Source organism: Legionella clemsonensis (assembly GCF_002240035.1).
GTDB classification, from domain to species: Bacteria; Pseudomonadota; Gammaproteobacteria; order Legionellales; family Legionellaceae; genus Tatlockia; species Tatlockia clemsonensis.
The window spans coordinates 173015-535000 of the sequence record NZ_CP016397.1; the positions used below are offsets into that span (position 1 = coordinate 173015).

The following is a 361986-nucleotide window of genomic DNA, read 5'->3' on the forward strand; positions in this document are numbered from 1 at the left end:
TCTGGGCTATAAGCAGGAGTTGTGCAAACATCAACCCCCAGCTCTCTAGCAAAGCTAACAGTTTCCCGTGCTACATAGCAAGGACCGTTATCACTTAGCCACTGAATAGTTTTTGGAAGCTGGTTTATTTTACCAAATCGATACTCAACACTTTCGAGTATTAAATCACGAATGGCAGCACCATCAATTCCAACAGTTGATGCAATATAGCTAAGAATTTCTCGGTCACAAGTATCCATAGAAAAAGCGATAAATACTCTATCTCCATTAGCACATTGAACACTAAAACTATCGGAGCACCATCGGGTATTGCTATGCAAGGTAATAATTTTTCCGTCATGTAGTCGTGTTGGTTTTTTTCCGTAGGCTGGAAGTAATAAGCCATTCTTTTTCATAATACGGTAAACTCGTTTATGGTTTACTTTATTCTTATTTTCCTGCTTTAGTTGACGATTAAGTAATGTGGTTACACGGCGATAGCCATAACTAGCTCGTTTATCAACTATTTTCTTTATATAAGGTAGCAAGAGCTCGTCTTCTTCTGGGTGGACTCGAGACGCACGAGAACAATTTTTTTCCATCTTTTTATCCTTGTCGTTAAATGGGAACGGGAAACTTTAAGAGCATTGGCTATGGCTCTTATTCCATATCTTCCACTCCGAGCAAGGGTTGTCGCGAGATCAGTTTTTTTTCCCGACCTAACTTCACTGCTTCTTTTAAAATCTCTTTTCTAAAGTCTTTTTACCTAAAATTCTTTCTAATTGTTTAATTTGACGTTTTAACTCATTTACTTCCCTTTGTGGTACAACATCTTCCTCAGCTTTAAGTCCAACTAACGCCCCATTCTCCATTTGCTTTCGCCAATAAAATAGCTGTGAAGGCTGTATACCATGTTTTCTGGCTACATACGATACTGTCTTGCCAGGCTGATATGTTTCCTGAACTATTTGCTGTTTCTCATATGCCGCCCAACGACGTCTTGGTTCATTCCTGTGAACAATTTCTATTACTTCTTTAGATATAGTCATATTACTAGTCCTATTACTAGTCGTTAATTAACAACTAGATGGACCGGTTTTAGCGGGGAGCACTACAGCGGGGAGCACTACACAATGGAAGAATAGTATCTTTTTCTTTATAAAGCGCGCTATTTACAGCAGGCGTTACCGGATAACAGGTTAACTCAACTTTCTTATCGTGGTGCATGACGTCGTTTAAATTCTCTTGTGTAAATTCAGAAGAAGTTAGCCAAACTTGTAATTGCTCATCCGTTAAAATCCAAGGCATTCTGTCATGAAGCTTGGCGACTAACGCATTAGGCGAGGTGGTTAACACGCAACAAGACGGAATAACAATCTCCGGTTCAGGTTTAAATTTTTCCCAAATAGCCGCCACGGCCATTAATTTTTTATCGGCACGGGTTATGTAGTAGGGTTGTTTAATGGTTTTTTCTTGGGTTTGATGGTGTTGCCATTCAAAAAACCCGCTCATGAGCATAATACATCGTCGGTATTTAAACTTTGTCGAAAGGCAGGCTTTTCACCGACTGTTTCAGCGCGGGCGTTAATTAACAGGGCATTTTTCTTTTCTTTGGCATACCAAGGGTTTTACCGCATATCCAGCCCAAACTGGCAATGAACGCTCAGTCGTTTTTTTAATGTGCCATATTTAAAATATGGTAGTTCATAGTTAACCACCTATTTAGGCATGAGATAACACCGGAAACATTACTTTATTTTCAACAAAAATTTTATCCTTATCTTTTTGAATAAAAAGCACATCATCTCCAATATCTTCTTTTACTTCATAAGGAATACAATCCTTTGGAGTAAATCCGAGTAGAACTTCATTGATGTTAGAATCACATAATGAATATATTATTTCATCTAATCCTACTGGAACTTTTCCAAATACATCTAACAAATGAAGTTGATTATTATTGAATTTTGCAACTACGATAATATCTAATGCTCTAATGTAATAAACATTATCTTTTAGAAATTGAGCACAAGAAAACATGACAAGATCAGCATTCTCTTTCATAAAGAGCGCCCCAAAGCCTTGGGTGTTTTTTGCATAATCGTAAAGCATATCTCTATTCGATTGCATGTCCATATCTAATTTATAAAAGTTTGTACTTTTAATATGGCTCTCCACTCGTTTGAAAAATGAATATTCTTTCACTTTAACAAAACCAAATTTTGGATAAAGTTCTAATGCTGAAGGATTAGCATAAAGATAAATAAAGTTGCACTTCTGATTCCACTCAGACAATACCTTTTCCATCAAAAATCGACTCAACCCTTTATTTTTATAGGCTTCATCTGTCATAACAGTGCCGATTTGAACATATTGTTGCTGCTGGCCTAATACATAAAAATTCATTATATTGACTGAAACATTAGCTACCGCCTGTTCTCCATCAAACAGAGTATAAGGTATATACTTTTCATTCCAATATCCTGATTGATACCCATCCTCAAATGAAATACCAAAAGTTTTTTTAGCCAAATTATTTAATTCAGCCCTATACTTATCTTCTTTTTGGTAGCCTATTAGGAATGTATATTCTTTATTATTCAAAGTTACTTTCATATAAAATCTCTTTTTTTATTTATATCTGAATTTTACTAAAATTCTGTAAGTTAATGGCCTGGTGTGTACGTAGACCCCTATTTTCGGACAACATTAGTTCCCACTTTTATTTTGTAGTTGTCATTAATGCTGTTTTCTCTTATGATTGCCCTCAAATTAAGGTGATTTTCCTATATGTCAGAGTAAAAAAGTTCCCCCTCTGGTCAACCACGACTTTCTTTAAAAGAAGTCGTGGTATAAACATTTTATAGCTTGTATACAGATTTTAACCATTCTTTTGCTTCCTGGCTGATTTTTTCATCCTCTAAGGCAATGGCTGTAATCGCAGACTTTTATCTCCTATTTCATCCATTAATTGATTCCAGCTTTGCAATAGCTCAGATGAAGAAATTTTTCCGACATTATCCAGAATGGCATAAGCACGCTGCTTCAAATAAGCATCCATTGATTTATCCATCCAAGCAACGATTTCTGGTGTCAACCCATGTTCCTCAAGTCCTCTTCCTTCGGCAAAACCTTTTTCGAATTTTTTCGTCCGAAGATGAGCATATTTTTTACCATATAGGCTATTAACCCAGTCCATCAGTTTTTTCCCTAAACGAATACCCATTTCGGAATTTGGATGGTCATGCAGGCTGTTTTTAAATTCCTCAACCAGATGAAACCAATTTTTTTCAAACATCTCCTTTTGTTCCGGCGTTGAGTTTGTTCTTAACTCCGTTTCAAATTTTGCATAATCTTTCAGTTCATCAGAGGTAAAGATTTCTTTAACCCATGCATCTTCTAGTTGTTGCGTCATTTTATACACCTCAATTAATTCAATTACTTTTTTCCAAGGAATGGATTTATTATTCCTGCAATCTTGAGATATGCGGTCTAATATAGCACTTGCCTCCATTAATGAATCTGCTTTTTCCCGTAAGAACCTTGATTGCATTGCAAGACTGTCGGGTGCATTGTCATTCCTGGTAAGCAATTTCTGGATTTGAGATAGTTCAAAACCAAAAAATTTAAGCGCAATAATCTGTTGCAGCCTTAATAAATCCTTTTCAGAGTACAAACGATAATTGTTAGCTTGGCGCAAACTAGGTTTGAGCAAACCAATTTTGTCATAGTGATGCAGTGTACGCACTGACACTTGAGCAAGTTTTGCCAACTCTTTTGCATACCATTGTTTCATCGTTTTTTCCTCCTTGTTTCCAAGGTTAGGGTATGACGCAACGTCATAGTCAAGTTTTTTTAAACCATAAATTTATTCATTACACTGTCATATGCTTTCTGAGCTTCGGATAAAGATAATTTTGAATAGATCTCTAAAGATTGTCTTGTCTCATGCCCTGAGTATGGCTGTATTAAGGCCTCATCAATGCCCTGCTTTTTAAGCCAGGTAAATAAAAAATGTCTTAATTTATGAGGTGAAATAGATTGCTGCATTCCAGCATCAGCGGCGTATTCCGCCAATATTTTCCGAATGGCCCTAGTGGTAAATGGCTTTTTTCGATTAGATTCGAATAAATACACAGCGCCTTTTGATTGTTCTGTGTTTGCAAATAACATCAGTGTTTCCCTGAAATCTATAGAGAAAGGAACGATGCGATCTTTACTTCCTTTTCCTTTATTAATTCGAATTTGACAACGATCATAATCAATATCGGCTATTTGTATATTGACCAATTCCTGGACTCTGATTCCTGTATAAAGTAATACTTTAATGAGAACCATGTGCTTTATGTTTTTAGTTTGCCAAACGGCATGATAATACTGCTTAAGCTCTTCTTCTGTAGGCACATAGGGCAATCGTTTTGTTTTTGTAGTGACTTCAATATTAAACTCAGCCCGAACTTTCTTGAACAGATCTCTGAGATAAACATAATCCGGTCTTTCTTCACGAAGTATTTTGCAAATCTTTTTTACAATTTCTTTTGTTGGTGTCCTCTCTTTCATGCAATAACTCCATTTCTTTGGATAATAAGGCGCTTGGATAAATCGAGCTCAAAAATTCCATAAGGATTGATATGTGAATAAAATAAGGCGGTTAATGCACGATAATCCTCTTTGCCTAATTTTCTTTCCCAATAAGGTTCTTCTGTAAATAATTGTTCGATTAACAGTGTATTGATATATGAAATACAATTTTGCAAAAGGTGAAGACTAAGCATCGATATTTCCTGCTCATCACGATAATTTGAGGTGATTTCACTGCTTTTTCCATAAAATACAAAATCATTCGCGCCATTCCAATTCTCAACAACATTAAGGCCTGCATTAATTTGTTGGCGGAGTTCAACTGAATCTAAATATCGACATAGAAAGATAGTTTTGACTACCTTTCCCAATTCCATAAATGCTTTAAATGTCGGATGTTGATAGTTGGTTCTTGCAAATCGTCTAATCACTGTTTCAGCGGTTGAAGTTCCTGTTTTTAAAGCCACAGCGTATTTTACCATTTCATCATATTGATCTTTAATGATTTTCCAGTTGACACTACGTGTGGTAATTTCATTAATGTTTTGTACCTCAAAGTCATCATCTGGCAAATAGAGTTTTTGATTTCCAATAGTTTTATAACGTGGCAACAGGTCAAAATTTTCTAAATAGCTTAATGCAAACCCTAGTTCGCTTTTACCGTGACTATCAACATACTGAGACTCAATCTCCATATCCGTTTCCTGGTTGATAATTCCCTGCAGCATCGATGCAACTTCAGAAGAGGTACAAGATTTAAGTTGAGAATAAACACAGATATACTGATCATTTACATGCCAATAAATCATAACACCGCTATTATGATGTCTTGGACTCCACTCTGTAAGAAGGTTTTTGGTATAACAGCCAAATTGTTTCGAATCAGCAGCACATGCAGTTGAAATTGAGCGCCAAATTTTGGGGTTGCGCATCCTAAAAATAGCGTTAACGACAGCATCTATTGCTTCACGCAGATCATCTTTATTGATAAAAAATTTCTTAATATGGCGCAGTTCTTCAAAGCTGACCACTCCGCGTGAAGCACCAGCTGTTCTTTTTAGACCAGTATTCGTACCGGAAGCAAATAAACATAACAATAATCGTTTACGAATGGTTTCTCGATCTAATATTTCCCTGTTGCCTGCAGTGGTAAAGCTATTTGTGAAATTCTCTCTTAGATCAACCTCTTTTAATATATCTAAAAGGTCGATAATTCCCCATCTCTCCAAAATGGCTTCCTTGACTTTCTGAATGATTTTAGGCTCTTCTACTTTTTGCAGCGGCGTTAATAAAATCCAGGGTTTCCCTTTTTTCTTACAAATTGAAACCAAATCATTTTTTGGAAAATTTTCATCAAATTGTTTAATGTTCCAGCGAATTTTATCTTGTAACTGCGCAATGAATATATCTGCGGTCAAAGGAGCGCCTAATAATGAGAAATATTCTTTACGCCGCTGTTCAAAATCTTTTGGCAGGTCGTCTTCTGGGTTACGGTATTTGTAAGAATTATGTACCCAAGCCTCCTTATGTCTTAATTTGGTACGTAATATCTTAAAAACTGAGCATTCGTAATCTTTTCTTAAAATGCGTTGACTATTCTCATCGCCCAGAACTATATTCTTTTGCTCTTGTTTGCTGATTAGGGCATCTAAGGGAACTTTTTCTTCCATGGGATAATAGGTTAATTTGCTATGCTGATAACGCTTGATAACGTCCAGAGCTTCTATCAAAGCAGTGTTGTTTGAATGTATTTCAAGCTGTTCTAAAATTTTAAAGATAATTCGACGATAACTGTTGCTGTAACGTTTAATCACATTTTCCCTGATGATTGTTTTTGTGCCTTTAGCAAGATTTCTGGTTTTGATAATTTGGTCTATTGTTTCCTGGGATACGGTTGGATATACCGCATGCTCTATGATTTCTTTAGGGCAATCGCGGTTAATCTGCGCTAATTCATACAATTGATCTAAATTGCTTAATCGCCTTCCAATTTCTCGTTCAAGCTTCTGCTGATTTTTATCTTTAGTTTTTTTAATTTGATGGATAAAGTACACCAAATGATCAACGAGATTATCAAGAGCCTGTATGAAACGCTGGTAGCAAAAAATTATAGTCAACGCATAGCGTTTAGCATCAGGTCTGCGCTGAGACCTTTCCGGAGTGTCAGTTAAGAATCTTCGTTTATAAAGATTGATTTGTCTTGGATGAATATCACTTATGAAGGCAAACAAAGAAAGAGGAAGCGTGCTTAATATTGTCAATCGCTTAATTTCATTTTCTACTGCGTCTTTATTTGAGGAAGAAGAGTCCTGGCGTAAAAATTGGATACCCGTTTCACTATCATCTGTTAAAATTTTATTGTCGATGTAAGATTTATCTTCCTCAGATAGGAGATTTTCAATTGTTCAAATAACCCTGCTTCTTTTTTGAATTTTGCTTGTTGGATTATTTTAATCAGAATATCTTTGCTTGGAATCTCTACATGGACACTTTTTAAATACTCATGAACCGTTTGCAGCAATGTTTCATCATTTTCTTCTTCCAGAATATGTTCAGACATGAACCTTTGGAAATCAATACATGCTGGATCAAAATTTCGATATCCAAAGTAGTCTTTTATTTCCTGCTTGTCTCTATTAACAACTCTTTCTTGTCCAAACTTCTCCAGCAAGGTATGGTAGGACACGGAATTATCAAAAAATTCTACACCTGACCAAATTAATTCTTCGGGTATATCTGTTATAGCTGGGAACTGACAATGCCTTTCAAACCATCTAAACAAAAGTAAATATATAAATCTTGCGCTATTATTTTTTTTTGGAATAGACGTTTTTCGTGTGGCTTAATATGCCAAAAAGAAGATGTTATCCTATTTTCATCAAGACAAGTATCAAACATGGCGGATTAATCATTCATTAATGATTTTTTGAATAAATTTTCTTTTGCAACAGCGATCGCTTTTCGTAAATGTGACTCAAGTATCTCTTTTGCTGGAAGCTCTGTTAAATATTGAGCAACATGAATACCTGTTTTATCCATCTCTAAATATTCAATATCTTCATGATCTTTGCCTGCACATAAAATAATGCCTATTGGCTGACCTTCGTAGTCAAATCGCTCATTTTGATCAAGCCAATTGAGATACCACTCCATCTGACCTTTGTAAGCCGGATCAAAATCACCCAGCTTGAGATCAATGGCAATTAGCCTTCGCAAACGACGATTGAAAAATAGCAAATCTAAATAACGATCTTTTTTACCGGTACTCATACGCTTTTGGCGTGCTACAAAACAAAAATCTGTACCAAGTTCAGTCAAGAAATGTGTTATGTTATTCAGAATAAGACTTTCCAGTTCTTCTTCTGATTCATAAGTATGTGCGCCTATGAAGTCTAAAAAATAAGGTTCCTTAAATATAAGATCGGGTGTCATTCGTCATTATTTTTGAGCTTGTCCAATTGCGACCTTATTACTTCATCTGGTTTTTTGCTTAAAGCTGTGCGTTCATAAAGCATTCCGTTTACCTGTTTTTGTAAAGCCCGTACACTCCAACGTTGAACACGACACATTTCCGCATAAAAATCTCGCTTTAAATCATCATCAATAGAGCAAATGATTACAAAATGAGACCATGCTAATTGTCTCGACAGTGTTGAGACAATTTCTCTATTTGGGAATTGTTTGGCAAATTTAATCATTCTAAAAAGGTTTGGACGGCTATATCCCCTGCCATAAGCTAAAGTCAGCTCTCTGGCTAGTGAGGTCACAATAGCTTCACCATACTCTGCACGCTCCGCTTTTAGAATTTCCTCATCAATACGCTTACCGATTAACCAACATAATATTGCTTGGGTAGAGCTATACTCACGAGCAACATGTTTTCTTGCATCATCGATTAAACTGGCAATATTATGAAATAATGCTGCAGGTAATTCGGTAATTAGTTTTGATGTAGACTGCTTAATGTTTTTTTTTGTTCATTCATTTCTCTTATAATAAAAGTTCCCATAATGACCAGAGGCGGAACTTTTTTGCTCTGACATATAGGAAAATCACCTTAATTTGAGGGCAATCATAAGAGAAAACAGCATTAATGACAACTACAAAATAAAAGTGGGAACTAATGTTGTCCGAAAATAGGGTCTACGTACACACCAGGCCATAAGCGGTTGAAAAAAAAGCGAAAAGTTCAATAGGAGTTTTTTGAAGAGCAAAATATACGCACAAAGAAACAATTTGTGATATCATGGGCGCAAAAAGAGCATTTTAAGAATAGCAATTTTATCTTAAGGAAACATTAACAATAGAAATTAATTTTGTACCGGTTAGATTTAATTGTGATGTGATGCAAGTCTCGAGCTAGTTCTAGGAATAAAAGGAAGAAATATGAAATTTTATCTACATCAATTGCAAGAGAAGAGTTTAGATGAGATAAGGGCTATTTTTCTTTCCATCCCTAAAACCGAGACTCAAATTGAATTAATAGGGGATTTTGAGAAATCCAGGTTATCTGAATACCTTGAATATCCTGCTGCAGCAAAAGCCTTATCTTATTTGCCAACACATATTTATCAGGTTGTCTTTACTGCACACTGTGTTTATACCAATCATTCACGTCAAGTGGAAACTAGTAGAGAGTGGTCTCAGGGAAGACATGGTTATGTCGTAAAGTATAGAACAGAAGGGTATAAGGTCCGGCACTTAGGAAGTTTGCTTCAATACTACATTGCCTCGCTGCCTAAAACAGTCAATGAGGTTATTTTAGATTTTGTAACTAATCCTCGCTATGACAATACACCGAACTTAGAAAACGCAACCTCTTCCTCTTTTAAGACTATTTTGAAAAGGTTTCCGGAAAGCGTCACGTCTTTAAGTGTAGATTTTAGCCTCTTAGATAAATATTCTGAGGTTGAAGCATTTAGAGCAATCCCTGAGTCTGTGATAAAGCTTCATGCAAGAGGATTTTGGTATGACTCCCTCAATGCTCTAGGGCGTAATATAAAAATCCTTAATCTTAGTCACAAAGAATTAAATCTCACACAGACACAATTTTCGCAATTATTTAAGAGGTTAGTAAATTTAACGACTCTTGGTTTAGCATTCCATGACTTAGGAAGAAAAAATCCATTGGAACTGGGTGCTTTTCTTTCAGGCTTACCGCAGGGGCTTCAAGTACTTAGTTTACAAAGCAATAACCTTGCAAGACTTGGTGCCATAAACCTTTCCTCAGTGCTCACTACTCTTTCCCCAACGATATACAAGATTGATTTAGGAGAAAACAATTTACTGCTAATGGCTACCCATGAGTTAACAACGGCACTCTCGGGACTTCCAGGTACGGTAAAATCCCTTCGGATTTGGGACAAGAATCCCTCTGGTTTTTTGATAACGGACTTGTTATCCCGCTTTCATTCTATCCCGTCTCATATTGAAGAGTTAAGTTTTAGGGACAGCAATTTTGTAGGATTTCCTATCGCTGAATTTTCTGAAGCCCTACTTTATCTTCCCGATTTCATCACAGCGGTTGACTTTAGTGATAACAAGCTCAATCAAAAATCCCCCAAGGAAGTAGCTCTTCTTCTTTCCAAGCTACGTGCCAATGTAAAAACACTGAGACTTAAAGGAAATAATTTAAGCAGCTTAGATATTGAGGTCTTTAAAGAAATATTTTCTGCGTTGCCGCATCAACTTATTGAACTCGATATCAGCGAGAATGGCTTTGATAGATTAACTTCCACTCGTTTAAATCAGTATCTTAGTGTCATTCCTTCTACGGTAAAACGCGTTATCCTTGATGGAAATATTTGTATTAAGAATGATGGCACTTTAATGGCGCGTCCTCTTATACAACAACAAGGTCTTTTTAAAGCCGTTAATCCATTTAAATATCAAAAGCAATTTGCTCATTTACGCTTGGTTTTGATGCAATGGACAGGGTTAATGCTCTCCTTAAATCTTGATTTATTCATGGTGGCAAAAATATTGTTCTATGTTTTCAATGCGTCACGTGCAGAAACGATGAACATGACGAGTCAACTTGCGCTTACACTTGTTTCTTCCAAGCCACCTAAAGAAATCACTACATCCGTTCAACAAACAAGTCTTCAGGTTGCAAGAGAACGAATCAATACGCTTACTCAGAATGAAACCAAGCTTGATTTAAGTCGATGTGGATTAAACCGATTTAGTGAATTAGAGATGTTTGAGGAATTATTTGAAGATATACCTGATTTTGTTACCTCATTGAGCTTACGAGGCAATGGATTTCAGTATAGTGAAGAGACTAGAATGCTTTTCATTGAAGTGCTAAAACTTATTCCCTCACAGATTGTTTACCTAGACCTAAGTGCTCATGGGTTTGAACACTACAGTGCAGAAGAACTGAAAGCGTTATTTATAAATTTGCCACAGACCGTGCAATTGGTCTCTTTGGCGGATGAAACACCCTTAAGCCCCGCACAGCATATTGCCAAGCGAGCATGGCCAGAAAGTTACCAAACCTTTATTAAAGAGGGTCAAAGTTTACTGCAACAGGCACGTTTTTTACTGGATGATTACATCAAAGGTGGTTCTTGGGTGCAACGATTCTTTTCAGGCCACTGGAATCGCCATCATGCAGAAGAAGTGGGTAAAGTGGTTATGCAAATTGATAAAGGACTTATCAGGAACACCGACGAATTATTCGCCGAGCTTGAACAAATTTCTTTGTCCAATGAGGCAGGCTCACTGGCCAGGCGCCTTAGTTTTCTTTTAAAAACCGCTTTAGCCCCTAAACCAATGATTGAAGAAAATAATGCTGAAGACATGGAAATGAACATGATTACGTATTGTTAATCTGACAGGTTAAATCCTCCACGGTATAATGAATCTAAGTTGCTGGAGCCACTTATAAGAGACGTTTATGGCAGATTTTTACGCGTTATTAGAAATAGACAAATATGCGACGCAAGAAGAAATTAAAGCAGCTTATAAGCGTTTGGCACGACTCTACCATCCGGATAAGGCGCCCGGTAAAGAAGAGGAGTTTAAAAAAATAAGCGAAGCCTATGAAACCTTAAGTGATCCGAAAAAGCGCCGTGCTTACGATAGATTATCCATAGCTAATAGTGATGAATATCTTGTTCGCTATGCGCAACAAAAGCTGCCATTTTATCTCAGTCTTGAGCCTAATCAGCATGATCATTACAGCTACGTGAACAGGTTATTTAAATTAGAGGGTAGCGATCGGTTGGTTATTGGACAGGAAATAGAAGACAAAGATGAGTTGTGGGAAAAACTGCATTATGTGGCCCATGTGATTGATCAAAAAATTAAGCGTTTATCAAGTCAGACACGTAAGGAACCTCAAGGCAAAGCAAAAGAAGAGATTGATAGATTAAGATGTAATTCAAGAAAAATTGGCATGATCTCTACGGTACTACTAGGGCTTCGCTACCAGAAAAAATACCTCTATGATTTAACACTCGGTATTGAACACACGGAAGAAATGAAAGCCATTGAGACTCTTATTGGAGGGAGAGAAAGGCTTACCAATTATATTAAAAACGATCCTTATATTAATGCTTCTTCAGGGATTTTTGTGCTACGTGAGGGAAATTGCTTAACGCCTGCGAATTTTTCTCAATTAATTAGTTGTGCTAATGCGGTGTCCATGTCGAGTGCACTAAGAAATTTAGCAAAAGCTAATCTACTTACGCAAGCGAATATTGACCTGTTGATGCACCATAAAAAATATGATCTTGAAATTGGATGCGGTCTCGCGCGACTAAAATTAGTAGGAATACTGGACCAGCGCCTGTTTGAAATTGTGGTGCGCAGTGGTAAACATGCAAAAATAGTAGGTTCTGAACTTGAGGGCTTAAAATTTGTAGGGATTTTAAACGAAGAAAACTTAAGGATTGTGGCTTATACCATCCCGGGTAAAAGTGTATGGAAGCCGCTATGGGCGATGAAACGAGAGGGAGTTTTAACCCAAGCACATTCAGAAGCATTATTATGGCAAGGGCCTCAAGAGCTGTGCAATCTAAATCATCATCTCAATCAGATGGTGGCCCATGGTCTTTTCCTTTTAAGTTGTGATGTTGAAAAGGGAAAAACGGCGATGTTGCTTGCTTTGGAATTAAAACAAGATCTGAAAGCATTTTATGAAAAACCCACTGAAGAGCAAATTGCCACCAAGGATGCCTTTAAACAATCATTTCTTAAAAAATTGCACTCGAAAGACAGTGAAATGTCCATCCATCGTGAAAGATGGAAAGTTATTCTTGCTAATGTTGCTATTGCCTTTACAGGCTTAGGTTTATTTGCAATTGGGGCAAATTTACTGATTCATAAACAAGGTCTCTTTACCCAAACAAAACGTGAAAGGCTGCTTAAAGCCGTAGAGAAATCTGAATGGTTAAATTCATCCTCATTCTCTAATTCTTGAAGCGCCAATTGACTTTTAGTTATGGGTGAGTAGTCATTGTACTTACGCCACCTTACGTTATTGTCTTACAATAGAAGCAACCTTATTTAGAAGTTTCCTTATAACCAGGTCGTTTAGCTACTGGATAAGTGAAAATCAGACCCTGCAAGATTTTTTGCGGGCTACTCAGACACTTGGGTCGGATGGTTTTTAGGCGTTTGCAATGGAAGAACAGTATCTTTTTCTTTATAAAGCGCGCTATTTACAGCAGGCGTTACCGGATAACAGGTTAACTCAACTTTCTTATCGTGGTGCATGACGTCGTTTAAATTCTCTTGTGTAAATTCAGAAGAAGTTAGCCAAACTTGTAATTGCTCATCCGTTAAAATCCAAGGCATTCTGTCATGAAGCTTGGCGACTAACGCATTAGGCGAGGTGGTTAACACGCAACAAGACGGAATAACAATCTCCGGTTCAGGTTTAAATTTTTCCCAAATAGCCGCCACGGCCATTAATTTTTTATCGGCACGGGTTATGTAGTAGGGTTGTTTAATGGTTTTTTCTTGGGTTTGATGGTGTTGCCATTCAAAAAACCCGCTCATGAGCATAATACATCGTCGGTATTTAAACTTTGTCGAAAGGCAGGCTTTTCACCGACTGTTTCAGCGCGGGCGTTAATTAACAATGTGTTTTTCTTTTCCTTGGCATACCAAGGCACAATACTCCAGCGCATTTGCACGGCTTCTAGTCCTTCATCAGTATTCATAAGACAAAGGGCTGTTTCTGTGGGTGCTACATTAAAACTATTGGGGAGAGGCTCGATTTGGTGAATGCCAAATTGCTCTTTAATCTTTGCGTAATCCGTTTCAAGGGTAAAACGACCGCACATGAGTTAATCCTTACATTTCTAAATGAACTATTCTTAAAGTACCTGTTTGTTATAGGACAAAATTATGAAAAAGTCTTCTTCTAGTACTTCAAGAAAACAGACAAAACCAAAAGTTAGAAAGGAGTATTTAAAAAATATTTCTGGAGGTAGAGGTAGAGGGGTTTTTATTCCCGAGGATTTACCGGATCCTGATGAGATTCGTCGTATAGTTGATGAGCATTTCAAACGTCAATAGCATGGCTTATTTTAAATAGGCGGCAGGAAGTTCCGACCACCGTGTCGTGTAATGAGGTGATTTTAATTGTCGCTTCATCGACCATGACTTTCGAAACCCTTCAGCGGCGAGTCGCATGGTTCTTGGTCCATATTTTTGATTAATCCCATCAATCAGTTTCATCACTTTCTCAGTCTCGATAATTTCCTCATCATTGGGTTGATGAAATAAATCCATTTGCCGGTATTGCTTATCAATTAAATCGGCTAGTAATACACCGCATTTATGATATTGAATGCCTTTACGATAAATTTTTTTAAACAAAATTTGGCTGCAGCCGTTAGATACCTGACATCATCCGTGGGGTTAACCAGGCGAAAGCCAATGGAACTGGAATATTGTGCTAAGTCGTCTCGAAAAGGATTGGAACGAATAAAGACCGATAAGTGTTGAGTAATGAGCCCTTATCGTCTCATTTTAGCCCAAGCTGTCCCACAATGATGACTAATGGCTTCTTGAATGAAACCAAAATCAGATTGAAGCCCGCCAAACGAACAAGAGGACATAATGGATTGTTTGGGTGCTATTTCCTCAAGCTCAAGGCAGGGCTTGCCTGAAAGTTCTAAGACGGTTCGCTGCAGCACCACATTAAAGCGGTCTTTGACAAAGCGTGGATTTAATTTAGGAAGTTCAAGGGCATTGGTAACACCAAATCCAATCAGTTTTTTAGTCCATTGACGACCGACACCCCAAATGTCCTCGACCTCCAAATGGGAAAGCCAGTGCTCTTCTTGGTTGGTGACATTAAAAACGGGAATTTTTAACTTCTTTTTAGCCACGTGGTTGGCAACTTTGGCGAGTGTTTTGGTGCGCCCAATGCCAATAGACACGGGAATGCCGGTATGTTTTAAAATTGTCTTTTGTAGGTAGGTACAAAAGGCATCAATTTTATCTTCGGCTAAGGTTTTTAAGTTTAAAAAAGCCTCGTCAATTGAGTAAATTTCAGTATCAGGCAATTCGCTTCAATCACCGTCATGACGCGATGGGATAAGTCCCCATACAGGGTGTAGTTTGAAGAAAAGACTTGCACGTTATGTCGTTTGCAAAATCCTTTGACTTCGAAATAAGGCACACCCATTTTAATGCCGAGCGCTTTGGCCTCATTGGAGCGAGCCACCACACAACCGTCATTATTGCTTAAAACAATGATTGGCGTGTTACGTAACAGGACGAAAAAGCTGCTCGCAACTTGCGTAAAAATTATTGCAATCAGCAAGGGCAAACATGCTTACACCGTTTGATGAATGACATGAGTCACCACACCCCAAATGACTAAATCTTGAGAATCGGTGATATCAATCGGCTTATAGACTTTATTGCCCGGGATAAGTTCAGCTAGGCGTTCATTATAAAGACCTGGCTCTTCCTCTGAAACACAAGCAACCTTACCAATGTTGTCAATTTAAGCTCCACCAATACTTCATGATTACTTGGCTATAATAAATCGTAAGTGTAATTATTTTACAGTGATGAGATGGTATCTTCTATACATAATCAGCAAAGACGTGAGTCTTTTCCAATTCAGAGAAAAATGCAACGGATTATGGCAAATATTCTATTTCCCACGATAAAACGAGATTGGTACGCCTATAAAGGTTATAAAACCTTTGAAGAATATGCCGAAAGTATGTTTTCAAAAAAAGCTATTGATAATAATCCAATAAAGAAAGGCTGGGAAAATATTAAAGCTGAACGTAATTTTGTTATGAGTCAGGATGTAAGAGGAAATTTTTGCAAATTGGATAGTATTAGCTTGTCTCCTATAAATAAAAATAACAAGCTTCCTGGGGCTGGAAAACACATTCTTAATTTCCTTGGAAGTCAGCAGTTTTACGAGGGATTTGTTCCCAGCATGATAAAACAACAAATAAAATCTGGAGCCACCATTCATGCGTTTAACTATCCAGGAATGTATAGCAGTAGCGGAGAAGTTTTAGAGTTTAATGATTTGGTGAATTCAGGTATTGCCATGGTAAATGATTTACTGCAAAAAGGTATAAAACCTGACGATATCATACTTCAAGGCAATTGCATGGGGGCTGCAGTTGCAGAGGCGGTTGCTACCCAATTTAGGGCGCAGAATGTTCAACTACGAGTTGTAAATAGTAACAGTTTTAAATCTATGAAAATCAATTATTCTTGAAAAATATCATATACCTTCAATGTTAAGCAATCTTGTCGATAAATTATTAAATTATACAGGGTGGAAGATAACGCCTGGCAAACAACGGCAAGGAGATCATTACAGCCCATATCATATGATCTTAAGTAGAGCTGGGGATAAAACTATACCTCTAAGAAGTCAAATGTCTAGCTCAAAAAAATACAGCAATGGAAATGACAGCTCCTTCGACAATTATAAAGAAGAATTTAAACAAAAATTAGAGCCTCATTTAGAATTAAAACACGAAGATGCATTTCTTACAGAAGAGCAACGCAAAGCATCAGAAGAGCTTTCCAAGATATTGGGTTCAAAAGTAATTAAAGATCCCCACCTTGCTCCCTCAGAGAGTATGTATTCTGCGCGGGATCAGACTAAGAACTTTTATGATATAATTAATACCTATCTGCAAATATCCGAAAAGTATATTGCTAATCATAAGCAAATTCTCCCTGCTGGGTATATCCCAACGGCTCCATTCATTTTAGAGACAGAAGAACACGTCATAAGCTATGAAGAAGAAAAAAAAATATCGGCTTTAGCTGATATTATTCAGGCATTGCATGATGACTACTATGAGGAAGAATCTGAGAATAAATTAACAAGCTTTGAGCGAAAAATTCAAGCTTTTGTTAATCATTCTTTTATACTATATCAGCAGCTTTACAATGGAAGTGTTGCACATGATGGATTTAAAGAATACAGTAATTTTAGCCTTGCTATTTCTCGCATTGAAAAATTAGGATCCAATACGATTATGGCTTTGTCTGATGTTCTTGAGGAACAAATTAGTAATAAAATGAAACCTAATTCTTATAATCAATTTATGGGAGATCTTTTATTAACCTATCTAGCTCCGGAAAGAATGAAAGAAAAATCACATGCAACACGAGAAGATTTGCAATTTTTAGTAGGAACACTAAGAACACTCAATACTGAGCTACAGATTGATGCCACTGTTTCGCCTCATCAATCTATATAGTCGAGATATCGATTGAATTTGGTGCTTATAATCGCATGTTTATACGCATTTTTAAGCCATAATTAAATTGTGTGCACTAAAGTATATCAAATAAATCTGAAGCAATAGGCCTCAACCGGCAGGACAGATTTACCTCTTGATTGGTATACTCATCACCTTGAAATCTTTGGCTACTGGTTTAGGTTTTCAGCGTCAAATGCAGAAACGACGACCGTAGGCAACTTCGCATACTTCCCCCCTTTGATTCAACATCAATAAAAGCATTGATACCGTGATTCGTTTGCCGGTTACCGGATTAAACCGTTTGAACACTTTAGATGGTCGGAATTTATGACTGAGAGTTAACTTGTTGTAAAATAGAAAAGTCCACGAGATGCCAGAATTAATAGAGCCTAAAGGTAGGTTAAGAAGAAAATAAGACATGAACCACAAATTATTGGACAGTATTGTAATTATCCTGATTATAGGGTTCTTAAGCGAATCCCTAACCACTATAAACGGGAGTCTTATCAAGACTCAAAACTATTTATTGCAACGATTATCGATCTAGAAACCATGGGCATGGATGCCAAAAGCCATGAAATCATCGAAATTGGCCTTTTGTCGTTTTCCTTTTCCACGGACGATGGGATTATTGAGGTTATTGATACCTATAATGAGCTAAACGACCCACACAAATTAAGTCCTGAAGAAATTACAAAAATAACTGGCATTACCAATGAGGATGTCAAAGGCAAGGTGATTGATTGGGACAAGGTGCATGGCATGTTAAAACAGTCCCATCTCATCATTTGCCATAACAGTCGATTTGATAGGAATTTTTTAGAACTACAAACCCCTGAACCTGTTGGCAAGCTAGTTGAGAAAAGGCCATTTGGCTGTACGCTTCAGGATATAGATTGGCGGAGTCGAGGCTATGAAAGCAGCAAGTTAGAATACCTTAATTTTAAATTAGGCTTTTTCTATGAAGGGCACAGGGCTATTGTTGATTGTTGGGCAACCTTAAATCTTCTGTTACAGGAAGGAGGTGCTTTTGAAGAATTAAAAAGCAATGTTAAAACAAAGGAAACCTTATTGTGCGCTGAAAATGCAGCTTTTGATAAAAAGGATTTATTAAAATTAAGGAATTATCGCTGGTCGGATGGAACGGGTTCGTTGCCAAAATGTTGGTGGTCCATTATTCCCAATGACCAACTTTCACATGAAAAGGCTTGGCTCGATGAACAAATCTATTGTCGCACAGGTGCTTCAGACTCTTTACGGCAAATGGAAATTACCGCGTTTAAAAGGTATTCATTTCGAACAGAGCAAGTTTGATTAAATCAAAAGGTTCTTTTTTAGACTAGATTGCTTGAGAGAAAAATAAATTTCTAAAAATACATGAACGTCAAGACTGTTTTTTTAGAATTTATTTGTTAATATGTCTGTCCGCAGTTCCGTTTTTATTCTCACCACAGCTTGTGGATATTTACCTTAAAATTTAGCTTCCGTTTGTCATACTTTTTTTCGAGGAGTGATTAAATTCCTTTACTGGTAAGGGTTCTTATTATTTGGATGCTTAAAAAGCTTCAAACACTTTATCCACAAAATCTGTGGATAAATCTGTGCATACTTTGCCAAACACCATAAAAAGGTAGTAGTTACATTTGTGTTTATTAATTCTCCAAAAAAGATGCAGTATAACTTTAAACAAATTTATAGGTTTAATAGATTTAATTAATCTAAACTCAGGCGGCTAATCCTGAATTTTCTATAAAATAGTTTAACGTGTCGTTAATTTTTACACCATCCATACCTGCATGTATATGCTTCAATATACATCCATCAGAAAAATTGTAAATTATATTAGCTATTACATCTGTCCAATTTTTTCTTTCTAAGATTCTTATAATTGGAACCAGATGAGCAGCATCTTCTGGGAAAGGGTAAAAACCAAGTGACTTTCCCCTTGTACACCAACAATACTTGAGAAAGTCGCAAATGGGAGAAAATAAAAAAATTTTGAAATTACTTCTTCCTCAGAATAAGCGTACTGATAGGCATAGTAACCAACTCGACCAAAGCATAGGGGATTGGTCTTATCTCCTTTTAGAAATATTCTTTGCATATTAGGTGGAAACTTACCTGTTTGGTTTATTTTGTTGAGGTAATACTCACAATTCTCTTTAATTTCAAGGTGTTGAGAGTACACTAAGGAAAAATTAGGAATAATTTCTTTCTTTAATGTATTAATCCATTTACTTTCGGGGTAATAATCTTCGGCAAAAGCTAATAATTCTTTATTCAAAAGCTGTATCCTTTCTAGATCGATTATTCCGTAACAAATTTGCCGATAGTGTAATTGAAGAAGAACTGCATCTGGAACGTCATCCCCTAAAATATGAATGTAATTGTCTGCTTCTTTAAAAAGAAAATCATCACAACTATTACAAAATCCTCGAAATGTGGGATCCTTTTTTATTCTAAATGGATAAAAAAATCTTCTTCCCTGTTTTTTAGGAAAAAGAACTTCAAAAATATCTTTTTTGATTTTTATTAATGAATTAGGGTTGGATTCATATGTTAAAATAATTTTTTTTGATAGGGTATGGCAATTTTGAGTTAAATCTAGATCTTTTCTACAGTCGGGATTAAACACCTATGTCGCTTATGATTTATTTTTCGATAAGTATCCTGCAGCATCGTTCGCAACAACTTATCATTTATATAAGAAGTAGAGGGACTTGATTTTGCTATATCATCCATGTTGTCTATTCCGTGGGCTAACTATATCCGGGTGAACATATTTGATACTAATGTAAATAATTTATGATAATTAATCAATTAGTTGTCATCCTATTTAATAATTTTAATGAAATCAGACATCCCTAGGAAATTAAATTGTAGAGCTAGAATTGTACCGAGATTGGTATAAAGATTTACGTTCTCAATTCATGAATCAGACTAAGAGCTGAATTTTTTACGATTGTTTTATGTTTTCTGCTTAGCATGCCATAAATCCAGTCTATTTGTAGGTTAAGCCAAAACTCAGGCTCCATATTCAATGCATCTGCTAGATCCAAAGCTATTTCAGGTGTAATTCCTCTTCTACCGTGCACAATTTCATTGAGTTTTGCGTAAGTCCAGCCTGTGTGAATGGAAAACCCTTTCACTGTTAAGTTCATTGGCTTAAGAAATTCTTCTATAAATATTTCACCTGGAGGAGTAGGTGCTCTATGTATGCATAAGCCATAATGCATTTTCATTCGAGATTTTTATTGATGGTAGTTTATCGGAAATCTCATCAATGTCATGGTATAGGTTAGCTGGAACGTTGTTTATTGAAAACATATATCGAAATCAAAATCAATTAAGAAATGCTAGATGAGAATTAGCTCTTAGAAGGTGTTTTTGATATCACGGTAAAAATTTTCATGAGCTCTTAATTTAAGTAACGTTAATACGAGCTCACTTTCTTGATACATGTAGCCTAATAACACTTCCTGATTTGAAAATTTGAATTTATGAACTCTTAAAAAATCCAAATCGCCTTTTTTACGTTCACCTATTTCTGGATTGCTAACTAATTTCCTGACTTCATCATCAAGAATTACTTTATATTGTTTAGGCAGTTTCTTCACGGTTTTCTTAAATGAGTTGGATTGCTTAATGATCAAATTCATAATCATCCACTAAGCCATTATCTATTTCTGCTTTTGCCAGTAAACTATCTCTAATAAACTCATAAGATAAATCAGGATTTTCTTCTGCGATTCTCCCTATTTTTGCCCAATGTTCAATTTGTCCTGCCCCAGAGCGAGACATTACTTCACCAACTGCTTTGGCTTGTTTCACTAATGTATCTGATAATCTTACCGATTGAGCCATGCTGATCTCTTTCATTAACTATATGAGGCAATTATAGCACATAGCGACAAATAATCGCAAATTGCGACTTTGTGCGTTTGGGTTAGATAACGTACCTTATCCATCACAAACAGGGTATAATGAGGAAAAAATAAAAGAGACCCTATGAATTTCCTCGATGAGCAAAATTCGAAAAATCGAAAGTTTGTGATAGATAAGATTTTTGCATGTTGGCATTAAACAAAGGATCAGTAATTTTTGATACTGATTAGTTTTTGGTGTTTACAAGTTGTTGCATCTAAATACAAACCTGAATTAGTGATTTCTGCTGAATCTAATTATAAGCCTATGCTTTTCTCAAAGCTGTAAAAGGAAAGGTTTTTAAATTTTTGTCAATAATTAAAGTAATGAGGAAATTCTCATTGATACTTCCGCTCAATGAGAATATTCAAAAATTACTTATTGAGGGCAGGAGCAGACTTACTTTTTATTTCCTGTAGAAGAGCATACTGCATACACAATAAAACGTACAATTTGGAGTGCAATATCATTAAGCATTAATTATGGTAGACAAACCATAGAAATAATACTCTTGGTCAAGTGCCTGTGCTGACATATTGCACTTCATTAAGACTTAACTACTTACACGAATGAGGAACGGTTAACGCTTCTGTTTCAGCACGTTCTTTTTCACGCATCACCGCATTAATAATTTTTAACTCCTGTGTACAACCCCGTATCTCAGACCTTATCCAGGCATTATGATTTTGAAGTTTAATTTCTTGTTGTCTAAGTGCTTCTACTTTCTGTTCTAAGCTGGACGTGCAGAGCGTAGGATAGGCGAGGGTCTGTAAAGCAAGATAACGTTCAGCAGAGTTTCCGGGTAAGTTGTTTCTAATATTTTTTCGACGTTGGTCCTCTTGTTCTTTTTCACTTTCAATTTGTTTTTGCAGCGCCTCAATTTGCTGGTGAATAATGGCAATTTCTTGTTTATTTAAATCTTCTTGGGCACTTATTTTTTCAAGAAAGGGACCATATCGATGATTAAGTTCTCTCAGTTCCTCAAAAGATTGTGTGTGACAATAATTTTTAATTTGCTCCGGGGTTTGCATAGAAAAAAAAGGCATAATGTTAAATCTCATGAATAGTCAGGGGGGTTAATTTATCTCATTTACATGGATAAAATCAAGTCAATATGGATAAGTTAAGCGTAGGTTGCTATAATCGGTAGCTTTTTGTTGTTTTTTTAAAACAACAAAGCGCAGGTTAACTTGCTTATTTAGGAAGGTCGTCAAGAAATCCTAATAAAAGCTCCTGGTCTAAAGGTGCCTAAAGCGGTGCAATTGAGAATTATTTCGCACACAATTCTCGCTATTTGCTCAACAGTAGGTTATAATCAAAGCACTTGTGATCATTTTGCTTTCTGGCTGGAAACAGTGTTCTCCGTGAAAATCCCTCCTTTTGTAGTTCAAAGTAGCGAATTAGCGCGTGGTTTAACTTTATCTGTTTCCTTGTTAGTGGCTGTCACAAGTGTGTGTTTAATTTTATTTGGAAAGTAGAAATGTCTGATAAAGAAACAGGCCACGTTAAGTGGTTTAATGATGATAAAGGTTACGGATTCATCAGCCGTGATAATGGTCAAGATGATGTCTTTGTGCATTTTCGTGCGATCGTTAGCGAGGCAGGCCGCAAAACTCTAAGAGAAGGTCAGCGCGTAGCATTCTCAGTAACCAAGGGCCCTAAAGGTTTGCAAGCGGAAGAGGTAACTGCCATTTAATCTCTGCTGTTTCTCTGTATCTTCCCTCTTTGTTGTTATGAATTATCTGATATCAAAGAGGGATGATCTTCATAATTTATGAAAAATCCTGATGTAATCATTATTGGTGCAGGTGCTGCCGGGTTGATGTGTGCAATAGAAGCAGGCAAACGTGGTAGACGAGTATTAGTTATTGATCATGCCAACAAAGTTGGCAAAAAAATTTTGATGTCAGGAGGTGGACGTTGTAATTTCACCAACTATTCTGTGGAACCGCATCATTATCTTTCAGCAAATCCACATTTTTGCAAGTCGGCACTCAAACGTTATACCTCGTTCGATTTTATCACTCTCGTCAGAAAACATCGCATTCCTTTTCATGAGAAGTCTCACGGTCAATTGTTTTGTGACAATAAGGCCTCTGATATTGTTGGCATGCTGCTGACTTGTTGTTCGGCGGTAAATGTCGCGATTCGTCTTAATACTGTTATTAACCGTATTGATAAAACGGAGAAAGGTTTTTCATTAGACTTAAATAGTGGAGAACGTATTGCCTCAGCTTCTCTAGTGGTTGCTACGGGGGGATTGTCTATTCCAACCATGGGGGCTTCTCCTTTTGGCTATCAACTTGCGACACAATTTGGTTTGGCTGTTTTACCAACTCGTGCGGGCTTGGTTCCTTTTACCTTGCAACCAGAAGATAAAGAGCGCTTAAGTCCTCTTTCTGGTATTTCTCTTCCCTGTCAAGTTAGTTGCAATAACCAACGTTTTACCTTGGACATGCTTTTTACTCATCGCGGCTTAAGTGGACCCGCCATGTTACAAATTTCTTCTTATTGGCAACCGGGTGATCCGCTAACTATTGATTTGGATGTTAATAATGACTGGGCACTCTCTTTACCCAAGCGTAAACGATTAGGTCCAAAAATTCGATTAAAGCAATGTCTCGAAGAAGCATTGCCCAAAAGAGTCGTCACCACATTTTTTAATGAGGAGGGTTTAGATTCTGAATTGCAAACTTTCTCTGACAAGCAGTTGCAAAAAATAGGTGAAAGCTTTAAACAATGGCGTATCAAACCCAATGGAACGGAAGGCTATCGCACCGCTGAGGTAACTTTAGGGGGAGTTGATACACGCGCTATCTCATCACAAACCATGCAAGTGAAAGAAATCCCTGAGCTCTATTTTATAGGTGAAGTTCTTGATGTGACAGGCTGGTTGGGAGGCTATAATTTTCAATGGGCCTGGTCATCGGGCTGGGCTGCAGGTCAGGTAGTGTAATGTCGAGATGACCTGCTTTTCAGCCTGTTCATTCAAGAGACAGAAATACCTTAGCCAATTGAATGAATTGATTAAATCCCACAGTTAATAATTGCCTTTCAGAAAAAGCGATAGGTAAATTTACCCATCCAAACTCTCATCACATTGCATTAATATATGCCAATTTGATTTTTATTTATTATTATCATGAGTGACCTCTTTTATTGGCGAGAAGTTTTTGGTGAAGCGAGTTTATTATCCACGTTTGAGAGAGAGATAAAACAGCTTCTAGAGGGTGACTATAAGAGTCTTAAGCTGGAAAAACTTCATGGTATTTCCGGCGTTTCCATCTACAGTATTCGGGTCAATAGAGAGACACGCCTGTTATTTGCGCCGTATAACGAGCGATTGTATTTGCTCGATCCCGTCTACAAGCACGAGTATGCGAAAAATCGCTACTTAAGAAATCCTAGCTTATTAAAAACCCTCTTCAGCAAGCTTGATACTTCCATTGACATTCCGTTGGAAAAATTAACACTGGAGGCATGCAGTCCTGCCGAAAATGAAGCGCTGGAAAAGCAATTGTCCAGCAGCAAAGAAAAAAGTCGCCTGATTGCCCTGGATTACTACAAAGAAAATTTCATTCGCTTAAGTACACCACAAGAGCAAGCCTTGCAGGCCAAATTGCCTGCATTGGTCTATGGTCCCGCGGGTTCGGGTAAAACTTGTGTGGCTTTTTTGGCGCTGGCTGATTACCTCAAGCGTATGAATCAGCAAGAGTCGAGGCCTATTCTCTATGTTAGCCGTTCTGCATTGCTGGTTGCACAGATGAAAGCACAGTGGGAGAGTAACGCTGAAGAAAAGCGACGTGATAGTGTTGTCTTTCTGACCTATGAGGAATTATTTAAGAAGCATTGTGCAGAAAAAGGAAAACCTCTGGCAGATATCTCTTTGTTTAACGATTGGCTCACCAAGACTCTCAAGCAGGCCCAGTTTAAAACATTGGCTGGCTCACTGACTGCGGAAGAAATCTGGCGTGAGTTTAGAATTCGTTCAGGTTACACGCCAGAGGACTACATCCAATTAGGCACACGCCAAAGCAGTGTCAATGAAGAACAACGCCAGTTGATTTGCCAACTCTACACTACATTTCTCGCGGCTTATCTCACCAGCGAGCTTACTCCCATTGCCACCGCCAAGTCTTACCCCATGGTGCTGGTGGATGAAGCACAAGACCTTTCTTTCGCGCAACTGTATAGTCTTTATCAATTGGCTGACGAGAACAATATCGCTTATTTTTTAGGTGACCACCAGATTCTCTTCGATGGCAAATCCCGACTACCCTTTCTGCGCCAGTTATTTCATAAAGCACAACAGCCGTTTAGCGAATATCAATTAGCAGCAAGCTACCGTTGCTCCAGGCTCGTTGTGAAGGTCACCAATGCACTCATTCAACTCAAATATCAGGCCACCGGTGGTGCTGCTGATAAAGTCGAGCTGGGACAGATTACCTCGGCCAAAGAAGACAACGACCGTGGAGAACTCCTTTGGCTTGATACTAACAGCGAGGAATTAAAGGCACTGCAACAGGAAGCGCTCAGCAATGCCAGATTTGCCGTGGTTGCTTTCCCTGAGTTTATTAAGGAAGCAAGAGAAACCTTTAAAACGCCTTTAGTCTTCACCCCTGAGCAAATCAAAGGGTTGGAATATGACACCATCCTTTTCTGGCGTCCCCTCGATGGTAAAGACAGCGCTGCTGCTTGTGCCAAACTGAAAGAGAAGAAAGGCACGGTCAATACCACAAGTCATCTCCCTAAAGCAGGGGAAGGGGATGACTCTTGCCTTCCTTATTTTAACGGCTTCATTACCGGCGTTACGCGTGCTGAGCGAAGAGTTGTCTTCGCTCAAAACAAGACACATCGTAACGAGCCGCTGTACCATGCCTTAAATCCTGCGTTTATCAATGAAAATCAACAAGCTACACCACCCCAAAATACCCCCATACCCCAATCAACCACCCAAGACTGGGAAAACGAGGCGCGAAAATTAGTACTGCAGGGCAATGAAACCCAGGCTTGCAATATCTTTCAGAACAAACTCGGTCGTACGCAAGAAGAGTTTAGAGCATTTCAAAAAACGACCATGCCATTTTTAAATCTGAAACCTGCAGAGGTGATAGAAAAGAAACCAGTTTTTAAGGAACAGGCTAAGGCGCCCAAGAAGAAAGAGGAAAGAAAGATTTCAAAGGCTCAACCCCCTAAAACCACGAGTACAACACTACCATACTCCCCGTTGATAGCAAAGCCAACTGATGCATCTGAAAAAGCACGGCAGGAATTAATGGCAGATTTCTCAGAAAAGCGATTAAGTATTGTGCTATCAATTTTTCCTATAGAAACTCTGCTACTTCAGACCTCAGCAACGAACGAGATTCCGTTGTTATACTTTATTCTGAGTGACATGAACCATGCAAAACTGTTTATTAAAGTCATTGTAAATACTTATGCAATTTTAAAAAAACTCACTCCACCTGTTAGAAGGTTAATTATCGGTATTTGCACCCAACCACATATGGTATTAAGCAAAGAACTTCGGGGACTTTTTAATAAATTAAATACAGTTCTTGAGAAGCTGGTTCCGCAGATGAAGACTATAGCCGAGACGCCATCCTTGGCTCATGTCGCAGTACTTGCTGACAGTATTGACCATCTTGTTCTTTTGTATCAATTAGGAGCAGATTTTAATATTGCGCATGGAGAAGGTCAAACTCCCCTCAGTATGGCTGTTCATTGTGAGAGGGACGAAGCAATGATTAACTTGCTTTTAAAATATGGCGCTGACCCTAATAAGCTAGCCGATGGTGAGACTTCGCTTCACTCTGCTACAATGAGTGGTTCTTACGAGACAGTAAAGATGCTTCTCAAATATAAAGCTGATCCTAATAAAATCAATGCTAAGGGACATGCTGCTCTTCATTTGGCGCTGGCTGCAAATCGTATTAAGATTGCTGAGGAACTTCTTGAAAATGGCGCTGATCCCAATCAAAAAGCCACCAATGGACTAACTCCTGCCTTTGTCGCCACCAATCAAGGTTGTATCGAAATCATCAAGAAGCTTCATCAAAAGGGCGCAAATCTGAATGAAACTGTTAAAAATGCCAACTGCGCCTATCTCGCTATTCTAAAGGGCCATCTAGAGATGATTAAAATCTTACACTCACTGGGAGTGGCCTTAGATTATAAGCTTGTTGATGCTTCTACCCCAGCCCATTTTGCAGTGAGCAAAGGGAATATTGAGGTTATTCAATGGCTGTTAAACCATATTAATTTTAGAATTCCGTGGACAGTGAGTAAGGACAATTTAATACAATTCTTACAAGCGTCTATGGAAGAAGCTCCTCTTCTGCAAGAAGCTATTTTAGCAAAGATCAATGAGTTTATAGAGCGTCAAGGAGCGCGGGAAGAGGCCATTACTATTTTACCGATAGACATTGCTGAAATTATGGGTCGTCAAGATATTATTACTCTTATAAAAAACAATGAAGAGCGACATCAGCCTTATGCTTTCTTCTCTCGCAAGGATTCTTATGCAGTGGAGTCCATTGCCTCACAGTTAGCGCCCTAGATTGATGAATTTGATTTTTAAATATGCTTTCAGTAAGGAGCAGTGAGGTTTCGTTGACTCAGTGATAATGAATATAATAATTACTCTATTCTAGCTGGACATAGTTAAGATAAAATCTGCAGCGCAATAATTAGAAACTTATCAAATTGGAAGATAACTATGTCTACTAGTACAGATGAAATATTAAAATTATTAAGTGCTGCCAGGTTTTTTAATAGTCCTAGACAAACAAGTGTGGTCTTTTCTAATGGTTCGTCTATAACAATAAACGAAACTCATTCTACTAACCTACTAGAAATCAATGGGCATCAATATTCTTTAGATGATCCTAACGCTGTAGCTAATATGCCCCAGTCAACGCGTGAGACTTTTTGGAGCATTTGTTCTGATAAAGCCAAAGACTCTGAGTTATACCGCACCTATGCGCGTGCAATCTTATTAAAAGATAACATCGCTTTAGATAGATTTGATTCAGAAAAAGTAAAATTAGCTATTTTAAATAATGCTGCTGATTTTGCTAAATTAATAGCTTCTTGCAAGCAATATGGACACCCGGATGCTTTGCAAGACTTGCAAACCTGGGATGAAAATCAGTTTGAAATGCTTGTAAAAAAAGCAAATAATATTAAGGAATTAGTAAAAATTCTTAAGCAATTAGGATATAAAGCGCCACTCACTACTTTAAAAAATATAGAGCCAACTTATTTAAACATTTTATTGGAAAATGCTTACAATGCAGGTGAATGTTTAAAAGGATTAATAAAAATGGGTTATCAAGATGCCCTGGCATTACTACTTTCCTTGGAGACGCCTAAATTGATTAATCTTTTTAATAATCATTATAACTCTCTAGAAGTTATTAAAGGCTTTGCAAAATTAGGTTATCAACACGCATTTAAAAAGTTAATAGCGCTTCCGTCTGAGCAGAACAATCTACTTATAAATAACTATTATAATTGTTTTGAAACAATGAAGTCTTTGTTAAAGTTGGGTTATCAAGATCCATGTACAACATTTTTTTCTATAGACTCACAAAACCGCCAACAAATAATAGATAATCACTATAATTCTTTTGAACTTATTAATTTCTTCCAGAAAATAAATTACTCAAACCCATTACAAACTTTTTTAGATTTAGATCCTGCTACTCGTCATTTATACCTTAATAATACTTATGCTGCTAAAGAAATTATGTGGGCTTTATATAGACAAGGTAAGAATGATCCTCTTTCTTATTTAAAGAAATTAGGGAATGATGCGTTTATCACCATGGCGAATTCTCAATACGAATACGTATCTAGGATTAAGCGTGGCGTAAACTTAGAACTCGAATTTTTACCAGCTGTTTTAGTCAATAATGAATTTAGCCCCGCACTAAAAGCTTTCATTAAAATGTTAGATAAGCAGGAATCGAATACTTCCCTATTAGAAGCGCTTAATATTGATAATAAACATTTAGAACCATTTAGAGATTCCTATAATCAGAAGGTTGTTAACAAGCCGGTTAGGTTAGATGGAGATTTATTTGATTTAGATACCTTAACTAACTTGAAGGCAAGTAAAGAAGGTTATAGAGTTAATCCTTTAACACAAGAAAAATTCTTATTAAGTGATTTACAACCTGCTAAGGATGTTCAAAGAAGATTAAGCGAAATAATTGAAAATGCTCAGGTAGAGCAAGCAAGAAAACAAAACCCAATTTCCCTTTAGTAACTAAATATAATTGAATTTAATGTTGTTTTTGCATGAGCTTCTTATCAAAAGAAGCTCTAAAATTCTTAGGCTTACTTATTTACTATTTGAATTTTTTTTAGGTCCTGAAACCAAGTGCAACTTTCATATCTTGATAAGTTTGAGCATAAGCAGTGATTTAATTTTAATACAAGATCGTGTAGATGCCAGACATAAAAGCGCGCATTTTGCCTCACTTAGGCGTATAATCATGTCCAGCTTATCGTTGCTGGGATGCTGAATGATAAAATTATTAAATGTGTTAGCGATTATTTTTCCGCTGATTGCCTTTTCTTCTGTAAGTGTTAATGGGAATTTTGCGGCTACTAAATATTGCCCGGCTTACCTCTCTAAGAATAAAAAAAATAACCCTGATAATTTAATGGTAATTCCTTCACAAAATTACCCTATCCGTGAAATTAATCGTCCGGTAAACCCAGACTGGTTGCGCATTGAATTGTCAAATGCGGCACATTCTTTACGTTGGGTAAGTACTGAATGTGGTACTTACTACGTTGATGCGAATGGCAAAACTTCCTGTGAGCAAAGTCCTGGACTTGCCGATTCTTACGTATTGGCATTGAGCTGGCAGCCTGGATTCTGTCAAACTTATGGTTATGAAGCCGGAAAGCCGGAATGTTTCAAATTGCCTGCTGACTCTTATCAAGCCACTCATTTAGTATTGCACGGCTTATGGCCTAATCAGCAAATTTGCGGTGAGAGCTATGGATTTTGTGGTGTAGAAGCAAAAAAACATCACTGTGATTACCCGGCAATTAGTTTAAGCAAAGAGGTATCACAGGATTTACAACAATTTATGCCCAGCTATGCTGCTGGTAGTTGCCTTGAGCGGCATGAGTGGAATAAGCATGGAAGTTGTCAAGTTCTTTCCAGTGATGCCTATTTTGCACTGGCCATACGCTTAAACCGAGAGGCTAATCAAACTTCTCTCGGGCAATTTCTTCATGAGCATGTTGGGGAAACAGTCAAGAGAGAGCAACTACGGACCATGGTTCGTGAGTCGTTTGGAGAAAATGCTGCGTATAAAATTTTTTTGGGATGTAAAAATGGCATACTCGTCGATATTTTTATTCAATTACCTGCTCTAATCCCGCAAACTGACTCTTTACAAACACTGGTCAATAAAGCACCTGATTTTGAACGCGCCGAGGGTTGTCCGGGAAACCTAATGATTTCGGATTTTAACATTTAGTCGGATAATAATCTTGCGCATTAGAACAACTTCCTCTAATGTAGGGAAATTCAGAGAAGGCAAAGGTTTGGCATGTTGAGGCGGCTTTTCTTATTGATTTTCATCAGCTTATTGGGCATAAGTTGCACCAAGTCTGTAACTATTATTCCGCCACCGGCTAAAAAAGTTTTGCAGCATCGTCAATTACCAGCCTTTAATCAGGTAACTGTTGAAGGAAATGTCAACGTAAGCCTTCATACGGGTTATGCGCATCCTAAGCTCATTCTTCATGGTGATCCAACGGATTTATTACAAGTAAAAACAGTAGTGACTGGTAGTAGCCTGTTGATTTCAGTTGGAAAGGGTTATCCTCGCTGCGGGCCGATTACGGCAGAAATACGTGGACGTTATTTAAATGCGTTTAATTACCGTGGAGCAGGTACTATCACAGGTAATAATCTGCGTTCAGGGTTATTGGATTTGTCCATTGACAATCCAGGCCGTACCACCCTGGGTGGAAAAATTTTCTTAAGAAAATTAACTGTAAGTGGCGGTGGCTATACTCAAATTAGTGGGATTTCCAGTCAAAATTTGCAATTAGCCATCGCAGACAAAAGCAGAGTACAATTATCGGGTATGGTAAATATCACCCGGCTTAATTTAGACAGTGATGCTTGGTTAGCGTTGTATTGGGTAAAAAGTAATGCTTTGATTGTACGTGCAAGAGGCCACTCTTTTGTACAACTCAGCGGTGTTGTCGGTAAACTCGATGTAGAATTGTGGGAGCAAGCGCAGTTTAAGGGACGCTATTTGCGTGCAGGTCGTGCTTTCGTTAAAACTCATGATAAAGCCATCGCCGAACTATCCGCTGTCAGGAGACAACATACTCTTGCTACGGATGCTAGCGATATTTATTTTTATAATATACCGACCATGAGAACGGATTTCATGGCCTTCAATGGTGCTGTGCTTGATATGCGCGATTGGGATTTATACGATATGCAGGAATATGATCGCTACAATAAGTAATGCTGTTACAATTACTGTAAATGTTCTTTCATGCAAGCAATGATCTGTTCAATATCTCCATCCAGAGGGATGACATGCGCTGAATTGCTAAGCCAATGAATCCTAACATTGTCTTTATTAGCAAAGCGAGCAGCTACTCGCCATGAAGAGACTACTTTATCATGACAACCTAGAAATACATCCGTTGGACAATCGGGTACATTAAATGAAAGCTGTTTAATTAAATTAAAAATTTCAATAATCGCTGCCAATGGCAATTTTCGGTAGGCAATTTCACAATGTTGATTGGTAAATAAATCTCCGGAAAGTCCACGCACCTCCTGAAACCCAAGGCACGTTAAAAATTTGGCTAATTTCAAGGTGTGTTCTAATGGAAGACGCAAATCAAGAGCGGGTGCCAGCAAGTAAAGATGATGCAATTTAAACTGATTACTTAAATGACAAGCAAGTATTCCTCCTAAAGAGAGTCCCAAAACATCGACTTGTTCAAACTCATTAAGCATAAGCTCACAGGATTGCTCTGCAGTCTTAAGCCAGGCTTCCGCTTTAACTTCAGCAAACGCTTTAAGCGTATCTGCATGTCCAGGCAATACAGGACATAGGATTGCATCATAAAAGGTCAGAGAGGGCAGCATTACGCGAAAAACAGCGGGTGTGGAAGTAAATCCATGTAATAAAAGTAAGGCTCTCTTTTTTTCTCCATTGCGACGTTCAATGGGAGCCATAAGTGCTACATCTTTTTTATCAAGCGCAAAAAGCGGGATGCCTCGTCTCATGGCGCGAAAATCATCAATATTCATAAGTCCCTTTTTTGGTAAAAAAATTTGCAAAATAACTGTAAATTACTACTAAAAGTCTAGGTTATAACCAGTAATTTGGTATGATCAAGTTACAGATGTAACCTTTAAAGATAGCTCGTTACCCCTCTTAAGTCAGATTATCATTAGGATACGTGAGCTTGAGATGGCAGTAAATGCAAAAGATGAAGTTAGTAGAGAGTGTATAAATTGTGCTATCTTTAATTAATAATGTGGATAGATTTTAGGGGAATTACCATGGCAACCGATCCTACTTCTGCACTTCCTATGGATAGTGGTCCCTCTTATGAGAATATTAGTGGTAATGATAATAATAAATCTCAAGCCAAACAAGAAGCACCACAACCAAAGCCTAAAGGCAAGAGCGATTCGCAAGCTGCTGATAAAGATAAAGACAGTACGAATGATCTACAAATGCAGATGCTGAAGCAACTGCAAGAGATGGTTAGTAAAGTAAATAATCAGTTATATGGCCAACTTTATGATCAAATGGGTGATGCATTTAACAATATGTTTAAAGGCAAAAACTCCAGTAAAAATGAGGATTCTCCCAGCGATGATACGCATGATGACATTGAGGACATGGAATCTGGTGATGATCTAGAGGATGTTTTTAAGGAGGATCAAACGCATGACGATATTGGGGACATGGAATCTGGTGATAACTTAGAAAGTACTTTCGATGATTCACCGATGGAGTCAATGTCTAGTACAGTTACCAATCCAACGGATTCCGATACTAATCCAGATTTAAACGTTATGGATAAAATATCCGGTGGTGACGGTCCTGCTTCAGACCTTGTTACAGCTGTCGAAAAAGATCCCGAAATGTTGGCAGCTCTAGCATAAATGGTAAAGAGCATGCTCTTTACCCATTTATAATCTCCAATGAATTAATTCTCTAACAGCTTGTGCGGCAAACTCTCAAGACGTCCTGCCTGCGTGACAATGACGTAATCAAGTTTACGTTGTAGTTCACTAATAGTATCAGCACCGGCATAGGTTAAACCTGAGCGTAAACCCCCGATGATATCTGCAATAATACTGTCTTGATGATTACGATAGGGAACTTCGGTCGCAACACCTTCTGCGGTTTTCCATTCGTGCATTTGCCCTAAAAAATCTTCTTGCGCTTCTCTTGAAGCCATGCCGCGATAGCGTTTAACCTGTTTGCCATCTTCCTTGGTGATGACTTCACCTGGAGTGGGTTCTGTTCCAGCCAGTATACCACCTATCATGACAAAATCAGCACCAAAAGCAAGGGCTTTGACGATGTCACCAGAAGTGCGAATGCCACCATCGGCTACAATAGAGCGGTCAGTGCGGGCACAATCCTGAATACAGGTTAGCATGGGAATACCAAAGCCTGTTTTGATGCGCGTGCTGCATACAGAGCCACCCCCAATGCCTGCTTTAATGATATCGGCACCACAAGAGGCCAGATAATCAGCACCGGCATAAGTAGCCACATTACCAGCCATAATGCAGCGACTACCCAATAGTTGCCTTAAGTTTTTTAGTGTTTTTCCCACATATTTGGCATGAGCATGAGCGACATCGACACAAAAATAATCAGCACCAGCATCACGCAGGGCTTCTGCGCGTTGTAACTCAGCATCGGTACAGCCTACGGAAACAAAAACCGGGCCCCGGCAGTTCTTAAATTCTTTGATATTTTCTTCGATACTTAAAAACCGATGCAAAGCACCAATGCCACCCTTGCTATGCATGAAATTAGCCATCTTGCTCTCGGTGATGGTATCCATATTGGAGCTGATAACCGGTAATTGCAAACTAAGTTTCCCCAACCTATCAGTCATACTGACATTGACTACGCGCCTTGATTCATGATGGTTATAGGCTGGAACCAGTAATACATCATCAAAAGTGATGGCTTGGTTATTCATTATTAATCCTCATGTGGATAAGCAAAAGCGTGTACTATAAATGCTCAGCGGCATAATAAGCAAGTCTTGAACGCTCACCCCGTGTTAATGTCATATGGGCACTGTGTTGCCAATGCTTGAAACGATCGACAGCAAAGGTTAATCCAGAAGTCGTTTCTGTCAAATAAGGAGTATCAATTTGCTTGATATCCCCAAGGCAAACAATTTTACTACCAGGGCCGGCTCGTGTTACCAGGGTTTTAATTTGCTTTGATGTCAGGTTTTGCGCCTCATCAATAATAATAAAACGATTTAAAAACGTGCGGCCTCGCATGAAGTTAAGCGAGCGAATTTTAATCTTGTTTTGCAACAGATCCTGAGTAGCGCCGCGGCCAAAGCTTCCACCCTCCTGGGAGCTGTGCAGCACTTCAAGATTATCCATGAGTGCGCCCATCCATGGGGTCATTTTTTCTTCTTCCGTACCTGGCAAGAAACCAATGTCTTCGCCTACAGGGATAGTCACTCGGGTCATTAAAATTTCATTGTAACGGCTTTGATCCAGCACTTGAGTGAGTCCTGCTGCGATAGTTAACAACGTTTTACCTGTGCCGGCAGAACCTTGCAATGTTACAAAATCGATCTCTGGGTCGAGCAATAAATTAAGGGCAAAATTCTGCTCACGGTTGCGTGCTGTTATTCCCCATATCGCATGTTTGGATTGCGTATAATCCCGTGCCAACTGTACTACTGTTCCACCTTCTGCAATTTCTTTAACAATGGCTTGAAATTGATTATCCTGTGTACTGATACAATCATTAAAATTCCATTGGGTTGTTAATGGACCGCTGATGCGATAAAACGTTTTGCCATTGTCTTGCCAGGCTTCCATATTTTTAGCATGGGTATCCCAAAAATTATCTTCAAGAATATGTAAACCACTATGCAAAAGATCGACATCATCCAAGACTTTGTCGTTATAATAATCTTCAGCAGGAATGCCAAGAATACCAGCTTTGATGCGTAAGTTAATGTCTTTGGAGATAATAATCACCTGACGGCCAGGGTATTTTTTTTGTAAACCTAATGCCGTGGCAAGGAGGGTATTGTCCGCTTTATGACCTGGTAACGAGGTGGGGCGCAGTTGTTCAAATTCATCCGTTTGAAAAAACAAACGACCACTGCTTTTTACTTTTTCACCACTAAGAAAATTGGCAATAGGGAGACCTGCTACAACCTCTTGATGGCTGGCATTACTCATTAATTCAACCAGCATCCGATTGGTTTGACGCACGTTTCGAGCCACTTCAGAAAGACCGGTCTTATGGCTATCTAACTCTTCCAAAACGACCATCGGTAAATAAATGTCATGTTCTTCAAAGCGATAGATAGCCGTAGGATCATGCATCATGATATTCGTATCAAGTACGAACAATTTGGTTTCTTTATTATCCTTTTCCATGATTCACCTATCAGAAAAATGTATTCATTGTGCTGAGGGTGATTCATGCAGTCAAGCGTTATCTTCTTTAACTTGTCATCAGAAGATTAACGCTTGTTACTTTGGAAGTGTTTTAATAGAGTAATGACCTCAGCGACATGTCCTTTGACATTAACTTTTCGCCATTCCTGACGTAAAATGCCTTGTGGATCAATAAGAAACGTACTTCGTTCTATTCCTCGAACTTGCTTGCCATACATTGTCTTCATTTTAATGACATCAAATTTTTTGCATAAAGTTTCCTCTTTATCACTAATTAATTCAAAGGGAAGCGCTTGTTTACCTTTAAAGTTTTCATGCGACTTTAAACTGTCTCTGGAAATACCAAGTACCTCAGCATTCAATGCTTTCAATTGTGGGTAAGCATCACGAAAATCTTGTCCTTCTGTAGTGCATCCAGGAGTAGAGTCTTTAGGATAAAAATAAAGAATCAACCACTGGCCTTCATAATCACTTAATTTGCCTTCCAAACCATTGGTTGCGGTAAATTCAAAATCATTTATTTTCTCACCGATATTCATGGGTCCTCCTCATAACATGAATGATTAACAAGGTAGCCTAATTGAAAGTGAGAATTTCGCCAAATGTTTTTGTTGAGTGTATAATTGCGGTTTTAATTTTAAAAAGTAATTATTTTAGGTGGTCTTATGAGTAGCCATAAACAACACAGTGCTACAATTGCCACGAACAAAAAGGCGCATTTTGAGTATTTCATCGAAGATGACTACGAGGCTGGTATTGTTCTTGAAGGCTGGGAAGTAAAAAGTTTACGCGCAGGAAAAATTAATCTGTCGGATGCTCATGTCATTATCAAACATGGGGAAGCTTTTTTGTTGGGGGCGCAAATTCAACCTCTGCCAACTGCCGCTGCTCATCTTTTCCCCGATCCTGTTCGCACGCGAAAATTACTGTTAAATAGAAAGGAGATTAATCAGCTGATAGGCAGTGTAGAGCGCCAGGGATATACTCTTGTCCCCCTCTCTTTATATTGGAAACATAATCGGGTAAAGATGAAACTGGCTTTAGCCAAAGGTAAAAAAACTCATGATAAACGGGAAACGATCAAGGATAGAGACTGGAATCGAGAACGCGCCCGTTTGCTAAAAAAGCATAATTAAAGCATAACTTTATCGAAAAAATCCTGCTCGCCATTATCTGGTATTCTGACGTATGGAATGACTAATTTTTCAATCAACGTCAGGACGATATTGGTCATTTCTAAGGCTATCTACCAGATCTGCTGTTCGAGTACTAACACGACCTTGTCGTATTTCAGGAAACTCTTTTTCTACTTCTTCAACAGCTGTATAGGCATCCATGGTGATTGCCTTGCTTAATAAAGCCTTCAATCCCTCTACTTTTTTGCTTTTCTATCTTTATGTGGGTAAACACTATTCTATTAAATTCCCATTTTTCTGTGAGGAAGTGCTACAGGAGATTATTGGAATTAGAAGATTTTTTGGATATAGCTAGTGCCCATCAGCTGTGAATTATTCATTCATAGTTGATTGGGCACTCACTATTTTCTGACTATTCGCGGGTTATTGTATTACGTCTTATTACTTTGATAAATGGGTACTTTTACCCATTTATCAAATTCCTTCCGCCACACATTGTAAAAGCGTGGCTAGTATTAAAGTGATAAATTTCATCTATCCTAAATAATAAGGACTTGTTATTTCAGCGATGGAAAAGCACACGGGATCTTCAATGAATACAATGCAATGGCTCAAAAAACTTGTCGGGTTTAATACTATTTCCAGTAATTCTAATATGGAGCTTATTGAAGCGATTGCGCTGTGGTTTAAAAAACATAATCTTCCTTACCATGTCATTCATGATACTACTAAAACAAAAGCAAATTTGTTAGCAAGTATCCCAGCCAAAAATGGCGAAACGCAGGGTGGTATTTTATTATCGGGCCATACTGATGTAGTTCCTGTCGCAGGCCAGATATGGAAGACGGACCCTTTTTTAGCCACTAAAGTAGACGGCAAAATTTATGGTCGTGGCACCAGTGATATGAAGGGATTTATTGCTGTTGCACTTGCTTTAGTCCCCGAATTTAACCGTCTTGAGTTAAATAAACCGATTCATTTTGCCTTTACTTATGACGAAGAGGTGGGTTGCATTGGTGTGGATTTTTTAATTGAATATTTGCAGCAAATTGCCTTACATCCCGAAGGTTGTATTGTCGGTGAGCCTTCGAGTATGCGTCCAATTATCGGTGAAAAATCGAGACAGGTTTTTCATTGTCAAATACAAGGATTGTCTGCTCACTCATCTCGAGCAGATAAAGGTTGTAATGCAATTGAGTATGCCAGTCGCTTGATTTGTTACATTAATAAAATCGCTAACTACGCTCGAGAAAAAGGTCCCTTTGATAACGATTTTGATTTGCCTTTTACCACTATTTCTACCAATGTCATCAGTGGGGGCTCTGCCACCAATGTTATTCCTGGTAGCTGTGAATTATTATTTGAAGTGCGTTATTTACCTCAGTTCCCTCTGGAAAATTTTCGCAGTCAGGTTGAAAATTATATTAATGAGGAATTAGTGCCGAAAATGAGGAAAATATATCCGAAGGCGGCTATTTATCTCGATCAAGTTTCAGAAGCACCGGGATTTGCTGCTCATGAAGATGCTCCCTTGACTCATCTTGTTAGAACGATAACTGGTGTAAAAGAGCGATATAAGGTTTCCTATTCAACAGAAGCAAGATCTTATCAGGATGCAGGAATTCCTTCCGTCATTTGTGGGCCTGGAAATATTGAGCAAGCGCATCGACCTAATGAATTTATTACCATTGAGCAACTTAAAATCTGTGAGCACATGCTTAAAAATGTAGTGAATTTGTATTGCAGGAGTGACTCTGTCCCCTAGCGGTTTTTTATACGGTAGAACCGTGACTCCATGTCTAAATAAACATCATCTTTATAATATTCCATCCCGCATTTTTCCATGACACGTAATGAAGCAGTGTGATTTTTATCGGCATAAGCAATGATGTAATCTCTGTCAATGTTATTTTTTGCCCACTCGAGTAATGCGTTTAACACTTCTGTGGCATAGCCTCTACGCCAATATTTTTTATGAAAAAGATAGCCCACCTTTACTTCGCCTGTTTCTAATTCATCAAAATAGGCTTCTCCAACAAACTCACCGGTTTTGAGATTAAAGATGACCAGGCAAGGCAAATTTTTGCGTTCAAAATTATAGAAACATTCTTTCATGTATTGTTTGATTTCATGACAACTAAGAGTGCCCTCGGGATAGTATTTTTTTACTTCTGGGTCTTGATCCAACTCTGCCAGATAAGCTAAATCTTCTCTGCTCATGGGGCGTAAACCAAGACGTTTGGTCGTTATTAGGTAAGACATCTCAGTTGCTCATTGACATAAAAATTTAAGATAACTTCATTAAAAATGGCACAGTTATCCCATAAAATCAAAATAATCCGGAGTGACTCAGGGTAGATGCATCCAATTTGAGCACAAAAGGTCCCTCTTTCTTGTATTTTGCCCTATATCGGACTATATAAGAGGCCAAATGACGGTTTGTTAGCATAGCGCGTTTTAAAAGTTGACAAAAAATTAATGCAGCATCTAATCTAGTAGATAAATTCCTAAACAACTTCCCCTTTTAGAATTAAGCAAGCAGGCTCAAATGGAATATTATGAATCTAAGGAGAGATTATGTCATCAATTTGCACGAGGATGTGCTTATGGCTGTGTGCGATGGGTTTTAGTGCCCTCTTATTTGCAGCTACCCCAGTCAAATCCATAGTTGTCTTTGGCGATAGCTTATCCGACAATGGAAATACGACTCATCTCTTAAAAAGTTTACGACAAGAGGAAAGTCCGGCTTACCTCGTGCGCCCCTTGAAAGTATTTGTCATCAATAAGATGGAAGAGTTTGCCTATGATTATTATGTACCACAGGCAGTTCTTGACGCAGGGATTGAAATCGTTACTGAATTCTTCGATACCGAATTAGGACCTTTATTAGCCAATTTGGTGGGTAAAGTGCGTAAAGTGCCAATTCTTCCAGGAGAACCTTACTGGCAAAACCATTTTTCCAATGGTCGTGTATGGAACGAATATTTAGCATCTATGATAGGTATCGATCGTGAAGATGCGCACTTCTATGACAATCAGGCTTTTGGTGGTAGCTGGGCTGTAACTTACGATTATCAAGTGACCACCTGGAATTTAATTCGTCATCCGCTGGGCACTTTGAAAACATTAATTGTAGGGAAATTAATTCCACCAAGTTTAGGTTTAACCGTGCAAGCTTATTTAATGATGAAAAGTTCACTGGATGAAGATGCTGTTTATTTTGTCCTCACTGGTGCTAATGATTATCTGAACGTTTTATTTTTTGAAGATAACTATAATCCTGCAGTGATGAATAGCTACATTGATAATGTGATTGATGGTTTGGGGACAGGAGTACGAAAATTAATTCAGGCTGGTGCTCGCCATGTAGTCATCATGGGATTACCTAATATTGGTGAAACGCCTAAATTTGTTCACACTACCGACAAACCTGTGCTCACTGCCGCCATGCAGCAGCATAATGAACGGCTACAAAAACGGGTGGAAGAATGGCGTACTAGTTACCCTGAAGTTGATTTTCTATACATAGATTTACAGCAATTTTTGCAAAAAGCGTTGGCGGACCCACAAAAATATGGTTTTTCCAACATTACTGATGCCTGTATTGACGTAAAATTTCCCATGTTCAGGGTATTTGCCCAGTCACCTTTTGCCAGAAACTATGTATTGCAATATGCACAGGTGTTGCAATATCGCGATAGGAATTTTGGTCCTAATGAAAAGAATTACCATATATGTGATGCGCCTGAACGCTATTTATTTTGGGATGAAGTGCATCCTACCACGCGTGCTCATCGTTATCTGGCTTACGAGATTTGCGAAGTTATGAAGCAGCATGGCTATAAAATCACATGTGAAGCACCAGCAAATAGTTAGATTTTGGCGCTGAATATGGCATACTGGGCAATTTTGCAAGAGATCATTCCATGTTCTACAGTTTGAAAATATGGGTGATATCGATGATCTAAGGAGTTTTTATGTGTGGGATCATGGGTGCGACATCTCAACGTGACATTAGTAAGGTACTGTTGGAAGGATTGAGACGTCTAGAGTATCGCGGTTATGATTCAGCAGGTATCGCTTTAATTGATAGTGCTGGACTGTTAAAACGAATTCGAATTCAAGGGAAAGTCCAAAGCCTGGCGGATGCCATGCAGGAAACTGCAGTCACGGGAAATGCAGGTATTGCTCATACCCGTTGGGCTACCCATGGTAAACCCTGTGAGCAAAATGCGCATCCTCATACGTCGCATGATGAGATTGCTATTGTTCACAATGGTATTATCGAAAATCATGACGCACTGCGTGAAAAGTTGCGCACCAGTGGCTATACCTTTACTTCTGAAACAGATACTGAGGTCGCAGCGCACCTTATTCATTTTTATTATCAGAATCATGAAAATTTATTACGTGCAGTAAGAGAGGCAGCCCAGGAAATGCAGGGTGCCTTTGCTTTGGGTGTAATACATCAGCAACGTCCACAGGAATTAGTAGCTATTCGTAAAGGAAGTCCTTTGGTAGTAGGTCTTGGTATCGATGAGCAATTCATTGCTTCAGACGCCTTGGCGCTACGCTCTTTTGCTCAGTCAGTAATCTATTTGGAAGAAGGTGATAGTGCTTTATTAACAACTGACAAGGTTTCCTTGTTTAACACTCAGGGTGAAGCAGTAACTCGTGAGGTGCACGTGCTTAATGGAGACAGCCAGGCAGTGAGTAAAGGACCCTATCGCCATTTCATGCTGAAAGAAATTTATGAGCAGACTAAAGTATTGGCAGATACCTTGGAAGGGCGCATTAACAGTAAGGAAGTGATAAAAGCCAGTTTTGGCGAACGTGCTTCGGCTGTTTTTCAACAAGTTAAGCAAATTCACATTGTAGCCTGTGGAACGAGCTATCATGCCGGTTTAATTGCTCGTTATTGGCTGGAATCACTGACAGGATTGCCTACACAGGTTGAAATTGCCAGTGAGTATCGTTATCGTGATGTGGTTGTCGGGGACCATACTTTATTTATTACTGTCTCTCAGTCGGGTGAAACAGCAGATACCCTTGCGGCACTTCACAAAGCCAAATCCATGAAGTATTTAGCCAGTTTAGCGATTTGTAATGTGGCAACCAGCACATTGGTTCGGGAAGCAGACTGCGTTTTCCTCACACGAGCAGGCGTAGAGATAGGTGTCGCCTCTACCAAGGCATTTACGACGCAGCTAGCGGCATTTTTAATGCTTGCTGTAGCGCTTTGTAAAGATGAAAGAGCAGAACGAGTGCTGACTGAACTGCAAGAATTACCCTCTTGCTGTGAGCGCGCTTTGAAAATGAACAATGAGATAAAGGCATTAGCTTCATTATTTGTAAATAAGGCTCATACCTTATTTTTAGGTCGAGGAGTACAATATCCTGTAGCATTGGAAGGCGCCTTGAAGTTAAAAGAAATTTCCTATATTCATGCCGAAGCTTATCCGGCGGGTGAGTTAAAGCATGGCCCTCTCGCCTTGGTGGACAAAGACATGCCAGTTATCGCTGTAGCACCCAATGATGAATTGCTTGATAAATTGAAATCCAATTTACATGAAGTGAGTGCTCGAGGTGGCCAGCTCATTGTCTTTGTTGATGATTCGCAAACCTGGGAAGCCGATGGTGCAAGATTAATTCCTGTCCCTGCGTGCGGTCAGTGGATCGCCCCTATTGTCTACACAATTCCCTTGCAATTACTTGCTTATCATGTGGCTGTTGCCAAAGGAACGGATGTTGATCAACCAAGAAATTTAGCCAAATCGGTGACTGTGGAGTGAATCATTTAAGCACTTTTGGTTGAATAGATGATAGGAAGGGAACATTCCCTTCCACTAAAAATATTGTGATTTTTTTAAATCACATCGGAATTTGCAGTTAATTTGGCAAAACTGGCAAAATAATCTCTGACTTTTTCTCCAATTTCGGGATGACGTAAGGCATAATGCATCGTAGCTTTAACAAAACCAAATTTATCTCCGCAATCATATCGCGTCCCTTGAAAACTAAAACCCAATACCTCTTGAACGTTTATGAGTTGTGCAATTGCATCGGTAAGCTGGATTTCCTCGTCTTTTCCTGCTGAGATTTCTTCCAAAATGGAAAAAATTTCATAGTTAAAAATATAGCGCCCTACCACCCCCAGAGAAGAAGGCGCTTTTTCGGGAGAGGGTTTCTCAACAATGCCGTTTATTTCATAATAGGTATCCAGGCATTGGGAAACTGAAATCACCCCATATTTGATTGAATCAGCGGGCTCAATTTTTTCTACTGCAAGAATATTCGCCTGAGTTTTATGGTAAAGTGATACCATTTGCGCTAAGCAATTTTCAGCGTTGCTCATGATTAAATCATCAGGCAATAATACAGCAAAGGGTTCATCGTTGATAACCTGATGCGCATATTTTATAGCATCTCCTAAACCTTTTGGCTCAGGCTGCTTTATAAACACACATTGAATGGAAGGAGGCAAAATATTATTAATGGTCGGCAATAAAGAGAGTTTACCCTCTATTTTTAGTCTTTCCTGAAGCTCATGGCTAGGAATAAGATGATCCTTGATAGCACGTTTAGAACTGTTAGTGATAAAAATTAATTCTTCAAACCCTGCAGAAACGGCCTCCTCTACGGCATATTGAATAAGTGGTTTATCCACGACGGCTAGCATTTCCTTGGGATTCGCTTTTGTAGCAGGTAAAAATCGAGTTCCTAACCCGGCAACGGGAAATACTACCTTTTTTAACCTTTTTACCATCTCTATCATCCTTGAAAAAAATCAGCAGGATTTTTAGTATAGTGAAGAAAATCTTTTTTTTAATGAAAAATTTAAATTTTTTTTTAGTAGGTGCGTCTTTAGAAAAAATCAGGTAATGTAAGTGAAAATGCCCTCTAGAACTAAGTAAGGGAATAAGCAGCTTGTGCACTATGAATGCGTTTAATTAATCTATTACCTATCTCATTTGCTGCAGTGCCCAAACTTGCCACTATTGTTTTAAGGATGAAGAATGAAAAAAAATATATTAATTACCGGCGGTGCTGGTTTTATAGGCTCCCATTTGGCAGATGAACTCATTGCAAAGGGCTACAAAATAAGGGCTTTAGACAATTTGTCTGAACAGGTGCATGGATTAAAAACTCAGCGGCCCGACTATCTTCATCCGGAAGTTGAACTTATTTTAGGCGATGTAAGGGACAAGGAGACCGTAAGAAAAGCGCTTCAGGGTATCGATGCTGTTTTTCATTTTGCTGCGATGGTAGGAGTAGGGCAAAGTATGTACCAGATAAAAAATTACACTGATGTCAATAATCTGGGTACAGCTATATTGCTGGAAGCGCTGATAGAATCTCCTGTTGAAAAACTCATTGTTGCTTCCAGCATGAGCATTTACGGAGAGGGATTGTATAAAACAACCACAGGCACTTCCGTTGAAGAATGCAAGCGCAAACTTGAGGATTTAAAAAATCAACAATGGGAATTGCAGGAGGATGCACAAAATTATCTAATGCCCATTCCAACCCCCGAAGACAAAAAACCTTGTCTCTCATCGGTATATGCGCTTTCCAAATATGACCAGGAACGTTTGTGCCTGATTACTGGTAAGGCCTATGGCATACCTGCTACTGCATTGCGCTTCTTTAACGTATACGGAACCAGACAAGCGCTTTCTAATCCGTATACCGGTGTATTGGCTATTTTTGCCTCAAGATTATTAAACAATAATGCCCCCTTAATTTTTGAGGATGGTTTGCAAAAAAGAGATTTTGTGCACGTTAAGGATGTGGCCAGAGCTTGCCGATTAGCATTGGAGAATAGTAATGCTGACGGAGAAGTGATTAATATAGGCAGCGGTAATCAGTACACCATCCGTGAAATTGCAGAAAAGCTTGCCCAGGTTATGAATAAAGAAATTGAACCTCAGGTAACGGGCAAATATCGAGTGGGCGATATACGTCATTGTTTTGCCGACTTAACAAAGGCAAGAGCATTATTAGGATTTGAACCTTGCGTCCCATTTAATGAAGGATTGGCTGAGCTGTCTGTGTGGCTTGAAGGACAAATAGCGATTGATCATGTCCATAAGGCCACCAATGAGTTAGCTTTGCGAGGTTTGACAGTATAGAGAAGGAAGCGTTTATGAAAGGTACAATTGGAAATGAAAACTATACCCTGATAACCGGTGGGGCAGGTTTTATCGGCACCAATTTGGCTGACAGGCTCCTTGGTCAAGGTAGAAGGGTAATGATTTATGACAATTTATCCCGACCAGGGGTAGAGCAGAATCTGCAATGGCTTAAAGGAAAATATGGTAATCAGGTTATTATACAGATAGCCGACATTAGAGAAAAAAAAGTACTTCAGGCGTGTGTAAACAACGCGCAACAAATTTTTCATTTTCTGGCGCAGGTAGCAGTCACTTCCTCCATTACAAATCCTGAAGATGATTTTGAGGTCAATTTAGTCGGCACATTTAATCTATTGGAAGCGCTACGACATTCCTCCCGTACTCCTCCTTTGATATTTACCTCCACTAACAAGGTATATGGTGATTTAAGAGATCTTGCATTTACTACCAATCAAACCCGATTTTACCCAGAAGACGCAACCATTGATCTAAACGGTATTGATGAGAATCAGCCACTTGATTTTCATAGTCCCTACGGTTGCTCGAAAGGCTCGGCAGATCAGTATGTGCTGGATTATTCAAGGTGCTACGGACTTAAAACAACTGTCTTTAGAATGAGTTGTATCTATGGGCCTCATCAATTTGGCAATGAAGATCAGGGGTGGGTTGCTCATTTCACAATTAGTGCGCTGGAGAGCAAGCCCGTTGTAATTTATGGTAACGGCAAGCAGGTAAGAGACATTCTTTTTGTAGAAGATTTGATTGAGGCATTTCTGCTGGCAGAGCAACATATTGATAAACTATCAGGAAATGCATTCAATATTGGGGGCGGGCCTAAAAATACTGTAAGCCTGATTGAGGTTGTTGAGCTCATTCAGAAAAAAACAGGCAAAGAAATCGACCTGATTTTTGAGGAATGGAGAACAGGGGATCAGTGCTATTACGTTTCTAATATTGCCAAATTTAAAAGCGCAACCGGTTGGTCGCCTAAGATTTCAGTATCCCAGGGTGTGGAGAGGCTTATCTCCTGGTTGAATGAATCAAAAAATCATTTTTCTAAGGAAAGCAAGTTTTTATCAAAAGCAATGGTTGAATAATGGAAACATCTTTATTAACTAAAAAAATTAACCCCATAAGACCAAAGACTTCAATGATGAAAGCTGCGGTCATCTCGGCACCTCGAAAAGCAGCTGCCATTGTTGTTGCAGTTCCTGAGCCCAATAAAGGCGAAGTACGTATTAAAATTGAGGGAAGTGGCGTATGCGCTTCCAATATCCCTGTCTGGGAAGGAAGAGATTGGTTTTCCTATCCTCTTGCAGCGGGTAACCCCGGTCACGAAGGCTGGGGAATTATAGACGCTATAGGGCCTGAGGTTGAGGGACTTAACGTGGGCGACAGAGTAACCTGCCTTTCCTATAATGCCTACGCGGAATATGACATTGCCAAAGCGGAGGAAGTCATTGTTTTACCGACTTTTCTAGAAGGAAAACCTTTCCCTGGTGAGGCATTGGGTTGCGTTATGAATATTTTTAGCCGTAGTGATATCCATGCTGGACAAACAGTCGCAGTAGTGGGTACAGGTTTTTTAGGTATCCTGCTCATTCAATTATTAAAATCAGCAGGGGCAAACGTTATTGCTATATCAAAACGTAGCTTTTCACTTCAAGCAGCAGCAGCGGCCGGAGCAGCTCAAACAATACCGATGAATGATCATTATGAGGTAATCGAGCGAGTGCAACAGTTAACTGGTAATGCATTTTGTGACCGGGTGATTGAAGTAACTGGTAAGGAATGGCCTTTAAATCTTGCTATCGAGCTTACGGCTGAAAGAGGTAAATTGATTGTCGCTGGTTTTCATCAAGATGGTATGCGGCAAGTCAATATGCAGTTGCTGAACTGGAGAGGAATAGACATGATTAACGCGCATGAGAGGAATCCTAAGCAGTATATCAAAGGGATACAGCATGCGATTAGAGCTATTGAGGAGGGAAAAATGAATCCTTTTCCCCTTTTTACGCATTTGTTTACACTGGATAAAGCAGAGCAAGCCTTGAACTTACTTACCGAAAGACCCGAGGGCTTTATTAAAGCTTTGCTAATTAATAAGGCAGTAGTATGACGGCAACTACTCCTTCTAATTCTAAAAAGCGCTTGTCTCTGGGATTTATTGGTGTGGGCTGGATAGGCAGAAGCAGAATGGAAGCACTTATTAACCAGGGCAATATCAAGGCTGTGGTAATCGCCGAGCCCTGTATGCAAAATGCTTCCAATGCCCTAAAGATGGCAGCAGGCGCCAGACTGGTTAAGTCACCTGAGGATGTATATAAAAACGAAGCGCTTGATGGTATTGTAATTGCTACCCCTAGTGCATTGCATGCCTCACAATCGTTGGAAGCTTTGAAAGCAGGTAAAGCCGTATTTTGTCAAAAGCCATTAGGTAGGACGTCTGAAGAAGTAGAGCAAATTATAAACGCATCAAAAGAGGCTGATAAATTACTTTTTGTTGATTTATCTTACCGCTATACAAAAGCTTTTCAGGCAATATACGACACCATTATTCGTGGTGAAATTGGTAGAATACATGCTGTCAATCTAGTATTTCATAATGCTTATGGTCCTGATAAAGCATGGTTCTATGATATAAAACAATCTGGTGGCGGTTGTGTCATCGATCTGGGCGTACACCTGCTTGATATGGCCTTGTATTGTTTAGGTTTTCCTGAAGTTATCAACTTGCAAAGTCATCTTTACAGTAGAGGGATAAAATTAAAGCCCAATGAAGAAAAGGTAGAGGATTTTGCCAAAATATTTATGAGTACCGCAGATGAAACGACCTTAAGCCTTGAGTGCTCATGGAATGCTTCGGCAGGACAGGATGCAGTCATTGAAGTTGTTTTTTATGGCAGCGAAGGCGGTGTAGCGTTAAAAAATATAAATGGTTCATTTTACGATTTCAAAGCTGAAAAGTATAAGGGAACTCATACCCAAATTCTTGTTTTACCACCTGATGATTGGAGTGGAAGAACAGGGCTGGCATGGGCTGAAAAAATTGCAGCAGGACAGGGTTATGATCAGGTAATAGCCAATGAATATTTAAAAACTGCTCGGATAATTGACAGAATTTATGGAAGATAAAATAACATTATTAATGACAGCTGATACGGTAGGAGGAGTTTGGACGTATACGGTCAACCTCTGTAAGGGATTGCTGGATTATAACGTGGAAATCCATCTGATGACTTTGGGGGGGAAGCTGAGTAAACAGCAGCTTGAAGAGATAAATCGTCTGTCAAATGTAAGTTTATACTGCAGTGAATATAAGCTGGAATGGATGGAAAATCCCTGGGAAGATATGACGCTTGCCGAGCAATGGATAAGAGCAATTTATAAAAAAGTTAATCCTGATATTATCCATTTTAACAATTATGTGGAAGCAAAGGGCGAGTGGCTATGTCCTGTTGTCACTGTTTTTCATTCTTGCGTACAAACATGGTGGAAGGCTGTAAAAGGAGAGAAAGCACCTGCAGAATGGGAAAGGTATCGACACGCTGTTAAAAAATCCATTTTTTCATCGGATATTTTGATTGCACCCTCCAGAGCGATGCTTTGTGAGGCGCAGAGTATTTATGGAAAAGTTAACGTTGCAAAAGTAATTTATAACGGCAGTGATAGTTGGAACTTAAATGAATATGATAGAAAAGAATCCTTTATTTTAACAGCAGGACGTGTATGGGATGAAGCCAAAAACATCCTTCTGCTGTCAGAAATAGCAGATGAGCTTGATTGGCCAGTTTATATCGCCGGCAATACTATTAATCCCAACACGGGTCAAGCCAAGATGCCCGGGAATGCCCATTTTTTAGGACGTCTATCGCATCAAGAACTACAGACTTACATGCAACGGGCAGCCGTGTTTGTTATGCCTGCACGTTATGAACCTTTTGGCCTTGCTGTGCTTGAAGCAGCACAGGCTGGCTGTGCACTGGCTTTAGGGCAGATAGAATCGCTTGAAGAAATTTGGCAGGATGCAGCGCTTTATTTTAAACCAGATGATAAAGCCAAGGTTGTTGAAACCTTGCAACAAATAATAAAAGACAGAAGCTTGCGTTTAAAGTTGGCTTCCGCTGCCTCCTTGAGAGCCAAAAATTTTACCCTGGAGCAAATGACACGGGAATATGTGGAGCTTTATAAGGATCTCCTGAGAAAAAAAGCGTTTAGAAAAATTAATATGGAAGCTATATGAAAGCAGTGATGTTTTACCATTCCCTGGCCTCAGACTGGAATCATGGGAATGCCCATTTCTTAAGAGGTGTTGCACAAGAGTTGATTAATCGGGATTATGAAGTGGAGGTGTATGAACCCTTGGGAGGATGGAGCTTTTCTAATCTCGTTAAAGATCATGGTCAAGAAAAATTGGAAGAGTTTAAAAAATATTTTCCAACCCTTCAACCTCGCTTTTATGATCCTAAAAATCCAGAGTATAAAAAGTTACTCAGCGGTGCCGATTTAGTCATTGTTCATGAATGGAATGAGCCTGAATTAGTTGCAACCCTAGGTAGATTAAAAAAAATCTATGGGTATAAGCTACTGTTTCATGATACTCATCATCGTGCTGTTTCAGACGAACAGAGCATGGCAAAGTATGATTTTACAGAGTACGATGGTGCCCTGGTGTTTGGAAAATTAATACAAGATATTTATAAGCATAAAAAATGGATCAGCAGAACATGGGTTTGGCATGAAGCTGCTCATCACCACTTGTTTACTCCTCAGTTTGCTGAAGAAAAAAAAGGCGATTTAGTGTGGATTGGCAATTGGGGAGACAATGAGCGCACCAATGAACTTATGGAGTTTTTAATAAAACCTGTAAAGGAATTAAGATTAAAAGCAAAAGTATACGGTGTACGCTACCCGCAAGAGGCGCTACAGGCACTTAAGGATGCGGGTATCGAATATGGAGGATGGCTTCCAAACTATAAAGTACCGGAAGTTTTTGCCCAATATAAAGTGACAGTACATGTACCGCGGGGCCCCTATGTTAAAAAACTATCAGGCATACCTACCATCCGGCCGTTTGAAGCCATGGCTTGTGGTATACCACTTATTTGTTCACCCTGGGATGATTCCGAGAAGCTTTTTAATCCCGGAGAGGATTATTTAACAGCAAATAATGGACAGGAAATGAAGGAGCATTTAGAACAGCTTTTAAATAATGAGGAACTTTCCGAAAAATTGGCTAAACACGGGCGTCAAACTATTTTGCAAAGGCATACCTGTTCACACCGCGTCAATGAACTCGAAACCATATTGGCAGAGCTCTAAACGATGAAAGCAAAGAATAAAAAGTTAAACATTGTTTTTTTTGGCTCAAGTATAGTCTCGGCTTATTGGAATGGCGCCGCCACTTATTACCGAGGTATTGTCAAAGCGCTCTATAAAATGGGACATAACGTCACCTTTAATGAGCCAGACATCTATGAGCGGCAGCAGCACAGGGATATTGCCGATCCTGACTATTGCCGCGTCAAAGTATATCAAAGTCAGGAAAAAGAGATTATGCAACTGATTGAGGAAGCCTCAACAGCCGATGTAATCATAAAAGCAAGTGGTGTAGGGCAACATGATGCATTGTTAGAGCAGGAAGTCGTGAGGCTTAAGCAAAAAAATAATCTTGTTATTTTCTGGGATGTTGATGCCCCAGCTACTCTCGACAGAATAAACAATAATCCTGAAGATCCTTTTAATCAATTAATCCCTCTGTATGATTTTATTTTAACTTATGGTGGGGGACAGCCGGTTATTGATGCTTATGAAAATAAAGGCGCTAAACAATGCATCCCCATTTATAATGCTCTTGATATAGATACCCATTTTCCAGTTGCCTCTTATGAGGACTTTAATGCAAGCCTGGGCTTTTTGGGCAATCGTTTGCCTGATAGAGAAGCCAGAGTCGATGACTTCTTTCTTGTGCCGGCAAGCCGTTTGCCGGAGAAAAGATTTCTTCTTGGAGGGAGTGGATGGGAAAATAAATCAATGCCTCACAATGTGAATTATGTGGGACATGTTTATACAAAAGATCATAATGCCTTTAACTGCACTCCTCTGGCAGTATTAAACATTAGTAGAGAGAGTATGGCAAAATATGGATATTCGCCTGCTACACGAGTATTTGAGGCAGCAGGCGCTGCGGCCTGTATAATTACTGATTACTGGGAAGGGATAGAAGTTTTCTTTGAGCCTGATAAAGAAATACTGGTTGCCCGTAATGGTGAGGAAGTCGCCGAAATTTTACAAAAACTCACAGAAGAAAATGCACGCCAGATAGGGCATGCGGCCTATAAAAAAGTTTTAGAAAATCATACTTATGAGAATAGGGCACACCTGTTACAGTCTGTCTTTAATGATTCATTATCGTCCGTGCAATAGTAGGTTTAAAGGAAGGAACAGCTATGAAATTTGTGGTAATAGGATTATCAATTAGTTCCTCATGGGGCAATGGTCACGCTACTACTTACAGAGCATTACTGAAAGAAGTGGCGAAAATGGGACATGAAGTCTTGTTTCTTGAAAGAGATGTTCCTTATTATGCAGCGAATAGAGATCTCCCTTATCCTGATTTTTGTTTATTAAATTTGTACAACTCCAATGAAGAACTTTTTAGGAGATTTGAAAAAGAAGTGGCTGATGCAGATGTTGTCATTGTAGGTTCTTATGTACAACAAGGAGTGGAAGTCGGTAAATGGATTGTTGCGACCGCCCAAGGGGTTAAGGCATTTTATGATATTGATACCCCTGTAACCATGGCAAAACTGCAAAGGGAAGACTTCGAATACCTCATCCCTGAGCTTGTCAGCCAATATGACCTTTACCTGTCGTTCTCCGGAGGATCTGTATTACAACATATTGAAAAACATTATGGTTCGCCTGCCGCACGGGCTTTATATTGTTCTGTCGACCCTGAAAGCTACTTTCCCGAGCTTTGCTCTAAAAAGTGGGACATGGGTTATCTTGGTACTTATAGTACAGACCGACAGCCTGCTGTTGACCTTCTTCTTTGTAAAACTGCACTTGCTTGTCCTCAGAAAAATTTTATTGTGGCTGGGCCGCAGTATCCTGCAGACATTATTTGGCCTGAAAATGTAGAGCGCATAGAGCATTTGTCGCCTGTACATCATCGAAATTTTTATAACAGCCAACGATTTACTCTCAATGTGACCCGTGCTGATATGATAAAATTTGGCTATTCTCCCAGCGTAAGATTATTTGAAGCAGCTGCTTGTGGTGTCCCTGTTATTTCTGATTACTGGGAGGGTCTTACCAGTTTTTTTGCCGATGGAACGGAAATACTTGTCGCCAAATCGACAAAAGATGTGTTAAATATTCTAGAAACCTTCACTGAAGAAGAATGTAGGCAGGTTGGCGAAAACGCAAGACAAAAAGTATTAAAAAAACATACAGCTAAAACTCGTGCTTATGAGTTGGTAGGTTATGTTGCAGAAGTCATGGAATGCCCCAGGAATGTTAGAAAGGAAGTTAGCGTATGACAGTAGAGCAGGAAATAAAAAAACTGGAACCCTGGTTCCACAATATCCATTTGCCGGACGGCAGACAAACTGCACCCGATCATCCTTTAGGAGATTTTCCTTCATTTAAATGGCAAAAAATTCAAAATGCCATTCCTATGGATCTGACGGGGTGGCGCGTATTGGATATAGGCTGTAATGCAGGCTTTTACTCAGTGGAGCTCGCAAAAAGAGGTGCGGAGGTACTCGCTATAGATTTGGATGAACATTATTTACGGCAGGCTCAGTGGGTAGCTTCTCAGTTCGAAGTCGAAAGCAGGATCACCTTCAAATGCATGCAGGTTTACGACTTAGCTCATAAGGATTACCAATTTGACCTTGTTTGGTTTATGGGTGTATTTTACCATTTGCGGTATCCGCTTTTGGCATTAGATATAATCACTAAAAAAGTGAAAGGAATGATGGTTTTTCAGACCCTTTCCATTCCTGGTACAGATGAAATGACAGTTCCTGTTGATATAGCCCTTAATGAACGCGAAATATTAAAGGATCCTGCTTTTCCATCAATGGCTTTTATTGAAAATCGCTTGGCAGGAGATCCAACAAACTGGTGGGTACCTAATCACCAGTGTGTCCTGTCAATGCTAAAAAATTGTGGTTTTGCGGTCACAGGAATGCCTGAAAAAGAAACCTACATTGCTGTGAAAAACAATGATCTTCAGGCAGATTTTGATACATGGAACCACTCTGAATATTTGTCTGCCATAGGTAAAGAATGGAAGAATACAGTCAATAACAAAACAAAAAATTAATGTTTTTTAAAGACAGGAAATTTTAGTTTTATGTAGTGAGTTTTATTTATTAACTCTAATTACTAACGGCAGGAGCCATGAAAAAAATATTAATTACAGGAGCAGCAGGTTTTTTAGGGTCACATCTATGCGATCGCTTTATAAAAGAAGACTATAATGTAATTGCAATGGATAATCTTATAACCGGTACTCTTAAAAATCTGGAGCACCTTTTCCCTTTAAAAAATTTCGTTTTCTATCATCATGATGTCACAAAATTTGTCAATATACCTGATCAGTTGGATTATATTCTACACTTTGCTTCACCAGCCAGCCCCATAGATTATTTAAAAATTCCCATACAAACACTAAAAGTAGGCTCTTTAGGGACTCATAATCTTTTAGGGCTCGCCCGGGTTAAAAAAGCCAGAATACTTATTGCTTCCACGTCTGAAGTGTATGGTGATCCTTTAGTGCATCCGCAAAACGAAGACTACTATGGAAATGTGAATACGATAGGTCCCAGAGGGGTCTATGATGAAGCTAAACGCTTTCAGGAAGCCATTACAATGGCCTATCATAGTTTTCATGGTGTTGAAACTCGTATTGTTAGAATATTTAATACTTACGGCCCCAGAATGAGATTGAATGATGGAAGAGTCATTCCAACCTTTATGGGTCAGGCACTACGCGGAGAGGATCTCACTGTTTTTGGCGACGGGATGCAGACACGGTCATTTTGCTATGTGGATGATCTGATTGAAGGCATATACCGGCTGCTGCATTCGGACTATCCTTATCCAGTCAATTTAGGCAATCCAGATGAAATAACCATTAAGGATTTTGCGGAAGAAATCATTAAACTCACCGGAGCCAAACAAAAAATTATTTATAAACCGCTTCCAGCGAATGATCCACTACAGCGTAGGCCAGATATAAGTAGAGCTCAAGCATTATTGGGTTGGGAGCCTAAGGTAGGCCGCCATAAGGGTATGGAAATAACGTTTAATTATTTTAAATCCCTTAATCAAAAGGAGTTTTTTGCTGAAGAACACAAAGATTTTGAAGAATATATACACTAACAGCCTTAGCGAATAACAAGTAAAGACTGTCTTGAGGTGTAAATAACAGGTATAACGAACTCATTGAAAGGATGCAGGCATGAATGTTTCAGTATACGGTGCAGGATATGTAGGATTAGTCAGTGCAGCTTGTCTTGCATCGCTTGGTCATAAGGTTGTCTGTGCTGATATCGACGCTAAAAAGATTGGGCTGTTACAACAAGGCAGTTGTCCTTTACATGAAAAAAATCTTAAGGAACTGCTTGAAAACTCCTGCAAAACCAAGCAATTGCAATTTACTCAAGATTTATCGTTTGCAGTTTCACAAAGTGAGCTCCATATTATTGCTACCGGCACTCCTTCCCTGCCAGATGGTGCAGCAGACTTATCACAGGTATTTTCGGTTGCCGAAAAAATTGCCCAGGAAATAAAACAGGATACTATTCTTCTTATCAAATCCACTGTTCCGGTGGGTACATGTGATGAGGTCAGTACTTTTACCAAGCAGATTTTGTCAGTGCGCCGTAAGAACTATAAAATTGATGTAGTTTCAAATCCTGAGTTTTTGCGTGAAGGCAATGCGGTTTCTGATTTTTTAGAGGCTGAGCGAATCGTTGCCGGTGGCGATGAAACCGCTCTAGGAGAGGTTCAACGCCTCTATCAACCACTGTTGGATAAGGGTATTCCTTTCCTTTGTATGAGTCGTACTTCAGCAGAGTTAACCAAATATGCAGCCAATACGCTGCTTGCCTGCAAAATCAGTTTTATCAATCAAATCAGTCGAATTGCAGAAGCAGCTGGCGCAGATATTGATGATATACGTCTGGGTATTGGTTATGACAAGAGAATAGGTTCTGAATTTCTTTTACCAGGGATAGGCTATGGTGGCTCTTGTTTTCCCAAAGATGTTCGCGCTCTGAGGGCTACTGCAAAAGCATTTCAGCTTGATGCAGGGTTGATTGAAGCTATAGAAGCGATTAATAACAGGCAAAAAAATTGGGCCTATGAAACGCTGGAAGGCCACTTTAAAGGACAACTTGAAGGGCGCACTATCGGTATTTGGGGGCTTGCATTCAAACCAGATACTGATGATTTAAGAGAAGCAAGTAGTCTTAATCTCATTCACTCCCTACTCAAAGCCAATGTGCGAGTGAAGTTATATGATCCTCAAGCAATGCTGCATGCACAAAAAATGTTAAAGGGGCATGAGGCTATTCAATGGTGCGAATCAGCAAGTTTTGCGGCTACCGAGGTGGATGCGCTGGTCATTGTAACGGAATGGTCTGAGTTTAAAAACTATTCTTTGCAAAAGCTTGCAGCCCAATTAAAAAAAGCCCCACTTATTGATGGACGTAATTGCTTTAGTTTGGCAGTAATAAAAAATTCAAGCCTTGCCTGCTACTATTCAGTTGGAAGACCTACAGTAGTCAATCCTACTTATGTCGATACTCAAACTTTTCAGAAGGAGCCAGACTATTCTCTTTAAATTTCTTTCTTCCCTGTTGAACTCCTACAGGAGGGGTGGCGCGTGCTGAACTGGTTACAAGGAAACCCACTTCAGGACACACTGGGTATTTGTCAGTGGTTCCACTATGAGGATTATGCTTCTGTTGAAAGGGCGCGTGAGTTCCTGCTCGATTTAGGGATACGACATTTGCGAACAGGAATTTCCTGGGCTGATTTTCATCGTCCGCGTGGTGCGGACTGGTACAATTATCAGATGGAAGCTTTAAAGGATTTTGAGGTTTTACTCTCAGTATGGCATACACCACCTTCGCGCGCTGAAGGTGAAGGCTGCAATAGTCCACCTCGACGTCTCGACGATTATGCAGATTTTATTGAGCAAGTGATTTGTGAGTATGGGCATACTTTTGCTACCCTGGAACTTTGGAACGAACCCAATAACCGCTACAAGTGGGATTTTACCCACTATGATCCGCACTGGGAGAAATTCGGAACAATGGTTGGAGCTGCTGCCAAGCGTGCGCATGGCCTTGGTCGTCGCACTGTCCTAGGCGGGATCATGCCTGTTGACTCCTCTTGGCTGCGTCTGATGGAAAGCTACCGTGCGCTCGAGCACATAGACATTATCGCTATCCACGGATTTCCCGAAATGTGGTGGGACAGTGGACCGATTAATTGGGAGCAACGTCACATGTGGCGTGGTTGGACCGAAAAAATCGACAGTATACGTCCAATTGCAGGCGAGCGGCCGGTATGGATTACCGAGACAGGTCTCGCGACTTGGCACCTCGCCTGGAGCATTCCTGGTCGCTATAACCTGCAGGTTACACAACTGGAGCAAGCGATTCAGGCTCCCGCTGAGCGTCTATATTGGTACTCCCTGATTGATCTGGATCCGCAACGTGAAGCTATTGAAGGCTTTCATGTGGATGAGAATGAGTACCACTTGGGGCTGGTAACTTTTGATGGACAGAAGAAGCCCGCTTACTGGCGATTCAAAGAGCTACTTCAGGCTTCTTCCACCATGGAACTCAGCAGCGAGGATTACAGGTGAAGACATTTACTGCCAAGGGTGTGACAGTTCCCTCACTGGGATTAGGTACTTGGCGGCTCAATGGCGCTGCCTGCGAGGAAGTCGTCGAGCATGCACTTGAGATTGGTTACCGACACATTGATACCGCGCAGGGTTATGAGAATGAGGCTGAGGTTGGGGCGGCTATTGCTCGCAGCGGTCTTCGTCGCGAGGAGGTGTGGTTGACAAGCAAGGTCTGGGTTGATGACGCTCCACTCATGGATCTGGTATCAGTGGCGCAGAAGAGCCTTGAGCGACTGCGTGTTGACCGTCTTGATCTGCTCCTCGCCCACTGGCCACCACCGCGATCTCCCATTGAGCGTGCAATCAATGCCTTAAGTGAGGTGCGCAATCGCGGCCTGACCTGTCACACTGGCCTTAGTAACTTTACACCTTCCCAAGTTGAGACGGCTCTAAGTATTGACCCCTTTCTGCTCTGTAACCAGGTGGAAATGCACCCCTATCTGCGCCAGGACCGGCTTCTGGCACAGGCCAAAACTCGAGACATTTTGCCCGTTGCCTACTGTCCGCTTGCGCAAGGCCGTGCAGCGCGAGATCCGGTGCTTTGTGCAATCGGGGCACGCCGTGGATGGACCGCGGCGCAGGTATGTTTGCGCTGGCTGCTTCAACGCGGCGTGGTAGTGATTCCCAAGGCAACTAACCGCGCCCACCTTCTCGCAAACGTTGCAGTTTTTGACCTCGAGCAACTCAGTGACGAGGAGATGTGCGAAATTGATGCGTTGCACTCCGAAGATCGCAGCATCAATCCAGAGTTCGCCCCCAACTGGGACAATTAAAGAAGCACGAAATTTTTCCTCAGTTCGTGCACCAGGACTAACTTTTCCATCTGAGGATGCGGGTGTTCGGGTAAAAGTAAAGAAGAAATAATTTATAAAGTTGAGCAGGTCGATGCTCTAAGGGACGTAAGACAAATTAAAGCCACTGAAAGGTTCGCCAAATGAAGGATAATCAGTATATAATGGTTGCGTTTTTTTTACATGTGTTGCGGGGATGTAAATGACTCAAGAAATATTGGCGGCAGCGGCCATTATTGCAGAAGAGCTTAAGGTTAAAGTTTCGCAAGTGGAAACAGCTATTCGTTTGCTGGATGATGGAGCAACAGTTCCATTTATCGCACGGTACCGTAAAGAAGCCACCGAAGGACTTGATGATACCCAATTGCGACTGTTAGCGGAGCGCTTGTTTTATATTCGTGAATTAAATGAGCGACGCGCTGTCGTTTTGGCATCAATTCGTGAACAGGAGAAATTAACGCCTGAACTTGAAAAGGCTATTCTTGCTGCGGACACCAAAACACGACTTGAGGATTTATATCTACCTTACAGGCCGAAACGCCGCACGAAAGCGCAATTGGCTAAAGAAGCTGGCCTGGAGCCTTTGGCTTTGACATTATGGCAAAATCCCGCTTTAACTCCGGAGGCAACAGCACAAGAATTTATTAATCCTGAAGCCGGTGTGATGGATGTAAAAGCTGCTCTTGAAGGGGCCAGTCAAATCCTTATGGAGAAGTTTGCTGAAGATGCTGAACTGATTAACGAATTACGTGAATACTTATGGCAGCATGCTGTATTAAAATCAGCGGTTATCAGCGATAAAAAGGCAGTAGGAAGTAAATTCTCCGATTATTTCCAGTATGAAGAATCAATTAAAAAAATCCCTTCGCACCGCGCCTTGGCTCTATTTCGTGGACGTCGTGAGTCTGTTTTGCAGTTAAGTCTAATGCTTCCCGATGCTGACTACGGCGAAAAACGTGTTGCGTCTTATTTTAATATTAGTAATCAACAACGCGCCGCTGATTCTTGGTTACTGGATACCGTGCGTATGACCTGGAAGGTAAAATTGTTTACCAAACTTGAATTGGAGCTTTTTACACGTTTACGCGAAATGGCGGATGAAGAAGCAATTCATGTTTTCGCCAAAAATCTGCGTGATTTATTACTGGCAGCACCTGCAGGTCATCGAGTGACTATCGGCCTTGATCCTGGCATTCGGACAGGTGTCAAGGTTGTTGTGGTGGATGCAACTGGAAAATTACTCGATTACACGACTATTTTTCCTCTCGCACCACACAATGAATGGCATCAAGCTCTTGCAGAGCTGGCTAAATTAGCAGCCAAATATAATGTGAGTTTAATTAGTATTGGTAATGGTACAGGCTCTCGTGAAACGGAGCGTTTGGTTGCTGACATGATAAAGATGTACCCCGATCTGAAATTAACCAAAATTGTGGTGAATGAAGCAGGCGCCTCTGTTTATTCGGCCTCTGAATTGGCAGCCAGTGAATTTCCTGATTTGGATGTCTCTTTGCGCGGCGCTGTTTCGATTGCCAGACGTTTACAAGATCCTTTGGCGGAGTTAGTTAAAATTGAGCCCAAATCAATTGGGGTCGGGCAGTATCAGCATGATGTTAACCAAACACGTCTGGCACGCTCTTTGGATGGTGTTGTGGAGGATTGTGTGAATGCGGTGGGAGTTGATGTAAATACCGCCTCCGTGGCCTTACTGACCCGTGTCTCCGGATTAAACGAAACCCTGGCTAAAAATCTGGTCCAGTACAGGGATGAACACGGTGCCTTTAAAAATCGCGAACAGCTGAAAAATGTTGCGAGGATGGGAGAGAAATCTTTTCAACAAGCCGCTGGATTTTTACGCATCATGAATGGGGAAAATCCTTTAGATGCTTCTTGTGTGCACCCAGAGGCCTACCCTTTGGTAGAGAAAATTTTAAACGATCAAGCGGTTGATATCCGTAAGGCAATTGGTAACCGTGATTTACTGCAAAGTGTGAATGCTGAACGTTATGTTGATGATGTGTACGGATTACCTACTATTCGAGATGTATTAAGAGAATTGGAAAAACCAGGTCGTGATCCTCGTCCAGAATTCAAAACAGCTAATTTTAAAGAAGGCATCGAGGATATTAGTCATTTGGAAGAAGGGATGATTCTGGAAGGCGTTGTTTCTAATGTGACTAATTTTGGTGCATTTGTAGACGTTGGAGTTCATCAAGATGGCTTAGTGCATATCTCTGCTATGACAGACCGTTTTATTAGCGATCCACATGCCATTGTAAAAGCAGGTGATATTGTTACTGTAAAGGTAATTGAAGTGGATAAGGAGCGTCGCCGCATTGGTTTAAGCATGAAATTGCAAGAGGAAAAAGCGCCGGTAGTTCAGAAAAAAATGGCCAAACCTCAACAAGCTTTGGCGAAAAGATCATCTCCTATGAAAAAAACGACCAAGCATGAGGTTAAGAAAAAACAGGAAACAGCCAAGAAGACAATTTTTAATACGGCAATGGCAGATGCTTTGGCGAAATTAAAGCGTGGCTCCTAAACTATGACTATACCCCGTGGGGAATTAACCATTCAGACTCTAGCCATGCCAGCAGATACGAATGCCAATGGTGATATTTTTGGTGGCTGGCTGGTATCGCAAATGGATTTGGCAGCAGGTGTTCTTGCTAAAAAGATAGCCCATGGCAGAGTCGCGACAGTAGCTATTCACAGTATGACTTTTCTAAAGCCAGTGCATGTTGGTGATGTTGTAAGTTGTCATGTGGAATTAATTAAACGAGGTACAACGTCCATGACCATTGACGTGGAGGTTTGGGCGGAACCAGCTACTACGGGTGGCCGGTACAAAGTTACAGAAGGAACGTTTATTTTTGTGGCAATTAATGAGGAAGGTAAACCGCGAAAGGTACCTGACTGAGCATGACGGCTGAATTTGAAAACTTAAAAAAGTGGATAGCAAATATGGCGGCATTGATTATGCAAAATGCAGAGCCAGATCCACAGCATTTTTCATCCTTCCTCCAGCAACCCAATTTAGCACTGCATCTTATTCAACTGATAGATGATATAGAAGACGATGAGGAATCTGGGCAAGCCTATTATTCGGCTTGTGTTTTTGCTTTGGATATTTGTGTTGCACAGTTACACACAGCTCAAGAGAATGGAAATAAACTTGCCGCCAAGACCTTAAATCAATTAATGCTCCTCATTGCTGAAGCCATTAATCAAAGCCATCACAATTTAGGTTTCTGGCTTCCCGTACTGAATGCTTTTTATGAAGTCCATGTGGATTTGCTTCCTGAGTTAAAGCAGGCTTATCTGAATTTGGCTGGCCAAATAGAAGAGTTAACACCAGAGGAAGAAATTGATCATTTAAATGCTATTCGCGAAATGATTGAAGAGCTGTCAGATCTTTCTGTCTTTGATATTGCAGAAAATTTTTTTGCACAAAGCTATGCCATGCCACCTGATTTCTTTGTTGATTTACTGTTTGATTTATACAGCATCGAAGAAGGGCATGATATTGCCTTGCTAAGCTTATTACATCCCAAAAAAGAAGTTCGGGATGTAGCGATATCTACATTTAATCAAATCATGAAGACTGTCACCCTAAGCTCTGTCTCTCTTTCGCGTTTGCAAGCGATTAAAAACTGGTATCCCGCCTCTTATCATGGACAATTTGATTATTGGATTAAAATGCAACGCAAGAACGGTGTCGTATTTCATACAGAACCCCCTTGTCCTGTTATTCATATTAAAGCCAGTGAAGTAGATGGCAGTGGAGCTCAAGGTATTTTTATTCATGTTAAAAAACAGGGAAAAGATTATTTGTGTGGCTTGTTATTCAAATATGATTACGGTATTAAAGATGCCTGGATCACACCAGCAATCCAGGCCGATGATATCCCTAAATATTACCATGAAGCTTTTGATGAGAGTGTGACTCTACGAGAGATTGACTCTTCTTATTTATTAATGATGACTAGTCATTTTTTAGCATTAATGGTACAACGTGAAGAAATGCCTGATTTACATTTGCTGGAAATTCAGGAGCTTCTTGGGTTACATTTTCTTCCCCACCTCATCGATGTTTCCTCTTTAATTGAGCAATTATGCGTACAGATAACGCCGTTTACACCTGAAGCGTTACAATTATCACTAAAGCGTTCTAAATCCTGGCCAAAGAGCAAACGTTTTACAGAGTCCTGGTACATTGAAAATTCTCATATTGATAAATTAGTAAATCGCTGCTGTACAATTATCGAAGGTGTTAAGGTGTGTACTATGGAAGAAGCAATGGATGCAGTGTTCGCCCAGGAATTAGAACCTCAGCGAGAAAGGTGGTTATTTCATTTTTTATGGATAGCGTTGTGGGTAAAATCTAAGGCGCGGAAAAATGAAAAAATATGGCAGGATAGTTTATTCATCGCTTATGCCATCCATTCCGGGATTCCTTTAAAAGACCTTCCAATCATGAATGAAATCTGCCTGCAAACAGTCATCAATAGCATAGAAACCATGAATGAACGTCGGACTTACTTAAATCAAGAATAAATCTGTGGATAAAGTTGTTCTTAAAAATAAATTTTGCCGAAAAAGAAGACATATACCAAAATAACAGTATGATTATTAATGATATTACTTAAGAATCTCTCTATTTTTAGAATCCACAATTTCTGTGGATAAAATTGTGGGTTTCAATATTAATTCCTGAAAAAACTGAACCTTAGATGGTTGTGCTTTTTTAAACCAATTAAATCCCAAATAGGCATGAGGTAATACGTCTTAAGTGTTAGAACGCGCTGCTGTAGCCTTAAATGATGCACTGTGTAATCAAGGCTACAGTTGATTTACTAATAAATACATCGTGATTTGTTAAGCACGCTTAATCGTAAAGTTTAGGTGTGATGTTGAATCATCTGGTATAGGTTCTGGTTTTTTGATGGGTTCTATATCAGGTAATGATTCGGGTTCTGTTTCGGGTAATTCAACAGGTTCTGATTCAGGAAGATTAGCTGGACCGGGCTCATTTGGTTCTGGTAAAGGTGGTTCTTCTAAGGGTTTCTCTTGATTACTGTCTTCCATTGTTTGATGTAACATACCCACCAATTGAAAGAGGACGTGTTTAATTCCTACTAATTCCTCAGCAATTCGTCTTAATTCAAAACTTGCTTGTACAGTTTCTTTTGAGACTTCCATATCTAGCTCCACGTACCTTAATTGATACAGTTAATACTCTTGATAGTTGGAAAGTCGTTTTACCTCCCTTTAAAAATGATTTACTTTCCATGGATAACTGTTTGATTAAAAAATTGACCTCTCATTTTAAAACTTATCATATTAGCTATTATTGTCAATAATTAAGACATGCAGTTTCTTTTAAAATCAATAAATCAGTAGGATTTAACTAGAGCAGCAGTGAAAAATAAACTTAGTTATTTTCCAATAAAAGAGATACGACCGGTCGGCTCCAAATAAGCGCTGGAAACCATTTTAATGTCATCTACATTTAATTGCACACGCATTTCTGCAAGAATATCATTCTGAGTTAAATGGTATTTTTGCAATTGAGGCCATAAAAGTTGTCCATCTTTCACAATTAAACGAGCGTGCCCTTTAATGAATGACTCAAGATAGGGAAAACGGTAGGTGATCATAGCAATAGCACGGTGAAAAATTACCAAGCTTATTACTGCAATCAACGTTGACATTAAACTGGCTGGACCATTGATCCCGCGGCTGATTAAACCACCAAAAATCACCAATAAAAGGTAATCGGAGGCAGTGTTTAAATTATAACGGCGGTTGCCATAGCGAATCAAAAAAATGCTAACACTAAAAAGCAACAATGAACGAATGACCACATAAAGAAGAGCCTGATTTGTATTAATATCAAACAAAAAATTCATTTTAGAGTTTCCTCAATCAATTCATCACGTAGTGTAAATTATCTTTGTAAAAGACAAAATATAAAGAGTAGGTTCCGACAAGGAAGGCGCTTCTTTATAAGGGTTTTTTGCAGGATAAGTAGTTGTCGTCTATGCTTAAAAATAGGTCATTTGATTAAAGGATTAATTGAGTGAGCAGGGGTAAGATTGCTTAAGTGATCAGCTGTATTGTCAGTGACCTAGTCAACATTTAAAGCTTGTATGGCCCCTACCAACTCTTCAATTATTCTGATGTTGCAGTACCTCTGAAAGTAGATGTCACTTAAGCAGTTAGAATTGCCGTAACTACAATTCTAAGAGATGACAAATGGGTATTAAATAGAAGATTAATAGGATGAGGGAGGTTGTGTTATGGACAAATTAATCCACTTGAAAATTGCATCAGCATTATTGTCCGGTGGTTTGGCTTTTGCTGCGTTTGCAAATGTTAATAATACCACAGTGGCACCAAGCACTGATCCTGCTACAGCTGTTCAATCACCTCAGTCTAATCAGACAGAAGGGATGAAGTCCAACAACACGCAAAGCACTACCATGCATTTAAGTGATGATGCATTATTGTCTGCTGTTGAATCCTCACTGGGTGCTTATAAAGATAAGGTAAGCATAAAGGTGACCAATGGGATTGTTTACCTATCCGGGCAATTACCTTCTGATACGGATTACGAAAATGTTGTTACCTTAGTGGAATCAACCCGAGGGATTGGCAATGTTAATGTGGATAATCTGACTGTTAAAGATAGTAAAGCACCTTTACAGGATAGCTGGATAACTGCCAAAGTCAAAGCTGCTTTGATTCAAGCAGATATTATGGGTAAAGACTTGCCTTCCTGGACAGTGGGTGTTGAAACTAAAAACGGACAGGTTTTCTTGTCAGGACAAGTTGCTTCAGCACAAGAAAAGCAGGCGATTTTAAATGTAGTTAAATCGGTCAAAGGTGTGAGTAAAGTGGATGATCAAATGCAAATTTCCGCTAATGCCGTAGACAATAACAACAATACGATGAATGATAATGCTACAACGAATGATGCAGCTCAAACAACTGGCTATTAATGGAATAAATTAAAGGAGGCAGAACAATGGCACATCAAATTGTAAATGCCGATGATGTCATCGGTGTAAAAGTTAAAAATTTACAGGGTGAAGATCTGGGTAAGATCGAAGCATTGATGCTGGATAAAATCGAAGGCTGTGTATCTTATGTAGTCTTGTCTTTTGGAGGTTTTCTGGGGATGGGCGATAAATTATTTGCCATGCCCTGGAGTATATTTTCCTATGACGAGAAACAAGACTGTTTCGTTATTGCTGTTGATAAAGAAACCTTAAAAAACTCTCCAGGCTTCGATAAAGATCATTGGCCTGATATGTCAAATCCGACTTGGGGCGCTTCAATTCATAAATATTATGGTGCTCTTCCCAATCGGGCAAGACATTAAGCGCGAATGTATTTAGCGTCTAATAAGAGCTAGCAGGGAATCAACAACTCCCTGCTGAGGGGGAGTTATGGCAAATGGAAAACAACAACCACCGCAGCACCAAAATCAGCAGCCCGGTATTGAAGCACGCATGCACCCCAAGCCACAATATGTATCTCCTCACTATCAAGGCAGTAATAAATTAGCTGGCAAGGTAGCCCTGATTACAGGTGGAGATAGTGGCATTGGGCGTGCTGTGGCTTGCGCCTTCGCCATGGAAGGGGCTGATGTGATTATTCACTATCTTAATGAACACGAAGATGCCGAAGAAACCAAACAATTTGTTGAAGGAACAGGAAGTCGCTGCTGGCTTTTATCAGCAAACTTGCAAACTTATGAGGCCTGTGAAGCATTAGTGAATAAGGCTTTAAATCTTGCACCACAGATAGATATTCTGGTGAATAACATTGCAGAACAGCATCCTAAAGATGCGATTGAGGAGATTAGTTGTAAACAACTTGAAGAAACGTTTAAAACAAATTTTTTTTCTTATTTCTACATGATCAAATCACTGCTCCCTCATTTAAAAAGAGGGAGTGTTATTATTAATACTACTTCAGTCACGGCCTATAAAGGGAGTGACCATCTTATCGATTATTCAGCGACAAAAGGAGCAATTATTGCCTTAACCCGATCGCTTTCGCAGAATTTAATTGCTAGAGGAATTCGCGTAAATGCAGTGGCTCCAGGACCGGTATGGACTCCCTTGATTCCTGCGAGTTTTACTGCTGAAGAGGTGGCTGAGTTTGGCTCGCAAGCACCGATGAATCGGGCTGGGCAGCCTTCAGAAATCGCGCCAGCTTTCGTTTTTTTAGCATCTGCTGACTCATCCTATATGACAGGGCAAGTATTGCATCCGAATGGAGGAATCATTGTAAATAGCTAATGAGAAAAGGAGGAAAGAGAAGATGAATAAGGAGTTGTTAACGCAAAAAGGAAAAATACCCACTGAAATGGATAAGAAAATAGAGGCGACAAAAGCCAAACGCAAAGCAAAAGAGAAAAGATTAGATAAAACTGTAGAAGATACTTTTCCAGCCAGTGATGCCACCGCAAAATATTAATTGTTAAAACAAAAGCGCATTAACTGGCCTAGTGTTTTAACATGCATTTTCTGCATTATCTTTGCCCTGTGTGCTTCGACAGTGGAAATGGCAATGGAAAGTTCATAAGCTATTTCCTTATTTAGTTTGCCTTCTAAAATTAAATCCAGTACTTGCCTTTCACGTTTGGTTAGCTCATTAAATCGTTCAGAAAAATTGGTGCGCTTAGCATCCTGTACCTTATTTAAACATTTTTGGACGGTTTCCAGAAGAGCTTGTGCATTAAACGGTTTTTGTACAAAATCCACTGCGCCTGCTTTCATCGCTCTAACTGCCATAGGAATATCACCATAAGCAGTCATAACAATCGTTGCAAGAGAACTTTTTTGCGTATTAAGATGTTCAATTAATTCTAATCCACTCATGAAAGGCATGCGTACATCGACAATTAGACAACCGCGTTCATTGACATCATGATGGGCAAGATAACTTTTAGTGCAACCGTAAGTTTTTACTGGCAAAGAAATTGACTCGCACAGCCAGCGAAGGGAATCGGTGATGGTTTTATCGTCGTCAATAATAATTACCTTGGGATGATTTTGATTCATAATGACATTAGTAAAACATCGCTAAAAACTACTAACTTCAGAATAACCTAAAACGATTACTTAGGGAATGATTTCATTGTTTACTCCAGTAAGAGTTTAATAGCGCATCGTATTACCGTATAAAAGATTCATAAGTTTTAATTGAAGAATAAAGATATACTGAGCCTTCTAGGGATCAATTAAAGTTTGCAATGGTCAGAAGGCCATTGAAAAATTTTTATATTAATTAAGTGAAAAAGGTGATACACAAGCAAGATGAATTACCTGAAAGAAAGTCACTGTAAGTGCATAACAATAGTTACTATTATGCATTTATTAACGTTTAGTAATCCAATTTTTAATTAAACTGAGTCTCGATTAATCGAATTGCAGAGGGATGTTATGTTAGCAGCTAATTGGGATTTGCTATTAGAGAATGAACTTATTCATTTAAGAAAAAAAGTAAAAGCTCAGGAAATTATAATTGATAAACAAGCTCGTGAGCTGGGGCGCCTTGTCTCCGAATTACTTGAAACAAAAAATCAATGTACGGAGCTCTATAAATTTAATTCAGCTTGCTATTTCACGCTTAACAGAGACTTTATTATAAAAGATGCCAATTATCAGGCTGCGGCACTATTCAAATGCAGCATAAACAGTCTAGTGCATGATTCTTTTCTAAATTTTCTATCGCCGAAAGAGGCAAAAAAATTCACAGAAAATCTTGCTACTATTTTTGAAAAACCAATGAAGCGGGAATTTGATTTAGAGATGATGTTAGCAGGTAAACTGGAGCCGCTCCATATTGAGGCCAGTATCACTAGAAAACATCGTATTCATTTAGTAGTAACTCCGCAAACAGACATGAAGGAATCTCAGTTAAAAATTTTTGAATTGACCAGGTCCTATGAGTTATTAAATTACTTATTTCAAGAATGTGAAGATGCTATTGCTATTCTTGATAGTGAACTTCAGTTTAGATTAATAAATCATTCCTTTGTCAATATTGCCTCTACTATTTTTGCTGCCAAACCAAAGCCTGGTCTTAACCTTAACATGTTACTTGTTGATTTTCCCGAACTTAAAACTAAAATTTTATCCGCTTGTGAGCAAAGTCTTGAAGGGAAAAAGAATTCAATAGTTATTGAGAGCGAGAGCGATTGTTGGGAAGCTTATTATTACTATGAATTATTTATTGATGCTCTTCCTGCTAATAATGAAAGACGCGAGCTGGTAATTTGTATTCGCGATGAAAGCGCTGCTAAATTGCAAGCTGTTAAGGAGCGAAAACAGCAAGCAAAGATTGAACATAGGGCAAGAACTGCAGTTGCAGGGGAGTTGGTTTCTGTTATTGCTCATGAAATTAATCAGCCTTTGGCTGTCATCCAGGCTTATAGTTATAGCTGCCTTTTAAGGCTGGCAGACGTAAGTAAAGAACTTGTTTTTCCGCTGGAGCAAATTACCCTTCAGGCGTCGTATGCTGGAGAAATTATACAGCGGATGAAAGGTTTTATTTGTGAGGACTCCTTATATCTTGAAGAAACAGATATTAATCGCCTCATTCAAAAAGCTGTTTCTCTATTGTACTATGAGCCAACCATCAGTAAGCTTTCAATTCATTACAAATTAGCAGAGCATTTGCCGTTAATAATGGTTGATAGATTAAAGTTAATGCAGGTCTTTCTAAATTTAGGTCGTAATAGCATAGAAGCGTTTACTCCTGAACAAAAACAACCAGAAATCACCATTGAAACTGCTCTAGAGAATCATAATTTAATGATTCATTTTCGTGATAATGGACCAGGTATTCCTAAAAACATTCGCAGTAAAATTCTTAATTCGCATTTCACGACCAAGCCTCATGGAACTGGTTTAGGTTTAGCCATTTGCCGTAATATTATAAAAAACCATGGCGGTAAGTTAGTAGTACAATCATACTCTGGTGAAGGTGCATGGTTTACTTGTGTAATACCTATTAAGTACAGCTGAGAATTTAACTACGGAAAGTGCAAAGTTTGTCCGTTAATTTATTTGCTATAAAAAGCAATAACCCTAGGCAATAATAGGAATCTTATTCAAGGTTTTACTAATACCTCTAAAGGTTTTTCTTAATTTTTTTCACTTCAAAAAGTTTATAAAGTTTAAAGCTTGAATCGCAAAATGGATTTCTATTCACAAGAGAACAATGAAGAACATTATTGAACAATTCAAAGCATTACTTGCCGAGCCGAATTATCCTTGTATTGGGGCCAAGGCTGCTGCAAAAGGAGAATTGTTAAATTTTATCATGGCAGATGATCTGCGTTCTTCCAAGTGCGATTTAACTATTTTATACCACATCTATCAATTCATTCATGACTGGCGTATTAATTCTGAATCACTGCAAACCCTGGTGGTAATTTTTAACGCGCCAACGTTAATGACAGAAGTTATGTTTGAGCGATTGTTATGGACGCGCTTACTTCAGTTGCATTATTTGGATGCTAAAGTGAGTGGGTGCAATGCTTCGGTTGATACGGCTTACTTAACTACTAAATTTAATTTTTATTTTGGCGAGGAAGCTTTTTTTATCGTGGGCATGCATCCTGGAAGTTCGCGGCGTGCCCGATATTTTGCCAGACCAGTTCTCATTTTTAATCTGCAAAAGCAATTTGAAAAGTTACAACATGAGGATATTTATTCTCACTTATGCAAGCAAATCAGAGCGCGTGATTGTGCTTATTCTGGCTCCGTTAATCCTTTAATCGATGCTGCTGATTTCACCGATGCAAGAGGTGAACAAGCAGTTGAAACAGAATATTCTTGTCCTTTCGCAGAAAAACTTAAAGAGGCGATTGTCGAATAAACTTGCTAATTTGCAAACACTGAACTAATTTCAAAATCACAGATAAAAATAAGGTAAGGGAATACTTTAGAATGAAAATACTTAAAATGGAAGTTTTGAAAGGGCCTAACTATTGGTCAAACAATAGGAAAAAATTAATTGTTATGAAGTTAGACCTGGAAAACTATGAGGATTTTCCAACGAATTTACTTCCTGGTTTTACCGACCGTCTTAAAAAGCTTATTCCCAGTCTTTATAACCATTATTGCTCGCCCGGTGTAGAAGGTGGATTTTTCAGACGTTTGGAGCACGGCACTTGGTTAGGCCATGTAATAGAACATATTGCTTTGGAGTTGCAATGGCTCGCAGGAATGAAATGTGGTTTTGGCAGAACTTATAGCGCCCACGAAGAGGGTGTTTATAATGTTATTTTTGCTTATGAATTTGAAAAAGCAGGCTTGTATGCTGCCGAGGCAGCAGTAAAAATTGCCCAAACATTGGCTCAGGAAAAAGATTATTTTTCCCTGAAAAATGATTTAATGGCATTAAAAGAAATTGTTGCACAAGAACAATTAGGTCCTAGTACGCAGGCAATTTTGACTGAAGCCAAAAAAAGAAATATTCCCTATTTTCAATATGACAATGAGTCCTTAATTATTTTAGGGCACGGTCATCATCAAAAAAAAATCTGGGCAACAATCACCTCCCAGACGAGTTCGATTGGCGTAGATATAGCAGCTAATAAAGAGCTGACTAAACGAATACTGGCATCCAATTTTATTCCTGTTCCTCATGGTTATCCCTTAAGTAATAAAGAAGAATTACAAGAAGTTCTTGAAAAATTAAAATTTCCCGTGGTGATTAAGCCTTTTAATGCTAATCATGGAAGAGGGGTTACTGTTAATATCAATACCTATGAGAAAGCTATACTAGCTTTTAATCTTGCCAAAGAGATTTCAGATAAGGTCATTGTTGAACAGTATATTAAAGGGACAGATTACCGCTTCTTAGTGATTAATTACAAACTAGAGGCTGTCGCTGCAAGAACACCGGCAATGATTGTTGGTGATGGCGTCCATACGATTCAGCAGTTAATTGACAGGGTCAATAGTGACCCCTTGCGTGGTGAGGGTCACGAAAATTTTTTAACGAAAATAACACTTGATGAATCGACGCTGACTATTTTAGAAGAGAGAAAGCTGACCTTAGAGTCTGTCCTGGAAAATCAGCAAACTGTGTATTTAAAAGAAGCAGCCAATATAAGTTCTGGTGGTACAGCAACTGATGTGACGGATGAAATCCCTCTTAAAACCAAACATTTAATAGAGCGAGTTGCAAGGCTCTTTAAATTGGATATCTGCGGTATTGACGTGATTGCCAAAGATATACACCGTGAATTGAATGAGAGTAATGGCGCTATCATTGAGATAAATGCCTCCCCTGGTCTAAGGATGCATTTAGTCCCCACTCAGGGAAAACCGCGAAATGTGGCGGAACCTATTGTCAATATGTTATTCCCGCCAGGTACCCAATCTAGAATCCCTCTGGTAGCCGTTACTGGAACCAATGGAAAAACGACTGTAGTAAGGCTGATTGCTCATTTAGCCAAACAGGCGCATTTTCATGTAGGATATACCACTACAGAGGGTATTTATTTAGATAATGAACTCGTTTATGAAGGAGACTGCAGTGGTCCTGATAGCGCCCGTGTTGTCCTGCAAGATCCAAACGTCAATTTTGCGGTACTGGAGTGTGCTCGAGGAGGAGTGCTTCGTTCGGGATTAGGGTTTGACCAGAGTACAATCAGTATTATCACTAATATATCCAGCGATCATTTGGGATTGAATGATATTCACTCACTTGAAGAGTTGGCTCGAGTTAAAAGTGTTGTGGCCCGCAGCACCATTAAAGAAGGTTATGCCATCCTGAATGCAGACGACAAATTGGTTTATGAATTAAAGGATGAACTTTGTTGCCACATTGCCTTATTTAGTCGTTATAAAAGTCCCTTTATAGAACAGCATTGTGCAGCAGGTGGCTTGGCAGCCTTTATCGAAAAAGATTTTATTGTCATCAGCGAAGGCTCCAAACAATATGAGTTGGTTAAAGTGCCAGATTTACCGCTGACTCTAAAAGGTACAGCTACTTGTATGATTCAAAATTTGCTTCCAGCTGTCTTAACGGGCTACATTTGTAAATTTCCTTTGGAATTTATGCAAAAAGCATTGTCTAACTTCTATCTGACAGTAGAAAATATCCCTGGCAGGATGAATTTATTTGATTTTACTGATTACCAGGTGATGGTTGATTATGCTCATAATGAAGGTGCTTTTGTAGAGCTTAAAAAATATTTAAGTACAGTCTATTGTGACAAAAAGGTAGGAATTATTACTGCCCCTGGTGATAGACGTGATGAAGATATCATAAAACTAGGTTATCATTCCGCGTTTATGTTTGATGAAATTATTATTCGTCATGATGAAGATGGCCGCGGCCGCACAAAAAAGCAAATGACCGAACTGTTATTGAAGGGAATAAATCAATCAAAATTAAATCCGCCAGTGACTATAATTTCTGATGAAATTGAAGCAATTCAACACGCAATGCGTGAAGCTACCTTAAATTCATTTATTTATTTTTCGGTGGAAAATGTTTTTAAGGTAGTTAATTTTATGAAAAAAGAAGAATTGCATTTTAAGCGCATGCAGGAAGAAATACTGGTTTAGGTGGACTTTATTGGCTGCCTAATTAGTTAGCTTAACTTGTAGGGGCCAACTCTCATATGATACCAAAAGCTAAATTATTAATTATTGGAGGTGCTGAGGATAAGGTGGGTGAGCCCCCTGATATCATTGAGCAGAAAAAGGAATTTACGCGCTATGAGATCTTAAGTGAACTATTGCCTGACTCAGAAAATCAAAAGATAGAAATTATCACCACGGGTTCAGAATTCCCTAATGAGGTGAAACGGGTCTATAAAAAAGTTTTTCATGAAATCGGTTATAAAAATATTGGATTTTTGCATATAAAAGATAGGAAACAAGCACGAAATAAAGAAGTGCTCAGAAGGACAGAGGCAGCAGGCACTATTTTTTTTACGGGAGGAGATCAATTCCGATTGTCCACTATTTTAGGGGGCACTCCCTTTATTGATATTATTAAACAACGGTATCAGCACGACGAAAAATTTATTGTTGCAGGGACAAGTGCAGGTGCTATGGTCATGTCTTCGATTATGATTACCAGTGGTGGGCTAACAGAGGCATTGATTTACCGCAATTTAATGACTTCTTCAGGCTTGGGAATTTTACAGTCTTGCATTATTGATACCCATTTTATCAAACGAGGACGCTTTGGACGATTGGCTCATGCCATTATTATGAATCCTGAACAATTGGGAATTGGCTTGGGCGAAGATACCGCCTTAATCATTAAAAACGGCGCTAATGCGGAATGTCGCGGCTCCGGAATGGTCGTAATCATTGATGGTAAAAACATTACGCAAACCAATATTACCAATGTGGAAGAAGGAGAAGCCGTTTTTGTTGAAAACCTGAAAGTACATCTGCTGGTCAAGGGATGTCAATTTTCAATCAAAACTCGAAAACTTGCCAATCCGGCAATTCCTCGAATTGACAAGAAAGAATAAGGATTAACTATGAATACCATCGCTATCGCTGTGCACGGAGGGGCAGGAGAATATACGCCTTTTCTTAAAGCAAATCGCCAACAAACGGAGGAGGGTTTAGCTGAGGCGGTGCAGGCAGGTTATGCACTGTTGGAGAAAGGTGCAAGTGCTTTGGATGCCGTTGAAATGGCGGTTAAGTTACTAGAAAACAATACTTTATTTAATGCGGGGAAAGGATCTGCACTCAATTCTGCAGGAGAGGTTGAAATGGATGCTTCCATTATGGATGGCCAATATTTAAGAGCAGGGGCAGTTTCCATGGTTAGAGAAGTGCGTAATCCAGTGACATTGGCGCGACTTGTTATGGAGAAAACCCATCATGTTTATCTTTCAGGTTATGGTGCTTTGAAACTTGCCAACATGAAAAATTTACCGCTTGAACCGGCGTCTTATTTTGTGACTGAGCACCAGCTTGAGGAATTTAAACGGATGAATAAAAGTGAGTCTATTGAACAGGTTCTCGCTAAAAAAATGATGGGAACCGTTGGAGCAGTCGCTTTGGATAGACAGGGAAATATCGCTGCTGCTACTTCTACTGGCGGCCTGAGCAACTGTCTCCCAGGTCGTGTGGGCGATAGTTGTGTTATTGGGGCAGGATGTTATGCCAATAATGCCAGTTGTGCTGTATCTGGAACTGGGGAAGGCGAATTTCTGATAAGAGGGGTTGTGGGCAATACCATTGGACTGTTAACCGAATTGAATCACCTGTCTTTACAAGAAGCCTGTGATTATGTGATTCACAAACGCACCCAACATTTAAAGGGTGAAATGGGAGTGATTGCTCTAAACCCCAAGGGTGAAATCGCTATTTCTTTTAATACGCCCATTATGAAACGCGCCTGGAAAAACAGCAGAGAAACGCTTCAAGTAGGAATAGAATAATTTCGGCAGCGATTGTGAATGGCGGTTGCAGCGATTGCTGCTTGGCCGGTGGCGACGGAAAGTTGATGCAAACTGGACACAATATCTCCTGCTGCATATAATCCTGTAACTGAAGTTTCCTGATCTTTATTGACAATAAGTAATTCTTTCTTTTGTTTTGCCTTGACATCATCAGCAAGTTTGTTGTTTGTTTTACTGCCTAAAGCCGAATAGAGATAATCAAAATCAATTGTTTTATTATCAGCAAATTTACATCTTGTGCAATCAGCTAATAATTCTAAATCCAGAACAGGCTTACTAATTACAGTAATATTGGTATCGTGTAAAATGGCTCGTTCTTGTTTATTCCAACGGCATTGTCTACCTAAGGTAATTAAAGTGACATCAGAAGTATAATCACGTAAAAAGCTTGCTTCCCCCAAGCCTGATTTGCCATAGCCAATGACCGCTACTTTTTTGTCAATGACTTCATAGGCATCACAAACCGGGCAGTGACGAATGAGCCCTCTTTTAATAGCATGATTGAGATGAGGTAAAACAGGCTCAATATCTTGCACACCTGTCGCTAAAAGCACATTCCTTGTTTTTGTTGATTGATGTTCGCCAGTCACAACAAACGTGTCAGAATTGAGTTTTTTAAGACTCGTCACTGCCTCATTAATAATAGAAATGTTGTAAGCCTGTAATTGTTGTCTCAACCGTTCTAAGAGCGCATGACCGGAGATTCCTGCTGGGAAACCCGGGTAATTGTGAGAAATAGGGATTCGCATGGCGCGACTATCATTCGTATCATAGACAATAATATTTCGACGAAATCGGGCGAGATAAATTGCTGCTGTTAAACCGGCAGGTCCTCCGCCTACAATGATGCAATCCCATTTCTCCTTTTTTTTGCTCATAAAAAATCCTTTCCTTAACAAGAACAGAAGATTAGCGCGCGCCTCTTTCTAAATCATAGATGATTTTTTAAATCTACTGCCGATTTTTCGCAATATTGACATTGCTATACTATATTAACGAGTGTTTAAATTTTAGGCATTTTAGAGGGATGTTTCACTCAGACAGGGAGAGTAAAAATGGCCATTAATTTTTTAGATGTAATGAAGGACAAGGGCTGTCCGCTTGATAAGCAACATTTTACCTGGAAAGAACTTGCAAGCCAGCCTATCTCTAAATTAGATGATGATGCCTTTACGAGAGTACGAATTATTTTAATGAATGGTATTGAACTCGATGCTTTAAGAACCAAACATTTTCTCGCAAGATTTAATAAAGCGTTACAGTTACCTCTAGCCCGCATTCGCCGGGTTGAACAACATCAAGCGACGTTAATTAACTGGTTATTGTCAGCCGATCATTCTCCTTTGGAAACAACGATTGCTTATGAACAGGTAGCTATTGAAGTAACTGCCGCTGTTGCTCAAAATGAACCTGACCCCTATCAGGCACAAACTTATCGTTTTGGCTTGTTGGAGGATTTTGATCATTTATATCGTTATGCGGCAATGCTGGATCGACTTGAAGGTAAGGATGCAAACAATATTCTGCAGGGTTACACTGATATTGTTCCAGGTCGTCCGACCACGTTTCATCATCGTGCTCCAGAAGATGATTTGCGCAATTCCTATCAAAAAGATGAAGCCAAACTCATTACTAAAATTCATGCGGCGATGATTACTGGCGCAGAATACCAGACTCACGATTACTACATGAATATCGGCCCCACCTTTGCTGATCCAATCGCTCGACAGCTTTATGCCGAGATTGCGTCTGTCGAAGAGCAACATGTCACTCAATATGGCTCATTAATGGATCCTGAGGAAACGTTGATGGAAAAGTGGCTGATTCATGAAGCAACTGAAATTTACAATTATCTTAGTTGTGTTGAACAAGAGCCAAATCCACGTATTAAGGCCATTTGGGAGCGATTTTTAGATTATGAATTAGGTCATTTACATCTGGCATGTGAATGGTTTAAAGAGATGGAACAGCGGGATCCTGCGGAAATTCTCGAAGGTCATTTGCCCAAAATGATTGAATTTAAAAGTCAACGCGATTTTGTCCGGCAAGTTTTAACAAAAGAGGTGGATTTGCGCACAGATGGTGCTGATTATGTTCCAAAATCAAAAGAAAGCACTCGTTCAGTTCAATATCGTAAGGAAATGAATGCAGCGGGCATTCCGGCTGAAATAGTTTCAGCGGGCTATCAATGGCAGCCAGGAACTGAACTTAACCAACTTGGATAAGGAGATCATCATGGCAAATTTATCAAAACCTGGCAATGCAACTGGTGCTGAACAGGCGCCTGAAAATATTAAATTAATGTTGGAGGCATGTAAAAAGTTTCCGCCTGATGTACAAGGTGATGAGCATAAAATGGAAAAAGAACGTGTCACATTTATTACTAGAGCTGAGCCTATTGGGTCCATTCCATTGCCTATGTCTCTCAAAGGTATTGTTAAAACTTCATTTAATAAAATGTGGGGGAGTCATCCAGAGCTATTTTTAGATAAATTAGGGGAACGCTTAGCGTTTGAACGCTCAGGAGTGCGTCTTTATGAGGCAACGCTTGCCAAAGCCTTAGGTCTTGGTGAATCCAAAGCAATTCTGCAACAACTAGAGCATATTCGCAAGGAAGAGATACAACATATGGATATGCTGAAAAGGGCAATAAAAGACATTGGTGCTGATCCAACCGCTATGACACCTGGAGCCGACATCACGGGAGTGTTGGGTCAGGGTCTAATCCATGTCATCACTGACCCAAGAACCAATATGGCTCAAGCCCTCGATGCCTTATTAAGTGCTGAATTAATTGATAATGCCGCCTGGGAAATTCTAATTGCTTTGGCCAATGATAATGGCCAAGACAAGCTGGTTGAAAAATTTGAACAAGCAATGCTACAAGAAAAAAGGCATCTTTCCATTATCAAAAAGCTTTTACAGGACTGTCTTGAAATAAAGCTGGAGCCTGAAAAAAAGACTGAAAAAAAGGAGAATGCTTACCATGTATTGCCCGGAGAAGGTGGTGATTGGGAACTGAGAAGAGAAAATGCGACTCGTGCCACGAGACGCTTTTCAACGAAACAAAAGGCAATCGCTGCAGGGCGCAGGATGAGTAAAAATGCTGGTGTAGAATTATTTGTACATCAACAGGAAGAAGGGCATTAACAAAGAAGCTGATGCAAAATGCATCAGCTTTGCTTTTTTATTTATCGGGCTGTTTTTGACTATTTAGTCATAATTTTATCAAATTCTATACTTTAAATAAGTACACGTTTAGGAATGAGATAGTATGAAAGCGATATGGAAGGGTGATATTTCATTTGGTTTAGTTACAATTCCCGTGCAAATTATTCCCGTTGAAGAAAAAAAGGATTTGCATTTTCACTTGTTGGATGCTCGCGATAAATCACGTATTCGCTATAAACGAGTGAATAGCAACACGGAAAAAGAAGTGCCTTGGGAGCAAATAGTAAAAGGCTATGAGTTTGATAAAGGCAATTACATTATCGTTGATGAAAAAGCCTTTGAAGAGGCAAGTCCTGAAGTATATAAATCGATTGATATCGAGGAATTCATCGAATTGGATGAAATTGACAATTTATATTTTGATAAGCCGTATTACATTGTGCCGGACTCTAAAAATCAAAAAGCCTATGTACTCTTGAGGGAGGCATTAAAAAAAACCAGGAAAGTAGGGGTGGCAAAAGTAATGATTCGCACTAAAGAACACTTATGTCTGGTAATGCCTCATGAAAATGCATTGGTGCTCAATCTTATTCGATTTGAGCAAGAAATTCGTAAAGAAGATGACTTAAAAGTACCTACAGACTCGCTTAAAGCCTATAAAATTTCAGAAAAAGAAATGAAAATGGCAACCGAATTAATTAAGGACATGACAGCCACCTGGAAGCCTGAAAAATACCATGACGATTATCAGGAGGCCTTAACTCAATGGATTGAGAAAAAAACCAAAGAAATTGAAAAAGAAACAGGGAAAGAAACTAAAGCAAGGGTACGAAAACCAGATGATGTGGTTGATTTTATTACCTTGCTTAAAAAGAGCATGGGTAAAGACAAAAAAGACAAAAAACCCTTACCCAAAAAGAAGCTGAAAGATCAAAGAAAAAAGCCTAACAGACTGGTTATAAATAGCCTGGTGTTATTTATTAGAGCCAAAATACATACAATGCAGGTAATGCAGTGGTTAATACTACTAACTCTAGGGGTATTCCAAGCCATAAATAATCGAAAAATTTATAACCACCAGGCCCCATAATCAAGGTATTGTTCTGATGACTTATTGGCGTTAAGCAGGAGCAGGATGCACCTATACTTACTGCAATCAAAAAAGGGTCAACATTCATGTGAAGTAATTTAGCTAAATCGGCCCCAATAGGGGCCATTACTACCGCCGTGGCGGCATTATTCATCAAGTCAGAGACCGTCATAGTGATCAGTATCAACAATCCTAACACAAGAAGAACAGAATCATTCCCAGTCAGGCTTAATAAGAGATTTCCAATTATTTTTGCGGCCCCGGTTGTTTCTAATGCTTCACCCAAAGGGATTAATGCGCCTAACAGGACAATAATTGACCAGTCAATGTGTTGATAGACTTTACGCATAGGTAAAATATTAAATAGGACTAGCCCTACTACTACCAGGGCAAAAGCCACTTCAATAGTGAGTATTTGAAATGCTGTGAGTAGGATGCCAATAATAAACAAGGTTAATGGAATTAAAATACTGCGTCTAAAACCAACATTAATGGCTCTTTCTGCCAAGGGAACAAGTCCTAGATTAACCACATTTTCATGTAGATCCTCACTAGGACCCTGAATAAGTAAAACGTCACCAGCATTAAAATTAACATGATTCAAACGATTTTTTATGGCTCGTCCTGAGCGTGCTACGGCCAGTAAATTAAGCCCTAATCTGGAACGAATGCGAAGTTTTTGCCAAGAGCGGCCTTGAATTCTTGAACCTGGTGTGACTACCGCTTCAATAGTACTAATATCCTTGCCGAGCAATATGTCTGGTGAAATCACTTCACCTTGCGTTAATTCAAGTTTGCCGCTTTCAATTAAACGATATAAATCCTCATGCGAAGCTTCAATGATTAAAATATCATTGACTTGTAATTCTTCATCGTAGGGAACGACAAGCTTTTTCTTACGTCCTCGAATAAGGGCTAAAATAGAAAAATCCCCTTCAATGAAACTTTCCAATTGTTGACGTTCCATGCCGACTACAGGTGAGTTTTCAGGAATACGAATTTCACTGATGTAATCTTGAATTTGGTATAATTCACTACCGTCACTTGTTGCTTTTCGACGTGAAGGAATAAAGCGCCAGCCTAAAAAGATAATAAAGAGGAGACCTCCAAGGGTTACTGCTAATCCTGTTGGCGTAAAATCAAACATATTAAAAGGGACTTGGGTGATTCTCTCTTTATAAGCTGAAATGATTAAGTTGGGTGGCGTGCCAATTTTGGTGGTCATTCCCCCTAATATTGTTGCAAAGGATAAAGGCATTAAGATTTTTGAGGGTGACAATTTTGTATTGATTGCTCCTTGAATGGCAACCGGCATTATGAGCGACAAAGCACCAACGTTATTCATAAAAGCGGATAAAAATGCAGCAATACAGCAAATAAAACCAATAAGTAATGTCGGTGAGGTACAAAAAGGCTTTATATATTTTAATATTTCCTCGACCAAGCCAGCCTGGATGAGTACCGTAGAAATCACCATCACCGCTGCTACTGTAATGACAGCAGGATTACCAAAACCGGTAAATGCATGCTCCGCTGGCACAAGTCCCGTTAATACAAGCGAAAGGAGGCACATTAAAGCGACGACATCATAACGATAATGTCCCCATATAAACATCAATAACGTAAGACCCAAAATGAAAAATAATAGATAAGCATCTTGCATAGTTAATTAAGTCTCTTAATCATTAATACAGCAAAGCCTTCCCATAGCATGGATAGCGCACTTCAGGTCATTTAAACTTGGACTTCCTAATTTATAGAATAAACAATTAACTTAAAAGTCTAATTAAATTTTTTTATCTTGCTTTATCGTTTACTCCAGCATTCATCAAACATTACGGACACTGTTCATCATTGGGGGCTTTAATAACCCCAGTAGATATTCATGAAGAAAAATTCTTTATTTTTCTTGCTATAGTTAACAATAAAACAGGAGTTTTCCTATGTGTCGTTTTGTAGCTTATCTCGGGCACGAAGCATTGTTGGATGATATCTTGGTTAAACCTGTTAATTCGATTGTAATGCAGAGTTTGCATGCCCGTGAAACGATTGTCCCTACAAACGGTGATGGCTTTGGTTTAGGGTGGTATACACCCTCAATCAGTGCGGAACCTGCGCTATTCACCTCTATTTCGCCAGCCTGGAATGATAGAAATTTATTGCATCTTACTGCCAAAATAAAATCACCTTGCTTTTTTGCCCATGTCAGAGCGGCAGGTGCTGGAGGCGTTACCAACTACAATTGTCATCCTTTTATTCATGGTCGCTGGATGTTGATGCATAATGGGGACATTGCTGATTTCATTGTGGTTAAACGTCATCTACGCCATTTGCTTGATGATGACATTTATCATTGGATCCAAGGTGAAACGGATTCTGAACATTTATTCGCTTTATTCTTACAGTTGGCAAAAGGGAAGGATTTAAGCCAATTAGTGGTGGTTGCTGAGGTTTTGGAAGAAACTTTTGCACAAATTAACGAGTTAATCAAATATTTTGGCGCAAGTGAGGCTTCTTATTTTAATGTGTGTCTAACGGACGGTGAGCGATTGGTAGCAAGTCGTTATACCACCCATAAAAAAGCCAAGCCCGAGTCATTGCATTATTTTAATGGCAGTTGTTTTACAACGTTGAATCATCCAGAAACTGCTCAACAGTCTGAGCACATTCACCAATGTTGTTTAATTGCTTCTGAAAGACTCACCAATTTTAATACAGACTGGCAAGATGTACCGGCTAATCACTTATTGTTAGTGGACAAAGCACACAATATTCAGCTGCGTTCCTTGTCGCGCTAATGTTGTTGAAGCATGAATTTGCTATACTTTGAGACAGGATGTATAAATTCGGTCTAAACAGAATGTAAGGAGCTACAAAATGGATATTAGACGTGGCGGAAATTCTCCACTGAAAGAGCATACAGAAAATCTGCTGAAAGGTGGTAAAAAAATTGCAAATGATCTATATGAAGAAACGCGTGAAACAGCAGCACAACTCGGTGATAATATTAAAGACTATTCAGGACTTGTGATGCATAAGGTTCGTGAGCGACCAATAGCGACATCACTTTTTATTGGTGGACTAAGTTTAATGGTTTTAGCTGCTTTTCTTCGCCGATAAGCAGTTAATTTATTTAAAATGGATAATGACCTCAAGAATAACTAAGGTTCATTTTGCATTTCATAAAATTCTTGCCATTCAAAATCAATATACTCCTCAAGAAGTTTTTTAATTTCAATTTCTGCTCCTTTTTTCGTGGGATGCTCAGTATGAAATTTTTGGGGGGAATTGCCATTCTTATTGTTGTTAGCACGAATAACATAGCCATCAGCTTTATATAAATGAGGGACTCTATCCGATAAGTCAACCTGATAATTTACTTTAAAACCTTTATAATCGTATTGATTCATGTCTCCTCCATCCTTGAACGTTAGATAATCCTGTCTTCTAGAGCGTCAAGATAAGCATGGTCTTTTTTAATTAATATAGCCTATTTGACAAACATGCAAGTAGAAATATTTGAAAAAATAAGGACAGTTTTCTATTCTTTTAAAGATTCATCCTAAACTTCAATGGATGGCATTTTTTATTGTTAAGGATAGAAAATGATAAAAATTACTCGTGATGAATTTTTAACCTTTGCATTAATACCTGAAATCGCCCATGCGAAAGAAGTCACCTGGTTCAAATCAAATAAAATGGCGGATAAACTTGGAATAATTATTCAAATTGATTCTAATAAAAAATATAATTATTTAATTTTTCATAAAGACAAAGCAGAAGATTATATCCTTTACCCCAGCGATGATGATTATTCATCAAGTGACTATGGAGAGGTTTATCTGGAGTTAGAGAACAAGATGGCTTAAAAATTATGCAGTGACTGTCTTCCTAAGAAATGCCTCAAATTCATTTGAAGCAAGTGGTTTACAAAAATAATAGCCTTGTGCTTCTGTACATTGATGAGTTTCCAGAAATTGAATTTGCTCACAAGACTCCACCCCTTCAGCAACAACTTCTAAATCAAGACTTCGCGCCAAGGTAATAATCGCTTGAATAATTACCTCATCAACTTTGTTGTAATCAATGTTATTGATATAGGATTGATCAATTTTGATTCTATCAATGGGAAAGACCTTGAGATGATTTAATAGCATGTAGCCTGAACCAAAATTGTCCAGAGCTAAATGAACTCCCAATTTTTTTAACTCACTAAAAATGGTAGTAGCTTCTATACTGGTTAAGATGACATTTTCCGTAATTTCTATTTCAAGAAATTCAGGACTAAGCTGGGTTTCGGTTAAGATTTTACGCACGGTAGTACTAAACTCTGGATGTCTAAGCTGTTTCGTCGCCACATTGACCGCAACCCGGATGGGGGGTAATCCCAGTTGTTGCCATCGTTTATTCTGTTTGCAAGCCTCTCGCAAAACCCATTCCCCAATAGGAAGAATAAGTCCTGTTTCCTCAGCCAAAGGAATAAAATTAATGGGTAAAAGGATCCCTTTTCTAGGATGATGCCAGCGAATTAAAGCCTCTGCGGAAACAAGTTTCTTTGTCTTGAAATCAAGCTGGGGTTGATAACATAAAGAGAATTCATTACGCTTAATAGCTTGATACAATTCGGCTTCCAACTCCATCCGTGCTACACTTTTTTTACCCAGGCTGAAAGTATAAAACTGAAATTGATTGCCGCCCTGTTCTTTGGCACGATACATAGCAATGTCGGCATTGCGTAATAATTCATCAATAGTTTGTCCATCTCGCGGGAAAGTCGCGATACCAATGCTTGGTGTGATTCGAATTTGATGAGAGTTAACTGCAAAAGGATTACGAAACACATCAAGAAGTTTTTTAGCAATTTTGGCAACGTTTGTTTCATCATGTGATTTTAAAAGAGCAACGAACTCATCTCCCCCCAGTCTTGCCAGAGTGTCTTCTTCTCGCATGACATGGCGAATTCTTTTGACAACATCCTGTAGCAATTTATCACCAGCAATGTGACTAAAGCTGTCATTAATTAATTTAAAACGATCCAGATCAAAAAAAAGTACACAGAATACCGTGTTATTACGTCTCGCATGAGAAATTAACTGCGATAATCTATCCGTTAATAACACCCGATTGGGCAGTTGGGTTAGTGAGTCATGAGTGGCTTGGTGTTGCAGCTGCTCTTCTAGCAAGGCACGTTGCGTTATATCACGGAAACACCAGATGCGCCCTGTAATCGTGTCATGCAGCTTATAGGGTTGGGTATAAATTTCCAAAATTCGTCGATCTTTGCATTTTAGGACGATGGTCTTGCTCTCGTTTTTTGCAGTTCGAAGTTTAAGTGCAAATTGTAAAAACGCGCCCGGTTTTTCAATTTTTGCAGCGATAAGGTCAAGAATAAAATGCGCATCTTCTGAAATTTCCTTTTGAGTGAGTTGAAACATCGTGATTAAATTTTTATTGTAATCAATGACTTGATTTCTATTATTGAGCACCAGGATGCCATCAGCAGATGATTCAAGCGTCCCACGTGTGACTGATAATGATTCTTGTAAAGATTGCGTTCTTTCTTTAACTTGCTCCTCCAATAATTGGGTATAAGCACGTGTTTCTTGTAGTAGTTCCCATTTTTTGGTCAAGGCACAAGTCAATTGTCGGACAGCGATACTGTCGAATGGCTTTTTAAGGATGAGCAGATTTTCCCGTTGGCCCAAGTATTGAATTGTTTCTTCCCAGGTGTAATCTGAGTAGGCGGTACAAAGAACAATCTGAATATTGGGATCGAGTTCCCAAATCTTTTTGGTGGTTTCAATGCCATCCCATCCTGGTGGCATGCGAATATCAACAAACGCTAATGCATAGGGGTCATTTTCTTCTAATCCCTCTGCAATTTTAGCGACACCTTCTTGCCCTTGGGTGGCGGTAATCAGGCGAAAAGTCGGTAAGTTAGAATGTGAATGCTGCTGCTTTCCAAAAACTTGATGCTGAAACTCTGCAAGTTGATCGTCCACATGGCTATTTTTTGTGGTTAAAATTTTAATGAAATCCGAATGAATAGCTGGATTATCATCAATAATGAGAATTTTTAAGCTTTTTGTAGCTGTCGTCACCATGCATCGCTCTCCGTTCTACCTGCTTCAGAGGTAGCGTCAGAATAAATTCTGCGCCATAACCTATGCCTTCGCTTTTCACCTGTAAGTCACCCCCCAGCTCTTTTGCCGCCAGGGCACTGGTATGTAAACCAAAACCGTGTCCCTGCGATTTGGTAGTAAAGCCAAAGGTAAAAATTTTATCTTTGTGTTCTTGGGCTATTCCTATTCCATTATCCCTTACGCTAATGCTAACGTTATCCGCCTCAGGATGTTCTTTTACAGTAAAGTGGATAAGCTTATTAATTCGCGGAACATCGTCGAAAGTATTCAACGCATCAATGGCATTTTGAATTAAATTAATAAGAATTTGTAATAACTTGGCTTTATCGGTAATTATAAAAATATCCTCTTTCATTTCCTGTTTTATTTTAATCCCGCGTTTTTTTAAAGAAATATTACACATAGAAATTGCGCTATTTATAATCTCTTGAGCCGAGAATTTTTCCAAAATACCAGAAATGCCACTCAGTGATTTCTGCATGGCAACTACATCTTTGATATGATCAAGTTGATTTCTTAAACAACTCATTTCATGAGCAATGGTCTCTTGCTCCTGGTCTATTTTTTTTATTAATGCCAGTAAATAATCAGGTAGCAATTTTCCTTTGTCATCAGTGGTTAGATAGGAAGCGAGATTATTAGTATGGTCCTTAAGCATTAAAGAGACACGGGTTAAATCTTGTAAGTGGGAATGGCTGGAGTATTCTTTTATCATATCTAATGATACATTGGCGCTATTAAGCACATTGCCGACGTTATGCAAGATAGAGGTGGCTATGTCAGCCATGCCTGCTCGCCTTGCAGTGGTGAGTAATTGTAAATTTAGCCTGCAATTTTCCAGATAACGTTCGTAATGTCTATAAGCGGCTGTGGTTCGTGCAATTAGCTCCTGGGGAGAGAACGGTTTTGCTAAATAATCATCAGCGCCTGCATCAAGACTTCTGACAACTGCTTCATCACCTGCTTTTGCCGTAATTAAAATAACAGGAATATGACAAGTCTCTTTCTGGCTTTTGAGAATCTTGGTTAATTCATAGCCATCAAGCAAAGGCATCATAATATCGGATAAAATAACATGAGGATTAGATTTATTAATTTCATCAAGTGCAGCTTTACCATTATCAACAGTAATTATGTTGAATTTATCTTTCAATAAAGAAACGATGTAGGATCGAATATCCGGATTATCATCAGCCAGCACTAGCCAGGGCAAGTGGCTTTTCGTTTGGGTAGATTGAGTGGTGGCAGCGGTTGGCCCAGTAAAAAAACCTGTTTTAAAATTTTCAAAGGAAGAGTCAGTTGCTTGAGCAGTTATTTCCTTCTTGGGAGATTGAGAACGTTTGGCAAAACGAGCGGGTAAGTCAATTCTAAACGTAGTTCCCCTGCCAACATCACTTTCCACCGAAATAGTCCCTTGCAACAGCTCTACAAATTGTTTAACAACAGTCAGGCCTATGCCTGTACCTTCATAAGCGCGGGTGCTTGAAGAGTCTATTTGATGAAAGCGGTCAAAAATGAAAGGCAGTTGTTCTTTCGGGATGCCTGTCCCACTATCGCGAATAAGGATGCAGATATTAGGGTTTTGTCTTAATTCGATAGTAATAAATCCTTGAGCAGGCGTAAATTTTAAAGCATTGGAGATTAAATTCAGCAAGATTTTCTCAAGCATATTTTTATCGAGAAGTACTTCTTTAATCGTGCCATACGCTTTAAAAGATAAATTAATATCTCTTTCCTTCGCCAAGTCTTGGGCATCGTCAACGAGCTGGCTAATAAATGCATTTAGATTAATTAACTCGTCATGAGGATTAAATTTCTCTGCCTCAAGTTTGGAAAAATCAAGAATATTGTTAACCAGGGTATAGAGTCGAGCTGCATTTCTGTGGATTCTTTGCAGATTTCGCAAAACTTCTTCTGGTAGCGTCAAATTTTTATTTTCAAGAATTGTTTTTAATGGCGCTAAAATTAAGGTTAAGGGGGTGCGCAATTCATGGCTGACGTTGGCAATAAAATCAGATTTTAGCTGATCAAGCTCCATTAGCCGGGTATTTTTCTCTCTAACTTCAATTAATGAACGACGCGCCGTATCAAGTACGAAATTAACCAGCATGGTGAGTTTCTGCATGCTTTCATTGTTGGTGTCTATTTTGATGGTAAAGTCAAACTCGCCCTTAACTGCGAGGCAAAGTTGATTGGCCATTTCTTCGATATTTTTTTGAACTTCAAAAAAGGCTGAATCTAGATGGCGCATGCTAATTCCTTAACTTCGTCCATTTAACGTGAATTTCACATTCATTATCTCCTAATTTTAGACATTTTTTCTCTTCTATAGTTGCCTTGTCCTTATAATAAGCAATGACCCATTGGGCCAGCGCTTTGTATAAACCGCACAATCTATTCGGAGAGCGGTAGTGTGTAATGAGTTGATTGGGTCGTTGCTCCAGCCTGAATTTTTCATTGATAGCCTGTCTAGTCTCAGCATCAGCTGTGCTTGTTGCAAAGCAGTTATGAATAGTTGGTTGCATGGATAGAAAGTCATAAGAATTTTTCGACATAGTAAACCAGGTGGGGAATCGCTGAACGACATCTTTACCAAAGTAGCTGGCATAATACGTCTCAACCTCTTCTTGGCTTAAATTGAGCATCTTTTGGGCTGCTATAAACAAGCGTTGCCATTCTTCATCGGAATAAATATTATTAATTTGAAAAGTTTTGTCTAATGGGACTTTAGCCAGCTTTTTCAATTCCTTGATCCCTTCGTCGCCTTTCATGTCTTGAATCATGTTAAACAAGATTTTCTGTATCAGTCCTATCATTTAATTAGCCTCTTTTTATAGTCTTAATCTTTTAAGTATAAATCGTTCTTAACCTTTTTTTAAAAGGCAAAAGCCCTCTCCTTATCGACTGACGTGGCAGTTTTGAAATAATAAAATACATTTTTATTCATTTTCATTGATTAATGTTCCTTATGAAGAAATAGCTGATATATTTATAGTTTCATTAGCCGCTTGTAATCCTTATGGAATTTTTATTTAACCTATTAATTATCATAGCTGATCAATTCATGCTTTTTGTGATTAACATGTTGGTAGCAAGACATGCAGGTGAGGAATTATTCGGTGATTTTACTGTCGCAACAAATGCACTTTTCCTCATCGCCACAATTATTACTTTCGGCATTGACTCCATCATTGGCTATTATGTCCCCAAATTCTATGTAAAAAAGAAATACCAAGAGATTGTTTCTTTAACATTCTCAGTCCGGGATTTTCTTAAACCGGTTTATTTAAGCTTACTTGTCGGAGGAGTGCTATTAAGTTTGTCAATTATTAGTCTGAGCGTGGCCATTAAAGATTTACAGTTGTTTGAAATTACTCACCCCTTGTCACTTTTTCTGTGGGGAGCTGTAGGAATTTCGCTGTATAACATCTACTTACAGTTCTTTCGGGCTGTGGATTATATGCGTACTGCTATTTTCTTAAGTTTAATGCAGACAGTCATTTATTTTTTGCTAAGTTTATTTACTTATTTTTACCTTTATCCCGTTTTATTCCACGGTGATCCTGGTTATTTCCCTCATGTCATGCTGATAGGTTTTATCTTAAGCTATGTGTTTTCTGTCATTGTGGCTTTCATTTTTCAACAAAAAACCAAGTTGCAGGTATTTTTAAGTCCTGAGTCCGATGCCAGCAAAACAGTAGATGTATGGAAAGAAAAAATATATGGCTATACAGTGCAAAATTTAAATAAATTTGTTTTTACCGCAATTCCCCTCCTGATCATTGAGTGGTTAGGTCATACAGAGCATGCTGCAGGCTTATTTTCAGCAATTACCTCAATTATTTCTCTGGCATTTATTGCCATTGGTCCAATAGGGATTCTGATAGGCCCAGATATTTCTGCTGCATTTACCCAAAGTAAAGAAGTTCTGTTAAAAACCATGAAAAAATATATGTTAATTTGTTTTGGTATTGCTTGCTTTGTCGCATTAATTATTGGCCTCTTTGCCGAAAAGATTTTATTGCTCTATCAATCCAATTTTATTGACGCACTGCCTTATACCTACATTTGTCTGATAAATATTTTTACTTACGCCATATCCATGCCTCTTTACAAAATGATTCAGTATTCAAAAGAGGGGAGTAAAATAGGTGCTAGATTAACTCTAAGCCTCCTTCTCTTGCAAATTATTGCCTGTTTAATTTTTATTCCCTGGATGAATTTGATTGGTGCCATTATTTGTTACATAGGCATCAATATTGTTTATAATATTGCCATGGTGATTATGGCTATGAGAATACATCGCTATGAAACATTTGGTAATGACATCGTGTAGATTGGTAATGTTACCTCAGGGTAAGATCATACCATTTTTGCATTTTCACACGATTATCTTGCACAAGTTATCGTCATTCTGAGAACAGAAGATGGTCAGTTTGAATTAGCTACACCGAGAGACAGAGAGGGAAGTTTCGAGCCACAGCTCGTCAAGAGGCACCAAACGCGCAACGGATTGGAATAGGTTAACCTCTCGTCAATTAATGAGACTAAAGTCTGCTTGTGAACAACGCATTAAAAGTTGCACTCGTAAAAATCAAAATCCATTAATGGAAACAGCACTCTTTAGCACAAACAACGATATTTTTTACCAACCAATATTACTGAATACAATACAACTGGCAATAAACTTAGTGAAGGGAACAATATTCTGATTAACACTAGCTTGTTCTAGGGCTTCCATATATTCGTTTCTTCTCTCCACAGGAATAATAGTCCATGGATAATGACCGCTCGCTAACATAACATTCATCAGAAAACGGCCAATTCTGCCATTACCATCTGAATAAAGGTGTATATAAACAAAAAAGAAATGCCCGAGAACAATTCTAACGGCAGGTTCCTTTTCCTGAATTATTAACTGAAAAAACTCTTCCATTAGTTCACTAACAATTTGCCAACGTGGAGGAATATATTTTGATTGACGTATAAATACAGGGCTTCGTCTATACCCTGCTAGATCAGTTGGTTTCAAAAGACCTACAGCAACGCTAGGTTGAAATAATTCTCTATACCAATCACCATGTTCTTTTTGTATTATTTTTCCTGGGTTTTCTCCATTCAATATTTCCGTAAGGCTTTTTTTTACAGATTGGAATGCTTGCCAGTATCCACGGGCAGCTAATGCATCCTGCTCTGTAGCATCAGGATTCCATTGCCCAGAACGAACCTTTTCAATTAAGTCTGGACTTACTTGATATCCTTCAATAGATAGAGAATGGTAAGCGTCTGAGATATAATTTTCGTCTACTTGTTCCAAATATTGTTTAATATCGATTGATTCAAGGTGCGGCTTAGGGAAGTTTTCCCTTACTGTCTCACGCATATCATGCCACATAACTTCCAAACGACTTCGGTAGGCTGGCTTATAAGTTGCGGAAAAATCTATCGGTGTATTTGTTAAAAATGGATCTTCTTCTCGTATTTGATAACCGGCACTTTCCATAGTTTTTTTGATCTCTTCTGCTACGTGAGATTTGCCAATATTTTGAAGTGCACCGCAAATTCTTCCGGCTATCCAAGAATGTCCTTCATCCAGTAGATAATGTAGAAGATCAGATGCACTATTAAACATTGAAAGAACAGAGCGTGCTTCAGTAGGATATTGAGAAAAAAATTTAGGTGAACAATAGATCAATGCTGGTACTATTGCATAAACTCGCATGTCGTGCTTAATCTCTATATCCTGAGTCGCTGGCATTTTGTATTGTACTGAAAATAAAGCCGTGTTATGAGGCAACTCCATAGTACGGTTTGTTCCCTTGGGGCTGCGTATCATTAGTTGTTTAGGCACAGTCCAATTTTCTGAATGAAGAAGTAAAGATTGCTCTGGGGAAAGACACCATTCGTCCCCAAATCGCTCATTTAAATATGAAGCACAAAACCTCCAGAAAGAAGCATACCAAGCCGTACTTTCGCCTTTTTTTTCATCAGGTTTTATAGGTACATACCAACCTTTTACAACCTCTTCTAAAAATGCATTTTCGACAAGTCGCTCCCTATGAGTACGACTTATATCCTTTGATGGAATAGCGTACTTACCTTGTTTTTGTAGTGTGTGTAAAACTTCTAGTGACTGCGCTAGCTTTTCTGAAGGTTTCATAATATTTCAATTTATAAGTGCATGTAGAAATTATAGTATATTATGTTGTGGAAATTATAGTTTATTCAGTTGTGGGAATTATAGTTTATTGTGTTATTAAATATCTAAATATATTAAAAATAATTATTAATATAATGTTACATTCGTCTAAAATGGATTATAAGTCTGTCTAATATGGGAATATAAATGAATTTTGCTCATTTATTTATTTAATGTACTTTTAATTTCTCTTCATTGAAGAGGTATTCAAACATTATACCTATAAAAATGCCAGGGACTGCTGGGACAAGTGGGGCTTTCATGCCATTAATGGATTAAGGTAATTTCCCCCTTTTTAATCGAAGCTAAAAGTAGAGGATTAGGCCACTAGAGCCAGTTTTTGCGTTGGAGGAATCCCTCCGATAGCAGTATTAGGTCGCTCATTGTTGTATATCCATAGCCATTATGCCGCATGATGTTGTACTTCGGCAATCGATTCAAATCAATATTGGCTTAGCCAATTATAACGAACAGTGCGATTATAGCGCTCAATAAAGGCATTCTGCTGAGGATTTCCTGGTTGAATAAAAACCAGCTGTATCTGATTTTATCAGCCTATTGTTTAAACAGCTTGGAAATATATTCAGGACCATTATCGCACCGAATTTGTTTTGGCTTGCCTCGCCATTCAATAATTTGATTAAGCGTTCTAACAACCCGCTCTGCTGGCAAAGACAAATCGACCTCAATAGCAAGACCTTCCCTGTTGAAATCATCAATGACATTGAATAATCGATAAGCACGACCATTTTCTAACCATGCATGCATAAATCCATCGACCAACATTCGTTGGTGGATTTTAGCACAGTCAAGATCTCAGGCTTTTCTCTAATTAACCGTTTCTTGGGTTTAATGCGCATGTTGAGTTCTAATTCCCGATATACGATAGGCGCGCTTGTGATTCCCGATAAATCTTTTCACATTGCGCAAGTATAAAAAAAACATAAGCCAAAGCCCCAATACACTGATTCTGGGTCAGGCGCTCTAGCCAGTCCGCTATCATTGCATTCTCCTCGTTAATTTAGGCTGATAGCGGTAACACGTCTCACTAAGGCTAAAGAGCAAGCATGATAAACGGATTGAAATCCCTTTTTCCTTCACCGCCTTTTGTGCCAGCTCACGCCGACGAGACGGTGTTACTACTTTTTTCAATGGCCTCTTTAAGGATTTCTGCTTTGAAGCGTTCTTCTGCGTACATCTTTTTAAGGCGACTATTTTCTGCTTCTAGCTCTTTTAAACGAGACATCATTGAAGCATCCATTCCTCCATATTTAGACCGTCATTTATAAAATAGCGCCGCGCTAATCACCTATTCCCGGCAAATCTCTGATACAGGCGTGCCGCCCTCAGCTTGTTTTAGTATCGACAGTATTTGGTTGTCTGAATATTTTGATCATTTCATGCAGAATCTCCTCCAGCATAGGTTATGAGAAAATTCTACTTTTGACCTCAGTTATTTTTCGGGGGGATTACCAATACTGCGCTGCTAGACAGTAACTTCAAAACAGTCATGACTCTGTGTCAACAGTTCTTTCGCGTGAGAACGTGTTTGCTCGGTAATCGTCAAGCCGCCCAACATGCGTGCAATTTCATTGATTCTTTCCTTCGCATTTAAGGCCACTATATGAGAATAAGTCTGCTGATTGTCGCTATGTTTTTCAACAATAAAATGTTGGTGTGCGCAAGAGGCAACTTGCGGTTGATGTGTGACACAAAAAACCTGCAAACGCTCTCCTAATTTGCGAAGAAGTTGACCCACCAACGCTGCGGTACTGCCGCCGATGCCTACATCCACTTCATCAAAAAGCAGGGTCGGAGTGGATCCTCGTTGAGCAGTGATCATTTGAATAGCAAGACTAATTCTTGAAAGTTCACCACCGGAAGCAATTTTGCCCAGGCTATCTGGAGGCATGCCTGGATTTGTGCATACTTTGTACTCCACTTTATCTAGGCCATGGGGTTGCATTTTATCCAGTGGTGTAATTTCAATATTAATATAACCTTTCGGCATTCCTAATGATTGAATGGTAGCCGTTATTTCTGCGGCCAATTTCTTTGCATGGATTTGACGAGATGCTCGAAGTCTAAGGGCAGCTGACTCAAAGGCTGTAATTTGCTTTTTATAATCCTGTTCAAGCATTTTAATACGATTTTCGCTATCCTCCAAATTGTCTAATTGCTTTTGTAGCTGGAGCAAATGGCTGGCTAATTGATTGACATCAACATGGTATTTTCGACTCAATTGATGAAGCATACTCATGCGTGCTTCTACTTCTTGAAGACGCTCTGGATCTAATTGCACTTGTTCAGCAAAATAATTAATCTCAGTTAGTGTTTCCTCGCACTGGATAAGGGCGCTGTTAATTAAATCACTACTGGCTTTAATGGCAGAGTGTTCTTGTGGCAAGGCATCTAATAATTGCAGAATTTGATTAAGACGCTGGCAAATGTTGGCCTCATCATCAGCATTTAGTAAATGCATAATTTGCTGCGTGTTTTGCAGATAATCACAGGCATGATGTAACAGTTGATGCTCTTCATGCAGCGTTTGCATTTCATTGTCTTGTAAATTAAGAACTGATAATTCTTCAATTTGAAATTTTAATAGGGCAGCTTTGTCATTATCTCCGCTTTTGTTGCGTAAAATTTCCAATTCTTGTTTGATTTTCTGACATTTTTTGTAGGATTGCTGTACCTCATCGAGCAGTGCAAAATGTCCTGCGTAACGATCGAGTTGCTCACGATGCGTAGTATGTTGTAACAGTGTTTGATGCTGATGTTGCCCGTGAATATGAACCAGCATTTCACTTAATTCCTTGACCTTTTGCAGCGGGAAGGGATGGCCATTAATATAGGATTTTGAACGCCCTTCAGTATATAAAACTCGCCTTAAAATAACACTGCCGTCTTCGATCTGTAAGTCATTATCCATCAGCCATTGAGCTGGAAGAGAATCTTGTTCTATATGAAAGCTGGCTGTGATGTCACATTTCTCTTCACCAGCACGAATAACAGACGCATCAGCGCGCTCACCCAGGGCAAGCATAAGCGCATCAATCATAATGGATTTTCCTGCCCCTGTTTCGCCTGTAAATGTGGTCATGCCGGCTGATAAATCAAGTTCAAGTTTTTTAACGATAGCAAAATTTTCGATGCGCAAGGTGGCAAGCATGTTTTATCCTTGATGTTTAGATTCCCAACCTAACTTAATGCGTAATGTATCATAATAATGGTAATCAATAGGATGTAAAAGACGCAAATGTTGAGCATTTTTTTCAATCGAAACTAACTGTCCTGGTTTTACAAGACGTGATTCATGCCCATCGCAGCTAATACGTAAATCGCTTTCATTTCTCTCACTGATTTTCAAATCAATTTTTACTTCTCCATCGACGACAAAGGGGCGTGAACTTAAGCTATGAGAGAACATTGGAACGAGTACTATGGCATTTAGCTGAGGATGCATAATAGGTCCGCCTGCTGAGAGTGCATAGGCTGTGGAACCTGTTGGGGTTGCCAAAATCATGCCGTCCGAACGATAACGGCTCACAAATCGCTGATTAATGAAGACATCAAACTCAATTAAATGCGTCTCATTTCCTCGTCCTAAAACAACATCATTCAATGCGTCACCTTGAAAATAAATGGTTTCTCCATCATGAATAGAGGTATGAAGTAAAAAGCGATGTTCTTCCTCATATTTACCATTTAAAACAGCTCCAAGATAAGGCTCTATATTTTGTGGTGAAATATCGGTTAAAAATCCAAGGCGACCTCTGTTTATTCCAATCACCGGGACATTGACTTTAATCGCCATACGAGCAGCTGATAATAAACTGCCATCCCCGCCGACAACCACAATTAAATCTTGCTTTTTACCCATAAGGTGGCGGTCAAGCGTAGGTAAATCCACGTCAAAATGAGTTGCCGTATCAATATCTAGGTAAGCATCGACTTTTTCGTGATGCAGAAAGTCGACCAGGCGGTGTAAACTTTCATTGACACCCTGATTAGCGCGATGTTGTCTTGCATAGAGGATAACTCGTTTGAATTTTTGTTTCATGATTTGCCAATTTAATTGTGTATATAGGAATTGTATCTATAGTTATTTTACAGTATTTCCACGGATATCCTAAGCTGTGTATGAAAGCTAGCTAAATAGCTTCGCAGACTATGGCTGAACGTTAATAATTATTCATGGGCCAATAAAGGAAGAAAAACAATTCTAACCATTGATGTACAACGCTTAATTAAGCTAATCTAGAACACGGCTCTGAAACTTGGTTAACCTCAGAAAGGAATGCTATTGAGAAAAACAAGATTTATTGACCATTGGATACTTGTATTAGGTGGGGTATTTTTTATAGTTTTCGTTCCCAGCGTATTCGGTGGGGGAAATTTAAAACCCACCAATCCAAATCAGACTACCTCTCCGGTCCAAACACCTGAAGTCACTAATAAAGTGGAGGTGAAACCTCTCGCTCGTGATATAGAAATCAGTAAACGAATTAAGGAAATTCTTATAGCAACCACCTGGTATGAAAATCCAAAAGTAAATGTAAAAGATGGTATAGTTTTTTTAAAAGGCAAGACCAAGACGAAAGAATATAAAGTTTGGGCAGAAACTCTGGCTCATAATACTCAGGATGTAGTGGCTGTTGTTAATCAAATTGAAATCGTGGGTCCCTCTGTTTGGGACTTCCAAAGGCAATTAAGTGTGGGTTTTAACGAACAATGGAAAGCCTTGCTACGAAACTTGCCATTGGTTATTTTATCGCTATTTATCTTAATAATTTTCTGGCTCACGGCGAAATTTATTGCCACTATCAGTCGCAAGGCTTTAAATGCCCGCAATCTTCATCCGCTTCTTTCCAATGTAATAGCTCATGCAGTGTCATTTCTGTGTATTCTTTTTGGGGTCTATATTATTTTGCGGTTATTGGGATTAACGACCATTGCTTTTACTGTTTTGGGAGGCACAGGAATCATAGGTATTATTTTAGGGATAGCGTTTAAGAATATCACTGAGAATCTTTTGGCAAGCATTTTATTGAGTATACAAAATCCTTTTCGAAATGAAGACTTGATTGAGGTGGCCGGTGTAACAGGTTATGTTCAGGGACTGACAACTCGCGCGACATTACTAATGACGCCAGATGGTCATTTGGTGCAAGTGCCTAATGCCATTGTCTATCAAAGCAATATTTATAATTATACAAGTAATTCAAGTCGTCGTGAGAATTTTATAATTGGTATTGAGGGCAGTGCTTCCATTTCCACAGCACAGGAGGTTGCTTTGGAAACTCTTGAAAAACATCCTGCTATTCTAAAAGACCCGGAACCATTAGTATTAGTAGATAACATACTCGCAGGAACTGTCAATTTGCGGATTTATTTCTGGTTAAATGGAAACAAATACAATTGGCAAAAAGTGAAATCATCTGCTATGCGGCTGGTAAAAAGTGCTTTTCAAGAGGCTGGAATTACTATACCAGGTACAGAAGTGGAATTAAGTTTTAACGAAAAAACTGCCAAGCAGTTACAGACAATAAAACTTGAGAAGAAAGGTGAGAGTGAGCCAACAGGAGTAAGTAAGGAATCAATGACAGTAGTCACTCATGCAGAAGGTGGATTACAAAGTGATCGAAATGAAATTCAAAAACAGGCTCGACGATCAAAAGTTATTGGGGAGGAGACCAATCTTTTATCTGTATCTAAAAAATAATTAAGCATTTTTTTATTTTCGGAAAGACAATTTCTTAAGGTGAAGCATCAGATTTTTAATTAAAGATTTGGTTGGCGCTCAAGCGACAACCAAATTTTAGGAAAATTGGTAATAATTGCTATTCTTCATTAGAGCGCGATGCGCGCTTACGCTCATGCTCTTTTAAAGCCTTTTTGCGAATGCGAATAGATTGTGGCGTTACTTCGACAAGTTCATCATCGTCAATAAATTCCAACGCTTGCTCTAAGGAAAGTTTGATAGGCGGCGTTAATAAAATATTCTCATCACTACCGGATGCACGAATATTAGTTAGCTGTTTTTCCTTGGTAACATTCACTACGAGATCATTATCACGGGCATGAATGCCTACAATCATTCCTTCATAGCAAAGGGTTTGAGGCTCAATAAATAATCGTCCTCGTTCCTGCAAGTTAAATAAAGCAAAAGCACGGGCTGTTCCCTGACAGTTAGCAATAAGAACGCCATTATTTCGTTTGCCAATACGGCCACGAATCGCAGGACCATAATGATCATAAACATGATACATTAAGCCTGTTCCAGAGGTGCTTGAGAGAAATTCAGTATGAAAGCCAATTAAGCCCCGTGTAGGAATTAAGTAATCGAGGCGCACGCGGCCTTTGCCATCCGGCAGCATATTTTGTAATTCGCCACGACGCTCACCAAGTTTTTCCATGATAGTGCCTTGATGCGTTTCTTCTACATCCACTGTGAGACGCTCGTAAGGCTCTTGTTGCTCTCCCTCGTCTTCCCTCAGAATCACTTCTGGCTTGGAGATAGCCAATTCATAACCTTCACGGCGCATGTTTTCGATTAAGATGGATAGATGCAGCTCACCTCGCCCAGAAACTCTGAATTTATCAGGATCTTCTGTGTCTTCAACGCGTAAGGCTACATTATGCAATAGCTCAGTTTGCAATCGCTCTCGAATTTTACGGCTGGTTACGAATTTACCTTCCTGACCAGCAAAGGGAGAATCGTTAACTTGAAAGGTCATGCTGATAGTTGGTTCATCCACAGTCAAGGGCGGTAGCGCTTCTACATGGTTCGGATCGCATAAGGTGTCAGAAATATTAAGCTGTTCAATGCCTGTGACTGCAATAATATCGCCCGCCCTGGCTTGCTCAACTTCGACACGCTCTAAACCTTTAAAGCCTAAGAGCTGTAGTAAACGGCCACTACGAACCTGCCCATCTTTATCAATAATCTTAACGGCCGATTTTGCTGTAATATTGCCGCGTGTGATGCGCCCGATACCGATAGTCCCCACATAGGAAGAATAATCCAGAGAGCTTATTTGCATTTGAAAGGCCCCTTCAGCATCCACTGGCGGCGGTTGAACTTTATCAACAATGGTTTGTAACAAGGCAGACATATCATAGGCTTCATCTTCCAAGTCTAGCTTGGCATAGCCATTCAATGCGGATGCATAAACTACTGGAAAATCGAGTTGCTCATCAGTTGCACCCAGGTTATCGAATAAATCAAATACCTGATCCATCACCCAATGGGGTCTAGCGCCAGGCCTGTCAATTTTATTAATCACCACAATAGGGTTTAAACCACGTGCAAAGGCTTTTTGCGTAACGAAGCGCGTTTGTGGCATGGGGCCATCTACGGCATCAACAAGCAAAAGAACGCTGTCGACCATGGATAAGATACGCTCCACTTCACCACCGAAATCCGCGTGTCCAGGTGTATCAACAATATTAATTTGATAACCGTTCCAATGCACACAGGTATTTTTGGCAAGAATGGTTATCCCCCGCTCTTTTTCCAATGCATTGGAGTCCATGACGCGCTCAACTTTAGGGGCGCGCTCATTCAGTGTCCCCGTTTGCTGCAGTAATTTATCAACTAAAGTAGTTTTACCATGATCGACGTGCGCGATAATGGCGACATTGCGAATTTTTTCAATCATAATGACCTTGACGGTAAGAGTGTTACATGACTTAAACTAAGAAACAAAGAAGACATGTGTTCATGAATTTATCATTATACATGGATTCAAGTTTGAATGACATTATAGCACAGTGTTTTTCCTCCTCCCCAGAGGGAGAAGGAATGAGGAAAAATTAAACGCTTACTGAAGGTGTTTCTACAGGATAAGCTTCATCCAGATCTTGCAGGAACTGTATGTTATCAGCATTAATTTGCCGCTGGTTTTCGTAAGTATATTTGGTTTCGAAGGTGGCGTCGAAATTATCAAACATTTTATAATAAGCATAACCTAGTAAACCACCAGAAATCATGGAGAAAGCAATGCCACCTACCGGATCTGCCGGTATAGTTGCTAAAGAGACTGTCAGAGATACGATTGAGATGGCAAGAACACCCAACCAGAATAAGGCAGCAAGAGCATGACCTATTCGATTTAAGGTTTCTTTGGAAGGTAAATTTTTATTGGATTGCTGAAGCTTTTCAATCAGTTCAGAGACTTGTTGATGATTGTTAGGACTGGTTTTAATTGCTTCAAAACAATTAATGACCTCTTCATAGCTGTTGAGCAGTTTCTTTTTTTCAGAATCACTTGAACTATTAGATATTGCCTGCTTATAGTTTTTAATAACAAGGGTAAGATCCAATTCTGCACGAGCAAATTTTCTGGCGAGGTTTGAATTTGATTCTGCCATTTCCTCATTTTTAGCATTCAGTGCTTGTTTTAATGTTTCCATGCGCTTGGTTAATTGATCGAATTCCGCAGAAAAATCACGTCGAAAAAATAAAGCCATTTAAGTCTCCTCTAGTATAAATATCAATGCATGGCCATAGGGATGCACATTAAAAAGGTCATTGCATAAAATACTGCCTTTTTGTATGCATGGCGGCCTTTTAGTACAAGTGCCATTAATGTTAATGCGATAATTCCTGGATAAGTTAATTTAAGGATTGGGGCTAGGAATGCAGCAATCCCCTTAAAATCCAGCAAGGAAATGATAAAAGATAAGCCAGTTGTAAACAATAAAATCAGGTAAAACTTTTCTTTCTTTAGTTTTAACAATGAATGAAGGTAACGGGCATACAGATTATTAAGCGCAACTGCTGTTGTTAAACAGGAAAAAAACATGGTTATTCCCATAAACAAGGTTGCAGAATTACCCATAGCCTGTTTGGCGATGCTAGGTAGCATCAGTTCGGGTTTAATACCGGCAATTAATGGGGAGTAATGGGAGCCAAGAAATACAAAACCCAAGTAAACAAGGGCTAGTAATGAAGCACCAAGAATACTTGGTTTGATGGCAAATAAAAGCACCTCCCGCGTTGAGGCATCAGGCAGTGCTTGCTGAATCTGTGTGAAAATCAAAGCTGAGAAGAAAAAGGCAGCAAACAAATCCATGGTTTGATATCCTGTGATAAACCCATAGCTAAAAGCTTGCTGACCCGATATAGAGTCCACAATAACAGGTGCCTTGATAATAGCAATTACGATCAAGATGGAGAGGGTTATTAGCAGAATGGGACTCATCCATTTACCTAACAATTTAATCATTACCTTGTCATTCAAACAGAAAAAGAACGTAGTCAGACAGAAAAGAAGACTAAAAACAGTCAGTTTAATTTGTGGTAAAAGATAACTTAAGCTTCCGTAAGCTACAGTAATGCATCGGGGGACTACACCAAAGGAGCCTAAAAGAGATAACATAAACAGGGGCAATAAAAAGGCTGCAAATTTACCTGCTTCTCCAAAAAAAGCATGATAATTTCCTTGATACAATTTAATAACAAAAAGTCCAGTTAACGGGAGCAGGATACCTGTGAGTAAAAGTCCAACGAAACCAATCATCCAGTGATTACCTGCTGCCTCTCCAATTTGTAGGGGAAAAACCAGATTTCCGGAGCCAAAAAACATGGCAAAAATGGCAAAACCATACATGAAAATGGATTTATATTGTTGCATCATCAAATTCCTAATGTTTAGCAGATAGTATTGATAGAGTTTTGAGGGAGTGAATTAGGCGGCCGTGCAGGCCACATTGACATTGTTGGCAACAGGTAGCATAGAAAAAGGACATTTGTTTTTTTTGAATAAGACGAATGAAAAAGCAGGTTGAAGTTTCATTACTAGCTAATATGCCTATTTATATTGCAAACAAATTCCTTTATACACAGATTGCGAGGGGTTTGCAAGGTTTAATTCCCTATGGGTTAAAAATGGCCGGGATTTCTTAAGCACTGCAGTAACGCTTTTAATGATGCTTGGCCTTTATAAAAAGCATTTTGTAAAAATTATAATCCAAATGCAAGAAATATGGTATACTTTCCGGCTGACTTAATTATGCAGGGTAATTAGTATGTTGAAATGGTTTAAAAAAGCCAGCAAGGCTGATGAGAAGTCGCATAATGATAAATTGGCGACAGAAACGACAATACCGGCAAAGACAACCAGGCGCTCTAAAAGTACCTCTGATTTGCAACGAGACAGTGGGGAAAGAAAAAGAACCCTGAGTGTTTATTCACCGCCCGTAAAAAATGGAAAATATGTTTCTTCCAGAAAAAATATGCTTTTTACCAGCCAAATTATCACAAAACGTGAAGTGGCTTCGCAAGAAATTGATAATTTTATTGCGGCGGTCAAGCACAGTTGTCCACCAAGCTGTAAAACACAGGGTAACTATTTTCTTACTTTGGATGGAGATAACTGGAATATTTTACGGAAAGTAGCTGACACGGGCCTCTTTAGTGAAAATATTGATTTTTTGCAACAGTTTAATGCCTACATGCAGGGAAACATCACTGCAACGAAATTGTATGCCTATTTAGATGGTTTAAATCTTGATGACAGTGAAGATAAACGCTACTTAATCAAGTGCAAAGACTCTAATTCGCTTGATACGACTCAGGATGTTAAACAGGCTTATCAGAACATTGCAGAATCTATTTTCAATTTTCTTGATTATAATTTGTACGCAAAGCGTGCAACTATTCATCAAGTATTGCAGCAGCAGGTTACGCTAGGGATGTAATTTGCACGAGTTAAATAAGTCTCGCAGAGGATTTAACTCTTTGTTAGGCAAATAGTGTAAGCCTTGACGATGCTGTTGCTTCATCAAGGCGGCTAGATTTTTCCAAGCGATTATTTATTAATAATCTGAATAGCATCATCCCTGTCTGCCGCAAGAATTTCCATAAGATAGCGGTGTAATACCGCTGCCTCTGAAGCTAAACCAATAAGATGATTTTGCTCATCCAGAACAGCAATTTCTCCCGCAGAGCTCTCTCCAAGTTTTTCAATGTAGTTAATTAAGGGTTCATTGTGGTAGACACAAAACTCAGGTTTTTGCGCTAAGTTGCAGAGAGCCAAAGCAGGGGCGTCTGGAAGGGACTCCAGTAATTCGTGACAACTGACTAACCCTACAAAGCGACCTTCCGTCTCTTCCAGAGCAATCACGTTTAAATCGGTGTCTGCCGTTTTTTTAGCAGCTGAATTAATAGACGTTTGCAAGGAGACACGCAGGGGATTATTCAATTGCAAATCACTAAAGGTTAATTCCCTTAAACGACCAATATCTCGCGGTCCTAAAAGGTCATTACCACGCACATGAAAACGCCAGGTTGAGAATGAATAGCCAAACCAATAGCGCGTTAAATGGCTGGCGATGATAACGGTAATTGCAGTAGTGACCACTCCTGTTTGCAATCCTGCTGTTTCAACCATCAGCAAAACAATGGCGATAGGAGTACCAATGATAGAGGTCGCAACGCCAGCCATGCCAGCAACTACTGCCAAATCAAGTGGAAGTGTAGGGCCAAAAACAGGAACTAACAAAAGACCATGGACCAGATAGCCGAGAGTCGCTCCAAGAAATAAAGAAGCAGAAAATAATCCTCCTCTGAATCCAGACCCTACACAAGCGACCGAAGCAGCAATTTTAGCAATCAAGAGTAACATCATTGCCCCTAATAAATTATTTCCCGCAAGAATTTCATTAATGCTATGATGGCCGGGGCCCATCACTTCAGGCACACGCAAGGAAATTAAGCCTAGAAGCAACGCACCTAAGGTTGGCTTGGCAATCGTGGGAATGTGAAAAGAAGAGAGGCTTTTTTCAAAACCAGTTGTTCCCCGCATTACAGCAATACCAATTACTGCAGCAGAAATTCCGGTTAAAATTGCTAAAGGAAAATGCCATAAAGCAGGCGGTCCTATATCACTGGCAAGGAAAATGGGTTGATAGCCGATGAAAATATAAATAATGTGGCTGCTCATTGCGCTTGCCAATAGGGTAGGGAGTAAAGCGCGCATGGCATAGCCACCTACCACCAGTTCCAGCGCGTAAAAAGTACCAGCAAGAGGTGCCCCAAAAATTGCGGCGATACCTGCACCAGTACCACAGGAGACAAGTATTCTAAGATCGCGTCGTTCGAGTTTTAACTTTTGACCAAGGAAGCTTAAACAGCCTGCGCCAAGCTGAGTCATGGCTGCTTCAAATCCAACCGAACCACCAATGGTGATAGAAACAATCGATAGACCTACCAGCACCAAACTGTCGCCTAAAGACATTTTACCACCTTCCAGGGCATTTGCTTCAACCGGGTCAACGATAGCCAAACGTTTAAAACGCCCGGCAAGGCGCAAAAGCCATCCAAGGAAAATGCCACCTAACACAGTAACCAGCATAATACGCCAGGAAGGAACGGTCGCCGGACTATACAAATTAACATTCGCGCCGAACAAGAGGATTTGCAGGAAACCAACACCAATACGAATACCGGCAACTGCTGTGCCAATGAATAAGCCACCAATAGCTGCAAGCGCCAGCATTTTACTATTAGTAAACTGTTGCGAAGGTGATTCTGTTGAATGAGCATTGGAATGATAAATCATGCAATCCCTTCATCGGCTAACTGAGTAAAATAAAGTTTAAGGATATACCCGGGCCACAATTATTAAAAGTTATGTGGAGAGATTTTGCCAGGAAAACTAGAGATGCCTCGGAAGGATAGGTGTAATTTTGGCTTTATTCCTACTTTTTATTGGTATAGAAAATAAGATAAATTAAATGACTACTTTCTTCTTTAGAGAATAAAATGAAAGGACGATTTTTTAAGGCTGCTAAGCAGCAACTCAGCTTTGAGGATTATCTGCAGGAAACTCTCATCCTGGCAAGACGAATTGTTGAAATTTCTCCTGGCAGGCAACGTTTTACCGGTGCACAATTTGAACTGGCGCTTGTCTCATTCGGTGATCTTAAGGCATTGAAAAAGGAAATGGATCCCACAATTAATGTACAATTTCCCCCGCTAAAGTGTGATTGGCTGGCAGGTTTTGATTGGTTAGACTTGGCGGTAAGTTATTGTGATAAAGATGCGATTGCCTATTTTCAGGAAAAGTTAGATAACAATACCTTTTATAGCGTTTATAATCAGTATAAAACACAGGTGCGTCCTGATTGCGCCCTGCGGCACCACGAGTCAACGGTCCAGGATTCCAAGTATAATGGTTAATTTGAACCTTATTTAGGCATTGCTTCGGGATTTTTTTCTGGAATTGGAGCTTCTTTTTGGGGCTTATTTGCGTTGTACTATCATTACTATTATTAAATTACCGTAACTATCGCACTGGAAATGCTTAAATTTTTAAATACGCACTTTCGCTTTTCTTTAAATGCAGGTCAATCACCTACTCATTTCAATTTGGTACGCTATTTACGCGAGCAAGGTTGGCATTCCAGTCGTTTTAATTGGCAAGCAAAATTTAGTGATAAAAATTTGCAATTTAATTTGCAAGCTGCACAATGCCTTGAATATAAACACCTCTTAGCTCGACTAATTGCTCATTATTGCCCCGACGTGATGCCACTAACTTATTGCATTAATGATAAAAATTGGCCAATCATTTTAGGAAAAATTGCAGATGAATTTAACTGTTCATCTGAATCCACTTCCGTTTGGATTTTAAAGCCGGCATTATTGAATAATGGCGAAGCCATCAAAATTTTTCGGAACCTCGCTGATGTGGAAAATCATTTTTTAGGAAGCGCAAGATTCGGGGGAGAGCATGTATTACAGCGCTATATTACCAATCCGCATTTGCTAAGACCTCCCGCAGGACATAAATACAGTATTCGTATGTTTGTTATCTTTACCAATTATGCTGGCGTTTATCTTTATCCTCAAGGTTACTTTAATGTGGCTTTGCATCCTTTTGAGGAGAATCAATTTGCCGATTTACGCTCTCATTTAACCAATGAACATTTGCATCATGATGAAGCCAATGTTGTGCAAATCCCTGCCTGGCGGTTTGATTTTTTTGACAAGTTGTATCCCTCTATTAAACAAATTACTACCATCACAACGAAAGCATTACAGCAACAATATCCTCAAGCGTTTATTGTAGAGAAAGAGAAAACACTGGCAATTTTCGGCTTTGATTTTATGGTAGACAGCAATCAGCGTGTTTGGTTGCTGGAAGCAAACCATGGTCCGTGTTTTCCTATCAGTGAGGATCACCCGCTACAAAAGTATTTATATTATGATTTTTGGCAAGCGTTTATTAAGGCTTTTGTATTACCCATTGCCTCTCTATCCGATACCACTAACAGTGAAAAGCTATTTGACCTTATACAAGGAAATTTTACCTGGTTAGAAAGGACGTAAACGTTCCGTTGCTCTAGTCCGCAGTGGATTTAGATCCAATGAACAATTGAGAAGGTTGATAAAGCGATGGTATCGCTTAAGGCATTCAAACTTACTTCTGGCTAATTGTATTTAGATAATATCCGCATATTTGGTATACAGTTTGCTAAACTAAACAGTAAAAGCAAAACAATAGAATTGGGGGATACTATGAAGCAATTGATTTTGCATCCCACCGAAATCAGTCAATGGCACGCGCTTGTTAATGAAGCGCAGGCTTCTACTCATTTGGTTCTCAATGAAACTACAGAAAGCTACCTGGTGTTTTTACTCATGCGATTTTCTCAAGGACCGCGATTGATTGAGTCTGTTATTGCTCTTGATTTTCTTGAATCAATGAACAATCCTCGTCGACAAGTTGAATTATTAAAAGACGTGGGTGATAAAAGTTTGTTATTTTGTGGACTTTTTCCTGGCATTGCCAAAAAAAGACGCGTTAGCCTTGAGTATTTTTCTGATATAGGTCAGGCCGCCTACCTTACAGTGGGTGAGCTTTATGAGAATCAAACTGCTGATTTATATTTCCAACTCAGCGAGCAATTTCTATCCCTTCAACAAATTTTACGAGCGATGCGAGGAGAATTTCTGGGAAGCTCTTTTCCAGAAGCTATCTTATTATCGAAGATTGATTCCTCTCTGCAATAATAAGCGTGCAGGAGTTTTAGCTTCTGCCGCATTATTGTTAGGTAAAACTAAATAGTTCTCTCCAATGACGGTTCTAATCCATTGATAAGCAGGATGTTTTTTAGAGGACACAAGGGATAAATGGATGGATTTACCCCGATTTTCCATATAGGTAGGTTGATAGCGAATTTTATTAATGACGGTATTGCCATTTTCTCCCTTGTTTAAATGAAGTGACAGTAACCCACTGGCGCGATTTTTTAAACTGCCTTGATTAGAGATAAAGTTTCCCAGTGAATAAGCGACAAATACTTTTTTACCGGTTCCAGCAGTTATCCAATCAAAAGGTTGAACACAATGTGGGTGCGAACCAAGAATCGCAAGCGCACCTGCTTCAGCAAATTCTTTGGCTAACATACGCTGTGCTTTGGTCGGCTGTGTTTGGTATTCTATACCCCAATGTGGGGTGACAATGACTGCATCATGCGTTTTGGCAAGTTTATTAATTAATTGCAGGACTTGTTGTTTATCCCGGTAGCAATGAAGGACTTGCCGATATTTATCCGCTATCCCATTTGTATCTTGCGTACAGGCTAACCAAGCAATGGATAGATCATTAACGGTAGTTTCAGCAAACCAGGCATCCTCACTGTTCTGACGTCTTGTGCCGGTAAAAGCTATTGCATTTTCTTGCAAGACAGCAATGGTTTTATCAATACCAATACTCCAGCGATCCAGCGTGTGATTGTTCGCGGTGGAGACAATATCAAATCCAGATTGCTTTAATGCCTTAATCAAAGAGGGCGGGTAATTAAACATGGGAAAAGAAGTATAGGCTTCCTTAAGACTTAATGTATTATTGCCTCGACGATCGAGCATTTCTGCTGCAGGTCCTTCTAAATTACCATAAGTAATATCTGCCTCATGCAATTGAGGTAACACAGCAAGCCACAGTGCGCTAAATCCTTTTTCCATGCCTGTTTGTTGCAGCCGTGCATGAAGAAGTATATCGCCAACGGCAATAATATGAACATTACTGGCAAACACTGGGGAAAATAGCCAAAAACCAAACACAAGGATTAGTTTTGACATTTAATTCTCTAAATGAGCCTTTAAGACTATTTTTTATACATAAGCTGTGCCAATTAATAATCTTTATGCAAAAATTATTTGCGGAATAGCATGGTCACATCAATTGGATCAAAACAATATTGTTTATTGCAAAAATCACAGGTGACTTCAATTTGTCCTCTTTCTGCAAGCAATTGTTTGGCGTCCTCTTCACCAATAATGGTTAAAACCTGTTTCATTTTTTCTTCACTGCAGCGACATTTAAAACTGGCTGTGCGACTGTCAAAAAGACGAACCTCAGTTTCATGGTAGAGACGATAGAGTAAGGTTTGATTATCCAGAGTTAATAACTCATGCTCACTGACGGTTTGTCCCAGTTGTACGGCATATTCCCAAAACTGCTCGCGCTGCTGAGTATCTTGACCAGGCATCAGTTGCAAGAGCATGCCTGCGGCCATGTCATCATTGACAGCAAGCCAAACACGGCTGGCAATTTGTTCTGATTGAGCAAAATAAGCCATTAAATTTTCACTCATCGAAGTGGATTGAATGGGTACTACACTTTGATAAGCTTGCGTGTGATTGTATTGATTAATGGTTAAGACCATCTGTCCTTTTAAGAACGCTTCAGCATAATCGATTACTTGCAGTCCCTCTTCATATTTTGCAAAGGCTCTCAAGCGCAGAAGATTGTCACATTGTACAATGAGCAATGGGAGACGCTTATCACCTTGGAATTGTAGACTTAAATCCCCTTTAAATTTGATACTTCCTGTCAGGAGCAGGCAAGACACAAGGGCTTCACCCAAAAGATTTTTTATCATGGCGGGATAGGGGCGTTGCCTCATGATTGTTTGATAAGTTTCCTGGAGATGAGCAATTTCCCCACGTATGCTGGCATTCTCGAAAATAAAGCGCTGCAAGGAATCTGTTTCTTTCATTATAGACCTGACGAAATCTGCAATACCATTATTCTACCATAAATAAGATTGCACGCCTCGATGAGGCGCGAGATAATGATCTTTTTTTGTGCGAGATTAAGAGACGATGTTAAATTCTCAACAAATGGCAGCTGTGCAGTATATTGATGGCCCTTTGTTGGTATTAGCCGGTGCTGGGAGTGGTAAAACGAGTGTAATTACACAAAAAATAGCTTATTTGCTGGAAAAATGTGGTTATGCGGCAAGTAGTGTTTACGCGGTTACCTTTACTAATAAAGCCGCTAATGAAATGCGAGCCCGGGTGGGTTTAGTGTTACCTGCTAGCGTGCGACGAGGGTTAAAAGTAGCCACTTTTCATACCCTGGGATTAACGATTATTAAGCATCATGTTGCATTGTGCGGTTTAAAGGCAGGATTTTCTATTTTTGATAGCGAAGACTGTCTTCAACTGTTAAGAAGTTTTCTGCCGACAAGCAAAGCAACAGAACGTGATTATTTACTGCAAATTCAACAGTGTATTTCTCGCTGGAAAAATGAATTGTTAAGTCCTGAAGAGGTGGTAAAGCGTCACCATGAATCTGCAGTTGATGAAGAACTTCTACGAATTTATCCTGCCTATCAACAGGCGCTCAAAACTTACAATGCGGTCGATTTTGATGATTTAATTCGTTTGCCTGTCAATTTGTTGAAGAATCACCTGGAAGTACGAGAGAAATGGCAAAATAAAATTCGTCATTTACTGGTTGATGAGTATCAGGATTCTAATACCTGTCAATACCTGCTGGTCAAATTACTTACAGGGATTCGGGCACAATTCACTGTAGTGGGTGATGATGATCAGTCAATCTATGCTTGGCGTGGTGCCAGGCCTGAAAATTTGGCGCAGTTACAAAACGATTACCCGCAGCTTAAAGTGATTAAACTCGAACAGAATTACCGCTCGACCGGACGTATTTTACATGTGGCCAATCATTTGATTGCTAACAATCCCCATTTATTCAGCAAAAAGTTGTGGAGTGCCTTGGGTCATGGAGAACCATTGCGTGTAGTCGTGTGTAAAGACGAGAATGATGAAGCAGAACAAGTGGTTGCTGATTTAATCAGCCATAAATTACGTAATCGTACGCAGTATGGTGATTATGCTATCTTATATCGTGGTAATCACCAATCACGTATTTTTGAAAAAATTTTGCGCCATCACAGTATTCCCTATCGTATTAGTGGTGGACAGTCGTGGTTTGCACGTAGTGAAGTAAAAGATGTATTTGCCTATCTAAAACTATTGTGTAATGAAGCAGATGATGCAGCCTTTTTAAGAGTCATTAACACCCCAAAACGAGGAATTGGCGAAACGAGTCTGGATGCTTTAGGAAATTACGCACAGAGTAAAGGGCAAAGTCTCTACCATTGTGCAGATCATTTGGCGTTAACTGAACGATTAACAGAGAAGCCTCGTGCAGCATTGCTGCATTTCAAGCAGTGGTTTGAGGAAATTAAACGGCAACTTGAAAGAAAATCGGTGGTTGAGGTGTTGCGTGAAATGGTTGAGGACAGTGGTTATGAAGCTTACGTTTATGAACAATGTGATACACCCACTAAGGCACAAAAGCGCATGGAGAATGTATGGGAACTGATTGAATGGGTAGGACGCCTGCTTGCAAAAAATAGCGATCAACGATTAACAGATGTAGTTAACAAATTGATTCTAATAGATATTTTAGAGCAAGCTGATGAACAGGATAGTGAAACCCTACAACTAATGACCCTGCATGCCTCCAAAGGTTTAGAATTTCCCTATGTGTATTTGGTCGGCATGGAAGAAGAGTTATTACCGCATCGGGTGAGTATTGATGAAGATCAAATTGAAGAGGAGCGCCGTTTAGCCTATGTAGGCATTACTCGTGCGCAAAAGGAATTGTGTTTAACCCTGGCAAGGCAACGTCGACGCGGTGGTGAACTTCAGGATTGTCAACCGAGTCGTTTTCTAGAAGAATTGCCTCAGGATAGTTTGGAATGGTTTGGTAAAACTGGTGAAAAAAATGAAGCTAAAGCAAAGGCGATGGCCAAATTTCATTTAGCTGGGCTAAAAACTCTATTGCAAGATTAGGGAACATTCCTATAAATCCAATTCGCGGCGGTGTTAGTGGATGCCTTTTATTTACCGTGTATAAGCACGGCAAATAAAAGACATAGAATTATCTTTAAGCGGCAGGAGTGCTGATTGTTGATGGTAATTTCTCCTCAATAAATTCCTGAGTTTTAGTTTTAGCCCCAGCGTTACCAAAGAAACGTTGCTGACTATAAATGAGTTTTTGTTTTTCGTCTTCCAGACGCTGTGCAACGGGAGCATCTTCCAGTAAATCATTTTGTAAGCTGTTAAGTGCTTCGATTTTTCGATTGGCAACCCCCTTATTCCATACTACTTTTTCTAAATGCTTTTCTTTAAAACGCTCAATGCGATAAATAGCATAATGAGCCTGCCAATTTTTAGAAGGTTGAACTGTTCCCCTTAAATTAACATGGCTAATTTCCTGTTGACCTATTTGTTTTTCCCAGGCTTCTTTAAAATTTAATACATTGCGTGACGTATTCATATTTCTTTGGCTTGCCCAGGAATCCCAGGCCGCGGCAAGCGCGTACAAAGGAGCGAATAGAGTTTTAAGAAGTCGGGTAGGTATGTCTACATTATGATCATGACCGTGACCTGTGCCTAAACGCTCTTTTAGAAGCGCTTTGGTGTGTGCTGAGGGTTTATTAGGCTCATGCTGATGAGACATATTCAGCTCAACGTGATGGAATTCTTCATGGTCATGGTGGTCATGATGATGCTCACCATGCCCGTGATCGAAGAAATAATGCGCATCTTCAAAGCCTTCGCTGATAATCCCGAGCAAAGCTGAGAGAATCTCGGGCACACCAGGAACCCTATCAGCAGTGACACCAATACTGATTAAATGCCCTAAAAAGAACAGGACACGCAAAGGCGTCACTGTAATTTTTAATAGCAGACGAGCTGGGTTGATTATTTGTAGTCCATTTTCTCGAGAGCGGAGATTATGCCAGCCATCCACAATTGCTTTACCAACGCGTTTTAACAGACCGTGTTTAGCTTTGGTAGCGTGATCAATTAATTCCAACGACTCACTTGTATTTTGTAAATTAAATACCAGGGAAGACATACCCGTAATAAGAGGATTAATAACCCCCATTACAAAACTGGGTAACTTTCCCATCCAGCTAAATAGAGGGCGTGTATTTTTGGCGACTGTCCACCAGGTGCCTGCTGTACAGATAGTAAGAGCAACTGCCAGACTTACTAATAAAATGGCGGCTGTGGCGATAAATACAGAACGAATGGTCAGACCGTTTGATAAGTCATGACGAATTTTGTGATACCATTTACGAATGGTGTCATTATTAATCATGTCAGTTACTGCATTGAAGGTGAGAAAACCATAGGCAGCACCAGCAACGACAGCCATAGGAACAATTAAAAAGGGTAATGTGGTAAAAGGGATAGCTGCTAAAAGAGGGATAGCAGCAAATGCGTCAACCAATAAATAAGTAGTCCCCAGCCCCATAAAGGCACCAGCTAGAATACTAAAGAGCTTGACATAATTGTAAGCACTACGACGTTCTTTAAATTTCCTTTGCCACTCCTCCTTCTCATGCTCATGCAACCATTTTTTCAATTGGTATTCATAGTTTTTTACTGGGGTATCGTGAGGTCCATCCTCTGTCGTTTGACTAAAAAGCTGCTTTGCAAACCATTTTTCCATATTCCGCAAGGCTTTTTCGATGCGTTTTTTATCTGCAAGACTGTGACTGTCCAAACGTTTATGCGAAAATAAATGCAATAAATTTAACTGCCTTTCATAGTCTTTAAAAAATTCAGGACAATTAGTAACGTCGGTATTGGGAAAATGTTTGAGTAAGTACTCATTCGCTAAATGATGCTTTAGATAATCGCGTTTAAAAAATAACTTATTTAATGCTCCTCTGATGTTTTGTAAATAAATTTCTCCCTCATAGGCAACAGAAAGTACAAAGGCACCGAGCGCAAGAGAAACTACCGGCGATAAAACAAACATACCTCCAAAGCTTAAGAAACCAAGAATCAAACTTGCTCCCATAGTTAATAAGGCCAGGAGAAGATAGTAAGGGATTTTTTTTGTTTTCATTGTTCACCAAATAGACAGGACAAAAGAGAAATGAAACTTTATAACAAATGAAAATGATTATCAATAACCTTGCGAGCAAAAAATCACGTCATCCTGCTTGAGCTAAGTAAGCGAGGATTAAAATAAGGGGTGACATAATTTTCATTCATCATGTACCATGATAACGATTTAACCATGTTAACAAAGGAGTGATGATGCGCTTTACTCAATGGATGGCAGTACTATCCACCAGTTTTATTTTGGCAACCAATTCACTTGCGGCTAGTACTATTCCTACGGTGGAACAATTGCAAGTGCCCCAATGTCTGGCTACAAAATTGCCTTCCTATATGGTGCTGGCTGAGAACAAGGATTTTAAAATTATTGAAGTTCCAGTTGCTGAGGTCACTAAAATTGCTCTGAAAGCTGATGAAGTGCATTGCGGGCGTTTTATTAACGTTAGCAATCGTTTAGCCAAGACTACCGTACATTCCAAAAAACAAACAGCACAAGCGCTTTTGGCAAAGTCTTCAATAAATACTGCAGTGCAGTCGGAAGTAATGTATGAAGTTAAACATGAAGCGGAGGTTACTCAGGCACTGGAGCAGGTTGATTCTCAGCATATTATAAATACGTTAACTCATTTAACCTCCTATTATAATCGCTCTGCTACGACAAAACGAGGTAAAGAAGTTGCGCAATGGCTAAAGCAGCAGTTTGAAACGATGGCTGCAAACTATGGTCGTAACGACACGATGACTTATTTTGTTGAAACCGGTTGGTATAAGCAACCTTCTCTAGTCACCATCATTGGAAAAAATTTAAAAGAACCGGCTATTGTTATTGGCGCCCATATGGACACTCTGGATGGTCGTATGCCTGGTGCGGGAGATGATGGTAGTGGTTCTTCCAGTGTAATGGAGATAGCTCGTGTTCTGTTAGCTGCGAAATTGGAACTAAAGCGTCCTATTTATATCATTTGGTATGCCGCTGAAGAGCGTGGTCTCGTAGGTTCCCGTTATGTAGTGAAGGATTTTCAGGAAAAAGCTATCCCTGTTAAAGCTGCTATTCAATTTGATATGACTGGTTTTCGCAATGATCCTATGGATCAAACAATGTGGGTATTCCGTGATTACACAGATAAACCTCTGAGTAATTTTATGGTTAATCTCATTCAAACTTATGTCAAAGTTCCAGTCAATTTCTCTAAATGTGGTTATGGTTGTAGTGATCATGCCTCCTGGACAGAAGCAGGTGTGCCCGCAGCATTTCCTTGTGAAACAAGCTTTGAAGATCATAATCCCTATATCCATTCTGTACATGACACAATGGATTTACTCTATCCAGAACACATGGCTAATTTTGCCAAACTGGGAATTGCCTTTGCTATTGAACTGGCTAGTGAATAGTAACACTTTTTACATTACCGCCCCTTCCAGGGGTGGTGTTGATCAGGCTCTCTCGTTATGACTGTTGGTGAAATTAATCTGTCAATCTAGGAATAAAGGGAATGCTATGGGATAATTATTAACCACTTTCAGTAATATTTGTCTATTCATATGAAAATAAAAGCAATTTTATTAATGAGCTCTATTTTTTTCCCTATTGTTTTATTTGCCAGTACTGCGACTTGTCCTTTAGCAAACGGAATCAATGTACTCACTACACAGCGCATTTTAAATATTTGTAAGCACGGCACTGTAATTAAGACTTTTAAAATCGCTCTCGGGTATAAAGGCGTTGGTAAAAAACAAGCAGGCGATAATAAAACGCCAATTGGTTTATATGGGTTAGCTTATCCAAGAAAATCTACTCAGTTTAAAGTCTTTATTCCCATTCTCTATCCAACTTCAAAGCAATTAGCTGCAGGATATACAGGTAGAGATGTCGGGATTCATGGGCCAACCCAGTCATTTAGTTGGTTTAGTTGGTTAAACCACTTACCCAGCGCAACGCGTGGATGCATTGCTGTGGGTAAAAACAATTACATTGAGTACGTGGCTAATTGGGTAAAAGCCAATCCTGGGGCTAAGGTTTTAATTGTCTAAATTCAGACGGAATTTAATATCACCTATTTTTAAAAGGAGAAGGCAGGGTAATTTGTAATTCACAATAAAATTAACCTGAATACAATACTCTGGATGAAAGGCAAGGATGCCAATTTATTAGCATTAATAGAGTAACGGGATGTAGCTTCAGTTGCTCTTTTTACCATAGCCACCACCTCCCGGTGTCTCTATGATAAAAACATCTCCTTGTTGCATTTCTGCTTGAGCACAGCCCCCAAGTTCTTCTATTGTACCGTTGGCTCGCTGAATCCAGTTATGTCCTGTTTTACCGGGTAAACCACCATGTAATCCGAAGGGAGGAATTTTTCGGTGACTGGAGATTATATTGGCAGTCATTGGCTCTAAAAAGCGTAGACGTCGAATTACTCCATCACCCCCGTGATATTTCCCTGAGCCTCCACTACCAGCACGGACTGAAAATTCTTCAAGGAGTACTGGAAAACGCCACTCCAGAACTTCTGGATCAGTGAGTTGGGTATTGGTCATATGAGTATGCACGGCTGAGGCACCATTAAAATTTGGGCCTGCACCGGCACCACCACAGAGCGTTTCATAATATTGATAAGTGGCATTGCCGAAAGTGAAGTTATTACAGGTGCCTTGAGAGGCAGCAACTGCTTTTAAGGCACCTAACAAAGTATCAACTACATATTGTGAAGTTTCAACATTGCCTGCTACGACAGCAGCAGGATAACTGGGATTTAACAAACTGTAGGGTGGAATGATTAAATTGATAGCTTCAAAGCAACCGCTGTTTAAAGGAATATTTTCAGCAATTAAACAACGTAGTACATATAAAATCGCTGCATGGCAAATTGCCGTGGGCGCATTGAAGTTGCCCTGATGCTGCGCTGAGGTACCAGTAAAATCAATGCAAGCTTTTACGGTGGTTTTTATTTTTTTAAGCCGGATATGCACCTTAATTTGACTGCCATCGTCTAATCGATAACAAAAATGGCTGGTTTTAAGTTTGCGAAGAAGCTGTTTCACGGCTAAGCTCGCATTGGTGCGAACATGCTTCATGTAGGCTTGCACTACATTAAGACCAAATTGATTGATTAATTCATTTAACCCATAAATGCCATAGGCATTTGCAGCAATTTGCGCTTTTAGATCCTCAATATTTTGCTTGGGATTGCGTGCAGGATAGGGGCTTGCAGTTAATTTTTGTAGTAAGTCTTTTTCAAGAAAACACCCTCTATCAACAATTTTAAAATTATTAATTAATATTCCTTCTTCTTCTATAGTCTTACTGGTTGCAGGAATAGAGCCTGGAGTAAGGCCACCTATATCAGCGTGGTGACCGCGTGAACCTAAAAAAAATAATAATTTACTGTCATTTGGAGCAAAGAAAGGAGTAATGACTGTGATGTCTGGTAAATGTGTTCCGCCATTGTAGGGGTCATTTAAGACAAAAACATCACCAGGATGTATGGAGGAACGATTTTGACTGAGAATGTTTTTAACACTTGCACTCATTGAACCGAGATGTACAGGAATATGCGGGGCGTTGGCTACTAATTCGCCTTTTTCATCAAAGATCGCACAAGAAAAATCAAGACGTTCTTTAATATTAACGGAGTTGGCTGTTTTTTGTAAAACTTCCCCCATTTGCTCGGCAATATTCATAAAACGATTATTGAATATTTCCAGCATCACCGGATTGGCACGTTTGGAGTGAATTTTCGATGAGGGTAATGGCTGAATGCGCGTTAGTAATAAATGATGTTTGGTGGTAACTTGAGCTTGCCAACCTGGTTCAATGATGGTAGTTGCATTCGTTTCACTGAGAATTGCCAAACCCTTAATGCAATCACCTGGTTTTAACTCATGCCGTTCGTAGAGAGGAACTTGATGCATGTTATTTTGGCTAAATACAGAAACAACTTGTTTCACAGGAATAGCGTTCTGTTGGCGTGAAGAAAGCGGTTCTTCTTTTTCATTAAGTTCGAACTGTTCTGTCACAGTCTCTACCAAAATTCCCTCAATAATAAGGTTTTTGTTTAAATCTGCAAAACCAAATTGGGCGCGATGTTGGTTAATAAAAGCGTTTTTTATTTGCTTTAATGAGCCATAGTCAACAGCGAGCATGGTATCTGAGCCTTCATAGCGCAAATGAATCTGCCGTCGATGAACGACCTCTCGCAGGAGTCCTTGTGCTCTTAATGCTTCATCATTAGCCTGCTCTAAATCGTGGTATTTTGCTACTAAGACAGGTAATACAGCAGCAGTTAAGGGTTTTTCGACAGGGAATTCGCGTAAAATCCTTACTTCTGCCAAGCCTATCCCATAAGCTGATAACACGCCGGCTAAAGGGTGAATTAAGATAGTTTTTATATTTAAGTTATCAGCAACCAAACAGGCGTGCTGACCGGCAGCTCCGCCAAAACAATTTAAAAGATACTCGCCAATATCATAACCACGCTGGACAGAGATTTTTTTAATAGCATTGGCCATGTTTTCAACGGCGATGCGTAAATAACCTTCTGCTACTTGTTCAATCGTTTGTTGTCTGTCCGTTGCCTGATTAATGTTGGTGGTTAGCTGCTGAAATTTTTTTCGCACACTGTTTATATCAATGGGTTGATTACCCGTTTTACCAAACAGTTTTGGAAAAAATTTGGCTTGAATTTTCCCCAGTATTACATTGCAATCAGTAATGGTTAATGGACCACCTCTTCCATAACAACAAGGCCCTGGATTAGCACCAGCAGAGTCTGGTCCTACTGTAAAACGTAAGCCATCAAAATGTAAGACGGAGCCACCTCCCGCAGCAATGGTGTGAATAAGCATCATGGGTGTTCGTAATCGTATTCCCGCAAATTCACACGCATAATGGCGCTCGTATTTGCCTGCAAAGTGGGAAACATCTGTAGAAGTACCACCCATATCAAACCCAATCACTTTATTAAATCCTGCTTGTTGACTGGTTTTAACCATGCCCACCACACCACCGGCAGGACCTGAAAAAATACTTTCTTTACCTTTGAATCCTTTAATATTGATTAATCCGCCGTTGGACTGCATGAAGAATAAAGGAATGTGTTTCAGCTGCTTTTGCAAGTTACCAATATAGCGATGCAAAATGGGTGAAAGATAAGCGTCAACTACCGTAGTATCACCGCGACCAACTAACTTCATGACAGGGGCAACTTGATGGCTCACTGAGATTTGTTGAAATCCAATTTGCTGGGCAAGTCGAGCAAGAGTTCTTTCATGTTGTTGAAAGCGATATCCATGCATTAACACAATGGCTATGGCGCGATAACCTTGATTATAGGCTTGCTGCATACAGGTCTCTGCATGCAAGGAATCCAGGGGTTGCAAAACATTCCCTTTGGCATCGATACGCTCTTTTATTTCTATCACATGCTCATACAGTAAAGAAGGCAGCACAATGTTTAAGGCAAAAATTTCAGGTCGTTTTTGATAACCTATACGTAAGACATCACCAAAGCCTTGCGTTATTGCCAATACGACGGGTTCACCCTTACGCTCCAATAAAGTATTGGTGGATAGTGTGGTTCCCATTTTTACAAAGGCAATGTTTTGGTCTGAAATAGATTGTGTGGTTTTAAGTTTGAGCAATTCTTTGATACCTTGAATAACTGCATCTTCAGCAGCTTCAGGGTTATCAGAAAGAAGCTTACGAGTAAGTAGCTGGCCTTGTGGATTGCGTGCAACGATATCAGTGAATGTACCGCCACGGTCTATAAAAATTTCCCACCTGGATTGTGACATGTGATGCCTCCATGCTGTCTGCAGCAATCGAACAGACCCTATATTCTATAATTTTAGAAGAGATAAATCACTGAGTTATAATGAATGCCAAAGCGGTAACTCGCCTCATGCTAGGCGGTGATGTGATGCTGGGACGGCTGGTTAAGGAAGCAATTAGGTTAGAGGGGATAGATTATCCTTTAGGTAAAATTGCTCCTTTATTGCGTCCAGTGGATGGGGTCATCGTGAATCTGGAATGTGCGATTACCACCTATCCTTATCATTGGTCTGGTGCTGAAAAGGCTTTCTATTTTGGTGCGCCACCTGAAGCGGCAAGAATACTTGCGAACTGCGGTGTAAAGCTGGTTAGTCTTGCCAACAATCATATTCTTGATTTTGATAGAGAAGGGTTGCTAGATACTTTGGATTCTCTTAATCAGGAAAATATTGTTTATGCAGGAGCTGGGCATAATGAAATTGAAGCTTATAAACCGGCTGCTGTTCAAATAAAATCTCATAAAGTTGGCATGGCAGCTTTTTGCGATCATCAACTTGATTTTAGTGCTACCGCCACGCAGCCAGGAATGGCTTATCTTGAACTTAAAAATGAAAGAAAGGCATTAAAGCACTTCGAGTGCAGTTTGCAACAAATGCAATGCTTAGAGGTAACATGGCCAATTTTGTCATTACACTGGGGGCCAAACATGGTGCTGCGCCCTGCAAAAGAATATAGAAAGCTTGCCCATGCGGCCGTTGACATGGGGTATCAATTAATTTTTGGCCATAGCGCTCACGTTTTTCACGGGATTGAAATTTATAACAGGGTGCCTATTATTTATGCTGCGGGTGATTTGGTGGACGATTATTATGTTGACCCGCAATTTAAGAATGATCATCAACTTCTCTTTGAATTGGAAATTACTGAAAAGACAATGACAAGCTTAAAACTTCATCCCATTTTTATCAGTTATTGCCAGGCGCAGCCTGCGAATAAAACACAATTTAATTTTATTGCTGAACGTATGCATACTCTTTGTGCCGAATTTGGAACAAAGACAGAGATAGAAGAGAATGCTTTAATTCTCAAGCTTTAAAAGCTAGCGGCATTTCAGTCGCTTAGTGCCTATCTTTAGAGGGGGAGTTTTTTGCCGGGGGTGGCGGACAATAATATTCGGCAGTAATTTGTCCTGTTTCATCGATTGCATGAAGTGCCACCGGAAATTTCCATAAAGTATATAAGTGTTTTAAAACTTCGGTAGTACTTTCTCCAAGAGGAACACGGTTGTGTTGCGTGTAGCGCAGGGTTAAAGAACGATCGCCCTCCATGTCAACAGAATAAACCTGAATATCTGGTTCAAGATAACCTAGATTGTATTGTCTGGATAAGGCTTCACGAATAATTTGATAGCCTGATTCATCATGGATGGCGCCGACATAAAGATCAGGTTGTCTGTCATCGTCGATGATGTAAAACAATTTAAGTTCACGAATCAAGCCAGGAGACAAATATTGAGCAATAAAACTCTCGTCTTTAAAGTTGCGCATGGCTTTATCAAGACTGGAAAGCCAATCTGTATGAGCCAAATAAGGAAACCATTGCTCATCTTCTTTTGTAGGATTTTCACAAATGCGTTTAATGTCCTGCATCATGTGATAGCCAAGAGTATAAGGATTTATACCGGTAAAATAAGGGCTGTTAAAGGGAGGTTGCATAATAACATTGGTATGATTTTGCAATACTTCAATCATAAATTCATCGGTAACCAAACCTTCATCATACAGTGCATTTAATAAAGTATAATGCCAAAAACAGGCCCAACCTTCGTTCATCACTTTAGTCTGACCCTGCGGGTAAAAATACTGAGCAATTTTTCTTACAATACGCACAATCTCACGTTGCCAGGGCTTCAATAAAGGTGCATTTTTTTCAATAAAATATAAAATGTTTTCCTGAGGCTCCTCAGGAAAGCGTTTCTTATGACCATTTTCATCAACTTGCTTACTTTGGGGAATCGTCCGCCACAGTTCATTCACTTGGGATTGCAGATAAATTTCGCGATTTTGTTGACGAATTTTCTCTTCCTGAATAGACAGTGTGGCAGGATGTTTGTATCGATCAACACCGTAGTTCATTAATGCGTGGCAGGCATCAAGAATAGCTTCCACTTCATCAATACCATAGCGCTGTTCACATTCACTGATGTAGTTTCTGGCAAAGACCAGATAATCAATAATTGCATCCGCTGAAGTCCACATTTTAAAGAGGTAATTATTTTTAAAAAAGGAATTATGACCATAACAGGCATGCGCAATGACTAGCGCTTGCATGGCTATTGTATTTTCTTCCATCAGGTAGGAAATGCAGGGATTTGAATTAATGACTAGTTCATAGGCCAGACCCATTTGGCCGCGCTTATAACTTTTTTCCACACCGACAAAATGTTTTCCAAATGACCAGTGATGATAACCAATAGGCATACCTACAGAGGCATAAGCATCCATCATTTGCTCAGCTGAAATTATTTCAATTTGGTTAGGGTAGGTATCAAGCTTAAAATCTTTTGCCAGCCGAGCAATTTCTTTATCATAAGCTTGAATAAGTTCAAAGGTCCATTCAGCTCCAGTCGATAAAGGTTTTTTTCTCATGTGGTCTTCCTTTTGAATAATTCCCGAAAAACCGGATAAATATCGGCGACATTATCAATATTTTCCATCGCAAAATTTGAATAGGAATTACGTACCTGCTGGTATACTTCCCAAAGACTTTGATGGTGGCGTGGCATAATTTCTATATACGCAAAATACTGCAGTAAAGGCATAATTTTTTCTTGTAGTAACTCTTGGCAGTAGGGAGAGTCAGCATTCCAGTTGTCACCATCTGAGGCTTGAGCCACATAAATATTCCAGGCAGAAGGAGGATAGCGGGCTTCAATAATAGTCGATAACAATTCCAACGCACTGGATACGACTGTACCACCAGTTTCGCGAGAATAAAAGAACTCCTCTTCATTCACTTCTTTAGCTGAGGTGTGATGACGTATGAAGACCAATTCGATTTTTTCATAATTTTTTGTCAGGAAAAGATAAAGCAGAATAAAAAAACGTTTGGCAATATCTTTTTTTGCTTCATCCATCGACCCCGAAACATCCATGACGCAAAACATCACTGCCTGTGTTGAAGGCGAAGGAATGCGAATTCGATTATTATAGCGTAAATCAATGGTATCAATAAAAGGAACGGCTTTAATTTTTTTCTTGAAAAAATCAATGTCTCTTTTCAGCCGCAAGATATCAATTTTTTTCGCATTTGGGTTTGCTTCTAATTGTTCCAGCTCTTCTTCTGCCTGACGTAGCTGTCGTTTATAGGGAGAAGCTAAAGCCATACGGCGCCCAGTAGCCTGCCGCATAGAGCGTACCACGTTAATATTTGTGGGAATACCACTGCTGGTAACTCCAGCACGAATGGTTTTATAGGTGGTCATTTTGGCCAGCTCTTTTTTGACAAGATCGGGTAATTCCAAATCTTCAAAGTAAAGATCTAAAAATTCCTCACGAGAGAGTTGAAAGACAAATTCATCTTCTCCTTCACCGGAATTACTAGCCTGGCCTCCGCCCCCACCATCAGCCCCACCGGATGGACGCTTAATTCGATCGCCGGCTAAGAATTCATCATTACCCGGAAGAATGCGCTCAATGCATCCTCCTTGACCACGATAAAAGCGAGGTTCAGAAATATCGCGCGCAGGAATACTAATTTCTTCGCCCTGGTCAATTTCTGTAATACTACGCTTGCCGACTGCGTCAGAAACGGCTCGCTTGATCTGATTCTTGTAGCGGCGTAAGAAACGCTGGCGGTTAACTGTGCTTTTTTTACCAGCATTTAGCCGTCTATCAATTATTTGCGACATAACCAGAATCCTTATTCATCGCTCATCTTAATCTAAAAGAGCATCAATAGACCGGCTATTAAGACAAGCTAGACATGTCGTTATTGTGACTTACGTACTCGCAAATACCATTCGCACAATAACCTGACTTGCTTGCGGGTATAGCCCTTGTCTACCATGCGAGCAATAAATTCTTCATGTTTTTTCTTATCATCCTCAGAGGCTTTGGCATTAAAGGAAATTACTGGTAATAAATCTTCCGTATTGGTAAACATTTTTTTCTCAATAACCGTTTTTAATTTCTCATAACTGTTCCATACGGGATTTTTTCCATGATTGTTAGCCCGAGCTCTAAGGACGAAATTAACCACTTCATTGCGGAAGTCTTTGGGATTTGAAATACCCGCAGGTTTTTCAATTTTCTCCAGTTCCATATTTAATGAAGCTCGATCAAAAATTTCTCCAGTGTCTGGATCACGATAATCTTGATCCTGAATCCAAAAATCAGCATAGGTAATGTATCTATCAAAAATATTCTGTCCGTATTCAGAATATGACTCGAGATAGGCGGTTTGTATCTCTTTCCCGATAAATTCAACGTACTTTGGTGTCAGGTATTCTTTTAAAAAGGTCAGATATTTTTCATGAAGTTCCTGCGGGAGTTGTTCTTGCTCAATTTGCCGCTCAAGGACGTACAGCAAGTGCACTGGATTGGCTGCTATTTCGCTGTGATCAAAATTGAACACTTTGGACAAAATTTTAAATGCAAAGCGTGTAGAGATGCCGCTCATGCCTTCATCAACACCGGCAAAATCACGATATTCCTGGTAAGATTTGGCCTTTGGATCAGTATCCTTTAAACTTTCGCCGTTATAGACGCGCATTTTGGAATAGATACTTGAGTTTTGTGGTTCTTTTAGACGAGTTAGTACAGAAAATTGAGCAAGCATATCCAGAGTTCCAGGAGCACAAGGTGCTTCCTTCAATGAGCTATGGTCGACGAGTTTTTTGTAGATTTTTAATTCCTCTGAAACGCGCAGGCAATAAGGAACTTTGACAATGTTGATGCGATCAATAAAGGCCTCATTGTTTTTGTTATTACGAAAAGATTGCCATTCCGCTTCGTTTGAGTGTGCCAGGATAATGCCTTCAAAGGGAATTGCTGATAAACCTTCTGTTGCATTGTAATTTCCTTCCTGAGTTGCTGTTAGCAGGGGATGAAGGACTTTAATTGGCGCTTTAAACATTTCTACAAATTCTAATAACCCACGGTTAGCGCGACATAGACCTCCTGAGTAGCTATAAGCATCGGGGTCATCTTGAGAAAACTCTTCAAGTTTGCGGATATCCACTTTACCAACGAGAGAAGAAATGTCTTGATTGTTTTCATCCCCAGGTTCGGTTTTGGCAATGGCTATTTGTTTTAAACGAGAAGGTCTTACTTTCACTATTTTAAATTGACTAATGTCGCCGTTATATTCTTGCAAGCGTTTAACTGCCCAAGGGGACATCACATAACGCAGATGACGCGTGGGAATGCCAAACCGCTCAAAAAGCAATTCACCGTCCTCCTCAGGATCAAACAAGGAAAGGGGTGAGTCAAATACAGGTGAGCCTTTGATCGCGTAAAAGGGAACTTTTTGCATAAGATCTTTCAATTTTTCTGCCAAAGAGGACTTACCGCCTCCTACAGGACCCAAAAGATAAAGAACCTGCTTTGTTTCCTCAAGCCCTTGAGCGGAGTGTCTTAAAAAGCCTACAATTTGCTCAATAGGTTCTTCCATACCAAAAAATTCTTTAAATACAGGGTATTGATGAATGACTTTGTTTGAGAAAAGACGGGAGAGCACGGGGTCGTGGCGTGTATCAATTCGTTCAGGTTCGCCAATAGCCATTAGCAAACGCTCAGCTGGATTAGCGTAGGCAGAAGGATCTGTGCGACACAGCTCCAGGTATTCGTTCAGGGTTAACTCTTCTTCCTTATTATCAACGAAGCGTTGCGTATAACCTGCTAAAAAATCTTGTGTATTCATAAGTCTCCCCTTGTACTAATCCCTGCCTGTTATGGGAAAAGAAAGCTTTTCTTTAAACCTCAAAATTTTTGCATTTCGCCCCTAAAAGCGAGACACTATCTAAACTTATTATAGTCCCTAGTCACATAGTTTAGTCAGAAATTTAATAAAAAATTCAATCTATTATTTTAATATTTTCAATTTATAGCAAGATTAGGAGCAAACTCCATGCCAGACACGACAATCTATCTAAAAAATTATCAACCTCCTGTTTTTGCGGTTAATAGTGTAGCACTTAATTTTGACCTCTATGATGATCATGCATTGATTACTAGTCAATTGGAATTAAAACGCCAGCATCCAGGTGTGTTGCATTTGTACGGTGATGAATTGGAATTAGTTAGTGTGCATAGGAATAATCAGCAACTTACTGAGGCAAATTATGAGTTACAGGATGGGGATTTATTCATTAAAGATTGTCCTGACGAGTTCAGTTTAACTATCGTTACTCGTATACGCCCGCAAGAAAATACTCAATTATCAGGCCTTTATCGTTCCAACCATCTATTCTGTACCCAATGTGAGGCGGAGGGATTTCGACGGATTACCTTTTTTCCAGATAGACCGGATGTTTTAGCACCTTACAACACTCGGATTACTGCAGATAAACACAAGTACCCTGTTTTACTTTCCAATGGTAATTTAATTGGCTCTGGTGAGTTACCGGATGGGCGCCACTGGGTTAAATGGCAGGATCCATTTAAAAAACCTTCTTACCTCTTTGCTTTAGTAGCAGGTGATTTAGCTTGTATTAAAGACAGCTTTGTAACATGTACTGGTAAGCAAGTTGATTTGCGCCTTTATGTAGAACCTGGAAATGAGGACAAATGTGCTCACGCGATGGCTTCATTAAAGCGGGCAATGCGTTGGGATGAAGAAGTGTATGGTCGTGAATATGATTTATCCATTTTTATGATTGTTGCTGTCAGTGATTTTAATATGGGTGCGATGGAAAACAAGGGATTAAACATTTTCAATTCCAAATATATTTTGGCGCGACCAGATACCGCAACTGATCAAGATTTTACTGATATAGAAGGTGTTGTAGGTCATGAATATTTCCATAACTGGACCGGGAATCGTGTCACCTGTCGCGATTGGTTTCAACTGAGTCTCAAAGAGGGATTAACTGTTTTCCGTGATCAAGAGTTCTCGCGCGATATGAATTCTCGTGATGTGAATCGCATTCAAGATGTTAAAGTATTACGTAATACTCAGTTCCCCGAAGATGCTGGCACTATGGCCCATCCTGTCAGACCTGACTCTTACCAGGAGATTAATAACTTCTACACGGCGACTGTTTACAATAAAGGTGCTGAAGTAATTCGTATGCAGCACACTTTATTAGGCAAGGAAGGCTTTCGTCGTGGCATGGATTTGTATTTTGCACGGCATGATGGTCAGGCAGTAACCATTGATGATTTTGTCGCGGCGATGGAAGATGCCAATCAGGTTGATTTTACCCAATTTAAACGATGGTATAGTCAGGCTGGAACACCAGAAGTGCATGTTTCTAGACATTTTAGTGGTGATACGCTCACTTTAACCATGAAACAAACTTGTCCACCGACGCCGGAATGTACTGACAAAAAACCCTTCCATATTCCTATTCGTGTGGCTTTATTGAATAAAAAAGGCTTGCAACTACCCATTGAAAAAGAGATTTTAGAGTTAAAGGAATCGGAGCAGGTATTTAGCTTTAGTGGACTGAAAGAAGAGCCCGTTGTTTCATTGCTACGAGATTTTTCAGCACCAATAAAATTGCATTTGCAACAGGATGAAAACGAATTATTGGCTTTGTTACGTTTTGAGTCAGATGGTTTTGCCAAATGGGATGCTGCTCAGCGGTTAGCCCTCAATTGCATGGCCGTATATTTTAATTCACCGCCAAAAGAATGGAGTATACCAGAAGCACTACTTGCGGCTTATCGCCATGTTTTAATGGATGAATCACTTGATCATGCGCTTCGAGCCCAAATTCTCATGCCGCCCGCATTTGAAGAAGTTGCAGCTTGTTTAACCACAGTTGACGTGGATGCAGTTGAAGCTGCACGTGATTTTTTCCGCAAGGAGCTGGGCTTGTATTTATTGGAGGAGGCCCATGCGCTCTATCAGCGTTTGTGGCAAGTTGAAACTCACGCCATGAATGCACAGGCTTATGGACAAAGACAATTAAGAAATATTTGTTTGTGGCTTATGATGAAATCAGATGAAGAGCATAGCTTACATTTATGCCAGCAGCAGTTTATCAAATCCCAGACCATGACTGATCAAGTAGCCAGTTTTTCATTGCTTAATAATTGCTCTGATGCTTTTTCACGAGAGCAATCAATTGACCGTTTTTATCAGCAATGGTCTCAGGATGAGCTCGTACTGGATAAGTGGTTTGCAATTCAGGCAAGTAGCGAATTACCAGATACCTTGGCACGCGTGAAGATTTTATTAAAACATCCTGCTTTTAACATTAAAAACCCAAATAAAGTAAGAGCATTAATTGGTGCATTTTGTCAAAATAATCCACGAAATTTTCATGCCAACGATGGAAGTGGTTATCAATTTTTAACAGCCATGTTAGCTAATTTGGATAAAATAAATCCGCAAATTGCAGCCAGACTTGCTACTCCATTTACCCGTTGGCAACGCTATGATTTAAAAAGGCAAGCGTTTATGAAAAAAGAACTAAAGGAATTGGCTGCTCTTGAATTATCAAAAGATTTGCGTGAGATAGTGGCTAAAAGCTTAGCAGTTTAATTCAACAGGCGTTTTTATTGGCAACATCATTGCAGGCATGATGTTGCTTAATAAATGCACTCAAAGCGCTTACTTTCTTTTAGAATTGGACTCACAAGGAGGATAATTCTTCAGGTTTCACGATAACCTCTTGATAATAAACAGGTGCCTCACCCTTATCGTACTCAATAGTTTTAACTGCTGCATCCAGCAAATCGTTTTCGACCTTCGTCATTCTGGAGAGACTAGGTCTATAGCGGTCATAAAGGCCATTTAATGCATTCATAGTCGTTATTAATTTTTTACGCTTAGGTCTCTGTTTCATTTTAATTGCTAAATCTTCACATGATCAAAGCTGAACTCTCAAGCCTATGGTTGCCAATTGTGGGGTAAGGTCTAAACTAAATAGATAGGTACTTCATAGGTGACAGGGAGGGTGTATGAATCAGCGATATCTAGAGCAGTGGAGTGAAATAGCCAGACATATTCAGAAACCTTTTCAAGAAATGTTCGAGCTTAATTTGGCTTTATTGAAAGAGATTAAATTTCTTAAAGCTGAAGATTTGTTGACCATTAAAAGTCCTGAGGAATTTATCGAAAAGCAGGTGAATCTTGCCTTTGAAAATGGTCATAAAGCACTTAATTATTTTCGCCAATCCTTTGCGATATTTGAGCAAACGTTAAAACCTATTACAGAAACGGTTAAAAATTCCTCCAAATCAACATTGGATACAGCAAAAACGTTAAAATCGTTACTTGATCCAACCAGACTAGCGATGGCCCCTACCAGGGCGGCAATTGATATTACCAAGCCTTTGCTAGATCCTGCGCTTTCAGATTCCAGTTTTGATCCTAGAAGGGCAATGGCTGAAATAGCCAATCTTTCCAGTAATACTGGCAAAGCAGCAGCAAAGAAAGCTCCATCTGGTTCAAAAAAATCTGCAAGCAATGAGCATTTAAAAAAACATTAGGCTGTGAAGGTATTTAATCCAGCCAAAGGAAAAGCATATAGTTCTTGCATAATCTGACCTTGCGCATCGGCTAAACCAATGCCGATAGCAATAGCCTGCGCATCAAGAGCTGATTTTTTGCTGTTAAATTGGTTGAGTAAAGGAGTTAAAGCCTCCTGTAATTTTTTGGCATCCTTTGAGGTTAAATGATCGGCAGCGAAAATTGAGAAATGCGGCGAAAAATTCGCAAACACATTCGGACTGCCAAACCGTAAAAAAGAAAGCCTCTTGGCTGCATTATTTTTTACCCAGGAAGGAATTGGAGTTCTTTGGTCACGAAACGCCATTAATTGAATTACGACTTTATTACTTAACGCCTGAAGAGGTTTGCTGTTGGAAATAGATAACATCGTATATCTACTAGAACTGATTTCAATTTTTCCAGTTTTAACTATAATAGGTTTGGTCTGCTTGGCAATACGTTGGATTCGTTGACTAATCTGTGGTAAATGTTTGGGATTATAATTGGTTAAATACAAGGTGAGATGGAGAGGGTGAGCGACTAGAAAGGGAGTCAGGCGGTAGTGTGAAAAAATTTTATTTTTACCAAGATAGCGATTAAAGTCTTTTATGAGTTTTAAGGCATTGTTATCTGGGGAAAATTTCAAATAGACATTCACTGATTGAGAGTTGGACCTTGCTGCAAAGGGTTGCGTCATCTCCCATAAACCTTCTGTGTATAAAGTTAAAAAGAGTAGGATATGCAAAATCATTTTGCTGTTATGGGTAATCCTATAGCCCACAGCTTGTCTCCCTTTATTCATCAACAATTTGCAAAACAAACCCAGCTATCACTTATTTATGAAAAAAAGCTGGTGGCTGAGGATTGTTTTGAGCTTCAAGTATCCAACTTTTTTGCACAGGGTGGCAAGGGACTTAACATCACTCTGCCTTTTAAGGAACGCGCTTTTGCCATGGCAAAGAAAAGAACTGCACGTTGTTTGCAGGCAAAAGCTGCCAATACCTTATGGATGCAGGATGACATACTTTGTGCTGACAATACAGATGGTATTGGTTTGATCAAAGATTTAAGCCGCTATATTCCTTTAACCGATAAAAAAGTGCTTGTGTTAGGTGCAGGAGGGGCTGCTCGCGGTATAATTGGTCCTTTACTGGATAGTGGTATTAGCCAGTTAACTTTGGCAAATCGCACGATAGAGAGAGCTGAGATTTTGCATAGGGAATTTCAAACACTCTCTTATTGCAGTTTTAATGAATTAAAAGGGCAGTTCGATTTAATCATCAACGCAACTTCCGCCAGTTTGGGTAAAGAGGCGCTCAAATTACCTTTGAATATTCTGCAACCCACTACTTACTGTTATGATTTAGCCTATAACATTCAAGAAGCAACTTCTTTTGTAAAATGGGCACAGACACATCAGTGTAAAGGTATTGATGGTCTTGGCATGCTAGTTGAACAAGCAGCAGAAGCTTTCTTTATTTGGCATGGTGTCAGGGTGAAAACAGAGGTTGTTTTGGCTAAACTACGCTGCGTACCATGAGTAACCAATGTTTATTGAGAGGGTAGGCTAAGTGGCGAAAAATTTAATGACATCCGGAGCTACTGAAAGGGTGTCTTGATAACCAAGGTCAATTAATTCTCGCGTGAATTCTCTTTCAAAAAGCAAGAAGCTTAGCAAATCACCGGAATGATCCTTGGCGCCCAATACATTGAGTAAAAAGCGCAGCAGCGTAGGCATATTATTATATTGAGATTGCGCAATTTGTGAGACATCCATACTAGGCCTTAAATGAAGGGTCTCAATAGGACGCCAGGGCGAACGGCGTTTTTTCCACATTGATAAAAGCCGGGCGATATCATTCATGCGATTAACCATTTCAATATCTCTATCCAGATTATCGAGGAATATGCCGTTTAACATCCCTCCTAAAATGCGGGCAAAGCCAATATTACCAGTTTTTAAATGTTCGGGGTTGGCAAATACAGGCAATTGCCGGGTTCCTAAAATGAGTATTTTTTCTACTTGAAAACGAATGGAACCTCGTAATGGAGCTACCAAACCCATGCTGCCGTCACCGTAATGAAATCCATCAAGGCGCACAGTAGGGAAAAAAAGAGGAAGAGCACTGGAGGCGAGAATATGTTCCATGGTCAAGGTGGTACGTTGGCTAATATGACGCGGATAATGCCAATCAACAAAATCAGGGGCATCACAATGCTGATAAAATGAAATGGTTTGTTGTGTCTCATAGCATTGGCTAATCACTTCCATGACTTCCAGGTGATGGCTTGCAATATTAGTTCTGATTAGCTCAAAATCAATATTTTCAGTAATAAATTCCTGCAAGGGACTTGTATCAAGGAGATGACCGGTTTGACGCTGCTTTACAATTAGATGACTTAAATTTCGTAAGACGGATTTACTTAATTCATAGTTACTGGCATTAAAAATTTTTTGACACGAAATATCTGCCCACATTGCTTCGAGTTTTTCTACGCCAGTAGGGAAATCATGCGCATTTTCAGCGAGAACAGCCGCATTAATGCTGCCCACACTTACTCCACTAATCATATGAAAAGGAAGTGGCTTCACCTGTAAAATATCATTAATAGCTTTTAGTACGCCGGCTTGATAAGCACCACGCGCCCCGCCACCAGCTAAATAAAGGCCTTTTTTTGTCATAACTACTTATTTTTTTGAAGATATAAAAATATAGTTGACTAGGGGGCTTCTTGCAAGAGATGGTAATATTTCGCAATCTCATAAATTTTGTTTTGTGCAACCAAAATTGGTTAATGATTGACTAGCGTTAATTTTCTGCTAATGATCAATTGGTACAATAGGCAAGAGTAATCAGTGAGAACACAATGAGCGATGGCGATAAAATGCCTCTTCAATCGCAAGAGGAAGAAACTGTGTTAAATGCGAGCTTAACGCCCATAGAAATTTTAAAAAGGCTGCAAGAAATGCATGATACGCGCCTAAGGGGACGTCCTCTGCCTGACAAGGTAATTATTTTATTGCTGCTAAAAAAACTCCCCATACTTTCCAATTTTTTTCATGGTGTAAATGGTACGGGTACTTCTATAAGCAAATTAGTTGTTGTTCAAGGACATGCTGTTAGTGTTGCCGAGACAGCTGGTAAGGGATTTCAATGGGCGGGATTAGGACTTGCTTTAATTGATTTTTTCCGTATTCCTCTAATTTATTTAGCTGCTTTATTGATTGGACAAGAACCACCAGTCACCTTGAATAAAAATGCACGATGGCTTTATTCGACAGTATTATTAACCCTTACCATTATTGCACTGGCGATTCCTGCCGCAGCCCCTCCGATTGCCTTAGTGACTGCCATTCTTGGTTTGGGTTGTAGTGTTTTTTTATTAGTGAAACATGTGCGAGAATACCTGCAGATTCAAAAAACGCTGCGTGAAGTTGATGATGAAATTAAACCTCAAGAGGAAAGATTCAAGCATCTGCAAACACTCGCTAAAGCATTACAGGCGAAAATTGAAAAAGAGCCAGAAAATTTTAAGCAATTTATAGAAGAATTTGCCGAGCTTGAAATTTCTTACAATAGATTAAAACATGAGCTGCAACTTCTGTATGATAAGCAACTGCAGTTTTCGCAAAAATCAGCCAGAATGAATATTGCCAGTGTGATTGACAAAACGCTGGCTATTGGAGTGTCTGCTTTTGCAGTTATTGGTTTAGCAGTCTCTCTGGCTTTTCCTGTTATTGGTTTAGGAATAGTAGCAGCTTCTGCTGCTTTAGTAAGTGCGTATATTCTCGCTCGTATTCTGACGCCACCAGCTATAAATTTGGTTAAATGGCTAATCAATAAATTAACCAGCAAAAAGGAAACAACAATAACAATAGAGCAGCAAACTAGACCTTCTCCCATAAACAATTTAGAGTCTACAGGGTTAACGATGGTCAAATTATATGGTGCAGAAGCAACCCATGTATTGGAAGAGCAAGTGGAAGTTTTACAGCAACGTGAACAACTGGAACATAAATTATTACAGCCTGCAAAATATCATCAAAATCCGGAGGCATTTTTGCAGACAATAAAAGAAGTTGCGCTTTCAGCTGAGCCTCCTTTTAATCTGGAAGAGTGGAGAGAGTTCCTGGGCCGAGAAATGATTCAGCCGGATCTGCAACTGCTTCAAGTTTCCATTGGCCAAATTGAAATGAAAGTAGAAGAAAGAGAGCAATTGTTAAGCGATAAGTCCTTGCTTATGGCACTGCAGGAAAAGGGGGTTGACCTGCATCAAATTACCATTAAAAAAATACTTGCGTCAAAACATTCACCAGCCTTGTTTCAGGAAGGAAATGACACAGTGGCCGGCCTACAGAATAAAAAAGGTGATTTTGTCATCAATCATCAGTAACACAAGGCAAATAGTTATTGCCTTAATCGCAGCATTGCAATTATTGCTAAAGTATTATAGCGTTTAATTTAATCCTCCTCTCACCATTAAGGAAAAAATGCTCGCCTTGTTTCGTGCTCAACCTCGAGCCTTTCATATGATTTTTATGCTGGAAATCTGGGAACGCTTCGGCTTTTATACAGTACAGGGCATTTTGACGCTTTACTTTATCCGATTTCTGGGATTTAGTGATACCGTTGCATATTATACCTTTGGTGCGTTTTCTGCGCTTGTTTATGGACTCGTTTCCTTTGGCGGTTACTTGGGTGATAATGTTTTAGGAACCAAGCGCACCATTGTTTTAGGGTTAATTACACTCGCCTTGGGCTATCTCTCCCTAGCTATTACCGACAAAGAACATGTTTTTTTAGCTTTAGGTTTAGTGTGTGTTGGTAACGGTTTGTTTAAAGCAAATCCTTCAAGCTTATTGGCAAAATGCTATGAAGAAAATGATCCTCGTCTTTACGGCGGATTTACATTGTACTATATGGCGATCAACTTAGGTTCAACCGTTGCTTTATTTGTGGGGCCGGCTCTTTCCAGCATGTATGGTTATTTTTATGCTTATTTTATTAGCTTTATTGGTCTTGTGTTGGGACTGGCTAATTATTGGTTCCAACGGCGACATGTGGTATCAGTTAACACAATAGCTGATAGAAAAAAAATTAAATTTTGGCAATGGCTGACAGTGATAGCTGGCATTGTGATAGTGACGATGATTTCGGCCTATTTGTTACAGCATGTGATGCTGGCTAAAAATCTTGTCTGGCTAATTACAGTGGTGGTTGTCACTATTTATTTTTTTTACATGCGTAGAGAAAATCAGGTTTCCTTTATGCGGATGCTTGTTGCCTTTATTCTGATGTTGGAAGCGGTGGTTTTTTTTACCCTTTATCAACAAATGCCTACCTCTTTAAATTTATTTGCGGTCCACAATGTGACGCCTGTTCTGTTTGGGATTTCTATTGATCCGCAAAGCTTTCAGGCATTAAATCCAATCTGGATCATTACTTTAAGTCCTGTATTAGCAACGTTATATGGGAAGCTGCATCACCAGGGAATTTCATTTCCTGTTCCTTATAAATTTGCAGTGGGTATGCTTTGTTGTGGCATCAGCTTTGGGCTTTTATTTTTTGCCAGGTATTTTCATGATGAATCGGGAATAGTGTCCTCTTGGTGGTTAATTGCCAGTTATTTTTTTCAGAGTACAGGTGAATTACTCGTATCCGCCTTAGGGGTGGCAATGGTTGCTGAACTGGTGCCTAATGGTATTGCTGGCTTTGTGATGGGGATGTGGTTCTTAACCTCTGCTATTGCCGGATTTATAGGCGCCACAGTCGCTTCGTTTACCTCATTACCTGAGAATTTAACACCCGGCATTGAATCTTTAATGATTTACACCAACGTCTTCGCCTGGATTGGTGCGGTCACCCTGGCGATTGGTTTGCTAATGCTAATTACCTCGTCGCAGCTAAGTCGCTTTATCAAGCGAAGTTCAGTCATTGAAATGTAAGGGCGCTAGTCAGCTTGGAGTGATGATCCTGTAACAGGGATTGCAAGATGGTATCATCCCGCATCACATATGCCGGGATGATAATACTACCAGGGGATCCGTAGTCCTGAAAATCAGGCCGGGACTTCGTCTTTCATATTTCGCTGCCAGTGGCGATGCTGAGCTATAGCCGCTTTAAATTGATCAATAAAGGGCATAAGATCAGTGTGCTGTTTGATAGTCACTACGCCCTGATCATTTTGGAGTTCTCCTGCAGAGTAGGTCACTCCTTTAATAGACGATAACATCAGTAAGTCCACCCCATCCCCCGTGGCTCCTAACGGTTTACAATGCTTAAATGCTTCATTAATAAAATTGAGTGCATCGCCCTGTTTAGCCAGGACTTTTATACTGCGACTGCCACCTGGAATAAATACTGCATCGTATAGTACGGAAGCAGTGGTTGCGTAATGTTTATCAACATCCACTTCATCACCACTATCACTTTTGAGTGGTCCTTGAAATTGAGCAATAATATCACACACTGCACCTTCGGCTACGAGTGCTTTTCTCACCAGCTTTAATTCGGTTGCGCTATAACCTTCAGCAACAAGAATAGCTATTTTACGTGTCGCAATACTGTTTTTTGCGGTATGTTCAGATGTTTCCTGGCTCAGGTTTTTGGCTATTTTGTCGCAGGCTTTGCCTTTTTTAAATGCAGGCGGTGCAACCCCTATTCCTTGAGCTATTTGTTCAGCTAATTCACCATCCACATGATTAAACAGTTCAACCACCTGTTTTCTGATGCCTTTATCCATGACTTTTCCCAATTCAAAATGAAACGCACTCACAATACGTTTCTTTTCTGGATCAGTCATGCTGTTGTAGAAAAGGGAGGCTTGGGTATAAAAGTCTTTAAAGCTTTCACTACGCTCGCGCACTTTGTTGCCGGCTATCTTTTCAGCATAATGAAGATAACCTCCGTCAGCTCTTGATGCGGTCATTGGGCAACCTTTGGCCACTGTATTGGGGAAATAGCTTTGTTTACCTTTATCAACTGTCATGCGATGATAGCCTTCACGTTGATTATTACTTACAGGAACAAGCGGGCGATTAATGGGAATTTCATGAAAATTAGGCCCACTCAGGCGAATTAATTGAGTATCAAGATAGGAAAATAAGCGGCCTTGTAAAAGAGGATCATTGGTAAAATCAATGCCAGGCACCACATGACCCGGATGAAAGGCAACTTGTTCTGTTTCGGCAAAAAAATTTTCTGGGTTCTGATTAAGCGTCATTTTACCCACCCAACGGATAGGAACAAGTTCTTCCGGGATAATTTTGGTTGCATCCAGCAAATCAATACCGAGCTTAAATTCATCTTGCTCCTCAATAACCTGAATGCCAAATTCAAATTCAGGAAAATGGCCAGCTTCAATAGCTTCCCAGAGGTCGCGCCTATTGAAATCCGGGTCTTTACCGGCAATTTTTTGTGTCTCATCCCAAACTAAAGAATGGATACCAAGCAAAGGTCGCCAGTGAAATTTAACAAACCGTCCGTGGCCCTTGGCATTAACAAAGCGAAATGTGTGAACACCAAAGCCTTGCATCATCCGATAGCTGCGTGGCAACGCACGATCGGATAAAACCCACATGATCATATGTGCTGATTCTGGGGTATTAGCCACAAAATCCCAAAAGGTGTCATGGGCTGCGGATGCCTGTGGCATTTGGTTATCTTGCTCTGGCTTAATTGAGTGAACAAGATCAGGGAATTTAATACCATCTTGAATAAAGAAAATCGGCATGTTATTGCCGACTAAATCATAATTACCTTGCTCAGTATAAAACTTTGTGGCGAAACCACGCACATCTCTGACTGTATCAGCAGAACCACGAAAGCCAACAACGGTGGAAAAACGCACAAAGGTGGGTGTTTTTTGTTGAGGGTCATGAAGGAATTTTGCCATGGTTAAATCTTCAAGAGATTCATAGACCTGAAAATAGCCATAAGCACCAGAGCCGCGCGCATGAACAACTCTTTCTGGTATTCGTTCATGATCAAAATGAGTTAATTTCTCACGAAAGTGAAAATCCTCCATGATAGTAGGGCCTCGAGCTCCTGCTTTTAACGAATCATCAGTGTGATTGATTCTTAGTCCATGATTGGTTGTTAGAAATTGGCCACTGTGATCGCTGGAAAATTCCTCCATTTGTTGTTTTTTGCTGTTTTCATGAAGCTTTTTTTCCCTTTTCTTATCCATTAATCCTCCAATGATTATCGGTTCTGTTATAGAGATTATGCAGTTAGTTATTTATTTTTGGCAAATAGAGGCTTTCCACTAGGATTGATAGAGCCCAAATTAAACCCTATATTTCTTCACCTTCAGGAAAGATAGAATTGAATGATTCACCACTCTAACATCCCATCGTACTGCATACAATGAAAGTTGCCTTTAGGTGTCAGTATTATCTCTTTGCAACAGGTTACAGTTACTTTTGCAGGGATACCTCGCACTGAACCTCCCCTTGAATTAATTACAAGTGAGTTTTACTCGGTAATGCTGCTGTACATTGAACTTCAACAAGAAGTCCTGGCATTGCCAATTTTGAAATACCTATTGATGCGCTAGTGAAGGAGTTAACCGGCATCATTTTTGCTCGAGTTGCAAAAAAAGCAGGACCATTTTTTTCAATATCAACAATAAAACAAGTCATGGCCAGTATATCAGCAAGACTCGCGCCGGCTGCTTTCAAAACGGTTTGAATATTTTCAAATGTTTTAACTGCTTGTTCTTTGATTCCTGGATCCACGAGATTGCCTTGAGCATCGATGCCTGCTTGGCCGGTAATATAAATAATGCCATTATAGCTAACACAGTTAGTAAAGCCTAAATGGTCATAGTTATAAACATTGTCAACTTCTATAAGCTTTTTCATGGGCTTATCCTATTGAGGTGATATCCATCAAAGTATAGTAATGGTGAAATGTCGGTGCAATTTACTAACACAAAAATAAGATGAATTAATGCTTCTCCTGAGCAGCAATATAAAAATATACATTTACAAAAATTTATATAAAAATTCGCCTTTTTTTAGCCTGCTTAATATTTGGTTAATAAATTAACAGTATTATAGGGAGATTATGCCCGTAAGTATCTAGGGAAGGCTGAACTTCGCGTTAGGGGGAAATGCAATCATGGCCATTCTACTGAGTACCACAAGCCAAGACTTGATTTCTCGATTGTCAAAAAATTCCGAACTTACCGCTATATTTCAACAACAAACGACAATAGAGAAAGCAGTACTGCTCAGTTGGCTTGAAAAAGTTCAACAAACTACTACTGATGAAGAGACGGCATTTTTAGTTGCTTCTTTAAATGCCTCTCTTTTAAAAGATTTTAAAGAGTCACTTCAGCCTTCCAAACCTAAGAAAAAAGAAAAGCCTATGAGTTGGTTAAGCCGGGCCAAATACCTTCTTTTAGCGATAGCCGGAACTCTCTATTTTGGTTGTGAGGGTTTTGATGGTGTTACAGCTATCATGGGTATTTTTTCCTCCGTTCCAACCATTGCTATTTTTGCGGTGGGTACTTTATTTTCCGTGCTTTCAATCATTGTATTTTATAGTTTTGACTTGGTTGAGATCTCCAAAAATTTAGGTGTAAAGAAAGGGGATGCGCCGAAACTTCTGGATGTGTTACTTGATGAGTTCCAACAAATTAAGGCTATACGCTACGAACTTTCAAAACCGGGAAATAAAACCCAACTACAATTAGAAGAGGACAAAAAACTGGCAGAAATGCTTCTTAAAAGGCATCAAGCGTTAAATGAATCCCGGAACAAGCTTAAGGAAGCTCTAAACAATCCCTATTTGAAAATCGCAAGAATGGCTACAGCCGCAGTCGCTGGTATTATCTTTTTTAGTGGTGGATTTTTTGCAGGTCAAACAGTGGCCTTGGCAATTGCCGGTTTATTTCTTACTTCAGTTGCTGCAACCTTCTGGCCTGTTATACTTGCCAGTGTTGTCGTTGGCTTGGCTGCCTTTAGTGTTTATTGGTTTGTAGAACGCCCCGGAATAGAAAATCTTATAAGCCGTTGGAAAGGATTGGATAAAGAGAAAATTGATGCATTATGCAAGTCTAAAGTGGTAGATCGTGAGACAGAAAAATTGCAAATTCTATTGAGCAATATTGAAGAAAAGATTACTCCATTAAACACGACTACGATACTTAACGAAGAGAAAAAAGAGTTAACCCAAAAAATAGCTGGTCTTGAGTCAGAAAAAAATGCCTTATCTCTACAAGCCACTGCTTTTGCATCACGTAATAGTGAACTGCTGACAGAAATAGAACGCTTGCAGACTCAATTAAAATCATTGCAAGAGTCCTTAGTTGGAGTTAAGTCCACTCAGGCTACTGCAGCAAATCGTGCTATTGTTGATAAAAAGCCGACTGTGGCACTACGATACAGTGCTAATCAAACCTTTTTTGGTGAGACATTATTAAGAAAAACCAAATCATTAAATGATCTGTGGTCTTCTGAATTGGTTAATCAACCCTTGGAAAAAACTGCAAATGATTATTTATGAGCAGTATAGGGGCCTTAAAAGTTAATAATACTGGCCTGTGTGACAGCGTTAAATATTGAGAATTGACTTCACAAAAGGAATAGTAATTTTACGTTGAGCTGCCAGGGAAGCTTCATCCAATTGATGTAGCGTGATTTGCAAATCATGCATGTTACGACCGCATCGATTAAGCAGGAACTGTCCCACACTCACTGGTAATTTAAAACCTCGCTGTTGTGCATGCAATTGTAAGGTTTTAATTTTTAATTCATCGTTGAGTTCATGAAGTTGCATGACTAAACCCCAACTCAACCGCGAACGTAAATCTGGCAAATTTATTTTTATTGCCGTCAGAGGTTGTCCACTGCTGATGATTAAGGTTGTATCCTCATTGTCACGTACCTTGTTGTAAAGATGAAATAGTGCCTCTTCCCACGCTGCGTCACCAGCAATTAAATCAATGTCATCAATAGCAACATAATTATGCTTATCCACGCCCTCAATGCTCTCCGGCCCCCATTCTTTTAAAATCTGTAAGGGAAGATAAATTGTTGTTTGACCATTCAGAGCTTGACAACAAGCCTGTAGCAAATGCGATTTACCACAACCTGAATTTCCCCAAAGGGTCAATAATCGTTCCCCCGTGCCTGACAAACACCTCTCGATTTGCTGCTTTAACAACGGATTATTGTCCCAGCAGAAATTGTTCAGGGTCGCTTCATCATTTAATTGAATTGCTAAAGCCAATTGCTGATTCATTTGTCAAGCATTCCGCGAGAAAGCTTTTTTGCTCCAAGTCCAGACATAGTCCAAATAGCTTACAGCGGTGGTTATTGCAGTCAGAAAAATAAGTGTTTCTATTAAATAAGGCGCAAATGTAAAAAAAGCCAATTCAAAAAGACATAAAGTCACTAAAGCAAGTTGTAAGCTGGTATTAATCTTACTTAGTCGCGTTGGCTCAAAATTAAGTTGACGCTGAATAAACCAATACCAAGCCAGAACACCCAAAGAAATTGTTAAGTCGCGTAAAAACACCAAAATAACCAGCCACCAGGGCAATGAACCAATGAATGCTAAAGAAATAAAACTGGAGGCCACGAGTAATTTGTCTGCCATAGGATCGATAAATGAACCTAAAGTGCTCTGCCATTGAAAATGCCTGGCTAACCAGCCATCGAATCCGTCAGTCAGTCCTGCGATAAGAAATAAATAAAAAGCACGCGTATATTCCTTTTCGTACAAAAAGACCAAAAATGGCACTATTAATACGAAACGCAATACAGTAAGAGCATTTGGTATATATCTTAGAAATGGTAACTTAAACATACCCTCATCTGACTTGGATTTTATGTTAGGGCTATTGCCATCTGGTAATAACCAAGGCAAGTGACTTTGTCAAGTTTATACAATCCTTGTGCGACTGTCACGTTTGTTAGAGGAGCGCAGGTGACTAAGAGGATTAAAAATAGGAGGTGCCAGACATGCATTACTGACGTTGGAAAGACGTATTGGCAATAAGGAGAAAGGTCGCCAGTCTCGCTCAAGCAATTGATATTTATAATAATTTAAAAGTTCAACATTAATTTCCGAAGTAAAATCTTTCAGCTGCTTTCTCACTTCTTCATGCACAATCTGCCATAAATCATCTGCTGCAAGGCTATAATTATGGCTCAGATTATCAATCCAACCCATTATATTGCTTAAAAAATTGCCATGAATAAATTTATTGACAAGTTCATTTAAATTTTCAGTCATTACCTTTGAATCAGGGGAAAGTTTAGGTTTTGAGACATGCTCATAAAATCGGTGCAGACAAAGACAGGCATTCTCTAAATCTTTAATAATCAGCGCCACTGGGCGATGATTGCTAAAGACAATTAAGGTATTTTGTGGGTGGGCTTCAAGAGCAATGCCGTAATGCAACAGTAAATGCAGTTGGCCTGACAATAATTTTTGGCAATAATCTTTAAAGTAAGCGTGAGGTGTTATTCCGCTGCTATTAAGAATATCGATAAAAAGCGGCTTACCAGAGAGTGGTGATTGTGCAAAGAGTGCACCCAACGGCACTGGAATTTGCCCATTCTTTTGCTTGGACATCGGATTGTCACATAAGATTACTGCAAGTTGCTTGCACTGGGATGCTGGTACCAGGGTAGGACTCACACCTAAACTTGCTACATCAGCAGCTATAAACAGACTCTGTCGATAATTGTCATGTTTCTTCAGCAAGTGATTAAGCCAAAGAGCCAACAGGGAGCCATGGTCTATTGAATCTTGTGAGATTGTATGGTTTGCCGAAACAGTCTGCACCGCTGTTGCTAACTTTAAGTAGCAGGCGCCTGCTGCTTGCGGCATTACTGTATGAAAAGCCATGGTCGGTTTAACCACTTGGAGATGAGGTAGCAAAATTAACGCTTTACTATCAATTAATGACGAAAACTGCTGTTGAATCTGATTGCGCCACTGCCAGGGGTGAAGTGGCAGAGGCAAATAATTATCAGGATTATACTGCTTAAATAATAAATGATTTCGCCAAAGTTGATATTCATTCGGGAAGTGTTTCCTTATTAAAGACTTATAGCCAAGATTGTGTGCTGCAAGGTAAGTGTGTCGTTGATGCAAAGCACACCAGTGAAGATTAATTTGCGCATTAAATTCAGGTGAGTACTGCAAAACTTCACGACGGCTAAATCCTATTTTGGCGCGAAAATTTGGATAATAGGGGTGACCAATACATCCCCATTGCTCTAAAAGCTGTAAAATTTCATAGGTATTGTTTTTTTCGCATAACCATTGCCAAAAATTGGAAAAGCGCTTTGCCTGCTTCCTTAATTCCAGTTGCCAGCATTGGCGGTAAGCTTGAGCCATGGCTTCATTAGCCACTGTTTCATCCAATTCGTGTTTAAATGCCTGCCAATTAAAAAATTTTAAAGTAGGCTGTTTGTGTTTAAGCTGTTCTTGCAACTGATCAATAAAATCATGGATGTGATGACTATTAATAGGTGAGGTAGTTAATCCCTCAAGGCTTGCGGCTTGCTGTAAGCGCCGCAGACACTCACGATGAGCCTGCGTAATAAAATATTCAATGGTTTGCTGAGGAAGCCCAATGCCTATTTCAAAGAGCATAAAACGAAGTTGATGGGTTACCTCATGAAAGTCACCATAGGCTAAGGCCATAATAATCTCCCCGTTGTAAGGTACATCAAAACCGTTGACTTACGAGCCTGGAAAAGTTCAACAGGTGTTAATCCAGGTAGATAATCAATATAAATGATAATCATTCTCATTTGCAAGCGATTATTTAGCGAATTGGGGTTATTTATTTCGAGTCATTGCCGTGACACAAGCTAACACAGTAAAGAAAAGTGCTGCTATAAAAACCAGAACAAAACGTATCCAAATAGCAATGGGGTTACCGATCGCAACATGATTGGAGTTATGAACGTGATAGAGGACCGGAACATGCTCACCAACCTTATATTGATGGAGATAATATCCTAGATGCGCAGTCGCTGTTATTGTATCGCCTGTTTTATTCTTAAAACGTACAATGGGGTAACGCAGCATCGTTGCACGAGCCACATTGTTTTGTGAAGGTTTAACGACGAAACTGATGACTTCTCCCCTTGTGGCAACGGTATTGTGGGTGATTCGCCAGGCTTCAATTAAATAATAGCCGGCAAGGAGAAAGGTTGCGACACTGGCTAAGATTAAAAGAGCAGTTAGTGATCTCATAATATTCAATGTCGAAATGATATGTTACATATATAGCACAAAGGTTACTATAAAAATAAACAAAAAAGAGAGAGTGTATGTTTGACACACACTATTTTTGCGCCATTAAAGAAGAAGCTTCTTTAAACGAATCGTCCTTACTAAGTAACGAAAAGTTACTGGTATAAGTAACAATATTTGCTATTGTTTCGTTTGGCATCGCTTCAAAAAAAGCATGCTCTGTTCTTTTTGCTTGCTTGAGCATTAAGGCATTTTTTTGCATCTCTATCAGGTTTTTTAAGCTATCCTTTTGTTGTGTGAGTCTGTTAGCATACTCGGGAAACAGCGTTTTGGTTTCATTTAATTCAGCATTGTTAGGAAAAAGACGTTTAAATTCTGCGGGGTTATTCATGATGTAATTCATTAACTTTTCGGTATACTGGGGGAGCAGTTTTAAAATAAGATGGAAATCTTTAGTATTGGCAATAAGTCGTTTAAACGCCGTGGGGTTAGTCGTCGCGTGCTCAATAAAACAGGAAAGTTTTTCTGAAGTGTAATATAAAGTATCGCCATTTGAAAAAAGCCGTGTAAATTCCTCAGGTTTTTTTAAAAGCGAATAAATTATCACTTCACTATGTAGCGGAATTTCCTGGAGAGTATTGTCCAAATCATAGGCAGTTGCAAAAAGACGTTTTAATTCTTCTGGATGGTTCATCACATGATTTATTAAAATCTGTGCATATTCAGGATATGCCGCCGCTGTCGCGCGTAAAATGTGATTATTGGGAATAAAGCGTTGAAATTCACTGGGAGTGTTAAAGAGATAATCGAGCAGCATCTTGCCATTGTGTGGAAATTTCTCAATAGTCCACCAGAAATCAAATTTGCTTGTAAACAAACGTTTAAATTCCTGAGGGTTATTCAAAACAAAATGAATAACATGGGGAAATAGTGTTGTAGCACCACGTAAAGTTTTATTATTGGGGAGCAGACGTTTAAATTCATCAAAATTATTTAAAAGAGAATGAATTAGATTCTCCCGATGCTGTGGAAATTCTGTAACAGCCCTCTCTAAATCATCCGTTGTTGCAAAAGAGCGTTTAAATACCTCAGGGTTTTGCAACGCAGCCATAAGTTCAGATTCTTGCACGTTTATTCAGTCAGGAGGAATGCAATGATTTAAAAAATGATACAGATAGATAAGGAAATAGCGAATGGGTAATGTTACCCACCCATTTCAATGATAGCTGCAAAAAATGTAAAAGAAGAAGGAATTAAGCATTCTCTTCATTTTTGCGATAAATAATGGCAACGTTGCCGATTAATTGTACCAGCTCGGCATTAAGCTGTTGGCAAAGTTCAGAAGCTATCGTTTGCCGCTCTTCTTTTTCTATGCCACTTAATTTAACTTTAATTAATTCATGGGCGGTTAGAGCGACATTGGTTTCGTCTACTACAGCTGGTGTTAAACCTTTGGCTCCCAAAAGAATAACAGGCTTTAAGTGATGGGCTTTTGCTTTTAGCGATTGTCTAAATGCGGTGTCCATAGGGACTATCCTTAAATTAAATGGCAAATTATTGCACGTTTTGCTGGGAAAAGGTAGTAAATTTCAGTATCATTCAATGAATCTGGAGTAAGATGATTAGCGTATGTCCCGTTCTAAAAGTAGTAAACGTTGGCTGCAGGAGCATTTTGATGATGTTTTTGTAAAAAAAGCGCAAATAGAAGGTTACCGTAGTCGAGCAGTTTATAAGCTAAAAGAGATTGATGAGAAGGAGCATTTGTTGAAACCCGGGATGACTGTCGTCGATTTAGGCGCTGCTCCAGGAGGATGGACGCAATATGTGTCTGAAAAAATTGAAGGACGCGGCACGATTATTGCACTAGACCTTTTGCCAATGGATTCATTACCAGGAGTAAATTTTATCCAGGGGGATTTTCGTGAGGATGAAATTTTCCAGCAATTAATAAATAGAATTCCTGAGCATGGCGTGGACTTGCTTTTATCAGATATGGCCCCAAATATGAGTGGTTCGGCAGCAATTGATATTCCGCGCGCGATGTATTTAGCTGAATTGGCATTTGATTTTGGTGCCAAGATGCTAAAACCAGGGGGAGCTTTATTAATGAAAGTTTTTCACGGTGCTGGTTTTGATGAATTGGTAAAGCAAGCGCGTGCGCAATTTGATAAAGTAGTCATTCGTAAGCCTGCTGCTTCACGTTCTCGCTCGCGAGAAACCTATTTGCTGGCGAAGGGCTATAATTTATAGTAACGTTATCGTTCGTAGAAATACGTCACAAAACGAGGTTAATGCTTTGAACGACATGGTAAAAAATTTATTTTTGTGGCTGATAATAGCAATAGTGCTGGTTTCAGTATTCAGTAATTTTGGCCCTCGCCACACATCCGCTGAAAAAATCTCCTATAGCAAATTCCTGAAGGAAGTTGATCAAGGCATGATTAGCACCGTAACCATTGAAGACAACAAAGTCATTAAAGGTCTTACGAAAAATAATCACCGTTTTGTCACTTATATGCCGATGCAAGATGACGCTTTGCTAGGCGAATTATTAAAAAATCAGGTCGATATCAGTGGTCAGGAAAAACAACAGGAAAGCTTCCTGTTACATCTCTTCATTAACTGGTTCCCAATGTTATTGTTAATTGGTGTCTGGATTTTCTTTATGCGACAGATGCAAGGTGGCGGCGGTCGCGGTGCCATGTCATTTGGACGCTCCCGTGCACGCCTGCTGGGAGAAGATCAGGTGAAGGTGACTTTTGCCGACGTTGCTGGGGTTGATGAAGCTAAAGAAGAAGTTAAAGAGTTGGTAGATTTCTTACGTGATCCTTCCAAATTCCAGAATTTAGGGGGTCGCATTCCACGAGGGGTCTTGCTGGTTGGTCCTCCTGGGACAGGTAAAACGTTATTGGCAAAAGCAGTAGCCGGTGAAGCCAAGGTGCCATTTTTTACAATTTCGGGTTCCGACTTTGTGGAAATGTTTGTTGGCGTGGGAGCTTCTCGAGTTCGAGATATGTTTGAGCAGGCTAAGAAGAATGCTCCTTGTATTATCTTTATTGACGAAATTGATGCCGTGGGTAGACATCGAGGTGCAGGGTTAGGTGGTGGTCATGATGAACGCGAGCAAACCTTAAACCAATTGCTCGTCGAAATGGATGGCTTCGAGGGTAATGAAGGCGTTATTGTGGTTGCAGCTACCAACCGTCCTGATGTTCTTGACCCAGCCTTGTTGCGTCCAGGTCGTTTTGATCGTCAAGTGGTTGTGCCTTTGCCTGATATTCGCGGCCGTGAACAAATTTTAAAAGTCCATTTACAGAAAGTCCCCATTGATAAGGATGTAGAAATACTCCCTATTGCACGTGGAACACCTGGCTTTTCAGGTGCTGATTTGGCAAATTTGGTAAATGAAGCAGCTTTATTTGCTGCTCGTGCCAATAAGCGCAAGGTAGGTATGATTGAGCTTGATAAAGCAAAAGATAAAATTATGATGGGCGCTGAAAGACGCTCCATGGTCATGGATGAGAATGAGAAAAAATTAACAGCTTATCATGAGGCAGGGCATGCTATTGTTGGCCTTTCTGTTCCTGAACATGATCCTGTCTATAAAGTAACGATTATTCCTCGTGGTCGTGCCCTGGGTGTGACGATGTTTTTGCCAGAGCAAGATCGCTACAGTCATAGCAAGCGCCGCTTGGAGAGCCAACTATCCAGTCTTTTTGGAGGACGTATTGCAGAAGAGCTAATTTTTGGCGCAGAAAGCGTAACTACTGGTGCTTCGAATGATATTATGCGCGCTACTGAAATTGCTCGTAAAATGGTTACCACCTGGGGCCTCTCCAATCTTGGTCCATTGACGTTTGGTGAAGAGCAGGGCGAAGTATTTTTAGGTCGCACAGTAAATCAACATAAAGAAATTTCTGACAAGACTGCCCAGAATATTGATCTCGAAATTAAAGAAATTGTGGATAGAAATTATCAACGTGCTAAAGAAATTCTCTTGGCAAATATGGATAAACTTCACCTGATGGCTGAAGGATTAATTAAATATGAAACCATTGATTCGAAGCAAATTCAGGAAATTATGTCTGGTCAGGAACCTTCTCCTCCAGATGATTGGGAAGCTACGAAGCTTCTTGATAAGGATAAGAAAGGTGGCGATACTACCCCAACAACCATAAACGGTAAGCCTGTTGACCATCCGGCAGGCGAACATTAGCAGTTCAGAGTAAGCACTCGATAGCCATATTGGGTGCATCTACTGTCATTTAATGTTGTGATATCCAATGAATAGTATGCAGTTTCAGCAATGGTGTCAGTCCTACCAGCAATCGGTTACGCTGTATCAGCAAAAGCCTTTAATTATGGGTGTTCTGAATGTAACTCCTAACTCTTTTTCTGATGGCGGAAAATATCTGCAGCGCGATAGCGCTATCAAGCATGCCCTTAGTATGATAATGGCCGGAGCAGATATTATTGATATAGGAGGTGAGTCTTCCAAGCCTGGAGCTGAGCCCGTGAGTTGCGCGGAAGAATTGTCCAGAGTTATTCCGGTCATTGAAAAATTAAGAGAAGAAACAGAGTGTTGTATTTCTATCGATACAACAAAAGCTCATGTGATGAAGGAAGCAATTGCGGTTGGTGCTGATATGATCAATGATATCACCGCTTTAAATGCAGAAGAGTCACTGCGGATTGCCGCACAACTTGAAGTCCCAGTTTGCCTGATGCATATGCAAGGTGAGCCAATGACGATGCAACAACACCCTTATTATGAACGGGATATACTTGATGAGTTGCATCTCTTTTTTCAGCAAAAAATAAAGCAATGTTTGGCAGCAGGGATTAAGTTTGAAAATTTAATTCTTGATCCTGGTTTTGGTTTTGGCAAATTACCACAACACAATTTGCGGCTGGTTAAAAATATAGCCACTTTTAATCAATACAATCGTCCCGTCATGTTAGGTGTATCACGTAAAACAACAATCGGTGCTGTTTTACAAAAGCCGGTAGAGCAGCGATTACTGGGGGGGTTAACAATGGCAATTGTTGCTGCCTTGCAAGGAACAGCAATTCTAAGAACACACGATGTTGATGAAACGCATCAGGTTCTTGCAATGCTGGATGCTATTAATAATGAGGCTGTAAACAATGAACTATAATAGAGCACCTACGATAGAAGTGTGTTAGCGACGTTATTGAGTGTAAGTGCATTTTGGCGCAAAATGCACTTTAGCTAAAATCATCAATAATTTAGAGAGTATGAAGGATGAAACGTAAATATTTTGGTACGGATGGAATTCGCGGCAGAGTAGGCTTATCCACTATTAACCCGGAGTTTATTTTAAAATTAGGCTGGGCGTTGGGGCGCGTCATTGCCAGGGGGAACAATTGCAAAGTAATTATTGGTAAGGATACACGCGTTTCAGGTTATATGCTGGAATCAGCGCTAGAGGCGGGTCTTTCTGCGGCAGGTGTAAATGTAGGTTTATTAGGGCCAATGCCGACTCCCGGTATAGCCTATTTAACACAAACCTTACGTGCCAATGCAGGGATTGTTATTAGTGCTTCACATAATCTGTTTGAAGACAATGGCATTAAATTTTTTTCTGATGATGGGAGTAAATTTCCTGATGAAATGGAGTTAGCTATCGAAGCTGAAATGGATAAACCTTTGGAAATAGTTCCCTCAGCACATTTAGGTAAGGCTGCACGTATTAATGATGCTGCTGGACGTTATATAGAATTTTGCAAATCAACGATTTCTTCATTAACACGTCTGACAGGCCTCAAAATTGTCGTTGATTGTGCTCATGGAGCCACTTATCACATTGCCCCCAATGTATTTAACGAATTGGGCGCCGATGTTTTGGCCATAGGCAACAAGCCAGACGGCTTTAATATCAATGCGTCCTGTGGTTCTACTGCGCCTGACGCTTTACGTCAGCAGGTTTTACAAACAGGAGCGGATATTGGTATTGCCTTAGATGGGGATGGCGACAGGTTGATTTTGGTGGACGCTGTTGGAAATATAGTGGATGGTGATCAGATTCTTTATATCATTGCAAAAGATCGGCAGCAAATGAATCTTTTATCAGGTGGCGTTGTTGGCACATTAATGAGCAATTATGGTTTGGAGAAGGCCCTTGCAGAATTAAACATCCCATTCCTGCGTACGAAAGTAGGGGATCGTTATGTGCTTGAGAGCTTAAGGAAACAAGATTGGAAAATAGGCGGTGAATCCTCTGGCCATATTGTCTGTCTGGATAAAACCACAACAGGGGATGGTATTGTGGCTGCATTGCAAGTATTGGCTTCTATGATAAGGCAACAAAAAAACTTGCAGGAATTGGCAGCAGGTATTCAGTTATTACCACAAACACTAATTAATATAAAAACCGCAAATGCTAAAGAGTTGGCTGAACATCGTCAAGTGTTGGAAATTGTGGCTGAACTTAGTAATGAGTGGCAAGGTGAAGGGCGTATTCTATTACGCCCCTCTGGAACTGAGCCTCTATTAAGAGTGATGGTCGAAGGTAAAGACGGTAATAAGGTCAAGTCTTTATCTCAACAACTGAGCAATGAAATTCTGCATATTGAAAAGCAGTATTTTACCTCACAAGCCACTTAGAGTGATTAGAGTTAAGTTAAGCCGCAACATGTAGGAGTCGAAATTTTTGTTTCTTCTAAATCATTCGGCGCTCATAGTATAATTAGCCAATTCTATAGTTGCATCCTGTAGCAATTGGACAGTTTTTGTGGGCTTAAAAAAGCAAAATAGTCGATAATCGCTTTTTTCTTGTGGCTTTTTTATTAAATCAAGCAAGAAAGAGCATAATTTTGCCATCCACTCATAAACTTTATGAAAGCCACGATGCTTTTGTAATATTTCATAGCGTGGATCGTCTAAACTGGAGAGTAAATGCTGAAGCGCAGGGTGTTTGGGGTTTATTTCATATAATAAACAGCCTTGATGCAAATTTTGGATAGCCTGCAGTAACAATTGCCCTTCTCTGGGATGGCTCTTGTTCAGTAATTGCTGCTGCTGATAAAGTTTTTTTAAATGATTCCATAATACCGAATGTTGAACCTCAGTCAACTTTTTACCCTCTTGTAGTAAAGGAAGCCCTGGTTTCAGGGCAATGAGGGACTGCCATGTGGACTGAGGCTTCGGGCATAATGTTTGGTATTTAGTAAGCACTGGAGAATTTTTAGATTCTTTTGCTATTTTTAATTCAAAATAAATATCACGTAGCAGCTGGCAAGCCTGATGGCAGACTATATCATCTCTTACATTCATTTGCAGTGTAATATAGAGCTGTTGATACCAATCCTGTAATTGAGCAGGGAAAAAATGTCTATTTTCTACTATTGCACAATTCCAGGACGTAAGACTATTTTGATAGGCAATTAATTTAGAGAATTTTTCACTTACTACTTGCTCCTGAATCAAGGGGTGCTCTGGTTCAGTGAGCATTGTCCGCTGCGCAGCATCCAAGTGAGCAATTTGTAATTGTATCGAGTGCTTAATCGGTGCAACTTTAATTTCAAAAGAATTAGGACTGGTTGTTTGCGGCAGTTTCGCTTTTTTGGCTTTAAGCACTGTTTCCAGACTTGCCTTTTCCTTGCGCAGTAATTCTTGTTCTTTCATTAATTCAGCAATAGTAGCCAAACTGGCTAGAGAAGTATTACAGGCTTTTATTTTTTCATGAAATACTTCTGTATCTTGTTGTCGAGCCAACTCAGTCAAACGTAATTGAGTAAGTTCTTCTGGGCTTGGCATTAACGCGTCGATTTCATCCGTTAAGGCATTAGTAGTTCTTATTTCTAAAATGGAGCTGTTAATCTGTATTAATTGCACAAGTAATCGTAAGGATTCCTCTGTTTCTTCAATTTGTCTGCTAAGAGGGCCTACGGTGTTAATTATCTCTGTCAGCAAGGAAACATTATTGAGCGTGGCAGGTTTATAATTAGGATTATATTCATTGAGCAACTGAAGTGTGTATTGTTGCAGCTGAGTTAAATCATTAGAAAGTCTCATAGTTGTTGATGAAGTTGTGAGTAAATTCTGAGCACTTACAAGTTGTTGGGTTAGCAGCTGAATTTGAGTGGCTAATTCTTCTTTCTGATGTAACAGTTGCAAATAATCAAATTCAGACTGTGAACGACTTAATTTGTTTTTATATTCAGTGTCTGTGCTCCACGAATACCAGGAATAGGGATTAAAAAGGGAGCTTGACCAGCTTAAGTGACTCTCATGTTCCGCAAGAAAAATCTCTTTATTGCCTGCGAGACTGTACTCACTTTGGAGCATTACTTTTATATCGGACGGTAATTCACTTCTGCTAATTTTTACGTCGACACTCAGTAATTCTGCTTTTGTTTTCTCGATTAGATTAGTCTTATTTTTAATTTCCTGGTTTATATCCTCGGTAGAAATATTTTCCGCTAATTCTTGTTGTGCTTTATCGATACCAGTTTTAAGATTCATTAGACGATCTTTAAGTTCTTTGAGCTTGTCATAGAGAAGTGGTGCATCAGTACAACTGTCAGTGACAACCACATTAAATTGCTTTAGTTTTATACTAAGTTCTTTACGTTTAAGAATTAAATTTGCCAGATTAAGACGTGCTGTATCCAGCGTTATAGTAGTTAATTGCTCTTGAAGAATTTTTAAATAATTGCTAAGTACGTGTTGCTGTTGTTGAGGAGAGGTAGGCACCATGGTAGCAATTAAAGGATTTTGTGAAAGCAAATAAGCATTGTAGTCATCGAATAAAGCTCCGGAACTAGAGAGGTAGCCTTTTTGCTGTAAGAGTTCCTCTGTAATGTGATTGAGCCGGGATTTAATTTTTTTAAGTTGAGCAGAGAAAGAGGAAATGTCAACTCTTAAAGCAGTTTCTAACTGCTGCTCAGTCGCTAATTGTTGCCACACAGCGAGTTCCGAGTAGATATTACGCAATATAAACCAAAATGAGGTATATTGTTCTGGTAGCTTTACATCGGCTACAAACAGTTCTTTTTTACTATCAAAAATAGAGGTTAGAGTTTCAAGTGAGTAGGATTCTTGTAAACTAGCCAGCTCCTTGATTAAGTCCACAATTTTATCTTTCATAACAGCACCTCCTTGCGCCTATCTAATGATTCTAACTGAACTAATTAGATTGACAAGAGTCAATTAGATCTAAAATTTGACAAGTAAAGCGCAAAAAAGAAGAAAAAATAATTAGTAGTACTAGGATTTAAATAAACTTTACTGTATAGTCTCGCACCGTAATCCGGTGGGGGATAAATGAGGAAAAAAATCGTTGCTGGTAACTGGAAAATGAATGGCAACATTCGCCAGGTTAAAGCGCTTTGTGAGCAGTTAGTAATATTAACCAAAGGACTTCAACACGCGAGCTGTCTGGTATGCCCACCCGCTATTTATATGGAATTGGTACAGCAAGAATTAAGAGGAAGCGCTATTCAGTGGGGAGCGCAAAATGTGTTCCCACAAGATTCAGGTGCATTTACTGGAGAAGTGTCCGGTTCTATGCTTAAGGAGTTTGGTTGCACCTATGTCCTGGTCGGTCATTCAGAGCGTAGACAAATATTTGGTGAAAGCGAAAAATTTGTTGCAGATAAATTCCACCATGTAAAAGAACATGGTATGATACCCGTTCTTTGCGTTGGTGAGACGCTTGAAGAGCGTAAAGAAGGATTAACAGAAAGCGTAATAACTAAACAATTATTAGCTGTTACTGAAACTGATAATTATTGTTTTAATCATTGTGTAGTAGCCTATGAGCCTGTATGGGCAATAGGAACAGGGCAAACTGCATTACCGGAGCAAGTACAAGAAGTTCATTGCTTCATTAGAGCCCTAATAGCAAAAATTAATCGTAATGATGCCAGCCAATTGTCTATACTCTACGGTGGTAGCGTGAATGAAAAAAACGCAAGTGCATTGTTTGCAATGCCAGATGTGGATGGTGGTTTGGTCGGTGGTGCATCACTTAATGCACAACAGTTTGTGGATATTGTAAAATGTATCAATTGATTCTGATGATCCATGTGCTGATTGCCATAGTCTTAATTGGCTTGGTGCTAATTCAGCATGGTAAAGGTGCCGACATAGGTGCGGCGTTTGGCTCAGGGGCATCTAATACGGTGTTCGGCAGCCAAGGTACAGGCAGTTTCCTGTTCAAATTAACCGGCGGTTTGGCTTTGACATTTTTTGTCACGAGTTTGTCTCTGTCGTACATGGTATCTTCTCAATACCAGAAGTCAGCGCAGCAAGTCATACCTCAACAAACCAGTGTACCGGAAAGTAAAATTCCAGTACCGGTTGATAGCAGTAAGAGTGGAAAACAATAATTAACTATGCCGAAGTGGTGGAATTGGTAGACACGCCGTCTTGAGGGGGCGGTGGCGTAAGCCGTGCCGGTTCGAGTCCGGCCTTCGGCACCATTTAATCCGAGCGATGTGGAATGATGCTATCCCAATATTTACCTATACTTGTTTTTATCGTAATAGGCCTTATCATAGGTCTTGTGATGTTGGCAGCAGGTTCACTGTTTGGCAAACATAATCCGGGCTCAGCCAAAAATGCTCCTTACGAGTGTGGCTTTGGTGCCTTCGAAAGTTCTCATATTCCTTTTGATGTTCGATTTTATTTGGTTGCTATACTTTTTATTATATTTGATTTGGAAACGGCTTTTTTCTTTCCTTGGGCTTTAGTTTTACGTAAGATTGGTTGGTTCGGTTTTTCCGCGATGATGATCTTTTTGGGCCTGTTGGTAATTGGCTTTATCTATGAGTGGAAAAGAGGCGCTCTTGAATGGGAGTAAGCTTCATTCATTTTTTAAATGGAATGACCATAACGTTTATTAAACCCGGATATTTTATAGAGGCTTGCTATGGCTGTAGCTGAATTGCAGAAAACTGGTTTTGTTACAACCTCGGTGGAAAAGCTGGTAGGTTGGGCGCGAAGCGGTTCAATGTGGCCCATGACTTTTGGTTTGGCATGTTGTGCGGTTGAAATGATGCACGTTGGTGCTGCCCGCTACGATTTGGACCGGTTCGGTATTATTTTTAGACCAAGTCCACGGCAATCAGATGTGATGATTGTCGCTGGTACCTTATGTAATAAAATGGCGCCAGCGTTGCGCCGCGTATATGATCAAATGCCTGAGCCTAGATGGGTAATTTCAATGGGATCTTGTGCTAATGGTGGCGGATATTATCATTATTCCTACTCTGTAGTTCGAGGTTGCGATCGGATTGTGCCCGTTGATATCTACGTACCAGGTTGTCCCCCAACAGCTGAAGCTTTGCTTTATGGAATTATCCAATTGCAGAATAAGATTAGACGCAAGCAGATAATTGAAGCTTAAGACCAGCACAGGTGCATCAGATGACAAAATTAATGAATTTGGCTGAAAAATTAACAACTGAACTGGATGGCTTGATTTCATCGGTAAACTTGGATAATAACGAGATTACCTTAGAGTGTGAAGCCAATTCTATTAAAGCGGCGCTCTATCAATTGCGTGATCATGAAGCATTTCAATTCAATCAACTTATTGATCTTTGTGGTGTAGATTATTTGCTTTACGGTGAATATGATTGGGAAACTGAATCGGCTACCGAACATGGATTTTCAAGAGGCGTGGAGCGACAGGCAGCCAAAGCCTACGCACTTACTAAACCTCGGTTCGCTGTTGTTTATCATTTATTATCTACTGTAAAGAATCACCGTCTACGAGTAAAGACTTTTTTGAGTGCTTCCCATTTGATTATTCCTTCTGTGCATGAAATATGGAAATCTGCTAATTGGTTTGAACGCGAAGCTTATGATCTATTTGGCATTTTATTTGATGGTCACCCAGACTTGCGTCGTATTTTGACCGACTATGGGTTTATTGGTTATCCCTTCCGTAAAGATTTTCCCCTCAGTGGACATGTAGAAATGCGTTATGATGCGCGGGTACAACAAGTTATTTATGAGCCGGTAGAGATAGAGCCCCGGATACTCGTACCTAAAGTAATAAGAAATGATAATCGCTATCTTGAGCCAAAAAAGCAGGGGGATGAGCAATGATTGAATTAAAAAATTATACGCTCAATTTTGGTCCACAGCATCCAGCAGCACATGGAGTATTACGTCTGGTTATGGAGTTGGAAGGTGAAACTATTGTTCGAGCTGACCCCCATATTGGTTTATTGCATCGGGCCACAGAAAAATTAGCAGAAACAAAACCCTATGTGCAAAATGTGGGGTATATGGATCGCTTGGATTACGTGTCCATGATGTGTAACGAGCATGCTTATGTACTGGCGATAGAAAAGTTACTGGATATTGAAATCCCACTCCGTGCACAATATATACGGACAATGTTTGACGAGGTTACGCGGATATTAAATCATCTGTTATGGCTTGGAGCCACGGCCCTTGATATCGGTGCAATGACAGTATTTCTATACTGTTTCCGTGAAAGAGAAGATTTATTCGATTGCTATGAGGCTGTGTCTGGTGCCCGTATGCATGCGAAATATTATCGTCCAGGTGGTGTCGCTCGTGACTTACCTGATTCAATGCCTCAATACAAACCATCGCGTTGGCATAGTGAGCGCGAAGTAGAAAAAATGAATGAGCATCGACATGGCAGTTTACTTGACTTTTTATGGGCTTTTACGGAACGTTTTCCCAAACGTGTTGATGAGTATGAAACACTTTTGACCGATAATCGAATTTGGAAGCAGCGAACAGTTGATATTGGGATTGTATCACCGGAGATGGCACTGCAATGGGGTTTTACGGGTCCAATGCTTCGTGCATCAGGGATTGCTTGGGATTTACGTAAAAAGCAACCTTATGCAGCTTATGATAAAGTTGATTTTGATATTCCAGTGGGCAAAACAGGTGATTGTTATGACAGATATCTTGTTCGGGTTGCAGAGTTGCGACAATCCAATCGAATCATTAGACAATGTATTGAATGGCTAAGAAAAAATCCGGGGCCAATAAAAATTGACGATCACAAAATAACACCACCAACTCGTGAAAAAATGAAACACGATATGGAGGCATTAATCCACCATTTCAAGCTATATACTGAGGGTTTTTGCTTACCACAAGGTGAAGTATACGCACCAGTAGAAGCCCCTAAGGGTGAGTTTGGTATTTATCTGGTTTCAGATGGTGCGAATAAACCCTATCGTTTAAAGATTCGAGCACCAGGATTTGCTCATTTATCCAGCTATGATGAAATGGTGCGTGGACATTTGCTTGCTGATGGTGTGGCGATTCTGGCAAGCCAGGATATTGTCTTTGGAGAAATTGATCGCTAGATTAAGCAGGTTTTACCTGCATAACTAATTAGTATTAGGGTTAGAAAACAATGTCTGATAATTCAGCTAAATTACTTCGTCAATTTGTATCATCCGCAGGTATGGATGAAATTAATCATTGGATTGCAAAATATCCTGCTACTGAAAAGCAATCAGCAGTCATGCGGGCTTTAATGGTAGTCCAGGAAGAACACGGGTATCTAACGCCGGAGTTAATGGATGCTGTAGCAGACTATCTTGATATGCCTGCCATTGCAGTGTACGAGGTGTCTACATTTTATACGATGTATGAACATCAACCAATTGGACGTCACTTAATCAATGTGTGTACCAATATCTCTTGCAAACTCTGTGGTTCCTCGAAAGTCGTTAACCATTTAGAGAAAAAATTGGGTATTAAACTTGGTGAAACAACGCCCGATGGCAAATATACCTTAAGATCAGTGGAGTGTTTGGGGGCTTGTGTAAATGCCCCAATGATGCAGGTGGATAAAGAGTATCACGAAAATTTAACCCCTGAGAAAATTGACCAGGTTTTGGAACAGTACCAATGAACGATAGAGGTGAGTTGTCATGGTTGAATTAAATCAAGTCTGTTACCGAACATTTCACTTAGACAAGCCCTGGACGTTGGCTGCTTATCAAAGTATCGGTGGCTACAGTGCATTGCAGCGCATTCTAAAAGAACAGACGCCGCCTCAACAAATTATAGAAGAGCTTAAAACATCGGCGCTACGCGGACGTGGTGGTGCAGGATTTCCTACTGGACTTAAATGGAGTTTCATGAATCGTAATTCGCCGATTCAAAAATATGTGGTATGTAATTCTGATGAAGGTGAACCAGGGACTTGTAAAGATCGTGAAATTTTAGCGTTAAATCCTCATCAATTAATAGAAGGGATGGCCATTGCTGGTTATACAATGGGTGCTACAGTTGGATATAACTACATCCGTGGCGAATTTTGGCTTCCCTTTCAACGCATGGAATCGGCGCTAAAAGAAGCTTACGCTGCTGGTTTTCTTGGAAAAAATATTTTAGGCTCCGGGATTGATTTTGATTTGTATAATCATTTAGGTGCTGGCGCTTATATTTGTGGTGAAGAAACGGCTTTATTGAATTCTTTGGAAGGTAAAAAAGGTCAGCCACGATTTAAACCGCCATTCCCTGCAAATTATGGTCTTTATGGTAAACCGACCACCATCAATAATACAGAAACCTTTGCTTCTGTCCCTGTTATTATGGAAAAAGGAGGCGAATGGTTTCTGAAACTAGGTAAACCTAACAATGGTGGTATGAAATGCTTTAGTGTTAGTGGTCATGTTAATAAGCCTGGTAATTTTGAAATACCTTTGGGTACTCCATTTAAAACATTGCTGGAATTAGCGGGTGGAGTAAGGGAAGGACGTAAGATTAAAGCAGTTATCCCTGGTGGTACTTCTATGAAAGTATTACCTGGTGATGTCATGATGGAGTTGGATATGGATTATGACAGTATCCAAAAGGCAGGCTCCGGTTTAGGCTCAGGTGCAGTGATTATAATGGATGAAACTACTTGCATGGTGGATGCTCTTTATCGCATCTCTGAATTTTATATGGATGAATCCTGTGGTCAATGCACGCCATGTCGTGAGGGTACGGGCTGGTTAGTTCGTTTAATCCACAGAATTAAGGAAGGTCATGGAGAGCCAGGCGATATTGAAAAACTGGCAAACGTGGCAGATAAAATTGAAGGACGTACCATCTGTGCTTTAGGAGAAGCAGCGGCTTGGCCCGTACAGAGTTTCGTAAAGCATTTTTATCATGAATTTGCATATTTCATTAAGCATAAACGCTCGATCGTCGCAGCATAATTGAGAAGGTTTAAACAATGGCTACCATTGAAATCGACGGTAAAACATTTGAAGTTGAAAACGGTAAAATGATAATTGAGGTTGCTGATGAAGCGGGAATTTATATTCCCCGCTTTTGCTACCATAAGAAGCTTTCAGTAGCTGCTAATTGTCGGATGTGCCTGGTAGAGGTTGAAAATGGCCGCAAACCAGTACCCGCCTGCGCAACCCCAATTACCGATGGCATGAAAGTTTTTACTAAATCAGAGGAAACGCTTCGTTCACAAGAAGCTGTTATGGAATTTCTTCTTATAAATCATCCCCTTGATTGTCCTATTTGTGATCAGGGTGGGGAATGTGAATTACAAGATATTTCAATGGGATTTGGCTACGACTCGTCTGAATATGAAGAAAGCAAACGAGCAGTAGATGATGACAATTTGGGTTCGCTTATCTCCACAGAAATGACGCGCTGCATTCACTGCACTCGATGCGTGCGTTTTGGTGAAGAAGTTGCCGGAGTAAGAGAGCTTGGTGCCACAGGTCGCGGTGAAGCAATGCAAATTGGTACTTATGTACAGCATAGCATGACCTCAGAAGTCTCAGGTAATATTATTGATCTTTGTCCTGTTGGCGCCTTGACTTCTAAACCATTCCGTTTTACAGCCAGAGCCTGGGAGCTCGTTCAGTATGACAGTATTGCTCCACATGATTGTTTGGGTTCTAACATCCATTTACACATTCGTCGCAATGAGCTTATGCGTGTTGTTCCGCGGGAAAATGAGGCCATTAATGAAACTTGGTTGTCGGATAGAGATCGTTTCAGTTATTTAGGGCTAAAGCATCAAGCGCGTGCAAGTCAGCCCATGATTAAGCGTGATGGCCAATGGGAAACAGTAGACTGGTCAACTGCATTGAAATTTACTGCTGAAGGCATCAGCCGAGTTATTAAGCAATATGGTCCAGAGCAATTTGCAGCCTTCGCATCGCCATCATCAACATTGGAAGAGTTTTATTTATTGCAAAAGTTGATGCGAGAACTCGGTGTAAATAATTTAGACCATCGGATTCAACAAGTAGATTTTCGTGATCAGACAACACAAGCTACTATGCCTGAAAGCTCACTGAATTATTCTGAGCTAGAGAACCAAAGTCATGTTCTTTTACTGGGAAGCAATATTCATCGCGAAGTTCCTCTGGCTGGTGTAAGGGTACGCAAGGCATTTCGTAACGGCGCCAAGATTTTTGCTATTAATCCAGTGGATTATGAGTATCATTTTGAATTGACACAGAAGGTTATTGTTTCGCCTCAGGAATTGTCTGTACAAGTGGCGAAGCTGGTTTTGGCAATGGCAGAAGATGTTAGTAAATTACCTGAAGCGATTCAAAAACTGCTGCTAGGTCTGCAACCTGATAAACATATTTTGGCTATAGCAAATGCATTACGACAACCTAATGCAGCCATTATTACAGGAGCATTATGTGAAAATCATCCAGATGCTTCCCTACTACGCACCTTGATTAAGCAGATAGAGCAATTTGGAGTTCGGGTTTTACGATTAACAGCGGGTTCAAATAGTGCTGGTGGCTGGTTAGCAGGTATGCTACCTCATCGAGCAGCAGCAGCCAAGGAAATTGAAGCACCCGGACTGGATGTGCAAGCTGCACTGAATGCTAAATTAAAAGGATACTTTCTTTTGGCAGTAGAGCCGGGTTATGATTTTGCCAACCCTTATCGAGCTCGTCAATCAATGCTGGGCGCTGAGTTTGTAGTCATGCTATCTGCATTTCAACAGGAGTCAATGCAGGATTATGCGGATGTAATACTGCCGATAGCACCTTATGCTGAAACATCAGGTACTTATCTTAATGTAAACAGAACTTGGCAAACAGTAAAAGGGGCATTGTCTCCTCACGGAGAAGCAAGACCTGCCTGGAAAATACTAAGAGTATTGGGCAACTTGTTGCAATGTAAACATTTTGATTACCTTTCATCAGAAGACGTGCTGCAGGAAATTAAATCACTCGTCAATATGGCTGCAGAGGTAAAGTATCAACCTTATTATCCGGAGTCATTGCCACTGCCGAATCAAGATTTGATTCGTGTCGGTGAGTGGCCCTTGTACCGTTCCGATATGATTGTACGTCATGCTCAGGCTTTACAAGCTTGTGCTGCTGCAGAAATAGCCTGTATAAAAATTAATCCGGAGACGGCTGATAGATTGAAATTAGAGGGCGTGGCTACTGTATCTCAGGGTGATATTGAGATAACATTGCCGCTTAAGCGAGATGAGCGTATAGCTCCCGATGTTGTTTGGGTGGCAAACGCAATGCCAGAAACCGTTGATCTGGGACACTCTTTTGCTGCCATAACTATAAAGGGTTAGGATAAAAGTATGCTACAAGATATTGGCATTTTACTGTGGATCATTATTAAAATTGTGATCATTGTTGTACCACTGCTTATAGCAGTAGCTTACCTAACCTATGCTGAACGAAAGGTGATAGGTTATATTCAAATCCGCATTGGCCCCAATCGAGTGGGCTGGCGAGGATTATTACAACCTTTTGCTGATTTGCTGAAGTTAATTACCAAAGAAATTATCGTTCCAACAAAATCAAACAAGTACCTGTTTGTTATTGCTCCTCTTTTCGCATTGGCGCCAGCGTTGGCTGGTTGGGCGGTTATTCCTTTTTCGGAAGGCATTGTTTTGGCCAATATTAATGCAGGTGCTTTATACTTATTTGCGATGAGCTCACTGGGGGTCTATGGGGTTCTTATTGCTGGTTGGGCTTCAAACTCAAAGTATGCCATGTTTGGGGCATTACGAAGTGCTGCGCAAACTGTTTCTTACGAAATTGCAATGGGATTCTCATTCGTCGGCGTTCTATTAGCAGCAGGCAGCATGAATTTGACCGATATTGTGATGTCACAACAGGGTGGCCTTTGGCATTGGTGGTTTTTACCATTATTACCTCTTTTTATTGTTTTCTGGATTGCTGGTATTGCTGAAACCAACCGTGCACCATTCGATTTGGCAGAGGGTGAGTCAGAAATTGTTGCCGGGTTTCATGTTGAATATTCGGGTATAGGATTTGCCTTGTTTTTCCTATCTGAATACGCGAGCATGATTTTAATTTCCACAGTGCTTGCCTTACTTTTCCTCGGGGGGTGGTTATCTCCTTTTGAAGGTATACCTGTACTGAATGATATTTTCTTTGTAGTCCCTGGCTTTATCTGGTTGTTGCTTAAGGTTGCATTTTTCCTTTTCGTGTATCTTTGGATTCGTGCAACCTTTCCGCGCTATCGTTACGATCAGTTAATGCGTTTAGGATGGAAGGTGTTGATCCCGGTGACTATCGTTTGGGTTATTGTTACTGCCTTAATGGTTGTAGCACAACTAAAACCATGGTTTTAACCAGTCTTAATTGAGCAAGCGAATGAAACAAGCATATCGATATATTAAACACTATCTGCGCAGCTTTTTACTTTGGGAGCTATTTAGTGGTCTGAAATTGACTGGTAAATATTTTTTTAAAAAGAAAGTCACTGTGCAGTTTCCTGAAGAAAAAACCCCATTATCTCCACGTTTTCGTGGAATGTTGGCTTTAAGACGCTACCCGAATGGTGAGGAAAGGTGCATTGCTTGTAAATTATGTGAAGCTGTATGTCCAGCGTTAGCTATCACTATCGAATCTGAGCCACGCGAAGATGGCTCGCGGCGCACTACACGTTATGATATTGATATGTTTAAATGCATCAACTGTGGATTATGTGAAGAATCTTGCCCCGTTGATTCAATCGTTGTAACCCCCATTCATCACTATCATATTAGTGAACGTGGTCAGAATATTATGACAAAAGAAAAATTATTGGCTGTTGGTGATTTAATGGAAAAACAATTGGCCGCTGACAGAGAAGCCGACAAAAAATGGCGCTAATGGGGTGAAAAATGCATGAGTTATTGATACAAATCATATTCTATATTTTTGCTGGATTGGCGTTGCTATCTGCATTAATGGTTATTACACAGAATAACCCAGTTCGTTGCGTCTTGTTTCTGGTTGTCGCATTTTTTGCCAGTGCGGTCCTATGGATTATTGCGGAGGCAGAATTTTTAGCCCTTATTCTGGTTTTGGTCTATGTAGGCGCAGTAATGACATTGTTTCTTTTTATAGTGATGATGCTTAACATCGATGTTGAATCAATGAAAGCTCATTTTGTCCGTTATCTTCCCTTTGGTTTAATTTTAGTCGCTTTATTGACTGGATTATTATTAATTGCAATCCCCGAAGAATCTTTTAACAAAGCAGTTGAAACGGTTGCCACTCCAACGGCGGCAACAAGTGCAGACGACGAACATTACATCGCTCCCTTAAAACCAGTATCTAACACTGAAGAAATTGGTTTGGTTCTTTATACGGATTATCTTTTTGCCTTCGAAATTGCGGCGGTATTGCTATTGGTGGCAATTGTTGCTGCGATCACTTTAGCTCATCGAGGAGTAATTCGGTCAAGACGTCAGGATATTACCAAGCAAATAATGACACGTCCTGAAGACAGACTTGAAATTATTACTATGAAATCAGAGAAATAACCCAGGAATATTTAATGATACCACTTAATAATTATCTGATATTAGCTGCAATTATGTTTGGATTAAGCCTGGTTGGCATCATGCTTAATCGTAAAAATATCATATTATTGCTGGTTTGTATTGAATTAATGTTACTGTCAGTCAACACCAATTTTATCGCCTTTTCCCATTATTATGGTGGTGTAGCAGGCGAAGTATTTGTCTTCTTTATCTTAACGGTTGCTGCGGCAGAAGCAGCAATAGGTTTGGCCATTGTAATGTTGCTCTATCGTAATCGGGGCAATATTGATGTTGACAAGATGAATCATTTAAAAGGTTGATAACGTGAGTATACAACAACTATGTCTCGTAATTGTTCTTGCACCTCTGGTTGGCTCAGTGGTTGCTGGATTCTTTCGCAATCAAATTGGCCGTGTTGGTGCACATTCTGTGACCATCGCTGGTGTAGGTTTATCTCTATTATTATCTATCTATGTCGCTATGGAAATTCTAAGTGGTAGAGTAGATATTCTCAACGTTAACCTTTTTACTTGGGCTAGTGGTGGAAACCTGTTTCCCTATGCCTTTCATATTGGGTTTCTAATTGACCCTTTAACTGTAGTAATGCTGGTGATTGTCAACTTCGTCTCATTCCTAGTACATATCTACAGTATTGGTTATATGGCTGATGACGATGGTTATCAACGCTTTTTTAGCTATATTTCTTTATTTACATTTATGATGCTGATGTTGGTTACCGCCAATAATTTCCTGCAGTTATTTTTTGGTTGGGAAGGGGTAGGATTGGTTTCTTATTTACTTATCAGCTTCTGGTATTTTAAAGAATCAGCGATTGAAGGTGGCTTGAAAGCCTTTATTGTCAATCGAGTGGGTGATTTTGGTTTTGTTTTGGGTATTGGAATGGTTTTGGCCTATACAGGAAGTCTTGACTATGAAACTGTTTTTCGCAGTGCCAATGCACTCGCAGGCCAGACAGTAGAACTTTATGCTGGCCATTCATGGTCATTGATTACTGTGATTTGCCTATTGCTTTTTGTTGGTGCCATGGGTAAGTCTGCCCAGATTCCTTTACATGTATGGTTACCTGAGTCCATGGAAGGTCCTACCCCTATTTCAGCACTAATCCATGCAGCAACCATGGTTACTGCGGGTGTATTCATGATTGCACGAATTTCTCCTTTGGTAGAACTATCCACTACAGCGCTTAGTACAATTTTGGTTATTGGTGCTACCGGTGCATTATTTACCGGCATTCTTGCTATCGTGATGAATGACATTAAACGAGTAGTGGCTTATTCCACGCTGTCACAATTAGGTTATATGATGGTAGCCATGGGTGCCTCTGCTTACAGCGCTGGAATGTTTCATCTGCTAACGCATGCATGTTTTAAAGCATTACTCTTCCTTGCAGCAGGCTCAGTGATTATTGGCATGCACCATGAACAAGATATGCGCAAGATGGGAGGGCTTTGGAATAAAATGCCTATTACTTATATCACCTTCTTTATCGGTGGTCTTGCGCTCTGTGCGATTCCTCCTTTTGCAGGTTTCTATTCCAAAGACACCATTATCGAAGCGGCTAAACTTTCTGAAATTCCCGGTAGCGGCTATGCTTATTTTTGTGTAGCACTTGGTGCAATGGTTACCTCTCTTTATACATTCCGTGCCTTATTTTTGACCTTTCACGGCAAGCCTAGAATGGATGAGCAAACGCTTTCACATGTCCATGAATCCCCTTGGGTTGTTTGGCTTCCACTGGTTATGCTGGCTATCCCATCAATAATCTTAGGTTATGTGCTATATATGCCTATGCTCTTTGATGCACCTACATTATTAGGCAAGTCATTATTCGTACTGCCTCAGCATAATGTTCTCGGTGAAATAGCCAGAGAAATTACTTCGCCTTGGCAGGCAATTTTACACGCGGTTACTACAATAACTTTTTGGGTTGCGATAGGAGGAATCTTGATCGCATGGATATGTTACATCGCTGCTCCTTCCATCCCAGGCGTTTTATCAAGAAGATTATCTTGGCTATATCGTATTCTTATTAATAAGTATGGATTTGATGCCTTTAATAATCTTGTGATTGTTCGTGGTTCAAAAGGACTAGGCCGTTTCTTTTATAATACCGGTGATCAAAAGCTCATTGATGGCCTTATAGTGAACGGAACTGGTCGTACTGTAAGATGGTTTGCGCGAAGAGGACGTGCTATTCAAAGTGGTTATCTGTATCATTACGCAACCGTAATGGTGTTTGGTCTGTTTATTTTCTTATGCTGGTTGTTGCTAGGCTGATTATAAGGTGAAGGTATGCATCATTTGCTCAATTTATTGATCTGGTTGCCTATCATTGGTGGAGTGTTTGTATTTCTCACTGGTGATGATGACAATCCTAATGTGGCGCGTTATTTGTCGCTTTTTACCGTACTATTAACGCTGATCATGTGCATTCCTTTAATTGCTGGCTTTGACGTCAATGCTTATACTATGCAATTCGTGGATGAATATCCATGGATGCCAAGCCTGGGAATCAACTACAGTCTGGGAATTGATGGTTTATCACTATTGCTTATTGTGTTAAGCATCTTTACCAACCTTATTGTTATTCTAGCAACCTGGAATAGTATTCATAAGCGTGTAGCTCAATACATGGCTGCCTTTTTAATTATGCAAGGGTTTTTGGTGGGTGTCTTTGCATCCCTTGATGCCATTGTCTTTTATATCTTTTGGGAAGCTACGCTGATCCCAATGTACTTGATTATTGGTATTTGGGGTTCTGATAATCGTGTTTATGCAGCGATTAAATTCTTCCTTTATACCTTTTTGGGTTCTGTGCTCATGTTGGCTTCCTTCTTATACATGGGTTATATCGTTGGCTCTTTTAAAATTGAAACCCTGTATGCCATTAAACTGGGTATGACCGCTCAAACTCTTATTTTTATTGCATTCTTCCTTGGGTTTGCAATAAAAATTCCCATGTTTCCTGTACATACATGGTTGCCTGATGCACATACGGAAGCGCCAGCGGGTGGTTCCATTGTGCTTGCGGCGATATTGCTAAAACTTGGGGCTTATGGGTTTATTCGTTTCGCATTGCCGATTGTACCTGATGCTTGCAGTAAATATGCAATGGTCATAATTGCCTTATCGCTTATAGCCGTAGTTTATGTGGGATTGGTAGCTATTATTCAGCAAGATATGAAGCGATTGATTGCTTATTCCTCTATTTCTCATATGGGATTTGTTACACTTGGTTGTTTTGCAATTTTTGCAATTGCTCGACAGTCAGGAATACCTAACGCTGCTTTGGTATTGGAGGGAGCTATTGTCGTCATGATTTCTCATGCTTTTGTCTCCAGCGCAATGTTTGCAGGGGTTGGTTATATTTATGATCGAATGCATACCCGCCAAATTAAAGATTTTGGCGGTATTGTGCATACTATGCCTATTTTTGCCTCATTTTTTATGCTCTTTGCTATGGCTAATGCCGGTTTACCTGGGACATCTGGTTTTGTTGGCGAATTTATGGTTATTCTAGGGGCAGTAAAAGCCAGCTTCTGGATTGCATTTTGGGCGGCCACAACCCTTATTATTGGTGCTGCCTACACTTTATGGATGTACAAACGAGTAATTTTTGGTCCTATTGCCAATGATAAGGTAGCAGCCTTAAAAGATCTTACCGGATTTGAAATAAGTGCCTATGTTTTATTGGCCTTAATGGTAATAGGAATGGGGGTTTACCCAAAACCTGTACTTGACTATGTTCATCAATCTGTTAGCCACACTCTGGCTGAAGCAAATAAATCAAAATTATAAACTAGCAAGGTTAAACTGATATGACAGCATTATTAGAAAATCTACACATTGCTTTGCCTGAAATGATTATACTAATTACAGCTTGTGTTGCCTTGCTGGCTGATCTATTTCTGCGTGAACGTTTTGCCTCTATTGCCTTTATTCTTGCTGAAATTGGTTTGCTCCTGGCTGCTTTTATCAGCTTTCTTTTCCTCGGTAATTTTAAGCTAACCATTTTAGGTGGTTTATTCATTAGCGATGATGTTGCACAGCTTATGAAACTGTTTATCTATCTGAGTGTTTTTCTTTGTTTTCTGTATTCAAGAGATTACATTGATGAGCGTCAAATTCCAGCTGGGGATTATTACATTTTAGGTTTATTTTCTACACTGGGGATGATGGTTTTAGTTTCAGCACATTCTTTGCTAACGATTTATCTGGGATTAGAATTGCTTTCACTGCCTCTTTACGCAATGACAGCAATTCGTCGTACTAATAGTGATGCAGCTGAAGCAGCCATGAAGTATTTTATAATGGGGGCGATTGCTTCAGGAATGTTATTATATGGTTTGTCTCTGGTATATGGTGCTACTGGCAAGCTGGATTTAATGGATATAGCCAATGCTGTAGCTGCTAACTGGCAACAACAGAATACTCTGTTGTCGTTTGCACTGGTGTTTATTTTGGCTGGGGTTGGATTTAAGCTGGCCGCAACTCCGTTTCATATGTGGGCACCTGATGTTTATCAAGGCGCCCCCACTTCAGTGACCTTATTTCTGAGCTCCGCTCCAAAAATTGCTGCGATAGGCATGGCATTACGTATTCTTACCATTGGCTTACCCGATGCGGCCGCACAATGGCAGCAGATATTAATTGTTATGGCACTATTATCTACAGGTTTGGGTAATCTCCTCGCGATAACACAATCCAATATAAAGCGTCTATTAGCCTATTCAGCGATTTCACATGTCGGTTATGCATTATTCGGCATTTTGACAGCTACTGCAGCAGGTTATGCAGCAGCACTTTATTATGTGCTTGTTTATTCACTCATGACGGTGGCTGCTTTTGGTTTAATCGTTTTATTATCTAGAAATGGTATTGAAATAGAGGCTGTGGATGACTTAAAAGGTTTAAATAAGCGCAACCCCTGGATTGCCTTTATGATGCTTATCGTTATGTTTTCCATGGCCGGTGTTCCACCAACAGTCGGTTTCTTTACAAAATTGCTCGTTCTCAAAGCACTGGTTGATGTCCATTTAACCTGGCTTGCAGTATTTGGACTACTCTTTGCTGTGATCGGTGCCTACTACTATGTTCGTATTGTAAAAGTAATGTATTTTGACGAAGCTACGGATACTACTTCTGTAACTTTATCAACACCTATGAATTTAATCTTTTCAGCTAATGCTCTGTCTTTACTATTTCTAGGGTTATTTCCTGCAGGCTTAATTAATGCTTGCATAAATGCCTTCTCCTGATTTTCAGAAAAAGATAAATCGCTATTTCCTATATTGCGATTTATCTTTTTATCTCAGTCAATGGATAAAACCCTAAATCAAAAAACACAGCAAACCCTGCTACCTTCATGATAGATAATTACTTACTAAGAAGTTAATCTCCCTCTGTACTGGATTAAGTCCTGCAAAAGCTTTATTTGCTGCAAAGGGTCAACGTGGGTCAGAACTCTCAAAAATAACTGGATGGAGCAATATTCTGCACTTGTGATCTTTTTCTACTATACTTTACAGCTAAAAATGAATTATGTAGTGAAGAGTGGTTCTCGTGGCTAACATTGGTTATAAACGACAAGTCAATTTTATAAATTACTTCTTAACTTCAATCAGTAGAGACGAAGTTACTATTTTTAAGTAAGCAGCAATATAAAGTTAAAAAAAACTTGATAACTAGGGGAAGGGTGAGTATACTTGCCTTCAGTTGATGCGGGGTGGAGCAGCCTGGTAGCTCGTCGGGCTCATAACCCGAAGGTCGTAGGTTCAAATCCTGCCCCCGCTACCACTATTAGAAACCCCATTTATTGGGGTTTTTTATTATGTTTAATTAGTAATTGCAATAAATGCTAGTAGTTAGATAATTGCACAAACCTACTTTCTCTGAATAGTATCTGCACATTAAAGAAAGGAGTTATGCCAGGCGCATCAGGTTCATCAAAAAATCAGATGAAAATCATTCCGAAAATAGTGCCTGCTTAGAAAAAAGAGAGTGGGTAGCCGAGTAGCATATGATAAAAAGCGAAATTGAACAATTGTTAGAACCTTTGGTTGAGGATTTAGGATACGAATTGTGGGGCTGTGAGTACTTATCTCAAGGAAAGCATTCCTTGCTACGTATTTATATTGATAAAGAGAATGGCATTGGCATAGATGATTGTGAGCGGGTGAGTAAACAAATTAGTGCTTTACTGGATGTTGAGGATCCAATCCCAGGCAATTACAGTTTGGAAGTATCCTCCCCGGGGATTCCTCGTCCTCTCTTCCATAAGGAACAATATAAACGATACATTGGTCAGGATGTTCAGATCAAAGTATTTAAACCAATAAATGGTAGTCGCAAATTATCAGGTACCATTATTTCAGCAAATGAAGAGATTTTAGTATTGAAAATAGGTGACGAGCAGCTAGAAGTACTATTTTCCCAAATAGTAAAAGCAAATTTGACAGGCGAGTGAGGCGAACAATGAGCAAAGAATTGTTATTAGTTGCTGAGGCATTATCTAATGAAAAAGGTGTAAGTAAGGATGTTGTGCTACAGGCTATCCAAGCGGCACTTGAATCCGCTACTCGTAAATTAACAGATAAAGATATTGGTGTAAGAGTAAAATTGGATCCCCGTACTGGTGACTATGAAACATTTCGCTATTGGGACGTAGTGGCGGATGATGAATTGGAATTCCCCGAGCGTCAAATTACGCTGTCTCAAGCACAGGAGCGCTCTCCCTCAATCACAATTGGTGGTCGTATTGAAGAGCCTATGCCTTCTGTTGAGTTTGGCAGAATAGCAGCTCAAACTGCTCGCCAGGTAATTATGCAGAAAGTTCGGGAAGCAGAGAGACAACAAGTGGTTGACCAGTTTAAAAATAAATTGGGACAACTTATTTATGGAACAGTAAAGAAAGTCACGCGTGATAATATTATTATTGATCTAGGAGGTAAAGCCGAAGCCTTTATGCCGCGCAGTGAAATGTTGCCTAATGAAATGTTTCGACCAAACGATCGTGTACGTGCTTATCTTTATGAAATTGTACCACAGGCGAGAGGGCCGCAACTATTTGTTAGCCGCATCCGTAATGAAATGTTGATAGAACTATTTCGTATAGAAGTTCCAGAAATTGGCGAAAATATTATTGAAATTAAAGCTGCTGCTCGTGAGCCAGGTAATCGTGCCAAAATTGCTGTTAAAACCAATGATGGACGAATTGATCCAGTTGGCGCTTGTGTTGGTATGCGTGGGGCTCGCGTTCAGGCTGTTTCCAGTGAGTTGGGTGGAGAGCGTGTTGATATTATTTTATGGGACGACAATCCTGCGCAATTAGTTATAAATGCAATGGCGCCTGCGGATATTACATCCATAGTAGTGGATGAAGATACCCATACCATGGATTTGGCTGTTCAAAAAGAACAATTATCTCAGGCTATAGGGCGCAGTGGCCAAAATGTTAGATTAGCTAGTCAACTAACCGGTTGGACGCTCAATGTAATGACTGTTGAAGAATTCAACAATAAAAGTCAGGAAGAATCGAGTAAAATTATTAATTTATTTACTTCTTCACTGGAAGTAGATGAAGAGATAGCGAATCTTCTCGTAACCCATGGTTTTTCATCATTAGAAGAAGTCGCTTATGTTCCTAAAGAAGAATTACTGGCCATCGAAGAGTTTGACGAAGAAATTATTGATGAATTACGTAATCGTGCTAATGATATTTTATTAACACAGGCACTAACCTCTGGGCAAGGCTTACCGGGAACTCCTTCTGAATCATTACTGGGTATGGAGGGAATGACTGAATCGCTGGCGACGAGTTTGGCAGCTAAAGGTATTACCACGATGGATGAGTTAGCAGAGCAATCTGTTGATGAGCTCCTTGATATTAAGGGTATGACAGAAGAAAAAGCTGCTGAACTTATTATGAAAGCACGTGAACCTTGGTTTCAATAACTGAGGGTCGAATTACAGGATAGCTACATGAGCAGGATAAATAGTTTACCTTGCTCTGGCGAATTTTCGGGCTTATCAAAAATGCAGTCATGCAATTTTGATTTAGAGCATATAAGAGCTTGAAGCATTAGAATTTTTAGAGCAGTTTCTTTTGAAATTGCTGAAAGGGGGTAAATTATGGCGGATGTGACGGTTAAACAATTGGCTCAGGTCGTTGGTATCCCTGCTAAACGCCTATTAGATCAGCTACAGGAAGCTGGTTTGGCTTTTACTGATGATAATCAAACGTTAAATGAAGACCAGAGACGGATTTTGCTCAATTACCTGAATGCAAATCGGGAAGTTCGATCTACCCCTGAGCGTATTACTTTAAAGCGTAAAAGTTTGACTCAAGTAACTATTGGTCATGATATTCATAGCGGTAAAACAATTGGTAAAACAGTTAATGTTGAAGTTCGTAAAAAACGAACTTACGTGAAACGAAGTTTGCTTGAGCAACATGAAACAGAATCTGATATTGAGTTAGAACATGCCGCACTGGAGGAAACCAGTCCAGAAGTGACAGAAGAAGCTGACGCTGCAGCATTGTCGGCGGAGGAAGTGCCCGTAGAAACTACCGCAGATGAATCTGTTGAACAGACAGAACAAGAAACAATGGCAGATGAGGAAATTCAAGAAGACATGCAGGTAGAAGAAATACCCGAAGCGACTCCTGTTACTACTATTATTCCCGGTGAAAGTATTGCTGAGGAACCTATTGAACATTTGGAAGAGAAAGTAGAGAAAGCAGCAAAGAAAAAACATCATGATAAAGAGGTTGATTCGGATTCCGAATTTAAACGAGGAAAAAAGAAAGGCAAATATATAGCCCCAGAGCAAGATGAAGATGAGCGTTTAATGCATGGTCGTCCCAAACGGAATAAACCTAAAAAACGCAAAGGCAATGAAAAGTCAGAAAAATATAGAGAAGCAGAAGAAGCTCTCACACATGGTTTTGCTATGCCAACCGCTCCTGTAGTGCGAGAGGTAGCTATCCCTGAAACAATTACTGTTGCTGAACTTGCTAAGCGCATGTCTGTTAAAGCTGCTGAAGTAATTAAAGTCATGATGGGACTTGGGGCGATGGCTACTATTAACCAGGTAATTGATCAAGATACTGCAGTAATAGTTGTTGAAGAAATGGGTCACAAGCCCCGCCTACTTAAAGAAAATGCAATCGAAGATACTTTAGGCGACGTTATTAGTCAGGGCAGCCATAGTGAGTCACGAGCGCCTGTGGTTACCATTATGGGACATGTGGACCATGGTAAGACTTCGTTACTTGATTATATCCGTCGTACCAAAGTTGCTGCTGGAGAAGCAGGTGGTATTACTCAACATATTGGTGCTTATCACGTAAGTACACCGAAAGGAGAAATTACCTTTTTAGATACACCAGGGCATGCTGCATTTACTGCCATGCGTGCTCGTGGAGCACAGGTTACAGACATTGTTATTCTCATTGTTGCTGCTGACGATGGTGTTAAACCACAAACAATCGAAGCAGTACAGCATGCGAAAGCTGCCAATGTACCGATTATTGTTGCTGTAAATAAAATGGATAAACCTGATGCCGATCCTGATAGAGTCATGAATGAGTTATCAGCTTATGAAGTGATCCCTGAGTCATGGGGTGGTGACACGATGTTTATACAAATTTCAGCAAAATCAGGATTAGGAGTCGATGAGCTTTTAGACGCTGTTCTATTGCAATCCGAGGTACTGGAGTTAACAGCGCCTACCGATGGTGCGGCCAAAGGGGTGGTTATTGAGTCAAGACTTGATAAAGGGCGTGGCCCAGTTGCGACTGTATTGGTACAGAGTGGAACATTGCATAGAGGTGATATTCTCTTGGCCGGTCTACAGTATGGGCGTGTTCGAGCGCTAGTAAGTGATAACGGTACTCAGGTAGATGCTGCAGGCCCTTCTATTCCGGTTGAAGTTCTCGGCTTATCCGCTGTACCTCATGCAGGTGATGAAGCGATTGTTGTTCCAGATGAAAAGCGTGCCCGCGAAGTTGCCTTATTCCGTCAGGGCAAATTCCGCGATGTTAAATTAGCAAGAAGACAAAAATCTTCTCTGGAAGGTATTTTTGAAACAATGGCTTCTGCTGAAACTAAAGCCTTAAATATTGTTCTTAAAGCGGATGTTCAAGGCTCGGTGGAAGCGATAGCCGATGCGTTGGTTAAACTTTCTACCGATGAAGTTAAAGTAGAAATCATTGCTAGCGGTGTAGGCGGAATTACTGAATCTGATGTTCATTTGGCAATAGCCTCAAATGCTATCTTAATCGGTTTTAACGTTCGTGCTGATGGAGGAGCGAAACGTCTTGCAGAACAGGAGTCAGTTTCACTGCACTATTACAGCGTAATTTACGATATTGTGGATCAAGTAAAAGGTGCATTATCCGGTATGTTGGCACCACAATTTAAAGAAGAAATTGTCGGTATTGCTGAAGTGCGTGATGTATTCCGCTCACCAAAATTAGGTGCTATTGCAGGTTGTATGGTAGTCGAGGGTGTTGTTAAGCGAAATAATCCGATTCGCGTACTTAGAAATAATGTGGTTATCTATGAAGGTACTTTGGAATCCCTCCGCCGATTTAAGGATGATGTAATTGAAGTTCGTCAAGGTTTTGAATGTGGTATTGGGGTTAAAAATTACAATGATGTTAAGCCGGGTGACTTAATTGAAGTATTTGAAACAGTTGAAATTAAGCGGGATTTATGAGGAAGGATTTTAAACGAACTGACCGTATCGCGGAGTTAATGCAGCGTAAGCTTTCGCAACTCATTCAGCAAGAAATTAAAGATCCGCGATTACCTGCTTTTGTTACTATTTCGTCGGTAAAAGTATCTGCGGATTTAGGCCACGCAAAAGTCTATTTTACTGTATTAAATAATGAGATTGAATTAACTGCATCTATTCTCAATGCTGCAGCCAGCTATTTACGGACAGCACTCGCCAAATCTGTTAAATTGCGCACCGTACCTCAACTGCATTTTGTTTATGATGAATCGATAGAATATGGCAAAAAATTAAGTCGTTTAATTGACAAAGCCAATCCAGAAAATGACGATGAGCAAGATGAGTTGTGACCAGGCGATTCATGGTATTTTGCTTGTTAATAAACCCGAAGGTCTCTCTTCCAATGCGGTGTTGCAACGAGTAAAGAAACTGTATCGAGCGAAAAAAGCAGGGCATACAGGTAGTCTTGATCCGTTAGCAACAGGCATGTTGCCTATTTGTCTAGGTGAAGCTACCAAGTTCTCTCAGTATTTGTTGAATGCAGATAAGGTATATGAAGCAACAGCAATATTAGGTATTAAAACGAATACCGGCGATGCTCTAGGTCAAATCATCGAAGAACAAGATGATGTGGTTGTATCTTTAGCTGAGATACAAAAAGCGATACGACAGTTTACAGGTGCTATCAGACAAGTTCCTTCAATGTTTTCCGCATTAAAACATAAAGGGGTGCCACTTTATAAATACGCAAGGGAAGGTATCTCTATTGAGAGAGAAGCTCGTAATGTGATGATCTATCAATTGGAGCTTACAGGGTTTAATGGTAAGCGTTTTACTATTAAAGTTTCTTGTAGTAAAGGCACTTATATTAGAAACTTAGTGGAAGATATTGGCGATTATCTTGGTGTAGGTGCTCACGTAAGTCAACTGCATCGAGTATGTACTTCAGGGTTTGATGATGAAACAATGTATAGTTTGGCTGATTTACAGGAGAAGTCATCCGCTGAACTATTTGCATGTTTATTACCAATGGAGCGAGCCGTAATTCATTTTCCAGCAGTTAGTTTAAACAATGATGAGTTGCTGGCATTGCGTCAGGGTAAAGTGCTTAAGAGCAAAAATAGAGAAGATTTTACCGGATTTCTGCGGTTGCATAATGAAGCAGGTCAATTTATTGGGTTAGGTGAATTGTCTTTAGGCGAATTATCTGTGAAACGCCTATTGACAGAAGAGGCAACCAAGGCTATTTTTTAACAGTTGTATAAAAATTTCTCTAACGAATGTCTGTTGACATTTATGTCTTGGCGAAATGAGCCAGCGGAATATTAACAGAAATTTAGTGAACATAACAAATGGTGCACAAATTATTAACTAATACTTGTGCATGAGAGCATGCCTTGGTAAAATGCTTCCCTTTAAAAGAACACTGGCTATCTCTAGGAGTGAATATGTCGCTAACTAGCGCACAAAAAATAGAAATTGTTAATGAATTTAGACGCGGTGAGAAAGATACTGGCTCGCCTGAAGTTCAAGTGTCTCTCATGACAGGTCGTATAAAATATTTAACCGATCACTTTAAAGAGCATAAAAAAGATTTTCATTCTCGACGTGGCTTGCAGGAGCTAGTTAACAAACGCCGCAAGTTGCTCAAATATTTGAAAAGAAAGGATGAAGCTCGTTATCAGACTTTAATTCAAAGCTTAGGTTTACGAGATTCATATTAATTGTTGGAACCATATTCCATGGTACTGACTTTACATAATACTTAGTCTGAATGAAAGGGCGCAGTTTTCTGCGCCTTTTTTTTCATTACTACGGTTTAAGGGGTAAATTTACGTGGCTAAAATCACTAAAGAAATACGTTTCGGCGAGCACATGCTTGTGTTAGAAACTGGCGAAATAGCAAGACAGGCAGATGGTGCTGTTTTTGCTAGCATGAATGGGACGCAGGTATTGGTAACAGTAGTAGGTAAAAAAGAGACTGCTGATGGCAGTGACTTTTTTCCCTTGACCGTAAATTATCAGGAAAAAGCCTTTGCAGCAGGTAAAATTCCTGGTGGCTTTAATAAACGTGAAGGACGACCTAGCGAACACGAAACTTTAGTTTCCCGATTAATGGATCGACCTTTGCGTCCGTTATTTCCGGACAATTTTTACAATGAAGTCCAAATCATTGCCACTGTGATGTCATTAAATCCTGAGGTGCCAGCAGATATCGTTTCTATGGTAGGTGCATCAGCCGCGTTGGCCATTTCAGGTATTCCTTTTCACGGGCCAATCGGTGCTGCACGTGTAGGCTATAAAGATGGGGTGTTTCTGCTTAACCCAAGTTATAAAGCGCTTGCACAATCCCAACTTGATTTGGTAGTTGCTGGAACGACTGATGCCATTCTGATGGTAGAGTCTGAAGCTTGTGAACTAAGCGAAGAGATAATGTTGGATGCAGTTCTTTTTGGCCATGAGATGATGAAAAATGTCATTAATGGGATTAATGAATTCACAAAAATAGCAGGTAAACCAGCATGGGATTGGACTCCTCCATCTGTAGATACAGCATTAGAGTCTCGCATTAATGAGTTGGCAAGAACCTCAATAACAGAGGCTTATCTCATTAAAGATAAATTGCAGCGCCGACAACAGTTAGCTATTGTGAGGCAACAGGTTCTGGATACTTTAATCAGCGAACAACCAGAAGCTAATATTGCTAGTGCGACAGAAATGTTTGGTGCTTTAGAAAAAGATATAGTCCGCAAGCGTATTCTTGATGGAGAACCACGTATTGACGGCCGCGATCAAAAAACTGTCCGCCCCATTAGTATTCGCACAAAATTACTTGAAAGAGCCCATGGGTCTGCTTTGTTTACTCGTGGAGAAACGCAAGCCATTGTAGCTGCTACCTTAGGTAATGATAGAGATGCACAAATCCTTGATCATTTAACCGGTGAAACTAAAGATAGATTTATGCTTCATTATAATTTCCCACCCTATTCTGTGGGGGAAACTGGTGCAACAGGTAGTCCTAAGCGCCGTGAGATTGGTCATGGCCGATTGGCCAAACGTGCTCTCATGGCGGTATTGCCTTCACAAAGTGAATTCCCTTATGTCTTGCGTATTGTTTCTGAGATTACCGAATCAAATGGCTCAAGCTCAATGGCAACAGTTTGTGGTACCAGTTTGGCTTTAATGGATGCTGGTGTTCCATTAAAAGCGCCTGTCGCTGGGGTGGCTATGGGATTAATTAAGGATAAGGATCGTTTTGCAGTACTGACTGATATTCTTGGCGATGAAGATCATTTAGGCGATATGGATTTTAAAGTGGCAGGAACTGAAAAAGGGATTACTGCTTTGCAAATGGATATTAAAATTACTGGTATTACCAAAGAAATTATGGAGCAAGCTTTAGATCAAGCATTGGCAGGACGAATTCACATTCTTGGTATAATGAACAACTCTTTGGCTGAGCATCGTGAGGAGTTGTCTCAACACGCTCCAAGAATTACTACCATGAAAGTTGCTGAGGATAAAATACGTACTATTATTGGCAAAGGTGGTGCTACTATTAAAGGTCTCAGTGAGAGCACTGGTGTATCAATTGATATCGACGATAGTGGTACGGTGCAATTATTTTCACCCGATGCTGCAGCGCTTGAAGAAGCTCAACGCCAAATAAAAGCATTAATTGCTGAAGTTGAAGTAGGTCAAACCTATACCGGTAAAGTGAGCAAAATTGTTGATTTTGGTGCGTTCATTAACTTACTTCCAGGGAAAGACGGTTTACTACATATCTCACAAATTTGTAGTGACCGCTCTCAAAAAGTTGAAGATATATTAAAAGAAGGACAAGAAATCGAGGTATTTGTTGCTGGCGTGGATAAACAAGGGCGTGTCAAACTGGAGTGGAAGGATAAACCACAACCCCCCGTCAATCCAGCGAGTGACGAGAAGATTAAAAAATCAGAAAAAGCCAAAGTCGATGCAAACGAATCAGCCACTACCGAAACTGAAATGCAAGATACAGAAACGTATCACTCTTCGCCAGAAGAGGAATAAATGTAGGTTGGGTCATTTTCGACCCAACTAAAAAGCCAAATGTGCTCTTATTGCTAAATCCTGTCGTGGCTTAATGAATAGTTCGCTTGCGTGCATAGGCGTCAACGGACTTATTCTTATCTTCGTAAGCTAAATGTTGAAACGAGGTTTGTTTATCAACTAATTAATTGCAAAAATTCGCTGCGACTTGAAGGATTATGACGCATGTCACCCAGCATGACTGAGGTGGTCATGACAGAATTTTGCTTTTCTACACCGCGCATCATCATACATAGATGTTTTGCCTCCATGACGACAGCGACACCACGAGCTCCTGTTATTGATTGGATACAATTTGCAATTTCGGAAGTCAGGCGCTCCTGAATCTGTAGGCGACGTGCAAAATAATCGACAATACGTGCTATCTTGGAAAGGCCCAATACTTTACCATTAGGTAAATAGCCCACATGGCATTTTCCAAGGAAAGGAAGCAAATGATGCTCACACAAGGAATACATTTCGATATTTTTCACGATGACCATTTCACTCATATCTGATTCAAATAAGGCATCATTAATAATATCATCGAGCTGTTCGTGATACCCATTAGTCAGATAAAGCAAAGCATTTGCAGCTCTTTCAGGGGTATCACGCAAGCCTTCCCGTTCTGGATCTTCACCAATTCTCTTTAAAATTTGTTTATATAGTTCCTGCATTGTATGAATCCTAGCCTGGAGGCCAAGTCATCTGTCGGCCACCCAGTAGATGTAAATGAATGTGGTAAACTTCCTGCCCGCCACCGGAGTTAACATTAAATATTAGCCGATATCCATCTTCGCTTAGCTGCTCAACTTTGGCCATATTTTTTGCTGTTAGTATCATACGGCCTAACAATTGCTCATCCGTGCTATCTGCATCATTGATCGTTGCAATATGTTTTTTAGGGATTAGCAATAAATGTGTGGGAGCTTGTGGTTTTATATCACGTATCACAAGAATTTCCTGGGTTTCAAACACAATATCCGCTTTTATTTCCCCTGACGCAATTTTACAAAATAAGCAGCTCATATTCATCCTGATAGTTTGGCTTAACCTGTAATTATAGCTCGAGTTAGCCAGGATAAAAAAGTGCTCTGGATTGAATATCTATGTTTACTTGATGCAAAAATGTAGGATGAAGATTCGACCTCATAAAGCACTCCACCCTAAGTCACTGTTGAATGCGCAAGAGAGGTAGCATAGAATAAACAATTTCATCAAAGAGTTGCGTAATTTAGGGAATAGTTCTGAGTTATTATCTTCACCCATGATGAATTGAGCTACTAAAATATTATGATTTATGCTTGTATTCGACGTCCTACGAAATTATTTTGCCAGTTTCACCAATAATCAAGATTAAATGGATAAAATTGTGAATATAAATCAAGTTACAAAATGGATCTCAGCTCTTTTTTTATTATTAAGTTATAATATCGCTCAAGGAGAACAACATTGTTTTTTACTTGAGAGTAATGTCATATCAGCTCCTGGATGTTACTATTTAAAAAAAGATATGCAGGGCTCAATAACTATAAGTTCAGATTCGGTTACCTTAGATTTAAATGGAAGAAAATTAAGTGATCCCAATCCAGGCTCTTGGACTATCGGGGTTAATCTTGAGAACCGAAATAATATTACCATAAAAAATGGATATTTCGATGGGTTTTGGTTTGCTATATCTGCATCTGGGGGGCGAAATATCCATATTCAAAATAATGTATTTATTAACACTAAATATATGGCAATTACTGCTTCTGGCTCTAACGTAAATGTGCTCAATAATCACATAAGTTATATGGATTTTTACTTACCCAAAGATAGCATCAATTTTTACCTGGTTGGCCTAAACATTCGTGATACAACTGGTTGTAATATACTAAATAATGTAATTTATGCGCCGTCTTTACCTGCTAACCCCCCTAAATTTCGATTAGAGTATGTTGGTTTAATTTTATCAAGTAGCTCAAGAAATTGCCGAATAAAAAATAACGTGTTTTCTAATTTTAAATTACCCAAATTTAAATCAATTGCGGTATGGTTAGCTTCTGATACCCAGGGAAGTTATTTACGTGATAATTTAATTTTAAATTATGGCTATGGGATCATAGGAAAACGAGGAAGTTATTTGGACAAAAATAATCTGTCCGTTAATGTTACAACCCCTACATGGGATAAATCACTCACTGTTAACAATGTAAAAACTAATTTTGCCTTTTAAAGCTGTTTTGCGCATAATAGCGCGTTACTAAAATATAGAGTGGTGCGAAAAAATGGGCTTAATGAATATTAAGAGCGGTCGTGATGTACCGAATGAAATCAATGTCATTATAGAAATTCCTATGCACGGGGAGCCTGTAAAATATGAAGTGAATAAGGAAACAGGTGCATTATTTGTCGATCGTTTTTTGACAACGGCAATGTACTATCCCGCCAATTACGGCTATATCCCCCAAACATTATCTGAGGATGGTGATCCTGTTGATGTGTTGGTTGTGACCCCGGTACCCTTATACAGTGGCTCCGTTATTCCCTGCCGAGTGGTCGGGATGTTAAAGATGACAGATGAAGCTGGGGTAGACGCTAAACTGCTGGCAGTGCCAACTAGTAAATTAACCAAGATGTATGAGAAGGTAGACGTTTACAGTGACTTACCACAACATCTACTCTCTTCACTTGAACATTTTTTTCAACATTATAAAGATCTAGAAGAAGGAAAATGGGTTAAAGTAACTGGTTGGGAAGGACCTGAAGCAGCTCGAAAAGAAATTATGGCGAGCATTGAGCGCTATAAAGAAAGTGAATAATCCCAGAACAGATGTATCGTTCTGCATAAGTAAACCAACGTCATTTTGGATGTTACCCGTCATCCTGATAAACTTAGGATGACGATACTTTGCTTAAGATGGCCAGAGAATTTCCTTAAGCCTTACCATTCTGTCTCGTTGAAGTAGTTTGATCATCTTGTAAAATTCGCTCCAGCTCACCTCTTGCTTGCTGTGTAAAACTGATTAATTCATGTTCTTCTTCAAAAAAAGCAAAGGATTTTTGTAAGGTAATTTCATCATGCAGGGCAAAGGCTTGTGCTTTACTTCTTACACTTTCTTCTTCGTATCCTAAAAGTTTCATAATTTCCAGAGCCATAGAGAGAGATGAATCAAAGGTTTCTCGTTTAAAATAATCAACTCCAATCTTATGTAATTCATAAGCATGGCGGCGATTACGGGCACGGGCATAAATTTTGAGTTGAGGAAATTCCTGCTTTGCCAGTTTTACTATTTCAACACATGAATCAGGATCATCAACAGCCACAATGAGTAATTTTGCCTGTTGTGCGCCTGCATTTCTGAGTAAATCAAGTCGAGACGCATCACCAAAATAACCTTTAATTCCAAATTTTCGAAGTTGTTCAATCTGTTGTGGATCTTTTTCTAACACAGTTAACTGAATTTCTTGGGCATTTAAAAAGCGACCAATAACTTGTCCAAAGCGACCATAACCGGCAAGAATAATAGGTTGCTGAGTATCAATGGCATCAAATTTTTGTGGCGGTAAAACACTTAAAAACTTAGGTACAATAAAATGCTGGTAAACAAGAACTAAAAAAGGGGTAGTGGTCATAGAAAGTGCTATAGCCAAGGTAAAGAAATTTGCGTCCTGCAGACTAATCACATTGGTATGATGAGCAAACTTAAATAATACAAAGGCAAATTCGCTTCCTTGAGAGAGAACCAGTGCGAATGCAATACTTTGTAAGGTAGTAAGTCCAAAAAATCGTCCTAACATTAAGAGCACTAAAATTTTTATGAAAATAAAACTGACTACGACACTAAGCAATGTCAATGGTTGAATGGCAAGAAGATAAAAATTCATACTCATGCCTACTGAAATAAAAAATAATCCTAATAATAATCCTTTGAAGGGCTCAATATCGGTTTCTAATGTCCGTTTATATTCAGAGTTGGCTAAAACTACTCCTCCGATAAAAGCACCTAATCCGGGTGAAATACCTACTGCGTCCATTAATAAGGTAATACCAACAATCAAGGCCAAAGAAGTAGCAGTGAATACTTCGCGCAAATTAGTTTGTGCAACTAAATTAAAAAAATGATGTGAAAGGTAATGGCCCGCTAGAATAACCGCACCAATAATACCCGCAATTAATCCTGCATGAGACCATCCGGTTAAGGATGAAACGTTTTCAGCTGTAGATGCTACAGCACCAGAACTACCCAGCATAGGCATTAAGATAAGAATAGGGATTACCGCAATGTCTTGAAAAAGAAGAACGGCAAATGAAATTTCGCCGGCAGCGGTGTGCATTAATTTTTTTTCCTGCAAAATTTGCAGAACCAGGGCTGTAGATGAAAGAGATAAAGCCATACTTACAGCAAGACTTATTCGCCAGCTATAGCCTAACAAAAGCCCCAGGCTTACTAATAGCAATGTGGTAATAGTCACTTGCAATCCGCCCAAACCGAGAATGGATTTGCGCAATGCCCACAATCTGGCAGGTTCTAATTCCAATCCTATTAAAAATAACATCATAATGACACCAAATTCAGCAAAATGCATAATTTGTTCTGAATTGGCAATTAGATTAAAACCAAAGGGACCTATTAAGACCCCTATAATAAGATAGCCTAAAACTGAACCTAGCTTAAAACGACTTGCCAGCGGTATAATAATGCAAGCGGATGCGAGAAAGATAAAAATATGAAAAAGCAGGTCGTTATTCATCTTCTTCTTTTTTTTGAGCGTTAATAAAGAGTATACTTGAAGCCTTCTTATTACTTAAAAATTTTTAGGAGGTACTGAGCTAATAATCTTTAATTTTTTAGGCCTAATAGTTTTTTGAGGTTAGATATAAGGAAATTATTAACTGGAGAAAAATATGCCATTCCGAATCCCCCCGATGTCAGATTTATTAAAAGCCGCTAATCAATTGACAATTGCCTACACGGAAAAAAGAAAGGAAAAAGATCTTAACCGTTTCCTGGGAAGTATTCGTCCTGCAACCCACAATTCTGATAGAATTAATGACATACAGTTTATACAAACGCTGGCACAACATATCAGTAATAATAGGGCTACTTATAGCCAGGTTGATGTTTCATTCAAAGATCAGGATTATGCATTGGTAGTTGCTCCCTTTCTGAAAGAAGCCTTGTCTGGAGCAATGCTGCTGGATCTTATGAAAATTACCAAAAGTTATGGTGATGATGAAGCTAGTGTAAAGAACAACAGTGCGTTGGGAAATGTTATTCTTGATTTGTTTAAGATAGACGGTTTAAGTGAGGTGCCTTTGGATAAACAAAAAAGATGCCTTGAAGCCCTCAAAACGTACATTCAAGTTTATGACTCACAGGCTAAAGCAACTAAAGAGTCTCCTATTCAATGGCATGCTACGAGAAAAAATGCTGAATTGAGCAAAATTATCGAGCGAGAAATTAAAAATATTATTGCACTCGAGAAGCATGAGAATTCCAATAACATCGCTGCTGTGCCTTGTTCTTAAAAAGACGTCCCTTTAAAAAGCTATCTCGTAGCCTATGGGATAGCTCTATTTCTTTATGGATGATTAAAATATAAGGTTCCTCTGGAAATTGTCCCTAATACCCGAATAGTCTGTATATCCGTTCTTAAAGGATCTGCACTTAGCAAGGTCATGTCTGCTAATTTACCAGGAACGAGCGAACCTTTATCGTTCTCAAGCCCATATAACAGGGCAGCATTCAGTGTTAATGCCTTCAGGGCTTCTGTAACATCCAATGATGCCTTGGCGGGTTTTATTGCTAAACATTTTTCATTTACTGATAACCCATTTTGCAACTTGCCTGAATTTATTAGTGCTAGCAATTGCAAAGGAACAGGAGGTGCAGCAGGGGAATTGGGGTGAGCACTTAGACTAGTCATAATTTTTTGTGCACTTGCTAAAGGATTAGTTTGATAATTACCCTGCCAATCCTTAAAGAAACTGCAAAAAGCAGGTCCCCAGTAATAAAAGTGTGGTACAAACCAACTAACTTTCACCTTTAGTTGTTGCAGGCGCTGCAATTGATCATTGCGTACAAAAAGAGCATTGATAATAATAGCATTTAATGGCGTTTTACTTTGTGTATTTTGCACCTTATTAATCAGATTTAAAGCCAAATCAATGGCAGCATCACCATTACATTCCAATGCTACCGGTATGTTTTCTTTATCGGCTGTCTCAAGAAATTGCTCTAACTTCCTGGGAGATTGTTTAAGGGCATCAGGCCATTTATTGCTTGAGTGGGGGCGATTTGTTTGCAGCAAGGGAGTAGTGAGAAATGCGGCTCCGTCTTGGGCGCTACCATCCACTTTAAACAGTACCGGGCCAACATATAGACGCAGAAGATCCTGGTAAATTAAGTCCATGCGTTTTTTTTCAGTAATCGTGGAGGGCAACACAATTACATCAAGAGGAAAATTGGGAGACGAAGTTAATTGCTCATACTCTGGAATCCAGGCAGGATTAAACATGGCTTCTGTCGCAGTGGTATAACCTTGTCGGCTATACTGCCGTGCAGCCTGTTGTATGGCCTTGCTAACCTCCTCTTTACTGATAAGAGTACCAAACAGGTTTGCTAAGGAAATATCGCGAATAAATCCGTTTTTATCGATAATAATATCCTTGCTGTTAGGAAAACCAGCAATCTTTTGCACTGCTGCTTGATTAACCAATGCTTGATTGCCTGACGCGTATAGAACAAGCGTAGGAACAGTCGGCTGCAAATTATTTAACATCGGTTGATTTAACAATTCACCTTTTATGTGTAGCGGATCATAGCCATTTACAATACTCCATCCATTGGTGTTAGAGATTTGCTTTAAGGTATTTAAAAACCTGTCGAGGCTTTTAATTTCCTGCCAATCAGGTTGTTGCAAAGCATTGGTGGTTGATACATCAAGAGCGTTTTTAGAGAGCCAGCCATAAAGAAGAAATTTTGAATAAGTATCGATAAAGCCTGGGACAACAAAGGCGCCTTTTAAATCAATAACCCGTGTGTCTTTACCACGACAAGCCTGCATTAAAGTCGCTTCGTCACCGACAGCTAATAATCGTTGTCTTCCAACAGCGACGGCAGAGGCCTTAGGCTGCTTGGGATTCAAGGTAATAAATGTTGCATTCGTGTAAATGGTGGTTGCATTGTGACATACGTGAGGGTCTCTGGACTGAGAATGACTGAGATGAGACAAAAGAAAAACTGCTAGTCCAATAGACAGGATGAATGCTCTAGGCCGATTCATGTAGCCTCCTCTGAGTGCATTAGATTTATCCTATCAAGTTCTCTATCGATTGCAAGACGATCTTATTATGATGCAATTTTGAACAGCTGGCCAGTTTTTACGGTATAATTATGTTCCTAAAATGAGGATGCGAAAAACCGCAATTTTTTAATTGTTATTTTCACTTTGTTGCAGGGGTTATGAATTTCTAAAATCGCCTGGCGTAGACTTAAGGTGTGTGGAGAAATTGTAATCGCCTCTAAAGAATGGCTTGATTAGCTAAATAAAGCCACGCTATTTTATGCACCACAATAAAGAAATATTTCCTTTAAAAGGATTCACTAATTTACAAATTCATCAAGGTGGCGTAGAGTAAGGCTATTTTTGTTTAGTTTTTACACGATTATTAAGGTTATCTTAAGCTTGTCCACGTTACAATGACCTTTTGCCAGTAGTTTGGAACAGCAGAGAAGGAATGCAATGAGCAGTAAAAAACACGTGTTAACCGTTTTCAGTTTGACCATGATTACTGTTGGTTCAGTTGATAGTATTCGCAATTTGCCAGCAACCGCTTTATTTGGAAGTCAGCTGATTTCTTTTTTCATCCTGGGCGCCCTATTTTTTTTAATTCCTACTGCGTTAGTTTCCGCAGAACTGGCCTCTGGATGGGCGAAACAAGGCGGAATTTACATCTGGGTCAAGGAAGCTTTTGGCAAGAAAACTGGGTTCCTGGCAATATGGCTACAATGGATTGAAAACGTCATCTGGTATCCCACTATTTTATCATTTGTAGCCGGCACGATTGGTTATTTAATCAATCCGGCAATGGCTAGTAATCCTTATTTTCTGTGGTTGGTTATTGTCAGCTCATTTTGGGGGGCAACGCTGATAAATCTAAAAGGTATGCGTTCATCTGCCTTATTTAGCAACGTTTGCGCTCTTTCCGGCCTATTGTTACCCATGGCTCTTATTATTGGTTTGGGTGCACTGTGGATAGTGGGGGGTAACCCTTTGCAAGTACAATTTGATTCACATAGTATCAGTCCCCACTGGCAGGATAGATCGATGTGGGTTTCTCTAACTGCGATTATGATGTCTTTTTGCGGTATTGAAATTGCGACAGTACATGCCAACGATGTACAAAATCCACAACAAGCCTTTCCTCGTGCGTTAATTTATTCAGTGCTTATTATTCTTGGTACCTTAATTTTAGGGTCACTAGCTATTGCTGTGGTTTTACCTCAACATGAAATTAATCTCGTCGCAGGTATTATGCAAGCGTTTGATGCTTTTTTTGCAAGGTATCATTTAAGTTGGTTTATGCCTGTGGTAGCCGTGATGTTGGTTATGGGGGGATTAGGCGGTGTCAGCAACTGGATTATTGCTCCAACCAAAGGCTTGTTAGTAGCCGCAGAAGACGGAAATTTGCCTGCCTTGTTTCAAACAGCAAATCGTAATGGCGCTCCTATTGTTATGTTGGTTTTACAAGCTGTGATTGTGACTATTCTTTCTGCTTTATTCCTCTTTATGCCTTCCGTTAATGGCTCTTATTGGTTATTGACTGCGTTGGCAGCGCAGCTTTATATGCTGATGTACTTACTGATGTTTTTTGCTGCCTTTAAATTACGCATTAGCGCTCCTTCCCACCCTCGAGCCTTTCGTATCCCTGGAGGGATAGTTGGCATGGGCTTGGTAGGAGGCGTTGGTATAGTAGGTTGTTTAACCACCTTGGTAGTGAGCTTTATGCCTCCGGAGGGTATTAATGTAGGTTCCGTGAGCCGTTATGAACTAACTCTGGTAGCAGGACTAATATTTATGTGTCTACCGCCTTTTATCAGTACCTGGTTTCAAGCGCGTGCCAATACTGCAATAAAATCTGATGCCGCTGCTGTATAATTAATATGACTGTCGGGTTATCGCTTGAAGAACTAGAGGCTCGTTTGCCTGAGTTGGAATGGCAAATGAGGGACCTGGGGCATATGATTTCAACCAAAACTTTACCTAAAGGATTATTTCGTTTATCAGAAGAAGCCAGTCCTGCCGCTTTTATTAATGAAATAAAGCAGGATATTAATAGTCTGACCAACTATCAAAATGGGCATAGCGGTTGCTATCTGGCGCAAAGAATCCAGCAAAAAATTAATGTCCTGGTGGCATTATGCCGTTTGAAAGTCAATCCATTACCGCCACCAGACAACTATTATTTAAACATGATTACCACGCGTCAGCACTATGTAGAGGCGTTGGAAAAGGAAATTGCATCGTTATCAAAGCAACGGCAGGCGCTAAAGAGTCGTTTGGAGCAAATTAATGAGGCGAACCAACTTAATTTGCACGCCGAAGTGGGGGAGATTGAAAAGCGCCTTACTCTGGCACAAGAAGCAATCTTACGAGTGACGAAATGGTGACTATCGCTGCTCAAAACAAAACCTTTCATTCTTTTCCAGTAATTGCGCAAAGGCTTCTGGGGACATAGGATGCCTGTAAAAAAAGCCTTGACCTTCGTCGCAATGACAGCTTTTTAAAAACTGTAGCTGCTCAAAGGTTTCAATACCCTCAGCAAGAACCCGTAGTTTAAGGCTATGTCCCATCGCGATAATAGCTTCTATAATTGAGGCATCATTATGGTTTTTAGTGCACTCTTGTGTAAAAGATTGATCAATTTTCAGCTTACTGACGGGGAATGCCTTTAAATAATTTAAACTGGAATAACCAGTACCGAAATCATCAACGGTCAAGCTAACTCCCAGTTCTTTAAGTTGATTTAGTTTGTGCAAATTTTGTTTCTTATCATCCATAATAATACTTTCAGTTAATTCTATTTCAATGTATTGGGGATCAAGCTGAGATTGTTTTAATGTTTCTTTTACAAAGCCCACAAAGTTATCTCTAACAAGCTGTACCCCAGAGACATTAACAGCCAGACGTAATGGTTTAAGTCCTTGTTCTTGCCACGCTTTATTTTGTAGACAGGCATTGGTAAAAATCCACTCACCTAAGGGAATGATAAGTTTTGATGACTCTGCAATTGGAATAAAGTCCAGTGGTTGAATAATCCCTTTTGTTGGATGATTCCAACGCACCAAGGCTTCTACTCCAATAATTTCACCTGTTGTTAAATCAATGGTAGGTTGATATTCCAGAAAAAATTCCTTGGCTATTAATCCATTTCGCATATCTATTTGCATTTCAAGACTTCTTTGCGTGCTTTCATTCAGTTTTTCGTCAAAAAGTTTAAAATTATTTCTTTCTTTTTTTGCCAGATACATGGCCATGTCGGCATGTTTGAGCAGCGTTGCAGGGTCTTTGCCATGATTGGGAAAAAGACTGGCTCCTATACTTGCAGTGATTACAATTTCGTGATTAAGAAGTTGTAAAGGTTTAGTCAGTTTAGTGAGAAGCTTTTGTGAAAGTTGCGTCACATTATCATTTTCATTAAGAATAAATAAAATGACAAATTCATCCCCACCAAAACGGGAAACAGTGTCGCTTTGGCGCAGAAACAAGGTGAGTCTTCTTGCAATTTTTTGTAACAAAATATCACCAGAATTATGTCCCAGGTTGTCATTAATTAATTTAAAGTTATCAATATCAAGAAAGAATAGGGCCAACTGATTATTATAGCGTTTGGCATAAGCAATCGCTTGATGAATTCTATCGTAGAGTAAGGTGCGATTAGGTAAGCCAGTTAAAAGATCATGAGTGGCTTGATAAGCCAGTTGTTTTTCCATCTGTTTACGCATGGTCACATCGCGAAAGCTCCATACAAAGCCTACCGTAGTATGTCTTAGTTGATGAGGTTTCGAATGCCATTCAAATATATTTTCAGTATTTAACAGGAGTTCATAATCAGTTTCCTGTTCAGGATTAGCGCGTAATTCATCGATTCTTTTCAAAAAATCTTGCGGAAATTTAAGTTGACTTAAGAGTTCATCAATCACAATAAAAAGATCGGTTTTAGGGGTAAATTTTTCTGGTATTTTCCACATACTTATAAGATTTTGATTGTAATATTCAATTCGACCTTTCAAATCAATAACAAGTAACCCGTCTGTTGTTGATTCCAATGTTGATTTAGTAATGGCCAGTGATTTCTCCAGATCTCGCGTGCGTTTAGCAACACGACGCTCCAATAGTTGATTGAGGGTGTCCAGATCAATATTTTTATAATGTAAAGAAAGAAAATTGAGTAAAATTTTATTGGAATAATAACAACTAATAACCACAGCAGGCATATAAATTAACCCACAAAATCCCAGAAGAATGTAGATATCGCCTTGCCAAAATAACCAGATAGTAAAAGGAATAAAGGCTGGAAAAAGATAGAGAGCGTAAGTTGAAACAACGGGTGAAAAAAAGGAAATGGATCCTGCTGTGAGACCAAAAATAAGTATGACCACAAAGCTTTGATAAATAAGATTTTCTGTGGGCATTAAAATAGAGCTTGCAAAGCCCCAGCCACACCCCGAAAGAAAAGTAAAGGCTGAAAACCACTTTAACCAGGTTTTGGGGTTATATAATTTCTTTTGGAGTTTATAAGACATTGCTATGCCAAACCAAATAGCACTGATTACAAGCATATAGATAAACCAGCCAAGGAGTAATTGGTGATTAACGACAGGCCAAATAGCAATAGTAAGAAAGGTTGCAGCGCCACACTGGGCTGTAATACCAAAAGGATTTTGCTCGTAAAGTAAATGCACTCGATCAGCTAAAATTTTAGTAGATGGCAAAGTTTTCGAACTTTTCCTTCCTTGGAATAAGGCGGTTTTTTTACTGTTTATTAAGCTCATTAAATAACCAGCCTCCGACCATTGTATTCAAGCGGCTAGACTATAATTCTTATGTAGGTTAATTATAGCCATAATCCTGACGGTTGACTTAACGAACGATTTAGGTCTTTCTTTAAAATACTGCACCTTAAATTTGGGTTTCTGCAAATATTTGTAAATATCACGAACTGGGTGCAAATGACTAAAACCGGCAATTGACGTTAATAATAAGAGGCATGGATGTTTAAAAAAATTCTGGTGAGTAACCGTGGGGAAATTGCACTTCGTATTGTGCGAGCCTGTAAAGAGATGGGAGTTGAAGCGGTGACTATTCATAGTGTCGCAGACCGATATGCCTTACACGTTAAACGCGGCTCGCATTCGCACTGTCTCAGTAAGAAACCCTTAGAAGCTTATTTGAATGGCCATCGTATTATTGAATGTGCGAAGGCCGCCGGCTGCGAGGCCATTCATCCTGGTTATGGTTTTTTATCAGAAAACCCCGACTTTGCTGCTGCTTGTGAAAAGGCCGGGATTGTATTTATTGGTCCTTCAGCTTCCGTTATTGCTACCATGGGATCGAAAATTGCGGCAAGAAAAGCAATGCAACATGCAGGCATTCCTGTTATACCAGGCAGTAATGAGAATCTGGAAACAATTGACGAGGCGGTCAATTGTGCGGAAAAACTGGGTTATCCGGTAATGCTTAAAGCCACATTTGGGGGAGGCGGGCGTGGTATTCGTCTTTGCCACGACGCGGAACAAATCAGGCATCAATACGTGCGTGTACAATCCGAAGCGAGCAAAGCCTTTGGTAATGCTCATGTTTTTATGGAAAAATTCATTGCAAATCCTCGTCATATCGAAGTGCAGATTCTTGCAGATAATCACGGTAGCGTGTTGCATTTATTCGAGCGGGACTGTTCCATACAGCGCCGTCATCAAAAACTTGTCGAGATTGCCCCATCCGTGCAACTCAATGATGAAACTCGAAACCGTTTGTATGATTATGCTATCAAGGCTGCAGTCGCTGTGGGTTATACCAATGCGGGCACGGTGGAATTTATTTTAGATGAGCAAAACCAAGCGTATTTTCTGGAAATGAATACCCGCCTGCAAGTTGAACATCCCGTTACTGAGCAGATTACAGGGATTGATCTGGTGCAAGAGCAAATTCGTATTGCCGCTGGGGAAAAATTAACACTGACCCAGGATAAAATTACCCGGCGAGGCTATGCGATTGAGTTTCGAATCAATGCGGAAGACCCACAAAATGATTTTCTGCCCAGTTTTGGACGTATTACACGCTATTATGCTCCCGGTGGACCAGGTGTTCGTACCGACAGTGCAATTTATACAGGCTATACCATTCCACCCGATTATGATTCCCTTTGCGCTAAACTGACGGTTTGGAGCCTTGACTGGCCTTCTGTATTACGCCGCGCCCGACGGGCTCTGGAAGAAATGAGGGTATTTGGGGTGAAAACAACTATTCCCTTTTATTTAGAGATGTTAAAATCCAAAGAATTCCAAGAAGGCATGCTCACCACCGGTTTAATAGAAGCACATCCCGAATGGTTACGCTATTCAAATAAATCTTTACCCCATCATAAAGCAGCAGTTATTGCCGCCGCCTTGGCACATTATCACAAACAGATCGAAACTTAGTTTGCACTGGACTAAGTTTTTATGTCGTCGTTGCGAACGAAGTGAAGCAATTCAGGACAAATTGTGTTAAAAGGTAGCACTAGATTGCTTCGCTTACGCTCGCAAAGACGCGCCTCCAATTTTTTGCCCGGCACAAAAATTCCTCGATAGATTCTGGTGCACTATTTAACAATTGCGAATGTTAATTCATTAGTTTGACTGAAAAAATTTCTTATCTTAATTGTATCTTAATATTTAGGCGCTATGATTATTTTATCTGCAGAAATAAAAGAAATTCATTGATGGCTTATTGTAAAAAATTTATCGCTGGAATCAGCGCTATTAACTTTTCTGAATCCTCCGCTCAACTCCTTAAACAAGCGCTTTTATCATTTGCCTACAAAGAGTTACAACAAGAACTTCAAGTAATTAAAGACAGATTGGCTCGCCTGCCTGAAAAAGTGGATGAGCAAATATTAGAAAATGAGCAGCTTCAAACCTATAGAAATGTACTAGGAAATAAGCAACTGCAAGCCTATAAAGAGAAACAGGCGGCTGCTGTGGCACGAATTGAGTTTCAACTTAGCCTATTGCAAGAGGAGGCTAAAAATCCTCCCTTTGATTTAAATGCGGAAGTTAACATTGATGACTCGTTTATTCAAAATTTTGCAGCAAATTTCCGTAATATCAGGCATTTGGCGGATACCTTGTCCGATGCCCCTGTGGCAATTAAGAGATTACAAACGCGTTTATACACAGAAATTCTCTTTAAGCTTGAACAAAAAGAGCAAGAAGTACAGTTGCAAACGCTATCTCTCGAAGATATTCGCGAGATGATAAGCCAGGCATTTAACCTCTATAAAGATGAATCAAAGAGCCATCTGCTGCGCACCCAGGCACAGAAACTTATTTTTATGGGTATCTTTGAAATTATTCGTAGTGGTTGCGAAAGGATAACCGTTGAAAAATCATTCTCTTCCTATACGCAATACAAAGAATTTCTTCTTTTGTTAGGCGCTAAGTTACCCAATGTCGAAGATTCTAATGTAATTGATAATTTAAGCGAGTATAAAGATTCGCATGGAAGCAATATTAGTGAACTACTTCTTGATGTTGAGCGTAAATTGGGTATCTTGCCGGAAGATAGCTGGAATAATGACGCTAAAATTGAGGCATTTAAAGTTAAAAAGGCCGTACTTCATAAGTTGCGCTTTGGCCAATCAGACAGAAGAGAGTATGTCGAAAGAGTACAAAGTAATCTAGCACGCGATTTATTCTGGGGTAGAAATATTCGTGATATTGAATTGTTTACCAAAAGCGGTGTTTCTGATGATGAGTTTTCCGCCTTAGTTCAACAGCATTCACTAAAACAAATATTTAACAAACCGCAGACATTGCCTGCTAACTTCTCTTTAGCAGAAAAAAAATTGGTTGCCGTTATTGATGAAATTAAAGTCAAAAGAAAACCGACGAGAGACTCAAAAGCACTTTTTCCGATAGGTGATCTAAGACTGGTAAAAGGGGAAGACCGTTTAAATATGCAAAAGGCGGTACATGCTGCATTTGAAAAATTTTTTACCCCTACTCTCACAGTTAAAAATGGTTTGATACAGGTTGATTTTTACCATTCTTCTTTAAGTAGTAATGAAGTGACTCAGTCTATTTTAGAAGCTAAAGGACTGGGAAGTAACTCCGAGCCTCTAGTAGATGATTTAAAAAAATTGCACCGCTTCAAACATGAAATACCTGCGATACAAGATTTAACCTTGAAGGGTAGAACCTTATCAGAAATAGAGCAGTCTTTAGATCAATACTTTGAGGTGGTCTTTGATAAGCAGTTTAACACAATAAAAGACGTGGCTCTGCGAGAGTCCTATAAAAAGGAATTAAGAGATTCGTATAAAAAACAATTAAAGAATCTAGAAGATACTTTTAATAGAGAAGAAGTTAAAAAAATAAGTGACTTATCTTTAGGTAATAGCGAAGAAATTTTATTACGGAAATTATTAGAGCTACGGTTTATAGCACCAATTCAAGGTGTGACCACCGGATCTGAAGTATCCGAAGCACTCAAAAAAATAGCAAGCAATCAATTTGTAGAAGCTGTTAAAATTAACAATCTGGAATCTGCCGTTGAACAGGCCTATCAAACGTTGGCTTCTTTGAGTGAAAACGATATACCTAATTATGCGCATCCGATTTTACAAAAAGCAAAAACACTTTTTACCGAAGAAAGAAAAGAAAAACTTAACACTTTAAATGAAATATTAACATCAAAAGATTGCACTACGGACAAAGAGCGTAAGCTCACCAAGCTCTTTTTGGAGGAGTATACTAACATTGCTCCTACCTTGGGGTTCACTGATTACGAGCGCCTGCAAAATGATATTTACGGCATGGCCAAAGAAACTATCAAATTGCTGGAACGCACTCAAAACGCTCAACCTGCTTTAAAACCAGAGGAGGAAACCGCTTATTTTGAAGCGATTCAACAAATAGCCAAAGAATTAGCATCGCTTAATCTTAAAATGCATGAGGTGCAGTTCAAGATTCCTTATGCTTTGCAGCCAAATCAAGAAATTATCATTATTGATAAGGACGGGGGTGAGCATAGAGTTAAAATTCAGTTAAATGTGGACAGTTTGCCTTACTCACTTATAAAACCACCTGGTGAAAGTGAATTTATTTTTTCTTTTGGTGGCAGTCGAGGTGCTATTGCACCTTTTGCTGGATTGGATAAGGCTTATGCTGGCGAAGGAAAAAAGAAACGTCGCCTTTTTACCCATTCCCGATTGTTAGGTGTGGGGCAATATGGTTCTGTAAAAGAAGTAGAGAGTTTGTTGTCTGGTTTAAACCAGGTCATTAAAAAAGGCTATGTGCCTGACACTGAGCCTACTTTTTCTGATGAAAGTCGTAATGATTTGCGAACCCGCCCAATTACGGCTCGCGATGATCCTTTTTATCGTGTTGAAAGTGATATTTTAAAAAATCTTTCAGCAGCAGCGAAAGCCAATAATACCTCTGTGGGAGAGACCCAATATTGGCTAGAGTCAGATAAACCAAGATCAAAAGGTGCTTTATTCACCAAAGATAGCACTCCTCAACAGTATCATATTTTAACAGGGCGTGCTAAAGGACAGACCTTTGCTGATAAAGCAAACGAAGCTTTAAACTATTACACCAAAGATAAACTTGCTTACCATGATCCGACTCAGCGTAAGGCAGCTGATCTGCAAGAGCTAGCAGATATGCTAGCTTTATCGCAAGCTTTAGTGCGTGAAGCACAGCAATTTGCAACTTTGGGCGCTAACAAGTCTGCTGATTTTGGATTTGCTCATAATGATATTAAACCCGAAAATTTTCTTTACAAACGCAACAGCGATGGCAGCTTCGAAGTTCGTTATATCGATTGGGCCACGGGTGGCTTTGAACAGAAATATGAAGGAAACAAAAAGAACTTAAACGATGTTTTTGCTGAGCTATTTGGCAGAGATCTTACTCCTCAATGTAAGGATGGGGTATGCACTGATAATAGTGGTCGCTTTGTAAAGAAAACAGATGACGCTGGTGTTGTCTATGGGATAAACCCTACTCTGCAAATTTTGCACGGTGCTCGCAGCGGAACGCTTCCTTATATTAGTCCTCTCGTTTTAGGCAGTGAGAGACAAAGACAAACTGCAGCGGCTGGTGTTTTTAATCCAGAATTAAATACGGTTCTTAAAACGAATGATCCTACACTCGACGATTGGGCATTAACTGCCATGACCTTTGGCATTTGTAATCGTCAAGCCTATTTTGCCTTGGTAAAAGGGCGGGTGGTGAATGATTATATTGTTCCTGGCATTTTGGAACCTGATGGACAAATCCCATTAGGACTAAAAATTATTGACGCCAAAAAATTTAATGAATTTTTTGCTTGTGGCAGTGAACTCGATAGCGATTCATTAAAGAATGGTACCGCTTATAATGATCCAAATGCGGTTATGTTTATTCCTTCGAATCAACGAGAGGGTGAGCCGCTACATCTTTACCGACGCCTTCAAGAGTTGAAACGAGCATTAACTCCTCTAGCTGCTGAAAAAACGAAGGATAGTCCTGAGCAACAAATCGTTGATGAAGTTAATGAAATTTTACAGAAAGTTCACAGAGCAGTTGCATCGGGTTATGGGCTTAGCAAAAAAGACCTGGCAAAAGAATTTAATGCAGCTCAACGCTGTTTAAAAAATTATGAAAAAATAAATGATAAAGACTATCAGGAAGCATTGCAGAAAAGAGAAACCTTACAAACTGTCTTGAATGAAATTTCTTCTGGAAAGCCTTCTAAAAATTTAGCCAATGAATTACTACAGCCTGTTCAAGAAAGTGGCCTTAGCCGTTTGTACATCTTAACTACCTACCCTGAATCAAAAGAGCAAAGGGATAATATTATAAAAGTTTTGCAGGAGGCTTTTGCGGATGAAGCTGAATTAAATGACAAGTTTATAAGCAGCGAAGCTCCCGCACGTCATTTATTTAAAGAAATGATCGCTCAGGGACAGACAGACATTTTAATGAGTTTAGTGAATAAAATAGCTGATAAAAAAAGTGCGGAAGAGACATTATCAGCGATTACAAGTCAATTGGAAAAAATAAATCGTGAGTCTTTAGAACTTGATGAAAAAATAAAACAAACCCGCAAGGAATTTGTGGAAGAGGAAGAACGTTTAACGCAGGCTTTAGAAACGGCGAAACAAGAAGGTGAGCGTGCTGTTTTTGAGGCTGAAGTTTTATTACAGGAAACGCGTAAACGCCATGCAATGGAGCTTGAACGATTACGCGAGTCTCAAAAAGTTTCGCAAGAAAAACATAAAGAGTTGATAGATATTCAATCTTTAGAATTTGATGAACAAATAAAGTCCATGCTTAAGAGATTTGAGGAGGAGGAGAAGCGTTTAACGCAGGCTTTAGAAACGGCGAAACAAGAAGGTGAGCGTGCTGTTTTTGAGGCTGAAGTTTTATTACAGGAAACGCGGGAACGCCATGCAATTGAGCTTGAACGGTTACGCAAATCTCAAAAGGTTAACCAAGAAAATCAGAAAGCGTTGCAAGATAAGTTTGATAAAGCGACAAAAATGCGCGATGACTTTGTTAGTCTGGTTCGGGAAGATGGATTGTTACACTATGCCGCTGAACAAGGGTTAACCGAGATATTTAACAGCTTGGTAGAAGCCCTAAAGCGTGCAGAAGTAGATAATGTTCTCGATTTGGCGCTAGCTGAATATGGACCAGGGAAAGAACAAATTCATAGTGCTCCCCATCTTAAGTGGTCAACTCACTGTTTTCACATTGCGATTCGCAATAACAATAAAAAACAATTAGAAACCCTTTTAAGTTTATTGCCTAAAGGTAATCGTTACGATGAAGTAATCGCAAAAGCTCTGCATTTTTGCGCGGTACTTGGAAATAAAACCTTATTTCAAGCCATTCTTGATAATCGCTTGGAGTTAGGAAGTCCTCTAACTACAGAACAAATAATGGCGATTGCTTTCCCGCCAGACAATTTATCACCCTATCATTTGTTCTTAAGTAATGAGGCGAACTTAACTGCCATTGATTGGTCCGCCCTAAAACAGCAACCTGAACTTGCCAAAGACTTTTTATTATCCGCACCAGGGAATCCTTTACTGATTGCTGCAGCGAAAACGAATTTCGCAGGTGTTTTCCAATTACTCGAACTGGGACAAGAGGTACAGTTCAACGAGTGGCAACAAGTTTTTTCTCAACTCGATTCGCAGGGAAAAAATATTCTCAATTACATGCTTGAGCTTGATCAAGTTGAATACCTGGATCGTTTCGTTCACTTTATTAAAGAAAATACTGAAAATAGTGCAGATATATTGGTTCGGCTGTTGAGTAATCCTCATCCAGTTAACCCCCTTAAAAATTTTCTATCTAAACAAACCAATCGCGATCAGCATTTCGTTATAGTGGAAACATTGCTCGATGCAATCTGCACTGATTTTTCGATAGCCACGCCAGAACAGCAGAAAGCGCGAATTGTTGCTCTTCTAATTAATAAAGAGTGGCTAATTGAGCAAGCAAAAGAGCCTAAAAACTCTTCCAAGCTTAAAGTACTTTTACAAAACAGGGCTTTATCCATACCGTTTAAACAAATTCTTTTTAAAGCTTTAAAAGAGGCGGCCCAAGAAACTGAAAGTGCTCGCGTATTTTATGAGGGTTTATATCAAGAGGTTTCAAAAACACCAATAGAATCCAACAAGGCCAGCAGGCTGGAAATTTCCGCTGTGTTTAACGAGGCCATTCGACAAACTACTGATTTCGACATGCTGTTTGAAGCGTTGGCTGAAAAACAGGAGCTTGCCAAAAAATTTGAGGAAGACGTTCGAGATTTGGCAGAGCAAGTTGAAGTATATAAGAAGCGAAGTGAGGAAGCAGAAAGGCAGCTTGACGATGAGCTTTCTTTGCAGCAGAGACTGAGAAAGCAATTAACGGAAACGGCAGAGCAGTTAAAAGAGGTCAGTGAGACTTCTGTGCGACTCCGCGAGACCATAAGAGAGCAGACGGAGGAGTTTAGCAGGAAGGAAGAGGAGCTGAGGCGTCAAGTAGAGGAAGGGAAGCAAGAAGCGACTGACATGCTACAAAAAGCACAAGAGGAGCACAAGGCTGCTGTTGAAGGGTTCACCCGTTCCTTGCATGAGGCTGAGGAAAAAGCCAAGGGCCTAGAATTGGATTTGATGAACAAAGGGTTAGCGCTTGAAGCCAAGGAAACGAGTTATCAGAAGCTTAAGGAAGAATTTGCGGCCTTAGAAAGCTTGAAGTCAAGTTTGGAGAAAACGTTATCTGAAACGAAAGAAATTAGCACAAGTGAGCGGGAAGCGCTGCAGAGGAAGCTGGATGAGGAAACGAAAAACCGTGAAGGGAAAGAAGCGGAACTAACACGCTTATTTGAAGAGCTTCATGAGTTAAAAGACATAAATATTAAGCTGCACTCCGAATATGAGGAGTTATCGACAGCGCATCAAGAACTTGCCAAAAAATTTGAGGAAGACGTTCGAGATTTGGCAGAGCAAGTTGAAGTATATAAGAAGCGAAGTGAGGAAGCAGAAAGGCAGCTTGACGATGAGCTTTCTTTGCAGCAGAGACTGAGAAAGCAATTAACGGAAACGGCAGAGCAGTTAAAAGAGGTCAGTGAGACTTCTGTGCGACTCCGCGAGACCATAAGAGAGCAGACGGAGGAGTTTAGCAGGAAGGAAGAGGAGCTGAGGCGTCAAGTAGAGGAAGGGAAGCAAGAAGCGACTGACAAGTTACAAAAAGCACAAGAGGAGCACAAGGCTGCTGTTGAAGGGTTCACCCGTTCCTTGCATGAGGCCGAGGAAAAAGCCAAGGGCCTAGAATTGGATTTGATGAACAAAGGGTTAGCGCTTGAAGCCAAGGAAACGAGTTATCAGAAGCTTAAGGAAGAATTTGCGGCCTTAGAAAGCTTGAAGTCAAGTTTGGAGAAAACGTTATCTGAAACGAAAGAAATTAGCACAAGTGAGCGGGAAGCGCTGCAGAGGAAGCTGGATGAGGAAACGAAAAACCGTGAAGGGAAAGAAGCGGAACTAACACGCTTATTTGAAGAGCTTCATGAGTTAAAAGACATAAATATTAAGCTGCACTCCGAATATGAGGAGTTATCGACAGCGCATCAAGAACTTGCCAAAAAATTTGAGGAAGACGTTCGAGATTTGGCAGAGCAAGTTGAAGTATATAAGAAGCGAAGTGAGGAAGCAGAAAGGCAGCTTGACGATGAGCTTTCTTTGCAGCAGAGACTGAGAAAGCAATTAACGGAAACGGCAGAGCAGTTAAAAGAGGTCAGTGAGACTTCTGTGCGACTCCGCGAGACCATAAGAGAGCAGACGGAGGAGTTTAGCAGGAAGGAAGAGGAGCTGAGGCGTCAAGTAGAGGAAGGGAAGCAAGAAGCGACTGACAAGTTACAAAAAGCACAAGAGGAGCACAAGGCTGCTGTTGAAGGGTTCACCCGTTCCTTGCATGAGGCCGAGGAAAAAGCCAAGGGCCTAGAATTGGATTTGATGAACAAAGGGTTAGCGCTTGAAGCCAAGGAAACGAGTTATCAGAAGCTTAAGGAAGAATTTGCGGCCTTAGAAAGCTTGAAGTCAAGTTTGGAGAAAACGTTATCTGAAACGAAAGAAATTAGCACAAGTGAGCGGGAAGCGCTGCAGAGGAAGCTGGATGAGGAAACGAAAAACCGTGAAGAGAAAGAAGCGGAACTAACACGTTTGTCTGAAGAGCTTCAGAAAAATCAGGAGGAAAAACATTCACTTCAACGTCAAATAGAGGAATTGAAATCTACTAATGGTGTTCTTGAGAAACAGGTGAAGGATTTAAGCACTATTGTAGATGAATACGAACACGAAAGGGATATTACAAAAAAACAATTAGAAGAAGAGCAACGCAAATCATTAGACGCTGAGAGAAAGCAAAAAGAGGCGGAAAAAATTGCTGAAGAGGCATTAAAAGAAGTAGCGGCAATGCGATTGGAATCCAAACGGCTTCAAGAGGAAATGGAGCAATTACGTCGAGAAACGAGAGAGCGTCAAAGTCAACTTGATGCACGTGAACACCAACTTGAAGAGCGCGCAAACCAACTTAACACGAGAGAGAGTTTACTTGACCAGCGTGAAAATGAACTTGAAGAACGCCGTCAAGAAGTAGCACTTGCAGAGGAAGCGGTTCATTATCGTGAAGCTGAGTTAGTAGATCTAAGAGCCATGGAGGATCCTCGTGAAGTAGCTCGAAGAAGAGCAATCACTGCTTTAAACGCACAACTTTCAAGCAGTATTGATGATGTGCTACTAACTACTATTAGTGAAGCCGAGAGTAATGAAGATTTGGCAAAGGCAGGCTTAAAATTAAAGTACCTACGCGCTTTATATGAGGATGATTTTGAGCTAATTGTTGATGCTGCTGAAAATCGATTGGCTGAATTACAGGAATTACGTTCTGAAACTAAAAATAAATTATTAGGTAATAACTATAAAACCCTTTTAGGTGAGAATAGGGAAAAATTAAGAAATATTTATACCAATCTTAATAAAATCGCCACACTTGATAGTGGAACCAGAAAGGAGTTGGACTATTTAGTTAAGGTTTCACCGCTCCATTGGTTCAGTCCGGCTTTTCAAGCATCACTTAAGAAAAACGCGCATGAGTTGGCGCCGTATTATGAGAAGTTAGCAGAAGGTTGTAATGTAATTGTTGACTATCTAAAACCGCTAAGTATTGAGCTGAAACATCAATTGCATAGCTTGCCTTCAACGGAGCAAATGCTGCGGCTCCCTGAAAATTCATCGCAAAGGAAAGATATTGAAGATCGTCGCGCTCTACTCTCTCGGTACTTGCAACGCATACAAAAAGAGCTGGATCTTTATGAGCCTTTATACAAACTGCTAAACGGTGATCCGGCTGCCTCTAATCCACTGCTAAGACAGGGTATTCGCAAAACGCTTCACAAGGCGCAAGATGAAAAATATGTTTTGAAATTTTTAGATTTCGCAACGGATTACCAGGATTTTGCGCAGCATGAAAAAGCTGCTCATTTCCAAAATGATTATGAAGCCGACTCAGAGGCTGAGGCAACTGTCTTATCAGGTAACATGAGTAGCTCACACTATAGGGTAATAGAAGCAGTAAAACAGGGCTATTTTCGTGAACATGTAGTTAATCCGGATGACCCCTTATGTGGTTATTTTATTGAAGAGCGTGCGAAAAGTTTGGATAGTCGGTTGGATAAATCCCTTAAAGGATATCGTCCTCAAATTACTATCACAATCAGCAAATTTCCCCAGGGCAACGATCATGATCCTGCCGTTATTGCTGCTCGGGTGAAATACTCATTGGCCGTGGCCACGCAGTTTTTGGCAGAATTTGTAGAACCCCCTAGTGAAGAAAACCCTTTGACGTTGCGAGGACCTAATCCTGAAGAATTGCGTTATTTATGGACGGCTCTGGTATTAGTTGGGAAGGAAGTTCCAGGCTTTCAATTTTCGCATAAAGCGGTAGAAGTGGCTTCAGCAGCATTTATGCCAAATAAAGAAAGGAAGGCTGCTGGCTTTTGGGGAAGGAGTACGCAATGGACGGTAAATTCTTGTTATAATACTTGTTTTAAAGGGCAACCCTCCCTGGATCTATGGTTAGCAGGTCTAAAAGAAGCCAGCAAGTATCGTTCTAATTTCAAAAAAGAAAGTGAGCAGATTAAGAAAATAGTAGGTGAAGTGACACATACATTCTTTGGTAATCGAAAAGCTCAGACAATAATCGCAGAGCTAAAGCAAGAAATTAACGCAGATCCTAAAGCGGGTGGATAAAAGCAAAATTGGTCGTTATGTAGATAGGGATCTAGATTCAGTTCATCTAAGAAAAATACCTACTCACGCCTACAACATCTTAATTTCACTCCTTCCCTTTTAACACCGATCTTCATTAACTTGACCAATTCTCTCAAAAGTTGGTTTCATTGCTCGCTTGCGTTTTGTATACCAAACCACTGACCGAACATCGCCTCGGCGCACACACCAGGCCTATCCCTTGTATATACTTTAACTAAAGTGATGAGCAAGGAGCCAACTATGATAGATCAGGTAAAATTAAATCAATTAAACCAGTTGTTAAACCTAGCTCTTAAACCTGAAAATGCCAAGGTGTTTTGGAAAGGCCTTAAAAAAACTTTGATTATAGGGGTATCTACCCAGCCAAAACATATTGAAGAGATGCAGAAAATTCTATTGCTTGCTTCCAAAGATAATGCCTATTTTACCAACGCGTCTTTTTACCTTCCGTTCTTAAAAGACATTGGTCAAATAGCAAAGAAGTGTACCAACGAAGACAACACTTCGCATAGTAGCGTTAGCAAAATACTGCAACAACTTAATGATCGTCGCCAACCATTTACCAATCGCTTTTATCAAATACTTTCGCCTTTGGCTGAACTGAGCAATAAAAGCGAAGCTGAACAAAATCAATTGCTTGATCAAATTTGCGATCAATTAATTGATTTGTATAGCGATAATCTCAATATCTCATCCTTGCCCAATACTCAAATCATTCAGCAAAGATCCGTTGAAAAAGAATTAAAAAAAGCATTAGGTATAAACGACAACAGCAAAAGTCTAATTTACCTCTACAGCAATGAACTGCCCGAACATGTCTTTTCCCATGGATTTCAAGCACCAGGAAAGAAACTAGCTTTAAAAGGACAAGGCAGCGCTTTGGATATCAATCCAGAAAATAATCAAAGTCGCTACCTAATTGTTCGACACCACCTGGATCTCACCAAAGCGAAACAATATAAATACGTTTATGCGTTAGATATTCCCCAAGCCACCCGCATACCCGCGGATGAATTTTATTTGGGTAAAATCCCTGACAGTAGCCTGATTGCTCAGGCAATCGAAGGACGCCAAGTGGTTGGTAGCTTTACTTTGGAAGAAAACCAGGCTCGTTTACAAGGTAAAAATATCCAAAAGAATCCTCATTACGCCTCAGGGATAACACTCAGCAATTATCCGATGTCAACAAAATATAGTAGCAAAACTCGACCCACTTTATTATTTCGCGGAGATAGCCGCCACTTTTCAGGAAATCCGGAAAAAAATACTGTCCGCCAATTTGAAGGGACTCATGCTGAGCTGGTAAAACGGAAGCCTTCTGAAAATTTATTTAAAGCCGGATTTACCGCGTTAGTAAATTTTAACGACGATGCTGAAAAATATGTTAATAGTCGTCAGCCTACGATCTTTATTTCCACTAGTGATGACATCACTTCTTGTCTTAAATTTCCGGAAGAAAGTACTGGTCAAGACACACGCTACGTTTACATCATTTATCCTCCAGATTCGGCAATTAACGCCCAAGAGTTGACGCAAAGTGAGCATGCTAAAACAGATCAAGAATACCTTGTGCCCAACCACATTCCTCCAAGTCATATTATCGGCATGTGTACAATCACCAATGGCAAACTCAAATGCTTCGATTTTAATGAAAACACCAAAGTCTGTGTAGATAAGTCGACCTTTGTCCAACAATTTATTGAGCCCGTGTTAACTAAAAAAGAAACGCTTAATGCCACTAAAAACCAAGAAAATATTCGAGGACATGGTAAAAATGAGGAGGATATCTCCGACACAGATATCGTCGGAATTAATCCCTCATCCTATACCGATCTTTAAGCAGGGAGGATTGCGTCTGGCAAGGTGTGAGGCAGAGCAATCTGAAAGGTATTACTTATCCTGGCAGGAAAAATGCTAGTGCTCCTTGCGAGACTTTTTTCTCATTAAATTGATAGTAAATAATTATCAATAAGCCGAATAGTGCCAATGGTCACAGCAACGTAACGTCGACCCTGATATTCCTCAAGGTATTCTACCTCAATATTTTTTTGCTTTAATTCCTCTGCAATGAGTTCACAAGATTTATGTTGATGGAAAATACTGGCAAAGGTTTCAGCTTCCAGTCGTTGCTGTGCAGTTAAGCGATTATTACGAGAGCTAAAGGCTAGACCACTTTTTTCCCGAATGGTGGGGCAAGCCTCAATCTCAATCTCCATGAAAAAGGCATCGACCATTTCTCGAATCAATAGATATTGTTGATAATCTTTTTCACCGAAGTATGCAAAATGTGGCTTCACTAAATTAAGCAGTTTCATAACAACAGTAAGAACGCCTGTAAAATGTCCCGGGCGATGCTTTCCTTCCATCAACTGACAGAGTTCAGTTTCCTGGATTTGAAAGCGATAGTTATCTTGATACATGGCTTTTTCTGTAGGAATCAGACAATGGTCAACCTGCAATTCTTTTAGGAGGCTAAAATCATTCTCTAGCGTTCGTGGGTAATGGGTAAAATCCTCAGTACGATTAAATTGAGTGGGATTCACAAAAATACTGGCAATGGTATAGTGATTCTCTTGTTTGCTTTTTTCAAATAAAGAAGCATGGCCGGCATGTAAATTTCCCATGGTTGGCACAAAGCCCAGGGATAAATGGGGAGATAGTGAACGGCGAAAGGCTAACCATTCCTTCATATCGTGAAAAATTTGCATGAATGCTCCTTAAGTCGCAGTAGCTTTTTCTCTTAAGTTGAAGAGAAAAAGCTGTAGCGGCTAATGATAAATTACAGTCTAAAATGCATGTTCGGCAGCAGGGAACTGCGATTGCTGTACTTGTTGGGCATAATCATTGAGCGCTGCTAATATGATGTCTTTGGTTTGGGCGTATTGCTTTAAGAATCGTGGTTTAAATTCAGTTTGTAACCCTAAAAGATCATGCCAAACCAAAACTTGGCCATCAGTACCCGCACCCGCACCAATACCAATTGTGGGAATAGTGAGTCGTTGCGTAATGGTAGTTGCCAATTGTTGTGGCACACATTCAATAACAACTGCAAAACAACCACAGGCCTCTAATTGAATTGCCTGCTCCATTAGTGCAAGAGCTTGTTCCTCATTTTTACCCTGAACCTTATAACCGCCAAGTTGATGAATGGATTGTGGTGTTAAACCAATATGACCTATTACAGGGACTCCGGCGTTAACCAAATAAGCAATGGTTTCACAAGTATCTGCATCTGCCCCTTCAATTTTTATTGCATGTGCACCTGCCTGCAATAACTGTCTAACATTTTTAATCGTTTCCGCTTTAGAGATACGATGTCCTAAAAAAGGTAAATCACTGATTAAAAATTGCTGTCCAAGTCCGCGAGCAACTGCTTTCGTGTGGAGAGTCATCATTTCCATAGTGGCCATAACCGTAGTGTCATAGCCATGTACAGCCATGGCAACAGAGTCACCTACGAGAATACAATCAATATGGGATTCAGCGACAATACGTGCGGAAGGATAATCATAGCAAGTAATCATGCTAATCTTGGATTGTTGCTGCTTTTTACGTTTAAAATCGTGAATTTTCATACGGGTTCTCCTAATTGTAAGAGGAAAACACGAGAAAATTGCAATACGGGTATGGGTACCTGTCGCATGGATCAAGTCCTCCTGAATTAAGTTAAGTAAAAAAGTCACCGCAAAAGTCGGTGCTGTGTTGATCTTAAAGGACGCGCATGAAATTGCAATATGCGTTATCATTAGTATTTTAAATAAATATTGATTTTTCTTATGTTGTTATCCGAAAAATTGCAGTGTGCTGGTGATCATCCTTTTATCTTTACAGGTGCTGCTGGTCGTATGGAGGGTATATTAACCGTTCCTGCATCAATAAAAGACTCATTTATTGCCTTTTTAGGACATCCACATTCGCTGCAGGGTGGGACGATGAATAATAAAGTAGTCACCACACTGGCAAGAGCATTTAAAGAACTTGGTATTCCCAGTATTCGCTTTAATTTTCGCGGCGTAGGTCAATCAGAGGGAACTTATGATCATGGGGTGGGTGAAAGTGAAGACCTGTTGCAATTGGTAAATCAGTGGCAGCAGGAAAGAGCAGCATCGCGTATTCTATTTGCAGGTTTTTCATTTGGTTCTTATGTCGCCTACCGGGCCGCATCCCTATGCCAGCATGAGTTACTAATTACTATTGCGCCACCAGTGCATCATTACGACTATCATGAGTTTCAACCTTCGCCTCATCCTTGGATAATTGTGCAAGGGGATGAAGATGATGTGGTGCCAATAGCCTTGGTGGAAAACTTTGCAACCAATGAAACACCACCGCTATCGATGATTCAGTTTTCAGAAACAGGGCATTTTTTTCATGGAAAATTGTTAGAGCTTAAGGCTGCTATTATTGATGCAGTTCGCGCACAGGTGCCGACGCTATGACCTTAATAAAGCGCTATGAAGAGATTATTGCTTCAGGTGAGATTGAAGATGACCCTATACAGCGAACCGTGTTGGCATCAATGCAGCGTGTGTGTGACGAATTACGGCTCCCTCGTCGTTCCTGGTTCAATTGGTTACAAAAATTGCCACAACCCATAGGGCTCTATCTCTATGGTCCTGTCGGGGTTGGAAAAACTTTTTTAATGGATTTATTTTATGAACAGGTTGAGGAGCAGCACAAAGCACGCATTCATTTTCATCACTTTATGCAGCAAGTTGATGGGCAGTTGCGCCATTTACAAGGTCAAAAAGATCCCTTACGTCGCATCGCGACAGAGCTAGCAAAAACAATTCGTTTGCTATGTTTTGATGAATTTTTAGTTCACGATGTAGCTGATGCCATGATACTGGCGGAATTGCTACGCGCCTTATTTGCTCAAGGGATTGTTTTAGTGGCGACTTCAAACACCCAACCTGATGATCTCTATTTAAATGGGATCCGGCGAGAGCGATTTTTACCTGCGATTGCACTTATAAAGACCCATTGTGAAGTACTTTGTTTAGGCGAAAAGCGCGATTATCGCTTGGGAAGAGAATCATTACGTACTGCTTATTTGTATCCTTTAAATGCAGCGACGGAAGCGAGTTTAATCGAGCAGTTTATGGCGATATCAAAGACCGTGAAAAATAGAGAGAGCCTATCCGTCCAAAAGCGCAATATCCCCTTTATAAAATGCAGTGAAACAGCGGTTTGGTTTGATTTTAATGTGATTTGTAATCTACCACGTAGCCAGCTTGATTATTTGGAAATTGCTGAGCGTTTTGATACGGTATTTGTTAGTAATATTCCGCAACTTACTGCTAATGACACGATCCATGCCATTTTGCTAATGCATTTTATTGATGTGATGTATGACCGCGGAATTCGCGTTGTCATGTCGGCTGACGTCCCGATTGAGCAGCTGTATATTGAAGGTGAAATGAGCCAATCCTTTAAAAGAACACGCAGTCGTTTACAAGAAATGCAATCAGTGGATTATTTGCAAAGACACCCACGCCGTGTGGTGCAAAATTTGATTTAAACGCTGTAAAGCTAACATTACGGTGCTGTAAAAATAGAGTAGATTTGATCGGCGTCTTCAGGTTTATTAATTTTTGCTTTCGCTGCTTCCAACCGTGTTTCTATTCGACCAATGTTAAGTTTGAAAAAGGCCGCTACAGCTTTTTTTTGATGTGGTTCAGATTTAATCCCGTAACCCTCTATGGGCCAATAAGTAATACGATGAGTTTTTTTATCTTCAGTTTTCTTGGCAAAAACGATATGGAGTTGTGTTCTTTCAGCATCAACAGATTCTATTTTAGCCTCCAGACTTTCAAGATCCAATGCTTTTTGTTTCAAAAATTCGCGCAGTGTTCGAGGGTAACCCAAAGGTGTTGTAAGCTGAATAGTCAATGCTTTTTCTCGGACGTCTCTATTGAAAAGATGTACAATACCTTGAACTGCTAGTGTCACTGGTGCACTAATAAGCGTAGCTAGCGCTGAAAAAGCTAGTCTTGCGCCGTAGATAGGAATATTGATTGCGGCAGAGGGTATAAATAAAAGCCATGCAATTCTATTATATTCTTTATTATTTAAACACCATTGTAACAATAAAAAAGCAGCGGTGGGGATAAATAATGTGGCATAATCAAACAGTCCCACATGATTAGGTTTGCCTACATTATTAAGGGTGCCGTGAAATGCATAAAACGCGTCGCTAAATTTAGTTTTTAAAGAAGTGCGCAGTGTACGTGCGTGGGGGGTATTTCTGGTTTCTATAATTCCTGAAAATGGGTTGAAAAAATTGCGCATGATATCGTTAGAGTTTTTGCCTATGAGGCAAATTGTAACATGATTGGACATTAAGTGAAAATGAAATTTCCTGTTCGCTGGCCTGATTTATTGACATGGAGAATTAAAAATGACCATAAAAAAATTGATGCGGCTACTTTAAAGACTTGGCTTGAAAAAAAAGAAGCATTACTCGTTGATGTCCGTGATCCGGAAGAGCATGCTGCTGAAAATATTCCAGGTGCGATTTCTATGCCATTGAATGTGCTTTCAACAGAAACGTTACCTGATACTGAGAATAAAAAGCTTGTTTTTCATTGTAAAGCTGGAAAACGTAGCTTAAGTGCTTGCGAAAAGCTGGTAGCTGCCAATCCCAATCTTGAAGTTTTTACTTTGGAGGGTGGTATTAGTGCCTGGAACCAAGCAGGATATCCCGTCAATCGACAATAATGGTATGTGCTAAAATGAATATTTTTTTTCTAAATTGAGAATGATTCTCGATATCATTTGTGTTACACTTTGAACTTTCGTTGCTTTAAAAGTAAAAGTATGCGTATTACCGAGCTTGTAAAAGGTGACCGTGTTCGCCTGATTGATTTTGGTCTTACTGATGTGCAATACAGAAGGCGTTTACTCTCTTTGGGAATAACTCGAGGAATAGAAATTTCAGTGGTTAGAGTAGCGCCTTTGGGTTGTCCTGTACAGGTTGAAGTTCGGGGTACCTCTTTAACATTGCGCAAAGAAGAAGCGGCGGAATTGATTTGGGAGCGCCTATGACACATATTCTGCTCATTGGTAATCCAAACTGTGGGAAAACAACATTATTTAATGCCTTGACTGGGGCTAATCAGCGCGTCGGTAATTGGCCGGGTGTTACTGTAGAGCAGAAAATAGGGACTTATGATTTTAATAATTGCACTTATCAACTTACCGATTTACCGGGTATTTACTCATTAAGTTCCTCCAGCACGTCAAGCCAAGACGAGCGAATTGCTGCCAATGCCTTAATAACCTTAAAGACTGATGTCATTGTTAATGTGATAGATGCTTGCCACCTTGAGCGTCATCTTTATTTAACCAGCCAAATTTTGGAGTTAAACAAACCTGTCATTATTGTGTTAAATATGATGGATATTGCCATTCAGCGTGGGATAAAAATTGATGTTCAAGACTTGGAAAAACAATTGGGTTGTCCTGTTCTGCCAATTCAGGCTCATAAAAAAATAGGCCTAAATGCATTACATGACGCTCTTGGTCATCTACCTGCGGCAGCAAGGCCACTTAATATGACATTGTCGAGAGAAATAGAAAATGCTTTGGTAGAAATTGAACAACAGTTACACCCCGCAAACATTACTCCCTCCTTGGTTGGCTATTACGCACGCCGTATCCTGGAGGGTGACACTTGTTTGTTAGGGAATAAATCAGTCACCCTCTCAATCACTGATAACGCAGTTGATCTGGATATTGCTTTGGCCGATGCTCGCTATCAAAAAATTCATGAGATCGTTTTGGAAGTGCAAAAAAAACAGAGTGATGCCAGTGAGCATTTTACGGCGAAGCTTGATCGCTTTATTTTGCATCGCTATGTTGCTATCCCTCTATTCTTAGCCATGATGTACCTGATGTTTTTGTTTGCCATTAATATCGGCGGTGCCTTTCAGGATTTTTTTGATATTACTACGGATACTATTTTTGTTCAGGGGAGCGCCTGGCTACTACAGCAGCTGCACATGCCTAATTGGTTAATTGCGTTAATTGCAAATGGCGCAGGAAAAGGAATTAATACCACATTAACATTTATTCCTGTTATTGCTGCGATGTTCTTCTTTCTCTCCTTGCTGGAGGCTTCCGGTTATATGGCGCGCGCGGCTTTTGTCGTTGATAGGATTATGCGTGCCTTAGGTTTGCCGGGTAAATCCTTTGTCCCCATGATAGTCGGTTTTGGCTGTAATGTCCCTGCCATTATGGCGGCCCGTACTTTAGATTCTGAAAGAGATAGACTGTTAACGGTAATGATGAGTCCCTTTATGTCTTGCAGTGCGCGTCTGGCAATCTATGCGGTATTTGTCGCTGCTTTTTTCCCGGCTGGGGGACAGAATGTCGTGTTTTCGCTTTATCTGCTAGGTATTTTAATGGCGGTATTGACGGGATTTATTCTACGACACACAACGTTACGAGGCCAGGCCTCTCCTTTAATTCTTGAGTTACCAGCTTATCATAGACCAACGCTGAAGCGTTTACTTAAAGAGACTTCATGGCGATTAAGACATTTTGTACTTCGAGCGGGTCGTTTAATTATCCCTGTTTGTATAATCCTTGGCGGCTTAAATGCCATGACTCTTGATGGTGGTATTAGTACCGGAGAAGCCAGTAGCCAATCAGTCTTATCTTTGCTGGGGCAATGGCTAACCCCGTTGTTTGCGCCGATGGGATTACATCAAGACAATTGGCCGGCTACTGTAGGGTTACTAACGGGTATGTTGGCAAAAGAAGTAGTAGTTGGTTCTTTAAATTCGCTATATGCTCAACTCGGACATTTAGGACAAATTTCCGTAGTCCATTTTGATTTTTGGGGCTCACTATCAAACGCTTTTTGGTCTATTCCGCAAAATTTAGGTGAATTAGGTTCCGCTCTTTTCAATCCTTTGGTGGCCAATGCCCCTGATAGTGAAGTTTCCCAATCGGTTTATGGGATGATGGTAGCGCGCTTTGATGGTAAAGCAGGGGCTTATGCTTATCTGGTATTTATTTTACTTTATGTGCCTTGTGTTTCTACCATGGCGGTTATTCGCCAGGAGGCCAATCACAAATACATGTGGTTTTCTATAGTCTGGTCGTTTATTGTCGCTTATGTGAGTGCTGTTTTAATTTATCAGTTGGCTACTTATAGTGCTCATCCACAACAATCATTAGGATGGGTTTCACTGATTTTGGCAGTATTTTTTGTTCTATGGGTAATGATGCAACGATTCTCTTTGGGAGGCGAAGGTGCTGCTACAAATTCGTGAGTTTATACAACGAAAAAAAACTGTTAGTAATCAGCAAATCGCGCGCGAATTCAGACTGGATCTGGACACTCTGCAACCTATGCTGGAGATTTGGCTTCGTAAAGGTATAATCGCTTGCTGTCAGGAGAAAGCGCCCTGTCAAACACGTTGTTTTAAATGCAAGATTCAGCCAGTAGTGTATTATCAATACAATTCTGGTGAAAAATAACACTTATTTTACATTTTTAACGGCTTTTTGAGTGTGCTCAGTCAGCTATTTTGAGCTAAGATAGGGGTATTAGTCATATTAGGTAGATGAAATGGCAACAGAATTATCCTCAGAAGAGTATGCCAAACTAGCAGAAGAAGGTCGAAAGATTTTGGAGGAGAGTGAATCTGATCCTGTTGTATTGATTGAGCAAGTCTACCAGCTATGGTGGAGATGGTCTAATTTTGAGCTTTTTATTGTTACTCCTACTATTCATGCAATAGCCCCCCCCGTAGTTATTAATCCTGAGTTAATACCGGGCACTAATGAATTTGAATTTGTCTATGCAATTCATGATCACGGTTTTAAGTTAACCACTTCAAAAAGTACTGAGATGTATATGGCTGGCATGTCTAACTGCAAGCTGTACTATACCATTGAAAAGATGATTTATTTACTGGTGGAGCGCTTAAAGAGTGGTGGGATTAGTCAGGAAACGGAAGTGCAAGTTGCTTTTGGTGGTCATGAATTGGCACAACGTAAGGCGTTTGAGTCAATTATTAACTTAAACTACAACGTTGTCGTTACTAACTTTGATCCAGGTGCTTGGGGGGAACGTTACTTGCAGTCTGTAAAACGTCTTGCAGATAAAGGCTATGGTTATCCCTCAGAGGCTCCTCGAGAAAGCTTTCGTCAACCTCATGCGCATGCGCCAGGTTTATCGCGCTAACAAAATTTATTTTTAGCTCATGCATTGCCTATCCAGCAATAATTGCGGTATAAAACTTAAATAGTAAATTGATCAGGCTGATCCGGAGTTGCGTCTACATTTCGTCTATCAACACTTTGCAACTCAATTCCTTCCGTGACCTCTGTAATCTGATCCAATTCATCATTGATGATATGCAAAATATTATTCTTATCTCTTAAAGTCTCATCGCTATACTTCATTACTTCCGACAGTTCAGTCAATGACATCTCTAAAATTGCATTGGTTAGTAAGCTTAATAATTTAGGGGTTAATTCAGTCATGCTGGTAAAACGATTAATTAAACGGCTGCTTTGCTGGGTTAGCTCAGTAGAACGCGTATTTTCCTCAAGAACAGTGGCACTTTCTTCACGGTTAGAGGCATGTAATTTTTCCCATTTTGATTTGGCTGGTAAAGCGGAAGGATTTAGCTCCCTTTGGTTAATCGTATTAATAGTTTGTTGCAGGGCTTTAAGTTTTGTAACAGGAATATTGATAATCATCGGGCTATTAGCAGCAGGTAATTTAGCGAGTGCAAAAATTTCTTGAACCAACTTTGCCTGCGCTTCTGTTTGAACAGTTAAGCGGAGTGATAAGGCATGTGTTTCTGCCTCCCAGTAATATTCGATTTTGCCTGTTAACTGAGGTGTTTCACCCTTAAGCAGTGCCTTTAATTGTTTTAAAGTTTCATTTTGATAGCTGGACTTCAAATTAGGTAGGGTTTCAAGAAGGAAAACAGGTTTTGCTAATGCGCTTTGTCGTTTATTGTCATACTGACGCTCCACTTCTTTCATCAATTTTTTTAGAACCTGGGGTGAAAAATTACAACTTAAACCTTTCTCCGTAATAGTAAATTTCAATGAAAATTTGCTTGCCAATAATTCCCTAACGGCTTTATTAGGGGTAGTTAATGTATAACTGCCGTTTAACTCTTTTACTAATTGAAAAGGAATACGTTCTTCGGGTTTTGTAATTTGCATCTGATTAAGAAAGGCTTTCCCATCAGAAGACATGACAACGGTTGGTGAAACAACTTTTTCTAATTGGTCTAAGAAAGTAACTTCATCCGCGGTTAATGATAAACGCTGTTCGAAAGCCTTTAAAATCTGTCTATTACTTACCGCAGCTTTTGCTGACCACTTGTCAAGTAACTTTAAATAAGTTACTAATTCGTCATAGGGCATTGCTGTTTTTAAAGCAGCCTCAAGCAAATTTATTTTTATTTCTGTGAAATACAAATCAAACGTCTGCAATTTACCTGTACTAATGTTAAGTAACAGTTCATTTGTTAACTGTTGCAGAGGACTGCCTTCTCTGCATTGACTTCTAATTTGAGTCAAACGAAATAACAAGCTTTCTGCTGTAGGTGTGTTGGTTTGGATGCGATATAATTCATGGGTTAATCCAGGATAACTTTTCATCACATCTTCACTGGGATTTTCACCCGTTATCATTTTTCTTAAAAGATGTACGCCAATCATTCTTTCGGACATTGCTGTATCATAAAAAATACTGTAATTGCGGTACATAATATGGCGCGCCAAGCCTAGCGGGCTTGAGCCTCTAAATAGGCCTGGGACACTGGCTCCCGGGTTGGTAAATGTGAAGTCATCACGAAGTGTTCCGCAAACGCCATCTCCTTCATAGGGTTTTCCATAATCAAAACCATAAAAATAGCCATCGGCAAACCCTTTGTTTTGACCGTCTTTTCCTATGCCGTCTCTATCACCAATGGCAAGACAGAAAATCAGGTTGCGGCCTAAACCTGGTATAGGTTTACCGTGTTTTATAGAAGCTTTGGGGTTTTCAACTAAAATACCGTTATAGTCTGGTTCTCCTCCGCCATAAAGAAAATCAGTTAATTCTCTCAGGCCATTTTTCCAACCGCAGGCCAATAAAGCATGAGGGCCTTGAGGGCCTTTTAGCCAAACAATATTTTGATTTTGATTCTTATCACTGAATATTCTGGCTAAATGGGTACCTACATATTCACGAAGTGCTTCCTTGTTTGCTTTGACGCGCTCCTTGGCTGCTCCTTTTTCAGCATAATCAAGTTTATAGAGCCAGGCGCTTAATTGTTTGTTCTCTTTGACCGCTTCTTTGATTTGCTCACAAAGGGAAGCAATGACAGGAGATGGACTTTTAGCATCATAGGGTCGTGGCGTAATCGTGTTAATGAAGGTGGCAAAAGCAATCTGTTTTTGTTTTAACGCTGCTTCTCCAGGGATTTCTGAATCTATTTTTGTGAGGGTAGTTAATAAAATTTTATAAGCATTAACTTCGGTACTGTTCAGTCCTGTGGGAGAAGTAAACTTTTTGAGTTGTTCGAAGAACGCATGGTCTAAATCAATAGCTCTAAATCCAGGTTCCACTCCACTGGGTTTATTACCGTAGCAGAATTGCGTGGGATTAAACATGGTACCAATGCGGTTTAAATTTTGTTTGGCAAGTAACTTGGGTTGAGTGGGATCCGTTTTTGTGTCAATGCTATTGATAGAGGGACTAATTTTAGCTGATTCTATTTTTGGCGAGCCTACTACCGGAGTACTGATAGAAATTTTCATGGGCTCTGTCGCTACAGTGATGGGCGAAGGGAGGATGGTTGCTGTTGTCTTTTTACCAAGTTGTGCCGCCATTCGTAAAAATAAACCGTCCTCTTTTAAATGATACCCTGAGCCTTTGCTTAATTTTACGCCAAGCTGTTCTTCGCAAAATTTACCAATTTTGGCCAATTGGCTTCCTGAATTTCGGACACTAAGTAAAGTTCCATAGGTGGCTTTAAGTGTATCAAGCAGCATAAAAATTTTAGCATCAGACGATAGGGTGCTTTTTTGAATGTTGCCTATATTTTCTTGTAACTGGTCGATAATTTTTTTAGGTTCTGGGTCAAATTGTATTTTGGCGAGCGCTTTAAAAATAGTCTCACATTCTTTTGCAAACTGTTCACTACTAACCACCGATGTGGATTTCGTAGACAAAAATTTAATATATTGTTCTGCAAAGTCGTTATCTATCCCGTAACTTGTACCTTCACTTAGAGAATGAAATGCATTTTTATTAAGTTGCATCGTTCTGAAAAACTCCTCATTAATTTGTAAACCTCCCAATAGCAAATGATAGATAGCATTACGCAAGGGAGCCGATTCATAAACTACGGTGGTAAATGCTGTCCATGCAGGTGTGACTAAAGCTGGAGCAGGAAACTGTGCATGGGTTAGCAAATTATATAAGGCTCTATAGCCGCAACTCCAGGAGTCTAGTTGAGCGTTGTCAGAGTGAATACGAATATCTAAATTTCTTCCGGTAACGCCAGGAAATGCAGTGTATGGCTTTGTAGTACCATCAACAATAGAAGTCGTATTGTAATGAATTGCATCAGTTAGAACAGCTTGAACCGCTTCTTCTGCTTGCATAGAATCACGATAATCCACCCTTATGATGCCGGCCGCTGGATCAACCTGAATCAAGGCCTCAGTCCAGTGCGATCCCTGTGCTCCTAAAGCATGATTGTTGCCACCATTAATCAATAAGGGGATAGAGTAGGGTGCCAAGTTTGCACCACGTTTTTCTCGTTCAAAATGTAAAATCATCCCTATGTCTTCAGCATTTAAGCGGGTAATATGAACCCTGTCTTTAACGCCAAGCTTGATAAGCGCGCGCTCTAAATCAACTTCATTTAACCATTCGCTTGGGCCCAATTCTTCGGTGAGCAATTTTTCGGCAATTCCTAAATTGTTTGCCTGGGCATGCAAATCACGTAATGAACGATTTGCCATATTTTGTTTAAGCTGAATTCCTATAAGATGAGCCTCTTTCGCATTAAAAGTCTGGGCTATTGGGGGCGTGTCTTGCGAAAAAACGACAAATTTATCAAGCAATGCAGCCAGTTTGACAAAATGAGGCTGATGCGTTTCTCGGGTTGTCTGATTTTCACTGCCAATAGCAGTGACAGCAAGATTTTCATCATCAAGGTCATAAAAGAAACCTATTGCGTCGGCAAGCGGTTGATAATTTTCAGGTGTGTTTAACCAAAAGGGATTATAATCGCTAAATTTTTCTTTAAGATAGTTTTCAAGAATACGATTTATCTTGTCTTTTCGTAGGTTCTTCTCTGTTTCATATGAGGTTTCCATTGCATTTTCCTTACTCGATAAGACACCGGATTAATAAGCAATGTACTCATCGATTTTGGGATTCATAAGAATACGTTAACTCTTTAAAGTTAAGCAAAAATTAATCTTTTTGTAAAATTAATGAAAAACTCGAAAAATTATTTTCCTTATAATAGTTATCGTTTATTCATTTAATAGTAGAGGGTAATTAAAAAATTTACAGTTCTGTCTTATTTTTGTTCAAAAGGATGGTATAATAAGTGTCCACTAACCAGGAGTGATAGAGACATTGCGCTATGGGAGACATTCAAAATAATAAGGAAGGGAGTTCTCCTCGTCTTTTTCCTGTCGTTCAACGAGATGGAAGCATTCTTTATTTTTTTAGTGATTTTTCAGAGATGCTGGGGCAAGGTTCGTCAGCAGACGTATACAAAGGTTATCAGTGTGACCTGAAAATATCGCAAAAGATAACCAGTCCTTCATCCATTGGCAGAGAGGATGTCATTGTTCAGGAGAATAGTCCTGTCGCTATTAAAATTTACAAACCCGGTCACGCCCCATCTCCTTATCGAATTATAGAGCGTGCTTCTTCACTTATTGAAGTAGAAGGCAGAGCAGTATTAATTATGAAATTTATTGATGGCTTTCATATTAATCCTGACAGTGATGATAACCCACAACTTAAACATTTAACCTTTTTCCAGGCGGTTGATACTATATGGCAACTGATCATTGCCTTAAATCAATTGCATTATAACAATACAAGCGGCCCTTCTGTTGTTCATGGTGATATTAAAGGAACAAATTTAAAAATTAAATTATTAAAAGAGGGGGCATCGGACAAGGGTTCTGTTAAAGTAAAAATTGAGGTTTTCTATCTTGATGATGACTACAGCAAGCCTATACTTGCTATGCCACAAATAATTCAAGGAACTCCTGAACATTTTGCGCAGGAAATCCTTGACGGCCACTATTCTGAAGCCAGTGATTTTTATGCTTTGGGTCCCCTTTTGTTAAGTATTTTGGGAGCCAAAAACCCTTTCAAGGACATCCTAGCCTTTCGGGATGCTAACCCTTTTATCGATTTCAGACTTCTAGTAAGGCATTATGCAGAGATAGGCTACAATACCGAAGGATTATTTAGTCATTTTACCCACGATAAACCCAATGCTTTTATTTGCCAGTTACTGAAAGATTTCGTCCTGAAGATGGTTGCCAGAGAAAAAGAACAGCGACCAGCGCCTGATGCGGTATTAGAATTTTTTACGGCATTGCGGCAATGGTGTTTATTTAGTGAAAGAAATGAAGAAACAAATTTCTATTTGTTACGCATGATGATTGCTGCTAATCACTCGCTTTGGTTGCGTGATAAAACGATGCAACAATTATTTTTCTCACTGGACGAAAATTTGCAACATCGCTTGATTGGTTTGATGACTGTAGAAGAAAAGCATCAACTTTACAAGCTGGGTAACGCGAATAACGCTGTACTTAATGATTTGGTAAAACTTTGTTTACGACCACTCACTGAAACTCGACAAAGCTCCTTGTTTTTTACCCCAGTATTAACACAAAAAGCATTAAAATGGTTACTTCTGTGTTTTGAAAAAAGGAATTGGCAAGCATTTTTTTCACCGCAGCAATTTGAGCTAAGAGAAACACTTAATTCTGTGCCTCATGAAATAGCACCTTTGGTTAAGACCATTGTGGAGCAACTAACCAAGGAAAAATTACAGACACAAGTTTTAGAGAATTTTCCTGTTTTGTCTGATCAATCCTATAACTACTTATAAAGAAATCAATTGCAACCGCGTTTTTGTCCAACGATAAAGGAGCTGTTGAGGATTACGAAAACGAAGTAAACCACCTGCCAGTGCTGGTAAGACTAAAATTAAACGTCCTGCAGCTTGCCACCAATTTAGCTTGCCATTGTCAGAAATGAGCTGTAAGCGCCAGGCTCGCATTCCGATGGTCTGGCCTCCATGCCTAATAGAAGTTAAATAATAACCAATAAAGAGTGTCAACAGACTGTATTGATACCACTTTGTTGCTGGCGCAATCGCCATGCCATGAGTCGTTAAAAGGCAAATGGCGGTAAAGCCAAAAGATAAGGCAGTAAGGATAAAGCTATCATAAATTTGTGCAGCAATATATCGGAATAACATCACTATTTTTGTCCGCTCATGGCTTTTGTTCCTAAAGAAACCTGTTCCAGACACTCAATATAGACTGTACTTAAGTCCAGCCCAAAGTATTCTGTCTCCGTCAAATTTTCCCAGTGTCCTTCCTCATAAGCAATAACAATATCAAGAATTTTGCCAAAAGGCCCTTTCCGAGATAGTAAGGCTAGTTTAATGTCGTTTGCCAGGGTAATTTTGTCAATCAAATTTTCCAAAGGACTGTCCATTAGACTGTCTAACACTGAAAGTAACCCAGCTGTATAAGCACTTTGCGCACAAAGATCAGGTTGGGTCTCAGCCAACTTTTGTGCCATATGGGCGCGAATTAAACCCGATTCAACTATCTCCAGCGGTTTATTGGAGACATTGGTCATAGATAACACCATCACCCAGTTTTTTAAGTTACAAATACCTAGCCGTACAACGGCTTGCTGGATAGATTCAATGTCTTGATATCCAGAAAAAGCAACGGAATTGGCTACTTTAAGTAATTGATAACTTAGCATGGGATCGGTTTGAATCAGTTCAATGACCATCTCCATGTTAATGTCTTGTTCTTGCAATTTTGTGATTAGTTCCAGCAAATTTAATTTATTCGCTGCAATCTCTGTCTTTTCAGGTGCTTGTGGATGGAAAAGAAAATCGCCGCAATAAAAATCCATCCCCATTGCTTTGGAACGTTCAAAGCTATTGGGATGACTGAGATCATAAGCAATTACTTTTCGCTGTCTCTCCTGACTGTATTTGACGACTTTGGAAACGTTGGCTGCTGTCATTAAATGTTCACTTAAAGCAATGTACTCTGCAAAATTTAACCATGCGAGCTGCTGTGGACTATCAATTAATAAAGCCAGACGATGCGGGGAGGATTCTAACTCTTCACGTGGGCAGCTATGATTAATATCGCCCGCATGAAGTTTGAGGACAATAGGCTGCTCGATGGGAGATTCTGCTTTTTCAATTAAAAATCGAAGTGCATAGGGAATGAATAAGGGAAGATATTTTGCGGTATTTCGTTGAATGGTTGCAAAATGCTCAAAAAGTTCACTATGTTCCTTTGCTTGTTTGTTAGCAATAATTTCAATGCCGGCACATTCCAATCGTTGATTGTAGATAGTGCGCTTAATCAGCATAGCTAATTTCCTATAGGCTTTTATTAAAAGCATAGTATGGTAATTAAAAGATGGCGAAAACTTTAGGCTCAGAACAAGGCTGAAACTTTGCGCAAAAAATATAGAATGATATACTGCGCAGGTTTCAACTCATGGAACACCGGCATCGTTTTTTTTCCTTTTTGGATATATTTTGCAATTCAAATTGCATCCAAGCCTACTAAATACTGTGCTGTGTGGCATGAATTTTAATTTGAACTTGCGCCTGAGGCGTTCTAATAGATAATTAGATAAAACTTATAAGCAGGTTTAAGTAAATTTGACTATGACTGATAAAGAGTGATTATGCTATATTGATTAGCATTTCTTTTTAAGGAAGATTTTGACTGTGAATCAAAAAAGACCAATAAATCTTGATTTGGGAACAATGAAATTTCCCCCCATGGCCATTGCTTCGATTTTGCATCGAATCTCAGGTGTTGTCCTGTTCTTGTTAATGCCTGCGATGCTTTATTTTCTGGCGTTGTCACTTCAGAGTGAAAATTCTTTTATAGAATTGCAACAAAAGCTCGCTCATCCCTTTCACAAACTTGTATTGTGGGCATTCGGTGCCGCACTTGTCTATCATCTGTTAGCAGGTATTCGCCATTTACTTATGGATTTAGGCTATGGGGAACAACTTAAATCGGGCCGCCGCAGTGCTATTATCGTGATTGTTTTGTCAATAATATTGACTCTTCTTCTAGGAATCTGGATATGGTAACCAATATTACAAGTTTAACTGGGAATGGTTTAAAGGATTGGTTAATTCAGCGAGTTACCTCCGTTTATTTTGCCTTTTACTCCCTGTTTTTGCTGGGCTATTTGCTTTTTCATCCACAGCTAAATTATGCACAATGGCACAGCCTGTTTCATCACCTTGGCTTTAAAGTGGCAAGCCTCATTGCTTTATTTGCCATTTCCTTGCACGCTTGGGTAGGAATTTGGACTGTAACCACTGACTACATTAAATGTACAGCGATAAGACTCACCGTGCAGATGGGTGTTCTTTTGTGGCTGCTGGGCCAATTTGTTTGGGGCTTAATAATTTTGTGGGGGCAATAAGCATGGCAATTGCACGTAATAAGTTTGATGCAGTAATTATTGGTGCAGGTGGCGCTGGAATGCGTGCTGCATTGCAATTAGCCAATTCAGGTTTAAAGGTTGCATTATTATCCAAAGTTTTTCCAACACGCTCACATACGGTGTCAGCACAGGGTGGTATTACGGCAGCTTTGGGAAATGCTGATGAAGATGATTGGCGTTGGCATATGTATGATACGGTTAAGGGTGCTGATTATATTGGTGATCAAGATAGTATTGAATATTTATGTAAAACTGGTCCTGAAGCCGTTTATGAGCTTGAGCACATGGGGCTTCCTTTTTCGCGCATGGACAACGGCAAAATTTACCAGCGTCCTTTCGGTGGCCAATCCAAAAATTTTGGTGGTGAGCAGGCAGCGCGTACCTGTGCTGCAGCCGATAGAACAGGCCATGCTTTATTACATACTCTTTATCAGCAAAATCTAAGAGCGAAAACCCATGTATTTAGTGAGTGGTATGCGCTTGATTTAGTTAAAGATGCTCACGGCCGCATTGCCGGTGTTACAGCCATGTGCATTGAGAGTGGAGAAATTGTTTTTTATCAAACTCGAGTCTGTATTCTTGCCACAGGTGGTGCTGGCCGGATTTATCAATCTACCACCAATGCACATATTAATACCGGTGACGGATTTGGTATGGCCTTGCGCGCAGGCCTTGCGCTGCAAGACATGGAAATGTGGCAATTTCATCCTACAGGAATTGCAGGAGCCGGTGTTTTAGTCACAGAAGGTTGTCGTGGCGAAGGTGGTTATTTAATTAATAAAGACGGTGAACGCTTTATGGAGCGGTATGCACCGCGAGTTAAAGACTTAGCATCTCGTGATGTCGTTGCACGCTCTATGGCGCTGGAAATTCGCGCAGGAAAAGGATTTGATCCTAAAGGCGTGGATTATGTTAAATTAAAGCTGGATCATTTAGGAGCTGATTTGATCAAATCACGGCTGCCTGGAATTCGCGAGCTATCCATGAAGTTTGCTGGTGTAGACCCCATCGTCGAACCTATTCCTGTTGTGCCTACCTGCCATTACAGTATGGGAGGAATTCCGACCAATATGCATGGGCAGGTTCTCACCAAAAAGAATGGCGCCGAACATATTGTTGAGGGTCTTTATGCTGTCGGAGAGTGTGCCTGTGTTTCTGTTCATGGTGCTAACCGTTTGGGTGGAAATTCTCTTCTTGACCTTGTTGTCTTTGGTCGAGCTGCAGGTCTCCATGTTGAAGAGCTATGGCAGTCCAATCAGTTGCCCGATATGCCTTATATTACTGATGAAGATGTGGAGGCTTCTTTGACACGCTATTATCGTTGGGAAAATTCAACTGAAGGAGAAAGTCCAACGGTTATTCGTGAAGAAATGCAACGTGTTATGCAGGAGGACTTTGGAGTTTTCCGTACAGGTGAGGTCATGGCAAATGGTCTTCATCGCCTGGAAGCACTACGTGAACGTTTAAATAACGCGATGCTGAGTGATAAAAGTAAAATTTTTAACACAGAACGAATTGCTGCCCTGGAGCTGGATAATTTAATGGCCACTGCTTGTGCGACAGCACATTCAGCCCTTTCTCGTACAGAGAGTCGTGGTGCGCACAGTCGAGAAGATTATCCCAATCGTGATGATGCAAACTGGATTAAGCACACACTGTATTTCGAGCTAGGTGATATTATTGATTTCCGGCCTGTGAATACATCACCTAAATATGTGAAGGCATTTGAGCCTAAAGAACGCGTTTACTAGAGAGGATATACCGTGGCTGACATAAGAAATCTGAGCCTGTCTATTTATCGATATAATCCAGAGGCAAATATTGAGCCTTATATGCAGAATTATGAGATAGCAATCCCGGCCAAAAGTGATCCCATGCTCTTAACCTTGCTTGAACGGATTAAGGCCGAGCAAGATCCTACTTTAGCCTACAGACGTTCTTGCCGTGAAGGAGTATGTGGCTCTGATGGTATGAACATTAATGGTACGAATGGTTTGGCCTGCGTCACTTCTCTTTCACAGCTAAAAACGGAAAAAATTGTGATCCGGCCACTGCCGGGATTTCCAGTGGTGCGAGATTTGGTGGTGGACTTAACCCAATTTTACCAGCAATATGAGCGCATAGAACCTTATTTACAAAATGAGACAGTTGCACCTGCTCGTGAGCGTCTGCAATCTCCTGCAGAACGAGCTCAACTTGATGGCTTGTATGAATGTATTTTATGTGCTTGCTGTACTAGCTCTTGTCCTTCATTCTGGTGGAATCCGGATAAATTTGTAGGACCAGCCGGCCTTTTGCAAGCGCGACGCTTCCTGGCAGATAGCAGGGATACAGCTACACAACACCGTTTGGATAAATTACAGGATCCATTCAGTGTATTTCGTTGTCGCTCAATTATGAATTGTGCGAATGTTTGCCCGAAGGGACTCAATCCGACACAAGCAATTGCCGATATTCGCAAGCAAATGCTGACTCAAGAGACTTGATAGATTTCTGGTACTTGTAAATGGCAAGTACGTCCTTTGGAGACAAAATATGAGTGGTAGTGACCTGCAAAAGCAATGGGCTTCTTCCTATTTATCAGGTGGAAGCATGGCCTATGTTGATGGTTTATATGAAGACTATCTGGCAGATCCTGATTCTGTACCAGCAGATTGGCGTAAAGCCTTTGATGCACTTCCCAAAATTAATGGTACAGCAAAAGATGTTTCACATCGTGACATTCGGGATTATTTCCTGGAAAATGCACAACGAAAGCGAATGCCAATTGCTGTTTCAGAAGATAGCCAACAGTATCAGGTTGCTCACCTAATCAATGCCTACCGGGCTCATGGCCATCATGCTGCCAAATTAGACCCCTTGGAAATGGCCGAGCGAATTCATGTTCCTAGCCTTGAATTAAGTTACCATCAACTCAGCGAAGCCGATATGGATCGTCGATTTTTTGCAGGTAAGTATTTTAATGGCTCACAGATGCCATTGCGCGAAATTTATCAGGCGCTTCGAGATACCTATTGTGGTAGTATTGGCATTGAATACATGCATATCTCTAACAACGAAGAAACCGATTGGTTACAGCAAAAATTAGAGCCCGTTCGTGGTCGGCCTAATTTCACCAAGGCTAAAAAGATTAATATCTTGAAAGACTTAATTGCTGCTGATGGGCTTGAGCGTTACTTGGGTACACGCTACGTAGGACAAAAACGATTTTCTCTTGAAGGGGGAGATTCTCTCATTCCCATGATGCAAGAGCTGATACGTCTTGGCGGTGCTAATGCAGTTAAAGAACTTGTTGTTGGTATGGCCCATCGTGGTCGCTTGAATGTATTAGTGAATGTGTTGGGTAAAGAGCCCAATCAATTATTTCAGGAGTTTGAAGGAAAAGTTAAATCTGAACGTACTGGGGATGTTAAATACCACATGGGTTTTTCCTCAGATTTGCGCACGGAAAACAATGCTATTGTACATGTAGCATTAGCCTTTAACCCTTCTCATTTGGAGATCATAGGTCCAGTGGTGGAAGGCTCAGCCCGTTCCAGGTTGCGTCGGCGTGATGACCTTGAGAAAAAGGATAAAGTAGTACCTGTTGTTATCCATGGTGACGCTGCTTTTGCAGGTCAAGGTGTGGTCATGGAAACGTTTAATTTCTCACAAGCACGCGGTTATTCTACAGGTGGAACTATTCATATTGTTATTAACAATCAAATTGGCTTTACCACCAGTAATCCATTGGATGCACGATCAACTTTATACTGCACGGATGTGGCAAAAATGGTGCAGGCACCTGTTATTCATGTTAATGGTGATGATCCTGAAGTTGTTGTTTTTGCTACACAAATTGCATTTGAATTCCGCATGAAATTCAAACGTGATGTAGTCGTGGATCTCGTGTGTTATCGCCGCCATGGTCATAATGAGGCTGATGAGCCCTCTGTGACTCAGCCTGCCATGTATAAAAAAATTAAATCGATGCGCCCTTTACGTGAAATTTATGCAGATGCACTCATTAATCAAGGGTTAACCACACAACAAGACGTGGAGAAACTGATAGAGGCTTACCGGAACAAATTAGACAAGGGACAAGCTGTTGTTGATATTGTACAAGGCGATTATGAGGGCAAAATTTCTATTGATTGGTCTCCTTACATTAACGCCAAATGGACTGACAAGGTAGATACCACCATTTCATTAACAACATTGAAAAACTTGTCAAAAAAGCTTCTTGATTTGCCAAAAGGTTTTGAGCTTCATCCAGTAGTGAAGCGTCTTATGGCTGAGCGTGAAAAAATGACGACTGGTGAACTTCCCATGAACTGGGGCTATGCTGAAACCATGGCTTATGCCAGTTTATTAAATGAAGGTTATGGGGTTCGTCTCTCTGGTCAAGATTCTGGTCGAGGAACCTTTGCTCATCGTCATGCTGTTTTACATGACGTTCAGACGGGCGAAACCTGTGTGCCTTTGGAAAAAACAGTCGCCGATCCACACAAGCCAGTGGTTGTTATTGATTCCGTACTTTCTGAAGAGGCAGTTCTGGCTTTTGAATACGGCTATGCGTCCTCCGAACCTGCCTCACTGGTATTGTGGGAAGCGCAATTTGGAGATTTTGCTAATGGTGCGCAAGTGGTTATTGACCAATTCATAAGCTCAGGAGAACAAAAATGGGGACGCTTGTGCGGACTTGTTATGTTACTTCCTCATGGTTATGAGGGTCAGGGGCCTGAGCATTCTTCGGCGCGACTAGAGCGATTCATGCAGTTATGTGCCCAGCACAATATCCAGATTTGCACACCAACAACGCCTGCACAAATGTTTCATATGCTACGACGACAAATGTTACGTAAATTTCGCAAGCCATTGATTGTAATGACTCCCAAAAGTTTATTGCGTCATAAATTGGCAGTTTCGTCATTGGAGGAGTTAACGAAAGGTCAATTCCAAACAGTGATTCCTGAAATCGATGAACTGGATGCAAATAAAGTAACCAAGATAGTGTTATGCTGCGGCAAGGTTTATTATGATCTGTTACAAAAACGTCGTGATGATAAACTCAATCATGTCGCTATTATTCGCATTGAGCAGCTTTACCCTTTCCCTAAGAAAGCGCTGATTCAGGCACTTAATGAATTTCCTCATGCGAAAAAAGTGATTTGGTGTCAGGAAGAACCTCAGAATCAAGGAGTATGGTTTTCATCTCAACATAACATGAAAGATTGCTTAAACGGTGATCAATCTTTAAGCTATGCAGGAAGAGAGTTTGCTGCAGCGCCTGCAGTTGGCAGTCCAATACTACATGCACAGCAGCAGCAAGAATTAGTTGAGCAGGCGTTATTAGATTAACTGAGTAAAATAATATAACAAAAGAAGGTATAACCATGTCTATTGAAGTTAAAGTACCTGCCTTGCCTGAGTCGGTAGCAGATGCCACTATAGCCGCTTGGCATAAAAAAGTGGGTGATATGGTCACTCGTGATGAAAATCTCCTGGATTTGGAAACGGATAAAGTTGTTCTTGAAGTACCTGCTCCTGCCGATGGTGTTCTCAAAGAAATTTTTTTTAAGGAAGGAGATACTGTTGAGTCAGCACAGATTTTAGCCAAAATCGAGGCTGGAGCCTCTGCCCAGAAAGATCAGCAGCCAGTCAAGGAAGAAAAAGCAACTGCTAAAGACGAGCCTGCTGCTAATGCTGAGGAGAAAGCAGTGGGTCCTGCTGTAAGGAGAATGCTCGCCGAGCATAATTTACAACCTGGGCAAATTTCAGGCTCAGGGAAAGATGGCAGAATCACTAAAGAAGATGTGATTGCTTATATCGAAACTAATCGAGAGAAAACAACAAAATCTACTCCGGGTAAACAACCTCAGCCAGTCTCAGTGGGAGAACGCGAAGAACGACGTGTTCCCATGACTAGATTGCGTGCCAAAATAGCAGAGCGCTTGGTACAGGCCCAACATAATGCAGCTATGTTAACGACTTTCAATGAAGTTAATTTGAAAGCGGTGATGGATTTACGTGCTCAATACAAAGATAGTTTTGAGAAAAAGCATGGTGTTAAATTAGGGTTTATGTCATTTTTCACCAAAGCTGTAGTCGAATCATTGAAGCGGTTTCCAGCGGTCAATGCGTCAATTGACGATCAAGATATTGTCTACCATGGTTATTATGACATCGGTATTGCTGTATCCACTGAGCGTGGTTTGGTGGTTCCTGTGCTTCGCGATGCCGATCAAATGAGTATGGCTGATATTGAAAAATCAATTGCTGATTCGGCCAATCGTGCCAGACAAGGTAAATTGTCCATGGAGGAAATGCAAGGTGGAACCTTTACCATTACCAATGGTGGGGTATTTGGTTCTTTGTTAGCAACACCAATTATTAATCCTCCTCAGACAGGTATCTTGGGTATGCACAAGATTGAGGAGAGGCCGATTGTAGAAAAAGGGCAAATAGTGATTCGTCCCATGATGTATGTCGCCTTATCTTATGACCATCGTTTAATTGATGGTAGAGAATCAGTACAATTTTTAGTAAGTGTCAAGGAATTACTTGAGGATCCCTCTCGATTACTGCTAAATGTTTAATTTCAATGAAGTTTAACCGCAAGACCCGCATTGACGGGTCTTGCTTTTTAAAGGGTGCTAACGATGAATTTACATGAATACCAGGCAAAGCAATTGTTTGCCAGTTACGGGCTGCCAGTTCCAAATGGCCAAGTTGCTTATAGTGTAGAAGATGCACTACAAGTTGCTACTCAGTTGTCGACACCACGATGGGTGGTTAAAGCACAAGTTCATGCTGGTGGTCGAGGCAAGGCTGGAGGTGTAAAATTGGTGTCTACCAAAGACGAATTGGCTACTGTTACTAAATCATTGCTAGGTACACGACTGGTAACTTATCAAACCGATGCGAAGGGACAACCAGTGAATGCGGTATTGGTTGAAGAAACTTGTGATATCGCCCGTGAATTGTATTTGGGAGCTGTTGTCGATAGAGCAACTCGTCGCGTTGTTATTATGGCCTCTACAGAGGGTGGCGTTGAAATTGAAAAAGTTGCCCATGAAACCCCTGAGAAAATTTTCAAAGTGATTGTGGATCCGCTTGTAGGAGTGATGCCTTTTCAATGTCGTGAAGTAGGCTTTAAATTAGGCTTAACGGATGAACAGATTAAACAATTTACGCAACTAATGATTGCTCTGGGTAAAATGTTTGTAGAGTGTGACTTAAGTCTTCTTGAAATTAATCCATTGGTGGTTACCAAAACCGAACGTTTGCTTTGTTTGGATGGCAAAGTTAATGTCGATGGCAACGCGCTTTATCGTCAGCCTAAATTGAAAGGTATGCGTGATGCGACACAGGAAGATGAGCGTGAAAATAGAGCGACTGACTGGGAATTAAATTATATTCCTTTGGATGGTACAATCGGCTGCATGGTGAATGGAGCTGGTCTTGCTATGGCTACTATGGATGTCATTAAATTACATGGTGGTGAACCTGCAAACTTTTTAGATGTTGGTGGCGGTGCTACTAAAGAACGTGTTAGTGAGGCATTTAAAATTATTCTCTCTGATAAAAATGTTAAAGGCATTTTAGTGAATATTTTTGGTGGCATTGTTCGTTGTGATCTAATCGCTGAAGGTATTATTGCGGCTGTTAAAGAAGTAGACGTGAAAGTTCCTGTCGTAGTGCGCCTCGAAGGGAATAATGCTCAATTGGGCGCTGATATTTTAAATAAAAGTGATTTAAACGTTATCGCAGCAAACAGTTTGACTGATGCGGCGAAGAAGATTGTGGCAGCAGTCGCCTAATTAACATAAGAAGGCTTCCAATTGATAATGATGGGAAGCCTCTGAACTTCAATTTGAGGCTAACAATGAGTGTATTAGTTAATAAACAAACAAAAGTAATTTGCCAGGGTTTTACTGGTAAACAAGGTACCTTTCATTCAGAACAAGCAATTGCTTATGGGACTCGTATGGTGGGTGGCGTTACACCGGGAAAAGGCGGCCAGACCCATTTAGGGCTACCCGTATTTAATACGGTTTGTGATGCTGTTAAAGAAACAGGTGCTGATGCGTCAGTTATCTATGTCCCTGCGCCATTTTGCAAAGATTCTATTCTTGAAGCTGCAGACGCAGGCATTAAGTTAATTGTCTGCATCACAGAAGGTGTGCCTGTTCTTGATATGCTTGCTGTGAAAGTTTATCTGGAAAACAATACTGAAGCTCGTCTGATAGGTCCTAATTGCCCTGGTATTATTACACCTGGAGAGTGCAAAATCGGCATTATGCCAGGCTCAATTCATCTGCCAGGTAAAGTGGGTATTGTGTCTCGCTCCGGTACTTTAACTTATGAAGCGGTTAAACAAACAACCGATAAAGGTTTTGGCCAGAGTACTTGTATTGGAATAGGAGGTGATCCTATCCCAGGCACTAGTTTCATTGACGCTTTAGCACTTTTCGAAAAAGATCCACAAACAGAAGCCATTATCATGGTCGGGGAAATTGGCGGTTCTGCGGAAGAAGAAGCGGCAGAATTCATTAAATCACAGGTCAAAAAACCCGTAGTCTCTTATATTGCCGGTGTTACGGCTCCTGCTGGTAAACGTATGGGACATGCTGGCGCAATTATTTCTGGCGGTAAAGGAACTGCTGCAGAAAAATTTGCCGCTCTTGAGGCTGCTGGCGTTAAAACAGTACGCTCACCTGCTGATTTAGGTGATGCGATTGCTGAGGTTACCGGTTGGTAATATCGGCATAGAACAATTATGTCAGACCATGCGCTTTGGTGTATGGTCTTTAATAAAAGAGTGATACAATCTGCATTTCTCTTGGCAATGTCCTAGGATTATTTTTCTTTAAGTTTTCTCTTGATTACTTCATCAAATAACACCTTCTGCTCATCGGATAATTCAGCACGACGTAAAGCCATTATCTCTTCAACACTTCCCTGGATGCAGTCAGCGGTTAGGCGATCGGTTATCAGTAAACTATTAAGGTGATCAATTTCATGTTGTAGTACACGCGCATAAAATCCAGTTTCTATCGTCTGATGCCGGTCTCCTTTTTCGTCATAAAACCTAAGCTGTATCTGTTGATACCGGGGAACCTTGCCTGCGCGGCTTGAAACGGAATAACAGGCTTCAAAATCATTATAAAAACCCTCGGCTTCTATCCCCTGATAGCTAGGATTGAGCAGAATATGCATAGGTTTTACATGATTTCTCAGGAGTGCTGCTTCTTCAGGAATGTAAATAGCAATTATTTGTTTACTATAATTAACTTGAGGTGCTGCCAAACCTACGCCACCTAATTGGAACAATTTTTCTTTCATTTTTTGGATTAGAAGTCGATTTTCTGCATCCAGAGGAAAAGTAACGGGTTGGGCTGGTGTTTTTAGCATCGACGTAAATTGTTTTTGTTCAATCGCAACGATTTCCAGGGCTTGTGCGCAAGTGCTCATTATTAATCCTGCCAAAAATAAAATAAATGCATGCATACTTCAAAACGAATGATTGTAAAAGACATTGAGCAATTGTGCCACATTCAAGAGATTCTTCATGCAGCCCCGCTGCGTTCAGAATGACGAAAGGTAGCTAACTCCAAAACCTCCGACGTCATCCTGAAAGCGACATCGTCGCTTGAAGGATCTCCTGAATGTGGCACTAAGCACTATTTCCTGTACGTTCTTTCTCGATGTGTCCTAATATGTCCGCTTTCAGAATGAAGCTGGCTAATAGTTTATTAAGGAACAGTAATTGGATTAGCAGATAGTTCATTACTTGGTGCAGAAACGCTAGCATCAGTAACAACAGGATTAGAATCAATTGGTGCAAATATACCAAAGCGATTAGTAGCTGCATGAACGGGGATAGCAGTTAAAGATTCTGCTGTAGTCGCTTTTGCAGCTGCTTCTTCAAGACGCTGAAAAAGCACTTTATATTTGGGAGTATAAAGATGCAGGGCCGAGAGTAAAGAAATAAAGCATTGTGCAATCCAGGCAAAACTGAAGGTATTGTAATGACGATGTTTTAACATAGTAGCTACAAAAGAAGGCTTTTTTATTTCGGCTTTAATATCAGCCAAACGTTTTTCGACGGTGTCTTTGCTATGAACTATAGTGGTCAAATTATCAATTAATCTAATTTTGGCTCGTAAGGTAGACTCAGTTTCAAAAAATAAATTCTTCTTGATTCTTGTTTCCACGCCATCGCTTTGATGAACTGTTTCGGTCGCTTTACCAAAATAGCTATCGAACTGTGCCAAAGCATTCATCACAGCCTCAAGTTGTGTAAATTTTGTTTTATTGGTCTGATCAAATTCTTCTGCTTTGGCATCCAATAATTTTTTTACTTTAGCATTGATGTCTTGTGTATATTGAGACTGTTCAATAATTGCAGTCGCATGGGCTTGTAGAAAACTTTGCAAGGCTGAATTATATTCTGCTCGTGTGTGATAGAGACCGATGTATCTTGAGGTTAACCGCTCAAGTTCACAGGCGAAAGCCTTTTCCGTGTATTCAAACCTGAGTTTTTCACTTTCTTTTTCTTGAATGGCTACGCATTCCTCAAGATAAGCCAATTTTTCATCGGCAGTGGCAATTTCAAATTCGAGAGAATTCTTGTACCCTTGATAATGATTGAGCACAGCATTGGCTATGTAGACAATGTTTTTTAATTCATCAGGCTTTTGTTTTGCAGTAGAGATCTCTTCATTCGGGGAGCCTATTTCAATGGGAGAAAACCTATCCAACTCCATTTCAAGTGTGCCATCTTCTCTTGCTATGAATTTATCAGACTTAAATTCAATAAGATAGCCTTCCTCATCTAATTGAAATTCTTCCTTCTCCTCGCTCTCACTTACTTCTATTTCTTGCTCTTCCTTCTGTCTTACTTCCTCTTGTATGGCAGGAAGAGGGATTTCTTGCAATAGAATTTCAATAGTGTAGTGTTGTGTTGCTATTGGTTGGGCTTTTAAGCCCAAGCGTTTCTGTTCTGACAAAAGAAGAGGTTGTAATATTTTATACAGCTTCGTTAAACGGATTTTATTGATGTGTTGGATGAGAGGTGAAGCCGGTAATATACGGTGATAATTATGGTATTCATTCACTTCCTTTAGAAACAATTGGAGTAAGCGAATTTTGCTGCTAAGTGAAAGCTTTAATAGACGCTCCTTATTAATCTCTAGATTTTCGATATTGGTGTTTAAGGCGTCATCTCCTTTGAGGAGGGCAGCCGCTGCTTGTTTTCGACGTTTAGCAGCTTCCATGCGATAGTTTATTGGTGCCAGTGAACTTAAAAGAGCCAAGTGCTCTTGAGAGTTTAAATTGAGATTTTCAAGCAAACCTTTATGAAATTCATCCAACACCGCTTTCATTGGATCTGCCAGTAATCCTGGCTTTAACCCAAGTTTATCTTCCCATTCATCAGTGGTTATTAATATGCGGACGAAAAGATCATGGCTAAGTTCTTCTAAATGATCCATAGCTGCGGTGTGAGAAAGATGGGTAAATTGTTCAAGCTTGGCCTTTAGTTCTTTATAAAGGCGGTACATGGTCGGCGTTTGCAGAAATAGTCGAAAATAAGAGTCAGAGCTTTCAATAATCGCTTCGATATTGAGTGCTGCCTGTTTTGTACGTTGATCCACCCTTGCTATCATTTCAGCAGTTAATTCTTCATGCTGCGTAGCTGCTTTAATGTGTTCAGGTATTAACATAAAGCTGCGCAGAGCATACCATAAGCCACTGTATTTGACAGCTTTTCCTTGAAATTTTGGATTTGTTAACTCAACCTCTTCACTGCTCACGGCATAATTTTTTTGTTGAACCGTAAAGACTTTATAGAGAGCTAATGCTTTGTCTTTTAATTCGGTTGCAAATAAAGACAAATGCGGATCATTGACTAATGCCTTGGCGTGACTAACTAATTCATCAATATGGCTTTTAGCCTGTATGAGGTGGTAAACGTAAAGAGACTGACTACTTTTTTGATCTAGACTTTCAAGCTGAATACAAATTTGCTCAAGATGATATAAACTATTAAAAAAACGTTTTACCGCCACAGCTTGATGAATTTCAAGTCGAGCCAATTCTTGATCTTCCATTTCCGGAAAGGGCATGCCTTTTTCTGCTGGTTGCAATTTTACTCTTAATGAGGTATTAAAAGCTTTTGTTAATTCAAATAAAGAAGAACGATAAGCTGCCACAGTTTGAGAATAGAGGGTATGTTTTAAAACAAAATTAGCTCGCTTATCCGTATTAATATCTGGATGCAGCTCTCGAGATTGAACATCCGCAATATATTTCTGCTGTGCACGATTGCTATAAACCTTCGCTCTTTCTTGGGTCAGAGCAATTAAACTCTCAAACTGTGCTAAAACGAAGATAATATCCTCTTCTGTGAATAGGCGCTCAAATAGTGTCGAAACTGAGTGAGTAAAATTGTCTGTAGAGTAATCAACAGCCCTATCCAGTTTTGATATTTGCTGCCCAAGCAAAGGTTTTCCACTTAAAAATTCAACCATTACTGCGTCTTGCTTTTTTGCTTTTTCACTGGAAAAGAGATTCTCTACCAAATAAGGTTGAAACAGGCTATACCAACGACGTAACTGTAGTTTTATTGCATCAATATTTATCTTTGGGTGTTTTTCCGCAACAAGGAAGGATAAAAATGAATGCAATGCGGTTCGAGCTTCATCTAACTGTAAACATTTTCTTTCGTAATAATGAGCTAATGTTTTAGCCTGAGTAAAAGTCAGCGCTTCATGATGGGTTATCCATACATTTTCACTATCCTTGCTAAATTGAAGATGCTGATGTTCTGGCGCAGTAGGGTTTATCTCTAAAATTTTTGCTTCATCAAAACAAGTAAGCTCTGGCCTGCTTTGATAAGGATAAATATCCATCTCTGAATAATTTTCGACATAATTAATGATGTCTTTATTCAGCTCGATATGAAGTTCCTGAGTCGCGCGCTCTTTTGCTAATGCAGTTTGCAGTTTTACTTTTAACGGAATCAAACTAGTTACTGCAACCGGACCTGCAGTACCTGTTAACCAATGCCATGGCCTTAGTAAATTACGAGTATAGCTATTTGCTGAGGTCAAGTCTCTTATAATGACATTTGATAATTCAGAATCAATAACCTTAATGTAGGGAAGTAAAAAGTTAAATTCTTTCTTTAAAGTATCTTTTTCTGTTTGCGGAAGGTTTAACAGAGAGTAAGCTGCATACTGTGGGTTCTCAATAATGGCAAAAAAATTATTTAGTGCTGTTTGAGCAGCGATTTGTGTTGTTAAATTCCAATTTGCAACGGATATGCGCTGTCTTGTTTTTTCAAGACGCTTATCTATAAATTGGGCGTCTTCAATCGTTAGTAATTCTTCACCCTCTGCAGAAAAATCAGCAAATTTTGCCGCATAGAACGCCATCAATTCATAAAAAGGCTTAATTTGAGCCATCATGGGTTGTGAAAGTGTGCCTGGATTTAGTAAACCCTCGTCTTCCAGGCGATCGACAATGCTAAATAATTCGGGGAGTAACTCATATTTTAGCCGTTTCATATTATGGCGAATGACCGCTTGCGAAGAGTCATTTGCATAACCTATTTGTTCTAGGCTGCTCATTGATAAATTAATAATTTCGCGAATTATTTTTATATAATTGAGAGTTTTAAAAGAAATAAAAATATCGTCGCTTTGCAGATTTTCAATTGAATTCAATAGTCGGAATGCTTGCTCCTGCAATTCATCAAGTTTTGCTTTATCTATCGTAGGTTGATAGGTAGAAATCTGCGGCCCATAATGTTGAATGTAGGTGGTTAATTGCTGGATATAGCCTGGCAAAACTGCGCCGAAATTGGCCAGAAAATCATAGTCATAATTGCCATCATTGGGTTTCATTTGTGCAATAGCAGTACCGCTTATTACACCAGCTTTATATCCAGTAGGATAATTTTTCAATACAGAAGAAAACTCAATCGCACTCTCTTTATGCGAATCAGCAAATGCTTTTATAGGAGCCAGAAATTGCCATATTTGTTGGATTTCACTACGAAATAGCTCATGAAAATCAATATCAAGATGCGTTAATAAATAGCTTGCCTTATAACCATGTTCAATAGTTTTATAATAGAGTTTTTTTAAGTCTTGAAATTTCTTATCGCCATTTCTTAAATTAACAGACTGTAGATCTTCAAACGCTAATTGGGCATGATAAAGAGCATTGATAACTTGTTTAAGTTGAACAATTTGTCTCGGCTCTGAGTCAAAATTGGTAAATGGTTCACCATCCTCATTAGGATGGGTGAAAAAGCAGGTGGTCTTGCTGCTGAAATAAGGTCCCTGAAGGGTAAAAATGATTTTTTCCCTTAAATTTTTCAAAAAGGTGGCGATATCTTCTTCTTTGAAATTATCGAGTAGCTTTAGATACCTGTCTATCATTCTGCTATTAAAATGGGCATTTTCTTGCGTTCTAATACTATAGGATAATTATTAAGAAAACATTAATTAATGTGAAAAATTTCTTCCTCTGTGTAAGAATTTGTTTTTACATATTACCTAGTATTTTATGATTAAAATGGATTAAAAAATGAATAACTGGAAAACGCTGGCGGATATCCGTCGAGAGTACGGTGAGTTGGTTTTATCAGAAGAAAGTTTGCCAGATTCACCAATAGAGCAATTTAGATTATGGTTTGAAGAAGTGTTGTCAGTGGAGAAAAGTGATCCAACCGCTATGGTTCTTTCAACCGTGGATGATAAAGGTTATCCAGATTCCAGAATAGTCTTATTGAAAGGATTAGAAGAAGAGGCGTTTATATTTTATACCAATTATCAAAGTACTAAGTCTCTGCAACTAAGCCAAACCCCCTATGCTGCTTTAAATTTTTACTGGCCGCAAATGGCGCGCCAGGTTCGTATTCGAGGACGAGTTAAAAAAACAAGTAAGCGGCAATCGGACGATTATTTTGCTTCAAGACCTCTCACTAGCCAATTAAGTGCTATAGTTTCTGCTCAGAGTCGACCAATTAATAATCGAAAAATATTGGAGGACACTTTAAATCGTTTAATAGCAGAACACGGCCAGGAGCCTGTTGTTCGTCCTATCAACTGGGGTGGATATAGGGTGCTTCCTGATGAGATAGAGTTTTGGCAAGGGCGAAATAATCGCTTGCACGATAGAATTTATTACCACAGAAAAAAAGGTAAATGGATTTATTATCGTTTGGCACCATAAATGCATTATCAAATTCAGGGTTTGTTGGAAGTTGTTAATTTGTCAAGAAAGAGTAAAAAAGTTATACAAGAAGGTAGGTCTAGGTTACGAGGCGTAGAATGAGGGATAAGTGAAGTGTGAATCATGTTTAGAAGGAACACTTCCGTTTAGGAAATTGAATAGCGACATGATTGCGCAGACGCTAAAAGAGAGGGTATCAATATGAGTAGAAAAAATGCGTTGTTACCACACATTAAATTGCGTTTTAACATCGAACATCCAAACCTTGAAGAATGTTATGCTTACGGTTATGAGTGTGCTTTGGCAGAGATTAGTGAAGATGCTAATCCCTATCAATCCGGTAGTGCGGAATATGATCAGTGGGCTGAAGGGTGGTGGGCTGGTTTTTATGGTGAAAAACCACTTTATGAGCTGGCGGAACTGTTACTGGAACCTGAAGTTAATGAAAAAGAAGCAGCGAATGATTACACTTATAACGCTTTGAGTAATAAGGTAAGTCCCAGCTTTCTTTCCAAGGTGCTAAAAATTACCGGCGCTATTGCCGCAACGGCTGTGGTAGGCTATCAGGTTTTGGATTTAGTAGCCTAGATGAATAGCATGACCACTTATCATTGAGTAAGTATTCTAGAGACGCGATCTTATCGCGAATCTAGAATATTTAAATTACAACTTTATTTAAACAATTTTAAGACCATACTGCGCATTCTAGCTAATTCTGCAGGATTAAATTCCTTATACAACGAACTACCAATATTTAAACAGACGGTAACGCCTTCCCCTAGACCTTTTAATAAATCAATGCCAGACAAACGCAGTAAATGAATGTCATTACGAATTTCCTGAGCCCATTGATCCAGATAATTTTTATTCGTAAAAACGGGCAAAAATACTTGATCATTGTCTTGAAGGTAAAGTACTTCCGGTTGCTCCGGATTTGAGCGTTTATCAATAGGAATAATAAAATTTGCCTTAATAAACTCAAGGTAAGCTTTATTGGCTTCCACATTGCCTCCTGAGGAGTCTAATGCATTTTTGATAGCTTGTTCAAGTTCGTTCATTGTATGACCAAATTAAAAACTAGTAGTATAGCCAATAAAAAGCCTAATTACTGTAGCTCATAATAGGCAGCATCGTCTTTTTTGCATGGTTTGACGTATTTACACGGCAGAAGGCATTCAAATCATTAAATACTGAGTTGCGAGCAAATTATTGAAAATTTATAGTGCTCTCGGAGACCAGGCTCTCTTTAAGTTCCAGATCGAGCAATGTGTTGAAATAATTGTCGGTAGCAGTATAATGTAGGATTGATTTTGCCAATTTAATGACCAACCTACTGTTTTAATGCAAATTTTATTAGTTCAAGTCTTCAGGATGGAAACGGTAACAGAGTGAATTTATGAATATGATAGCAATGTCTCGGAGTGAAAAAGAGGGTCGTGTTAATCAATTAGGTTTTGCCTGGATTGTCTGGGGATTAGCAGCAGCCTTTTATTTTTCAGATTATATGGCACGAGTGGCTCCGGGGGTAATGCACCGCAGCTTACAAATTGCTTTTGGTATTAATGAAGCGGGATTTGGCATTTTAACAGCCTCTTTTTATTTTCCCTATATTCTCATGCAAATTCCGGTAGGACTTACCGTTGATCGCGTGAGTATCCGAGCAATATTAACAGTAATGTCGCTGATAACTGCACTAGGCTGTGGCGTGTTTGGTCTTGCAGATGGCTTGGCAATGGCGTCTGTGGGGCGTATGTTAATTGGTTTCAGCGCAGCTTTTGCATTTGTTAGTGCCTTGCGTTTGGCAACCTCCTGGTTTCCTCCTGCCATGCTGGGTTTATTGGCTGGGTTGACACAAGCTTTAGGGATGTTGGGGGCAGCGGCAGGAGAAGCACCGGTTTCATTTTTGGTTGCTAATGTAGGTTGGCGACACAGCATGCTTATTATTGCCTTTTTATTTATTGCTTTAGCTGGACTTCTTTATCAATTTGTTCAAGATAAGCCTGGTATTAAGCGCCACGAAATGAAATCTGCGCCAGGAATCAGTATTCTTAATAGTTTGCGCATTGTTTTATCCCATCGTCAAATTTGGATTAATGCCCTTTACGCAGGTTTTTTATTCGGTCCGACTGCTGTGATTGGTGAAGCGATAGGACCTGCCTATTTGCAATATGGCCGTGGTTTAACAGCACATGCAGCAGCTTTTGCGACAGGATTAATTTTTATTGGTTGGGGAATAAGTGGCCCTCTATCAGGCTGGTTATCTGATAAAATGGGACGCAGAAAACCCTTAATGATTTTCTCTGCCATCAGTGGAGTAATTCTAACCTCATTATTTGTGTTTTATCCCACCATGGATCAAACCTTCGCCTATTTTATCTTTTTTATTTTTGGTGTGACGAATACCGGTGTGGCTATAGCGTATGCTGTATCCACAGAAATTTGTGAAAATAATGTAGTAGGTACTGGCATTGCTTTTACCAATATGATTTCAATTTTCGTCGGTGCGTTAATGCAGCCATTGGTCGGCCGCTTGGTTGATCTGACTGCAGGTTCTCGCGCCTATAACCTTGAGGCATTATTACTTTCCGATTTCCAGGCTGGGTTAAAAATTTTGCCTTTGTGTTCTTTAGTGGCTCTAATTTTAGCACTTATGGTAAAAGAAACTTATTGCCAACCCATACGTAAACTGTAATAACTTGCTGTAACTATGAATTTTTTTTGTAATGGCTTGGCTAGTGAGTGAATCTCGTGTTTTAATTAGGACGGTGCCTCTCGTCTGAGATGATATTAGTTATAGGGGCGAACATTAACACGGAGATAATATGAAAAAATTCATAGGATTAGTGGTGATTCTAGCCGTTCTAGTCCTCGGTTCTTATTATGGTATGGGTTATCTTACTGAACAGAAAGTTAAAGAAAGCCTTAATTTTGTGAATCGATCAAATGGACTGGCTGCTAAGATTGTTGAATATGATCGCGGTTGGTTTACTTCTAAAGCCAAATTCGATTGGCGCGTTCATGTTCCAGAGCAGACTATTCAGAGCAATGGCCAAACTCAAGCAATCCCAGCAAAAGATTATAAGATACTGATGCCTCTTACCATTTATCATGGCCCAGTCATATTTTCTAAGCAAGGAGTAAAATTTGGCTTAGGTTATGCTCATACCCATTTGACTATGCCTGCGGAATATGTAGAGCAATTTAATAGTTTATTTACCAATCAATCAACACAACCCAACGTGGTTATTAACTTCTTTGTAAATTATCTTGGCAACAGCAGCATCGATATGTCTGTGCCAGCTTTCAAATTATTTGCCAAAGATGGGAATGCAACTTTTGAATGGATGGGAATGTCCACTTCAACAAATGTCTCTTCTGATCTTGATAGAGTTGGGGGTAACATCACGATTGAAGGATTGACTTTCAGGAAAGACCAAGTTAATACAAAAATGTCTGCTGTTACCAGCGAATATAATCTCCATAGGACGGATAGAGGATTATTCCTGGGTGACGCGAGCTTATCTTTTCCATCGTTTATTGTAATGGATAGTGATAAAAAGTTGTTTGAATTAGGACAATTTGATATTCACTCTGATTCTGGCATAGAAGATGGATTATTTAGCTCTCATGTTAAGACTTCAGTCGAGAAAATAGTAGCCAATGGTAAAACTTACGGTCCAGGAAATCTGGAAGTTGCTATCCGCAATCTTGATGCCGATGCTTTGGCAAAATTGAACCAACAAGCACAACAAGTGCAACAGGGTACAGAAACAGAGCGCCAACGTGCAATGCTGGCCATGTTACCTGAATTACCGAAGTTATTCAGTAAAGGGGCTGAGTTCGAAATTACTGAAATGAATTTCGTAATGCCTCAGGGGACTGTTGAAGGTAATCTGATGGTCTCTCTACCGAAAGGTGAAATGGGTAATCCATTTGAGTTAATACAAAAAATACAAGGCAATGGAAAATTAAAAATGCCAACAATAGTAGTCAAAGAGCTGGTTACTGAATCCATCAAACAAAAAATGATGGCACCTCAGCAAAATAACCAGCAAAATGATCAGCAAAATGTTGCTCAGCAAATACAGCCCCAGAGTAATCCAGATGCTACAGCGCAAGCAGCTGCTAACTCAACGGATGTTTCTCAACAGGCTGTTGCTTTAGCTGATAAACAGCTGGCAACGTTAGTGCAAAATGGTGTATTGGCTCAACAAGGTACTGATTATGTAATTGAAGTTAGCCTTAATCAAGGACAATTAATGATTAATGGTAAGCCTTATAGACCTGAAATGATGAAATTTTAATAAAGCAAAGGAAAATCATTACCTGAGCCATGTTTATCATGGCTTCTGGCTTGTTCCTGATTTTAAATCAAATTTGATTCTAGGCTTGTCAGGAATTAGTTGATTCGGTAATATGCTCGTTTTTAAAGGAGGAGTTAATAAGAATGACAACAATCAGTAATGAAGCTGGGGATGCTACCATGTCACTGGCAGAGAGCGTGACTCAATCAGTGCAGAAATATTTCGCCGAGCTCAAGGGAACTGATCCTGTTGATCTGTACCAATTTGTTCTTGAAGAGATTGAAACACCATTGTTTCGTGCTGTTATGGAACATTGCAAATATAACCAATCACGTGCAGCAATAATGCTTGGGATTAGCAGAGGAACGTTAAGAACTAAGCTACGTCGTTATTTTGACGATAAATACGTTGGTACAAGAGATTAATTTTGCTTAGAAGGCAAGAAGGGGGAGGATATTATCTTCCCTTTTTTTATCCATGATCTCACTATTGTCTGTATTAAATAAGTTTTGCAAAAAAAACGTAGATTTTGGATTCGGTAATTTGCAGCAAGAAGTTTAAATCTTCTAAGGTAGTTCTCAAATTAATGGGTAAGTATTTTTTGTGTTCATGTAGGTGAAGTGATTTTTTGAGGTTACGAGTGAGTTCTTGTTGGGTCGAAACGACACACCCTACAATTTTTTGATTGGATGTTAGCCTTACCGACTGCTGGATTGAAAAACCCAGCGGTTATTCGGCAAACATAGAGCTGACAGATTCTTCAACATTGACACGCTTTATTGCTTGCGCCAACATATCAGCAAGACTCACCACTCTAATTTTCTTACAGCATTTTGCTGCGTCTGAGAGAGGAATCGTATCAGTGACGACTACCTCATCCAATGAAGAGTTGGTAATGTTGTCTACAGCAGGACCAGATAAAACGGGATGAGTAATATAGGCACGAACACTGCTGGCCCCATTTTGTTTCAATTGATAGGCTGCTGAACATAGTGTTCCTGCAGTATCAACAATGTCGTCAATGATTATACAATGTCTGCCAGTAGGCTCACCAATAATATGCATTACTTCTGATTTATTGGGGCCACTGCGTCTTTTATCGATGATAGACAAATCGGCATCATTAAGTTGTTTGGCCATGGCTCTGGCACGTACGACTCCACCGACATCGGGTGAAACAACCATTAGATTGCAAAGGTTTTGTTGCTTTATATCTTCTAGCAGGATTGGTGTTGAGTAGACGTTATCAACAGGCATATAGAAAAAACCCTGAATTTGGTCGGCATGCAAATCGACAGTAAGAACACGACAAATTCCGACAGAAGCCATCATGTCTGCAACCACTTTGGCGGTAATAGGAACACGAGCTGAACGCACACGTCGATCTTGACGGGCATAGCCGAAATAGGGAACTACGGCTGTTATGCGTCCCGCAGATGAACGTCTCAGAGCATCAGCCATAATCATCAGTTCCATTAGGTTATTATTGGCTGGTGAGCAGGTAGACTGAATAATGAAAACATCGCGACCACGAACATTTTCAAGTATTTCAACCATGGTTTCACCATCACTAAAAGTGCCTACGGACGCTTGACCGATAGGAATCTGTAAGTGTGAAGCTATTTTAAGGGCCAGCTCTGGATTAGCATTGCCGGTAAAGATCATCATTGTCGACATGTGCAAAAAACCTTTGATTTAGTTAATCAGGTAACTTAAACACATAGCAGAAGACAGCCAGAAAGATATAGTTATTATTTGAGCGATCCGGTGAACGCATCCTTCCCGGGTATCTTCTGCCGTCTGTTTACTTGAATCAACAAGATTGTGGCTGGGGTGCTAGGATTCGAACCTAGGTATGCAGGGATCAAAACCCTGTGCCTTACCGCTTGGCGACACCCCAATAAGTTGTAGATTCTTCTTAATCGTCCTTGAACATGCATTGCTGCAAACGTGCGTATTGTGCAAACTATTTAAGGTCTTGTCAAACAATTTTTGCTGGATTGTTTCAAGTCGAATTCTTAAAATCGTGAACAACATGCCCTAATATAGAAGTTTCCCAATTGAAATATCCAGGCCTGAAATTCAGTGCCTGGATATTATTTAAAGATAAGCTTAGATCCTCCAGCGCTTAATGACAAGTTTTATAAATACCCCATTTCCTTGTAATCGAATTACACTGGGAAGTACAGCTTTTCCCACGGAAGTGTACTGGCCATAATCAATGACATATCCACTTTGTTTTAAAACCAGAAGATGATTGGCGGAATCACGTTTTGCAGATTGCACATGACCTGGTGCTGGCAAACCCCTAACCCAATAGTAAAGATTATTGACAGGCAAACGAATCCCTGTTTGCCGTTTTAGCAATTCCTCAGCATTTGAAGAAGAAGCCGTTTTAGGACCATCATGCAGAGTGACAAGTCCCCCTTTTTTGTTAATTAAAACCGTCCCACTTCCTAAAGGACCAAATAAACGAATTTGATAGTGACTCATTCCTCGCTGTAGCCAATTCACAGAGGCATTCCACCCCTTACTTTTACTACGAGCTGCCATTGCACCTGAAATTTCCCAGGAAGTAATGGCGCTAGCAGAGGACGTGGCAGCTATTTTTGCAGTTTCTGCTGGAGAAACATTCGCTTCTGCGGCAGTTTTTGTAGCTTTTTTCTGATTATTATCTAGCTTTTCAGTATTTGCTGTCGTTGATACAGGATCTGTTGCTGGCGTAGATGCTAGTACGTTTGTCTCTGCTTTAGCTGCTCTCTTAGGGATATCATTTGTCTCTGCTTTAGCCGCTATCCTAGGGGTATAATAAGAAGACGTAGCATCCACCGTAGTGGGACGAGGGGTACAGGCAGCTAACAGAATTGAGCCCAATAAAGTTAATTTGATAGCATTCATTGCATCTCCTAATTCCGTTTTCCGTGGGTATCAGATCTTATGATAGCCTGCAAGTTAAAAAATTTCCTTTGAAAAGCTAAGAATTTATTCTGGCAATAGTTTTTCGCCGCGCAATACGATAGACTGCCATAAGTTACATCCCCTATGGTATATTATGAAACATAAAGCAGTCTATCCCGGCACTTTTGATCCTGTTACTAACGGTCATATCGACATCATTACAAGGGCTGCAAAAATATTTCCCGAGTTAGTGGTTGCTGTAGCAAGTAACGAGACTAAGCGTCCCTATTTTCCTCTTGAAACAAGAATAGCCTTCATCAAGGAAGCTTTGGGAAATTTGCCGGGTGTTGAAGTGATAGGCTTTGACTGCTTGTTAATTGATTTTGTGCAGGAGCAAAAAGCCGGTATTATTTTACGTGGATTACGTGCTGTGAATGATTTTGAATATGAATTTCAATTGGCAGGGATGAATCGAAAACTCTCAAAGGATATTGAGACTCTGTTTCTTACTCCCTCTGAGCATGTCCTGTTTATCTCCTCAACCTTAGTTCGAGAAATTGCTCAGCTTGGCGGGGATGTATCGCAATTTGTACCCTCCTCTGTTGAGAGAGCATTTCATCAGAGAAATTAACTTTATGAAAGTGCATCAGATTTTACTGCTCATACTAATAATAACGGGTACAGTAAATGCTGCACAATACGCGTCTACGCCTTCAGCTTATGCCGTTGCAAGTGCCCATCCACTGGCTACCAATGCCGGTTTGGAAATTCTTGCTGCTGGTGGCAATGCTTTTGATGCTGCAATTGCAGTTGCAGCTGCTTTATCTGTGGTAGCCCCTTATCATTCAGGTTTGGGTGGGGGCGGATTTTGGTTGTTGTACGAAGAGAAAAATAAAAAAAATAGTTTTATAGATAGTCGTGAAACAGCCCCTTTAGCAGCCCATAAAGATATGTTTCTTGATGCAGGGGGTAAACCAGTACCTGGTTTATCTCTTAATGGCGGACTGGCTGCTGCCATACCAGGAGAACCAGCTGCTTTAGTCTATATTGCTGAGCATTTTGGCCGTTTTCCTTTATCCAAATCATTGGCTCCTGCTATTCGTCTTGCCGAAGAAGGCTTTGCGGTTGATTATCAATTCAATTATTTCTCAACCATGGCAGATCGTTTACAAATGCTGCGTCATTTTCCCGATACTGCGGCTGTTTTTTTGCATAATAATCAACCGTATCAATTGGGCGAGCAGTTGAAACAACCTGATTTAGCCAAAACTCTGCGGGTATTGGCCAATAAGGGGCATGATGGTTTTTATCGTGGACAAGTGGCTGAGCAGTTAGTGAAAGCAGTACGTGCTGCTGGAGGAGTTTGGACTCTGGATGATTTAGCTAACTATCAAATAAAAGTTCGTGAACCCTTGCAAAGTGCTTATCATAACATGCTCATTATTACCGCACCACCCCCTTCTGCAGGGGGGGTAGCATTAATTACGATGTTAAATATTTTATCAGATTACTCTTTACAGACATTATCAAAAGTGCAATGGGTGCATTATGTGACAGAAGCCATGCGACTTTCATTTTGGCAGCGTGAGCAGGCACTAGCGGATCCCGATTTTGTTAAAGTACCGCTTGACAAGTTGTTGTCTGCAGAAAATGCCAAACAGTTGCGCACTTTGATTTTTAGAGATAAAGCAACGCCCAGTGAGCGTTTTCAGGAAAAAATAGAATCTACAGACAAAAAACATACTACGCATATTTCAATCTTAGACCGGGAAGGTAATCGGGTTGCTGCAACACTTACGGTAAATTTTATTTTCGGCTCCAGTGTGGTTGCTGGTGGTACTGGTGTATTACTCAATGACGAAATGGATGATTTCTCAATTAAGCCTGGTTCAAGGAATATTTTCGGCATTGTTGGCAGTGAAAAAAATAGTATTGCTCCAGGTAAAAGGCCGGTTTCCAGCATGACGCCCACGTTTCTTGAAATGCCGGGTCGCGTTGCAATTGTTGGGACACCTGGAGGAAGTCGTATTCCCACAATGGTTCTATTAGCATCTTTGGTATTTTATAATTATCAAGGTGCTATATCGATGGTTTCCGCCATGCGCTTTCATCATCAATATTTGCCAGACTGGCTGCAATTTGAGCCGGAAACTTTTTCTCCTCAGTTGCAGATTGACCTGAAAAAAATGGGATATAAATTAATGGCGTTAAAGCAGTATTATGGTGATATGCAGGCGATTACTTGGGATAAAGAGACCAATTTGATTACTGCAGCCTCCGATCCCAGGCATATAGGTCTGGCGGCTGTTATCACCGCAGAGCCTCAAGGTTACGGGTTTAAGCATTAACTCTCTGATTCACCAACTAATTCTTTGATGGAGTCATGCACTCGATTTACCAGTTCATCTTTATTTTCAATAGTATACTGTGAGGCATCAATTGGCTTCCCAATGTGCACTTCGGCGGTTTGATTAATATTAATTTGGGTGGTTTTTGCTGGCAAAATATCATAAGCACCACGAATGCCAATAGGGATAATGATTGCTTTGGCTTCAATTGCCGTAATAAATGCTCCTTTTTTAAAAGTAGCAAGCCTGCCACTTCTGGAGCGAGTTCCTTCAGGAGCGATCCACATAACAATACCACTTTCTAGCAGCTTGCGCACAGCTTCCAAATCCTTAATGGCTTGGTGCCTATTTTTTCGATCGATGAAAGGAAACTCAGCTGCCATCATGCCTTTACCCATAATAGGAATTTTTGATAATTCTTTTTTTGCCAACATACGAATGGAATGATTGGGAAAGGCTTTAAAGCTAAGGGGAATATCATACAAGCTACTGTGATTACACATAATAATGGTTGCTTCGCCCTGTTTGGGCTCTACACTATAAGGATTAATTACTTTGCATTTTACGCCCACTAAATTCAGTAAATTATCAGTCCACTGGTGAATTGTCTTATCAACCCAGGCTCGACTTGTGCTACCTGTAAAATGTTTGATAATAGATTTTAAACAGGCACTCGCAGTGTAGAGAACTGACAAAAAAATTATCCATTGAGTGCGAAGTTTGCTAATTTTCATAAAACTTAAACTTAAGAAATAAAGGGTGTGGGGTAGATGATACTGTATGTTTGCTTGCTTTCACAGTAGGTGACTCATGCCGAATTAAGGTGTTATCAAGGGCTGACAGCAAGGGCAAAAGGTGGAGTTTCGTCCACCTACAGTTATAGCTTGTATGGGGTGATGGCATTGGAAGCAAGCTTGATTGTTCCTGCCGTACACTTGAAGATGATGGGAAAAGTACCCGGGTTTTCCGTTACTAGAAAAGAAATCACGTAAAGTCGTTCCGCCTGCATCAATGGCTTGTTGTAATATCAGCTTAATCGACGCTATTAGCTTCGCAAGTTGATTTTCAGAAAGAAGTCTGGCAGGAGTTTGGGGATGAATTCCTGCTAGGAAAAGGCTTTCTGTCGCATAAATATTACCAAGACCTACAACGATTTCATTACACATGATCAATGCCTTAATCGCTTGCCGTTTATTTGCAGCGCGCTGGCTTAAATAACTTAGACTGAAATCGTCGGAGAGTGGTTCTGGCCCCAAATGGGCGAATAGAGGGTGTTTTTCTGGCGTCTCAGTTGTGTAAAGCCAAAAACCAAAGCGACGTGGATCATTATAACGTAATACATAGTCTTCATTGAGAATCATGTCGATATGATCATGCTTTTTAACAGGCAGGTCAGACCCTATCAAACGCAAATGACCTGACATCCCTAAATGAACAATAAGGTATCCTTGCGTTAAATGGATTAACAAATATTTGGCGCGACGTGTGACTGCCTGTATTTGTTGTCCATAGCAAAGTTCATGCAGTGGGGGTACTGTAAAGCGAAGTTTGGATTGTCTTACATGAATGGCTGTTATAATTTTATTCACCAAAAATGGACTTATACCAAGTCTGGTGGTTTCGACTTCGGGTAGCTCAGGCATTAATCTTTGTCATTATGTTCAATAACTCGTCCTTTCGCTGGATTCTCAATTTTCTTACTTGAAAATAAAAGTCTTTTTATAAAAAAAACCACCCAGAGAATAGCTCCTATAATTAAGCCCCATACGAGGACGTATGAAAACAGAATAAATAAACCAATTACCAAGGCTATAGCAATACCTGCAATCAGAAAAGGAACAAGTTGTTGTATGAAATGCTCAATTTTGTCGTTCATGAATTAGTCCCTACTAAAGGAAAAGGGGGTTATCTCTCTTTGCCTATTTGAAATTATCGTTCACAAGTGCATAGGATGCAATGCGAATTGTGCAATTTGTGATATCATTAGGAATTAGTACTATAGTGAAAGTAAGCTTTAATGCTGTAGAAGATTCTATTTTAGTGGAGTAACCCTATGATTTATGGCGTTTTGAACCTGTCGTTTTGGGGGTATGTATTAGCAACTGTCATTCTCACGCAAATAACGATTGCTGCTGTTACTATTTATCTTCATCGCCACCAAACGCATCGCGCATTGACCTTACATCCCATCGTAAGTCATTTTTTTCGCTTCTGGCTATGGTTAACTACAGGTATGGTTACCGCTCAGTGGGTGGCAATTCATCGCAAACACCATGCCACAACAGATATTGAAGGCGATCCACACAGTCCTAAGGTATTAGGATTGAAAAAAGTATTCTGGCAAGGCGCTGAATTGTATAAAGAAGCCTCCAAAGATAAAGAAATGATTGCCAAGTATTCCCATGGCACCCCAAATGATTGGATTGAGCGGAATTTATATTCACGCCATTCATCAAAGGGTATTTTGCTAATGTTTTTAGCTGATTTGTTTCTCTTTGGTCTGCCAGGCATAACGGTGTGGGCGCTGCAAATGATGTGGATTCCGCTTCATGCAGCTGGTGTTGTTAATGGTATCGGCCATTACTGGGGCTATAGAAACTTTGAATGCCCTGATGCTGCCACTAATATTTTTCCATTTGGTTTTTGGATTGGTGGTGAGGAGTTACATAATAATCACCACACGTTTGCGTCCTCTGCTAAATTTTCTGTTAAGTGGTGGGAGTTTGATATTGGTTGGTTATATATTCGCTGTCTGTGTTTTTTAAGACTTGCTAAGGTTAAGAAATTACCACCGAAACTTGCCAGAGAAGAAGGAAAGCTTCACGTTGATCTTGACACAGTCAAAGCAGTAGTTAGCAACCGTTTTCAGGTGATGTCACAGTACTACAAGCGGGTGGTTCGTCCTATTCTCAAAGATGAAAAACGGAGTATAGCACAGACAGCCGATAAACACCTTTTTCAGCGGGCGGGTCGTTTATTACGTCTGCAGGACGGCTTGCTATCACCTCGTGCCAAAACACGATTACAGGCTTTGCTAACAAGTCGTGAACAACTCCTGGTGGTGTACAATTTTCGTCAATCGTTACAAAACATTTGGCTCAAAACAGCCAGCTCACAAAAAGAATTGGTTGAGGCGCTGCAACAATGGTGTAAACAGGCTGAAGAATCAGGCTTGGAAGTATTGCATCAGTTTGCTCAACAAATCAAAGGATATGTACCTCATCCTGTTAAAGTTTAAAAAGCGGGGGAAGCCCGCTTTTTTTATTACTTAATAAAAGACAGCGTGTTAACGTTCCCTTTACTTACGATCAAATAAGTATTTAAATGCTAAAATTATAATGTTAGCAAGGTTGACATTTATAGGCTTTTGCTTTGAAGTAGTAGATCCAATCACAATCACGTATGGAGATGTTATTTATGGAGAAGAAGACGGCCGTAGTTACTGGAGGAACAGGTGGGATTGGTACAGCCATTTGTCAACGCTTAGCTGCTGATTATCAAGTTATTGCCTGTTATTTTAAAAATGGCAATCATGAAGAAGCCAAGCGCTGGCAAGCAGAACAGCGCGCAGCAGGTCATGAAATTGATATTGTTTATGCCGATATTGCCAGTTTTGCTGATTGTGAAAAATTAGCATCACTTGTATTGGAAAAATACAATAATGTGGATGTCTTGGTTAATAATGCTGGTATTACAGTAGACACTAGTTTAAAAAAAATGAGTGCACAACAATGGCAACAAGTCATCGATGCCAACTTGACAAGCGTGTTTAACGTAACTCGTAATGTTTTGCCTGCCATGCTCGAAAAAGGTTATGGCCGTATCATTACAATTTCATCTATCAACGGGCGAAAAGGACAGTTTGGTCAATGCAATTATGCTGCCTCAAAAGCTGCTCTTTTTGGATTCACTAAAAGTCTGGCACAAGAAGTAGCTTCCAAGGGTATTACAGTAAATACGGTTTCACCAGGCTATATTGAAACTCCTATGTTGGCAGCGATGAAAGAGGAAGTATTACAAAGTATTATTGCCAATATTCCGGTTGGTCGGTTAGGAACACCACAGGAAGTGGCAGAAGCAGTTGCGTTTTTGGCTTCTCCTTCATCTGGATTTATCACCGGTGCTAATTTGGATGTCAATGGTGGTCAGTATATGTAAGGCTGCACAGGGATACATTTAAATAGGGAAGAGAATGCAGAAAGAAAAAGTGGTACTTATTACTGGTGGTACTGGAGATATAGGTACCGCCATTGTTAAGCAGCTAAAACCTCTGTATGGATATATTATCGCCTTGGATATTATTTCCAGGGAAAAGGCTGTACAGTGGCAGCAAGAATTAGCTCAGGATGATTGTCACGATATTCACTATCGCCAAATGGATGTTTCTGATTACAATCAATGTCAGCAAGTGATAAAAGGTATTATTAGAGAGTTTGGTCGCGTTGATGTTTTGATTAACAACGCAGGTATTACCAGAGATGCTGTATTCAGCAAGATGACTAAACAGCAATGGGATGAAGTCTTAAGAGTTAATCTTGATAGTATGTACAATGTGACTCATCAGGTGGTAGAACAAATGCGTAACCAGAAAAGTGGCCGCATTATAAATATCTCTTCAGTTAACGCGCAGAAAGGACAGTTTTCTCAGACCAATTATGCGGCATCCAAGGCGGGCATTTATGGCTTCACTAAAAGTCTTGCGCAAGAGTTGATGTTAAAAAATATAACGGTGAACAGTATTTCACCTGGTTATGTCAATACGCGTTTAATGAAAGGAATTCGACCGGATATCCTGGATTCTATTATTGAATTAATTCCTGCAAAACGATTAGCAGAACCAGAGGAAGTTGCCTGGGTGGTAGAGTTTTTAGTCAATGAAAAAAGTTGTTACATTACCGGGGCAAATCTGAGTATTAATGGTGGTTTACATATGTATTAAGATCTGTTGTCATTGCGCTAAATTGAGTCGAAAAGTAATATTTTCGTCAATATAGTAGAATGTCACTAGACCATAGCCCTTTATGGTCAGCAGGAAGATAAGCAGACCTGGGTTGAGAGAACTATGGCAAGACTGATAAAGAAATATAAAAATCGCAGACTATATGACACTGAAAAAAGCCAATATATTACTGTTGAAGATCTTCAACGGTATGTAGTCGAAGGTTTGTCTTTTAAGGTAGAGGATTCTACTACGGGCAAAGATATTACCAATGCTACTCTGTTACAGATTTTCGTTGAAATGGAAAGTGGGGCCACGCAATTTTTATCTCCTGAAATACTAAGGCAATTAATTATTTTTGCTAACCACCCAATGCATCAGTCTTTTAAGTCGATGTTGGAGCAAATGTTTGCCAACATGGAAAAATTATTACAATCAAATCCTTATCTGAATGACTATAAAAAAGCTACCATGCTGTGGGATCAGCAAATGCAACAATTCTTTAAGCACTGGCAGGGATTTTTTGGTGTTAAATAGGATAAGTTTAATAGTGATGGAGCATCTATACTGAACTCCTGTAACAACAGTTAAAAATATTGCGCTGCAAAAAATTATTGCTTAACTCCTTGACAAATATTAAATAAAAGTACTATTATTTAATTGTGCAGTGCAACATAAAGGTGGAGAACATCATGACACAAGCTTATTTTGAAAACTGGAGCGACATAGCAAAAAAAATTCAAGAGCCGTTTCAAGCTCTGACAGAACTTAATGTAAAAACTTTACAAAGTCTTAGCTATTTAAAACCAGATGAACTCGCTAATACGAAAAAGCCAGAGGAACTACTCGAGAAACAAATTCATTTAGCAATTGAGAATGGACATAAGGCATTGGACTATTTACAAAAATCATTCCAAATTATGGAAAAAACAATGCTGTCATTAGTTCAAGAAGTAAAGAATAAGGCAGATATTAAGAAGTAATAGTCCATACTTAGCTACTGCTTAAGCAGTAGCTTTTTTCGCCAGTTGAATTTATTCAAATCCAAATACGCTTCTGCCACCATACAAAGCTGAAGCCTCCTTTTCATGAGCAATAATCTCTTCTACGGTAGGACCGCTGATAATCCTGTGCTCAAGTTCTCGTGCTTGTTTATCCAGCTTTTTAATGGCATCCAATTTTTCGTTTTGTCCAAGCTTTGCTTTTTGAATGGCTGTTTTCAAAACACGGATAGTTTCATCATACACTTTCACAGGAACAGGGAAGGGATGGCGATCTTTGCCTCCATGGGCCAGGGAAAAACGGGCGGGATCGGAAAATCTATAAGGAGCACCATGAATGATTTCAGCTACCATGGCTAAGGCCAGAATTGTTCTGGCGCCTACACCGGGTGTCAGGAGAAGTTCTGAGAAATCTTCCGGGCCGCGATCGATGGCCGCAGCAATGTTTCCATGCAAACGTCGTAAAGAAATATCTTCAGCTTTGACCTCATGATGTGTTGGCATCTCTAGATGAGGTAGTGGAAGCTGGCCTGCTTTAACAGTTACCCCTTTTGGAATAGCAGGTTTCCCTTTCGATACTTCTGCAAGAATACGTTCGGGAGAGAGTGTTTTCAAAAGATCAATTTGTCTGGATCGCGATATTTGGGCTCTTTGATCAGTAAGATTGATAATATTACCTTGATGAGGTCCTTCGATGGCGGTATGAGGCGCATCAATAAAACTGTCCAGTCCCTCGGATAACCAATGATATCGCCGTGCCTGTTTGTTGCTAGTATTCATACCCTGCTGAATAATAGCCCATTTTCCCTCGTCAGTAACAATAAAGCCGTGCAAGTAAAGGTCGAAACCGTCCTGAATAGCTGCGCTATCTACCTTGGCCACAAGGCGACTGGACTGGGCAAGTTGTTGACCATCAAAACCCACTCTGGAGCCAATGGTTATAAGTTCATGGGGAGTTTGACGCGAATATTTACCCCTGCCCCCACATACATGAATTCCTAGCTCTTTCGACAGCGGCGTTAAACCACGTTTAAGAGCACCGATGACACTGGTAGTAATGCCTGACGAATGCCAATCCATGCCCATGACTGAACCAAAGGATTGAAACCAGAAAGGATTGGCCAAACGCCGCAGAAATTCATCTCGTCCGTAATGATGTATGATGGCTTGGCTCATAACGGCCCCCAATTTTGTCATACGATCTGCTAGCCATGAGGGTACATGACCATAATGTAAAGGCAGATTAGCGCTACCTGTTTTTTGGGTCATATTTGCTTTGAAAGAATTTAGAGTAGGGAAATTATAGCGGGCTAGGCTGATTCATTCCAATTGCAGTATGGTGGCGCGTATAAAGAACTACCTGCTCCCTCGGCTTTGCGCATTCTGGAATGACGAGATGCAAAAAAATATAAAGGACTTCAACACATGTCATCCTGAAAACGACGAACTCAAAAAATAAAGACAACAGCAGCTTTCCTCGAAAGATTAATCAAATCAGCTGCTTAGTTCTAACGGCTAAGCTGGTTAAAATTATTATAGTTATTAACTCTATGAATCATAAGTTATTTGCAAGCTACAGTTTCCTCTTCGGCTGCGGGTGTGGTCTTACCTATCAATGATTCGGCGCTAAAATTAGTTATCCCTTGACCTGGTTCTTCCATAGCTGCTTTGTAGGTTTTAAAAACATACTTGCCGGGTGCATCGATTATTGGTTTAAAAGGCAGCTTATTAAAATCAGGGGCTTTTACAAGAGGACCTGATTCTTTTTTCAACCAATCCAGCCATTCAGGCCACCAGGAACCTGGATGGTGAATCGCACTGGCCAACCAATCTTCAGCAGTTTGATCTGTTCTTGTATTCCGATAGAAACCATATTTTTCACTGCTTGAGGGATTAACAATCCCTGCAATATGTCCTGAACCCCCCAATAAAAAACGTTTTTTTCCCTTCATCAGTTGGAACCCCCGATAAGTCGTTTGCCAGGGGGCAATGTGATCTTTTTGGGTGGATACAAAAAAAGTGGGGACTTTAATTTGGGTAACATCTAAAGGCACATGATTTAAATGAATTTTACCAGGATTAATTAAGTCGTTGTGAAGATACATCCAACGTAAGTATTGCGAATGCATTTTTGCAGGCATATTCGTAGCATCAGCATTCCAGTATAGAATATCAAAAGGTACGGGGTTTTTTCCCTGTAGGTAATTTTTAATAAAAAACGACCAGACAAGGTCGTTGGCTCTCAACGAGTTAAAGGTGCTGGCCATAAAGCGGCCGTCTAAAAATCCTTTCGCGTGCATTTCTTCTTCAATGCGTCGAATTTGTTGTTCATCAATGAACACAGAAATATCACCGGGATCACTAAAATCAATCATTGATGCAAGAAATGTCGCACTACGAACAGGCGTTTCGTTCAATGCATTCAAATAGGCAAGCAAGCAGGCAATTAATGTTCCACCTATGCAAAACCCAAGCACATTGACCTGTTCTACCTTAAGTTGCTTTTGTATAGTCTTAATCGCAGTAAGAGGACCTTCATTTAAATAATCAAACAAACCCTTGTCAGCATAACTGGCATCAGGATTTACCCAGGATATTACAAATACAGTAATTCCTTGTTTGACCAGCCAGCCAATGAATGAATTATGTGGACTTAAATCAAGGATGTAGTATTTATTAATCCAGGGTGGAACAATCAATAAAGGAATGGTGTTCACTTCTTCAGTTTGTGGGCTAAATTGGATGAGCTCCATCATTTCATTACGATAGATTACTTTTCCAGGTGTTGTTGCCAGATTTTCGCCAATTTTAAAGGCGTCTGTATCAGTCATTTTAATAATCAGACGTGAAGAACCTGTTTCCAAATCTGTAAGCAAATTCTGTAAGCCACGTAATAAATTTTTGCCGTGACTTTGAATGGTTTCTGCCATTAATTGGGGATTGGTGTGAAGAAAATTGGCTGGTGATAAGGCATCAAGATATTGTCTTGTAAAAAATTGTACTCTTTTGGCAAGTTGCTTGTCTCCATAATCTAAATGCTCAAAGAGAGAATTTAGGTGCTCGCTTGCTAACAGATAATGTTGGCTTAGCAGGTTAAAAAAGGGATTATTGACCCACTCCTCGCTACTGAAACGCCTGTCTTCAATGGGCATGGATTTCCCTTCCAACCAGTGGTTAAACTGTTCCTGCATTAAACTCATGGCATCTTGCCAGTAAGCAAGTTGCATTTGCCAAATTTGTTCCGGATTTTTCAACATTACTGTCAGTAAGGCCTGAAAATCGGTAGTGAGATCAATATACTGTTTGATAAGAGCAGGAAACTGCGCGGGTTGTTTCTTCATCCCATCAATTAATTGAAGACTTTTCATTGCAACAGAGTGCATGAGATCACTAAGTTCTGTATCTTGGGTCATCCGAGCTCCTACAAAATCGTTAAACTTACTGCATTTATCTAGATTATCAAAAGCTATCTAAATACCAAAATTAAATCTATCTCTTAAGATAGTCTATTTATTTGGAATAAATTCAGAATATAGCTCTATTTTTTTATTTCTGCTGTGCAATTAATTTTTATTGTTGGCCAACGAAGTCTATTTTTATCGCTAATTCAATAGATTGTCCCATGCGTTCTTCTAATAATTATTTTTAAACGTTAGTTTAAGCCTAGTGGTGCATTGCAAAATAGAGTTCCCTCTTCTACACTGAGAGTTAGTTGTTCACTATGCTCGGTATTAAAACAATTATGAAAGCAGTAGACATCTTAAGTATAGCCTCTGTAGTACCTGAACAATCTGTATCTAGTCACGAAATAATCCATGAGGCGAATGGCCATCTCAGTGATGAGGTTCACAACATGCTTGGCTCAATGTTTATCAATCAACGCTATGCTGTTGTGGACGATTATCCACGTTATCTGGCAGGAAAGAAACCCAGAAAATTAGTGGAGGACATTAATGAGCTTGCAGTGAAATCAATTTATAAATGTGTAGACTCCATCAATAAAGCATTGGATATTTGCTTGTTTATTACTGTGACTAATACTGCACTAAGACCCTTGCCTTGTATGGCTTATGAAGTTATTGCCAAGGTGAATCCGGCAGTTCTCCCACGGGATGTCAGTGTAATAAATATGCAAAATCAAGGCTGTTCTTCGATGGTTAAGGCTATTGAGATTGCACAATCTTTTTTAATAGCAAATCCTGGGAAACAAGCTTTAATTACCATTGCAGAGGCACATACTGCTATGGTTCCCCCTACTTTAACACAAAAAACAATTGGTTTTAATGAAATAAAAGCAATGCCTGAGGGGGAAGAAAAAGAAACTGCACAACTTAAAATAAACAATTTGATTAATAGCTATTTATTTGGTGATGGTGCGGTTTCAATGTTGCTACAGAGTAGTGAAGAAGAGCAAAATTTTAAATGTTGTCATCTTACTAATCAATCTTACAAAGATACTGAGATTTTGCATATGGATGAGGGTGGCAGTTACAAGCCCCTATATAATGGATTTCCTCAGTATTTTTTAAGTAAAGTAGTGCCTGCCCGAGGTCTTTTTTATAGCAAATGCTTGTTTGAAAAGCTTTGCAGTAGCTCTAAAGATAATGACATCAATGACATTGATTTTTTTCTTATCCATACCGGAAGTAAAAAAATTATTGATGGCATTAGAAATGCGTTTTGTCTAGAGGAAAACGAGAAAGTCTCTCACTCTTATTCAGTCATTAAAAATTTTGGAAATTTATCCTCGTGTTCCATTGGATTTATGCTTGATGAGGCACTGAATAGAGATAAAAAAACAGGTAATTTTTTATTAATTTCTTTTGGGGTGGGTTTTAGTGGCAGTATTGCTAAATGGCAATTAAGAAGAGCTTATTAATATCTATATTTTATGCTTCGGTCGGTAACCTATGTGGGACAACTATTTTTAGCATAGCCATGCAAAAAGGAGTTGGGAATGAGTAATAATAATGAAATTTTAGCAAGCGGTGGTTATCTACCTAAAAAAATAATTCTTAATCAAGAGCTTGAATCATCAATGGCTACGACCGATGCCTGGATTACCCAAATGACGGGTATCAAACAGCGCCATATGCTTTCTGAAGATGAAGATTTTCTCAACTGTAGCTACAAGGCAGCACTTGCCGCTCTCGAGGAGGCAGACGTGTCACTACAAGCAATTAATTTAATCATTGTTGCAACGACGACACCTTATCAGCTGATGCCAAGTACAGCAGTCATGCTTCAGCAAAAGCTTGGAGTAACAAATTGTGTTGCTTTTGACATGCAAGCAGCTTGCTCGGGTTTTCTCTATGCGTTAGGTACTGCTAATTATCTGATGAAAGCAAATTCGCAGTTTGAATATGCGTTGGTTTTGGGATGTGATGCTTTTTCTCATGTGATTGATCATAATGATAGAACAACAGGGATACTTTTTGGTGATGGTTTCGGAGCATTTTTATTAAAACGTGCAGGAGATTCTGATACAAAGGGAATTTTTTATTGCAAATTAGGTTCCGACGGCCAAGGTGTTGATGATTTATATATTCCCTGGGGAATGGGTCAAGGGATACAAACCGCGGAGGAAAAGAAGCCTTTCATCATTATGAATGGCAAGCAAGTATTTAAACATGCTGTTTCCCGTTTTACTCAAGAAATTAAGCAAGCGCTGGAAACTATGCATCTAACTATTGCAGATATTCAGCACTTTGTTCCTCATCAGGCCAATATTCGCATTTTACAAGCAGTAGCTGCTGCCTTGAATATACCGATGGAAAAATTTATTGTGTCTCTCGATAAGCATGCCAATACCTCAGCAGCCTCCATTCCACTTGCATTCAATCAAGCGTATCAGGAAGGAAAAATCCAGCGAGGCGATTTAGTGTTACTGTGTGCATTTGGTGCCGGATTTACCTGGGGTACCACCATTTTTGAGTTTTAGACTCTTCTTAACCTAACTGTGCTTTTAGGTTGAGGAACTTCGACTTCATCTGACTTTTTGCCAGATTTAACATCTGTTGTCGTTTTGAATAAATGTAATCCAGAAGTATGTTGGGAAAGCGATCCGTTATATTGCCATGAATAGCCGATATCATTGGCAAGTGCCTCGAATAATTTGAAATCTGAGCGATTTAATTTAGTTTTGTTGGCTATCTTTAATAAACCAACGATTTCACTTCTATCGGGCTTCCAAATTCGAACCTTACCACCCACCATTAATGTCATGGGAAGATCTAAATGATGTTGATTTTGTAAATAATATTTAGCAATGTATAGTTTAAGTTTCGTATCAAAATTAGAGTTTTTTCCTACTAATCCTATCAATGATTCTGGAAAGAAATTACCATTAACTTCATTATATTTGGTGTAACGTGGGTGGTTGAACCTTGGATCTGCACAATGCTCTTTATATTTTTCCATAAACTCTTGTCTGGAAAGGAATGGTTCAAATTTATGTTTATCTTTGGAAGCATTATAGAAGTTATCATGGCCATGGCTGATTGATGTCATTCCATCATGGAACATATAAGCTCTGATCGTTGACTTATCTGCGTCATAAACAACTCCTATGTCGGTAAATAATTCCATTTTTACACCAGGAACAATTAAGGAAGCACAGCGACCTCTTTGCCCATTTCGTTCAACATTTTTATACGTTCCATTCATGCGGGTTGTAGTTAAATATTTAAGCTCATCTTCTAGATCCTTAAATCCTGGCTGTATTCGCACACCTCTAACCACAAATCGACCTTCTTTAAGAAGAAATTGAAGTTTCTCCGGAGATAGTTCATATTGGGCTGCAGTTTTTTTCTTCTCAGCATACCTACTTTGCAAATCACTTTTCATGTAGTCGTAGGTCGCTTTAATACTAGTTACTGGCGTTTCAAAGCTAGCTGCTATTTTTGCTGCCAACTCTATTGCCTCCGGAGCTGCTTTCCCATCCTTACAAATTGGTTGTATTATCACTTTTGGTTGCTTGCCGAATAGCCATCTTGAAAGGAAATTTGGGGCATAAATTTGAATAGAAGCTAATGTGGAGTGTTCATTTGATAATGTAATGGTTCCCTCGTATCCAGTAAAAATGGTTAACCATGATTTTGGCTGGGTTATAGTCAGCTTAATAGTATTGCCTACCCCAGGAAATAAATGGCGAGCTTCTATTATGGAGGAGTGAAGCAATGAATTTAATCGATTAAGCGTAGAATCATGATTGAGGGCACTGGAAGCAATTACATAACCAGGCTCTATTTTAATGAAATTTACCTCAAAAGGATTCGCTTTGATATCATTGTAGAGCTCTTGTAGGAAATGTTCATCAAAATCTGCACCATTATTACAGCCGCGTAGATTTCTTTTAAGCCCATTGAAATCCATTTTTCTATTTGAAGCTATATTTGGATTATGTAAATCAGTATTCAGCATGATGGTCTGGAATGCCAAAATGTAACCGGCATCTTTGTTGGCAATGTTGCCCCCAGGATTTTTCTTGTAATATTCTTCGCTAAAACTTTCTACCAATCTATCAATCTTTTGTGCTTCGCCTGGTAATTTAAAAGCGCTTAAAAAACGTCTTAAACTCTGTGTGAAATTTTGTCCTGTTAAATCAATTTTACCAGTAAACGCAGTTAAAACAGCCTTATTCTCAGCATCGGGACCACTTAGATAATCACCAACTGCTTCTAAATCCAGATTTTTCTTTTCTTTATGAAAAAAATCGGCAATGTGTTCTTCTACGGCATCTACATTACATACCGCACATATCTCTTTTATTTTTTGAATCCCGTTTTTAGGTTTACGGTTAAATGCTTTAATAATTTTCATGCGTCTAGCATGAATTTCCTCTCCAATATTTTTTAGATGGATTGTTTTATGCAAATTTTTATTAAATTTTTGAGCTGTTGTACCGTTTACTTCCCGCGTAATGAAATTTTCAGTTTGAGCCTGAATAGCTTTATTTACCGCAGTGATATCGGATTGATAGCCTTTAGGCAGAGCGCGTTTATACCTGCCTGTAGACGGATGACAATCTTCAATTTGGATGCATAGAGTTTCTGATAACCTGACAGGTTTTTCCAATTCAATTTTTAATTTATTTAATTCCTTGAGATCTAGTCTACCTTCTTTAGCTGCTTGCATATTTTCGGCTAATTTTTGATGTCGAATTTGTAGCTCCCTTCGAATTAGCCGAGTACGTTCCTTAAGGTTTTTCCTAATGCTACCCTTACTCATTATTTCGCTCTAATAAAACTCTATATAATTATTATATAGTCATATTGTTAAATAAATATTAAGTGCATTGGGCTCTTAAGAAAGTTTTTAGGTGGCACCGTCAACTTGGTTAGTTAGACGTGAAATAAGAGATTATTTAAAAACTAAACAATTCTTCTCCTGCACACTGTTGTAAGTTACAATTTAGCCAATTTATTTTCATTGCCTAACGAATGCAGCTAAAAGAGTTAAAATTAGCGGGATTCAAGTCCTTTGTTGATCCTACTGTTGTGCCTTTCCCTAGTCAATTAGTGGCTGTTGTTGGTCCTAATGGGTGTGGAAAATCCAATGTCATTGATGCCGTGCGCTGGGTTATGGGGGAAAGCTCTGCAAAGAATTTGCGCGGGGAATCAATGACAGACGTTATTTTTAATGGATCAACTCACCGAAAGGCAGTAGGTCAGGCATCTGTTGAACTGATTTTTGATAATAGTCTTGGGCGTTTAACCGGCCAATATGGCAGTTATCAGGAAATTTCAGTCAAAAGAGTGGTGACCCGTGACGGAGAGTCCTCTTATTACTTAAATGGTAGTCGTTGTCGACGTCGTGATATTACCGATATATTTTTAGGGACTGGTGCCGGAGCAAAGGGGTATTCCATTATTGGTCAAGGAACGATCTCGCGTATTGTTGAGGCTAGACCAGAAGAACTAAGAGCTTATCTGGAGGAAGCGGCCGGCGTTTCAAAATACAAGGAGCGACGTCGTGAAACGCTATTGCGCATCAACCACACACGGGAAAATCTAGCACGCGTGGCAGATATTAGAGATGAGTTAGAGAAGCAGTTACAGCGACTTGAGCGACAGGCAAAAGCTGCTGAACGATATAAAATGTTAAAGGCAGAGGAGCGGTTATATAGGGCAGAAATTTTAGCGTTTAAGTGGCAATCACTTACAGAAGAACAAACTAAAAAGCAAACCCTGATAAAACAGCTTATGGCGGATTACGAAAAACATCAGACAAATGTGACTGAAGCCTTTAAGCACGGCACGCTGCTTCGGGAAAAAATTCAGGATGACAATGAAATTTTTCAGCAAGTCCAAGCCAATTTCTATCAATTATCAACCGACATTGCCCGTCTGGAAGAAACCATCCAGCAAAACCAACGTGAAAAGCAACGTCTACGGGCTGATCAGCAACAAAACCAAGTCGATTGGCAAGCAGTAAATAACCAAATACAACACGATAAAGAGCTGTTACAACAGAGTGAACAATGGGTAAAAACCTTACTTGATAAAGAGCAAGCACTTCAAGCTGAATTTAATGAGAAGCAGCAAGCGCTGCTGGAAGCGCAAGCGCAGCAAACAGCTTCGAATGCCAGGGTACAAAGTATTCAGGCTGAGCTCAATAAAGCCTTGCGAGAAATGCAGGTTGAACAAGTACGCCTGCAACATATTGCTGAGCAACGTCAACAAGTATTAACCCGTTTGGAAAAAATTACTGAAGAACAGCAAGTTAATGACATAAATACACTTACTGAAGAACTTAAAGCTCATAAAGAATCAATCACAACGCTCGCAGCACTGGTGCAACACAGGGAGCATGTTTATCAGCAAATTTCTGCAGAGCTTGCTGGATGTCGGGAACAATTTTTAGAGACTGAAACCTTCGTGTTGAAGACGCAGGACGATATTTATTCTTTGGCGACGCAACAGGCAACAGTATCCGCTACACAGCAAGCAGCTCTGGGACGTGCTCAAACCGCTTCCAATCTGGAACTGTGGAAAGAAAATTCCAGATTGGTTGAAAAATTGACTGTTGAAAAAGAATGGCAATATGCCTGCGAAATGGTTTTGGGGGATAATTTGCAGGCAATTGTTCTTGATTCTATAGAAGCACTATGGCCAACCCTAAAAGATATCCCTGCGAAATCGGCAATATTTCTCACACCCAAAGCAGATCACTCTTTAACAAAGCGTTATCCCTGTTTAAGTGACAAGGTAACAGGGCCGATACCTCAGGGGTTGTTTTCGCTGGATACTATTTATGCTGCTGCAAATTTGGACGAAGCCTTATCCTGGTTGCCTAATTTGCTTGATACAGAATCAGTCATTACTCCTGATGGCTATTGGCTGACTAAAACCTGGGTCAAAATTGCTGTACCCTCTACTCAGCAAGAACAAAATGGCTTATTGCTAAGACAGGAGGAATTGCTAACGCTTAATGAAAGTCTTGCTTTAGCTCAGACAACACTCTCTAATTTAAAAAACAAACGGGATCAATTGCATCAACAGCTTAAAGAATATGAGCTGCATCTGGAAATGGCTAAGCAGGATTTATCCCATGCGCGTGATGATTATAAAACTTGTGAAGCAGAGATTACCAATAAAGAACGCTCGCTCCAGCAGGCGGAAACACGAAGAAATCTATTAATAATTGAACAGGAAGAGCTTGCAGCAAGGCTGGAAGAGCTTGCAAGTGAAAAGGAGGATGCGGAGTCTTCCTTATCATTGGCAACTGAGGCGGTTAAGTCTTATGAAGAAGAGCAAAAAATTATAACTGCTCAAAAAGGTGCTGAGGAAGAAATCGTATTACATTATCGAGATGCAGTTGATGAAGCAAGAGCTGCTTTGCATCAAAACCAACTGGTTTACGATAGAGAAACAATTAAAATCCAGCAGCTTGAAGAAAATATAAAACGTGACCAGCGAAGATTGGCAACACTAAAGGAGCGTATGGAAATCCTGGCTGCCCGTCTGATGGCTTTGGAAACACCAGAAACACAATTTGAGGAAACGCTGCAAGAAAAAATTCTCCAACACCGTGAACTGGAAATGCAATTAATGGTTTGCAGGGAAAATTTAAATGCATTGACAAAGGAGTTGGACTCTTTTGAAACTCTGCTGCGTACCGAAGAAAAAAATGCCCAGGTAATTCAGGAACAAATGCAACAAGAACAAATGCAGGAACAAGTACTTTCTGTTCGGGCGAGTGACATTATTGAATCACTGACAGAACTTGATGTTCAGTTAAAGGAATTAATTGCCAATTTACCACCAGGAATGTCTCAGGCATTACGTGAACAAATGTTGAATGAAGTTGTTGAAAAAATTAAACGTCTGGGGGCAATTAATTTAGCTGCGATTGAGGAATATGATTGTGAATCCCAACGTAAACAGCATTTGGATGAGCAATATCAGGATTTAAATGAGGCTTTGGCCACACTTGAAGCTGCGATTGAAAAAATGGACAAAGAAACGCAGCAGCGCTTTAAAGCGACATTTGACGAAGTAAATACGGCATTTCAGTCACTTTTTCCACGTCTTTTCGGTGGAGGACGTGCCATGTTAGAGTTAACCTGTGATAATCTGTTGGAAGCTGGTATTTTGGTAATGGCTCAACCTCCAGGCAAACGAAATAGTACCATTCATTTGCTCTCGGGAGGTGAAAAAGCAATGACTGCAGTGGCTTTAGTATTTGCTATTTTCCAATTAAATCCATCTCCATTTTGTATGTTGGATGAAGTGGATGCTCCACTGGATGATGTCAATGTCGGCCGATTTTGTACTTTGGTAAAAGAGATGTCACAATTCGTGCAATTCCTGTTTATCACGCACAATAAAGTAACTATGGAATTGGCAGATCACCTAATTGGAGTAACCATGCGTGAACCGGGTGTTTCCCGTGTGGTTGCAGTGGATGTTGAACAAGCTTTGTCTATGAGCTCATCCTGATGGTAAGAGTTCTTTAACAGAGGAGTTAAAAATGCAGGCAAATTGGAGTCTTATCCTTAATGTGTTATTGCTCATTGGGGTTGTGATTGCAATAGGACGCTTAATGAAGGCAAGACGTCAAAGCTTAAACCCGATCAGCTATCAACCCTCATTAGGGCAAACGGAAAATAAGCATTTTGATGACATTATAGCGGTACGTAAAGTCAATCAGGATTTTCACAAGGAAGTGAGTGAATATGATAAAGCTGCTTCAGCCAAGATGCCAGCAATTGGGGAAATGGATGAAAATCCTGTTTCAACCAACGAGCCAGGTAAGTCCTTAATGATGTTTTTATTAGCTAAAGAAAACCGTCAATTGGCTGGTTATGAATTACTGCAAACTGTATTGGCGGCAGGTCTGCGCTTTGGTGAAGGCCAATTGTTTCATCGACATCAGTATGCAAATGGGCAAGGCCCTGTGCTTTGCAGTCTTGCTGCAGCCACGGCAAGTGGCGTTTTTGATTTACAAAATATCGGGGCATTTAGCGTAAGAGGACTTTGTCTTTTTATGCAATCATCAGGTAATCCCACGATTGATGCTGAGCGTCTTGATATTATGTATGAAACTGCCAAGCAGTTATGCGATGGTCTGGATACTCACCTGCTGGATGAACAGCGCCAGCCATTTACAGAGGCAAGTTTGACGCGTTATTACCGTATGCTCAATATAAATGAATCTTATGAGTCAGCCGCTCTGGCTTAAATGCACTTCTGAAGAGCTTACACTGCAAGTTAAAGTCAAACCTGGGGCTAAACAAAATAAATTATTTCTCAATACAACAGGTCGCTTGCAGATAAGCCTGCAAGCAAGTCCTCAAGAAGGCAAAGCGAATAAAATGCTCATAGCTTATTTATCACAATTATTACGCGTGCCGCAAAAGCAAATTTCACTCCTTCATGGTGCTACTTCACGCAATAAACTTATCCGTATAAAAATTGCTGCTAAGGAGCAAGACCGCTTAATTCAAATTTTATCTGCAATATCTTGAGATGTTGTTATTCCTGTACAGGCGAGGCGGGAAATTTTCAAACGGTTATATAATTATGTGAGTGTATAAAATTAGCGCTCTCTCTGGTGACTTCACCTAATAATCAGTACACTAAGGTTTTAACTACTTTAAATTGCTATGAATCTAACAAATATTGCAAACTTACTGGGGGTGCCTTGTAATAGCAAGGAAACAGTGACAGGTTTTTGTATCGACAGTCGTCAAATCAAACCAGGAAATATCTTTGTTGCGATACAAGGAGAGCATTTTGATGGCCATGATTTTATGGCCGAAGCTGTTTCAAAAGGAGCAATAGCAATTATTTGTAGCAAACCGGATAAAGGAGTGCTTATACCACAATTTGAAGTTCCTGATCCATTAAAAGCCTTGGCAAAAACGGCGACTGCTCATCGACAAACGATTCATTGTCCAATCATTGCATTGACTGGTAGCAATGGCAAAACCAGTGTAAAAGAAATGATCGCCTCCATTCTACCAAAGCCTGCACATGCAACTCCTGGCAATTTAAACAATCATATTGGTGCACCCTTGAGTGTGCTGCAATTAACTACCAGTCATCGCTATGCAGTGTTTGAGTTGGGGGCTAACCACGTGGGAGAAATTGCCTATACTGCTGCCATTGTGCAACCTCAAGTGGCACTGATTAATAATATTGCACCTGCACATATTGGTGAATTTGGCTCCATTGAGGGAGTTGCTCGTGCAAAAGGAGAAATCTATCAGGCATTGCCAGCAGGAGGAGTAGCTGTTATCAATGAGGATGACAGCTATGCTCATTTTTGGGATAGCAGTTTAACCGATAAGAAGGTCTTACGTTTTTCACTCCATAAGCCGGTTGATGTCTACGCAAAAACTATTCAGTTTAATGAACAAGGATGTGCCCGATTTGATTTAGTATTACCTACAGACCAGGGACAGGTCACATTGCAAGTCCCCGGTGAACATGCTATTGCCAATGCATTGGCGGCAGCGAGTTGTAGTTATGCTGTTGGCATCAGTTTGCCCCATATCATTGAGGGCTTAGAGCATTTTCGAGGTGTTGCTGGACGTATGACTTTCCTGCAAGGTAAAAATCAATCTTTAGTCATTGACGACACTTACAATGCCAATTTACGCTCAGTTTTAACGGCTGTTTCCGTGTTAGCCAAACGTCGAGGTCGCCGTATTCTTGTGTTGGGCGATATGGGGGAGCTTGGCAGTTGGACTCAAGCGCATCACGAAGAAGTGGGATATGCTGCTCAACGCCAGGGTATTGATTTATTAATGACTTGCGGTATTCATAGTGCGCATAGCAGTAAAGCTTTTGGAGATAGTGCCAAACACTACAGTAGCCAAGAAGAGCTAGCCCAGGATTTGCTCAATAAACTGGATGCTGATACAACTGTATTGGTAAAAGGTTCGCGCTCCGCCGCAATGGAAAAAATTGTGCATAGACTGGTGGGTTGAACGACTCAGAATATGCTATGCTTGGCAACTTTTTGCGCGGCCTGAAAACGCACCAATATTCAGGCTACACCCTAACTTTTTAATGAGGTATTATTAACATGCTTTACTGGTTAACGCAGCTATTACAAGGACAGTATCATGCGTTTAGGGTATTTCAGTACTTAACATTTCGTTCTATTTTGGCTGCATTAACAGCACTGCTTGTGGGGCTATTTTGTGGTCCTCTCATGATTAAATGGCTGCGAAATTTGCAAATCGGGCAAATGGTACGTGATGATGGGCCTCAAACCCATTTATCTAAAGCAGGAACTCCCACTATGGGGGGCGTATTGATACTACTGGCTATTATTGTCAGTTGCTTGCTATGGGGGGATCTAAGGCAGGTTGCATTATGGTTGGTATTATTGGTTACCACCGGATTTGGTCTGGTCGGTTGGGTTGATGATTATCGCAAACTAGTACGTAAAAATAGCAAAGGATTACCTGCACGGTGGAAATATTTTTGGCAATCAATCATAGCACTTGGAGCAGTGCTATACCTCTATCTGAATGCTGAAATTCCTGTACAAACACAACTCACTGTCCCATTCTTTAAAGAGTTACTGATTAATTTGGGCCCGTTATTTCCGGTGCTAGCCTATTTTGTCATCGTTGGCAGTAGTAATGCTGTCAATCTCACAGATGGATTGGATGGCTTGGCAATTGTTCCTATTATAATGGTTGCAGGGGCGCTGGGCATTTTTGCGTATGCAAGTTCCAATTCGATCTATGCTCATTATTTGGCCATTCCCTTTGTGCCCAATACCGGTGAGTTAACTATTTTTTGTTCGGCAATTGTGGGTGCAGGTTTAGGTTTTCTGTGGTACAACAGCTATCCCGCGCAAGTATTTATGGGAGATGTGGGTTCTTTGGCATTGGGCGCTGCGCTTGGAATGGTTGCTGTTATTGTAAGACAGGAGCTTGTGCTTTTAATTATGGGTGGCTTGTTTGTGATTGAAACAGTCTCAGTCATTTTACAAGTTGGCTATTTTAAATATACAGGCGGTAAGCGTTTATTCCGCATGGCACCACTACATCATCATTTTGAATTAAAAGGATGGTCTGAACCTAAAGTTATTGTGCGGTTTTGGATTATGACTGTAGTGTTTGTGCTCTGTGGTTTGGCAACTTTGAAACTTCGCTAGGTGACATCATGAAGCAATTACTTTATTTAGTTGCTGGTTTGGGAAAAACGGGACACTCTATTGCTGGTTATTTACGGCGGCGAAATTTGCCTTTTGTCGTTTTTGATACCCGTCGCGAAGTAACGGGATTGGCTGAGTTTGCTGCTGCATTTCCTGGTGTTGATATTTTTTTAGAAAATTTACCCCATGCTCTCTATCAACAGTTGGCGGGGATTATTGCAAGTCCTGGTATTTCGCTGGATGAACCTTTTTTGCAAGAAGCTTTTCGTCTTAACATTCCAGTGTTTGGTGACATTGAATGTCTGACTCGTGAGACATCTTCACCAATGATTGCTATTACTGGAACCAATGGCAAATCAACAGTCACAACCTTAGTTGGAGAAATGGCCAAGGCCGCCGGGTTGTCGGTAGCAGTTGCAGGTAATATTGGTCTGCCGGTTCTTGATCTTTTGGATAATGATCAAACTTATGACCTTTGGGTATTAGAGTTATCCAGTTTTCAGTTGGATTTGACGCATTCTCTTAAACCAGTAGCAGCCACTATTTTAAACCTTTCTCCTGATCATTTAGACAGGCATCATACTTATGAGGCTTATATTAATTCAAAGCAACGTATTTATCAAAATGCCCAAGTCCTTTTATACAATCGACAAGATGCCCATACCTATCCAAACACTGACCTAATTCAGGGTAATAAAGCCAGTTACGGTTTGGATAAGCCTGATGCTGCAAATTGGGGAATTGTTGAGAAAAATGGTAGGCCTTATCTTGCACAAGGTGAATACTGCTTTTTAGCAGTTGATGAATTACGTATTAAGGGAAAACACAACTGGCAGAATGCATTAGCTGCATGTGCTTTGGCTCGTGCAGCGGGTATAGATTTTCAATCTATCGTTAGCGTGCTCCAATCGTTTAAAGGGCTTCCCCATCGGTGTCAATGGGTTAGAACTTTAAATCAGGTTGATTGGATTAATGATTCCAAGGGAACTAACATTGGAGCCACACTTTCTGCCATTTCTGGAATAGGAGGTTCCATGCAGGGAAAAATTGTATTAATTGCCGGTGGCCAAGGGAAGGGGGCGGATTTTACTGAATTACGCAGCCCCGTGGCTGATTATGTGCGTTCGGTAGTGCTCATTGGTGAAGATGCAGACAAAATGGAGGAGGCTCTTGCTGATGTAGTACCAGTTCTTCGAGCACCTTCTCTTGATGGCGCTGTAGTACTGGCAAAAGAACAAGCCAAACCGGGAGATGTCGTATTGCTATCCCCAGCCTGTGCAAGTCTTGATATGTTTAGAGATTTTAATCACCGTGGTGAAGTATTTACTAATTTAGTAGGAAAGTTGTGAGTACGATGCATCCCAGACATTATAATTTGCGTGGAAAACCCACTCACAAACCCATTGCTCTTTATGACAAATGGTTGATGGGGGCTGTTCTGGGGCTAATTATAATCGGCTTGATGATGGTTGCTTCCAGCTCTATCATGATTTCTACCAAATATTATCATCAGCCTTTCCATTTTTTAATTAGACAAGCCTGTTATCTCTTTGCCGGATTTTTAACAGCACTGGTCGTCATGCGAATAGATAGTACATTTTGGGAAAAAACAAGTGTGCCTCTTTTGCTCATTTGTTTACTGATGCTTTTGCTGGTTTTAATCCCGGGAATAGGTCGTATAGTGAATGGTTCAAGACGCTGGCTGGCTTTTGGTCCTATAGGAATTCAGGTTTCCGAGTTAGCCAAGCTCACCATGGTTTTTTATGTTTCAGGCTATTTGGTGCGCCAGCAAGAGAGTGTCCGACATAGTGTGATAGGTTTCGTTAAGCCCATGATAATTTTAGGTCTGGTGTCGCTTTTGCTACTTAAAGAGCCAGATTTTGGCGCTACAGTAGTCATTTCAGGCACCGTAATGGCTCTTTTATTTTTAGCCGGGGTAAAATTTCGCTACTACATTGGGCTGCTAATTATTGTTACTTGTGGTTTAGCCATGATTGCGCTTGCATCACCTTACCGTGTAGCACGTATCACTGCTTTTCTGGATCCCTGGGCAGATCAATTTAACAGTGGTTATCAATTGACACAATCACTGATCGCTTTTGGGCGTGGTGGCTGGCTGGGTGTTGGTTTAGGTGACAGTGTGCAAAAATTATTTTATTTACCAGAGGCACATACCGATTTTTTATTTGCGGTGTTGGCTGAAGAACTGGGTCTGGTGGGCGTACTGTTGGTATTAATTTTGTATAGTATACTGGTGATAAGGGGTATAGCTATTGGTTTTACTGCTTACAGCCAGGAACGTTTGTTTGCCGCTTTTACAGCCTATGGACTAACATTCTGGATAGGATTGCAAGCAGCAATTAACATGGGAGTCAATTCGGGCTTACTACCTACAAAAGGGTTAACATTGCCACTACTGAGTTATGGTGGTGCCAGTATGGTAGTGAATTGTGTAGTTATGGCACTGTTATTGCGTATTGATCATGAAAACCGTTGGCAATCTTTAGGATTAAGAGCGCTAACCTAATAACCGTAGAGCAATGTATTGGTAAAAAATTCTTTGCAGACCAGTACGGCTCATACTAAAGGGGAATTTTGTGAATAACATAGGGCAGTTTCTATCACCAAGGATGGGTCGAGTAGAACAAATTCATTTTGTCGGGATTGGTGGCGCTGGAATGTGCGGTATAGCCGAGGTTTTGCATAATCAAGGTTATCGCATTACAGGCTCTGACCTTAGTGAAAGCCGTTCGGTACAGCGATTACAATCTTTGGGTATTCAAGTTTTTATTGGCCATCGCGTTGAAAATATTATGGGTGCAGATGTAGTTGTGCGCTCAACGGCTGTTAGCGCAGAGAATCCAGAGATTACTGCGGCAAATGAGCAATTGATTCCAGTGATTCCGCGTGCTGCCATGCTTGCAGAATTGATGCGTTTTCGACATGGTATTGCTATTGCCGGTACTCATGGCAAAACAACGACCACAAGTTTAGTCAGTAGTCTTTTGGCTGAAGGCGGTCTTGACCCCAGTTTTGTTATTGGTGGTAAATTGAATAGCTGTGGTACCAATGCTCAATTGGGAACCTCAGCCTATTTTGTGGCAGAAGCAGATGAAAGTGATGCCTCCTTTTTATTTTTGAAGCCGATGATGGCGGTTGTTACTAATATTGACGCCGATCACATGGGTACTTATGATGATAATTTTGATAAATTACGCAATACTTTTGTTGAATTCTTGCACCATTTGCCTTTTTATGGCTTGGCGGTCTTGTGTATTGAAGACCCGGAAGTTCATCGGATTCTTCCGGCAGTACAACGACCCACGCGTACTTATGGCTTTCGTGAAGAAGCTCACTATCGTGCGCTTGATTGGACGCAAAATGGCTTGCTAAGTGAGTTCAGGGTACAAAGACCTGCTCCTTTTACCTCCTTGACTATTCAATTTCAATGGCCCGGGCGTCATAACGTTTTAAATGCATTGGCTGCCATTGCTATTGCCACAGAACTAGGTGTTAATGATGAGTCTATTGTTAAAGGGTTAATGAACTTCCAGGGGGTAGGCCGACGCTTTCAAATGCTTGGAGAGCGGCGCTTTGAGCGAGGCTCTGCTATTATTGTGGATGATTATGGTCATCATCCACAGGAAATTCGTTCCACCATTGATGCATTTCGCCACGTTTGGCCAAACAAGCGATTAGTACATGTATTCCAACCTCATCGCTACAGTCGTACTCAGTCATTATTTAACCAGTTTGTCGATGCCTTAAGTTTGTCAGATGAATTACTGCTGATGGATATTTATCCAGCAGGAGAGCAGGCTATTCCCGGCTTAAGTAGTGAAACGTTGCTCAGGCAGATTAGCCAAAGTAATTCAAATGCAAGATTGGTTAATGAGAAAAATCTTACCCAGGTATTGGATGAGCTGATTACGGATGATAGTGTCATCTTAATGCAAGGTGCTGGTAATATTGGCCAGTTGGCGCTTAATTTAATGCAATCTTCAGTGCGAGAATCAGCGTGAAAACTATAGATACCACGAGTACGGAAGCTTACCAAGGACAGCTGCTGCTTAATGAGCCGCTTGCTGATTATACAACCTGGCGAGTCGGGGGTGTTGCGAGCAAATTGTATAAACCGGCCAATATCGCTGATTTAGCGGTTTTTCTCAGTCAATTACCCAAAGATGAGCCCTTGCTGTGGCTGGGTTTAGGAAGTAATTCCTTAATTAGAGACAAAGGATTTAAGGGAACCGTTATCTTGACTCAAGGCTGCCTTAAAGAGATCCGCTTAATTGGAGAGGAACTTGTTCATGTAGAGGCAGGTGTCTCCTGCGCTACGATGGCCAGATTTTGTGCTCGGGCAAATTTGGCGGGCGGTGAATTTTGGGCTGGAATTCCCGGTACGATGGGAGGCGCTTTACGAATGAACGCCGGTTGCTTTGGTGGGGAAACCTGGCAATCTGTAGTTGAGGTAGAAACGATAACGCGCAGTGGCGAGTTGCGAATACGAAAACCTGAAGAATTTGAAATAGCCTATCGTCATGTGGCAGGATTACAAGATGAGTGGTTCGTTGCCGCCACCTGTCGATTGGTAAAAGGGGAAAAGGAAAAATCCTTAAACCTCATTAAAGAGTTATTAACACATCGAGCAAATACGCAACCCACCAGTGAATATAACTGTGGCTCTGTGTTTAGAAATCCTCCCGGTAATTTTGCCGCCTGCTTGATTGAATCTTGTGGACTGAAAGGAAGGCAGATTGGGGGAGCAGTTGTTTCAGAAAAACATGCCAATTTTATAATTAACCAACAGGGTAGTGCCTTGGCCAGTGATATTGAATCCTTAATTGAGTTAATACGAGAGACAGTTCATCAACAAACCAATGTTGAATTAATTCGCGAAGTGCACATCCTCGGAGACCTTTAATGGCTAAATTGATTAATTTGTTATTGCTTTATGGTGGAAAATCAGGTGAGCATGAAGTTTCATTGGTTTCTGCGGCTTCTGTCTTGAGAGAATTGGATACCAGTAAGTATCGCATTATTCCTGTAGGAATGGATAAAGACGGACAGTTCTACTTAAATAGCTATGAAGAATTAAAAGCGTTTAAAGAAAGTTTGCCTGTAAAAACAGCGCAATCACGTGTCATCCCCAGCCTGCTAATGAATGGCCGTTTAGCCGTTGATGCAGAGGTTGTCTTTCCTGTTGCTCACGGCCCGCTGTACGAGGATGGCTGCTTACAAGGGCTTCTGGAATTAGCGGGTGTTGCCTATGTAAGTTGCGATGTATTAGCATCTGCAATTGGTATGGACAAAGATATAGCAAGGCGTCTTGCTTGTAATGATACAATTCAGTCAGCACGTTATCGTACATTATCCTGGTATTCTACTCCTTCAGAGAGACAACAATTCTGCCGGCAAGCTGCAGATGAGTTAAATTGGCCTTTGTTTGTAAAACCTTGTTCGCTAGGTTCAAGTGTTGGCATTCATAAAGTAAGAAATATGGCGGAACTAACCGCTGCAGTGGAGGATGCCTTGCGTTATGATGAAACCATTTTGGTTGAAGAAGGTATTTCGGGGCGAGAAATTGAATTGTCCGTGTTGGAAAATACGTCACCTTCAGCTGCGCCCAGAGTGAGTCTTCCAGGTGAAATTCGTATTCATCACACGGATGGATTTTATTCTTATTCCGCCAAATACCTGGAAAGCAGTCAAACTGAACTTAAAGTTCCTGCCCAACTGTCATCAGAACTAGTAAAGCGGCTACAAACGATTGCAGGCGACATTTTTACCCGGTTAAAATGTAAGGGAATGGCAAGGATAGATTTTTTTGTTGATGAGCAACAAAACAAGATATATTTCAACGAAATTAATACTATCCCTGGATTTACGCCAATCAGTATGTATCCAAAATTGTGGCAGGTAAGTGGACTTGAATATCCACAGCTTCTGGATGAATTAATTCATTTAGCAATGATTCATCAGCGTTGTCGACAACAGTTAGTGACTGACTATCAGTAAACATAGCCTGGGACAAGGCAACTAGATTAAATGAGGGGTGACAGGGTACGCGGATGGATGCTGATACTGGAAAGCTGCGCTATGCGAGCTTTTTAACACTACTAATTATTTGTGCTCTTTTTTTAGCTGCCAGATTAATCTATTTATATTTGGCTGATTCAAAAAGATTTCCTATAAATACAGTTAAAATCGCTGCAAGCTATCATCATATTACTCACAAAGATCTCGAATCAGTGTTGACAAAATATTTGGATTCCAGCTTCTTTTCACTGCCTGTTGCCAAACTATATGCTGATCTTAGTGCCTTTGATTGGTCGAATAAAGTTCAAATCGAACGTATTTGGCCGGACACGCTAAAGATTACCTTAGTGGAGAAAGTACCGGCAGCGACATGGAATAATGCCATGATTACTGAGGAAGGTGAGCTATTCAATCAAGGAGGAAGACTGGATGCCTCTCTTCCTCATTTGAGTGGCCCTGCAAATCAACAGAAGGAAGTCTTACAAGTTTATAAAAAAATGAGTAAGATATTATCAATATATGGTTTGCATGCAGCCTCATTAGAGTGGCGTAATAATCGAGCTTGGGAGTTAACTTTAGCGAATGGTGTACAGTTGCGCTTGGGAAAGCGAGATTTAGAAACAAGAATTATCCGATTCTGTAAAGCGTATCCTGCTGTTTTTGCAGAAAAATCCGAGCAGTTGGCAAGTGTAGATTTACGTTATCCACGAGGCATGGCAGTGCAATGGAAAAAATAAGCGGGAAAATAATGGCAAAAAAATTAGAAAAAAATATCATCACCGGTTTAGATATTGGTACTTCAAAAGTAGTCGCTCTTATAGGTGAAGTCGCTGCGGATGGTGCAATTGAAATTATAGGTCTTGGGCGTCATCCCTCCCGCGGACTAAAAAGAGGCGTTGTTGTGGATATTGAAGCAACAGTGAACTCCATTCAGCGTGCTGTTCAGGAAGCGGAATTGATGGCCGGTTGTGAAGTGCGCACAGTCTATGCAGGAATTGCCGGCAGTCATATTCGCAGTTTAAATTCTCATGGCATTGTTGCTATCAAAGATTTGGAAGTCTCGCAAGTCGATGTGGAACGTGTCTTGGATGCAGCTAAAGCAGTAGCAATACCTGCCGATCAGAAAATTCTGCACATTCTCCCTCAAGAATTTATTATTGATAACCAAGGTAGTATTCGTGAACCGGTTGGCATGGCCGGAGTGCGGCTTGAGGCGCGTGTACATATTGTAACTGGCGCTGTAAGTGCTGCACAAAATATTGCTAAATGTGTGCGACGTTGCGGTTTGGAGGTAAGTGACATTATTCTTGAACAGCTGGCATCCAGTCATGCTGTATTAACTGAGGATGAGAAAGAACTTGGTGTTTGTTTAATTGATATAGGTGGTGGCACTACAGATATCGCAGTATTTGCAGAGGGAGCAATTCAATACACAGCGGTTATTCCTATTGCTGGTGATCAAGTTACCAATGATATTGCGATGGCTTTACGTACGCCAACCAAGGCAGCAGAGGCAATTAAAGTAAAACATGCTTGTGCCATGCCCGAAATGTGTAACACGAATGAAATGATTGAAGTGTTAAGTGTAAATGAACGGCCTGGACGAAAAATATCCACCCGAGTGCTTTCTGATGTGGTATCTGCACGCTATGAAGAATTATTCTCCCTGGTACGTAACGAATTGCGGCGAAGTGGCTTTGAGTCTCGTGTTGCTGCTGGTATGGTAATGACGGGTGGAGGCTCTTGTGTTCAAGGTGCTATTGAGTTAGCTGAAATGTGTTTTGAAATGCCTGTACGTCAAGGCTGTGCTCATCATGTTTCTGGTTTGGTAGAAGCTACAGTCAATCCATCGATGACAACAGGGGTTGGGTTATTGTTACATGGTTTTCAACAGCAATATGAAGGCAGCTATAATGTAGCCAATTTAAATGATAGTGGCAAAGGCGTATGGGCACGGATGAAAGAATGGTTTAATGGTAATTTCTAAATATAGGGATGATGCAGATAAGCAGAATAGTATCTGTAAATCATTTAATGACATCGAAAGTACAGTTCTACTTCCCGTAATAACGCTGGTCAAGTTGCGGGAAATCGAGACGAAAATATTGGTTAAGTTTAAATCATTAGGTACTCTAGTAGGTTTAATCCAGATAGGTTACAATGAGATTATTTTGTTGGGATAGAACCTCGTTATTGGCAGAATTTTTGAGGGGAGAGGTCAAATGTTTGAATTAACGGAAAGTCAACCAGACAATGCCGTAATAAAAGTTGTTGGTGTTGGCGGTGGTGGTGGTAATGCAGTTCAACACATGGTGGCTGAGAATATCGATGGTGTTGAATTTATTTGTGCCAATACTGATGCTCAAGCGCTCAAAAATTCAAATGCTAAAATTCATATTCAGCTTGGTGAAGAGTTGACGAAGGGATTGGGCGCCGGTGCTAATCCTCAGATAGGTCGTGAAGCTGCTGAAGAAGACAGAGACAGAATTAAAGAAGTACTGGCTGGTGCTGACATGGTATTCATTACTGCTGGTATGGGAGGGGGCACCGGAACAGGAGCAGCACCCGTATTCGCTGAGGTGGCGAAAGAACTTGGCATTCTCACCGTAGCCGTTGTTACTAAACCTTTCTCCTTTGAAGGCAAACAACGTGCCTTGGCTGCTGAAGAAGGAATTCGTCGTTTGGGTGAGCATGTTGACTCTTTGATTACTATTCCTAACAACAAACTACTGAGTGTCTTAGGAAAAAATATTAGCCTTTTAAATGCTTTCAAAGCGGCTAATAATGTTCTCTTAGGGGCGGTAAAAGGTATTTCTGATTTAATTACTCGTCCAGGTCTAATTAATGTGGATTTTGCTGATGTTCGCACAGTAATGTCTGAAATGGGCATGGCAATGATGGGAACTGGGAGTGCCACGGGTGAGCAGAGAGCTCGTCAAGCTGCCGAGGCAGCAATTGCCTCTCCGCTGTTAGAAGATGTTAATTTTTCTGGAGCTCGGGGAATTTTAGTAAATATCACCGCTGGTCTGGATATGTCTATTGGCGAGTTTGAGGAAGTGGGCGATGTTGTCAAAGAATTTATTTCAGATGATGCAACAGTAGTAGTTGGTACGGTCATTGATCCTGAAATGACAGATGAAATGCGCGTTACTGTTATTGTAACGGGACTTGGTGATCATCGTGGCCGTCCTCAACAGCAAACAGTTGCAGCAGCTAAAACACGAATCGCAGAAACAACTCGTAGCGATGGTACGTTTGACTATCAGCAATTTGACAGGCCCGCTGTAATGCGCAAGCAAGCTGCTGTAAGTGCAAAGTCAACCACTGAAGCTTCAATACCTGATGTTGATTATCTTGATATTCCTGCCTTCTTACGACGGCAAGAAGAAAGCGTTGAATAGTCCTTTTGGTTTAGCTTTTTGTAAAACTGCTTTAGAAATAACCATGTCATTCTGTATTCAGTCAGAATGACTGGATTGGTACTAAACAGCATTAAAAAGATTAGACTAATCAATAAATTGTTGATATCATTTGGCAGTTTATTGCGCTTAAAAATGGGATATCAAAAAGGTGATTACTGAATGATAAAACAAAGAACTCCAAAGAAAGTCATTCAAGCAACAGGTGTAGGTTTACATTCCGGAGAAAAAGTTTTACTTACCTTGCGTCCCGCTCCCATAAACACCGGTATTGTTTTTAGGCGTACTGACTTAAATCCTATAGTAGAAATCCCTGCTCTCTATGATCAGGTCGGCGACACAATGCTTTGTACTTCATTGCAGCGTGATGGCGTGAAGGTTGCTACAGTAGAGCATTTGCTTTCTGCGTTTGCGGGTTTAGGTATTGATAATGCCTATGTGGATATTAATGCGCCTGAAATTCCCATCATGGATGGCAGTGCTGCTCCCTTTGTATTTCTTATTCAATCTGCTGGCATTCGTGAACAAAGTGCAGCCAAACGATTCATCCGTATATTAAAGCCAATTCGAATTGAGGATGATGGTAAATATGTGCAGTTTCTTCCCCATAATGGCTACAAAGTTTCTTTTACTATTGATTTCGAGCATCCGGTTTTCAATGACAAGCCACAGATGGCCAGTTTTGACTTTTCGACAACCTCTTATGTAAAAGAAGTATGTCGTGCACGAACGTTTGGTTTTCTCTCTGATTATGAGAAGTTGCGCGAAAATGATTTAGCGAAAGGTGGTAGTTTAGATAATGCCATTGTGGTTGATGACTATCGTATTCTCAATGAAGATGGTCTGCGTTTTGACTCAGAATTTGTGACACATAAAGTTCTGGATGCTATTGGAGATCTTTATCTTCTAGGTTGTGGGTTAATTGGTGCCTTTGAAGGTTATAAATCCGGACATGGCTTGAACAATCGCCTTCTGCGAGAATTAATGGTGCGTCAAGATGCTTGGGAATACACTTATTTTGATGCAGAAAATTATCAGCCTACTGTGGTGGCAGAGTCAGATTTTGTACCTGCTGAAGCTTGATTAATAGAGTAAAGTGATAGCTCTATTTCCTTCTCATTTATTCCTGAAATTTAAAATCCGGAACGGTAGCAGTTTTTAAAACTAATAAAGCCAAATTTTAAAAAATTTGGTTGTAATATTTCCTTTCTTACGTTTAAAAGCATTTCTAATAATTTTAATTCCTTTGCTATAATTAACCAAAGTGATTAATTGTCACTCATAATGAGGCATTATCGTCGCGCAATCAAAAAATTAAAAATTAAGCTGATCTCAATAAAATTGATATATCAGCTATATGGTTTTTTTGGCTTATTCAGATTTATAACTCATGATCATAAAAGCCTTAAAAATATCAATAGAATGTATTTCCTCACCCACTTAAATAAGGATTATTCCAATAAAATTGTAACTGAATTTTTGAAAAATACAGAAATAAAAGCAACAATTGATCAAAGAATAGTAAGCAATCCAAATTTAGAAGCATTCCAAAAATTACCGCAAGATACCCTGGGATTTCAATATTATAAATTTCTTAAGGAAAATGAGATAAAGCCTTTTGTTTTTGTCCCTCCGTACTACAAAATTTGTGGGATTTATAATTATATTTGTATAAGAATGATTGAGACGCATGATATTTATCATGTCATTCTCGGTGCAGATACAGATTTTATTGGTGAGGCAATTGTGGCTAGCTTTACCATTGCTCAGCTGCCAACCTATTTACCTCCAGGGGTACATATCGCTGCTGGAATATTATCTGTGGCAATTGATGGAACCATCCCTTTAGATAAGTCTATTGATGCAATTCTATTGGGATATTCTCAAGGGAAAAAAGCCAAACTGTTATTTACGATTGATTGGAGTGGCTTATGGGAAAAAAATCTTGAACAGATAAGAAAAGATTTAAATATTGATGTAAAAATGGGGTAAGCATAGTGGATTTCAGCGCTAGTGATCTTAAAAAATATTTACTCGAGAATTTAGAAAAAAACTCCCCTTTAATAGCGTTTTGCCAACCAAAAATAGATTTTATTACAGAGAAAGCTTGCCAGGTTAGATTGCCGCTTAATGAGCATACCAAGAGTCATATCGGCTCTATGGGATTTGGAGCGCTTGCTGTAGGTGCCGATCTGACTGGTGGATTATTGGCCTGGTTTCATATTCAAGCCATGACCAATAATTTTGACTTTTGCTTTGCAGCAGCTGAAATAAAATTTTTAAAAAAACCCACTTCTGAAGTCATTTTTTGTTGCCGGGATGGAGAGCTAATATCTGCCGGTCTCCAGTCATTGCAGGCAAAACAAAAAATTAATATACCCCTTAACATTATTGCCACAACAGAGTCAGCTCTTTTTGAAAAAAGAGTGGCCATTTTTAATCTAAATTTATCAATAAAAAATCGAGGATAGTTTATTTGTCTATAATGAAATCTATAACTCCTTAATGAGATACTTATGCCAAAAGTATTAGTAATCAATGGGCATGGCGCTAAAACCGGTCAAAAAGTTCAGGTTAATGCGCAGCATAGTATCATCACACCCGGCAGTGCTGAAAATAGTTATGTGATTTCTTTCGATAATCAGTATCGTCACCTGGAAGAAATGACCTCTCAAAATAAAATTTGGCCTCTTGTTGATGCCCAGAAAAATCCAGTTCAATGGCATCGATATCGCGATGCTGCTATAGACGAAATACAAATTAGCCCCTTACAAGATCAATTTAGTTTTTCATACTTTGCCAACCTGGTTCTTAACCAACAAACAAAATGGGAAAACCTTTCAACGCCTTCTCATGATGTAATGCAACGTAGTGTTTTAGCAGTTAAAATGCCTAATGGTTTAACAGAAATTTTGGAAGGGAAGCAACTGGAAGATTATTTAAGAACTGCTACAAAAGGAACAAACGAAGGACGACCTTTATTTTTCTGTGATAAAGAACTGGGTAAAATAAAGCCAATGGGAAAAACTTCCTTATCTGAAGTTTATGCAGCACTTAATCATATAGAGGAGTTTAAAAATACTGAGACGGAAATGATTGTTGCAACCTGTAGCCCTGCTCATTCCAAAGGGGTTCAGCAAATTCAGGTACAAACTAAATTACCACCGACAGAGTTTGCAGCGACTGCCTTTATAGATGTCCATGCTCCCCAATCTAATCCGGCATCTGTTTCTGAATTAGAAGTTGCTAACCCCTCCTTTATCGCTACTTCTTCTGCAGATATCCCTGCCGGTATGGATATACCTGAGGATGAGATCCCTGCTGGTATAGATTTCTCAGATACCCCCGCTGGTATAAATAGCTCTTATGGGGAATCTGTTCCTGCTGATGTAGGAGGGGTCTCTTATGAAGCGAATATTCCTGCTGGTGCAGATGTTTCTTATGAAGAAAATATTTCTGAAGATGGCTCTTATGAAGAAGATACTCCTGCAAATGTAGGTGCAGAGGCCTCTTATAGTGAATGTATTTCTGAAAAGTGTAATTTCCTTAAAAGTCAGTTGCAATCTATAAAAGACCCAGAGCCCAAGCTTTCAACATCTCAGCTTGAGTCTATTAAAAACCATATTAATGCATTAAAAAAGGAAAAGGAGAGTCTTTGGTGTAGCAGTAAAGACCTTAAGCAAGTAAAAATTGATGCCTTAGAACAACTGATTATCCATGCGGAAACAATGTCTGGCAAAAAGGCTGTTGAAAAGATTAAAAAGGATTATCCTCAAGTTATGCAAGGAAAAATTAGTACGCGTACAGCAGACTTGCTTAACTCATTGCTTGAATCACAAGATGACAGTGAGAAAATGCAAGAGAACTTAAAATGATTGCTTTAATCAACTTTAAAAAATAGTCTTGACACAAATTTTTTTTTCATGTCAATTTTTAACTTTCCCATGACATCAATTAGCCGCATTTGCAACCGTGAAAGGAACTCTGGAAGTAAAGCAAAATTTGTAGGTGAGACTACCTGTTTATTCCGGTAAATTAGCTAATTTACGCAAAGCATTCTTTAGTGGCTCATAGGTACATTGTTGGCTAGCAGAGTGAATTGTATACCGACTGTTAACGGATAATGTTGTTGCTTTTGTGGTTTTAACATTTGCAGAAATCGCTGCGGAGGATTCTTCGATTAAAATTTTAATTCCAGTCAAGGAGTGAAGTCCAGCCTCTTTTCTCAATCGATCGCGGAGTTCGGGGACACTATAACGTAATTCCGTAGCCCAGGCAGCATTGCTAATGGTTAATGATAATGAACCTTTGATAAAGCTGCCTACCTTGCAATGATTGGCTATCTGCGGTGGTAAATAGCGTTTAATCATCGTATTTAATCCTTCCAGCTCCATGGAAGTTAGACAAATTTCCATTAGCTTGGGATTCAAGCAGCGATTGATACGACGCATGACACTCTTGGATAATAAAATTTAAAGAATACCAAACTTCTTAAAATTAAGCTTCTAAAAATTACCTTTGAATACCTTGGGCAATGCGGCATTTTGTAGAACAGTAATTGATGACAGTAATCGGTATCTGCAATATGATAAGAAGGTTTTAATTAGAGTGAAGAAGGATGATAATGACGGACAGAAATGTCGTATATTTTGCAAGACTCCATTGGATTTTATTCTTCTGGCCAATGGCACTTGCCTGTTTTGCCATTTTTTTGGGTGCACAAATTAATCAATTAAAAGAGGTTGCGTTACTGTTTCTTTTCGTTGCTTTAATTTGGACGCTAATGACTTGGGTAACCTATCATTTTTCCTCATTAACGATAAAGAAAAAGCAGGTCATTCTGCGTACTGGGATGTTAGTAAGACAAACAATTGACATTCCTTTGTCCAAAATTGAATCCATTGATATTCGTCAGTCTGTATTGGGAAGCATTTTTCGCTATGGTTCATTAGTCATTACCGGAACAGGCGGTACTCGCCATGTGATGAATTTTTTAGACAAACCGCTCACCTGCAGACGGTATATTGAACAACTGATGCATGAATAATCAACATTGGTCAGGGCAGTTTTTTAAACAATCCATACAGTCGATTGTTCCTTTAAAAGAAAGTTATCCTCATCAGACGGATCTGGTTATACTCCAGGATGGCAGCCAATGGGTTTGTAAAATTCTTACTAAAAACACCTGGCTTGGGCCGATAGATTCCACCCACTTTGTCTTTACTGAACAGGTGGCCAGTTGTGTTGCCCAAAAACTGGATTGCACGTTTGCTCCCCTGAGTCTGGAGGAGGGAAGGCAACAGTCGCATTCTCGCTATTTAATTGTTCCTTATTGCCAGGGTAAATTAGTGACTGTAGTTACGCAAGAGCAAGCAATGGCCCTAGGGTGCTTACTTGCGAAACTGCATGAGTTATCATTGTCCCACCTTGAGGCGCAAGAATTTCCGCGGATTTATTTACCAACGAAACATACACATCCTGCATGGCTTGAGTTACTGGTTCGGCGCTGTAATGCACTTTGCCATTATGAGAAAGCGTCGCGGGTGGTTAGTCATCGTGATATTCATTTACAGAATGTAATTTGGAAAACAGCAAAAGAACCCTATCTGATTGATTGGGAAAGTGCAGGTCTTATTCACCCTTTTGTTGAATTAATAGGTTTGGCTATCAATTGCTCTGGCTTGGCAAATTATCAATTCAATAAGCTACTTTTTCAGGCAACTTTAAAAGGATATGCTTATCAAAAAGGCAAATTACCTCGCTCAAACAATAACCTTTGGGAGATGTGCTTGCATAGTTGGCTTCTTTGGTATGCTTATAGTTTAAAAAAAGAATGGTACGCTGATGCTCAAAGTACGTTACGGGTTATTGAATTAATTAGGGTGAAAATGCCTGAGCTACAAGCAACTTATGCTGCAGCCATGAAATAAAAATTTTTGTTCTATGTGAGCGCTGAATCGACCCTGTTAATTAGCAATAATAGTCAAATGACAGATTCATTGATGCGTTAAGATTGTTGAGTAAATGAAGCAATTATGTTGAGAATAGCATGAATTATGAGCATCAATTAAAAAAAGTGATTGAGTTTATTGGTAAGCATCTTGACGATAAGATCACTCTATCTCAACTAAGCGATATTGCCTGCTTCTCAAAATATCATTTTCATCGCTTGTTTACAGCCTATACTGGTTTATCTTTACAGCAATACATCCGTTGGCTACGTCTGAAACGGGCTGCTCATCAATTAATTATTGATAAAAATAAACCCATTATTGAAATAGCAATCAATGCGGGGTTTGAATCTCATGAGTCCTTTACTCGCGCCTTTAAACAAAGCTGTGGTATGAATCCCAATGAGTTCAGATCACACTCGAGCTGGCAAGTTTGGGAAAATTCTCCTTATTGTTTGTCCCAACAAGGTAATTTGACAATGAATATAGTTATTAAAACAATGAAAGAAAGGCGTTTGGCTGTTTTAGAGCACCGCTGCGATCCAAAAAAGGTTGGAGAAAGTGTTAATCGACTGGTTAGCTGGGCAAAATCTCAAACAATAAACTTAAAACCTAAGGCCGGAGAAGCGTTTGCTTTTGCCTATGATGATCCAAAGACAACACCTGCCTCAGAGTTTCGCTTTGATCTTTGTATTACTGTACCAGAGCAGGTAAAGCTCGGAGGAGCAGTCATTGAAAAACGCTTACCGGCAGGTCGCTATGCAGTGGCGGTACATACAGGAAGTCGTGACAATATTGCTAATACAGTTTACGGTTTGTATCGTGATTGGCTACCCCATTCAAATGAAGCGTTGGGTGATTTACCCTGCATTTTCTGTTATTACAATTTTGATCATGAAGTTGCTGAAACAGAATTGTTAACAGAATGTTGGTTATTGTTGAAGTAATTTATGGCTTATTTTCCTTAATAATTCTTGTTCTGTAGCACAGTTTTTTAGTTGATTTGGCCGTATTTTAAATTTTCAAAATGGAGGACTTGGCTGATTTTGCTCTGTTGTATCGTCAGGAGTATTTCTATCTGGGGCTGCAAGAGCAGGGTTAGCAGGACTTAGAGAAAGACTGGTAATTGAGGAGAGTAGAAGCGCCTGTAAAGCACGTAAATGAGCTGAAGGCAAGTTGGATTGCGGAAGAGAGTTTCCAAAAAATCCAAACGTGCTAAGCCCCGAATTCTGAGGGGATGTCTGCCAGGCTTGTGTAGCCTCTTGTTGCCAGATTGCTAAAAATTGCGCCCATGGCTTGGATGAAGGTACTATCTGTCATAACGCATAACCCTTCTACTAATCCGGCTTGCTGACATTGATAAACAAATATATAGAGAATTTCATCAATCAGCTTTCTAGTAGATTTTATCGAGTACAAATAGCTCAGAAGAATCATTCTAAAATAGGATTCGGGTGCAATCGATGGCCGACTATTGTTAGGACAGTACAAGTCTTCCGTTAATGAAGCTACAAATGAAAAATCAACAGATTGATTAACTTTCTTGAAATTGTGTGTATAGTGTGTATAATTAAGGAGATGAAAAGCGCAGAAATAATAAAAATAATAGAACGCGATGGTTGGGTGCAATGTCACCAGAAGGGGAGTCATTGCCAATTTAAACACCCACCAAACAGGGCAGAGTGACAGTGCCTCATCCTAAAAAAGATTTACCTATAAAAACAGTGTCCAGTATATTTAAACAGGCTGGTATTAATAAGGAGGATATTAAATGAGGTATCCAGTAGTGATCCATAAAGATGAACGTAGTGATTTTGGTGTAAGTGTCCCTGATATTCCTGGATGCTATTCTGCTGGTAGCACTTATGATGAGGCATTAACTAACGCAATTGAAGCGATTGAATGCCATTTAGAAGGATTATTAATGGATAATGATTCCCTTCCAGTAGCTACAACAATTGATCAATGGATTAATGACGAAGAATTTCAAGGTGGGGTATGGGCATTTATTGACATTGATTTAAGTCAAATATCAGGTAAGGCAAAACGCATTAATATTACCATGCCAGAGCGCGTTTTAAGCCTGATTGATTTGTATGCTAAAAATCATTCTATAAAAAATCGCTCTTCATTTTTGGCCGATGCAGCACTGAGTTATATGGAAAGTCATAAGTGATGAAAAGGACTTGTTAAGTAATGTCTGTTGCGCATTATTCTAGCGCACGCACATCCAGATCAAACTGGCAATGTTAATCAGTCGCTACTGTCGCAAGAATAAAGAGTTGACTTTATTGGTCTACCATCCTGTGATGCAACCACAATTCAGAAATAATTTGCCGAGCTTCATTATTTAAAATTGATAGAGCTTGCACAAAGCCTAAACAAAATATAAAGCAGGGAATAAAAGCTCCTAGTAGAAGTAAAGCAATAATAAACCCAGTTTCCATCAAAGATGGATAATAATACTTTCTAATTTTATAGACGCTAACAAGAAACAACTAAAAATTGTAGAATTTATAAGTAACCTTGTTTCTTTAAGACGATTTTTGCGTGATCTGATTTCTTCAATGGCCCCCGGGCTTTTATTAAATTTATTTGCTGGTTTTTCATTGGGATTAAACCAAAATCGGTGCTTGGCATACTAATATTCAATCGGGATCTTAAAATGAAGATAATTGAGTTATAAATTGAGATAGAATACTCAACTAGAATACGCTTGTACTCTTTTATCTGATAAATTCTATTATCCTGAAAAGACAACAACTCTATTTTTTATGAAATCTAATCATCAAGTAAAAATTATTCTGGCCAGTTCTTCCCCAAGACGCTTGCAAATATTGCAAGAGCATGGTTTAACTGCTGTGGTTATGCCTGCCAATATTGAAGAAATTCAACTAAAAGGGGAGGATGCTAAAACTTATGTAACTCGGCTTGCCAGAGAAAAAGCGCAAGCTATCTTGCCACAGATAACAGTAGGCACCGCTAATTTAATTCTGGCAGCAGATACTACGGTGGCTTATCAGCATCATATTTTGGAAAAACCTGTTGATAAGGAAGAGGCCTACAGCATGCTAAGTCTGCTTAGCGGTAATACACACGATGTTTATACCGGTTATGCCCTAATTTTTCTGCCAGAACAACAATGGTGGATTGATGTGGTAACAACGAAGGTTACTTTCCATCCCCTTTCAAAACAACAAATACAACACTATATTGATTCAGGTGACCCCTTTGATAAAGCTGGAGGGTATGGCATTCAGCAAGTACGTGATACGTTTGTAAAAAAAATAGAAGGATCTTATTACAATGTGATGGGCTTGCCGATTGAGGAAATTTTAAAAAAAATTTCTCTCGGGTAGACTACAAAATAGATTATTTTGCGAGGCTAGTTTAATTATAGGGTAGATTTATTAAATCTAGGTTAGATTTAGTCGGCATGAAAGAAGATAGTTTTTGATTAAGTTAAAATATAATTATTCATTATTTTGCTCTAATTGATTGGATTGACTGAGACTGTCAATCCACACTTCGATAATTTCCTATAGTTTGCGCGAATTACTTCTCTTCGCTTGCAGTATAACCACACCCTTCATGCGGACAAATAATTTGTCGGCCGGAACGTTTGGTTTCTTTGACAGTGAGTAAAGGCCAGGCACATTTGGGGCATGACTTATCGATAGGCTCATTCCAGAGCGCATAGTCACATTTTGGATAAGCACCACAAGAATAAAATATTTTTCCTTTGCGTGATTTGCGTTTCAGAATTGTCGCACTATGGCACTTAGGACATTCCACCCCTGTGTCGGCTGGCTTTTCAAGAGGCTCTATGTATTTGCATTGGGGATAATTGCTGCAGCCAATAAAGCGACCATAACGACCTGTTTTAATATGCAAGGAGCCTGCACATTCTGGGCAAACGCGTCCTTCAATCACCTCTGCTTCAGGTTTTTCGCTCTCTTGGGTATTTAAATCTTGTGTATAGTCACAATCGGGGTAGCCTGTGCAACCAATAAAACGACCACGTTTACCAAGACGAATAGCTAAGGGCTTTCCACATTTAGGACAGGTCTCTTCAAGTGTCTCAGTGGTAATGTCTTTGCGTTGAACTTGGGTGTCCGTGTTTTCAATTTGGTTGATAAATGGTTTCCAAAACTCTTCCAAGACAGGAATCCATTCCCGTTCACCGCGTGATATCGCATCCAGAGTATCTTCCAGTTCGGCAGTAAACTTATAATCCACATAACGGGTAAAGTGACCGGTTAAAAAACGATTGACAATGCGTCCCACATCGGTAGGAACAAAGCGCTTTTTATCAACAATCACATATTCACGCTGTTGCAGTGTGTGAATAATTGTTGCGTAAGTTGAGGGGCGACCAATATCATATTCTTCCAAGGCTTTGACTAGAGATGCTTCCGAATAGCGAGGTGGTGGTTCAGTGAAATGTTGATTCGCAAGAATATCGTGCAAATTGACTTTTTCACCCACTTTTAATGAAGGTAGCAAGGCATTTTGCTCATCATCTTGAATATCATCCCGTCCCTCTTCATAAACGGATAAAAAACCTGGAAAAATGATTGTAGAGCCTGTAGCACGGAACATGTTGCCCTGACCACAGCTTAAATCCACAGCGACAGTATCAATAACAGCATCGGTCATTTGGCAGGCAATGGTACGTTTCCAAATTAAACTATAGAGCTTGAGCTGGTCAGTAGTAAGTGCCTGTTGAACCATTTCGGGGGTTCGCCTAATGGAAGTCGGACGAATGGCCTCATGAGCCTCCTGCGCATTTTTGGATTTTGTTTTATAAAGACGGGGACTCTCCGGACAATTGTCTTTGCCATAGCGCTCATCAATGAAATTACGAATTTCATCAATAGCTTCCTTTGCCAGATTGACGGAATCTGTACGCATATAGGTAATTAAACCCGTTGTACCAGTACCAATATCAATTCCTTCATATAACTGCTGGGCTATCATCATTGTCTTGCGGGCGGTAAATCCTAGTTTTCTTGCTGCTTCCTGTTGTAAGGTCGAGGTAATAAAGGGAGAGGCCGGTTTACGCTTACGTTGTTTCTTCTCAATGTTGTCAACCAACAGAGTACCCTGAGCTTGCTGGAGCAGGCTATCTCTGATTTGATGGGCTTGTGTTGTCTCATTAATCGTAAATTGTTGCAGCTTCTCTTTGGCAAAATGGGTAAGCCTCGCCTCAAATGCATTATTTTCATGTTCACATAAGGCAATAATGCGCCAATATTCTTGAGGTACAAATCGCTCAATTTCTTCTTCTCGCTCGACAATAAGTCTTAAAGCTGGACTTTGTACACGTCCTGCAGATAAGCCACGGCGAATTTTCTTCCACAATAAGGGAGATAAGTTAAAGCCTACCAGATAATCAAGTGCGCGGCGTGCTTGTTGCGCATTGACCAAATCCATGGAAATAGAGCGTGGATTACTGATAGCTTCCTGGATGGCCGACTTTGTAATTTCGTTAAAGAAAATACGATGAACTTCTTTGTTATCTAGTAAATTGCGTTCTTTCATTAATTCATACACATGCCAGGAAATGGCTTCACCTTCGCGATCAGGGTCAGTGGCGAGTAAGAGCGAATCGGAATGCTTTAACGCTTTGGCAATCGATTCAATGTGGCGCAAATTTTTTTCAATGGGCTTGTAGTTCATGGCAAAATGGTTGTCAGGATTTACCGAACCCTTGCGAGGAGCCAAATCTCTCACATGCCCATAAGAGGCCAAAACATCATAATCTTTCCCTAAATATTTTTGGATTGTTTTAGCTTTCGCGGGCGATTCCACGATAACCAAGTGTCTGCTCATAAAAAATTAACCTTTCCTTGTGTAATAAAATTAATGTAAGGCTAGTTTGTCTTCTTTTTGGTATAGCACAAGATCAAGAAAAGCTAGTTGATTAGCATCGAGGTTATCGGCAAGTGTATTACGAATTGTCCATTTTGTTTCCTGCAAAGTCACAAAACGGGATTCGGAAAATAAAAGCTGGTTAATAATTAATTCCATTGTGTCTTGAGCAATGATGCCCCAGAGAATGAGACGGGTTAGAAATTGATAACTTGCTTTAGTAAATTTCCGTTGTTCATCTTCGGTGAAAATACGGATAGTTTTATTTTGTGCATCTTTCAGGTATAGAGTACGACTCTCCAAACTTGAATTGTCAATCGATTCGTCATTGTCTAGATTAATACCTGCTGTTTGACTTTCTTTTAATTGCGCCAGGCTTTTTTCAAAAAAACTCATTAACATTTCAAACAAGCTGTCTTTCATTACGCACACCTCATGTAGCCACCGGGAACTGCTTTCACAAGCCCCTTTAATTCTAATGTAGCCAGAGAACTGACTACCTCTTCAATACCTAACCCGCTTCGTGCCATGATTTGATCTACGGTTGTTATTTCAAAGCCAATGCACTTTACTAGGTTTTTGTTATCCGTGGCAAGGGATAGTGTTGCGTTAGTTTGGTTGACTTGCTTACTATCCAGATTTAATTCCTCCAGAATATCCTGTATGGATGTCACTAATCTTGCTCCTTGTTGTAGAAGATAATGACAACCTCTGGCTTGGGGGTTCAATATAGAACCCGGGATAGCCAATACATCTCGATTTTGCTCTAGCGCTAATCGAGCTGTAATGAGTGAGCCACTCTTGACTGCTGCCTCAACTATCAATGTGGCCAAGGATAAACCGCTTATTATACGATTTCTGCGTGGAAAATGTCCAGCCATTGGTGGGGTTTTTAAAGAAAATTCACTCAATAACAAGCCGGTTTGACAAATTTTTTCCGCTAATTGCTTATGCTGCCGTGGATAAATACAATCGATGCCTGTTCCCATCACTGCAACAGTTTTTCCATTGGCTTCTAAACAGCCTTTGTGGGATTGAGCATCGATCCCTAGGGCCAAACCACTCACAATGGTTAATTGATTACTGGCTAATTCCATTGCAAAACGTCGAGCTGTTTCACAGCCAGTAACAGAAGGTTTTCGACTGCCTACCATAGCGATGGTAGGTTGATCGAGGCAGGATAAATCGCCTATCGCATAAAGAATCATCGGCGGATCAGCAATTTCTTTAAGTAAAGCAGGATAATTAGGTTCTTCGATTGAGATGAGAGAATGGTGATTTTTTTCTGCCCAATGCAAGTCGGCTTCAATGTCTTTAAAATTAAACGATTTAATGGAGTGAGCGATACGAGAAGAGAGCCCCATTTGTTCCATTTCTTGCTGTGTCAAATCAAACAGCCTTTTTAAATTTGGCCACCGCTGTAATAATTTCGCACTGGTACGAGGACCTATGCACGGTATTTTATTTAAAGCGAGCAAATAAGCCTTATTTTCCATAATGATTATTCCGTTAGTGCCATTAGTGCAAGAATTAACCTCTAGAAATGAATAATAACTATCTTATAGAGACTATGAAGGTCGGCATCTTGCAGCAATACGAGGTGTGGGCGATAATATCATGCATTATTTGTTTTAAATAGCTAGTTATGACTATACGTAAAATTCTTTATTTGCCTGATGAAAGGTTACGACTTGTCGCCAAACCTGTTGAGCAGTTTGATGAAAATTTGCAAACTTTAATCGAGGACATGTTCGAAACAATGTATAACGCCAATGGTGTTGGCCTTGCTGCGCCACAAATTGGTGTGAGCTTGCGTTTATCAGTGGTCGATGTAATTGGTGACAAAACAAAGCAGTTGGTTTTAGCAAATCCAGAAATTATTGCTTCCGAAGGGGAGATGGAATATCAGGAAGGTTGCTTGTCTGTTCCAGGTGCCTATGATACTGTCGTTCGTGCCAGAAAAGTAACGATTCGGGCTCAAGATCGCTTTGGGAAACCCTTTGAAATGACTGCTGAAGGATTACTCTGCGAATGCTTTCAACATGAGATTGATCATCTGAATGGCAAGTTATTTATTGATTTACTCTCTCCGCTTAAACGAGCGATGGCGAGAAGAAAACTCGATAAATACAAGCGTAATAGGACTCGTAAATAGCTCATCCTCAAGTGCAAGTCTTTCCTGTTTTAGCGAGGAGTAAATTTGAATATTGTATTTGCTGGCACCCCGGAGTTTACCTTACCCTGTCTTGATGCTCTGTTTAAGTCATCTCACCAATTAATGGCGGTATATACACAACCTGACAGACCAGCTGGCCGTGGCCGTAAGTTACAACCCTCGGCAGTAAAAAATTGGGCATTGTTACACCAGATACCTATTTATCAGCCAGAGAATTTTCGTAGTGATGAAGAAGTGACCACATTGGCAGATTTAAAGCCGGATGTGATGGTAGTAATTGCCTATGGCCTTATCCTACCGCGGAAGGTGCTCTCCATTCCCAAATTTGGTTGCATTAATGTACATGCCTCATTGCTCCCGCGCTGGCGCGGTGCTTCACCTATACAACATGCCCTATTACATGGGGATACTGAAACAGGTGTGACTATTATGCAAATGGATGCCGGTATGGATACCGGTGATAAACTTGCACAGGCAAGCTGCCCAATTTTTCCAGAGGATACGGCAGAAACACTGCACAACAGGCTTGCACAACTGGCAGTAGAGCCTTTATTGTCAACTTTGAAAGCATTAGAGCAGGGCGAGGCCAAACCAGAAGCTCAGAATCACGCCGAAGCGACTTATGCCAGTAAAATTAATAAAGAGGATGCTGTCATTAACTGGCATAAAGAGGCTAATGAAATTCATAATCAAATTCGCGCCTATAATCCCTGGCCAGTTGCTTATACAAGAGCCGGAGAGGAAGTTGTGCGCATTCATCGTGCTCATGTGGTTGAATATGATGGTGAAGCGGTTCCCGGGACTATTCTTAAGCTTGATAAACAGGGCATGTTGGTTGCTACCGGAAAAGATGCAATTAGGGTGGAATGTATTCAATTTCCAGGTGCAAAAATGATGAAAATTGTTGACTGGTTAAATGCCCACCGCTCACAGTTACATGTAGATCTTGTTTTACGATGAAAAAAAATGAACGCTTACAAGCTTTAAAGATTCTGACAAAGGTAATACAAGAAAAGAGTCCTCTTTCTCATTATCTGCAGCTAACTAATGACCTGACCCCCTTTACCAAAGAGCTTTGTTTCGGGGTCTGTCGGCAGTATTTTCGCTTAAAAGCAATTGCTGAAACACTGGTAGACAAAAAGCCAAAAGCCATTGATGTTTGGCTTGCCTTGCTCATGGGGTTATATCAATTGCAATTTATGCACAAGCCAGATTATGCCGTCGTGCAAGAAACAGTTAATCTGCTAGCTCAAATGAAAAAAAATTGGGCTAAGGGATTGGTCAATGCTGTTTTAAGACGATTTTGTCGGGAACAACAACAGATATTATCCCAATTACAGGATAATGAGGCATTTGTTTTTGGTCATCCAACCTGGTTGCTGCAACAATTACGCCAGGACTGGCCCAAAAATTGGCAAGCCATTGTGTCGGCTAATGACAGCCATCCTCCGATGAGTTTACGAGTCAATGCGCGTCATACCACAAGAGAACGCTATTTGCTGCAGTTACAACAAACTGGCATAGAAGCTTACCCTCATCACTATTCGCTATCGGGTATACGTCTTGAAACACCTTGTGATGTCTATGCCTTACCTGGATTTGCGGCAGGGCATATTTCTGTTCAAGATGAGTCAGCACAATTGGCTGCTTCTTTACTGGCTTTGAAACCAGGTTTAAGAGTACTTGATGCCTGTTGTGCGCCAGGGGGAAAAACTTGCCATATTCTGGAAACAGAGCCTCATTTGGACTCTTGTGTGGCTTTGGATGTGGATGAGAAGCGTTTGCAGCGTGTAAAAGAAAACTTAACCCGTTTAAAACTAGAGGCTACACTTATTCAGGCTGATGCCCTAAATACTTCCTCCTGGTGGGATGGTAAGCCTTTTGACAGAATTCTTCTTGATGCTCCCTGTTCAGCGACCGGTGTGATTCGCCGTCATCCCGACATTAAGTTGCTAAGAACAAAAGAAGAGATAGCTGTAGTTGCCAACTTGCAATTAAATTTGCTACAACATTTATGGCCTTTGCTTTCGCGAAATGGTTTGTTGGTTTATGCAACCTGTTCCATTATGAAAAAAGAAAATGAACAACAAATTGCAACATTTCTAGCAGGTCAGACGGATTGTACGGTAATTACAGGGGATAAACCTTGGGGACATAACACGGGTTTCGGGTGGCAAATTTTTCCTAAAGAACAAGGTGGTGATGGGTTTTTTTATAGTGTGCTGAGGAAGGAATAATCATGCAAATTAATTGGCCTTTAGTCATTGTATTATTCTGCTTATCGTTGCCTGGAGTAATCATTGCTGTACCACGCCTCATTAATCTATTACTTCCTGACAATAGTGACGTTCTAAAACGACGTATCAGCCGACTGGCAATGGGACAAACTTTATTTATGGTTTTGTTAATGACCTTTGCCGGCAGTATATTATCTTTAAAAACAGGATTAAATGCACCGATTTTAGAGGCTTTATTAGAGGGAAGGGCTAGTTTTTCACCCGTTCAGGAGATGCTGCTGCCAGTTTTTTTAGTAACGGCTGGTGGTTTAATGGTCTTTCTTGTTCTTTATTATGGTGTTGTTGCTAGTATTCTGGATGAAAAAACTTTTCAAACCATGCGTAAGGTAAGAGCCATATTGGGTATTGATGGTTGTATTCTGTATGGCGGAGTGGTTGAGGAGGTTATTGCGCGTTGGGGACTACTGAATGTATTGACTTTTTTTTCCATTCTTTTTTCAGGAAGCAGAAGTCCTTTAATTGTTTGGATAGCCCTCTTTTTAAGTGGTATTGTTATTGCCCTTGGTCAACTTCCTGCCTATTTGGCTGCAGGCTGTCAATCAAGTCGGCGCTTTATTTACAGCATGCTCTTATTAAATAGTTGGCAGGCGATGTTGTTTGGCTGGATTTTTTGGCAATACGGATTAATTGCCGCGATAGGTGCTCATATTCTTTTTCATATCGGCTGGTATCTTTACGATAAAACGTAAAAATTGCGTAAACTTACCCGTTCTTAATCATCACTTAATTTGCCTCATCTATTGTTTAGTTTTCATCACTCAAATTTAACTAATTTATGGCTAAACGATTACCTAAGTTTGCAGTTGCACCACAAGCTTATGAGGATTATCAATACAAGACGGACACTGTAAATTTACTCAAGCAACTTAAAGCTGAGGCGCTTGCCGGAAGTGCTGTTGCTGCTTATCGTCTGGCAAAAGTATATCCACAACATTCTGAGCCATTTGCAAAATGGATGAAAAGAGCAATTGATCAAGGATTGACAAACGCGATGCTTGACATGGCCAGAGTGCTGGCAAAAAAAGGGTCTGTTACTCATTCTCAAAAGGCTGCCAGCTACTTGGTGCGTATTTTGCGTTCGAACGATAGTTATATCAAATCATTGGCTGAAGAGTTTCTGAAAGACAATCAACTAGTGTCAAAAGAAGTTTCACGGCAAATGAACAAAATTTCTGGATTGCCCTTGGCAGGTTTTTTCGCTCAGGATAAAAAACCTGCTGATGTTAATCAGTCGCCTACTCTTGTAAAGGACCCAACACTCTCATCAGGATTTGTAGTGGTATTCTGATCACTAGGTCCTTTTGCAAGCCTATCTTGGGGACGTCGCCGCCGCTGTTCGCCACCTGATACTTTTTCTAATTCATTTGTGTTGAGTTTTTTGGAAGCTTTCTCTTTTTTCATCATTTATCTCCATTCAATGGTAGTAATTTCAGTATAGGTTAAAAATTCAACAAGATTAAATAAGAAGCAGGTGGCTCATGTCCGTCTGTTAAGAATTTAAAATTTCAGGAACAAGTTTTATGGATAAATTGCTTCTAGTGAAAAATCTTGTACTCTTGTTAAAGCGATAATGCCTTTTATTGCTTAAAATGGTTGCTAATTCGTTAGCGCTTTCTTAATGTGATTTATCCTGGGGGTATACACATGCCGTTTCCGACTATCAATGAAATTAATCTCCCTTCTGCCCCGCTAAAAGTAAAACTTGAAGATCTCTCTCCAGAGGGAAGGTTATTAACCAAGCAGCAAACGGTTAAAACCATTAGTCAAATAGAAAGTATTAAAGATACAGTGCAGCAGACACTGAAAAAAGCGCCTTTCGCTAAAAGATTTAAAAAAAATGAGTTGAATATTCCTTACGATATCCTTGCTTTTGAGGACAATTATTATGCGGTCTATTATGGAGTCAAACGAAATGCTGATTTAGGCATAGGAGGATTTGGCTATGTGAAATTGGTACAAAATATTAAAACTGGCGACTGGGCTGTTTTAAAATTAACTGTTCCAGATAAAAAAAACACTGAATATCTTATTTTGCAACAAGTTGAGTTGGCGTTAGGTTATCTCGAGCGGCATATTTCTAAAAATAATTCATTCATTGAGCTTCAAAAAAAACAACACGCGGCGAATGGTGGCATTAGCTGGTGGGTACCTGAGCAGGCAAACCTGTTGATGCAGCTTGCTGAAGGGGTATCATTGGCGGATTTATACAAAGATAATTATTTTATATCCGCGAATCAATGGATTGAAATCATTTTGCAGGTTCTTAAAACTTATAAAACGATTAAAGACAAAGGCATTGTTCATAAGGATCTCAAACTAGAAAATATTTTTTATTGTTTTGCTACGAATAAAGCCACAATTATTGATTTTGGTGCTTCCAGGAAAAAACAATCGTTTCTAAGGCATGACAAAGAAAAATTTATTTATTCCAAAGGTTACACTGCCCCTGAGATAGAAAGTAAAAAAGAATACAGTGAAGCATCCGATATATATGCACTGGGTGCGACTTTTTTTTACTTGTTACATTTAACCGAGCCTACCCGCTCTGTAATTAAAGATCTTACGCTTTATACCAAACTTTATTCTTATTGTTCTTCTTGTATGGTGAATAAAAATTCCAAGGCCCGTCCTACCACTGAAGAAGCAATTCTATTTTTTGCAACAATTCAACGGTCACTTTCTAATTTACTCCCAAAACCCTTTAGGAAAATTGGTCTCTTTTCGGTTAATGAGTATTTCCGCTATTTAAACGAAGCAAGAACGTTAGAGAATGAAAATTCAATGAGGGGGAGCTTTGATTTAGCAGCAAAGGATGAGCAACAAACTGTGCAACCTGCATTAGGTTCTTATTTCCTCCATCTATTAACCACTACCTTCAGGCGCTTTTATTCCTTTCACCCTAATCCTGAGAACTTGCCAAGGGTTGAAAAGTCAATAGAAAACTTGAGCATGGAAGCCCAGCAAAAGCCAGAGCGAAAAAGATACGATCATTCTTTTATAACTGCTTTACAATTATTTGATGAAGTGTGGCTAATTGATGCTGCCAAGAGACCTACAAAAGAATATATTCAACTGCGACGGGAACTAGAAAAACAACGAATTACAGTAGGACAACGTTGCTTTTTATCAGAGAGCGACGAGTTGCCTCAGGTCATACCTGCAATTTTAACTCAACTCAATACAGAGAAGACGGCCAAGCATCAAAAATATTTCTGCCTAACCGTACAAGCTGATATTCAATTGCCATCCGAAATATGCCTTGTTACATTACAATCCGAACGGGATGAAAAGTATTATCAACAAATTATTGAAGCTTATACAGCACTTGATATTCAAGAGGAGTATCAAAGGATAAAGACTTCTTTATCGACACTAGCGAGCCAATACGAGATTGCAAAAAATTGGATAGAAGATTTTGACAGACGTTTTGCAGAAGGAAAACTGTCTTTAGATTACTTCAAAGGCAGGTTAAAACAACTCAAAAAAGAAATAGCTACACTTGAAAAGAACAGTGCCTCATTAGAGGCGCCAGGTCATTCTCATTTCGCCTTTTTCGCAAAACTATCCAAGCACAAATCCCCATCGACACAAGTAATTAAACAAATTGATTTAGAACTTGATGAATGGGTAAGTTCTTATCAAATGTAATAACTTGGGCAGTCAACATCCCGTGATTTTTACGGTAATCAATATAACAGCGACTCAGTTGAAATTATCGACAAGAACGGTTGAGTTTTATCTTAAACAAGCCAAAGAGCGATGTTTTTGTGGTAATCTTGAGGCATTACAACGCATGGTGAATGAACAATTGTTGCTATAAAATTAAAGATAAGGCGACGGTGGTTCATATTGAATTTTTGTATGTTTTTCTTGCCAGCTCTTAAACAATTGGTTATCTGGCCCATTAAGAAATAAATTCCAGGAAACTAATTTGATGGCTAGTTGTTCTGCAGCTTTTTTTTTGGAAGAGTGATGTTTGGACAAATAGGCAGAAGCAAGTTCCTGCAATTTTTCAAAAAATACTTTTTTACTCTTGAAGGTATCTAGTCCTTCATCTCGAGCCTTACTGTTTAATATTAGGTATTCTTTATATAAGGTTGAATTGCTGAGACTTTCATCTGTAAATAATCTCTGAATCTTGTCCAGTGATTCAGAAAGGGCGTCTTCAAGAGTACCCACCTTACCGGTTGCCGTTATAAAGAAACTCCCTACTTCAACTTTGATAGCTTCAATCTGGGCAAGGTTAATGGTTCGCAGTGATTTGAGCTGGTTTTTATTAATATAATTTATACATTTATTAATTCCATTAAAAAGTAAACGCTTATCTCGCTCTGAATTACTATGACTGGGATCACAAGCCACATAAATTTTTAGATGACTTGTTTCTGTCAATTGATTTAAAAAATAAAATAACATGCTAACGTAGTCGTTATTGTTATCTAAGGCTTCACCAATGTTTATATCGTCTAAATAATGTTCGCTGAGAGAATGATATAATTCAATTTTGGCATTTTTCTCGTCTTGATAATATAAACCCACCCCCACGCATGCCGTGAGATTAGTAGTCCATAGATAGGGTTCCTCATAGCTTCTTTGGGAAAAATTGCGTTCCGAACTGTAAGAAATGTAATTTATTTTATTATCAAAAATATTAAATTCATTACTGTTTGTGGCTTTGGATTTCTTTTTTAGAAAAAACACAAGAAGCTCCGATAGCAAGAAATAGTAATATTATAGGTAAAACAAGTGGAATACGCGAAATTAGCTCTCTGTTAACCACAGTAGAATACCTGATAATGACTCTTCTATGCCTCAAAAAAAGTCAAGATAATGTCCTGTATGGTCATAGTGTCTTGAAAGCCTAGTTTAATCAATTCGCGAGTAAATTCTTTTTCAAACAAAAGAAAGCTTAGTAAGTCGCCTGAGTGGCGTTTAGCGCCAAGAAAATTAAGCAGGAGGCGTAAAAATAGGGGAATGCCGTTGTAATGAGATTGGGCAATGGTGGCTATATCTACACTTGGCCTTAAGTGAAGAATTTCCACTGTGCGCCAGGGGGATTGGGCTCTTTTTTCCGCGGGTAACAAGCGAGTCATATTATTCATGTGATTAATCATCTCAATATCACGATCAAGGTTATCTAAAAACAGCCCATTAATCATGCCTCCTAAAACACGTGAGAAGTCAATGTCGCCGTTCTTTATTTTTTCTGGCTCCCCCTTTTTTAATTGGCGATTTCCTATCACTAAAATTTTATCCGCTTGACAATGGATGGCACCACGTAGAGGCGCCTCCAAGCCTAGATGGCCATCTCCGTAATGAAAACCATTTATTTTTGAAGGAGGAAAGAACAAAGGTAATGCGGTAGACGCCAAAAAATACTCCATTTCCAAATTAACGCGTTGGCTAATATGAAGGGGAAAGTTCCAATCCTCAAAATCTTCGGTGTAATGTTGATAAAAAGAGATGGTTTTTTGCGTTTCATAGCAATTGCTGATGATTTCAATGGTTTCTAAATGCTGATTCCTAATGGCAGCTTCTACATGCTTAAAATTAATGTTAGTGCTGAGGTATCCGCGCAAGGGAGATGTATCAAGAATATGTCCTAACAAACGTTGCTTAAAAAAGAACGTTGCCACATTACGCAGGTAGGTTTTACTGAATGCATAATAGCTGGTCTTAAAAATTTGTCGGCAAGTAATTTCACCCCATAATTCACTTAGTTTGTTGGTGGCTGCTGAAAAATCAAGCGCATTTTCAGCTAATACGGCAGTATTAATACTGCCAACACTGGCCCCAGTCAGCATGGTAAAAGGGATTTTTTTAAAATTTAGAATGGTGCTGATTGCCTGGAGAACCCCAGCCTGATAAGCTCCTCGGGCTCCGCCTCCGGCCAAATAAAGCGCTATTTTGGTCATGTTTCACTATTTTTAAGGAGAGGGTAAAAATATAGTCCGGTTAAGAATCGCTGGCAAGTAACAGCTTGTCTTAAGACCCATTGAAAGCAGCAATACTATCAAGATGACGCCGCTTAGAACTTATGAAAGAATATAGCATTTACAAGTGTAATTTTTGACTCAATGAAAAGAGTATTCAAATTAATTCCCATAGAATTTTTACAGCCCGGCCGTTATCAACCTAGGAAATCCTTTGAAGAAAGCTCATTACAAGAATTAGCCGATTCAATTGCATCACAAGGGCTCATTGAGCCTTTGGTTGTTCGCGAACTGACAAAAGACCATTTTGAAATTATTGCCGGGGAACGCCGATGGCGTGCTGCTATGTTGGCTGAGTTGGCAGAGCTTCCCTGTCTAATTGGGGAGTACACGGATGAACAAGCTGCGGCTGTGACACTGATTGAAAATATCCAACGGCAAAATTTAAATTTAATTGAAGAAGCTGAAGGATATCGCCGGTTACTGGAGGAATTTCATTTTCAACAAGATGAAATTGCTGCCTTAGTAGGAAAATCGCGGAGTCATATTGCCAATATTTTACGTTTATTAACATTATGTCCTGTTATTCAAGAACAAGTCAAATCAGGTCTGCTTTCAATGGGACATGCAAAAATGCTTGTAGGTTTGTCGGGTGAGCAGCAACGTTTGTTAGCGCAGCAAATTCTAGACAATGGATGGTCAGTACGCTATCTGGAAAAAAAAGTTAAAGCAATAAAGGAAGGAGAGGTATTGCGTAATCCTCAACGCGATCGAGATATCGAGCGTTTGGAAGCCAAACTAGCAGAGCAAATAGGGGCTCCTGTACAAATTGTAGCTAATGAAGGTTGCGGTGGATGGCTACAAGTAAAATTTTTTGATAATGATACGCTGGCGGGACTTCTGGAGCGCATGGGCTTGCGCTATGATTAGTATCTATTATTAAACGCAATTGAGGGAAACTAAATTGATAAAAAGGATGTTGTCAGGTACATTGCTAACCTTGGTAGCGGCATCTTCTTCCTATGCCAATCTTCAAAGCGGTGCAGATAAATTAATCAATCAAGTCTCTCCCTCACTGAATATAGGGGTAGAGGTGGTTGATTTAACAACCGGTGCTACACTTTATCGCCGAAACCCAAGTCGTACTTTTGTTCCTGCCAGTAATATGAAATTATTTTCTGATGCGGCGGCACTAATGGTATTAGGCCCGGATTACCGCTTTAGAAATCAGTTAAGCACGAATGCTTCGCAATTAAAACAAGGCCTCCTAAAAGGGTCACTTTATTTACATCTTTCAGGTGATCCTTCCTTTAATCATGAGCGGCTTGCAATGCTTATTGCTGGTTTAAAGAATTGGCATATCAATCGAATTCAAGGCAATGTCTACATCGATAGTAGTCATGCTTTTATCAATCCTTATCCTCCAGGGTGGATGGCTGAAGATTTAGTGTATAGCTATGGCGCTCCCATTGCACCCTTAATGATTGACAGTAATCGTTTGACAGTGACGGTCAATCCTGCTGCCAAGGCTGAGGAACCAGCTATCGTTGAAACCAGTGATGCCAGCCATAGTCTCGTTATTGATAATCAAGTGAAGACTAAACCCAAGGGCAGTCGTTGTGGTGTTGGTTTTACCATGGATCAGCAAAATCATATCACCGTGAATGGCTGTGTTGCAGTAGGACAATGGGCAGTACAACAACAAATGGCGATTCGCAATCCTTTGCTTTTTGCTCAAGGTTTAATAAAACGTCAATTAGCTGAAGCAAATATCGTGTTGGAAGGCAGTGTGTTATTGGGTAAAGCGCCTGCAGGTTCATTATTAATTGCAGCAGAAACGTCTAAGCCAATTTCACAATTGATGGCTGATACGTTGAAACCATCTGATAATCTTTATGCAGATAGTCTATTCTTGCATGCTGCAGAGAAATTGCATGGTTCACCGGTTAATTGGGCAGATGCGCAAGCCCTTGTTAAAAAGTTCATTCAGCAACAAACAGGCATTGAACTAGGCAATGCCGTTTTGACGGATGGCTCAGGGTTGTCGCGTCATGATCTACTAACACCTCGACAAACAGTTTCTTTATTGCGCTTTCTGCATAATAAATTTCCATTGTCTTATGAATATATTGCCGCGCTACCTGTTTCTGGCCGTGACGGAACCTTACAAAAACGCTTTAAAGGCCCAGAGCAACAAGATTTAGTGCGTGCTAAAACAGGTACTATGAAAGGTATCGTCAGTCTTTCTGGATACCTTTATACGGCCAATGCACATACATTGGCGTTTGCAATCTTTATTAACCATGTGCCAGGTACAAAGTCTTCCGTTGCAGGGAAATATCGCTATGTGGTTGACGCCTTATGTACCTATTTCCTCCAACAAAAACCCGGTAACAATACCTGGGCCAAGGTATTTTCACCTCATGGTCGTTTAAAGTTTCAACAAAACCCTACTCAGGCTGAAGTCCAACGAGGAAGACAAGCTCGTTGGCGTCAATTAGAGACGGTTGTCAAAGAGGCGCTAAAAGGACAATTGGTAACCGTCATTTATCGCGGGAATGAGCTGGTATTGAGAGATAATCAACCCGATGCAAGCCGTGTATTAAATGCACTCAAAAACTTAAGAAACAAGTATTCTTTTGCCGTAGCCTTGTCATCAAAAGTAATTCCGGCAGGTGTGGGCGTTAAACCATTGGTGTTATGGATGGAAAAAACAGATCTTGATAAAACACAAAGAATATGGACCATACGAGAAGCTGTCAGTTAATCAGAGAGTTGTGGTAATTCCTTGTGAATGCCGCAACTGATGTTAATCCTGATTCCTTAAATGCTACTTTCTGTTCAATAATAAAATTGCACTGATGATCACTCCCAGATTGGGCAGTGCATAGCTTGGTGTGAATGTAACAATAGTGTAAATTATTTTAATCAAAGTGCTCAAATCATACTCTCTTAAGCTAAGTTCTATACTTTATAAACTTAACAGCTTAATTGGGTAACTCATGATATCTCTACTTTCAGACTTACGAACCTATGTCACTAACAAAGGAAACTCTGCTGAAGATATCATGAAAAAAAAATTTTTTAACGAGATTATTGTCTTACTCGAAACTGATCAACTTACGGTTTCCTCCCTGACACTGAAGTTAGCCCGTCTAACGGATAAACAACTACAAGCCCTTTTCTGGTTAGGACGAAAAAAAGATAGATCACCTGGTTCTCAGGCTGCTAAATGGATTGGCAAGCTGTATGAACACCTTGGAGTATCAGAGGACGATTTTTCTATAGCCAACATGGTGGCAAAGGGGATTTCTGAGGAAGATCAAAGAAAATTAGCTGGATCGCTTTATCGTCAATGGCAAAATCATCCTGTTTCAAACCTTGAAAGACAACATATCGAGCATGAGTTTAAAGCACTATTGGGTATGGATTATCCTAAGCTTTCTCTGGCACAGGGTGTCTTAAAATGTTATGAAGAGGATGAGGAATTAACCGATCTGCAGAGTAAATTGCTAAGATTGTGGAATTATGCTCCTGGATATCTCTCTTCATTCCTGCATGAACTCTGTTCAGGTTTCGTTCTGCAAGGAAGTGCTAAAAGCAAGAGGTTTACTCAAACAATGGTTGAGCTTGTGCAAGATAAACCAGAGTTAGAGGATAGTGTAATCCATGCACATCCTCAATTGGCGGCCGCACTCATTGAAGAATACCCTGAAAAATTTTTTACTCTTCCTCTTGCCATGCAAAGGCAGGTTCAAGCCCATTTAGATGAGCCTATTCTTAAGAAAATAAAGAGAGCGATTGATGGAGTTTCTCTTTTTCGTGATCGCGAGCCCGAACAAAAAATTGCCTTATTCGCTTTGCTGCAAGATCCCGCTTTGCGTATCCATGTTCTCAGTGAACATGCTGAAAATCATCGCTTATACAGTGAGCTTGAAACGACAATTTGTAAGAATTTGGAAGGTAGTAAAGAGACTTTGATTGCTTTTCATCAGGCAGACCCTGCTGTTAAAGCAATCAAAACCTACTTGTCAGAAAAACCCAATGCTTATAAAAGCAATTTCTTTCGTAATCTAATGACGGATATTAACCGCAATGGCTTGACTGTACAGATACTGAATAAACATATGCAAAGCGTAAACAAGGATGCATTGTTTGCCAAATGGAGTGGTAAGCATAATTCGCGAGCGGCGAATTTAATGCTTAATTTATATAAATTAGCCAATATGACGAGTCGGGATGAAGACATTGCGTTTATCCGACAAAACTTGCTCAACTCGCAAGAAGATGAACTTAATAAGGGTATAGATAGTGTGTATCCTGACGAAGGAGAAATTTTCTTTGACAGACGCAAAGAAAATTATTTTGAAACAAGAATTAAGCCAAGTCTGAGCCAAAAAGTTACTCAAATCCTCCAACACCCTGAGCAAGCTATGAATTCGCTAGTGGGACATCAAATTGGCAAAGTCATTCATGCTTATCAGTCCATGGCTCAATTTTCCCAGAGAAAAGTAGCTAAGCAACAGCAAAAGGCTGAAGCAGTTTATCAGAATTATTTAATGACCAAAGCGTTAGAAGTAGCGCAGCAAACCGAAGTGGGAAAACTCATTTTTGATCCTCAGGGGCATGTTATTCTTGCAGTTAGCTTGAATGATGCAGATTATGCTGAGATTTATCAATTAATCACGGGTGAAGAAGGTACTAAAGACAATTTAATTAGACTTCTTGGTAGCGAAGTTACCCCTGTTACTTGGTGTAATATTGATATTGCGCAAGTTCCTTCACTGAAGAATAAGTTTAAAGCCAGAATTGATAATTCCCATCAGATGGACAATCTTCTAGACAGCTTCTTTGCTTCTTCTCGACGCTCCAGTGTCATTGCGCTGCAGGAAGAGCTCATGATGCATGTGTCCTTAAGTCTACGTGCCCTGGAGAAAACAGCGAAGATTGCTTTGCTTACCGAGGAAAAACGTGATGAGCTAATGCAGGCCATTAATACCATGGCGTTAGAGCAATTTGCCACTGTTTTAAGAGCATCAGCAACTGGTGTTACGATCGATTACGCGGAATTAAATAAAAAATTAGACGAAGCGCGGGTTGAGCTAGCCGAAAAATCACGTGAGTTATTAGTTGATAAAATTATGGCGGGACGAAATCAGCAGTCCATTGCAGAGTTAAGTGCGTTACTGATCGAAAAATTGGATAAGCATTCATTTACCAGCACAACGGCAACAGGTTGGGATTATTTCAGAACAGATGTTGATAATGAAAATTCTATCCTCATCAGTGCTACCAATGAAACGGCGCATGATAAGCACTACGGTGATGACAAATTGGCTATCCGCGTGATTACCCGTTGTCATTATGATCCAACGAATCAGACTGTGAGAGAACATGATAATCCCACGATTGAGGCACGTGTGCCCTCAATGGCTATTAAATCAGGATCGCATAAAAAAGCAGTAGAGGATATTCGCGGCAAGCTTGGATATGCTCATCAATTATTAACTGCTAAAAATACCACCTACGGGGGGCCTGTAATTTATAATCTGCTAACATCTCTGCATACTAAAGCCTATGACAACAGTTTTTTTGAATCAGCCAATAAACAACGAGCCAGTGCGGCCCGCATTTTAAAAGGTTCTCATTTATACAATTTGGCTCAATTGAATAAAGGGAAGGTCAAGGCATTAATCTATGTGCAAAATATACCTGTTAATCAACATACCAAGGAATTGAATTACAATTCTTTAGATGGGGCTACCTGCGAAGCGGCATTAATGACTGATTTAGCGCTATTGGCGACGCTAACTTATCATGCAGCGGTGTTTTCGCCGACAATGGGAGAGAGTATCACCTCTGCTTATCAGTTCGCCCATGCTTCCTACTTATCCTTTTTGCCTCAAGCAGGTGATGGTCATCATTACTTTAAAGACTCGCAACCCGGTAAAGACACCATGAATTTTTTGCTTGAGCAGAAAAAGGGATGGAAAAATGCTGTACCCATAGTGCCTGCGGCCGATCTCCATGCTCTGGCTGCTCAAACCTTATTTAAGATGATGGCCCATGATGAGCATCAACGTAAACAGTTTGGTATGCTTGCACAAGCCCTTTCTGTATTTATTGAGCCAGCCTCTCTAGCTGGTTGTAAAAGTGCTAATGAACGAGAACAGGCAGTAGCAGGCCGTGTAGGACTTTTAAGAAGCATTGATTCTATAAGCCCCACAAGATTGCCTGCTGACAAGAAAGCAGTCATTGAAGCCTTAACTGATTATGTGTCTGGAAATGCCACTCTTGCTACTGTCCAGGAAAAATTGGACATAGCCTACAACAAGTATAATTTACAGGGAGCCGTTGCCGCAGTGAGCATGGAAGATCAAGGAGCTTCCTCTAAAGTGCAGGCAACAAAGAATAAAAATAATCCAGGGGTCATCCGCGAAGTTAATACGAATTATGCTGAATCAGGCTATTTAGACTGCTTATCGCAAAAATATAGTGAATTAATGCAAGCACATAATAAGAAAACTAATTTACCTGAAACGTTCAAACAGTTACTTACTGCTAAAGCAATGCCCCAGGTTAGATTGGGGTACGCGTTAAGCCGTTAATTAAAGATCACGCCCATCAAGATTCCATGAAAGCAATCTTGATGTTGCGAGCTAAGCTGCTTTTAGTAATATTCCACGGTTGTGGTTGTTACATCAACCGGTTCAGTGTCTACAATATTTACTGAATCATAGGCAACAGGCGTAGTTACTATCGGAGTTGTAACGACACTGCCACAGCAACTGGGTGTGGTAACCACAGCTGTAGTCGCTGTTGGACAACATCTTCTTGGTGCAACGACTGTTTTGCAGCAGCGATTGGTATAAACAGGGGTAGAAACAACGCGAGTTGTAACAACAGGAGTCACACTGACTTTCCGGTATTCAACAACGTCAGTATTGGTGAAACCACAAGCTGTCAAAATGACTGACATCGGTACTAATGCTATCCATTTCATAATTTACCTCAAGTCTAGCTCTGGTAGCTAAATTGTAGAATATTTGAACAACATTTGCCAGTATGAAGCAGCTACACTGCATCACATGAGCTGCTAATAATCTTGAGGTGTTTTTTCATTCATGTAATAAAGAAACGTCAGTAATTGAGCGACAGCAAGGTATAGATTTCGCGGAATTTCCTTGTTTAATTCCACTTGAGCAAGAAGTTCAGTTAATGGCGTGTTTTGTTGCAAGGGAATGTTATGTTCTTTGGCTAATTTAATTATATGTTCTGCAAGGAATCCTTCGCCTTTTGCCGTCACTTTAGGAGCTGATTTGCCATCATAATGCAAGGCTACGGCCTTGGTTTTATCTTTACTCATATGTTCATGTCCAACAAATGGAGATGACTCATATCTATTGCTTCAGTCAGTAAACCTACATCGACATTCCATAAGGTAAGGGTTAATCCCAACGACTCCAGTAAATTAGCGAAAGTTTGCTGTTGCTCCGTTAAATAAGCCACGGTTTCTTTTTTATCTGCATTAATTTGCACCTCAAGGGCAGTGTCTTGTAATTTTACTTTGGCTTGTATATCCCCAAGATGACTAAGATGAATGGCAAAACTCATAGACCAGCTTGATTTACCTGCTTGTAATGCTTGCTGTTGACGGTGCTCTTCAATTTTCAAAGGGATGAGTTCCAGGCCTGATAGCGTATGGAGAGGTAATTCGAGTAGCAAACGATAAGGTTCATTTTGGGAGTGAAGCAAATGCAGTAGCTGATTGGTTTCAACACGGGCCAATGTTTGCATAGTGTGATCGCGTAACAGTGTTAAAATATGTTCCACAGGTTCACCTGTAAAAGAAATTGCTGCTGAATTTCGCGGTGGTTGTAGCACATTACTGAGTAAAGGAAAGCTCTCTGGTTCATTAAATCTCGCTTTTGCAGAGGAAATATGGGGCTGCTCATTAAGTAATCCGCTCAATTTAATGCACTGACCTTTAAAATCTCGTGTTAAAAATTCTTTAGAGTCTGTTTTACGCCAATGGACCAAGGTATTTTCCCAAAATAATCCGCTATAACCTATGGCTTGAGCTAATTGCTGTGGCAGTTGAGCCACAGGAGAAAAAGTGGTCAGTAAATGTTGAATTTGTTGCCTAATCATGGGCGGTAGATTAGAAACAGTACTAAGTCCACTTAAGCTCGCTAATAAATAAGCAGGTGAGCTCTGTTTGGGCAAGGTTTGCATGAGCGCCTTGTGCAGCAGGTTTAATTCTGGTGGATTACGTAAGATTTGTAGAACGGTTTCCCCCTCGGTTTGTACTACTTTTACCTGCAGTAATTCGTCTGGATTAATATGGTGCGAGGTGCGAGCATTAATATTTTGTCCATTTATATTAATTAACACTTGATTTTCACTTAAAGCTTTGACAACCACTGTTTTTAATATTTGACCTACGTAAAGCTCAGTGGAGGGTTTAGTCAGCTTCAACTCCTGCATAGGCTCAAGCCTCACCGGCATATTATTTGGCATATCAATAGCCATATCACTTCCTTTGCATTAATTTGCTTGTCATGTATTGGGGCATTTCACTATACTGATGCCCACTGTATCGGCAAAGCTAGCAATTACTTGATAGTTGTCGACAGATGTGGGTTCAGGTCATAGCAAGAAAGGTCTTATGATGGCCTATTCGAGCTTCAAAGTTAAAGTGACTGGAAAGGATATCACCCCCGATATGGGGAGACCAAAATGCGCACTCACCAGTTAATGAATCTGATGAGAGTGATACTAAGACAGGGTGTTAAGATGCTAGATAGAGCCAGCGTAGTCGATGAACAATTCATTAGTCGGGTAAAAAAAGCTGATTTTCCAGCCATTCGTACTGCAACCATGCCTATCGATGTGGGGATGGATAAAAAAACCGCCATTGAATTATTCGATTCACAAATTAAATCCCGTTTATTGGACCTCATTGCTCGTCAATTAAAAGAAAAGGGATTGTCTTATTACACTATTGGTAGCAGTGGTCATGAAGGGAATGCAGTATTTGGAAAGATTTTTAGAGCTAGCGATATGGCTTTTTTGCATTATCGAAGTGGCGCCTTTTACTTACAGCGTGCAAAACAGCTTTCCAGTGTTGACGGGGTAAGCGATATTTTATTATCTTTGGTGGCTGCTGCCGATGAACCTATCGCAGGAGGACGTCATAAAGTTTTTGGGAGTGTGCCTTTAACCATTCCACCTCAAACGTCAACAATCGCTTCTCATTTACCAAAAGCACTAGGTGCTGCATTATCCATTACCCGAGCTAAAGAATTGGCAATTAATAGTAAATTGCCAGTTGATGCAGTAATTTTATGTTCTTTTGGCGATGCTTCAATTAACCATGCCAGTGCGCAGACAACCCTCAATGCCTGTTCCTGGATTGCAACACAACCCTATCCCTTGCCTTTAGTTCTAATTTGTGAAGACAACGGCATTGGAATTTCAGTGCCAACTCCGCAAAACTGGATAGCATCCTCAGTGAAAGAGCGACCAGGGTGGCATTATATTAGTTGTGATGGCTTGAACATTGCTGATACTTATGAGAAAGCTCAACAAGCAGAATATGTAGCCAGAATAAAAAAACAACCTGTTTTTTTACACATGAAATGTGTGCGTTTATTGGGACATGCCGGTTCTGACATTGAGTCACAATACAATACTCAAGCAGAAATTGAACAGCGGGAAGCGAATGACCCCTTGTTATATACGGCTGCGATTCTACATCGTGAAGGATGGATGAGCTTAAAAGCTATCGTGGATTTATATCAGGATAATCGTGCCCTCATTGAAGCAAAAGCCACAGAAGCTATTCGCCTCCCTAAAATGAGTAGCGCTAATGAAGTAATGTCTTCCATACTGCCAAAAGGACGCAATAAACGTGCTTATTTGCCTCCTGATGAAGCAAGACGCCAGCAAGTGTTTGGTAATAGCTACAATCAGCTCAGTATGAAGCGTAATCTTTCTCAACATATAAATTTCGCCTTAACAGACTTAATGATGCAATACCCCAACATGCTAATATTTGGGGAAGATGTAGGCAAAAAGGGGGGCGTGTATCGTGTGACTGCGGATTTACAGTCGCGATTTGGTCAGAGAAGGGTCTTTGACTCACTCCTTGATGAAACAACCATCCTTGGAACTGCCATTGGCTTGGCTCATAATGGATTTTTACCCGTTCCAGAAATTCAATTCCTGGCTTATTTGCATAATGCTGAGGATCAATTGCGCGGTGAAGCATCCACGTTATCCTTTTTTTCTAACGGTCAATACCAAAATCCCATGGTGATACGGATTGCTTCCTTGGCTTATCAAAAAGGGTTTGGCGGACACTTCCACAATGATAATTCCATTGCAGTGCTTCGTGACTTGCCGGGGGTGTTGGTTGCCTGTCCTTCTAATGGGCCTGATGCTGCAATGATGCTTCGCACTTGCATGAAACTGGCACATCAGGAAGGTCGCGTTATTGTCTTCTTGGAACCTATTGCATTGTACATGACGAAAGATTTACATGAGACAGGGGATAATGGCTGGCTTTTTGAATATCCATCGCTTGATAAAACCATTGAAGCTGGTGAAGTTGGTATATATGGTGAAGGCGAGACAGTTATTTTAAGTTATGCCAATGGCTATTATTTATCACGGCAGGCAGCCAAAGTTTTAAAAGAAGAACATGGCATGGATGTGAAGCTTGTGGATTTGCGTTGGCTAAGCCCTTTACCTACAGAGGCTATAATTCGCGAAGTAGCAAAGGCAAAGCGCGTTTTAATTGTGGATGAGGGGCGTCGAAGTGGTTCAGTGAGTGAAGGGTTAATGACCCTATTAATGGAACACGCACCAAACCGTCTAAAAATTAAACGAATTACTGGTGAGGATTGTTTTATTCCATTGGGAACTGCCTGGCAGTATTTATTACCTGGCCGAGATTCAATTATTGCTGCCATTTTGGCATTGCATTCAATGAAAAGGGAGAAGGAAGGTGGACGATTTGTTATTTCTTGACGAGCAATTGCACGATGATGAACGGATGATTCGCGATAGCGTTTCGCGTTTTGTAAGCCAAGATGTTGTACCTTTAATGGCTGAGGCTTTTGAATGCGCCGAATTTCCTCGCCAATTGATCAAAAAATCAGCGGATTTGGGACTGTTAGGTTTAACCTTACCGGCTGAATATGGTGGAGCGGAAGCCTCTTATGTCGCCTATGGTTTGGTATGTCAGGAGCTGGAGCGGGGCGATAGCGGTTTGCGTAGTTTTGTTTCTGTGCAAAGTTCTCTTTGTATGTATCCCATCTTCCGTTATGGCAATGAAGAACAAAGAAAACGTTTTTTACCGGCAATGGCGGCTGGTGAAAGGATTGGTTGCTTCGGCTTAACTGAACCCGATTCAGGTTCAGATCCCGCCAGCATGCGCACCAATGCCAAAAAGGTAAACGGCGGTTGGCGGTTGAATGGCACTAAAATGTGGATTACTAACGCTCCTATCGCTGATATTGCCATTGTGTGGGCTAAAACTGAAGCTGGTATTCGTGGTTTTATTGTGGAGAAAGATTTTAAAGGATTTAGTTGTCCGGAAATTAAGCAAAAAATGTCCCTCCGTGCCTCAATTACTGGGGAATTGGTATTGGAAGATGTATTTGTTCCTGATGAAAATTTATTGCCTGCCAGTGATAAGGGGCTGGGTGCTGCATTAAGCTGTTTAAGCCAGGCTCGTTATGGGATTGCTTGGGGAGCAATGGGGGCTGCCATGGCTTGTTTTGACATTGCGCGTGATTATTTACTTGAACGCAAACAATTTGACAAACCCTTGGCCTCTTTTCAATTAATTCAAAAAGATTTAGCTACAATGTATACGGAAATTCTCAAAGCGCAATGCCTTAACCTGCAGATTGGGCGCTTAAAAGATCAGCAACGTGAAACACCTGTCATGATTTCTCTTGCCAAAGGCAATGCTTGTCGAGAAGCGTTAAGGATTGCTCGCATGTGTCGCAATTTATTAGGTGGTAACGGTATTAGCCTTGAGTACCATATAATTCGTCACATGCTAAATCTGGAATCAGTCTTTACTTACGAAGGTACTGATAATATTCATACTCTTGTGTTAGGCCGCCATATAACCGGGATTAATGCCTTCGGTTAAACTAAAACAGTTAGAAGTCTTAAAGGTAAAAGCAGTTTCATCTAGCTATAATTAATTTAGAGCAACGACGATGAGATGAAGAAAATGAGTGAGCAAGAGAAAGAAACTGTGGATACCTTAATTCAACCTGAATCGGATTTTTCCGATGAATTGGAATTGGAAGGTTCTTCCAATGAATTTAACCAGAACCAATTCCAGGGTGGGGATGAAGTTGATTTGTTAGATGATGGTGTTCCTGGCTACGAAACCACAGGGGAAGATGGTGAGGATGATGAGATTGCGCAGGAGACTCACCCATCACCTCATCCCTGATAGATCTTAGTTATTTTGTTAGGGTTAATGGGGAAATTCCTCTGCTATTGAACCAAGCATAACCAAGCAACCAAGGGGTCAGATCTTGCTTTTCAACCAAGGGGTCAGATCTTGCTTTTTGCTTTCCCTAAAATGATCCCCAACTGCTTCGATAGGCAAAAAGCAAGGGCTGCCCCGTAGCTTCTTTTTCCTTTCGAAATTATCTGACTATTGTTTATTTTACAAAAGGGAATTTAAATTGAAACTAGACCGTTTGTTTAAGTTGTTACCTTGTTTTATTAAAAATTCTTCCGCTGTAGCTCTACCTTCCTCTTTTAACATGCTAATAAACGCCCACTCTCCATTTAGCTTGGAAGAATAATCCAATTCTACCATTTTATTACTGGCGATCCGATGAATACGCATTTTCGCCCATCGCGCACCTTCACCTTTAACAGAATTAACGACTTGTCTTAAGACAGCAATCATGCGTAATTCTTTCATTAAAGAGGCATTAAATGCAACTTCGTTAAGACGATTAAGAATTTCCTGGGCAGTTTTTGGCGTACCAACTCGTTCCACAGGATTTATTTGGATTAAAATGGTATCACTTGATAGACATTCTTTGACAAGCGGTGTAATTGTAGGATTTCCGGTGTATCCTCCATCCCAATATGCTTCTCCATCAATCTCAATTGCCTGAAACAAAGTAGGCAAACAAGCAGAAGCGAGTAAAACTTCCGGTGTAATTTCACTATTTTTAAATACCCTTCCTTGTCCTGTTCTCACATTAGTAGCTGTGATGAAAAGTTTAATGGGAGTACTTGTAAGTCTTTCAAAGTCAATACTTTGCATAAGAATAGATTGTAGTGGATTAAGTGCAGCAGGGTTTAAATCGTAGGGAGAGAAAACACGTGATATTAAATCAAATCCTATAAATAAAGGGGAATTATCTAACGTCCAACTGCCTGTTAAGATATCCCAAAAACTGCGGCGGAAAATGCTAAACGTTGATGCTTCGGCGATTCGTTGCCAAAAAGCATCTAATGCTGCTCTCGCTCCCCCTGAACCATTATTAAGATAGCCACTGGCTAAAACAGCCGCATTCATGGAGCCAGCCGATGTGCCAGAAATTCCTTCAATTTGAAGTTTCGGTTCTTCAAGTAGTCTATCCAGAACACCCCATGTGTAGGCACCATGGGCCCCACCCCCTTGAAGCGCTAAGTCGATAAGTACAGGCTTTTTATGGGTAAGGAGACTTTTTGTCAATTTTGGCATATGAACTCTGTATCCTTGAGTACCTGTATAATAACCATATTAGCATAGGCGTTATTTGAGAGTTGACTTTAACTGGACTATATTTTAAGAAGGCTTACTATACTGGATGTCAATATCATGAGTAAAAAGAACCGCTCTCAAAATAAATTATCCTCTGAAGAATTAAGCAAGGTTCCAGGAGGTAATCACAAAGACTCAAAAAATGATTTGAAACGTATTATAGAGGAAATGAAACCCTTTCCCGATTTAAGTGAAGAAGATTTAATCAAACTCACGCAGCGATGAAATAATTTTACACATTGATAATGTTCAAGCATTTTACCTCAGTGTTGTTCACATAAGGAAACTAGCAGATAATTGAGTTATATTATTTTAATATCCAAGGAGAGAGAAAATGAGCTATATCGATGGATTTGTGCTTCCCATCCCTAAAGATAAAATTAATGAATATCGCAGTATGGCAGAAGCTGCTGGTAAAATATGGATGGAACATGGTGCACTTGCTTTCAGAGAGTGCATTGCAGAAGACACACAAGCCCATGACATGATCTCTTTTCCTGAGCTTGCTAAAGTCAAAAATGGGGAGACAGTCGTTTTCTCTTACATTGTTTTCAAATCCAAAGAGCATCGAGATACAGTTAACAAAAAAGTAATGGCAGATCCTCGCATTCAACAAAGCTGTGAAAAATATGGCAGTCTGTTTGACTGTAAGCGCATGGCTTATGGGGGCTTTGACGTTTTGGTAGATCTATAATCGAAATTTTCGCCATTCCATATCAGCATATGGGCTTATGCACGAGCCAAGGGGTCACACGAGCCAAGGGGTCAGATCTTGTTTTTTGCTTTCTCTAAAATGACCCAACTGCTTCGATAGGCAAAAGGCAAGATCTGACCCTGTAGCTATGTGCTGTAGCTACTCTGTAGCTGTGCTGCCGTAGCTTGTGCTAAAGAGAAAATTAAGAAATATTTTCGGAGGTAGGATCCCCGAGAACCGAAGACTTTGAATTTAAGTTTACAAATAACTATGCAGCAAAGGTTACCGTCTTTTCTTCTTTTATGCCTGAACAGAAAGGATTAACATACTCGACCTTATTTTCTTTATTAATTGTAATTAAACTCTGAATTCGCTCGACTTGAAAGGATAAAAAACCTATCCGTATCTGAGCATTAGAAGGCGTAGCTTGTAATTGGGAATACTCGGCAGCACTTAGGAAAATCCTATAACAGGAGAGTCGCTTACGCCCCAATCGTGATGACTCACATTGTTCTAATAATTCTATGGAAGAATAGAACTTACGTGCCACATTAGGTTGCATTACCAAACTCCAGGTTCTTATATTATTATGATCTCTAATTTGTTCAACGATTGGGATAAAAAGACAATAAGGATAGTCTGTATCAACCTGTTTTACTTGCTTGTCCTGTTTAAAAAACATCAATACCTCCCTACGAATGATTGAAAATTTAATAATATGTTAATTTTTATAACATATCATCATTGATAATGACACCAACAACTTCATGATTATGACTACTGCAATTGACAATCTTCTCAGAAAATGGGAGCTAATCAAATCTAATAAAAAAAGTAATGGCTTTTTTAAAAATGCAAAAAATTTTGTAGAAATCAATAAATTCATCGAGCAATTACAATTAAGTAATCTCATGACTATTGATGAAATCATAAAGGCTTTACAAAAAATAGAAAATATTTCGATTGCTCAAAAGGGAACTATTTTTCCTTTTAACGAGTGGTTAGATAACAATCGCTATCGCGTCTTACGAGATTTACATGTTCCATCTTCTGGAAAATTAACCGAATTTTCTTTATCTGCAAATTCAGGTCTGTGTCGTTTTTTTATAAATATGCATGGCTTGTTATTAGGCCATTATGAATTGGCAAAACTTCACACGGAAGGCCAGCTACCAGTAAGTAAAATAGAGTACACAGATGATCAGCTTAAAGAAACACAAGTGTTTATGGATTTAGAAATTACAACTCAACAAGATAAATTGCCTGATGGAAATGCAATTAAGGATTTTAGGCGTAAAGGAGTGACAATTTATGGCGCCACAATTTATCCCCAGTCAAACTCCTTAGAGAGGGACCCCGCAATTGAACAAGCGTTAGAAAGCTTTGCTGGCGGAAGTGTTGAGAATCCAAAATCCAAAGCTGGAAAAATCTTTAATTTTAGTGGGCAATTTCTTGAGGCAATTTGTTTGCAAGAGTTTTCAAACTCTATTGTTTTAAAAGCCAATGAGAACGTACGATTAGAGCGGGGTTCTGTTAAAGGACATATCAATTGGTCTAAGCTAAATGGTGAGCCTTATGCTACTGTTCAAGTTAAAATTTTTAGCTGTACTTATTGTGATGATAACGGGCAGCAATTCTTAACAATGAGTAGTGATGGTTGTTCTCTTTACTCTTTATCTCATGAGTGGGATCTGGAGAAGACCCTTGCCCAAAATCAATTAGAAGTAACCGGTAAAACGGACGGGAATATTGTTCCTCTATGCGAGTTTAACTTAAAAATCAAAATGGTGACTAATGATTTTGGCCATTATCTAAGAGTTGATGAGTGTCGCGTGCATATCAACACGGATGAGCTAGTCTCAACGAAAGATATTAAATGGGAAAATGCGATTACGTTGAATGTTTAAGAGAACGCTGTTATGTATTCGAATAAGAGATGAGTTGATAGATGAATTAATGAATAGAGCGAGAAAGAGATAATCTCGATAAACGACGAACAAATAGAGTAAAATCCCAAACACCTCATTGAGGAAAGTCCGGCAGTGATTTGGATTGCAGCGTCTTTAGGTTACCAGTTTATTATTTATCCAGGAGAGCAAATTCAATCCTTTTTGTAAAAAGTGGTCATCACCACGCATCACCACGGGGTCAGATCTTGCTTTTTGCTTTTTCTAAAATACCCCCAAACTGCTCCGATAGACAAAAGGCAAGATCTGACCCTGTAGCTCGCTGCGATAGACAAAAGGCAAGATCTGACCCTGTAGCTCGCTGCGATAGACAAAAGGCAAGATCTGACCCTGTAGCTCGCTGGACCCTGTAGCTCGCTGTGACCCTGTAGCTCGCTGCTGTAGCTCGCTGCTGTAGCTCGTAAATAGTGCTAGGTGGAGTAGTTCAATTTGATTGGACAGTTCCCGATAAAGCAAATCATCTTAATGAAGATTAAACCCCAAAAATACAAGTTTTGAGGTTTAAGTAACCGTTGCAAAACCCAGGTTATTGTGAAGACTCAATCAATTTGGCAAGTGATATGACTTTATCCTTCGTTGAAGGTTGGTAGGAGGTTGCAGCGCAAGTTAGTTCCCTGCTATAGGTGTTGTCATACCAATTTATTTGATAGGTAAAACCAGTTTGTTCATTTCCCTTAACCAATACAATTGTAGGTTTCCCAGCAATGTCCTCGCTAACCAGCTCTTTAATTAATTCGACTCCACCGTGTGCAAGTTTCATGTTATGTTCTTTAAACTCGCATGTGCCAACATCCTTTTTTTGGAAAAATTGTATAGCACCATCCCAACCGTCTCCATCATCCCCATATTTAGTTTGTTTATAGGCGCCATAGGGAGCAAATCCTATTGTTTTATCTGTGACAGAAGCAGGTACACCAACAAAGGTGTAGGCCATTTTTAGTTCAGCAATAGTATGGCGGATGTGTGTACTGGAAGGTGATAATTCATTTTTATATTTCTCATACTGAAAATCAGCGGTTTTGCTAAACTCCAAAAGCTCTTTTGCTCTAGGTGAGGGGGCATTTACAAATCCATTTTTTTCTTGCTCTTTATGCATAGACAGATATTGCTTTATTCTAGTGGCATAAAACTCATCATTCGCTTGAGATTTTAGTGTTTTAGCATCAATGATTCTCACTTCACCATCAAGCATCTCAATACCCATTTTTTTTAAGTAGGCTTTGTTTTGCTCTCTAATTTGCTCTTGAGAGAGGGGCGGTGCAGAAAAAGCATACCCAGCATAAACTCCTAATACTAAAATAGGAAATTTTTTCATCCTAAGCATTTGTTTTATCCTTATTAATTATAATCCCACCAACCATCATAGATACTACAATCGTCAACATAAGTTGATTCAAAAGGAAATCGACCGCCGCCATCATCGATAAGGAAATGATGCCCTGAAACAGACCAGTTTTTATTACAAAGAGGCCCTTCACCCCAATGAACAGCCGCTTAACGCCAAGTGTAAGCATATTCTGTATCAATATGGTGGGTTGCTCTTCTTTTATTATCGTTATGAATACTGATAACTCACCAGTCGTAGGAGTGGCCAAGCCACCAAGTGATTGACTCATTGTTAACGCAATTTGCACGACTATGTGCTGTTGTTGCGTTGATACCTGCATGTGCTGTTACCGTTGCCGATAACAAGGCGCAAGCAGTAATTTTTCCTAAATTCCTCATGTAAAACTTACTCCTTATAATTTCCCTGTAAACTCTCCTTGTTATTTAATGCTCCTTTAAATTTCGCAATTGAGCCAAAGTCAATTTTATCACAGACTCAGATCTAATTTCGTTTATTTTATGCGCTGTCAAGAATTTATCATTAAAAATAGTAGTTGATTTGAGGAGCATGCGTATGAATACTGTAGCCAGTAGCACCCCCTGCGGATTCTTTTAAACCTGGCCCTGTAGTGTACGGTGTAAATTCAAAGTTTAATTATAATATATTGCGCTTAGGGATCAATTATAGAGTTTAAATTTCATCTCGAATTATTTTTATAAAACGAATCTATTAATACAATATGGATTCATTTTAGGGAAGTATTTTTCAGAATAAATGGGTTTCTCTAATAATACAGTAATCATTATCCACAATATGGTAGTGAAGAGTTGTTCATCATTTTAAACTGTTTGTCTAAATAGGAGTACAGATTTATAAATTTTTATTATTTTATAGTGTATTTAGGTTTTTCTTTGCCCTTGTCCTGGTGGCATTGCTGATCATTACGCCGTAAGCCTGGATTAAAAATTCCATATTATCTCTTATTTTTTTTCTATGATACTATCTCTCATCTTTTTAGATTTTTAGAAAAGATGGCAAATGTATCGCTATAAAAATACAATGTCCATCATTACTTTAACAGGATGAAATTTTAGCCAAGGAGGAATTAATTTAATATTTAATAATTTGGTGCAATCATGTCTTTTTATGTCAATGAAAAAACAAAAGTTATTCTTAAATTTCGTGCAGGAAAACTTTATCAAAATACTCTTAACACTACGGGTATAAAGGAGCTTGAGCGGAATGTTCCTGGACAGACTCTTTCCCTGACTTATACCAAGGATGGCAAGATAATTCGCTTGCCAGAACATCAAGATCCAAGACCTGAGTCTGCAGAAAAAATTTGTTGGTTTGGCGCTTTTAAGTATAAATACTATGGTCCTTTTTTTCAGGGAAAGCAGCGCAAAATTGAAAAAATTGTTTCTGATTATCATAAAATTTGTAAACGTTTAGAAAGGATTAAATTTGAAGAAAATGCCATTCTTGACTGGTTTAATGAGCAATTAGAACAGAATGAAATTTCTGAGACGGCTGCAAGTATGTCAATTGACAAAATTTTTGCTGCCTTCCTATTGAAGAATTATTCGTTCAAGTCTGATACTATACCGGCGCTTCTTCAAGAATTCCTGGAATGCCACACAGAAAGTGATTTTACTTATTTTATTTTAAATCGTCAGGATAAAGCTATTTTTGAAGCTGCAGTGAATGTCAGTAGACAACTTAATTTCAATGTTGAGGAAGTCGTTAATAGAGAACTTAAAGAAAAAAATAGCAATATAAATCCGCAGGAAATGTCAATCAGTGAGTTAGCTTCCTATTATGAGCGCGCAGTGATTCACCATATTTGGCAGTTTCATTATGCTTCTTCTTGTTGGCATCCAGCAAAAGGGCTAGAGCCTTTACTCGAAGAATTCAGAAGGTATGAAAATCATTTTCTTGCAGAAATTGATTATAATTTAATTAAACAATTTACTACAAATCCAGTGCTTGAATTTTCTTCTTTTGATGAAGAAGGATATCTTGTTTATGATGTTGTGCTTGCAGAGAAAGAAGACGCTGGTGAAGATACCCATATAATCAAAGTCATTGGTGTGGATTTAGATAACGGTGGCTATGTTTATTTCCTGGATCCTAATGATGCAAGTAGTCCAGGGAAACCGCGCATAGCCCATCGCATTTCTAAAGATTTATTCTATCATATTCTACTGGATATCCATGGCGTTAGTGTTGCAAAATCAATGTCTGATACCGCATTTCCGGTAGTTCTTTATCGCGCAAAAAACGATATTGATGAGGACATCATTGCTTCTCCTAAACGTCTGCCCAAAAGGCAGCATAGTCCAATTCTTGAGTCAAAAAATATTTTGCATACACAGGAAGCAGACGATACTAAACCGACAAATAGTCCTAGGTTATTCCGACTCAGGAAACATATAAAAACCGATGCAGAATTGCGATGTCCTCAGAACAGTGATGAATTTGGACTTAAATCGCAGGTGTAGATTGACATTATTCAAGCACTTAAAATATCGGAGTTTGTCGGCAGGAGAGCAACTCTGCTAAAAATTATTTTTTAGATATTGTTTTTCTCCTCACAGGAATAGGGCTTAAGTGAGAGAATTTTTGTTTTGCTCCCTTTTATTATAGAAAAATGAAGGAGAAAGGATCTTGTGCTAATCTGAAGAAAAGCCTATCAAAGGGAATTAAGCGTGAATGGAGCAGAATTAGTTATTAAATGTCTCGAGGCCCATGGGGTTGAGTATATTTTTGGTCTTCCTGGTGCAAAAATTGATGCCATTTTTAATGGTCTGCTGGATTCGAAAATTAAGCTTATTTTATGTAGACACGAGCAAAATGCTGCTTTCATGGCTGCTGCTTATGGACGCCTGACGCAGAAGCCAGGAGTGGTCTTAGTGACCTCTGGGCCAGGTGTGGCCAATTTAGCAACGGCGTTACTCACTGCAACGACGGAAGGCGATCCGGTAATCGCTCTTGGTGGTAATGTTTCTCGCGCCATGCATTTTAAAAAATCACATCAAGCGGCAAATAACACCAAGTTAATGGAAGCCGTCACTAAATACAGTGTGGAGGCGATGAGCGCCACCAATATTCCTGAAATTATAGCGATGGCATTCAGACAAGCGTTAAATCCACGTGCAGGGGCCTGCTTTATAAGCTTTCCACAGGATGTTTTGGCCGAAGAAGTAGATAGTCCAGTCATCAAGCCTCATGCATGTATCGAGGTCTCAATGGCTTGTGGGAATACCATCGATGAGGCGGTTAAACTTCTTACTAAAGCAAAACTACCTGTGTTATTTTTAGGGGAGGAAGCAAGTCATCCTAAAAATGCAGAGGCAATTCGAGCATTGCTTGGTCAGACTAAAATGGCAACCATAAGCACTTATCAAGGAGCGGGTGTTGTTTCGCGTGAGTTATTCCCTTGTTTTGCCGGTCGTGTGGGGCTTTTTTGTAATCAGCCAGCCGATAAGCTGCTTGATAAAGCTGATGTTGTGTTAACGGTGGGATTTAATCCAGTCGAATATGATCCTGAGGTGTGGAATCCCAAAAGTAATAAAATAATCATTCATCTAGATGCTACCTTTTCAGAAATACGTTATACCTATCAACCGCAGCTGGAGATTTTAGGATCAATTTCTGAAAATATTTTATTGCTTAAAGAGGCTCTGACCAAAAATAAAGTGTGTGGCGATTTGTCTCATGCAAAAATTTACCATGACGCCTTAAATAAAAAAATTGCGGAGGGAAAAAATAAAACAGAGTTTCCTATACACCCGCTTCGCTTTATCTATGAACTTCGTCAATATGTTGATGATGAGACGCTGATTACCTGTGATATTGGTACAGTGTACATGTGGATGGCTCGTTACTTTCTCATTTATAAACCGCATCACCTTATGTTCAGTAATGGGCAACAAACTTTAGGTGTGGGGATGCCTTGGGCAATGGCGGCAAAACTGGTTTATCCGCGTAAAAGAGTAATTTCAATATCAGGTGACGGTGGTTTTCTATTCTCGGCACAAGAACTTGAAACAGCGGTACGGGAAAAATTGCACTTGATTCATTTTGTTTGGACAGATGGTTGTTACAATATGGTGATGGAACAGGAAATGATGAAATATAAACGCCGAAGTGGTGTTGATTTTGGCAAAATCGATCTGGTGCATTTTGCCAAAGCGTTTGGGGCTGAGGGCTATGCCTTGCAAAGCCCCGATGAAATTGTTCCAGTGTTAAAGGAAGCTGAACAGAAAACTGTGCCTGTCTTAATCGATGTTCCCATTGATTATCGAGATAATCCGGAGCTTTTTTCCACCATCGATTTGGATAAAGTAATTTAAGGAGAACTATGTTAACTGCGATTGCCTGGCTGGTTTTGCGAGTCGTTTTTGCTGGATTTTTTATCTATGCTTTTTACAATTTTGTACGAAATTGGCCTGCAGCAAAACAAACTGCAATATTAATTTATCCTAAATACCCCAACTTTCAAGCGGTAAGTATGTTGACCCTAATGCTTATAATCAGCATCTCTATTTTATTGGGTATTTTTGGACGTATTGGTGGGGCGCTGGCTTTACTGTTTTCTTTACTTGGAGCCTATGCTCACCACACCTGTGCTCATAAAATAGAGTCGATTCAATTACCTGCGACAGCTCCAGACGAAGATCAACAATTACTGGAGGAAGCAAAAGCGATTGGCATAATAGGTCATATAACATCTGCTCAGAAAAATTATGTCATTGCCGCCGTTTCTTTTTTCTTCATGCTTCTTGGTACAGGGCCATTAAGTGTTACCTATTTATAATAAGGAAAAATAACCATGAATCGTTACGAAAAAGGGCTTAAGCAAATGCAAGATCATTTGGGAAAAGAGCTCACAGAGGAATACCTGAAAAAAATTGAAGAGGTAGCGCCTTTTTTTGCAAAAGTTAACGTTGAATTTCCTTTTGGCGATTTATATTCCCATGAAAGTACACTGGATCAAAAAGTTCGAGAACTTGCGACTATTGCAGCACTTACGGTGCAGGGATTTGCAATTCCTCAATTAAAGGTACATGTGCGTTGTGGAATTCATTGTGGAGCAACAAAAGAAGAGATTGTGGAAATTATTACTCAAATGATTGCTTACTGTGGTTTCCCTGCAGCGACAAATGCTCTTTTAGCGGCTAAAGAAGTTTTTGAAGAAATGAATTTAAATTAGAAATTTTTGAGCATTCCTTCATAAAAAGGTGCTTTACTAACAGCGATACTGCCAGAAAAGGGGTAATCAAAACTTAATGCCAAGGTTAAATTAAAGCCAATGACGAGGGCTAAACAAAAATTGGCTACAATACGCATGGTACCACCTTCATGCGCCTTTAATAAACTTGATAAAAAAACAATAACAATGGCTCCTAAAATTAATGCAGTCCGCAGTTCGTCATTAAGAATACTGTGTATGGTAATAAGGCGATCGCGACGTCCTTGCAAAAAAGAATCCATGTGAGTCATAATCTGCCGATAAAATAAAACTTCTTTGGGGGTTTTAGGAGTATATTGTTGAAAAGTTATCAGCATAGTGCGCATGGCATTCCACGTTTGTTCACTTTCTTGGCCTTTGCGCATCATTGACCATTCATCTGTTCTTAATAAGTGTAAGTACTGTTTTAAACTATTCTCCAAGGGGCGCCTGTCTTTTTCGGGAATTGCATTTAAATCGCGCACCACAACGCTAATGTCATCGGCTTCTTTATAAACATTTTTTTGTACATAGAGATAATGATTCCAAAGAGTGATGATAACAAATCCTAAAAAAACACCATACCCACTACCCATAATATTTAAAATACTGTCTGTGCTACGTGAATATTCTTTGTTGACTGATTTTTTGGAGATAAAGTGGGAAGCAATATAAGTGGCTAATACTGAAACTGAAAGAAGCACAACCAGATTAATTAAAAAGAGTTGCCACACCGATAGTGTGTTGATTAATTCACGAAACATCGTTGTCTCCCGGACATCTTATTGTGACCGTGCAAATACTATTATGTCTAATTGTAGGATAGATCTTGACCTTCTTTTTCCCTATCTCCTTTAGATAATTCCTGATGTTTAGGTCCTTCTCTTTGCTTATAACCACATTATTTTGTGCAAGATACAATCATCAAGACCCATCCTGCTCGTTTAATCTGCCGTTATATTTCTATTACCTATATTAACGTTACCCATTAAAGATTTTTTAATCCCGATTGGCTTACAGAGGGACTGAAAGAAAAATTAATTTTGTTAGGACCGAGTTCAGAATGACCTAATTGATGGTCAGAATTACCGCCAAAACTATAAACTTCTCCTTTTTGGGTAAGGCATACAGTATGACACTCTCCTGCAGCAACTGCAGTAATGATTTCTCCTTCTAGATCACTAACTGGTTGAGGCACAAAGAGGGAATCTTGCCCTTGTAATTGGTGAGCTTGCAAACCTAGCTGCTTTTTTGTGTTAGAACCAAAGGAATACACAGTTCCCTTTTCATCAATGCACAACGAATGAAACGAACCGGCTGCGATTTTTTTTATCATTTTATTACTTAATGCCTCGATTCGAAGAGGGGTTTTGGTATGATGAATTTTACCAAGCCCTAATGCGCCGTTATAACTTGAACCCGTGCTAAATACCTCACCTGCTTCGCTAAGGAATAGAGTATGGGTATTTTTGCTGACAATAGAGGTAATTTTTATGTGCTGCAAATTAGTAATGAGTTTGGGAGAGGAGGTCTCTCCAATTTTTTTCAAGCCTAATTGACCAGACTGGTTCGTGCCGAACGCATACACCTTTCCCTCCGCCGAAAGACAAAAAGATAGGTAATCGCCAGCAAAAATATCAGTAATTTTTTCATTAAGGGCTGTAATTAATTGTGGTGTGCTTTGAGGGGCTCGATGCCCTAAGCCTAGCTGGCTAAAATTATTATACCCCCAACTATAAACTTCGCCATTGCTGGTTAGAGCAAGAATATGATTCCAGCCTAAAGCCAGTTTAATAATTTTCTCATCAACGAGCTTTTGCACAAGATTCAGATTGAAGATAGTTTGGGTATTCCTGAAAAAAAAATCTTTACCGCTTTGATAAACTTTGCCATCGTTTGCCAACAAAAAAGCTGTTGAATTACGACTAACAATCTCATTGATAGTTAATTTAATGCCCTCCCATAATTGGGAAGTTTTGCTTTTAAGAGAAAGATTTAGTTTTTGAGGACCATCGCCTTTCACACCTGTAAGTTGCTCGACCTCCTCGCCCCAAATAAACCAGCCTTCTCGTGGAGAAAAATAAAAATTCGTATTATTTCCGGCCACAATTTTAAATGGTGGCTTCAGTTTTTTACAGGTTTCTGTAAGCGTCTTGCAAGAAGGAGAGTGCATGAATGTAGTTATTGTTTCTGTTCTATTTCCTTTAGTAGTCAAGGGATGCTGAATAATAAAATACTCGGGGATAAGCACTGCAAAGAAATTTAACGCAGAATTATAATCGAGATATTGTAAGGCTAAATAGCAAATGATATCTACTGGAAGGGAGGTAATGGTGCCTGTAGATTGCATTGGATTTCCTTTTGGAGCTTATAGGTTGCCCAAAATAGTATCAACTAATTTTTAGTGTTTTCCATGGGTAAAACTACCTAATTAGCAGTGAGAATTTCAACCGATAGCAGCACATTAAAAAGCATGATATATACTTAGGTTAAGGCAACTTACTTAGGACAAGAGCTATGCATATGGAAAAATGCAGTGTTTGCGGTAACAGTTATGATAATTGTTTTGAAGTAATACAAAAGGGGAACAGCTATTTTTTTGATTCTTTTGAATGTGCAATTCAAAAACTTGCTCCAACCTGTAAACATTGTTCATGTCGCATTATTGGCCATGGTATTGAAGCTGGAAAGGATTACTATTGTTGTGCAAATTGTGCCAGGGCATGTGGTGTAGAGAACGCAAGAGATGACGTTTAATGATAGGTGATGGGCATAAATGCTATACTTATAAAAGATAATGGATAGTTTGAATTTTTAGACATAAAAGGAGGTTATTATGCAAGTCTCCTCTATAGAATCTTCTCTTAATACAACTTATAAATGGTTAAATGAATTTAAGGAATTTGGTAATTTTCGTGATGAATCCCAGAGTTATTCAGTATTGCGGGTGGTTTTGCATCATTTGAGAGATAAATTACCTTTAGACGTTTCTGCCCATTTGGCTGCACAATTTCCACTTGTGTTAAAGGGGTTATACTACGACGGTTGGGATCCCTCTCATGAGATTGATGAGGCTAGAACATTTGATGAATTCATTGAACCGATGATGAAAGAGTTGAATAACTTAAATGTTGACATTAAAGAATCAGTTAGAGATTGTATTAAATTTCTTAACAAAAAGCTTGAACGGGATTTAAGTGAAAAAGTAATGCAGTCTTTACCGCATAAGCTACGCAATGCTCTTTTGCATTAATCGCTGCGGACTTGTCATCGGCTCTTTAATACAGTAGCACCCTTCATAGTAATGTGCTTAGCTTGATTACTCTTAAAATAGTATAAAGGAAATATATTGGCAAAATTTGTAATTGTTAGGGGCAAAAAGAGAGTTAAAGAGCTCTCTATTCCTAGATACTGCGGCATATTTGCCGGATGTTAGCTTGGCTTATAAACTCATAGCTGATGCGGAACAAGCCGCAGTACGTAGGGAATTAAAGAGCCTTCAGTTTTCTAAAGAAGCGATATCAATAACAAAACGATAACGGACATCACTCTTTAAGACGCGTTCATAAGCCTCATTGACTTTTTGAATAGGAATCAATTCAATATCTGCTGTGATGTTATGTTTACCACAAAAATCCAGCATTTCTTGTGTTTCCTGAATACCACCGATTAAGGAACCTGCCAGACTACGGCGGCCAAAAATAAGTGGCACGGCATTAACGGGCACATTATCATCGGGTACACCCACGACAACCATCGTGCCATCACGCTTCAACAACGCCAAATATTGATTCCAATCAATGCCCGTAGAGACGGTGCAGATAATTAAATCAAAACTGTCCGCCAATTTTTGAAAGGTGGTTGTGTCGGAGGTCGCATAAAAATGATTAGCACCCAAGCGTTTACTATCTTCCTGTTTTCTATTGGAATGACTTAAGACAGTCACATCAGCACCCATGGCATGGGCAATTTTTACCCCCATATGACCCAAGCCCCCTAAACCTACAATGGCCACTTTTTTGCCTGGGCCTGCTTTCCAATGATTAAGAGGTGAATAAAGTGTAATGCCTGCACAGAGAAGTGGGGCAGTGGCATCCAGCGGCAAGTGATCTGGGAGACGCAAAACATAATCTTGATTAACAACAATCTGCGTTGAATATCCACCTTGGGTGAGACGGCTGCCGTCACGCTCCATACCATTGTAAGTAGGGGTTAAACCTTCAGCACAATACTGCTCGAGTCCTTCTTCACAACTATGGCAATGGCGACAAGAGTCCACAATACAACCTATGCCAACATGGTCGCCGGATTTAAAATTGTTAACATTTTTACCTACTTTGGTGACTACACCAGTGATTTCATGCCCCGGCACCATGGGGAAAAGAGCCCCTCCCCATTCATCACGAACCTGGTGAATATCCGAATGACAAATACCGCAATAATGAATATCAATTAAGACATCATTATCACCCACGTCTCGTCGCTCGAAGGAATAGGGCTTTAAAGGAGCTTTTGCAGCAGAGGCAGCATAACCTTTCACAGGAATCATGGTGATTATCCTTATCTTAAATTTTAGCGAAAATATACACTATAGCGTATATCGGAATTTTTTAAACGAATTTCAAACATTAGAATTGTAATCTGTGACAAGGTTTCTCTTTGCCATCAGCGTGACTTTAAAGAAAGCAGCAAAATAATTTTGCTAAATTGTGCAATAAAGGTACCAATTCAGTACGATTTTTGTTATAATCCGCCGCAGTTTGCAGGGGCCTTGCTTAAGGAGTAACGTTGTCTGATTCTGTCGCTGTGGATTTCGAAGTAGGTTTACTTCGCAGTAACATGATGGCATGGGTAGTATGTCTATCTGCAGGATTGTTTTTTTTCTATGAATTTTTTCAGCTGAACATCTTTGATGTAATCAATCAGCCGCTACGTGATGATTTTCACCTGAATGCTGCTCAGCTGAGCTGGATGTCAAGTACTTATCTTTGGGCTGATATTTTATTTCTATTGCCTGCTGGAATAATCCTGGATCGTTTTTCTACGCGCAAGGTTATTTTGGTTGCAATGTTAGTTTGCGTCATTGGCACTTTGGGCTTTGCTATTACCAATTCGTTTACCTTAGCCTGTTTCTTTCATTTTCTTTCAGGAATCGGCAATGCATTTTGTTTTCTGTCCTGTGTTGTTTTAGTGTCCCGGTGGTTCCCCCCTCATCGCCAGGCATTAGTAATAGGCTCTTTAGTTACAATGGCGTTTTTAGGGGGAATGATGGCACATACTCCCTTTGCTCATTTAAATGAATATTACGGTTGGCGTCGTTCTTTATTTATAGACGGGGTTGTTGGCGCCGTATTGTTGTTCTGGATTTACTATATTGTTCATGATACTCCCGGCCAGATTGAGTCACAAAAAAACGTAGAACGAACTCCTGTTATCCCAGGTTTTTTGCAAGCCCTCCGCAATAGGCAAAATTGGCTTGCCGGATTTTACACCTGTTTTCTTAACTTACCTATTATGGTGCTTTGTGCCTTATGGGGAGCTAGTTATTTGCAGGTTGTTCATCACTTGCCGGAAATGGCTGCGAGCAATGTGGTTAGTCTTATATTTATTGGCAGTATCATTGGATGCCCATTGGTGGGCTGGCTTTCCGATCAACAGGGACGTCGTAAACCGTTAATGGTTATTGGTGCGCTAGCAACGCTGCTAACGGTAATCCCTCTTTTCATGAATATTACTTTAACACAGACAGAGCTAAGCATTTTATTTTTTGCTTTAGGTTTTTTCACGAGTACCCAAGTAATTAGTTATCCTCTCATTGCAGAAAGTAATCCCTTAAAAAATACTGGCGCTGCGACGGGGATTGCCTCCGTATTAATAATGGGAGGTGCTGGGGTTGGGCAAGTGCTGTTTGGTTTATTGATGCAACATCATGCAGGTGCTTTCATTCAAAATTATGCGGTAGCTGATTTTCAATATGCAATGTGGATGTTCCCTCTTACCGCAGTCGCCGCCTTAGTGGCAGTATTATTAACCCGCGAAACTTACTGCAAGCGTTAAAATTTAGGAGTTTGTAATGCAGATAGTGGAAGAGTATAAAGATGAGGGAGTTTCTGCTTCATTGTTACCCTGGCTAGTGTGTTTTAGTGCGTCTTTATTCTTCTTTTATGAATTCATTCAGGGCAATATGTTTGCATCAATTGCCGATAATATCATGCATGATTTCCATGTCCAGGCTGACAAAATGGCCTATCTGTCAAGTATTTATTATCTATCCAATGTTCTTTTTCTTTTTGTTGCTGGTTTTGTTCTTGATCGCTTTTCTACTAAAAAAACCATCTTGTTTGCCATGCTACTTTGTGTCATGAGCACGTTTATTTTGGCCCATGCACACTCCTTTTATCTGGCTTTATTTTGTCGTTTTGTTACAGGGATCGGAAGTGCCTTTTGTTTTCTAGGTCCTATTCGTCTTGCTTCTCGCTGGTTTCCTCCCCAACGCATGGCAATGGTGACTGGAGTCATTGTGACTATGGCAATGACTGGTGGCATGTTAGCACAATACCCATTAACTAAATTAGTTGCACAAGTGGGCTGGCGTGATGCGTTAATGCAGGTAGGTTGGCTTGGAACGGCCATGTTGGTTTTTATGTCGTTTGGTATTATCGAGAAAGCAAAGATTGCTCATGAAAAAATCAGTCAAAAAATCTCCATCATGACTGCTGCTAAAAAAGCTTATTTGAATCCACAGACTCTAAGAGCAGCGTTGTATACCAGCTTGATGAATATGGCTATCGCCGTGTTTGGGGCAATGATGGGCTCTCTTTATCTTGTTCAACGCTTAGGAATAGCAAAAGAAGACGCAGCAATAGTCAATACAATGTTATTTCTTGGGGCTATAATAGGCGGTCCAGTAGTGGGGTGGTGCTCCGATAAAATAGGTCTTCGTGTATTACCAATGAAAGTGGGGGCCCTTGCTTCTTTAGTGACTATTTTGGCTGTTTTATATGTCCCTGTATCTTTGCCAGTCATGAATCTTCTATTTTTCTTATTGGGATTTTTTACGGCCTCGCAAGTGATCAGTTATGCCCTTGTTGCTGAAAGTAGCTCACCATTAATGACTGCAACTGCCGTGAGTGTTGTGTCTATTTTGACCCAAGGTGGTTATATCATTTACCAAAACCTGTTTAGCATTTTATTAATAGGACATGGTGAGATGCATATGGTTAACGATATCCCGGTGTATTCTCTTGGAGACTACCAATTTGCCGCTATAATCTTACCATTGGGATTAGTGTTAGCATTGTTGGTATTATTCGGTTTAAAAGAAACGCGTTGTAGACAAGTTGAGGAATAAAAATGCCAGGACGAGCTTGCATTTTACTAATGGATTCTTTGGGTATTGGCGCCAGTCTTGATGCACACCGCTATGGTGATGAAGCGGCGAATACGTTTGGCCATATTCATATTGCCTGCAGTGAAAATCGCGCCGATAAGAACGGTTTACGCCAAGGGGCTTTACATATTCCTAATTTAGCGAAACTTGGTTTATACCATGCAGCAGTGGTCAGCTCAGGTATTCCATTAGTTGATTTGTCCACACTTGCCAAACCAGAAGGCTATTACGGTTATGCAGTGGAACAAAGTTTTGGTAAAGATACTCCCAGTGGTCATTGGGAATTGGCCGGCGTACCTGTTTGTTTTGATTGGGGATATTTTCCTTATAAGGAACCCTGTTTTCCTGAGACACTCATTGATGAACTGATAAAAAAAGCCCAATTACCTGGGGTTCTCGGCGAGAAACATGCTTCCGGAACTACTATTATTGAAGAGTTGGGTGAAGAGCATCTCAAAACAGGCAAACCTATTGTCTATACCTCAGCGGACAGTGTATTTCAAATTGCAGCTCATGAAGAGCATTTTGGTTTACAACGTTTGTATGAGGTTTGCGAAATTGCCCGTGAGCTTGTTGATGAATATCAAATAGGGCGTGTTATTGCTCGACCTTTTGTTGGAGCACCGGGTTCATTTTCACGAACTGGAAATCGACGTGATTATGCCACCCCTCCCCCCGCACCAACTTTACTTGATGAACTCAAACGAGTGGGCAGGGAAGTCATTGCTATTGGCAAAACAGCCGATATTTTCGCACATCGTGGCATTACTCAAACCATCAAGGCTGATGGCAATATGGCATTGTTTGATGCGACATTAACGACCATGAAATCAGCGCCTGCAGGCAGTTTAATTTTTACTAACTTAGTTGATTTTGATTCCTCCTACGGTCATCGCCGAGATGTGGCAGGCTATGCTCATGCACTTGAGCAGTTTGATGCGCGTCTACCTGAACTGCTACAATTGTTGCAGGCAGAGGATGTTGTAGTCATTGCAGCGGATCATGGGTGCGATCCAACCCAACCGGGCTCCGATCATACTCGAGAGCATATTCCTGTATTAATGTTTGGTCCTCCGTGTCCGAGTCAGTTTATAGGCCGACGCGATACTTTTGCTGATATTGGCCAAACTCTTGCTGAACATTTGGCTATTCAACCCTTACTTCATGGTGTATCTTTTATTAATAACCAGCGACAGTGATCCAGCTATCACTGGTAGTCTTCCTTAGTACCATGGAAAATACATGAATTATCCAGCTTCTTTTCTTGCTTACTGTGGCTCAATGAATCTTAAATTGACATCATTACGCAAAAATATTTTGTTTATTCTATGGGACAGTAAAAAACCATTAAAAGCCTATGAAATCCTGGAAAAACTAATACTAACGAAGCAAAATGCGACCCCGCCATCAGTCTATCGGGTACTTGATTATTTTACCCAGTATGGCGTCGCTCATAAAATTGAATCCATTCAATCCTATACTTTATGTCACGAGCCTGAAAAGCAGTTAGCCTCTGAAATTTTGATGGTTTGTAACCACTGTTATCAAGTGCAGGAGGTTTACGATAGTAAAATTCATATTTTGGCAAAGCAATTAGCACAAGATCATCAATTTCATCTTGGACAAGAAACGATTGAATTAAAAGGCATTTGCGAAAACTGTTGCAGGATTGTGAAACAAGAAGCGCATAAAAAGCAATAATATTTTATTGGGGTCTATTGATTTCTTTTATCTTATCCCCATCTACAGCAAATTCTATCTTAATCGAGGAATATACATTTTGGAACAATATCGCGGTACAACGATTCTCTCTGTAAGACGAGGCAATAAAGTTGTTATTGGAGGGGATGGGCAAGTCACCATGGGTAATACGGTGATGAAAGGCAATGCTCGTAAAGTAAGAAGATTATATAAAGATAAAGTCATTGCTGGTTTTGCCGGTGGCACTGCGGATGCATTTACTTTGTTCGAACGCTTTGAACGTAAGCTTGAAATGCATCAAGGGCATTTGGTAAGAGCAGCTGTTGAACTTGCTAAAGATTGGCGAACTGATAAAATTTTACGCCGTTTGGAGGCCTTATTAGCTGTTGCTGATAGGAATGCTTCTTTAATTATTACAGGCAATGGTGATGTTATTGAACCTGAGGGAGGATTAATTGCTATTGGTTCCGGCGGTCCATTCGCACAATCTGCTGCACGGGCACTAATGGAAAATACAAAACTATCAGCCATTGAGATTGTTCGCAAAAGTTTGGCAATTGCAGGCGATATTTGCATTTATACTAACCACAATTTAACCATAGAAGAATTGGATAGCAACAGTGAATAATACAGCAATGATAACTCCTCCAGTAATAATGACTCCTCGTGAGATAGTACAAGAATTAGATAAACATATTATTGGTCAGGATGAAGCCAAGCGGGCAGTAGCCATTGCGCTTCGGAATCGTTGGCGACGCATGCAAATAAAAGATCCCGTGCTGCGCAATGAAATTATGCCCAAAAATATTTTGATGATAGGGCCGACAGGAGTAGGTAAAACCGAGATCGCCAGGAGACTGGCAAAGCTGGCAGGAGCGCCATTTCTTAAAGTAGAAGCCACTAAATTTACCGAGGTTGGCTATGTTGGGCGCGATGTTGAGGGAATCTTGCGTGATTTAATTGATATTTCTGTTAAGCAAGAACGTGAATTAGCGATGAAGAAAGTGGAGCATTTAGCAGAGGATGCGGCTGAAGAGCGAGTTCTTGATGTTTTATTGCCTCCGCCAAGAGTAGGACTAACTCCAAGTGAGAAAGATTCCTCCACCCGTCAAATTTTTCGCAAGCAGTTGCGGGAAGGTGCTCTTGACAATAATGAAATTGAAATTGAAGTATCTGCTTCACAAGTTGGTGTTGAGATTATGGCGCCACCTGGCATGGAAGAAATGACAAGTCAGTTACAATCGATGTTTCAACAAATTGGTTCAGGACGTACCAAGACACGTAAATTGACGATTGCCAAAGCTATGAAAATTTTGCGAGAGGAAGAGGCTGCGAAATTAATTAATGAAGAAGATATTAAAACACGCGCCATTGAAAATGTTGAGCAAAATGGCATTGTCTTTATTGATGAATTGGATAAAGTAGCCAAGCGTGCAGAACATGGTGGAGGCGGCGATGTGTCACGTGAAGGGGTACAACGGGATCTTTTACCGCTGGTCGAGGGAACTACAGTATCCACTAAATACGGAATGATTCGTTCTGATCATATTTTATTTATTGCTTCCGGGGCGTTCCATGTGGCGAAACCCTCAGATTTAATTGCCGAATTGCAAGGTCGATTACCTATTCGGGTTGAATTGTCAGCATTAAGTGTTGAAGATTTCGTTCGCATATTAACAGAACCAAGTGCTTCTTTGACTGAACAATATGCTGCTTTAATGGCAACTGAAGGATTAGAATTAACATTTGACAAAACAGGTATTCGCCGTATTGCTGAGGTAGCCTGGAAGGTGAACGAGCGTACGGAAAATATAGGGGCACGCCGTTTATACACTGTTATGGAGCGCTTACTGGAAGTCGTCTCGTTTGAAGCCACGGACAGAGCAGGTGAAAAAGTTCACGTTGATGCTGCTTATGTTAACAAACATTTAGGTAAGCTTGTCGATGATGATGATTTAACACGTTATATTTTATAAAAAAAAATAATCAAATTCAGTTGCCAAAGTAGCAAGTAGCTTGGGTCTTTTTTGACCCAACAAACCAAGCTTGAGCTTTAATGCGTGCAAATTGATTCATAGCCGTCAGACCAAGTATTCTTGCTGTTTAATTGAATACAACTTACAAAAAAATTTGTCATCTCCGCGCAGGCGGAGATTCATTTTCGTATTAACCTAAAATACAATGGGTTCTCTGCCTACAAAAAGACAGGGTGGATTCATTTTTATCTATTAGGTCGAAAACGACCTAGCTCTTTTATATTCTTTATTTAAGAACCTATCCCTCACATCCATTTGTCTCTTAAAGATTTATGAGCTTATATCAAGCTGATTTTGAACTATACTCAAAGAGTGGTTCTATTACAGGAGCGCTTCATGAAAAAATCTAAACAACCCTCCTTGAGAAATAAAAAAGGTAAAAGGTTATCCAATGAGCAACTTGACAAAGTTTCTGGTGGTTGCGAGGAAGGAGTTTATGATTCCAGGTGGGAGCGTTGCACAGTAGGTAGCTCTGTAAAATCAAAGCCTAGCTTAAAATAAGAGCACGAATATTGCACGATTGATAAAGTTAATTAGAAATTATTAGTCATAATGCGCTAATTTATAAAATTTTGTAAATATTTATCGCAAAACTGTTAAGCATTCAGGTATAATGGCAATATTTGAAAACCTAAAGAGCTATCATGATTGCTGTATTGGAAGCTTATCGTGCCGGATTGTTACAAAGACACCATTGGTTGCGTAATATTATTTCAGGGGTTATTGTCGGTGTTGTTGCTCTACCACTTGCCATGGCCTTTGCCATCGCCTCAGGGGCTAAGCCTGAACAAGGTCTATATACAGCAATTGTGGCAGGCTTATTGGTCTCAATCTTTGGGGGTAGCCGCTTACAAATTGCAGGGCCTACCGGCGCTTTTATCGTTATTCTGTCAGGGATTACCGCTAAATACGGTATTGAGGGACTGCAAATCGCGACCATCCTGGCAGGTATAATTTTGCTTGTTCTTGGTATTGCAAGGCTTGGCTCAGTCATAAAATTCATTCCTGATCCAGTTATCGTGGGTTTTACTGCAGGCATTGCTGTTATTATTTGGGTCGGCCAGTGGAAAGACTTTTTTGGTTTGCCAGTGGTAACCGGTGAGCATTTTCATGAAAAACTGTGGCATCTGTTGCAGGTATTCCCACAACTTAGTTTGACAACGACAGCTTTAGCTCTTTTATCCTTACTGTTAGTAAAATATTCATTCAAATTACCGCGATTAAAACGTGTTCCTGGGCCTTTAGTGGCATTAGTAGTAGCGACAAGTTTGCAAGCTATTTTTCAGTTTGAGGGGGTTGCTACAATCGGCAGTACTTTTGGCGGCATTCCCCAAGGGTTGCCAAATTTTCATTGGCCAGAGATTACCCTTGCTCGCTTAAGTGAACTCATGGGGCCTGCGTTTGCTATTGCAATGCTTGGAGCCATTGAATCCCTGTTATCTGCGGTGGTCGCTGACGGCATGGCAGGTACCAAGCACAACTCAAATCAAGAATTAATTGGTCAAGGTTTGGCAAATATCGCAGCCCCATTATTTGGCGGGTTTGCTGCAACAGGAGCCATTGCAAGGACGGCAACTAATATTCGTAACGGTGGTAATAGCCCCTTAGCCGGAATTGTGCATACAATTACCTTGCTTGTAATTATTCTCTGCCTTGCACCACTGGCGGTTCATGTCCCACTGGCAGTTCTGGCCGCAATCTTATTTGTTGTCGCCTGGAATATGAGCGAAGCGAAACATTTTATTAAAATGCTTCAACGTGCACCACGTGCTGATGTTGCTATTTTGTTGGTTACTTTCTTTTTGACCATCAGTGTTGATTTAATCATTGCTGTCTATGTAGGTGTCTTTTTGGCCATGGTGCAATTTTTACGTCGGATGGCTCGGAGTGTGGAAGTTCAGGCGGTGAAAGAAGATGAACTGCAACAGGTTATTCAGGAGCAGGGGTTATCAATGCTTTTGCAAGAGGTTTTGGTCTATGCCGTGGAAGGGCCATTTTTCTTTGGTGCGGCTGAAAAATTTGAATGTGCGTTGGAGAATACCCATACCGAACCTAAATTTTTAATCATTCGCCTAGGATGGGTTCCGTTCATGGATATCACTGGTTTACAAACTCTGGAAGAAGTTATAGTCAATCTACATAAGCGTGATGTTCGTGTGATGTTAACAGGAGTAAATCCTCAGGTGCAGGTAAAGCTTGAAAAAGCAGGAATTGTTGAGTTAATAGGAAAAGAAAATATCCTGCACGATTTTTCAGCGGCACTACATATTTGCGCACGCTACATCCATTCTTCTGAGCAGTTGCAACTTAAGCCGACTCTGCAGGGGGGGCTTGGCTAAAAAGTTCAGTCAAACTAAAAGAAAGGGTTTTCTGCAGCTCAATATCTGTTTTGCTTAATACCTGACGCCAGGGCGTGGACTGAGGTGACGCCTCCCTTTCTAACTCTTCATGAGTAGGAAGCGGATAGGGTAAATGTTGGGTTAGCCAGTAAAGACTAACCTGACTTAAGTTGCGACTAAGCATTAACTCATCTGTGCTAGTGCTATGGATTAGCCCGGCATTCATTAATTCATTGATCATATCATCAACATTGACCGCGAAAGGTTGTGAGCTTGAATAAATCAATGCTTCACGACTTAAACCACGACCTACTTTTTGGGCAAGCCAAAGTTGATGTAACCAAAGCAATGCATGAGAGAAGCCATCAATCGGAATTCCAGGACGTCTTTTATAATGAACTGACAGTGCGTAACTGATTTCGGCACCTAAAAGGGTGATCACCCATACCCAGTAAACCCAAACAAAAAAGATAGGAACGGTTGCAAAAGCTCCATACAACAATTGATAAGTATCGTATTGGGTTAAATAATAGGCAAAGGCTTGTTTGGCTGATTCAAATAAAATAGCCGCGACCACTCCACCCCAAAGACCATCTACAAGTTTAACGGGACAATTGGGTACCACGACATACAAAAAGGTAAAGCCAACCAGTGATAGGAAAAAAGGGACACTGTTAAGTACAAATGGTGGCGCTTGATGTGTTTGAATGATAGGCATGGATAAAACATAAGAACTCGCGGCCAGACTTAAACCAAGCAGCACAGGACCAAGGGATAAAATAGCCCAATAGAGCAAAAATGCAGCAACACCGCGTCTGGAGGTATGGGTTTTCCAGATTTTATTCATGGCCTTTTCTATAGTCACCATGACTAACAAGGCCGTTACAAATAAAAAGGCAACGCCCCATATCGATAATTTAGAAACCTGGGCAGAAAATTGCTGTAAGTAATCCTGGATAATTTTACCTGTTGCCGGCACAAAATTTTGAAAAATAAAATCTTGAACAGGGCCTGACAAATTTTGAAACACGGGAAAGGAGGACAACAGTGCTAAACCAACACTCATTAAAGGGACTACAGCAAGTAGACTGGTAAATGCCAGAGCAGATGCTCTATAAGTACAATCGTCTTTAATAAAATGTTCAACCACAAATAACACAAAGCGTTTGGCTTCATGAAATTTCGTGAGAGCGATAGTTTTCCAGTCCTTGAAAAGAGTAGTCATTGTATTATTTCATCACTAAATTACTTCTAATAAAAAGTTATATTCTTAATGTTGCATAAGCTGAGCCAAAATAGCTAGGTTTTTGAAATGTTAATATTATAATTCTTGCCAGAAAGGGAAGAAATATTATGCTTTCTATCAACGAAATGAGCTCTTTAAGATTTCAACCTTTAATAGGTTAAATAGAGCGAGAGAGATAAATCTTAATTGGTCATAAGTAAATCTAACTATATGGTGCAGCATAACATAGATTCCTAATTTGCTTTAAGCATTGCCATTTATCTTTAATTTGCGAAAACAAACAGCTGATACATTTATCTTCGTTGATAACGGCTTTACCTTATTTTCACCTAACTCAAGCAAATTATGCTCACTTTGGATTTTTATTTTCTGTGGAAATATTATTTAAGATTGCTATTTTTATCAAGGTATGTTGACATTTTCTCTCAGAAAAATAAGGAATAAAAAATGTTGACTCTCTATCATAACCCACGTTGCTCCAAATCACGTGCTTGCTTGCAATTATTGCAAGAAGCATCTATTCCTATAACCGTGGTAGATTATACGCGTCAAGGTTTGTCCTACGAACTCTTGGAACGGTTTGCGGATAAATTAAGTCTGGATACTATAATTCGAAAAAATGAGGCTATCTATAAAGAATTAAATTTATCTGCGGAGGATAAAGGGACAGTTTTGCGTGCGGTGATAAACCATCCACAGCTTTTGCAAAGACCCATTGCTGTTTTAGGTGAAAAAATTGTTCTTGCACGTCCTCCTGAAAAAATATGGGAGCTTGTCCATGAGTAAGCCTTATGTTCTTGTTCTTTATTATTCCCGTCATGGAGCTACTGCTCAACTTGCCCAATACATTGCTCGCGGTGTAGAAAGTGTTGCAGGGATAGAAGCACGATTACGTACGGTTCCGCCTGTCTCTCCCACCTGTGAAGCGGTGGATAAAACTATTCCTGATACAGGGGCTCTTTATGCAACGTTAGATGATTTGCGTGATTGCCATGGGTTAGCACTTGGCAGCCCTACCCGGTTTGGCAATATGGCATCACCATTAAAATATTTTTTAGATACAACAACACCATTATGGCTTGCTGGTGATTTAGTAGATAAGCCTGCTTGTGTGTTTTCTTCTACTGCCTCTATGCATGGTGGTCAGGAAACGACGCTAGTAAGTATGATGCTACCCTTACTGCACCATGGCATGATGATAATTGGCTTGCCTTATACAGAGCCTGCTCTTAATGAAACACAAACAGGTGGCACACCTTATGGCGTAACTCATGTAGCTGGCGCTTTAAGTAATAATCCTTTGAGTCAGGATGAGATTTCCCTGGCCAAGTGTTTAGGAAAAAGACTGGCCAAAATTAGCCTTCAGACTGCTTTATAATTTGTAATGAAATACTTGTAATTGGAAAAAAGTCTCAGTAAGGTGACTACTCTTTTTCTTTTGAGTGAAGTAGTGAAAGTAATTACTTTTAATGCAAATGGTATTCGCTCTGCAGCGCGCAACGGGTTTTATGATTGGTTGGCTGAGCAAGAGGTTGATTTTGTTTGTATTCAGGAAACAAAAGCCCAAATGAACAATATTGCTGATGAACTTTTTTATCCAGAGAATTATTTTTGTGAATATTACGATGCCCAAAAGAAAGGATACAGTGGCGTTGCAATATACGCGCGTCACAAACCTTTAAAAGTGATAAAAGGGCTAGGTTTTGATTATTGTGATAATGAAGGTCGCTATTTACAATTCGATTACCCAAAACTAAGTGTGGTTTCTCTGTATCTGCCTTCTGGTACGAGTGGTGAGGTTCGTCAAGCGGTTAAATTCGATTTTTTGGAACGTTTTGCCAAACATTTGCTAAGCTTGAAAAACGAGGGACGCGAATTAATCCTTTGTGGGGATTATAACATTGCCCATAAAAAAATTGATTTAAAAAATTGGCGCGGGAATCAAAAAAATTCAGGTTTTTTGCCTGAAGAAAGAGCTTGGATGGATCAGCTCTTTGGTCCTATGGGTTTCATTGATGCCTTTCGCATTGTGAATCAGGAAGAGGGGCAATATACATGGTGGTCCTATCGTAGCCCTACTGCCAGAGAAAAAAACGTTGGTTGGAGAATTGATTATCAAGTAATAACGCCGGGATTAATGAATCATGTGGTACAAGCGACGATACATCAGGATACTCGTTGGTCTGATCATGCGCCATTAATGATTGAATATGCAGGGGAGTGGTATGCTTAAGATCGCAAGCTGGAATGTTAATTCTATTAAAATACGCCTTGAGCAGGTATTAAATTGGTTGCAGTCGACCGATATTCATGTTTTAGCGATGCAGGAAACAAAGCTTGTTGATGAGCTTTTTCCCGTCAATATATTTACTGAGTTAGGTTATCATGTGGCTTTTACAGGCCAGAAAAGTTATAACGGCGTCGCACTCGTTAGTCAGCATCCTCTTTCAGATATTGTTAAAGAGCTTCCTGATTTTGAGGATACTCAGCGACGTGTATTAGCTGCAACTATCGGTGATATACGCTTTGTTAATCTTTATGTCCCCAATGGTTCAGATTTGGCCTCTGAAAAATATTCCTATAAGCTCGCCTGGTTGGAAAAAACAAAAGCCTTTATTAAACAACAATTAACTTTATATCCCAAACTGGTGGTTCTGGGAGATTTTAATATTGCGCCCGAGGACAAAGACGTGCATGATCCATTAGAATGGCAGAATTGCGTCATGGTAAGTCCAGCAGAAAGACAAGCTTTTGCTGATTTACTTGCTTTAGGTTTAACGGATACTTTTCGCAATTTTCCCCAGGAAGAGCAGTCTTTTACTTGGTGGGACTATCGAGCAGGTGCCTTCAGGCGTAATCGAGGTTTACGCATTGATCATATTTTATTAAGTGCCGAATTAAACTGTTTATGCACCTCCTCAAAAATAGATAAGATCCCTCGTAAATGGGAACGACCGTCTGATCATGCACCTATTTGGGTTGAAATTTCAGATTAGGTAAGCTATTCGAAATTTATCATTAAAATAAGGAAATAACTAACATGTATAAAATGATTGCCAGTGGCATATTCGCGTTATTAACTTGCTCCTTTGCTTTTACAAGTTATGCAGAAACGGCCGAAGAGGTCTTAACCATGGGTAAAACAACCTCGGCTGCAATGCAACAATCAATGACCCCTAAACAAGCCCTGCAACGTTTGAAAGAGGGGAATCAACGTTTTTTAAGTAATACCAAATTAAGCCGTGATTATCTCACACAGGCGAAACGTTCTTCTTATGGACAGTTTCCCTGGGCAGTGGTGTTAAATTGCATGGATTCACGCTCTGTGCCTGAGTTATTGTTTGACCAGGGACTTGCTGATCTGTTTATCCTGCGGGTCGCCGGAAATGTTTTAAATGACGACATTTTGGGAAGTCTGGAGTTTGCAACAAAAGCAGCAGGCTCGCGTTTAATTGTAGTGCTGGGGCATACTTCTTGTGGTGCTGTAGCTGGAGCGTGTAAAGATGTAAATTTGGGGCATCTGGATCATGTGCTTGATAAAATAAAACCTGTTATAGCTCCTACAGAAAAAGAGACAGGCATTAGTGATTGTGCAAAACCAGAGTTAATTGACGCTATTGCTAAAAATAATGCATTAAATGTTGCGCGCCAAATTCGGGAACAAAGCCCTATTATTCGTAATCTGCTCGATAAGGGACAAATTGGTATTGTGGCTGGTGTTCATGATTTAAGAACAGGAAAGGTAACCTTTTTCGAGGAGGAGCGATTGATACCTTCTACACAGAAAAATCAAAGTCAACCTACTTCGAATAGGTAAGGAAATCCATAGAAAACGTTATTCTGAACGAAGTGAAGAATCTCCAAAATAGGGTTCGGATTTTATTTATTCCTAGAAGATTATTCATGCGGCTTACGTTCTATTTAGAATGACGAGATGTACAACATGAAATTTGATTAAAAGATAGGTCTGGCTTGTATGCCTGCCAAGAGAATTGATCTATCATTGAAAATCTGATAATGTTGCGCGTCCTGTATGAGAGTATGGTGCCTGGCATACGTTCAGGTGGCGATACTTGTTTAACTTAGAGAGTGGTATTATGAAAACGTCTATTCATCCCGAGTACAAAGCGATTACTGTGACTTGCAGTTGTGGCCATGCCTTTGAAACTCGCTCAACTTTGGCTCAAGACTTAAGCATTGAGGTCTGCGCAAACTGCCATCCATTTTATACTGGGAAACAAAAATTGGTAGATACTGGTGGTCGAGTTCAAAAATTTCGTGATCGTTATAATCTTAAAAAAGATAAGGTGAAGTAATTTATCTATTTTTTCATTTATTGGTCAGTAAAATAGTACCAGGCGCAACAAAAAGTGCGCCTTTTTTTTTCAAAATGACTGTTCATCGCTAACATTTTTCTATATGATTTTTCGCCGAGATGTACCAAAAGAGAGTAAATATTTTGGATAAAGAGGTATTAAAAGAACGGGCGTTGACATACCATGAGTTTCCTGTACCAGGGAAATTGGCTGTTCACGTTACTAAATCAACTAACTCGCAAGATGATTTATCGCTTGCTTATACACCAGGTGTGGCAGCGCCTGTGCTTGCTATTGCCGAAAACTCTGAAAATGTATTTCGCTATACAGCGAAAGGAAATTTGGTAGCTGTCATGACCAATGGAACAGCCGTGCTCGGTCTTGGTGACGTGGGGCCTTTAGCCAGTAAACCAGTCATGGAAGGTAAAGCTGTATTATTTAAACGTTTTGCAGATATCGATGTTTTTGATATAGAAGTTGATGCAGAAGATTCTCAGGCTTTCATCGCAACAGCAAAGCGAATAGCCCCTACTTTTGGCGGTATTAATCTTGAAGACATAAAAGCGCCTGAATGTTTTGAGATAGAGCAAGCTTTAATCGAACAGTTAAATATTCCAGTTTTTCACGATGATCAACACGGGACAGCCATTGTTGTTGCAGCTGGATTGCTTAATGCACTCGAATTGCAACAAAAAGATCTTTCCGAAGTAAATATTGTTTGTATTGGCGCCGGTGCGGCAGGCATTGCTTCCATGCGTCTACTCGTTGCTTTAGGTGCTGATAAAGAAAAAATGCTACTTCTAGACAGTAAGGGTGTCATTCATTCAGGACGCGAAGATTTAAATCCTTACAAATTTGCCTTTGCTCGCAAAACCGAGCGACGAACACTTGCCGATGCGCTACAAGATGCTGATGTATTTATTGGTGTTGCCAAACCTGATCTGCTCAATGCAGAGCTATTACAACTCATGGCGCCCAAGCCAGTAATTTTTGCATTATCCAACCCCGATCCGGAAATACGGCCAGAAATTGCTCACAAAGTGCGCGACGACTTAATTATTGCAACAGGACGCAGCGATTTTCCCAATCAGGTGAATAATGTACTTTGTTTTCCCTATATCTTTCGCGGAGCGCTGGATGTTCGTGCAACGTGCATCAACCAATCAATGCAGATTGCTGCTGTTGAAGCGATTCGTCAACTGGTGCAAGAACCAGTACCTCAAATCGTTAAGGACAATTATCCTGGTGTAACCAACTGGGAATTTGGCCCCCATTATATTATCCCCAAACCCATAGACCCTCGCCTGAAGGAGAGGGTAGCACTTGCTGTTGCCAAAGCGGCAATAACAAGTGGTGTCAGCCGGGCTGTTCCTCCCATCGATTAAAATCAGTCCGTGCTTAACCTAGAAGAAATGAAGGAGCTCATTTTGTATAGTAAGAATGAAAGACAATATATGTTTATGGCCTGGACAATTTGTGCTCTGGGTGCCGTATATTATAGTTATGAATATTTTTTGCGCATTTCTCCCAGCGTAATGGAGCATGCACTACGTGATCATTTTAACTTATCAGCGACTGGCTTTGGTTTGCTCTCGGCATTTTACTACTATGCCTATGTTCCCTTACAATTACCGGTTGGTGTTCTTTTAGATCGCTACGGCCCCAGACTTTTAATCACACTGGCGTGCCTTATTTGTGTTATTGGTACATTTATTTTTGCAGGCACTAACGTTTTTTGGATAGCTGCAACAGGACGATTTTTGGTTGGTTTTGGTTCTGCCTTTGCTTTCGTAGGTGTCTTAAAATTAGCTACTATTTGGTTGCCTGAGGATAAATTAGCTATGGTATCAGGTATGGCTGCAGCCCTGGGTACTATTGGAGCTATGATTGGCGATAATTTATTGGGCAGTTTGGTTTTAAAAATTGGCTGGCGGGAAACGGTCAATTTAACTGCCTTTTTTGGAATCGGTTTAGCTTTTATATTGTGGCTTGGAATTAGAGATAAGAAAAGCCATCAACGTAGAAGTGGTACAGTCGATACTTTTAAAAAAAATATGATCGATCTCGGACTTATTGCTAAAAACAAACAAATTTGGATAAATGGCTTGTTTGGCTGCCTGGTGTATTTACCGACTACAGTGTTTGCAGAATTATGGGGTATCCCTTATTTAAGACATGCCCACAATCTAACGCAAGAGTCTGCTGATTTTGCGAATTCTTTATTGTTTTTGGGCTTTACCATTGGTGCACCTTTAATGGGTTATATCTCTGATAAACTTAAGCGTCGTAAGCCACCTATGCTATTGGGAGCCACCGGAGCAGGCATTATAATGATGATTATTCTTTATTTGCCTGGATTAACTTCAACGCAAATTAACCTGTTAATGTTTGTTTTGGGGCTGCTTTATAGTGCTCAATGCATTATTTTTGCAGTTGGTCGCGAACTGAGTCCAAGTGAAGCTGCTGGTACTGCTATGGCGATGACGAATATGATCGTCATGCTTGGAGCCATGCTTTTACAACCTTTGGTAGGACATTTGCTGGACTTAAGCTTATCAAGCCATTTAGCCAATATTCCTTTGCAGGATATTCCAGTTGATAAACTACAGCAATTGTATACAGCAGATGACTATCAGTTTGCGTTGTCAATTATTCCTATAGGCATCATTATCGCTGCTATATTAACTTTTTTCCTTAAAGAAACTTATGCTAATGCAGATAACTAATATTTCCATCGGTAGAAGACAAGCTCTCTTCGGCAGTTTAATGTGTGCTGTAGGAGCTTTCTTCTACTGTTATGAATTTGTCTTAAGAATTATTCCTGGAGCTCTTCAGAGTGAATTGAGTGCAGCATTTGGTCATATTTCAGCAACGACGTTTGGCCAGCTTTCTGCTCTTTATTATTTCGCCTATTCACCCATGCAGTTACCAGTAGGAATGCTTATGGATCGTTATGGGCCTCGTCGCCTGTTAACATTCGCCTGCTTTTGTTGTGCTTTGGGTTCCTGGATGTTTACCATCACTTCCTCCATGTTTATTGCTGGTTGCGGACGCTTCTTGGTAGGCTTTGGTTCATCTTTTGCCTTTGTAGGCGTGTTATCTCTAGCAATGCATTGGCTACCTAGACGATATTTTTCATTAGTAGCAGGATTAATAACGACTTTAGGAATGTTAGGGCTTGTTTACGGTGAAGTAAAGATTACCGATATAGCGGTTACCGTGGGGTGGCATCATGTACTAAATCTTATGGTAGTGATTGGCGCTGTATTAACGTTTGTGACTTTCTTTGTTGTTCGTGATGGACCTGAAGGCCACTCTTCTCATAAGTATGCTTTACCGGAATTTTTTGCAAATGTCTGGTCGGTTTTAACTTCACCTCAAGTATGGCTCATTGGTTTTGTAGGTGCTTGCCTATATACCTCTCTTTCAGTTTTTGGAGAATTATGGGGTAAAAGTTATTTAGAGCAGGCACACCATTTAACAAAAGTTGAAGCAGCAAGAACCGTCTCAGCCATGTTTTTAGGTTGGGCCGTGGGTGCACCAGTAGCGGGATATTTATCTGACCGTAGTGGTCGTCGCGTTCTTCCTTTAACCATTGGGGCCGTTTTAGCTTTGGTTTGTATAAGTTTCGTTCTTTATTACCCAGGCCTATCTTATTTTTGGTTAAATGTTCTTCTGTTTTTATACGGCGCATTCAGTGCAACAGAAATCATTGTCTTTATCATGGGTAAAGAAAACAGTGGGGCAAAATTGTCCGGAACAGTTTTCGCTGCAGTTAACATGATAGTTACCTTGGGTGGCGTGGTATTCCAACCTCTCGTCGGCAAACTTCTAGATACCTTTGGGGATAGTGGTATTGTGGGTGGCGAACATATTTATACGGTTGTGGATTACCAAATTGCTCTATCAATTTTACCCATCTCGTTACTTATGGTGACTATTCTTGCTTTCTTTATGAAGGATGTTAAAGCAACGCATTAAAAAGGAAGAGATCACTCCGTTTAAATGAGGCTATAGCTCTTCCTTTTTAAGACATACCACCGGAGTAATTCCAGAATGCCCCTTGCAATATCACATTAAAACAATCTTTAATAAGCAGCGTTCATATTCACTATATTTAGACTTCAATCCATCTTTGGCAGTTCATCAAATCGTTGCAAAGCGGGTGTTTTGTCCTCCCAAGATGAGCGGCTGGCATAATAAATGTGAGCCGTTGGTTCGAGGAAGGTATCATCATCTACCGTCCCTGCTGGTAAAGCCACATGAGAATTTTCCTCCTGCCTAGGAAGTGGGCTACCACAAATATTGCAGAATGCTCGTTGCTTTCTTGTCCCTTCTAATTTGAAATAGCTAATATTATCTTGACCCTTTTCCCACACTAATTGAGCATTATTAAAGAAAACAGTGGCCCCATGCATTGTACCAGTTTCTTTTCTACATCGGCTGCAATGGCATAAATACATTGCTTTTGGTTTTTCTCCTGTGATGATATAGTGGCAAGAACCGCATAAACATTCACCTTTATATTGATTCATTACAAAACTCCCTCTAACTCTAAATTATAAACGACTAGCAATCGAACTCTATAGCGAAATCATTTTCACCTGAATTAATTGAAAAAACCAAAAAGTGCTGTTTCTTTATTAAAATGATGATTTGCCTAGACTCCCACTTCTGATCTCAACGGCATTTTAAAAATTGATTTTGCTTTGTCAGGAAGAGTAGCTTCGTATTTAGCAGCCCAAGAGCATTATAGAAATAAATAGCATTTAATGGCTTTGCAATACATTCAATACCCAGAGATTCACTCCAAAGTTCATAATTAAGTGAGTATCAGGGGATTATTCAAGTCACCCTCCTGCAAGTGATAATCGTTATTGTTCGCTTCAGTTCTACTACGTTTATTAAAAAAATTAACATCAGTTTCAAGGCTATTTCGCATTTCGATCCTCGTAGTATCTTTTTTCGTGTCATCTAAAAGATCAGTTTTTTCGGTATGAACTTCACTAGGTATGGTAGATTCATTTAGATTTCTCTCTACAGATATAATTAACTGAGGTACTATTTTTGATGCTTTTCTTTTTCTTCCTGTTTCTTCTGAATAATGTCCTAAGTATCCTTCCTGAAATAAAGCATGTAATGGTTTAGATGAGAAAAATATATCTTTCGATAAAAAGTTACTACTGCGTTTATCACGCAATAAATAAATGGTTACTGCATCTACATTTTTTAAAACATTTCCTTTTTGATCTTGAGCATAAAGATGGGCCTCAACCAAGTCATATTGATTGAGATCAATGTCCTCACTTAAAGAAAGAAGTGATGGTTCAATCGTTTCTGTTATTTCATCATTTGAGTTATTGTTATTATTATCGGAGTAGTTTTGATCGTTGCGCTTTTTTAATTCTGTTATTTCAGGTGGCAAAATATTCTCGATCACCAGTTTTTGCAAAATACAACCTAATAATAAGGGGGTAACAACCTTAGGTGATAAACTATGACAAAGCATTGCAATTAAATCGCTTGGACTCTTGAAATTGTCATTTTTTTCTATGGAAAGTATCAATTTTTCAGTGAATTGTTTTGACATTCCTTGTATTAAAGATAATTCAGGAATATAAGGTGCGCGACGTTTGTCCCAAAAACTGAACTCTAAAACATTACCGTAGAGTGTGGGTGTTTTGTACTTCGAGTGCATCAATCGGTGTCTTTCAAAAGTACCGTTCTTTTTGTTTTCCCCATTTAAATTAGCTGTAAATGTGATACGCCCAGTTTTAGGTTGCAAATTAACGGATAACCCTTTTTGTAGTTTAGAGTCTTTTCTATCTTTACCATCTAACTTTGGAAAAACTTCAAGACATTTTCTGCCTGAAATAATCAAATAGTCCTTGTTTAATGCGTCATTTCTTTGTTTGCAGAGAAGATAAGTGCGTAATAGTTTGAGGAATGCTTCTGTATCTTTCATTGGCAAACGCAAGCCTGTTACTTTTGTTTTTTCTGTCATGATTTGACGTAAAGGTTCATATTTTTTTACTTCATTTTGCGAAAATAAATATTGTTCTGGTTTACGCGCTTTTGGATGTAATTTTATACCTTTCATTTGAAAATTAGTTGCAATAATATAATTACGTTCACGATCTGTTGCAGTAAAATTAGCATGATTGATGGTAATGCTTTCAGAAAACCAATATTCACTTCGTGCTTTAAATAAATCTCTGATATGCTCATGGACTTTTGCTTGGGCTGCTGCTTTTGGTAAATTTTCAGCGATTACAATATCTGGTAACAGCAGTGCATAGGCAGTTTTAAAATCTTGCATGAAGATGAGGTCGTTTGTAGTATTTTTTGAACCACGATTTGCAGACGAGTAACTACCACAGGAAGCCGTTTGAGAAAAAAGTACTTTTATTTCTAAAATACTATCATTTTTCTCAGATTCATAGGGAACCGCGTGTTTTAATTGCTCAATTGTAAGACCATATTCTTCAAAAATTTTATTATCCTCAATAATTGTTTTGTGAAGACCTTTATCATTTAATAAGGAGCTACCATAAAAAAATCTAGCTTGAATCACAATTGTAATAGTTTTATCTAAAAATAATTCAGATAACTTACTTTGTATCTTGTCAATAATAGCTTGTTCACTTGCACCCATATTGACGCACCAAACAATTAGTTTAACTGTTTGAAATTTCGATTTCCTATTGCCATTGTTGTCAAAATTACCCAAACGTGTAATTTCTTCTTTCAGGTATTGAGGTAAGGTGGTAAAATTTTGGTCTAATTGGGTTAGTAATTGTTTTGTCGAATTTGAAGGTTCATCGGTTGTAACTAAAGGGTTGAAAGGTAGAGAAGTCTCTAATTGCATTTGGTTTTCTAACGTTTCTTTCAATAGTTGAAAGTCGAAATTTTTAACTATCTCCTCAATGATTAAGCCCTCATTATTTTCAATGTCTTCAATGATTTGTCTCGCAATATTATTACCCAGCTTTTGATAAACATGATTAATTGTAGATTCAAAAGGAACAAATATAGTCCTATCATCAATATTGGTACTTTGATGGGTTGCCTTGCGTTCTATATAATTTGCAAAATGCTGCGCTAGTTGCCTAGATCCCAAATCGATTAAACATTTATGAAAATCCAATAAATCCTGAGCTGTGAGATGTGTTTTTATGTTGTTTGGCATATTTCTATCTATGATTCAAATGAATATTATTCAATCATAAAGAAAAAAATTAATCCATAGGCTCAATTAACATCTATGTTTAATATTTGACTTTCATGAGTTGCTTTCTCGTTTACTTGAGGTATAAATTCTTTAACTGTGTGCCAATCATTAGAATTCACAAATTTTTATTCGTTTTTTTTGGGATAAATCAGCTTCCGAGCGTGGCAAGGAATCTCCTATGCCTAATTATTTCATACCTTTATATACTGTAGAGTCGCCTTCGTTCCATAAAACAATCTGTTTTATCTTCTGAATTTTCCATTCATCCTTTGATGATTTACTCAATTCAAAATTATAAATGACATGAGAATCAAATTTTTTGCCCTCTCTATCTCGTCTATAAATAATCGCATTTACTCTACAATATGAGCATTTTTCTTCAGACTTAATCTCTAAATTTGAAAATAGATGCTGTGTTTTTAAGTGACCTAATGTTTCTTTTCTGGAATTAACGTACTCACTTTTAGTATAAGTACCTGTTTTTCCTCTAAAGTCTTGATAGTCACACTCAATGTGATCCATTAATGTACTTTCTAATCCCGCCCAATCTTTGATATCAAAGCTATTTGCAAATTTAAATAATAGATTAGGGATAGTGTTCATGATAAATATTCCTATTTATTATTGTACAAGCTCAGCAAGCTTCGTTAGCGTACTTGCGACAATCAGGTTGGTGAGAATTATTAGGAAAGTAATATTCCAGTTACAGCTACGTGTCAACTTAGGTAGATTGCCAATAAGCAAATTAAAAATAATTTAACATCACCGATTCTTTCCCAGGAATTTTTTTCATTTCAGTGCGGGCTTCTGTGATTCTATCGATTAGTTTGTATCCAGTGCATCAGCAATCTTGTCGACTCCTAATAAATAAGCTAATGGTCCGGCTAAACTTGCTATAGACATGTAAGTTGCTGCAAGTAATCGAGTAGAAGGGCTCCCACAAACAGCAAGTTTAGAGAGAAGTAACCAGTGATCCTAGGGTAAAGAACAATCACAATGCTATTTATAAAATTAATTTACAGAAAAAAACCATATTTTATCTAAATTTATAAACAACAAGGCGTCATTCTAAGCAAAGCGAAGGATTGTAATTTGTGCAAGATCACGGTGTTAAATTATTCAAAATGATATGAGGTGGCCCTGAATTCCTTTATTCTTTGAATTTACTTTAAGTAAAAATTGGGATACCTTTAAAATTTTACTTCAATGTCAGGCATTCAGAATCTTTTAAGACTCTGAATTTAGTAATTTATCAATTTATTGAAAGGAAGCAATATCTTGAGAAAATATTTACTCGGTTTAAGCTTTTTAGCGCTTAGTCAAGCTATTTCCGCTCATCCTATTGCTCAACCCACGTCTTGTATTACCTCTCAATTTTCAGCAGTAGGTGACCAATATTGGAAAACAGTCACTTTAAGGTTGACCAATAGTTGCGGAAAACCGGTTGATTTTCAAAATACGACGGTCACCTTTAAAAGTACCACAGCTATTAACACTTCATTCTGGGGGAGTTTTCACCTTTATCCTACCCGGATAATGCATTAAACATTAGCTCGCAAGATCAAGGTGATGGTACTTTTTTAGCTACATTCAATTTACATTTTCCTTCTTATCCTGGGGCGAATTCTCAATTACCAGCGGGTAACTCTATTCAAATTAAATACGGCGTCAGTACTGACAACCACATGGACGGAAGTACTACTGTGTATTTAGGTACAACAGTGGAAGCAGGAACCCTAGTTTTAAATAATACTTCAAATAAACCCTCCGATGTGGCGCAAAATTATGCCCTTGTCCATTTATTTCTAAATGGACGAGTCGTTAATACTATTCAATTGCCTTGGGCATCGAGCATCACGTTGCCAGGATTAGCTGCTGGAAACTATAATTTATCCGCCGAAACGGTATCTGCTAGCAATGGCAATAATTACCACGGGACAGTGCAACCCAGTAATGTCATTATAGAAGACCAACAAACAGTCAACGCGACAGTCAGCTACACGCTTGCCGAACGATTGGGGAAAGTAGCAATTAGTGTACAGGAACTGCCTTCTGTACTCACAGGTTACACGCAAAGCCCTACTGTGTTGTTGACCCACAGTCAGACAGGGAATTCTGTTTCGCAAACAGTAGCCTGGAATTCCTCAACCACTATTTCTCAATTAAAAGAGGGCAGTGTCTATAACCTTTCCACTGAGGCAATTAGTTACAATGGTTATACATGTAGCCCAACGTTTACGCCTGATAATCTAACTGCGAATGCTACTACCACTCCAGCAAGCCAACTAACCTATCAATGTATCCAGGTTAATCAGCATCTTGTTCCTTTCAATGTAACAGGTGCACCACCCTCGCTTGCCTCTTTGAAAATCACGCTCACACCCAGTGATCATTCAGCTCCTGTAATCGAAACAATTAATTTAAATAATGGGGCTGGCTCAAGTTCAATATTACTTACTGAGGGATTAATTTATACAATATCTGCAGAAACGGTTGCAGGTTATACAATAAAGTTCTCTCCCCAACCATTAACGGTTGTCGCTAATGCAGTAGAAACCATAACGCTTAGCCCGGAAAGTACCCGTACTCCTGTCGCAATAAACGGGCAGTTAACTGTTTGCGGTACCAAGCTTTGTAATCAACATGGCACTCCTATTCAGCTGAAAGGAATGAGTTCCCATGGTTTACAGTGGTATGGCCAAGGTAAATGCATTACTTCGCAATCATTGGATGTGCTGGTTGAAAACTTCAAAGCGAATGTATTTCGAGTCGCTTTGTACGTTCAAGAAGGTGGTTATGAAACGAATCCAGCAAAATTTACTCAGGAAGTAAGTGCTTTAATCAATGAGGCTTACAATCGAGGTATTTACGTCATAGTGGATTGGCATATATTAAACCCTGGTGATCCTAACTATAATCTCACAAGAGCGAAGCAGTTTTTTACTGAGATAGCCACTATTCATAAAGATAAAAATAATGTTCTCTATGAAATTGCCAATGAACCTAATGGTGTAAGTTGGGCAACCATTAAAAGTTATGCCGATCAAATTATTCCTGTTATTAGAGCTATCGACACCAAAGCGCCTATTCTTATAGGCACTCGCGGATGGAGCTCCCTAGGAGTGTCAGAGGGGCAAACTTACCAAGAAATTGTGAATAATCCCGTGCAATTTCCCAATGTGATGTATACTTTTCATTTTTATGCGGCTTCCCACAGAGATAACTATCTGAGTGCATTGGATAATGCCTCCCAAGTATTACCCATCTTTGTCACCGAATTTGGTACCCAAACCTTTAGTGGAGATGGAGCGAATGATTTTGCCATGTCTGACCGCTACATGCAGCTTATGGCCAATAAGCAGATCGGCTGGACAAACTGGAACTATTCGGATGATTTTCGTTCCGGGGCAATTTGGAAAACCAATACATGTGCCAGTGGCGCATGGGTAGACAGCAATTTAAAAGAAGCCGGGGTTTATATAAAAAATAAAATTCTGACCCCTTAGCATACATAGGTACCTACGGGTACTTGTCTCTTGAATTTAAATCCCAGTCGGTTTGCTCAAAGCCTGTACTATCGTTGAATGCCTATTCCTTGTGTGCATTAGACAAGTTATTTGCTCCACCTGCATTGTAAGCATTCACACTGGATACAGCGGGAACATTGGTTAATATTAGGTGTACGAATAAATTCAGCGGTGAGCGATTAAGAAGTAGGGATTCAAGAATTGTCATCTTTAGCTGAATATAGCTACGAGCTCTTGCGCCGGCTGTCGTTTTAAAGGATTACAACTGATAAAGCGGCTTACTGGGAATGAAATAATTTTACTATGGCTATAATAATGTCGGGTAAATTCTGTGTCATGATTGGAAATAATTACAGTAATGCCGCGTGCTGCACTTTCCATTGCTAACCGTGCCAAATCGATATGATCTTCTTCTTTGAATTTTTTATGAGTATAAGAGGCAAAATTGGCGCTGGAAGACAGTGGAGTATAAGGCGGGTCGCAATAAATTAAATCGCCGGCTTCTGCTTGCTTAAACGTTTGTCGAAAATCACCCATACAAAATTCTGCGTTGTTACTTTTTTGAAAAAAAAGCTGCATCTCATGACGTGGAAAATAGGGCTTAACATAGCGACCAAAAGGTACATTATAAATTCCCTGTTTATTGTAACGACACAGGCCATTGTAACCATGTCTGTTTAAATAAAGAAAGAGAGCTGCTTTATAACGTAAGTCTTTACTTCGATTAAACTCTTCACGAAAAAAATAGTATTTATCTTCACAATTATTCGTATTAGAAAAAAATTGAGCACAATAGTCTATGAAAGAAGTGCCTTCCTGTTGAAGCAACTGGTAAAGTATCACTAAATCTCTGTTTTCTTCCGCGAGTAAATAACTAGGGTAGTTTGTGTTAATAAAGACGGCTCCGGAACCTGTAAAAGGTTCTATAAGACGCTTGGCAGGAGGTAGGGAGCCAAGTATTTGCTCAATACAGCGGTATTTATTACCCGCCCATTTCAGAAAGGGTTTTGTTTTATTCATAGAAGAAGCATTTATTATTACGACAGCAGTATTACTCAATATTTGCAAAATGAACAGAGGTAAAAATCGATTTAGTGGTCATCATTTATTTAAGGTTGACGCTCTCTGGTTGCTCTGGTTATGATGCACACACATTAGAATAGACGTTGGATTAGGTGGCGTGGACGAGCTTAATGAATTACTTAAACCTTCCTGGGGCTCTGAGCAATGGATTTTAGAAGGCTGGAATCAGATTACTGCAGAGGAAAAGGCACTGATAAAACGTCGGATGGATAAATTATTTAAAAATGGTCTACCTTTTGAATTAAAACACGACAAAATTCTCTACATTTATGCATTTTCAATGCTAGCCCAGTTAGAGGTTTTAGCGATTCAAGTCCCACTAAAATTTGAAGCCAGGATGTCTTTGCCAGAGCATCGACAACGCATGCGAACTCAATTATTGGATGAAATTTTTCATGGAATGGTCTTTACCAAAATTGTTTATTTACTGTGTTCCCCTCATGCTTTACCACCTGCTTACAATGAAGAGATAGAAATTCTGTGTAATTTTATTCGTAACGAGGATTGTCCAAAGATTGCAGTCGTCTTATTAAACTTAATTGGAGAAGGCTGGATTGAGGAAATTTTTAAAAGCCTGCATAAAGCAGGTATAGCCCCGGAAGTATTCTCAACCATTATTGAAGATGAGCACCGTCACGTTTGTGAGGCTGATCTCTATAAAGATATAGGCTTGCCTGATATGGAGCTTGTGCGTTACAAGCTTGCGTTTCTGGAGAAGCAATTAGTTACTAATATTTTTTTACAGTATAAATACATGTTTTCTATTTCCACTCTTTTAGGGGTGGATGGTGCTTTTGAATTTCTTCGTAATTTATATGATAAACATTTGGAACAGCTTGCCAAAATTGATATTGAGCCAAGTGAGGATTGGATTTTTGTAATGAATATGTGGGAAGAAATTTTTCCCAAAATTCAGGATTACACTCAAAATTGTTACGAAGTTGAGATGACACCCATTCGAAAAGTCTTTATGACGCAGTGGGAAAATCCAAACGATCCAACCATGGTGGGAGAGTTCAGTATTAACGTGAGTTGCCTTGATTTCTTTAATAAGAAGTTTCCGCCTGAAACACTCACTACACTTATGTTACAAACAATTAGCAAAGGTTTAAAAGAAAACGTTTCATGGCGCTCGTTTCTTAGTCACGGCAAAATGTATCAAAGCAAAGAGGCCTATGTCGGACTCATAGTTAAATTACCGGATTGTGAAGATCATATCGGAACTATTGTTTTTGAAAACTGCCATATGACAACAATCCAGCAATTGTCCTTAAATATCAGAAAAATTCTGCAGATGATGGTTTATTGCTTTAAAAAACGAGAGGAATTAGAAAGGGAGCATCCTTTTTTAAAAAATACCGTAGATAAAGCACTCTATGATTATAGGAATGGCTTTTATCCCTATCCAATTCCTGGTAATGCAGTGGTTTCATTAAGCAATATTGGCTTTTTTGGTTATACCGGTACGAAATCGCCTCTTCGCGCTAACGAGGCAATGAAGTATACCCTTCTTGAGATTGAGCGCAAACCTGTTTGGAACAAGGAAACACAAGCCTTTGAGCCCCAAGACATGCTTCCTGTATCAATAAGCGCAGATCATCGTATTTTTGATGGAAATTCACCGGTACCTCGATTAGTGCAGCAGTATTTCAACCAAATGTTTGAAAAGATGATGGTGGAGCGCTCTTTAAAACCCCAGCTTCCTCGAACTCCGGATAAGAAATTTATTAAATTATGTGAGCAGTTGGTAGCTAATAATTTAGAGCTAGGTTATAAAGCGTTGCTAATACTCCAGACTTATTGGATGGATCCTATGGCATTTGAACATCTATTGGATAGCAATTTTGCTAAAAAAATGATGGCTCATTTTAAGTGGCAAGAGCTAGCTTAACGTCGATTAAAAAATTAAATACAGTGGATTGTCATAGACAAAGGTGCTAAAGAGCAAAAGTAAGCAAACCCAAGGCTATTAATACAATAAATACTAAACTGATATTTCCGCCTGGGACTAGTTGAATACCACCTTCAGGATCAACCGCCCTTGCGCGCCAAGTCATGATTGCAGGCAACAGCAGCAGCAATACCACACAACATATTCCGGCATAGCTTAAAGCATGAAGATAAATACCTGGATTAACCAAAACTACGGCTAAAGGAGGAGCAAATGTCAGTGCTAAAGTCCATTTACCCTGGATACCTGATTTTTTTAAAGCCAAGCCATCTGCAAGAAAATCGAATAAGCCAATTGAAACGCCTAAAAAAGCAGTCACCATACATATAGAAGTAAAAAATCCAAAAAATCCAGTTATCCAGTCACTATTTACTGCATTGGATAAAGCATTTGTTAAACCACTTGTAGCATGCTCATCGGTCATTAAAGCAATTAACCCATTATTTCCTTCGCGTGCCACAACCCCCATAATTACTGCATCCCACAAAATATAACAGGTTAACGGTATCAGGGAGCCAAATAAAATAACCTTGCGTAACGTCTTAATATCATCATTAAAATATTCACGTAGACTGGGTACGATGGAAGCAAAGCCAAATGAGGTAACCAGAATCATTAAACTGCCAGTGATGGCTTTTAACGAACCTCCACTTAAAGTATTCAAATTAACATGAGGGCTAATAATGATAACTAACAGAATATAGACACCAAGTTTACCAAACATGAGTCCACGGTTTACATAATCTACAGCACGAATTCCAGCGTAAACCACAACACTAAATAGTAAGGTAAAAATAAAAGAAGTAAGCCCGCTGGGTAAACCAATATGTGCTTTCGCCAAAATACTTCCCAGTACATCACTGCCTCCAGAAATATAAGCTGCTAGCAGGGTGTAGAGAAGGAAAAGATAAGTAATCCAGGCAATGACTTGTCCTGGTACGCCGAGTGTTGATTTGGCCATGGAAACCATGTTACTGCCTGAGGGGAGTCGCAAGTTAACCTCCAGAATCAGCAAGGCACCTACGGTCATAATGAGCCAACACATAACCAGGAAAAAAACAGAGTTGGTAAATCCCACTTCTGCTGTTGACACAGGTAACGCCAGCATCCCGCCGCCAATGGAGGTCCCAACAATTAATAAGATACCACCAATAAATTTTGAGTTAGGCACGATTACATTCCATTTGTAAAAAAATCAAACAATATGATAAATTGCAATTCTGCTTGCTGTCAATACTTTTAACTTCCCTTAGCATACCTAGTTAGAACATTAATTGCCAACTCGCATTGATAAGTAAAACCAGTGAAAAAATAATAACTACCCATTGTGAAAATTTACCACCTGGTACCGTATAACGAGAGGAGAATTTTCTTCTACCACTGACTGTCATTAGGGCAGGCAACAGAAGCAGTAAAATAATACAAAAAATACCAGCATAACTTAATGCATGAATGTAAGCTCCTGGGTAATAAATTACAATGAGAAGTGGAGGAAGGAATGTCAGCAAAAATAAGGCCAAACCTTGGCGGCCTTTTTGTTCCATATTTAAACCATCAGCCAAAAAACTTATCAGGCAGAGCGAGACTCCTAAAAAAGCAGTCAGCATGCAAATAGAGGTAAAGAAATTAAAAAGAGAGCTAATTAGCGCATTATTTACAGTATTTGAAAGGTTTTTTGCCAAGGTGCTGGTTGTATGTGGATCTTGCATTAATGCAGCCAAACCATTAGATCCCTCTGTTGGCAAACTGCCCATAATCACTGCATCCCATGCCAAATAACAAAACAGAGGAATAAGGGAGCCAATGAGCACAACTTTTTTTAGCGTTTGAATGTCATCGTTAAAATAGTCACGTAAATTGGGAACGATAATTGCGAAGCCAAAGGAAGTAATTAGGATCATTACAGTGCCTGTAATATAACGATAATCACCACCTTCAATGTTGGCCATATTGATATGAGGAGCTATTAATACTACTAATATAAGATAAGCTCCCAATTTGCCAAACATTAAAGCACGATTTAGTAAATCTACTCGACGAATTCCCCCATAAACCACAAGACCAAAAAGAATCGTAAAAATTAAACTGTCTTGCCATTCACTCAATGAAAGGCCTATCCGCGTAAATAAACTGCCAAAGACATCTGCTCCCCCGAAATATAGGCCGATAATAAGGTATAAAGTAAAAATAGATAACTCAACCAGGCAATAAGAAGACCTGGTTTACCCAGGGTTGATGCAGCCATTGAAACCATGTGTTTACCTGGAGGCAAGTACAGATTGGCTTCCAGAATAAACAAGGCACCTAAAGTCATTGCACCCCAGCAAATTAATAAAAAAAATGATGACTGCCAAAAACCGGTAGCCGCATTTGCAACAGGCAATGCAAGCATTCCCCCACCTATAGACGTACCGACAATTAAAAGAATGCCACCAATAAATCTGGATTTCATAGATACCAACCGGTTAACGCATAATTATTTGATATAGCCTACATAGGGTACAGGCTGAGACGCTTGTGCTGCGCAACTGTAAAATACCTGAATCTCCAGACGCCTGTTTTGCGCACTTCCATGGACAAGTTTGTTATCCGAAACGGGATGTTTATCACCATACCCTTCTGCATTTAAACGTTGGGCTGGAATATCATTAGCCCATAAAAACGTCAGCATGGCCTCAGCTTGAGCTTGTGTCAACTTGTTTTTATGATAGCGCGAACCAACATCATTCGTGAAGCCTGCTATATAAATAGGACAACAGGGTGGGAATGTTTTCAATAGTTTAATAAGAAGTGCCAGACCAGGAAAACAAAGCTCATTCAATCTGGGACTATTAAATAAAAAATAGCGATCGGTAGGGATTACAAACGTGACTGTATCTCCGTATTGTATGTATTGAATTTCATGTTGTTGAATTTGCCTGATTAGTGCCCGTTTACTGTCTTTTTGCGCGCCAACTCCTGCTCCCATCACAGCACCTACTGCTGTTCCGGCTAACACAGGGCCACCAGCTGCAGCCATTGCTGCGGTACCAGCAATAACACCCGGGGGGTTGTGGCATAGACGCGTCGATAGGGTTTGAAATTGTTATAAGGAGGGTAATATCTGTAGCAACTGCTTAAAACAAACGAAATTAAGCTAATGAAGATTAAGGACTTCATTGCACGCCGGTGTAACATTCCCACTCCTTATACTGATGAATTTTTTCATTATTAAGGATCCCTGCTCATTTCGCAATCGAAAGAGACAGATTTAATCCCACTCAAAAAAGATAAAATTATTTTAATAATCTCTGCGCAAATCACTATAGTTTGTTATAGTGAGAGGCATAAATAAGAATAAATTGCTTAATATGACTCATAAAAGATTTTCCTTTTCTCTGGCACTTGGCGCATTGGGAGTTGTTTATGGCGACATTGGTACCAGTCCTTTGTATGCGGTACGTGAGACTTTAAGCGGTCTTCCAATTAATATTGTGGATGTATTAGGCATCCTGTCATTGATTTTTTGGTCACTAGTTCTTGTCATTTCAATAAAGTATTTAATTTTTGTTTTTCGCGCTGATAATGATGGAGAGGGAGGAATTCTGGCTTTGTTTGCTTTACTAAAGCAAAAAAAAACAAGACATGAATATTTATTTTATTTGTTAGCTATTTTTGGTGCAGGTTTAATTATTGGCGATGGCATGTTAACCCCTGCCATCTCAGTAACCTCAGCGATTGAAGGTTTAAAGGTAGCCTCATCACAATTTGACAATTTAATTATTCCCTTAGCATGTACTATTTTAATTTTTCTGTTTGTGTTGCAGTCGAAAGGGACAGGAAAAATTGGCAGGGCGTTTGGTCCTATTATCCTGCTATGGTTTATTACCATCGGTACCTTAGGACTGGTGCAAATAGTTCGCAATCCCGTAGTACTTCAAGCTGTTGATCCATCCTACGCCTGGCATTTTTTTACCACTAATGGATGGAGTGGTTATTTTTTATTGGGAGGCGTTTTTCTGGCAATAACTGGTGGAGAAGCGCTCTATGCTGATATTGGACATTTTGGCAAGAATGCTATTCGTTACAGTTGGTATTTTATCGCTTTACCTGGTTTGCTCCTCAATTATTTTGGTCAGGGAGCTAACTTGTTGCTTCATCCAGAAGCTATAGAAAATCCTTTTTATATGCTAGCACCCGATTGGTTTTTCATTCCTTTGCTTGTGCTTTCTACAGCAGCAACGGTTATTGCTTCTCAGGCGGTTATCTCCGCTACTTTTTCCATCACCAAACAGGCCGTGCTCTTAGGACTTTATCCCAGACTACCGATTATTCAAACCTCTAAAGAACATGCTGGCCAGATTTATATTCCGCAAGTCAATTTCTTTTTGCTGATAGGGACGTTAATTCTTATTTTTACATTTAAAAATTCCAGCGGTATGGCTCATGCCTACGGTATTGCAGTAAACCTTGATATGTTGCTGGTGAGTACAATGGTTGCTTATGCTGCAAGAAAGGTCTGGCATTGGCCGTTGGGATTGGTAATTGCTATATTCAGTATTTTCATTTTTATTGATTTAGCCTTTTTAGGTGCCAATTCTCATAAGTTTTTAACAGGCGGTTGGGTGCCAGTTTTATTTGCCTTCGTTGTGGCTTTGGTGATGTTCACCTGGAATAATGGAATGCAGCATTTGCAAAAGAATTTTTATATGCAAAAAGATGCCATCACAAAGATTCTTAAGCAGTTAAGATACCGAGCATTCAATCAATTGCCTGGCGTAACAGGCATTTTTATCACGGATGCCTATGATCAAAGCGGCGGTAGTTTTCTTCATTTTTTAAAGCTAAGTTTGGCAGTTCCTGAGAATATTCTTATTGTTAATTACAACGTACAGAATAAACCCTATGTCAGTATAAAGCGTCGCTTTAAATGCAAGAAGTTAGCGCCCAAAATTTGCCAGGTAACATTACAATATGGTTTTATGGATACTATTTCTATTCCTGATGCTTTAACGCTACTGAATAAACGAAAATTATTATCCTTTGAACTTAATGTTGAAAATGCGACTTATCTGGTAGAAATTCCCAACGTGATGGCTTCTAAATCGTATAAAACCCTTATGTTTCATTGGCAAGAAAAGCTCTTTGCATTTCTCATACGCAATTACTCAGCAAATATAAATATAGAATTCTATAAATTACCTTACAATAGAACCATTGCCATTGGTACCTACTGTATTATTTAATTTAATTATAGTCCTGTGCTTTGCTCGAGCATTTATGCCTCAGAGTTATCTATTATTTACTGAGGTTTATTTACTGAGGTGCAGCCATTGGGTAGAGGACTTTGAGGAATCACTACCTGCACATTAATTCCTTTTATAGTCGGACTGTTCAAAGCTTCCTTCAAATATTCAATTAAAGGAACGTCAACAACCCTACCGTGAATGGTTGATGCCTCTCTGAAGTAGAGTACATTATTTTTCCAAAAGGCAAATCCTAAATGAGAAACATTTAAATTAGTACCGATAGTCTCTTTCAAATTCCAGTCAGGACGAACAATTTCAATGATTGCAGCATTGGGAATTTGTGAAAACAGATAGTTGTTGGCTGTTCCTTTTGCATCAAATAAAGCCGTTAAAGGAATATAAGGTAACTCAGAATTTACCTTAGAAAACAAGCTACCTCTTTTTTTAAGGTCATCTAATCGTTGTAACTGTTCTTTCTCATCGCTTGGCACGTTTAAACGAATATTTTTAGTGGTAAGATGTTGATACCAGGAGGGTTTATCAATAACAGTTTTTGCAATTTGCGCAACAGGTTGGTTATGAACATCTTTAAAAGTGGTGGTAATATCTTTGACAAAACCTTGACGTTGATTATTTTGATTCCAATCTAAAGAGGTAAAATGATTGCGATTTGTATAGGCTACATGACCATTTTCATAACGAATTCGACATAAACATTGTTTAAAGTGAGTGGTATCATTCGCTAAAGCGATAGCAAGGACAGTCGTTACATAAGTATCACAATCAAAAGCATCTGTTCGATAGCGTGGAGCTTGGTCAAAACGCGCTTTTATTCCTTCACCTAACGCCCCTAAAAGGTATTCTTTACCTAAAAATTGTGCACTGATAACCTCCAGACGAGCAGCCATATCAGATTTCGGTAAATTGTGCAAATTGTGATATAGTTCGCTGAGAGTTTTATTAGCCTCTTCCTGCTTGGGATGAACGGCTGCGGTAACTTTAACAGAAAAGGCTACAAGGCAACTGAGAAAGACTATTCTCTGGAGTAATTTTATACCGCAATAAAACGAGTCCATAGATTTCCTATTTAACAAAAAGGACACATTTTAACCTGACAGCGATAGGAGTACAACAATGCTGAACGCCATATGGTTATCGATGATTTTTCTTTCTGTAATCGTTGGAGTAGCCCAAGGACGTCTTGAGCAGGTGGTACATTCGGTTACTGATTCAGCAAAACTGGGCTTTGAAGTGGCTTTAGGCCTGGCAGGTGTCATGACCTTGTGGTTGGGCATCATGGGTATCGCTTCCGAATCAGGTTTAGTTAAGCATTTTGCCAGATTGTTAAAACCTATTATGCGTCCTTTATTTCCTGATGTCCCGATTGATCATCCTGCAATGGGAGCAATGATTCTAAATATTGCAGCCAATATGCTAGGATTGGCGAATGCGGCAACCCCTTTTGGGCTGCAAGCAATGAGGGAACTCGAGAAACTTAATAAAAATGCACAAGAAGCCAGTGATGCAATGTGTACTTTTTTGGCAATAAATACCTCCAGTGTGCAACTAATTCCCGCAACGGCTATTGCCTTTCTTGCAGCCAATGGCAGTATTCAACCCAGCAGCATTATAGCCAGTGCACTGGTAGCAACAATGATTTCAACGATAGTTGCTATTGTTGCTGTTAAACAATTGGCAAAACTACCTGTCTATCGTTTAAAAGGACAGACTATCAATGACTAATATTGCAAATCAACTCTCTAATACGCTATTTCTTGCTTTTGTTGTAGGCATTCCTTTATACGGTGCCATTAAAAAAATTAATGTTTTTGATGCCTTTACAACCGGTGCTAAACAGGGGTTTGAAATAATTATTAGTATTGTTCCTTATTTAATTGCTATGTTGGTGGCAATAGGAATGCTACGTGCTTCTGGCTTTTTTGAACTTCTTGGTCATTTTTTGGGACCTCTGTTATCGGCTTTAGGTATGCCTGCTGAATTATTGCCATTAGCTTTTATTCGACCTTTTTCTGGAAGTGCATCAACGGGGATTATGGCTGAAGTTATACATCAATATGGAGGGGATGCATTAGTTTCCAAGATGGCTGCGACGATGATGGGAAGTACAGAGACGACATTTTATGTTGTTGCTGTGTATTTTGGCGTCGTTGGCATAAAACGAACGCGACATGCTATTCCTGCGGGATTGTTGGCTGATTTAGCAGGAATTATCGCCAGCGTTGTTGTGTGTCGCTATTTATTTGCTTAACCTTAGCGTTTTGCAAGCTGCCCGGTTTCAGCTGATTTTAATTGAGCCAGTAACGGAGCGGATTTCGCTTTAAAGCTTGCCATTTCTCTGCCAGAAATAGGAAAACCTCGGGGTAGTTCTACTGTCGTTGGATTTCTGGGTTGTTTGTTAATGTGAAATTCATAATGGCAGTGTGGACCGGAGGCTAAACCAGTTTGCCCAACATAACCGATAACCTGGCCTCGTTTAACATAAGTACCACGAGAAATCCCTTTCTGAAATTTCAGCATATGCCCATAGATGGTACTGTAGGTTTTGTTATGGCTAATTTTTATCATATTTCCATAACCACTTTGACGACCTATTATTTCAATGCGTCCATCTCCTGTTGCCCGAATGGGCGTACCAATGGGGGCAGCGAGATCAACTCCCTTATGTGCTCTTCGATAATGCAGTATAGGATGATAGCGAGACAGACTAAAAGTTGAGCTGATATGACTAAAGCGCAGTGGATAGCGGTCGAAGGCTTTTTTCAAACTTGTTCCCTGAGGAGAATAATAATCCGTGTGCCCACTTCTATCAGTATGACGTATGGCCTGGTAGGTATTTCCGCGATTACGGTAACTAACCGCCAGAATATCGCCAGCTCCTACTAATTTATCACCTACATAAAGTCCCTGATAGATGATGGTAAATTGATCGCCTGCTCGAATTTCTTTAGCAAAATTAATATCCCAGGTAAATATTTCTGTCATTTGCTGTACGAGTTTATAGGGAATATTATAACGCTTGGCCGTACTGAACAAAGACCCTCGCACTGTCGCTGTTACGATACGATTGCGACTGTCCATTTTTTTAAAGTTCAATTTGCTCTTGTAATGACGTCCTTCCCGATATATTTCCAGGTATTGGGTACTGGAAACAGGCATAATCATTTTTTCTAGAATTTGCTTCTGAATAAGGAATTCCAATTGTTGGTTCGGTTTTATTTGTGAAAGCGCTTTAGTACGTGGATTATCATGCATAATCGTTTGCAGGGTTTGTGAACTTAAACCCACGCGCTTGAAAATGACGGCTAAAGAGTCGCCTCGCTGAGCATTAATAATTTTCCAGCCATTATTCTGAATCATTCTATCTAAGGTTTGAGTAGTGAGCGCTACAGTTGGTGGTTTGGCAGAAGGGGTTGGCGCTTTTTTCTCAGAGCTGGCAATTGTTTCAGGTACCGTACCTGAAACTTTATTTATCACTGATAACATGGTATCAGCTGCAGATGATGATGGATTTCTCTCTTCCTGCACTAAAGGAGGAGCCGACATGGGGGGTATAGGTTTATCTTCTACTTCTAGCAGAGAAGATTCCCGATGAGCAGGATAATGTGCCCGGTGTTTGTGTGGAAATAATTTAACCAGGACAAAGGGCAATGCAAATGAA

The 361986-nt window shown here is 39.7% G+C and carries 298 protein-coding genes, 3 tRNA genes and 10 pseudogenes (2 of these 311 only partly in view); 201 read left to right on the forward strand and 110 right to left on the reverse strand.

Annotated elements, in window-relative coordinates; genetic code table 11:
- The 9 genes and pseudogenes from clem_RS00755 to clem_RS14945 all read right to left on the reverse strand — a co-directional run.
- A pseudogene (locus clem_RS00755) lies at window positions 1-1028 on the reverse strand (IS3 family transposase) (it extends 193 nt beyond the left edge of the window).
- A 49-nt stretch (window positions 1029-1077) separates the two neighbouring features.
- Window positions 1078-1491, reverse strand: coding sequence for an SOS response-associated peptidase family protein (locus clem_RS00760; RefSeq protein WP_157698131.1), 414 nt, complete (start codon window positions 1489-1491; stop codon window positions 1078-1080).
- 210 nt (window positions 1492-1701) lie between these two features.
- Window positions 1702-2595, reverse strand: coding sequence for a GNAT family N-acetyltransferase (locus clem_RS00765; protein ID WP_094089860.1), 894 nt, complete (start codon window positions 2593-2595; stop codon window positions 1702-1704).
- A gap of 245 nt (window positions 2596-2840) precedes the next feature.
- Window positions 2841-3775 (reverse strand): annotated as a pseudogene (locus clem_RS00770) (MerR family transcriptional regulator).
- Between the two features lie 59 nt (window positions 3776-3834).
- Complete coding sequence (locus clem_RS00775; RefSeq protein WP_094089861.1) at window positions 3835-4539, reverse strand: tyrosine-type recombinase/integrase; 705 nt, start codon at window positions 4537-4539, stop codon at window positions 3835-3837.
- On the reverse strand, window positions 4536-6962 hold the full coding sequence (locus tag clem_RS00780; RefSeq protein ID WP_157698261.1) for a Tn3 family transposase: 2427 nt from the start codon (window positions 6960-6962) through the stop codon (window positions 4536-4538). Before clem_RS00780 ends, clem_RS00775 begins: the two co-directional genes overlap by 4 nt.
- A complete protein-coding gene (locus clem_RS00785) occupies window positions 6908-7342 on the reverse strand; it encodes a DUF4158 domain-containing protein (RefSeq protein WP_094089863.1) in 435 nt (144 codons plus the stop codon). The genes clem_RS00780 and clem_RS00785 overlap by 55 nt, the downstream gene beginning before the upstream one ends.
- 122 nt (window positions 7343-7464) lie before the next feature.
- A complete protein-coding gene (locus tag clem_RS14940) occupies window positions 7465-7992 on the reverse strand; it encodes a PDDEXK nuclease domain-containing protein (RefSeq protein WP_198333168.1) in 528 nt (175 codons plus the stop codon).
- On the reverse strand, window positions 7989-8525 hold the full coding sequence (locus clem_RS14945; protein ID WP_198333209.1) for a DUF1016 N-terminal domain-containing protein: 537 nt from the start codon (window positions 8523-8525) through the stop codon (window positions 7989-7991). The genes clem_RS14940 and clem_RS14945 overlap by 4 nt, the downstream gene beginning before the upstream one ends.
- Before the next feature lie 421 nt (window positions 8526-8946).
- Here clem_RS14945 and clem_RS00795 point away from each other — a divergent pair, with 421 nt between their 5' ends.
- Window positions 8947-11394, forward strand: a complete 2448-nt coding sequence (locus tag clem_RS00795; protein ID WP_094089864.1) for a DUF5617 domain-containing protein — start codon at window positions 8947-8949, stop codon at window positions 11392-11394.
- Window positions 11395-11461: 67 nt separating this feature from the next.
- On the forward strand, window positions 11462-12988 hold the full coding sequence (locus clem_RS15265; RefSeq protein ID WP_094089865.1) for a J domain-containing protein: 1527 nt from the start codon (window positions 11462-11464) through the stop codon (window positions 12986-12988).
- 161 nt (window positions 12989-13149) lie between these two features.
- On the opposite strand, the pseudogene clem_RS15365 reads toward clem_RS15265, so the two are convergent.
- Window positions 13150-13856: pseudogene (locus tag clem_RS15365) on the reverse strand (SOS response-associated peptidase).
- 64 nt (window positions 13857-13920) lie between these two features.
- Here clem_RS15365 and clem_RS14680 point away from each other — a divergent pair.
- Entirely contained in the window at window positions 13921-14091 is a 171-nt protein-coding gene (locus clem_RS14680; RefSeq protein ID WP_157698133.1) for a hypothetical protein, read from the forward strand.
- 6 nt (window positions 14092-14097) lie between these two features.
- Here the strand turns inward: clem_RS14680 and clem_RS00815 are convergent.
- Window positions 14098-15356, reverse strand: a pseudogene (locus clem_RS00815) (Y-family DNA polymerase).
- 305 nt (window positions 15357-15661) lie between these two features.
- On the opposite strand from clem_RS00815, the gene clem_RS00820 reads away from it, so the two are divergent.
- From clem_RS00820 to clem_RS00830, 3 genes are all read left to right on the forward strand, one after another.
- Entirely contained in the window at window positions 15662-16273 is a 612-nt protein-coding gene (locus tag clem_RS00820) for an alpha/beta hydrolase family protein (RefSeq protein WP_232505518.1), read from the forward strand.
- Between the two features lie 19 nt (window positions 16274-16292).
- Window positions 16293-17273, forward strand: coding sequence for a hypothetical protein (locus clem_RS00825; RefSeq protein ID WP_157698134.1), 981 nt, complete (start codon window positions 16293-16295; stop codon window positions 17271-17273).
- Window positions 17274-17708: 435 nt separating this feature from the next.
- Window positions 17709-18590, forward strand: a complete 882-nt coding sequence (locus clem_RS00830; protein WP_232505634.1) for a 3'-5' exonuclease — start codon at window positions 17709-17711, stop codon at window positions 18588-18590.
- A 568-nt stretch (window positions 18591-19158) separates the two neighbouring features.
- On the opposite strand, the gene clem_RS00835 is transcribed toward clem_RS00830, so the two are convergent.
- The 5 genes from clem_RS00835 to clem_RS00855 form a co-directional block, all read right to left on the reverse strand.
- The gene (locus clem_RS00835; protein ID WP_094089871.1) at window positions 19159-19911 is read right to left on the reverse strand and encodes a hypothetical protein; all 753 of its coding nucleotides are present in this window, start codon (window positions 19909-19911) and stop codon (window positions 19159-19161) included.
- 280 nt (window positions 19912-20191) lie between these two features.
- Window positions 20192-20518, reverse strand: coding sequence for a HigA family addiction module antitoxin (locus clem_RS00840; RefSeq protein WP_232505519.1), 327 nt, complete (start codon window positions 20516-20518; stop codon window positions 20192-20194).
- 132 nt (window positions 20519-20650) lie between these two features.
- Window positions 20651-20935, reverse strand: a complete 285-nt coding sequence (locus clem_RS00845; protein ID WP_232505520.1) for a type II toxin-antitoxin system RelE/ParE family toxin — start codon at window positions 20933-20935, stop codon at window positions 20651-20653.
- The gene (locus tag clem_RS00850) at window positions 20919-21140 is read right to left on the reverse strand and encodes a ParD-like family protein (RefSeq protein WP_094089873.1); all 222 of its coding nucleotides are present in this window, start codon (window positions 21138-21140) and stop codon (window positions 20919-20921) included. Before clem_RS00850 ends, clem_RS00845 begins: the two co-directional genes overlap by 17 nt.
- A gap of 617 nt (window positions 21141-21757) precedes the next feature.
- Complete coding sequence (locus tag clem_RS00855; protein WP_094089874.1) at window positions 21758-22261, reverse strand: hypothetical protein; 504 nt, start codon at window positions 22259-22261, stop codon at window positions 21758-21760.
- 419 nt (window positions 22262-22680) lie between these two features.
- Here clem_RS00855 and clem_RS00865 point away from each other — a divergent pair, with 419 nt between their 5' ends.
- From clem_RS00865 to clem_RS00895, 6 genes are all read left to right on the forward strand, one after another.
- On the forward strand, window positions 22681-22896 hold the full coding sequence (locus clem_RS00865) for a cold-shock protein (RefSeq protein ID WP_058449689.1): 216 nt from the start codon (window positions 22681-22683) through the stop codon (window positions 22894-22896).
- A 78-nt stretch (window positions 22897-22974) separates the two neighbouring features.
- Window positions 22975-24156 (forward strand): BaiN/RdsA family NAD(P)/FAD-dependent oxidoreductase, encoded by a 1182-nt coding sequence (locus clem_RS00870; RefSeq protein WP_094089876.1) that lies wholly within the window; start codon window positions 22975-22977, stop codon window positions 24154-24156.
- Between the two features lie 186 nt (window positions 24157-24342).
- On the forward strand, window positions 24343-27759 hold the full coding sequence (locus clem_RS00875) for an ankyrin repeat domain-containing protein (RefSeq protein WP_094089877.1): 3417 nt from the start codon (window positions 24343-24345) through the stop codon (window positions 27757-27759).
- Window positions 27760-27918: 159 nt separating this feature from the next.
- On the forward strand, window positions 27919-29469 hold the full coding sequence (locus clem_RS00880; protein ID WP_094089878.1) for a hypothetical protein: 1551 nt from the start codon (window positions 27919-27921) through the stop codon (window positions 29467-29469).
- Between the two features lie 262 nt (window positions 29470-29731).
- A complete protein-coding gene (locus clem_RS00890) occupies window positions 29732-30703 on the forward strand; it encodes a ribonuclease T2 family protein (RefSeq protein WP_094089880.1) in 972 nt (323 codons plus the stop codon).
- A 72-nt stretch (window positions 30704-30775) separates the two neighbouring features.
- Window positions 30776-31711 (forward strand): GIN domain-containing protein, encoded by a 936-nt coding sequence (locus clem_RS00895; protein WP_094089881.1) that lies wholly within the window; start codon window positions 30776-30778, stop codon window positions 31709-31711.
- An 11-nt stretch (window positions 31712-31722) separates the two neighbouring features.
- Here clem_RS00895 and clem_RS00900 read toward each other — a convergent pair whose 3' ends face one another.
- On the reverse strand, window positions 31723-32511 hold the full coding sequence (locus clem_RS00900; RefSeq protein ID WP_094089882.1) for an alpha/beta hydrolase: 789 nt from the start codon (window positions 32509-32511) through the stop codon (window positions 31723-31725).
- 255 nt (window positions 32512-32766) lie between these two features.
- Here clem_RS00900 and clem_RS00905 point away from each other — a divergent pair, with 255 nt between their 5' ends.
- The gene (locus clem_RS00905) at window positions 32767-33378 is read left to right on the forward strand and encodes a hypothetical protein (RefSeq protein ID WP_094089883.1); all 612 of its coding nucleotides are present in this window, start codon (window positions 32767-32769) and stop codon (window positions 33376-33378) included.
- Window positions 33379-33422: 44 nt separating this feature from the next.
- On the opposite strand, the gene clem_RS00910 is transcribed toward clem_RS00905, so the two are convergent.
- The 3 genes from clem_RS00910 to clem_RS00920 all read right to left on the reverse strand — a co-directional run bounded on the left by clem_RS00910 (window position 33423) and on the right by clem_RS00920 (window position 36434).
- Complete coding sequence (locus clem_RS00910; protein ID WP_094089884.1) at window positions 33423-34436, reverse strand: guanosine monophosphate reductase; 1014 nt, start codon at window positions 34434-34436, stop codon at window positions 33423-33425.
- A gap of 34 nt (window positions 34437-34470) precedes the next feature.
- Complete coding sequence (locus tag clem_RS00915) at window positions 34471-35874, reverse strand: PhoH family protein (protein WP_094089885.1); 1404 nt, start codon at window positions 35872-35874, stop codon at window positions 34471-34473.
- A gap of 86 nt (window positions 35875-35960) precedes the next feature.
- The gene (locus clem_RS00920) at window positions 35961-36434 is read right to left on the reverse strand and encodes a peroxiredoxin (protein WP_094089886.1); all 474 of its coding nucleotides are present in this window, start codon (window positions 36432-36434) and stop codon (window positions 35961-35963) included.
- Window positions 36435-36560: 126 nt separating this feature from the next.
- On the opposite strand from clem_RS00920, the gene smpB reads away from it, so the two are divergent.
- On the forward strand, window positions 36561-37031 hold the full coding sequence (smpB, locus tag clem_RS00925; RefSeq protein WP_094089887.1) for an SsrA-binding protein SmpB: 471 nt from the start codon (window positions 36561-36563) through the stop codon (window positions 37029-37031).
- 69 nt (window positions 37032-37100) lie between these two features.
- On the opposite strand, the gene clem_RS15270 is transcribed toward smpB, so the two are convergent.
- Window positions 37101-37232 (reverse strand): hypothetical protein, encoded by a 132-nt coding sequence (locus clem_RS15270; protein ID WP_269766800.1) that lies wholly within the window; start codon window positions 37230-37232, stop codon window positions 37101-37103.
- Window positions 37233-37623: 391 nt separating this feature from the next.
- Here clem_RS15270 and argE point away from each other — a divergent pair, with 391 nt between their 5' ends.
- Entirely contained in the window at window positions 37624-38796 is a 1173-nt protein-coding gene (argE, locus tag clem_RS00930) for an acetylornithine deacetylase (RefSeq protein WP_094089888.1), read from the forward strand.
- On the opposite strand, the gene clem_RS00935 is transcribed toward argE, so the two are convergent.
- Window positions 38793-39293: a GNAT family N-acetyltransferase gene (locus tag clem_RS00935; protein ID WP_094089889.1), complete on the reverse strand. Its 501-nt coding sequence runs from the start codon at window positions 39291-39293 to the stop codon at window positions 38793-38795. The two genes, argE and clem_RS00935, sit on opposite strands and share 4 nt — an antisense overlap.
- Before the next feature lie 315 nt (window positions 39294-39608).
- Here clem_RS00935 and plaC point away from each other — a divergent pair, with 315 nt between their 5' ends.
- Window positions 39609-40907, forward strand: coding sequence for a lysophospholipase/glycerophospholipid:cholesterol acyltransferase PlaC (gene plaC, locus clem_RS00940; protein ID WP_094089890.1), 1299 nt, complete (start codon window positions 39609-39611; stop codon window positions 40905-40907).
- Between the two features lie 101 nt (window positions 40908-41008).
- The gene (gene glmS / locus clem_RS00945; protein ID WP_094089891.1) at window positions 41009-42823 is read left to right on the forward strand and encodes a glutamine--fructose-6-phosphate transaminase (isomerizing); all 1815 of its coding nucleotides are present in this window, start codon (window positions 41009-41011) and stop codon (window positions 42821-42823) included.
- Window positions 42824-42897: 74 nt separating this feature from the next.
- Here the strand turns inward: glmS and galU are convergent, their stop codons facing one another.
- Entirely contained in the window at window positions 42898-43797 is a 900-nt protein-coding gene (gene galU, locus clem_RS00950; RefSeq protein ID WP_232505521.1) for a UTP--glucose-1-phosphate uridylyltransferase GalU, read from the reverse strand.
- 250 nt (window positions 43798-44047) lie between these two features.
- Between galU and clem_RS00955 the strand changes: the two genes are divergently transcribed.
- The 16 genes from clem_RS00955 (at window position 44048) to clem_RS01030 (ending at window position 62449) form a co-directional block, all read left to right on the forward strand.
- Window positions 44048-45163 carry an SDR family NAD(P)-dependent oxidoreductase gene (locus clem_RS00955; protein ID WP_094089893.1) on the forward strand — a complete coding sequence of 372 codons (1116 nt, stop codon included), beginning with the start codon at window positions 44048-44050 and terminating at the stop codon, window positions 45161-45163.
- Window positions 45164-45177: 14 nt separating this feature from the next.
- Entirely contained in the window at window positions 45178-46263 is a 1086-nt protein-coding gene (locus clem_RS00960) for an SDR family NAD(P)-dependent oxidoreductase (RefSeq protein WP_094089894.1), read from the forward strand.
- Window positions 46263-47285, forward strand: a complete 1023-nt coding sequence (locus clem_RS00965) for an MDR/zinc-dependent alcohol dehydrogenase-like family protein (protein ID WP_198333170.1) — start codon at window positions 46263-46265, stop codon at window positions 47283-47285. Before clem_RS00960 ends, clem_RS00965 begins: the two co-directional genes overlap by 1 nt.
- A complete protein-coding gene (locus clem_RS00970; protein WP_094089895.1) occupies window positions 47282-48301 on the forward strand; it encodes a Gfo/Idh/MocA family protein in 1020 nt (339 codons plus the stop codon). The genes clem_RS00965 and clem_RS00970 overlap by 4 nt, the downstream gene beginning before the upstream one ends.
- A complete protein-coding gene (locus clem_RS00975) occupies window positions 48291-49409 on the forward strand; it encodes a glycosyltransferase family 4 protein (protein ID WP_094089896.1) in 1119 nt (372 codons plus the stop codon). The genes clem_RS00970 and clem_RS00975 overlap by 11 nt, the downstream gene beginning before the upstream one ends.
- Entirely contained in the window at window positions 49406-50488 is a 1083-nt protein-coding gene (locus clem_RS00980) for a CgeB family protein (RefSeq protein WP_094089897.1), read from the forward strand. Before clem_RS00975 ends, clem_RS00980 begins: the two co-directional genes overlap by 4 nt.
- A 3-nt stretch (window positions 50489-50491) precedes the next feature.
- Window positions 50492-51592, forward strand: a complete 1101-nt coding sequence (locus clem_RS00985; protein ID WP_094089898.1) for a CgeB family protein — start codon at window positions 50492-50494, stop codon at window positions 51590-51592.
- Window positions 51593-51615: 23 nt separating this feature from the next.
- The gene (locus clem_RS00990; protein WP_094089899.1) at window positions 51616-52710 is read left to right on the forward strand and encodes a CgeB family protein; all 1095 of its coding nucleotides are present in this window, start codon (window positions 51616-51618) and stop codon (window positions 52708-52710) included.
- Window positions 52707-53501 carry a TIGR04290 family methyltransferase gene (locus clem_RS00995; protein WP_094089900.1) on the forward strand — a complete coding sequence of 265 codons (795 nt, stop codon included), beginning with the start codon at window positions 52707-52709 and terminating at the stop codon, window positions 53499-53501. The genes clem_RS00990 and clem_RS00995 overlap by 4 nt, the downstream gene beginning before the upstream one ends.
- Window positions 53502-53578: 77 nt before the next feature.
- Entirely contained in the window at window positions 53579-54562 is a 984-nt protein-coding gene (locus tag clem_RS01000) for a UDP-glucuronic acid decarboxylase family protein (RefSeq protein WP_094089901.1), read from the forward strand.
- A gap of 79 nt (window positions 54563-54641) precedes the next feature.
- Window positions 54642-56027 carry a UDP-glucose dehydrogenase family protein gene (locus clem_RS01005; RefSeq protein WP_094089902.1) on the forward strand — a complete coding sequence of 462 codons (1386 nt, stop codon included), beginning with the start codon at window positions 54642-54644 and terminating at the stop codon, window positions 56025-56027.
- A gap of 42 nt (window positions 56028-56069) precedes the next feature.
- Window positions 56070-57059 (forward strand): glycoside hydrolase 5 family protein, encoded by a 990-nt coding sequence (locus tag clem_RS01010; RefSeq protein ID WP_094089903.1) that lies wholly within the window; start codon window positions 56070-56072, stop codon window positions 57057-57059.
- Window positions 57056-57874: an aldo/keto reductase gene (locus tag clem_RS01015; RefSeq protein ID WP_157698137.1), complete on the forward strand. Its 819-nt coding sequence runs from the start codon at window positions 57056-57058 to the stop codon at window positions 57872-57874. The genes clem_RS01010 and clem_RS01015 overlap by 4 nt, the downstream gene beginning before the upstream one ends.
- 220 nt (window positions 57875-58094) lie before the next feature.
- The gene (locus clem_RS01020; RefSeq protein WP_094089905.1) at window positions 58095-60434 is read left to right on the forward strand and encodes a Tex family protein; all 2340 of its coding nucleotides are present in this window, start codon (window positions 58095-58097) and stop codon (window positions 60432-60434) included.
- Between the two features lie 3 nt (window positions 60435-60437).
- A complete protein-coding gene (gene yciA, locus clem_RS01025; protein ID WP_094089906.1) occupies window positions 60438-60812 on the forward strand; it encodes an acyl-CoA thioester hydrolase YciA in 375 nt (124 codons plus the stop codon).
- 2 nt (window positions 60813-60814) lie between these two features.
- Window positions 60815-62449 carry an exonuclease SbcCD subunit D C-terminal domain-containing protein gene (locus clem_RS01030; protein ID WP_094089907.1) on the forward strand — a complete coding sequence of 545 codons (1635 nt, stop codon included), beginning with the start codon at window positions 60815-60817 and terminating at the stop codon, window positions 62447-62449.
- A gap of 321 nt (window positions 62450-62770) precedes the next feature.
- Here clem_RS01030 and clem_RS01035 read toward each other — a convergent pair whose 3' ends face one another.
- Complete coding sequence (locus clem_RS01035) at window positions 62771-63094, reverse strand: hypothetical protein (protein ID WP_094089908.1); 324 nt, start codon at window positions 63092-63094, stop codon at window positions 62771-62773.
- Window positions 63095-63330: 236 nt separating this feature from the next.
- Window positions 63331-63804: a DUF421 domain-containing protein gene (locus clem_RS01040; RefSeq protein ID WP_094089909.1), complete on the reverse strand. Its 474-nt coding sequence runs from the start codon at window positions 63802-63804 to the stop codon at window positions 63331-63333.
- 390 nt (window positions 63805-64194) lie between these two features.
- On the opposite strand from clem_RS01040, the gene clem_RS01045 reads away from it, so the two are divergent.
- From clem_RS01045 to clem_RS14690, 4 genes are all read left to right on the forward strand, one after another.
- The gene (locus clem_RS01045; RefSeq protein WP_094089910.1) at window positions 64195-64896 is read left to right on the forward strand and encodes a BON domain-containing protein; all 702 of its coding nucleotides are present in this window, start codon (window positions 64195-64197) and stop codon (window positions 64894-64896) included.
- 26 nt (window positions 64897-64922) lie between these two features.
- A complete protein-coding gene (locus clem_RS01050) occupies window positions 64923-65279 on the forward strand; it encodes a PRC-barrel domain-containing protein (RefSeq protein ID WP_094089911.1) in 357 nt (118 codons plus the stop codon).
- 67 nt (window positions 65280-65346) lie between these two features.
- Window positions 65347-66204, forward strand: a complete 858-nt coding sequence (locus clem_RS01055; protein ID WP_094089912.1) for an SDR family oxidoreductase — start codon at window positions 65347-65349, stop codon at window positions 66202-66204.
- Window positions 66205-66226: 22 nt separating this feature from the next.
- The gene (locus clem_RS14690; protein WP_157698138.1) at window positions 66227-66382 is read left to right on the forward strand and encodes a hypothetical protein; all 156 of its coding nucleotides are present in this window, start codon (window positions 66227-66229) and stop codon (window positions 66380-66382) included.
- On the opposite strand, the gene clem_RS01060 is transcribed toward clem_RS14690, so the two are convergent.
- On the reverse strand, window positions 66379-66969 hold the full coding sequence (locus tag clem_RS01060; protein WP_094089913.1) for a response regulator transcription factor: 591 nt from the start codon (window positions 66967-66969) through the stop codon (window positions 66379-66381). The genes clem_RS14690 and clem_RS01060 overlap by 4 nt on opposite strands.
- 381 nt (window positions 66970-67350) lie before the next feature.
- Between clem_RS01060 and clem_RS01065 the strand changes: the two genes are divergently transcribed.
- The 5 genes from clem_RS01065 (at window position 67351) to clem_RS01085 (ending at window position 74342) form a co-directional block, all read left to right on the forward strand.
- Window positions 67351-68937 (forward strand): sensor histidine kinase, encoded by a 1587-nt coding sequence (locus clem_RS01065; protein WP_094089914.1) that lies wholly within the window; start codon window positions 67351-67353, stop codon window positions 68935-68937.
- 196 nt (window positions 68938-69133) lie between these two features.
- Complete coding sequence (gene gntA, locus clem_RS01070) at window positions 69134-69793, forward strand: guanitoxin biosynthesis heme-dependent pre-guanitoxin N-hydroxylase GntA (RefSeq protein WP_094089915.1); 660 nt, start codon at window positions 69134-69136, stop codon at window positions 69791-69793.
- A 71-nt stretch (window positions 69794-69864) separates the two neighbouring features.
- Entirely contained in the window at window positions 69865-72498 is a 2634-nt protein-coding gene (cphA, locus tag clem_RS01075) for a cyanophycin synthetase (protein ID WP_094089916.1), read from the forward strand.
- A gap of 56 nt (window positions 72499-72554) precedes the next feature.
- Window positions 72555-73421, forward strand: a complete 867-nt coding sequence (locus clem_RS01080; protein WP_094089917.1) for a cyanophycinase — start codon at window positions 72555-72557, stop codon at window positions 73419-73421.
- Between the two features lie 9 nt (window positions 73422-73430).
- Window positions 73431-74342, forward strand: a complete 912-nt coding sequence (locus tag clem_RS01085; RefSeq protein ID WP_094089918.1) for an isoaspartyl peptidase/L-asparaginase family protein — start codon at window positions 73431-73433, stop codon at window positions 74340-74342.
- Here clem_RS01085 and clem_RS01090 read toward each other — a convergent pair.
- Window positions 74324-75241 carry an NAD(P)/FAD-dependent oxidoreductase gene (locus tag clem_RS01090; protein WP_094089919.1) on the reverse strand — a complete coding sequence of 306 codons (918 nt, stop codon included), beginning with the start codon at window positions 75239-75241 and terminating at the stop codon, window positions 74324-74326. The genes clem_RS01085 and clem_RS01090 overlap by 19 nt on opposite strands.
- A 177-nt stretch (window positions 75242-75418) precedes the next feature.
- Here clem_RS01090 and clem_RS01095 point away from each other — a divergent pair, with 177 nt between their 5' ends.
- From clem_RS01095 to ku, 3 genes are all read left to right on the forward strand, one after another.
- Window positions 75419-76588, forward strand: a complete 1170-nt coding sequence (locus clem_RS01095; RefSeq protein WP_094089920.1) for a hypothetical protein — start codon at window positions 75419-75421, stop codon at window positions 76586-76588.
- Window positions 76589-76598: 10 nt separating this feature from the next.
- Window positions 76599-77513 (forward strand): DUF2188 domain-containing protein, encoded by a 915-nt coding sequence (locus clem_RS01100; protein WP_157698139.1) that lies wholly within the window; start codon window positions 76599-76601, stop codon window positions 77511-77513.
- Window positions 77514-77637: 124 nt separating this feature from the next.
- Window positions 77638-78624 carry a non-homologous end joining protein Ku gene (gene ku, locus clem_RS01105; protein ID WP_094089921.1) on the forward strand — a complete coding sequence of 329 codons (987 nt, stop codon included), beginning with the start codon at window positions 77638-77640 and terminating at the stop codon, window positions 78622-78624.
- On the opposite strand, the gene clem_RS01110 is transcribed toward ku, so the two are convergent.
- A complete protein-coding gene (locus tag clem_RS01110) occupies window positions 78515-80287 on the reverse strand; it encodes an SLC13 family permease (protein WP_094089922.1) in 1773 nt (590 codons plus the stop codon). The two genes, ku and clem_RS01110, sit on opposite strands and share 110 nt — an antisense overlap.
- Before the next feature lie 280 nt (window positions 80288-80567).
- On the opposite strand from clem_RS01110, the gene clem_RS01115 reads away from it, so the two are divergent.
- Both clem_RS01115 and clem_RS01120 read left to right on the forward strand, forming a co-directional pair.
- On the forward strand, window positions 80568-81422 hold the full coding sequence (locus clem_RS01115; RefSeq protein ID WP_094089923.1) for a class II glutamine amidotransferase: 855 nt from the start codon (window positions 80568-80570) through the stop codon (window positions 81420-81422).
- A gap of 79 nt (window positions 81423-81501) precedes the next feature.
- Window positions 81502-81744, forward strand: coding sequence for a hypothetical protein (locus clem_RS01120; protein WP_094089924.1), 243 nt, complete (start codon window positions 81502-81504; stop codon window positions 81742-81744).
- 41 nt (window positions 81745-81785) lie between these two features.
- Here clem_RS01120 and clem_RS01125 read toward each other — a convergent pair whose 3' ends face one another.
- Window positions 81786-82034, reverse strand: coding sequence for a hypothetical protein (locus clem_RS01125; protein ID WP_094089925.1), 249 nt, complete (start codon window positions 82032-82034; stop codon window positions 81786-81788).
- A 195-nt stretch (window positions 82035-82229) separates the two neighbouring features.
- On the opposite strand from clem_RS01125, the gene clem_RS01130 reads away from it, so the two are divergent.
- Window positions 82230-82493, forward strand: coding sequence for a hypothetical protein (locus clem_RS01130; protein WP_094089926.1), 264 nt, complete (start codon window positions 82230-82232; stop codon window positions 82491-82493).
- Window positions 82494-82496: 3 nt separating this feature from the next.
- Here the strand turns inward: clem_RS01130 and clem_RS01135 are convergent, their stop codons facing one another.
- From clem_RS01135 to clem_RS01145, 3 genes are read right to left on the reverse strand one after another with little or no spacing between them, the layout of a single operon-like run.
- Complete coding sequence (locus clem_RS01135; protein WP_094089927.1) at window positions 82497-84728, reverse strand: EAL domain-containing protein; 2232 nt, start codon at window positions 84726-84728, stop codon at window positions 82497-82499.
- Window positions 84685-87018, reverse strand: coding sequence for an ATP-binding protein (locus clem_RS01140; RefSeq protein WP_094089928.1), 2334 nt, complete (start codon window positions 87016-87018; stop codon window positions 84685-84687). The genes clem_RS01135 and clem_RS01140 overlap by 44 nt, the downstream gene beginning before the upstream one ends.
- A gap of 1 nt (window position 87019) precedes the next feature.
- Entirely contained in the window at window positions 87020-87583 is a 564-nt protein-coding gene (locus tag clem_RS01145; protein ID WP_094089929.1) for a heme NO-binding domain-containing protein, read from the reverse strand.
- Between the two features lie 203 nt (window positions 87584-87786).
- Here clem_RS01145 and clem_RS01150 point away from each other — a divergent pair, with 203 nt between their 5' ends.
- Window positions 87787-89103, forward strand: coding sequence for a lipopolysaccharide biosynthesis protein (locus clem_RS01150; RefSeq protein ID WP_094089930.1), 1317 nt, complete (start codon window positions 87787-87789; stop codon window positions 89101-89103).
- An 84-nt stretch (window positions 89104-89187) separates the two neighbouring features.
- Window positions 89188-89274 (forward strand): annotated as a pseudogene (locus clem_RS14695) (transposase); the annotation flags it as partial.
- Window positions 89275-89412: 138 nt separating this feature from the next.
- Here clem_RS14695 and clem_RS01155 read toward each other — a convergent pair.
- The 4 genes and pseudogenes from clem_RS01155 to clem_RS01170 form a co-directional block, all read right to left on the reverse strand.
- On the reverse strand, window positions 89413-90927 hold the full coding sequence (locus tag clem_RS01155) for a Fic family protein (RefSeq protein WP_094089931.1): 1515 nt from the start codon (window positions 90925-90927) through the stop codon (window positions 89413-89415).
- A 358-nt stretch (window positions 90928-91285) separates the two neighbouring features.
- Window positions 91286-92338 (reverse strand): annotated as a pseudogene (locus clem_RS01160) (IS3 family transposase).
- 114 nt (window positions 92339-92452) lie between these two features.
- Window positions 92453-94138 carry a DNA repair protein RecN gene (recN, locus tag clem_RS01165; protein ID WP_094089932.1) on the reverse strand — a complete coding sequence of 562 codons (1686 nt, stop codon included), beginning with the start codon at window positions 94136-94138 and terminating at the stop codon, window positions 92453-92455.
- 3 nt (window positions 94139-94141) lie between these two features.
- Window positions 94142-95029 carry an NAD(+) kinase gene (locus tag clem_RS01170; RefSeq protein ID WP_094089933.1) on the reverse strand — a complete coding sequence of 296 codons (888 nt, stop codon included), beginning with the start codon at window positions 95027-95029 and terminating at the stop codon, window positions 94142-94144.
- 243 nt (window positions 95030-95272) lie between these two features.
- On the opposite strand from clem_RS01170, the gene clem_RS01175 reads away from it, so the two are divergent.
- Window positions 95273-96691 (forward strand): mechanosensitive ion channel domain-containing protein, encoded by a 1419-nt coding sequence (locus clem_RS01175; protein ID WP_198333176.1) that lies wholly within the window; start codon window positions 95273-95275, stop codon window positions 96689-96691.
- Between the two features lie 118 nt (window positions 96692-96809).
- Here the strand turns inward: clem_RS01175 and typA are convergent, their stop codons facing one another.
- The 3 genes from typA to clem_RS01190 all read right to left on the reverse strand — a co-directional run bounded on the left by typA (window position 96810) and on the right by clem_RS01190 (window position 100610).
- Window positions 96810-98630, reverse strand: a complete 1821-nt coding sequence (gene typA / locus clem_RS01180) for a translational GTPase TypA (RefSeq protein WP_094089935.1) — start codon at window positions 98628-98630, stop codon at window positions 96810-96812.
- A gap of 154 nt (window positions 98631-98784) precedes the next feature.
- The gene (locus clem_RS01185; RefSeq protein WP_094089936.1) at window positions 98785-99441 is read right to left on the reverse strand and encodes a hypothetical protein; all 657 of its coding nucleotides are present in this window, start codon (window positions 99439-99441) and stop codon (window positions 98785-98787) included.
- Window positions 99442-99464: 23 nt separating this feature from the next.
- Window positions 99465-100610 carry a branched-chain amino acid transport system II carrier protein gene (locus tag clem_RS01190; protein WP_094089937.1) on the reverse strand — a complete coding sequence of 382 codons (1146 nt, stop codon included), beginning with the start codon at window positions 100608-100610 and terminating at the stop codon, window positions 99465-99467.
- A gap of 391 nt (window positions 100611-101001) precedes the next feature.
- Between clem_RS01190 and clem_RS01195 the strand changes: the two genes are divergently transcribed.
- A complete protein-coding gene (locus tag clem_RS01195; RefSeq protein WP_094089938.1) occupies window positions 101002-101673 on the forward strand; it encodes a hypothetical protein in 672 nt (223 codons plus the stop codon).
- Between the two features lie 110 nt (window positions 101674-101783).
- Here the strand turns inward: clem_RS01195 and clem_RS01200 are convergent, their stop codons facing one another.
- The gene (locus clem_RS01200) at window positions 101784-103535 is read right to left on the reverse strand and encodes a chloride channel protein (protein ID WP_094089939.1); all 1752 of its coding nucleotides are present in this window, start codon (window positions 103533-103535) and stop codon (window positions 101784-101786) included.
- 203 nt (window positions 103536-103738) lie between these two features.
- Here clem_RS01200 and clem_RS01205 point away from each other — a divergent pair, with 203 nt between their 5' ends.
- The 3 genes from clem_RS01205 (at window position 103739) to clem_RS01215 (ending at window position 105991) form a co-directional block, all read left to right on the forward strand.
- Window positions 103739-104155 (forward strand): hypothetical protein, encoded by a 417-nt coding sequence (locus tag clem_RS01205; protein WP_094089940.1) that lies wholly within the window; start codon window positions 103739-103741, stop codon window positions 104153-104155.
- Between the two features lie 120 nt (window positions 104156-104275).
- Window positions 104276-105307 carry a YheC/YheD family protein gene (locus clem_RS01210; protein WP_094089941.1) on the forward strand — a complete coding sequence of 344 codons (1032 nt, stop codon included), beginning with the start codon at window positions 104276-104278 and terminating at the stop codon, window positions 105305-105307.
- Window positions 105308-105496: 189 nt separating this feature from the next.
- Complete coding sequence (locus clem_RS01215) at window positions 105497-105991, forward strand: hypothetical protein (RefSeq protein WP_094089942.1); 495 nt, start codon at window positions 105497-105499, stop codon at window positions 105989-105991.
- On the opposite strand, the gene clem_RS01220 is transcribed toward clem_RS01215, so the two are convergent.
- Together clem_RS01220 and hslO are read right to left on the reverse strand one after the other, a co-directional pair.
- Complete coding sequence (locus clem_RS01220; protein WP_094089943.1) at window positions 105962-107062, reverse strand: CapA family protein; 1101 nt, start codon at window positions 107060-107062, stop codon at window positions 105962-105964. The genes clem_RS01215 and clem_RS01220 overlap by 30 nt on opposite strands.
- A gap of 74 nt (window positions 107063-107136) precedes the next feature.
- Window positions 107137-107982 (reverse strand): Hsp33 family molecular chaperone HslO, encoded by an 846-nt coding sequence (hslO, locus tag clem_RS01225; protein ID WP_094089944.1) that lies wholly within the window; start codon window positions 107980-107982, stop codon window positions 107137-107139.
- 106 nt (window positions 107983-108088) lie between these two features.
- Here hslO and rep point away from each other — a divergent pair, with 106 nt between their 5' ends.
- The gene (gene rep, locus clem_RS01230) at window positions 108089-110089 is read left to right on the forward strand and encodes a DNA helicase Rep (protein WP_094089945.1); all 2001 of its coding nucleotides are present in this window, start codon (window positions 108089-108091) and stop codon (window positions 110087-110089) included.
- A 94-nt stretch (window positions 110090-110183) separates the two neighbouring features.
- Here rep and clem_RS01235 read toward each other — a convergent pair whose 3' ends face one another.
- Entirely contained in the window at window positions 110184-112163 is a 1980-nt protein-coding gene (locus tag clem_RS01235; RefSeq protein WP_094089946.1) for a hypothetical protein, read from the reverse strand.
- Between the two features lie 194 nt (window positions 112164-112357).
- On the opposite strand from clem_RS01235, the gene lapA reads away from it, so the two are divergent.
- Window positions 112358-113551 (forward strand): aminopeptidase LapA, encoded by a 1194-nt coding sequence (lapA, locus tag clem_RS01240; protein ID WP_094089947.1) that lies wholly within the window; start codon window positions 112358-112360, stop codon window positions 113549-113551.
- Window positions 113552-113701: 150 nt separating this feature from the next.
- On the forward strand, window positions 113702-114190 hold the full coding sequence (locus clem_RS01245) for a L,D-transpeptidase family protein (protein ID WP_094092233.1): 489 nt from the start codon (window positions 113702-113704) through the stop codon (window positions 114188-114190).
- A 147-nt stretch (window positions 114191-114337) separates the two neighbouring features.
- Here clem_RS01245 and clem_RS01250 read toward each other — a convergent pair whose 3' ends face one another.
- Window positions 114338-117952: a hydantoinase B/oxoprolinase family protein gene (locus tag clem_RS01250; RefSeq protein ID WP_094089948.1), complete on the reverse strand. Its 3615-nt coding sequence runs from the start codon at window positions 117950-117952 to the stop codon at window positions 114338-114340.
- 80 nt (window positions 117953-118032) lie between these two features.
- Here clem_RS01250 and clem_RS01255 point away from each other — a divergent pair, with 80 nt between their 5' ends.
- Window positions 118033-119025 (forward strand): CapA family protein, encoded by a 993-nt coding sequence (locus tag clem_RS01255; protein WP_094089949.1) that lies wholly within the window; start codon window positions 118033-118035, stop codon window positions 119023-119025.
- A gap of 22 nt (window positions 119026-119047) precedes the next feature.
- Here the strand turns inward: clem_RS01255 and clem_RS01260 are convergent, their stop codons facing one another.
- From clem_RS01260 to clem_RS01270, 3 genes are all read right to left on the reverse strand, one after another.
- A complete protein-coding gene (locus clem_RS01260; RefSeq protein ID WP_094089950.1) occupies window positions 119048-120577 on the reverse strand; it encodes a SpoVR family protein in 1530 nt (509 codons plus the stop codon).
- Entirely contained in the window at window positions 120574-121839 is a 1266-nt protein-coding gene (locus clem_RS01265; RefSeq protein WP_094089951.1) for a YeaH/YhbH family protein, read from the reverse strand. Before clem_RS01265 ends, clem_RS01260 begins: the two co-directional genes overlap by 4 nt.
- An 80-nt stretch (window positions 121840-121919) precedes the next feature.
- Window positions 121920-123851 carry a PrkA family serine protein kinase gene (locus clem_RS01270; RefSeq protein WP_094089952.1) on the reverse strand — a complete coding sequence of 644 codons (1932 nt, stop codon included), beginning with the start codon at window positions 123849-123851 and terminating at the stop codon, window positions 121920-121922.
- Window positions 123852-124058: 207 nt separating this feature from the next.
- On the opposite strand from clem_RS01270, the gene pepN reads away from it, so the two are divergent.
- Window positions 124059-126641 (forward strand): aminopeptidase N, encoded by a 2583-nt coding sequence (gene pepN / locus clem_RS01275; protein ID WP_094089953.1) that lies wholly within the window; start codon window positions 124059-124061, stop codon window positions 126639-126641.
- 91 nt (window positions 126642-126732) lie between these two features.
- On the opposite strand, the gene clem_RS01280 is transcribed toward pepN, so the two are convergent.
- Complete coding sequence (locus clem_RS01280) at window positions 126733-126945, reverse strand: hypothetical protein (protein ID WP_094089954.1); 213 nt, start codon at window positions 126943-126945, stop codon at window positions 126733-126735.
- A 115-nt stretch (window positions 126946-127060) separates the two neighbouring features.
- On the opposite strand from clem_RS01280, the gene clem_RS01285 reads away from it, so the two are divergent.
- Window positions 127061-127591: a phasin family protein gene (locus clem_RS01285; protein ID WP_094089955.1), complete on the forward strand. Its 531-nt coding sequence runs from the start codon at window positions 127061-127063 to the stop codon at window positions 127589-127591.
- Here clem_RS01285 and clem_RS01290 read toward each other — a convergent pair.
- Window positions 127588-128289 (reverse strand): 2'-5' RNA ligase family protein, encoded by a 702-nt coding sequence (locus tag clem_RS01290; RefSeq protein ID WP_157698140.1) that lies wholly within the window; start codon window positions 128287-128289, stop codon window positions 127588-127590. The genes clem_RS01285 and clem_RS01290 overlap by 4 nt on opposite strands.
- A gap of 42 nt (window positions 128290-128331) precedes the next feature.
- Here clem_RS01290 and aroE point away from each other — a divergent pair, with 42 nt between their 5' ends.
- Complete coding sequence (gene aroE, locus clem_RS01295) at window positions 128332-129132, forward strand: shikimate dehydrogenase (protein WP_094089956.1); 801 nt, start codon at window positions 128332-128334, stop codon at window positions 129130-129132.
- Window positions 129133-129159: 27 nt separating this feature from the next.
- On the opposite strand, the gene clem_RS01300 is transcribed toward aroE, so the two are convergent.
- Entirely contained in the window at window positions 129160-130275 is a 1116-nt protein-coding gene (locus clem_RS01300; RefSeq protein WP_094089957.1) for a patatin-like phospholipase family protein, read from the reverse strand.
- 185 nt (window positions 130276-130460) lie between these two features.
- Here clem_RS01300 and clem_RS01305 point away from each other — a divergent pair, with 185 nt between their 5' ends.
- On the forward strand, window positions 130461-131987 hold the full coding sequence (locus tag clem_RS01305) for an AAA family ATPase (RefSeq protein WP_094089958.1): 1527 nt from the start codon (window positions 130461-130463) through the stop codon (window positions 131985-131987).
- A 97-nt stretch (window positions 131988-132084) separates the two neighbouring features.
- Window positions 132085-133539: an oligopeptide:H+ symporter gene (locus clem_RS01310; protein ID WP_094089959.1), complete on the forward strand. Its 1455-nt coding sequence runs from the start codon at window positions 132085-132087 to the stop codon at window positions 133537-133539.
- Between the two features lie 113 nt (window positions 133540-133652).
- On the opposite strand, the gene clem_RS01315 is transcribed toward clem_RS01310, so the two are convergent.
- Together clem_RS01315 and clem_RS01320 are read right to left on the reverse strand one after the other, a co-directional pair.
- Window positions 133653-135782 (reverse strand): catalase, encoded by a 2130-nt coding sequence (locus tag clem_RS01315; protein WP_094089960.1) that lies wholly within the window; start codon window positions 135780-135782, stop codon window positions 133653-133655.
- A 274-nt stretch (window positions 135783-136056) separates the two neighbouring features.
- Complete coding sequence (locus clem_RS01320; protein WP_094089961.1) at window positions 136057-136458, reverse strand: Rid family hydrolase; 402 nt, start codon at window positions 136456-136458, stop codon at window positions 136057-136059.
- Window positions 136459-136717: 259 nt separating this feature from the next.
- Between clem_RS01320 and clem_RS01325 the strand changes: the two genes are divergently transcribed.
- Window positions 136718-138106 (forward strand): coiled-coil domain-containing protein, encoded by a 1389-nt coding sequence (locus clem_RS01325; RefSeq protein WP_094089962.1) that lies wholly within the window; start codon window positions 136718-136720, stop codon window positions 138104-138106.
- Between the two features lie 48 nt (window positions 138107-138154).
- Here the strand turns inward: clem_RS01325 and hda are convergent, their stop codons facing one another.
- The 6 genes from hda to yhbY all read right to left on the reverse strand — a co-directional run bounded on the left by hda (window position 138155) and on the right by yhbY (window position 143346).
- On the reverse strand, window positions 138155-138844 hold the full coding sequence (gene hda, locus clem_RS01330; protein ID WP_094089963.1) for a DnaA regulatory inactivator Hda: 690 nt from the start codon (window positions 138842-138844) through the stop codon (window positions 138155-138157).
- Between the two features lie 3 nt (window positions 138845-138847).
- The gene (locus clem_RS01335; protein ID WP_094092235.1) at window positions 138848-139411 is read right to left on the reverse strand and encodes a CDP-alcohol phosphatidyltransferase family protein; all 564 of its coding nucleotides are present in this window, start codon (window positions 139409-139411) and stop codon (window positions 138848-138850) included.
- A gap of 75 nt (window positions 139412-139486) precedes the next feature.
- The gene (locus clem_RS01340; protein ID WP_094089964.1) at window positions 139487-141262 is read right to left on the reverse strand and encodes an IucA/IucC family protein; all 1776 of its coding nucleotides are present in this window, start codon (window positions 141260-141262) and stop codon (window positions 139487-139489) included.
- A 138-nt stretch (window positions 141263-141400) separates the two neighbouring features.
- Complete coding sequence (locus clem_RS01345) at window positions 141401-141820, reverse strand: DUF3592 domain-containing protein (RefSeq protein ID WP_094089965.1); 420 nt, start codon at window positions 141818-141820, stop codon at window positions 141401-141403.
- A gap of 91 nt (window positions 141821-141911) precedes the next feature.
- Window positions 141912-142949 (reverse strand): hypothetical protein, encoded by a 1038-nt coding sequence (locus clem_RS01350; RefSeq protein ID WP_157698141.1) that lies wholly within the window; start codon window positions 142947-142949, stop codon window positions 141912-141914.
- Between the two features lie 124 nt (window positions 142950-143073).
- Complete coding sequence (gene yhbY / locus clem_RS01355; RefSeq protein WP_094089967.1) at window positions 143074-143346, reverse strand: ribosome assembly RNA-binding protein YhbY; 273 nt, start codon at window positions 143344-143346, stop codon at window positions 143074-143076.
- Window positions 143347-143449: 103 nt separating this feature from the next.
- On the opposite strand from yhbY, the gene rlmE reads away from it, so the two are divergent.
- From rlmE to glmM, 4 genes are all read left to right on the forward strand, one after another.
- Window positions 143450-144070, forward strand: coding sequence for a 23S rRNA (uridine(2552)-2'-O)-methyltransferase RlmE (rlmE, locus tag clem_RS01360; protein WP_094089968.1), 621 nt, complete (start codon window positions 143450-143452; stop codon window positions 144068-144070).
- A gap of 55 nt (window positions 144071-144125) precedes the next feature.
- Window positions 144126-146036: an ATP-dependent zinc metalloprotease FtsH gene (ftsH, locus tag clem_RS01365; RefSeq protein ID WP_198333216.1), complete on the forward strand. Its 1911-nt coding sequence runs from the start codon at window positions 144126-144128 to the stop codon at window positions 146034-146036.
- 67 nt (window positions 146037-146103) lie between these two features.
- A complete protein-coding gene (folP, locus tag clem_RS01370) occupies window positions 146104-146979 on the forward strand; it encodes a dihydropteroate synthase (protein WP_094089970.1) in 876 nt (291 codons plus the stop codon).
- 107 nt (window positions 146980-147086) lie between these two features.
- Window positions 147087-148448, forward strand: coding sequence for a phosphoglucosamine mutase (gene glmM / locus clem_RS01375; RefSeq protein WP_094089971.1), 1362 nt, complete (start codon window positions 147087-147089; stop codon window positions 148446-148448).
- Window positions 148449-148508: 60 nt separating this feature from the next.
- Here the strand turns inward: glmM and clem_RS01380 are convergent, their stop codons facing one another.
- Window positions 148509-150932: a coiled-coil domain-containing protein gene (locus clem_RS01380; protein WP_094089972.1), complete on the reverse strand. Its 2424-nt coding sequence runs from the start codon at window positions 150930-150932 to the stop codon at window positions 148509-148511.
- 177 nt (window positions 150933-151109) lie between these two features.
- Here clem_RS01380 and tpiA point away from each other — a divergent pair, with 177 nt between their 5' ends.
- The 26 genes and pseudogenes from tpiA to pnp all read left to right on the forward strand — a co-directional run bounded on the left by tpiA (window position 151110) and on the right by pnp (window position 176391).
- Window positions 151110-151859 (forward strand): triose-phosphate isomerase, encoded by a 750-nt coding sequence (gene tpiA / locus clem_RS01385; RefSeq protein WP_094089973.1) that lies wholly within the window; start codon window positions 151110-151112, stop codon window positions 151857-151859.
- Entirely contained in the window at window positions 151847-152176 is a 330-nt protein-coding gene (gene secG / locus clem_RS01390; RefSeq protein ID WP_094089974.1) for a preprotein translocase subunit SecG, read from the forward strand. Before tpiA ends, secG begins: the two co-directional genes overlap by 13 nt.
- Window positions 152177-152184: 8 nt before the next feature.
- Window positions 152185-152269 (forward strand) — tRNA-Leu (locus clem_RS01395).
- A 23-nt stretch (window positions 152270-152292) separates the two neighbouring features.
- Window positions 152293-152649, forward strand: a complete 357-nt coding sequence (locus clem_RS01400; protein WP_094089975.1) for an NADH-quinone oxidoreductase subunit A — start codon at window positions 152293-152295, stop codon at window positions 152647-152649.
- Window positions 152650-152718: 69 nt separating this feature from the next.
- Window positions 152719-153195, forward strand: coding sequence for a NuoB/complex I 20 kDa subunit family protein (locus clem_RS01405; RefSeq protein WP_045107077.1), 477 nt, complete (start codon window positions 152719-152721; stop codon window positions 153193-153195).
- A gap of 20 nt (window positions 153196-153215) precedes the next feature.
- On the forward strand, window positions 153216-153902 hold the full coding sequence (locus clem_RS01410) for an NADH-quinone oxidoreductase subunit C (RefSeq protein WP_094089976.1): 687 nt from the start codon (window positions 153216-153218) through the stop codon (window positions 153900-153902).
- A complete protein-coding gene (locus clem_RS01415; RefSeq protein WP_094089977.1) occupies window positions 153899-155152 on the forward strand; it encodes an NADH-quinone oxidoreductase subunit D in 1254 nt (417 codons plus the stop codon). The genes clem_RS01410 and clem_RS01415 overlap by 4 nt, the downstream gene beginning before the upstream one ends.
- Before the next feature lie 50 nt (window positions 155153-155202).
- Window positions 155203-155706, forward strand: a complete 504-nt coding sequence (gene nuoE, locus clem_RS01420; protein WP_094089978.1) for an NADH-quinone oxidoreductase subunit NuoE — start codon at window positions 155203-155205, stop codon at window positions 155704-155706.
- 19 nt (window positions 155707-155725) lie between these two features.
- Window positions 155726-157003, forward strand: a complete 1278-nt coding sequence (gene nuoF, locus clem_RS01425) for an NADH-quinone oxidoreductase subunit NuoF (protein WP_094089979.1) — start codon at window positions 155726-155728, stop codon at window positions 157001-157003.
- Between the two features lie 17 nt (window positions 157004-157020).
- Complete coding sequence (nuoG, locus tag clem_RS01430; RefSeq protein ID WP_094089980.1) at window positions 157021-159369, forward strand: NADH-quinone oxidoreductase subunit NuoG; 2349 nt, start codon at window positions 157021-157023, stop codon at window positions 159367-159369.
- Window positions 159370-159378: 9 nt separating this feature from the next.
- On the forward strand, window positions 159379-160401 hold the full coding sequence (nuoH, locus tag clem_RS01435; RefSeq protein ID WP_094089981.1) for an NADH-quinone oxidoreductase subunit NuoH: 1023 nt from the start codon (window positions 159379-159381) through the stop codon (window positions 160399-160401).
- Window positions 160402-160423: 22 nt separating this feature from the next.
- Window positions 160424-160924 carry an NADH-quinone oxidoreductase subunit NuoI gene (nuoI, locus tag clem_RS01440; protein WP_094089982.1) on the forward strand — a complete coding sequence of 167 codons (501 nt, stop codon included), beginning with the start codon at window positions 160424-160426 and terminating at the stop codon, window positions 160922-160924.
- A gap of 11 nt (window positions 160925-160935) precedes the next feature.
- Window positions 160936-161580 carry an NADH-quinone oxidoreductase subunit J gene (locus tag clem_RS01445; protein ID WP_094089983.1) on the forward strand — a complete coding sequence of 215 codons (645 nt, stop codon included), beginning with the start codon at window positions 160936-160938 and terminating at the stop codon, window positions 161578-161580.
- Between the two features lie 14 nt (window positions 161581-161594).
- Complete coding sequence (nuoK, locus tag clem_RS01450; RefSeq protein ID WP_094089984.1) at window positions 161595-161900, forward strand: NADH-quinone oxidoreductase subunit NuoK; 306 nt, start codon at window positions 161595-161597, stop codon at window positions 161898-161900.
- 4 nt (window positions 161901-161904) lie between these two features.
- Window positions 161905-163878: an NADH-quinone oxidoreductase subunit L gene (gene nuoL, locus clem_RS01455; RefSeq protein ID WP_094089985.1), complete on the forward strand. Its 1974-nt coding sequence runs from the start codon at window positions 161905-161907 to the stop codon at window positions 163876-163878.
- 15 nt (window positions 163879-163893) lie between these two features.
- Window positions 163894-165399, forward strand: a complete 1506-nt coding sequence (locus tag clem_RS01460) for an NADH-quinone oxidoreductase subunit M (RefSeq protein WP_094089986.1) — start codon at window positions 163894-163896, stop codon at window positions 165397-165399.
- A gap of 20 nt (window positions 165400-165419) precedes the next feature.
- Complete coding sequence (nuoN, locus tag clem_RS01465; protein WP_094089987.1) at window positions 165420-166859, forward strand: NADH-quinone oxidoreductase subunit NuoN; 1440 nt, start codon at window positions 165420-165422, stop codon at window positions 166857-166859.
- A 461-nt stretch (window positions 166860-167320) separates the two neighbouring features.
- Window positions 167321-167397 (forward strand) — tRNA-Met (locus tag clem_RS01470).
- A 223-nt stretch (window positions 167398-167620) separates the two neighbouring features.
- Window positions 167621-168067 carry a ribosome maturation factor RimP gene (gene rimP / locus clem_RS01475; RefSeq protein ID WP_094089988.1) on the forward strand — a complete coding sequence of 149 codons (447 nt, stop codon included), beginning with the start codon at window positions 167621-167623 and terminating at the stop codon, window positions 168065-168067.
- A gap of 8 nt (window positions 168068-168075) precedes the next feature.
- Window positions 168076-169554, forward strand: coding sequence for a transcription termination factor NusA (nusA, locus tag clem_RS01480; protein WP_094089989.1), 1479 nt, complete (start codon window positions 168076-168078; stop codon window positions 169552-169554).
- 177 nt (window positions 169555-169731) lie between these two features.
- Window positions 169732-170065, forward strand: a pseudogene (locus tag clem_RS15370) (translation initiation factor IF-2 associated domain-containing protein); the annotation flags it as partial.
- A 257-nt stretch (window positions 170066-170322) separates the two neighbouring features.
- Window positions 170323-172323, forward strand: a pseudogene (infB, locus tag clem_RS01485) (translation initiation factor IF-2); the annotation flags it as partial.
- The gene (gene rbfA / locus clem_RS01490; protein WP_094089991.1) at window positions 172320-172691 is read left to right on the forward strand and encodes a 30S ribosome-binding factor RbfA; all 372 of its coding nucleotides are present in this window, start codon (window positions 172320-172322) and stop codon (window positions 172689-172691) included. The pseudogene infB and the gene rbfA, both read left to right, overlap by 4 nt.
- Window positions 172672-173595 (forward strand): tRNA pseudouridine(55) synthase TruB, encoded by a 924-nt coding sequence (gene truB / locus clem_RS01495; RefSeq protein ID WP_094089992.1) that lies wholly within the window; start codon window positions 172672-172674, stop codon window positions 173593-173595. Before rbfA ends, truB begins: the two co-directional genes overlap by 20 nt.
- A gap of 194 nt (window positions 173596-173789) precedes the next feature.
- Window positions 173790-174065 (forward strand): 30S ribosomal protein S15, encoded by a 276-nt coding sequence (gene rpsO, locus clem_RS01500; RefSeq protein ID WP_094089993.1) that lies wholly within the window; start codon window positions 173790-173792, stop codon window positions 174063-174065.
- 112 nt (window positions 174066-174177) lie between these two features.
- Window positions 174178-176391, forward strand: a complete 2214-nt coding sequence (gene pnp / locus clem_RS01505; protein WP_094089994.1) for a polyribonucleotide nucleotidyltransferase — start codon at window positions 174178-174180, stop codon at window positions 176389-176391.
- A gap of 155 nt (window positions 176392-176546) precedes the next feature.
- Here pnp and folE read toward each other — a convergent pair whose 3' ends face one another.
- Together folE and clem_RS01515 are read right to left on the reverse strand one after the other, a co-directional pair.
- Window positions 176547-177086, reverse strand: a complete 540-nt coding sequence (gene folE / locus clem_RS01510; RefSeq protein ID WP_094089995.1) for a GTP cyclohydrolase I FolE — start codon at window positions 177084-177086, stop codon at window positions 176547-176549.
- Between the two features lie 10 nt (window positions 177087-177096).
- Window positions 177097-177438, reverse strand: a complete 342-nt coding sequence (locus clem_RS01515) for a histidine triad nucleotide-binding protein (protein ID WP_094089996.1) — start codon at window positions 177436-177438, stop codon at window positions 177097-177099.
- A gap of 331 nt (window positions 177439-177769) precedes the next feature.
- On the opposite strand from clem_RS01515, the gene clem_RS01520 reads away from it, so the two are divergent.
- Entirely contained in the window at window positions 177770-178627 is an 858-nt protein-coding gene (locus tag clem_RS01520) for a right-handed parallel beta-helix repeat-containing protein (RefSeq protein ID WP_094089997.1), read from the forward strand.
- Window positions 178628-178679: 52 nt separating this feature from the next.
- Window positions 178680-179213 carry an inorganic diphosphatase gene (gene ppa, locus clem_RS01525; protein ID WP_094089998.1) on the forward strand — a complete coding sequence of 178 codons (534 nt, stop codon included), beginning with the start codon at window positions 178680-178682 and terminating at the stop codon, window positions 179211-179213.
- Between the two features lie 115 nt (window positions 179214-179328).
- Here ppa and clem_RS01530 read toward each other — a convergent pair whose 3' ends face one another.
- Window positions 179329-181146 (reverse strand): monovalent cation:proton antiporter-2 (CPA2) family protein, encoded by a 1818-nt coding sequence (locus tag clem_RS01530; RefSeq protein ID WP_094089999.1) that lies wholly within the window; start codon window positions 181144-181146, stop codon window positions 179329-179331.
- A gap of 154 nt (window positions 181147-181300) precedes the next feature.
- Here clem_RS01530 and clem_RS01535 point away from each other — a divergent pair, with 154 nt between their 5' ends.
- Window positions 181301-181924, forward strand: coding sequence for a hypothetical protein (locus clem_RS01535; protein WP_157698143.1), 624 nt, complete (start codon window positions 181301-181303; stop codon window positions 181922-181924).
- Window positions 181925-181977: 53 nt separating this feature from the next.
- Here clem_RS01535 and clem_RS01540 read toward each other — a convergent pair whose 3' ends face one another.
- Window positions 181978-183681 carry an amidohydrolase gene (locus clem_RS01540; RefSeq protein WP_094090001.1) on the reverse strand — a complete coding sequence of 568 codons (1704 nt, stop codon included), beginning with the start codon at window positions 183679-183681 and terminating at the stop codon, window positions 181978-181980.
- Between the two features lie 459 nt (window positions 183682-184140).
- Between clem_RS01540 and clem_RS01545 the strand changes: the two genes are divergently transcribed.
- Window positions 184141-185556, forward strand: coding sequence for an APC family permease (locus clem_RS01545; protein WP_094090002.1), 1416 nt, complete (start codon window positions 184141-184143; stop codon window positions 185554-185556).
- A gap of 5 nt (window positions 185557-185561) precedes the next feature.
- Window positions 185562-186068: a hypothetical protein gene (locus tag clem_RS01550; RefSeq protein ID WP_094090003.1), complete on the forward strand. Its 507-nt coding sequence runs from the start codon at window positions 185562-185564 to the stop codon at window positions 186066-186068.
- Here clem_RS01550 and clem_RS01555 read toward each other — a convergent pair whose 3' ends face one another.
- Window positions 186069-188393, reverse strand: coding sequence for a putative bifunctional diguanylate cyclase/phosphodiesterase (locus clem_RS01555; RefSeq protein ID WP_232505522.1), 2325 nt, complete (start codon window positions 188391-188393; stop codon window positions 186069-186071).
- A 279-nt stretch (window positions 188394-188672) separates the two neighbouring features.
- Between clem_RS01555 and clem_RS01560 the strand changes: the two genes are divergently transcribed.
- The 3 genes from clem_RS01560 (at window position 188673) to clem_RS01570 (ending at window position 202306) form a co-directional block, all read left to right on the forward strand.
- Complete coding sequence (locus clem_RS01560; RefSeq protein ID WP_094090004.1) at window positions 188673-190100, forward strand: acetyl-CoA carboxylase biotin carboxylase subunit; 1428 nt, start codon at window positions 188673-188675, stop codon at window positions 190098-190100.
- Window positions 190101-190381: 281 nt separating this feature from the next.
- The gene (locus clem_RS01565) at window positions 190382-200446 is read left to right on the forward strand and encodes a hypothetical protein (RefSeq protein ID WP_094090005.1); all 10065 of its coding nucleotides are present in this window, start codon (window positions 190382-190384) and stop codon (window positions 200444-200446) included.
- 261 nt (window positions 200447-200707) lie between these two features.
- Window positions 200708-202306 (forward strand): hypothetical protein, encoded by a 1599-nt coding sequence (locus tag clem_RS01570; protein ID WP_094090006.1) that lies wholly within the window; start codon window positions 200708-200710, stop codon window positions 202304-202306.
- 104 nt (window positions 202307-202410) lie between these two features.
- Here the strand turns inward: clem_RS01570 and panC are convergent, their stop codons facing one another.
- Together panC and panB are read right to left on the reverse strand one after the other, a co-directional pair.
- Entirely contained in the window at window positions 202411-203175 is a 765-nt protein-coding gene (gene panC / locus clem_RS01575) for a pantoate--beta-alanine ligase (RefSeq protein WP_094090007.1), read from the reverse strand.
- Between the two features lie 78 nt (window positions 203176-203253).
- On the reverse strand, window positions 203254-204042 hold the full coding sequence (gene panB, locus clem_RS01580) for a 3-methyl-2-oxobutanoate hydroxymethyltransferase (protein ID WP_094090008.1): 789 nt from the start codon (window positions 204040-204042) through the stop codon (window positions 203254-203256).
- A 201-nt stretch (window positions 204043-204243) separates the two neighbouring features.
- On the opposite strand from panB, the gene clem_RS01585 reads away from it, so the two are divergent.
- On the forward strand, window positions 204244-204906 hold the full coding sequence (locus clem_RS01585; RefSeq protein WP_094090009.1) for an alpha/beta hydrolase: 663 nt from the start codon (window positions 204244-204246) through the stop codon (window positions 204904-204906).
- Window positions 204903-205988: a cell division protein ZapE gene (gene zapE, locus clem_RS01590; protein ID WP_094090010.1), complete on the forward strand. Its 1086-nt coding sequence runs from the start codon at window positions 204903-204905 to the stop codon at window positions 205986-205988. Before clem_RS01585 ends, zapE begins: the two co-directional genes overlap by 4 nt.
- 17 nt (window positions 205989-206005) lie before the next feature.
- Here the strand turns inward: zapE and clem_RS01595 are convergent, their stop codons facing one another.
- The gene (locus clem_RS01595; RefSeq protein WP_157698144.1) at window positions 206006-206758 is read right to left on the reverse strand and encodes a hypothetical protein; all 753 of its coding nucleotides are present in this window, start codon (window positions 206756-206758) and stop codon (window positions 206006-206008) included.
- 60 nt (window positions 206759-206818) lie between these two features.
- Between clem_RS01595 and clem_RS01600 the strand changes: the two genes are divergently transcribed.
- The 5 genes from clem_RS01600 (at window position 206819) to clem_RS01620 (ending at window position 210665) form a co-directional block, all read left to right on the forward strand.
- A complete protein-coding gene (locus tag clem_RS01600; protein ID WP_094090012.1) occupies window positions 206819-207187 on the forward strand; it encodes a rhodanese-like domain-containing protein in 369 nt (122 codons plus the stop codon).
- A gap of 99 nt (window positions 207188-207286) precedes the next feature.
- The gene (locus clem_RS01605; RefSeq protein ID WP_094090013.1) at window positions 207287-207514 is read left to right on the forward strand and encodes a FeoA family protein; all 228 of its coding nucleotides are present in this window, start codon (window positions 207287-207289) and stop codon (window positions 207512-207514) included.
- A complete protein-coding gene (feoB, locus tag clem_RS01610) occupies window positions 207511-209748 on the forward strand; it encodes a Fe(2+) transporter permease subunit FeoB (protein ID WP_094090014.1) in 2238 nt (745 codons plus the stop codon). The genes clem_RS01605 and feoB overlap by 4 nt, the downstream gene beginning before the upstream one ends.
- Window positions 209729-209956, forward strand: coding sequence for a FeoC-like transcriptional regulator (locus clem_RS01615; protein WP_094090015.1), 228 nt, complete (start codon window positions 209729-209731; stop codon window positions 209954-209956). The genes feoB and clem_RS01615 overlap by 20 nt, the downstream gene beginning before the upstream one ends.
- A gap of 91 nt (window positions 209957-210047) precedes the next feature.
- Window positions 210048-210665 carry a virulence factor gene (locus tag clem_RS01620; RefSeq protein WP_094090016.1) on the forward strand — a complete coding sequence of 206 codons (618 nt, stop codon included), beginning with the start codon at window positions 210048-210050 and terminating at the stop codon, window positions 210663-210665.
- A gap of 56 nt (window positions 210666-210721) precedes the next feature.
- Here the strand turns inward: clem_RS01620 and clem_RS01625 are convergent, their stop codons facing one another.
- Entirely contained in the window at window positions 210722-214816 is a 4095-nt protein-coding gene (locus clem_RS01625) for a hypothetical protein (protein ID WP_094090017.1), read from the reverse strand.
- A gap of 275 nt (window positions 214817-215091) precedes the next feature.
- On the opposite strand from clem_RS01625, the gene clem_RS01630 reads away from it, so the two are divergent.
- Window positions 215092-216588: a protein kinase domain-containing protein gene (locus clem_RS01630; RefSeq protein ID WP_094090018.1), complete on the forward strand. Its 1497-nt coding sequence runs from the start codon at window positions 215092-215094 to the stop codon at window positions 216586-216588.
- On the opposite strand, the gene clem_RS01635 is transcribed toward clem_RS01630, so the two are convergent.
- Together clem_RS01635 and clem_RS01640 are read right to left on the reverse strand one after the other, a co-directional pair.
- Window positions 216583-216960 (reverse strand): RDD family protein, encoded by a 378-nt coding sequence (locus clem_RS01635; RefSeq protein ID WP_094090019.1) that lies wholly within the window; start codon window positions 216958-216960, stop codon window positions 216583-216585. The two genes, clem_RS01630 and clem_RS01635, sit on opposite strands and share 6 nt — an antisense overlap.
- A 2-nt stretch (window positions 216961-216962) precedes the next feature.
- Complete coding sequence (locus tag clem_RS01640) at window positions 216963-218108, reverse strand: EAL and HDOD domain-containing protein (protein WP_094090020.1); 1146 nt, start codon at window positions 218106-218108, stop codon at window positions 216963-216965.
- A gap of 367 nt (window positions 218109-218475) precedes the next feature.
- Here clem_RS01640 and sdhC point away from each other — a divergent pair, with 367 nt between their 5' ends.
- The 8 genes from sdhC to sucD all read left to right on the forward strand — a co-directional run bounded on the left by sdhC (window position 218476) and on the right by sucD (window position 227955).
- Window positions 218476-218850: a succinate dehydrogenase, cytochrome b556 subunit gene (sdhC, locus tag clem_RS01645; RefSeq protein WP_094090021.1), complete on the forward strand. Its 375-nt coding sequence runs from the start codon at window positions 218476-218478 to the stop codon at window positions 218848-218850.
- Window positions 218844-219191 carry a succinate dehydrogenase, hydrophobic membrane anchor protein gene (sdhD, locus tag clem_RS01650; protein ID WP_094090022.1) on the forward strand — a complete coding sequence of 116 codons (348 nt, stop codon included), beginning with the start codon at window positions 218844-218846 and terminating at the stop codon, window positions 219189-219191. Before sdhC ends, sdhD begins: the two co-directional genes overlap by 7 nt.
- Before the next feature lie 2 nt (window positions 219192-219193).
- A complete protein-coding gene (gene sdhA, locus clem_RS01655) occupies window positions 219194-220963 on the forward strand; it encodes a succinate dehydrogenase flavoprotein subunit (RefSeq protein ID WP_094090023.1) in 1770 nt (589 codons plus the stop codon).
- 12 nt (window positions 220964-220975) lie between these two features.
- A complete protein-coding gene (locus clem_RS01660; protein WP_094090024.1) occupies window positions 220976-221698 on the forward strand; it encodes a succinate dehydrogenase iron-sulfur subunit in 723 nt (240 codons plus the stop codon).
- A 49-nt stretch (window positions 221699-221747) separates the two neighbouring features.
- Entirely contained in the window at window positions 221748-224552 is a 2805-nt protein-coding gene (locus clem_RS01665; protein WP_094090025.1) for a 2-oxoglutarate dehydrogenase E1 component, read from the forward strand.
- 35 nt (window positions 224553-224587) lie between these two features.
- Window positions 224588-225790, forward strand: a complete 1203-nt coding sequence (gene odhB, locus clem_RS01670; protein WP_094090026.1) for a 2-oxoglutarate dehydrogenase complex dihydrolipoyllysine-residue succinyltransferase — start codon at window positions 224588-224590, stop codon at window positions 225788-225790.
- Between the two features lie 63 nt (window positions 225791-225853).
- Window positions 225854-227014, forward strand: coding sequence for an ADP-forming succinate--CoA ligase subunit beta (sucC, locus tag clem_RS01675; protein WP_094090027.1), 1161 nt, complete (start codon window positions 225854-225856; stop codon window positions 227012-227014).
- 65 nt (window positions 227015-227079) lie between these two features.
- Entirely contained in the window at window positions 227080-227955 is an 876-nt protein-coding gene (gene sucD / locus clem_RS01680; protein ID WP_094090028.1) for a succinate--CoA ligase subunit alpha, read from the forward strand.
- Window positions 227956-228053: 98 nt separating this feature from the next.
- On the opposite strand, the gene clem_RS01685 is transcribed toward sucD, so the two are convergent.
- Together clem_RS01685 and clem_RS01690 are read right to left on the reverse strand one after the other, a co-directional pair.
- Window positions 228054-228668 carry a peptide deformylase gene (locus clem_RS01685; RefSeq protein WP_094090029.1) on the reverse strand — a complete coding sequence of 205 codons (615 nt, stop codon included), beginning with the start codon at window positions 228666-228668 and terminating at the stop codon, window positions 228054-228056.
- A 281-nt stretch (window positions 228669-228949) separates the two neighbouring features.
- A complete protein-coding gene (locus clem_RS01690; protein WP_094090030.1) occupies window positions 228950-233644 on the reverse strand; it encodes a hypothetical protein in 4695 nt (1564 codons plus the stop codon).
- 148 nt (window positions 233645-233792) lie between these two features.
- Here clem_RS01690 and pdxH point away from each other — a divergent pair, with 148 nt between their 5' ends.
- Window positions 233793-234440, forward strand: coding sequence for a pyridoxamine 5'-phosphate oxidase (gene pdxH, locus clem_RS01695; protein ID WP_094090031.1), 648 nt, complete (start codon window positions 233793-233795; stop codon window positions 234438-234440).
- Window positions 234441-234641: 201 nt separating this feature from the next.
- The gene (locus clem_RS01700) at window positions 234642-235028 is read left to right on the forward strand and encodes a transmission trait enhancer LetE (protein WP_094090032.1); all 387 of its coding nucleotides are present in this window, start codon (window positions 234642-234644) and stop codon (window positions 235026-235028) included.
- An 83-nt stretch (window positions 235029-235111) separates the two neighbouring features.
- Here clem_RS01700 and clem_RS01705 read toward each other — a convergent pair whose 3' ends face one another.
- Window positions 235112-235498 carry an SseB family protein gene (locus clem_RS01705; protein ID WP_094090033.1) on the reverse strand — a complete coding sequence of 129 codons (387 nt, stop codon included), beginning with the start codon at window positions 235496-235498 and terminating at the stop codon, window positions 235112-235114.
- 338 nt (window positions 235499-235836) lie between these two features.
- On the opposite strand from clem_RS01705, the gene clem_RS01710 reads away from it, so the two are divergent.
- The 3 genes from clem_RS01710 (at window position 235837) to clem_RS01720 (ending at window position 239169) form a co-directional block, all read left to right on the forward strand.
- Window positions 235837-237132, forward strand: coding sequence for an MFS transporter (locus clem_RS01710; RefSeq protein WP_232505523.1), 1296 nt, complete (start codon window positions 235837-235839; stop codon window positions 237130-237132).
- A 130-nt stretch (window positions 237133-237262) separates the two neighbouring features.
- On the forward strand, window positions 237263-238744 hold the full coding sequence (locus clem_RS01715) for a YdgA family protein (RefSeq protein WP_094090034.1): 1482 nt from the start codon (window positions 237263-237265) through the stop codon (window positions 238742-238744).
- A 143-nt stretch (window positions 238745-238887) separates the two neighbouring features.
- The gene (locus tag clem_RS01720) at window positions 238888-239169 is read left to right on the forward strand and encodes a helix-turn-helix domain-containing protein (RefSeq protein WP_045107020.1); all 282 of its coding nucleotides are present in this window, start codon (window positions 238888-238890) and stop codon (window positions 239167-239169) included.
- Window positions 239170-239473: 304 nt separating this feature from the next.
- Here clem_RS01720 and clem_RS01725 read toward each other — a convergent pair whose 3' ends face one another.
- The 3 genes from clem_RS01725 to lolB form a co-directional block, all read right to left on the reverse strand.
- Entirely contained in the window at window positions 239474-240421 is a 948-nt protein-coding gene (locus clem_RS01725) for a ribose-phosphate pyrophosphokinase (RefSeq protein WP_094090035.1), read from the reverse strand.
- A gap of 148 nt (window positions 240422-240569) precedes the next feature.
- Window positions 240570-240644: transfer RNA gene (locus clem_RS01735), tRNA-Gln, on the reverse strand.
- 212 nt (window positions 240645-240856) lie between these two features.
- Window positions 240857-241642 (reverse strand): lipoprotein insertase outer membrane protein LolB, encoded by a 786-nt coding sequence (lolB, locus tag clem_RS01740; protein WP_094090036.1) that lies wholly within the window; start codon window positions 241640-241642, stop codon window positions 240857-240859.
- Window positions 241643-241796: 154 nt separating this feature from the next.
- Between lolB and coaD the strand changes: the two genes are divergently transcribed.
- Window positions 241797-242273, forward strand: a complete 477-nt coding sequence (gene coaD / locus clem_RS01745) for a pantetheine-phosphate adenylyltransferase (RefSeq protein WP_094090037.1) — start codon at window positions 241797-241799, stop codon at window positions 242271-242273.
- A gap of 4 nt (window positions 242274-242277) precedes the next feature.
- A complete protein-coding gene (gene ggt / locus clem_RS01750; protein WP_094090038.1) occupies window positions 242278-243990 on the forward strand; it encodes a gamma-glutamyltransferase in 1713 nt (570 codons plus the stop codon).
- Here the strand turns inward: ggt and clem_RS01755 are convergent.
- The 3 genes from clem_RS01755 to clem_RS01765 form a co-directional block, all read right to left on the reverse strand.
- Window positions 243987-244724, reverse strand: coding sequence for a lysophospholipid acyltransferase family protein (locus tag clem_RS01755; RefSeq protein ID WP_094090039.1), 738 nt, complete (start codon window positions 244722-244724; stop codon window positions 243987-243989). The two genes, ggt and clem_RS01755, sit on opposite strands and share 4 nt — an antisense overlap.
- Before the next feature lie 84 nt (window positions 244725-244808).
- Window positions 244809-245633, reverse strand: a complete 825-nt coding sequence (gene mutM, locus clem_RS01760) for a bifunctional DNA-formamidopyrimidine glycosylase/DNA-(apurinic or apyrimidinic site) lyase (protein WP_094090040.1) — start codon at window positions 245631-245633, stop codon at window positions 244809-244811.
- Window positions 245633-245866 (reverse strand): hypothetical protein, encoded by a 234-nt coding sequence (locus clem_RS01765; protein WP_094090041.1) that lies wholly within the window; start codon window positions 245864-245866, stop codon window positions 245633-245635. The genes mutM and clem_RS01765 overlap by 1 nt, the downstream gene beginning before the upstream one ends.
- Window positions 245867-246043: 177 nt before the next feature.
- Between clem_RS01765 and clem_RS01770 the strand changes: the two genes are divergently transcribed.
- The 5 genes from clem_RS01770 (at window position 246044) to clem_RS01790 (ending at window position 249912) form a co-directional block, all read left to right on the forward strand.
- The gene (locus clem_RS01770; protein ID WP_094090042.1) at window positions 246044-247228 is read left to right on the forward strand and encodes a DesA family fatty acid desaturase; all 1185 of its coding nucleotides are present in this window, start codon (window positions 246044-246046) and stop codon (window positions 247226-247228) included.
- 179 nt (window positions 247229-247407) lie between these two features.
- Window positions 247408-248148, forward strand: a complete 741-nt coding sequence (gene phbB / locus clem_RS01775) for an acetoacetyl-CoA reductase (protein WP_094090043.1) — start codon at window positions 247408-247410, stop codon at window positions 248146-248148.
- 34 nt (window positions 248149-248182) lie between these two features.
- A complete protein-coding gene (phbB, locus tag clem_RS01780; protein WP_094090044.1) occupies window positions 248183-248929 on the forward strand; it encodes an acetoacetyl-CoA reductase in 747 nt (248 codons plus the stop codon).
- 123 nt (window positions 248930-249052) lie between these two features.
- Window positions 249053-249466 carry a polyhydroxyalkanoate synthesis regulator DNA-binding domain-containing protein gene (locus clem_RS01785; RefSeq protein ID WP_094090045.1) on the forward strand — a complete coding sequence of 138 codons (414 nt, stop codon included), beginning with the start codon at window positions 249053-249055 and terminating at the stop codon, window positions 249464-249466.
- A gap of 155 nt (window positions 249467-249621) precedes the next feature.
- Window positions 249622-249912 carry a phasin family protein gene (locus clem_RS01790; protein ID WP_094090046.1) on the forward strand — a complete coding sequence of 97 codons (291 nt, stop codon included), beginning with the start codon at window positions 249622-249624 and terminating at the stop codon, window positions 249910-249912.
- A 51-nt stretch (window positions 249913-249963) separates the two neighbouring features.
- Here clem_RS01790 and clem_RS01795 read toward each other — a convergent pair whose 3' ends face one another.
- Complete coding sequence (locus tag clem_RS01795) at window positions 249964-251199, reverse strand: DUF763 domain-containing protein (RefSeq protein ID WP_094090047.1); 1236 nt, start codon at window positions 251197-251199, stop codon at window positions 249964-249966.
- A gap of 293 nt (window positions 251200-251492) precedes the next feature.
- A complete protein-coding gene (locus clem_RS01800) occupies window positions 251493-253343 on the reverse strand; it encodes a PHA/PHB synthase family protein (RefSeq protein ID WP_094090048.1) in 1851 nt (616 codons plus the stop codon).
- Between the two features lie 329 nt (window positions 253344-253672).
- On the opposite strand from clem_RS01800, the gene clem_RS01805 reads away from it, so the two are divergent.
- Window positions 253673-254809: a 3-oxoacyl-[acyl-carrier-protein] synthase III C-terminal domain-containing protein gene (locus clem_RS01805; RefSeq protein WP_094092238.1), complete on the forward strand. Its 1137-nt coding sequence runs from the start codon at window positions 253673-253675 to the stop codon at window positions 254807-254809.
- 78 nt (window positions 254810-254887) lie between these two features.
- Window positions 254888-255871, forward strand: a complete 984-nt coding sequence (locus clem_RS01810; RefSeq protein ID WP_094090049.1) for a beta-ketoacyl-ACP synthase III — start codon at window positions 254888-254890, stop codon at window positions 255869-255871.
- Here the strand turns inward: clem_RS01810 and ralF are convergent.
- A complete protein-coding gene (ralF, locus tag clem_RS01815) occupies window positions 255868-258066 on the reverse strand; it encodes a T4SS guanine nucleotide exchange effector RalF (RefSeq protein ID WP_232505524.1) in 2199 nt (732 codons plus the stop codon). The two genes, clem_RS01810 and ralF, sit on opposite strands and share 4 nt — an antisense overlap.
- Window positions 258067-258371: 305 nt before the next feature.
- Between ralF and smc the strand changes: the two genes are divergently transcribed.
- The 17 genes from smc to clem_RS01905 all read left to right on the forward strand — a co-directional run bounded on the left by smc (window position 258372) and on the right by clem_RS01905 (window position 278884).
- Entirely contained in the window at window positions 258372-261872 is a 3501-nt protein-coding gene (smc, locus tag clem_RS01820) for a chromosome segregation protein SMC (RefSeq protein WP_094090050.1), read from the forward strand.
- A gap of 31 nt (window positions 261873-261903) precedes the next feature.
- Entirely contained in the window at window positions 261904-262614 is a 711-nt protein-coding gene (locus clem_RS01825; RefSeq protein ID WP_094090051.1) for a cell division protein ZipA C-terminal FtsZ-binding domain-containing protein, read from the forward strand.
- Window positions 262592-262900, forward strand: a complete 309-nt coding sequence (locus clem_RS01830) for a DUF167 domain-containing protein (protein ID WP_094090052.1) — start codon at window positions 262592-262594, stop codon at window positions 262898-262900. The genes clem_RS01825 and clem_RS01830 overlap by 23 nt, the downstream gene beginning before the upstream one ends.
- 138 nt (window positions 262901-263038) lie before the next feature.
- Window positions 263039-264367, forward strand: coding sequence for a UDP-N-acetylmuramoyl-tripeptide--D-alanyl-D-alanine ligase (locus tag clem_RS01835; RefSeq protein WP_094090053.1), 1329 nt, complete (start codon window positions 263039-263041; stop codon window positions 264365-264367).
- A 98-nt stretch (window positions 264368-264465) separates the two neighbouring features.
- Window positions 264466-265551, forward strand: coding sequence for a phospho-N-acetylmuramoyl-pentapeptide-transferase (gene mraY / locus clem_RS01840; RefSeq protein WP_094090054.1), 1086 nt, complete (start codon window positions 264466-264468; stop codon window positions 265549-265551).
- A gap of 8 nt (window positions 265552-265559) precedes the next feature.
- On the forward strand, window positions 265560-266900 hold the full coding sequence (gene murD, locus clem_RS01845) for a UDP-N-acetylmuramoyl-L-alanine--D-glutamate ligase (protein WP_094090055.1): 1341 nt from the start codon (window positions 265560-265562) through the stop codon (window positions 266898-266900).
- Between the two features lie 5 nt (window positions 266901-266905).
- Window positions 266906-268078 (forward strand): putative lipid II flippase FtsW, encoded by a 1173-nt coding sequence (ftsW, locus tag clem_RS01850; protein WP_198333218.1) that lies wholly within the window; start codon window positions 266906-266908, stop codon window positions 268076-268078.
- A 70-nt stretch (window positions 268079-268148) separates the two neighbouring features.
- Window positions 268149-269573, forward strand: a complete 1425-nt coding sequence (gene murC / locus clem_RS01855; protein ID WP_094090057.1) for a UDP-N-acetylmuramate--L-alanine ligase — start codon at window positions 268149-268151, stop codon at window positions 269571-269573.
- 5 nt (window positions 269574-269578) lie between these two features.
- Complete coding sequence (gene murB / locus clem_RS01860) at window positions 269579-270475, forward strand: UDP-N-acetylmuramate dehydrogenase (protein WP_198333227.1); 897 nt, start codon at window positions 269579-269581, stop codon at window positions 270473-270475.
- Window positions 270475-271569, forward strand: coding sequence for a D-alanine--D-alanine ligase family protein (locus clem_RS01865; RefSeq protein WP_094090059.1), 1095 nt, complete (start codon window positions 270475-270477; stop codon window positions 271567-271569). Before murB ends, clem_RS01865 begins: the two co-directional genes overlap by 1 nt.
- Before the next feature lie 53 nt (window positions 271570-271622).
- Window positions 271623-272327 carry a cell division protein FtsQ/DivIB gene (locus tag clem_RS01870; protein ID WP_094090060.1) on the forward strand — a complete coding sequence of 235 codons (705 nt, stop codon included), beginning with the start codon at window positions 271623-271625 and terminating at the stop codon, window positions 272325-272327.
- An 11-nt stretch (window positions 272328-272338) separates the two neighbouring features.
- Window positions 272339-273577 carry a cell division protein FtsA gene (gene ftsA, locus clem_RS01875; RefSeq protein ID WP_198333179.1) on the forward strand — a complete coding sequence of 413 codons (1239 nt, stop codon included), beginning with the start codon at window positions 272339-272341 and terminating at the stop codon, window positions 273575-273577.
- 235 nt (window positions 273578-273812) lie between these two features.
- Window positions 273813-274991, forward strand: coding sequence for a cell division protein FtsZ (ftsZ, locus tag clem_RS01885; RefSeq protein ID WP_094090063.1), 1179 nt, complete (start codon window positions 273813-273815; stop codon window positions 274989-274991).
- 180 nt (window positions 274992-275171) lie between these two features.
- Window positions 275172-276092, forward strand: coding sequence for a UDP-3-O-acyl-N-acetylglucosamine deacetylase (lpxC, locus tag clem_RS01890; protein WP_094090064.1), 921 nt, complete (start codon window positions 275172-275174; stop codon window positions 276090-276092).
- A 201-nt stretch (window positions 276093-276293) separates the two neighbouring features.
- Entirely contained in the window at window positions 276294-277001 is a 708-nt protein-coding gene (locus clem_RS01895) for a Coq4 family protein (protein ID WP_094090065.1), read from the forward strand.
- A gap of 5 nt (window positions 277002-277006) precedes the next feature.
- Entirely contained in the window at window positions 277007-277480 is a 474-nt protein-coding gene (locus clem_RS01900; protein ID WP_094090066.1) for a hotdog family protein, read from the forward strand.
- A 45-nt stretch (window positions 277481-277525) separates the two neighbouring features.
- Window positions 277526-278884 carry a hypothetical protein gene (locus clem_RS01905; RefSeq protein ID WP_094090067.1) on the forward strand — a complete coding sequence of 453 codons (1359 nt, stop codon included), beginning with the start codon at window positions 277526-277528 and terminating at the stop codon, window positions 278882-278884.
- Window positions 278885-279031: 147 nt separating this feature from the next.
- Here clem_RS01905 and clem_RS01910 read toward each other — a convergent pair whose 3' ends face one another.
- Window positions 279032-279460 (reverse strand): DUF721 domain-containing protein, encoded by a 429-nt coding sequence (locus tag clem_RS01910; protein ID WP_094090068.1) that lies wholly within the window; start codon window positions 279458-279460, stop codon window positions 279032-279034.
- 173 nt (window positions 279461-279633) lie between these two features.
- Between clem_RS01910 and clem_RS01915 the strand changes: the two genes are divergently transcribed.
- The 3 genes from clem_RS01915 to clem_RS01925 all read left to right on the forward strand — a co-directional run bounded on the left by clem_RS01915 (window position 279634) and on the right by clem_RS01925 (window position 281907).
- Window positions 279634-280056, forward strand: coding sequence for a PH domain-containing protein (locus clem_RS01915; RefSeq protein WP_094090069.1), 423 nt, complete (start codon window positions 279634-279636; stop codon window positions 280054-280056).
- Window positions 280049-280939 carry a phosphotransferase family protein gene (locus clem_RS01920; RefSeq protein ID WP_094090070.1) on the forward strand — a complete coding sequence of 297 codons (891 nt, stop codon included), beginning with the start codon at window positions 280049-280051 and terminating at the stop codon, window positions 280937-280939. Before clem_RS01915 ends, clem_RS01920 begins: the two co-directional genes overlap by 8 nt.
- 119 nt (window positions 280940-281058) lie before the next feature.
- Window positions 281059-281907 (forward strand): AraC family transcriptional regulator, encoded by an 849-nt coding sequence (locus clem_RS01925; protein ID WP_094090071.1) that lies wholly within the window; start codon window positions 281059-281061, stop codon window positions 281905-281907.
- A gap of 75 nt (window positions 281908-281982) precedes the next feature.
- Here clem_RS01925 and clem_RS14705 read toward each other — a convergent pair whose 3' ends face one another.
- Together clem_RS14705 and clem_RS15375 are read right to left on the reverse strand one after the other, a co-directional pair.
- On the reverse strand, window positions 281983-282135 hold the full coding sequence (locus clem_RS14705) for a hypothetical protein (protein WP_157698147.1): 153 nt from the start codon (window positions 282133-282135) through the stop codon (window positions 281983-281985).
- 40 nt (window positions 282136-282175) lie between these two features.
- Entirely contained in the window at window positions 282176-282610 is a 435-nt protein-coding gene (locus tag clem_RS15375) for a transposase (protein ID WP_094090072.1), read from the reverse strand.
- Between clem_RS15375 and clem_RS01935 the strand changes: the two are divergent.
- The 3 genes and pseudogenes from clem_RS01935 to clem_RS01945 all read left to right on the forward strand — a co-directional run bounded on the left by clem_RS01935 (window position 282539) and on the right by clem_RS01945 (window position 284319).
- Window positions 282539-282735, forward strand: a pseudogene (locus clem_RS01935) (type II toxin-antitoxin system HicA family toxin). The gene clem_RS15375 and the pseudogene clem_RS01935 sit on opposite strands and share 72 nt — an antisense overlap.
- On the forward strand, window positions 282732-283136 hold the full coding sequence (locus clem_RS01940; RefSeq protein WP_094090073.1) for a type II toxin-antitoxin system HicB family antitoxin: 405 nt from the start codon (window positions 282732-282734) through the stop codon (window positions 283134-283136). Before clem_RS01935 ends, clem_RS01940 begins: the two are co-directional and overlap by 4 nt.
- A 598-nt stretch (window positions 283137-283734) precedes the next feature.
- Window positions 283735-284319 carry a Maf family protein gene (locus clem_RS01945; RefSeq protein WP_094090074.1) on the forward strand — a complete coding sequence of 195 codons (585 nt, stop codon included), beginning with the start codon at window positions 283735-283737 and terminating at the stop codon, window positions 284317-284319.
- A gap of 196 nt (window positions 284320-284515) precedes the next feature.
- Here the strand turns inward: clem_RS01945 and topA are convergent, their stop codons facing one another.
- The 3 genes from topA to dprA are packed head-to-tail and all read right to left on the reverse strand — an operon-like array spanning window position 284516 to window position 288330.
- Window positions 284516-286795 carry a type I DNA topoisomerase gene (topA, locus tag clem_RS01950; protein WP_094090075.1) on the reverse strand — a complete coding sequence of 760 codons (2280 nt, stop codon included), beginning with the start codon at window positions 286793-286795 and terminating at the stop codon, window positions 284516-284518.
- A 30-nt stretch (window positions 286796-286825) separates the two neighbouring features.
- Window positions 286826-287257, reverse strand: a complete 432-nt coding sequence (locus clem_RS01955; RefSeq protein ID WP_094090076.1) for a DUF494 family protein — start codon at window positions 287255-287257, stop codon at window positions 286826-286828.
- Complete coding sequence (gene dprA / locus clem_RS01960; protein WP_094090077.1) at window positions 287257-288330, reverse strand: DNA-processing protein DprA; 1074 nt, start codon at window positions 288328-288330, stop codon at window positions 287257-287259. The genes clem_RS01955 and dprA overlap by 1 nt, the downstream gene beginning before the upstream one ends.
- Before the next feature lie 149 nt (window positions 288331-288479).
- Between dprA and def the strand changes: the two genes are divergently transcribed.
- From def to clem_RS14720, 7 genes are all read left to right on the forward strand, one after another.
- On the forward strand, window positions 288480-288989 hold the full coding sequence (gene def, locus clem_RS01965) for a peptide deformylase (RefSeq protein ID WP_094090078.1): 510 nt from the start codon (window positions 288480-288482) through the stop codon (window positions 288987-288989).
- Window positions 288990-289034: 45 nt separating this feature from the next.
- The gene (gene fmt / locus clem_RS01970) at window positions 289035-289970 is read left to right on the forward strand and encodes a methionyl-tRNA formyltransferase (protein WP_094090079.1); all 936 of its coding nucleotides are present in this window, start codon (window positions 289035-289037) and stop codon (window positions 289968-289970) included.
- On the forward strand, window positions 289967-291247 hold the full coding sequence (rsmB, locus tag clem_RS01975; RefSeq protein ID WP_094090080.1) for a 16S rRNA (cytosine(967)-C(5))-methyltransferase RsmB: 1281 nt from the start codon (window positions 289967-289969) through the stop codon (window positions 291245-291247). Before fmt ends, rsmB begins: the two co-directional genes overlap by 4 nt.
- A gap of 2 nt (window positions 291248-291249) precedes the next feature.
- Window positions 291250-291996, forward strand: coding sequence for a CPBP family glutamic-type intramembrane protease (locus clem_RS01980; RefSeq protein ID WP_094090081.1), 747 nt, complete (start codon window positions 291250-291252; stop codon window positions 291994-291996).
- Between the two features lie 86 nt (window positions 291997-292082).
- On the forward strand, window positions 292083-292595 hold the full coding sequence (locus clem_RS01985; protein WP_094090082.1) for a hypothetical protein: 513 nt from the start codon (window positions 292083-292085) through the stop codon (window positions 292593-292595).
- A 356-nt stretch (window positions 292596-292951) separates the two neighbouring features.
- The gene (locus tag clem_RS01990) at window positions 292952-294955 is read left to right on the forward strand and encodes a protein kinase family protein (protein WP_094090083.1); all 2004 of its coding nucleotides are present in this window, start codon (window positions 292952-292954) and stop codon (window positions 294953-294955) included.
- Between the two features lie 4 nt (window positions 294956-294959).
- A complete protein-coding gene (locus clem_RS14720) occupies window positions 294960-295127 on the forward strand; it encodes a hypothetical protein (protein ID WP_157698150.1) in 168 nt (55 codons plus the stop codon).
- A 2-nt stretch (window positions 295128-295129) separates the two neighbouring features.
- Here the strand turns inward: clem_RS14720 and clem_RS01995 are convergent, their stop codons facing one another.
- Both clem_RS01995 and clem_RS02000 read right to left on the reverse strand, forming a co-directional pair.
- Window positions 295130-296008, reverse strand: coding sequence for a hypothetical protein (locus clem_RS01995; RefSeq protein WP_094090084.1), 879 nt, complete (start codon window positions 296006-296008; stop codon window positions 295130-295132).
- Window positions 296009-296112: 104 nt separating this feature from the next.
- On the reverse strand, window positions 296113-297222 hold the full coding sequence (locus clem_RS02000) for a patatin-like phospholipase family protein (RefSeq protein WP_094090085.1): 1110 nt from the start codon (window positions 297220-297222) through the stop codon (window positions 296113-296115).
- Between the two features lie 162 nt (window positions 297223-297384).
- Between clem_RS02000 and clem_RS02005 the strand changes: the two genes are divergently transcribed.
- From clem_RS02005 to clem_RS02015, 3 genes are all read left to right on the forward strand, one after another.
- Complete coding sequence (locus clem_RS02005; RefSeq protein ID WP_094090086.1) at window positions 297385-298170, forward strand: ParB/RepB/Spo0J family partition protein; 786 nt, start codon at window positions 297385-297387, stop codon at window positions 298168-298170.
- A gap of 37 nt (window positions 298171-298207) precedes the next feature.
- Window positions 298208-300007, forward strand: coding sequence for a D-alanyl-D-alanine carboxypeptidase/D-alanyl-D-alanine endopeptidase (dacB, locus tag clem_RS02010; protein ID WP_094092240.1), 1800 nt, complete (start codon window positions 298208-298210; stop codon window positions 300005-300007).
- 235 nt (window positions 300008-300242) lie between these two features.
- Window positions 300243-303848 (forward strand): hypothetical protein, encoded by a 3606-nt coding sequence (locus tag clem_RS02015; RefSeq protein ID WP_232505525.1) that lies wholly within the window; start codon window positions 300243-300245, stop codon window positions 303846-303848.
- 62 nt (window positions 303849-303910) lie between these two features.
- Here the strand turns inward: clem_RS02015 and clem_RS14725 are convergent, their stop codons facing one another.
- From clem_RS14725 to fliK, 3 genes are all read right to left on the reverse strand, one after another.
- Window positions 303911-304243, reverse strand: coding sequence for a hypothetical protein (locus tag clem_RS14725; RefSeq protein ID WP_157698151.1), 333 nt, complete (start codon window positions 304241-304243; stop codon window positions 303911-303913).
- A gap of 93 nt (window positions 304244-304336) precedes the next feature.
- The gene (locus tag clem_RS02020) at window positions 304337-304606 is read right to left on the reverse strand and encodes an EscU/YscU/HrcU family type III secretion system export apparatus switch protein (protein WP_094090088.1); all 270 of its coding nucleotides are present in this window, start codon (window positions 304604-304606) and stop codon (window positions 304337-304339) included.
- Window positions 304603-305772, reverse strand: a complete 1170-nt coding sequence (gene fliK, locus clem_RS02025; protein WP_094090089.1) for a flagellar hook-length control protein FliK — start codon at window positions 305770-305772, stop codon at window positions 304603-304605. Before fliK ends, clem_RS02020 begins: the two co-directional genes overlap by 4 nt.
- A gap of 264 nt (window positions 305773-306036) precedes the next feature.
- Here fliK and clem_RS02030 point away from each other — a divergent pair, with 264 nt between their 5' ends.
- From clem_RS02030 to clem_RS02040, 3 genes are all read left to right on the forward strand, one after another.
- Window positions 306037-308274: a thiamine pyrophosphate-dependent enzyme gene (locus tag clem_RS02030; RefSeq protein ID WP_094090090.1), complete on the forward strand. Its 2238-nt coding sequence runs from the start codon at window positions 306037-306039 to the stop codon at window positions 308272-308274.
- Complete coding sequence (locus clem_RS02035) at window positions 308252-309409, forward strand: acyl-CoA dehydrogenase family protein (RefSeq protein ID WP_094090091.1); 1158 nt, start codon at window positions 308252-308254, stop codon at window positions 309407-309409. The genes clem_RS02030 and clem_RS02035 overlap by 23 nt, the downstream gene beginning before the upstream one ends.
- Window positions 309410-309493: 84 nt before the next feature.
- Entirely contained in the window at window positions 309494-309721 is a 228-nt protein-coding gene (locus tag clem_RS02040; protein ID WP_094090092.1) for a hypothetical protein, read from the forward strand.
- Between the two features lie 219 nt (window positions 309722-309940).
- On the opposite strand, the gene clem_RS02045 is transcribed toward clem_RS02040, so the two are convergent.
- Window positions 309941-310978, reverse strand: a complete 1038-nt coding sequence (locus clem_RS02045; RefSeq protein WP_094090093.1) for a patatin-like phospholipase family protein — start codon at window positions 310976-310978, stop codon at window positions 309941-309943.
- Between the two features lie 117 nt (window positions 310979-311095).
- Between clem_RS02045 and clem_RS14730 the strand changes: the two genes are divergently transcribed.
- Complete coding sequence (locus clem_RS14730; protein WP_157698152.1) at window positions 311096-311263, forward strand: hypothetical protein; 168 nt, start codon at window positions 311096-311098, stop codon at window positions 311261-311263.
- 109 nt (window positions 311264-311372) lie between these two features.
- Window positions 311373-311732, forward strand: a complete 360-nt coding sequence (locus tag clem_RS02050; RefSeq protein WP_094090094.1) for a DUF1428 domain-containing protein — start codon at window positions 311373-311375, stop codon at window positions 311730-311732.
- A gap of 268 nt (window positions 311733-312000) precedes the next feature.
- Here the strand turns inward: clem_RS02050 and clem_RS02055 are convergent, their stop codons facing one another.
- Window positions 312001-312414, reverse strand: coding sequence for a hypothetical protein (locus clem_RS02055; protein WP_094090095.1), 414 nt, complete (start codon window positions 312412-312414; stop codon window positions 312001-312003).
- Window positions 312415-312505: 91 nt separating this feature from the next.
- Here clem_RS02055 and clem_RS02060 point away from each other — a divergent pair, with 91 nt between their 5' ends.
- The gene (locus clem_RS02060) at window positions 312506-313639 is read left to right on the forward strand and encodes a hypothetical protein (protein WP_094090096.1); all 1134 of its coding nucleotides are present in this window, start codon (window positions 312506-312508) and stop codon (window positions 313637-313639) included.
- A 586-nt stretch (window positions 313640-314225) separates the two neighbouring features.
- Here clem_RS02060 and clem_RS02065 read toward each other — a convergent pair.
- Window positions 314226-315023 carry a hypothetical protein gene (locus clem_RS02065; RefSeq protein WP_094090097.1) on the reverse strand — a complete coding sequence of 266 codons (798 nt, stop codon included), beginning with the start codon at window positions 315021-315023 and terminating at the stop codon, window positions 314226-314228.
- 248 nt (window positions 315024-315271) lie between these two features.
- Window positions 315272-315424: a hypothetical protein gene (locus tag clem_RS15025; RefSeq protein WP_157698153.1), complete on the reverse strand. Its 153-nt coding sequence runs from the start codon at window positions 315422-315424 to the stop codon at window positions 315272-315274.
- Between the two features lie 738 nt (window positions 315425-316162).
- Here clem_RS15025 and clem_RS02075 point away from each other — a divergent pair.
- From clem_RS02075 to clem_RS02090, 4 genes are all read left to right on the forward strand, one after another.
- On the forward strand, window positions 316163-317527 hold the full coding sequence (locus clem_RS02075; protein WP_094090099.1) for a hypothetical protein: 1365 nt from the start codon (window positions 316163-316165) through the stop codon (window positions 317525-317527).
- Window positions 317528-317734: 207 nt separating this feature from the next.
- Complete coding sequence (gene alsS, locus clem_RS02080; RefSeq protein WP_094090100.1) at window positions 317735-319381, forward strand: acetolactate synthase AlsS; 1647 nt, start codon at window positions 317735-317737, stop codon at window positions 319379-319381.
- A gap of 8 nt (window positions 319382-319389) precedes the next feature.
- Window positions 319390-319845: a DoxX family membrane protein gene (locus clem_RS02085; RefSeq protein ID WP_094090101.1), complete on the forward strand. Its 456-nt coding sequence runs from the start codon at window positions 319390-319392 to the stop codon at window positions 319843-319845.
- A 15-nt stretch (window positions 319846-319860) separates the two neighbouring features.
- Window positions 319861-320241 (forward strand): carboxymuconolactone decarboxylase family protein, encoded by a 381-nt coding sequence (locus tag clem_RS02090; protein WP_198333181.1) that lies wholly within the window; start codon window positions 319861-319863, stop codon window positions 320239-320241.
- Here the strand turns inward: clem_RS02090 and clem_RS02095 are convergent.
- Window positions 320238-321023 carry a bestrophin-like domain gene (locus clem_RS02095; protein ID WP_094090103.1) on the reverse strand — a complete coding sequence of 262 codons (786 nt, stop codon included), beginning with the start codon at window positions 321021-321023 and terminating at the stop codon, window positions 320238-320240. The two genes, clem_RS02090 and clem_RS02095, sit on opposite strands and share 4 nt — an antisense overlap.
- A gap of 224 nt (window positions 321024-321247) precedes the next feature.
- Complete coding sequence (locus tag clem_RS02100; RefSeq protein ID WP_094090104.1) at window positions 321248-322609, reverse strand: RCC1 domain-containing protein; 1362 nt, start codon at window positions 322607-322609, stop codon at window positions 321248-321250.
- A 167-nt stretch (window positions 322610-322776) separates the two neighbouring features.
- On the opposite strand from clem_RS02100, the gene clem_RS02105 reads away from it, so the two are divergent.
- Together clem_RS02105 and clem_RS02110 are read left to right on the forward strand one after the other, a co-directional pair.
- Entirely contained in the window at window positions 322777-323016 is a 240-nt protein-coding gene (locus tag clem_RS02105; RefSeq protein ID WP_232505526.1) for a hypothetical protein, read from the forward strand.
- 79 nt (window positions 323017-323095) lie between these two features.
- Window positions 323096-323512, forward strand: coding sequence for a DUF2267 domain-containing protein (locus clem_RS02110; protein WP_094090106.1), 417 nt, complete (start codon window positions 323096-323098; stop codon window positions 323510-323512).
- A 246-nt stretch (window positions 323513-323758) separates the two neighbouring features.
- Here the strand turns inward: clem_RS02110 and clem_RS02115 are convergent, their stop codons facing one another.
- Window positions 323759-324808, reverse strand: a complete 1050-nt coding sequence (locus tag clem_RS02115; RefSeq protein WP_094090107.1) for an NAD(P)-dependent alcohol dehydrogenase — start codon at window positions 324806-324808, stop codon at window positions 323759-323761.
- A gap of 239 nt (window positions 324809-325047) precedes the next feature.
- Between clem_RS02115 and clem_RS02120 the strand changes: the two genes are divergently transcribed.
- From clem_RS02120 to clem_RS02150, 8 genes are all read left to right on the forward strand, one after another.
- The gene (locus tag clem_RS02120) at window positions 325048-326316 is read left to right on the forward strand and encodes an MFS transporter (RefSeq protein ID WP_232505527.1); all 1269 of its coding nucleotides are present in this window, start codon (window positions 325048-325050) and stop codon (window positions 326314-326316) included.
- A 16-nt stretch (window positions 326317-326332) separates the two neighbouring features.
- Window positions 326333-327610, forward strand: coding sequence for an MFS transporter (locus clem_RS02125; protein WP_094090108.1), 1278 nt, complete (start codon window positions 326333-326335; stop codon window positions 327608-327610).
- Between the two features lie 2 nt (window positions 327611-327612).
- On the forward strand, window positions 327613-328848 hold the full coding sequence (locus clem_RS02130; protein ID WP_094090109.1) for a phosphopentomutase: 1236 nt from the start codon (window positions 327613-327615) through the stop codon (window positions 328846-328848).
- A gap of 43 nt (window positions 328849-328891) precedes the next feature.
- The gene (locus tag clem_RS02135) at window positions 328892-329350 is read left to right on the forward strand and encodes a Fur family transcriptional regulator (RefSeq protein ID WP_094090110.1); all 459 of its coding nucleotides are present in this window, start codon (window positions 328892-328894) and stop codon (window positions 329348-329350) included.
- A gap of 79 nt (window positions 329351-329429) precedes the next feature.
- Window positions 329430-329978, forward strand: a complete 549-nt coding sequence (hslV, locus tag clem_RS02140) for an ATP-dependent protease subunit HslV (protein WP_094090111.1) — start codon at window positions 329430-329432, stop codon at window positions 329976-329978.
- Between the two features lie 7 nt (window positions 329979-329985).
- A complete protein-coding gene (gene hslU, locus clem_RS02145) occupies window positions 329986-331326 on the forward strand; it encodes an ATP-dependent protease ATPase subunit HslU (protein WP_232505637.1) in 1341 nt (446 codons plus the stop codon).
- Window positions 331327-331722: 396 nt separating this feature from the next.
- Complete coding sequence (locus tag clem_RS14740) at window positions 331723-331887, forward strand: hypothetical protein (RefSeq protein ID WP_157698154.1); 165 nt, start codon at window positions 331723-331725, stop codon at window positions 331885-331887.
- Window positions 331888-332030: 143 nt separating this feature from the next.
- Complete coding sequence (locus tag clem_RS02150) at window positions 332031-333725, forward strand: SulP family inorganic anion transporter (RefSeq protein WP_094090112.1); 1695 nt, start codon at window positions 332031-332033, stop codon at window positions 333723-333725.
- Here the strand turns inward: clem_RS02150 and clem_RS02155 are convergent.
- On the reverse strand, window positions 333694-334950 hold the full coding sequence (locus tag clem_RS02155) for a YihY family inner membrane protein (protein WP_094090113.1): 1257 nt from the start codon (window positions 334948-334950) through the stop codon (window positions 333694-333696). The two genes, clem_RS02150 and clem_RS02155, sit on opposite strands and share 32 nt — an antisense overlap.
- A gap of 468 nt (window positions 334951-335418) precedes the next feature.
- On the opposite strand from clem_RS02155, the gene clem_RS02160 reads away from it, so the two are divergent.
- The 9 genes from clem_RS02160 (at window position 335419) to clem_RS02200 (ending at window position 343268) form a co-directional block, all read left to right on the forward strand.
- The gene (locus clem_RS02160; protein WP_094090114.1) at window positions 335419-335757 is read left to right on the forward strand and encodes an ArsC/Spx/MgsR family protein; all 339 of its coding nucleotides are present in this window, start codon (window positions 335419-335421) and stop codon (window positions 335755-335757) included.
- Window positions 335750-336349 (forward strand): NAD(P)H:quinone oxidoreductase, encoded by a 600-nt coding sequence (wrbA, locus tag clem_RS02165; RefSeq protein ID WP_094090115.1) that lies wholly within the window; start codon window positions 335750-335752, stop codon window positions 336347-336349. Before clem_RS02160 ends, wrbA begins: the two co-directional genes overlap by 8 nt.
- A gap of 72 nt (window positions 336350-336421) precedes the next feature.
- A complete protein-coding gene (locus clem_RS02170; RefSeq protein WP_094092243.1) occupies window positions 336422-337204 on the forward strand; it encodes an exodeoxyribonuclease III in 783 nt (260 codons plus the stop codon).
- Window positions 337197-337967: an exodeoxyribonuclease III gene (gene xth, locus clem_RS02175; RefSeq protein ID WP_094090116.1), complete on the forward strand. Its 771-nt coding sequence runs from the start codon at window positions 337197-337199 to the stop codon at window positions 337965-337967. The genes clem_RS02170 and xth overlap by 8 nt, the downstream gene beginning before the upstream one ends.
- 44 nt (window positions 337968-338011) lie before the next feature.
- On the forward strand, window positions 338012-338788 hold the full coding sequence (locus tag clem_RS02180; protein ID WP_232505528.1) for a carbonic anhydrase: 777 nt from the start codon (window positions 338012-338014) through the stop codon (window positions 338786-338788).
- A gap of 280 nt (window positions 338789-339068) precedes the next feature.
- Entirely contained in the window at window positions 339069-339287 is a 219-nt protein-coding gene (gene rpmE, locus clem_RS02185; RefSeq protein WP_094090117.1) for a 50S ribosomal protein L31, read from the forward strand.
- 143 nt (window positions 339288-339430) lie between these two features.
- A complete protein-coding gene (locus clem_RS02190; RefSeq protein WP_094092245.1) occupies window positions 339431-340672 on the forward strand; it encodes a malic enzyme-like NAD(P)-binding protein in 1242 nt (413 codons plus the stop codon).
- Between the two features lie 27 nt (window positions 340673-340699).
- The gene (locus clem_RS02195; protein WP_408606873.1) at window positions 340700-342013 is read left to right on the forward strand and encodes an MFS transporter; all 1314 of its coding nucleotides are present in this window, start codon (window positions 340700-340702) and stop codon (window positions 342011-342013) included.
- Window positions 342000-343268, forward strand: a complete 1269-nt coding sequence (locus tag clem_RS02200; RefSeq protein WP_408606899.1) for an MFS transporter — start codon at window positions 342000-342002, stop codon at window positions 343266-343268. The genes clem_RS02195 and clem_RS02200 overlap by 14 nt, the downstream gene beginning before the upstream one ends.
- 143 nt (window positions 343269-343411) lie before the next feature.
- Here clem_RS02200 and clem_RS02205 read toward each other — a convergent pair whose 3' ends face one another.
- The 3 genes from clem_RS02205 to clem_RS02215 form a co-directional block, all read right to left on the reverse strand.
- Complete coding sequence (locus tag clem_RS02205; RefSeq protein WP_094090120.1) at window positions 343412-343822, reverse strand: GFA family protein; 411 nt, start codon at window positions 343820-343822, stop codon at window positions 343412-343414.
- A gap of 287 nt (window positions 343823-344109) precedes the next feature.
- On the reverse strand, window positions 344110-346476 hold the full coding sequence (locus tag clem_RS02210; RefSeq protein ID WP_094090121.1) for a hypothetical protein: 2367 nt from the start codon (window positions 346474-346476) through the stop codon (window positions 344110-344112).
- A 228-nt stretch (window positions 346477-346704) separates the two neighbouring features.
- Window positions 346705-347121, reverse strand: a complete 417-nt coding sequence (locus clem_RS02215; RefSeq protein WP_094090122.1) for a nuclear transport factor 2 family protein — start codon at window positions 347119-347121, stop codon at window positions 346705-346707.
- A gap of 675 nt (window positions 347122-347796) precedes the next feature.
- On the opposite strand from clem_RS02215, the gene clem_RS02220 reads away from it, so the two are divergent.
- Together clem_RS02220 and clem_RS02225 are read left to right on the forward strand one after the other, a co-directional pair.
- Window positions 347797-348063 carry a hypothetical protein gene (locus clem_RS02220; RefSeq protein WP_094090123.1) on the forward strand — a complete coding sequence of 89 codons (267 nt, stop codon included), beginning with the start codon at window positions 347797-347799 and terminating at the stop codon, window positions 348061-348063.
- 140 nt (window positions 348064-348203) lie between these two features.
- Entirely contained in the window at window positions 348204-350024 is a 1821-nt protein-coding gene (locus tag clem_RS02225) for a glycoside hydrolase family 5 protein (RefSeq protein ID WP_094090124.1), read from the forward strand.
- Between the two features lie 231 nt (window positions 350025-350255).
- Here clem_RS02225 and clem_RS02230 read toward each other — a convergent pair whose 3' ends face one another.
- Complete coding sequence (locus clem_RS02230) at window positions 350256-351065, reverse strand: Dam family site-specific DNA-(adenine-N6)-methyltransferase (RefSeq protein WP_094090125.1); 810 nt, start codon at window positions 351063-351065, stop codon at window positions 350256-350258.
- Between the two features lie 160 nt (window positions 351066-351225).
- Between clem_RS02230 and clem_RS02235 the strand changes: the two genes are divergently transcribed.
- Window positions 351226-353019, forward strand: a complete 1794-nt coding sequence (locus clem_RS02235) for a 2-oxo acid dehydrogenase subunit E2 (protein WP_094090126.1) — start codon at window positions 351226-351228, stop codon at window positions 353017-353019.
- A gap of 46 nt (window positions 353020-353065) precedes the next feature.
- Here the strand turns inward: clem_RS02235 and clem_RS02240 are convergent, their stop codons facing one another.
- The 3 genes and pseudogenes from clem_RS02240 to cmpA form a co-directional block, all read right to left on the reverse strand.
- Window positions 353066-354250 (reverse strand): amino acid permease, encoded by a 1185-nt coding sequence (locus clem_RS02240; protein ID WP_094090127.1) that lies wholly within the window; start codon window positions 354248-354250, stop codon window positions 353066-353068.
- Between the two features lie 91 nt (window positions 354251-354341).
- Window positions 354342-355531 (reverse strand): annotated as a pseudogene (locus clem_RS02245) (amino acid permease).
- Window positions 355532-355555: 24 nt separating this feature from the next.
- The gene (gene cmpA, locus clem_RS02250) at window positions 355556-356116 is read right to left on the reverse strand and encodes a C-OmpA-like family protein CmpA (RefSeq protein ID WP_332460242.1); all 561 of its coding nucleotides are present in this window, start codon (window positions 356114-356116) and stop codon (window positions 355556-355558) included.
- A 313-nt stretch (window positions 356117-356429) separates the two neighbouring features.
- Here cmpA and clem_RS02255 point away from each other — a divergent pair, with 313 nt between their 5' ends.
- The gene (locus clem_RS02255; RefSeq protein ID WP_094090128.1) at window positions 356430-358304 is read left to right on the forward strand and encodes a potassium transporter Kup; all 1875 of its coding nucleotides are present in this window, start codon (window positions 356430-356432) and stop codon (window positions 358302-358304) included.
- 56 nt (window positions 358305-358360) lie between these two features.
- On the opposite strand, the gene clem_RS02260 is transcribed toward clem_RS02255, so the two are convergent.
- Window positions 358361-359383 (reverse strand): N-acetylmuramoyl-L-alanine amidase-like domain-containing protein, encoded by a 1023-nt coding sequence (locus tag clem_RS02260; protein ID WP_094090129.1) that lies wholly within the window; start codon window positions 359381-359383, stop codon window positions 358361-358363.
- Between the two features lie 58 nt (window positions 359384-359441).
- Between clem_RS02260 and clem_RS02265 the strand changes: the two genes are divergently transcribed.
- Together clem_RS02265 and clem_RS02270 are read left to right on the forward strand one after the other, a co-directional pair.
- Window positions 359442-360050 (forward strand): nucleoside recognition domain-containing protein, encoded by a 609-nt coding sequence (locus tag clem_RS02265; protein WP_094090130.1) that lies wholly within the window; start codon window positions 359442-359444, stop codon window positions 360048-360050.
- On the forward strand, window positions 360043-360576 hold the full coding sequence (locus clem_RS02270; RefSeq protein WP_094090131.1) for a spore maturation protein: 534 nt from the start codon (window positions 360043-360045) through the stop codon (window positions 360574-360576). The genes clem_RS02265 and clem_RS02270 overlap by 8 nt, the downstream gene beginning before the upstream one ends.
- Window positions 360577-360578: 2 nt before the next feature.
- On the opposite strand, the gene clem_RS02275 is transcribed toward clem_RS02270, so the two are convergent.
- Window positions 360579-361986, reverse strand: the 3' portion of a protein-coding gene (locus clem_RS02275) for a peptidoglycan DD-metalloendopeptidase family protein (protein WP_094090132.1). It continues 77 nt past the right edge of the window; the window shows 1408 of its 1485 coding nt (coding positions 78-1485); its start codon lies off the right edge, out of view; it ends in the stop codon at window positions 360579-360581.

Coding starts and splice junctions, on each gene's coding strand:
- clem_RS00760 (WP_157698131.1), bottom strand. CDS start 1,491: ATGAGCGGGTTTTTTGAATGGCAACACCATCAAACCCAAGAAAAAACC.
- clem_RS00765 (WP_094089860.1), bottom strand. CDS start 2,595: ATGAAAGTAACTTTGAATAATAAAGAATATACATTCCTAATAGGCTAC.
- clem_RS00775 (WP_094089861.1), bottom strand. CDS start 4,539: ATGAAAGAGAGGACACCAACAAAAGAAATTGTAAAAAAGATTTGCAAA.
- clem_RS14940 (WP_198333168.1), bottom strand. CDS start 7,992: ATGACACCCGATCTTATATTTAAGGAACCTTATTTTTTAGACTTCATA.
- clem_RS00795 (WP_094089864.1), top strand. CDS start 8,947: ATGAAATTTTATCTACATCAATTGCAAGAGAAGAGTTTAGATGAGATA.
- clem_RS15265 (WP_094089865.1), top strand. CDS start 11,462: ATGGCAGATTTTTACGCGTTATTAGAAATAGACAAATATGCGACGCAA.
- clem_RS14680 (WP_157698133.1), top strand. CDS start 13,921: ATGAAAAAGTCTTCTTCTAGTACTTCAAGAAAACAGACAAAACCAAAA.
- clem_RS00820 (WP_232505518.1), top strand. CDS start 15,662: ATGCAACGGATTATGGCAAATATTCTATTTCCCACGATAAAACGAGAT.
- clem_RS00825 (WP_157698134.1), top strand. CDS start 16,293: ATGTTAAGCAATCTTGTCGATAAATTATTAAATTATACAGGGTGGAAG.
- clem_RS00840 (WP_232505519.1), bottom strand. CDS start 20,518: ATGAAAATGCATTATGGCTTATGCATACATAGAGCACCTACTCCTCCA.
- clem_RS00845 (WP_232505520.1), bottom strand. CDS start 20,935: ATGAATTTGATCATTAAGCAATCCAACTCATTTAAGAAAACCGTGAAG.
- clem_RS00850 (WP_094089873.1), bottom strand. CDS start 21,140: ATGGCTCAATCGGTAAGATTATCAGATACATTAGTGAAACAAGCCAAA.
- clem_RS00855 (WP_094089874.1), bottom strand. CDS start 22,261: ATGAGATTTAACATTATGCCTTTTTTTTCTATGCAAACCCCGGAGCAA.
- clem_RS00865 (WP_058449689.1), top strand. CDS start 22,681: ATGTCTGATAAAGAAACAGGCCACGTTAAGTGGTTTAATGATGATAAA.
- clem_RS00870 (WP_094089876.1), top strand. CDS start 22,975: ATGAAAAATCCTGATGTAATCATTATTGGTGCAGGTGCTGCCGGGTTG.
- clem_RS00875 (WP_094089877.1), top strand. CDS start 24,343: ATGAGTGACCTCTTTTATTGGCGAGAAGTTTTTGGTGAAGCGAGTTTA.
- clem_RS00880 (WP_094089878.1), top strand. CDS start 27,919: ATGTCTACTAGTACAGATGAAATATTAAAATTATTAAGTGCTGCCAGG.
- clem_RS00890 (WP_094089880.1), top strand. CDS start 29,732: ATGATAAAATTATTAAATGTGTTAGCGATTATTTTTCCGCTGATTGCC.
- clem_RS00895 (WP_094089881.1), top strand. CDS start 30,776: ATGTTGAGGCGGCTTTTCTTATTGATTTTCATCAGCTTATTGGGCATA.
- clem_RS00900 (WP_094089882.1), bottom strand. CDS start 32,511: ATGAATATTGATGATTTTCGCGCCATGAGACGAGGCATCCCGCTTTTT.
- clem_RS00905 (WP_094089883.1), top strand. CDS start 32,767: ATGGCAACCGATCCTACTTCTGCACTTCCTATGGATAGTGGTCCCTCT.
- clem_RS00910 (WP_094089884.1), bottom strand. CDS start 34,436: ATGAATAACCAAGCCATCACTTTTGATGATGTATTACTGGTTCCAGCC.
- clem_RS00915 (WP_094089885.1), bottom strand. CDS start 35,874: ATGGAAAAGGATAATAAAGAAACCAAATTGTTCGTACTTGATACGAAT.
- clem_RS00920 (WP_094089886.1), bottom strand. CDS start 36,434: ATGAATATCGGTGAGAAAATAAATGATTTTGAATTTACCGCAACCAAT.
- smpB (WP_094089887.1), top strand. CDS start 36,561: ATGAGTAGCCATAAACAACACAGTGCTACAATTGCCACGAACAAAAAG.
- clem_RS15270 (WP_269766800.1), bottom strand. CDS start 37,232: ATGGATGCCTATACAGCTGTTGAAGAAGTAGAAAAAGAGTTTCCTGAA.
- argE (WP_094089888.1), top strand. CDS start 37,624: ATGAATACAATGCAATGGCTCAAAAAACTTGTCGGGTTTAATACTATT.
- clem_RS00935 (WP_094089889.1), bottom strand. CDS start 39,293: ATGTCTTACCTAATAACGACCAAACGTCTTGGTTTACGCCCCATGAGC.
- plaC (WP_094089890.1), top strand. CDS start 39,609: ATGTCATCAATTTGCACGAGGATGTGCTTATGGCTGTGTGCGATGGGT.
- glmS (WP_094089891.1), top strand. CDS start 41,009: ATGTGTGGGATCATGGGTGCGACATCTCAACGTGACATTAGTAAGGTA.
- galU (WP_232505521.1), bottom strand. CDS start 43,797: ATGGTAAAAAGGTTAAAAAAGGTAGTATTTCCCGTTGCCGGGTTAGGA.
- clem_RS00955 (WP_094089893.1), top strand. CDS start 44,048: ATGAAAAAAAATATATTAATTACCGGCGGTGCTGGTTTTATAGGCTCC.
- clem_RS00960 (WP_094089894.1), top strand. CDS start 45,178: ATGAAAGGTACAATTGGAAATGAAAACTATACCCTGATAACCGGTGGG.
- clem_RS00965 (WP_198333170.1), top strand. CDS start 46,263: ATGGAAACATCTTTATTAACTAAAAAAATTAACCCCATAAGACCAAAG.
- clem_RS00970 (WP_094089895.1), top strand. CDS start 47,282: ATGACGGCAACTACTCCTTCTAATTCTAAAAAGCGCTTGTCTCTGGGA.
- clem_RS00975 (WP_094089896.1), top strand. CDS start 48,291: ATGGAAGATAAAATAACATTATTAATGACAGCTGATACGGTAGGAGGA.
- clem_RS00980 (WP_094089897.1), top strand. CDS start 49,406: ATGAAAGCAGTGATGTTTTACCATTCCCTGGCCTCAGACTGGAATCAT.
- clem_RS00985 (WP_094089898.1), top strand. CDS start 50,492: ATGAAAGCAAAGAATAAAAAGTTAAACATTGTTTTTTTTGGCTCAAGT.
- clem_RS00990 (WP_094089899.1), top strand. CDS start 51,616: ATGAAATTTGTGGTAATAGGATTATCAATTAGTTCCTCATGGGGCAAT.
- clem_RS00995 (WP_094089900.1), top strand. CDS start 52,707: ATGACAGTAGAGCAGGAAATAAAAAAACTGGAACCCTGGTTCCACAAT.
- clem_RS01000 (WP_094089901.1), top strand. CDS start 53,579: ATGAAAAAAATATTAATTACAGGAGCAGCAGGTTTTTTAGGGTCACAT.
- clem_RS01005 (WP_094089902.1), top strand. CDS start 54,642: ATGAATGTTTCAGTATACGGTGCAGGATATGTAGGATTAGTCAGTGCA.
- clem_RS01020 (WP_094089905.1), top strand. CDS start 58,095: ATGACTCAAGAAATATTGGCGGCAGCGGCCATTATTGCAGAAGAGCTT.
- yciA (WP_094089906.1), top strand. CDS start 60,438: ATGACTATACCCCGTGGGGAATTAACCATTCAGACTCTAGCCATGCCA.
- clem_RS01030 (WP_094089907.1), top strand. CDS start 60,815: ATGACGGCTGAATTTGAAAACTTAAAAAAGTGGATAGCAAATATGGCG.
- clem_RS01035 (WP_094089908.1), bottom strand. CDS start 63,094: ATGGAAGTCTCAAAAGAAACTGTACAAGCAAGTTTTGAATTAAGACGA.
- clem_RS01040 (WP_094089909.1), bottom strand. CDS start 63,804: ATGAATTTTTTGTTTGATATTAATACAAATCAGGCTCTTCTTTATGTG.
- clem_RS01045 (WP_094089910.1), top strand. CDS start 64,195: ATGGACAAATTAATCCACTTGAAAATTGCATCAGCATTATTGTCCGGT.
- clem_RS01050 (WP_094089911.1), top strand. CDS start 64,923: ATGGCACATCAAATTGTAAATGCCGATGATGTCATCGGTGTAAAAGTT.
- clem_RS01055 (WP_094089912.1), top strand. CDS start 65,347: ATGGCAAATGGAAAACAACAACCACCGCAGCACCAAAATCAGCAGCCC.
- clem_RS14690 (WP_157698138.1), top strand. CDS start 66,227: ATGAATAAGGAGTTGTTAACGCAAAAAGGAAAAATACCCACTGAAATG.
- clem_RS01060 (WP_094089913.1), bottom strand. CDS start 66,969: ATGAATCAAAATCATCCCAAGGTAATTATTATTGACGACGATAAAACC.
- clem_RS01065 (WP_094089914.1), top strand. CDS start 67,351: ATGTTAGCAGCTAATTGGGATTTGCTATTAGAGAATGAACTTATTCAT.
- gntA (WP_094089915.1), top strand. CDS start 69,134: ATGAAGAACATTATTGAACAATTCAAAGCATTACTTGCCGAGCCGAAT.
- cphA (WP_094089916.1), top strand. CDS start 69,865: ATGAAAATACTTAAAATGGAAGTTTTGAAAGGGCCTAACTATTGGTCA.
- clem_RS01080 (WP_094089917.1), top strand. CDS start 72,555: ATGATACCAAAAGCTAAATTATTAATTATTGGAGGTGCTGAGGATAAG.
- clem_RS01085 (WP_094089918.1), top strand. CDS start 73,431: ATGAATACCATCGCTATCGCTGTGCACGGAGGGGCAGGAGAATATACG.
- clem_RS01090 (WP_094089919.1), bottom strand. CDS start 75,241: ATGAGCAAAAAAAAGGAGAAATGGGATTGCATCATTGTAGGCGGAGGA.
- clem_RS01095 (WP_094089920.1), top strand. CDS start 75,419: ATGGCCATTAATTTTTTAGATGTAATGAAGGACAAGGGCTGTCCGCTT.
- clem_RS01100 (WP_157698139.1), top strand. CDS start 76,599: ATGGCAAATTTATCAAAACCTGGCAATGCAACTGGTGCTGAACAGGCG.
- ku (WP_094089921.1), top strand. CDS start 77,638: ATGAAAGCGATATGGAAGGGTGATATTTCATTTGGTTTAGTTACAATT.
- clem_RS01110 (WP_094089922.1), bottom strand. CDS start 80,287: ATGCAAGATGCTTATCTATTATTTTTCATTTTGGGTCTTACGTTATTG.
- clem_RS01115 (WP_094089923.1), top strand. CDS start 80,568: ATGTGTCGTTTTGTAGCTTATCTCGGGCACGAAGCATTGTTGGATGAT.
- clem_RS01120 (WP_094089924.1), top strand. CDS start 81,502: ATGGATATTAGACGTGGCGGAAATTCTCCACTGAAAGAGCATACAGAA.
- clem_RS01125 (WP_094089925.1), bottom strand. CDS start 82,034: ATGAATCAATACGATTATAAAGGTTTTAAAGTAAATTATCAGGTTGAC.
- clem_RS01130 (WP_094089926.1), top strand. CDS start 82,230: ATGATAAAAATTACTCGTGATGAATTTTTAACCTTTGCATTAATACCT.
- clem_RS01135 (WP_094089927.1), bottom strand. CDS start 84,728: ATGGTGACGACAGCTACAAAAAGCTTAAAAATTCTCATTATTGATGAT.
- clem_RS01140 (WP_094089928.1), bottom strand. CDS start 87,018: ATGCGCCATCTAGATTCAGCCTTTTTTGAAGTTCAAAAAAATATCGAA.
- clem_RS01145 (WP_094089929.1), bottom strand. CDS start 87,583: ATGATAGGACTGATACAGAAAATCTTGTTTAACATGATTCAAGACATG.
- clem_RS01150 (WP_094089930.1), top strand. CDS start 87,787: ATGGAATTTTTATTTAACCTATTAATTATCATAGCTGATCAATTCATG.
- clem_RS01155 (WP_094089931.1), bottom strand. CDS start 90,927: ATGAAACCTTCAGAAAAGCTAGCGCAGTCACTAGAAGTTTTACACACA.
- recN (WP_094089932.1), bottom strand. CDS start 94,138: ATGCTTGCCACCTTGCGCATCGAAAATTTTGCTATCGTTAAAAAACTT.
- clem_RS01170 (WP_094089933.1), bottom strand. CDS start 95,029: ATGAAACAAAAATTCAAACGAGTTATCCTCTATGCAAGACAACATCGC.
- typA (WP_094089935.1), bottom strand. CDS start 98,630: ATGATTGAAAAAATTCGCAATGTCGCCATTATCGCGCACGTCGATCAT.
- clem_RS01185 (WP_094089936.1), bottom strand. CDS start 99,441: ATGGCTTTATTTTTTCGACGTGATTTTTCTGCGGAATTCGATCAATTA.
- clem_RS01190 (WP_094089937.1), bottom strand. CDS start 100,610: ATGATGCAACAATATAAATCCATTTTCATGTATGGTTTTGCCATTTTT.
- clem_RS01195 (WP_094089938.1), top strand. CDS start 101,002: ATGTTGAAATGGTTTAAAAAAGCCAGCAAGGCTGATGAGAAGTCGCAT.
- clem_RS01200 (WP_094089939.1), bottom strand. CDS start 103,535: ATGATTTATCATTCCAATGCTCATTCAACAGAATCACCTTCGCAACAG.
- clem_RS01205 (WP_094089940.1), top strand. CDS start 103,739: ATGAAAGGACGATTTTTTAAGGCTGCTAAGCAGCAACTCAGCTTTGAG.
- clem_RS01210 (WP_094089941.1), top strand. CDS start 104,276: ATGCTTAAATTTTTAAATACGCACTTTCGCTTTTCTTTAAATGCAGGT.
- clem_RS01215 (WP_094089942.1), top strand. CDS start 105,497: ATGAAGCAATTGATTTTGCATCCCACCGAAATCAGTCAATGGCACGCG.
- clem_RS01220 (WP_094089943.1), bottom strand. CDS start 107,062: ATGTCAAAACTAATCCTTGTGTTTGGTTTTTGGCTATTTTCCCCAGTG.
- hslO (WP_094089944.1), bottom strand. CDS start 107,982: ATGAAAGAAACAGATTCCTTGCAGCGCTTTATTTTCGAGAATGCCAGC.
- rep (WP_094089945.1), top strand. CDS start 108,089: ATGTTAAATTCTCAACAAATGGCAGCTGTGCAGTATATTGATGGCCCT.
- clem_RS01235 (WP_094089946.1), bottom strand. CDS start 112,163: ATGAAAACAAAAAAAATCCCTTACTATCTTCTCCTGGCCTTATTAACT.
- lapA (WP_094089947.1), top strand. CDS start 112,358: ATGCGCTTTACTCAATGGATGGCAGTACTATCCACCAGTTTTATTTTG.
- clem_RS01245 (WP_094092233.1), top strand. CDS start 113,702: ATGAAAATAAAAGCAATTTTATTAATGAGCTCTATTTTTTTCCCTATT.
- clem_RS01250 (WP_094089948.1), bottom strand. CDS start 117,952: ATGTCACAATCCAGGTGGGAAATTTTTATAGACCGTGGCGGTACATTC.
- clem_RS01255 (WP_094089949.1), top strand. CDS start 118,033: ATGAATGCCAAAGCGGTAACTCGCCTCATGCTAGGCGGTGATGTGATG.
- clem_RS01260 (WP_094089950.1), bottom strand. CDS start 120,577: ATGAGAAAAAAACCTTTATCGACTGGAGCTGAATGGACCTTTGAACTT.
- clem_RS01265 (WP_094089951.1), bottom strand. CDS start 121,839: ATGTCGCAAATAATTGATAGACGGCTAAATGCTGGTAAAAAAAGCACA.
- clem_RS01270 (WP_094089952.1), bottom strand. CDS start 123,851: ATGAATACACAAGATTTTTTAGCAGGTTATACGCAACGCTTCGTTGAT.
- pepN (WP_094089953.1), top strand. CDS start 124,059: ATGCCAGACACGACAATCTATCTAAAAAATTATCAACCTCCTGTTTTT.
- clem_RS01280 (WP_094089954.1), bottom strand. CDS start 126,945: ATGAAACAGAGACCTAAGCGTAAAAAATTAATAACGACTATGAATGCA.
- clem_RS01285 (WP_094089955.1), top strand. CDS start 127,061: ATGAATCAGCGATATCTAGAGCAGTGGAGTGAAATAGCCAGACATATT.
- clem_RS01290 (WP_157698140.1), bottom strand. CDS start 128,289: ATGACGCAACCCTTTGCAGCAAGGTCCAACTCTCAATCAGTGAATGTC.
- aroE (WP_094089956.1), top strand. CDS start 128,332: ATGCAAAATCATTTTGCTGTTATGGGTAATCCTATAGCCCACAGCTTG.
- clem_RS01300 (WP_094089957.1), bottom strand. CDS start 130,275: ATGACAAAAAAAGGCCTTTATTTAGCTGGTGGCGGGGCGCGTGGTGCT.
- clem_RS01305 (WP_094089958.1), top strand. CDS start 130,461: ATGAGCGATGGCGATAAAATGCCTCTTCAATCGCAAGAGGAAGAAACT.
- clem_RS01310 (WP_094089959.1), top strand. CDS start 132,085: ATGCTCGCCTTGTTTCGTGCTCAACCTCGAGCCTTTCATATGATTTTT.
- clem_RS01315 (WP_094089960.1), bottom strand. CDS start 135,782: ATGGATAAGAAAAGGGAAAAAAAGCTTCATGAAAACAGCAAAAAACAA.
- clem_RS01320 (WP_094089961.1), bottom strand. CDS start 136,458: ATGAAAAAGCTTATAGAAGTTGACAATGTTTATAACTATGACCATTTA.
- clem_RS01325 (WP_094089962.1), top strand. CDS start 136,718: ATGGCCATTCTACTGAGTACCACAAGCCAAGACTTGATTTCTCGATTG.
- hda (WP_094089963.1), bottom strand. CDS start 138,844: ATGAATCAGCAATTGGCTTTAGCAATTCAATTAAATGATGAAGCGACC.
- clem_RS01335 (WP_094092235.1), bottom strand. CDS start 139,411: ATGTTTAAGTTACCATTTCTAAGATATATACCAAATGCTCTTACTGTA.
- clem_RS01340 (WP_094089964.1), bottom strand. CDS start 141,262: ATGGCCTTAGCCTATGGTGACTTTCATGAGGTAACCCATCAACTTCGT.
- clem_RS01345 (WP_094089965.1), bottom strand. CDS start 141,820: ATGAGATCACTAACTGCTCTTTTAATCTTAGCCAGTGTCGCAACCTTT.
- yhbY (WP_094089967.1), bottom strand. CDS start 143,346: ATGGACACCGCATTTAGACAATCGCTAAAAGCAAAAGCCCATCACTTA.
- rlmE (WP_094089968.1), top strand. CDS start 143,450: ATGTCCCGTTCTAAAAGTAGTAAACGTTGGCTGCAGGAGCATTTTGAT.
- ftsH (WP_198333216.1), top strand. CDS start 144,126: ATGGTAAAAAATTTATTTTTGTGGCTGATAATAGCAATAGTGCTGGTT.
- folP (WP_094089970.1), top strand. CDS start 146,104: ATGAATAGTATGCAGTTTCAGCAATGGTGTCAGTCCTACCAGCAATCG.
- glmM (WP_094089971.1), top strand. CDS start 147,087: ATGAAACGTAAATATTTTGGTACGGATGGAATTCGCGGCAGAGTAGGC.
- clem_RS01380 (WP_094089972.1), bottom strand. CDS start 150,932: ATGAAAGATAAAATTGTGGACTTAATCAAGGAGCTGGCTAGTTTACAA.
- tpiA (WP_094089973.1), top strand. CDS start 151,110: ATGAGGAAAAAAATCGTTGCTGGTAACTGGAAAATGAATGGCAACATT.
- secG (WP_094089974.1), top strand. CDS start 151,847: ATGTATCAATTGATTCTGATGATCCATGTGCTGATTGCCATAGTCTTA.
- clem_RS01400 (WP_094089975.1), top strand. CDS start 152,293: ATGCTATCCCAATATTTACCTATACTTGTTTTTATCGTAATAGGCCTT.
- clem_RS01405 (WP_045107077.1), top strand. CDS start 152,719: ATGGCTGTAGCTGAATTGCAGAAAACTGGTTTTGTTACAACCTCGGTG.
- clem_RS01410 (WP_094089976.1), top strand. CDS start 153,216: ATGACAAAATTAATGAATTTGGCTGAAAAATTAACAACTGAACTGGAT.
- clem_RS01415 (WP_094089977.1), top strand. CDS start 153,899: ATGATTGAATTAAAAAATTATACGCTCAATTTTGGTCCACAGCATCCA.
- nuoE (WP_094089978.1), top strand. CDS start 155,203: ATGTCTGATAATTCAGCTAAATTACTTCGTCAATTTGTATCATCCGCA.
- nuoF (WP_094089979.1), top strand. CDS start 155,726: ATGGTTGAATTAAATCAAGTCTGTTACCGAACATTTCACTTAGACAAG.
- nuoG (WP_094089980.1), top strand. CDS start 157,021: ATGGCTACCATTGAAATCGACGGTAAAACATTTGAAGTTGAAAACGGT.
- nuoH (WP_094089981.1), top strand. CDS start 159,379: ATGCTACAAGATATTGGCATTTTACTGTGGATCATTATTAAAATTGTG.
- nuoI (WP_094089982.1), top strand. CDS start 160,424: ATGAAACAAGCATATCGATATATTAAACACTATCTGCGCAGCTTTTTA.
- clem_RS01445 (WP_094089983.1), top strand. CDS start 160,936: ATGCATGAGTTATTGATACAAATCATATTCTATATTTTTGCTGGATTG.
- nuoK (WP_094089984.1), top strand. CDS start 161,595: ATGATACCACTTAATAATTATCTGATATTAGCTGCAATTATGTTTGGA.
- clem_RS01460 (WP_094089986.1), top strand. CDS start 163,894: ATGCATCATTTGCTCAATTTATTGATCTGGTTGCCTATCATTGGTGGA.
- nuoN (WP_094089987.1), top strand. CDS start 165,420: ATGACAGCATTATTAGAAAATCTACACATTGCTTTGCCTGAAATGATT.
- rimP (WP_094089988.1), top strand. CDS start 167,621: ATGATAAAAAGCGAAATTGAACAATTGTTAGAACCTTTGGTTGAGGAT.
- nusA (WP_094089989.1), top strand. CDS start 168,076: ATGAGCAAAGAATTGTTATTAGTTGCTGAGGCATTATCTAATGAAAAA.
- rbfA (WP_094089991.1), top strand. CDS start 172,320: ATGAGGAAGGATTTTAAACGAACTGACCGTATCGCGGAGTTAATGCAG.
- truB (WP_094089992.1), top strand. CDS start 172,672: ATGAGCAAGATGAGTTGTGACCAGGCGATTCATGGTATTTTGCTTGTT.
- rpsO (WP_094089993.1), top strand. CDS start 173,790: ATGTCGCTAACTAGCGCACAAAAAATAGAAATTGTTAATGAATTTAGA.
- folE (WP_094089995.1), bottom strand. CDS start 177,086: ATGCAGGAACTATATAAACAAATTTTAAAGAGAATTGGTGAAGATCCA.
- clem_RS01515 (WP_094089996.1), bottom strand. CDS start 177,438: ATGAGCTGCTTATTTTGTAAAATTGCGTCAGGGGAAATAAAAGCGGAT.
- clem_RS01520 (WP_094089997.1), top strand. CDS start 177,770: ATGGATAAAATTGTGAATATAAATCAAGTTACAAAATGGATCTCAGCT.
- ppa (WP_094089998.1), top strand. CDS start 178,680: ATGGGCTTAATGAATATTAAGAGCGGTCGTGATGTACCGAATGAAATC.
- clem_RS01530 (WP_094089999.1), bottom strand. CDS start 181,146: ATGAATAACGACCTGCTTTTTCATATTTTTATCTTTCTCGCATCCGCT.
- clem_RS01535 (WP_157698143.1), top strand. CDS start 181,301: ATGCCATTCCGAATCCCCCCGATGTCAGATTTATTAAAAGCCGCTAAT.
- clem_RS01540 (WP_094090001.1), bottom strand. CDS start 183,681: ATGAATCGGCCTAGAGCATTCATCCTGTCTATTGGACTAGCAGTTTTT.
- clem_RS01545 (WP_094090002.1), top strand. CDS start 184,141: ATGAGCAGTAAAAAACACGTGTTAACCGTTTTCAGTTTGACCATGATT.
- clem_RS01550 (WP_094090003.1), top strand. CDS start 185,562: ATGACTGTCGGGTTATCGCTTGAAGAACTAGAGGCTCGTTTGCCTGAG.
- clem_RS01560 (WP_094090004.1), top strand. CDS start 188,673: ATGTTTAAAAAAATTCTGGTGAGTAACCGTGGGGAAATTGCACTTCGT.
- clem_RS01565 (WP_094090005.1), top strand. CDS start 190,382: ATGGCTTATTGTAAAAAATTTATCGCTGGAATCAGCGCTATTAACTTT.
- clem_RS01570 (WP_094090006.1), top strand. CDS start 200,708: ATGATAGATCAGGTAAAATTAAATCAATTAAACCAGTTGTTAAACCTA.
- panC (WP_094090007.1), bottom strand. CDS start 203,175: ATGCAAATTTTTCACGATATGAAGGAATGGTTAGCCTTTCGCCGTTCA.
- panB (WP_094090008.1), bottom strand. CDS start 204,042: ATGAAAATTCACGATTTTAAACGTAAAAAGCAGCAACAATCCAAGATT.
- clem_RS01585 (WP_094090009.1), top strand. CDS start 204,244: ATGTTGTTATCCGAAAAATTGCAGTGTGCTGGTGATCATCCTTTTATC.
- zapE (WP_094090010.1), top strand. CDS start 204,903: ATGACCTTAATAAAGCGCTATGAAGAGATTATTGCTTCAGGTGAGATT.
- clem_RS01595 (WP_157698144.1), bottom strand. CDS start 206,758: ATGCGCAATTTTTTCAACCCATTTTCAGGAATTATAGAAACCAGAAAT.
- clem_RS01600 (WP_094090012.1), top strand. CDS start 206,819: ATGAAATTTCCTGTTCGCTGGCCTGATTTATTGACATGGAGAATTAAA.
- clem_RS01605 (WP_094090013.1), top strand. CDS start 207,287: ATGCGTATTACCGAGCTTGTAAAAGGTGACCGTGTTCGCCTGATTGAT.
- feoB (WP_094090014.1), top strand. CDS start 207,511: ATGACACATATTCTGCTCATTGGTAATCCAAACTGTGGGAAAACAACA.
- clem_RS01620 (WP_094090016.1), top strand. CDS start 210,048: ATGGCAACAGAATTATCCTCAGAAGAGTATGCCAAACTAGCAGAAGAA.
- clem_RS01625 (WP_094090017.1), bottom strand. CDS start 214,816: ATGGAAACCTCATATGAAACAGAGAAGAACCTACGAAAAGACAAGATA.
- clem_RS01630 (WP_094090018.1), top strand. CDS start 215,092: ATGGGAGACATTCAAAATAATAAGGAAGGGAGTTCTCCTCGTCTTTTT.
- clem_RS01635 (WP_094090019.1), bottom strand. CDS start 216,960: ATGTTATTCCGATATATTGCTGCACAAATTTATGATAGCTTTATCCTT.
- clem_RS01640 (WP_094090020.1), bottom strand. CDS start 218,108: ATGCTGATTAAGCGCACTATCTACAATCAACGATTGGAATGTGCCGGC.
- sdhD (WP_094090022.1), top strand. CDS start 218,844: ATGGTAACCAATATTACAAGTTTAACTGGGAATGGTTTAAAGGATTGG.
- sdhA (WP_094090023.1), top strand. CDS start 219,194: ATGGCAATTGCACGTAATAAGTTTGATGCAGTAATTATTGGTGCAGGT.
- clem_RS01665 (WP_094090025.1), top strand. CDS start 221,748: ATGAGTGGTAGTGACCTGCAAAAGCAATGGGCTTCTTCCTATTTATCA.
- odhB (WP_094090026.1), top strand. CDS start 224,588: ATGTCTATTGAAGTTAAAGTACCTGCCTTGCCTGAGTCGGTAGCAGAT.
- sucC (WP_094090027.1), top strand. CDS start 225,854: ATGAATTTACATGAATACCAGGCAAAGCAATTGTTTGCCAGTTACGGG.
- sucD (WP_094090028.1), top strand. CDS start 227,080: ATGAGTGTATTAGTTAATAAACAAACAAAAGTAATTTGCCAGGGTTTT.
- clem_RS01685 (WP_094090029.1), bottom strand. CDS start 228,668: ATGAGCACTTGCGCACAAGCCCTGGAAATCGTTGCGATTGAACAAAAA.
- clem_RS01690 (WP_094090030.1), bottom strand. CDS start 233,644: ATGATAGACAGGTATCTAAAGCTACTCGATAATTTCAAAGAAGAAGAT.
- pdxH (WP_094090031.1), top strand. CDS start 233,793: ATGAATAACTGGAAAACGCTGGCGGATATCCGTCGAGAGTACGGTGAG.
- clem_RS01700 (WP_094090032.1), top strand. CDS start 234,642: ATGAGTAGAAAAAATGCGTTGTTACCACACATTAAATTGCGTTTTAAC.
- clem_RS01705 (WP_094090033.1), bottom strand. CDS start 235,498: ATGAACGAACTTGAACAAGCTATCAAAAATGCATTAGACTCCTCAGGA.
- clem_RS01710 (WP_232505523.1), top strand. CDS start 235,837: ATGAATATGATAGCAATGTCTCGGAGTGAAAAAGAGGGTCGTGTTAAT.
- clem_RS01715 (WP_094090034.1), top strand. CDS start 237,263: ATGAAAAAATTCATAGGATTAGTGGTGATTCTAGCCGTTCTAGTCCTC.
- clem_RS01720 (WP_045107020.1), top strand. CDS start 238,888: ATGACAACAATCAGTAATGAAGCTGGGGATGCTACCATGTCACTGGCA.
- clem_RS01725 (WP_094090035.1), bottom strand. CDS start 240,421: ATGTCGACAATGATGATCTTTACCGGCAATGCTAATCCAGAGCTGGCC.
- lolB (WP_094090036.1), bottom strand. CDS start 241,642: ATGAATGCTATCAAATTAACTTTATTGGGCTCAATTCTGTTAGCTGCC.
- coaD (WP_094090037.1), top strand. CDS start 241,797: ATGAAACATAAAGCAGTCTATCCCGGCACTTTTGATCCTGTTACTAAC.
- ggt (WP_094090038.1), top strand. CDS start 242,278: ATGAAAGTGCATCAGATTTTACTGCTCATACTAATAATAACGGGTACA.
- clem_RS01755 (WP_094090039.1), bottom strand. CDS start 244,724: ATGAAAATTAGCAAACTTCGCACTCAATGGATAATTTTTTTGTCAGTT.
- mutM (WP_094090040.1), bottom strand. CDS start 245,633: ATGCCTGAGCTACCCGAAGTCGAAACCACCAGACTTGGTATAAGTCCA.
- clem_RS01765 (WP_094090041.1), bottom strand. CDS start 245,866: ATGAACGACAAAATTGAGCATTTCATACAACAACTTGTTCCTTTTCTG.
- clem_RS01770 (WP_094090042.1), top strand. CDS start 246,044: ATGATTTATGGCGTTTTGAACCTGTCGTTTTGGGGGTATGTATTAGCA.
- phbB (WP_094090043.1), top strand. CDS start 247,408: ATGGAGAAGAAGACGGCCGTAGTTACTGGAGGAACAGGTGGGATTGGT.
- phbB (WP_094090044.1), top strand. CDS start 248,183: ATGCAGAAAGAAAAAGTGGTACTTATTACTGGTGGTACTGGAGATATA.
- clem_RS01785 (WP_094090045.1), top strand. CDS start 249,053: ATGGCAAGACTGATAAAGAAATATAAAAATCGCAGACTATATGACACT.
- clem_RS01790 (WP_094090046.1), top strand. CDS start 249,622: ATGACACAAGCTTATTTTGAAAACTGGAGCGACATAGCAAAAAAAATT.
- clem_RS01795 (WP_094090047.1), bottom strand. CDS start 251,199: ATGACCCAAAAAACAGGTAGCGCTAATCTGCCTTTACATTATGGTCAT.
- clem_RS01800 (WP_094090048.1), bottom strand. CDS start 253,343: ATGACCCAAGATACAGAACTTAGTGATCTCATGCACTCTGTTGCAATG.
- clem_RS01805 (WP_094092238.1), top strand. CDS start 253,673: ATGAAAGCAGTAGACATCTTAAGTATAGCCTCTGTAGTACCTGAACAA.
- clem_RS01810 (WP_094090049.1), top strand. CDS start 254,888: ATGAGTAATAATAATGAAATTTTAGCAAGCGGTGGTTATCTACCTAAA.
- ralF (WP_232505524.1), bottom strand. CDS start 258,066: ATGCAAGCAGCTAAAGAAGGTAGACTAGATCTCAAGGAATTAAATAAA.
- smc (WP_094090050.1), top strand. CDS start 258,372: ATGCAGCTAAAAGAGTTAAAATTAGCGGGATTCAAGTCCTTTGTTGAT.
- clem_RS01825 (WP_094090051.1), top strand. CDS start 261,904: ATGCAGGCAAATTGGAGTCTTATCCTTAATGTGTTATTGCTCATTGGG.
- clem_RS01830 (WP_094090052.1), top strand. CDS start 262,592: ATGAGTCAGCCGCTCTGGCTTAAATGCACTTCTGAAGAGCTTACACTG.
- clem_RS01835 (WP_094090053.1), top strand. CDS start 263,039: ATGAATCTAACAAATATTGCAAACTTACTGGGGGTGCCTTGTAATAGC.
- mraY (WP_094090054.1), top strand. CDS start 264,466: ATGCTTTACTGGTTAACGCAGCTATTACAAGGACAGTATCATGCGTTT.
- murD (WP_094090055.1), top strand. CDS start 265,560: ATGAAGCAATTACTTTATTTAGTTGCTGGTTTGGGAAAAACGGGACAC.
- ftsW (WP_198333218.1), top strand. CDS start 266,906: ATGCATCCCAGACATTATAATTTGCGTGGAAAACCCACTCACAAACCC.
- clem_RS01865 (WP_094090059.1), top strand. CDS start 270,475: ATGGCTAAATTGATTAATTTGTTATTGCTTTATGGTGGAAAATCAGGT.
- clem_RS01870 (WP_094090060.1), top strand. CDS start 271,623: ATGGATGCTGATACTGGAAAGCTGCGCTATGCGAGCTTTTTAACACTA.
- ftsA (WP_198333179.1), top strand. CDS start 272,339: ATGGCAAAAAAATTAGAAAAAAATATCATCACCGGTTTAGATATTGGT.
- ftsZ (WP_094090063.1), top strand. CDS start 273,813: ATGTTTGAATTAACGGAAAGTCAACCAGACAATGCCGTAATAAAAGTT.
- lpxC (WP_094090064.1), top strand. CDS start 275,172: ATGATAAAACAAAGAACTCCAAAGAAAGTCATTCAAGCAACAGGTGTA.
- clem_RS01895 (WP_094090065.1), top strand. CDS start 276,294: ATGAGGCATTATCGTCGCGCAATCAAAAAATTAAAAATTAAGCTGATC.
- clem_RS01905 (WP_094090067.1), top strand. CDS start 277,526: ATGCCAAAAGTATTAGTAATCAATGGGCATGGCGCTAAAACCGGTCAA.
- clem_RS01910 (WP_094090068.1), bottom strand. CDS start 279,460: ATGCGTCGTATCAATCGCTGCTTGAATCCCAAGCTAATGGAAATTTGT.
- clem_RS01915 (WP_094090069.1), top strand. CDS start 279,634: ATGACGGACAGAAATGTCGTATATTTTGCAAGACTCCATTGGATTTTA.
- clem_RS01920 (WP_094090070.1), top strand. CDS start 280,049: ATGAATAATCAACATTGGTCAGGGCAGTTTTTTAAACAATCCATACAG.
- clem_RS01925 (WP_094090071.1), top strand. CDS start 281,059: ATGAATTATGAGCATCAATTAAAAAAAGTGATTGAGTTTATTGGTAAG.
- clem_RS15375 (WP_094090072.1), bottom strand. CDS start 282,610: ATGACTCCCCTTCTGGTGACATTGCACCCAACCATCGCGTTCTATTAT.
- clem_RS01940 (WP_094090073.1), top strand. CDS start 282,732: ATGAGGTATCCAGTAGTGATCCATAAAGATGAACGTAGTGATTTTGGT.
- clem_RS01945 (WP_094090074.1), top strand. CDS start 283,735: ATGAAATCTAATCATCAAGTAAAAATTATTCTGGCCAGTTCTTCCCCA.
- topA (WP_094090075.1), bottom strand. CDS start 286,795: ATGAGCAGACACTTGGTTATCGTGGAATCGCCCGCGAAAGCTAAAACA.
- clem_RS01955 (WP_094090076.1), bottom strand. CDS start 287,257: ATGAAAGACAGCTTGTTTGAAATGTTAATGAGTTTTTTTGAAAAAAGC.
- dprA (WP_094090077.1), bottom strand. CDS start 288,330: ATGGAAAATAAGGCTTATTTGCTCGCTTTAAATAAAATACCGTGCATA.
- def (WP_094090078.1), top strand. CDS start 288,480: ATGACTATACGTAAAATTCTTTATTTGCCTGATGAAAGGTTACGACTT.
- rsmB (WP_094090080.1), top strand. CDS start 289,967: ATGAAAAAAAATGAACGCTTACAAGCTTTAAAGATTCTGACAAAGGTA.
- clem_RS01980 (WP_094090081.1), top strand. CDS start 291,250: ATGCAAATTAATTGGCCTTTAGTCATTGTATTATTCTGCTTATCGTTG.
- clem_RS01985 (WP_094090082.1), top strand. CDS start 292,083: ATGGCTAAACGATTACCTAAGTTTGCAGTTGCACCACAAGCTTATGAG.
- clem_RS01990 (WP_094090083.1), top strand. CDS start 292,952: ATGCCGTTTCCGACTATCAATGAAATTAATCTCCCTTCTGCCCCGCTA.
- clem_RS02000 (WP_094090085.1), bottom strand. CDS start 297,222: ATGACCAAAATAGCGCTTTATTTGGCCGGAGGCGGAGCCCGAGGAGCT.
- clem_RS02005 (WP_094090086.1), top strand. CDS start 297,385: ATGAAAAGAGTATTCAAATTAATTCCCATAGAATTTTTACAGCCCGGC.
- clem_RS02015 (WP_232505525.1), top strand. CDS start 300,243: ATGATATCTCTACTTTCAGACTTACGAACCTATGTCACTAACAAAGGA.
- clem_RS14725 (WP_157698151.1), bottom strand. CDS start 304,243: ATGAAATGGATAGCATTAGTACCGATGTCAGTCATTTTGACAGCTTGT.
- clem_RS02020 (WP_094090088.1), bottom strand. CDS start 304,606: ATGAGTAAAGATAAAACCAAGGCCGTAGCCTTGCATTATGATGGCAAA.
- fliK (WP_094090089.1), bottom strand. CDS start 305,772: ATGGCTATTGATATGCCAAATAATATGCCGGTGAGGCTTGAGCCTATG.
- clem_RS02030 (WP_094090090.1), top strand. CDS start 306,037: ATGCTAGATAGAGCCAGCGTAGTCGATGAACAATTCATTAGTCGGGTA.
- clem_RS02040 (WP_094090092.1), top strand. CDS start 309,494: ATGAGTGAGCAAGAGAAAGAAACTGTGGATACCTTAATTCAACCTGAA.
- clem_RS02045 (WP_094090093.1), bottom strand. CDS start 310,978: ATGCCAAAATTGACAAAAAGTCTCCTTACCCATAAAAAGCCTGTACTT.
- clem_RS14730 (WP_157698152.1), top strand. CDS start 311,096: ATGAGTAAAAAGAACCGCTCTCAAAATAAATTATCCTCTGAAGAATTA.
- clem_RS02050 (WP_094090094.1), top strand. CDS start 311,373: ATGAGCTATATCGATGGATTTGTGCTTCCCATCCCTAAAGATAAAATT.
- clem_RS02055 (WP_094090095.1), bottom strand. CDS start 312,414: ATGTTTTTTAAACAGGACAAGCAAGTAAAACAGGTTGATACAGACTAT.
- clem_RS02060 (WP_094090096.1), top strand. CDS start 312,506: ATGACTACTGCAATTGACAATCTTCTCAGAAAATGGGAGCTAATCAAA.
- clem_RS02065 (WP_094090097.1), bottom strand. CDS start 315,023: ATGCTTAGGATGAAAAAATTTCCTATTTTAGTATTAGGAGTTTATGCT.
- clem_RS15025 (WP_157698153.1), bottom strand. CDS start 315,424: ATGAGGAATTTAGGAAAAATTACTGCTTGCGCCTTGTTATCGGCAACG.
- clem_RS02075 (WP_094090099.1), top strand. CDS start 316,163: ATGTCTTTTTATGTCAATGAAAAAACAAAAGTTATTCTTAAATTTCGT.
- clem_RS02085 (WP_094090101.1), top strand. CDS start 319,390: ATGTTAACTGCGATTGCCTGGCTGGTTTTGCGAGTCGTTTTTGCTGGA.
- clem_RS02090 (WP_198333181.1), top strand. CDS start 319,861: ATGAATCGTTACGAAAAAGGGCTTAAGCAAATGCAAGATCATTTGGGA.
- clem_RS02095 (WP_094090103.1), bottom strand. CDS start 321,023: ATGTTTCGTGAATTAATCAACACACTATCGGTGTGGCAACTCTTTTTA.
- clem_RS02100 (WP_094090104.1), bottom strand. CDS start 322,609: ATGCAATCTACAGGCACCATTACCTCCCTTCCAGTAGATATCATTTGC.
- clem_RS02105 (WP_232505526.1), top strand. CDS start 322,777: ATGCATATGGAAAAATGCAGTGTTTGCGGTAACAGTTATGATAATTGT.
- clem_RS02110 (WP_094090106.1), top strand. CDS start 323,096: ATGCAAGTCTCCTCTATAGAATCTTCTCTTAATACAACTTATAAATGG.
- clem_RS02115 (WP_094090107.1), bottom strand. CDS start 324,808: ATGATTCCTGTGAAAGGTTATGCTGCCTCTGCTGCAAAAGCTCCTTTA.
- clem_RS02125 (WP_094090108.1), top strand. CDS start 326,333: ATGCAGATAGTGGAAGAGTATAAAGATGAGGGAGTTTCTGCTTCATTG.
- clem_RS02130 (WP_094090109.1), top strand. CDS start 327,613: ATGCCAGGACGAGCTTGCATTTTACTAATGGATTCTTTGGGTATTGGC.
- clem_RS02135 (WP_094090110.1), top strand. CDS start 328,892: ATGAATTATCCAGCTTCTTTTCTTGCTTACTGTGGCTCAATGAATCTT.
- hslU (WP_232505637.1), top strand. CDS start 329,986: ATGATAACTCCTCCAGTAATAATGACTCCTCGTGAGATAGTACAAGAA.
- clem_RS14740 (WP_157698154.1), top strand. CDS start 331,723: ATGAAAAAATCTAAACAACCCTCCTTGAGAAATAAAAAAGGTAAAAGG.
- clem_RS02150 (WP_094090112.1), top strand. CDS start 332,031: ATGATTGCTGTATTGGAAGCTTATCGTGCCGGATTGTTACAAAGACAC.
- clem_RS02155 (WP_094090113.1), bottom strand. CDS start 334,950: ATGACTACTCTTTTCAAGGACTGGAAAACTATCGCTCTCACGAAATTT.
- clem_RS02160 (WP_094090114.1), top strand. CDS start 335,419: ATGTTGACTCTCTATCATAACCCACGTTGCTCCAAATCACGTGCTTGC.
- wrbA (WP_094090115.1), top strand. CDS start 335,750: ATGAGTAAGCCTTATGTTCTTGTTCTTTATTATTCCCGTCATGGAGCT.
- xth (WP_094090116.1), top strand. CDS start 337,197: ATGCTTAAGATCGCAAGCTGGAATGTTAATTCTATTAAAATACGCCTT.
- clem_RS02180 (WP_232505528.1), top strand. CDS start 338,012: ATGTATAAAATGATTGCCAGTGGCATATTCGCGTTATTAACTTGCTCC.
- rpmE (WP_094090117.1), top strand. CDS start 339,069: ATGAAAACGTCTATTCATCCCGAGTACAAAGCGATTACTGTGACTTGC.
- clem_RS02195 (WP_408606873.1), top strand. CDS start 340,700: ATGAAGGAGCTCATTTTGTATAGTAAGAATGAAAGACAATATATGTTT.
- clem_RS02200 (WP_408606899.1), top strand. CDS start 342,000: ATGCAGATAACTAATATTTCCATCGGTAGAAGACAAGCTCTCTTCGGC.
- clem_RS02205 (WP_094090120.1), bottom strand. CDS start 343,822: ATGAATCAATATAAAGGTGAATGTTTATGCGGTTCTTGCCACTATATC.
- clem_RS02210 (WP_094090121.1), bottom strand. CDS start 346,476: ATGCCAAACAACATAAAAACACATCTCACAGCTCAGGATTTATTGGAT.
- clem_RS02215 (WP_094090122.1), bottom strand. CDS start 347,121: ATGAACACTATCCCTAATCTATTATTTAAATTTGCAAATAGCTTTGAT.
- clem_RS02225 (WP_094090124.1), top strand. CDS start 348,204: ATGGACGGAAGTACTACTGTGTATTTAGGTACAACAGTGGAAGCAGGA.
- clem_RS02230 (WP_094090125.1), bottom strand. CDS start 351,065: ATGAATAAAACAAAACCCTTTCTGAAATGGGCGGGTAATAAATACCGC.
- clem_RS02255 (WP_094090128.1), top strand. CDS start 356,430: ATGACTCATAAAAGATTTTCCTTTTCTCTGGCACTTGGCGCATTGGGA.
- clem_RS02260 (WP_094090129.1), bottom strand. CDS start 359,383: ATGGACTCGTTTTATTGCGGTATAAAATTACTCCAGAGAATAGTCTTT.
- clem_RS02265 (WP_094090130.1), top strand. CDS start 359,442: ATGCTGAACGCCATATGGTTATCGATGATTTTTCTTTCTGTAATCGTT.
- clem_RS02270 (WP_094090131.1), top strand. CDS start 360,043: ATGACTAATATTGCAAATCAACTCTCTAATACGCTATTTCTTGCTTTT.